This is a genomic window from Myxococcus sp. MISCRS1, from assembly GCF_026626605.1.
GTDB lineage: Bacteria > Myxococcota > Myxococcia > Myxococcales > Myxococcaceae > Myxococcus > Myxococcus fulvus.
In genome coordinates, this window is record NZ_JAPNKB010000001.1 from 1,899,541 (window position 1) to 2,360,913 (window position 461,373).

Sequence of the window (461,373 nt, forward strand, 5' to 3'; positions counted from 1 at the left end):
CGGCTCGGTGAGCTCGGCGTGCTCGAGCGACATGCCCGTGGCGCCCCGCGCATAGGGCAGGACGACGGTGCGGGCGGGCGCGGCGAAGAAGACGGCGAAGCCTCGCACGGGGCGCGACGTCCAGCCTTCGACGACGTCACCGAAGCCCAGCTCCCGCAGCGCGCTCACGGCGGTGGGGTGCAAGAGTTCCCCCGACAGTTGTCGGTGCCGGTCCACGCCCGCGTCCACCAGCAGGACGGACCGCCCCAGTTCGGCGAGCGCCGCCGCCGCCGCGCACCCCGCGGGGCCGCCGCCCACCACCACCACATCGAAGTCCCAAGGGCCTCCCATGACGCAACAACTGCGCATGGCCCCGGCCCGATGCAGAGGAGCAACCATGGTCGCCCATGAAGAGTCGTTCTGCCGAGCGGTGCTGCCCCGGGTCTCCCGGACGTTCGCGCTGAACATCCCCTTGCTACCTCCTCCCCTGGACCTCGTCGTCACGGTGGCCTACCTGCTCACCCGCATCGCGGACACGGTGGAGGATGAAATCCAACGGCCCCGGCAGGAGGAGCTGTTCGCCGCGCTGGCGGACCTGGTGCGACTGGAGCCGGGCTGGGAGGCTCGCGCCCAGGCCTTCGCCCGCCTGGCGGGAGACGAGTTCCTGCCCGACGCGCCCGCAGCGGAGGTGGAGCTCATCGAGGGGACCGTCTGCGTGCTGAAGACCCTGGCCTCGCTCCCTCCCTGGGCCCAGGCCCCCCTGCGCCGCTGCGTGCGCATCATGACCCACGGGATGAGCCAGGTTCAGCGCAGGCACGGCGGCGGCGAGTCGGGGCTGGGGTTGCCCGACCTCCAGACGACGCTCGCCTACTGCTACTACGTGGCGGGCGTGGTGGGCGAGATGCTGACGGAGCTCTTCATCGCGCACGCCCCCACCCTCGACGAGCGCACGCGGGCACAGCTGCGCTCCAGGGCCATCATGTTCGGCGAGGCGCTGCAGCTCACCAACATCCTGAAGGACGTGCGCGAGGACCTGGACCAGGGGCGCTGCTGGCTGCCGCTGGACCGGATGGCGCTGCACGGCCTGGAGCCCGCGACGCTGGCCCGCCCCGAGCTGCGCGCCCAGGCGATGGCGCTGCACTCGGAGCTGGTGGTGATAGCGCGCAGGGCGTTGGACGAGGCGCTCGAGTACACGCTGGCGCTCCCGCAGAGCGAGCCGGGCCTCCGGCTGTTCTGCCTCTATCCCCTGTTCTTCGCGGTGACGACGCTCAACCTCGTGGACGGCAACCCCGCGGTGTTCGACACCACGCCCTTGAAGCTCAGCCGGGAGGTGGTGCTGCGGCTCATGCTGCTCACGCAGGAGCGGGTGGCCTCGGACTCGGCGCTGCGGGCGCTCTTCGCGGAGTGCTCGCGCGTGCCCTCGGAGGTGGAGGCGGTGAGATGACGCGACAGGCGCGCGAGGTGCTGATGCGGACCCAGGAGGCGGATGGCTCCTGGAAGGGTGACTACAGCGGCCCGCTGTTCCTGAGCCCGTTGTACATCATCGGCCTTTACGCGATGGAGCGGGCGCCCGACGCGCCGCTGCGAGACGGGTTGCTCTGCTACTTCCGAGCCCACCAGAACGAGGACGGTGGCTGGGGGCTCTCGCCGGAGTCACCGAGCCTGGTCTTCACGACGGTGCTCACCTACGTGGCGCAGCGACTGCTCGGCGTCGAAGCCGACGACCCGGACCTCGTGCGCGCGCGGGCCTGGCTCCTGCCTCGCGGCGGGCCGCTGGGCAGCGGCTCCTGGGGCAAGGCCATCCTCGCGCTGCTGGGCCTCTACGAATACGAGGGACTCACCCCCACCCCACCGGAGCTGTGGCTGCTGCCCAAGGCGCTGCCGTTCCATCCCTCCAGGATGTGGTGCCACTGCCGCATGGTGTACCTGCCCATGGGCTGGCTCTATGGACGCAAGGCGCGCGTGCGGCAGACGCCCCTGCTGGCCGAGCTCAAGCGCGAGCTGTATCCCGAACCCTATGAGCACGTGGACTGGAAGGCGGCGCGCAAGCGGGTGGCCGACACCGACGCGTACACGCCACGCAGTGTCTGGCTGCGCGCCGCGAGCCGCGTGCTGGGGCTCTATGAGCGGCTGCACTCCAAGCGCCTGCGGGCCCGCGCGTTGGAGGAGTCGCTGGAGCAGATTCGCGGCGAGGACCTGGCCACGCACTTCATCTGCATCGGCCCCATCAACAAGGTGCTCGACGCCGTGGTCTGGCACCTGGCCCGACCTGGCGGCCCGGAGGTCCACGCCCACCTCGAGCGCCTGCCGGACTATCTCCAGCGCACACCGGAGGGCGTCACGTTCAACGGCTACAACTCCTCCCAGCTCTGGGACACCGCGTTCGCCATCCAGGCGCTGGTGGCCTCGGGCGCGGACCCCGCGCTGGACACGCTCGCGCGCGCGAGCCACTTCGTGGAGTCGCAGCAACTGCTGGAGGACTCACCCCGGCCCGAGCGCTTCTACCGCCACCCGAGCCGTGGCGCCTGGCCCTTCAGCACGCGCGAGCACGGCTGGCCCATCAGCGACTGCACCGCGGAGGCCGTCAAGGCGTGTCTCTTGCTGGAGCCACTGGGGCTCAACCGCGTGCCGCGCGAGCGACTGGCCCAGGCCGTGGAGTTCATCCGCTCCTTGCAGAACCGCGACGGTGGCTGGGCCACCTATGAGCCGACACGGGCGCCGCGATGGCTCGAGCGCATCAACGCCTCGGACGTGTTCGCCAACACGATGGTGGACCTCAGTCACGTCGAGTGCACCTCCGCCTGTGTCCAGGCCCTCGTCGCCTGGAGGAAGGTCCAGCCCGAGGCCCCCGTGGAGGAGGCCATCACCCGGGGGCTGGAGTTCCTGCGGCGCACGCAGCGCGAGGACGGGAGCTGGGAGGGCGCGTGGGGCGTGTGCTTCAGCTATGGCACGTGGTTCGGCGTGACGGGGCTCGTGGCCGCGGGGGCCTCCCGAGAGGATCCAGCGCTGCGCCGGGCGGTGCGCTTCCTGGAGGAGCACCAGCGCGAGGACGGCTCCTGGAGTGAGACCCTCCAGGGCTGCCGGGAGCGGCGCTGGGTGGACGGCCCCACCGGACACGCGGTGACGACGTCGTGGGCCCTGCTGGCGCTCTTCGCCTGCGGCGAGGCCGATTCGAGGGCCACGCGCCGGGGCGTGGCGTGGCTGCGCGCGCGCCAGGGCGCCGATGGCCGCTGGCCCCCAGAGCCGCTGGCGGGCGTCTTCAACCGCACCGGCGGCATCCACTACGACACCTATCTGCGCACCTTCCCGCTGTGGGCCCTGTCGCTCGCGGAGCGCGCGCAGCGCCGCGCCTTCCCGCCCATCCAGGTGCTCACGCTGCCGCCCCTGGAGTCGGGGAGCCTGTCGCCCTAGCTCACAGCGGCTGGGCCTCGATGCCGGCGTCGTTCATCGAGTGGACGACGAAGAGCGTCAGGCCCGGGTTGAGGAACAGGTTGCGGAACTCCTCGGACGACAGGGAGTGCACCGCCCAGCGCACGGCCGACTCGGCGTACCCGAGCGCCCGCGGCGAGGGGACGAACCGGAGCGCGTCGGTCGCCGACTCGCGGGTCTGGAACACGGGGATGCCGCCCTTGGGCCCGGTCATCCACAACCCGGCGCGCTCCCCGGCGTCGTTCTGCGCCTCGAGGACATGGTACGCCTGCCCTTCGGGAGGAAGGACGGACTCCACCCGCTTGAGCCGGTCCACGATGGTCTCGGTGGCTTGCTTCTTCGGCGCGTCTCCAGACATGGCGTCTCTTCCTCACTGAGGTCATCGAGGCAGGGCTGTCGACCTCTGCGCCCAGGACCCTACACCACCTGGATGACAGCCGAGCGACGCGGGCGGGTGAGGGAGTTCGCCCCCCTCGCGCGTCATCTCCACACCCCCACCCTCCGGGGGCATGGAGACCTCTCGATGAGACACCCCTTGTTCCTCTTCCCCGTGCTCCTGGCCGTCGGCGCGGCCAGCGCCAACGGCCCGGATGGGCATTTGAGTCAGACAGCCCCCACGGGCAACACCGGCGGAGCCCTGGCCGTGACGGCGACGGGCCAGGCCGTGACCTCCATTCCCCTCCAGGTCCCTCCTGGTATCGGGGACCTGTCCCCCTCCCTCAGCGTCAACTACAGCAGCCACACCGAGAACGGAGAGCTCGGCGTGGGGTTCTCGCTCGCCGCCACCTCGAGCATCAAGCGCTGTGGCCGCATCATGAGCGACGACGCCACGCTCCACCCCATCACCTTCCGGAACGAGTCGAACGAGAGCCCGCCCCAGTTCCCGGCGGACTGGCTGTGCCTGGATGGCATGCGGCTCATCGGCCTGAAGAACAGCCTGAAGGTGGGCCGCGTCTACCGCAAATACAACGACGACGGCAGCCGCGTCCTCGCGAAGGCCTCATCCGACGGCCTGCCCGGCTTCGAGGTGCAGCTGCCGGACGGCTCCAGCCACTTCTACGGCACGGACGACCCGAGCCGCGTCTACAGCTTCGACATGGACCTCTCGGGGGCGCCCATCAAGCTGCCGTACGAATGGAAGCTGACCCGGGTCCGGGACCCGCACGGCAACGTGATGACGTACCACTATGCCTTCACCGACAACTTCACCGACCCGCTGGGCACGCACTCGCGCCTGGACCACCGGTTGACTGAGATCCGGTACGTCAACAACACCCGCCGCGTCACCTTCCAGTACGAGCGCCTGCCGGAGCACGAGGTCTTCAACGGCTTCTTCTCGATGACCCGCTACCGTCACTCCTTCCGGCTCAAGGGCATCTCGACGTTCGCCCCCTCCGCCATCGCGACCGAGGGCCAGCGCCTGGTGAGACAGTATGTCTTCACCTACGCCAACAACCTGTCGACGACGAAGCGCTCGCTGCTCCAGAGCCTCCAGGAGTGCGTCCAGGAGAGCGGCGCCGCGGTGTGCAAGCGCGCCACCGAGTTCACCTGGCAGGCCGGCGGCTACTCCGGGAACATCCTCCTCGACGACAAGGCGGGCGACTTCGCCTTCGACCAGAAGCTCTTCCCCGTGCACGGCATCCCCGAGGAGGACCACGAGGCCGTCTTCCAGCTGCTCGAGCTCGACGGCAACCAGGACGGGACCACGGACATGCTGGTCGCCCCCTGGTGGGAGGGCGAGAACCAGGCCCAGAACTGGAGCTTCTGGGCCATCCGTCCGTCGCCCCAGGAGTCGAGCATCATCGACACCGGCATCCCCGTGAGGGCGCCCCAGCCGATTCCGCAGACCCCGGTCGAGGTCTGCGGCCGCGAGAAGAAGTGCCACACCTACCTGCTGCCCGGGGACGCGCTCTCCAGCGCGACCTTCGAGCTGGACGGCGACGACCGCACGGACGTCCTGGTGCCCATGGGTGAGTACGCGGACCTCCCCATGATGTGGGGCTTCGCCCAGGGACTCCAGGTCCTGAGGCAGACCCCGGGACTGCCCCAGGGCTTCGCCACCGCGGGCGCGTTCATCCCCTACCCCCGCACCGCCTTGCTGGTCGCCCCGGGCGACTTCAACGGCGACGGGCTCTCGGACCTGATGGTGTGCGTCGAGGACGACGACCGAGGCCGCTACTTCGACCCGCAGAACGGCTCCGGAACGCTGCCTCCGGGGCTGGAGGGCTCGACCCTGTATCAGGGCCACTGGGTCTATCTGGAGAACAGGAGCTACCTCAATCCCTACACCTTCACGCCGGTGACGCTGACGACCCACCCCTGCTCCGCCCTGGACAAGATCCACGTCATGGATTTCGACGGCGACGGCACGGACAACCTGCTGACCATCCGCGGCTATGACGGCAGCGGCGGCCACCTGGCCTCCCCCCCGGGCCACTGGCCTCCCCTGTGGGAGAACGGCTCCTGGTTCAGCCCGGCGCAGCTGCGAGGCAGGACCTACCAGGCCCTCATCTTCCACACGCACCTGGGCGGGCACACCACGGAGGCGGACTTCTACACCCGCAACACGGGCCTGCCGTTCGACTACTACCAGCGCCTGCACGCGGGCAACGGCGGCAACCGGGCCTGCCTGGACCAGTACGGCGCGCTGTGCCGGGGCAATGGCTTCGGCGCCGACAAGGTCGGTGACGTCAACGGCGACGGGTTCCCGGACGTGGTGCGCTTCGAGTCCGAGGCCACGCTGGAGTCCAACGGGCTGAGCCCCTTCGTGAAGCCGGAGGGCGGCGCGCTGCTCCCCGACGTGGGCGCGGCGTGGGCGGGGCGCATCGAGGTGTGGCTCAACATCGGTGGCTTCTTCGTGCGCAGCCATGACTGGCTGCAGACCCTGGGCGCCACGTCGTTCCATGGCCAGTTCCTGTCCGCGCACCTCGTCGACTGGGACCGCGACGGCAGCGACGAGCTCTTGATTCGCAACGGCGTCCCGACGGACAGCAACGCCCAGCCCATGATCATCGAGTACCCGCGCCAGGGCGGAGGCACGCTCGAGTGGAGCATGACGACGCTGCCGCCCTTGCCCTGGACGTTGGACGAGCGCGGCCTGTCGCTCGGTGACTACAACGCCGACGGCCTGCTCGACGTGCTGGTGCGCACCCGCACCCCCGACAACGACGGCGACCCGCTCAACGACCCCTGGCTGCTCGACTTCCACGTCCGCCAGGGCGACGTGCCCGACCTGATGCAGCGCCTCACCAACGGCAACGGCGCGAGCTGGACGGCGCTCTACAAGCCCATGTCCGACCCGCACATCTACCGCGAGGCCTTCGTCGCGTTCCCCGGACTGGAGGATGCCGTGGACAGCCGACGGGTCTTCGACACCCGTCCCCTGGTCGCAAGCCTGCTCTCACCCACGGGCATCTCTCCGACGGTCGGCTCGCGCAAGACCGACTACTTCTACAAGAACGCGCAGCAGTTGCTCCAGGGGCGCCAGTTCCTGGGCTTCGAGCACCGCAACGTCAAGGACGACGGCGCCACGGGCCCGGACGCGCCGCCCAAGGACTTCACGGACCTGCGCCTCGAGACGTACTCGACGCGCAGCGCGAACATCAACCACAACGGCCGCGTCGCCCCCCATGCCGGCAAGCTGCTCCAATCCCTCTCCCTGCGCAAACAGATCGACACCCAGGATGGCGCGCTCGCGGTCCTCACCGAGAACCGCTACACGTTCGTCCCCCGGGCGGACTTCCATGGGGACCCGGACTGGCAGGTCCCTCCCAATTGGTACGGCCCCTGTGGCTACCGGTACGACGCGAGCCTGTGCGCGTCCTACTTCTTCTCCTCCCTGACGCGCTCCACGGAGGTGCGGGCCTTCGAGCAGTTCGACTCCTGGCTCTGGACGTATGGGGGGCTGGAGTGGACGGCGCTGACGCCCGCGCAGTTCGCGGACATGGCCCACGCGGATGCCCAGCAAGGCATCCTCCCGCTGAAGCACACCCGGAGGGGGTACTCCGCGGTCCCCGACGTCCTGGACCCGAACACCCTCCACGACCATGACGAGCTGGGATTCCCGACGCGCTTCTACTCGGAGGACGTGAGCTCCGGGGCGCGCTACGAGACCGACTTGAAGTACGACCACCGGCTGGGCGTCTGGCAGCTGGGCCTCGTGCTCGAGGAGAAGGTCACCCATCGGCTCCCCGGCGCCACGCCGGAGGCCAGGACGCGCACGGTCCAGACCACCTACACCGCCACGGGCGAGCCCGACGTCGTCACGGTGGAGCCCACCCAGGCCGAGTACCGCTACACCACGCGCCATGGGTACGACACGTTCGGCAACGAGACGGCCCTCCAGGTGTCGGACGCCGAGGGCAATGACCGCAACCTCACCCTCCAATATGGCCCGGACGGCGTCTTCCCCATCTCCTTCACGAACGGACTGGGGCACACCTCCACGCGCCGCTGGGAGCCGGGCATGGGGCTGGTCCTCTCCTCCACCTCGCCCGATGGCGTGAAGTCCATCAGCGACTTCGACGGCTTCGGGCGTCCGACGTTCAGCCAGGTCTGGAGCCAGAACACGGCGATGACGCCGGGCACGTCCATCACCTATGAGCCCCTGCCCTTCATGCCCCCCAGGGTCATCGTCGAGGCCCCCGGCCTGGGCATCTCGGAGACCACCTTCGACACGCTGGGCCGTCCGGTCCAGTCCGTCAGCAAGGGCTTCAAGGGCGGATACGAGGTCTTCAACCATGCCCAGTACGACGACCGCGGCCGCCTGGTGCGTGTCTCCCAGCCGGTGAAGACGGGCGAGTCCGTCTTGTGGACCCACCTGCGCTACGACGTCCGCAACCGCCTCATCGAGCGCTCCACGCCCGGCGACATCGAGGGCGTCATCACGACGCGCTGGATTCACGAGGGCCTGAAGACGACGCAGATCGACCCCGACGGCAACCAGACGTGGCTCTTGTCCGACACGCGCGGCAACGTCGTGCGCTCGGCGGATGGCCACAAGGCGGACGCCCCGGGCACGGCGACGCAGATGTGCTACCGCTACGGCCACTTCGAGGGCCTGAACCGGCTGGAGCCCTGCACACCGACAGCCCTGCGCGCCCCGACGCAGTTCGTGCTGGACCTCTACAACCGGCGGCTGGCGATGAACGAGAAGCAGACGGGGTTGCAGACCTTCGACTACGACCCGCTCGGACAGCTGCGCGGCTCGGTCGACGCGCAGGGCCAGACGCTGCAGTACGAGTACGACGCGCTGGGTCGCCCCATCGCCATCGTGGACTCGGGGGGCGGGAGCACGACGTGGGCCTACGACGTGAGCCGCCCGGGCTTCCTGCACCAGTCCGTCTCCCGCGACGGACACGCGAAGACCCACGTGTACGACGCGTTCGGCAGGCCGAGCGCCACGGATTGGACCCTCAACGGCGAGGTCTTCCGGATGCAGACGTTCTACGACGCGTTCGGCAGGCCCCAGAGCCTGAGATACCCGACGGGCCTCACCGTGGGAATGCAGTACGACGACTTCGGCAACCTGCTGCGCCTCACGGGCTTCGACAACGCCAGCGTGGGCTTCCCCCTGTGGGAGCAGCTCCGGGCGGACCCCTACGGTGGCGTCCATGAGGCGCTCTTCGGCAACGGCATCGTCACCACGCGCACGTTCGATGCGAACACGGGGAGGCTCGAGTCGATCCGCTCCGTCCTCCAGCCCCAGGGCGCGGCCACCACGGTGCAGGACCTGCGGCTGGAGTGGACGAAGGCCATGGACCTGCGCAAGCGGCTGGACGCCCTCAACAACCAGAGCGAGTCCTTCCGCTACGACGCGAAGCACCAGCTGCTCGGCACCCAGGCCAAGAAGGGCGCCGTCACCCAGGACGCGACCTTCGTCTATGACGCCTTCGGCAACCTGCTGGACCGCCCGGACGTCGGCACCTACACCTATCAGGACGAGCGCCTGCAGACCGCCGGGACCACCGCGTTCTGGTACAACGACAACGGCGCGCTGATTGCCCGTTCGGTCAATGGCATCAACACGGCCCTGACGCATGACCCCCACGGCCGCGTCACGTCCATCCTCAGCCTGCCCACCTACGAGCTGAAGTTCGGCTACGACGCGGAGGGCGAGCGGGTGCGCCGCTTCGACGCCCAGAGCGGGCTGGAGACGCTGACCCTCGGCGGGTGGTACCGGCGCGAGCGGAACGTGAACACGCCGCTGACGCCGGCGCGGCACACGCACCTGGTCAAGGTCGGCGCCGAGACCATCGCGGAGCTGTCGCGCACCTACAACGGCCAGGGCGGCATCGTCACGTCGACCCAACACTTCCTGCTGCCGGACGAGCTGGGGTCGACGGCGGTCGTGACGGACCACACGGGCGCGGTGGTGGAGCGGCGCAGCTACACCGCCTGGGGCCAGCCCAGGGACCCGCTCGACTGGACGCAGTCCACGCTGTTCAGCACCGCCTCCCTGGTCACCCGGGGCTTCACGGGCCATGAGGGCCGCGACGACGGCGGCTTCACGTTCATGCGAGGGCGGATGTACGACGCGTCGGTGGGGCGCTTCATCAGCCCCGACCCCATCGTCCAGGCGCCCTTCATGCTCGCGGACCTCAACCGCTACAGCTACGCCTGGAACAACCCGGTGAGCGTGACCGACCCCACGGGCCTGTGCGAGAAGGGCGGCGGTGACTGGAGCGGACCGGGCGTCTCCGGAGGCGCTGGGATTGCCGTCCCTTTCTCCATCCCCTGGGGGTGTGGCGCGGGCACCGGGAACAGCGACCCCCTCATCCCCGAGCACGGCGGCGACGACGGGCCCGGCTCGGGCGGCGGGGGTGGAAGCAACGGCGCTTCCTCGCTCACGCCGGGCAATCCCGAGCACGAGTACGCCGGGTCGAGCCCGAGCGTCGATTCGGTTCCCGTGCCCTCCGGCGAGGCGGCGGCGGGGCCGGTGCAGGTCCAGCGCGACACGTCGTCGTCCAAGCGCCAGCGGAAGGCCTCCGCGGCGCTGGCACGGGCGGCGGAGCCGACCCGGAGCGTGTATGACCAATCCGTCGCGCTGGCACAGCTGGAACAATCCCTGCGGAGGCTCACGCTCGACGTCGAGCAGTTCGACGAGCGCGCGCTCCAGCTCGAGAGCGCGGTCCATCAGCTCAATGCCAGGGCGGAGAAGGCGAAGGAGGAGCGCGCCATCCGGCAGAAGGAGCAGGCCCGGGAGCGCCGACGGTTCAATCGCAAACTCGCGCACGGAGCGCGCTGGCTGAGCCTGGGCCTGGGCATCGCCAGCGGGGGCGCCGGAGGGGGGCTCCTGGCGCTCGGCTTCGGGCTCGCCGGCGTGGAGGTCAGCGTCTTGACGCAGATCATCACCGAGGACTCGAGTCCCCTCAGCACCGCGTCGAACGTCGCTGGCGCGGCAGGAACGGCGGCTGACGCGGTCGGCGATGCCATGGGTCCCCTCTCCCGATTCGGAGGGATGCTCAAGAACTTCGCCGCCCGCATGAGCATCTACGGCTACGTCCAGTTCGTGGCCGACGAGACCATGGAGCTGATCACCCCCGAGGAGTGAGCCGGACTGGCCACCCGCACCGTCGGCGACCGCTCAGATGTTGATGCGGGAGCTGACGGTGCGGATGTCCAGGCCCAGCGCGGCGAAGTCGGCGGCGTGCGCGCGCAGCAACTCCACGAAGCGCGGATGCACGTCCGCCTCCTCGTTCGACAGCAGGTAGCCGTAGCTCGTCTTGGACAGCATCCACGAAATCCACAGCATCTCCGTGGCCTCCTCGGGAGGCGGCGCCACGTCGTGGTCCGCCTCCGTCGACAGCGCGCCGTCCTTGCCCCAGCGCAGGCCCAGGCACGCGTAGAGCACCTCGCCCGCGTCGTCCCACTGGAGGTTGTTGGCCCACGCGTGGCGGAAGGTCGCGAAGAAGATGACGTAGCGGCACAGCTGCTGGAGCGCCTCCAGCTCCCCGGGCTGGGGCGTGTCCGTGAGCGTCACCGGGCTGACGGCCTTCGCCACGGGCTCCGTGACCTTCGCGTCCAGGTCCATGCGCTCGGAGCGCACGAACCACGGCGCGCTCTTGCCCGGCACCGTCGCGCGCAGGTAGCGGCACACGAAGGCGGGGGCCGAGTGCGCCACCAGGTCGTCGGAGAAGCGCCGCACCTCGAGCCACTCGGCCGCGAGCGCCTGGGCGTGCTCCGCGAAGAAGGCGCTCACATGCTCGCCCAGCAAGCGCCAGAACAGGTTCGCCGCGCGGGCGTAGCGGTGCGACTCGCAGATGGGCGGCGCGGGCGCGAAGCCCCTCCAGTCGTAGCTGCCCATCAGGTGCAGGAGCCGCGTCTCCACGCTCCGCTCGGTGAGCGCGCTGGCGCGGGTGATGTAGCCCCGGGGCCCCACGAGGAAGCCGTTGGCGGAGTGGTTGATGAGCACCACCTCCCGCAGGTGCGGCATCAGGAGCCAGCGCAGCGGGCTGCGCCGCAGGTTGCGATGCGCGGCGATGGCGTACTGCTCCACGTTGAAGTGGCACTGGCCCAGGTGGTTGCCCAGCTCCGTCTCCAGCGTCGCGCTCACCCGCGCCATCCGCTTGGCGGCCTCCCAGCCCGGACCATCCGCGGGCGTGTAGCTCCGCCGCGTCACGGGCGCGCCCGCCTGCTTCACGCCCGGCTCACGCATGCCCAGGATGATGCGCGTGGGCAGAAGCCGCCCCTCCTCCAATCGCAGACGCACGTCCACGTCCGGGAGGCAGTGCTCGCCATCCTGCTCGTAGGCGTTCCATGGGAAGTACAGCCGGAAGGCCGCCTTGTCCCCCGGCGCCTCCGGGTCTCCATCCATGAGCGTGGAGAACATGCCGTTGAGCAATCGCTCACCGAAGAACGCATCCGTGCGCGTGGAGCCCGGTGACTCGCGCTCCATCCGCACCGTCATCGCCTCCGGATAGTCCGCCTGGATTTTGTCCAGCCCCGGCGCCTGTCCCAGCTTCCCCTGGAGCAGGTGGCGTCGCTTGACGAGCTCGATGGGGGCCACGGCCTTGAGCATCGCCAGGGCGCGGCCCGGCGCGTACGCCGTGGGCGGCGTGCCCTCCTCCGTGACGAGCAGCCGCGCCAGCGGCGTGGAGGTGTCGTATTCCCAGTACGGCAGCTTCAGCGTGCCGAAGTCGTGGTGGAGCCCGCCGTGGTCATCCGGCCCCTTCTCAGAGCCGATGCGCCGCCACGTCTCCACCACCTGTCCATCCGGACGGAAGCTGTGCTGGGGCTCGAAGAAACGCACTTCCAGGTCCGGCAGGTCCCCTTCGCCCGCGTCGGCCGGGTCATAACGCACACGGAAATACCCATCCGGGTCCGTGAAGCCCTCGCCCAGGAAGTCATCCGGCGAGCCGAAGTCCCGATCCCACAGCTCCACCTTGATGTGGTGCAGGGCCTTGGGACCGCCGGGCCCCTCCTGCTCGAACACCAGACGCCCCACCGCCACCGCCGGGAGCGCGGCCTCATCCCGCGCGGGACGGCTCGCGCGCACGCGCGGCCCCAGCTCCCGGCTGATGGCCAGACGCTCCTCGAGCGCCAGCCCCGCGTACCACCGGGACAGCTCCTGGGCATCGAGCACTTCGTTGCGTGGGCTCTCGCGTCCCTTGAATCCGAGAGAACCCATCCATCGGCGCAGCACCGCGAACATCATCCCCATCCCCATGTCACGGGCCCACGAGGCCACGTGTCTGTCATCAGCCCGACCTCTCCGGCGTCGCTCGCACGCCCACTCGCCACACGCCCAGGCCCATCCGTGCGCTGCGCGACGCCGGTTTCGTTCTGCAGGGAGGGTACCACTGCTTGAGCTCCTGCTTTACGCGTCCTACGGTCCTACCCGTTCCATAGGGGAGTTCATGACTGTCGAGTACAAGCTCAGGATTCGGACGAGCACGAAGCTCGGCGCGGGAACCGATGCGAACATCTCCGTCGTCCTGGTGGGCACGCGAGGTGAGAGTGGCCCGCACGTGCTGGACAAGCCCTTCCACAACGACTTCGAGGCGGGCGCGGAGGATGTCTATTCCGTGCAGGCCCCGGACGACGTGGGGGAGCTCGTGCTGCTGCGCTTCGGCAACACCGGAGGCATCGCGGCGGACTGGCTCTTGGACCACGCGTGGGTGACGGCCGGGGAGCGGCAGTGGAGCTTCCCCTTCTTCCGTTGGGTGCGGGGTGGGGCCACGGTGGACGTGCTGGAGGGCACCGCGAAGCTCGCGCGGCATGCGGGCTGCGAGCGGGAGACCGCGGCGAGGCGCGAGCTGCTGGAGGCGCGCAGGCGCATGTACCCGTGGCGTCCGGCGGAGGCGACCGAGGGGCTTCCGGGCGCGCTGGACCTCAGCGAGTCACGGCCCCTGCCCAAGGACGAGCTGTACCGGGGGCTGACGGAGGGCAGCTACGAGGTGGTCATCGCCAGGACGCTGGCCGCCATCAAGCTGCACCTGCCCCTGCTGTCCAAGGCCTGGAACGGGCTGGTGGACATCTTCGACTTCTTCAAGGGCCTGGAGGTGCCCCGGCTCGCCCCGCGCTGGCAGGACGACCTGGAGTTCGCGCGTCAGGCCGTGCAGGGCATCAACCCGCTCCACATCACCCTCATCCCCCAGCTGCCCCCGGGCATGCCGCTGACGGACGAGGACGTGAAGGGCATCCTGTCCCCCGACACCACGCTGGCCCGGGCGCTGGATTCCAAGCGCATCTTCCTGCTCGACTTCGACATCCTCGAGGACATCCCGATGTACCGGAAGGTCGACGAGGACGGCGTGGAGGAGCGCCGGTGGGCGCCCGCGGCGCGGTGCCTCTTGTACCTGGATGACCTGCGGCAGCTCAGGCCCCTGGCCATCCAGCTGGGGCGCGACGGCGGGAAGGACCCCGTCTTCACGCCGAACGACGACACGTACGACTGGCTCGCGGCGAAGATCTACCTGCGCTGCAGCGAGGGCAACACGCACCAGATGGTGGCGCACGCCTTGCGCACGCACTTCGTGGCGGAGCCCTTCGTGATGGCGACGATGCGCAACCTCCCGGACCCGCATCCGGTCTACAAGCTCCTGCGCCGGCACTTCCGCTACACGCTCGCCATCAACGAGGGCGCACGAAAGGGGCTGCTCGCCGCGGGCGGGGTGTTCGACGACTTCATCGCCACGGGCGGCCCCGACAAGGGACACCTGCAGCTGGGCAAGAAGGGCTACCAGCGCTGGAAGCTCACGGACAACCGGCCCCGTCAGGACCTCGAGCGCCGGGGTGTGCTGGACCCGGCGGTGCTCCCGTACTACCCCTACCGCGACGACGCGCTGCCCTTGTGGGATGCTCTGGAGGAATACGTCGGTGGGGTCCTCCGGTACTTCTACCCGACCGACGCCGACCTCGAGGGCGACACCGAGATGCAGCACTGGTGGAAGGACCTCACCGAGCACGGGCTGCCGGTGGACAAGCTGCCGTGCCGGGAGCTGTCGCGCGTCGACGACCTGGTCGACATCCTCACCACCGTCGTCTTCACCGTCAGCGTGCAGCACGCGGCGGTGAACTACCTGCAATACGAACACTACGCCTTCGTACCCAACGCGCCCCTGTGCATGCGCAGGGAGCCTCCCCGACAGAAGGGGACGCTGCGCGCCGAGGACATCCCCGAGATGATTCCCTCCAAGTCCCAGACTCTCTGGCAGGTCGCCATCGGCCGGGCGCTGTCCAGCTTCGGCGACGACGAGGAGTACCTGCTCCACGAGGGAGGCTGGCGGGAGGAGTACTTCCAGGAGCCCGAGGTGAAGGCCCTGCGCGAGCGGTTCGAGCAGCGCCTGCGCACCCAGCGCGACGTGGTGGCGGCGCGCAACGCGGGCGCCCAGGTGCCCTACACCGTGCTGAGTCCCGACCGGATTCCCTGCGGCATCACCGTCTGAGCCCTGGAGACGCGCGTGCCCAACCTGCTCTCCCGAGGTCTCTTCAACCTGTTCTTCGGCGGCCGCCGCGCGCCCCTGGCGAGCCTGCCCGGGCCGACGCCGGGCCTCCTGGGCAACCTGGGTGACTTCCTGGGCACCCAGCCCTGGGAGGTCTGCGCCCGCTACGCGCGCGAGTACGGCCCCGTCACCGTGGCGTGGCTGGGGCCGTCCCCCGCGCTCATCCTCAACGACGCGGACGTCATCCACGAGGTGATGGAGACGCGGCGGCTGGAGTTCGAGAAGGGCAACATCGGCGAGCAGATCCGCCACTCCACCACGGACGACACGCCCTTCATCGCCGAGCAGGGTGACGACTGGTCGCGCAAGCACGCCATGGACCCGCTGGCGCAGCCCTGGACGCCCGCGTGGCAGGCGGCCCAGGTGGAGCCGCTGCGCCGGGCGCTGCTCGAATCGGTGGAGGCCTGCTTCGCGCACCCGTCCGTCGACCTGACGCCCACGCTGCGCAAGATGACATTCGACGCGTTCTGCGTGGCGACGGTGGGCGAGAAGCTGCCGGCGTCGTACTACGACGACTTCATGCTGCTGGCGGCGGGCGCGGACGCGCGCATCCAGGCGAAGCTGCCGCTGCGGTTCGTCTCGGCGCCCAAGGGCTTCGAGGCCGCCAAGGAGCGCTTCTACGGCGTGTTCGCCCGGAAGATCCACGAGGCCAGGCAGGCGCGCTCCTCCACCGCCGTGGATTTGATGTCGTGGACCCTGCGGGAGATGCCCCGACTCGACGACCAGGTGCACGCCCACCTGCTCGGCGGGTTCTTCTTCGGGGGTGTGTTCTCCTCGAGCACGACGCTCGTGGGTGCCTTCCATCAACTCAACAAGTACCCCGCCACCCTGGAACGGCTGGCGCTGGAGTCCGACGCGCTGGCCCAAGGCCCCTTGAGCCTGTCGCGGCTGGTGGCCGAGGCCCCGTGGGGCGAGGCCGTGGCGTACGAGGCCCTGCGCATCCTGCCCGCGGTGCGCGTCTTCATGCGCCGCTCGCCGCTGACGCCCTCGCGGCTGGCGGGCGTCACGCTGCCGCCGGGCACCACGCTCATGGTGTCCAACCAGCACCTGCACCGCGACCCGAGCCACTGGGCGAGCCCGGAGACGTTCGACCCGGAGCGCTGGCTCCACGGGGGCGCGGCGAGAGACCCGCTCGGCAGCGGGCACTTCTTCCCCTTCGGCCGGGGCCCCCGGGCCTGCGTGGCCGGGGACTTCGCCATGGTGTACCTGCGCACGGCGCTGGCCACCTTGAGCGCCCGCGCGCGCATCCACGTCGATTCGACGGAGCCCTTCGAGGAGGGTTTCTTCTTCGGCGTGGTGCGTCCCCAGGGCGTCACGGGCAGAATCATCCCGCGAGAGCGGTCCACCCTTCACCCCGCTTCCCTGGAAGCCCCCCTCCCCCCGGCAGTGGAATCCGCATGACCTTGTTCCGACATCCCCGAGACCGCATCCCCGTCCTGTTGTTCACCCTGGTGTTCGCCCTGGACCTGACGGTCTTCTTCACGGCGACGAGCTGGTGGTTGCCCATCCTCTGGCTCGGCCTCGGAGTCATCCCCAAGGGGTGGATCAGCGCCTGGAACCACCACCACCAGCACGTGACGATGTTCCGTCACGCGCTGCCCAACCGGCTGTTGGAGATCATGTTCGGTTTCCAGACGGGCGTGACGTCCCACGCGTGGTTCCTGCACCACGTGGTGGGCCACCACCGCAACTACCTGGACCAGACCAAGGACGAGGCCGGGTGGAAGCGCGCCGACGGCACCACCATGGGTGAGGTGGAGTTCTCCGTCCTCAACTGGCTCATGGCGTATCCGCGCGCGTACCGCGTGGGACTGTCCCATCCGAAGGCGCTGCGCGTGTTCCTGGGCATGGGCGCGCTGCAGGTGGCGCTGCTGGGCGTGCTGTTCTGGCACAACTGGTACAACGCCCTCTTCGTGTTCCTGCTGCCGATGGCGGTGTCGCTCTACGTCACCGTCTGGGCCACCTACTTCCACCACGTGGGGCTGGACGTCACGGAGCACTCGCAGGCCTCGTACAACATCCTCCACAAGGGCTACAACCTGATGACCGGCAACCTGGGCTACCACACCGCGCACCACACCAAGCACGGGTTGCACTGGTCCCAGCTGCCCGAGCTCCACGCGCAGCTGGCCAAGGACATCCCGGCCACGCTCTACCGTCAGCCGGGCATCCCGTTCGTGTGGAGCGGCGCCGAGGCGAAGATCGACCCGGCGGAGTCGGAGCTGGGCGCCATCGCGCAGTGACGACGTGCCGGGCCTCGGGTGTGGACCCGAGGCTCCCCCGCCGTGCCCGCTCCCTGCACAGGGGGGCGGGCATCCCGCGCAACCGCCAGCATCGCGACGGCTTGCGGCTGCCGAGCCTGGGGCTTCTGCCTTCTCCGCCGCGCGCCTTGACCGCCCCACCCCATATCCCTGATACCGGCTCCGGCGCTCGTTGAGATTGCGTCGCAGAACCAACTAGTCCGGGATTGCGGATGTTCTTGCCGGTCACCCCTCTCGCGCTGTTGCTCTCGGTGGCCTCGCCGCCTCCGGCCTCGTCTGCCTCATCGGAACAGGCGCCCGCCAGCGCCGAGGCGACTCAGGAAGCACCGCCCACGGACGAGGTCCAGGTCCCCCGCCGCATCGACAGCGTGGTGGTGCCCTATCCCCAGGCGGAGCAGGCGGCGCGGCGCGAGGGGGAGGTGGTGCTGCGGCTGACGCTGGATGAGACCGGCGTCGTCACCGACTCGGAGGTCGTCCGCTCGGCGGGCCCCGCCTTCGACGAGGCCGTGCGCACCGCGAGCCTCTCCTTCCGCTTCGAGCCCGCGCGCGTGCGCGGCGAGCCCGTGGCCTGTCAGATCGAGCTGGTCCACACCTTCCAGCTCGACACGCCGCCACCCGTCGCCACTCCGGAGACACCGACGGAGGCGCCCACCGCGGCCGCCGAGGCCACGGCTACCGCGCCCGAGGAGAAGAAGCGGGAGACCACCGTGTCCGGACGCTCGGACGCGGAGCGCCAGCGGCAATCCGCCGAGGCGGTGAAGGTCGTGAGCGTGCAGCGCGCGCGTGCCCGCTCGGTGGACATGGGCCAGGTGCTGGCCGCGCAGGAGGGCGTCGAGGTGCGCCGCACGGGCGGGCTGGGCAGCTCCGCCTCCTTCACGCTCAACGGCCTCACCGACGACCAGGTCCGCTTCTTCCTCGACGGCGTGCCGCTGGACCTGTCTGGCTATCCGTTCGGCATCGCCAACGTCCCCGTCAACCTGGTGGACTCCATCCAGCTCTACCGGGGCGTCGTCCCCATCCGCTACGGCGCGGACGCGCTGGGCGGCGCGGTGAACCTCACCTCCACGCCGCTGGAGCCCGGCGCGCACGGCGCGGTGTCACTCCAGGGCGGCGCCTTCGGGACGCTCCGGCTCACGCTGGGCGGCGGCTACAAGCCCGCGCCGACGGGCTTCTACGCCCGCGCGCACTTCTTCGCCGATACGACGAAGAACAACTACGCCATCGACGTCGAGGCCGCGGATGACCGGGGCAACCTCCGCCCCGTCACCGTCAAGCGCTTCCACGACGGCTACGAAGCGCTCGGCGGCGGCGTCGAGGTGGGCTTCACCGAGCTGTCCTGGGCGGACCGCGTCGTCCTGCGCGCCTTCGGCTCCCGCAACGACAAGCAGCTGCAACACAACCTGGTGATGGCCGCGCCGTACGGTGAAGCCACGTACGACGCCGACTCCCTGGGCGCGCAGCTGCTCTACGCGAAGACGCTCTCGCCCACGGTGCGCCTGGACGCGCTGGCCGGCTACGCGTGGCAGGCCACCCGCCTGGTCGACATCGCCGAGTGGAGCTACGACTGGTTCGGCAACCGCGTCTTCCCGCGCGAGCTGCCCGGCGAGATTGGCGGCGGCGCCATCGACCAGACCGTCTGGCAGCAGACCGCCTATGGCCGCGTCAACGTGGGCTGGGACGTGGCGGCGTCACACACGCTGCGGCTCGCGCTCGCGCCCACCGTCACGACGCGCACGGGCGAGGAGCGCCGCCGGGCCAGCCCCAGCGACCCGGACAGCCTGGCGCCCCGGCGCACCCAGCTCACCTTCGTCACCGGGCTCGAGTACCAGGTCGACCTGCTCGACGACGCGCTGGAGGTCATCGTCTTCGGCAAGGACTACCTCTACCAGGGGCGCGCCCGGCAGCCCCTGGCCGTGGGCGGCTGGCTGGACAAGGACAAGGGCCTCCACCACCTGGGCGGCGGCGCGTCGATGCGCCTGCGCCTGGGCACCCCGCTCTACCTCAAGGCGAGCTACGAGCGCGCCACCCGGCTGCCGCGCGCGGACGAGGTCTTCGGCAACGGCGTGCTCGTGCTGGAGAACCTGGACCTGGAGCCCGAGCACAGCCACAACCTCAACCTGAGCGTGTCCACCGTGCCGCTGCGCACGCGCGCGGGCAGCTTCCGGGGCGAGGTCAACGGCTTCGCGCGCTTCGCCGACAACCTCATCCTGCTCACGGGGAGGGACCGCGACTGGAGCTATCAGAACGTGTACGGCGCCCGCATCCTCGGCGTCGAGCTGTCCGCGGGGTGGACGTCACCGGGCGGCCTGTTCAGCGTGGACGCCAACGCCACCGCGCAGGACCCGCGCAACGCGTCCAGCGAGGGGACGTTCGGCGACTTCGACGGCCGGCGCCTGCCGAACAGGCCCTGGCTCTTCGCCAACGCCACGGCCCGCCTGTCGCTGCGCGGACTGGCGCTCGCGGAGGACGAGCTGTCGCCCTTCTGGAGCACGCGCTACGTGCACGGCTTCTTCCGCAACTGGGAGGGCCTGGGGCTGGAGTCCACGAAGGACGACCTGGACGCGCAGTTCGTCCAGGCGGCGGGCGTGGGCTACCGCGTGCGCCGGGGCAAGCTCACCGTGGGGCTCACGGCGGAGCTGGAGAACCTCACCGACGCGAAGGTGTTCGACTACTACGGCGTCGAGCGGCCCGGCCGCGCGGGCTGGCTCAAGGGCACGCTCGAGTACTGACGGAAGTCACCCTCGCGCCCGCATGCACCCGGGCGCGAGGAGGAAGCGACGCCTCAGCGCACCTGGAGGAACTGGTAGGCCCAGCCCTGCACCTCGAAGCGCTTCACCGGGGTGCCGCTGACGCCCAGCTCCCACACGGCCGTGCGGGCGTAGTCGGCGGTGGGCAGCAGCAGGAAGGTGCGGCCCTCGAGGGTGAAGGCGTAGTAGCCGCCCGCGATGAAGCCCAGCTCGTCGATGGGCGTCGCGGTGTTGCTCGCCAGGTTCACGCGCCAGAGCTTCCAGTGCAGGCCGCCGGTGATGACCCCGGGCGCCGTCGTCGGGGTGATGTCCACGTTCTCATGGTGGAAGACGGCGACCACGCCCACGTCGTTGCCCAGGTAGCGGAACGCCGCCGTCTGACGGCCGCCCACCAGCGAGGACAGCGAGCGCGTCCACGCGGCGTCGAGCTCCGTTTCGCCCGCCTTGATGCGCACCACGCACGTATCGGGCGCGCCGTCCTTGAGCAGGGGCGCCGCGCTGCTGAACACCCAGTTGCTGAAGTAGAGGTTGCCGGCCTCGTCCTGCGTCGCCACGTCGAGCCCCGGGCAGGGCGCGTCCAGCAGCTTCACCAGGCTGTCGTTCGCCTTCGAGTAGACGGCGATTTGAGACGTGGGCAGGAAGTCGAAGTAGTTGCCGTCGGTCCAGTAGAACGCCTGGAACACGTCGTTGCCGCGCGTGACGCGGGCGCGGTCGAAGCCGGTCTTCACCACCAGGCCCTCGCGCTCGCGCACCAGGCCCGGCGCGTCGGCGGTGCCGGAGATCTGCATCGTCGTGGGGTTCCACACCACGCGGCGCGACTCCTCCAGCGACATGTACGCGCGCGTCGAGTCCACGAACTGGTTCAGGTACAGCGGCGCCGAGGCGGTGAAGCCGTAGTTGGCGAAGCTGATGCGGCCCGCGGCCACCAGCGAGCCGTCATCGCCGACGGTGAAGCGGGAGATCTCCGGCTTCTCGCCGTCGCCCACGAAGAGCTGGCCCTCGACGGCGCCGATGGTGGCGTAGCCGGAGTGTTCGCTGGCCTTGGTGAGGTCCAGGCTGGTGATGTCCAGCGAGTCGAAGAGGCTCACGTACGTCACGGCGCCGTTCGTCTGGGAGACGGTCGTGGCCAGGCTGTAGGCGGGCTTCTCCGTGGGCGTCGGGTCCGGCGGCGTCTTGTCGTCGTCGTCACCGCAGCCCACCAGGGCGGAGGAGAGCAGCAGCGAGGTGGCGGCCGAGGCCGTGGCGAAACGGCGGAACGTACTCATGGGGACAACTCCGTCTTCGGGGGGGAGGGGTGAAGCTCAGGTCGGCACGGGGGCGGGGGCCTCCGGTTCGACCGGTGCGGTGGAAGGAAGGACCGGGGGCCGCTGGAGGCGGCGGATGACGCCCGCGGCGCCCACGAGCACCAGGACCAGGGCGAACAGGCCCAGCTCCGTCGCCAGCAGGTGCGCGGAGCCGGAGGCGAAGGGCAGCCGCCCGGTCCGCGCCGCGTCGAGGAGGGGGACGAGGAACAGCAGCACGCTCGCGCCCCAGAGCAGCCGGCGCGCGTGCCTCGCGGGCGAGGCGTCCAGCCAGGCACTGGCGATGGACAGGGCCCACGTGGCCAGGAAGACGGTGTGCTCCCAGAAGGGCCGCTCGGGCAGGTCCGCGGGCAGCAGCTGGTTGGCCACGAAGACGCCGCCCACCGCGAGCGCGAGCCCCGCGCAGAAGCCCGAGGTGAGCTTCGCGAGCGCGGTGTCGAAGCGGCCCTGCCCCTTCGCGCGCCGGCGCTCCAGCCACAAGAGGTTGCCCGCGAGGATGCCGAACGCGGAGACGAAGGCCAGCAGCGCGTAGAGCACCTTGGCGGGGAAGCGGGCCCAGGTGGCGAAGTGCAGGCCGTACAGGGGGTCCATCACCTGCGAGTACAGGGTCCCGCCCCCGGTCTCGCGCGCCCAGAGCAGCTCCCCCGTGCGGGCCACGCGCACGTGGGTGAAGGCGTGGAGCGTGCCCTCGCGCTCACCCGGCAGGTGGACGGTGCCGTTCTCGTCCCCCAGGTGGTCGAAGAAGAAATGGCTGTGCTCGGACTGGGGGAAGCGCTGCTTCGCCACGGCCAGCGCATGCGCCAGGTCCGGCGCGCCGGCATCGCGCCCCACGGCGGCGGGCGGCGTGGGCCAGTCCACGATGCGCTCACGCGCCTTCAGGTCGCCGTCCAGCGACGTCTTCACCACGGCGGGTTCGAACCAGTCGTCCAGCCAGAGGACGCCGCCGGTCACCGCGAAGACGAGCAGGAAGGGCGCGGTGATGACGCCAATCACCTTGTGCGCGTCCGACCAGATGACCCGCCGCGCGCCCTTGGGGCGGAACTGGACGAGCTCTCGCAGCATGCGGCCCAGCTGGAGCAGCAGCCCGGTGCCGATGAGCAGCACCAGCACCGCGGACGCGATGCCCGTCAGGTGCGCGCCGCCGGGGATGGGCTCCAGGAAGTGCATCGCGTTGAGGAACTCGCCCAGGTCGCTTCGCTCTCCGAGCTGACGCCCGGACACCGGGTCCACCCAGAGCGGCTTGATGGCCCCGTCCGGGGACATGCGCCACAGCCGCAGCCAGGGCTCCTCGGAGGTGGGCAGGGAGATGCCGAACCAGACGGGATGCGCCCGGGTCTCCGCCTCGGCCAGTTGCTGCGCCAGCTCCACGGCCCGCGCCTCCGTCACGGCCACGGGCGCGCGGAACGTGGGCTCCTGCCAGGGCGACAGCTCCTCCGCGAACAGGGCGAACGCGCCCAGGAAGAACGTCACGAACAGCACCAGCGACGACAGCACGCCCGCCCAGGCGTGCGCGTCCCAGAGAATCTCGTAGGCCCGGGGCGACAGCTTCACGTGAGCACCAACACGAGCGACGACAGGGCGCAGACCAGCGCGCAGCCGCCCCATGCGCGCGCGCCGCTCCGGGAGAGCAACGCCAGACACACGCCGGTGGCCACCGCGGGCAGGACGACGAGCAGCGCGAGCAACAACCGGACATCCTCCGCCACGGGCAGCACCGCCGGCAGCGCCAGGCTCGCCAGCACGGCGGCGGCGGGGGCCGCGGTGACGGCGGCGGAGATTCGCGCGGCTCCGTGCTGGTGCGCCATCCTCAGGCGCCTCCCAGCCACAGGCCCGCGAGCCCCAGCGCGCACACCGGCCAGACGAAGCGCGTCGCCCGGGGCCACAGCGGCACCGCCAGCGCCAGCACCGGCGCCACCAGCATGGCCAGCACCACCGCGCACGTCAGCCCCACGCCCCACCCCTGCGCCCTCACCGCGAACGCCACGGACGCCGCCACGCACAGCGCGCCCAGCGCCCTCGCTCGGTGGCGATGGAGTCCGTCCGGAAGCGCGACGCCACGGAGCACGGCGAGGCCCAGCACCATCAGCAGGGTCGATGTCGCCATGTCCTCCTCGGGGGCACGCGGAAACTTGAGAATGATTCGCAGTTGCGAATCGCGCGCAGTTCAACTGCACCCGGGAAGGGATGTCAAGGCGCGTCGGGGAGCCGTCCTGGAGGGTCTCCGTCTATGCCTGGAACACGGGTTTCCGGCGCTGGGATTGGACGCTGGACGCCTGGAATCCAGGGGTCATCCGGAGCAGAGGAGCAGGCTCGGCCGCGCGCCTCCGGCCACGCGTCTTGCGCCAACCCGGAGCGTTGCTGGAGCGTCCCCCTGCGAGAAGACGCGTCGCCCCCGGCACAGCCCGTGACGACGAGGACGACGCCGAGGAGCCAGAGGCCGGGACGCATTCCACACCTCCACGCCTTCCAGGGTGGAAGGCACGTGGCGGGAATGCTGTCACTGGCGTCTGACGCGCCTCAGGGCGCGTTGAAGAGGCTCGGGTCGCTCTGGCGGGAGCGGAACAGGTCGACGATGTAGTTCATGCGCTGGTCGAACTTCGACCAGTCATTGGCCGACGAGCCCCTCAGCGAGTTGGGCGTCTTGTCGTACTGGCCCAGCAGCCGGTTGAGGTCGCCGCTCTCAATCGTGCGCAGGTGCTCGGGGAAGGCGCCCTGGTTGCCCGGGGTGATGTCGTCACCCAGGCTGAGCGAGCCATTGGGCAGGCCAATCTTCATCATGTGCTCGGTCGCGAACTGGCGGAACTGGCCGGCCAGCGCGTCCACCACGCCGTCGATGGCCTTGTCCACCAGGCCCGTCGCCTCCGCGCCCTTGTAGGCGAGGTTGCCGGGGAACGGCAGCGCGTTGCCGAACCCATCCACGATGCCCTCGGCGATGGGACGGAAGGTCTCCTTGAGCGGCGCGTTGAGCGCGCGGTCCACCTCGCCCTGGATGAGCGACTGCTCGTGCACACCCACGCGGTTGTTGGCGGCCAGCATCAGCTCCGCCTTCTTGTTCGGGTCGCTCTCGAACATCGCCTTGGCGTAGTCGGCGAAGGCCGCCTTGAGGTTCTCCTTCCCGGGCGGGAAGGCCGCCAGGTACTTCTCCACCTTCGCCGCGTCGTACTTCGTGTCGCCCTTGAAGGTCTCCGTGAAGCGCTGGAACTCCGGGGCGATGTCCTGGAACAGCTTCTTGTTGCCGTCCGCGATGGCGTCACTGACGCGGTTGAGCGCGTCCCGGATGGGGACCTTCAGCCCCTCCACCAGCAGCGGCGCCACGGGGCTGAGCACCGACAGCGCGCCCGCCGTCAGGCCACTGGCCCAGGCGTTGCTGTTCTTGAGCTGGTCCATGAAGACCTTGGGCAGGTCCTCCTGCCGGATGCTCACCCCGGCCTGCTTGGACGCCCAGACACCGAAGGTGGCCCAGTTGGCGTTCTCCTTGCCGAGCAGCCCCGCCATGTCATTGGACAGCTGGAAGTAGCCCTCCGTGATGGCCTGGTTGCGCGCCACCGGGTCCGTCATGTTGGAGATGGCCTCGATGTCCAGCCGGCCGCCCTTGGGCGGCGTCGCGGGGCTCTCCGCCAACGTCCGCTGCGGATTGAGCTCCAGCCGAGGCTTCGCGCCCGGCGCCTCGAACAGGGACTCGTCCCGCAGCACGCGGTTCGGCGCGGCCGGCTTCGCCTGGGCGGGCGTCTTCTCCGCCGGCGGCGGCTCCGGCGGACGGACGACGGGCTGGCGACGGCGGTTCAGTTCGTTGATGGGGCTCATGTCTGGATTATCGGAGGCCGCGAACCCGGGTTGCCACCGAACCGTCCCTCACGACCCACCGGAAACAAACACTGGCGGAAACCCCTTACGCGGAATCATCCGACAGTGAGCTTCTCCACCGCGCCATGGAGGATTTCCAACTGCCGAGGCACCCGCTCCACCAGCTTCCCCGACACCGGGTCATTCGCGATGCGTCGCAAGGGGAGCTCGGGCATCGGCGGCGGCGTCTGTCCCTTGCGCAGGGACTCCGCCAGCACATCCAGCGTGCCGCTCGCCCTGTGCGCAACCACGTCCAGCACCTCCGAGGAGGCAATCACGCCCTTCTGCTCCCCCAACGCCGTCACCGAGGCGGCCAGCCTGCGCGAGTACGTCAACAGCGCCATCGCGGGCTCCAGCCGGTGCGCGGGGCCCCGGTACTCGGCCATCAGCCGCTCGAACGAGGCCTCCGCGTCGAGCAGCGCCAGGCCCAGATCCCTCCGCGCCGCGCTCACCCGGGGCTCGCGTCCATCGCGGCTCGCCGCCACCTGGCGGAAGTAGTTCCCATCCGCGAGCAGCACCGTCGCCGCCGCGTCCGGGAAGCGCCGCCGCTCCGGGTAGGGCCACAAGAGCCACACGCCCGCCAAGGCCAGCACACACGCCAGCAGCACCCCGAGCGCGCGGTTCTCCGCCACCGTCCAGTCCCCCGCGCTCAGCGTCGCGAGCAGGAGGAAGTCCGGGGTGAGCAGAATCTGGAAGGCGCCGAAGTTGAGGGGCAACAGCGACACGGAGGTGGCCGTCAGCACCCCAATCACCACGATGAGCACCAGCGGCGAGCCCACCTGCGTAGCAATCACCGCCGCGAGCGTCCCGCCCAATAGCGTGCCCGTGACGCGCTGGAGCGCGCGCTCCTCCGTGTTCGCCGAGTAGGGCTGCAGGATGCCGATGGTGGAGAGCACCACCCAGTACGCCTCGCCCAGCCCCAACGCGCGCGTGAGCATCAGCGCCACGGCGGCCACCGTCCCCGCGCGCAGCGCATGGCGCAGCACCACCGAGCGCGAGTGCAGGTTCGCGCGCAAGGGCTGCAGCAGCGGCCGTCGCTCGTCGGAGGGCAGCAGCGACCGGGCGTTCTCCAGCGACACCGGGTCTCCGCGCCGCATGGCCATGGCCGCCCGCTGCGCCGCCACACAGTGGCCCCGCAGGCGCGCGAGCAATTCCGTCACCGAGACGGGGACCACCCGCAGCCACGAATCGTGTCGACCCAGCTCCTCGCTGTTGGTGGGGAACAGGGGCCAGTAGACGGCCGCCGCCTCCGGGGAGAGCGACACCTTGGCCACCCGCTCCGAGATGTCCGCGGACCAGTCACACACCCGCGCCACCTCCTCGCGCACCGGCCCCAGCCCGCGCTCGGGGCTCGCCACCTCCATCGCCTGCTCCAGGGCGAACAGCACGCCGAGCAGCTGCTCGCTCAGCTCCAACAGCACGAGCAGGTGCTCTCCGCGCAGCGTCTCGTCCGCGCGCCCCACCCGCGTGGTCGCCAGCGTCTGGCGCGCCTTCTCTATCTTCGCGCGCAGGGGCAGGTGCCGCGCCGTGGCCACCGCCCACGTGTCCGCCGAGGCGCCCTCACGCGACAGCGTCGCCAGGTCCCTCGCTCCCGCCGCCAGCGACAGGTACACGTCCGCGATGGCCCGGCGCGAGGGCCGGTACGGATGCACCGGCCACAGCACCAGCGACTGGAGCATCGCCCAGCCGCCGCCCAACAGCAGCGCGCCTCCGCGCGTCAGCGCCGCGTCCAGCTCCACCGCGTGCGCCCCCAGCGACGCCACGAAGATGACCGCGAGCTTCTCCCCCACCGAGCCCGCCGTGTCGCCGTAGCACCGCGCGAAGGTCATCACGAAGACGCCCACGAGAATCAGCGTGGCGTCCAGCCACAACCGCCCGCCCGCCAGCGCCGCCACGGTGCCCACCAGCGCGCCGAGCATCGCCACGGCCCCCATCACCCTCGCCCGCCCCTGGTACGCGCCGCCCGGGTTCGCCAGCGTCACCAGCAATCCCGTGAGCCCCGTCCATCCGGCGTCCTTGAGGCCCAGCAACGTGGCGAGCGAGTACGGAATCGTCACGGCCAGCGCCGCGCGAATCCCCAACGCCCAAGCGGGCCGGCCCGGCTGGAGACGAAAGAATCTCCGGAGGTGACGCCACAGACGGTGCATCCCCACGACCTTCCCAAGTGGTGAATGTCCTCATGTGGCCATGACCCGCCGCGTCGGTAAGCGTCGCGGGCGCGCGGGGACGCTCGACAGGTGTCGGGCGCCCGGGATGCCCGCGGGCGACCTCATGCCTCCTCGCACGCCACCAGGGGCGCCTCAGTACCCCACGTGCAGGCGCCCTGGTGGCAGCGCGGCCTCCAGTCGACGCACCTCGGACTCGGGCGCCTTGTCCATGCCCAGCTTGAACTGCTTGAGACGGGCGAGCGGCGACAGGTCCTCCGGCAGCTGCCCCAGCTCGCCTTGCAGGAACCCCGCGTGGGTGAGCCTGGGCATGCGGCCCAGGCCGTCGACGAGGGCGCGCAGCTTCTCCGGCGGCGTGCCGAAGAAGCGCCACCACCAGAGCTTCTTGAGCTTCGGCAGCCGGGTGAGCACCTCGGGGAAGGTCTCCAGCCCCTTCGCGTCGAGGTACAGCTCCTCCAGGGACTCCAGGCCGGCGAACGACTCCGGCAGGCGCGTGAGGTGCTTGCAGTAGCGCAGGCTGAGCTTTCTGAGGGCGGTCAGCTGGCCCAGCTCCTCGGGCAGGGACGTCACCGGCAGGTCCTCGAGGCTGAGCGAGCGCAGCGCCTTGAGCTCACCGATGCGCGGTGGCACGACGTCGATGGGGTTGAAGTCCAGCGTGAGCCCCTCGAGCGCGGTGAGGGAGAAGACCTCGTCGGGAATCACCTTCAGCTTCTTCTGCGCGAGCGAGAGCCTGGGCGCCTTCTCCCCGCGCGCCACCTTCTCCCGCACGGCCGCGAGCGCCTTCTCCACCGGCCCGAGCTTCGTGTCGGCCAGCACGGGCTGCCCCGCGCGCAACATCGCCCGCAGGCCCCGGGTGTCCAGCGTGGAGTCCGTGACGTTGCCGTCGTCATCCTCGTCCTCGCCGGTCCATGCGCCCGGCAGCAGCGCCTCATGCGGCTCCAGTCGCTTGCGCGGCGCGCCCTTCGCGGTGAGCTTGCTTCCGACGAGGACGTCCACGTCGAGCGCGCCCTCCACGAAGAGGTGGTGGTGCTGCTCGACGAGCGCCCTCGCCTTCAGCCCTCCGCCGACACAGAAGACGTCGTCCCCGAGCGAGTCGCCGAAGAGCAGCCCGCGAATCCGCGCGTCCCCCGCGACGAACATCGCGGACACCGTGGCGACGTTCTCCACGTCCAGCTCCCCGAGCACGACCAGGAGCGTGTGGTCCGCCTGATGCCCATCCGACAATAGCCCCGCGAGCCGGACACTTCCGGAGACCACCAGCGGCCTGGGGCCGACCTCCAGCGCGTCCGTCTCCAGGTCGCCCTCGTGGAAGAGGACCGTGTCCTGGGACAGGTCTTCCCAGTAGGAGGACAGACGCTCACGCCACGCGGGCGTCGCCGCCGCCACCACCCTCGACCAGACCTCCTTCGCGGAGGTCTCCGTCCCCCACTGCGTCACCGTCGGCTGCTTCGTCATGGACCCGTGGTGCTCCTGATTCATCGGTTGTTCACGGCGGTGCATCGACGTCTCACCCACGAAACAGAGGTTGCAGCCTCATCGTGAATGGCTCACAGCGCGGTGATGACATGAAACCCGACGCACGCGGTGTCTTCAGTCCGGCGAGGCGGTGAGTCGTGGGAGACTTCCCAGCTTGAAGAGCTGGAAGGCGGCGAGCACCCCCGCGAGCAGGACGGCGGCCCCGACGAGCGCATTGCCTCCCCCGAACAGCTGAAGCAGCCCCATGCCGAGGTCGATGACACACAGCACCCAGCCCACCGTGGCACTGCGAGACCTCGCGAACAGCAAGGTGAGGGCGATGATGGGCGACATCAGACACAGGCTGCCCAACAGCATCACGCCACGGGGCGCACCCAGCGCGAGGGACGTGCTGAACAGGGCCTCGAGGATGAGGATGGCGATGACGCCCACCTGCACCCGGGTCAGGTCTCGAAGGAGCGCCGTCCGGACAGCCTCTGGCGCCTTGTCGCGGGCAAGGCAGTCCGCGCAGTGCGTCCGCTCCACCACGAGCAAGTCCGGCAGACAGGCTTCGCAGAAGAACCCACCGCAGCGAGGACAGGGCTGGGCATCCTCCACCTCGGGGTGCCGCGGGCAGCGAGGGCCATCCAGCGCCGGCAACGGCTCTTGGGGTGACTCCACGCGGTCTGTCGGAACAGTCTTCTCCATGCTCGACAGACAACAGCACCCGGGCGCGGAATGCCACGGACAAACAACCTCTGTCGAGAGGGAGTGTCCCGTTCGCCCATGCGGGCAAGGCTATTTGTGGCCCTTGCCCCTGCCCTTCTTCCCCTGCTGCTTCTTCGGCGCCTTGGCCTTGCCCTTCTTGGATTGGCTCTTCGAGGCAGGCTCGTCCTCGCCGGAATCCAGCTGCGCGCCCTCGTCCTCCACGGACCTGGAGCCCTCGACGAGCCTGGCCAGGAAGGCCCTCGCGGCCGCCGCGCCATCCACCGCGCCCTGGTCCTTTCCCGCGACTCCCGCGTCGGGCTCCTCGCCCATCGACGGCACCGAGACGGGCCTCGGCGCCTTGGGCGCCTCCGGATAATCGAATCGCTCCCAATCGCCTTCTTCGGACAGCGTGTCCTCGTAGGCCTGCGTCCACGCATGAGGGTAGGACTTCAGGAACTGGTCGATGTAGTCGATGCGCGCACGCGCGTCCCCGCGGCCCTCCGCCCGGGCCTGCGCCACATTCAGGTCCGAGCGCGCCTGCAGCTGCGTGAAGTGGTCCTGTGGCGACGGGATGTGCTCCGGCTCGGGCGCGGGCTCCTGGAATCCTGTCGCCTCCTCGACCAAGGCTTCATAGGCCTCCCGATAGTGGGGCGCATACAGGCGGCGGAACTCCTGGTCATACGCCTCGCGTGACGGAACGTCCTTCAACCTCGTCACGGCCTCCCGAGGGATTCCCGCCAGCACGATCTCCCGGTTGCGCAGGACGGTCTCGTTCGCGCGGTCGACCTCCCACCTCAAGGCACCCGGGACGTGGTCCTTCCCGAGCAGGCCCGCCAGCGCCCCCGCATCGAAGCCGCCTTCGGCGTAGTGGTGGAAGATCCACTCGGGGGGGACGCGGGCGAGGTCTATCGTCACTTCACCGAACCCGGAGAACCCCTTGCCCGCGTTGGACGTGATGGGCTTCTTCGTGGACCTGGCGGACAGCAACTTCCCCACCCCCTTGCGCGTCTGGAGGAAGGACAACAACTGCTCGTCGTCCTCGAAGGACTCCAGCTCGTCGTTGAAGTGGCTTTGGGCCCACTCCAGGTCCGTCTGCCGCTCCTTGTCGTCGTCCCCGGGTTGTGGCTTGCGAGAACGCTCCTTCGCCACTCCGGACTCCTTGAACGTGTAGCCCATCTGTCCCTGCACGCGCGCGTCAGGTCCGTCGTTGAGCGGCCGCAGCGCCTCACCCTCCTGATAGGCCTTGCGCTCCGGAGGCGTGATTCCACGGTAGGCCATGCGTCGCAGATAGGCGCCATGGACCCTCACGTAATCCTTCCCGCTCAGCCCCTCCAGGGTGTGCTTCTTGTAGACGGGTTGCGCGAGCCCCTCTTCTTCGACCTCCTCATAGGCGTCATCCCCCGTGAGCAGGCTCGCCACGGCGATGCCCCCATGAGAGATGAGCCCGTCCTCGCCGCGAGTGAAGCCCTCGCCGAGCGCGCCCATCAGCCCTTCGGAGGTCAGCTCCGCGGCCGCCAGCGCCTGGCTGTAGACGGTCTGCGCCCCGTGGTCGCCTTCGTGCCCGGTGAAGGCGGCCCGCGCCATCTGCTTCTGATTGCGGACCTGCTCCTTGTAGGCCGCATAGGCGGCGGTGAGCCTGACGAGCCCTTCCGAGCCGTCGGCGCCTTCCGCGGGACGAAGCCCGAACTTCGGCCCGCCCACCCGCTGGATGGGGGCGGACGCATCACGCCCCGACAGGCTCGCGGACAACTTTGCCTGCGCCACCACGCGCGGCGACTGGTTGAGCCGGGCCTCCATCCGTTGGAGCGCGGCCTCGCGGGAGGTCGGCGCCGCGGGGACAGGGGCGACTCGACCCTCTGTCTTTTCAGATGAGAGCACCGCGCGCCGCGACTCGAAGCTCTTCATGAGGCACTCCTCGCGTCAGGCCTTGGAGCGTAGCCACCGGCCCTGACGTGTCCCACGCCCCCAACCTGGCGCGAGGAGTGACTGCGTTCCGCGAGCCTACGGCTGGGATTGCGGCGCGAAGCACGCGTCGGTCAGCTGCGTGGACCAGAGCTGTCCCGCCTCGGTGTCGTCATACGCGCTGAAGTACACCCGCGAGCCCAGCCGGAAGTACTCACGAGGGTAGGACGAGGTCGAGAGGGCCGTGTTCGCGATGTCCCGCAGCTTGCGCGTGCCGGACGGCGTGCCGTTGCTCACCCACGGCTCGATGCCACCTCCGTCGGCCTCGTAGGCGCTGAAGAAGACCAGGTCGTCCGACACGGCATACACGGGCGAGGCGTACTCGTCCGAGAGGCTCAGCGGCCGGCGCAGCCGCACCGTTCCGCCCGCGGTGCCATCCGTCACCCAGAGCTGCGAGTCGCGCGGCGCGGGGCCATTGCTGCCGATGATGACGGAGAAGAACAGCTTCGAGCCTCCCGGGGGGATGCTGACGCTGTCGATGGAGGGGAACGCCTCGCCCAGCGAGGTGTAGTCATTGGGCAGGCTGACCACGGACGTCGGGGTGCCGCCCGCCAGAGGCACCTGGTAGAGGACCATGTACTGCGTCGTCAGGGACGTGGTGGTGACATAGACGGTCGACCCCAGCGCGCCCAGCAGGCGCACGTCCCGGGTGGCGCCGAAGGACGCCAGGCGCAGCGTGCCGCCCGACGTGCCGTCCGTCTTCCACAGCTCCTGGAGCCCCGAGTCCTGACGCAGGATGAAGAGCGTGAGCCCATCCTGGGTCCGCGCGTCCTTGATGAAGGCATTGGGCCCCGACGTGAGCCGCTTGACCTGGACGGTGCCCGCCGACGTGCCGTCCGTCTTCCAGAGGCTGGTGCCGCCGGACAAGTCCCGCACGAAGAAGCGCAGCGTGTTGTTCGCCGCGCCGGACAGGTAGCTCACCTCCGCGTCCGCGCCGAAGTCACGCACGCGTGACGTGCCGCCAGCCGAGCCATCCGACGCCCACAGCTCGTAGCGCACGCGCGTGGAGCCCGACTCGTAGCGCTCCAGGAAGAACACCACCGAGCCGCTGCCGGTGGCCGTCATGTGCGTCGGATACGAGCTGGCCGTCCCCGGCGTCAGGTCCTCCACCATGCGGGTGCCGCCCGAGGTGCCGTCGCTCACCCACAGCTCCGTGCCGTGCACGACGTCCGCCGCCCGGAAGAACAGCAGGGACGAGGTGGGCGTGAGCCCCCCGAGCGGCGGCGTGAAGTTCCCCTCCGTCGCGGGGAGGCTCTTGATTTCAGTGGTCCCCGCCGCGGCGCCGTTGCTGCGCCACAGCGCCCGCTTCCCATCCTCGTAGTTCACCGCGAAGTGCAGCTGGCCCTTGAAGCGCACGAAGTCACTGGGGCTCGCCGCGTAGCGCGGAATCCCGATGTCCGAGGGCGGGAGGATGGTCTTCACACGCTGGGTGGAATCCTCCGTCGGCAGGCAATAGGAACCATCCAACCGCTCCTCTGCCTCCTCGGCGGGGGCGGGCACCTCCTCCCCGGGAAGCGCACCGCCACAACCCGCCCCCAACACCAGCAACGACGACACCATCCACCCACCACGCCACGACATGCTGCCCCCTACTGAAGAGACTGGGAGGGAGGGTGTGTCGTGTCATTCCCCGTGCAAAGTGCCCCCAGGACCTACCCTGCTCGCCTGCCTGGACTGACAAGGCGTGTGGTGGGACATGTGCACCGGTTCGGTCTCGTGAGATGTGCCAGGGCGTTCAGCGCATCCCGCGGCCTCTCTAAGCTCGTGGCTCCGTCCAGGGAGCGTGATGCCCATGAAGGTCCACGAGCGGCCGCGCAACACCACGCACCACGCCGAAGCACACAAGCCTCGCGCCACCGCTGGCGACAGCCTGGAGTCTGCCTCGGGCGCACGCCAACGCACGCTGCAGCGGATGTTGGACCACCGGCCCGCGGTCCAGTCGCTGCTCCAGCGACAGCGCGACGCGGACCAGGGCTCGCGCGCGAGGACGTCGACCGCGCGGACCGGCGGCGTGGTCCAGCGCTTCACCGAGGAGGCGGGCTATCGCATCTCCGCGAACCGCGCGTTCGCGCTGCCCGCCGAGAACGAAACGCAGCGGTTCTTCGCCACGCCCGCCCTCATCGAGCGGTCCAACCGCATCCTCGAGGCGATGGGCTCGCGCGTGAGGCTCCTCGCTGGAGACGACGCCCCCGAAGCACTGGCGGGAATGCAGTCCGTGACGCCCAGGGCGGTCGTCGCCGAGCAGCCCCTCTTCGACGTCCACGAGTGCATCGATGTGGCGGACCGCGTGACGAACTCGGGGCAGACCCACGCCCTCTACCAGGGCCCCGATGACGCCGACCTGGCCTTGCGCAGACAGAACCCCTACCCGGGGGCCGTCGGGGAGCTCAACCTCATCGCCCGGGAACTGACGAACCAGGAGGCGCCCACCCCTCAGGGTGTCGTCGCCGCCCAGGAAGCGCGCTTCGGAGAGGACGACTTGGAATCATTCCGCTTCACCTACGGGGACGGCCTCGAGGTCGAGACCAGCTCGCTGCAAGAGGCCTCCACGCTGCTGGAGGACGCCATCCCCAGCCAACCGCTGCGCCGGGCCTTGCTCAAGAACATCATGAAGGACCGGTATGAGTACCAGCCAGGCTTCCAGCAGTTCGCCGTGGAGGTGCTCACCCCGCTCATCCAGGCGGGCCATGTCGGGGAGGAGCTCGAGACCCAGGCGGGCTGGGCCACCCGGCTCGCCCAGCACCTCGATGCCCGATTGGCGGACGACAGGAACGCCACGACGACGGCCTACCGGGAACTGCCCGAGCAGACGATGAGCGAGAGGAGCCGACGGATTGGCGTCAACGCCCACGCACGTCCCGAGGTCGGAGAGTCCTACGCCATCGTCGGCACCCGCGAGCGCACCGCCGAGGACCCGCAGCAACTCTGGAGCTTCCACTTCGCGGCGGTGATCGCACGCGACGGCGAGGACAGCCTCACGCTCGAGAACTTCAACCGGGAGGATGACGCCGAGGGAACCTCACGGTGGTACTTCGACATGCAGGGCCCCGAGGCCCAGTCCTTCCACGCGAAGCACCAGGCCACCGTCGCGGGCGCGCTCACGCTGCGGATGGGCGCCCCCGCGACCGAGGAGCTCCGGGCGCAGGCCCTGGACCGGCTGCCCGAAGGCACCTCCGAGGAGCTCACCGCGCGAATCCAGGAGGCCCGGACGCGCGCGGAGCTCGCCGCCCTCCTCGCGGACGCGACAGGCACAGCGGACTCGGACACCACCGGCGAAACGTGACGCACCACCTCGTCACCGCTGAAACGGGTTTCGAAGGAATCTTTCCGCCGTCGTTCGTACAACGGTGGCCATGAATGAAGCCGTGTAACACACCGCATCCAATGTCTTGGATTGGTCCGGTTCACCCGACCCGTGACACATCCAAGCACCATAAGTAGAAACCACTACGACGGAATGAATGACTTTCCGTCGTGTTTCTGGCAGAGTCCCGAGACGTCGCCGAGCAGTGAGCCAGGATTCCGAGACCAGGGGGGTCGCGCGGTTTTCACGCGATAGGAATTGCCACGACGGCATGGATTGCCGCAACCCCCTCCAGCTGAATGTGTCACCCGACGTGCGGGGTGCTCCCTGGGGACTGGGAGCACGCCGCGCGTAGCAGGGCTCTTGCCTCGTGAGTCGGGGCGGAGTCGACGAACCCGCAGAGGGAGGAGTCGTCCATGCCGGCAGCTCTCAGTTATCCGGGCGTCTATATCGAGGAGATTCCCAGTGGGGTCCGCACCATCACCGGGGTGCCCACGTCGATTACCGCCTTCGTCGGACGCGCGCTGCGCGGGCCGGTGAACGAGCCGGTGGTCTGCAACGGCTACGGTGACTTCGAGCGGAGCTTCGGAGGTCTGTGGGAGGACGGAGCGATGAGCTTCGCCGTCCGCGACTTCTTCCTCAATGGAGGCGGCCAGGCCGTCGTGGTCCGCCTGGACAACGGCTCGGAGACCGCGGACCTGAGCATCACCACCACCGAAGGCCCGCTGGTGCTGGAGGCGGCGAGCCCCGGCGCCTGGGGCGGCAAGCTCAGCGTGGTGGTGGACCACAACACCAAGAAGACGGGCGTTCCGGCCGTCGACGACCTGCTCTTCAACCTGACCGTCACCGACACGGGCACCCAGGTGACGGAGAAGTTCATCAACCTCTCCATCGACGCGGCCAGCGCGCGCTACTACCCGACGGTGCTCGCGCAGGGCTCCACGCTCCTACGGGTGAGGACCCTGCCCGCCACCGCGGCCCGGCCTCCGGCGGGCACCTACACGCCCGCCGCGGCCGACGCGGGCACCAACGGCAGCGCGCTCACCCGCACCCACTTCACCCAGGCCGCGGGCCTGCGCGCGGACAAGAAGGGGCTGTTCGCGCTGGAGAAGGTGGATGTCTTCAACCTGCTGTGCATCGCGCCCCACACGCTGGACGGCGACATCGAGCCGGAGCTGGCCACGGACGCGGCGGCCTACTGCGAGGAGCGCCGCGCCATCTTCATCGCCGACCCGCCGGCGGCCTGGGACAGCGTGGCGGACGCCGTCTCCGGCTTCAACGCCAGCAGCCTGCGCAGCAAGAACGCGGCGCTCTACTTCCCCCGGCTGGTGCAGGCCAACCCCCTGCGGGAGGGCCAGCTGGACACCTTCGCGCCCTGCGGCGCGGTGGCCGGCGTCATCGCCCGCACGGACACCCAGCGCGGCGTGTGGAAGGCCCCCGCGGGCCTGGACGCGCTGCTCACCGGCGTGCCCAAGCTGAGCGTGCCGCTCACGGACCCGGAGAACGGCCAGCTCAACCCGCTGGGCGTCAACTGCCTGCGCTCGCTGCCGGCCGCGGGCCGGGTGGTGTGGGGCGCGCGCACCACGCGCGGCAACGATTTGCTCGCCGACGAGTGGAAGTACCTGCCGGTGCGCCGGCTGGCGCTCAACATCGAGGAGAGCCTCTTCCGGGGCCTCCAGTGGGTGGTGTTCGAGCCCAACGACGAGCCGTTGTGGGCGCAGATCCGCCTCAACGTGGGCGCCTTCATGCAGAACCTCTTCCGGCAGGGCGCCTTCCAGGGCCAGACGCCGCGGGACGCGTACTTCGTCAAGTGCGACAAGGAGACGACGACGCAGAACGACATCAACCTCGGCGTGGTGAACATCGTCGTGGGCTTCGCGCCGCTCAAGCCGGCCGAGTTCGTGGTCCTCAAGCTCCAGCAGATGGCCGGCCAGGTCGCGGCGTAAAGGGAGACCCATTCCATGGCTCAGTTCAGCGTCAACGCGCAGCGTTTCGACCCGTACAAGAACTTCAAGTTCCGGGTGAAGTGGGATGGCCGCTACGTGGCGGGCATCAGCAAGGTGGGCGCGCTCAAGCGCACCACGGAGGTGGTGAAGCACCGCGAGGGCGGCGACCCCAGCAGCAGCCGCAAGTCCCCGGGCCGCAGCGAGTACGAGGCCATTACGCTGGAGCGCGGCGTCACCCACGACACCGAGTTCGAGCGCTGGGCGAACAAGGTCTGGAACTACGGCTCCGGGCTGGGCGCCGAGGTGTCCCTCAAGGACTTCAGGAAGGACATCATCCTGGAGGTCTACAACGAGGCCGGACAGCTGGCCATCTCCTACAAGCTCTACCGCTGCTGGGTGTCGGAGTACCAGGCGATGCCGGACCTGGACGCCAACGCCAACGCGGTGGCCATCCAGACGCTGAAGCTGGAGAACGAGGGCTGGGAGCGTGACTACGACGTCACCGAGCCCACGGAGCCCACCTTCAACGAGCCCAATCCCTGACGCACCGAGGCCCCATGCGCTCGCTGACGGCTTCGGAGCTGCTGGGCGCGTGGGAGGCGGGCTACCCGCACCCGTCCGCGGGGCGCGCGCTCGCGCTGCTGGGCGCGGCCTTCCCGGAGCGGAGCCTGGGCGAGCTGGCGCGGCTGCCGGTGGGGGCCCGGGACGCGCTGCTGCTGTCGTTGCGGGAGGGGACGTTCGGCGGGGCCATCTGGGGGCTGGTGGCGTGTCCGCGGTGCGCAGAGCAGGTGGAGCTGGCGTTCGAGGTGGGGGACATCCGCGTCCCCACGGCGGCGGCGCCGGAGGTGCTGGAGGTGGAGCGGGCGGGCCACGTGGTGCGGTTCCGGCTTCCGGACAGTCGGGACCTGGCGGCGCTGGCGGCGGGGCGGGAGCCGGCGGGGCCCGGGCAGATGCTGGCGCGGTGCGTGGTGGAGGCCCGTCGAGAGGGGGCGCGCGTGGAGGTGCGGGAGCTGCCGGAGGACGTGGTGGGTGCCATCAGCTCGGCGATGGAGGCCGCGGATCCGCAGGCCCGCGTGGAGCTGGCCACGACGTGTCCCGGCTGTGGCCATGGCTGGGCGGCGGGGTTCGACATCGCGGAGTTCCTGTGGCGCGAGGTGGAGGCGTGGGCGCAGCGGCTGCTGCGTGACGTGCACACGCTGGCGAGCCTGTATGGCTGGTCCGAGGAGCACATCCTCGCGATGAGCCCCTGGAAGCGGCAGCGCTACCTGGAGCTGGTGGGGCGATGAGCGACTACTTGAGCCATCTGGTGGCCCGGCAGGTCCGTCCCACGGAGGGAGTCCGGCCTCGGAGTGCGTCGTACTTCGCGCCCGAGGCGCGGGGCGTGGTGAGGGAGTTGGAGGAGACGTCAGGTGAAGCATCGCGTGCCCCGCTCGGCCAGGTCCGGCCTCACCGCGAACCTTGGAGCGCGGTGGGCCAGGTGCTCGCCGAGCCCCTGGGCACGCAGGCCCCCAGGTCCGGAGAGGCTCGGGACGGGGTGGGTCCGCTGCTCGGCGAGCCTCGGAGCCGTGGAGGCCCTGGCGTCGGTGAGGGGCAATTCGGACGCGGGCCCGAATCGACGGAGGCCGCGTCGAGGGGTGAGAGCTCCCGTGAGCGCGCGGAGGCCCTGGTGAGCGAGGGCCCCGCGCGACACCCCGGTCCGCGCGTGTCGACGGCTTCGGCCCTGGGCCCGCGCGCCGATGAGGGACGGGCCTCGGATTCGAGGGACCGCGACACCGCGACGGGACTCGGGCAGTCGTCATGGAGCGCGGCGGGCACGCCACACGAGGGGCGCAAAGACGAGGCTCGGCATCAGCCGGGGTCCGCGTGGAACAGCGCGGACGGTGCCTTCACGCGTGAGCCTCGTACGAGGACACCGGGTGCCGAGGGCGCCTTCACGCACGCACGCACGTCAGGGGAGGCGGGCGTCGCCCCGCGTGCAGGGACGTCTGGGGAGTCAGGCGTCGTCCCGCGTGCGAGGACGTCGGGGCACGGGGGCCTTGCCTCGCGTGCGAGGTCGGCGCCGGGCGCGGAGGAGACCGACGCCGGGTCACCGCTCGCCCACTCGACGGAGCATTCCGACGGTTCGGCGGCGTCCCCGTCTCGTCACGCGCGGCGAGCCGGGGAGCTCACGCCTCGCACGGAGCACGAGTCCTCGCGCGGCGAGGGGAGCATCATGCCTCGGGATGAGCCACTTCGCGCGGCACCTGGCGCGCACGAGGCGACTCGCGGGGGCATCACGGCCCTGGGGTTGTCCGTCGCGCTGGAGACGACGCGGGGCCTGGCGCGCGATTCGCTCGCGGAGGAGCAGGACCGCACGATGCGCCCCGCATCACCCGTTCGTCAGGCGCGCGCGCTCGCCGCGGCGCTCGAATCGGGCGAGGGCGACAGGGCGCGAGGCGGACAGGAGCCCCGCGCCACACCGCCCTCCTTGACGCAGGCACCGGAGGCCCCGGTCATCAACGTCACCATCGGTCGCATCGAGGTGCGCGCGGTGGCGCCCGCCGCGCCTCCTCGGGGCGTACCCGCGCGCCCCTCTGCGTCTCCGTCGCTGGAGGACTACCTCGCGCGCCGCAACGGAGGGGGCCGATGAACCGCCTCCCTCGCCGGACGATGGCCGCGCGCCACGCATTGTGCCTCGCACCGCGACGGGCGGCCTCACGCTGCGCGCACCCGACCTCATCCACGCGTCATGCATCACGGGGGTCGTCCGGGCAGGCGAAGAGTCATTTCCTACGACCCGGGATGGCCGCACGCCATGCATCACGCCTCGCGCCTCGCCTGGGAGGTGGACGATGAGCAACTCGCTCTCCATCGCGACGGTGACGGCGACGCTGCGCACCCTCCTGTTCAACCACCTCCAGGTGGACACGCCGGACGTCACCGTCACCACGCTGCCTCCGGACAAGGCCCGCGCCCGGGACGCCACGCACCACCAGCTCAACCTCTTCCTCTTCCAGGTCGGTCACGACGCCGCGCTCCGCAACACGACCTTCCCGCCCCACGTGAAGCCCGGCGAGTCGGGCCTCCCGCCCCTCGCGCTGCGGCTCACGTACCTGCTCACGCCCTACGCCCCGTCCGATGACGACGTGGAGAGCCACAAGCTGCTCGGCAAGGCGATGAGCGTCCTCCACGACCATCCGCTGCTCGGGTCCGAGGAGCTCCGCGTCGCCGTCCCCGGCAACGACCTCCACCGTCAGGCCGAGCGCGTGCGCATCACCTCGGAGCCGCTCTCCCTGGAGGAGCTCTCCAAGCTCTGGACCATGTTCCAGACGCAGTACCGGGTCTCCGTCGTCTACCAGGTCTCCGTCGTCCTCATCGAGAGCACCCGTCCGCGCGCCACGCCGCTCCCCGTGCTGCGTCCCGTCCTCTCCGTCCAGCCGGACACCCTGCCCCCCTTCCCCCTGCTCGAGGCCATCACGCCTCCACAGCAGCAGGCCAGCGCGCGCCTGGGGGACGTGCTCGTGCTCACCGGCCACCACCTCGCGGGCAACACCGTGGGCGTGCGCTTCCAGCATCCGCTCTGGACCACGCCGGTGACACGTCCCGCCGCCGACGTCACCGCCGCGCGGCTCACCACCTCCATCCCGAATGACGCGGTCAACTGGCCCGCGGGCACCTACGCCGTGTCCGTCATCGTCACCGACACGAACGGCGTCGAGCACGCCTCTCCCGCCCTGCCGCTCACGCTCGCCCCGCGCATCCTCTCGCTCGCGCCCTCGCCCGTGCCGCGCGGCCCCGATGGCGAAATCACGCTCACCGCCACCTTCGGCCCGCACGTCCGTCCGGACCAGCGCGTGTCCCTGCTCCTCGGTGGCCAGGAACTCCCCGCGCCCGAGCGCGTCGCCGCCGTGGACAACCTCACCTTCACCGGACGCGGGTTCAACGCAGGCGACCACCACGTCCGGCTGCGCGTGGACGGCGTGGACTCGCTCCTCATCGACCGGAGCCAGACCCCGCCCGTGTTCGACCCCACCCAGCGGGTGAGCGTCACATGAGCACCTCCGCGCCGACCACCTGGCAGGAGGCCAACCAGCGTCAGCTCACCGCCGCGCTCGCGGTGGTGCGCGCGCGGCTGCTCCAGCAGGTGCGCGCGACGGGCGATGAGTCCCTCCCCGCCGAGGGGAGCGACATCGACGCCGCCCTGGCCGCGCTCGCGCAGGCGGGCTCCGCGATGCCGGCCCCGTCCGCGCTGGAGAACCTGTGCGAGACCTTCCAGCTCTCCCCCTTCGAGCGCGACATCCTGCTGTGCTGCGCGAGCGTGGAGCTGGGCACCGGCTTCGGGGCGCTGTTCGCCGCCGTGAACCGGGACCCGCGGCGCCCCTGGCCCACGTTCGGCCTGGCCCTGTCGATGTTGCCGGACGCGCACTGGAGCGCCCTCACCCCCGTGGCCGCCCTGCGCCGCTGGGAGCTGCTCACCCTCGCGCCGGAAGACGGCCTCACCACCAGCCCCCTGCGCATCGACGAGCGCGTCCTCCACTACCTCACCGGCCTGTCGTACCTGGACCGCCGGCTCCAGGAGTTCGTCTCGCCCGTCCCCGCGCAGGCCCCGCCGCCGCCCTCGCACCAGGAGCTCGCCGAGCGGATGTACCGACTCTGGGAGCGCGAGGCGAGCGCCGCCGTCATCCAGCTGTGCGGCGTGGAGTCCGAAGGCGCGCGCGCCATCGCCAGCACGGCCTGCGCGGCCCTGGGGCTGCAGCTCCACGTCGCGCGCGCGAGCCAGCTCCCCCTCGGCGCCGAGGAGCGAGGGATGCTCGCCCGGCTCTGGGAGCGCGAGGCCCTGCTGATTGGCAGCGGCCTGCTCATCGAGTGTGACGACGGCACCAGCGCCGAGTCGCTCCGCGCCGCGAGCGCCTTCGCCGAGCAGGTGCAGGGCATGGTCATCCTCGCCGCGCGCGAGCCCATGCGCCTGAGAGGCCGCGCGTCGCTGCCGCTGGAGGTGAAGCGGCCCACGCGGGTCGAACAGCAGGCGCTGTGGACCGGAGCGCTCGGCCCCGAGGGTGTCCCGCTCAACGGCGCGCTGGAGCGAATCACCCAGCAGTTCGACCTGCCCCTGCACGCCATCCGCGCCGCCAGCCTGGAGGTGCGCGAGCAAGGCCCCTTCGACGACGAGGGCGCGCTGGGCGCGGCCCTCTGGAACGCCTGCCGCGTGCAGTCGCGTCCCCGGCTGGAGGACCTGGCGCGCAGGCTGGAGCCGACCGCGGGCTGGGAGGACCTGGTGCTCCCGCCGGACAAGAAGGCCATCCTCAAGGAGATCGCCGCCGCCGTGCGCCAGCGCACGCGCGTGTACGAGACGTGGGGCTTCGCCTCCAAGGGCGCGCGCGGCCTGGGCATCAGCGCCCTGTTCGCCGGCGCCAGCGGCACCGGCAAGACGATGGCCGCGGAGGTGCTCGCGCTGGAGCTGGGCCTGGACGTCTACCGCATCGACCTGAGCCAGGTGGTCAGCAAGTACATCGGCGAGACGGAGAAGAACCTGCGCCGCGTGTTCGACGCCGCGCAGGAGGGCGGCGCCATCCTCCTGTTCGACGAGGCCGACGCCCTGTTCGGCAAGCGCTCGGAGGTCCGCGACAGCCACGACCGCTACGCCAACATCGAGGTGAGCTACCTGCTCCAGCAGATGGAGTCGTACGGGGGCCTGGCCATCCTCACCACCAACATGAAGGACGCGCTGGACACGGCCTTCCTGCGCCGGCTGCGCTTCGTGTTGCAGTTCCCCTTCCCGGACGCCGCCCAGCGCGCGGACATCTGGCGGCGCATGTTCCCCGCCGCCACGCCGACGGAAGGCCTGGACGTCGCGCGCCTGGCCCGGCTCAGCGTCACCGGCGGCAACATCCGCACCATCGCCCTCAACGCCGCGTTCCTGGCCGCCGACGCCAACGAGCCGGTGCGGATGGCCCACCTCCAGCGCGCGGTGCGCTCGGAGTTCAGCAAGCTCGACAAGCCCTTGGCGGAGGCCGAGGTCTCGGGGTGGACATGACGACGCCACGACACATCTGCCTGCACATCGACGAGCTGGTGCTCCACGGCGTCCCCGCCTCCCACCGCGAGCAGGTGGGCGAGGCCGTGCGCGTGGAGCTGACGCGCCTGCTCACCGAGCGGGGCCTGCCCCAGGGCCTGTCCGGCGCCGTGCCGCGCGTGGACGCGGGCGCCATCCACACGAGGCCCCACGCCGCGCCCCAGTCGCTGGGCGTCCAGGTGGCGCAGGCGGTGTACGCGGGCCTGGGCCAGGGAGGACCGACGCGATGAGCTCGTTCCCTCGCACCCCGCGCACGCAGCGCGGCGCCATCGTCGGGTTGGACCCGTTCAACCCCGTCGCGAGCCTGGTGGTGTTCCAATACAACCCGGACACCATGACGCGCACGCTGACGCCCCAGATGTCGGGCGAAGGCGGGGACCGCACGGAGGCGCTCAGGCTCAAGGGCGCGCCCGTGGAGAACATCCGCGTGGAGGTGGAGATAGACGCCACGGACCAGCTCGCCCAGGGGGACGCGCTGGCCGGCAGCGTGGGCATCTACCCGCAGCTGTCCTCGCTGGAGATGCTCGTCTACCCCAAGTCCGCGCAGGTCATCCTCAACGCCGTGCTGATGCAGGTGGGCACGCTGGAGGTCGTCCCCGCCACCGCGCCCTTGACGCTCTTCGTCTGGGGCCCCAAGCGCGTGCTGCCGGTGAAGCTCACCGAGTTCACCATCACCGAGGAAGCCTTCGACCCGAACCTCAACCCCATCCGCGCCAAGGTGTCCCTGGGGCTGCGCGTGCTCTCGTACAACGATTTGCCCCTCACGCACCCCGGCTACGCCCTCTTCCTCACGCACCAGGTCGTCAAGGAAGCCCTGGCCGTCGTCGGCAGCGTCTCCGGCGTGGCCAACGCCTCGCTGCCTCGCTGAAGCCCCTTCGTCACCCGGGAGTCACCATGCTCGACCCCACCAGCCGCTACGCGAATCTCGAGACCGCCACCCTCACGCTGCCCGACGGGCGCGTGGCGGCCTACAAGCGCCGCCGCTTCATCCCCGCGGGCAACGCGCTCAAGGTCCTGGCCGAGGTCACCGTCACCGAGGGAGACCGGCTGGACCTGCTCACCCACCGGACGCTGGGAGACCCGGAGCACTTCTGGCGCGTGTGCGACGCCAACGACACGCTCAACCCCTTCGAGCTGATGCGGGAGACGGGCTCCGTGGTGCGTATCGCCATGCCGGAGTTCTGAGCGCGCGATGAGCCTGCTGGGAATCCATCTCACCTTGCTGGTGGGCCCCACGGTGGCGGTGCCCGCGCCCGCGTCGTTCATGGAGGCCCTCCAGAACGTGGAGGTCACCCACAACGACGAGGGCCGCTCGGGCTTCCAGCTCACCTTCGGCGTGGGCCGGGCGGGGGCCATGGACCTGCTCGACTACGGGCTGGTGGGCCACCCGCTGCTCAAGCCCATGAACCGGGTGGTGCTGCTGGTGACGTTCAACGTGGTGCCGCAGGTGCTCTTCGACGGCATCATCACCCACCGCACGCTCACGCCCTCCCATCAGCCGGGCGCCTCCACGCTCACCCTCACCGGCGAGGACATCAGCGTGGCCATGGACCTGGAGCAGAAGGTCCACGAGCACCCCGCGCAGGTGGAGTCCATCATCATCGCGCAGCTGGTGCTGGGCTACGCGAAGTACGGCCTGGTGCCGGTCATCATCCCGCCGCCCACGCTGGACGTGCCGCTGCCCATCTACCGCACGCCCGTCTTCCGAGGCACCGACTACGCCTACCTGCAGGAGATGGCCAGCCGCTACGGCTACGTCTTCCACGTCACCCCCGGCCCCGCGCCGCTGATGAACACCGCGTACTGGGGCCCGCCCAACCGGCTGGGCATCCCCCAGCGGGCGCTCTCGGTGAACCTGGGCGCGCAGACCAACGTGGACTCGCTCGACTTCCAGTACAACGCGCTGGCGCCCACCACGGTGAAGGGCCAGGCCATCGTCTTCGGCCGCGCGCTGCCGGTGCAGACCTTCGCCAGCCTCCGCGTCCCGCCGCTGGCGAGCCAGCCCGCGCTGCTCACCCAGTCCAGCGTGCGCACGTCGCTGCTGGAGGACGTACCGGACGGCGCGGGCTACCTGGCCGCGTTCGCCCGGGCGCAGGGGCAGACGGACGCCTCCACGGACCAGGTGCTCACGGGCTCCGGGGAGCTGGACGCCACGCGCTACGGCGACGTGCTGCGTCCCCGGGGGCTCGTCGGCGTGCGCGGCGCGGGCTTCCAGCACGACGGCTTCTTCTACGTGCGCAACGTCACCCACTCCATCCGCCCCGGTGAGTACAAGCAGCGCTTCACCCTCACGCGCGAGGGTGCCGGGGCGCTCACTCCGGTGGTGCCGCCATGAGCTCCTACTTCGGGAAGTACCGCGGCGAGGTCGTCAACAACATCGACCCCTTGATGATGGGCCGCGTGCAGGTGAAGGTGCCCACCGTCCTGGGCGACAGCCAGCTGGGCTGGGCCATGCCGTGCATGCCGTACGGCGGCAGCGGCAAGGGCTTCTTCGCGGTGCCCGCGGTGGGCGCCAAGGTCTGGGTGGAGTTCGAGCGCGGGGACTTGAACTACCCCATCGTCGCCGGCTGCTTCTGGGGCGAGGGCGAGGCGCCCGCCACGCCGGGCCTGCCCACCACCAAGGTGTGGAAGACGGACGCCGTCACCGTGAAGCTCGATGACCTGCCGGGCGCGGGGGGCTTGAGCATCGAGGTGAGCCCGCCCGCGGTGCCCATGCCGCTGAAGGCGACCTTCACGGCGGCCGGCATCGAAATCAACCACGGGGGCACGGCCAAGGTGGTGCTCAGCGCCACCGGCATCGAGCTGTCGTTCGGCGCCGCCAACATCAAGCTCGGCCCCACGGGCGTCAACGTCAACAACGGCGCGCTGGAGGTCATCTAGCCATGGGAGCCTTCGTCGTCCACGTCGGAGCCACGGTGATGTGTCCGCACGGGGGCCAGGTGCAGACGATGCCCGGCAACCCGCGCGTGAAGGTGGGCGGGCAGTTCGTCGCCACCATGGCGGACCAGTACCTGGTGACGGGCTGCACCTTCCCGCCACAGAGCGGAGGGCCGTGCGTGCAGGTGAAGTGGATGGTGCCCTCGGTGCGCGTGCGCGCGGGGGGCCAGTTCGTCATCCTGCAGAACAGCGTGGGGATGTCCCTGGGGGCCGCGCCCCTGGGGCCGCCGCAGGTGGTGATGACGCAGGTCCGCGTGAGGGGGACCTGAGCCATGCACATCGCCTTCCCCTATCGCCTGGATGGACGGGGCCGCACGGCGGACGCGGACCTGGACACGCACGTGCGGCACCTCATCGAGCAGGTGCTCTTCACCTCGCCCGGTGAGCGCGTCAACCGGCCCACCTTCGGCACGGGCCTGGGGCAGCTCGTCTTCGCGCCCAACAGCTCGGAGCTGGCCACCGCCACGCAGTTCCTGGTGCAGGGCGCGCTCCAGCAGTGGCTGGGGGACCTCATCCAGGTGGAGGCGGTGGAGACGCACAGCGAGGAGGCCGCCCTCCAGGTGACGGTGCGCTACGTGGTGCGCCGCACCCAGCAGCGCCAGACGGCGCAGTTCTCACGGGAGCTCTGACATGGGCGCACGCTACGTCTGCCAGAGCGAGCAGCGACGCCGGTTGGTGGAGGCCCACCCCACCTTCAACGGCATCGACTACCTGGAGGTCCTGGACGAGGAGGCCGCCACCCTTGAGCTGGAGCGCCAGCGCACGCTGTGGGTGCGCTGCTACAAGCCGCTGCCCGTCACCATCAGCGCGGACAACGTGGGAATCACCGGCGGCGTGCGCCTGAAGGACATCGGCGTCGCGCTCGCGTTCCGCATGGACCAGCCGCCGCCGGACCCGCTCACCACCCAGGCCGAGCGCGATGAGTACGCGCGGCGCGTGGCGCTGGACGTGGAGAACGGCACGACGGAGACGCAGCAGACGCTGGTGGTGCGCACCACGTCCTCCGGCGACTTCTCCACGTACACGCTCGCGCTCCTGCGGGGCTTCCTGGACACGGTGCCGCTGGAGGGCTTCGACGCCCTGTTGTCGCGCGTGGACTTCACCTTCAAGGTGGAGTGCCCGAGCGAGTTCGACTGCGCCCCGCCGAAGTCCGCCGTCACGCCGGACGGCGTGGACCCGACCCTCGACTACCTCACCCGCGACTACGCCAGCTTCCGGCGGCTGCTCCTCGACCGGCTGTCGGAGGTGGCGCCGCAGTGGAAGGAGCGCAACCCCGCGGACCTGGGCGTGACGCTGGTGGAGCTGATGGCCTACTCGGCCGACTACCTCAGCTACTACCAGGACGCGGTGGCCACCGAGGCGTACCTGGGCACCGCGCGCAAGCGCACCTCCGTGCGCCGCCACGCGCGGCTGCTCGACTACCCCATGCACGACGGCGGCAACGCCCGCGCGTGGGTGACGGTGAGCCTCACGCCCGATGCCGAGGGCACGACGCTGGCCGGCCCCACCGAGGTGACGCCCGGCACGGTGTTCCTCACCACCGTGGACGCGCCCCGCGTGGTGGACGCCCGGCAGCTCCAGGCCGCCATCGTCTCCGGCGCGGAGGTGTTCGAGTCGCTCCACCCCACCACGCTCTACTCGGGCCACGGCCGCATCACCTTCCACACCTGGGGTGAGGACCGCTGCTGCCTTCCCCGGGGCGCCACGGCGGCCACGCTGCTCAACCCGCCCTCGCCCGCGGACCCGACGAAGAAGACCTTCACGCCGGAGAACTTCTCCGAGGGCAAGGTGCTCATCCTGGAGGAGGCGCGCGGCTCTCAGACGGGGCGCGCCGTGGACGCGGACCCGTCCCGCCGCCACGCGGTGCGGCTGACGCAGGTGGCCTTCGGCGAGGACCCTCTGCTCGGCGTGGACGTGGTGGAGGTGTCCTGGCACACCGAGGACGCGCTGCCCTTCGAGCTGTGCCTGTGGACCGTCACCGTCCCCCACGACTCCACCGGGGAGAAGGAGGACGTGCCCGGCCAGCCCGCGCCGGTGAGCGTGGCGCGCGGCAACGTGGTGCTGGTGGACCATGGGCGCACGCTGACGGAGGAGCTGCCCGCCGTGCCCGGGACAGGGGGCTACCGTCCCCGATTGTCGCGTGGCCCGCTCACCCAGGTGTCGCGGGTGGAGGGCGGCCGCGCGGTGGACCCCACCGCGTCCGCCACCGCCGCGCTGCGCTCCGCGCCGGAGGAGTCCCTGCCCGCGCTCTGGCTGCGCGAGGCGGAGAGCGGCCGCGTCTGGGTGCCGCGCCGCACGCTGCTCAACAGCGGCCGCTTCAGCCGGGAGCTGGTGGCCGAGGTGGAGGACGACGGCCGGGCCCGCCTGCGCTTCGGCGACAACGTGCTCGGCGAGCGCCCCGGCGCCGGCGTGGGGATGACGGCCACGTACCGCATCGGCAACGGCGGCGCGGGCAACGTGGGCGCGGAGTCGATTTCGCATGTGTATTCGCCCGTGGGCGGCGCGTGGCGCGACGGCATCCTCCGCGTGCGCAACCCGCTGCCGGCGCAGGGCGGCGTGGAGCCGGAGGCCGTGGAGCGGGTGCGCATCGACGCGCCGGAGGCCTTCCGCATCCAGCAGCGCGCGGTGACGGAGGAGGACTACGCGGAGGTGGCCCAGCGCCACCCCGAGGTGCAGCGCGCGGTGGGCAGCCTGCGGTGGACGGGGAGCTGGCACACCATGTTCATCACCGTGGACCGACGCGGCGGCTTCCCGGTGGACGCGGACTTCTCCGAGCGGCTCACCACCTTCCTGGAGCGCTTCCGGCTGGCCGGGTACGACCTGCGCGTCGACGCGCCCCTCTTCGTCCCGCTGGACATCGCCATGACGGTCTGCGTGCTGCCGGGCTACCTGGCCGCCAACGTGAAGGCCGCGCTGCTGGAGGTCTTCGGCAACGGGGAGCTTCCCGATGGCCGTCGCGCGTTCTTCCACCCGGACAACTTCACCTTCGGCGAGCCGGTGTACCTGAGCCAGCTGGTGGCCACGGCGATGAAGGTCCCCGGCGTGGCGTGGGTGGAGACGGAGGACGCGCCGGGCAAGCCGCAGCGCTTCCGGCGCTTCGGGCAGGTGCCTCGCGACGAGTGGAAGAACGGGCTCATCGCCATGGACCGGCTGGAGATTGCCCGGCTCGACAATGACCCGAGCCAGCCGGAGAACGGCAAGCTCGACTTCTACATGCAGGGGGGCCTGTGAGCACGTCCATCAAGGGCTCTGGGGACTGCGACGCGTGCGAGGCGCAAGGCGCGGCGGAGGCGGCGCCGCTGTACAACCGCCCCGGCCAGCCCGCGCTCGCGTACCGCATCGGCACGCACTCCAGCTTCTTCCAGCGCATGCTCGCGCGCCTGCCGCGGGAGTTCCTGCCGGACGGGGAGTTCGCCGGCACCCGGCCGCTGGCGGCGCTGTCCACGCGTGGCACGGAGGATTTGTCCATCGCGATGCTGGACGCGTGGGCCACGGCCGCCGACGTGCTGACGTTCTACCAGGAGCGCATCGCCAACGAGGGCTTCCTGCGCACCGCCACGGAGCGGCGCTCGGTGCTGGAGCTGGCGCGGCAGCTCGGCTACGAGCTCAAGCCCGGCGTCGCCGCGAGCACGTACCTGGTCTTCACCGTGGAGACGGCGCCTGGCGCGCCCTCGCGCGTCCAGGTGCCGGTGGGCGTGCAGGTGCTCAGCATCCCCGGCCAGGACGCGCGGCCCCAGACGTTCGAGACCACCGAGGCGCTGGAGGCGCGCGCGGAGTGGAACCTGCTCCGGGTGCCCAGGACGCAAGCCCAGCCGCTCTTGCGCGGGGAGAGCACGCTGTACCTGCGCGGCCTGCAGCCCGGCATCCAGCCCGGCGACGCGCTGCTGCTCGTGGGCGAGGAGCGCGAGCGCCAGCCGGGCAGCGAGCAGTGGGACCTGCGCTGGGTGAAGACCGTCACCCAGGTGCCGAACCCGAAGGAGCCCGAGCTCAACCACACCGTGGTGATGTGGGAGCCGGGGCTGGGCAGCGAGACGCCGCGCATGGACCCGGCGGACCACCCGCGCGCCTTCGTGCTGCGGCTGCGCGGCAACCTGTTCGGCTACAACGCGCCGTCCTTCAAGGCGATGCCGGACGACATCAAGCAGCGCTACAACCCGGACTACCGCCCCGGCGACGGGCGCTTCACCCAGTGGCCCCAGTTCGAGAACACCACCGCGGTGCAGGGAATCGTGGACCTGGACCGCGAGTACCCCACGCTGGTGCACGGCAGCTGGGTGGCGCTCTGGAAGTCGCGCTACGTGGAGCTCTACCGCATCACCGACATCCAGCCCTGGGCGCGTGAAGACTTCACGATGACCGCCAAGGTGACGCGGCTGACGTTCGACACCAACGAGCACCTGTCCTACTTCCCGCTGCGCAGCACCGTCGTGCTCGCGCAGAGCGAGGAGCTGCCCATCGGCGAGATGCCGCGGACGGACGCGGTGCAGGGCGACTCCATCGAGCTGGACCGCGCGGTGGCGGGCCTGGAGCCCCAGCACGTGCTGCTCATCGAGGGCAGGACGCTCGTGGACGGGCAGTCGGGCGAGTGGCTGCGGCAGGTGGTGGCGTTGGACCGCGCGGAGGCGCTCCCGGACGGACGCACGCGGCTGGTGCTCCAGGAGCCCCTGGCCGCGCCGCTCGCGCGCGACACGGTGCTCATCCACGGCAACGTGGCGCCCTCCACGCACGGCGAGACGGTGCGCGAGGTGCTGGGCGGCGGTGACGGCTCGCGCACGCATCAGCGCTTCGTGCTGCGCAAGCCGCCGCTCACCTACGTGGCGGCGCCCACCGACACCGGCGGAGAGAGCACGCTGGAGATTCGGGTGAACGGCGTGCTGTGGAAGGAGGTGCCCACGCTCTTCGGCCAGGACGAGCGCGCCGAGGTCTACATGGTGCGCCTGCAGGACGACGGCACGGTGGTGGTGACGTTCGGCGACGGCGTGTCCGGCGCGCGCCTGCCCACGGGTCAGGAGAACATCACCGCGGTGTACCGCTCCGGCATCGGTCCGGAGGGCGAGGTGGACTCCGGGCAGCTCGCGCTCCTCAAGGTGCGCCCGCTGGGCATCCGCGAGGTGGGCAACCCGCTGCCCGCCACCGGGGCCGCCGCGCCGGAGTCGCGGGACGAGGCGCGCGACAACGCCCCCGCGTCGGTGCTGACGCTGCGCCGCGTGGTGTCGCTGCAGGACTACGAGGACTTCGCCTCCACCTTCGCGGGCATCGGCAAGGCCCAGGCCGCGGACCTCACCAACGGCGAGCGCATCCTCGTGCACGTCACCGTGGCCGCGAACAACGGCGAGCCGGTGGAGCCGGGGACCCAGCTGCACGAGAGCCTGGAGGAGGCCCTGCGCGCGCACCACGACCCGGTGCGCCAGTTCGCGCTCTCCTCCTACGAGCGGCTCTACTTCGCCGTGGAGGCCCGGCTGCGGCTGGACACACGCTACCTGCCCGAGGACGTGCTCGCCCGGGCGGAGGCCGCGCTGCGCGAGGCGTTCTCCTTCGAGCGGCGCCAGTTCGCCCAGGCGGTGAGCGGCGCGGAGGTCATCCGCGTCCTCCAGGACGTGCCGGGCGTGGTGATGGTGGACCTGGAGCGGCTGCACCCGACGACGCCCTTCATCCCGGAGCAGAAGCTGTTCTCGGTGATTCGCGCGCGCGGCGCCCGCTGGGAGCGCACGCTCCTGCGGCCCGCGCAGCTGCTCCTGCTGGACCCGTCGCTCCAGGGTGAGCGGCGGGGCGTGACGCTGGTGCACGACCTGGAGGTGAGCCCGTGACGCCCTCGCCCAGGGACAGGCTGTACAAGCTGCTGCCCGCCATCCACCGCGCCAAGGACACGCTGCAGGGCGAGCCGTTGCGCGCGCTCCTGGCCATCATGGAGCACGAGCTGCTGGCGCTCGAGGAGGACATCGGCCAGCTGCATGACAACTGGTTCATCGAGACGTGCCAGGAGTGGGTGGTGCCGTACATCGGCGACCTGCTCAAGGTGCGCGACCTGGTGCCCGTGGACCCGGGCCTCTTCAGCCAGCGAGCCTACGTGGCCAACACCCTGGCGTACCGGCGCCGCAAGGGCACCGCGGCCATGCTGGAGCAGCTCGCGCGCGACGTGACGGGCTGGCCCGCGCGCGCCGTGGAGTTCTTCCAGCGCGTGGGCACGACGCAGTACCTCAACCACCCGCGCCTGACGAGCCTGCGCACGCCGGACCTGCGCGACGCCAACGCGCTGGAGCGGGTGGGCACCCCGTTCGAGAACGCCACCCGCACCGTGGACGTGCGCCACATCGACAACCAGCGCGGCCAGCACAACCTGCCCAACGTGGGCCTCTTCCTGTGGCGGCTGGAGTCCTATCCCGTCGTGCTCGCGCCCGCGTACCCGGTGCTCCCGGCCTCCGAGCCCGGCGCCACCGAGGAGGGGCTCTTCCGCTTCGACGCGCTCGGCTGCGACACGCACCTGTTCAACCTGCCGCAGTCGGAGACGACGCTCAGCTCGCTGGCCGGGGAGCTCAACGTGCCGACGCCGCTGCGCCGCCGGCCGCTGTATGACGAGCTGGAGGCCCGCCGCGCCGCGCTCGCCCGGGGCCAGACGCCCGAGCAGCGCTACTTCGGCGCCACCCCGCCCTTCACGCTCCACCTGGACGCGGGGCCCGGCGCGTTCGAGGCCATCTCCCCGGACGAGGTCCTCATCTGTGACCTGTCCACCTGGCACCGCCCGCCCGCCACGCTGCCCTACCCGCCGCTGGACCCGAGCCTGCCGCCGGTGAACCGGAGCATCCGCGTCGCGGTGGACCCGGTGAACGGGCGGCTCGCCTTCGCCGAGGGGCTGCCGGTGCCCACGGCGCTGTCGGTCAGCTACGCGTATGGCTTCAGCAGCGAGGTGGGCGGCGGCTTCTATGACCGCCAGGAGACGCTGCTCCCGCTGGAGCAGCGCGGCGCCTGGCGCGTCGACACGCGCGTGGGCCCCTACACCACGCTCGCCTCGGCCTTGAGCGCGAGCAGCGCCAGCGGGGACGCGCTGGTGGAGGTGCTCGACAGCGAGCGCTATCCGCTGGCCACGCTGGACGTGGCGGTGGGCTCGCGGCTGGAGCTGCGGGCCGCCAACCTCCAGCGCCCCGTCATCGACCTGCAGGGCGGCCGGGGGCTGATACGACTGGGAGAGGGCGCCACGCTGGTGCTCAGCGGACTGCTCGTGCGCGGCGGCGTGCTGGAGGTGCAGGCCGCGGACAACGCCACGCTGGACTTGCGCCACTGCACGCTCGTGCCCGGACAGGACCTGCTGCCGGACGGCCAGCCGCGCACCACCGAGCCGAGCCTGGTGGTGAAGGGCGAGAAGGACGGCGACTGCACCGTGCTCCTGCATCGCTGCATCACCGGCCCCGTGCGCACGGGCCGTGCCACCGTGCTGCGGCTGGAGGACTGCATCGTGGACGGGCTGGGAGGCCCCGCGCTCCAGGGACTGCCCACACCTCCGGGGCCGCTGCTCCCCGAGGAGGAGGACCTGGAGGCGGAGGGCCTCACGGGCACGCTCCACGTGCTCGCCAGCACGGTGCTCGGCACCGTGGAGACCACGGTGCTGGAGCTGGCCAGCGACAGCCTCTTCACGGGCCGGGTGAACGTGGTGCAGCGGCAGAAGGGCTGCATGCGCTTCTGCTACGTGCCGCCCGGCTCGCACGTGCCCCAGCGCTTCCGCTGCCAGCCCGCGTACGCGGAAGGGACGCCCGAGGACGTGCGGCTGGAGCTCGAGCGCCGCGTGAAGCCCGTCTTCACGTCGGACCGCTACCTGGAGCCGGGCTACTGCCAGCTCCGCGACGACACCGATTCGGGCATCCGCCGGGGTGCCAGTGACGAGGGGGAGATGGGCGTGTTCCACCACCTCCAACAACCGCAGCGCGAGGCCAACCTGCGCGCCAGCCTGACCGACTACCTGCGCTTCGGACTCGAGGCCGGGTTCTTCTTCGTGACCTGAGGAGACGCCATGAAGGGCGATTTCAGCCGGAACACCTTCCGGCCCGCGAAGCACTACTCCACCGTGCGGATGCAGCAGGGACGCGTCCAGCTGGACGCCGACTGGAACGAGCACGTCGACCTCCAGCAGTACCTGGACCAGACGACGCGCCGGGACGTCATCGGCCACAGCGGGACACCTCAGGAGCCCGGCACGCCCGCCGAGCAGACGGGGTTCGCCCTCTTCACGCAGGGCACCCGCCCCTTCGTGCGCGCCGGGCGCTACTACGTGGAGGGCGTCCTCTGCGAGAACGAGCAGGCGGTGGCGCTGGACGCCCAGCCGGACCTGCCCGGCTTCACGCTGCCGGTGGCGCACGGGCGCTACCTGGCCTTCCTGGACGTGTGGCAGCGCCACGTCACCGCGCTGGAGGACCCGGAGCTGCGCGAGGTGGCGCTGGGCGGCCCGGACTCCGCCACGCGCACCCGCACGGTGTGGCAGGTGCGGCTGCTGCGGCTCACGGGGACGAACGCCTCCGGCCCCATCGAGGCAGTGCCGTGCCACACCTTCGGCACCCCGGAGTGGCTGCCCGAGGAGCTGACCAGCACCGGCACGCTCGCGGCGCGCGGCGAGCCCGAGCAGGCCAGCGACAACCCGTGCATCGTCGCGGCCGAGGCGGGCTACCGCCGGCTGGAGAACCAGCTCTACCGGGTGGAGGTGCACCGCGGCAACACGGGCGGCGGCACGGCCACCTTCAAGTGGTCGCGCGACAACGGCATCCTCTTCACCCAGGTGGAGTCGGTGGATGTCCTCAACCGGCGCATGGTGGTGACCGAGCCGGGCAAGGACGGCTACCGGCGCTTCCAGCCCAACCAGTGGCTGGAGCTGACCACCGAGGAGCGCGTGCTGCGCGGCGAGCCCGGTGAGCTCATCCGCGTGGAGGCGATGACGGGCAACCGCATCACCATCGACGCGGCGACGTGGCCGGCCACGCTGCCCTCCGGCGCGCTCACCGTGCGCGGCTGGGACAACGTGGGTCCCGCGGGCGCGCTGGACATCGTCCCCGCTCCGGCGGACCCGTCCTTGGGGTGGACCTCGCTGGAGAGCGGCGTGCAGGTGCGCTTCACCGCGGGCCGCTACCGTACGGGCGACTACTGGCTCATCCCCGCGCGCACGGTGACGCGCAACGTGCTGTGGCCCCAGGACGGAGGGCTGCCCGCCTCCGAGCCCGCCCACGGCATCCATCACCACTACTGCGCGCTGGCCGTGCTGGAGCGCAACTCCGACGGCTGGCACGTGCACGACTGCCGCAACCTGTTCCCCCCGCTCACCGAGCACAAGACGCTGGTGTACGCGGGCGGCGACGGCCAGGAGGTGCTGCCCGCCCGTCCGCCCGCGCCGCCCAGCCGGCTCGCCAGGCCCCTGCGCGCGGGCGTGTTCAACGGGCGGCTTCCCGTGGTGGGCGCGCGCGTCCAGTTCAGCGTGGTGCTGTCCGAGGGCCAGGGCACCGTCGCGGACGTCCACCTGCCGGACGACGCGCAGACGACGATTGTCGTCTACACCGATGCCAGCGGCATCGCGGAGGTCTTCTGGACGCCGGCCATCGACGGCTGGCAGACGGTGAACGACCCCCGGCACAGCCAGGTGGTCGAGGCCCGGCTGCTGGACCACGGGAACGAGGCCATCCACGCGCCGCTGCGCTACTTCGCGAGCCTCAGCGTCGCATCCAAGGTGGCGTACGACCCGGACGACGCGCAGGAGATCCTCAACGACACGCACACCGTCCAGGAGGCGCTGGATACGCTGAGCCGGCAACGGGTGCTCACGTACGAGGGCGGTGACGGCCAGGAGGTGCTCCCCGGCGAGCGGCTGCCGCACCCGCTGCGCGTGGGCGTGGCCCGTCACCAGCGCCGCGCGGCGAACCAGTCGGTCCGCTTCCGGGTGCTCAGCGGCGCCGGCGGCCAGTACACCGGCGTGCGACTGGCCGGCTCGAGCAACCCGTGGACGGAGAGCATCGTCGTCACCACCGGCGACGACGGCCTCGCCCTGGTGGAGTGGCTGCCCAACCCCAACGACGTCACCCAGCAGGTGGAGGCGCGGCTCCTGGTGTCCGAGGGCGGCCCGCTCGTCGAGGCCCACCTGCCCCTGGTGTTCACCGCGCGCCTGAGCCTGGCGAACCGGGTGGCCTACCAGTCCGGCGGGTGCCAGACGCTGCTGAACGCGGACACGGTGCAGGAGGCGCTGGACACGCTGTGCCGCCAGCGCACGTTCCTGTACCTGGGCGGAGACGGCCAGGAGGGCGCGCCGCTGCAGGAGCTGCCCACGCCGCTCATGGTGGCGGTGATGCAGGGCGAGAACCCGGTCGCCAACGCGCTCGTGCACTTCCGCATCCTCCAGGTCGCCGATGGCGCCAGCCTCCGCCCCGCCGAGGGAACAGGCACGCCCGGCGCGTCGCTGCTGGTGCGCACCAACACACAGGGCATCGCCGCCGCGCTCTGGACGCTGTCGAACGCGCCGACGCAGCGGGTGTCCGCCCAGCTGGTGGAGGACGCCCAGACGCCCACGCGGGTGCCGCCCATCCTGTTCAACGCGCGCTCCACCGTCTCCGTCGCGGCCGAGCCCTCGGTCAAGGTCACCCGCGTGGAGATGGCCACCAACGCCCAGCTCGCCATCGAGAACGACAGCGTCGTGGAGTTCGAGCCCTTCGTCACGCTGGCCCAGGGCATCCGCATCATCTGCTCCGAGGAGCTGGCGCCGCTCATGTCGCCCGCGGGTGCGCCGCTGCCGCTCCCCCGCCCCGTCGTGTCGGTGTCGGTGGAGATCAACTACCCGCTGACCACCCACGACTCGACGTGGTGGCGCGAGCAGATGGGCCGGCTGGTGGGCATCGTCGGTCATCAGACCTTCGAGCTGCGCGGCGAGGCGCGCATCTTCGGCTCGGACATCGTCTGGATTCCCTCGCTGGAGTCCTACCGGTGGCTGGGCCATCTGCGCAACTACGACACCGAGGACCGCGCCAATCCCCGCCTGCTCGTGAAGCTGCGCATCCGGGGCGGCTACGTCCACTCGCGCGACGGCAGCCGCGTCCTGGATGGCGAGGTGATTTCGCGCTCGCTGGCGCAGCGCTTCGCCGCCGGCCTCCCCAACCGGGGTGACGGCCGGCAGGGCGGAGACTTCGAGCTGTGGTTCTGGATTCGCAGCTTCACCTTCTCGCCGCCGGGCATCGCCCCGGGGAGCCTCGGCCCGCGCACGCTCATCGCGTCCAGCACCGTGACGTCCGCGCTGGAGCAGCCGTGGGGGCTGGCGCGGGACGCGAAGCGGCAGGAGCTGCTCGTGGCGGACACCGGCGCCAACGCCGTGGCGCGCCTGAGCCTGGAGAACCACGCCGCGGTGGGGAATCTCGAGGAGGGCCTGGAGCAGCCCACGGCCCTGGTGCTGGACGCGCGGCGCGACGAACTCTACGTCGCCAACGCGGGCGGCGACTCGGTGGCCGTCTTCCGCCATGACGACCAGGGCGGCTTCCAGCCCGCGCGCGTGCTCGCCGGGAAGAAGACGGGGCTGAGCGGACCGCTGGGTCTGGCGCTCGACGCGGAGCACCAGCGCCTCTTCGTGGCCGGCTCGGGCAAGGGCCAGGCGACGGGGCTGACGGCCGGGCCGAAGGGAGGACGTGGGGCGTACCTCGCCCTCTTCGACGCGCAGGCCCAGGGCGACACGGCGCCGCGCGCGCGGTGGACGGGCGAGCAGCTCAAGCTCAACCGGGCCGCGGGGCTCGCGTGGGACGCGGTCCACGAGGAGCTCTACGTCGCCGACTACGGCTCGGACGCGGTGGCCGTGTTCTCGCTGGCGTCGCTGCTCGACACCAAGGCGGCGGCCGTGAAGCCCTTGCGCGTGCTCCAGGGCAAGACGACGGGGCTGTCGCAGCCCACGGGCGTGTCGCTGGATGCCTCCGGCGAGGAGCTGTGGGTGGCCAACGCGCGCACGAACAGCATCACCGTGTACGCGCGGGACGCGGCGGGGAACGCGGCGCCGCTGCGCACGGTGGAGGCGCCCTCGGAGTCGGGCAAGCGCCTCCGGGCCGTGCTGCCCTGAACGCACGAAGGGCCCGGAGCCGAGTCCCCGGGCCCTTCGCGACGACGGACCGCCGCCTCAGCGCGCGCGGGGCATCGCGGCCTTCAGCTCGGCCACGCTCGCAGCTCCGCCAGCTCCGCCCTCGGCGCGTCCACCTCCGCGTCGCGCTCGCGCAGCTGCCGGGTGCGCCGCTCCAGCGCCTGGATGGCGACCATGTTGACGCCGTCGATGTCGAGCATGCCGATGCTGGTGTCATCCATGCCCAGCCCTTCGCGGGCGGCGCATCGTCTCCACAGCCCACGGCGCCCAGCGCCAGGGCTCCCAGCGTGGCACACCGCATTCGCGTCTTCAGGTCGCATCCTGGCTCACGGCGGCTGGCCGGCGGCTGACCGCGCTCGGCTCGAGCCCTTCGGCAGGGTGTGACTTTTTCACGGCGCGCTCACCGGGCAATCGGACGCACCGGAGGCACGCAGCGATTCACGCTGTACGGCCGGACCCACGCGCACCACTCGGGCTGCCCCAACGAAGACCAGGAGATATCGAGGTCCGATGAATCACCGTTTTCAACCTCACCGACCCAGGTCTCCAGCAGCTTCGAGCCTTCTTTCGGGCTCCAGCGATACAGCTCGATGGGCGCCTCACCGCGCGTCCCCGACACGATGAACGCCAGCGAGTCACCGGGGCCGCAGGACAGCCGGGGCACGGCCCTGAGCCCCCGGTGCAGCACCGCGCGCTGAGCGGCCCCGCCCGGGTCGAACCACACGGCCTCCAGCGTGGTGCCCAGCAAGCCCTGCGCGCTTCCGAAGTCCGCCAGGGGCGAGGACACCACCAGTCGCGAGTCACCGCACCACGCGCGCTTCGAGGTGTGCGGCGGGAAGCGGAGCACGATGTCCCCGGAGCGCAGGTCCACGAGCGAGCTGGAGCCAGCCAGCTGGCCGACGAGGGCTCGCGTGGCGCTGGGGTTCGCCTCGACGAAGGTCACCTGCTCGAAGCGGACCTCGCCCGCGCGCAGCACGGAGTCCGCGCGACAGGAGTTGTTCTCCAGTCGAGCCACTCGCACGAGCGCTGGTGCGTGAGCTCCGCGGGGCCCACCTTCTCGATGCGTGGGGCTTCCTGGCGCCGACAAGCGCCCATCGTCAGGAGCAGCAGCACGAACAGCGCGGAGCGCATATGGCCTCGAGGAGCCCGGAGAGCAAAGGAGTCTAGCAGGCCCTCGCCCGCCCTCGCCCCCGAGGCTCCCACCTCGAAGAGAGAGGATGACGCGCCGGGTCCTCCGCGTTGCCTACTTCATGCGCGTCCATGAAGACACCCCGCAGCCCGCCTCCAGCCAGCCGTCTCCAGCGAGCGGTGTCACCCCGGACGTCCAGGCCATCGCTCGAATCGACGCCGTCAAGACGGTCCTGCGAGTGCTCCTTCAGACCACCGGCCTGCGGCTGGCCGTCGTGGCCCGCGTCACCGCGCAGGAGTGGCGCTGCTGCGCGGTGCTGGACGAGATGAGCTTCGGCCTCAAGCCGGGCGACACGCTCGCCATCTCGACGACGTTCTGCAACACGGTGCGCACCTCGGCCACCCCGCTGCTCGTCAACCACGCCAGCCAGGAGCCCCGCTTCGCGGGCCACCCCGCGCCCAGGCTCTATGGCGTGGAGAGCTACATCGCCGTGCCGCTGTACCGCAGGGATGGGGCCTTCTTCGGCGTCATGTGCGCGCTGGACTCCAACCCGGCCGCGCTCCCCCAGGACAAGCTGGAGGTCTTCCGACACCTGGGAGACCTCATCGGCCATCAGCTCGAGAACCAGGACGCGCTGGACCGCAGCGCGGCCCAGCTCTTCGACGAGAAGGAGGCGGCCCTGCTGCGCGAGCAGCTCATCGGCATCGTCAGCCACGACCTGCGCAACCCCCTCAACGCCATCCTCATGTCCGCCGCGACGCTGGTGCGCCGCACGGACCTGGACGAGCGGGCGCGCCGGGCGGTGCGGCGCATCGTCGACTCGGCGGACCGCGCGCAGCGGCTCATCCGGGACCTGCTCGACTTCACCCAGGCGCGCATGGGCCAGGTGCTGCCCGTCGACCGTCAGCCCATGGACCTGCACGAGCTGACCTGTCAGGTCGTCGAGGAGGTCCAGGCCGTCGCGCCGGAGCGCGTGCTGGAGGTCCGGACGAAGGGCCACGGCCAGGGGACCTGGGACGCGGACCGCATCGCCCAGGTGCTGCACAACCTGCTCGCCAACGCCATGCAGTACAGCCCCTCGGGCGCGCGCATCCAGGTGTCGAGCGAGGCGCATGACGGGGAGCTGGTCCTGCGGGTGCACAACGACGGGCCCCCCATCCCGCAGGAGGTGCTCCCCACCCTCTTCGAGCCCATGAAGCGCGGCACCACGAACGGCGCGGAGCGGCGCAGCGTGGGCCTGGGCCTGTTCATCGTGGACCAGATTGCCCGGGCCCATGGAGGGAGCGTCGAGGTGGCGTCCACGCAAGCGGAGGGCACGACCTTCAGCGTCCATCTTCCGCGGCGCGGATGACGGGGCGCGCGCGTGGAGTATAAGTCGCCGGATGGACGGCCTCCCGTCTCCCACCGCGCGCGACTGCGTCGACCCCTGGCGTCTTCCCCTCTTCTGCCTGGCCGCCGCCGTGGTGCTGGCGCTGACGCTCCAGCTCAGCAACGGCACGCTGCTGGACACGTCCCTGCGAGGCCTCACGCTGGCGCTGGGCCTGGCGCTGCTGGCCGTCGTCGGCCCCGGCGGCTCGCGCCCGTGGACGTGGGGTGAGGCGGCGCTCGCGCTGGGCCTGGGCGTCGGGCTGCTCCTGCAGCTCCAGGTGCTCCTCACCGACTACCCGTCGTCCGCGCTCAGGCTCCAGGGGCCCTGGCCCTTCGCGCGCTTCCACGAGCGGCTGGCGGCCGCGGCGCTCATCAGTGGCGCGCTGCTCGCGGGGCCCAACTGGCTGCGCAAGGTCGGCGTGCCCGCGCTCCTCGGGGTGTACCTGCTCTTGGGGCTCTGGATTCTTCGCCACGCGCCCTCGCCCCACATCGACGTGCTCGTGTTCCAGGTGCAGGGCGCGGACGAGCTCCTGCGCGGCCAGAACCCGTACGCGATGACGTTCCCCAACATCTACGGCCATGGGCACTGGTACGGCGAGGGGCTCGTGCGGGACGGACGGCTGCTGTTCGGCTTCCCCTACCCGCCCCTGAGCCTGATGTTCGCCACCCTGGGCCGCGCGCTGGCGACGGACCCGCGCCACGCGCAGCTCGTGGCCACCGCGCTCGCCGCCGGCCTCATGGCCTGGACGCGGGGTGGTCGTCTGGGCGCGGGCGCCGCGGCGCTGTACCTGCTCACGCCGCGCGGCTTCTTCGTGCTGGAGCAGTCCTGGACGGAGCCCTTCCTCGTGCTGCTGCTGTCGGCCACGGTCTTCTGCGCCGTGCGCTTCCCTCGCGCGCTGCCGTACGTCTTCGGCCTGACGCTCGCCATCAAGCAGCACACGGTGTTCCTGCTGCCGCTGGCGCTGCTGCTCCTGCCCGAGCCTCGCCAGCAGCTCTGGGGCTTCTTGTGGCGTGCCGCCGCCACCGCGCTGGCCGTCAGCCTCCCCTTCGCCCTGCCGGACCCGAAGGCGTTCTTCCACAGCGTGGTGGCGCTGCACATCCACCAGCCGTTCCGCGTCGACTCGCTGAGCTACCTGGCCGCGTGGGTGGCCAAGGGTCATCCCACCCCACCCCTCTGGATTCCCTTCGCCGCCGTGGCCGCCGCGCTGGGCTTGAGCCTGTGGCGCGCGCCCCGCACCCCCGCGGGCTTCGCCGCCGCCACCGCGCTCACCTACGCCACCTTCTTCGCCTTCAACAAACAGGCGTTCTGCAACTACTACTACTTCGTCGTGGCCACCCTCTGTCTGGCGGTGGCCGCCACGCGCCTGCCCTCGGCCCCCACGCCCGCCCGGTGACAGTTTCCCACGCGGCCGGTGTTCCAGGCCCCGGACGCGGGCCCCAGGCCCGGGGGAGACATGGACATGTGGATGCGCGCGGCGGTGGTGCTGCTCATGGCGGGCTGGGTGACGGGGTGTGACGTCCACGAGCGCGGCAACGGCGACACCGTGACGGAGGCCCGGAGCGCCGAGGGCTTCGAGGCCGTGGCGTACGAGGGCCACCTGGACGTGCGCGTGCGCGAGGGCGCCACCTCCTCCGTGGAGGTGACGCTGGACTCCAACCTCCAGGACAACGTGCGCGCCTTCGTCCAGTCCGACGGGACGCTGCGCATCGAGACGGACGGCCACCTGGACCCCCAGGGCCCCGCGCATGTGGACGTCACCCTGCCGCGCCTGACCGGCGCCTCACTCTCCGGCTCCGGCCAGGTGCGGGTGGACGGCTTCGTGGGCCAGCAGTCCGAGCACGTGCGCCTGCGCGCCCAGGGCTCCGGAAGGCTCAGCTACTGCGGCGCGGCCCGCGTGCTGGAGGCCCACCTGGACGGCTCCGGGGAGCTGAAGGTGTGCATGCCGGAGTCGGGGGTCGCCCAGTCGGTGGCGCTGCACCTGTCCGGCTCCGGGGCCCTGTCCTGGTCGGGCGCCGCCGACACCGTGCGGGTGACGAGCGAGGGCTCCGGGAAGACGCGGCTTTCGGGCCATGCCGAGCGGCTGGACATCCGCCTGTCGGGCAGCGGCGACCTGGAGGCCCGGGCCCTCGGGGCCGTCCACCTGGATGTCCGGCTGGAGGGCTCCGGGGACGTGGAGGCCCGCGTCGAGGGGGGCAGCGTGAAGGTCTCCCTCGAGGGCTCCGGGGACGTGGAGCTCTGGGGGAGCGCCTCCCTGCGGGACATCGACGTGGACGGCGGCGGTCGGGTCATCTGGCACTGACGCCCGGCCGTCCCCCCTCCATCCAGGGAGGGCCCGCGAGCGGTCCTTTCTTCGAGGCCCCCTGCCGGGATATGCACCGACGGCCATGAAGGACGCTGAGACAACCTCGCCCGCGCTCGACGCCGCCCCGCCCCCCGAAGCCCCCGCCTCGCTCGACGAGGTCCGTCGGTGCACCCGCCTCCTGGAGGCCATGGCCGAGGACCGCATCCTCCTGGCCAGGCTGCCCGAGGAGGACAAGCGCGCCCTGCTCATCGCCGCCGGCCGCATCGTCATGCCGGACCGCACCGCGAAGTCCCGCCTGGAGAAGGCCCTGCGGCGCGAGAAGCGCCACGACAAGCAGACCAAGGACCGGGAGGTGCGCGCCAGCACCCGCATCCGCACGATGCGCCGCGCCCCCGTCTTCAACGCGCCCCTGCTTCCGGCCGGCGAGGTCCCCGTCGAGGAGGGCCCCGAGCGGCTCCTGGAGACGCCGCGCAAGTGCTACGTGTGCAAGGCGGAGTACCGCAAGCTGCACTTCTTCTACGACGCGATGTGCATCGAGTGCGCGGACTTCAACTACGCCAAGCGCACCCAACGCGCGCCCTTGTCCGGCAAGGTCGCGCTCATCACCGGCGCGCGGGTGAAGATTGGCTTCCAGGCGTCGCTGATGCTGCTGCGCTCGGGCGCCACCGTCATCGCCACCACGCGCTTCCCCCAGGACTCGGCGCGGCGCTACATGCTGGAGCCGGACTTCGCGGAGTGGTCCCACCGGCTGCACATCCACGGGCTGGATCTGCGCCACGCGCCCAGCGTGGAGATTTTCGCCCGGCACATCGAGCAGACGCACTCGCGGCTGGACATCCTCATCAACAACGCGGCGCAGACGGTGCGCCGGCCGCCGGGCTTCTACGCCCACCTGCTCGACGGGGAGCTGCGCCGGTTCGAGGAGCTGCCCGAGGCGGCCCGCCCGCTGCTCGCCAGCCACCGGGCCTGCCTCACCGAGCTGAACCCCGTCCTGGGCGCGGGCGGCACGGAGCCCTCCGCGATGACCACCTCGTGGCGCAGCAACGACCCGGCGCTGGGCATCCACTCCTCCGCCGCGCTGTCGCTCCTGCCGTACGCGCTGGAGAACGAGGGTGACACCAGCGCCCTGTTCCCCCAGGGCCGGTTGGACGCGGACGAGCAGCAGGTGGACCTGCGCGACATGAACTCGTGGCGGATGAAGCTCGCGGACGTGTCCACGGCGGAGATGCTGGAGGTGCACCTGGTGAACGCGGTGGCGCCCTTCATCCTCTGCGGCAAGCTCAAGCCGCTGATGACCCGCGACCGCACCACGCCGGGCCACATCGTCAACGTGTCCGCCATGGAGGGCAGCTTCTCGCGCGGGACGAAGACGGACCGCCACCCGCACACCAACATGGCCAAGGCCGCGCTGAACATGATGACGCTGACGTCCGCGGCGGACTACGCCAAGGACCGCATCTACATGAACGCGGTGGACACCGGCTGGGTCACCGACGAGGACCCGGCCGTGTTCTCCCAGCGCAAGGTGGAGGACCTGGACTTCCAGCCGCCCCTGGACATCGTCGACGGCGCGGCGCGCATCATCGACCCCATCACCACCGCCGAGAACACCGGCGACTACTCCTGGGGCAACTTCTTCAAGGACTACCGCCTCACCAACTGGTGAGGCGGGTCCTCAGGGCAGCGCGCGGCGGTACATCAGGTCCGTGCGCACCACGTACTTGAGGCCGCCCGTCACCGTCGCGCCCTCGTGGTACAGGTGGTGGTTGAAGACGAGCCCCATCCCCCGACGGGGCGTCACCGAGCGCCCCAGGTCCAGGAAGTTCGTCGCGCCGCCCTCGGCCCCGTCGTTCAGGTACACCAGGTACGTCAGCAGGCTGCGCTCGTTCCTGTCGCGCACGAAGGCGCCGTCGTAGTGCGGCGCGAAGTACTCCCCCGCCTCGTAGCGGTAGCAGCGCAGCCGCTCGTTGGCGCCGCACAGCTCCCAGGTGCGCTCCAGCCTGCGCGGCACGTGGGTGAGGACGCGCTGGTGCAGCAGGTCCGCCAGCGCCGGGTCATCGAACATCACCCGGGAGTTGTTGCGGAGGTCGGGGCGCATCACCATGCCCTGCGACGTGGTGACGGGCGCGGCCGAGGGCCCCAGCGCCTCGATTCGCTCCACCAGCTCCTGGCACTCGTGCTCGTTGAGGAGGTCCTCGAGGGTGAGGACCAGCGGATTGGCTTCCCCCAGCGCACGGTCCGGGTCCGGCAGCAGCGGCGACATGCCCGCCATCCAAGCGCCCTTCCCACGCGTTGACCAGGGAAACGAGGCGCCGGAACAACCCCGCCCGCGGAGGAGCCACACTCCCCAGGATGACTCCTCCGCGAGCGTCCCTACAGCCCTCCACTGACGTAGCTGGAGGGCGCGTCCACGTGGAAGACGAGCTCCAAGGTCCTCGTCTCCGCGGGCGCGAGCGCCACCTGCCAGGTGGCGATGCCGTCGTCCTTCGTCAGTGCCAGGCCCGCCGTCGACTCCGGCGCCACCTCCACCTTCACGTCGTCCAGCTCGGAGACGGGGATGTGCTCGGACAGCACCACCTTCTCCTCGTGCTGACGCAGGTTGGTGAGCTGGAAGCGGTAGGCGTAGCGGAAGCGCTGCTTGCCCCCGAAGAGCCCCTGCGGGCGCTTCACCTCCTCCACCGTCGTGCGTGTCACGCGAAGGGCCTCCTCGATGCCGAAGGTGAGCTCGAAGGGGAGCCCGCTCGCCACGCGCTCCAGCCGCTGACGTCCCAGGAAGCCCGTGCCCCGGAAGAGGCTGACCTCACCCGGCAACAGCGGGAAGGACGTGGTGTTGGCCAGCCGCGCCACGCGGAAGACCACCGGGTGCAGCTTGGGCACCGTGCGCCACGAGAACTCCGCGGGCAGGCGGTGACGCCCCAGCACCACGCGCACCGCCACGCCGTCCCCCGGCACCCGCGCCGCCTCCTCGGCCTCCCACTGCACGGACACGCCTTGGGACACCGCCCGCGGGCCCTCGCCGGAGGCCGCCTCCCCCTCGACGCCGCCCTCCACGGATTGCCGCGCCTCCTGACGCGCCGTCAGCACCTGGCGCTCCTTGGGCTGCTTCAGCGCCCGGACGAGCAGCGGCGCCACCTCCGGCGGCGTGGCGTTCTTGCGAGGCAGCGCCGTGGAGAGCACGAGCTTCGCGCCCGACCAGTCCTCGCCCGTCTGCTGGCGCACCGTGGCGAGCGCCGTCAGCTCCACCGTGCCCGAGGCCTCATCCGCGCGCGCCTCGTAGCTCGGCTCCCAGGAGCTGCCGCCCACCAGATACGTCAGCGACACCCGGGCCTTCTTCCCCTCGGGACACGACAGGCGCACCTCCACCCGGTACTCGGCGCGGGCGGCCTCGGTGCTCAGCCGCGAGAGCTGCGCGGAGACCTCGTCGCGGCGCTGCTTCAGCGCGCGGCGCTTCTCCGCCAGCTCCCACGCCTCCCTCACCGCGCGCATCCGCACCGACAACGCCGCGTCGAACGCCGAGGCCCACGCGCGCGTGTCCGGCTTGCGGCCCGTCAGCTCCCGCGTGACGTGGTCCACGGCCACGTCCGTGTAGCCCTCCGACAGCCGCTCCAGCCCCGTCACCCGCGCGAGCGCCGCGTCCAGCGTGAGCTCCTCCTGGGTCAGCGCGTCCCACCGCGCCCTCCACTCGCGGCGCTCCGCGGAGAGCTGCTGCTCGAGCGTCTGGCGCTCGGCGGTGAGGCCCTCCAGGTCCGCGCCAGGGGCCCGCGCCCGGAAGCTCTCGCGCGAGGCGGCCTCCGGCACCTGCTCGAAGACGGCGGTGGTGGGGCCACGGCACGTCACGTCCTGGGTGCGCGTGACGTGGGCCCGGTCCGGATAGACGACGACGGAGGACACCTGGGGCGCGGCGGCGAGCACCAGGAGGGACAAGGGGAACAAGGTCATGGTGGCTCCTCGCGGCTACTGGGTGAGCTTCCAGTTCTGGGGGCGCTTCAGGCGGTACTCGAAGGTGAGCGTCTTCTTGCTGGAGGCGGGAATCACCACGTCCCAGCGCAGCACCCCCGTCTTGGGGTCCTGGCTCGCCACGGGCTCGGTGCGCACGAGCGTCGCCTCCACGTCGCCACCCCAGCCCAGGGGCCACTGGTCCACCACGTGTGTCTGCATCGCGAAGGGATAGGGGTTGGAGACCTCCAGCGTGACTTCGTACGTGTTGAGGTCGTCCTTGGAGATGAAGCCCTCCTTCGATTGCACCAGCCGGACGTCGCGCGCGGTGCGCACGGCCGGGTCCATGCCCAGGGGCAGCGTGAAGGGCTCGCCCGGGACGATGAGCGGCAGCGACGCGGTGCCGGACGGGTCGTCTCCCACGAAGAGCGAGGCGGTGCCTCCGGGCAGCGCGCTTCGCGACGGACTCTTCAGCCGCGCCACCAGGTACGCCTCCGACGCCAGCGCGGGGAAGACGCGGCGCTCCACCTGCACGGGCCATGACTCCAGGAGCAGCGGGATGGTGCGCTCGCCCTGCCCGCTGGGCACCGTCTCCGAGCGCGGCGCGGTGAAGGCCAGGTCGTGGCCTCCCGCGAGCGACGCCGGCAGCTGCGAGTCCAGCGCCGGACGACGCCAGCCCGGAGGCGGCGCCAGCCCCACGTAGCGGTCCACGACGGGCTCCGGCCGCCAGTTGGACATGGGCGCGCCATGCAGCGAGAAGCCCACCCCGGTGTGGGTGCTGCCCACGTCGACGGTGGGCGGCGCGCCCACGATTTCGACGACCTCGCCCAGGCTCTCCGGGAGCAGCTCCACGTTCATCCGGACGGTGCGCTGCATCCACACCTGGATGTCCGCGCGCGCGTACGGCTTGAACTGCTCCTTCTCGAACCGGAGCGTGTAGACGCCGGGCGGCAGGGGCGGGAGCCGGTAGTTCCCCTGCGCGTCGGTCACGGTGGTCTCCTCCCCCGGCAGGCTCGGCGAGATGGCGGTGACGACGACGTCGCCCACGGGAGTTCGCGACTGGGCATCGATGACGTTGCCCAGGACGAAGGCATCACCGCCCGGTGCGACGCGCGCGGTCGGCGAAGGACGGGAAGCCTCCGGCTCCGGGCGCCGGGACTCGGTCGGCGTCGGCGCCGGCCTCGACGCCTGGGCCACCTTCTCCGGAAGGGGCGGCGCGCCCTTCCCCTGGGCTCGCGTCTCGAGCTCGCGGCGCAGTTGCGCCACCACGTCCAGCGGGGCCACGGGCCGGGGCAGCGGCGGCGGCTCGCTCGGGAGCTCGTCGGTCCTGCGCGCCGTGGGGATGAAGCGCTCGGCGGTGCCCAGCTTCCACGTGGTCAGCTTCGGCAGCGCGGTGAAGGTGGACGGCAGCGCGGTGCTGAGCGTGAGGCGGGCCTGGGTCCAGTCCTCGCCCGTCTCCTGGCTGACGAGTCCGGAGAAGGCCACCTGCACCCGCTGCTGCGCCGGGTTGAGCTGGAGCTCGTAGCGCGGGTACCAGCGCGCCTGCTGGAGCACCAGATAGGACAGGCGCACCTTCGCGGCGCCCGAGCCCGTGAGGGCCACCCGCACCTCGAAGCCCCGCGGCGAGGGCAGCGCCCCCAGGCGGCCCGCGTCCACCTGACGGGCGTCGAGCTCGTTTCGCAGGACCTGCATGCGCGCCTCCAGCTCCCGCATCCGCGCCTCGCGCTTCGTGCGCAGGTCGACGAGGAACGCGGCGGCCTGGCTCCAGCCTCCGGGCGCCAGCGCTCCGCTCGCGCCGTCGGCGTCCTCGCCCGGCCCCTTCGGCTGGATGCGGCCGAGCGCGGCGACCTGACGCTGGTTGGCCACGTGCTCCGCGCTGACGCGGGAGAGCTCGTCCCCCAGCCGGTCCAACGTCGAAAGCAACGCGGTGGCCTCCGCGACGGGGAACGGCGATGGCTGGGCCGCGCGCACCTCCACGGACGCGACGCGGGCCCCTTCCGCCTCCACCTGGATGGAGTCCGGGTCCACCGCCTCCGGCAAGAGGGGCAGCTCCAGCCACTCGGTGCCGGAGACCTGGAGGGAAACGGTCCGCACCACCCGCGCCCGGTCGCTGTAGACGGTGACGTCGGTGATGGGAGCCTCGGTGGAGGCGTGCAGCAGCTGACTGACGGCCCAACCCAGTCCAAGAAGGAGCATGCGGCCAAGGTACGTGTCCGGCTGTGCTCACATCTTCACGAAGTCATCACGGCGCCCGCACGATTGTCTCAGCCCCGGACGCCTCGGGTGGCACGCTGTCCTCCGGACCGACGCCTCATCGAAAGGAAGTCATGCAGCTCATCACCAGCGCGAGTCAGGGAGCCAAGGTGCGGTTGGAGAAGCTCTCCACCACGCCTCCGAAGCACGAACAGAAGACCGACGCGAAGGGGGAGTTCGAGGCCCTGGGCGAGGAGCTGTTCGACCTCCAGGACCTGATGTGGGGCTCGCGGCTCAACTCGGTGCTCATCGTCCTGCAGGGCCGCGACACCGCGGGCAAGGACGGCACCATCAAGCACGTGGTGGGCAGCCTCAACCCCCGGGGCGTCTCCGTCGCGTCGTTCGCGGCGCCCACGCTGGAGGAGCGCGAGCACGACTTCCTCTGGCGCATCCACCGCCACACCCCACGCCTGGGCGAGTTCTCCATCTTCAACCGCTCCCACTACGAGGACGTGCTCGCCGTGCGCGTGCACGAGCTGGCGCCCCCGTCCCTCTGGAAGGAGCGCTACGGCCACATCCAGGACTTCGAGGAGATGCTCGCCGAGCACGGCACCATCGTCCTGAAGTTCTTCCTCCACATCAGCCAACAGGAGCAGGAGCAGCGCCTGATGGACCGGGAGAAGGAGCCGCGCAAGGCGTGGAAGATCAGCGCCGGGGACTGGGAGGACCGCAAGCACTGGGCGGACTACACCCGGGCCTACCAGGACGTCTTCGCGCGCACCTCCACGAAGCAGGCGCCCTGGTGCATCGTCCCCTCCGACGCCAAGTGGTACCGCAACCTCGTCGTGGCCCGCGCCGTGGTGGCCGCGCTCAAGCCACACCGCGAGCGCTGGCAGGCGCGGCTGGACGCGCTGGGCGCGGAGAAGAAGGCCGAGCTCAAGGCGTGGCGCCGCAAGCGCTGAAGCCCCGCTGGGAGGCCCGCACGGCCACGCACGCCACGTCGCCTCGCCGGGCCGCTCCGATGTCCGCCGCCACGCGACCCCGCGACACTCAACGACACGCCTGTCACCTGGTTTACGAGTCGGGTGCGACAAGCCCCCTTGCTCCAGGCACCCAGCCGACATCGTGCCTTCCATGCGCTCCGACGGCTTCCGCCCAGGGGACATGCCCCGGGAAGCCCGTCGGTGAGCGATTGGAATGGAGCGAGACATGGAGTTCAGTCGAAGGGCCACGACGTGGCGCGCGCTGGGCGCGGTGTTGCTGTGCACCGTCCTCGGTGCTTGTGGTGCGAATCCCCAGGAAGAAGAGACGCTGGAAGGCGAGTCGGAGACGCCGCTCGAGGACGCCCAGTCCGAAGAGAGCGCGGAGCTGGCGGTGGTGGACCCGTACGCGGACGCGGCCACGCCCAGCGGCCTCAACGTCGTCCTCAACCCCAACAACGCCGTGGGCGCCCCCGACGGCCAGCGCGCCACCGTGCTCTCCATCCTCGGCGGCTCGCTGCTCCTGGACATGGGCCAGGGTGAGGAGGGCCGCGGGCCCCTGCGCATCCACTACGGCGGCCTGACGCTGACCGTGCTGTTCACGGTGGACTTCCTGAGCGCCGACCGCACCGTCATCGCCACCGGTCAGGCGAACCTCATCCAGCTGGGCGTGGGCCGCTTCTCCGTGGACGTCCCCTACTCCAACGCCACCCCGTACCGCTACGTGCGCCTCAACCGCGCCCTGGCGGGCCTCTACCTCATCGACGCCGTCGAGACGACCGGCCCCCTGTGCGGCGATGGCCGCGTGAGCACCGGCGAGTCATGTGACGACGGCAACCGCACGGCGAACGACGGCTGTAGCACCATCTGCCAGGTGGAGCCCGGCTACACCTGCCAGGGCAGCCCCAGCGTCTGCACCGACGTCAACGAGTGCACCAACGGCACCGCGCAGTGCTCCGTCAACGCCACCTGCACCAACACGCCCGGCAGCTACACCTGCACGTGCAAGGCGGGCTACTCCGGCAACGGCCGCACCTGCAACGACATCAACGAGTGCACCAACGGCACCTCGCAGTGCTCCACCAACGCCACCTGCACCAACACGCCCGGCAGCTACACCTGCGCGTGCAAGCCCGGCTACTCCGGCAACGGCCGCACCTGCTACGACATCAACGAGTGCACCAACGGCACCGCCCAGTGCTCCGTCAACGCCACCTGCTCCAACACCCAGGGCAGCTACAACTGCACCTGCAAGGCGGGCTACTCCGGCAACGGCCGCACCTGCAATGACATCAACGAGTGCACCAACGGCACCTCGCAGTGCTCCGTCAACGCCACCTGCTCCAACACCCAGGGCAGCTACAACTGCACCTGCAAGGCGGGCTACTCCGGCAACGGCCGCACCTGCAACGACATCAACGAGTGCACCAACGGCACCTCGCAGTGCTCCGTCAACGCCACCTGCTCCAACACCCAGGGCAGCTACAACTGCACCTGCAAGGCGGGCTACACGGGCAACGGCCGCACCTGCACGGACATCAACGAGTGCACCAACGGCACGCACACGTGCACGCCCGGGCAGCGGTGCGTGAACCAGCCGGGCGGCTTCGACTGCATCCCGGGCAGCTGCCCGCCGCCGCAGGTGAAGTGCGGCTCCTCGTGCGTGAACGCGAACACCGACCCGACGAACTGCGGCTGCTGCGGCAACACGTGCGGCGCGGGGAAGACGTGCACCAACGGCGTCTGCGGGGCTCGCGCGCCCCTGGGCACGCCCCTGGGCGTCACGGCGAGCTGGGAGCGGGCGCAGGACCAGGACCTCATCGTGCGCACGCCCAACGGCGAGCTGCTCGCGTACGGCCCCGCCAAGGCGGGCGCGCTGGCCCCGTCCGGCCCGGAGGGCACGCCCCCGAGCGGCACCTACTTCATCTGCCTGAAGAGCACGAGCTTCGAGGCGTCCCCCACGGACGACACGCCCGTGCCCTACTCGCTCACGGTGAAGCGCCAGGGCCAGGCGGACCACGTGCTGCGCGGCGTGTTCCTCGGCGCCGACGCGGATTCCCTGTGCGGCGCGGACCACCCGTCCCTCATCGAGGCCATCACCTACCCCTGAGGCCGTGCCGGGATGACCTCCGGGCGCGCGGGCCGACAGCTCGCCGCGCGCCCGGTGACTCGAGGCCCCGTCACCCGTCGTGACAGGGCCTCGCGAGCGCCCGGTGGCTCATCGCCGCCGGGCCTCGCGGAACACCTCGGTGAGGCGCAGCATCTCCGCCTCCACCGTCGGAGTGGTGGCATCCCCGAGCCGGGGCGTGGTGACGACGAACAGGCCCTTGCCGCCGTCCACCCACTCCACGCGCTCCGGTGGCAGCCGCGCGAGCACCGCGCGGTCGAACTGCTCGACGTGCCCCCGGCCCAGGAAATTCGCCCAGAAGACGCCCGCGAACAGGGGCCGCAGCGTCACCGCGGAGTCGTACTCGCCGGTCTCCAGCGCCTCGTAGCGCGCCAGGGGATGGATGGCGGCGAACTCCGTGGTGTCGGGCGAGTGGGCCGCGTGGAAGGCGGCGAGCAGGAGCGCGGAGCCCGCCTCGTCCTCGTACGCCGCGCCGTCGAACTGGAAGACGAAGGTGTTGAGCCCCGCCACCCGCCCCTCGTCGGCGACGAAGCGCGAGATGCCCACCGTGAGCGTCCACGGCGAAGGCGTGCTCCCCCAGGCCTTGAGGAACGGGTGCTTCTCCTTCTTCGGAATCTCCGCCATCACCCGCGCGCCCACGCCAGGCCCCTGGAGCTTCACCGCGCGGCGCGTGGCGTCCTCGTCCCAGCCGCACACCCCCTCCACCGTCCCCACCAGCCCCGCCTCGGCGAGCGCGTCGATGAAGGCCGCCGGCGCGCGCCGGTCATTCCAGTCATGGTGCTGCGAGCTGGCGGTCCACTTCACCTCGGCCATGGCGTGTCCTCGCTAGAGCTTCGTCAGCACGTTGGGCTGCTTCACATACCAGACGGTGATGCCGCGCGCCTTGAGCGCCGAGTTCAGCTTCGCGGCCTCCTCGGTCGGGAACAGGTAGTTCAGCGACTTCACCTCGGCGCCGGAGCTGTTGCCCTTCGTGCCGAGGAAGGAGAGGTAGTCGTCCACCTGGCCGGGCGGCACCTTGTCGGTGAGCTGGTGCTTGACCTCCCACAGCTCGCCCTTGTCCGCGAAGAAGCGGTCCGCGGTGCGGCGCTTGCCTCCGGGGACGGTGAAGGTCTCGCGCGTGAAGGCCTTGCCGGCGAACTCCTGCAGGTGGGTGCGCGCGAAGGCCTCGAACATGGGGCCCTTGAGGGCGGCGCCCTGGCGCGGGTCCGCCTTCACCACCGCCTCCACGATTTTGTTGAACGCGCCGATGTCTCCACCCGTCTTCGACGGCACCACCAGCGTGAGGTAGCGGGTGAACGTCTGATACGCCGTCTTCGGGTTGAGCTTGTCCGCGTCGGTCATGAAGTCGACCAGCTTCGCCAGGTCCAGGTCCGTCAGGTCCGCCTTGCGGATGAGCTCCATCAGCGCCGGGTACTCGTCGAGGTACTTCTTGATCTTCCCGATGTTCAAATCCTTGGGCAGCGCGACGAGCACGCTCTCCGGCGTGGTGAGCTTCTTCGCGCCGGTGGCGCCCTTGGCGGCCAGCTCCGCCAGGTACTTCTGGATGGCGCCCAGGTCCACCTTGCACGGCGAGGCGCAGCCCAGCACGCGCGCCTTGGCCACGTCGCTCAGCTCGCTGAAGCGCTCGATGGCCCACTGGGGCAACCGCTTGAGCCGTTCGAGCGCCTCCGCGGAGAGGTTCTGCAGGAGGTGGCCGGGCACCTTGAGCACCCGCACGGCCCAGTCGCGCGCCGTGGTGAGCGCCTTCATGCCCTTGCGCAGGGACTCGGCCTCCTTGAGCCCCTTGGCGGCCTCTCCGGCCTTCTCCAGGAACTTCGCCGCGCGCGGCATCTTGGCGAGGAACTGGGCGAACTTGCCCGCCTTGCCCGCGCCCTTGAGCGCCGTGAGCGCGCCGCCGCTGAAGAACAGCATCACGATCTCCGCCAGCGCGTAGCCGGTAATCCAGCCCCGGAAGTGCCAGCGCTTGAGGAGGCTCGGGTCGTTCCACTTCTTGTCCAGCGCGTCGAGCCCCGCGGACACCAGCTGCTTGAAGTCGAGCTTGGACAGGTCGCTGAAGAAGCCCCGGATGTCGGAGAGCAGGTTGCCGGTGACCAGGCTCCACACCAGCTTGCCCGCGAGCTTCGCCAGGTCCACCAGGCCCACCAGCGTGTCCCAGAGCGACTCGAGCACGCCGTGCAGCAGCCCCGCCACGAAGGCGATGGAGCCGGCCAGGAACTCACCGATGGCGGTGATGACGTTCTTGACCTTCTGGTAGGCCTCGTAGGTGATGGAGCCCGAGGAGACCTGGCCCTTGAGCGTCTTGGCGAACTCGACGCCCGGTATCCATATCTGCGAGCCCGCGTGCGTCTGGGTGGTGTCCCAGTCCCCCTCCGGGTCCGGCTTGAAGATGCCCTTGCGGCCGCGCTCCGCGTTGACGAACACCAGCACGTTGACGAAGAAGCGCTCGTCCTGCCCCCACTTCGTCGCGTCGGACTTGTAGAAGCGTTTGACGATGTCGAGCGCCGTCTCGCCGGACGCGATGCGGTACAGCCTCGCCTCCGGGTCGGGCATGTCCACGGTGACATGCGACTTGGCCACGTAGCCGAAGCGGCCATCCACCAGCATCACGAAGTACCAGCCGCCGGACTGCTCGCGGCTGACGAACATGCGGGTGTTCTGCGGGAGCCGCTCCAGCGGGGCCGAGCCGGTGTCGGGCGAGGCGCGCAGGTTGACGCCCTCCTCGGCGGCGACGAGCCCGTTCTTGTTGACGGGGGTGCCCGACTGGGTCGGCGGCACGTCCGACGTCGTCTGGGTGGGCGGAGGCGTGGGAGGCGCCGGCGGTGAGGGCACCGTGTACTTCGACGCGGGCGCGGGAGAGAAATCCCGGGCCACGCCCAGGCGGTGGCGCCCGGGCTCGCGCGTCGCGCCGTCCGCCATCACCGCGTCCGCCATGGACTCGGCCTCGCGCTCGGAGGCGTCCCCTGGGGAGGTCACCGACAGCCCCCCGGTGGCGAAGCGGGCCAGCCGGGCGCCGGAGGTGGCGCGGCCTCCGGTCTGCTGCAGCACGTGCGTCAGCTCATGCGCGAGCAGCCGACGTCCCGCTTGGGTGGAAGGTGAGTACGCGCCCTCCTGGAAGGCGATGTCGCTGCCCACCGTGTACGCGCGAGCCTGGAGCGCGCGCGCCGAGTCCGCCGCCCTCGCGTCGGTGTGGATGCGCACGCCCCCCAGGTCCTGGCCGAAGCGCGGCTCGAAGAAGGCGCGCGCGGAGGACTCCAGGGGCTGCCCGGAGCCAAGCCCACGGGCGACGTGCGCGGACACATTCTCGGAAGGCCCCGCGCGGGAGACACCGGGCTGCGCGGCCCGGGCCACCTCCTCCTTCTTCTTGTCGCAGGACGAGCAGGAGCAGGAGCCCCCCGCGCACGCGACGCGCTGCACGCTGGGGGTGAGCGGGAGCCGGCTGAAGTCGAACCGGACGCCCGGCGCCGTGGCTCCGGGCTCGGCCACGGCGTCGGCCGAGACCGCCTGCCTCGCGACCGACGCGAGCGGACGCGACGCGGGGGTGGCGCCCCGTGTCTCGGACGAATGACTCGCATGAACCCGAGCCGCACTGCGTCGCATGGCTCCCCCCTGGTCTGGAGACGCGAGTGTACGCGAGGGCGCGTCACATCGACGAGGGACACAGCGGGCTACATCTGGACCTCCGCGTCGCATCGGCGCGGGACGTCAAGAATGGCCTCGACGTCTACATTCACCCATGGTGCGTATTCCTTTGGAGACACGTGCGGGTTCATGGTCGGCTCCCGCGCGCAAACCTCATCCAAGGAGTGGTCGACCATGAAGCGCATCCTGACGTTCGTGCTCGCCGTCTTCGCCCTGGGCTGCTCGGGGTCCGTGGGCGAGCGGTTCTGCAAGCCCAATACCCAGGCGTGCAATTGAGGTCGGCCGCGTAGCACGCGGCAACCCCAGTCATCGCGGCCTCAGGGCCCCCGGCGGCGCGGCAGCCACACCTTGAAGCAGGTGCCGCGCTCGTTGGAGAACACCTCGATGCTGCCGCCATGTCCCAGGACGATCTGCCGGGAGATGTAGAGGCCCAGGCCGATGCTGCCCTGGCCGGCGCGCGCCTCCGGCCCGCGGCGATAGGGCTCGAACAGCGTGGGCAGCAGCCCCGCCGCGATGGGCCTGCCCACGTTGTGGACCTCCAGGAGCACACCGTCCCCGGCCTCGCGCAGGTGGACGCGGACACACGAGTCCGGAGCGCTGTGCTGGAGCGCGTTGCCCACCAGGTTGGAGACCACCTGGGCCAGCCGGTCCGCGTCCGCCTCCAGCCGCCCGTCCCCCCGCAGCTCCACCTGGATGTCGCGCCGCGGGTGCGCGAGCAGCACCTCGTCCACCACCTTGCGCGCCAGCACATGCAGGTCCATGGCGCACGGCCGGATGGGGATGCGCTCCCCCGCTCTCGCCTGGGTGAAGTCCAGCAGGTCTCGAATCAAGCGCGAGGCCCGCTGCGTCGCCTCCATGATGCGCTCCAGCCCCTTCACGCCCCCCTCCGGCAGGGTGTCCTTGCGCAACAACGACGTCGCCGTCAGCTGGATGGCATGCAAGGGGTTGCGCAAGTCATGGCTGACGATGGCCACCACGTCCTCGCGCACGCGCACCGCGTCCCGGGCCTCGCGGTACAGCCGCGCGTTCTCGATGGCCACCGCCGCGCGGTCCGCCACGCCCCGGGCCAGCTCCACCAGCGCCTCCATCTCCAGCGAGTCATGCGGCCGCGTCCACACCAGGTGGATGAGCCCGAGCGCGCGCCCGCGTGACACCACGGGCACGAGCGCCGCGGAGCGCGCCCCCAGCGCCTCCAGCAAGGCCCGGTGCGCCGCGTCGCTGGAGACCGAGTCGAGGAACCGGGAGGTCACCTCCGGCACGACGATGGGCTGCGCCAACGCCAGCGCTCGCGCCAGCGGGCCGTCCTCCTCCGTCCAGGGCGCGAACGCCAGGAGCTTCCGGATGAGGTCCTGTCGCTCGGGCTCCCTCGCGGCCGCCTCCTGTCGGACGAGCCGGCCGCTCGCCTCCAGCAGGTCCACCACGCAGTAGTCGGAGACGTGCTCCACGACCAGGCCCGCGAAGGCGCCCAGCGTGGTCTCCAGGTCCAACGAGCCCGCGAGCACCCGCCCCGCCTCCAGCAGGAAGTCCCTCGCCGTCTCGCTCTGCTTCTTCGCGGTGATGTCGCGCGCCACGTTGGCGAACCCGCGCAAGCGGCCCGCCTCGTCGCGCACGGCGGCGATGTCCAGGTCCGCCCAGAAGCACGAGCCGTCCCGCCGCTTTCGTCGCAGCTCTCCCCGGAAGTGACCGCCGTCCGCCACTTCGCGCAGCAGCCGCTGGGGCTCTCCCCGGGTCACCTGCTCCTCGGGCGCGAAGAGCGCGTAGTGCCGCCCGAGCACCTCCTGCTCCTGCCATCCGGTGAGCCGCTCGGCGCCCGCGTTCCAGCTCACCACGCGGCCCTCCGGGTCCAGCAGGAGGATGGCGTAGTCCTCCACCGCGTCCATCAACAGGCGGAAGCGCTCCTCGCTCTCGCGCAGCGCCTCGTGGGTGCGGCGCGCGTCGGTGATGTCCGTGGAGATGCCGCAGATGATGGGCCCCTCCGCGCCCACGGTGGGCAGCGGGAACTTCATCGCGAACCAGGTGCGCACGCCCTGGACGCCGGGGATGTGCTCATCCTCCGTCACGGGCCGAAGCGACTGTCGCACCCGCTCGTCGTGCTCCCGGTTGCGCCGCGCCACGGCGGCGGGGAACAGGTCGAAGTCCGTCTTGCCGAGCACGCTGGAGCGCGACCTCCCCAGCGCCTCCTCGAAGCTCCGGTTGACCAGCACGAAGCGCCCTTGCGCGTCCTTGGCGAAGATGACCGGAGGCGCGTGGTCGATGATGGCCTGCAGCCACCCCTCGCTCCTCGATGCCACCGTGCTCGACGCCAGGCGCCCCACCGCGTCCGTGCTCGCCGCATGGAAGACCGCGGCCAGCATGCGCTGCTGTCGCGGCGTGGCCGTCACCCCCGCCTCCTCCATCAGCTCGAGCAGGCAGTCGTGCAGCAGGCCGTACTCCTGGACGACCCCGCAGGCCTCCAGGCCGTGGCAGGCATGCCAGCGCTCCGCCTGTCCGGCTCGCAAGTCCCGGAGCACCTCGGCCGAGGGAGGGAGCGCGTCGTCCTGGAGCGCCCGGGCGAGCGCCGCCAGGAGCACCGGCAGCACCTCCTCGAGCCCGCTCTGGACGAGCCCGGCTCGCTCGCGTCGAAGCCCATGACGCGTCCGCAGGACGGGCCCCCACCGCGCCAGCAAGCCTCCCCATGAGAGGGAGACATCCTCCTCGAGCGCCAAGGCTCGGCTCCTTTCCGGCCGACGGACGCGGACGGTGACGCCCCGGGCAGCCCCTCGTTCCGCTCACGCGCCCCACGTCGCGTCTGCCTCCCGGTTTGACGGTGGGGCTCGTCACGACTCCGCGCATGGGCGGCAAGGTACTCCTCCCGGGTGGGCCGACTGGCCGGTCCCACTGCCGGGTCCTGCGTCCAACCCTTCACGGGAAGAGGTGCCAGGAGAGAGGCGCCTCGTTAAGAAGGCCGCCATGACGCCACTCGCCGACCTCTTCCCGACCGAAGCGCAGCTCCCCTCCAGCGTGCGGCTCCCGCCCTATCTCGAGCAGCGGGAGTACCTGGTGGGTGGCGAGCTGAAGACCTGGGAGGGAGACCTCAGCCCCGTGCGAAGCCCCGTCTTCCTCCGCACGCCCGAGGGGCTCCAGCAGCGCGTGCTCGGGGCCACGCCGCAGCTCACCTCGAAAGAGTCGCTCGCCGCGCTCGCCGCGGCGGTGAAGGCGTACGACTCGGGCCGGGGCGTGTGGCCGACGATGAAGGTGGCGGAGCGCATCGAGGCGGTGGAGCGCTTCCTCGTGGCCATGCGCGCCCAGCGCGCCACGGTGGTCAACCTGTTGATGTGGGAGATTGGCAAGACGCAGCCGGACTCGGAGAAGGAGTTCGACCGCACCGTCGACCTCATCGTGGAGACGGTGCGCGCGCTGAAGGAGCTGGACCGCACCTCGTCCCGCTTCGTGCAGGACCAGGGCATCATGGCGCAGATTCGCCGGGCCCCCATGGGGGTGGCGCTGTGCATGGGGCCATACAACTACCCGCTCAACGAGACCTTCAGCACGCTGTTCCCCGCGCTGCTGATGGGCAACACGGTGGTCTTCAAGCCGGCGAAGTTCGGCGTGCTGCTCATCCGGCCGCTGCTGGAGGCGTTCCGCGACTGCTTCCCTCCGGGCGTCATCAACATCATCTACGGCAAGGGCCGCGAGACGGTGGGCGCGCTGATGGAGAGCGGGCAGGTGGACCTGTTCGCCTTCATCGGCACCCACCGGGGCGCCAGCGAGCTGAAGCGGATGCATCCCCGGCCGCACCGGCTCAAGTCGGTGCTCGGGCTGGACGCGAAGAACCCGGCCATCATCCTGGAGGATGCGGACCTGGATAACGCGGTGAAGGAGTGCATCATCGGCGCGCTCTCCTTCAACGGCCAGCGCTGCACGGCGCTCAAGCTGCTCGTGGTGCACCGGAGCATCGCGGAGGTGTTCCTGAAGAAGCTCACCGCCGCGGTGGACGCGCTCAAGCCCGGCATGCCGTGGGAGCCGGGCGTGGCCATCACCCCCCTGCCGGAGCCCGGCAAGGCGGACTACCTGCAAGGCCTGGTGGACGACGCCGTGGCCAAGGGCGCGCGCGTGGTGAACGCCACCGGAGGTCAGTCGTCGCACTCGTTCTTCGCGCCCGCGGTGGTGTACCCGGTGACCAGGGACATGCGGCTGTCGAGCGAGGAGCAGTTCGGCCCCGTGGTGCCGGTGATGGTGTTCGACCGGGACGAGGAGGTCATCCAGCTCGTGGTGGAGTCCCAGTTCGGCCAGCAGCTCAGCCTGTTCGGCCAGGACCCGGCGCGCATCGGCCGGTTCATCGACGCGTTCTCGAACCAGGTGGGCCGCATCAACCTCAACTGCCAGTGCCAGCGAGGGCCGGACACGTTCCCCTTCAACGGCCGCAAGGACTCCGCCGAGGGCACGCTGTCCGTCGCGGACGCGCTGCGCGTGTTCTCCATCCGCACGCTCGTCGCCACCAAGACGACGCCGGCCAACACCCACCTGGTGCAATCCATCCTCACCCGGCGGGAGTCGGACTTCCTGACGACGGACTTCCTGTTCTGACCCTGGGGTTTCCCCTGGGTCTGGTTGAACTCGTTGCCCACCCGCGCGCGTCATCGTTCGACGCAAGCGCGTCTCGAAGCAACGCCCGAGGCCCAGGGGATGTGGCGGGGCCCACCTCTTCCGGGAGGTTGGCACCTCTCCCCTCCCGGGCCCCTTCCTTGCAGTAGCCCCGCGCGCCTTCGTCTCCTCACACCCCGAGGTGATTCATGCGCGTCGTGTCTGCCTTCGCTGGGAAGCTGCTGGTGGGCGGTGTGCTGGCCTCTGCGGCCATCATCGCCTGTGCGACCTCCTCTCCCAATCCGGGCCCCATCGGCTCCACGGAGGCTCCGCCGCTGCCCCAGGCGTGCAACCCGGACCCCACCTGTCCCGGCTCGACGTGCGCCACCGCCATCACGCCCGCGCTCGCCGTCGTCCCCGCCAACGCGTGTCCGCGCTTCGGTGAGTTCCAGTCCGACGTGGATGTGTATTCGTGGAACACCTTCATCGCGCTCAACTGGCCCGCGAATCCCTCCTCGTGCACGGCCAATACCCAGAGCAGCATCCTCAGCGGCCAGGGGCCCACCGTCTGGGAGACCTACCCGGATGACCTGGACATGTTCGTGCCACCGGGGAGCAAGCCCGGCGCGTGGTGCAGCTTCAACACACCCGCGGCCTTCGAGACGAAGCTGCGTCAGCGCACGAAGCTGCTGGAGACCGGTCGCCTCCAGGCTCTGAACACCGGCGTGCACAAGCTGCTGCTCAGCACCTCCAAGGCCTCGGCCGCCATCGGAGAGAAGCTCCCGGACATCGAGCAGGCCGTCGGGGGTCCGCTGACGGACCAGAACGGGCGCTTCGTGCGCTACGAGAAGCGCCTCAACCAGGACGAGTACAACTACCTCATCACCAACAACCTCTGGAACGCAGCCGGACAGAAGGGCGTCACCATCTCCTTCCCCACCGGCGCCAACCAGAGTCCGGGGCCGTGCAATGGCAAGCCGTGCGGCCCGGTGGGCGCCATGGAGGTGAAGGCATCGTGGAAGGTGCTCTCCGCGCAGGAGATTTCGGGCAAGCGCTTCTTCATGCGTCAGGCCTGGGTCTTCAACGATGACGCCGGAGACCCGAGCCCCGGCGCCAACCCCGTCACCGTGGGCCTGGTCGGCCTGCACATCATCCACAAGACGGACACGCAGCAGACCTGGTTCTGGTCCACCTTCGAGCACGTGGACAACACGACGTCCTCGTTCTTCAACCCGCACTGCACGGGGAACTGCACGCCCAATACCCAGACGGCGAAGGAGCCCTACACGGAGCTCGCGCCCGACGGCGGGCCGCTCAACGCCCCGGTCCAGGTGACGCGCACCACGCCCATCCAGGCAGACCCCGGCCTCAATGCGTACTACCGCGCGCTGCTCAAGGGCTCCGTCTGGGAGAACTACCAGCTCATCAGCACCCAGTGGGCCACCGGAGGCGCGCCGCAGGGTACCCCGCCCGTGCTCGCCAACACCACGATGGAGACCTACATCCAATCCACCGCGAGCTGCCTGGGCTGCCACGGCCAGGCCCCCAAGGCCAGCGGTGACGGCTCCGCGGACTTCAGCTTCCTGTTGATGGAGGCGCAGTAGCGCGCGAGCTCGTCAATCGAGCCCTGGGTCCAGCGCGAAGCCCCCGGACGTGCTTGGATGTCATTCACTTCCAGGAGCTGGAGCCACACATGGGTCTCTCATCGGGTGTCGCGCGTCGTGTCTTCTCAGGGATGAAGTGGGCCTTGCTGCTTGGGGGAGCGGGCTGCGGGGCTCCCCTGGAGCCAGGGGTTGAGGATTCGATGGAGACCCAGTCGCGGCCCCTGACCTATCCCAGTGGCGGGGCGAGGACGGTGGTGTCCCGGCGTGTCGTCTACAAGAATGGCTCGGGCGCCTACCTGGCAGCGGCGGGCTTCGAGCAGTTCCGCGCGGCGGGCGCCCCTGACCTCGTGCTTCACAACATCCGCATCGCGGAGGTGGATGCTCCCGGTCCGCGCGAGGCGCTGGTGGTCATGTCAGCGGGGCAGAAGATTTCGAGCAGCGGGCACTCGAGTGGTGTCACGGGGCAGTCGTCCAATTGGGACGCATCCTGTGACAGCGTCTCGTGCCCCAACGTCACGTTGGATGGCCGCTCGCTGGCGATGAAGCTGGACACCCTGGGGTGGTTTCCTCGGGGCAGGACGTACCTGTCCGTGGTCAACGACAACAACTTCGACCACTTGTTCGACAGCGACACGAAGCAGCGAATCGTCAATGGCTTCTCAGGCTGGCTCCAGGCACAGGTCCGTCCGGAGACGCGCTCCATCTATCTGGCGGGCAGTTCGCGAGGCGGCTGCCTGATGATGCGGCTGGCCCAGGCGCTTCGCGCGAACGGGGCACTGGATGGAATCGACCTCTACGTGTCGTCGTTCGACGGCGTGTGCCGCAACAGCCAGGGAGAGTTGGGCACCCACGACACCAAGATCGACAATCCCGTGCGGCCCTGGGGCACGTTCTATGGCGCGTGGGCCACGGACCTGAGTGCCCAGTTCCCCCGGCGGCAGCGGCTCCATCTCTTCCAGGTGGTGGGCGGCCAGGAGGTGGCTCCGGCCACGGGCATTCGCGCGTTCTCCGGCTACGCGGGTGCCTCGCCACCCTCGACGGGGACGAATCTCGACTGGGGTTGGTACAAGCAGACGTGGGTGAAGTGGAAGCACAAGGAGATTGGAAATCCATACACCGACCCCAGCGCCTCCGAGCAGGCGCAGGCCGTGGCGGACACCCTCGACGCACACCTGACGTGGCTCGACGCCCGACTCCCCTGAGGCCTCGAGTACGGGAGTCACGCCTCGGCCGGGGCGCGATGCGCGGAACGGGCGATGCACAGCTGCGCCGCCCAGTACGTCAGCATCACGACGTAGCTGCCTCCCGTCACCGGCGTCACGAACAGCTTCACCGCGAGCACCCCGTCGCTGAGGGCGAACAGCAGCGCCCCCGCGAACGCGAACCCCTGCTCCCGTCGCGTCAGTCCGGACGCGCCCAGCAGCGCCGCCGCGCGCCAGGTCATCGTGCAGATGACCACGACATACGCCGTCACCGGCCCGGCCATGGCGCCCAGGTGGGGGCCCAGCACGACGCTGGCCCCCACCGCCAGCACCAGGAACGGCAGCGCCCTCCCCCACCGGAGCTCGCGCGTCGCACAGAGGTACGCGGCCGTGTAGCTCACATGGGCCAGCAGGAACGCCCCCAGCCCCGGCAGGAACAGCGCCTTGCTGGCATCCAGCAGCACGTCCCCCAGCAGCGACAGCCCCAGCCCCGCGAAAATCAATCGCGCATAGCGTCCCCGCGGCGGCCACAGCCACAGCAGCAGGCAGAGCATCGGCAGCGACTTGGTCACCAGGCGGACCTCGACCGGGCCCGTGTCCAGGCACAGGAGGAACCCCGCCGCGCCCAGGACACCCACTCCCGCGAGAATCCTCGTCCCCACCGTCGAAGCACCACGCATGCGGCCACCTTACCCTGGCGGCTCGCGGGGACGACGCCTGTCCCGACCTCAATCCGTGGCGGGCGGCGCGAGTCGCTGCTCCATCCGGTACCACCGGTAACCGTACCCCTCCAGCGTCACGCGGTGGCGTCCCGTCTTGCCGGGCGACGAGTGGTCCTCCGAGAGCAGGTGGACGAGCCGCGCCGGAGGCCCTCCCGGTGAGAAGCTCACCTCGCAGGCCTTGCCGGACAGGTTGTGCAGCGTCACCAGTGTCTCGCCCTTCCAGTCGTACCGCAGCGCGAGCACGTTCTTGTTCCTCACGCTCAACAACCGCCACGCGCCCCACCCCAGCTCCGGACACTCCTTGCGCATGCGCACCATGCGCTCCATCCAGTTGAGCAGCGAGCCCGGGTCCCTGCGCTGGTGCTCGACGTTCACCTGCCGGTAGCCGTGGGGCGCCCGCTCCACCACGGGCCGGAAGGGCTCCTCGGCGCGCGTGAAGCCCCCGTGCGGCTCGTCGGCCCATTGCATGGGCGTGCGCACGCTCTGGCGCTCATGCAGCGACAGGTCCTCGCCCATGCCCAGCTCGTCGCCGTACCAGAGCACCGGCGTCCCCGGCAGCGACAGCATCAGGCTGAACGACACGTCCAGCCGCCGCCTGTCCCCCGCCAGCATGGGCGCGAGCCGCCGCCGCAGGCCGCGCTCGTACAGCTGCATCCTCGGCTCCGGGCCCAGCTCCGCGAAGACGCGCTTGCGAGCCTTCGCGGGCAGGCGCCCCAGGTCCAGCTCGTCATGGTTGCGCAGGAAGTTCGCCCACTGCGCCAGGTGCGGCAGCCTGGGCGCCGAGCGCAGCGACTCCACGAGCGGCGTCGCGTCCTCCGTCACCAGCGACAGGAAGTAGCTCTGGTTCGCGGCGAAGTTGAAGACCATCTGCATCCGGTCTCCCTCCTTGCCGAAGAAGTTCATCACCTCGTCCATGGTGACGTTGGCCTCGGCCAGGAGGATGGCGTCCCCGCTCCTCCACGAGAGGAACTCGCGCATCCGGTCCAGCAGCTCGTACGGGTCCTCGATGCCGTGGCTGCGCAGGCCCTTGAGCTCCACCAGGAAGGGCACCGCGTCCACCCGGAAGCCGGACACGCCCAGCTGCAGCCAGTACCCCATCACCTTGAGCAGCTCCTCGCGCACCTCGGGGTGGGCGATGTTCAGCTCGGGCTGGAAGGGGAAGAAGCGGTGGAAGTACCAGCGCTTCACGCCGGGCGCGTACGTCCACGTGGTGTGCTGCGAGCCCGGGAACACCATGCCCTTGTGCGCATCCTTGGGCTTCTTGTCGGACCACACGTAGAAGTCGTGGAAGCGGCTGTCCCGGTCCTTGCTCGCGGCCTGGAACCAGGGGTGCTGGTCGCTCGTGTGGTTGAGGACCAGGTCGATGATGACGCGCAGGCCGCGCTGCTTCGCCTGGTGGGTGAACTCCACGAAGTCCCCCAGGCTCCCCAGCCTCGGGTCCACGCCGTAGTGGTCCGTGATGTCATACCCGTTGTCGCGGTTGGGCGAGGGGTGGAACGGCGTCAACCACAGGCACGTCACGCCCAGGCCCGCCAGGTAGTCGAGCCGGCGTTGGAGCCCGCCGAAGTCGCCCACGCCATCGCCGTTGCCGTCCATGAACGTCTCGACGTCCAGGCAGTAGATGACCGCGTTCTTGTACCAGAGGTCCTGAATCATCCGTCTCCCCTGATGCGAAGGTGGAGATGCTGGACGAAGGACGCACCCGGGGGCGCGTCATGCGTGCGACAGCGCACAGTCATGGACACGAGGGACTCGCGACGACACGCGGGCGGCACCAACGTGCGCGCGCATGCTCACGCTCGGTTATCACGCCTCCCATGAGCAGTTTCCTCCCAGTGAGTTGTTGCGCCTGGTGCGCCGGGCCGACGCCGCGGGCTTCACGGCCGCGCTCAACTCGGACCACTTCCACCCCTGGAGCGAATCGCAGGGACACAGCGGCTTCGCGTGGAGCTGGATGGGCGCGGCGCTCGCCACCACGCGGCTGTCCAGTCTGGGCGTGGTGAACGCTCCCGGACAGCGTTATCACCCGGCCCTCATCGCGCAAGCCCTGGGCACGCTCGCGGAGATGTTCCCGGGTCGCGCCTGGGCCGCCCTGGGCAGCGGGCAGTTCGTCAACGAGGGCATCACCGGGGAGCCCTGGCCCCCGAAGGACCTGCGCAACGCGCGCCTGCGCGAGTGCGTGGACATCATGCGCGCGCTCTTCCGCGGGGAGACGGTGACGCACCGGGGCCTGGTCCGGGTGGAGGAGGCGAAGCTCTACTCGCGGCCCCAGCAGGCGCCCCTGCTGGTGGGCGCGGCGATAACGCCTCAGACGGCCGAATGGGTGGGCGGCTGGGCGGACGCGCTCATCACCGTGAGCAAGCCCCCGGACGAGCTGCGGAAGATGGTGGAGGCCTTCCACCGGGGTGGCGGCGAGGGCAAGCCGATGTTCCTCAAGGTGCAGCTCTCCTGGGCGGAGGACGAGCAGGCCGCGCTCCAGGGCGCGATGGAGCAGTGGGCGACGAACATCTTCGCCAGCTCCGTGCTCACGGACCTGCGCTCGCCCGCGCAGTTCCAGGAGCTGGCGCGCACCGTCCAGCCCAAGGACCTGGAGGGACACGTGCGGGTGTCCTCCAGTTTCCAGCGCCACGTCGACTGGCTCGCCGAGGACGTGAAGCTCGGCTTCAGCCATCTGTACCTGCACAACGTCAACCGCGGACAGGAGCGCTTCATCGACGCGTTCGCGGAGCACGTGCTCCCCGCCCTGCGCACGGCGCGCTGAAGCGGGGCCCGCACGTGGGGATGACACCCGTGTCATCCCGCCACGGCGCGAGGAGGTTGTTCGCGACAGGCCTGTCAGCCGCCCCTCGGAATTCGGGGGCGCTCACGCGAGACGCGGGCTCACCAGAGCAGCCGCCAGCTGATGCCCAGGCTGAGGTAGTCCGCCTTCCTGTCCGTCTCGTAGGTGTAGTTGTGGAGGTTCTTGTGGAGCCGGCCCTCCAGGGCGAGTGGCAGCCACGGCGTGGGACGGAACTCCAGCTCCGCGCCCACCGAGTAGCCCAGGTTGCTGACGGTGCCCTTGTTCCAGCCCGCGCCGAAGAGCACCGCGGGCCGGACGCCGCCCAGGTCCACGCCCAGCCGTGCCACGCCTCCGAGTTGGAGGAGCGCCCGGTTCCGCAGGTCATAGTGGTGCTGCGAGCCATCGAAGGTGACGTCCATCCGGGAGCCCGCCCTCGCGTACACGGCGAGCTCCGGACCGATGGAGAAGAAGCGCCCCAGGTGCTTGAGCAGATGCAGCCGGACGCCAGGCCCGCCATGCGTCTCCCCTTCCAGGTCCTTGCCTCGGGCGTAGCCCACGCCCACGCCCAGCTCCGCCCCCGTGAGACGGGCCTCGTCCTGTGCCCAGGCGCCCGTCGACAGCAACAACGCTCCCGCGACCACTGCCTTCATGTCCAAGCCTTCCGCGTGTCCCGGCCCCCCGACGACTGTGCGGTCTTCAAGATCCGGGCCCGACGCGTCCTTCACGAAGTGGGTGGGCGCGGTTCGCGATGACGCGGCTCGACGTCGGCCCACGGAGCAGCCGCGACGACCACGCCGGTGTCCATCCGCCCCGGATGACTCCCGCGCGCCGCGAGGTGAACCACCGACGTCAGTCCGACTTGGGCGTTCCCTGTGCGCCGCGAGACTCCGGGCCATCGCGACGGGGGACCGGGCGCGTCCCCGTGTGTGCGGACGGGCCATGCGTGCTCGCCTTGTCCGGGGCCATCGAGGGCGCCTTCCCTCGTCGTCGGCGACGCCGCCGCTTCGACGCGGTCCCCGGAGGCGCGCCCCCCAGCTCGCGCAGCACCAGGGCCCGCGCACCACCCTCCAGGCGCAGCTCGCGCGTCAACGCCTGCACCTCTGCGGCACCGCGAGGATGGCGCAGCGCCTCGCCCAGCCGCTCGACCAGGTCGATTCTCAGCGCCACCGGCCCCAGCAGCTCGTAGCCGAAGGCTCGCGCCTCACGCACATTCCATCCGGCCGCGTCGAGCACGGGCTCACGGGGCACCCCGCGCGGCGCGGGCTTCTGGAGGAACAGCGCCGTCAGCATGCACCGGCGCTCCAGCGCCTGCGGAGCGAGCGCGCCGGCCACGTAGACGAAGCGGCGGCCTTCGCGCACGCCCACGGCCTTGAGCCGCTCGCGCGACTCCTCGTCCAGCAGCGCCCACTGCTCGCGCGCCTCGCCCACGGTAATCAGCCCGACCCCCTCGGCCAGCCGATACGCCAGCCCGCGCGTCGGCGGCGAGCGGCCCGCGCCCGTGAGCGACTCCGCCGGGAACCCGCCCATCGCCCCGGTGACCAGGTCGCGGGCCAGCGCATGGAGCCGCCGCTCCAGTCGCCGCCTCGCGCCGCCCGTCCACACCTCCGGCTCCGCGAGCGCGACCTGCGGCGAGCGCCGGTCCGTGCCGCGCACCAGCCGCCCCAGGGGCTGGCTCTCGAAGGAGATGTTCCCGGACGCATCCACCTCGAAGACCTCGTGCGTCGCGTCCACCACGCGCTGCACGAACTGCTCCTCGGTCATCAGCCCCTCCGCGGAGCCGGTCTCGCCCAACAGCGCGCCGAGCTTCGCGAACGGGTTGTCCGAGCTCGCCGCGGGCGTGGCGGAGGCCCGCACGAAGCGCCGGGCGCTCCTGCGCGCGGCCCGCTGGACGAAGCGCTCCACCAGGCGCTCGTGCAGCGCATCCCCCAGCGCGTCCTCGATGTGCCGCGTGCGCTCCTGCCACTGCTCCGCGTCGCGCAGCCAGCTGGAGCGGTGGCTGATGTACGTCCAGATGCGGATGGCGGCCAGCCGGTCCATCAGCGTGTGGATGTCCCCGGAGACGTCGTCGAGCGGCGACACCTGCTTGGACAACCACGTCGCGTCCAGCACCCCGTCCCCCGCGGTGAGCTGGAGGAACGTCTCCCGCAGCAGGCTGACGTGCTGGCCGAACAGCCCCTTGCGGAAGTCGGGAATCTGGCAGACCTGCCACAGCAGCTCCACGCCCGCGCGGTCCGTGACGACGTCGCGGACGGCCGGGAGGTGCGAGAGGTCCTTCAGCGCGTCGAAGTCATCGGCGCGCTCCACCCGGACGAAGGCGTTGTGACGCGGGGCCCGCGACAGCGAGTCCAACAGCGCCTCGGGGCTCGCGAAGTCGAGCTCCGCGTTGCGCCAGATGAGGCTGCGCACCGCGGGGAAGCGGTGCGTCTCGATGGCGGTGACGACCCGGGGCGGCAGCTCCTCCAGCGTGTTCAGCGTGCCGAATGTCCCGTCATTCAGATGGCGCCCCGCGCGGCCGGCGATCTGCGCCAGCTCGTCCGGGAACAGCTCCCGCTGCTCGGCGCCGTCGAACTTGGAGAGCGAGGCGAAGGCCACGTGGCCCAGGTCCAGGTTCAGCCCCATGCCGATGGCATCCGTCGCCACCAGGTACTGCACCTCCCCGGACTGGTACATCGCCACCTGGGCGTTGCGCGTCCGGGGCGACAGCGCGCCCAGCACCACGGCCACCCCACCGCGCAGCCGGCGCAGCGCCTCGGCCAGCTCATAGACGCGGTCCGCGGAGAACGCGACCACCGCGGAGCGCGGCGGCAGGCTCTTCAACGAGCGCCGGCCCGCGTAGCGAAGCTGGGACAGGCGCGTGGCCCGCTTGAGCGAGACGTGCGGGATGAGCGACTGCACCATCGGCCGCATCGTCTCCGCGCCCAAAAACCACGTCTCCTTGCGGCCTCGCGCGTGGAGCAGCCGGTCCGTGAAGACATGCCCCCGCTCGCGATGCGCGGCGAGCTGGATTTCGTCCACCGCCAGGAAGTCGACGACGCGGTCCAACGGCATCGCCTCCACCGTGCATATCCAGTAGTCGGGGCGCGGCGGCAGGCGCTTCTCCTCGCCCGTCATCAGCGCCACGCGCCCCTCGCCCACGCGGGCGGTCACCCGGTCGTAGACCTCGCGGGCGAGCAGGCGCAGCGGCAGCCCCATCATGCCCGTGTCGTGCTCGAGCATCCGCTCGATGGCCCGGTGGGTCTTTCCAGTGTTCGTGGGCCCCAGCTCCGCCACGACGACGGACGAACGGCCGGATGCGCTGGAGTTCATTGCGGAGAGTCTAACCTCGCGCCCGGCCTCGCGCCCTGCGACGGCTTTCCAACCCATCCTCGGCTGCCTCCTGGGCTGGGCACGCACGCGCGGGCGCGCCGCGTCCTGACCTGGGCCTCCTGGAATGGACGGCCCCGGCAAAGCCCCCTAGGGTCGCGCCCCATGGCGAACCCCGTCCGAGACACGCTCCTGGGCCAGCTCGACATCGCGTGGGCCCTCACCCGCTACCACCTGGAGGGGCTCACCACGGAGGACTGCCTGCGGCGCCCCGCGTCGGTGGGCCTGCACGTGAGCCAGGACGCGCAAGGGCTCTGGCGCGCCCAATGGCCCGAGCACGAGGGCTATGACCTGGGCCCCGCGAGTGTGGCCTGGCTGACGTGGCACCTGGGCTTCTGGTGGTCCATGGTGCACAACCACTCGTTCGGCGACGGCACCCTGACGCGGGAGGCCGTCGTCTGGCCCGGCTCCGCCGACGCGGTGCGCGCGTGGATTGTCGGCCTGCACGACACGTGGCGCGAGGCCATCACCCGCCTCACCGACGAGGACCTGCGGTCGAGCGCGCGCACGCGCTGGCCGCTCACGGGCAAGCCCTTCGGCGACATCGTCGCCTGGGCCAACGTGGAGCTGATGAAGAACGCGGCGGAGCTGGGCTACGCGCGCTTCGTGCTGGCCGTGCCCCCTACTTGAGCGCCGGCGCGTTCGCGTCCCGCCGCAGCACGAAGAAGTACGGCGACGGCATGCCGCGCGCGTCCATCAGGCCCAGGAGCGTGTTCTCGTCGGCCTGACGGAACACGTCGAGCGTGGGCCAGTCGTCGTAGATCATCGTCGCGCTGAGCTGGCCCCGGTACTCCACCTTGCGCAGGCGCGCCTTGAACTTCGACGTCTCCACGTCGGCGCGATGCGGCCCCACGGGGCCACGAATCGTCGGGGACGGCCACTTCCGCGGGTCCACCGGGAACACCGCCGCGCGGTCCTCCGTGTAGAACAGCAGCGGGTGCACGCTCTCGGCGTCCAGGAACTGCTTGCCGTACCAGCCCGTGGCGCCCAGCATCCCGTCCATCGGGTGTCCGGTGCGCAGCTCACTGCCCTTCCACGTGCCCACCAGGGACTCAAGCTCCACCGGCCCCAGGCTGTCGAACAGCGCGAGCGCCTCCGCCTGGCTCAGCGTCCCCGCCTTCACCACCTCGTCGAAGCTCATCGTGCCGCTCCTGTGTGCATGCGCAGCACGGGCTTGATGGCCGTGCGCGACTCCATGTCGTGGACCGCGTCGTTGATGGCCTCGAAGTCGTACGAGCGGCTGAGCTTCTCGATGGGGAAGCGTCCTTCCGCGTGCAGCGACACCAGGCGGGGGATGAAGCGCTTCGGGTCGGCATCGCCCTCGAGCATCCCCACCAGCCGCTTGCCGAACAGCAGCGCCGTCATCGGGATGGAGACCTGTGCGTCCGCGCCCGGCAGGCCGAGCAACCCACACGTCCCCAAGGGGCGCGTCACGTCGAACGCCTGTCGCAGCACCTTCGGAGAGCCGACGCACTCCAGCGCGAAGTCCACCCCGCCCCGCGTCTTCTTGAGCACCGTGCGCGTCAGCTCCGGCTCGTCCGCGAGGAAGGTGTCGGTGGCGCCCAGCTCCCGCGCCAGCTCCAGCCGCCGGGCGTCCAGGTCCACCGCGAAGATGCTCGCCGCGCCCGCCACGCGCGCCGCCATCACCGCCGCCAGGCCCACCGCGCCCACGCCGAAGACGGCCAGCCGCTGTCCGGGCTGCAGCCGGAACGACTCCAGCACCGCACCCGCGCCCGTCTGGAAGCCGCAGCCCAGGGGCGCCAGCAGCTCCAGCGGCGCGCCTTTCGCCACCTTCACCGCGTTGTGCTGGTGCGCCAGCACGTGCGTGGCGAAGGACGACTGGTGGAAGAAGCCCGAGCGGATGGGCTCGCCGCGCCAGCGCATCGGGTACGTGCCGTCCGGCCGCGCCCCCGAGAAGTTCCCCGCGTAGCCCTGCTCACAGTACGCGGGCTGTCCGCGCGCGCAGGTGCCGCACGCGCGGCAGGAGTAGTAGCTGAGCACCACCGCGTCCCCCGGCTCGAAGCCCGCGACGCCCTCACCCACCGACTCCACCACCCCCGCGCCCTCGTGGCCCAGCACCGCGGGGAACGCGAAGCGCCCCTGCCCCGCCCGGTAGCTCAAGTCCGTGTGACAGATGCCACTGGCGTGCACCCGGACCCGGAGCTCCCCCTGGCGGGGCGCGTCCAGCTCCACCTCCTCCAGGGCGAAGGGCGCATTCACTTCCCGCAGCACCGCGGCACGGACCGGAAGCGTCATGTCCGGAATTATTGGCAGACCGCCAACAAAATCACCAGGGCTCCGAGGCCCGGTCAGAACGCGTCGCCGGGCCCCAGCTTGAGCAGGAAGGTGTCGGTGGCGTCGGGGACGAGGGAGCCCGTCCCGAAGTCCTCGGTGTGGGAGAAGTGGCCGAACAGCAGCGTGCTGCCGTTCCCCTCGCCGGAGGGCACGGCGCTCACCACCTGCTCGGAGAAGAGGTTGGACGGACCTCCGGAGCGAAGGAAGAAGCGGTTCCACAGCTCGCGGCCCTCCAGGTTGAAGCGGCGCGCGAACAGCTGCGGGTTCTGCGCGGGGTCGCTCGCGCCCGGCGCGGGGTGCGGGAAGTCGCGCGACAGGCCGCTCGCCACCACGCGTCCGGCGGGCTCCACGGCGATGACGACCTTCTCCGAGCGGCCCAGGCTCTTCACCCAGCGCGGTGTGCCCGCGGCCTCCGCCACCAGGAGGAAGGAGAGCCTGTCGCGCAGCGTCTGCGAGCCCCAGCGCAGCTCGCCGGCCTCCATGCTCCCCGATGCGACCAGCGTGCCCTTCGCGGTGGTGCCGAGGCTCGTCACCCAGCCGTTGGCGCGGGGAAAGGCGTTGAACCAGGTCAGCTGTCCCTCCCGGGAGAACGTGGCCAGGAAGGGAGACTGGCCCAGTGCGGTGAAGGTCCCCTTCGCCGTGCGGACCGTGCCGAAGTAGGAGCCGCCCAGCGCCACACCGCCGTCGGGCAGCACCGCGAGGCTCACCGCCTCCGCGCGGTAGTTGCCGCACTCCGGCTCGGAGACGCGCTGACGCCACACGACGGTGCCCGAGGCGCTGATGCGATAGAGCGCGTTCTCCGTCGGAGCGCACCGCAGCGCCTCCGAGTACGGATGGGAGGCGCGCACGCTCACGTAGGCGCCATCGTCCCGGCTGGCCACGAGCGCGAGTCCCACCTCGTTGAGCCCGTGCAGCGGCAGGGACCACTCCCCGCGCCCCTCCGGGTTGAAGCGGGACAGGGCCAGGCCGCTGAGCGGCTGGCTCGGCGTGTCCATCGACACGGTGCCATGGCGGACATCCGTCATCAGATAGAGCCGGCCCGTGGACGACACGCTCATGGCGACCGTCCCCGAGACGTCCATCGGAGATTCGCCATCAAAAGGATGCAGCGCGAAGGAGCGCGTCCACACGCGGGCGCCATCGGACGTGTAGCGCTTCAGCTCGAGATGGGACGAGGCGCCGTCAGCGCGCCCGAACGAGGTCGACGAGCCCTGGATGGAGGCCGTGTAGATGGACGCCCCATCCCAGGTGGTGCCGACGCTCGCGGCCATGTCGTGGAGGGGTTGGCGCTCATGGTTCAGCCAGAGTGTCTTGCCGGGTGTGCCGGGCTGCGGCGCGGTGCCACCGTCCTCGGGCGGGACGGTGCCGCCATCCGACTCACCGGGAGCGCCGCCACCGTCGGGAGCACCTCCGCCGTCCGGAGTCCCCGCGTCTGGTACGCCCGCATCCGGAGTGCCCGCGTCGGGAGGGACTCCCGGAGCCGGCTCGCAGGAGGCGGTGGCCTCACAAGAGGCCACGGGAGGCGATGAATCATCTCCATCACAGCCGGCCATCCCCAGACACAACACGAGCCACGCGCCAAAGCCACGCCAGTCAGCCACGGTGTCTCCCTCCCGAAACACACCCGGGCGACAGGTTGGGCACGGCGCACGGGGCCGCCAAGACACGAGGCTCCAGCCTGCCTCCCTCCTCTACATGCGTGCGGCGCGGATGCCCCGCCGAAGCACTCGTTCACTCCGAAACACGGCGCACGCGAGCGCGGCCGTCACCCGTTGGGGCGCGAGTGCTTCCGGATGTGCTCCCACGCCTCGATGATGCGGCGCGTCTCCTCCTGCGCCAGCGCCTGGAGCTTCGGTCCGAGCTGCGCCACCTTGTCGGGGTGGTACTGGGCGACGAGCGCGAGATAGGCGCGCTTCACGTCCGCCAGCGGCGCGCCTCGGACGACGCCCAGCACCTCCCACGGTGACGGAGGTGGAGCCTGGGGCCGCGGCGCGGGCTCCTCCTCGGAGGCCTCCTCCTCGTCGTCCTCGGGGGGCGCGTCCTCCTCCGCCTCGGAGGGCTCGGGGTCGGGCTCCTCGGGCGCGCGCGTGTCGGCCACGGGCTCGGCGCCCTCGCCACAGGTCGAGCACAACAGCCGCTCCCGCGACTCACCTCCGGACGCGGTGACGACGACGTCACAGCACTCACCGCACACCACGTGCTGACACTGCTCGCAGCGCGCGGCGGAGGCGGCTTCGTCCAGGCCCACGCCACACCGGGGACACGCGTCGGGGAGCGGAGCCTCCTCACCGCACCGCACGCAGAACGCCCAGCCCCGGTCCACCTGGACCTCGCAGGCCTCGCACTCCAGCGCCCCGGGATGCTCCCAGTGCTTCTCCTCGCCGCACCACGGACAGAACGGCATCAGCCACGCGAGCTTCCCCGCGCAGTCCTCCGCGTCGCAGTCGAAGTCGAGCCGGTATCCGCGGGCGACGGACTGGGGGACGTTCTGCTCATCGAACGACTCCCCGCAGTTCCAGCAGCAGTTGAAGAACCGATGTGACGGCGCGCCGCAGGCCTCGCACGCGGGGTTGCCGTGCTCGCTCTTCCAGACCACCTCGTCGCCACAGGTGGGGCAGAAACCCATGCAGGCCTTCACCTCGGCATGCGTACAGGTCTCCCGAGCGGCGCGGCGCGCGCGCTCACGTTGCCCGCGAGGGGCGGCGAAAGAAGGTGTGCGCCCCGCCTCCACCAGCGCCTCCCACAGGCACGAGCGGCACACCCGCCCCTTCACCTTCCTGGACCCCGCCTCGGAGGCGCCCGCGCGCTTCTGGAACACCGCCGCCGCGAGCGACTCGACGCTCAGGCACGACTGGCAGACGGCGTCGCCACACGCCTCGCAGTGGCCCGCGAGGCGCCGGCTCCCGAAGCCCAGCAGACCTGGCGTCAGCGTCTCCAGGCAGCACGGACAGGCTCGCATGCACTTCCTTCGCCGGGTGGGGCCGCCAGAGCGAATCCCCGAGGTGGAGCCCTCCGGCATGCCCGACTCCCACCCGGAGGTCCAGAAACCCACCGCACGTCACGATTCGGTGTCATCCACCGGGCCGGAGTCGCGCGCTGGTGACACTTTTCTTGTCATCACAAAATTTCATCTGTCTCACGGATTGCCTGCTACCCGAGGGCCTGGGTAAGGGAGCACCTCCCTCGCTGTCCCCACGGGTGTCCTCGATGCGTCGTCTCGGCTCAGCCCTTCTCTCCATGAGTCTGCTGGTTGGCTGTGGTCCCACCGAATCCGCTCCGCCGGCCGAGCCCTCCGCGCCGGCCGACACGGTCCAGAACGAGCAGGCGCCGCTCACCACGACGGACGTCGACGTGGCGCCGGAGTGTGAAGGCATCCTGCAGTTCGCGAACACGGCGAGCTTCTTCAAGCTGGACCGGTATCTGCCCAGCGACGCGGCCAACAACATCATCGCGGCTCGCACGGTGGCGCCCTTCACGACGCTGGCGCGGCTCTCCGGTGTCTCGGAGATGGGCCCGGTGCGGCTGAAGCAGTTGGAGCACGGCGCGCGTGCCGAGGAGTACATCGACCAGAGCTGCCTGGGCATCTACGACGAGCTGGCGCTGTCGCAGTCGGACGCCGCGGCCATCGTCACGCTGGTGAACACGGCGAGCACGAACACGCTCTACGCCGTGCTGCCGTACGCGTGGAACGGGGCGACGAGCCTCATCAACCTGCGTCCGTTCACGAGCGTGCTGGGCATCTCCGACGCGTTCGGCATCGGCGCGGTGAGCCTGCGCAACCTGCGCAACGCGGCCACCATCGGCTACTCGCTGGACATGCTGGTGTCCGCGGTGAACGCGCTGCCGGAAGACGAGTGGGAGGTGAAGATGAGCACGGGGTTCAACATCGAGACCATCCTGGACGGGGCCTACGGCACGGACCGGCTCGCCTCGGCGGACTGCTTCGGCATCGACCTGACGGGCCGCTCGGGACAGTTCGAGGACCGAGGCTACCTGGCGGACGCCACCGAGGTGCGCAACTACGTCCACAGCGCGGTGAGCACGGCGAACCGGTACAACGCGATTGACGCCGACATCGTCACGGACGGCAAGGCGGACCTGGCCGCGCGCACCGCGGGCCGCACGTTCAAGGGCTGCCACATGCACTACGAGAACGGCCCGTGGGCGGGCGTGCAGGTGCACTTCTTCGTCGACACCGCGTCGGACTTCCGCATCCTGACGGTCCAGCACTGGGTGGAGTGATTCACGGCTGAGCTGCACCGACGGCGGCGACTTCCCAGGTGGAGGTCGCCGCCGTTTCGTTTGGGAGGTTGCTAGACCTCCGTGAACTTCACCCCCGTGGCATTGACGTGCTCCAGCGCGAGCTTGAGTTCCTCCGAGACGATGAGGGCGCCCGTCCAGCCCTCGGGTCTGAACACCCTGGCGGTTCCCACCTTCGACTTGTCGATGCGCAGGTCTCTCACGGAAGCGTAGTGCCCCACCTTCTCGGGCACTCCGTCCTCGTGGGTCCAAAGCCGGATGCGGGAAGCATGCTCGTCGATGCAACGGATGAGACGGGTGGCGACCAGCAGCAGGTACTGGTCTGCGTGCCCCTGGATATCCACGGGGATGAGCTGAACGTCCGCGGGTGCCAGCTCCGCGAAGAGCTCGGCGACCCTGACGTGGACGACCGGGATGCGCAGCCCTGCCTCCGTGAAGTCCAAGGGCACGCCTGGTGCTTCGACGGGGATGCCCGGGCGCCCCTCTACCTGGACCGGAGTGCCCTGCCGGAACCGGTCCGGCGCATGCACCTCTCGGCCCTTGTCATCAACGGGCGTATCCAGGTGCCACCGTCCTGGGACCTGGACATCGTCGTGCAATTCGAAGAAGCGCTGCCCATGGTCGAGAACCTACGGCGCCGTTCCTCGCGTGACGAGCATCTTCAGCTCCGTGCCGCGCGTCGTGACTTCCCGGGCCAGTCGTCTGATTCACGCCTCGGGTTACTAACAGCCCTTAAAGCACACCCTTTACCTGTTCCGGCCACCAGCAGTCTGCCGTGTCTGCCTGCTCTCCCGAGGGGGCTCTACACCATGTGAGGGAGAGCCACGAGACTGGAGTAATTTCATTCTGTCCGCAAGCGCACTCGCGCGCCAACTGGGTCTCCGTTGCCGCCGCGAAGCAAAGCGAAAGTTGGAGTGCCGCCGTGTCACTCGGGAAAGTTGGCGAAAGTAGAACCTCCGAACGCTGGCGCGGGTGCGGCGTCATAGTCCTCCCAGTTCTCGAACCATACGCGCAGCTCCTCCTCGTCGAACCGTGCCACCTTCACGCGGCCGATGACGCGGCTTTTGTGACGCCCGTAAGCCATTCTCTGCACGTAGACCCACTGGTTGCTGCCGTCCAATGCACGCTGGCACTGGGTCAAGATCTTCGGGTTCGTCGTGATGAATAGGAGCTGCTCCATCGTCGAGTTCCAGCGGTTTTCGTACCGCTGATTGTCATCCGGATGTGCCACCAGTACACCAGTCGATTCGGCATGTCATTTCCTCCATCCGCTCCATTCAGGGCAGTGAGGCCCGGCGCGGCCGGGGGCCATGCCAGAATATAGCATGCACGATCTTGTGCGATTGCTGTGTGCTGGGTGTCGAGGGCAAGGCACCGGCCGCCCAGACAAGTGAGTCTGCGCCGGGTGGAGAGTGCCCTCCGGCTCCATCTGGACGCACTCTAACTGCCGGATGCTGACGGTCGGATGGATGCATTTTTGTTCGAGTAAGAAAGCCGAAGGTATAGATTCAGCACCGATGATCCACGGACGGGTTCCTCAGAACTGGCTATCGGTCTCTGGCGCCTCACGAGGACCACGCGCTTGATGGGGCTATTGTCGCCTGCACAGGAGTTTCGAATGCCGTGCCTAATCTGCAGAGATTCCAAAACTATCAAAGCCCACCTCATCCCCAAGGCCTTCGCGCGTGAGGTCCAGGTCGGGAAGGCGCATGCCATTGTTCGCGACTCCGGAGAGTATGCGGACACCCAGTCCGGCATCTGGGATAGGGACATCCTATGCCGTGACTGCGACAACACGATCGGAAAGTGGGAAGGAGGCGCAAAGCAATCTCTCGATGCTCTCCGGGCCGACGCCGCTGGAAAGCCGGAGGGTATACATCGGCTTGCTGGCACCCGGGGTGACGACATCATCCGCTTTCTTGCCGCTCTCCTGTGGAAGTACGCATCAACCAAGCCCGCCCTGGGGCGCATCCAGTTGGGGCCGTACAGAGCGATACTGGAGGACATCTCCTTCCGAGGCACGCCGATCCACTCAAGCGTGAACGCAGTCGGATTCCGGCTCCGGCGAGAGCAGGGCGATGATGGGGTCTTTGCGTACCGAGCACCTCAGTTCGATAGGAAAAGCGGGATCAACATGGTGCGATTGATGGTCGGCGGTGTTGTCTTCTTCGTGAAGCTGGATCAGAGAGTTCCAAGTGACGCCATATTCCGAGAAGGCGGAATGGCTGGACAGACCGACCTGCCGTACTGGCTGGCTCCCGCCCCCATGTTCGAGGAATTCACGCGGGGACGCGACCTCGCGAACCGAGGGGAACTCTCTCTTTTTCTAGACCGCCAAGCAGGGCTCGAGCCGTCGAAATAGAGCGCAGACTTCCGTTAGAGACTGTTCACGACTGGCAGCGACTTCGCGAGCAGTTCGAACAGCGGAGCGTCCCTCGCATCATGGGCTGGCGCTTCCGCGCCAACCCAGACGGTTACCTCCGAGCCACCTCGCGAAGGAAGTAGGTGGAGTATGCCCGAGCACGGGGCTGTCCACCCGCAGCAGCATGCATACTCGGCGGGTGGACAGCGCCGCGCTCGTCCCTCGGAAACGCGTCGCACAAGGCCCAGAAAGTGCGGCCTGTCGTAGAGCGGATGCGAGAGCTGGCGCCGGGGTATCCGAGGTACACCTACCATCGCATCCGCATTTTCCTGGGGCTAGATGGCCACCGCATGTGTCCAGACAGAGCACACCCGATCTGGCGCCAGGAGGGCCTCCAGACGCCGAACAACTCGCATTGCCGCAGGCGGCCTGAGGAATCCTCTCATCTGAATCAGACTACCCACGGATTCAACCCGGAGCGCCGCGGCCCATTCACTCCTGACAGGCTTCGACTCGCTGGGGGCGCTACCGGGTGGAACAGGCGCGGGTGACGTTCTCGTCACGCAGCTCGATGGCCGGAGCCGTGGTCTGGATCTGAATCTGCTCGGCGCCCAACGGATGGAGCTGACGCTTCGACTTGTGGAGTTCCTCGCGCATGACGACCTCGTCCCCCTCCACGACACGCCCGTCCTTGAGGTGGAGCTCTGGATGGGAGACGTCGAACTGCCACTCGCGGGCCCCTCCAGGAAGGGTGCGCTGGGCGCCATTATACAAATGCTCGCAATAGGCGCAGGAGAGCCTGAAGCAGGCCTGCATGCAAGCATCGTAGGTCATGCCAAGAGGGCGCACGATGGGCGGCAGCTCGGGGTTCTGGACCGAGTGGACCAGGACCTCTCCACTGCGAATGCCTCCCATGGAGGCCTGCAGCGTGCCGTCACGATAGATGAACACGGAGTAGGTCGACGACTCCCCGTTCCGGGAGAAGGCGGCCGAATAACCCACCTTCCCATTCACCTGCTCCAGGGTCGCCGTGCTCGTATTGCCCTCCTTCGACGTGGAGGAGAAGACTGTCTGGGACGTCTGCTCATCCCCCACGCCCTCGATGAACATTCCCGCCGTCCAGTTCGTGGCCGCTTCCGTGTGGATGACGACGCCGCCCTTCACGGAGGAATCTTGGCCCTCCACCCGGACGCCCTCCTCCGTCCTCTTCACCGAGGCGCCGTTCAGGCCGCAGTGCTTCAGCCCGCGGGACTCCACGCAGACCGGCTCCTCTGCCAAGGACTGCGTGGAGGGCAGGACAAGGGCAAACACTGCGGCCAGCAAACGAGAGCCGTGGGTCAGGTTCAGGCGCATGGGGCACTCCGATGTCCGCAGGGAAATCCCGACGGAGAGTGCAACCCGGCTACAAAAACCATACCCAACACTACGACTCCCTGTGCGTGAGTTGGTTTGTGACCCGAACCGTCACACCCCAGACTTGGAGCGTGACGGCCCTGGCTACACCCACGCATCGCGTCTCCCGACTCACCAGACCTGCACGGGAGCCGCCCGGACCAGGGACAGCCCGGAGCCAAGCTGTCCGTAACTACTGCCACCCCAGGACCAGAGGCTCCGGTCCGCGAGGATGGCATGGGAATGGTCCCCACCCGCGGCAACCGCCACGGCGGTCCCCAGCGAGCTCACCCTCGCGGGCTGGAGCGTCGCCGCGGACGGAGCTCCGTCTCCGAGCTGCCCCCGCTCGTCGCGTCCCCAAGCCCAGACCAGCCCCCCCACCGTGATGGCGAGGTTGTGATTCACCCCCGCGGCAATGGACGTCACCCCCGTCAACACGCGCGTCTGGACGGGCACGAGCTTGTTGACCGTCGTCCCATCTCCCACCTCGCCGTAGGCGTTGGCCCCCCACGCCCAGACCGTGCCGTCTGCCTTCAAGGCCAGCCCATGGCCGTTCCCCGCCGCCACGGCGGTGACGCCCGTGAGCCCCGGCACCTGGCCTGGCACCGAGCGCGACACCGTCGAGTTGTTCCCCAATCTGCCGCTCATGTTGCTCCCCCAGGACCACACGGTGCCGTTCGCCCTCAAGGCCAGCGAGAACGAGTTCCCCGCGGAGATGGCAATCACTTGCGTCAGCCCCTGCACCTGGACCGGCGACGAGCGAAGGGTCTGTGTTCCATCCCCGACCTCTCCATGCATGTTCCCGCCCCAGCCCCACACCGTCCCATCCTCCGCCAGCCCCAGGCTGTGAGCCGAGCCCGTGGAGATGGCCTGGAACCGGAGGGCGGACGCGACCTGCACGGGAGTGAAGCGCTGCATCCGCGTCCCGTCTCCCAATACGCCTCCGGAGTTGGACCCCCAGCCCCACACCGTCCCGTCTGACTTCAGCGCCAACGCATGGTCATACGCCATGGAGACCGCCATCATCCCCGTCAGCCCGGCCACCTCGCCGGGCTCCGGCCGGGTGATGCGGGTTCCGTCTCCCAACTGCCCCCACGTGTTCGCACCCCAGGTCTGGACCTTGCCCTCGGGAGTCACACCCATCGAGACATTCGAGGCCGCGGCCACCCCACGCGCGCGCGTCACCAGGGACGGAACGGGGAACGCCGTCAGGTCCTGCGCCCCATCCCCAATCTGACCGGAGTAGTTGTTCCCCCAGGACCACAGCGTCCCGTCGTCCTTGACCACCAGGGAGTGCGCCTGCCCCGCGCCCAGGAACCGGACCGTGGAGAGACTCGCGACCTGCGCGGGCAGCGCGCGCGACAGCGAGATTCCTCCGCCGAGCTGCCCCGAGGAGTTCGCGCCCCACGTCCACACCGTCCCGTCCGCCTTCAGCGCGCTGGAGTACAGGCCGTTCGCGGCCACGGCGACCACGCCCGACAGCCCCACCACCTGCGCCGGCGTCATCCGCGACGTGAAGGTGCCGTCTCCCAACTGCCCCGAATCGTTGTTGCCCCAGGCCCAGACCGTTCCGTCCGACTTGAGCGCCAGCGAGTGGCTGTTGCCGCCCGCCACGCCCACCACCTCCGCGAGCCCCGGCATCTGCAGCGGAGACACGAGCCCCGGCGGGGGTGGATCATCGGGGTCCAGTTCCATCCAGGACGGGCTGTGGTGTCCCCACGTCCAGACCGTGCCGTCGGCCTTCAAGGCCAACGAATGCGCCTCGCCCGCGGCAATCGAGACGACACCCGACAATCCCGGGACTTGCGTGGGCAAGAGCCGGGTGAGCACCGTCCCGTCTCCCAGTTGTCCGATGGAGTTCCAGCCCCAGGCCCACACCGTCCCATCCGCCTTCAAGGCCAGCGAATGACGGACTCCGGTGGCGACGGCCGTGGCCACCAACGCCCCCTGCACCTGGACCGGCGTTGGCCGCGAGGTCGTCGTCCCATCTCCGATGGAGCCGTAGCCATTGGCGCCCCAGGCCCACACCGTGCCGTCCTCCCGGAGGACCATCGAGTGCACACCTCCGGCGGCGACCGAGCCCGCCAGGGAGGCCCCCGGAAGCGTGACCCGGAGCGGACTCCAGGACGACACCGTCGACCCATTGCCCAACTGCCCGCTCTGGTTGTTGCCCCAGGCCCAGACGGCGCCATCCGCTTTCACGGCCAGGGAGTGCCCCACCCCTGCGGAGGCCTCGGCCCGCTCGAGCCACGCGCGCGTCGCCACGGGCATCGACTTCATCAGGTACGTCCCGTCCCCCACCTGACCGTCGCTGTTGGAACCCCAGGCCCAGACCTCGCCGCTCGCCTTCACCGCCACCGAGTGTTGTCCGCCGCCCGCCGACACACCCCGCACCTGTGTGAGCCCTGGCACCTGCACGGGAGACAGCCGCGGGAGCATCGTCCCGTCTCCCAGTTGGGAGCGCGCGTTGCTGCCCCACGCCCACACCGTCCCATCCCCCTTCAGCGCCACGGTGTGCTGCCCGCCGCCGACCACCGCCTCGACGCCGCCGTACGCGGGAATCTGCGTGGGGACCAGCGTCACCGCCGTGGAGCCCAGCCCGAGCTGTCCGTCATCGTTCTTGCCCCAGCTCCACACCGTGCCATCCACCCGCAGCGCCACCGTGTGCGAGCCACCGCCCGACACCGACGTCACGCCCGTCAGGCCCGGGAGCACCGCGGGCAGCGAGCGGCCCACGAGGTCTCCGGTCCCCAGTTGCCCATCCGCGTTGCCGCCCCAGGACCACACCCGACCATCCGCCGTCAGCGCCAGCGAGTGGACGTTGCCCGCGGAGATGGCCATGACGCCGGAGAGGCCCTGCACCTGCACCGGGGACACGCGCCGCGTCGTCGTCCCGTCCCCGAGCTGTCCCGCGGCGTTGTTGCCCCAGGCCCACACCGTCCCGTCCGACTTCAGGACCAGCGAGTGGGAGAAGCCCGCGGCGATGGCCACGCCGTTCGTCAACCCAGACACCGGCACGGGGACGGGGCGTGACGTCGTGCTCCCATCTCCGAGCTGTCCATTCAGGTTGTTGCCCCAGGCCCACACCGTCCCGTCCGACTTCAGCGCCAGCGAATGCAGCTCCCCCGCGCCGAGCGAGCGGATGTCGAACAAGCGCCACACCCGACCAGGGTGAGGGCGCGAACGCGTCGTGCCGTTGCCCAGCTGTCCGAAGGTGTTGCCACCCCAGGACCACACCGTCCCATCCGAGCGAAGGGCCAGTGAGTGATTGCGCCCCGCCAGCACCGTTCCCTGACGGGAGAACCCCTCCGCGGCGCGAGAGGTGCCGAGCTCGGGTGTCGCCTCCTCGGGCGCGCTCCCAGAGCAGCCCGCCATCCACAACACGCACAACAACGCGATGCCAGACATCCGTCTCGTGCCACGACTCATGAGTGTGTTCCCCCTCTTCAAACAGGTCGGGAACCAAGCACTCACCAGGGCAAAGAACAAGACCCCGCCGGGTTCGTCATGATGACGCAGCACTCCACGAGCGCGGGCGGCGAGACACCACGAGCTCTCGCCGCACCAGGACGAATCGTCCGTCGACTCGCGACCTCAGGGCGCGGGCGCCGCCGATTGATTCACCCCCACGTCGTGGAAGTACACATTCACATACGCCAGCGGGCTGGGGCTCCCCCTCGCGCACGTGGGCACGGAATGGCTCACCACCAGCTCCTTGCTGGCGATGCCCGGAGCCTGGGTGTCCGTGACGGTGTAGGCGCCGAACACCTCGGGCTGGCTGTCGCGCTGGAACACGAAGCGGTCATTCGCCGCGTCCCACTGGACGCGCAGCCGGGTCTGCTCTCCCTGGTGCACCTGCCCCAGGTCCGCCGTGAAGAGCGAGCCGCGCGCCGTGCACGAGGCGTCGTGGCACCGCTCGATGTGCGCCTCCACGCGCAGGTCCTGGGAGCCCAGCGGGTCCGTGGACCGGGAGACGACGCGGATGGACGCGGTGACGTCGTCCTTCGCGCTGGCCCGGCTCGGCGTCGCCGCGTTGAAGAAGTGGCCGGACAGCTCCGCCGCTCCCTGGGACGCGCCGCCCTGCAACAGCTCACACCCCGTGCTCCGGGCGTTGTTCACCCGGACCTTCGCCTCGATGGCCGTCACCGCAGACGGCTGGCTGAAGCGCAGGCCGTAGCGCCCCGCCCCCGTGTTGGACCGGCTGCTCAGCCGCAGCCGCGTGAAGGCCAGCTCCCGCACTGCCTGCTGCCGGCTCCCCGTCTGCACGTCCACCCAGCGCGCCGGGTCGATGCCTCGCACCTTCGTCGCGCGAGGCGGGTTGGACTCCGAGGGGTTGAAGTTGTCGTAGGGCACCATCGGCTCGACGGCATGGGCCGCCCCACCGAGGAGCCACGCGAGCACCGCGGACGTCCGAATCATTGCGCTCATGGGGTCTCCAGCTCCTTGAGTTGGATGAAGTGCCGCACCCGGGCGTTGTCACCCGAGTCATGGTCCGTCCCCTCCGTCTCCAGGGACATGCCGTTCTCGTAGCCGTTCAGGAAGCTCCCCATCAGTTCCAGTCCCGTGAGCCAGTCATTGGCGCTCGACTCCCCCTTCACCCGGCGCACCAGGCCCGACGACGCGAAGAAGCTGAAGTGGCCGTCCCGGTCATCCACCGCCAGGCTCGAGCCTCCCTCGGGGATGGAGTCGTAGTGGTCATTCGGGCCGACATCCTCCTCCCAGATGGCGGACGTCATGTTCACCACCCCCGTGAAGTTGGCGGGCAGGTCCGGGAACTGAGTGGGATTGCTCGGCCCGGTCTGCACGCGCCAGTTCGGGTAGATGGTCTGGTCCTCGACGATGTCGAGGTATGCGTTCTCCCGGAAGAAGCCATTCGCCGTCATGTGCACGCGGGGCGTGAACCAATCCGCGCAGCAGCCGCTCTCCGTCTCCAGGTCCGTCACCTGCTTCACCGCGTATTCAATCCGGTGCGGCTTGGCGGGGTTGTACTTCACGACGTCCTTCACCTTCGTGAGGGCCACCTCCACGTCCACCATCGCGTGGTCCGACAGGCATTGCTGGAAGAACTGCGGCGAGCCCCCCACCTCCATGGAGATGCCGGAGTCGGGGTCGAAGTGCGGCTCGACGCTCGCCGTGGGCTCCTTGAGCAGCGCGTAGGCGGGGAACTCCAGCGTGTTCGCGGGCGGGAACACCAGCACGTAGTCGAGCCGGTCAAAGCCAGCCAGCTGGTCCGACACCAGGTCCGTGCAGGTGCTGGTCAGCCACGTCCCGGTCGCCATCGGGTCCGAGCCGGACGAGGTGCGCGCCAGGTCGCGGGACTCGGAGAAGAAGCTGTTGGCCTCCTCGAACTCGGTGCGCTCGCTGATGTCCAGGTAGTTGGGCCCCACCATGTCCTGATAGGCGGAGAAGTTGGAGTCGGCCTCGGTGGCCTTGGGTCCAATCGTGTTCAGGTCTCCGAGCAGGAAGGCGGGCCGGTCCAGGCCGCCAGGCCAGGTGCCCTGGGGGAAGATGTCGTTATCGCCGAGCAGGTACGGATAGGTATTGGCATTCAGGGGCCCGCCTTTCCTCACCTGCTGGACGTACGCCATGATGTCGAAGAACTGGTCCTCGCGCGCATCCGTGTCCGGCCCCGGCGTGTTCTCGCCCGCGTTGACGTGGGTGCAGAACACGTCGACGAACTCCCCGTAGTCCGTGGCCGTGGAGAGCTTGGGCAGGCCCGTGTCCTCCATGACGGTGACGGGCACCGTGGCCGCCGGCGTGGCGATGCGCGCCCAGATGACGCCCTTGTCCTGCATGCAGTCGGCGCCGGTGCACATGTTGGACGGGAAGTGGTGGATGCCACCCTCAAGAATCTGCCGTGAGGACAGCAGCACCAGCCCCGTCGTCTCCGTGGGCGGCTGGAAGATGTCGTCGTTCAGCTCCGTGACGGCCTGCATGGGAGGCAGCGACTCGGCGGCGCGCAGCTCGTTGACCTTCTCGACGAGCTCTCCTCGCTCATGGGACATCCAGATCTCGGAGATGCAGACGACCTCCTTCTTGTAGATTTTCGCGGCGACGGTGTCGATCTCCCCCGAGCCGCCGTCGGGGACCCAGAACGTCGCGTCCGGCATCTGCCCCACGTTCCACATCGTGAAGCTCAAGGGGATGGGGATGTGCTCCCGCAGCTCGAGCGTCTCCCAGGTGGCGGGCAGCAGACCGTTGGGAGGCTGGTTCTTCGCGTTGAAGAAGATGCCGCCGCCCACGCGCTGCGTGGCGCCCGCCGTCACGCCAGGGCTGCTCTGGAGCGCGAGGCCCAGCTTGCGGACCGCCGAGGACAAGGGCTCGCTGCCGACGATGGGCGGCACGCTGCTGCGCAGCTTCACCGAGAACTCGATGTGCACGCGAGAGGGGTCCGCGCTCGGCGTCGTCACCAGGGAGGTGGTGGCCCAGGCCTGGTTGGGGGCCGACAGCCCCGTCCACCCGTTCGCGTTGTTGCCCATCTGCTGCGTCAGCGCGGTGTTCCCGTTGGGGCCGGTGGAGTAGCGGAACCGCAGGTGGCGGTCCTCGGAGCGCGGTCCGCTCGCGCCGGGGACCTGGTTGATGGTGGCGTCGCGCTGGGCATCGAGCCAGACATCGATGAAGCCAGACGCCTCCAGGAAGTTCCCGTTGGCGTCCTTGGGCCGAGGCAGGCGCAGGCCGATGAACAGCGTCTGAGAGAGGCAGGGGTTGGTCTGGATCGAGGGAATCCCGCCCGCCTCGGGCATCCCGAAGTTGCACTCCTCGGAGGTGTACTCGGCGTTGTCGCTGACGAGCAGGTACAGCTCGCCGTTGGGCCCGCCATTCACGTAGTCCTGCAGCGGGAACTTCTTGCCGTCCGCGTACTCCATCGGCGCGACCCAGCCGTCCGTCGTGGGCTGGGTGCACGGCTCGCCGGGACTGCAATGGACCGCCGCGTCCTGGGGCGGGAGCCGGGTGACATGGGGCGCCGCCACGGCCCAGGTCGGCAGGAGACTGGCCAGGGCCAGCAGGAATGCACCGCGTTGCATGAGACCTCCGGGTGTTGTGCCCCAGGGGTACGAAGGCGTCCGCGGATCTTCCCGCGGCATTTCGACGCGGCCCTCTCCTTCCCAGGGGTTGACGCCCGCCGCCCGGTGATTGAAGACGGGGGGATGATTGAACTTCCCCCCGGCGCCTCCATGAAGGACTACCAGCGCTACATCCACGAGCTGGAAGCGATGCATGGCTGGCTGAAGCTGGACCTGGTCCACAACTGCTTCCTCATGGGCGAGGAGGTCGGCGAGGTGTTCAAGGCCGTCCGCCGCCACGAGAAGCTCTACGACGAGGGAAAAGGCACGCCGACCGAGGCGGCGCGCGCCCAGGTCGGCGAGGAGCTGGTCGACGTCTTCAACTACCTGGTCGCCATCGCCAACCGCGTCGGCGTGGACCTGGAGGAGGCCTTCCGCCAGAAGAACGCGCGCAACCAGCAACGCACCTGGACCTGAGGACGCTCCCTGAGCGCCCCCAGGTCCGGTGGGACGCTCAGGGCTTGCCCAGGTTCGTCCAGGTGTTCGACACCGGGTCGTACCGCTCGATGGTGTCGTCCAGGTTCTGCGCGAGCAGGTAGCCGTTGGAGCTGTAGATCCTGCTCGCCGCGCCGTGGATGGAGTTCCACGCCGAGCCCGCGAACTTCATGATGAACGAGCCATCCGGACGCAGGCCGTACACGTCATTGCCCACGGCCACGAAGCTGCGGCCCGAGTAGCCGATGCTCGTCCACGTCGAGCCCCCGTCGTAGCGCTGGATGAACGCCTTGTCGTTGGTGAGCCGGTACATCTTCGTCCCACCGCCCACCAGTTCGCTGGCGCCGCCGCCCACCACGCTCCACGAGGAGCCCGCGCCGCTGTAGAGCGCCGTGTAGTCGTCCTGCCACGGCCCCAGGCCGAACACCTGCGTCGTCGTGGCCGCGAAGCGCGAGCCGGGCCCGCCGATGGTGGTCCACACCCCGGTGGCCGCGTTGTAGCGGGCCACGTTGCCCGTCAGCTTGTCCGTGGCGCACAGCGCCCCCGCGCAGGCGAAGATCTGCCCCGCGGGTCCGCCGATGCCCACCCAGCTCGAGCCCAGGAACTGCACCGGAGAGCCGCCGCCCGGCGTCTGGCCATACAGCGTGTTGCCCACCGCGACGAACGCCTGGCCAGGGCCACCCACCAACGTCCACACGAGCGCGTCGCGCCGGTAGAGGTCACCCGTCGAGCGCTTGCGCGCGTACACCGTGCCGCTGGACGTGCTCAGCACGTTGGTCGGCGCCTCATAGAGCGCCTGCGAGCCCTCCACGTCCCGCTGCGAGATGAAGTTCAGCGTGCGCGACGGATCCAACCACCCCGGCATCGACGGGTAGTGCATGGCGCCCCGGCCGTCGTAGCACGTCAGCGGCCGGTAGCTGCCCGTCATCACCATGCCGCAGCCCGACGCGGTGTCGTGCTCGTGCACGAAGCCCAGCGCGTGGCCGAACTCGTGCGTCAGCACGGCGATGAGCTCCGCATCCGTCCACGTCGACGTGGGCCCCAGCTCCAGGAAGCGCGTGGGCCGCGAGTACGTGGGGAACCCCATGCCCGCCGACAGGCCCGTGAAGGCGAAGTTGCGCTCGACGTTGTACTTCACCAGGTTGTTGTTGCGATTGCAGGTGGACGAGTCCAGCGCCTTCAAATGCACGAACTTCACGTTGGCCGCGCCCTCCCAGCCAGAGGCGGCGCGGTGCATGAACTCCACCACGCGGTCGTAGTCCGCGCCGAAGTCCGTGGGACGGATGCAGTAGGTGATGGCCTCGCGGTCCGCGCGGCTCCAGGCCGCGTCCGCCCCGCCCACCCGGAAGACAGACAGCGCGTTGGGATTGTTCGTGAAGCTCTCCCAGTACCGGCGGACCTCCGCCAGGTCCAGCATCCGCATGTCCCCCTCGACCAGGAAGTGCCCCTCCTCCGTCGCGACGACGTTCTTCGCGCTCCAGGCCTCGAAGGCCGCCGTGGTCGCCGCCCCCGTGTCCGTGAGCGGCTCCTCCTGGGGCACGGGCGCCTCGGGCCCGCAGGCTCCCACCAACAGGGCCATCGTCGTCACGGCGAGCGTGGTCGTCCGCCAACCACGTTGGCGGGTGTGAGTCATTGTCTGCATATGGATTCCCCTGCGCTCCGGGACCGGCCCCCGGGTGTGTGGTGATGTCGCGGTGTCATCCTTCGCACCGCGAGCACTCAACGAACGCCGCGCGCGTTCTTCCCGCGTTCCTTCAACGAACCACGTCCCCGCAGCCGCGCATTGCCCATGTCAGGGCAAACTCCTACTATTCAAGAATTACATACTTGGAGAGGACAAGCCGTGAAGCCATTCCCTGGCAGTCTCGTCGCGGTGTTCCTGGTGGTGGGCGCCGCGTTGCCGGCGTGGGCCGTGGAGCCTCCGCCCGAGTTCGGCACGGACTGGGACGACCCGCGCACCGCGGCGCCAGCCGTGGCGCGGCCGCCGACGCCGTCCTGCACCGTGCGCATCGTCGATGAGCGGTTCGACGACTTCACGCCCTTCACCGGCACCTTCACGCCGCCCGCGGAGTGCCCGGGCCCCTGGAGCAAGGTGGTGCTGCGCCTGGAGGGCAAGGTGCAGGGCGTCCAGTACGACCGGCTGGGCCACCTGGAGGTGGGCGGCGTGACGATATTCAAGACGTCCACGCCCGAGCCCTCGCGCGAGGGCATCGCCTGGTCGGTGGAGAAGGACGTCACCGCCTATGCATCGCTCCTCGCGCGGTCCCAGCCGGTGTGGATGCTCATCGGCAACGTGGTGAACGAGACGTACACGGGCGTGCTGGACGTGCAGGTGTACCTGACGTTCTACCCGGCCCAGGGGGGCCACGCGCCCGCCGCGAACCTGGCGAGCGACGTGCTCCCGCTCACCCAGCCGCGCCGCGAGGGCAGCGCGCTCGTCGGCGAGGTGACGGTGCCCCGCAACACCGCGCGCCTGGTCGCGGAGGTCTACGCCACGGGCTCCGGCGGCGGGTGCGAGGAGTTCTGGTACATCACCGCGCCCATCGTCGTGCCCTACTCGTGCCCCGCCGACGACGGCCCCTACCGCGAGGTCGTCATCGAGGTGGACGGCCGGGTGGCCGGCATCGCGATGCCCTTCCCCCACGTCTACACCGGTGGCTGGTCCAATCCCTTCCTCTGGTACGTGCTCCCCGCGCCCCGCGCCTTCAACATCCGCCCCATCCAGTACGACCTCACCCCGTTCGTGGGCCTGCTGACGGACGGTCAGCCGCACCAGCTCACCGTGCGCGTGCTCGGCGTGCCCGAGGGACGGCCGGGGTGGGACCTGCCCACCAACGTGCTCGTGTGGCGGGACACGGGCACCGCGCGCGTCACCGGCGGGCTCGTCCAGCACCAGTTGGGGACGCTGTCGAACGACTCCACGTACGCGCTGGTGGACGGCTGGCACCAGGTGGACACGCAGGGCGGCCACCACCTGAGGGTGTCCGGCTACCTGCGCACCTCGCGCGGCTGGGAGCTGACCACCGTGGAGCAGGACGTCTCCAACACCAGCATGCACCGCTGGGTGGGGGACCTGGAGAACCCGGACGAGCTCGTCGCCACGTGGCGGGACACGAGCACCGTCACCGTCGTCGGCCGGGACGTGTTCCCCACGGTGAGCCGCTCCGACAAGCAGTTCGTGCTGGACGGGCACATCGACGTGACGCCGGCCAACCGGCTCACCACCCGCATCACCGTGCGCGACGCGGAGAGGGCGCTCGGCGTCCGGGGGCTCCAGACGTGGGAGCACCGCGAGCTCGACGACGTCTTCACGGGCGAGGCCGCGTACAACCTGGGCGTGCCCCGCGCGCAGCGCAACGCGGTGGGGACCTCCACCCACCACTACCGGCTCGAGGGCCACCCCGGGGTGTGCCACGACCGGCGCATCTCCACCCGGAACGGATACATCACCCAGGACGTCCAGGGCTGCGACTGAAAGCCCGGGGGCCCCCTGGACACCATGCGTGAGCGGAGGGCAGCATCCGGCCTTGCCCTCCAACCCCCGAAGGGGACTTCATGCCGTCGAAGAACGCTGGTGCCTCTCTGAAGGAAATCAACGACAACATCCGGAAGGCCTTTGCGCGGCGCGAGCGCTGGGCGCAGCTGTCCTCCCAGGTCTCCGACGCCCTGAAGGCCGCCGTCCAGAAGGCGAACGGCGAGGCCGGCCCCGCGTCCGACGGCGCCCTGTCCCTGTCCCTGGAGCAGGTGCCGCACTGGGATGACTCGCGCGCGTTCGAGGTGCGCTTCTCCGGCAAGGACATCGGCCTGGTGAAGAGCAACGGCGCGCCCGCGGGCCCCGTGCACGCGCACGGCGCCTCGCTGCGCATCGCCCCCCTGGTCAACGGCCTGGTGGGCGCCAGCTACACCCCCGGCTGGCTGACGCTGGGCGAGGAGCAGTACGGCGAGAAGCCGGAGCTGGCGCTGCTCGGCGTCTTCGAGCCCGAGGAGATCGCCAAGGCGGACCTGCTCGAGGACCTGCTCGCGCAGACCCTCACGCGCGCCGCCACGGACCACTGGGCCAGCGGCGGCTCGGTGCGCGCGTCGGGCAAGTAGCCCCTCCCGGGCGCGCGGGCGCGCGTCGGCCCCTGGCGCCGGCGCCGCCCCGCTCGGTCGCGGGGAGGGGCTCCCACCGCTGGCCACCCTGTAGGCCCGGTGTCGGGTGGAGCCCGCATGCCTGCCCTCCGGGGCGGCAACTTCCCTTTGAAATTCGCCGGGCCTTCTCGTAGTTTGCCCCGGACTTCGAGGAGTGTTGCGAGGCCCCTGGCCCCAGGCTCGAAGGGAATGACCCAACGGCACTCACCTGTACGCGTGGCTTGCGAGGGTGGGTCCGTTTCCAGCGGCTCGGGCAGGACCTCGCCAGCACACGCGACGCAACCTGAACTCAGGAGACACGCCATGACCGCCGCCACGCAGACGCAGAAGCAGGACTACGCCATCGCCGACCTCGGCCTCGCCGGATGGGGCCGCCGGGAGATCAAGATCGCCGAGAGCGAGATGCCCGCGCTGATGGCCATCCGCGAGGAGTACGCCAAGCAGCAGCCGCTCAAGGGCGCTCGCGTCACCGGCTCGTTGCACATGACCATCCAGACGGCCGTGCTGGTGGAGACGCTCCAGGCGCTGGGCGCCGAGGTGCGTTGGGCGTCGTGCAACATCTTCTCCACGCAGGACCACGCCGCCGCCGCGCTGGTGGCCGCGGGCACGCCGGTGTTCGCGCACAAGGGCGAGTCCCTGAAGGAGTACTGGGACTTCACCCACCGCATCTTCGACTTCGGCCCCGCGGGCAGCGACCACGAGGGTCCGAACATGATCCTGGACGACGGTGGTGACGCGACGCTGCTGATGCACCTGGGCAAGCGCGCGGAGAAGGACCCCAGCGTCCTGGCCAACCCCCAGAGCGAGGAGGAGCGGGAGCTGTACGCGTCCATCAAGGCGAAGCTGGCCCAGGACGCGACGTGGTACTCGCGCAAGGCGGCGAAGATCCTCGGCGTCACCGAGGAGACGACCACGGGCGTGCACCGCCTGCAGGAGATGTCCGCCAAGGGCACGCTCCTGTTCCGCGCCATCAACGTCAACGACAGCGTCACCAAGAGCAAGTTCGACAACCTGTACGGCTGCCGCGAGTCGCTGGTGGACGGCATCAAGCGCGCGACGGACGTGATGGTGGCGGGCAAGATCGCCGTCGTCGCGGGCTATGGCGATGTCGGCAAGGGCTCCGCGCAGGCGCTGCGCGCGCTGTCGGCCCAGGTGTGGGTGACGGAGATCGACCCCATCTGCGCGCTGCAGGCGGCGATGGAGGGCTACCGCGTCGTCACCATGGACTACGCGGCGGACAAGGCGGACATCTTCGTCACGGCCACGGGCAACAAGAGCGTCATCACCCACGACCACATGGCGAAGATGAAGGACCAGGCCATCGTGTGCAACATCGGCCACTTCGACAATGAGATCGAGGTCGCCTCCCTGGAGAAGTACCAGTGGGAGGAGATCAAGCCGCAGGTGGACCACATCATCTTCCCGGACGGCAAGCGCATCATCATGCTGGCCAAGGGCCGGTTGGTGAACCTGGGCTGCGGCACGGGTCACCCCAGCTACGTGATGTCCAGCTCGTTCGCGAACCAGACCATCGCGCAGATCGAGCTGTACTCGCACAGCGACAAGTACCAGGTGGGCAAGGTGTACGTGCTGCCCAAGCACCTGGATGAGAAGGTCGCCCGGCTGCAGCTCAAGAAGCTCAACGCGCAGCTCACCGAGCTGACGCCGGACCAGGCCGCGTACATCGGCGTCACGGTGTCCGGGCCGTTCAAGCAGGACACCTACCGCTACTAGTTCCCGGTCAGGTCGATGCCCGCGGGTGGCTGTCGTGGCCCCCGCGGGCGTCTCGACCGGAGGTGCTCAGCGCACCGCTTGATCCACCATCGTCCCGACGGTGAACCCATCCACCAGCGTCCCGTTGGTGGCCTGGGTCCTCAGCCAACACAAGGGCGAGCCGGTGGGCGTCGTCCACGTGTACGACACGGAGCAGGACGTGGGCGCGGGGCTCGCCGCGCAGGTGTCCACGTCGCGCACCACCGTGCCGCACGTCGTCTCCAGCGTCGCCGTGCGCGTGCCGTGGCTCGTGCCATAGTCCACGAAGAACTCCACCTGGAAGGTCCGGTTCGGCCCCACGAAGGGGAAGCGCGTCACCGCGTCCTCACGCAGGAAGCGCTGCAGGGGCAGCCCCTGTCCCTGCACGTGAATCGCCGTGATGAGCGGGCGCGGAGTGTAGGTCCCCTCCACGTCCACATCCCCGGTCGTCGGCGTCAATGAATACACGTTCACCGAAAGGCTCTTCGACACCGTCTGTCCCCGCGCGGTGGCCCGCACCTCGAGCGTGCACCGACCCGGCACCGAATTGCCCCACTCCGTGTACGACGCGGTCGGCCGGGTGAACACGCTCGTCGGACAGTCGCTCGTCCACTGGTAGGTGATGGGGTCTCCGTCCAGGTCGACGACGGACACGGCCAGCTCGGTGAAAGTGTTGGTAGGCATGTTCACCGACCCGTGGAAGGCCGACCGGATGAACGGCGCGATGTCCGGCTGCGGCGTGGCCGGCGTCACATCCCGGATGTCCAGGAACACGCCCACCGTGGTGCCCGCGACCACGGTCACCGACACGGTGCCACTGGCGACCAGCACGGGGGTCCCCGTCCCGTCCTCCACGAACCCCTCGGCCGTCAGCGTCTGCGCCCCCGCGGGCAACACGAGCGTCCCCTCGAAGGTGTCCGACGTCGCCGAATAGGTCAGGGTTTGCGAGACATTGGCGGGCTGCGCGGTGACCACCAGGCTGTCGAGCTCCCCGCGGGCCAGGCCCTGCACCGACAAGCGCATCTCACCCGCAGGGCCCTCGGGCTGCCCCGCTCCTCCTCCGGCACATGCCAGCAATTGCACGACGAGGATGCTCGCGACGACACTCCACGGCTTCGACATGGGTTGCTCCTTCGACTGTGAAGACAAATCAAGACAAGCCTATTCGGCCCCAGGACACGCTCCCAGTGATGCGGCGGCGACCCAGGTATGTCTGGGTGAGCGGCATCGTCCGACGCCGGAGCCCGTGAAACGGACGCACGGACGAGGACTTGCGCGAGTCCGCCACCGGCGTGAAGACAGCCACCGGGGTGTCTCGTGTGAGGCCCCGCCATGGCCGACGGGCGCTTCCTCGCCGCCGTGGTCATCCTCGACCCCGCGCGCGGTGAAACGCCGGGCCAGGAGCCTCATCGGGATGGAGCACGACCTGTTCGACCGCCATCGTGCCTTCGCGGTGCCTCACGCGAAGCCCTGCTCCGCGCGGAGGGCCCATGGGCCCCGGACGCGGCGCGCGCCTGGGCTTCCACGCGCCGTGTCCAGGAAGCAACACGTCCCGACACGGAAGCTTGATGCACCCGGGGAGGCCCGGGTCTACGGTCGCCGGATGGGTTCAGCCGTTCCCGGCACGCCGGGCTGTGTTTCATCCAACGACGTCACCGCCGCCCCTCGCCCTTCCCGCTCCACGACGGCGCTCGTCCTCGCCGGGCTGTGCCTGCTCGGCGGCGCGACCGCGAAGGCCCAGCCGATTCCACTCGATGAGTCGGGGGTCCCCGCCACCGCCGTCTCGCTCACCGTCAGCGGCGGCGTGTCGCTGGGGGTCTACGAAGCGGGCTTCCTGTACTACGCGCTCGCCTCGGCCCAGGGCAGCCAGGAGGTGGACCTGCGGCTGTTGACGGGCGCCTCGGCCGGGAGCCTGAACTCGCTGCTCGCGGTGATGGCGTCCTGTGGCGCCGAGTTGCCGCCCCCGGACCAATCCCTGTTCTGGCGGACGTGGGTGCCCGTCGGCTTCAACCAGCTCTTCATCCCCGCGTCGACCTCCCCGCTCGGCGTCTTCTCGCGGGAGTGGCTGGAGCGCGGCGCCGCCGACATCGAGAAGGCCTGGAACCAGGGGCTGAGCACGTCCTGTGACGTGGTGTTCGGCGTCTCCACCACGCGCGTGGAGCCCCGCGTGCTCATGGCCGCGAACGGCCGCATGCCCCTGCCCCGCATCGAGGAGAAGTTCGCCATCCGCATCCGGGGGCGCGGCCCGGGCAAGCCCCCCTCCGCCACCAACTACACGACGCCCGGCAGCCGGCGCATGGAGCCGCTGCTCGTCACCGACGAGCAGGGCGAAATCGGCTTCCAGGCGCTGCGCGACCTCATCCTCGCGTCGATGTCCTTCCCCGTGGCCTTCCCGCCGCACGAGCTGTCCACCTGCGTGGCCAAGGAGTCCCAATCCCCCGCCGTGTGTCTGCCCAGGGAGGCCCGGACCGAGCGCTACATCGACGGTGGCATCTTCGACAACGCGCCCCTGCGCCTCGCGGTGGGGCTCGCCCGCGACGGCCTCCACTCCGTCGACGGCAGGCTGCAGTGGCGCGACGTCCCCACGCCCGGCGTGCGGCAGACGCCCAAGGGCATCGCCTTCGCGTTCGTGGACCCGGACGCCACCGAGTACCCCGTCCTCCCTCCCGCCCAGGCCCGCGCCACCTCCCGCTCCCTGCCCACCGAGCTCAGCGGCATCATCGCGGCGCTCGTGGACACGGCGCGCTCCAAGGAGCTGTCGCTGCTGCTGGAGGAGGAGCCCGACATCGCCCGGCGGCTCGTGCTGCCCCGGCGCCACTTCCCCGCCGCCAGCGCGCCGCTCTTCGCGTTCCTCGGCTTCTTCGAGACGGAGTTCCGCACGTTCGACTTCTACCTGGGCATGTACGACGCCCGGCGGATGCTGCTCGACGTGACGAAGGGCGAGGACCCGTTCGCCCGGCCCCGCGACGAGCCCGCCCAGGACCCTGGGAGCTGGGCCCCCTTCATCTGCATGCGCGCGGTGTACGACGGCGCCGCCGAAGCCCCGCGCGTCTGCGAGGGAGAGGCCCTGTCCGACTTCCGCGCGCTGCTCCAGGTGTCGCTCGACCAGCTCTACGACGCCTGCGCCAGCGCGGGCACCGGCAACATGGAGGCCACCTGGCGCAACCTGCACTGCGAGCGCGCCATGGCCGGAGAGCCGCCCCCGCGCGTGCCCGGTGTCTCACCCGAGCAGTGGCCCGACTGGAGGAAGAGCCCCAAGGAGCCGGAGCTCGACTACTCGATGCGCCTTTTGGGCGCGTATGGGTTCAGCTTCCGGGATCTGGGCGTGCCGCGCGGCCGGGGCGACCTGGCCATCGTCCGCATCCGCCAGTCCCTCGGAGCGGCGGTGAACCGGCTCACCGAGGTCCAGTCGGGCGACGACCGGCAGATGGTCAGCTTCGCGGGCAAGCTCGCCGCGGACACGGTGGCGTTCGCCGCGCCGGGCACGGTGCTGCACGTCACCATGGGGCCGGTGCAGAGCGAGGTGGGCGTGAGCATCTCCGCGTTCGAGGAGCAGCTGCCCACCGGGCTGCGCTTCACGGCGGCCCTCGGCTTTCGCGGGCTCGAGGACGTGCTCTCCTCCGGGACGGAGGAGTCCTTCGCGCTGGCGCCCGTCGGAGGGCTGGAGTTCCGGCCGAGCACCGACCAGTCCTTCCTCGCGCAGAGCCGCTTCAGCCTGCGCGCCGGCTGGATGTTCAGCGCGAATGACCGCTACGGCACCCAGGGCTGCGAGGGCCGAGGCGCCAGCCGCGTGACGGCGTGCTCCCGCGCCGTCGTGCAGGCCCTGGTGGGCGTGGCCATCCTGGAGCGCTTCCGCGTCCAGCTCATCGGTGAGTGGTACCCCGGCTCCCGCTCGCGAGAGACGCTGTGGTCCGTCGCGCCGGGCATCGGCGTGGAGCTGGGGCTCTGAGCGGGCGCGCCGTCACGACGTCGCGAGCCCGTGGCCCCGCAGCTTGTCCGGCGTGGTCCCCGTCATCCTGCGGAACATGGCGATGAAGGCGGACGCGCTGGAGTAGCCCAGCTCCAGCGCGACGACCTCCACGGCGCTCCCCTCCTCCAGCATCGCGAGCGCCTTCACCACCCGGAGGCGCTGACGCCACTCGCTGAAGGACAACCCCAGGTGCTGCTGGCACCGCCGCTCCAGCGTCCGCTCCGTGGTGTGCACCTGGCGCGCCCACTGGGCCAGTGAGCGCCCATCCGCCGGCGCCTTCACCAGCGCCCGCAGCACCTCGCCGAGCAACGCGTCGTCGGACATGGGCAGGTAGCTGCCCTGCGGCGGCGCGAGCGAGAGCTGGTCGATGAGCACCCGCATCAACCGCCGCTCCGCGCTCGTGCGCGGGTACGCCACCTGGTGCTCGCGCAGGTGCTCCAACAGCGACTTCACCAACGGGCTCACCGCCAGCGCGCACGTCGTCCTCGGCAATCCCCGACACAGCGCCTTCGTGAGGTAGAGCGAGCAGTGGCTCGCCTCCGAGCGGTTCATCCCCCGGTGCTCCACGTCCGGAGGCAGCCAGATTCCATACTGCGGGGGCGCCAGGTAGTGGCTGCCCGCCAGCTCCAGCTCCATCACCCCGCTGAAGGCGTAGACGAACTCACCCCACGGATGGTGATGCCGGGGATACGTGGCCGCCGCGGGCAGCCGCGCCGTGCGGAAATACACGGGGTGCGGAAGCTTGGTGGAGAAAGGAACCTGGAGCTGCTGGGCCATGGCGGCTTCTCGGCATGGGTTGTCGGGTTCAAGCTATATGAATCAAGCCCGCCACACGCCATATCAAGGGCATGAGCACGCTTCGCAGACCCGTCGATGGCTTCGCGCTCGCCACGATGCTCCTCCTGTGCGCCCTCTGGGGCATCCAACAGGTGGCCATCAAGCTGGCCGCGTCCGACATCCCACCCCTGGCGCAGATGGCGCTGCGCTCGGGGCTCGCCGCCCTGCTGGTAGGCCTGCTGTGCCTGCTGCGCGGCGAGCGACTGGACCTGCGTGACGGCACCTGGCGCCCCGGCCTGCTGTCGGGCGTGCTCTTCGGCGCCGAGTTCCTCTTCATCGGAGAGGGCCTGCGCCACACGCACGCCTCCCACATCGCCGTCTTCCTCTACACCGCGCCCGTCTTCACCGCGCTGGGCCTGCACTGGCGCATCCCCTCGGAGCGGCTGCGCCGGGTGCAGTGGGTGGGCATCCTGGTCGCCTTCGCGGGCATCATGCTCGCCTTCGGCGGTGGCTGGCTCCAGGGAGGCATCACCCCGCGGATGCTCTGGGGCGACACGCTGGGGCTGCTCGCGGGCCTGTCCTGGAGCGCGACCACCGTGGTGGTGCGCGGCTCGTCGCTCTCCGAGGCGCGCCCCACGCACACCCTGCTCTACCAGCTGCTCGGCGGCTTCGCGCTCCTGCTGCCCATCGCGCTGTTCACCGGACAGACGGGCCACCTCTCCATGACGGGCACCGCCTGGGCGAGCCTGCTCTTCCAGGGCGTCATCGTGTCCTTCGCCAGCTACCTCGTCTGGTTCTGGCTGCTGCGCCGCTACCTCGCCTCGGGCCTGTCCGTGTTCTCGTTCATGACGCCCGTGTTCGGCGTCACCGCGGGCTGGCTGGTGCTGCGAGAGCCCGTGGGGCTGTTCTTCATCCTGGGCGCGGCCCTGGTGCTCGCGGGCATCCTCATCGTCAGCGCGCCGGGACTCCCGCGCACGGCCGCCCCCGCCGCGGGCCTCCGGCCGGGCCGGCTCGTTCCGTAATCCAGGTTCAACAGCACCCTGGATACACCGCCAGCGGATTCACCCGCCGCGTGGCCCGGAGCACCTCCGGAGGCCACGCACGCGGGCTTGCGACATTTCACGCGATTTCCCGTTCATCGGATGTGCGAGCCGGGCCGGCTCCGTTCCGAGCGCAGCGCATGACCCACGAACCGTGAATCGGGGCGGTGTCGTCGCGGCCTTCGGCTCCACACAACCGTGATGGGAGAATACAAGATGAAGTTCGTGAATCGTGGTGGCTGGGGTGCGCTGCTGTTGTCGGGGCTCATCGGCTGTGGCCAGGAGGCCCAGGACCCGGCGCCCGTGACACCGCAGGACGCGGTCCTCACCGCCGAGCAGGAGGCGCGCTTCCTCACGCCGCCCGCGGGCTGTACGGAGGTGACGCTCGGGGAGACGTTCAATGGCATCCAGCTGACGCCGGTGCAGTACGAGCGTCAGCCCACGTTCCGCGGCGACCTGACCAACCTGGGCGGCACCACGCGCGACGAGCTGCGCATCCGCCTGGACATGAACACGGCGCCGGGCCTCTACAACCTGGCCGCGGGCGGCGCGAACACCTTCACCTGCGAGCAGTGTGTCTTCGGCTACCAGGACATCGGCACCACGACGCAGAAGCTGTTCGTCGCGGACTCGGGCGCGCTGCTGCTCGCGCTCCAGCTGTCGCCACAGCAGACGCTGGGCGCGCTGTCCAACGTGGTGCTGCGCGAGTCGGTGCTCGCCGCGCCCCGCTCCGGCCCCTACACGGGCTCCGCCGTGGTGGAGGGGGGCGAGTGCCGGTGGATCCGCTTCGCGACCTGGAACACCCTGCGCCCTGGCGGGTGTGACCCGCGTCAGGGCTCGCCGACGAGCGCCCTGCCGGACACGGCCTGCGTCGCGGACGACTACGCGGGCACGGACGGGACGCTGGAGCGCGCGCTCGGCACCAAGACGCAGGGCGAGTCGTGCACGCGCACCGCCGCGGCGAGCGAGTACGAGCTGGCCACCACCGACTGCGAGCAGGGCTTCGCGTGCACGGACCTGGTCTCCGACGACGCGCAGTGCCTCAAGACGTGTGACTTCATGGCCGCGAACCCCGGCTGCCCCTCGGGCACCGTCTGCGGCGTCTATGGCCTGTGCACCGAGCAGTCCGTGCTGGAGGGCCACGGCTTCGCGTTCGACCCGGCGCTCATCGGCCAGCCGTGCTCCGGAGGCTTCACCGAGTTCTGCGGCGTCGAGGGCGCCCGGGGCAGCTGCTCCGACGTGGATGGCGCCGGTCCCGCGGTCGTGACGTGCCACCCCTACACCCGCGCCCGCTCCGACTGCGGCCCGGGCGAGGAGCTGGGCTACGTCTACTACCCGCTCTCGGGTGGCGGCATCGACCGCACCTACAGCTACTGCTACCCCCTCAGCCCCTGAGTCGCCCCGGCGGCGCCTCACCCGCCCCCCGCGGGTGAGGTGTCGCCCTGGCATCCGCGGCGGCCCACGCGGACGACCGGGCCCGCTCCCTCGATGAGCGGGCGCGTGCCACTGGAACGCGGGCCGCGTCGGCCCCGGACGCAGCCCCCTCGTGCGCCGCGGCTCCCGAGCCGCCCGCACGGCCTCCGCGTCGCACGTGGCTCGCACGGGATGTCGGGCCGACGCGCGCAAGGCCGGGCGACTTCCTGCTTCTTCCTGGAAGAGGGAGGCGGTGGGTCCAGGCACACCGGCTGCACAGGGGACTGCGCACCGCCGCCCCCCGCGCCCGGCCCGAACGCGAGCCCCCATGTTGATCCAGTGCCGAAGGTGTCACCGCAAGGTCTTCGTCTTCCAGTTCGAGAGCAAGACGCTCTGCAAGAGCTGTCTGACGCACGTCGCGAAGCCCGGCCCCATCCGGAAGAAGCCCTCGTACGTGGACCTGAAGAAGTCCCCCCACGACGCGCGCATCCAGAAGACCTTCAAGTCGATGAAGCAGGCGCGCCGGGAACAGGTCCGGCTTCGGCGGTCGGCGTCGGGCAGCCTGCTGAGCGCCCTGCTGGACCCGGTCCGGGAGTCCTCCCCGCCCCCGTCGCAGATGATGACCCTGGATGACACGGCGAGCATCCCCGAGCCCAGCGTGATGACGCTGCAGTGCATGACGCTGTTCATCCCCTTCGACGCGGGCAAGAAGTTCTACAAGGACAACGCGAAGCAGGGCACGTTCCAGGGGAACCTCGTCCCGACGGGCGGCTTCAACTTCGCGCCCCTGCAGAACGTGGGCGGCTTCCAGCCGCTCGCCGCGTTCAACACCAGGCCGTACCCGCACCACACGCCCTTCGAGAAGAAGTCGGGGTTCCTGGAGGAGGACGACGTGCTCGCCAACTACGACGCCATCGTCCTCAAGCACATCCAGGAGGCCACCAACGTGCTGGAGTGGAAGCGGCTCCACGCCAGGCGCCCCTACGACCTGCACAAGCAGCTCACGCAACGGGTGCCCGAGGTCATCTTCCTGTCGGAGGAGCTCAAGGGCGCGCCCTTCCCGGACGAGCTGCGCCCGTGCCCGGAGCTGACCTATCGGCGCATCGGCAGCATCCGCACGCTGCTCGACCCCGACGTGGACCCCAAGAACGAAATCTCCGCCTACGTCCTGCGCGACGAGATGTTCTCCTCACAGGTCCTGTACGAGGCCCGAGGCCTCATCCGCCAGGGCGTCAACCACCCCGAGAAGTGGCTCTGCGTGCAGAAGATCGTCCCCGAGTACCGCGTGTACTTCGAGGTCGCGGGCGTGCACCTGGACGCGGGATACACCGGCCACACGAAGGACGACAAGAAGCACAAGGCGCTCGAGGAGGTGGCCCGCTTCGCCCACGACAACAACGTGGACGTGCTGCTGGGGGATTTGAACATGGACTCGTTCGAGCTGGGCGGAGGCTTCTTCCCGAACCGGTTCTCCTTCCAGGAGGGCTCCGACGGGAACATCCACCCCACGTACACCGTCTCCCACTCCAACACGAACGCGAAGAACAACTACATGGGAGGCATCATCGTGAACCAGGAGCAGGTGGACACCGAGTCCATCAACCTCCTGGGTGAGGACACGCGCTCCCTGTCGCGCACGCTGAACGACCACTTCTACTCGGACCACCCCGCCATCATGGCGAACTACGTGAAGTCCTTCCGCTGACGTGTCCGGAGCCTCCCCATGCCTCGCCTCACCGCCGCCGTGCTGCTCTTCGCCGGACTGTCCGCGTGCGCCACCACGCCCGTCGACCCGGCGGCCTCCGCGAACGTCGCGTGCCCCACCGAGAAGCTCGCCTTCACCCGTGAGGCGGGCTGTCGCAACGACGGCGCGGTGGAGCTGTGCCTTCCGGCCGGCGACGCGGCGCTGCTCGCCCGCGTCCAGGCGCTCGCCCCCGGCGCGCGCGCCCTGGCCTCGCGAGGCCGCGCCGCGTGCGACACGGCCTCGGAGGTCCTGGTGCTGCTGCCCTTGGAGGCGCGGGACTGCGAGGCCCGACACGGCGCGCTCACGCCCGCCGCGTGGGAGCGGCTCTGCCGCGTCGCCGCGCTGCCCCAGGTGCGCACGCTCGTGCCCACCTGGTACGAGTGACACGCGGGCTACGGCGCCACGTAGACGCAGACGGCCAGCGCGCCGCAGCCAATCTCCACCGCGAGCTTGTTGCAGTCCGGCTTGAAGTCCGAGCGGTACAGGGTGTGGTTCTGCGTCCGCCGGTAGGGGCCGTCCACGCCGACGCCGCTGTAGTTGATGGACACGGTGAGCAGGCCGTTGTCCCCCGTCCCCGCGGGGATGAGCGTGGTGACGCTGCACGTGTCGCGGTTGTGGATGGGCAAGGGCTCGCCGCCCACCGTGACGCTGTTGATCTTGAAGTCCCCGTCGTTGTCGAAGCGGACGTACGCGGAGGAGGAGCGGTCCACCAGCTCCCCGTTCTCCATCGACAAATCACACGCGCCCGGCGTCCAGGTGCCCTTCTGGTACTGGCCCAGGAACGTGTTCGACCCGTTCTGCGGCCGGAAGCGCATCGTCTGCCCCTCGAAGACGACCTCGTAGTCGGGCAGGTTGTGCGTCGCATCCCAGCGAATCATCCGGGGGCTGATGAGCCGCCCCTTGTAGAGCCCCGCCGACGGCGAGCCGGGCAGCTCGCACATGTACACCCGGTCCGACGACTGGCCGGCGATGCCGCCATAGGCCACGTCCGTCTTGTAGCCGTACTCACTGCCGAAGCGATTCCAGACACCCGTCACGGCGGAGTCGCCGCCCCCGGGGTTGTCGTCCTCCGCGCTGGAGTCACACGCGGACAAGGGGGCCAACAGCAGACATCCAAGGGAGAAACGCGCGAGGAGGAGGTTCACGTGCATCCTGATGAGCCGGCGATACACCGCTCGTTGAGCTGGATTTTTCCAGCGGAACCTAGAATTCCCCCGAGTCCCTCGTAAAGCAGCCCCCCGCTGGAAAAATCCCGCGGGGGGCGTGCGGTGCTCGAAGCCACACCCGCGGGGTCGACACAGGGCGTCAGCTGGACTTGGATGCATGAAGACAGCAGTTTTCGTCCGGCGGTGCATCCCCCGGGGGTCCGTGATACCCCATGTATTCACGGGCTTTTGAGACCCCACGGTGGATGACTGATTCATAGACACCGCTGTCCGAAAACCGGGCGCTCCCCTGTGAATACAAAAAGCGCTGGTGAGACGGTGCTTTAACCCAGCCTGCGTCAGGCCTCTTTACACCTCGGACCCCGCAACCTGGAGCGCGGATACTCCAGGTTAATCTAGATTTGAGAGCTTCCCCACTCTTGCCGGCCGAGTGGCCCGCCAGTTGCTGAGGGGACGAGCGCGCCGTCCGCGGCTGATGGGAAGGTCAGGCGGCGGCGCGTCCCCCCGAATCATCAGAGGAAAAGCACCATGTTCAAGAGAGCGGCAGTCCTCGTGGTGAGCTGTGGCGTGCTCGCGGCTTGTGGTTCCGAGACCGGCGACACGCAGCTGGAGAATGAGGAGATCAAGGCCAACCTGGTCGAGGCCGGCTTCCCGGCGGACGACATCATGGAGGTCGACGGTCTGGTGTACGTGGGCCGCGACGCCCACGTGACGCTCGAGGCCTCGCGTGAGATGCTGCAGCCCGTGACGCACGTGGAGCAGTACCGGACGACGAACCTGGTCTCCAGCAGCATCACGAAGATCTGCGTCAACCCCACCTCTTCGTTCAACAGCTACTCCCGCCTCAAGGCCGGTCTGACGGCCGCGGTCGCGAACTACAACGCGCTCGGCCTGAGCTTCACGATGGCCGTGGGCCCGACGACGGGCTGCAGCGCGAACATCACCGCGACGACGATGTCCGGCGCGGGTGGCTCGGCGGGCTTCCCCTCCGGCGGCCGTCCGTACGGCACCATCAACATCGGCACGGGCCTGCAGAGCTACAGCGCGGGCGTCAACGAGCACGTCATCACGCACGAGCTCGGCCACGCGGTCGGCTTCCGTCACTCCGACTACTACAACCGCGCCATCAGCTGCGGCTCCGGTGGTAACGAGGGCACGGCGGGCGTCGGCGCCATCCACATCACCGGCACGCCGACGACGGCGACGGTGGGCGGCTCCATCATGAACTCCTGCTTCCGCTCGTCGGAGACGGGCAACTTCACCAGCAGCGACCGCACCGCGCTGACCACGCTGTACTGAGCCCATGACGCGACCCCTCGGTTCCATCCTGAAACCCTGGGGTTCGCGCCTCGCGGGCACCGTGCTCCTGGGCCTCTGGGCCTGCGGGGGCTCGGTGCCCGCACCCTATGAACTGAAGGTCTGCGAGGAGCCGCAGCCGGCTGGTGTCACCGCGTTCACGCAGTGTGGCCCGTCGCTCGACTTCACGCCCATCAATCGCTACCAGGGCGCGCTCGCCAACATCCAGGAGCGAGAGGACGCCGTCGTCTTCATCAACGGCAGCTGCACCGGCACCTTGATTGCCGCGAGCGCGGGGCCGGTGGTGCTCACCGCGGGCCACTGTGTCGGGCTCGGGGACCGCTCCTTCGTGGTGTTCAACTTCGAGGACGAGGCGGACGGAGACCCGTTGATGACGGAGGGCACGGTCATCGAGCAATCGGCCGCGCCGGACTATGCCCTCATCCTGCTCGACACGCTCCCCACCGCCGCGCCCGTCCCGCTGACGACGCTGGCCACCGAGCGGCTGGCCGTCATCCAGCATCCGCGCGGCTCGCCCAAGGTCATCGCCGAGGGGCGCTACGCCGACGCGTGCAACGCTCGTCTACTACACGGACCTGGACACCCTGGTGGGCAGCTCCGGGGCCGCGGTGCTCAACGAGCAGGGCTACGTGCTGGGCATCCACACCGACGGCGACTGCGAGGTGTCGGGGCGCGGCGCGAACCGGGGCTGGACCGCGAGCGCCATCGTCGAGGCCTCCGAGTATCTCCAGGCAGCCGACCTCGTCGAGCGCTGAAGCCGTCCCGAGGTTACGCTCGGGCTCGCGCTCGGAACGTGATTGCCCGCATCCCGGGTTTACCGGGTCACATCCCGAGCGGGCTGGCGTGCGGCGGGCGTGCGAACTTTGCTAAGGGGGTGGGATGTCTACCGCCCTCCAAAACCGTCCCGCCAGCCACCTGGCCCTCGGCCGCTTCGGCCAGTCGTCCTACATGATTCGCCGGCAGTTCTTCAAACTGTTCGGCGGCGCGTTCCACATCTACGACGCCGCGGGCAACCTCGCGTTCTACTCGAAGATGAAGGCCTTCAAGCTGAAGGAGGACCTGCGCATCTACGGCGACGAGCAGATGCGCGAGGAGCTGCTGAGCATCAAGGCGCGCGGCATCCTCGACTTCGGGATGACGTACGACGTGACGGACGCGTCCACGGGCGAGCGCGTGGGCGCGCTGCGCCGCAAGGGCCTGCGCTCCATCCTCCGCGACGAGTGGCTGGTGCTGGACACCAACGACCAGGAGATCGGCAAGATTGAGGAGGACAGCATGATGCTGGCGCTGGTGCGCCGCTTCCTCACCAACCTGCTCCCCCAGTCCTTCACCGGCACCGTGGGCGGCGCGCAGGTCCTCGCCTTCAAGCAGCGCTTCAACCCCTTCATCCAGAAGATCGACCTCGACTTCGGCATGGACCTCCAGAACCGCCTGGACCGCCGGCTCGGCATCGCGGCGGCGGTGCTCATGTGCGCCATCGAGGGCCGTCAGCAGTAGCGCTCCGCATGGGGTCCGGCCCCACGCACCGGACCCCTCGCCGGCGCGGCGAGGCCACGAGCAGCCGGGCGCCCCGAGGCAACGGCGCCTTATCGCCACCATGATTCAACTGTAACCCTGGAACGGGGATTCCCGGGACACGAGGCCGCCCGTGGAAGCCTCCCGCCGCTTTGGGGGAGTGAGGCGCCTTGCCGGCTGTTATCGACGGGCCCCGAGCGCCCTCCTCCACCACGACAGGGAAGCAGCCAGCCGCCGTATCGCTCGGAGGCGCGGCCTTCCCGTTCGAGTGAACGCGATGACAGCCCCCGCCACGATGTCCACCGCCCTGCCCTCCGTGGAGCCCCCGGCGGCGAGCCTGGCGACGACGAAGGGCCGGAGGATCCTCGGCATCGACGCCCTGCGGGGACTGGTCATGGCGCTGATGCTGGTGGACCACGTGCGCGAGTACTTCTATCTCCACGCGCAGGTCAGCGACCCGGTGGTGCTGGCGACCACGCCGCCCGGGCTCTTCTTCACCCGGCTGGCCGCGCACCTGTGCGCGCCCGTCTTCGTCATCCTCACGGGCGTGGCGGCCTGGCTCTACGGCCAGCGGCATGGAGGGCGCCGCGCGGCGTCCGGCTTCCTGTTCAAGCGGGGCCTGTTCCTGCTGGTGCTGGAGCTGACCGTGGTCAACTTCGCGTGGACGTTCCAGCTGCTCCCGCCGACGTACTACTTCCAGGTCATCGGAGCCATCGGGCTGTCGATGATGGTGCTGGCCGCCCTGCTCCACCTGCCCCGCCCCGCGCTGCTGGGCTTCGCGCTGCTCGTGCTTCTGGGCCACAACCTGCTGGACCCCGTCCACTTCGCGGCGGGCGAGCCGGGGCACACCTGGTGGGCGCTCCTGCATGACCGGGGCTTCATCGACCTGCCGTGGGGCGCGCGGCTCAAGACGTCCTATCCCGTGCTGCCGTGGATGGGCGTCATCGCGCTGGGCTACGCGGTGGGGCCGTGGTTCTCGTCCCAGGTCCAGGCGACGACGCGGCGCCGGTGGCTGTTGCTCGCGTCCGCCGGCGCGCTCGCCCTCTTCGGGGTGCTCAGGCTCGTGAACGTCTACGGCGAGCCCCTGCCGTGGTCCGTCGGCGCGACGCCGCTGGAGACGGTCATGTCGTTCCTCAACCTGACCAAGTACCCACCGTCGCTCGACTTCCTGCTGCTGACCCTGGGCGTGGGCGCGGCGCTGCTGGCGCTTTTGGACCTGGCGCCGGAGGCCCTGAGCACGACGCTGGCGGTGTTCGGCGCGGCGCCGCTGTTCTTCTATGTCGTCCACCTCTACCTGCTCCACGCGCTGAACCGGCTCGCGCTCGCGGCCCTCGGCCCCAACCAGGGGACGCTGTTCAGCCTCCCCGGTGTCGGCTCGCTCTGGCTGCTGGCGGCGGTGACCACCGTGCCCATGTGGTTCGCCTGCCGGGCCTTCGCCCGCCTCAAGGCCCGCTCGCGCAGCCCCTGGATGAGCTACCTCTGAGGCCGGATGAAGGCGGCGAAGCGCTTGTCGAGCACGGGCGCCGCCTTGTCGACGGCGTCCCACGTGTCGTCGGCCAGCTTCGGCGCGTCGTGGCCGCTCTCGGTCGAGCGCTTGCCGAAGACCTGGATGAGGTCCTTCTTGATCCACAGGTCGTTCATGTTGTGGAACCAGCGCCACAGCAGCGTCTGGAGCGCGGGCTCGTCCCGGAGGTGGCCCGTCCACAGGCCCCGAGGCATCGCCTGCTTCACCAGCTCCGAGCCCTGGGCCTCCCGCCGGGCAATCTTCGCCAGCAGCGCCTGGTGCGCGGGGAAGCGTGACGTGTCCAGCAGCCCCCGCGTCACCGCGTAGCCGACGAAGAGTCCGGTGGTGACATCCGGATACCGCGCGAGGTCCCCCGAGCCCTTCACCGACAGGGTGACGGTGATTCCGTCATCGAACTCGAGCTCGAGCTCCAGGAGCCCCTCGGTGTCGAGCGGGTAGAGCCAGAAGGCGACGTTGAGCTCGTCCTCGTCCGCGAAGCTCGCCTTGCGGCCCGTGGGCGGCCCCAGCACCTTCGTGACCTCCGCCTCCGACTTCGCCTTCCACGACACGCCCAGCACGTCCTCGCCCACCGCGGACCGCACCCAGGCGGTGGAGATGTAGGGGATGAACGACCTGGCCGTCTTCGGAACCGGCGGGAAGGCGTCGTGGAGGATGTCGTGAGACAGGACCAGCTCGATGCCCTGCTTGGGCGCGGAGACGTTGACCGAGTCCTTGTTCTCGCTCGTGGAGGCCGGCAGCTTCTTGCCCAGGACCTCCGTCACGTAGGTGATGACCTCCGGCGCATCCGCGCGACGCCCGAGCACCGACGCCACCTGCCGCGTCTTGGGGCCGAGCTTCGCCATGACGTCGGTGGGGGTGAACGCGGGCGCGGAGGTGGAAGGCCGCGGGGCCGAGGGCTTCTCGTCACCGTCGAGCCAGGCGGCGAAGTCGAACTCCGCCGTCTTGGGCGCCTTCACCTTGTGCTTCTTCAACCAGGCGGCCAGGGCCTCGCGTCCGGCCCCGGCCTCCTCGTCGTCGAGGTCGTGGATGTCCGTCTCGCCCTGGGACCACAGGGCGAGGAACTCCTCCAGGCTGTTGGCGACGGTCTGCGTCTCACCCTCGGAGCCGAGCAGCGCCACGGCGGGCGGCGCCTTCCCACCGGGCTTCACCAACAGCAGCAGCGAGCCGTCCGCGAGGCTCAGGAAGGAGAAGGCGGCGGCGCGAAGACGGTCCACCTTCTCCGGGCTCCACTCCTTCGGAACCGCCTCGACCACCAGCCCATCGAACCACCCCAGGGTTCCATGCTCTTGCTTGCCGACCCACTCGCCCACCTTCTGGAGCAGTGGGGGGAGCTCATGACCTTCGGGCACTTCGGACAGGTTCACGGTGTACTTCGGCATGGGCGGTCGGCTCAGCCTCCTGCGGAGGAGGATAGGCCGAACGCCCTGGCCATGGAGCGCCAGGACCTCACGGAAGGTTGCCCTCAGCCGGCGAGGCTCGCGGCACGCTCCTGGCGTGGAGCGGACAGCCGGGCGGCCAGCTCCCGGAGGGACGGCCCGCTGACGACCTCCAGGGTGGAGAGTCTCATCCCCAGCTCGCGCTCGACGGCGGTCACCAACTCCAGGGCCATGATGGAGTCCAGCCCCAGCTCCCTCAGGGGTTGGGTGACGTTGAGCGCGGATTCCTGCGTGCGCATGACCCTCGCCACGATTCGCGTCAGGCCCTGGAGGAGGTGCCCACGTCGGGTGTCCTCGTCCATGCCCTCGAAGGCCCCGGACGCGGGTGCGCCGTGCTGTCCGAGGCCAGGAGCGCCAGCGGGCGCATCCATCAGCCCGACCAGTCGCCTCGCGCCGCTCCAGGGAACGAGCGCCTCGCCCCATCGTCGCCAGTCGACGTCCGCGATGGCGAGCTGGACGGGCCTCGCCTCCAGGACGAGCCCGAGCCCCTGGAGCGCGGCGCGCGTGGACAGGCCTCGCAGGCCCAGGTGCTCCAGGTGGCGCGCCACGCTCGCGTTACGGGCGACGAGCCCGGCCTCCCCCAGCGCCCCCCATTGAATCGCCGTCGCCGGCAAGCCCTGCTGGCGTCGGTGCACCGCGAGCTGGTCCAGGAACGCGTTCGCCGCGACATACGCCCCCTGCCCCGCGTTGCCGACGAGCGACGAGAGGGACGAGAAGACCACCCAGTGCTCCAGGGGCAGCCGCCGCGTCAGCTGATGCAGGTTCCACGCGCCCTGGGCCTTGGCGGCCAGGACCCGCTCCAGCGAGCTTCGGTCCAGTTGCTCCAGCGGCTTGTCCTCCAGGAGGGTGGCGCAATGGAAGACGCCTCGGAGCGGCGGCAGCCCCGCGTGGATTCGGGTGAACACCTGCTCCAGCGCCTCACGGCTCGACACGTCCACGGCGAGGGCCTGGACGCTGACGCCTCGCGCGCGCCACTGCGCGAGGGTGGCGCGCGCCTCCTCGGACCGGGCCCCCCTGCGGCTCACGAGCACCAGGTGCCGAGCGCCCTCCTCGACGAGCCACCGCGCCACCTCCAGCCCGAACCCACCGAGGCCACCGGTCACGAGATAGGTGCTCTCGGACGAGAATCGCGGGCCGCGCGCGGGGGGACGGACTCGGAGCCCCGGGTCCTTGATGGAGATGCACACCTTGCCGATGTGCTGACCTCGCGCCAGGGTCCGGAACGCGTCCTCCGTCTGACTCGCGGGCCAGGAGCGGGAGGGCAAGGGGCGGAAGCTGCCGTCCTCGAAGCGGGCCAGCACCTCCTGATACAGCTGGCGCACCTCATCGGGGCGACTCCGCAGGAGCCGGTCGAAGTCCACCGCCGCGTACGTCAGGTTCTCGTTGAACGGGCGCAGCCGCAGCAGCTCGTCCTGCTCGAAGCTGGCCTTGCCCAGCTCGATGAACCGGCCGAAGGGCGCCAGGCACTCCACGCTGCGAGACACGACCTCTCCCGGCGAGAAGCTCAGCACCACGTCCACCCCGCGCCCGTCCGTCCAGGCGCGGACGTCCTCGGCGAAGCGCGTGTCACGGGAGTGGCTCACGTGGGTGAGCCCCTGGTCGCGCAGGTACTGGCGCTTCTCCTCGCTCCCCGCCGTCGCGAGGATGTCCGCGCCGCACCAGCGGGCCACCTCGATGGCCGCGAGCCCGACGCCGCCCGTCGCGCCGTGGATGAGGATGCGCTCGCCCCGCCGCAGCCGGGCCACCCGCATGAGCGCGTGGTACACGGTCAGGAAGACGATGAGGTTGGCGCCCTGCTCGAAGGACAGGTGCTCGGGGAGCTTCACCACGTTCCCCGCGGGCAGCACCACGTGTGACGCGATGAAGCCCGGGGCCACGCCGTAGACACGGTCCCCTACCGCGAAGCGCGTCACCCCCTCGCCCACCGCGCTGATGCGCCCGGCGCCCTCCATGCCGATGGCTTCGCCGATATAGGTATCCCGCGTCACGCGTGAGGAGAGCAGGCCCAGGGCCTTCATCACGTCCTTGAAGCCGAGCGCCGTGGACTCCACCTCGAGCTCGACCTCGCCGGAGCCGGGGCCGCGTCGCGCCTTCGCCACGAAGCCGAGGGTGTCGAGCTGTCCCTCCTTGCCGAGGACCAGCTCGTACCCCATTCCCTCCGGGACCGGCTCCAGTTGCGGTGCCTCCGTGGGGGCTGTGAGCGTGTCGCGCACGAGCCTCACCGCGTGGAACAGGCCCTCGCGTTCGGCGACCTCCTGCTCAATGCCAAGCCCGCTCAGGCGCAGCAGCAACGCCTCGATGCTCGACGGCTCTGCGTCCAGGTCCACCACGGTGAGTCGGAGGTCCGGCCGCTCCGTCATCGCGGTCCGGGCGAGCCCCAGCAGCGGCGCGAGGCAGAGCGACGGCAGCTCCCGATGTGTCGCGAGCCCGCTCGTGAGGAGCCCGGACGAACCCGTGTCATCGCGTCCGAACACAGGCGCCGCTTCAGCATGGAGCACCGCGCGCTGAGCCTCGACCACCGCGTCCTCGATGCGCTTTTCGTCTGAAGGGTTCTTGAGCGGACCGGTTCGGCGCAGGCCAGACGCACCGGCGGCGTCAGGGAGAAGCTCGACTGACTCGGCGCGGGTGGCGAGGACATCTCCACCCGAGCTGTCCATGGGTCGATCCACGAGACTCCGCCCGGATGTCTGGGCAACGCCCGATGACTGCAACACAGACGCGACACGCGTGGTGCGAACATCCTCAACAGAGAGCTCCCCGAGCTGACCCGAGTCGAGCCGCTCAGTCGGGTGGGCAGTGTCGGACAGGGGCTCGACAAACTCGGCGCGGGTGGTGACCAGGTAGTAGCGGTCGATGCGCCCTGGACGCAGGGCTTGAATGCACCGAAGCAGCGCATCGGCCGCGTCCACACCTCGTGCGACCGGCGCTTCGCTCTCGGGCGTGGCGGCAAGCCAGCGCAGGTCCACGAGCCGCACCTTGGCACTCTCGGGCAGAGCCGTGAGCGTCGCATCCAGCGCGGTGGCATCGGAGACAGCGTGCCACTGCGACGTACTCGTCCCAGGCACCGCACCGCCCATCACCACCCACGTCACCTCTTCGCGCGCCACTGGCTCCGAGGGCTCGAACCGCTCCCATCGTCGCGAGTACACCGAGCGCTCCAGGAGCGCCGCTTCGTCCGTGCGAACCCTCGGCAACAGTCGGCAGGTGAAGCCCGTGACCTCGGCCACGACGACACCGTCCTCGCTCAGCAAGGTGATGTCCCCACGCAACGTCCCCTCCCCTACCGAGCGGAGCCTTCCATGGGACCAGAGCGTCCGTCCCGGCGACATCAGCACCTCGATGCAGTCGATCCCCGTGGGCACGATGTCGTGGTCCGCGTCATCCATCGCGGCCGCGATGAGGCTGTGGAACGCCCCGTCGAGCAGCACGGGATGCAGGTGGTATCCCCGCGCGTCCACTCCGGCCGGCAGGTCGAGTCGCGCGAGCACCTCCCCCGGAGCGCGATGCAGTGCACTCACCGCGCGGAACGCGGGTCCATACCGCAGCCCTCCGCGCTCGAGTGACGCATAGAGCGCCTCCGGCCTCGTCGACTCCGGCAAACGCGCACGGAGCGCCGCCACCTCGACGACGCGCGAGCCCCGCCCCGACGACATCAGCCTCCCGCTTGCACAGACCACGGGCTGCTGCCCTTCCTCCTGTCGTTGAACGACGAAACGGGACGTCTCCGCGGAGAACCCCAGCCGAAGACGCGGGCTCGTCTCAGGGCTGAGCACCACCGCGGAGCTCAACTCCAGCTCCCCGATACGGCAACGCGCATCCCCCGTAAGCGCATGTCGCGCCGCCAGCGCCAGCTCCACATGCCCCGCGCCCGGGAAGAGCAGACTCCCCGCCGCGTGATGGTCCGCGAGATAGGGCACCGCCGCGAGGCTCAGCTCCGCCGTCCAGGCGCCCGGCTCGGAGTCCACCAGCAGCGGGTGTCCTCCGAAGGCACGGCGTCGACTCGCGGAGCGCACGCTCTCCCCCCAGTAGACCTTGCGCTGCCAGGGCATCCTCGGAGCACCGACGTACGCCCCAGGGCCGAAGTAGCCACGCCAGGCGACGTCCACCCCCAGGACATGGAGCCGCCCGAGCGCGGAGGTCATCGTCTCCTGCTCGGAAGCCTCCCGCACGAGCGACGCGAGCACCTCGCCCTTCATGCCCGCCGTGCTCGACACGTCCCGGATGGACGAGGCCAGCACCGGGTGCGGTCCCACTTCGATGAACGTCCCATGTCCATCCTCCACGGCGGCACGCAGTGCGTCCGCGAAGCGCACCGAGCCCCGGACATTGTTCCACCAGTACGTCGCGTCATGGCGCTCGGGCTCCGTCATGAGCCGCCCGGACACCGTCGAGTAGATGGGCAGGCGCGGCGCGTTGGGGCGCAGCACGGCCAGCGCCTCCAGCAGCTCTCCCTGGAGCGGGTCCATCAAGGGGCTGTGATACGGCACCTCCACCTGGAGGAAGCGATTGAAGCGCTGAGCGGCGGCCAGCTCCGCGGCCACGCGCTCCAACGGAGCCCGCGCCCCCGCGAGCGTCACCGAGCGCGCGCTGTTGATGGCGGCGACGGCGATACCCGGGCCATGACGCTGGACCCACTCGAGCGCCTCCTCCGGCCCCAGACCGACGGCCAGCATGGCCCCCTGCCCCGCCACCCGTTGTTGCAGCCGGCTGCGATGGAAGGCGGTCAGCAGCGCCTCCCGCGTGTCCAATGCCCCCGAGGCCCATGCGGCGCCGACCTCACCGATGCTGTGTCCCACCACCCCATCAGGCACGACGCCCCACGATGCCCACAGGCGCGTGAGCGCCACCTGCAACACGGCATTGGCCGGCTGCGCCACCTCCGTGCGGGTGATGCGTGACGACGCCGCGTCGCGCTTCAGCTCCTCCGCGATGGACCACCCGGCCAGCTCGCGGAAGAGGCCATCGCACGCCTCAACGGCCTCACGGAAGACGCGCTCGGTGGCCAGGAGCTGTCGCCCCATCGCCCACCACTGCGGCCCCATGCCCGTGTAGACGAAGAGCACCTTGCGCCGCGCCTCGACCGGGTCCGCGACGAAGTCCAGCCCCGGCACATCCCGCTCGCCTCGCGCGATGGCGCGCAGCGACTGGACCAGGGTCTCCCGATTCGCGCCTCGGAGGGCCAGGCGATGGCGTGGATGCGAGCGGTGCACGGCCGCGTCACGGCACAGCTGCTCCGGCGTCGCGCGCCCCTCCTCCAGCCAGGCCGCGTACCGCTCCGCCAGCGCGGACAGCGCCTCGTTCGACTTCGCCCCCAGGACGAGCAGGTGCGGACGCCCCTCGGGACGCTTGGGTGTCAACCCGGCCGCGCGAGGCGGCGGCTCCGCCAGGACGACGTGCGCGTTGGTTCCGCCATACCCGAACGAGTTCACACCGGCGAAGCGCGGCTCGGCGCTTCGTGGCAATGCCTCGGGACGCGTGGGGATGTGCAGCCCCAGGGTCTCGAGCGGAATCTGGGGGTTCACCCGTCCCAGGTGCGGATGAGGCGGGACCAGGCCATGTTCGAGCACCAGGGCCGCCTTGATGACGCCGGCCACGCCCGCCGCGGCCTCCAGGTGTCCCAGGTTCGTCTTCACCGAGCCCATGCGGCAGCGCTCCGGGCCCGTCCGACCCGCGCCCGTCACGGTGCCGATGGCGCGCGCCTCGATGGGGTCACCCACCGGCGTGCCCGTGCCATGGGCCTCCACGTACGCGACGCGCGACGGGTCCACGTCCGCCTTCGCGTAGGCCTCTCGCATCACCGCCACCTGCGCGTCCGCGTTGGGCACGGTGATGCCCGGCGTCCGTCCATCCTGGTTCACCGCCGTGCCCAGGATGAGCGAGTGGATGGGATTGCCGTCCCGCAGCGCCGCGGACAACGGCTTGACGACGAGAATCGCCGCGCCCTCCGCGCGCACGTAGCCGTCGGCCTGGTCGCTGAACGCGTGGCAGCGACCTCGGGGAGACAGGAACCGCCCCTTCGACATCGTGATTTGCGTCTCGGGGAGGAGCAGGACGTTGACGCCTCCGACGAGCGCCGCCTCGCTCTCGCCCGCCCACAGGCTCTGGCAGGCCAGGTGCAACGCGACCAGCGATGAGGAGCACGCCGTGTCCAGCGACACGCTGGGTCCTCGCAAATCGTAGAAGTACGACAGCCGGTTGGAGAGCATCGTCAGCGTGCTCGCCGTCGCCGAGTGGCTGTCGAGCCGCTCCCGGTTGTCCGGGCTCGCGTGCAGGATGAGGTTGTCCATCATGAAGCCGCCGACGAAGACCCCCGTGCGGCTGCCCGCGAGGGTGCTCGGCGGCAGGCCCGCGTCCTCGAGCGCCTCCCACGACACCTCCAGCATCAAGCGCTGCTGCGGGTCCAGCGTGCTGGCCTCTCGCGGGGTGATGCCGAAGAAGCCCGGCTCGAACTCACGCAGGTCCTGCTGGAGCAACCCCGCGCGCTGCACATAGGTGCGCCCCGGTGCGCGGCCCGAGGCATCGTGGAACTTCTTCGCGTCCCAGCGCCCCTCGGGGATGTCGACGATGCACTCGCGCCCCTCCATCAACACCTTCCAGAACCCGTCCGTGTCCTCGATGCCGCCCGGCAGGCGACAGCCGATGCCGACGATGGCCAGCGGCTCGCGCGCGGGCTCCACGTCCACGCGGCCCGGTGAGGCGCGGGTGGGCCCCCGCCGCTCCTTCGACACGACGGGCACGGGGACCTCGTGGCCCGTCACGCTCCGCAGGACCTGGGCGGGCGGGACGGTGCCGCTCGCGTCCCGGAAGACCGCGCGCACGTGGCCGGTGACCACCGGACGCCCGGGCTCCGAGGGACGTCGGAACTCCTGCTGGAAGTAGAGCCACTGCTCGTCCCAGGAGACCAGCCGCGTGCCCAGCTCATAGGACTCGAACAGGCGCAGCGAGTCGCGGAACTGGAGCGAGGTCTCTCCGACGGGGACCACCCACCGGTGTCGCAGCACCTGGGGCAACAGGCCCGCGCGCACGAGCAGGTCCACGCGCCCCAGGTCCATCATCGCCAGGTAGCGGCTGTTGTTCATGTGGCCGAAGAGGTCCAGGTCCGAGGGCAGGACGCGCCATCGGGTGACGCTCTCCTCGAGCGGGCCCACGCGGCCTCGCAGGGCACCGTGCAACAGGGTCTGGAACAATCGGAGCGAGGGCTTCATGGGGAATCCTTTCGGAGGAGGTCTCCGAGGACGTTGCGGCGCAGGACGATGGAAGCGGCGAGGACCCCGGACATCAGCGACGCGCCGACGCCCACCGAGACGGCGTCCTGTCCCACCAGGAGCAACCCCTGGATGGGCAGCCGCGAGCGGAGCCACGGCTGTCGGAAGCGCTCCGGGCTGTGCTCCAATCCGTAGATGGAGCCGCGCGGTCGGTGGGCGAAGTGCGCCGTGCTGAGCGGCGTGGACAGCTCCTGGTACTCCACCCGCCCCTTCAGCTGAGGGAACTGCTCCAGGACGACGCAGAGCAGGCGCTCGGAGAGCCGGGCCTTGAGGTCGTCGTACTCGGCCCCTCGACGGCGCCAGCGCGTGCCCTCCCACTTCTCGAACCAGTCATAGGGCGCGGGGCACAGGGCGGTGAGCGTGGAGCGCCCCGGGTGGCGCTGGGCCCACGAAGGGTCTCTCGCCGAGGACGAGCTCAGGTAGACGACGGGCAGCGGCGCCGAGGCGTCCCGCGTGAAGGCACGCAGGTTCGCGTCGTGGTCATACCCGGCATGGACCCAGACATTGGTCGCCGGCAGGGCCACCTCGTCGGGCGCGCCCTTCAGGCCCAGGTACAGGCCGAGGTGACCGATGGACTGCGGAATCCGCTGGAGCCCCCGCGTCACCTCGGGCGGCCTCCAGGGCTCCGGGAGCAGCGAGCCCAGGGTCTGCGCCGCGCCCGCGCCGCTGATGATGTACCGGGCACGCAGCGCCTCGCCGTCGGTCAGGCGCACGCCCAGGGCGCGGCCATCCTTCACGAGGATCTCCTTCACCTCCGCGCGGACGCGAACCTGCCCGCCCGCGCGGGTGATGACCGGCGCAATGTGGTCCAGGATGCCGCCCGCGCCACCGACCGGGTAGCACGCACCCTCCAGGTAATTCTCCGCCACCAGCGCGTGCATGGCGAAGCTGCTCTCCGCCGGAGGCAGCGCGTAGTTCCCCCACTGCCCCGTGAGCACACCCAGCAGGCGCGGGTCCGACGTGAGCGAGGACAACACATCCCGCGTCGTGCGGTTGGAGTGACGGCGAAAGGGCCAACCGAGCACGGGATGCGTGAGCGGCGTCATCCACCGGGGGAGCACGTGCTGGATGAAGTAGCGCAGCGAGGCCCGCTTCACGCCATGCAGCAGGCGCACGTACGCGGCGATGGCCTTGCGCTCGGAGGGGAAGGCGCCGCACAGCTCCGCCTCGAACGCCTCCGCGCCGGTGACGTAGTCATGGCGCCGGTCCGCGAAGACGAGCCTGTCGTAGACGCGGTCCATCCGCGCCCAGCCGAGCGCGCCCTCGGTGACGAAGTCGAAGACGCGCCGCAGGGGCTCGTCCGGCTCGTGCAGCCTGCCCAGACAGTGCACGCCGACGTCCCACTCGTAGCCCTTGCGCTGGAAGGTGTGCGTCATGCCTCCGGCGACGGAGTGACGCTCGAGCACCAGCACCTTCAGGCCATGGCGGGACAGAATCGCCGCCGCGCCCAGCGAGCCCATCCCCGAGCCGATGAAGATGACATCGAAGGACGCACCCGTGGCGGACGCGTCGACGCGTCGAGAAAGCAATCCCATGGCGGTGGACTCCTCAGTCCCGAGCGGGCTCGCGGGGCGCGGTGGCCAGCCGCCAGAGCAACACGGGCAGGCCGATGACGGGGCGCAGGAAGAAGTGGCGGCGCTGCTCCGGGGTCAACACGCGACGCAGGAAGAAGTGCAGCCGGAGCTGCTGATACCAGGGCAGCGCGGGCGCCAGGTGGTGTGACAGGTGACAGGGCTGGCCCCACGGCCCGCCTCCGAGCAGCAGCCCCCAGAGCCCCAGCCCCAGCTCCCGCGTCCCGTTCGCCCGGTCCAGGGGCATGAACAGGTGCTCGGTGCTCTCGCGGACCCGGTCCAGCACGAAGCTCAGCCAGCTGCCGACCAGGAACAGCGCCACGCCGGTGAAGAGCCAGCCATGCAGCCATGTCGCCAGCGCCGCGCAGAGCCCCAGGTACCCGTTGGTCAGCAGCACGGAGAGTCGTCGGCTCCGCGTGTGCTCCTGGGGCCGCCAGGGAAAATAGTCCGAGTGGCTGAGCATCGGCGCCAGCGGCAGCAGGCTGACCAGCAGCCGCCGCAGCCGGACGTGGTGCGTGAAGGAGCCGTCGTCCGCCGTCCCCAGGCTCCGATGGTGGCTCGCGTGCGCCTCCGCGTAGTGCACCGGGTCCGCGAGGAAGAGTCGACAGGCGTTGTTCGCGAGCACCCTCAACCCGCGCCCCACCCGTCCCCTGCCCACGATGAGGAGGTCATGCGCGGCGCCCTCGTGGACGCTGAGCGTGACGATGCCGCAGACCAGGAAGCCATGCACCACGCCGGCGACCACCCCCGCGAGCACGATGCCCCCCGCGGTCGACAGGGCCCCCGGCAACACGAAGGGCAGCGCCGTCAACGACAGCAGGTCCGCCGCGAACAGGGCCAGCAGGAGGAGCACGTTGACGGTGTCATGCAGCACGGGGTGCGCGCGGAACCACACCAGCGAGTCACGCGCCCTGCCGCGAATGGCTTCGAGCTGCGCATCGGTGAGGGCGGGGAAGTCCCCGGACGCAAGTCTCGCGTGAGCGGCCGCGAGCCGCAGGTCTTCTGGATGGAGATTCATGGAGTCGGGAGCGGCTGGGAGCAGGCGCTGGAGGTGCCATCAAGATGTCTTTGATTGCGCCGCCGCTCAACTCGCTTGGGTGCTCACATTCGTGCGCCCGAGGGAGAAACGGCCTCGGGGGCGTGCTTTTCAGGCCTACTGCTCATATTTGCGGCGAGGCGCCGCGGCCTTCCTCGGCGGATGGCCGAGCGGCGCGGGCGACAGGCTCAGATAGCCGAGCACGAGCACGCACAGCTCATTGGGGAACGCGTCGTTCGTGAGGTAGTCGGGCCGGTCCACGCCAGCGGCATGGCAGAGCGCCTCCAGCGTGTGGACGATGATGAAGACCGCCATGTCCAGCTCTCGCGGGCGGATTTCCTCCAGCCTCGCCGCCAGGAACGCGCGCACCAGCCGGAACAGCTGCTGCTCGAAGGTGTCCACGTGGCCCAGCGGGCGCAGCACCGGCAGGAGCGCATACCGCAGCGAGTCCAGCTGGGGATGCAGCCGCTTGAGCGTGAGGATGTGGTGGATGATGGAGGGCACCGCGACGCCCAGCGGGGCCGGCGCGAGCTCCTTGAGTCCCGCGTCGAACTCCGTCAGCCAGCGCGAGCCGTGCTGCTCCAGCACCGCGAGCACCAGCCCCTCCTTGTTCGGATAGTACTGGTAGAGCGAGCCGATGCTGACGCCGGCCGCCTCGGCGATGCGGTTGGTGCTCGTCGCCTCGTAGCCGTCACGGACGAGCAGCCGGGCCGCGGCGGTGAGGATGGCATCGCACGTCGCCTGGGCGCGCTGCTGACGAGGCTGCTTCCGACGCGAAGGGGAGGAACTGCGCGGCATCACGACTCCTCGAGCTGGAGCCGAACCATTCCAAGGAGTGCCCCCCCAGGTCCACCACCCGGAAGCGCGGGTGGGCGCTCGTCCCCGCCGTCATCAGCATGGTGCTGCACGAGCGCGCCGATGAGCTGTTCAGCGACCCGGACACACTGCTCAATGACCAATTCAGACCCACGGCGGAGGAGTAGCATCACCCTCCCCCAGGTCTGAGTTCACCAATGACTCACTTGCGGCACGCCAAGCCTGACCTCTATACGCAAGATTAGCGGACTTTTCCGCAAAATCCAGACACGAGGCTTTGGCGTGCGCATGCGAAGAATCCCCGGACCCCCGTCCGCAGCGGGCATGAAGTGGTGGACCAGGCTGTCCCTCGCCGGAGTGATGGCGCTCACCGGCTGCACACAGACGGCGCCGCAGTCCGAGAGCGCCTCCCTGGCAGAGGCCGCCTCCGCGGCGAATGGCGAGTGCCAGGTCCAGCCGCCCTTCGACCCCAACTTCGAGCCGGAGCTGGAGTGGGCGTGGAGTTCCAGCACCGTCCTGCCGACGCACGTGCAGGTGATGATGTCGCCCATCGTCGTGGAGGTGAACGGCGATGGAATCCCCGACGTCGTCTTCAGCAGCTTCGTGGGCAGCAACTACAACACCAACGGCGTGCTGCGCGCGCTCAACGGGGCCACGGGCGCCGAGCTGTGGACGGTGACGGACCCGACCCTGCGGGTGCGCGGCGCGGGCAGCATCGCGGGCGGCGACATCGACGGTGACGGGCTGGTGGAGATCTGCGCCGTCCCGGAGAGCGGCACGGGCCTGCTGTGCTTCGAGAACACGGGCGCGCTGAAGTTCCGGACGAACGTCTCCCAGAACAGCTGGGGTGGTCCGTCGTTCGCGGACCTGGACGGCGACGGCACGGTGGAGATCCTCAACGGCCACTCCGTGCTCAGCAACACCGGCGCGCTGAAGTGGGCGGGCACGGACACGCTGGGCGGTCCCCAGGGCCCCATCTCCTTCGCGGCGGACATCGACGGGGACGGCCTGCAGGAGGTCGTCAACGGCCGCTCTATCTACCGCCATGACGGCACGCTCAAGTGCCGCAACACCTCCATCGGCAACGGGCTGGCCGGCGTCGCCAACTTCGACGCGGACCCGCATGGCGAGGTCGTCGTGGTCAGCGGCGGCATCGTGTCGCTCATGGACGACAACTGCGCCCTGCTGTGGAGCACGGCGATTCCCGGCGGCGGCAGCGGCGGCGCGCCCAACATCGCGGACTTCGACGCGGACGGCAGCCCGGAGATTGGCGTGGCGGGCGCCAGCCGCTATGCCGTCTTCGAGACCAACGGCACCGTCAAGTGGTCCAGCCCCACCCAGGACAACAGCTCCAACGTGACGGGCTCGTCCACCTTCGACTTCGAGGGTGACGGCCGCGCCGAGGTCGTCTACGGCGACGAGCGCCGCCTGCGCATCTACGACGGTGAGACGGGCACCATCCGCTTCGACGTGGAGCACGCCTCCGGCACCACGTACGAGAACCCGCTCATCGTCGACGTGGACGCGGACGACAACGCCGAAATCGTCGTCGCGTCGAACAACTATGCCTTCTCCGGCCCCACCGGCATCCGCGTGTTCCGCGACGGCAAGGACGGCTGGGTGAACACGCGCCGCATCTGGAACCAGCACGCGTACTCCGTCACCAACGTCAACGACGACGGCACCATCCCCGCGCACCCCGTGGAGAACTGGCGCGTGCCCGGCCTCAACACGTTCCGCGCCAACAGCCAGGGCACCGGCACCACCAGCCCCTACGCCGCGGCGGACCTCGTCGCCGGCGAGGTGACGTCCTCGTGCGACCGGACCACCGGCACCCTGAGCCTGCACGCGCGCGTCACCAACCAGGGAGACGCGGCCGCCTCCGCGGGCATGCGCGTCGCCTTCTACGACGGCAACCCCACCTCCGGCGGCGCCCTGCTGGGCGTGGCCACCCTCCCCACCGTGCTCGCCGCGGGCAGCAGCGCGGTGGTGAGCGTGGCGCTCGCCTCGGCTCCCGGTGGCACCACCACGGTCTGGGTCCGCGCGGATGACGACGGCACCGGCGTGGGCCGCGAGACGGAGTGCATCGAGACCAACAACGCGGGCAGCGGGCCGGTGAGCCTCGCGTGCTCCACCAACGTGCCCCCCGTGGCGCTGTGCCGCGACGTGTCCGTCGACGCCAGCCCCACCACCTGCCAGGCCCCGGCCAGCGTGGACAACGGCAGCCATGACCCGGACCAGCAGCCCGGTCCCTTCTCCGTGTCCCAGTCGCCCACGGGGCCGTTCGGCCCGGGCTCGCACGCCGTCACGCTGACGGTCTCCGACGGCCAGTCCACCGACACGTGCACCGCCACCGTCACCGTGGTGGACGTCACGCCGCCGGTCATCACCTGCCCGGGCGAGCGTGTCTACCTGGCGACGAGCCCCGCCGGGGCCCACGTCACGCCCGCCCCGGCCACCGCCGCCGACGCGTGCGGCGCCCAGGTCAGCGGCCCCGCCGCGGGCATCTATCCGCGCGGCACGACGCCCGTGACGTACACGGCCACGGACGCGGCCGGCAACAGCGCCTCCTGCACCACCGCCATCCACGTGGTGGACTCCGAGGCCACCCCGCCCGACCTCGTCATGTGCGACGTGCCGCGCTACACCTCGGCCGCGCAGGTGAAGGCGTGCGGCTGGGCCACCACGAGCGCGGGCGGCGCGCCCATCAGCGTGGTGCTGCTCTCCATCAACGGGGGCGCCCCCATCCGCCTCACCCCCGACGCGGGCGGCGGCCACGTCGTCGAGTGGCTCAGCCTGGCCGAGGGCCACTACACCCTCACGCTCACCGTCATCGCCACCGACGGCGCCTTCGCCACCGAGAGCCGCGAGGTGACGGTGGACCGCACCGCCCCGCTGCTGCGCGTCGTCGCCCCTGACGTCACCCAGCCGCAGCCGCTCACCGTGGACGTCGTCACCGAGGTGACGGACCTCTCCCCGGTCCGCGTCACGGCCAACTGGGTCAGCTCCACCGACGTCGGCGCGGGCACGAACCTGGCCACCACGCCGGTGACGTTCTCCGGCCCCGGCGCGCACGTCGTCCTGCTGCGCGCCACTGACGCCGCGGGCAACACGTCCGAGCAGGTCCTCACGGTGCTCGCCCAGTAGCGCCTCCGAGGCACCTCCCGCGGGCCAGCACGCGCCGCGGGAGGTGTCCCGTCATCACTGCTGCGTCGGCCGGACCAGCGCCTCCCGTCCCCCTGGGGCGGGGTGGGCCTCGAGCGCCGTGTAGACCTCGAACCAGGCCTGGTACGCGCGCCAGGTCGGGTCCTTCTGCTCCAGCAGCGTGCGCCGTGCTCCCGCCATCCGCTGGGACACGTCGAAGGGCAGCTTCGTGCGCCCATCCGCCTGCAGCTGGGCCGCGAACCAGAGCACGTCCAGTTGCCCGGCATCGACCGGCGCATGCGTGCGGGCCACCAGCGTGTCCGCGTGCTCCAGCGCCATGCCCAACCAGCGCGCCGCGTGGGCCGGGGCCTGGCGGTCCACCGCGTTCTCGGCCAGCCGCAGCTCCGCGAGCGTCACCGAGCGGAGGTCCTCGTCGCGGTCCAGCTCGTCGAACTGCTCCAGGAACAGCGCGCGGCGCGTCTCCAGCGCCTGGGCCGCGGCCTCCAACTGTCCCAGACGCGTGTGGGCATTCGCGCGCAGCCCCGCGGCGATGAGGCGATAGGAGCGGTGGACGTGCTCGGGCGAGGAGTGCGCCCACTTCAGCGCGGAGCGCACGGCCGGGTGGGCCAGGTCCTTCTCCACGCGCGCCAGGTCCTCGAGCGTCCGCTCGGGCTTGCCCGCGCCCAGCGCGGCGGCGCAGCGGGCCAGCCGCATCACCAGGCGGTTGCGCAGCCCCTCCTCGTCGGAGGGCAGGGCCTCGACCAGCGGGAGGCCCTGGTCGTAGAGCTCCAGCGCGCGCTCGAAGTGGCCCGCGGCCAGGTGGTAGAGCGCGGCGCGGTCCACCGCGAGCGGCAGGAACCGGGCCTGCTTCTCGGTGGCCCGCACCATCGCCAGCGCCGCGTCCGCCGCCTTCGCCGCGTCCTCCTCGCGCCCCACGTGCAAGAGCGCCCGCGCGCGCGCCAGCGACACGGCCAGCCCCGCCCAGTTGTCCACGTAGGGCAGCTTGTCGCGCTGCTCCAGGTAGCCCAGCGCGATGTGGTGGTTGCCCACCTGGGTGTGCAGCAGGCCCAGCGCGCCGAGAATCATCGCCTTGTAGCGCACGTTGTTGCGCACCAGGTCCAGCGCCACCAGGTAGTGCCGGTTGGCGCGCTCGGCGGCGGCGGGGTTCTTGCCGCGCAGGAAGTCCTCGTGCTGGATGGCGCCGTACAGGGCCTGCACCGCGCGCTGGTTCTTGAGCTCCGGCCACGCCGCGCGCAGCTGGGCCACCGCGTCCTTCACCGCCTGCGCGTGCGCCTTGTCGTCCAGCTTGGGCAGCTTGCGCGCCAGCAGGTACGCCTTCACGAAGCGCCGGAGCGGCTCCACCCTCTTCTCCGACGTGGTGGTCATCTCCTTCTCCACCACGTCGTGGCTCACGCCGGCGCGCAGGCGCAGGTTCATGGACTCGACGGCGCTCTCCAGCGAGCCCGTGCGCTTCGTCACCAGGTCGAAGTCCGCGCGGGCCTCGTCCTGGCGCTGCCGCGCCAGCCGGCGATACGCGCGGCCCATCAGCGCGCGACGGAACAGCCGCTCCGCCCGACGCCGGTCCTCGGTGCCCACGAGCGCATCGTCCACGTAGACGGTGGCCAGGGCCTCCAGCACGCCGTCCGCGCCGAGGCTCGCCGCGCGCTCCACGGCCTCCTGGACCAGGACCCGGCGACGCAGCGGGTCCGTCTGCCGGCGGTAGAACGCGAGCAGGGCCTCGCGGACGGCGCGCGGCGTGCGCTCCTGCCTCAAGGCGATGATGTGCTGCCCCAGCTCCAGGGCGAAGGCGTGCGCGGAGCCCTCGGGCGCCCGGGCGAGCGCCTCGGCGAGGAGGGTCTCCGCCTCCGCGTAGGGCCGGCCCCGGTACAGGGCGCGGACCGCGGCGATCGCGAAGTCGAGCTGGTCGTCCGCCTTGAAGATCTTGTGCACGGAGAGCCGCCGGCCGACGTCCACCAGCGCCATCCGGTCATCGAGCTTGCGGTACAGCGCGTCCGCCCGCTCGTAGTACGCCTCCAGCACCGCGCGCGGCGTGGTGTCCGTCACCTGCGCCGACTCCAGCTCCTGGCGCGCCAGCGTGAAGTCCCCCGCCGCGTCCGCCAGCTCGCTGCGCACCACGAGCTGGAAGACGGCCGTGGCGGGGCTGGGCGCGTTGGCGGGCTCCAGCGCGGCCATGCGCTGCTGCTCCGCCACGCTCAGCTCCTCCACCATGCGGCCCCGCTCGCGCTCCTTCATCGCGCGCCGGTGGTCGATGAGGACACGCAGCGGCCCCTCCAGCCCCAGCGTGGCCGGGTCGCTCACCGCGCCCATGTGCTCGGCGTAGAACTCCGCCGCGCCGAAGTCCTCGAACGCCAGGTGCAGCATGGACAGCCGCATCATCAACAAGCGGCGGGGCCGGGGGCGCTCCTCGAGCAGCAGCCGGTGGCGGTAGAGCAGCAGCTGGTCCGCGCGCCGCCCCACCATCTTCAGCTCCTCGTTGAGCCGGGGGACATCCCAGGCAGAGGGCACCTGTCCATCCAGGGGCAGCTGGTACACGTCCAGCGACTGCGAGCGAGAGCACGTCGCCAGCAGCGACTCCGCCGCCGGCGCCGGGTACTGGCAGTTCCACGACGCGCCGGTGAGCTGGTCCGGGCTGGAGGCGGCGGCCAGCGCGGGCGCGTCGTCGCGCTCCGGGGAGAACGGCGCGCGGAACAGCACGCCGCTGTCGCTCGCGTCGATGGTGCCGTCCGCGTTGGAGTCGGTGAAGAACTGCACCACGTACAAGAAGCGCCCGTCGCGTGAGAACACGGGCTGGCCGCTCTGCCCCGGCAGGTCCAGCGCCAGCTTCACGGGCCTCGCGCCGGGGACATCCAGTCGGAGCGCCTCCAGGTGCGGCGCGGCGCGCGCGGCGAAGCCCGGGCCCACCTGCTTCACGGAGCGCTCGACGGGCACGTACACCAGCCAGCGCCCGTCCGGGGAGAGCGTGGGGCTGGTGAGGTTGCGCTCCAGGAGCGGGCTCGCGCTCCACGCGGCGCCGGGCCGGACGCGCGACAGCTTGAGGTCGCCCTGGATGGTGGCCCGGCTCACCAGCGCGATGCTCGCGGAGTCGATCCACTCCGCCTGCAGCGCGTTGGCCTCCTCGGTGAGGCAGCGGCGCTCCTCACCCGAGGGCAGGTCCCGGATGCAGAGCTGACCGCCGGCCTGGTCCCGGAAGGAGATGTAGAGCAGGCGCTTGCCGTCGGGGCTGATGCGCGGCCACGTCACGTCCGCGCCCTCGTCGAAGAGGCGGCGCTCGCGGCCCTTCTCCAGGTCCTGCACGTAGATTTCGGTCGCGATGTTGCGGTTGGACGCGAAGATGAGCGTGTTCCCGTCCGGCGACAGCTGCCCCAGGAACTGGTCCCCCACGCCCACGGTGAGCCGCGAGGGCGTGCGCAGCCCTCCGTCGTTCTCGTCGTCCTGGGCCCAGGCGCCTCGCGCGAGCAGCGCGGCCAGGAGCAGGACCTTGGTGTCCCGGGACGTCAGCACTTCTTCTCTCCCCAGGTGCCGTCCGCGGCCTCCACCTGACCGCCGCAGACCACGCCCTCCGCGTGCACCTTGTGCCAGCTCTGGCGCAGCACCTCCTCCGAGGCGTCGGGGCGCTGGGTGCGCATCCACTTCCACAGCTGCAGCCGCGAGCGGTTCACCCGCTCCACCAGCGCCACGTCATCGGCCGTCAGGCGCCCGGCCCGGCAGCGACGGCGGCTCTCCACCAGCAGCCCGTCCTTCCCCTCGCCCACGCAGTGGCGTCGGAGCAGCTCGTCCACGCGGTCCGCCTGCGTCTTGCCCAGGTTCTCCACCAGGGGCGCGGGCTGGACGCCCAGCTCCTCCAGCTGGTTGGGCGTGAGCGGCACCGGCGTCGGGTTCATGCCCGCGCGCGCCAGCCGCTGCTCCACGTCCTTGAACGAGCCCGAGGCCTGCTCCTCGAGCGCCGTGGCGCGATCGACCATGACGATCTCCGGCGCGCTGATGCACCCGGGAGCGACGAGGGCGGCCCACAGCAACAACGCGCGGGTCTTCATGGCGAGGCCTCCGTCAGCGTCATCGACTTGATGAGCTGGTCGACGATGGGGCCCATGGGGATGCCCCGGATTTCGTTGATGCTGATGAGCTTCGCCAGCCCGCCCATGGTGATGCGCAGGCTGCCGAAGCCGTGGTTGAAGCTCACCCGCACGTGGTCCGGATACCCCAGCGTCAGCGCATAGCGGACCCGGTTGGTCGCCGGGTCGATGTGGCGAGGGTCCTCCAGGTCGAGCAGGTCCAACAGGTGCCGGTTGCCGATGCGGAGAATCTCCGCGCGACCGTTGATGCTGCGGTCCTTCGCGGAGATGACCACGGCGGCGTTGCCGTCGAAGGGCTCGCCCCGGGACGACTGCACGCCGGTGGCGCGCACGCGGGCCTCCAGCCTGGAGTCCTTGCCCTGCCAGTCGAGCAGCCACTGGCCGGTGATGCGCCCGCCGCGAACGCCCATCTCCAGCTGCGTCATCGAGACCACGTGCTGGTCGATGGACAGGTTGCCCGCCAGGGGCGCGATGGTGGCGAACGGCGTGGTGATGCTGTTCGCGGACACGTAGCCGCTGCGCGACAGCAGCGGGTGCTGGTCGGCGAAGCGGAGCATCGGGTACGGATTGACGTCGATGTCGCTCGACAGCCGCACCTGCCCGTCGGTGTAGAGCACGTCCTCGGAGAGCGGCACGTTGCCATCGAGCGCCTCGACGGCGAAGTCCGCCTCGGGCATCCGCGCGTTCACGTTCTGCAGGAGCAGGTTCGCGCGCGTCCTGAAGAGCGTGAGGTCGGGCGAGGCCACGCGGAAGTCGACCTTGACGTGGCCGCTGCTCTCGAGGACGCCGGGCCGCGCGAGCTTGGACAGGTCCTGGGACAGCTCCCCGCGAAGCCCCAGCCTCCGCCGCTCCTCCCCCAGGTCGAGCCGTCCCTTGATGCTCAGCTCGGTGCTCGTCCCGCCGTTGATCACCTTCAGCTCCGGGACATGGATGACGCCCGTGGGCTTGCGGCGCGCGGTGAAGGCCCACGCCAGGTCCTGCACCGGATAGGGCAGCGCCGGTTTCTGTTCGACGGAGCGGACCGTCAGCTGCTGCGTCACCTCGATGTCCTCCGCCTCCAGCTTGTCGGTGAAGGTGGCGGTGGTGTCACTGGAGAGGTCCGCGAGGGACAGCCGGCTGTCGGCCATCGCGACGGTGAGCTTCTCCACCGTCATGTCGCTGTGAATCGTCCGATTGGGGCCGTCCACGTGCGAGTCGACCGCCCAGTGCAACCCGGGGAGGTTCACCGTCAAGGCATCCTGGCGCCAGCGGAAGCCCTGCACGTCCACCACCGCCTTGCCCGCGAAGCTGCCCGTCCGCAGCGGCTCCGGTGAGAACCGGGGCAGTCCGTCCGGGGTGAGCCCGGTGACGACGCCGAGCAACGTGCCATTCACGTCCAGCTTCACGCCCAGCCGCGACGCGTTCAGCTCCTTGGGCACCTGGGCCAGGGCCAGCAGCGGTGCCAGCGTGCCGAGCGGCGGGAGGTCCGCCTTCACTTCTCCCTGGAGCGCGCGCGTCTTGCGCTCGTACGCCAGCGCGATATCGACGGTGGCCTTCACGCCCTCCTGGCTGGTGACGCCCACCTTGACCGTCGGCTTGCGCCGGTCAAGGTCCACCGTGAAGGTGTGACGCTGCGGCCCACCGTCGGTCTCCCCCACGCGCAGCCCGTCCACGCGCAGCTCCACCTCGCCCTTGTGTCGCCACGCATCCCCCTGCGAGCGCGCGACGACGGTGACGTTGCCCGCCGAGACGTCATCCCAGCCCGGCTTCCGCACGCGCACCTCGGTGCGATGGTCCACGCGGGGCGCGGCGGAGAAGAGCGCCGTCGCCTTGCCCTGGGACGACACGCCCACCCCCAGCTGCTTCCAGGGGATGCGCGCGGCGACGTCGTTGGGGATGAAGGGCCGGGCCGCGACCAGGTCCGGGGTCTCGAAGGCGAGCGTGTACGCCACGTCATCCGCGCCCTTGGTGGCGTCCAGCGTCGCGTGCATCGCGCCGACGTCCAGCACCAGCCGGCCGCGGGCCCGGGTCAGGCGCGGCTCGTCCACGTTGGGGACCACCTGCGACGCATCGAGCTTCACGTGCACGGGGCCCTTGAGCACCTCCAGCCCCTCCGCCGTGACGACCTCGAGCGCGCCCACGGGGAGGTCCGCGCGCAGCGAGAAGGGCGGCCTGCCCGCGAGCGGCGCCTGGAGCTGGAAGCCCAACCGCTGGGCCTTCGCGCGCAAGCCCGGGACGTTCACGTCCACGGCCTCCACCAGACCGGACAGCGCCACGTCCCCGGCCACCTGGAGCGGCGAGGACGGCTCGGGCCTCAGCTGCTGTCCCTTCAGCTCCCCCTGCGCCTTCGGCACGCGCACCGTGGCGGGCCCGTCGACCTCCAGCTTCTGGAGCGCGAACGTCAGCAGCGCGGACACCCCCTGCCGCGCATCCGGCGTGGCCGCCAGCGACACACGTCCATCACCCAGCGCCACCGTGAGCCCGTCCTGGGCCAGCCGCAGCGACGTGAGCTCGACGTCCAGCCCGAGCTTGCCCTCGGCCCCCAGCAGCGGAATCGCGCCCAGGGTGACGTCTCGCGCGTCGAGGCGCACCTCGCCGCGCTCGAGCGTGAACGGGCGCCAGTCCCCCGGCAGCACCCGCAGCAGCTTCGCGAGGTCCACGTCCGCCAGGGCGCGCGTCACGACGGGCGCCACGCTCGAGTCATCCGGCAACACCAGCTCGGCCTGGAGTTCGGCGCTGTCCGTCAGTCCCGTGCGCTCCAGCTCCAGGAGCGTGCGGCGCGCCCCCGCGTCGAACCGCGCGGACACCGCGCCATGCAGCAACGAGCGCACCGAGAACCGAGGGTCGAAGGTCTGTCGCGCGACGTCCAGGTCCACCCGCGCGCGAGCGGCCGTGGCCCCCGCCTCCACCGCGAGCGCGAGCGCCAGCTCCGCGCGCGCCGGAGGAGCCAGGGTGCCTTCGCGACTCAGCTCCAGCGGCAACGGGGCGCCCGTCTGGCCCAGGTTCGCGAAGAGCTTCCAGGCGCCGTCCCGCTCTTTCACCTCGGCGCCCAGTCCGAGCCCGCGCACGGACCAACGGTCGACCACCACGCCATCCTGGACTCGGAGCCAGGCCAGCGACACGCCCGACACGTCCACGCGCGCGACGGGGGGCGCGGACGCGAGCAGCGAGGCGAGCTGTCGGGAGAGCCCGAGCGAGGGCTCCTCGGGGACGGGCCCGGGCGCGGGAGGTCCCGTCAGCTCCGAGAGGGACGTGGGCCCCGCGTCGTCGGCCACCAGGGCCACCGTCACCTCGCGCGCCGCCACGTGTTCGATGAGCGTGCCGCCGCTCATGAGCGAGCCGGGCGACCACTTCGCCTCCAACGTCCCCACGCGCAGCAGCTCGGGCGCGACGCGCTGGAAGGCAGCGGGCGTGCGCACCACCAGGCCCTCCAACCGCAGGCCCGACAGCAGCGACACCTGGGTGGTCTGGTAGTCCACCTGGATGCCCGTGGCCGACTCCACCTGCGAGACGACGTGCGACTTCAGCCAGGGACGGTCGAGGTTGTGCACGACGACCAGCGCCACGATGAGCACCAGCGCGACGGGCGCGACGAGACTCAGCAGGACGCCCGCGAGGAGTCGAGCCCACCGCCGGCGCGGTCGTTCAGCTCTTGGGGTTTCCATGTGGCTCGGTTGACGCGCGCGGCCATCATCGTCGGGAGGGTGGGTGAAGTCGAGGACCGGATGCGGGCAGGCGGGCGGGCGCCGGGAGGGCCGCGAACGGGCTTCGCCAGACGCGCTCGCACGGGGGCTTCACTCCATGGACAGCGTTCACCGTAAAGCGGGAGAACGCCGACGACGCCAGCCCTCGGCCAGCGCCAGCCCCACGAGCGTCACGCCCCACAGCAGCAACCCCGGCACGACTCCAGGGACCCGATAGCGCAGCACCACCTGGTGACGCCCCGAGGGCACCGCGACGGCCCGCACGGCCACGTTCGCGGGGAGCACCCGAGTGGGCACACCGTCCACGCTCGCCGTCCATCCGGCCTGGAACGCATCGTTGACGATGAGCACCGCGTCCTCGGATGACTCGACCGACACCACGAGGTGCTCGGGGGTGTCGCGCTCGATGAGGACCCGCCCTGTCAGCGGCGCCTCGCTCGAGGCGGGGAGCGGCTCCACGCCACACTCCACCGCGGCCCAGGTACCTTGACGGAAGGCCTCCGTGCCCAGGAGCCCGAGCGCGGCCTTCTCGTCCGACACACATCGAGGCCTCGCGACGAAGAGTCGCGGGAGGGCGTCGGAATGCTCGACGAGGACCAGCTCGAACACCTCGTCGCGTGCGAACACCCTTCCCGGCTTGGGCTCCAGCCCCGCGTAGGACGCGGACGTATACACACTGAACCGCACGCCATAGAGCGGCTCCAGCTGGGTGAAGCGCGCGGGCGCGTCGAGCTGCAGCCCCTTCACGCGAGCGCTCACCGCGGGCAGATACGCCCCCGCCGCGCCGATGTTCCACAGCGCGGGGGTGTCCGGCATCAACGAAGCGCGCGACATCAACGCCACGCTGTCCTGGAACTCGAAGCCCTCGAATTGGGGCAACTGGAAGCGCTGGAGGCGAGAGGAGACGCGGGGCGCGGAGTCTCCCGTCCGCGCGGCGTGCTCGCGCACGGCCTCGACGAGCGTGGGGGGACTGTCCAGCAGCTCCTCCGAGCCGAGGATGTAGAGCGGCTCGTTCAGCGTGAAGGCCGCGCCCAGCTGCAGCGCCATCAACACCCCGGCCCGAGGCCACGAGCCCGCGAGCCCGGGCAACACGAGCGCGCAACCCAGCGCGAGGCCCGCCGCGATGAAGCCGGCGTCGCTGAACGCATGCGACAACGTCTCCAATGTCTCCGCGGGCACCTGGGGCCAACGGGCGACGACGAAAGCGGAAGACCACACCGCGCCCCAGCGCTCGGCGAGGGCCACGGCGAGCAACCCCACGGACAGGCCACCCGCCACCCAGGCCGCGCGGCGCGCCCGTGGCTCGGAGGACACCAACGCCTTCCACCCGAAGCCCGCGAGCAGCGAGAGCCCCAACGTCAGGTGCGCGACGAGCTTCTCCGGATAGCGGAACGGCCGCCACAGCGGCAGCACGTCATGCAGCCACCCATAGACGGGCAACGCGGCCCCGAGCGCGAGCAGCAGCACCAGCCCCCACACCGCGGCGAACGGCGCCCAGCGCCTCCAGGGGATGAACATCAACCCCGCCACCGCGAGCACCAGCACCGGCACCCCGACGAGCGCCGAGTCCGTCCACAGCGTGGAGAAGCCACCCGTGCTCAAGAGCGGCTTCACGACCTCCTCGGGGACGGCGCGCTCCACTGCGGGGTTGGCGAGGTAGGGCCCCAGGACGAGCTCCGGCAGTCGCCACGGGTCCAGCGACCAGCGCTGTGCGTCCTCGAGCGAGCTGGCGCCAGGGGCCCCGTGCGCGAACACCGCCATGCCCGCGAACAGCTGCGGCGCGGCCAGCCCCGCGCCCATCGCCACGAGCCCCAGCGCGCGGAGCACGCGAGTCCGCAAGGCGCCCCGGCCCGTCACCGCGAGCAGCAACACGAAGGCGTTCGCGAAGGCATAGCTCCACGTGTCACCGGCCAGCAGCACGCTGGCGACACCAAAGGCGGCCACGGCGGCGCGAGCGGGGGTGGCGACGCGCAGGAAACGCTCGGCGGCCCAGAGCGCCGCGGGCAGGGAGGCCGCCGCCAGGAGGTACGCCAGGTTGTTGGTGAGCGACACCAGGTGTCCGCTGAAGGCGAAGGCGAGCCCCCCGAAGAACGCTCCGCCCCGTGGCACGTCGTACAGCCGCAGCAGCGCGTAGGTGCCCAGCAGGGCCAGCGGCGGACACGCCAGCACCGTGAGCTTCATCGCCACGCCGGTGGAGAACAGCAGCCCCAGCAACTGCGACGGATGGAAGGGCGCGGACAGCATGATGCCCGCGAACGACTGCCCCAGCCCGTCGAAGGCATACCAGCCGGGGAAGTCCCCTCCGAGGACCCGCTGCGCCCAGTAGCGCCGCAAGGGCGCGTAGACCAGGAGCATGTCCCGCGCGATGAAGACCTGCGCGCTGAAGACGGCCCGGTAGAAGAAGAGACAGGTGAGGGCCAGGGCACCGCCGACGACGGCCCACGCCGGGCGCGGAATCGGGACTCGGACTCCGGCGGCGGGCTCGGGCGAAGCAGGGGGAGGCATCCAGCGCGGGATTGTTCACCCTCCCCCCGCCCGCGTCCAGGGGCGACAACGCCTCACGGACGCGGTGCTACCCCTTCGCGCTCAGTTCTCGCGCTCGGCGTCCACGCCGATGATGCAGGTGCACGTGCGGGTGACGGCGTTGCAGCGTCCGGACAGCGTGCCACCACACTGGGCGTTGGACGTGCAGGAGCGGCCCGGCGTGCAGGTGCCGCAGTCCGGGTCCAGCGCGCACAGCTCCGAGCAGCAGTTGTCCCGCGCGCAGCCGCACGGCGCCGGCACGAAGCGACAGCCATAGGGACTGCCATTGCACCACACCTGCTCGAGCCCGTCCGGGTCGAGCCAACACTGGCGATTGTTTCCGGAGCACGAGGCCGTCACGCCATTGGCGCACTGCAGGCTCACCGTACAGTCACCGGCGCCGAGCGCCGACTCCTGCTGTCCGACGGTCTCCGACGCGGGGGCCTCGTGGAGCTGAGCATCATTCTGCGCGGGCTCACATCCGGTCAGCAGCATCGCGGCGACGACAAGGAATCCAGCCAGACTCTTCATGGGAGGCCTCTCTCGGTTGATGGATGGGATGACGCGCTCGGGGGAGCGCGGCGCGCGAAATATGTCAGACGCCACCGCAAGTGAAGACAGTTCTCACCGTCACGAATCCGCGGCGTGCCTCAATCCCAACCACACTCAGGTGCGGGCCGCCCCATTGAGTCAGGGACGACCGCGCGCCTGGTGTTGCATGGCTGGATTATTCGACGAACGTCGCGAGGTTCTCGAGCGTGGATGACATCCCGACGACGTGGTCCTCCTGCCGGATGCCCTCGGGCACGTCCACACAGCGGATGGAGACCTCGGTGCCGGCGCCGACGGGCGTCAGCGTCCAGGTCATCGTCATCGTCCCCGCGAAGGCGGGGTCCTCCGACTCGAACTCGAACCGCTGGACGACGCGCTGGTCCGGGACGAGCTCCACGAACTGCCCCTCGACGGCGTCCTCGTGCGCCGAGCTCTTGCCTGGAACGGAGTGATGCGCCTCGTCATACGTGAGCGTCAGTCGATAGGCGCCACCGGCACGTGGCTCGAAGGCCCGCAGGCGCGCCGTCATCCCCTTGGGGGGAAGCCACTTCGTGACGGCCTCCGGGTCCAGCAGCGCTTGATACAGCCTGGCCGGCGGCGCCGCGATGACCCTCGAGGCCGAGTCGACCCTCTTTCCCTGTGTGTTCGTCATCAGTGCCGCAGCTTGGAGCCCTCGCCTGGCCCGGGCAACCCGGCGCGCGCCCGGGCTCGGGGCAGGCGACGTCAGCCGTGCACCTTCCGACTGTCGCCCGGAGCCTCCTCGCGCCGCGACAGGCCGTAGTCGCGCAGGACGCTGGCGACCCGCAGCCGATAGTCCAGGAAGACCCCGTCGCGCCCCTGCGCCTGAGCCGCGCGATGGGCCTCGAGTCGACGCCAGGCCTCGACCGCCGCCTCGTCCCTCCAGAACGAGAGCGACAACAGGCGGCTGGAATCCGAGAGGCTCTGGAAGCGCTCGATGGAGATGAAGCCATCGATTTGGGAGAGCAGCGGCCGCAGCCCCGCGGCCAGGTCCAGGTAGGTCTGCCTCCCCTCTTTGCGAAGCTGGACCTCGAAGATGACGGCGATCATCCAACCTCCTCGGGCGCGAGCCGGAGCGCGGGCAGCAGGGGTACTCGGGCATTGGGCAACGGCAGGAAGGGGACGTCCTCGAAGGCGTCGCGATGCCGGGCGAGGTCCGTGGCGAGCAGGACTTCCAGGGCCCCCGCCGCCAGGGACGTCGCGAGACGCGCACCAGGACAGACATGCGCGCCCCAGCCGAAGGAGAGCCGCGCGGAAGGCTCGCGATGGATGTCGAAGCGGTGGGGCTCGCGGTGCACCCGCGCGTCGCGATTCGCGGCGGCGAGCACGACCAGGACACCCTCCCCCGCCGCGAGCGCGTGGCCTTCGAGGACGGTGTCCTCCGCGAGGTAGCGGCGCGTGTTCTGCACCGGCGGGTCGTATCGCAGCACCTCATCGAGCACCTGGGGCAGCAGCGCCGGTCGGCCGGCCACCTCGGCGAGCAGCGAGGGCTCCCGCATCAGGGCTCGCAGGGTGTTGCCAATCAAGCCGGCCGTCGCGTCATGGGTCTGCACCAGCAGCCCGATGGCGTTGGCAACCACCACGTCGACCAGGCGCTCCGGGTCCACGCTCGCGGCGGCGTCCGCCGAAGCGCCGACCTCCCTCCGCAAGAACGCCAGCGGCCCTCCTTCGCCCCCTCGCGCCGTCTGGGCCTCCAGGGCCGAGCGGACCTCCGCGCGCAGCTGCTCCGCCGCGAGCCCGCCTCGCAGGACCACGGCGTCCCCTGCGCCAGGGACGAGCCCCTTCACCAGCTCCCCCGTCCATTCCGCCACCCCGGACAACGTCCCAGGCGCCAGCCCCAACAGCGCCCCGACGGAATGGACCGGCCACCCGAACACCCACTCCTGGAGCGAGCCCTCGCGCAGCAGTCGTCGCGCGCTGGCACGCACGTCCACGCCGGGCGCGGCCCTCCACCGCTCGATGAGCGCCCCGAGCCCCCGGCGCACCACCCCGTGGAAAGGCCCGTCGTTCATCCGGGCCCATTGCCCGAACAGCGCCCCGGAGGCCAGCGCTCCGAACATCCGTGGCACCGGCTCCGCGCGGGGCCGGACAAGGCAGGCAGGGGACGTCAGCACCGCCCGAACGCTTCGGGCGCTGGAGGCCACCCAGAGTCCGAGGGCCGCGTCCCGATAGAAGGGACGCGTCGCGACGAGCTCGGCGTAGAACGGATACGGGTCGAGGTGTGTGGCGGCGGCGACAGGATGCAGCGGCATCATGGACGTGCTTCTACGCGCCGCCGCGGGGGCCATGTTTCGACGCACACCGAAACGTCGTCGGGCTGAGGCCCTCGCTCCCCTCCAACGAGGTCCGGTTCCCCACCGAAGGGAACCCACCGGGCCTCCATGTCACGGCGCGGGGACCTCGCGCCGGACCCGATGAGAAGACCTCTTCCCTTCTGCTGGGCAAAAGCCCACGGCCCTCGGGGAACAGGCTTGCCCAACAAGCGGCCCGGCGGCGCGAGGTTGCTCCCACCGTGGGGAGGGGACCTCGGTCACCCCACACCAGCACAAGAGCAGGAAGTCCTGGCACATCCGGTGAAAACAGCCCCCGCTCGCGAGGGCCTTGCTGGCCCCCATTCAAAGCAAGACGAGGCGGGCGATGAAGGCATGGAGCAAGGCGTGGCCGCCCCTCAGGTGGCGCGCCAGCCCCACCTCGGCCGGCCGCCACCGTCGTCCCGCTCACGCCGCCAGCGGCACCAGCTTGTGCACCTGCTCCAGCAGGTGGCTGAGCGAGAAGGGCTTCTTGAGGAAGCCCGCCCAGTCGTACTCGGCCGGACGCACCGACGGGTCGATGGCGCTCATGATGAGCACCGGCAGCCCCGCGAACTCCTCGCGCTGCCGGATGGCCCGCAGCGCCTCGAACCCATTCATCACCGGCATCATCACGTCGATGATGATGAGGTCCGGCCGCACCTCCTCCAGACAGTCCAGCGCCTCACGCCCATTGGCGCACGTCACCACGCGGTAGCCCTCGTCCTCGAGGATGGACTTCACCGCGTCCGCGATGTCCATCTCGTCGTCGACGACCAGCACCGTCTTCATGAGCGCCTCCGAGGCGCGGGCTTGCGCCGGACCTTCGGCTGGGGCCGCTTGCGCGGTTTCGCCTTCTCGCCCATCGGCGCCTTGCGCCGCACGTCCCGCACGCCTTCCGTCATGATGGCGTGCCCCGTCAGCACCGCCTCCGCGCTCTCGAAGGTGTCCGCCACGGTGATGCCCTTGTCCGTGATGGAGAACTCCCGGATGCCGCTGTCGTACTGGCTCTCCCGCATCTTCATGATGGAGATCAACCGGTACAGCTGCGAGCGCAGCTCCACGTAGCGCAGCAGGATGACGTTCTCCACGTACGCGGTGGCGTCCGGCTGCGGCACCTCGACGCCTGGGGTGAACAGGGCCGTCTCGTCCGAGTAGAGCGTGGTGACGTCCAGCATCCGAAGCTGATGGGACAGCGCGGAGAAGAAGCGGCTCATCCGCTCCGGATAGACGGCCGCCGAGCGGAAGCCCGCGACGCTGTCCACGAACAGCCGCAGGCGCTTCACCTTCCGTTCATGGATGCGCTCCAGCAGCCGCTCCGCGAGCGCGTCCATGTTGTGCTCCAGGGGCGGCTGCCACTGGATTTCGATGAGGCCCGCGTCCACGTGCTTGCGCAAGTCCCCCATGCCCACGCCCTCGGCCTTCTCGATGAGCCGCTGGGACGTCTCATAGAAGCCGAAGTACACCCCGGGCTGCCCCTGGCGCGCGCCCTCGAGCAGGAAGCGCAACCCCAGCAGCGTCTTGCCCGTGCCCGGCGCCCCCAACAGCATCGTGGTGGAGCCCGACAGGAGCCCCCCATGGAGCGACTCGTCCAGCCGCGGCACGCCGAAGCCCATCCGGACGCGCTCCCCCTCCACCTGCTCCACCGGGTCGGCGAACTGCACCTCCGTGCGCGGGTGGACGATGACGCCCCGGTCGGAGATCTCCAGCTCGTGCTTGCCGAGCAGCGCGTCGCTGCCCCGGAACTTCAGCGTCACCAGCTCCCGCACGGCCCGGGGCCCCGACAGCCAGAGCGACAGCGCGAAGATGCCGTCCACCGCCGTGGTCTCCGGCAGCAGCTCCGCGGGGTCATGCGGCGACAGCAGCAGCGTGGTGCAGCCCAGGATGCCGATGAAGGTCTGCAGCTCCTGCAGGAAGCGCTTGTACGTCAAATCGCCGCGCGCCAGGTCCTTCGCCACGTCCATGCCGTCCAGGATGAGCAGCGTCGCCTGGTGCTGACGCGCCGCGCGCCGCACCAGCTCCAACAGCCCCTTGAGCCCCTCGGACTCCAGCTGCCGGTAGCCGCTGATGTAGTGCAGCTTCTCCGGGATGACGCTCGCGTCGAAGAAGGACATCCCCTCCAGGTTCGCGAGCATGCGGGCATGGGACTCCGTGAGCAGCGTCACGTAGAGCGCCTTGCCGCCGTGCTTGACGTGCCAGAAGGCAATCTGGTGCGCCAGCACCGTCTTGCCCGAGCCCGGGGGGCCCAGCACCGCGTACGAGGCGCCCTTGATGAGCCCACCCTTGGTGATGAAGTCGAGCCGGGGCACCCCCGTCTCCAGCCGAGGATGAAGCGTCTTCTTCGCGCCGGCACCACCTTCAGAGGACACGACACGCCTTCCTTTCAATCCATCAGTAGGCCGCCGTCCGATGACGGGGCAGTGTCACATGGAACGTCGCCCCCTGGCCCGGCTCGCTCTCGACGGTGAGCGTGCCCCCATGGGCGACGACGATCTCCCTCGCGATGAACAGGCCCAGGCCCAGGCCGTCCGCGCGGCCCGTGCTCGACGCGCGCTCGAAGCGGTTGAAGATGCGCGACTGGTCCTGCTTCGCGATGCCGATGCCCTGGTCCGTCACGCTCAGCCACAGCGCGTCCGGGTGCTCCTCCACCGTGAGCCAGATGGGCTTGCCATCCCCATAACGGAAGGCATTCGCGAGCAGGTTGCTGATGACCTGCTCCAGCCGGAGCCGGTCTCCCATGAGCAGCGCGGGCCCCAGGGGGAGCGCCAGGGACAGCTCGGTGCCCGCCGCGCGGGCCGACATCGCCAGCCGCCCGGCCACCTCGCGCGCGGCCTCGGCCAGGTCGAACACCTCGATGTCCAGCCGCAGCTTGCGGCTGCCCACCCGCGACACGTCCAGCAGCGTGTCCAACAGCTGCTGCAGTCGCACCAGCTGCCGCAGCGCGGGCGTGGTGCTCGCCTCCACGGTGCGCCGCGCCACCGCGTCACCGGGAACCCGGGTGAGGTGGTGGACCAGCCGCTCCAGGTTGAGCCGGAGCGCCGTCAGCGGCGTGCGCAGCTCGTGCGCCGCGATGGACAGGAACTCGTCGCGCGCGTGCACCGCCGCCTGGGCGCGGGACTGCAGGCGCAGGAGCGCCTCCACGTTCGCGAGCAGCTCGTCATCCCCCAGGGGGGTGGTCCAGTAGGCATCCGCTCCCTGAGCCAGCCCGCGCAGCCGGTCCTCGCGGCTGACGGAGACGGCGGACAGGTGTGCAATCAGCAGGTCGCGCGTCTCCTCGCGCGCCCGCAGGCGCCGGCAGACCTCGTACCCGTCGACGTCCGGCAGGTGGACATCCAGCAACACCATGTCCGGACGGCCGCCCGCCAGCCGCAGCGCCTCCGTTCCGCTGGTCGCCTCCACCACGTGGTAGCCGGCCACCGTGAGGATGCGGCTGGTGAGGTAGAGGACCGCGGGCGTGTCATTGACGTTGAGGATGGTGGCGCGCGCGCGGTCCTCCTCCTTCGCTCGTCCTGGGGATTCGGCCCGGGGCTCCATTCCTGGAAGATGGTGTCCGCACCACCCGAACGAAAAGCCCCGACGCACGCCGTGAGTCCAGGAAGACTGTGCGCTGGCTGACATTGGAGCCGCGCCCCAGAAGCCTGATTGATGGGGGCGGCGAGGCGGCCACAGCCGGGCCTCCACCTTGACGATGGGCGCCGTCGCCACGTCCAGGGTGTTGTCCCCCCGCGCCTGGAGTCCCCAGGACACGCGCGCTGGAGTGGAGCGTCAGTCCCGACATGGGTGTGACGGTTCCAGTCGATGAGGTTGAAGGACACGCTCGGGACACGCCCGCTTCGACGACCGTCCCGAGGCCTCTCGCCATTTCAGCGCAGCGCGGACGGTGTCCGCGAAGGACTGGGGGCTCAGGCCGTGCGGGCCCTGGTACTTCTGCGGCGTGGCGTCCGGAGCGAACTCACCGGGGACCGTCGGAGACCTCGAGCGAGACCAGTCGCTTCGCGTCGCCCACGGGGCCCGCCGCGCCGACAGCGGGGATGAGCACGGCCAGCCGCATCAAGGTGAGCCCGCGCGACATGGGTTCCTCCGGCAATGCCTCCCACCGCGGGAGGGGTCGGGAACACTCTACTCCTCGCGGGGTATGTGAATGAGAACAAGGCTTCGGTAGAGCCTGGCAGATGCACTCCTTCCTTCTCGCCTCCCTGCTGTTCCTGGCCGTCTTCCTCTCGGGCTGTGGGTTGTTGGACGCGGACTGTGGCGATACGAAATGCAACGCCGGGTCAGACCCGGAGTGCCGCGCGGGCATCGTTGACGCGCTGTGCGCGGAGGGCGGCGGGGCTCATTGCGCGTCGGACGCCACGTGCTCATGCTCCGGCAAAACCAAGGAGGCCTGTGAAGAGGCATCCACCTGCTGCATGTGGTCCGTGGCGCAGGGGTGTTTCTGCCGACCGACCCTTTGACGGCAGCTTCGTCGCGAGGTACTCGCGCCCGGACTATGCTCGGGGGGCATGAGCGCTCCTGCCGCGAATGAGGCCAAGGCGTCGTCGGGTGGAAGCTATTCGCGGCGGGTGGGGCTGTTCTCGGGGGTGATGCTCGTCATCGGCGGCATCATCGGCTCGGGCATCTTCCTCAACCCCGCCATCGTCGCCCAGCGCGTACATACCCCAGGGCTCACCTTGGGGGCGTGGCTGCTCGGCGGCGGCGTGGCGCTCATCGGGGCGTTCATCTACGGCGAGCTGGGGCAGCGCATCCCCAAGGCCGGGGGCAGCTACGTCTACCTGCGCGACGCCTTCGGCGAGCTGCCCGCGTTCCTCAACGCGTGGGGCCTGCTGTTGATGATTGCCACAGGCGCCATCGCCGCGGTGGCGGTGACGTTCGCCAACTACACGCTGGCGTGGACGGGGTGGCCGGCGGACTACCGGCTCCCGCTGGCCATCGGCGCCATCGTCCTGTTGTCGGGCATCAACTCCTTCGGGGTGCGGCCGGGGGCGCTCACGCAGAACGTCTTCACGGTGCTCAAGCTGGTGGCGCTCGCGGTGCTCGTGGGCGCGGGGCTCCTGCTGTCGGGGGCGGCGCCAGTGCAGACGGTGGCGCCCGAGCCGCCGGACTCCATCGTGCTGGCGCTGGGCGCGGCGCTGGTGCCGGTGCTCTTCAGCTATGGCGGCTGGCAGCAGACCAACTTCGTGGCGGAGGAGCTGGTGGACCCGGAGCGCAACCTGCCTCGCGCGCTGCTGCTGGGGGTCATCGGCGTGGTGGGGGTGTACCTGCTCGCGAACCTCACCTACCTGCGCACGCTCGGTGCCGGGGGACTGGCGGCGAGCACGGCGCCTGCGGCGGACGCGCTGGGGCACCTCCTGGGCCCGGCGGGCCGCACGTTCATCACGGCGGGCGTGGCGCTCTCCACCTTCGGCTTCCTCAACCTGGTCATCCTGGTGTCGCCGCGCGTGTACCAGGCGATGGCGGCGGACGGGTTGTTCTTCCCGTGGATGGCCAGGTTGCATCCGCGCCACCACACGCCGGCGGCGGCCATCATCTTCCAGGCCGCGTGGGCCATCCTGCTGACGGGCACGGGGACCTACGGCGAGCTGCTCGACTACGTGGTGTTCGCGGACTGGCTCGTCTTCGGCGCCACGGCGGCCACGCTCTTCGTCTACCGCGCCCGGGAGAAGCGGGGACAGGCGCCCCGCGTGTCCTACCGGGTGCCCGGCTATCCCCTCACGCCGCTGCTCTTCATCGCGGCGGCGCTCTACGTCGTGGTGGGCTCCACCGCGTCCAATCCCCTCAACGCGCTCAAGGGCACCCTCCTGCTCGGCGCGGGTGTCCCTGTCTTCCTGTACTGGCGCCGACGCAGGGAAGGACAAGCGAAGGCGCCAGCCTCCCAGGCCAGCGTGGTGGGCGGGCCCTGAGCCCACGGGCCGCCGTGCTACTGCGGCGGCATCTGCCCCGGCTCCATGAAGGCCAGCTCCCAGTGGTGGCCGTCCGGGTCGTAGAAGCTACCGCCGTACATGAAGCCCAAATCCATGGCGTCCGCGGCCTTCGAGCCTCCGGACGACAAGGCAATCTTCACCATCTCGTCGACCTCGGCGCGGCTGTTGGCGGACAGCGCATACGTCCCCGCCGTGCTCTGCGTCGCGTCGTGCAGCGGCTTCTTGATGAACTCCTTGAAGCGCGCATCCGTCAGCAACATCACGTACGCGTCCTCGCCCACCACCATGCAGGTGGCGCTGTCGTCGGTGAAGTCCTTGTTGAACTCGAAGCCCAGCTTCGTGAAGAAATCGACCGAGCGCTTCAGGTCCGCGACGGGCAGGTTGAGGAACAGCTTGCGGGGACGGCTGGGCTTCATGGGTGTCTCCAGGGGTGGGATGAGGTTTCTACCCCTCTGACTGCCGACCCGGCCGGAAATCATCGGTCTATTTTCCCGGAGGATTTCGCCCCGTCAGCCACCCGAAGAGCCGTGTGCGCTGCCGGCCCCTCAGGCTCGTCATCACCGCGCGCTGCTCGAAGTGCCACTCCGTCCTCAACCGCTCCGCGGCCCGGGCCATCCACTCGGGGATGCGCGTGGGCTCGCAGGCCCCCAGCCCCAGCGTGTCGTTCTGGAGCCCCGTGCCATCCAGGTCGTAGACCGGGACATTCCCCCCCGGCTCCCCGTCCGAGTCCCAGGAGGACATGGAGAAGCTGAGCCAGTCCGGAGCCCGGCTGTCGACCGACAGGTGACAGTGGTGACGATAGGTCATCGAGCGCTCGTCCCCCTCCTCCCCGCCCGTCGCATACAGCTTGAACCAGAAGACGCCCGGCTCGCCGAAGCCCAGCGCCCGCGCCAGCTCCAGCGCCGGCGAGCGCGCGCGGCGCGCCTGGAGCACCGCCTCCATCCGCTCGAACAGGGCCTCCAACGCCGGCGTGGAGCGCGCGTGCGTCCGCAGGTCCTCCAGCCGGTCCAGCTCCCACCCCTGGCGCTGCACCGCCCGCTCGACATGGGGGATGAGCGCGTCGAGCGAGGCCTCGGACGCGTCGATGGTCAACACCGCCAGCATGTCCCGGGACACCTCCTCGCTGGCCACGACCACCGTCTGGAGGGACTGGAGCAACACCGGGTTCGCCGCCAGCCCCTGGAGCTTCGCCTTGCGCTGCCTCGAACCCCAGCCATACGTCACGTCCAAATCCAACAACCCCTGGAGCGCCATCCGCCACGACTCGCGCAGGGCTTCATCCGAGCCCTCCAGGTCCACGCTCTCGCGCAGGAAGAACACCCCCGGACGCAGGTCGTCCGCGAGCCGCTCCAGCACCGCGCGGATGACCGGCGCGGGCAATTGCTGACAGTGACGCCCGAAGGCCCAGAGGGACGAGCGGTCCTCTGGGAGCAGGTGCAGCGCCGCCCCCGCGGCGAGCGCCGGGTCCACGTCCTCCGGAAGCTTCTTGAGCGCCTGGGTGAGGCGCTCCCAGTCCGGTTTCGGCTCTCCCAACAACGCGGAGAGGTCCTCCGGGGCACGTCGTCGACTCATGCCCCCCGTCTACCAGACCGCCCCCCGGAAGCACATGCACACCCCGGACGGGTTCCGACGCGCGAAGCACACACGAGGTTCCAGCCGCCACCGCATTTCCTGTTCCGCCATTGCATCTGTATCCGGATAGACCCTTCCGCAATGACAGCCGTTGAAGGAGCCCGACACGACGACCGTGTCGGACTGGCGGGATGCCCTCGCCAGCCCATTCAGCCAGGAGCGACGCATTGAAGCAGCGCAACAACATCATGAAGAGGCTGCTCGTGGCGGGAGCGGTGAGCCTGTTCACCGCCTGCGCCGGTGAGCCGGGCGACGCGCCCACGCAGGTCATCCCCTCACGCACGGACAACACGCTGGCGCTGCTCATCGAGCGGGAAGGCGGACAGGGAGGCTTCGTCGAGGGCGCGGCCGAGCGCTTCAAGGTCTCCGCCTCCGGAGAGGTCTTCAGGTCGGTGAGCTGGAGCGCCACCTCCGGCGTCCTCGAGCCGGACTCGGAGCGGGTGACCTGGAAGCTGCCGCCCAAGGGCGTCGCCACCCTGTCCGTCTCGGTGGAGACGCAGTCGGGGAAGAAGGCCCAGGGCGAGTTCCACTTCAACGTGGAGTCCACCACGGACACGCTCCTCAACACCGTCATCGACCCGAGCCCGGACGTGACGGGCGGCTTCTGCGAGCTGACGTTCGACACCGCCGGCCGGGGCCACATCGTCTACTTCAACGACACCCACCGCTCGCTCTGGTATGGCCTCTGGGACGGCACGTCGTGGACGACGGAGCAGATCGACGGCGCGGGCTTCAACAACGAGGGGAAGTTCACCTTCAAGCCCGTCATCGCCGTCGAGCCCGCCACCGGCACGCCGCACGTCGCCTACCTCAAGGGCAACGGAGAGCAGGGACGAGGAGAGCTCATGCGTGTCGCGTATGCCACCCGCGTCGGCGGCACCTGGGTGCGCGAGGTGGTGGACGTGGCGGAGCGCACCAACGCCGTCAACCTGTCCGTCACGCTCAACCCCACCCAGGGCCACCAGCCCGTCATCGCCTACGGCGACAGCACGTCGGGCGCGCGCATCACCGCCCGCACCGGCACCAACACGTGGAGCACGCCCCTGTTCCTCCAGGGCGCCATGACGAGCGAGGCCCTCTTCGACGCGGCGGGCACGCTCTACTTCACCAACCGGAACCTGCTGACCGCCGTCAAGGGCACCGTCGTGGAGACCTTCTCCCTGAACGGGCTCTCCTCCATCACCAGCTGGTCCTCCCTGGCGCTGACGCCGGACCAGCACCTGCTGGTGCTCGCCAACGGGACACCCACCGGCGCCTGGGGCAGCCTCTTCGACGTCACGCTCGGCACGCCCCTGTCCACCAGCACCGCGCGCACGTCCCAGGGGGACTACAACGCCGGCTCCAATGACCTGGCGTACAGCGCGGGCAAGCCCGTCATCGCCCAGCGCCATGGGACGACGCTGGAGCTCATCACCCCGGACGCGCGCGGCTTCTGGACATACACCCAGCTGGGCACCATCCAGGACGGCACCCGGCCCAGCATCGCCATCCGCCCCACGGATGGAACGCCGCATGTCTGTCTTCAGCGCAATGGCAAGGTGACCTTCCAGTAGCACCGGGTCTCGCGGACTCCAGTCCTCTCATCGGATTGGAGTCCGCGAATGCATCATCAAACTTGCAAGGGCATGGGCCGTCCGGGCGAGACTGCCGCGCGACACCAACGGAGACATCCATGGGACTCGCGGAGCGCAAGGCGGCGAAGTCGTTCGAGGAGACGCAGTTTCCCCAGCTCGAGAAGCAGCTGGCCGAGGTCGCCGGCTTCAAGGTGCCGGTGAATGTCGACTGGGCCAGCCTCTGCGCCGACGGCTACGCGGACATCTACGAGGAGGCGTGGACGAAGGTGTACTTCACGCCGCTCTTCCAGGCGCTCGAATCGCTGACGGAGGACGAGCTGGGCCGCGAGTTCGTCCAGGGCTCGCTCAAGCGCCTGGTCATCCAGAACGTCGCGGGCAACGTCTCCGGCTCCAGCTTCGCCTCGTTCGTCGACGGCGTGCTCACCCTGGACCACGAGCCCTGCACCAACCTGGACGACATCCATGACCGCCGAGAGGGCATCCAGCGCGCCCTGCAGTCCGAGCCGGAGCTGTCGCGCCCGGACGACCCGCTGGCGGCCTTCCTGGACATGAAGCCCCGGGGACTGGAGACGACGCTCCAGGCGCTCCTGCGCATCGCCAGCCGTCGACAGGCGGGCATCCCCCTGCTCCCCCCGCGCGTGACGGTGTCGCTGCACAGCGGCACGTACTTCACGGGCACCGTCCGGGACATCCTCGAGGACTCGCGCGAGGGCCGCTCCCTGCTCTTGCAGGAGGAGCGGGACCGCGAAGCCAACGCGGTCATCGTCAACGTGAACCACATCGAGTGCGTCAGCGTGCTGGACGCGGGCTACCTGGGCTTCATCCGCGTCGACGACGCCCCCATCCCCTCCCCGCTCCAGCTGCGCCGCCAGCTGCACAAGGACAGCGAGAAGCTGGGCGCCCTCCTGGAGCGCCCCGTCCCCCTCGCGCTCACCCCGGGCTCGAGCGCCACCAGCGCCGAGGCCCTGCGCGCGCTCGCGTTCCTGGCCACCCGGGTCCTCGAGGCGCTGGGCACGCTCGCCCGCGACGGAGAGGCCCGCCGCGCGCTGCACGAGAAGGTCCAGCGCATCCACCTGCGCGCGGACACCACCGCCGGCGTGTCGCTCTCCAACGGCACCCTGGAGTTCGTCACCCCCCTGAAGCCCGCGGGCTGGCGCACCAGCGCCGAGCTCCAGCAGGAGCTGCCGCCCATCCTCTGAGCGAAGCAGCCCCCCCGAGCGCGCGCCTCCTCCCAGCGAGGGCGCGTGCCGGGGCCTCAGTCCGGACGCGAGGTCCGCCTCCCCCACGGCTCGTCCCCGCCGATGGGCACCTCCGTGTCATCCACGCTCAGCACCGTGGTGCGCGGCGCGCCGCACAAGCGCAGCTGCTGCTTCAGGAAGCCGAGCGCCTCCGGGACGCGCTCCTTCGGCACCGACACGTCGACGATGGCCACGCCGCCCCCGGCGCTCGCGCCCGTCACCGTCCCCAACCCCACCGCCGCCAGCGCCTCCCGCAAGCGCGCCGCGATGCCCTCATGGCCTCCCAGCGGCACCTTCGCCAGGTCCTGGGAGTTGAGCATCACCTCGATGACCTGCAGTTCCATGGCGGCAACGGACGTGGAAGGTCCTACGGAAGCAGGGAAGCTCCCGCGCCCATGGTAGCCACGATAGGGCGCCCGGACCGCCGATATTCACCGACAGTCCCACACAATTCCCCTCCTGGGATTTCCTTCCGACTCAAACCAACGCCATGGCGCACCCCGCCAGCGGCCGCCCGTGAGAGCGGGTTCTCCTCTCGGGAGGCCCCCGAAGCCCGGCCGACCCACCATCCCCCCGGCCCCACCCCACTCCCCCCGGGGACGGCCCCACCCCCTTATCCGCTCAGAGGAGGCTCCCAGCGCGTACGGAAATCCCGTATAGGCCCTGCACACCAACTGTGCGGCAACGAGCGACCCAGCGGGGGCGAGACGTCAATCCCCGGGACTGCTCTGGAGAGAATGGATGGAGTTGTCGAGTCTCGAGTCGAGTTTCTGGGCAGTCGCACCAAGCGTCGTCGGCGCCGTGGGCTTGCTCTTCGCTGCGTTCTTCTACTTCCGCGTCAAGTCCCTGCCGGACGGCGACGCGACGATGAACCGCATCGCGGGCTACATCCGTGAAGGCGCGATGGCGTTCCTCGTGCGCGAGTACAAGGTGCTCGCCATCTACTGCGCGGTGCTCGCGGTCCTCATCGGCCTGGCGCTGGGCAAGCTGGCGGCCGTGAGCTTCGTGGTGGGCGCGTTCCTCTCGCTGCTCGCCGGCTACATCGGCATGAAGGCCGCCACGTTCGCCAACGTGCGCACCGCGCAGGCCGCGCGCACGGGCTCCAAGCCGAACGCGCTGCTGGTCGCGCTGGATGGCGGCGCGGTGATGGGCCTGGCGGTGGCGGGCCTGGGCCTGGTGGGCATGGGCGGCATCTACTACGCCTTCCAGGGTCACCCGGAGCTGTCCCCCATCCTCCACTCGTTCGCCGTGGGCGCCAGCTCCATCGCGCTGTTCGCGCGCGTGGGCGGCGGCATCTACACCAAGGCGGCCGACGTCGGCTCCGACATCGCCGGCAAGGTCATCGAGAACATCCCCGAGGACGACCCGCGCAACCCCGGCGTCATCGCCGACAACGTGGGTGACAACGTGGGCGACGTGGCCGGCATGGGCGCGGACATCTACGAGTCCATGGTCGCCGCCATCGTCGCCGCCATGGCCATCGCCCTGACGGCCAACGCCACGGAGCTGTCGCGGCTGGCCGTCGAGGGGACGTCCGCGAGCACGGCGAAGGTTGCCGGCGTGGTGCTGCCGCTGGTGCTCTCCGCGGTGGGCCTCGTCGTCAGCGTGCTGAGCATCTTCATCGCGCGCGCGCTCAAGGCCATGAACCCCGCGCAGGTGCTGCGCAGCGCGCTCATCATGCCGCCGGTCATCCTGGTGGGCCTGTCGTTCGTCATGATGAACGTGTTCGGCCTGTCCCAGAACATCACCGTGGCCCTGGCCGCGGGCGCGTTCGGCGGCGCCATCATCGGCCTGGTCACCGACTACTACACCTCCGCCCGGCCGGTGCAGCGCATCGCCGAGGCCTCCATCACCGGCGCCGGCACCAACCTCATCCGCGGCCTCGCGGTGGGCATGGAGAGCGTGGGCATCTCCATGGCGACCATCGCCCTGGTGGCCTACATCGCCGACCAGGCGCTGGGCCTGTACGGCATCGCCCTGTCCGCGGTGGGCATGCTCGGCGGCACCGCCGTCGTGATGACGGTGGACGCGTACGGCCCCATCTCCGACAACGCCGGCGGCATCTCCGAGATGTCCGGCCTGGGCCCCGAGGTCCGCGCCATCACCGACGAGCTGGACGCGGTGGGCAACACCACGGCGGCCATCGGCAAGGGCTTCGCCATCGGCTCGGCGACGCTGACGGTCATCGCGCTGTTCTCCGCCTTCAACCTGGAGGTCAACCACACGCGCGTCGCCGCCGGCCTGCCGGAGATGAGCCTGCTGCTCACCAACCCCAACGTCATCGTGGGCATGCTGCTGGGCTCCATCCTCCCGTTCCTCGTCGGCGCGTCGACGATGCTCGCGGTGGGCCGCGCCGCGGGCGCCATCGTCGAGGAGATTGGCCGTCAGTTCCGTGAGATTCCGGGCCTGATGGAGCTCAAGGCGGACCCCGACCCGAAGAAGATCGTCGACATCGCGACCAAGAGCGCCCTGCGCGAGATGATCTTCCCGGGCCTCATCGCCGTCGTCGCCCCGCCCGTGGTGGGCTACCTGCTCGGGCCCCAGGCGCTCGCGGGCCTCTTGGCCGGCGCGCTCGTGGTCGGCGCCACCATGGCGCTCTACATGGCCAACGCCGGTGGCGCGTGGGACAACGCCAAGAAGTACATCGAGAAGGGCAAGCTGCCGGGCCACGCGAAGGGCTCGCACGTCCACAAGGCCGCCGTCGTCGGCGACATGGTGGGCGACCCGTTCAAGGACACCTCCGGCCCGGGCGTCGCCATCCTCATCAAGGTGATGAGCGTCGTCTCGCTGCTGGTCGCCTCGCTCATCGCGCTGCGTTAGTCCCCGAAGCAAGCGGCACGGGCGCCCCGACTCACCGGGGCGCCACGCCGACAGGCAGTGCCCCATCCCCTCGGGAAGCCCGTAGGGGGTGGGGTCCGCCCCCGAGTCCATTGGAAGCGCTCGCGCCCGTCGATGACGCGCGACGCCGGCCGGGACTCGGGATTCAGGCTGTGGGCCAGCCGACACTCCGACAGGCATTGGCGCCGGGCGCGGTTTGGGGGCGCCGAGCACACGCATGCTAGGCTTTGCCGTGTTCCGCCTGTGCTGACACAGAGGTGTCCCATGGTCCTGGAGCTCTCCCAGCAGCAGATGAACCTCCTCAATGCCAATCTGGCGGAGAGCATCGAGGAGCTGCACGACGAGGTCCTCCACACCGACGAGCGGGAGATGCGCCAGGAGCTGAAGGCGAAGCTCCAACAGCTGCAGGCCCTCAAGCGACAGGTGGCGGCCCAGCTCCAGGGACACCAGCCCACGCTCTGAGCGGGAAGCCCCCGGGCGGCACGTGACAGCCCAGGCCCGCGACGCGGTGGACGCCCCCCGCAACGACAGGCTAGGAACTGTCATCCTATGAACTCAAGAACAAGCCGCCTTGTCGGGTGGATGGGGCTGTACGCCGTGCTCGTGCTCCTCGGATGCACGAAGACGCCAGACGCGCCTTCCACCACGGAGAGCCGCGCTCAGGCGGTGACGACGCCGGTGACGGCCTCCGAGGCCGTGGCCATCACCAGCCAGGGCATCACCCAGAACGGCGCGGCGCACCGCAACGAGGCGCTGCTGGGGGTGTTCCAGACGGAGGACTACGAAGTCCAGACGCTGCTGCGCTTCCCCCAGCTGGGGATTCCGAGCGGCGCGGTGGTGCAGGGCGCGACGCTGCGCGTGGCCGTGGAGACCTACAACGGCGACTTCGAGCTGCGGGGCACCTATGTCCAGGCGCCCTGGAGCGCGACGGCGGCGGGGCTGGGCTGGCAGTTCCGCGACGACGGGCTGGAGTGGGAGCGGCTGGGCGCCGTCGGTGCGGGGACGGACCAGGTGGCGGGGAAGGCCTTTGTGCTGGATGCGTTCCCCGTCGTGGTGAACGTCATCGACGTGCCGCTCGACGTGGCGGTGGTGCAGTCCTGGGTGGATGACCCGTCGACCAACCAGGGGGTGATGCTGGCGAACACCCGCGTGGGCCGGGTGGCCAAGGTGTTCACGGGCCTCGCGACGCAGCCGGAGCGCAGGCCGGTGCTCACGCTCGAGTACACCCCGCCCGTGCCCCGCACGGACACCACGCCGCCCACCGTCGCCATCACCTCGCCCGCCCCGGGCGCGACGGTGGCCGGAGTCATCAACGTCGTCACGAGCGCGAGCGACAACGTGGGCGTGGCCCACGTGCAGCTGCGCATCGACGGGCGCAACCTGTCGTCGGCGGCGCTGGACACGCGCCTGCTGCGCAACGGCGCCCATGTCCTGACGGCGCACGCGCGCGACGCGGCCGGCAACCTCACCACCTCCGCCTCGGTGCGCATCACCATCGACAACGTGCTGGTCGACACGGCGCCGCCCCAGGTACAGGTCACCCTGCCCGCTCCCAACGAGACGGTGAGCGGCCCGTTCACCGTGCGGGCGAGCGCGACGGACGACGTGGGCGTCACCCGGGTGCACGTGCAGCTCGACGGCGTCCAGGTGGGCGAGGCGGACCTGGCCGCGCCGTGGGCCGTGACGCTCGACACGGAGACGCTCCAGCCCTACGGCCCGCGCCAGCTCACCGCCGTGGCGCGTGACGCCGCGGGCAACGTCACCGTCTCCGCGCCCATCTCCATCACCGTGAGCGCGCCGCCGCCGGACACCACGCCGCCCCAGGTGCAGATTGTCTCGCCCGCCACGGGCACCACGGTGGGCGGCACCGTGCAGATTCGCGTCGACGCCCACGACAACATCCGCGTCGCCGGCGTGCGGCTGCGCGTGAATGGCCAGGACCAGGGCGCCGAGGACACCAGCTACCCGTACTGGTTCAACCTCTCCACCACGCTGGTGGGTGACGGCACCTTCCCGGTGACGGCGGTGGCGAGGGACCGCGCCGGCAACCTCACCACCTCCGCGCCCATCCAGCTCACCATCGCCAACGGGCCTCCGGTGGTGCTCTCCATCCCGGTGGCGCATCCGCGCGTCTGGTTCAATGCGTCCCGGCTGGCGCGGGCCCAGGCGTACTTCGCCCAGAACCCGTACACGCCCGTGGCGAACGTGCAGGGCCCCGAGCAGGCCATCGACGCCGCCATGCACTCGCTCATCACCGGCGCCGCCGCGTCCTGCCGCTCGGCCATCACCTGGGCGGTGAACACCCAGGTCCCCATCAGCGAGAACACCATCTCCAGCGACCCGGCCCGCTGGTACGGCGAGGCCGTCATCCTCACCTACGACTGGTGCTTCGCCCACCTGCTCCCGGCGGAGCAGACGCTGCTGCTGACGCGGTGGAACTCCGTCATCGCCGCGCTCAATGACAATCCCTGGGGCGGCATCGGCATGGAGGGCAACAACTACTACACGGGCTACTTCCGCAACTCGCTCCTGTGGGCCATCGCCAGCTGGCACGAGAACCAGCCCTACGCCCACCAGCTCCTCCAGTACGCGATGAGCTCGCGCTGGAAGTTCTCGCTCAAGCCCTATCTCGACGGAGCGGCCGCGGGCGGCGCGCCCCACGAGGGCTCCACGTATGGCCGGCGGACGTTCGGCTACATGACGGTGCCGTTCACCACGCTCGGCCTGTATGGCCAGGATTTGTGGGACCAGACCGACTTCTTCAAGGAGTCCGTCTTCTGGTCCATCTACTCCACCACGCCGGGCCCGAGCCGGATGGGACAGTTCCAGCTGTATGAGACCTTCCCGTTCAACGACGACGAGCGATGGCTGAGCCGGTGGGACCCGAGCAACACCGCGCAGACGTCCTTGGGCAGCTACCTGGCGCCGCTCATCGAGGAGTGGGCGGACCAGCCCATCGCGGGCTACGCCAAGCGCTTCCTGGAGCTCACCGGCCACCCGATTGACGACCGGTGGGTGCGCTACGTCTACAGCGACACGCTGGCGTCGGTGCAGGCGCGGGACTTGTCCACGTTGCCGCTCGACTATCGCGCCGAGGGCCTGGGCCAGGTGTACGCGAAGACGGCGTGGGCGCCCGACGCGACGATGGTGAACCTGCAGTTCGGCATCACCTCCAACGCGGGCCACGCCCACCGCGACTCCGGCAGCTTCCAGCTGTGGCGGGCCGGTGAGTTCCTGGCGCGCGAGACGGTGGGCTATGCCAACCAGATTGTCGGCTACGCGGGCACGGGGGCCGTGGACACCGAGTCACCCGTGGCGCACAACACCCTGCTCTTCGACGGGCTGGGCACGGTGGGCTACTACCACCACGCGCCGCAGATGCTGCGCCTGGAGTCGTCCACGCACGCCCACTACGCCGTGGTGGACCTCACGGGCGCGTACGACGTGAGCGACGACTGGGCGCACCGCGAGGCGGAGGTCGGCAATCCGTCGGCGGGCCGGGTGGTGCGCGAGGCGCTGTTCGTGCGGCCGCTCGACACGCTCGTCGTGTTCGACCGGATGGAGAGCTCGCAGGGTGACACCTCGGTGGACAAGACGTTCCTGATCCACTTCCCGTCGAGCCCGGTGCTCTCCGGCAACACCTGGTCCGCGACCAGCGGCACGCAGGAGCTGCGCGTGAGCACGCTCGTCCCGGAGAGCCCCATCCGACGCGTCATCGACGAGCGCGGACCGCTGCGCCCCAATGGCACGTACACCTACCCCGTCGGCCAGTTCCGCGGCGAGGTGGAGACGCAGGGCCAGGTGGTGAGCCACTTCCTGCACGTGGTCCAGGCCAAGGACACGGCGGCCGCGAACCTGACGCTGGCGCTGAACGAGACGTCGACCGCGTACACGGTGACGATGACACACCCGACAAAAGGCAGCGCGGTGGTGCGCTTCGACAAGGGCATCCAGAGCACGGGCGGCGCGTTCGGCTACGCCGCCAGTGGCGCGGTCACCCTGACGCCGCTGCGCTCGGACGTGCAGGGCATGAGCGTCACCTCGAGCGGACCGGTGTGGGGGCCCTGAGGGGCACCCTGCCCCGAGCCGAAGGCACGGCTCCACCGTCGAGGCGTGCCCGGCGCCGCCAGCCTCCGCTCAGAGCGTGGGGTAGTCGGTGTAGCCCTTGGCGCCGCCGCCGTAGAGCGTCTTCTTGTCCAGCGGGGCCAGGGGCGCGTTCTCGCGCAGCCGGCGCACCAGGTCCGGGTTGGAGATGTACGGCCGGCCGAAGGAGACCAGGTCCGCGCCCGCCTCCACTGCCTTGCGCGCCAGCTCCCCGTCGTAGCCGTTGTTGACCATCCAGGCGCCCCTGCCGCCCGCGTCGCGGTACGCCTTCTTCAACGCGACGTAGTCGAACGGGCGGTCCTCCAGCTCACGCGGGCCTCCGGTGGCACCCTCGATGACGTGGATGTACGCGAGGCCCAGCTTCGCCAGCTCGCGCACCACGTGCTCGAACAGCGGCTGGGGGTTCGCGTCGAACGCGTCGTTGGCGTTGGTGACGGGCGACAGGCGGATGCCGGTGCGCCCCGCGCCCACCGCGTCCACCACCGCGCGGGTGACCTCCAACAGCAGCCGGGCGCGGTTCTCGATGCTCCCGCCGTACGCGTCCGTGCGCTCGTTGGAGCCCGTCTTCAGGAACTGGTCCAGCAGGTAGCCATTGGCGCCGTGAATCTCCACGCCATCGAAGCCCGCCACCTCCACCGCGGCGCGCGCGGCCCGGACATAGTCCTGCACGATGCCGGGCAGCTCCGCCAGCTCCAGCGCGCGCGGGACCGAGGTGGGCTCGAACGTGGGGACGCCGTCCCGGAAGAGCACCGTCCGCGTCTTCGCCACGACAGCCGAGGGCGCCACGGGCGCCGCGTTGCCCGGCTGCAGCTCCGTGTGCGACACACGCCCCACGTGCCACAGCTGCGTGACGATGCGGCCGCCCGCCTCGTGCACGGCCTGGGTGACCTTCTTCCACGCGGCGAGCTGCTCGGGGGCGTACAGCCCCGGGACGTCCGCATAGCCCTGGGCCTGATGGCTGATGGCGGTGGCCTCACTGATGAGCAGGCCGGCGGTGGCGCGCTGGGCGTAATAGGTGACGGCGAGGTCCGGCGGGATGGCGCCAGGCGAGCGGTTGCGCGTCAGCGGCGCCATCACGATGCGGTTGGAGAGTCGCAGGTCACCCGCGTTCGTCGGGTCGAAGAGGGTCGGCATGGGGCGTCTCGGGGGGACGGGGGAAAGTTCCGGCCAGCGTAACGACCCGCCCTCCACGTCACCACAAAGTGTTCGATTCGCCCTCCACGTGAAGATTTCCGCCGGGACGCGCATCGCGGAGGCGCGACTTCTCATCCCAGACTTCTCCTGGATGGATTTTCAAAACGCGATTTCCCGACCGAGCGCGAAACAGGAGACGAGATGCGCACCTTCGCGAACGACAGCGTGGCCGCGCCCAATGGCCCCGGGACCCGGCGGGTCCCCATGGTCCCGGACCTGGCCCCGCCGGCGCCCTGACGCAGTGTTTTAGAACCGCTCGGTTCGAAAGTATTGCCGACGCGGCTCCCGGCTCGTAATCATTTCTGAACGACCGGTTCAAAAGTCGGGAGAACACACATGGGTGACTTCACGGGCAAGGCGGCATTGGTGACGGGCGGCGCGCGAGGAATCGGCGCCTCCATCGTCCGGCATCTGGCGAAGGGGGGTGCGCGCGTCGCCTTCACGTACGTGCGCTCGGAGGACAAGGCGGCCCGGCTCGTGGCCGAGTTGGAGGCACAGGGACAGCGCGCCGTGGCCATCCAGGCGGACAGCGGCGACGTGGACGCCGTGCGAAGGAGCGTGGAGCGCGCGGCGGCGGAGCTCGGCGGGCTGGACATCCTGGTCAACAACGCCGGGGTCTTCCCCTTCGGCCCCTTCGAGGCGGTCACCGTGGAGGAACTGGACCGGACGCTCTCCATCCACGTCCGGGGGGTGTTCGTCGCCTCGCAGGCCGCGCTCGCCCACATGAAGGACGGCGGCCGCATCATCTCCATCGGCACGTGCTTCGCGCAGCGGGTGCCCCATGGCGGCGTCACGCTCTATGCGATGACCAAGTCGGCGCTGATTGGCCTGACGAAGGGGCTGGCCCGCGACGTGGGCGGGCGCGGAATCACGGTGAACGTGGTCGACCCCGGGCCGACGGACACGGACATGAACCCGGCCGACGGGCCCCAGGCCGCAGCGGAGCTGGCGCTGATGGCCATCAAGCAGTTCGCCGGCCCCGACGACATCGCCGCCACCGTGGGTCACCTCGCGGGCCCCGGCGGACGCTTCATCACCGGCGCGTCCATCGCGGTGGACAGCGGCACCAACGCCTGAGCCCAGGGTAAGGAGGAGGCCCCCATGGCGTGGCTGCTCCTGGTGGTCGCGGGTGCCCTGGAGATTGCCTGGGCGCTCGCGCTCAAGCAGTCCGAGGGACTGACGCGCTTGTGGCCGAGCGTCGTCGGCATCGGCATCGCCCTGACCAGCCTCGTGCTGCTGGGCCTCGCGTTGAAGCACCTGCCCATCGGGACGGCCTATGCGGTCTGGGTGGGCCTCGGTGCGTCCGGCGTTTCGCTCGTGGGGATGATGTTCCTCGGCGAGCCCGTCTCCCTGGCGCGAATCCTCTGCCTGGTGTTGATTGGGGTCGGTGTCGCGGGATTGAGGGCCCTGGAAGGATGACGACTCGCAAGGCGCGCAAGAAGTCCGCCGGTCCGTTGGGCCGGCCTCGCAGCTTCGACCGGGACGAGGCGCTCGAGGCCGCCATGCGCGTGTTCTGGGCCCGGGGCTACGAGGGGACCTCCATCCAGGACCTCGTCGAGGCCATGGGCGTCAACAAGCCCAGCCTCTATGCCATCTTCGGCTGCAAGGAGGCGCTCTTTCGCGAGGCCGTCGAGCTCTTCGACAAGACCGAGGGGCAGCCCGTCTCCCGCGGGCTGGAGGAGGCCCCCACCGCTCGGGCCGCCGTGGAGCAGATGCTGCGCGCCAACGCCCGCGCCTACACGGCCAGCGACAAGCCCCGGGGCTGCATGATCGTCCTCGCGTCGTTGCTCGGCGCGCCGGAGAACGAGCCCGTCCGGACGTTCCTCGCGAAGAACCGGCGGAGCGGTGAGCGCGCGCTCGAGGGCAGGCTCCGGCGCGGCGTGGAGCAGGGGGAGCTGCCCGCCGGCACGCCCGTGGAGAAGCTCGCGGCGTTCTACACCGCGGTGCTGGAGGGCCTGTCCATCCAGGCCCGTGATGGCGCGTCCGCCCAGAAGCTGAACGCCATCATCGACACCGCCATGCTCGCGTGGCCTTCCGGGCGGTGAGCGCACGAGGAGGCCCCCTGCCTCCTCCGCGCTCCTCCGGCGGCCGCGTCCGGAGGAGGCGTCGGGAACAGGCCGCTACTCCTGGGCGAGCTCCACGTTGTCGATTCCCCAGGAAGGAGCCGCCAGCAGCGGGTGGGCGACCCCGTTGTTCCAGCGGGAGAAGGTCAACACGATGGGGGTTGTCCCGCTCGTGTCGAACCGCCACTTGAACCGGTAGGTGGAGTCCCCGTCCTGGTAGCCCAGCGTGTTGTTGGCGATGGAGCCGGTGCGGGCCGCGCTGCCGACCCGCGGGTAGGACTGGGTGCTCGTCGTGTTGGAGAAGGTTCCGCCCACCAGGGCGGACCCCTGTTGCAGGTACCAGGTGTTCGTCCCCGGAGCGCTGTCACCCGTCCAGGCATCGAGGATGTACAGGTCGAAGCTGAGTGAGACGACGCCGGGCCTGCCCGTGGCCGGCAGCGTCAGACGGACCGCCTCCGTGGTGAACGGGCCGAGGAAGGCCTGCGCACCATTGGGGGACCTGGAGATGAGGTTCGTGTTCCACTCCTGGCCCACCGCGGCGCCGAAGTTGGCGAAGTACAGCCGGGTCCCCGCGGGCACGGGGGCCGGCGCCTGGGGGCCGCGCTGGGCCTGGACCTGGGCCTGCACCCGGGCCGTGGACGCGATGAAGCCCGTGTCCTGCGTCACCGCGACGTCCACGGTGCAGCTGTCGAGGAAGACGCCCGTCTGGACGCCCCCCGCGAGGCACCGGTTGCGCGCCGCGTCCCGCTCCGTCGCGGGCAGGTCCGCGACCGTGGCGGGCGCCGCCGGGAAGTCCGGGATGGTGAAGGTCGCCGTGCTCTGCCCGGAGGCGTAGTCGAAGAGGGACTCCGCCTGGGAGATGCGCCAGCTCGCCGCGAAGCTGGTCGGCCCCACGTAGAGCTCGGTGAAAGACAGCGTCGGCGTCAGCTGGGTGCCGTTGCGCAGCGCGTACTCGTTCGTCGTGACGCCGTCGTAGTTGCCCAGCAGGCCGCGAATCCGGCCGCGCCGCGTCGGCTTCAGGGCGAAGTTGAAGTCCATGTACGTGCCGTTGAGCCTGACGAGCGCCTTGTCCCCGCCCGGGTAGGACAGCACGTAGGACGCGGCGTCCGGACGCAGGACGCGTCCGCCGCCCGCCACGGGAATGGTGTCCCCCACGGGGACGGAGGTCAGCACGCCGTCGACGCGCAGCTCGTGCCCGCTGGTCGTCAGGTAGAGGCCCACCCGGCTCGCGCCCAGCCGCGTCGCCACCGCCGTCATCACCGTCACCCGGTTGTTGTTCACCCACGGCTGCATGCGCGCCTGCGCGACCAGGGGCGCGTTGGTGTCCGTGCTCTCCACGAAGATGAACTCACCGGCGCCCTGGAAGTCGTAGTTGCGGTTGTCGAAGGTGACCAGGTGCGGGTCCCCCCAGCCGTAGCCGATACCGCACTGGCCCGGGGTGTTGATCTGACAGCCATCCTCGTAGCGGAACACCACGTAGTCATCGCCGCCGGCGTTCGGCAGCGGGGAGCTGGCGAACTCGCCCTGGGTGGCGCCCGTGACGTAGACGCTGTCATTGATGTCCGCGGCCACGCCGTTGCCGATGTCATCCTGCATCGCGGGGTCGTTCATGTTGGTGGAGCCGAACTGACGCGTGAGCAGCAGTCCACCTCCCGAGTCGTACTTCTGCATGAAGAAGTCGTGCGAGGAGTTGGGCAGGTTGGTGACGAAGTCGTAGTTGCTGCGCCCCGTGATGTAGACGTTCGCGCCGCCGTCGGAGGCGATGCCGAGGGCCAGCTCACTGCCGGGCGTTCCGAACTGACGGGACCACACGCGGTTCCCGGCGCCATCGAACTTCACGACGATGGCATCCTGGCCCCCCTGGTGGGTCTGCAGGTCGAAGGCCGCGTCCGTGTAGCCCACCACGTAGACGTTGATGGCGCCGCTCGCGAGCCGCGACGTGGCGACACCGTAGATGGACTCCGACCCCGTCGTTCCCATCTGCTTTCGCCACTGCTGGACGCCCGCGCTGTTGTATTTCACGATGAACAGGTCCGTGGAGCCGGCATGGGTCGCGCCGAACGAGCCCGTCGTGGAGCCGACGACATAGACATCGTTGTTCGCGTCCGCGGCCACGCCCCGAACCACCTCGGACTGTGGCGAGCCGAACTGGCGGACCCAGAGCAGGTTGCCAGCGGAGTCGTACTTGGCCAGGAACCCATCCTGGCCGCCAGCACTGGTATTGAGCGGCAGCGTGCCCGCCGTGTGCCCCGCCATGTAGATGGAGCCCGCGGGGTCCGTGGCCACCCCCTGGGCCTGGTCCAGCGCCGGGGTGCCGAGCTGACGCACCCACTGGAGGGCTCCGTTGGCTGGATTCACCCGGGCCAGGAAGGCGTCCTGCACGCCCTGGAATCCCCCACCCCAGCCTCCCGTGGTGTAACCGGTGACGTAGACCTGCGGCGTGGCTGGCACGGTGTACGTGGCGATGCCCGTCCCCACTTCCAGGGAGGTCGTGCCGAGCATCACGGACCAGACCTTGGTGCCGTTGGCCAGGTGCTTGGTGACGACGACGTCGGAGCCTCCCACGGGAAGACTCGAATCGAATGACCCCGTCGATTCGCCCGTGGAGTAGACGCCCTCGGCGGTCGCCGCCACCGCGCGCCCCCGGTCCGCGTTCGCGGTGCCTCGGTGCCAAATCCAAGCCGGGACCTGCGCCATCGCGGGCAATGCCACGAAGGCACACGCTCCTAGAATCCATGCACGCATCTGAACCCCCCACAATGAAAGACAGCAAGGTCGTCAGACCTCACGTCCCGCAATAGCAACTCGCGACGCCCGCAGCATTTCGCGATGCGCAATCCGAAACATCGATACAGGTTCGACACCCCCTCGAACCACGTCTTCGGGCGTCACACCTCGCGATGTCTTTTTTGTCCCTGCGGGGAAGCCCTGACCTCCAGCCTCCGCGAGCACGGCGCGGGTGAAGAGTTCTCGTGGGGAGCGCTCTTCACGTCACACGTCAGTCACCCTGTCCCGACACCGTGACGAGCTTCGTCAGGAGGACCTGGAGGTTCTGGTGGATGAGGCGCACGGCGGCCTGGAGCTCACCGAGCATGTTCGCCCGCGTCTGGAGGGCGTCCAGCGTGTAGCGCCCGCCCCGGCCGAAGTACGGCGCGTCGCCGCCCGTCTCCTCCACGTACCCGGACGCAATCCACCGCGCGCGGACGTTGTGGCGGATGGCGTGGCGCTGCGCGTTGCTGAAGTCCTTGTGGCTCAGGACGAACCAGAGGGACGCGGGGAAGTCCGCGGAGCGCGCGGGTTGTCGCCAGATGTCCGCGAGCAGGTTCCTGGGGTGCTCGAAGTCCAGCGAGGGGGACGAGAAGAGCGCCGCGAGCCCCAGCCCCGCGCCCACCGCGCCGCCGGTGATGTCGATGATGTCGTTGGCGCGGTCATCGTTCGAGATGGCGGTGACGGTGGTGGTCAGCGCGCCCACGACGATGGAGGACACGGTGAGCAGCGTCTGCCGCCGCGTCTCCTTCGCATCCAGGAGCCTCGCCATCTGCGCCGTGCGCCGCGCCTCGCACTCCAGCTCCGCCGACACGCTGGAGAGCGTCGTCGAGAACAGGAGCAGCCGCAGCTCGATGTCCCTCAACAGCGCGTCGCGCTGGGCCCGGGTGTCGGTCCCCGGCGCCAGCCGCGCCAGCGTCTCCAGGGGCACGAGCACTCCGGCCGCGTGCGCCAGCAGCAGGTCCTGGCGGGTGAAGCGAGCCTGGAGCTCGGGGGACTCCGGGAGGGGCGCCTCCACGTCGAGTCGCCCGGCGGAGTCGTCACGCGGGGACTGCGCGGGGACGCAGTAGTCCGGCTCCGCGCGCTGACGCGCCAGCCCACGCGACGAGGTGGCACAGCCGGACGACACGAGCGCGAGCCCGAGGGCCAGCGCGAACCGGAGGACGAGGAGGCGTGGGAGCACCCGTCCTCGCTACGTCGTCCGAGGAGGCAAGGGCCAGCGGATGGCTCTGGCCTATCTCACACGCGACAGCGCCTGGTCCCGGTGCGGGCCAGGCGCGTCATCCGGTGGACGGCGGCAGCGGCTGGCCTCACGCCTCCGAGCGGAGCACCGTCATCGGGTCCACGCGGGAGGCGCGTCGGGCCGGCAGCCAGCTCGCGAGCAGGGCCACGCCCAGCAGGAGGACCACCACGCCCACGATGACCCACGGCTCGGTGGGGCTCACGCCGTACACCATGCCCTGGAGCACCTGCCCCAGCCCCAACGCCGCCACCACCCCGAGCGCCACGCCGAGCCCCGCGAGCACCACCGCCTGCCGGAGCACCAGTCGCAGCACGTCCCCGGCCGTCGCCCCCAGCGCGAAGCGGATGCCGAACTCCCGCGTGCGCTGCGCCACCGCGTAGGACACCACGGCCCCGAGCCCCGCCACCGAGAGCAGCAGCGCCACCGCGCCGAAGGCCCCCAGCAGCAGCAGGCTGAAGCGCCGCGAAGCCAGCGAGCCCGTGAGCAGGCTCTCCACCGTGCTCAGGCGCGAGGGCAGCTCCGGAGCGAGCTCGCGCAACACCGGCCCCGCCGCGCTCACCAAGGCCTTGGAGCCGATGGAGCCATGCACCGCGACATGGAAGCGGGAGAAGGCCCGCACCCGCTGCCGCGAGCAGCCGTAGAACGTGGGCTTCGGCGCCTCGTCCAGCCCCCGCTCCCGCACGTCGGCCACGACGCCGACGATGGTGAAGGCCCGCAGGTCCCCATCCATGTTGCCGAACTGGATGAGCTTGCCCAGCGGATCCTCGTCGGGCCACCGCGCCTTCGCGAGCGACTCGCTGATGAGCGCCACGTGCGGCGACTCCATCGTGTCGTTCGCGTCGAACAGGCGCCCGCGCACCAGCGGGATGTCCATCGCGTGGAAGTAGCCCTCGCTCGCCACGCGGTACTCGGCCGCGCCCGTGCGCTCGGGCTCGTGCGCCAGCCGCCCGAAGTCGTCGAAGTTCTTCACCTCGTCGGGACGATTGAGCACCAGGAAGGTGCCGTCACCGCCCGAGCCGCCCTCGAGCGGGAAGACATTCACCGCCCCCACCGCGCGCACGCCGGGCAGCGCGCCCAGCCTCGACAGCAGCGCATCCTGAAGCTGGATGTTGTCCCTCGCCTGCGGCGCGTCCTTGTCCTTGACCGGAGGCAGCACCAGGCTCAGCACCGCCACATCCTCGGTGCGGTAGCCCGGGTCCAGCGACAGCAGGCCCAGCATGCTGCGCCCCAAGAGCGCCGCGCCCACCAGCAGGACCAGCGCGAGCGCGAGCTGCCCCACCACCAGGGCACGCCGCGCCTGGTCCGCGCTCCCTCCGCCCGTCTGTGTGCGCCCCGCCTGCGTCAACGTGGCCCACGGGCTCTGGCGCCCCGAGCGCAGCGCCGTCACCAGCCCCAGCCCCACCGCGAGCACCAGCGACAACCCCAGCGCGAACAGGAGCGCCGTGGCGTTCACGTCCACCTCCGCCACGCGCGGCAGGTGGCCCGGCTCGAGCGCGAGCAACACATGCACGCTCCAGGTGGCGAACAAGGCGCCGAGCGCCCCACCCGCCAGCGACAACACGAGCGACTCCGCGATGAAGCGCCGCACCAGGGCCCCCGGCCCCGCGCCCAGCGCCACATGCACCGCCAGCTCGCGCCCCCGCGACGCCGCCCGCGCGAGCAGCAGGTTGGTGACGTTGGCCCCCGCCACCAGCAGCAGGAAGGCCGCGGCGCCCAGCAACAGGTAGAGCGTGGGGCGGACGGGGCCCACCAGGCTCTCGCGCAGGGACATCACGGCGACGTCGCGCATGTTGGTCTCCTGACCATGAAGCCCGACGAGCTCGCGCGCGATGCCGGTCAGCTCCGCCCGCGCGGCCTCCAGGTTCACGCCATCCGCCAGCCGCCCCACCACGCGCCAGTTGTGTGCGGTCCGGCTCGTCAGCCGCCGCTCCAGCTCACGGGGAATCCACAACTGGGTGCCCGCCGGGTAGTCGAAGGACTCGGGCATCACGCCGACCACGGTGTAGGCGCGGCCCTCGAAGGTGAGCGTCCGGTCCATGGGCAGTGGCCGCGCGCCCAGGTAGCGCTTCCAGAAGCCGTGGCTCACCACCACCGCCGGAGCGCCTCCCTCCTGCTGCTCGTCCGCGGCGAACAGGCGCCCCTGGGCGGACGGCACGCCAAAGGCGGGGAAGAACCCGCGCGAGACCCACGACAGCGCGGCGAAGGTGGGCTCGTCCGTGCCCGTGACGGCGACGCTGGCCGGCCCCGAGACCTGCGCCAGCGACTCGACGGTGCGGCTCCGGGCCTGCACGTCCTCGAAGTTGGGGTCCGAGAACCGCATCGTCTGGCCCTTCACCCCGAGCTGGGAGAGCTCCACGAGCCGCTCGGAGTCCGGATAGGGCAAGGGGCGCAGCAGGACGCCCTCCACCACGCTGAAGAGCGCGGTGCTCGCGCCGATGCCCACCGCGAGCAACAGGATGCACCCCAGCGTGAAGCCTGGGCTGCGTCGCAGCGCGCGCAGCGTCTGCCGCAGGCCACTGAGAAGGATGTCCACGCAAGAAACCTCCGGGCACCTCGGTAGGCGCCTCGATGGGCGCCTACGAAGGCGGTGGCCGACGATTGCGTCGCGGAGGCCCGTTATCGACAGCGGCACACCGTCCGTGCGCGGCGGCTGTCGCCCGCCCTCACTCCGCGCGCGCCGAGGACGGCAAAGCCCGCGGACGCGGTGGTGATTCTTCGCGGAAGACGAGCAATCCGTCGATGACCGTGGCCCAGGGAGCCATCATCCAGCGGTAGTTCACGGCGCGGGCCACCCTCGTCCCATTTTCGCGAAGCTGGTGGGCGTCCACGTACCGGCTGTCCGCGGAGGGGCTCGACAGGGCCCAGGCCTCCAGGGAGTCGGCGCGGGCGGGCTCGAGGTCGTACGTGCGGGGCGTGCTGGCGAGCGAGTACTTCCCCTGGAGCGCGGAGAAGCCCAGCACGAAGGCCTGCTCGCCGAACCTCGCCCGCACGTGGGAGCCGAAGGGCACCGGAGGCCCACCGCCATCGTCCATGTGCTTGAGGTCCTTGGCCGCGTGCACCGTGGCGAGCCAGACGATGGCCTTGCGCGGACCGGGTGAGCGAGACAGGTGCCATTGCAGGTTCGCGAACATGGACTGGTCGCGGTCGTTGAAGGTGCTCCAGTCCGTGGGGCTGCCCTCGGGAGGAGGAGGACGGGACATCACGGCCACCTGACGCGCGAAGAAGCGCTCCAGGTTTCGCGCCATCCATCCGTGGCTCCGGGAGGTCGAGGCCCCCGCCGCCAGCTCCGCCCAACAGCCCTGGATGCGCGCCGCGCTCGCCGCCGTGAAGCGATGCGCGTCGTCGTATCGCCAGGACAGGTAGCGCTCGATCTCCTCGCCGCACTCGGCCCGCCGCGAGTCCGCCAGCGCGGGGAGGAGCTCGGGAGCCATCTCCCGCTGTGCGTAGGTGCCCCGGTTGACCTGGTCGTCGATGCCCCCCGCGACGACGGCTCCCTCGCGGAGCCACCGCGTCAGCAGCGGAATCAAGGGCGCCACCTCCTCGTTGGCCCACATGCCCCCCACCGCGTCCGAGACCATGTCCTCGGTGATGGGCTGGCCCGCGTCCAGCCGCTCCTGGATGCGCAGGAAGTCATAGACGCCCGCCTCGATGAAGAAGGCGTCGTACTGACACTCCTCCACCAGCCTGCGGGTCAGCTCCACCTTGACGTCGAGCGTCCTGGCGCTCCCGTGGTGGGAGTCCTCTCCGAGCAGCGCCACGCGCTTGTCGCAGAGGTCCCGGACGACGCGGTCGACCTCCGTGGCGCCAGGTCCCTCCGCGCGCCTGGAGGGCGTGGCACAGCCTGCGAGCAGCAACAGGAACAGGACGCTTCTCATGGTCGTGGGCCCTCCGGGGCATCGCGTCACGGACGCGCCCTGCCTCAACGAACGTCCCACCCCGAATCCCTCACCCCCACGCGCGGGGGGACGAGCGCGCCCAGGCCGCGCGCCCCTCCCCCAGGACTCCGACGTCAGCGCCCCGGCTTCAGGGCCCGCACTTCGCGGGGCCGAGCGTGGCCGCGAAGTAGCGCGTGTACAGGTCCGGCGCGAGCGTGAAGTTGCAGGTGTTCACCCGGTCCGGGGACAGCCCCTGGTTCGCCTGCATGTAGCGGGCGACGTAGTCACGCACGCCGTCGGCGGAGGTCCACAGCACCTTGCCCTCCTTGAACATGGAGTACCCGCCGCCGCCGCCCGCGCGGTAGTTGTTGATGGCGACGACGAAGACCTGGTCGTCCCGGACCTCCGCGCCCTCGAAGCGCAGGTGCGTGAGCCGGGAGCCCGCGGGCTTCGTCAGGTCGTAGCCGTACTCGATGCGCGAGTAGAGGTCCCAGTTGTAGTCGGCCACCACCGGGGAGCTGGCCTTGGCGCCCTCGGGCCGCTCGGGCAGGTTGGCCGCGTCGAGCCTCGCGAAGTAGAGCGTGTTCATCTCCAGCGCGCGCCGGAGGATGGAGCCGTTGATTTCCATCACATACAGCGTGTTGTCGTAGATGTAGATGCTGTACGCGTCGCGCAGGGTGACGTCGCCGGCCGGCAGCGCGCCGTCGTTGGTGAAGATGGCCGCCAGGGAGAAGTCCACGTCGAAGCCCGCCTCGCGCGCGGCCTCCTCCTGGACGATGTTGATGAGGTCCCCCAGCGGGCTGTCCACGTAGCGCGCGGCGAAGCCTCCCGGGAACGCCGCCGTCGTCGAGCCGATCTTCTGGTTCACATACGTCACCGTGGTGTCGTGGTAGCTCTGCGCCAGCTGCGTCACGGCGGCGTCCGCCGCGACCTTCTCGTCCACGACATGGAGCCGGGAGTCGTGGGTGTCCACGCCCCACCGCTCGCCGCGCCAGGTGACCTGGAGCTCCACGTCCGCCAGGTGGCTGCCCCAGCGGTTGGGCTGGGTGAGGAGCACCTCGCGGCCCTCCGGGTTCTTCAGCAGCATCTTCGGGATGGGCTGGTGCGTGTGGCCGGTGAGGAGCACGTCGATGCCGGACACCCCCTGGGCAATCTGCACGGCCGGGTTCTCTCCGGGCAGGTTGCCCCGGTCCGCCCACTTCGACTCGTCCGCGTAGTCCGCGAGCCACGAGTCGGGGTTGCTCGCGCTGCCGGTGGGCTGCTTGTCGGGGCCACCGTGGATGGCCACCACGATGACGTCCGCGCCCGCCTCCCGCATCCTCGGCACATAGGCGCGCGCCGTCTCCACCGGGTCGTCGAAGCGCAGGCCGGGGATGTTCTCCGCGCGCTCCCACGTCGCCACGCCCGGCGTCACGAGGCCGAGGATGCCGACCTTCACGTCGCAGACCTCCGTGAGCACATAGGGCTGGAAGGCCTCGGTGCCGTCCGCGCTCTTGCGCACGTTGGCGCCGAGCACAGGGAAGTCGACCTCGCTCTTGAACTTGTCGAGGACGCCCAGGCCATAGTTGAACTCGTGGTTGCCCACGGCCATGGCCACGTACCCCAGCTCGTTCATCGCGACGGCCATGGGGTGGCGGGGCGAGTTGTCCACCAGCCCGTAGTAGGTGCCCAGCGGCGTGCCCTGGATGGTGTCGCCGGTGTCGACCAGCAGCGTGCAGTCCGGGTTCGCTTCTCTCGCCTGCTTGATGAGCGTGGCCACCTTGGCGAGGCCGCGCTTCGCATCGGGCTTCCCGCTGAAATAGTCCCACGGGAAGATGTTGGTGTGCAGGTCGCTCGTCTGCAGCAGCGTCAGCTTGCGCGGCGAGGTGTCGGGGGGCGTGGGCCGGGGCGGCTTGTCATCGGAATCACACGCGGTGAGGAACGAGCAGACACCCACGAGACACAGAGAAGCGGCGCGCAACGCGCGCAGCGGAACGAGAAGACGCATCAGGAGACCTCGTTCAACGAGTCGTGCCAGGCGGATTGCCTGACGCGGGGCACCCTAGCGTCCTACTCTGACGTCTCCGGAAGGTCTTGTCGTGAGGGCTTCAACACCGCCTTGCCCTGGTAGTTCACGCGCCACGGGGTCCCCAGCCCGGGACGCCCTGCTCTCGGAGCTCAAGTAGCGCCACCCGGCCATCACGGGCCACGAAGACGCTCCCCTGTGCGAGCGCCTCCATCCGATGACATGGCGTGTCACCCATTCACGGTGAATCGGGCGCCGTTTCATACGGGTTACCCGCCCCTGGGTCCTGACAACTCCAGTCTCAATCCAGTCTCACAAAAACATGGCAGCACGTGGATACACCTATTCACATGCAGAAAGACATATCAAGACATAGCACGAGCCACCCCTGCAACTGCTTGCAGATTTTCTTGACGCCTCCCGGGCAACGAGAGTACCCAGACAGGCATTGATTCATCGCGCCTCGAGCGGGCCGCCTGGAGTCTCACGGGCGGCGACGTGACGGGTGCGAGCAGGGCAGGCCCACCTCCGGAGGCGACCATGAAGTTCACCCGGTATTGCCGCTCCATCCTGTTCACTCCCGCGCTCGTCGTGGACCGCTTCGCCCGGGGACAGCAATCCGGCGCGGACATCAGCCTGGTGGACCTGGAGGACTCGGTCGCCGCCAGCCACAAGGACACGGCCCGTCAGCAGGCGGAGGAGTTCTTCTCCGCGCCCAAGGGTCCCAGCCGCCGCGCCATCCGCATCAACACCGTCACCCGGCCGGAGGGGCTGAAGGACCTGCTCGCGCTGCGCCACTACGCCGTCAAACCGGACGCCGTGCTGGTGCCCAAGGTGGAGTCACCGCGGGACCTCGAAATCGTCGAGCAGGTGCTCGGCGCCAGCTGCTCGCAGGTGGACCTGCTCGCCCTGGTGGAGACGCCGCGCGGCGTGGAGAACGTGCACGCCATCGCCTGCGCGACGCCCCGCCTCAAGGCCCTGGTGTTCGGCTCCGCGGACTACTCCTTCAGCATCGGCGCGTCGCTGGCCTGGGAGCCTCTGTACTACGCGCGCTCCCGGCTCGTCGCCGCCGCGCGCGCCGCCAACGTGCAGGTGGTCGACTCGCCGCTGTTCGACATGTCCGACGTGGAGGGGCTGCGCCGCGAGTGCCAGCTCGCCCGGAGCCTGGGCTTCAGCGGCAAGGCCGCCGTCCACCCGCGCCAGGTGGAGGTCATCAACCAGGCCTTCTCCCCGGACGAGCACACGCTGCGCAAGGCGCGGACCATCGTCCAGGAGAGCCAGGCCCGCGACTTCAACATCTGCGTGGTGGAGGGGACCATGATGGGTGCCCCGTTCGTCGAGGCGGCGAAGCGCACGCTCGAGGAGTTCGGCCCCCGCGAGGCCGACACCCCGTCGCGCTCCCTCTGACACCCCACCCCATCCCCAAGGAGGAATCCACATGGAAACCAGCAGCGAGCAGAGCGTCCTGGGTCCCCGCCGCTATCGCAACAACGAGAAGCTCATCGCCGTGGGGGACCGGGGCTGGCAGCACGCCAAGGACAACGGGCTCATCGGCATCAAGGTGGACTTCGAGTCGAACAACCGCCTCGTCGACACCACGTCGGGCCACGAGTTCATGACGCTCTGCTCATGCTCGTACCTGGGCCTCAACCACCACCCGAAGATCCTCCAGGGCGCCATCGACGCGCTCCAGGAGGCGGGCACCAACAGCCTGGCCATGTCCACGCTGCGCATCCGCCTGAAGCTGATGGCGCGGCTGGAGGAGGAGCTGCGCGAGCTGTACGGCTGCCCCACCCTGCCCGGCGTCACCTGCAGCGCCCTGACGGCGGGCATCCTCCCGCTGCTCGCCTCCGGCCACCTCACCGACGACGGCCAGCCGCGCGTCATGGTGTTCGACCGCTACTGTCACTTCTCCATGGCCTACATCAAGCCCATCTGCGGCGATGAGAGCCTGGTGCTGACCAGTCCGCACAACGACCTCAACTACCTGGAGGACGTCTGCAAGAAGTACCCGCGCGTGGCCTACGTCGCCGACGGCGCCTACTCCATGGGCGGCCTCATCGCGCTGGAGGGGCTGCTCCAGCTCCAGGAGCGCTACGGCCTGTTCCTCTACATCGATGACTCGCACTCGCTGGCGCTGACGGGCGAGCGCGGCGAGGGCTACGTGCGCTCGCGGCTGAAGATGAATCCCCTGACGATGGTGGTCGCCTCGCTGGCCAAGGCCTTCGGCAGCTCCGGCGGCATCGCCATGCTGGGCAGCGAGAAGAGCTTCGACTTCCTCTACCGGAACGCGGGGCCGCTGGCCTGGTCGCAGAACCTCCAGATGCCGTCGGTGGGCGCGTCGCTCGCCAGCATCGCGCTGCACCGCACGCCGGAGCTGCGTGAGCTGCAGGGGCGGCTCGCGCGCAACATCCAGCTCTTCGACAGCCGCTTCCCCTCTCCCAACGCGGGCAACGGGATGCCCATCCGCCTCATCCAGGTGGGCGAGGAGGAGCGCGCCATCCGGCTGTCCTCGGAGCTGTACCGGCGCGGCTACTACTGCTCGGCGGTGTTCTTCCCCGTCGTCGCCCGGGGCGAGGCGGGGGTGCGCGTGATGATGCGCGCGGACATGAGCGAGGAGCAGGTCCGCGTCTTCTGCGACGACGTGCAGGACATCCTCTCCCGTTTCTAAGACGCGCCCCCGCCGACGAGGAGCCACGCCATGCACGCCAGCGCAATCACCGGTTACAAGCAGCTCGGCCCCCAGCGCTACCGCGAGGTGCTGGGCTTCCACTACGAGGACTTCACCGTGGGGGACGTCTTCGAGCACCGCCCCGGCAGGACGGTGACGGAGGCCGACAACGTGCTGATGAACACGTTGTGCATGAACCCGTCACCGCTGCACCTGGACGCCGCGTACTGCGAGCAGACGGTGTGGGGCCGGCCGCTCATCTCCAGCCTCGTCACCTTCAGCATCGTCTGCGGGATGAGCGTGCGCAGCACCAGCGGCCGCGCGACCGCCAACCTGGGCTGGGACAAGATTCGCCTCACCCGCCCCGTCTTCGCGGGCGACACGCTCTACGCGGAGAGCCGCATCCTCGCCGCGCGGCTGTCCACCCGCCGCGCCGGCGAGGGAATCATCACCTGCGAGACGGTGGGCCTCACCTCCCAGGGCGAGGTGTTCCTCTCCTTCGAGCGCAGCTTCCTGGTCCCCACCCGCGCGCACGCCGTCGAGGAAAGGGCCAGGTACTGACGCCATGCGCGCCGTCGTCTTCGAGGGCCTCGGTGGGCCGGAGGTGGTGAAGCTGCGGGAGGTGCCCCGGCCCGTGCCCACGCGCGAGGCGCTGCTGGTGAAGGTGCACGCCACGGCGCTCAACCGCGCGGACCTGCTCCAGCGCCAGGGCGAGTACCACGTGCCGGAAGGACAGTCCGCCATCCCCGGCGTGGAGGTGGCGGGCACCGTGGAGGCGTGGGGCGAGGACGTGAAGGGCTTCACCCGGGGACAGCGCGTCTTCGGCGTGGTGGAGGGAGGCGGGTTCGCCGACTACTGCCTCTTGGACCAGGGCATGGCGCTGCCCATCCCCGCCGGCTTCGACTTCGCCGAGGCCGCCGCCACCTCCGAGTCCTGCCTCACCGCGAACGAGACGCTCTTCACCCTGGGACAGCTCCGGCGGGGCCAGGCGGTGCTCATCCACGCGGCCGCCAGCAGCATCGGGACCACCATGGTCCAGATGGCCCGGCACGTGGGCGCGACCACGTACTGCACGGTGGGCACGCCCAGGAAGGTGGAGGCCGTGCGCGCGCTGGGCGCCGACGCGGTGTTCGATTACCGGGAGCAGGACTTCGTCCAGGAGGTGCTCCGGCTGACGGGAGGCGAGGGCGTCCCGCTGGTGATGGACTTCATCGGCGGCGCGTACCTGGAGCGCAACCTGGGCGTGCTGGCGCACGAGGGGTGTCTGGTCCTGGTGGGGCTGCTCGACGGCATGTCCGCGCAGGTGGACCTCCTGCGCATCGTCCAGCGCCGGCTGCGGCTCAAGGGCTCGTCGCTGCGGCTGCGGCCCCTGAAGGAGAAGCGCGAGGTGAACGCGCGCTTCCGGCAGCGGTGGATGGAGGTGCTCGCCATGGGCGGTCTCCGCCCCGTCATCCACGCGCGGCATCCCCTGGAGGACGTGAACGTGGCGCTGGGAGAGATGGAAGCCAACCGCAACATCGGGAAGCTCGTTCTCACATTGGAAAGGAATGACAGCCATGCATGAAGAGCTGACGGCAAGCATCAAGCAGATCCTCATCGACAAGCTGTTCGTGGAGCTGCCCCCGGAGCAGATTGGCGAGGACGACGGCCTGCAGTCCGTCATCGGGCTCGACTCGGTGGGGTTCCTGGAGCTGCGCGTGCTCTGCGAGGACGTGTTCAAGGTCCGCATCACCGACGAGGACTTCAACACCGACAACTTCCGCACGGTGAACCAGCTCGTGTCCCTCATCGTGGGCCTGAAGACCGCGGCCCAGGGAGGTGCGTGGTGAGGGCGCCCGCGCCCGGAGGCAGCCTCGCGCCCGCGGACCTGGAGCGCCTGCGCGCGGGCCAGGCCCTGCAGATGGACCACTATGGCGGCGGGCGCCTGCCCTTCGTCTCCCTCCAGGCCCGAGGGCTCGTCCAGCACATGGTGCCCCTGGAGGGCGAGAGCGCCGGTCAGGTGCTGGAGGTGCTGGACGCGAGCGGCGGCTATGCCAGCGCGTGCCTGGGCGCGGCGCACCCGTGTCTCCAGCCCGCGTTCCGAGAGGGGCTCGAGCGCGGCTATGTCACCGATGAGCTGGGCTCGCTGGAGCGCACGTTGCTCCTGGAGGAGCTGTTCGGCCCCGGCGGGCGCTGGGCGGACCGCTTCCCCGGCCGGGACTACCACGCCAGCGGCCGCAACTCCGGCTCGGAGGGCCTGGAGCTCGCGCTGCGGCTGGTGCTGGAGTCGGGCTTCGACCGGCGGCGGCTGACGGCGAAGGCGGGCCGCGAGGCGCGCAGGACGGTGCTCGCCTTCGAGGGCGCGTGGCATGGCTGGACGGGAGGGCTGGTCCCCCTGCTCAATCGCAGACACTACCGCCTGGGCCTGCCGCTGCCGGGCGCCGAGCCTCCCTTCGGCCTGGACGTGGCCTTCCTCCCCTTTGGCGAGGCGGCGCTCCTGGAGCGGTTCTTCGCCGAGCAGGGCGCCAAGCTGTCCGCGGTCATCGTCGAGCCCATCCAGGGCGACGCGGGCATCCTCGTCCCACCGACGGGATACCTGCGCAGGCTGGCGGCGCTGTGCCGGGAGCACGACGTGCTCCTCGTCGCGGACGAGGTGCTCACCTTCGCGAAGACGGGCCGCTTCTTCGCGATGACCGACGAGCAGGGGCCCATCCCCACCGACGTCACCGTCATCGGCAAGAGCCTGGGCATGGGCGCGGTCTCCACGTCCATGGTCATCGCGCGCCGGGAGCTGACCGTGCGTCCGAGCGGCGCGGTGTCCACCTCCGATTTGCGTCCGCTCACGTGCGCGCTGATGCGCTCAGGCCTGCGCTACCTCGCCGAGGAGCGCCTCATCGAGCGGGCGGGCACGCTGGGCGAAGAGCTCCGCGAGCGGCTGCGGCGCGACGTGGTGGAGGCCTTCCCGGCGCTGTTCCTGGAGGTGCGGGGACAGGGCTACATGAACGGCGTCGAGCTGACCGAGCGGGCCTCGCACGGCCTGTCCCGGCTGCGCCAGTGCCTGCTCGAGGCCGGTGTCTTCGTCGAGTTCATGGCGGGCGCGGGCAGGCGCTCCCACGGGCTGCGCTACCTGTTCCCCGCCATGCGCGTGGCCCCGCCGCTCATCGCGAACGACGAGGACCTGCGCCGCATCGTCGAGCGCATCCGCGAAGGGGCGCGGCGCTTCGTGGAGGCGGGGCCATGAGGCTGGAGTCCCCCGCGTCAACGCCCCGGCGCCACCGGGTGGAGCACGTGGACACCGATGCGTCGGGCGTCGTGCACTTCTCGCGGTACGCGTCGCTGCTGGAGACGGCGGCGCTGGAGGAGCTGGAGCGGCGCGGCTCGGACCTCGTGAAGCTGGAGGGCCAGGGCCTGGATTTGCGCGTGCGCGAGCTGCGCATCCGCTACCGCGAGGCCGCGCGCTTCCAGGACTGGCTGCGGTTGGAGGCCCGCCTGGAGCACGTGGGCCCCGCGAGTCTGAAGCTGGGCGTGGCGGTCTACCGCGAGGGCCCCGCGCCCGAGCCGGTGCTGCTCGCCTCCGGAAGTCTGGACCTGGCTGTCGTCAATCGTGAGAGCGGAGACCCCACATGCCTTCCCCCGAACTTCAGCAGCGCCCTCGAGCGGTCCCCGTCCCCCTGAACAAGGCGGAGCGTCAGCCCAGGCCCCTGGGCTTCACCGCGCTGCGCGAGTGGCTGCGGCACCGCCACCCGATGATCCTGTTGGACCGCATCGTCGACCACGAGCCGGGCAGCTTCCTGGAGGCGCTCGTCTCCATCTCCGGGAACCTGGACTGCATCGCGGGCCACTTCCCCGAGCGCGCCATCTACCCCGGCAGCAACCTCATCCAGGCCTTCGCCCAGGCGGGCATCATCCTCTACCAGATGAGCACCTCGCCCCTGGCCGAGGACGAGCTGACCTTGATCGGCTCGGTGGAGAGCCGCTTCCTGCAGGTCGTCGTGCCCGGGGACCAGGTGGTGCTGCGCGTCCAGGTGAACCGGCTCGCCGGAGGGCTGTTCGTCTACTCGGGCAAGGCGATGGTGGGCACGCGCCGGGTGGCGGCGTTCCGCGCGAGCCTCATCCGCGCCAAGGTCTCCGAGCTGGGCTCGCCGCTATGGTAGCGCCCGTCGCGGTGACAGGGGCCGCGTGGAGCACGGCCCTGGGCCATGGGCTCGACGACGTGTGGCGGCGATTGCTCGCGGGTGAGCACGGCTTCGTCGAGGTGGCCTCTCCGCATCGGCTTCGCAACACGCTGGCCGCGGTCATTCCCTCCCATGGGGAGGGCCCCGCGCCCCGGCTGCGGCGGCTCGCGGTGGAGACGCTCGGTCGCGCGGTGGGCGAGGCCGGGCTGGAGGCGAGCGGAGAGGCGACGCGGTTGGTCCTGGGCACGAGCCTGGGCGCGTGGCTCGACGACGAGGGGGAGTGGACGGCGCCGCTCCACGCCTGGGCGGACGAGGTGGCTCGGGCGGTGGGCGCGCGGGAGCGGCCCGTGAGTCTCTCCACGGCGTGCTCCTCGGGGGCGGACGCCCTCCTCGTCGGGGCGGAGCTCATCCGCTCCGGGGCCGCAGAGGTGTGCGTCTGCGGCGGGGTGGATGTCATGACGCCGAGCAAGCGGCTGGCGCACTCGGCGCTCTCCACCATGTCCCCCACCCGCTCGCGCGCCTTCGACACGCGGCATGACGGCATGCTGCTGGGCGAGGGCGCGGGGTTCCTCGTGCTGGAGTCGCTGGAGCACGCGCGGGCACGCTCGGCTTCGCTGCTCGCGCTCTTCCGGGGAGCGGGCTCGGCCAACGACGCGGCGAGCATGACGTCGCCGGACCCGGCGGCGATGGGGGCGCGGCTGGCGATGGAGCGGGCGCTGCAGGACGCGCGGGTGTCGCCTCGGGACATCGGGGTCATCAACGCGCATGGCTCGGCGACGCCGGCGAACGACCGCGCGGAGGCGGAGGCGTTCCGGGCGCTCTTCGGGACGGGGCCGCGTCCGTGTGTCTTCGCGACGAAGGGGGCCTTCGGACACACGTTGGGGGCCACGGGGGCCATGGAGGCGATTGCCCTCATCCTCGCGCTGCGCGAGGGCGTGGTGCCGCCCATCGTCGGACTGGAGCAGCCGGACGAGGATTTCCCCTGCCCGCTCCCCGTGGGGCGGCCGGTGCGGCACGAGGAGCGGCTCGGCCTGAGCCTCACGCTCGGCTTCGGTGGGTTCGATACCGCGCTCGTCTTCGAGGCGTCGCGATGAACCCGACGACCTCACTGGTGCTCCGTGGCGGCGCGCGGGCCCGCGGTGGCGGGGCGAACCCCTACGTGGCGCGGGTGAAGGGTTCCGTGCGCTACGCGGACCCGATGGCGTGGACGCTGGTGCTCGCGGTGGGAGAGGTCCTCGAGTCGCTGGGGGAGGACTTCCGCGCCTCGGCGGACCGGTGCTCGCTCATCCAGGTGGGCCCCGAGGCGCCGCCGGAGGCCATGTCGAGCGCCGCCAGAGAAGCCTTGCGTGGCTTCGCATCGCCCATCCGTTTCCCCGCCGCGCCGCCGAGCGCGCCGACGGGGCTGGCGTGCATCGTCCACGGGATTCGCGGCCCGACGCTGGCATTGACGTTGCCCGTGGCGGAGGGAGCCGGACTCGCGCTGTCTCTCTCCACGGCCTGGCTCACGCGCGGTGTCGTCGATTACGCGCTCATCGCGACGGCGGCCTCGGTGCCCGGCGAGGAGCCCCGCGCAGCATGCGTCGTGCTCTCACGTGGCGAAGGACAGCCCGTGGACCCGGCGCGGCTGGTCCAGTCCCTTCTGGTCTCCAGGTGATGCCCCATGACCGAGCTCGCTGACATCCCGCTCTCCTCCATCCAAGCGTTCCTGGACCGTGTCCGGGACCTGACCTGTGAGACAGGCACGTCCACGCGGCACCGGGTGGAGCCACTCGCGGAGGCGTGGCGAGCCCATGGACTGAGGCCCGGCGATGTCGTCCTCCTGGCCCTGCCGAACGGAGCGGAGTTGCTCGCGCAGCTCTTCGCCATCCTCGCCGCCCGGGGCGTGCCCGCGCTGGTATCACCCTCCGCGCCCGCCTTGCGACAACAAGCCCTCGTGGAGGCGCTCCCGGCACGCGCGCTCGTGACGATGCGCCGCCCCGCCCCGCTGGCTCACGATGTGGACCGCTTCCACCTGGGAGGCGCGGAGGTCGCCCTGTTCTCGGAGGCACAACCTCCCGGCGCCCAGCCTGGAGAGATGGTGCTGCTCACCTCGGGCACGTCGGGCTTCGCCAGCGGCTGCGTGTTCGACCTGGAGGCGCTCTTCCGCAACGCCCGTCGTCACTCGGACGCCGTGGGCCTGCGTGCGGGCGACACCGTGCTGGTGAACCTTCCGCTCTACTACTCGTACTCGATGGTGGCCCAGGCCTTCGCCTCGCTGCTCCGCGGCGCGGACCTGGTCATCAGCGGCCCCCCCTTCCAGCCCGCGGCTTATCTGCGACTGCTCGCCGAGCAGGCCATCACCGTGTCCGCCCTCACGCCCCTCCTGGTGCGCGCGCTGCTCCAGCAAGGCGGCGCCTTCCCCGAGAGCCTGCGCTCGCTCGGCGTCGGCGGCGACGTCCTCTCCCCCGAGCACGTGGAGCAGCTGCTCCGCCTGCGTCCACGCGGAGAGCTGTACCTCACCTATGGGCTGTCCGAGGCCGGGCCCCGGGTCGCGACCCTCTCGGCCCACGCGGAGCCCCCGCACCGTTACTCCTCCGTGGGACGGCCCCTGCCCGGCACGCAGGTGTCGCTCGCCCCCCGAGGCCCCGGCGGACAGAAGGAGCTGCTGGTCTCCTCGGACACGCTGATGAAGCGGCGCATCGGCCTGGTGGAGGGCGACAAGCTGCACGCGTGGCGCGGTCCCCGGCTGCTGGCCACCGGCGACATCTTCGACATCGACGCGGATGGCTACCTGTACTTCCAGGGGAGGCTCTCCGACTTCCTGGTCCGCGGCAGCGAGAAGATCTGCATGGCCTCCGTGCGGCGCCTGGCCACCACGCTCCCGGGTGTGCTCACGGCGCGCACCCAGGTCGTCTCCGGCACCGAGGGAGATGACTACGAGATGATCCTCACCGTGGCCGACGAGGGCCGACCCCTGGAGCACGTGTCCGAGGCGCTCTCGCGGCTCCTGCGGCTCGCCGAGCGCCCCCGACGCATCCAGGTCGTCTCCGCCGACGGCAGCACCGCCGCCCTGCACAAGTGAGCGGCTGACGCCACGCGCGTCGCCCCCAACCCGTCCCACCCGAGAAGGACCCTTCCGATGACGCTCGCCTCCGCGAACACCGGCAGCAATCAGTCACCTCGCACCCAGACGGAGCAGGTCCTGTGCGAACTCTGGAGCGTGCTGCTGGAGGTCGAGCAGGTCGGCGTCCACGACGACTTCTTCCAGCTCGGCGGCCACTCGCTCATCGCCACCCAGCTCGTCTCGCGCATCAACGAGATATTCCAGCTGCGCCTGCCCCTGCCGAGCATCTTCGATGCGCCCACCATCGCGCAGCTCGCCTCGGCCATCGACGCCTCACGAGGAGCCACCGCCTCCGGCATGGACCTCAAGCTGCGCCCGGGTGCCCGGACGAGTGAAGCGCCGCTCTCCTATTCGCAGGAGCGGCTCTGGTTCATGGAGCAGCTCCACCCCGGGCAGGCCACCCACAACATCCCCCTCTCCTATCGCATCACCTCCGCGCTCGACGTCGGCGTGCTCCAGCGGGCCCTCGACGAGGTCTTGCGTCGCCACGAACCGCTCCGAGTCACCTTCGCCTCCACGGAGTCGGGCCCCATCGCGCGCATCTCGCCTCCAGGCGCCTTCCCGCTCTCCGTCATCGACCTGGGCCACCTCTGCGCGGACACACGCGAGGAGGAGGCATCGCGCCTCGCCACGGAGCAGGCGCACACCCCCATCGACGTCCGCACCGGCCCCATCATCCGAGGCACCCTGCTGAAGCTCGGCGCACGGGAGCATCGACTCCTGCTCACGATGCATCACATCGTGTCCGACGGCTGGTCCGTGGGCGTCCTCCTGCGCGAGCTGCGGACCCACTACGAGGACTTCGCCGCCGGCCGGTCGTCCTCGCTCCCCGAGCTGCCCGTGAGGTACGCGGACTTCGCCGCATGGCAGCGACAGTGGCTGCCCGCACAGGCCGAGGAGCGGCTCCTCCCCTACTGGCGCAAGCGACTCGCCCAAGCCCCCGCCCTCCTGTCGCTCCCCGCGGACCGCCCCCGTCCGCCGCTCCAGCGCTTCCAGGGCGCTCGGCGGACGTTCCACATCCGCGAGGAGACGGCGCTGGCCGTCGATGCGCTCTGCCGCCAGGAGCGCGCCACGCTCTTCATGACGCTGCTGGCGGGCTTCTGCGCCCTGCTCCACCGCTACTCCGGACAAGAGGACCTCCTCGTCGGCTCGCCCATCTCCGGACGCATCCGGCCGGAGGTCGAGGGACTCATCGGCTTCTTCGTCAACACGCTCACGCTGCGCAATGACCTGTCGGGCAACCCCCGCTTCACCGAGCTGCTCGCGCGGGTGCGCGAGACGACGCTCGGAGCCTTCGCCCACCAGGAGCTCCCCTTCGAGAAGCTGGTCGAGTCCCTCCAACCCGAGCGCACGCTCAGCCACGCGCAGCTCGTCCAGGTGATGTTCGTGTTGCAGAAGGCGCCCGCGCTGGAGGAGGACCCGTCCGCCTCACTCCAGCTCTCCGCCCTGGCGGAGCCGTGGGAGACGGACACGGGGACCTCGAAGTGCGACCTCGTCCTCTACATGGCGAGGAGCGCCGAGGGCCTGCGCGCCACCTTCGAGTACGACACGGACCTCTTCGACGAGGCACGCATCGAGCGCATGGCCGGGCACCTCCAGGTGATGCTCGAAGCGGTGGCCGCCGACCCGCACCAGAGGCTCTCGGCGCTGCCCCTGCTCACGCCCGTCGAGCGCAACCAGGTGCTGCGCGACTGGAACAGCGCCTCCGCGGACTTCCCCCGGGACGTCTGCGTCCACGAGCTGTTCTCGCGCCAGGCCGCGAGGACTCCGGACGCCATCGCCGTCTCCTACGGTGGGCAGGACCTCACCTATCGGGAGCTGGACGCGCGCTCCAATCAGCTCGCCCACCACCTGCGCTCACTCGGTGTGGGGCCCGAGGTGCTCGTCGGTCTGTGCGTCGAGCGCTCCGTGGACCTGGTCGTCAGCATGCTCGGCATCCTCAAGGCGGGAGGCGCGTACCTTCCGCTCGAGGCCTCCTACCCCACCGAGCGGCTGGCCTTCATGCTCCAGGACTCCCGCGTCTCGCTGCTCCTGGTCCACGCGTCCAGGCTCCAGCAGCTGCCCCCCTTCGCGGGGCCGGTGGTCCGCATCGACGAGGAACGGGAGGCCATCGCCCGGTGCTCCGAGCTGCCGGGGGTCTCCGCCGTCTGCCCCGACAACCTCGCCTACGTCATCTACACCTCCGGCTCCACCGGACGGCCCAAGGGCAGCGCCATCCTCCATCGAGGAATCGCGGCCCTGCTCTTCCAGACGAACTTCGTGCGCTTCTCGCCGAAGGACCGCGTCGCCCAGGCCTCCAACGCCTCCTTCGACCCGAGCACCTTCGAAATCTGGGGGGCGCTGCTGAACGGGGCTCGGCTGGTCGGCATCACCGCGGACCCGGCGCGTGAGCCTCACGAGCTGGCCGCCCAGATTCGGGACGAGGCCATCACGGTGATGTTCGTCACCACCGCGGTGCTCCACCTGCTGGCGCGGCAGATTCCGGAGGCGTTCCGCGACGTGCACACGCTCGTGTTCGGAGGCGAGGCCGCGGACCCGCTGGCGCTGCGAGAGGTGCTCCGACACGGCCCTCCTCGCCGGCTGCTCAACGGCTACGGCCCCACCGAGTGCACCGTCTTCTCGACCTTCCACGCCATCGACTCACCGCCGCCGCTCGGACAACCCGTCCCCATCGGGCGGCCCATCACCAACGGCCCGGTCTACCTGCTGGACGAGCACCTGAGGCCGGTGCCCGTCGGTGTCCCTGGGGAGCTGTACGTCGCGGGTGAGCGGCTGGGCCGTGGTTACTTCCATCGTCCGGACCTCACCGCGCGCACGTATGTGCCCGACCCCTTCGCCACCCAACCGGGCGGGCGTCTTTACAAGACGGGCGACCTGGGCCGCTATCTCGCCAACGGCCGCATCGAGTACCTGGGCCGCGCCGACCTGCAGGTGAAGATTCGCGGCTTCCGCGTGGAGCTGGGCGAGGTCGAGGAGTCGCTGCGGCAGCACCCCTCCGTGGAGGACTGCACGGTGGTGGCGCTGGAGGTGGGAGGGGACCGCAAGCTGGCCGCGTACCTCGTGCCGCGGGGACAGGCGCCCGCGCAGTCGTCCCTTCGTGCGTGGCTGCGGGAACGATTGCCCGAGCACATGGTGCCGACATCCTTCACGGTGCTGCCCGCGTTGCCGCTCACGCCGAACGGCAAGGTGGACCGGCGGGCCCTGCCCTCGCCCGAGGCGCCCCAGGGAGATGCCTCCACGCAGCAGGCCCCACGCACCTTCACGGAGGAGACGCTGTGCCGGATGTGGGCGTCCCTGCTGGGGATGGCCCGCGTGGGCATCCACGACAACTTCTTCCAGCTGGGTGGGCACTCGCTCCTGGCCACACAGGTGGTCTCTCGGGTGCGCGCCGAGCTGGGAGTGGAGGTCTCGCTGCGCACGTTGTTCGCGGCGCCCACGGTGGCGGACCTGGCCAGGCACGTCTCCCGCGCGGAGCCTCCCGTGACGCTCGCGCGGCCGGTGCCTCCGCTGCGCAAGGTGTCCCGGGAAGGAGCCCTGCGGGTGTCGTTCGCGCAGGAGCGCCTGTGGCGGTTCTTCCAGCGGGCTCCCGAGTCCAGCGCCTACAACATCCCGCGCGCGTTCCGGTTGAAGGGACGATTGGAGGCGCGGCACTTCGAGGCGGCGTTCCAGGGGCTCATCGCCCGACATGAGACCTTGCGAGTCACCTACTCCGAGGAGGACGGAGTGCCGCTCCAGCACCTCCATGCATCGATGGACTTCCCCTTCCGGGAGGTGGACCTCCGAGGGAGGGAGGACCGCGAGGAGGAGGCGCGACGCCTGATGTTGGAGTCCGCGCTGCGTCCGTTCGACCTGACGCGCGGGCCGCTGCTCCACGGGATGCTGCTCCGATTGGAGGAGGAGGAGCACCTGCTGTTCTGCTGCATGCACCACATCACGGCGGATGGCTGGTCCATGGGCGTCATGGCGCGAGAGCTCGGCCGGCTCTACACGGCCAGCGTCACGGGGGGAGAGCATGGGCTGCCGCCGCTGGTCATCCAGTATCCCGACTACGCGGCCTGGCAGCGCGACTGGCTGTCCGGGGCGGAGCTGAAGGAGCGGCTGGGGTTCTGGCAGAAGGCGCTCGCCGGAGCGCCCACGCGGCTCGACCTCCCCACGGACAAGCCGCGGCCCTCGGTGCGGACGTTCAACGGGCGCAATCTGACCGTGGCGCTGGGCGTGGAGCGCAGCCAGGCCCTGAATGCGCTCTGTCGTCAGGAGCAGGTGACGCCGTTCATGGCGTTGCTCGCCGTCTTCGGCGCGGTGCTGGCGCGGAATGCAGGGCAGGAGGAGGTGGTCATCGGCTCGCCCATCGCGAATCGCCTCCGTCCCGAGCTGGAGCCGCTCATCGGGATGTTCGTCAACGGGCTGTGCTTGCGGGTCAACCTCCAGGGCCGCCCCGCCTTCCGGGAGCTGCTCCAGCGCGTGCGCGAGGAGACCCTGGCGGGCTATGCCCACCAGGAGGTCCCGCTGGACCAGGTGATGGCCTCACTCGGGGTGGAGCTGCCCGCCAACCGCCCGCCCGTGTTCCAGGTGATGTTCGTGCTGCAGAACGCACCCACCGCGCCGCTGGAGCTGCCGGGGCTCACGGTCCTCAACGAGCCCGTCAATCGCGGCTCCGTCACCTACGAGATGACGTTGGCGCTGACGGAGACGCCCGAGGGGTTCTCGGGCATCCTGGAGTTCAACACCGACTTGTTCGAGCCCACCACCGCGGCGCGCATCCATGCGGAGCTGTTGGAATCGCTGGACGCCGCGCTGGCGGACCCGGATGCGAGCCTGGGACCGGAAACGCGCGCGGGCTAGAAGCAATCCCCGCAGGCGTAGGTGCTCGTCGGGCCCGCGTCGTAGGACGCCGAGCCCGATTCACAATACAGATGCAGGACGTTGTAGTTCCCGGGCCCGGCGTAGTTGCAGGGCGCGGTGTGTGCCGCCAGTCGCCTGCACTGCCAGAGATAGAGCGAGGTGTATCCCGAGGGACAACTCGGCTCGAGGGATTGCTCCTGTGTGGCATCGGCGGGCGCGGGCGCCTCTGACTCCACCCCACCACATCCCATCAACACACCCGCCACCAGCAACGAGACACCCATCCAAGGCACTCTTCGCATGTGACCTCCGGGAAGCAGTCATGTCCAGACAGCGCGACCATGATAGCGGCCCCCCTGCTCGAAAAGGAAAGACCCGGCCGGCCACGGGTGCCGACCGGGTCTGGATGAACCCGAACAGGGGTTGTCCGCTCAGTGCGAGGCCTGCAACGCCTTGCGCTCCTTGGCGCAGAGCTGGATGAGCTCAATCATGCTCATGCTGCCGTTGCCGGTGTCGAACTTCTGGTCCTTGAAGTCGGGGTACCCGTTCTCCAGGATGCGCCCCTCCGCGATGCAGTCGTTGAGCTGCGCGAGCGCCTCGGGCTTCTTGCCCTTGGAGAGCAGCGCCTTCGCGGTGTCATACGCCTTGCGCTGGCCCTCCTGGAAGCGCAGCTCCACGTCCGCCTTCTTCTGCGGCGCCTGGATCGCCTCCGCCGTCTGCGCGCACTGGGCCATCACGTCTTGCGGCCGGGTGGGAATCCCCTCCACCAGCACGTCCACCCCGGCGAGGCTCGCGTTCTCCTTCACCATCCTCGCGCCCTCGTCCTGGCAGGCCCGGAGCTTCTCCGCCGCGCTCGCGTACAGCTCCTTGCGCTTGCGCAAATCCTTGGTGGACGCCGCCGACGCGAACGCCTTGCCGGCGGCGGTCAGCGCCTCCCCCGTCAGCTGCCGCAAGGCCCTCGCCTGCTTCGCGAACTCCAGCGCCTCCACCAGCTTCAGCCACTCGGCGCGCCCCCGCTCCGCGTTCGCCGCGTAGCCCGCGTCCTGCCGCTCCAGCGCCGCGTTCGCCTCGAAGAACTGCATCACCTCGTCCACGCCCTTCGACGCCGTCTCCACGTCGCCGTCCGTCGCGGAGATGCTCTTGGCCGCCTCCAGCTTCTCCTTCGTCAGCGCCAGTCGCGTGGCCAGCTGCGCCCGGGCGTCCGCCGCGGACAGGACGATCTTCCGGCGGTTGATCCGCTCCGCCAGCTCCGCCATGCGCTCCTTCGTCTCCTTGGCGTAGATGGCGTAGTCGCGGTCCTTCTTCACGAACGCGGCCCCCGCCTCCAGCACCACGCCAATCTGCTTCACGGCGTTGTCCGCCTCCTGCAGCTGCGCCGGGGTGGGAGACTCCTTCTGGATCTGCGTCACGAGCGCCGCAGCGTTCTTGCGCGCCTCGTCCACCTTCATCCGCTGCTGCGTCAGGTCGACCTCGTACCGGCGCCGCTCCATCGTCGCCCGGCCGTCCTTGAGCAGCTGCCGCGCCTCCGCCGCCGAGGGGCTGATGGCCGGGTTCTTCACGTGCACCGTCTCGAGCGTCTTCTCCAGGACGACCATCGCCGTCTTGGCCTCCTCGAACTGCTCGGGCGTCACGGCCCGCTTCTCCACGTTGCGCAGGGCCTGGACCACCTCGGCGCGGGCCGCGTCGAGCGTGCGGACCTGGAGCGCCACCTCCACCTCGACGAGCGTGTTCTTCACCTCGCCCAGGTACTGGCCGATGGCCTGGCTCCTCGCCGCCTGGGGCTCGTACTTGTCCACCAGCTTGCGCGCGACGAAGGCCGCCGTCTTCGCCTCGGCGAGCTGCTCGGGCGTCGGACGGCGGGCCCGGAGCGCCTTGGCGGACGCGCGCAGCTCCTCGTGCGCGGGCTCCAGCTCCACCTTGACCCGGGAGACACCCGCCTGAACGACGAGCTCATCCATCCGGCGCCGCGCCTGGGTGATCTCCGCGCGGGCCTTGTCCGCCTCCGCGCGGTACGCCTTGTCACGCGCCTCCAGCGGCGTGCCCTCGTCGAGCGTCTTCTGCAGGGCCACCGTGGCCTTGTCCGTCGCGGAGAACTTCTCGTCCGACCAGGCCTTGTTCACCTCGGCGAGCGCATTCGCCAGCGACTTGCGGCTCTCGTCCAACAGCCCGCGCTGCTTCTGCGCCGACTGCTGCAGCCACCGCTCGTCGAGCGTCTTCTCGTGGCGGGCGATGGTCGCGTCGACCTCGGTGAGGTACTGGGCGAACTTCGGGTCCTGGCTCTTCAAGGGCCGCCCCTCCTCCGCCAGCTTCTTGAGCCCATCCACCGCGGCGCGCGCCTCGTCCATGCCCTTGGAGCCGGAGTCCTCCTTCACGAGCTTCGCCATCCGCTCGTTCAGGGGCGCGAGCGCGCCGTCGATGCGGCGGCGGAACTCGTGGATGTGGACCTTGGCGCGGCGCTCATCCACGTACTCACGCTGCGTGCGCAGCTGCTTGCGCGCGGCGAGGACGAGCTTGGCGTACTCCAGGTCCTCCGTCTCGAAGCTCGCCCCCGCGTTGAGCGCGTCCTTCAGCGCCTCCACCGCCACGACGGCGGCGTCGAGGTCCGCGTTGCGCGGCGGCTCCACCTCGATTTTCTGGACGGCCGTCGCGAGCGCCGCGCGAGCCGACTCCACCTTCTTCGTGGCCTCCGCGATGGACTTCGCGGCGCCGGGCTCCGGAGGCGCGGCGAAGGCCTCGGCGGAGGCGAGGATGCACAACCCCATCAACACCAGCACAGAAGTACGTACCATTCACACCAACCTACTACAGCGAGGCCGGGGGAGCCCCGGCATAGTGGAAGCGTCCTGAAGGCTGGCGGGAACTGAACGCGAGGTGGGAGACCCACGGACTCCCACCTGGGCCAGCAGACGACCAGGCCCCTGGCCACACGCGCATCCCCGGGCGGGAGTTGGTCTAGCGTGGGCCGCACCCTCGTGCGCCCTCACCTCGTGAAATCCACCGTCTTCCTCCTGCTCGTCGCGGGCCTTCCAGGCTGCGCCACCTCCCCTTCGCGCGTCCGTTCCACCTCGGCGGAGCCCGTGCTCCTCGTCCAGGACGGCGTCACCGCGGAGGCAGCCCGGGGGGTCTGGCGCTCGCGCGGCCATGGGCACGTCCTGACCGTCTCCGCGAAGGACCTGAAGCTGCACCATGCGACAGCCGCCGGCTGCTACCCGCAGCCCGGCGAAGAACCCGGAGCGCTGTCGGGCTTCGTCCACGTGATGCCCGATTCGGCTCCCGACAGCCTGTCCCTCAGCGCCGTCCCCGGCGACACGCGGTACCTCTTCGAGCGGCTCCCCGCCCTGCCCCCGGAGTGCTCGGCGAACACCGAGTGGACGCCACCGCGGCTGTTCGAGCTCTTCGCCGCGACCTTCACGGAGCACTACGCCTTCTTCGCGGAGCGCCACGTGGACTTCAGCGCCCGTGTCGCCGCGCTCCGCCCCAGGGTCACCGACGCGACAAAGCCCCGTGCGTTGTTCGGAGTCTTCCAGGCGCTGACGACGGGACTCGGGGACGCGCATACCCGCATCGCCGCCGAGGTGGATGGGGAGACACTCGGCCACGCAGAGGGAGAGGCCCGGACGCTGGAGCGCGTGGACGCCGAGGGGAGCAAGGCGGGACAGTCATCCCGGGACGCCCAGCGCGCCTGGCTCGCCGCCTACCGCGACGGCATCCTCCAGACGGTGCTGAAGGGCGCGGGCCACCACGTGGCGAACAAGCGCGTCATCCATGGGCTCGTGGGCGACGTCGGCTACCTCAACGTGGTGACGATGGGGGGCTATGTCGACGAGGACGATGTCCCGCCGCGCGAGGAACTCCGGGTCCTCGACGAGGCGCTCGACACGGCGCTGCAATCCTTCCAGGGCGCACGGGCCGTCATCGTCGACGTGAGCAACAACCGGGGCGGACATGACGTCATCTCCCGAGCCATCGCCGCGCGCTTCACCGACACCCGGCGGCTCGCCTACACCAAGGTCCCCTTCAACTCCGACGTGCCTCCCCAGGCCTTCCACGTCGAGCCCGCCTCCGGACCGCGCTACACCGGTCCTGTCTACCTGGTGACGAGCGACATCACCGTGAGCGCCGGGGAAGTCTTCACCCTCGCCATGCGCGCGCTGCCGAATGTCACCCACGTGGGCACCACCACCCGAGGCGCCCTCTCCGACGTGCTCGTCAAGCCGCTCCCGAATGGATGGAGCGTGGAGCTCTCCAACGAGCGCTATCTCGACCCGAAGGGGCAGCTGTTCGAGGCACGCGGCATCCCTCCCCAGCAGGAACTGGAGGTCTTCCCCGAAGACGACCTGCACGAGGGCCACGCCAGGGCCGTGCTGTCGGTGGTGGACGTGGCCTCGGGTCGACGGAACGCAGTCCCTGGAGGCGCTCGCGAATGACGGCGGCCTACGAGTTGTTCCTACGGGAGGTCGATGCCCAGGGACGGGAGCGTGCCGATGGGTTCTCGCTGGGCAACCTTCGACACCTCACGCCGGAAGAGCACCTCCAGGTGCTCGCCACGTTGACGCGGCTGCTCTCCGAGCGGGAGGAACGGGCCCCCGTGGCGCTGGCCCTCCTGGCCCCGACACCAGCCACCGTCACACTGTTGCGTGAAGCACTCCCGCTGCCGTGGAAGCCCGGAGCGAGGCGCGAGTACTTCGACCTGGAGGTCGCATCAGCGCTCGGCGTGCTCACGGGCGAACCGCTGGCCCTGGACCTGCTCGAGGACACCGTGGCCCGAATCCAGGACCCGTGGGCCAAGGGCATCGCGACGGAAGGGCTGCGCCGGGCCTCGCCATCGAGCGATGCCAGCGCGCGTCTGGCGCGGCTCATCCGCACGCGGCCTCGGGAGTCGATGCTGCTCGACGCCGCCGAGATGCTGATGACGCGACATGGCCTGTGGGCCTACGACCTGGCGCACCAGGATGAGCGACTGACGCTCCTGCGCGCACTGACGGAAGACGATGACGCCGCCCGGGACGAAGCCCTCGGGCGGATTCTCGCCGCGCCCGTCAAACCCTGGCCCTGAGTCACCGAGGAGAGCCCGTGGAGCCCCCCCCTCCATCGGCAAGCGTGACGACGAAGGCCGGCCTCGCACGAGGGTCTCCCGAGCCGGAGCGTCGGCTCCTCAGGTCCGAAGGACGGCGACCGCCTCCACTTCGAAGAGCATCCCGTCCAGCGCCAGCCGGGGCACGGGAATCAGCGTACAGGTCGGCTTCATTCCATCCCCCCAGGCCGCGTCCAGCTCGGGGCCGATGATGCGGAGCTTCTCCTCCGTGTGGTCCACCACGAGCATCGTGAGCTTGGCGACGTCGCCGACGCCCGCTCCCACCGACGCCAGCGCCGTGCGGACATTCTGGAGCGCCTGCCTCACCTGGAGGCGGAAGTCGGGCTCCAGCGCGCCGCTCTCACGCTCGCCGCCCTGCCCCGCCAGATAGATGAGCCGGGTTCCGGCCGCCACCTGCGCCACGTGCGAGAAGCCGTAGGGCGCCGGGTCGAACAACCCCTTCGGATTCGTCAGGACCAACGGAGGAGTCTTCGAGGATTCAGTGCTCTGTCCCATGATTCACCTGTGTGGAGTCCGCCCCCAATATGCGGGCCGGCACTCCCGCCTTCAATCGAATCGGACCGGAGACGTCCTCAGTGCGGCTCGGCCGATACCTGGGCCGCGTGACGCAATCCCCACTCCACCAGGGGGTGGGCGGCCTGGGCGAGCGTGAGGCCCGTGGGCGTGAGCGAATACTCCTCCTTGGGCGGCACCTCGTCGAACACCGCGCGGCCGACGACGCCAGCGGCCTCCAGCTCCCAGAGCTGCTCGAACAGGATCTTCTCGCTGACGCCGCGCACCCGACGTCGCAGCTCGCCGAAGCGCACTGGCCCCGCGTACAGCTCGCACAGGATGGCCGACTTCCACCTGCCTCCGATGAAGGCCCGCGCCACACCGAGGTCGCAGTCCGCGGCCGATTGCCTTCGCACCATGTTCCCGTCTCCTCCTCGTCCGGCACTTACAATTTTGTAAGGACTTGTGCCGCGCCGCGATTCATCCAAATAACAGACGCACGCATCCAAAGCAGCGCCCCCGGGGACAGCCGACATGAGCAATCCACGCGGCGACGTGACGGTCATCGGACTGGGCAAGATGGGCTCGGCTCTCGCGGGAGCCTTTCTCCGGGCCGGGCATCGGGTGACGGTCTGGAGCCGCACCGCGAGCCGCGCCGAGCTTCTGCGACAAGCCGGGGCGGTGGTGGCCCCAGCGCGGCGGCGGCGGTAGAGGCCAGCCCGCTGGTGGTGGTCGCGCCATCCTCGAGGTGCCGGAGGTGACCTCGGCCTTGTCGGGGCGCACGTTCGTGCAGCTCAGCTCCAGCACACGGAAGGAGGCTCGCGACCTGGAGACCTGGGCGCGCGGACGGGACATCGACCTGCTCCGCGGGGCAGTCCTCGCCTGCCTCGACAGGCTGGCACCGAGGACGGCGCCATCGTGCTCTCGGGCCCCCGCGAGGTGCTGCGCCGACATGAGGGCGTCCTGCGTGCCCTGGGCGGCACGCTCACATGGGCGAGGCGATAGGCGCCGCCTGCGCGATGTTCTCGGCGGTGCTGACGTATCTGGCCACGCACTGGATGGGCGTTGCCCATGGCGCGCGCGTCTGCCGCGCCGAGGAGCTGGACGCGACGGCCTTCGGCGGGACGATGCACGCGCTCGCTCCCACTCTGGGTCAGGACGCCCGCCACATGGCGAAGGAGCTCCAGACCGCGGGCTACGCCAACCCCGAGAGCACGCTGGAGACGGCGGGCAACGACATCACCCGGCTGGTGCAGCTGTCTCAGGAAGATGGCATCAGCGGTGCGGTGCCCCGCTTCGTCGCCCGCATCTTCCGCCAGGCCATCGACGCGGGGCATGGCGCCGCGGGCCAGATTGAGGGCAGCCGGTGAGGCCACCCCTCGCTGACAGCCGCGCGCCAGGCAAGAGGCTGAGTCATCGCGGACCGGCAGGATGAGGAGGGCACCCCGGCACGTTTCACGAGGCCGGGGAGCGCGTCTCCTCCCTCGCGACGCTCGCGCCTGCCCCTCGAAATCAAATATCGGGTGACACCTGGCACGACCGCCGGAGTTTCATGAGACACTCACGCTTTCCCACGCGTCCGGCAGCCTGCTCAGGATTTCATGTCATTTCTGGATCGCATCCTCGACCCTCCGAGTTACGGCTACGAAAAGAACGGCGCGCTCCATGTGCCCACCCACCGGGAAATCCTCTCGGAATTCTTCTCCCGACTGAACATTCTACGAACCCGTAAGAACTGGCTGGCCCTGACGGGGTGGGCCACGACGTTGGGGTTCGGCATCCCGCTGGCGCTCTTCTTCACCCATCACTTCAGCGTGTGGCTGCTGCTGGCGGGCTTCGTCTACAGCATGGTGGTGTTGGGCACCCACGGCACCATCTGGTTCCACCGCTATGCCACGCACCGTGCGTTCAAGTTCAAGAACGCCTTCTTCCGGGAGCTGTGCCGCAACCTGGTGGTGAAGACCATCTCGGAGGAGGCCTATGTCATCTCCCACCACGTGCACCACGCCAGGTCGGAGCAGCCGGGCGACCCCTACAACGCGAAGGCCGGCTGGCTCTACTGCTTCCTGGCGGACGCGAATCATCAGGGTATCCGCAAGGACTTGAACGCCAGGGATTACGCGCAGCTGTGCAAGCTGATGGAGCACACGGGGGTGCACCTCAACAGCCATGCGCAGTACCAGAAGTGGGGTTCACTCTGTCACCCGGCCTGGACGGTGGCGCACTTCCTGGCGAACTGGGCAGTCTGGTACGGCGTGTTCTTCCTGCTCGGCGGGCACGCGCTGGCGTTGGCGCTCTTCGGCTGGTCCGGGGTGTGGGTCGTGGGCGTGCGGACGTTCAACTATGACGGGCACGGGGGTGGGAAGGACCGTCGGCGTGACGGGGTGGACTTCAACCGGCGCGACCAGTCCATCAACCAGCGCTGGCCGGGCCTCATCACCGGGGAGTGGCACAACAACCACCACCTCTATCCGCAAGGCGCGCGCGCGGGCTTCCTGCCGTACCAGTTCGACCCCGCCTGGCAGTGCATCCGCGGCGCGCACTGGCTCGGCGCCATCAGCAGCTACCGCGACTTCAAGCCGGAGTTCATGGCGCGCCACTACCTCCCCTGGCTGGAGGAACAGAAGGCCAAGGCCGTCGCGGTGGCCGGATGAACCCGAGTTCGTGATTCTCGGACGGCCTCGGACGGCGCGCCTGAGGTCCACCCTGCGTGGAGATGGGCTGACAGAGCGCTGGGCGTCGCCCTTCGCCCCTGGTGCCTCGAACAGGCGAGGAGGAGGTGAGCGAGGGGGGGGTGGAGCAGCTGCTCCATGCAGGGAAGATGGGACCATCGTACAGGGCCATCGTCAGGCGACGAACGCTGCCGCGGACCGCTTCGGAGACGCTGAGTCGGGCGCGCCGCTAGCCTCGTGGAGCAACCACTCTGGAGGTCTCGATGGTCAAGCCTGGCTGGCTCGTTGCGGTGGTTTCGACCGGGATGCTGTACGTGGGCTGCGGTGAGCATCAGGGCGGCTCCGCGGAGGGCGAGGTGCCCGCCTCCGTCGAGCAGGGCCTGTCGACGCTCGTCACCTGTCCGGTGGGCTCCGTGACGGTGACGTTCGACCCGCCGCTGCGACGGACACCCCAGGACGTCGTCACCACCTCGACGGGCGTCCTGAGCAACTGCGTCACGCTCCTGGGCTCGCCGGTGACCTCGGCGACCGCTTGGAGACAGCTCAACGAGCCGGGCCTCTCCTGCGCGAACCTCCTCAAGACGCCTTCCACCACGCTGTCGCTGACCTGGAATACAGGCGAGACCTCGACCCTGCGCAGCACGCAGGTGCGGGTGGCTTCCGAGCCGGCCGTGGCCATCGCGGAGGAGACCGGCACCGTCCTGTCGGGGAAGTTCGAGGGCGCCACCTCGGTACGAACCGCGACTTTCGTCTCCACGGACCTCGCGGCCTGTGATTCGCCCGAAGGGCTGTCCTCGCTCAACGGGCTCCTGTCCCTGAGCCTCGTTCAAGTGCTCTGACTCCAGGTGGTTGCCCGTGGTCACCTGTCCCGTGGGCACGGTGAGCGAGACAGCCGCTGCGTCGCTACGCCCCCTCCCGCGGGACGTCCCCACCCTCGCGAGCCAGCTCCACGGCAACCGCCCCCCTTGACCGGGCCACATCCCGCTCATGCGAATGCTCGTCATCGTGGAGACCTGGGCCGCGCAGCGTGGGGATGCTGGCGCCGCTGCTTTCGAAGCAGGCCCCCGCCGATTGACCGACGGGGGCCTCTCGCCTTCTCGACCTCAGGCGATGTTCCGCACCGCTGCGGAGCCCACCTTCGTCCCCGCGCCGGGTGAAGCGCTCAGGAGGCTCACCTTCGGCCTGGCCACGGTGGCGGGCACCCCGAAGAAGGCGTCATAGGCGTCGATGTGCTGCTGCCCCACCGTCGTCATGAAGTCCGCGAAGTCCGCCGGCTGGGCGGGCAGCGGCGACGGCATGAAGAACTGCGAAGGCAGCCTGACGTAGGGATTCGGGTTCGGGACCCGCTCGTACAGCGGGTGGATGGTCCCATAGGCGAGGTTGGCGTCGAGCCCGAAGACACCGGTGAGGGGGCCGTAGAGCGTCTGGATGGACTGGTTCTTGACGTAATCCCACACGACGTCATTCTGCACGCTGTGCGGCTGGACGTTCATCAGGTTGGTCCAGCCATGCGGCACCACGTCGTACACGTTCGTGATGACCTGGTTCCAGTAGCCATAATTCGCGATGCCGGTGATGTACGTCGGAACGAAGAGCCCGCTGAAGTAGTTGACGAAGCCCTGGTCTCCCGTCGTCGGCGCGGCCGTCGGCAGCACGAAGACGTCGTTCCAACGCTTCACATCGAAGATGCTCGGATAGAGCCAGCGAGCCAACGTCGGACTGAGCGAGCCTCCCAGGCTGTGCCCCGTGAAGACCAGCGTCGACTTGGACGACTCCTTCGTCCCCAGGAAGGTCTGCAGCGACTGATTCGTCCGCGGGTCCAGCATGTTCAGCAGATTCGTGGTCCCCCAGGCCGCCCCTTGGGAGACGTTCCCGATGTTGGAGCGGCTGGGGTTGGTGCTGTTCGTCGGAGTGATGCCCATCGGATAGGGCACGGTGACCGAGACGTTGTTGTCCAGACAGTCCGTGTCGTACCAGTTGTACGTCGTGTCCCGATTCCCGTTGGTGCCAGCAACCGCCACGACATAGCAGTCCGCTTGCGCGTTGTAGGCCACGTACATGACGTTGTCGGCCACCTTCGACACGCGCCCCTTCCCCGAGCAGTCCTTGTCCGTTTGATAGACACAAGGACCCCACACCCGCGTCCACACGCCCAACTGCTGCGCATTCTGGGTCAACGCGCTGTCGATGATGGGCCCGAGCGCGAGCGCGATGTTGGAGGCCGTGTCCTCGATCTGGTCCCCCAGGCCGGAGAACCGCGAGAGCCGGTAGACCGTCTGGATGATGTTGTAGCTGCCGCCTGGATTGATGGGCTGCACGACCTTCATCTGGAATTCCTCCATTGGGGGTGGTGAGCCCCTCGGAGCAGAAGACATGCCAGCACGCCAGAGCCGGGCCCCAATGCAAACACAGGCATTTGCGAACCCCCTCCAGACACTTGACGCGTCAGGGCGGGCACTTGACGTGTCAGGCCTGTCCGGCATTCGTCGACAGGAGAACTTTCCCGTACCCTGGCACATCACTCGAGCAGGTGGAGGTCCACGGCCTCCGCCACGAGCGCGTGGCCCGCATCGTTGGGGTGCAGTCCGTCCACCGTCAGCGTCGCTCGCATCGCGTCGGGGTCCGCCGGGTCCCTCAGCACGGCCTCGAAGTCAATCACCGCGTCGAACCGACCCGCCGTGCGAATCCACTGGTTCACCGCCTCGCGCGTGGCCTCGTTCGCCGCCGTGAAGTAGGGATGACCCTTCATCGGCGTCAACGTCCCGCCATACACCTTCATGCCCCGGGCCCTCGCCCGCTGGATGAGCTGCTCGTAGGCCTGGGTGATGCGCTCGGCCCCGGATGCCGCCCCCGGGCGGCCGATGTCGTTGATTCCCTCCAGCAGGATGACGGCCTTCACGCCGCGCTGGGTCAGCACGTCGCGCTCGAAGCGGCGCAAGCCGCTGGGGCCATAGCCGTCCTCCAACAGCCGGTTGCCCGACAGCCCCGCGTTGAGCACGCCCACGGCGCGTCCGCCTCGCGCCCTCAGGCGTTGCGACAGGCGCGCGGGCCAGGTGCGCTCCTGGTCCGCCGTGGTCCCCACACCATCGGTGATGGAGTCGCCGAACGCCACGACCAGGGACGCATCCGCCACGGCGTCGACGTGCAGCGCGGTGAGGAAGTAGAGGCTGCGCGTGGTGAGCGCGGGCACGAAGCTCGCGGCCCCAGCGTGGTCGCCACGGCCAGAGACATAGGTGCTCCGCGTGCCCTCCAGGTGCCAGGACACGGCCCCCGAGCGCTCCAGGAAGTAGAGCGACACCGCCACATCCCGCAGGCCATCGACCGCGAGCTCCACGGGCTCGCTGGTGGCCGTCCTCCCCGGAGGGATGCTGACGGACGCCGTGCCGGCGAAGCGGACCTGCCGGTCCGTCGAGGGGTCGATGGAGACGCCCTGAGTCCTCAACCCGACGCGAACCGACGCGACCTGCAAGGGTTGCGTACCGTACTGGTTGCTCAACACCAGCCGCAGCCGGGGGCCCGCCAGCGTGGGCCGCACGAACATGCGCACCGTCTGGTCGCGGAAGCTCGGTCCGGCGAGCTCACCTCCCACCGTGGCCGAGGCCGACGGGTGCATCGGCGCGGTGAAGGCGGGCAGCCAGTGCGGCGAGGCGAGCGACGCCTTCTCGCCACACGCGCACACGACCCACACCATGACGGCCCACCCGAGGTGACACAGGCTCCTGAACAGGCGCGACATGGTGCCTCCCGAGGCTCAGGGCTCTCGTCCAGGCGGAGCCCACCGCACGGCGCGCCGGGTGGCCATCACCCTCTGGCGCCACCAGCAGGCCTGGAGGCGCACGCCGGACCTCTCCCAGACGTGCGACGCGACGTCGAGCGACCTGGCAAGCGCCCCCGAGTGCTCACGAGGCCACGGCGCGACCACCCGCGCCGCGCTGGAACAACCAGGCAGCCCCCAGGAACAGCGAGACGAAGCCCGCGGTGAGCCCCAGCACCTCGGCCGGAGGACTCCACGGCAAGCCCCAGCCCGCGAGCACCGCGACGAGGCCGATGACGGCCTGGGTGACGGCCATCGCGACCAGCGTCCGCGCCATGCCGGCCGCGCGCAGCCGGGTGATGAAGCAACCGGCCACGCCGATGAGCACCACCCCACCATGGAGCAGGTTCACGCGCGCACCGTCAGAGCCGATGATGCCGACACCGAGGCTCAGCCAGACGAGGCAGGACACGGCGAAGAGCGAGAGGCCGACGGCGGCGCGGTACGAGGTTCGGGGAATCGAGATGGACATGGAGGGGCTCCGGTTCGACGGGCGATGAGCACGGCGTGAAGCCCTGACAAGGTGGCACCTCTGCACGAGCACGGCGGCGACGCTCCCGACCAGCGGTCGGAATCCGCCGCCAGACGTCGCCGGGCGCGGGCGGCCGGCCTCCCCCTGCCTCGTTGATTCCGGAGGACTCCAGTAGACTCGCGCCATGCTTGCTCGCGTGGGCTCCTCCGTCGTGCTGCTCGTGTTCGCGTTGCCGTGGTGGGCCATCACCGGGTTCGCCGACTACATGGCGGGCTCCAGCGTGAGGCGTCAGGCCCAGTCCGCGAGCTGGCCCACCGCGCAGGGCACCATCACCGCGAGCGAGGTGCGCTCGGTCCGCGGCAACAAGAGCACCACGCACGGCCTCGAGCTGACCTACACGTACTCCGTCGACGGACGACGGCACGAGGGCCACAAGTACCGCATCATGACCTCGCGCTCGGGGGACCTCGAGGAGGCCCAGGCGCTGGTCGCCCGGTACCCCGTCGGGGCTCGCGTCACCGTGCACCACGCGCCGGGCGACCCCTCGGAGGCGGTCCTCCAGGCGGGTCTCGGGGGCACGGAGCTGGTCGTGCTCCTGATACTGCTTCCCTTCAACCTGGTGGCGCTCTGGCTGCTGAAGCTGGTGGTGGGGTCCTTCAAGCGGGAGCCGCCGCTGCTGTCCCCCTTCACACGGGAGGACGGCAGCGAGTGCGTGGTGCTCGACGCACCCGACACGGCCACCTCGGCGGCCATCACCATGGCGACCTCCGCCCTGCTCTGCGTCGTGCTCACGAGCACCCTCGCGGGCGTCAACCCACCCCTGGCCGCGGGCGTGGCGGCCTGGGTCGTCGTCTTCGCGTGCGGACTGCTCGTCGGGCGCTACCTCCACGCCCGGAAGAAGGCCGGCCACTACGAGGTCCGCCTCCACCGCCGGGAGCGGAGGCTCTCGCTGCCGCCCATCCTGGGACGCAAGGCGCGGCTCGACGTCCGGTGGAACGACGTGCTGTCGCTGCGTGTCGAGTCCCAGGTGTCCGCGAAGAACAAGACGCGCTACCGCGTCACGCTCGAAGTCGCCACCGCCGACGGCACGGCGCGACAGGAAGCCGTGTGCGGCCATACCCGACAGGAGCAGGCGGAGGCGATGGCGCGGTGGTTGAGAAAGGACCTCCAGGTGGGGGAGGTCGCGCTCCAGGCGCTGCGCTCGGCCTGACCCGAGGCGCATCGGGCCACCGGGACGCGGCGGGCGCGTGCACGGAGGCTCGCCCGCCCCATCCATCGCGCCGGGCAGGAGCGGCGAGCGCACGCTGTGGGCCGCGCCCTCCGCGCCTACCCTTCCCCAGGGACGAGCAGGGCGAGTCTGTCTTTCGGGGGTCACATGGAGCGCCTCATCGGAAGCCCCGCGCGAGCAGCATCCGCGCGTGGGGGGTGGCACCGGAGTCGGGCCATGGCCTGGTGGCGCCACTTCACGCTGCCTGGTGCGTGGGTCGCGCTGGTGTTCGCGTGTCTGTCATTCACCCCCTCGCTCCTGCCTCGCGGCGGCCCCTTCCAGGGGCTCGTCAGCGGCATCAGCGCGGTCATCGGCTACGGGCTCGGGGTGGCGGGTGCCTGGCTCTGGCGGGAGTTCGCCAACCGACCTCCGCGCACACCCAGCGCCCGGGCCTGGCGAGGGTTCCTCGGGGTGGCGGCCGTGGCCCTGGTCGCATCCCTGGTGCTGGGCTGGCATTGGCAGGCGAGCATCCGGGAGCGGATGGGGATGCCCCACCCAGGCCGTGCGGGCTACCTGTTCGCGCCCTTCATCGCCGCGCTCCTCTTCCTCCTGCTCATCGGTGCGGGCCGAGGGCTGCGCGCGCTCTCCCATCGACTGAACACGCGCCTGTCGCGCCACATCGGCCCCCGCGCGGCCCGGGCGACGAGCGGGTTCGCGGTGGCGACGCTCACCTTCCTGGTCCTCAGCGGCGTGCTGTGGGACGGGCTCATCTCCCTGGCGGACCGCACCCTGGCCCTCCAGGACACGACGACCGCCGAGGGTGTGTCTGCGCCACGAAGCCCGCTGCGCTCCGGGAGCCCCGACTCCCTCGTGCCCTGGGAGACGCTGGGCCGCCAGGGCCGCAGCTTCGTGGCCCAGGGCCCCTCGGTGGAGGAGCTGTCCGCGTTCCATGGTGCCCCCGCGAAGGAGCCCATCCGGGTGTATGCCGGTCATGCGTCCGCCCCGGATGCGGAGCGCCGCGCCGAGCTCGCCGTCCGTGACCTGGAGCGCGCGGGCGGCTTCGAGCGCGACTTCCTGCTGGTCGTGACGACGACGGGCAGCGGCTGGGTGGTGCCCGAGTCCGTCGAGGCCTTCGAGTTCCTGACAGGTGGCGACTCGGCCATCGTCTCCATGCAGTACTCGCATCTGTGGTCATGGCTCTCCGTCCTGGTGGACCAGGAGCGGGCGCGCGAGGCGGGACGGGCCCTCTTCGACGCCGTCTACGAGCGCTGGTCCCGGCTCCCCGAGGACCGGCGCCCCAAGCTGTTCGTGTTCGGGGAGAGCCTGGGCTCGTACGGCGGGGAGACGGCCTTCAGCGGCGAGCGGGACCTGGCCAATCGCACCCACGGCGCGCTCTTCGTCGGCCCACCCCAGTTCAACACGCTGTACCGCGAGTTCACCGACCAGCGCGACGCCGGCAGCCCCGAGGTGGAGCCCATCTACCGCGAGGGTCGCATCGTCCGCTTCAGCCGGCGCCCCGGGGAAGAGATTCCCCCCGCCATGGCGCCCTGGGGAGACGCTCGGGTGCTCTATCTGCTGCACCCCTCGGACCCCATCACCTGGTGGAGCCCCCGATTGCTCTTGCGACGGCCGGACTGGCTGCGCGAGCCCCGCGGTGACGACGTCGTGGACGCGATGGTGTGGCTGCCCTTCGTCACGTTCTGGCAGGTGACGGCCGACCTGCCGCTGGGGATGGCCGTGCCGCCCGGCTACGGACACGTCTATACGGGCGAGCACGTCGACGGATGGCTGGCATTGCTTCGCCCCCAGGGATGGACCGGACAGAAGACCGCGCGACTGCGGGCGAGACTGCGGCCGACGCCCTGACCGTGCGGGCTCCTGGCCCGCACAATGACATCCATGCGGGCCACCCCGAAGACAGCCCACCCCGGGGATACCACCAATCCCCTGAGGCATCACACCACCATCGCCGCCAGACATTGACCCTTCCGGACCCCAATGAGATACAAACACAACAAGGCGGCCACGCGCCCCGGCTGCCATTGGGAGCCCGCAATGCACAGCACCGCGCCGCACCACTGCAAGACCGTGTCGGAGCAGAAGTGGTCCCTGAGCACGTTCATGGAGTTCTACGAGCGTGTCCTGGGCCCCCGGCTCTTCAAACCCTATGGAGAGCTGCTCGTCCGGGAGATTCGCAAGGACATCCGTCCGGACGCTCCCCCGACGAGCATCCTGGAGGTCGCGTGTGGGACGGGCCGCATCACCACCCACCTCTACGAGGACCTGGCCCGGCCGCTGGGCTTGCGGCTGGTCGCCACGGACCTGTCGAAGATCGCCATCGACATGGCGAGGAAGGTGGTCAGTGAGGAGCTCCGACGGGACGTCGTCTTCCACGCCGACGTGGACATGGCGGACATGCCCTTCGCGGACAACAGCTTCGACATCATCGTCTGCGGCTTCGGACTGATGTTCCCGCCGGACAAGGCCCGCGTCGCCCGGGAGTTCAAGCGGGTGCTGCGTCCGGGCGGGAAGCTCTACGGCACCGTCTTCCACTACAACGAGCTGTTCGACCTGGCCCGGCGGCAATCCCAGAAGCACTTCGGGACGCCCTCGGCCATCATGGACGCGGCCCTCAGCCTGACCGACCCCTCCGCCATCACCCACGCCTTCTCCCTCGAGGGGCTCTGTCGGGGCGTCAGCGAGGTCGCGACCTCATGTCCCCTGTCCTTCCATCTGGACGACCCGGACACCCGCGAGTTCCTCTTCAACGCCTGCATCCTCCTGGAGGAGTTCAACCAGTGCGACACCCTCACCCGGGAGGGGTACCTGGACACGATGCTCCGGGAGTTCCACGAGCAGGTCCCCACCCGGAACTACCAGGTCAAGGCCTGGCTCCTGCGCGGCCAGGTGGACCAGGCCTGCAAGGAGTCCGTGGCCCCCAGTCCCCGGCCCGACTTCTCGGCCTTGAGCGCGTTCCGACAGCTGCCGCCCCAGTTCGTCGAGAGCCCCGCGGACAGGCCGCTCCCGCTCGCGGAGGCTCAGCTGCTGCGCCCCTACCACGCGATGAAGGCCGCCTTCCTGGCCGAGCACCCGACCTACCCCGAGGCCGAGGTCGAGGCGCTGCGCGACACCGAGTTCTCGCGCCTGGATGCCCTCCAGGAGGCGTACCTGGACCACGTGGGCGGCACGCTCGCCCCGGAGAGCCTCCTGACGCAGGACTATCAGGTGCTCAAGAGCACCATCCTCGGCAACCCGCACACCGGCTCGAAGTCCTCCGACGCGGCCTTCGAGAAGGCCCGCGCGGAGATCTATCGGTTCTTCCGCTGTGCGCCGGAGGAATACGAAATCATCTTCACCCCCAACGCCAGCGGCGCCATCCGCCTGGTGGCGGAGTCGTTCCCCTTCGAGAGCGGCTCGGAGGTCCTGCTCACCAAGGACAACCACACCTCGGTCCACGGCCTGCGCGAGTACGCGAAGTCCAAGGGCGCCTCGGTGAAGTACATCCCGCTGGACAAGGAGCTCTTGATTCTGGACAGCTCGATGCGGCGCTCGCTCGAGAAGCTCGCCCCGGGGCACCCGCATCTGCTCGCGTACCCGGCGCAGTCCAACGCCACGGGCGCCAGGCATGACTTGAAGTGGATTCCGCTCGCGCAGGAGAAGGGCGCGATGGTGCTGTGCGACGCGGCGGCGCTCGTCCCCCAGTCCCGGCTGGACTGCTCGGTGCATCACCCGGACTTCGTCGCGGTCTCGTTCTACAAGATGTTCGGCCATCCGACGGGGACCGGGTGCCTCATCGCCAGGCGCTCCTCGCTTCGCAAGCTGACCCCGCCGTCCTTCGCGGGCGGCGCGGTGTGCTACTACTCGGGCCCGTGGTCTCCCACGGACCGGCTGCTGCACCGTGACGACGGGAAGCGGTTCGAGGTCGGCACGCCCAACTACGCGTCCTTCCACGCCATCGCCCAGGGGTTCGAGTTCCTCTCCCGGCTCGGGCTGGATGAGCTCCGCGCGCGGTCGACGGCGCTGGCCAGGTGGCTGGAGACGCGGCTGTTGGAGCTGCGGCACGACATCAAGGCCCAGGCCCCGCTCTGCCGCATCTACGGCCCGCCGCCCGAGCACAAGGGGGCGACGGTCATGCTGAACTTCTTCGACTGCTACAACGCCGTCTTCCCGCACGCCCTGGTCAAGCGGGCCGCCGAGTCCTTCGGCATCACCGTGCGCAACGGGTGCTTCTGCAACCTGGGCGCGGTGCAGCAGGCCACGTACACCACCGCCGGCGCGGAGCACTGCGAGCTCGACAAGACGGAGAAGATCCTCGACTGCAAGACCTTCGACGACAAGATCCTCAACAAGGGCAACTGCGGCGCCATCCGCGTCTCGTTCGGGCTGGGCTCGAACTTCCGGGACGCCTACCGCTTCTACCTGTTCGCGAAGTGCCTGCTGAACACCGAGGGCGCGCGGCTGGCGGACACCCTGGCCGACGCTCCGGTGAACTGAGGCCGGCAGCCGGCAAGCCCCTGGCGGTCGTCCGGGTGTGACTTCAGCGGCGTAGAGCCCCAGGAGGACCTCGACGCGCGAGAATCCCTGGAGGCGCGTGGGCAGGAGCGTCAGGAGGAGCTCCTCCTTCCACGGCGAGAAGCCCTCCGGACAGGCGATGGATGTCCCGTCACCCTGCGTCGCGTGCACCCCGTCGTGGAACGACACCAGGTCCGAGATGGCCCGCCGGCGGAGGTCGAGGAGCGCCTGCTTCAGCCGCGACGCCTCGGACTCGGTGGCGAAATCCCCTCCGCGATCTCGCCGGCGTCACGTCAGTACATCAGGAACGTGTCAGCGTAGGTGCCGACGCGAGGGTGGATGGCGATGAAATCCATCTTGCCGTCACCATTGAAGTTGCCCAGCAGGAAGCGCGTGGACGACTCCGCCCAATAGTCCGCCGTGAACCCGCCGGATGACACGCGCGTGAAGGTGCCATCACCGTTGGAGAGGAAGGTATTGGCGTGGGAGCTACCGGCCGGATGGATGGCGATGAAGTCCACCTTGCCGTCACCATCGAAGTCACCTGGAAGGAACGGCGTGGCACCATCCGCCGAGTAGTCGGAGGAAAACCCGCCGGAGACCACCCGTCTGAAGGTGCCATCTCCGTTCGAGAGGAACGTGTTGGCGTGGGTGACGCCGCCCGGATGGATGGCGATGAAGTCCACCTTTCCATCACCATTGAAGTCGCCCGGAAGGAACGGCGTGGCGCCATCCGCCCAGTAGTCGGAGGAGAAGCCACCGGAAACGACGAGCCGGAAGGTGCCGTCACCGTTCGCGAGGAAGGTGTTGGCGTAGGTACCGCCGCGTGCATGGATGGCGATGAAGTCCACCTTGCCGTCGCCGTTGAAGTCGCCCGGCAGGAAGCGCGTGGCCCCATCCGACGAGTAGTTCGAGGTGAACCCGCCGGACACCACGCGTCGGAAGGTGCCATCTGCGTTCGAGAGGAAGGTGTTGCCATACGTCACGCCGTTGGCGTGGATGGCGACGAAGTCCCCCTTGCCGTCGCCATTGAAGTCGCCCGGAAGGAAGCGCGTGGCCCCATCCGACCAGTAGTTCGAGGAGAACCCACCGGAGGCCACGCGCCGGAAGGTACCATCACCATTCGAGAGGAAGGTGTTTCCATACGTCACGCCATTGGCGTGGATGGCGAGGAAGTCCCCCTTGCCGTCACCATTGAAGTCGCCCGGAAGGAAGCGCGTGGCCCCATCCGACCAGTAGTCCGAGGAGAACCCACCGGAGGCCACGCGCCGGAAGGTACCATCACCATTCGAGAGGAAGGTGTTTCCATACGTCACGCCATTGGCGTGGATGGCGATGAAGTCTCCCTTGCCGTCGCCATTGAAGTCGCCCGGCAGGAAGTGCGTGGACGCATCCGCCCAGTAGTCCGAAGAGAATCCGCCAGCCGGCACCATCCTCGCGGCCCCAGGGCCCACCCGACGGTACCCATAGAGGTGATTCAGCGCGGCGATGTCGGAGGCCGTCCACTCGTTGCCCGCAGTCGGGCCACCACAGGAATTCATGACGGACCCGCCCACGATCGCCGTGGTTGGCGTCCCAGGGAGGTGGATGGCGCCATCGCTCCCAGCCTCCTCGTTGCCACCGGAGCCACAGCTGATGCTGCGGTTGTAATAGTCCGAGTGGCGGAAGCCAACCGTATGCCCCAGCTCGTGCATGATGACGTGCTTGTTCAGGCCCGCGCTGGCACTGTTCAGACCGACGCCGATGTTGATGACTCCGTAGGGTTGGCCACCCGAGGGAAAGCCGGCGGAGCCGCCAGCGCCCGAAGTGGTCTGCGCCGTGATGTTCGCGGTGCAGCCAGTGCTCGGCCCACGCGCGAAGGTGATGCGCAGACCCCGCGCATTGAAGCTGATGAGGGCCTGGTCCAACCCCTGGCTCAGTCTGGGATAACTGTTGAAGGTGGCGGTTGGGTTGACGCAGATCTTCGTCACGCCCATACCAACGAGGTTGCTCGTGCGGTACTGCTCCTCGCTCCCTTCGGAAGGCCGGAGCATCTCGCGCGACGCCTCCAGCGTGACGTGGGCATCACCTCCCACATACACGGCACCGTCAACGATTCGGATGTCGTTGGTCGGAAAGCCAGCTTCGATGAGGTTGGAGAAGATCTCCTGGTGCTCCGCCCTCGGTTCCGTGCCGCAACCGACCAACAATGCACCACAGGTCACAGCGAGAGCTGCTGTCTTCTTGAACATGATCGTCCCTTGATTGCTCGACGACGGAGATGCGCTGCCTACCCGGGACACGCCAGGCTCGACCGCATCCCTAGCAATGAGCTCTCTTTGCCATAAACCAGAAAACGCATCCAAGACAGCAAAACCTTCATCAGACATCAATAATACGCCCAGGCGGGAATATGCCGTTCATCTTCCCTGCCGTCAGGAAGGGATGGGTAGCAAGCACCCCACGGGTATTTGCTCGACGTCAGGCCTGCCCAATACATTCCAGAGGCCGGTCATCTCGCCGGCACACACACCAAGGACAATCACCCGTGAAGATGAAATCACTCATCATCGGTCTGGCGTTTGGAGGGATGTTGGCGGCGTGCGGCGGCGCGCCGGAGGAGCTGACGGACGCCGAGGGCACGCTCGGTGAGACGGAGCAGGGCATCTGTGAGGGGTACGCCAATGGGGCGCGGCACTGCACGTTCAAGTGCACGGCCAACGACTGGCGTCACTGGTACGGCTACAACGACGTCGCGTGGGGTCAGTGTGAGGACGTGGCACGGCGCGACTGCGGCCGCGAGCCGTACAGCGTCTGCTGGAGCATCCCCTGAGCCTGCTTCCCTCACCCCCGGAATCCCTCCCATGAAGAAGCCGACGAATCCCCTGTTGCTGGCGCTGACCTCCGCGATGTTCCTCGCCGCGTGCGGCGCCCCTCCGGAGGAGGCGACCGAAGCCTCCTCGCTGCCGGACCCGGCCTCCGTCGTGATGACGAAGGACCGCGTCCCGGGCGAGGTGAGCGCGTCCTGGACCGCCAACTGTGCCGGCTGGGCGCAGGGCGGCCGCACCTGTTCGTGGCGCTGCCGCAGCACCAGCGAGTGGATGTGGGCCACGCAGACCGTCGCGTACGGCGACTGCAACGCCTACGCGAACAACTTCTGCGGACGTGATGCCTACGCCGTCTGCTGGAGCAGCAACCCGCACCCGTAGTCCCCCGAGGCCGGAGGACCGAAGGCCCCGGGCTCGCTCGCGCGTCCGGGGCCGCTCCACACTTCCTCCACATCCTCCCCGCATCCTGCCCCCACTCGGATTGGCGCTTGGGGCGCCATGCAGGGGGAGATGGTCATGAAGGATGTCAATCAGGGGTGGAACACCGCGGTCAACGTCGATGCCTCGCTGCTGACGACGATGGCGGCCAATTTCGCCGCGGGCGCGCAGGACCCGACGGTCACCTTGCAGCAGGGCTCGGTGACGGTGGGGCTCCAGCAGCTGTCCGTCGCGCTCGACAGCCAGACGGACTCGGTCGTCTTCAGCGTCCCCTGCACGGGCACCGTGGCCCGGCAGGCCGTCGACGGGACGCTGAGCGTCGGCGTCCGGATGGCGAGCCTCGCCATGGGGTGCGTCTATCCGACAGCCTACCTCGCCACGAACGGCCTGGCGGGTTGTGACGCCAGGGCCAAGGCCCCCTGGACGCTCGACAGCAACGCGCTGACCGTGGAGGTGTGGGTGCGAACCCAGGCGACGCAGGCGCAGACGCTGGTGTCCGTGCCCGACGCGGGCCTCTCGGTGGGAATCAATGGCGGCAGGCCCGTGGTGACCTGGGGAGGCCAGACCTGCGTCGCCCCCGGCTCCGCCGCGACGCTGGATGATGGCCACTGGCACTTCGTGGCCGTGTCCCTCGCCGCCCAGGTCATCACCTTCTACGTGGACGGACAGTCCAAGGGCACCGCGACGCTGTCCTCGCAGCCGCGGACGAACGGGCAGAGCCTGTGCATCGGCCAGGGCCTGGACGGCGAGGTGTCCTCCGTGCGGCTCTGGACGCTCGCGCGCACCGCCGCGCAGCTCCAGCAAGCGATGAACGCCACCCTCCCCCTCCCCCAGCCAGGCCTCGTGGGCGTGTGGACCTTCGACGACGGCCAGGCCGTCAACCAGGTCGACCAGGGCGTGGCCACCCTGCAGGGCGGCGCCACGTGCGTGACGACGGCGGACTCGGGGGACGAGGACGACGCCAAGGCCTGGAACACCCTCTGGTTCCTCGACCCGGAGCACACCTTCACCGTCACCATGAGCCCGAAGTCCGGCGTCTCCGCCCTCATCGAGACGGCGGTGCTCGGTCAGCTCCAGACGGCCATCACCCAGGGCAAGGCGACCGGCGCGGTGAAGCCCCCGCCGCGCGCGCCCACGACGATGACCTTCTCCCTGACGGCGGGCGACGCCCCGGACCTCATCGCCCTGATGATGAGCGACCACGCGCTCCCGCCGGGCTGGCCCGCGCCGACGCCCTTCCCCTCCACGCCCACCTTCACCACGTCCCCGACGCAGAACCTCGCCATCCTGGTCGATGACACGTTCCTGCTCCAGGAGATGATTCCCGCGCTGGCCAAGGCCATGAAGGTGCCGGAGTCGGACTTCCAGGTGAAGGGGAGCCCTCCGGTGCTCTCGCTCACCCAGCCCGTCACCCTCCACGCGAAGGGGCAGAGCATCCACCTGAAGGCCTTCACCCTCGGCTTCACGGACAAGGGCCTGGCCCTGGTGATGAAGGCCACCGCCTTCCACATGGCCGTCCAGCTCACGGGCACCGTCACCCTGACGGTGCGGCAGAAGGATGGCGTGGGGAAGCTCTACTACGACATCCTGGACCCCGAGGTGAGCTACGCCCCGGACTCGAGCGACCCCACGGTCCAGAAGTTCGAGATGCTCCTGGCCCTGCCGCTCGTCGGCGTCGTCGCGGCCCTCATCGTCGCCGTGTACATGGGCATCGTCATGTATGTGATGTCCAAGCTCCAGGACGCGCTCGACGACGCGGATGGCTTCGTCGACACGGGCTCGAAGGGGCAATCGCTGTCACTCCAGCGGGTCGCGTTCGACAACGGCGTGTATCTCTATGGACAGCTCACGCCCGCGAACAAGGGCGCCTCGCGCGGCGCCACGCCGAAGGCCGCGTCCGCCCCCGTCCTCACCGGGTTCAGCCCCGACGAGGGCGCCTCGGGCACCCAGGTGACGCTCACCGGCACGGGGCTCTCCAACACGCTCGAGGTGAGCTTCAACGGGACGCCCGCCGATTACTTCCGCTGCTGGAGCGACCGCCAGGTGGTGGCCCGCGTCGCGGACGGAACCACCACGGGCCCCATCCAGCTCACGACGGCCCAGGGCACCGCCGTGAGCGCCGCGCCCTTCACGGTGGCCGCGCCCCCGACGCTCAGCTCCGTGGGCCCCCCGAGCGGCCAGCAGGGCGACGCCGTGAAGCTCTACGGCACGGGCCTGCTGTCCACCAAGAGCGTGTACTTCCACGAGGACATCCTCGCGTCCTTCACGCTCGTGTCGGATGACCAGCTCATCATCACCGTGCCCCCGGGCGCCGTCAGCGGCCCCATCACCGTGTCGACGCCTGGCGGCACGGCGACGCAGGACGGCTTCGTCGTCAAGGGAAGCCAGGTGCCCGCCCTCACCGCCTTCACGCCCACCGCCGGCACCCCGGGCACCGAGGTCACCGTGACGGGCGCGGGCTTCACCGGCACCACGGACGTGACGTTCAACGGCGCGCCCGCGGCGTCCTTCACCGTCCTGGATGACCACCACCTCGTCGCGGTCCTGGGGAGCCGGACCACCTCCGGCCCCCTGCGCGTCACCAACAGCCGGGGCACGGGGGTCTCCTCCAGCGCGTTCAACGTCCTGTCCGCGCCGAGCGTCGACAGCTTCTCGCCCACCAAGGGCACGCCCGGCACCCCCATCACCCTGCATGGCTCCGGCTTCGCGGGGGCCACGGCGGTGCACATCGGCACGCCCGGGGTGCAGGTGCCCATCGTCTCGCTCGGCGACACGAGCGTCACCGTCACCTCGCCCTCCGGAACGGGCAGCGGCCCCGTGTCCGTGGAGACGCCGGCGGGCATCGGCGCCTCGAAGGACGACTTCCAGGTGCTCAGCGTCGCGCCCCCCGTCCTCACCACGTTCTCTCCGCTCACCGGCGGCCGGGGCACGGCCGTCACCATCACCGGCTCCGGCTTCACCGGCACGACGGGCGTGGCCTTCGGAGGCGTCGCCGCCCCCCTCTTCGAGGTGGTGAGCGACACCGAGCTCACCGCGTACGTGCCCAACAAGGCGGTGAGCGGCCCCCTGCACGTCACCAACACGAAGGCGGATGGCTACTCGCCGATGGCCTTCACCTTCGTGGCGCCGCCCACCCTCAGCCAGTTCGCCCCACCGTCGGGCCCGGTGGGCACGCAGGTGGTCCTGACGGGGACGAACCTGGGGAGCGCCACCGAGGTGCGCTTCGGCAGCGCCTCCTCGGCGCAGGCGGCCTTCACGGTGCAGGGCAACACGAAGCTCACCGCCACCGTGCCGTCCGGCGCGCTCACGGGCAACGTGTTCGTGACGACGCCCGGTGGCAAGGCGGCCACGAAGAGCACGTTCAGCGTGAGCACGAACGTGAAGCCCGTCGTCACCGGCTTCACACCGGACACGGGCGGCCCGGGGACGAAGGTGACCGTCACCGGCAGGGGCTTCACGGCGACGAGCGGCGTCTGCATCGGCGACACCCCGGCGCGCACCTTCGAGGTGAACAGCGACACGGAGCTGGTGGCCGTCATCGACGCGGACACCACGACGGGCCCCATCAGCGTCACCAACGCCGCGGGCACGGGGAGGTCCTCCCTGTCCTTCACCGTCCCCAAGGTCGTGTGGGTGGACGGCTTCACGCCGCCGAATGGCGAGGTCGGAGCGCAGGTGCGCATCCAGGGAGGCGGCTTCACGGACGTGCAGCGGGTCAGCTTCGGGGACTCGGCCATGCCCGCGTCCTTCACCGTGCAGGGTGACACCGCGCTGACGGCCACGGTGCCCTCCGGCGCGGTGCAGGGGCCCATCCAGGTCGTCACCTCGCGGGGCGCGGCGCACTCGGTGCAGAGCTTCCAGGTGGACGCCTCCGCGGTCGCCACCCTCACCCGCGCAACGCCGGGCTCCGGTCCCATGGGCACGCAGGTGACGGTGGAGGGCGCCCACTTCACCGGGACGACGGGGGTGCGGCTGGATGGCGCGGCCGTCGAGCGCTACCAGGTGGTGAGCGACACCCAGCTCACCTTCCTGGTGCCCTCCGGCGGCACGTCGGGGGCCATCGTCGTGGAGAACAGCCGGGGCGCGTCCCAGGGCAGCGTCACCTTCCAGGTGACGAAGGCGGAGGGCTCCATGCCCAAGGCCCTGGCCGGCTAGGCTCGTGCTTCGGGCACGGAGGTCGTCCCCATGGATTCGCAAGGCCCCATCCTGGTCGTGGAGGACGACCCTCCCATCGCCGCGGGCATCGTCCGCGGGCTCAAGCTCGCGGGCTTCCAGGTGACGCTCGCCACCGACGGCTACCTGGCGCTGGAGGCCGCGCTGAAGGAGCCTCCCGCGCTGGTGGTGCTGGACCTGAACCTGCCGGGCCCCGACGGCTTCGCGCTGCTCGAGGCCTGGCACCACCGGCTCCATGTCCCCATCATCGTCCTGTCCGCGAGGCAGGAGCTGGAGGCACGGCTGCGCTCGTTCGGACTGGGCGCGGCGGACTATCTGGCCAAGCCCTTCTGGATGGAGGAGCTGCTCGCGCGCATCCGCGCCCGGCTGCGGCTGCCGGAGACGAACGCGCGCCGGGTGCTGACGTGGGCGGACGTGCGCGTCGACCTGGATGCGCGCTCCGTCACTCGGGAGGACCAGGGGCTGGTGCCGTTGACGCGCCACGAGCTGGACGTGCTCTTGTACCTGGTCGAGCGCCCCGGCCGCGCGCTCACCCGTGAGCAGATTGCCGACCAGGCCCTGCCCCTCAACGAGGAGCGGGACGCGCGAACGGTGGACTCCCACGTGGCGCGCATCCGCAAGAAGCTGGGCCCCGCCGGCGCGCGGCTGCGCACCGCCTGGGGCATCGGCTACCGCTTCGACCTGGAGGACGCGCCTTGAAGATGTGGCAGGGGCTGGCCTGGAGGACCGCCATCGCGTCGCTGCTGTTGGGCCTGCTCGCCACGCTGTCGGCGGCGTACGTCACGTTCAACAAGACGGCGGAGCTGGCGGCCCAGGGCAGCGCTCGCCTCTTCTCCGAGGCCATGATGCAGGCCCATGGCGAGGCCTGTCGCGCCGCGCCCCAGGGATGGAGCCACACCTTTCCCCAGGGGCTCCAGGTGCGCGCGTTCGACGCGGACAGGCTCCTCGAGCGTGGGGGACCGGACCCGGCGCTCGTGGAGCGGCTCGCCGCGGGCGAGTCCCAGCCGATGTCGCTCCACTACCCGCGCCTCGAGGGAGGTGTGTGGGCCGGGAGCATCCTGATTCGCGCCGCGGCGTCGGGGCCCTGCAGCGTGCTGGAGTACCGGTGGCCCGTGGTGGCCAGCCGGATGAGCGGCGCGCTCTGGTTCATGCTCGCCGCCATCACCTTCACCGCGCTGCTGGCCGCGGCCTCCACGTTCGCCGTCATCTCCCCGCTGCTCAAGCGCGTCCGGCGGCTCCACGCGGCGGCCAGCGGCCTGGGCGGAAAGGCCTACGCCTCCACGAACGACGCCGCGCGCGACGAGCTGGGAGACTTGTCACGCGTCCTGGACGTGGCCCAGGCGCGGGTCCAATCGGATGCGGCGCGCATCCTGGGACAGCAGCAGGCCTTGGAGCGCTTCCTGTCGAACGTGGCGCATGACCTGAAGACGCCCATCGCGTCGCTGCAGCTCGCCCTGGAGCTGGCGTCGAGCGCACCCGCGGAGGAGCTGCCCGAGCTGCTGGTGCGCGGCCTCGAGGACACCGTCTATCTCACCGCCCTGGTCGACAACCTGCGGCTGGCCTGCCAGCTGGGCGAGGGCGTGGATCCACTGGACGGCGAGCCTCGCGCGGCGCTGGGGATGCTGGTGGAGCGCGTGGCGCGCCGACTGTCGCTGCTGGCCCGCCGCAAGCAGCTCACGCTGGAGGTCGCCCGCCCGGACCACGAGCTGTGGGCGCGCTGCCATCCGACGATGCTGGAGCAGGCGGTGAGCAACCTGGTCCACAACGCCATCGCCCACGGCACGCCGGGCGGCCACGTGGTGGCCGTGCTCGAGGAGCCGGCCCCGGAGCGCTTCCGCCTCACCGTGTTGGATGACGGCCCGGGCGTGCCCCCCGAGGACCTGGGGCGGCTCGGCGAGCGGTTGTTCCGGGCGAGCGGTGCCCGGGAGCGGGACCCACGCGGCAGCGGGCTGGGGGTCGCCATTGCCCGCGAGCTGTGTCAGCGCGCCCACCTCACCCTGGACTTCAGCCGGAACGAGCCGTGTGGACTGAAGGTCGTGCTCGAAGGTGCCCGCGTCCCGGCGCCCTCGTGACGCCACGCGCGACGGCTCAGCCGCCCGCGACGAGCCCCGTGAGGTCCCGCACGATTCGTCCGTCGACGATGGGCAGACACTCCGGGGGACACTCCTGGGTGAACCGCACGCCTCGCTCCCGGGCCCGGTGGAGGAACCCGTCGAGCCCGTCCAGACAGGCCTCCGGGATGTCGTGCAACACCATCAGCGTGTGAGGTCTCGCGGCGCAGTCCTCGAGCGCCTTCTCGGGCCAGCCCTTCGCATCCAACCAGTCCCCGGGCACGCTGTTCCAGAGCGCGCACGTGTACTGGTGACGGACCAGGTGCTCGACGGCGCGAGGGCTCAGCAGGTGCGGCCCCAGCTTGCCGCCGCCGCCGAACGGACGGAACCACTTCGCCGTGGAGACCAGGGGCGCGAGCAGCGCGTCCGTGGCGACAATCTCCGCCTCCACCGCGTCAGGACGGGTGTCCTCGCCGAGCGGAGTGGCGTGCGAGAAGGAGTGGTTGCCCACCCGGTGGCCCTCGTCCCGCGCGCGGACCACGAGCCGGCGTCCCTCGTCCGTCCCCAGGTGCTTGCCCAGCACGAAGAACCACGCGGGGATGGCGTGCGACGCCAGCAGGTCGAGCACCCGGGGCGTCACCACGGGGTCGGGCCCGTTGTCGAACGACAGCGTGAGCAGGCTCACCGGAACACGTTGTTGGACGTGCGGTCCCCGGACAGCCAGCGCTTCAGCTCCTGGTGGGCCTTCGCGCGGCGCGCCTGGAGCAGGTCCTGGGTGATGGCCTGGGGGCTGTCGTGGGTGAACTCGACGATCATCCCGTTGGGGTCCTTCACGTACAGCGAGCGGCAATAGCCATGCTCGAGCACATACGTGTCCGGCTCCTTGTAGCCCGCCGCGCGCAGGCGCTGCTCGATGCCCTGCTGCGTCTCCACGTCGACGTTCAGCGCGATGTGGTGGAACGGCGAGGACGGAATCTCCGGCCCGAAGAGCTGCTGGTCCTCGGGCTTCTCGAACTGGAAGAACGCGAGCGCGCTGCCGTCCGCGAGCTCGAAGAAGGTGTGACAGTAGGTGCGCATGGCGCCGAACAGCTCGTCCGACTCGCACCAGGTCGCCACGAGTGGAAGTCCAATCAGGTCCTCGTAGAACCTCCGCGTCGCCTCCAGGTCCTTGGTCACATAGGCCGTGTGGTGAAGACGGCTCGGCAGCTTCGCTTGCGTGGACATGGGTCCTCCCAGGGGTTGGTCCTCAACGACTCGAGCTCACGGCGCACGGACGACGGGGTTCTTGAGCACGCCCACGCCTTCGACGATGACCTCACACACGTCACCCTCGCGCAGGAAGCGAGAAGGGTTGCGCGCGGCGCCCACCCCGCTCGGCGTGCCCATGGCGATGACGTCGCCAGGCTGGAGCGTCATGGCCACGGAGAGGTCCGCGAGGACGGTGGCGACGTCGAAGATCATGTCCGACGTGCTCGCGTCCTGGAGGACCTCGCCGTTGACGCGCATCTGGATGCGTAGGCCCCGCGCGCCCGCGGGCAACTCGTCGGGGGTGACGAGCTCGGGCCCCAGCGGGCCGGTGGCGTCGAAGTTCTTGCCCACGGTCCACTGGTGGGTGCGCTTCTGGTAGTCGCGAATCGAGCCGTCGTTGAAGAGCGTGTAGCCCGCGACCCACTCGAGCGCGCGCTCCTTGGGGATGTGCCGCCCCGGGCGCCCCACCACCACCGCCAGCTCCGCCTCGTAGTCGAGCTGGCTCGAACAGGTGGGCACCACCATCGGCTCGCCGTGGCCCAGCAGGCCCGACGCCACGCGGGAGAAGACCACCGGGTGCTTCGGGGCCTCGTACGTGGCCTCCGCCGCGTGGGCGACGTAGTTGAGCCCCAGGCACAGGAACTTGCTCGGCTCCGGGACGAGCGGCCGATAGGTGAACTCCTCGTCGGGGAGCACCGGCGCTCTCGCGACGTGCCGGGCCAGGTCCGCCAGCACGTCCGGCCCCCGCTCGAGCAGCCCTCGCAGCGAGGTGCCGACCCCCGCGTCGAGCGCCGTCGCGTTGAGCATTCCCCGGGGCGTGCGCACACCCAGCGCGGGCTCCCCCTTCACCAGAATCGATGCAATCCGCATGGTCGCCGGTCTCCCTCGTGCGAGCGCAAGGCTAGCCAGATGGAAGGCCTCGCTCAACCGATTGTCGACAAAATGCGCTTTGCATCCAGTGTGACACCTTGTGTCAAATCCGCGGCGTGACGTATAGGTCGCCTGTCCGTGAGGAAATCGATGGCCGCCCCGTCCCGCATCCGGGTTCCCGTGTCGGAACCCACGCTCGCATCGACCGTGGTGGACCGGTTGCGAGCGGACATCCTGCAAGGTGGCCTCGCGCCGGGAGAGAAGCTGCGGCTGGAGCACCTGGCGCCGCGCTATGGTGTGGGGCGCACGCCGCTGCGCGAGGCGTGTTGCCGACTGGCCTCGGAGGGGCTGGTCACCATCGAGGACCAGCGTGGCTTCCGGGTGGCGCCCATCTCGCGGTCGGACCTGTTGGACCTGACGCGGACGCGGCAGCAGATCGAGACGCTCGCGCTGCGGGGCGCCATCGCCCAGGGGGACATCACCTGGGAGGGAGAGGTGACAGCGGCGCTCCATCGGCTGCAGCGCCGCGCTCCGGCGTCTGGCAGCGGCGTGCTGGATGACACCTGGGAGCTCGAGCATGCGCGCTTCCACGCGACGCTGCTGAGCGCCTGCCAGTCGCCCTGGCTGCTGAAGTTCCACGCGATGCTGTTCGACCAGACGGAGCGCTACCGGCGCCTCTCCCTGGCCCATGGCAAGGCGGGACGGAACGTGGAGGACGAGCACGCCGCCCTGGTGAAGGCCACGCTGGACCGGGACGCGGAGCGGGCGTGCGCGCTCTTGACGGAGCACATCGCCAGGACGACCGAGCGGGTGCTCGCGAGCCACCCCGGGCTGCGCGCGGTGTCCGTCCCGGCCCAGAATACTTTGCCGACAAAAACCCGGCGGCCTCGCGCGAGGGATTGACGCCAGGCGCGGCCGCGCGTACTGGCCGGAGGCACATGGTACGCACGCGCTTCGTCGAGGGTTCAGGAGGGGTTCGGCTCGCGGTGGATGAGTCGGGCCCGGCATCGGGTGCGCCGAGCATCCTCTTCGTGCACGGGCTCGCCCAGGGCCGTGGGAGCTGGGACGAGGTGCTGCGGGGGCGGCTGGCGGAGCGTCATCGCCTGGTCGCCATCGACCTGCGAGGGCACGGGGACTCCGACAAGCCCGAGGGCGATGGCCCCTATGTGGACGGGGTCCACTTCGCTGGGGATCTCGAAGCGGTCATCCAGCAGCTCGGGTTGGTACGGCCCGTGGTCGTGGCCTGGTCCTACGGCGGTGTCGTCGTCGGCGACTACCTGCGGCGCCATGGTGACGACGCGCTGGGCGGCCTGTTCTTCGTGGCGGCGTCGCTCAAGACGGGCAAGCCGGCGCGCGCGCTGTTCGGCCCGGGGATGATGTCCAACGCGCGGGGGCTGATGTCGGAGGACGGCGCCACCTATGAGGCCTCGGCGAGGGCGTTCGTCGAGGCGTGCGCGGCGGGCACGCTCGACGCATCGCGAGTCGACGCGAGCGTGCGAGCCATGCAGCGCGTGCCGGTGAATGTCCGACGCGCGCTGCTGTCCCGGGCGGAGGACTACTCCGTGGAGCTCGAGCGCTGCCGTCGACCGGTGGCCACGCTCCACGGAGAGCTGGACCAGGTGGTGCTCCCCGCCATGAGCCGCGAGGTGGTGCTGGCGTGCTCCCGCTCGGAACAGGGGACCTGGCTGCCAGGGGTGGGCCATGTGCCCTTCCTGGAGGCGACACCCCGGTTCGAGGACGCGCTGGCGTCCTTCGTGGCTCAGGCGTCGAGCTGAGCCAGGACGGTCGGCTCCAGGAACGTCAGCGTCTGGAGCGTCGGCGCCGTCCTCCTGGCGAGGGACGAGACGACCTTGCTGTCCCCCACCTCCAGCACGCGTGTCACGCCCTGCTCGACGAGCGCCTGCATGCACTGCGTCCACAGCACCGGCCCCGTGATTTGGGTCAGCAGCGAGCGCCGGATGCAGACCAGCGTCTTCACCGGCTTCGCGGTCGTGTTGAGCAGCACGGGACATCGAGGCATCCGGAGTTGCAGGCCCGCCACCACGGACTTCCACGCCTCCTCCACCTGCCCCATCAGCGGCGAGTGGAACGCATGGCTCACGTCCAACAACACGCACTCCGTCGCCCCCGCCGACAGGGCCACGTCCTTGAACCGCTCCAGGACACTCCGGTCCCCGGACAACACGAACTGCCTCGGGCTGTTGTGGATGGCCATCACCACCACGCCCCCTCTCGCCGCGTCGTGACACAGCTCCGCCAGCCTCACCCCGTCCAGCCCCATCACGGCCAGCATCCCGCCCGGCGTCGTCACGCTCGCCATCAACTGCCCACGCTTGCGCACCGCGCGAACGGCCGCGGTCAACGGCAGGCACCCCGCCGCCACCAGCGCGGAGAACTCCCCCACGCTGTGCCCCACCACCACCGAGGGCCTCAGCCCCCGCTCCTCCAGCTCCGCCAGGCACGCCACGCTCACCGTCACGATGGCGGGCTGCGCGTTCTCGGTCGCTGTCAGCCGCTCGAACGGCCCCTCCAGGCACAGCCGCTTCAGGTCCTCGCCGATGGCGTCCGAGGCCTCCTCGAACACCCGCCGGGCCGCGACGGAGCGCTCCAGCATCTTCCGCCCCATCCCCACCTTCTGGGAGCCCTGCCCCGGGAACAGCCACGCCCACGCCGTGTCGCTCATGTCAGCCCACCGCCGCCGTGACACCAGGGCCCACCGCCATCCGCTCCACCTCCGCCACCCAGCGCTCGGCGAACTCACGCGCCGTCTCGTCGCGGACCGTCGGTGAGAGGTACTCGAGCACGCCGTGCACCTCGCCTCCCGAGTGGATGATGACGACACCGAAGCAGGGTCGCCCCGTCAGCGAGCCGCGCACCAGCACCCGCTCCGTCTCCACGCCTTCGGGCAGCGCCAGCTCCTCGGGCTGACGGATGGTGCTCACGAGCAGCGAGTAGTTGAACGCGGAGGGGTCCGCGTCGTTGCTCCGAAGCCCCGCCCGGAACATCCCCGGGGGCATCAGCGTCAGCAGCCCCATGTTCACCATGAAGCTCACGGCCTCGTCCGGCTCCCTCAGCTTCCGGATGGACTCCGAGAGCGTCTTCTCCAGCGCGGGTGAGCGCAGGTCCTCGGGGCTCGCCACCACCTGCAACATCCCCAGGTAATTCCCCAAACCAGACGGCACCCCCAACGCGCTCCGCAGGTTCGTGGGAACGAAGGTCCTGAAGCGCAGCTCCGCCTGGCCCCGCTCGCGGCGCAGCGCGCTGGCGGCCCGGAAGACCGCGCCCACCAGCAGGTCATTGCGGCTCACGCCCTCCGCCGTGGAGACCGCCTTGAGTCGCCGCCACGTGTCCGCCGGAATCCGCAGCAGGTGGTGCCGAGTGTGCGTGGGCCGCGCGGCCGCGTCATCGGCGAGCACCGCGGAGGCCCCCTTGTCCGTGTCCCCCATGGAGAAGTGACGGCGCACCAGCCTCCACATCCCCGCGAAGCCCCGAGGCCGCAACAGCTCCCGCAGCCGCTGTCCCCCATGCACGGGAAGCCGCGGCGACAGGGGCCGCCCCGCGCGCAGCTCGTTGTATCGACGCACGAGCAGGTCCAGCATCAGCAACCCACCCTCGCCGTCGACCGCGCAGTGGTGCACCGTGAGGCACAGCCGGTAACCTCCTTCGGGCCGTGGCGCATGAATCACCCGCCACGGCGGCAGCCGCCTCAAGTCCATGGGCGCATCCAGCAGGCGTGAATCCTCCGCCTCCACCGGCGCGTCGGACCAGCACAGCAGCCGCGAAGGCTCCACCCAGGGACGACGGGCGACGAACCTCGCCACGCCCAGCGTCGCCTCACGCACGAACGAGCGCGCCAACGGGAGCTCGCTCAACACCGCCGCGACCGCGCGCTCCAGCGACTCGCGCTCCAGCGGCGTGGCCGTGTCCACGAAGTGGTGCGAGTTCATCCGCGAGCCAGGGCCATCCTGCAGGTAGAAGTACCGGTCCAGGCCGTTGAGCCTCAGCGCCCCCGACTCGGGCGCGAGCGGAATCACCAGCAGCATCAACGCGGCGGCCACCAGCGGAGGCCACGCGGGCATCACCAGCCACAACAACGCCGAGGCGACCGCCAGCTCCACGAGCAGCCCCCGCCGAGGCACGCGCAACAAGCTCAGCGCGCCCACCGCGAAGCCGAGCCAGGCCCACCCACCGAGCCACGCGGAGAGCCCACACAACAACAGCCCCGCCGCGCGGGTACCCACGACGAACGGCGTCTGAAAGAACGAAGAGGAGGACATGGGGCGAGTCATGACGGAGCCGAGGGGCTACACCCGTCCCGACATTCCTTTCTGGCGACCATCGAGGAAGGGCTTGAGCACCGGGCCCAGATGTCCCAGCACACTGAAGCGCAGCCCCTCGACCTCGACGTAGACCTGACGCGTCCGGGGGTGGAAGGCCACGACGCGAAGCCTGGCGATTCCATCCTGCATCCCCAGGTACGTGCTGAGGACGGCGACCTCCTCCCCCTGTGGGAGCGGAGCATGGAGCCGCAGGCTGTCGGCCCCCTCCGGGAGCACGAGCGACTCCAGCGAGTAGTACGCCGTCATCCCCGCCGCGTGGTTGATGGCATCGAGCGCGAGCGGTGACACCCGCAGGCGCGGTGTGCTCGTGAACGAGAAGAGGTCGCGCGTCCCCATCTCCTTCACCCACGCCGCTTGCTGCGTGGCCGACACGAACCGGAGCTGACGGCAGCCCTGCATGCGAGGCCCCAGGTAGGCCTCCTCGCCCTGGTTGTAGAATGGACCGAAGTCCTGACGTCCCTCCGCCGTGAAGAGCGCCGCCGTGCTGGCCTCCACCGTCACGTCGCCCCCGTCCCGCCGCGCGCCGAGCAGCACCGTCCCCGTGTAGAGCTTGCGTCGCAGGGGCGGCAGGTCCGCGCGCGGCCGCAGCTCCATGTCCACCTGCACCGTCACCGCCACGCGTCCGAACGCATCCGCGCCCCCTGCCCGCGCATCGACGAGCAGCCGCGTGCTCCGGCCCTCCCACACCTTCGCGGCCTGGTGGTAGCGGACCGACTCCAGTCCCCTCACCTGGAGCCCTGGCCTCAGCAACAAGGCCGCCTCGGCCATCAGCTCCATTCCGAAGGTGCCCGGCAGCACGGCGACGCCATTCACCTTGTGCTCGCGAAGGTACGGGTCCGTCTCCAGACGCAGCTCACGCAGCGCGGTCAGCGACGTCTGGGTGCGCTCCAGCACGGCGCCCACCATCGGGAAGGTCTCGGGGCTCAGCGCCTCGTCGTCCTGGCGCCCCCGGTACTCCTCCACCACGAGGTGGTAGTTCGTGCCGCCCATGCCGAAGGCGCTGACGCCCGCCCGACGCGGCCCTCCATCCGCGGGAGGAGCCCAGGCGCGAGGCTCGGTGATGACCTCGAACGGCACCGTGTCCCAGGCGATGTCCGGGTTGGGGCGCTCACAGTGGAGCTGCGGCGGCATCACCTTGTGCTCCAGGCTCTTCAAGACCTTGACCAGGTTGATGACCCCCGCGGCCGAGTGCAGATGGCCAATCATCGACTTCACCGAGCCGATGCCCACCGAGCCCGGCGCGCGCCCCTGCATCACCTGCGAGTAGGTGGAGATCTCCGTGAAGTCCCCCACCGGCGTCGCCGTGCCGTGGCACTCGATGTACTGGATGGACGCAGGGGAGACGTTGGCGCGCTCCAGCGCACGGCGGACCGCCAGCTCCTGGCCCACGGGGTTGGGCGCGAGCAGCGACTTGCCCTTGCCGTCGCTGGAGGAGCCGATGCCCTTGATGAGCCCGAGGATGGTGTCCCCATCCCGCTCCGCGTCCTTCAGTCGCTTGAGCACGACGACGCCCGCGCCCTCACCCGGGATGAAGCCGGACGCGTCCGCGTCGAAGGGACGGCTCCCGGTTCCACTCATGCCCCGGAAGGTGCAGTTGATGGCATACAGCTCCGGCGCCAGGTCCGCGAAGGAGCCGCCCGCGAGCACGACGTCGGCCAGCTCCAACTGGAGGTTCGCCACCCCCGCCTCGATGGCCGCCAGCGAGGACGCGCAGGTGCTCTCGTAGATGCCGGTGGCGCCCTTGAACCCATACACATGGGCGATGAGCGTGGCCTCCGAGCTGCCCGCGTATCCCGCGTGCGTATACGGCGTCATGGGCGCCATGTGCGCCTTGAAGTTCCCCTCCGCGCGACGGGCGAGCCCATCGACGGCGCCAGCGGCCAGCCCGCTCTCCTCGAGCACGCGGCGGAACAACCCATCCATCTCCGTGTAGGCGATGCGCAGCTCCACCTCGCGCTCGCGCAGGCGGCCCGGCATGTCCGCCATGAAGACGGCCGTCCTCTTCGGGGCCTTCTGGGGCGCCGTCGTCTTGCGGAGCGCCTCCGCCGCGGCCGTCAGCGCGAAGACGTGTGAGCGGTCCAGCTGGACGGCCAGCGTCGGCGGGATGAGGAACGCCTTCTCGTCGAAGGTGAAGTCCTCGACGAAGCCGCCGAGCGGACAATAGATCTTCCCTGTCACGCCCTCCGGTCCGAAGTACCGGTCGATGTCGAAGCGCTCCTTCGGAATCCGGATGATGGAGTCCTGCTTCGCCATCACGTTCTCGAAGAACGTGTCGCTGTCGCGCGCACCGGGCGCGAGGGCGCCGTACGCGACGACGGCGACGGGCTCCCGCTTCGGCGGAGGACCGAGGCTCGCGACGAGTTGGGCGTGGTACTCGGGCAGGTACTCCTCCAGTGTGAGGTGGTAGGCCTGTCCTCCCATCGCCAGGGAGTTGATTCCGGCGCGACGCGGGACTCCGCCGGCGGGCGCCTCCCACGGCGCGGGCCGCGAGCGCACCTGGAACGGCGCGCCCTCCACGCGCAGCTCGTCCCGGAGCTCGCGCACATGCGCCTGGGCCGGCAGCGTCTGGTGCTTGAGCGCCATCAGCGTGCGGACGATGCCGGGCAACGTGGAGGCCGACAGCAGGTAGCCCACCATGTTCTTCGTCGACCCCAGCGTGAGTCCACCCGGCGCATGGCCGTTGAACACCTTGCCCATGGCTGTCAGCTCGGAGGCCTCCAGGAACTCCACGCCGTTGGCGTGGCACTCCAGGTACTGCACGGACTCGGGCGCGTACCCCGCGAGTTCATAGGCGCGCTGGGCCGCGGTGACCTGCGCCTCCACGGGCGGGCTGATCAACGCGCCCCGGCGGCCGTCGTTCGCGCCGCTGATTCCGCGGATGACGCCGAGGATGGAGTCGCCCTGCTTGAGCGCATCATCCAGACGCCGCAGCACGAAGAAGCCCGTGCCCTCGCCCAGCAGCGTCCCGGAGGCGTTGGCGTCGAAGGGCCGGGGCTGCGCCTCGCGGGTGAGCAGGCGCATGCGCTCGAAGGTGACGAAGGGCGCGGGCGTCAGGTACGGGCTGGTGCCGCCCACCAGCGCGACGTCGTAGTCCCCCAGCGAGAGCCCGTTGACCGCGCTCTCCAACCCCAGGAGCACGGACGAGCACGCCGAGTTCACCACGAAGTGCGGGCCCTTCAAGTCGAACAGCGAGCAGGCGCGCCCCAGGGCCAGGCTCATGCCCGACACGGTGCCTCGGGTGAACTCGCGGTGGCTGACCTCGCGGAACGTCTTCTCCGAGGACTCCAGGATGCGACGGCGCGCCTCCTCGGGGAGCCCGGAGTCCTCGACGGCCTTCTGGATGGCCTCCATCAACTGCGGCAGGTGCCAGAGGAACGGATGGGTGATGCGCGAGTCGTAGCCCATCTCCGAACCACCCATGATGACGGCGGTCCGCTCCCGGGCGAACTCACGCTCCAGCAGGCGCGCATCCGCCAGCGCGCGACGGATGGCCTCCACGGTGTACAGCTCGCACCGGTGCAGCTCGTCGAGCATCTTCGGCCCGACCTTGTACTCACGCCAGGGCAGCTCCAGCTCGCCGAAGAAGGACGCCCTCCAGACCTCGCCCTTCTCCGTGTCGGACGCGTCCTGGCTGTAGAAGCTCTCCCACCGGAAGCGCGACTCGGGCACCTGCGCGAACCGGGGCGTCCCGGCGACGATGTATTGCCAGAGCTGCTCGGGCGTTTCGGTCCCCGCCACCATGCACGAGGCCCCGATGATGGCGATGGGCGTGGACTTCCGGTTGGCGGACTGCGGATGCGAAGTCATCTCACGGACTCGTTGAGCAAGCGGTGGACATCACTGAACGCCAGGAGGCGATGGAAGCGCGCGACTTCACCCGTCGAGGCCGGGTGCCCCAGTCGGACCACGTCCGGAAGCGCCTGGAGACATGCCCCGAGCGTCTCGCCAGTGCCGGCCTCGAGGAAGACCCGGACGCCGTCGTCGTGGAGGCGGCGCACGTGCGGGCCCAAGCGGGACGGCTGCGTGTCCAGCAGGGCGAGGTGCCGCGCGAGGAACGCCTCGGGCAGCGGTGCCTCGTAGTACCGACCATGGATGGCGGAGAGCACCGCGACCTCGGGAGCCCTCCACGTGAAGCGGGTCAGCTCCGAGCGGAGCTGCGGGAGGCCCTCGATGGCGTGGGCGGACGCGCCGAGGCTGGAGCGCAGACGCAGCGCGCTCAGCGCGTCCTTCGCGGAGAGCATCCCGCTCGCGACCAGCGCGCTGTACTCGCCCGTCCCCTCCCCCAGCAGGACATCGACACGCAGTCCGTACGAGCGCAGGAGGCGGTAGTACGCCACGCCCGCGAGCACCTCGGCCACGTCGGCGACGAAGGCGTCTTCGGCCCGCGAGGCCGCGTGGAGAGGCTGCCCCGTCAGCGACTCGAAGGCGGAGCCGACCTCCGTGAGCGTCTGCTTCACGGAAGCAAACCGCGCGGACAGCTCGCGCAGCATCGCCGCACTGCGTGCGCCTCGATGAGGAAACACCCACGCGACCCGACGCGCGAGCAGCCCGTCGCGCGGACGCGGCATCGACTCACGCGGGGAGAACTCCTCCACCACGGCGTGGTAGCTGGTGCCTCCCAGGCCCAGCGAGGTGACCCCGGCGCGACGCGGCCCCTCGCCCGAGGCCGCCCAGGGCTCGATGTCCGTCGGCACCCGGAAGGGCAGCTCCCGCCAGGGGATGGCCGGGTTGGGCGTCGCGAAGCCCACGTTGGGTGGGACCTGTCCATGGTGCAGCGCGAGCGCGACCTTGAGCAGCGACACCGCGCCGGCCCCCGAGTTCAGGTGGCCCAGGTTCGACTTGATGGAGCCCAGCAGCACCGGCCCCCCGACGCGTCCCTGTCCGTAGACGGCGCGGTACGTCTCCACCTCGACGGGGTCTCCCACGGGTGTCCCCGTGCCGTGGCCCTCCAGGTACTGGAGCTCGTCCGGCGAGACGCCCGCCTTCTCCACGGCCCGGCGCACGGCCTGGACCTGTCCCTCCGAGGACGGCGCCCAGATGGAGGCGCTCTTCGGGTCCGTCGCTCCCGCCACCGCGCGAATCACGGCATAGACGCGGTCCCCCGCGGCCTCCGCGTCGGAGAGCCGCTTCAGCGCGAGCATCGCGGCGCCCTCGCTCGTCACGTAGCCATCCGCGCGCGCATCGAAGGGGAACGAGCCGCTCTGGGACAGTCCTCCGAATGAGCACCACTGGACCAGCCCATCCACCCCGAGCGACGCATACATGCCGCCCGCGAGCACCAGGTCACACTCCCCCGTGCTCAGCCACTGAGCGCCCAGCTCCACCGCCGCGAGGCTGGAGGCACACGCGGACTCCACCATCATCGCCGGGCCCTGGAAGTCCAGGTGGTGCGCGACGCGTCCCACCGCGAGGCTGCCCAGGTAACCGGGCAGCGTCTGGTCGGTGATGGGGGGCAGGTCCTTCTTGTAGTCCCGCTCCACCTCGCCCCGGATGAGCGCAGCCGTCGCGTCGTCGACGCCACGCTGGCGCAGGTGCTCGGCCAGGCGTCCGTCGAACTCGGCGTGGTACACGCGCGCCTGCGTCTGGAACTCGCGCTCCAGGGGAGGCATGTAGCCCATCGCGAGCCCCACGCGCTTCGCGTCGACCGTCCCCGAGTCCTGGAGCGCCTGCAGTGCGGCCCGCATCGTCCAGCTCTGCCCCCGGTCGATTTGCGCCGCGACCTCGTCGGGGATGCGGACCTGTTCCTGGGGCCAGCTCCCGTCGACGATGGTGCCCACGAGGTTCGTGTAGGGCCGGGCCTTGCTTTTGCGCGTGGGGTCCAGGTAGCGCGCGGTCTCCGCCCGCTCCGGCGGCATGGCGCCAATCGCGCAGTGCTTCGCCAGCAGGTTGCTCCACAGCTGCTCCACGTTCGCGGCGCCAGGGAACACACCGCCCAGGCCCACGATGGCCACCGGCTCGGAGGGCCGAGGAGGCGGCAGCGTGCGCGCCAGTCTCGAGTGGGTCTCGGAGGAGAACTCCTCGAGCGTCAGGTGGAAGCTCAGCCCGCCGAAGCCGAACGCGCTGACGGAGGCCCGCCGCAGTCCACCCGCCACCGCCGGCCAGGGCGTGCCTTGCTTCGCGAAGTAGAAGGGCGTGCCTTCCAGCGAGATTCCTTCCGCGCCCGCCTCGAAGGAGCGCTGCGCAGGCAGCACCTGACGGCTCAGCGCCAGCGTGGCCTTGAGCAGCCCCGCCGCACCCGAAGCGGCTTGGAGGTGGCCCGTCAGCTCCTTGACCCCTCCCAGCATGACGGGAGCGGCACCCGCTTCCTCTCTCCAGAGCGTGCGCAGGCTCTGGAACTCCGTCGCGTCCTCGCTGGGAATCCCCGCCGCATGGCACTCGACGTACTGCACGTCACGGGGCCCGTAACCCGCCTGGGCGTAGGCCCGGCGCATCGCGAGCACCTGCCCCTTCGACTCCGGCACCACCAACGATGGGCCCTGTCCCTCCGAGGCCGCGCCGATGCCGCGGATGACCGCGTGGACCTTCGCCTCCGCGGACACCGCGTCGTCCAGGCGACGCAGGACGAACACCCCGACGCCCTCGCCCAGCAGCGTGCCGCTCGAACGACGGTCGAACGGCGCCAACACGGTCGTGCCCAGGCCGCCCAGCTTGCTGAACGCGACCAGGTCATGCGGCGTCAGCAGCTGGCTGCATCCCGCCACCACCACCGCGTCACAGTCACCGGCGTTGAGCTGCAGACTGGCGCTCTGGAGCGCCGCGAGCGAGGAGGCATACCCAGCGTCCACGGCGAAGTGCGGGCCACGCAGGTCGAAGAGCTTGGCGGCCCTCCCTGCCCAGATGCTGCTGAAGGACGCGGTCGCCTCCGTCTCACTGGTGCCGCCCAGCTCCGCGTCGAGCTGCCGGGTGAGCACCTCCGCGAGCTCGGAGGCGAGCCCTGGGTGACGCGCGCTCAACGTCGTCGACGCAGCCAGCGAGCGCAGCATGTCCACCAGCCGGGCCTGCACCCGCGAGCCCGGGCGAAGGCCACCGCCCAGAGAACCCAACACCAGGCCGATGCGCTCCGGAGCCACCGCGCCGAGCCCATCGCGCGCATCGTCGAGCGCCTGCGCCGTGGCCTCGATGAACGCCAGCTGCATCCGGTGCATGTCCCGGAGCACCTTGGGCGGAATCCGGTACTTCTTCGCGTCCAGCCGGGGCTCCTCCACGAGCGCGCCGTGGAGGCTGTGCGTGCGGTCCGGGGCCGAGCGCTCGGCCGCGAAGTACCACTCCGACGGGAACTCCCGAGCGTCCAGCGGGCCCAGCGCCGAGGCCCCCGTCATCACCTGCGTCCAGAAGGACTCGACGTCGTTCGCGCGCGGGAGGACACAGCCGACTCCCACGATGGCGACAGGTCTGAAGCGAGGGGTGCTCATGGCACCTCCCGCACGGAGAACCCGCGGAAGAGCGCGACCCGTCGTCCCTGCTCGTCCCACGCGACGACGTGGAAGGTCTGCAGGTCATCGTGGGCCGAGGTCCTCCGCGCGAACACCTGGACCTCTCCGCGCGGAATCGCGTGCAGCTCGCCGGACGCGAGTTCCAACGGGAGCACCGTCCGCTCGCGGCACAGCACTCCCAGCGAGAACGCGACGTGCAGGATGGCGTTGAGCAGGGCCGCGGGCCAACCCGGCGCCCTCGGGCCCTCCTGCCAGCCGGACTTGGAGTGGCCCGGCGGCGCGACCACGGCGAGGAGCTGGTCTTGCGCGGGACGCCGATACCGCAGGCCCGCCAGGAACGTGGGCCCGTGCTGAATCTCACGAGGCAGCCGGTACAGCGCCTCGTAGCTCTCCGCACCCGTGAAGTCCAAAGGCCGGAAGCGCGCGGGCGATTCGACGCGCTCCCCCATCCGCACCTCACCCGAGGCATGCGTCCTGTGGATGCGCGGGAAGCCCTCGCGAGGCGGCGCCATGCTGGAGGAGATGCCCACCGTGACGCGGTTCGCCTCCGCGGCCTCCGCCGTGACGGAGAACTGCAGCGCCCTTGTGTCCTTGAAGCGCGCGGCCTGCACGAAGCGCACGTCGCGCACGCCGAGCACCTGCCGCTCCGGTTGCATCCGGTGCGCCGCCTGCGTCATCAGCCCCACCAGATACGCGGCGGGGAACACCGGTGCGCCCTCGACGACATGGTCCAGGAGATAGGGGTCCGTGCGGATGTCGACCCCGCGCTCGAAGCGCCAGCTCCCGTCGGTGGCGCTCACCTCCCCCAGCGTCGGCCCCTGCGCGCTCATGTCGAGGCCGCTCCCGGGGCCAGCCGCCACCCCTGCCCCACCCGACGCCAGTCCTCGCGCGTGTCGTGGAGGACCGCCAGCGCATAGCCCTGCCCCGCCACGAGCACTCCGGAGACGGCCTGCTCCCGCCGCCCTGGGACGTCCAGATGGATGGAGCGGACGAGCGCATCCGCCCCGCCCGTCAGCGGCGCGAGCCGGAGCTCCTCCACCTCGGCCTCCCTCCAGCCGGAGAACGTCACCTGCTGCAGCGCCGCCCTCAGCCCTTGTCCCGTGCACTTCACCAGCGCCTCCTTGAGGCACCAGCCCAGGTTCCACAGCTCATCCGGCGACCGTTGCCAGAGCCGGGCCCGCGCCTCGAGCCACACGCGCTCATCCCGGATGAACACCTCGTCCTGGAACGCCGCGCCCCGAGGCACGACGCGCTCCAGGTCCAACCCCACGCGGCCATGGCTCGTCACCACCGCCATCGCGAGCTCGCGCGAGTGGGTGATGGACACGTCACACGCGGGCACGCCAGGGGGCAGCTGCGCCACGGGGCGCCCCTGCTCCGGCCCGGCCAGCATCTGCGTGAGGCCCACGTCCTGGGGTGACACGCCGTGTCCCTGCGCGTCCAGATGCGCGCACAGCGCCAGCTTCGCGGCGATGCGGCCCGCCAGGTGCGCCACGCGCCGCGCGAGCACCACATGCATCCCGCTCACCGCCAGCTCCGCCGGAGTGAGGACGCGGGAGATGAGCCCATCGGGCCGCGCGGGCCAGGCACGGCGCACGTGCGCCAGCGGCACCACCATCAACGTGACGCGCTGCCCACCCGGCAGCACCACGGCGACAGGGCCACTCGCGGGCTCCCAGTCGAGGTCAGGGAGTGTCACGGTACTCCTCGAGGATGAGGTGGTAGTTCGTGCCACCGAACCCGTACGCATTGACGGCCGCGCGTCGGGGCGCGTCGCCCACCTGCCAGGGGCTGGCGTCGCGAGCGAAGGACAAGGGCCCCTCGCACGAGGCCAGCCGCGCGTTCAGCTCGGCCCCCGTGAGGAGCGGAGGGAACACGCCTCGCTGGAGCGCGAGCACCGCGCGGAGGACACCTGCTCCAGCAGACGCGATGTAGGAATGTCCGATGTGCGGCTTGATGGCGCCAATCCGCACCGGCCGGGCCTCGCGGCCGTAGACCTCCACCAGCGCGCCCGCCTCGGGCAGGTCTCCCTCCAGCATCCCCGTCGCATGCGCCTCGACGTACTGGATGCTCTCCGCGCCGACGCCGCTGTCCCGCAGGGCCCGACGCATCGCCAGCGCCTGGCCGCGAGCCTGGCTCGCGAAGATGGACTTGCCGCGACCGTCGGTCGAACCACCGACGCCGCGAATCAAGGCGTGGATGCGGCCGCCGTCCCGCTTCGCATCCGAGAGCCGCTTCAGCACGAAGATGCCGCAGCCCTCGCCGTGCACGAACCCGTCCGCCTCTTGCGAGAACGGCCGCATCCGCCCCTTCGGGGAGATGGCGCCGACGAAGCACATGTTCACGCAGTAGGGCGCGGTGATCTGCGACCACACGCCGCCCACCACGGCCACGTCCCACCGGCCATCGCGCAGCCCCTGGATGGCCAGGCTCAGCGCGGTGAGCGTCGACGCACAGGCGGACTCCACCGTGAACGCGGGGCCTCGGACATCCAGGGCCCGGGCCACGCGGGTGGCCGGCGCGCTGTTGAGGATGCCCGGCAGCGAATCGGAGGAGATGGGCGGCTGCTGTCCCTGGAAGGCCTCGCGCGCCTGCGTGATGAAGCGCTCCACGCGGTCCGTGGGCAATCCCGAGCGCGACAGCACCTGTCGGTAGACGCCCGCGAGCTCCGGGAACGCCAGCCGCGTCTCCACGGCGATCTCCTGCAGGTTGCCCGGCGTGGTGGCCACGATGACGGCCGTGCGCTCCGAGGGCAACGCACGACCCGCGTCGGCGACAGCGGCCTTCGCGACCTCCAGCGTCCAGCGCTGCGCCGGGTCCATGCGCGCCACCGCGTTCGGAGGAATGCCGAACTCCGTGAAGCGGAACGACGCCTCCGCCACCAGCGCGGCCTTGGGCGAGTACACGCGGAAGAACGTCTCCCGACTCGTCCCACCCCAGGCCCGCGAGGCGTCGTGGTAGAGCGACACCGGCCAGCGCGACTCGGGGATGTCGCCCACCGCGCAGTGCCCCTTCAGCGCGTTCTCCCAGAGGACCTCGGGGCTCGGCGCGTCGGGGTATTTGCACGCGAATCCCACCATCGCGATGGGCTCCGCCGGAGGACGCGGCGCGCGGCCACGGACCTGGGGCGCCTGTGCGTCATATGCCTCCACCACCGCGTGCCACGCGACACCTCCGAAGCCCGCCGCATGGACGGCCGCCCGGCGTGGACCTCGCGTCAGCGCGGCCTGCTCCGTGAGGACCCGCGGCGACGTGCCACCTGGCGCGACGTCCGGATGGAGCGTCCGGAAGGAGCGCTGCGGAACGAGGGTCCGCTCACGCAAGCTCAACAGGACCTTGAGCATCGCGGCGAGGCTCGACGCCGTCTGCAGGTCCCCCACCGACTCGGAGATGGCGCCGATCGATACACCGTTGGAGCCCCTGTATGCGTCCGACAGGCCCTCGACGAGGTGGGCATCCCACGAGGGGACACCCGTGGCGCCCGTCTCCACGAAGCAGACCGAGTCGGCCGCCACCGCCGCGCGTCGGAGCGCCTCTTCGGCCGCCCTGCGATGCGCCTGCGCGTCCGTGGCCGTCATCGAAGGGCCCGCGCCCCGGTTCACTCCGCCCACGCCTCGGAGCACGCCCTGGATGGGGTCACCATCCCTGCGCGCGGCCTCCAGCGGCTTGAGCAGGAACATCACCGCGCCTTCGCCCAGCGCGGTGCCATCCGCCCGAGCGTCCAGCGGGAACACGCCGCGCTTCGACAGCCGGCGCAGCTTGTCGTGCAGCACATACTCCATGGGCGACAGTGCGGGGCTGGCCGCGCCCACCAGCGCCATGTCCCACTCCCCGCTCATCAGCCCCTGCACCGCCGTCTCCAGCGCGGCGAGCCCCGAAGCGGCGTGTGCGTCCACACAGAAGTGCGGCCCGTGCAAGTCGAAGAGGCTGCACACGCGCCCCAGCACCGGGCTCATGAAGCCCCAGAAGGCCCAGTCGTCCGAGCCGTCGATGTGCTGCCGGACGAGCTCCTCCTGGACCTGCCGAGCGACGAGTCCGGCCTGCTCCGGGGAGAGCTCCTTCCAGGCCTCCGTCTGGCTCGCGGCGCGCAGCAACTCGGGCAGCCGCCACTTGGTGTTGAAGCCCAGGTTGCTCTTGCGCCCCATGCCGCTGGAGCCGGCAATCACCGCGACCCGGTCCCGCGCGAACTCGCGCTCCGGGGTGTAGCCCGCGCTCGTCATCGCCTGGACGGCGGACTCCAGCACCATCATCTCGATGGTGTGCAGCAGGCGCGTCTCGATGGGCGGGACCTTGAACTTCTTCCAGTCGAACTTCAGCCCCTCGACGGGCGCGCCGAGGAAGGACGTCGTCCGGTCGACCGCGTTCGGGTCGTCGCTGCCATACGCGCTCCAGTCCCAGCGCGCGCCGGTGAGCGGCCGCACCGCCACGTGTCCCGCCAGGAGGTTCTGCCAGAACGTGGGCACGTCATGGGCGTCCGGGAGGACACACCCCATGCCGATGATGGCGATGGGCTCCTGCGCTTCAGCTGGCATGCGCGCGCACCTTCGGCTCGGAGGAATGCAGCCCACCGGAAGGGTCCAGGGACGTGCGCAGGTACACCTTCTGCTCGGGGGTGTACGCGTCCACGCTGATGGAGCAGTAGTCGTGCGCCTCCAGGCAGATGCGTCCCGCCTCGTCCCAGACGGTAAAGTCGTAGAACAGCAGCTCGCCCACCTCGCGGTTCAGCCGCGCGCGAACGCCGAGCCGCTCACCCGCCCCAGGCGTGCGCCCCAGCACCAGCCGGTGCACGCCCTTGGGGACCGGAGCCCGGAGGTTGTGGAGGATGCCCAGCGTCCCCGCGAGCTGGAAGCAACCGTCCAGGACGAAGGGGTCCAGCCAGAAGCGGGCCCTCGGCACGGAGGCGAAGTAGCCCGTCGGCTCGGGGACCCGCAGGCTCGCGACGGCGTCGCGCGGCCCGGGGTAGCTGATCCAATCCACGATGCGGAACGGCGCCCCGACGTGGAAGTAGGCGTCCTTCACGTAGGAGCGGCTGAAGGGCAGCTCCCCTTCCGCGCCGCGCGCCTTGGCGAAGCCGGGAGGAATCACCCGCGGGTGGCGAGCCCCCAGTCGCACCTGGGCGCGGTAGTGCAGCACGTCCGAGCGCAACACCGCGCCTCGGGGATTGAGCAGGTCCGCGTACGCACAGACCTCCCACACCTCGTCGCGGCGCACGGCCCGGACACAGGCCTCGGTCGGACGCTCGGGCCGGACGCGGATGAACTTCTCCAGCGACACGTCGCGCACTTCGCACACGTCGCCCTCACCCGCGACCGCGGCCACCTCCGCGAGCCACTCGATGGCCGCGGCGCCGGGCAACACGGGGATTCCGTTGACCCGATGCTCCTCCAGGTACACGTCCTCCTGGAGCGCGAACGTCCGAGCCCAGCAGCCCTGCTCCCGCGCGCTCCCGAGCATCGGGAAGCCGCCCTGCTCCCGAGCCTCGGGCGCGGCGCCCTGGAACAAGGGCCCCAGTTGCAAGCGTCGCCGCGTGGCCAGCGCGGCCGGGATGGCCCCCGCCGCGAAGTCCAGCGTCAGCGACTCCGGCTCGTACGCCATGCTCAGCGCGTTGTCCGCCCGGCAGATGGACTTCATCGACGGGGTGGCGCCCTCGCTGTCGCGCAGGAAGTCGACGGCGGTGTCGAGCGTGAGGTCTCCGCGCCGCTCACGGACCAGGTGCTCCAGGCGCCGATAGCGATGGAGCGAGTCCTCCTGCATGTCCTGGAGCATCTCCAGCGCCACGGCCTCGTGGCCCCGAGCCGCCTTGTGCGCGACGCGCAGGTGGTTGGTGGAGACGACGAAGTCCTGCTCCGGCGGCGCCGTGTACTGGCCGGAGTGCGCCCCCACCTGTTCCCAGACCATCGCCTGTCCCGAGCGATGGGTGAGCATCAGGTTCCAGCTCCCACCGCGCGCAGTCGCCTCCAGCACGGCGCGGGCCTCGTCGAGCGTTCGCGCGCGCGACAGCACCTCCCGGTTCTGGAACGTGAGCGGATAGAACACGCGCGGGTCCAGCGGCGCGACGGGGACGTTGACGCCCAGGCTCAAGCCCGCCGCGTTCATCCCCGAGCACACGCCCAGCGCCGCGGGCCAGAACGTGACGGACACGTACGGGATGCGCCCCTCCAGCCGGTACACGACACACGTGGGGCGCAGGAACTTCGCCAGCGACGGGTACGGCACATCCAGGTTGTGCCCGTGGAGGACCTTCCCGCCCGTCGTCGCGCGCCCGAAGGCCGCGAACTGCGAGCAGCCGATGGGCGCGCCCGAGAGGATGTCGAGCACGAGCGTGTGGTAGAGGATGGTCTCCCTCGGGAAGCCGCTCGCGTCCGAGACGCCTCGGACCTCCTCGTGGATGTCCTCGGGCAACAGCGCCGCGAGCGCCGCCATGCGCTCCCGCATGGCCTGCTCCGTCACGCCAAGCTTCTCCAGCATGGGACGGATGGACTCGCCCTCGATGGAGACGGCGTGGGCGATCTCCTCCCGCATGAGGGCGCCGTACTGCCGGCCGACCTCATGGGGCCGGCCCGACAGCACCACCAACGGGAGGGATGCGGACGAATCAGATGGCATAGCGGGTTCCGCCAGCCTCCTTGCCGACGACGCGGAGCGCCTCCTTGTCGTGGCGGGGCAGGTTCAGCGTCTCGAAGGTGCGCTCGTCCGCGATGACGACCTCGCCCGCCGAGCCGCCGTACAGCAGCTCCCCGACGAACCAGTACGCGCCCTCGTCGACGTGGATGACGCAGATGCCCATGGCGCGCAGGCGCTCCAGGTAGTCCGCGTTGTTCTCCACGATTCCGGCGCCCACCCACACCGGCCAGTCGACCGTCACGCTCCGCACGCCGGGCCGCAGCGTGGAGTAGACGAGCCCCGCCTTGGCGACGAGGTAGTTGGCCAGCGAGTAGTCCGTCTGCCCCTTGTTGCCGTAGCGACCGCTGCCCGAGCCGAAGTTGATGAAGAACTGGAGGTCGTCGTTCCAGGTCTCCTGCGCGAGCACCTGCCACAGGTGCGCCTTCGACGCGAGCGTCCGGACGAACGCGTCCGAGGACTTCATCGGCAGGCTCTTGGACTCCTCGATGGTGGCGCCGTGGACGATACCGTCGATGCGGCCATGCTCGCGGCGCACGTCGGCCAGCAGGGCCCGCACCGCGCCCACGTCGGTCATGTCGCAGACCTTGTACTCGAGCGAGATGCCCTGGCTCCGGCAGTCCTCGAGGTTGCGGTGCAGCTCACGCCGGTTGGCGATGTCGGAGTCGAAGACGCGCCGCGCCTGCACCGGCGTCTTCCCCGGGTGCTCCGCGAGGTAGCGCTTGATGAAGGACATCCGATAGGCGGGCAGCTCCGCCTCGGGCACCTTCAGCCACTCCTCGTTGCCGCTCGGCGGCACGGTGCGGCCCGTGATGATGACGCGGGCGCCAGTGGACTTCGCGAGCAGCTTCGCGCACGGGTAGACGACGCCGCGGCCTCCACCCGAGACGACCACCACCGAGCCGGGCCGGAGCGACACCGGCGCGGACGCCTTCGGGAAGGACGTCTCGATGTCACGGAAGACGTAGCGACGGCCGCCGGTGTAGCCGACCTCGACATCGAGGTCCGCGCTGACCAGCTCGTTCCAGACCTGCCGCGCCCACTGCGACGCGTCCTGGCCATCCAGGTCCACGACCTTGCAGCGCGAGCCGGGCAGCTCCCGCCGCAGGCACTTGACGAAGCCGCCCGCCGCGCCGGCCAGCGGGATGCGGCCCTGCGCATTGGCGTGACCGAAGAGGCCTCCGCCCGCCGTGGCCACCAGGTACCAGCCGCCCCCGGGCAGCGCGCCGATGCGGTCGTAGACGGCGAGCGCGCTCTGGTACAGCCCCAGGGAGAAGGTGTTGACGGTGGACGCCCAGGCCGAGGCCTCCTGCTCGTCCAGCTTCGCGGTGGGCGCCGTGGTGTGCAGGAGGATGAGGCCATCCAGCGGCTGCTTCTCCTGGAGCTCCTTCAGCGCGCGGCCGGCGCTCTCGGGGTGACGCCAGTCCAGGGACACGCCCTGCTCCGGCGCGGGGCCGGAGGACAGGATGACGACCCGCGCGCCCGCGGCTTCCAGCATCTGCGCCAGGGCCTTGTAGGCGCCATGCGCGTCCGTGGAGATGCCGAGCGTCTTGCCCTTCAGGTGCGCGACGCTCGGGGCATCGACCTGCGGGGCCAGCTCCACGGGGTGGACCTCGTAGCGCTTGCCCGCGAGCTGGGCCGGCGGCGACACCGACTGCGACGCGGACTTCAAGCGCCCCTCGAGGTGCTCGGCCAGTCGCCGCAGCGACGCGGTGTCTCCGCTCGCCTCGCAGCGGGCGATGAAGCGACGGACGTCATCCAGACCGAGCGTGCCCTGCTTCGCGGCGGGAGCCGCCTCCGCTAACGCGGGCGCCACCACGGCGTTGGCGACCAGGTACTCCGACATCTTCCGCACGGTGTTGTAGTTGCGGACCCGGAACTTCTCGTTGCGCGCCACGCCGAACTTCTCGCGGGCCATGGCGAACGCTTCAATCTGCGTGACGGTGTCCACGCCCAGGTCGACCTCCAGGTCGAGGTCGGGCTGGATGAGCTCGATGTTGTAGCCCGTCTTTCCCTGGAGCACGGAGACCAGGAAGGACTGCACCTCCTGCACCGTGGGGCCCGGGGTGGGAGCGGCGGTCGCCACGGGAGCCTGGGGCGCGGGGGCCGCCGCGGCGGGCGCCCTGCTCGTCAGGTACTCCACCATCTTCCGCAGCGTGTTGTGGTCCCGCAGCCGGAAGTTCTCGTCCTTCTCCACGTTCAGGTACACCCTCGCCATCGCGAAGGCCTCCACCTGCTTCACCGTGTCGATGCCCAGGTCCGCCTCGAGGTCCAGCTCCGCCTCCAGCATCTCCGCCGGGTATCCCGTCCGCTCCACCAACGCACCCACCAGCAGCTTCATCACCGCGTCGCCATCCACGGTGCTCGCCTTCGGCGCCGGAGACGCCACCGGCTGGGACACGGCGGAAGCGGACGCAGCGACCACGGGCGCTCGCGCAGCCTCGGTCACGAAGGCGGAGGGCTTCACGTCCTCGGTCGACGACCTCGCAGCCCGCACCGGCGGCGATGAGCCGACGGCTTCCCCCCACGCGGCGCGCGGCGCCCCGGAGACGGACGCAGCGGGCGACCGCGAGGCGTCGGGCGAAGCCTTCGCGGCTTCTCCCACCGGCGCGGAGGCCGCCCCCGTGGAGGCAGCGGACACCCGCGAGGTGTCGGACGAAGCCTTGAGGGCCCCGCCCTCCAGCGCGGATGCCGTCACGGTGGAGGCAACGGAGGACCGCGAGGAATCAGGCGAAGCCTTCGCGGCTTCTCCCACCGGCGCGGGTGGCACCACGACGGAAGCACTCGTCGCGACAGGCGTGGTCTTCGCAGGCACAGGCCCCGCGACCGCGGCGGCCCTGCCCGCCAGGTACTCCGCCATCTTCTGCAGCGTGTTGTAGTGACGCACGCGGAACTTGTCGTCCCGCTCCACCCCGTAGGTCATGCGCGCGTGGGCGAAGACCTCGACCTGGGTGATGGTGTCGATGCCCAGGTCCACCTCCAGGTCCAGCTGCGGCTGGAGGATGTCCAGGCTGTAGCCCGTCTTCGCCGCCATCGCGTCCCGCAGCAGCAGAAGGATGGCGTCGGCGCTCGGCGCGCTCGACACCGGAGCCACGGTCGCCACGGGAGCCTGGGGCGCGGGGGCCGCCGCGGCGGGCGCCCTGCTCGTCAGGTACTCCACCATCTTCCGCAGCGTGTTGTGGTCCCGCAGCCGGAAGTTCTCGTCCTTCTCCACGTTCAGGTACACCCTCGCCATCGCGAAGGCCTCCACCTGCTTCACCGTGTCGATGCCCAGGTCCGCCTCGAGGTCCAGCTCCGCCTCGAGCATCTCCGCCGGGTACCCCGTCCTCTCCACCAACGCACCCACCAGCAGCTTCATCACCGCCTCGCCATCCACTCCGCCCGCCTGCTTCACGGGCTCGGCGGCGGCGATGGCGAGCGCGGGACGCGCGGACGCGGCATCGAGCCGGGCGAGCGCCCCTCGCGTCTCCACGAGGACCGTCTCCAGGACGGGCCGGTCGCTTCGAGCCGCGCAGTCATCGACGAAGGCCAGCACCTGCTCCAACGAGACTTCCACGTCCCTCTCCACGGTCGTTCCTTTGTCCAGGTGCTTCGAGAGTCCCTTGGCGAGCAGCGCCACCGTCGCGCCGTCCACGCGCGCGCCGACCGGGACCTGCAACTTGCGCTCGACGGAGGACACCGCGTCCTGGACCTCCGAGGGCGTCAGCCCGAGGTCCTCCACGAGTCCGACATGGGGCGCGAAGAGCTCCGGCACATACCCGGTCCTCTCCACCAACGCGGCCACGAGCTGCTGTTGAACTGCTTCCTGATGGGAGACGTTCATCTCGAGAGACCTATTCGCGGAGCAGATGGTGGGCGTAGCTGAAGGCGAGGAGGCGGTGGAACTGCTCGACCTCGCCCAGCTTGGGGTGATTGCTGGCTTGCGCCAGGTACGGCAGACCCTTCAACGTGGACTGGATGAACGCCGTCAGCGACCACTTGGGCCCGGCTTCGATGAACAGCCGCGTGCCCTCGTCGTGCAACCGCCGCACGTGCTGACCGAAGTGGACCGGCAGCACGTATTGCAGCGCGAGGTGCCGGGCCATGAAGCGCGCGTCCGTCTCGGGCGCGTAGTAGCGCCCATGGACGCTGGAGAGGACCGGGAGCTGGGGAGCATTCCAGGTGAGCCGCTCCAGCTCCGCGCGCAGCAGCGGCACCGCGCCGGCGATGATGCGTGAGTGGTACGCGTGCGACACCGGGAGCACGCGGACCTCGAACCCGTTCGCGCGGCACCAGCGCGCGACGAACTCGACGGCCTCGACCTCGCCCGCGACGATTCCCTGCCCCGGAGCATTCTCCGCGGCCACCGTCACGTAGCCGCCCGCCTCGGGCAACACCCGGCGCAGCCGGTCGAAGTCCCCGCTGACGCTGAGCATCCTCCCGGGGGACTCCACGCGCAGCCCGGTCACCGCGCGGGTACGCCGGTACACCGCGCGCAGCGCCTCTTCGAAGGAGAGCACCCCGCTCGCGGCCAGCGCCGCGTACTCCCCCGCGCTCTGTCCCAACAGCACATCCACCCGGATGCCCTGCGCGCGGATGAGCCGGTAGAGCGCCACGTTCGCCACGAAGACGGCGGCGTGCACGGTGTCGTCGTCCTGGCGATAGCCCTCCTCCGTGCCAGGAGGCACCCAGAAGGTGCTCGAGAGCGACTGCCCCGTCATCGCCGAGAAGGCGGCATCCGCCTCCGCGAGCGTGCTCGCGACCAGCGGGTACTCCACCGCGAGCTCGCGCAGCATGTTCGCGTACTGCGGCCCCTGTCCCGGGAACACCGCCGCCACCTTCCCCGTGTGGAGCTGGCGCGCGTCGCGCACGTCGTAGAAGAAGAGGCCCTGCTCCGGAAGGCTCGGCGAGCCCGTGCCCGCCAGCAACGTCCGGGCGCGCTCCAGCGCCTTGCGAGCCCCCTGCCCCCGAGGCAGCGTCATCGCCAGTCGGCACGGCAGGGCCGCATCCGCCCTGGGCCCACTCCGAGGGTCCATCCCTGGCTCGCGCTCCACCGCCTGGAGCAGACGCGCCACCTGCTGACACAGGTGCTCGCGGCTCGTACCGGAGAGCGCGAGGAAGGGAGGCCGCGTCGGCTCCGCGCTCGTCACCTTCACCGCGTCCTGCGCGGGCTTGCGCGGGTACTCCTCCAGCACGGCGTGGAAGCTCGTCCCGCCCAGGCCGAAGGACGTCACGCCCGCGCGACGAAGCCCCGGCCCATCCATCACCCAGGGCTGGACCTCCGTGGGCACCTCGAAGGACACCTGCGACCAGGGGATGCGCGGGTTGGGCGTCTCGAAGCCGATGTTCGGCGGAACCTGCTGGTGGTGCAGCGCCAGGGCGACCTTCGTCAGCGCCACGGCGCCGGCGCCCGAGTTCAGGTGGCCGACGTTCGACTTCACCGAGCCCAGCAACAGCTTCCCCTCGGAGGCGGCCCGGCCGTAGACGGCCTGATACGTCTGGACCTCGATGGGGTCACCGACGGGCGTCCCCGTGCCGTGGCCCTCCACGTACTGGACATCGGTGGCGCGGATGCCCGCCTTCTCCACCGCCCTGCGGACCGCCTGGACCTGTCCTTCCGAGGAAGGCGCCCAGATGGAGGCGTTCTTCGGGTCCGTGGCCCCGGCCACCGAGCGCACCACGGCGTAGATGCGGTCCCCCGCTCCTTCCGCGTCCGACAGGCGCTTCACGGCGATGAGCGCCGCGCCCTCGCTCGTGATGTAGCCGTCCGCCCTGGCGTCGAACGGGAACGAGCCCTTCTGCGACAGACCGCCGAAGGAGCAGCACTGGCTCAGCGCATCCACGCCGAGCGACGCGTACATCCCCCCCACCAGCACCAGGTCGCACTGCCGGGTGCGCAGCTGGTTCATCGCGATGTCGAGCGCCGCGAGGCTGGAGGCACATGCGGACTCCACCATGAGCATCGGCCCCTGGAAGTCCAGGTGGTGCGCGACGCGTCCCACGGCCAGGCTGCCCAGGTACCCAAGCAGCGTGTCCTCGGTGATGGGCGGCAGCTCGCTCTTGTAGCGCGCCTCGGCGGACGCGCGGAGCTTCGTGGCCGTGGCCGCGTCGACCCCGTGGCGCTCCAGCTGCTCGGCCAGGCGCGCGTCGAACTCGGCGTAGTACACGCGGGCCTGGGTCTGGAACTCCCGCTCGAGCGGCGGCAGGTAGCCCATCACCACGCCCACGCGCGACGGGTCGACCTGCTGCCGCGTCGCCCCGGCGTCCTCAAGCGCCTGGAGCGCGGCCTTCATCGTCCAGCTGTGTCCCCGGTCGATCTGCGAGGACATCTTGGGCGGCACGCGGATGCGCGCCTGGGGCCAGGCGCCGTCGACGATGTAGCCGGCGAGGTTGGTGTAGGGCCGCACCTTGCTCTGCCGCGTGGGGTCCAGGTAGCGGTCGATGGGCGCGCGCTCGTCCGGAATCTCACCGATGGCGCAGCGCTTCTGGAGCAGGTTCTCCCAGAACGCTGCGGGGTTCTCCGCCTGAGGGAAGACGCCGCCCAGGCCGACGATGGCGATGGGCTCGGCCAGCTGCGGCGCCCGGAGCGTGCGCGCCAGCGCCTGGTGGTACGCGGGCGAGAACTCCTCCAGGGTCAGGTGGTAGTTGATGCCGCCGAAGCTGAACGCGCTGACCGAGGCACGTCGCGGCCCCTCCTGGACCTCCGGCCACGGCCGCCCCTGGTTGGAGATGTGGAAGGCGGAGCGCGAAAGGTCGATGCCCTCCGCGGCCTCCCGGAACGAGTGCTGCGGCGGCAGGAACTTGTGGTGCAGCGCCAGGGCCGTCTTCATGAGCCCCGCCGCGCCCGAGGCCGCCTGCAGGTGGCCCGTCAGCTCCTTCACGCCGCCCAGTCGGATGGCGCCCCGCGGGGCGCTTGCGCCGAACACCTCCTGGAGGCTCTGGAACTCCGTGAGGTCGCCCAGGTTGGTGCCCGTGGCGTGGCACTCCACGTATTGGACGTCCTGGGGCGCATAGCCGGCCTGCGCGTAGGCCCGGCGCATCGCGAGCACCTGGCCCCGCGAGTTGGGCGCCATGAGCGACTTGCCCTTGCCATCCGAGGCCGCGCCGAGGCCGCGCAGCACCGCGTAGACCTTCTCGCCGCGCGCGAGCGCGTCATCCAGGCGCCGGAGCGCGAAGACCCCCACGCCCTCCCCCAGGAGCGTCCCGTTGGCGCGGCGGTCGAACGGAGCCAGCGTGGAGTCGGACAGCCCTCCCAGCTTGCTGAACGCGATGAGGTCATGCGGGGTGAGCAGCTGGCTGCAGCCCGCCGCGAGCGCGACGTCGCAGTCGCCCGCGTTGAGCTGGTCGCACGCCGTCTGGATGGCGGCCAGCGCGGAGGCGTAGCCCGCGTCGACCGTCGCGTGAGGCCCCCGGAGGTTGAAGAGCTTGGCGGCCCGCCCCACCCAGACGCTGCTGAAGGAGGCGATGGCCTCGTCCTCGGTGATGCCCGCCAGCTCGCGCTCGACCTGCTGGGACGTGGCCTCGAGCAGCTCGGAGGCCAGGGACGCCGGGAGCGCCGCTTCGGCGAGGGCCCGGGAGAGACACTCCCGCATGTCCAGCAAGCGGGTGCGCACGCGCGTGTCCGGACGAAGCCCTCCGCCCAGGGAGCCCAGGGTGAAGCCGACGCGCTCGGGCGCCACCGTGTCCATCACGCCCCGCGCATCCTCGAGCGCCTGCGCCGTCGCCTCCAGGAACGCGAGCTGCGTGCGGTGCATGTCCTGCGCGACCTTCGGAGGGATGCGGTACTTCCGATAGTCGAGCGTCAGCTCGTCCAACGGCGCGGCGTGCCTGCAGTAGGTGCGGTCCGCGGCCGTGCGGTCCGCCGCGTAGTACCCGTCCAACCGCAGCTCACGCCCGGTCAGCTCCCGAATGGCCGTGGGCCCCGTCAGCACCCGCTCCCAGAACGCCTGGGGATTGGATGCCTTTGGGAATACGGCACCGATGCCGACAATGGCAATCGGCCGAAAAAGGCGCTCCTCCATGAATACCCTCTGACGTCCCCAATGGATGCGCTCGGCGAGCGCCGGGCCAATGCCTTGTCGCAAGCGCACGGGCCCTCCCCTCGATTACAAGGTAGACGAGATTGTTCAGGCAGATCAATCCCTCCGTTCATTTCCTCTCCTCGGACAAATGGCCTTTCACGAGGGTGGAATTTGTAGCGCGGAGAGACACACGCGTTTCAACTTCCCTGAGAATGTCACGGCTCGGCGAGCACTCGAGGTGACATCAATGACACATCAGACACCACCCAGGTCGACCCAACCCGCGCGTGCGGCCCCACCCCTGGCATCGGCCCCTCCTCGGAGAAGCCAGACACCGCGAGGTCACCGCGCGGGGACGTCATGGATTGTGTCCGCCCCACCTTGGAGCCCCACGCGGCTCAGGGCTGGGTTTCGGCGGAGCCCGGCGCGGCGGGCGCCTGGGGCAGCTTCTTGAGCAGGTCGATGTTCGGCCCGCCGATGGCCAGCAGGGTTCCGGCGATGTACTTGCTGGCATGCCGCCGGGGCAGGCCGCGCATCCACGTCGGCTGCTCGGGCATGGCGCCGCCGGTGGACTGGCGGTCGTCGATGGTGACGCCGCGCTCCCAGAGCATCGTCAGCATGGAGGTGGGACAGGGCGTGGCCAGCTCCTGCTGGAGCTCCGCGTAGGCCGCGCGATACGACGGCTCGGCGATGGGCTGGAGGTATCTCGCCGAGTTGCTGGCCTCGACCAGTCCCGTGCAGCGGGTGATGGCCGAGCCGCAGCTTCGGGCCCTGCGGGCCACGTCCACGGGCGCGACGATGCTGGAGAACGACGTGCTCGCCCAGAACACGGCGCGCATGCGGTCGCCCTGCGCCTGGCTCATCGGGGTCCACTCGGCGGGAGGCTGCTTCATCAGCGCGTGCGCCTGGCGCTCCTGCCCCAGCAGGGCGTTGCCAATCATCGCGCCGATGAGGGTGTCCGTCCGATACGACAGCCACGCCAGGTGGCGCACGTCCCGGGCGGCCTCCAGGGGCTGCCCTGTCTTCACGCCGTGGAGGAGCCGGAGCTTGGACCACTCCAACAGCGCGATGAAGTGGGGCACCGGGGCCGTCATCATGTTGTACGGCTCCTCATGCCGGAACGGGAGGTTGCGCGCGAGGTCCCACCGGTCGAAGCGCTGGAGCTCGCGCATCCACTCGAAGCGCAGCGAGGACAGGTCCGGGTCCGCGGCGAACCACTCCTCCAGCGTCTTCTTCTCCTTGAGGTGCGCGGGAAGCTGGAGCGGTGAGTCCGCGGGCATCGCGGGGCCCGGGCTCTCCCAGTGCACCCAGGCGTTGAGCACGGGGCCCGCGTCCCCGTCAGGGCGTGGCTCGCGGAACCACGGGTCGGCGGCGAGCTTCTCCTGCTCCCGGCAGAACAGGTCCAGGTGCGCGACGACGTCCTGCCGCTGCGCGGCCAGCGTGGGCTCGTATCGCGAGCGCATGAACAGGTCGAACGCGACCAGGGCCACGACGATGAGCACGACGAGGAGGCTGACGAACCAGACCAGCACTCGCGACACGCTTCCCCGGGACCACCGCACGCTCGGACGCATGTCTCGACTCTAGCAATCCCTCGCACCTCCCCGAGAATCCAATATTCAACTTAATCAATTTTTACAGCTATTTACTGTTTAGGCCGGAGAGATGCTCCCGGAGCGTCGCCCGGTGGCATGGGACTCCAGGCCGGCGGCGCGCTCCCCGCGGTCAGAGATGAGAGGGCCCCATGTTCAAGAAGGCAGCAGTCCTCGCTGTCAGCTGTGGTGCGTTGTGGGTCGGCTGCGGTGTCGACCCGGAGATGGAGAACGAGGAGATCGTCTCCAACCTGGTGGAGGCCGGCTTCCGCGTCGACGACCTCCTCATCGCCGACGGCAAGGTGTACGTCGGTCGTGACGCGCACGTCACGCTGGAGGCCTCCCGGGAGATGCTCCAGTCCCTGGACGAGAGCTCGGAGCAGTACCGCACGACGAACCAGGTGGGCACGGGCGTGACGAAGATCTGCGTCAACCCCACGCCCGATTTCAACACCTACAGCATGCTGAGCCAGGGCCTGGACCTGGCCATCGCCAACTACAACGAGCGGGGGCTGCGCCTCACCTTCGCGCGCGGACCGAGCACCGGCTGCACGGCGAACATCACCGCGCAGACGACGACGGGCACGGGCGGCTCGGCGGGCTTCCCCTCGGGGGGCCTGCCCTATGGAATCATCAACATCGGCACCGGCCTGCAGGCCTACAGCGCGGACGTGAACGAGCACGTCATCACGCACGAGCTGGGGCATGCCATCGGCTTCCGCCACTCGGACTACTACAACCGCAGCATCAGCTGCGGCGCAGGCGGTGACGAGGGCGACGCGGGCGTGGGCGCCATCCACATCCCGGGCACGCCGACCACGGCCACCGTGGGCGGCTCCGTCATGAACTCCTGCTTCCGCTCGACGGAGACGGGCGAGTGGACCAGCTCCGACATCACCGCGCTGGACGCCCTCTACGGCACCGGCGGCGTCGCGGCCTGCTCCACCTACAGCTTCACGTCCTACCGCGGGCAGAACGGGACGCAGATCCGCTGCAGCTGCCCCGCCACCAGCAGCGGGACGGTGTGGGGCACGGACATCTACACGGACGACTCGAATGCCTGCGCGGCCGCGGTGCACGCGGGGGCGATTGCCTCCAGCGGCGGCACGGTGACGGTCGTCATCCAGCCGGGCCAGGGCAGCTACGCGGCCAGCACCCGCAATGGCATCACCACGCTCTCCTACGGCGCCTGGCCGGGGAGCTTCACGTTCACGAACACGACGCCGGTGCAGGCCTGCTCCACCTACGACTTCACGTCCTACCGCGGGCAGAACGGGACGCAGATCCGCTGCAGCTGCCCCGCCACCAGCAGCGGGACGGTGTGGGGCACGGACATCTACACGGATGACTCGAACGCCTGCGCGGCCGGCGTGCACGCGGGGGCGATTGCCTCCAGCGGCGGCACGATGACGGTCACCATCCGACCCGGGCAGAGCAGCTACACGGCCAGCACCCGCAACGGCATCACCACGTTGTCCTACGGGGCCTGGGCGGGGAGCTTCTCCACCAGTCCGTAGTCGTCACAGCGGCCCGATGCGCCGTGGCCCGGGGGTGGCTCGCTGATGAGCGCCTCCGGGCCCTGTCCGGTTGGGAGTTCTCCGCCCGCCCGCCGGAGTCGAGCGCGCCCGGTGAGGAGCGAGCCGGAGGTGGCTCGCTGAAGCGCCCCTCGGTCCATCGGGAGTCGAGACTCCTGGATGACCGCGTGCACGGCGCCAGCGAGTCACTCCACCGGCGTGACCGTCCTTCCCGCACACGAAGCGTTCAACGTGGCGCCCTTGGGCCAGGGAGACCTCGCCTGTTGCGCGCTCATGGCGCGGCCTTCGTCGGGGGCGGCTTCGAGAAGACGGAGCCCGCGGAACGCGGCGAGATGCGCTGATACCGCGCATACGCCTCCACGAGCGCCGTGCGCAGGGCGGTGGGCTCCGTGGGCCCATGCCGCGCCACGGTGGTGGCCAGCGCCTCCAGCAGATAGGCCTCGGGCGCCATCAACGTCCGCGTGAGCGCGATGGGAGTCGAGCCCAGCGCCTTCAACACCGGGCCGAAGTACTGCTCGCTCATGCAGGCCAGGACGACCACGGGCCGGGGCGTGGCGCCCGGTGGCACCTTCACCTGGGGAGGCTCGCGGTCCATGAGCCGGTCATGCCCGGCCCACACCAGCAGGTCGGCGCGACTGGCGCCCGCCGCCGCGCGCAGGAAGTCCTCCAGCGCCGTGTCGATGGCGTCGCCTGCGTAGGCCAGCAGCTTCAGCCGCACGGGTCGCTCCCCCTTCGCGGGGGTCCGCTCGAGGATGAGCTCACGCAGCACCACGCTCCCCTCGGGCCCCGGCTCGCGGCTCATCACCTTGAAGCCAGGAGCCCGGGACAGGTACCGCTCCGCGCCGTACATCGCGCCCCAGTAGAGGTTCGTCTCCAGCGCGCGCGGAGCCCCGGCGGCAGCCCGGCCACACTCGATCAACGCGTTGTCACACAGCGGGACGAAGACCTCGACCTCCACGGGAGGCGCGGCCAGCAGGGTCAGCATCACGAAGGTCAGCACACGAGGCCTCCAGGGGCGTCGCCTTCAGACACCCCGGGTCCTGCCTTGCGTTCCACCGAGTGGGCCGCTCCCTCATGCGGGCGCGCGGCTCAGCCTCCGCCCCGCGGCGCTGTCACGCGCCTGGCCGACAGCACACCCGCCAGCGCCATCACGAGCCCCCCGGCGAGCGGCACCACGAGCAACCCCAGGCGCAGCCCCACCGCGTCGGCGATGAGCCCCACCACGGGGGGCGACAGCAGGAACCCCAATCGCATCAACCAGCTCACCACCGTCAAGCCCGTGCCGGGCCGCAACCCGGGCAGCTCGTCCGCGCCGTGCATCGCCGCGGGCACCAGCGTGGCCACACCGAAGCCCGCGAACGCGAAGCCCACGATGGTAGCGGGCACCGAGGGGAACAACAGCGCGCCCCCCATCCCCAGCGCCGCGAGCGCGCCGCCCGTCCGCGCCACGGCCCGCTGTCCGAACCGGTCGACGAGCCGGTCCCCGAACAGCCGCCCGATGAACTGCGCCCCCACGAGCGCCACGTAGCCGAACGAAGCCACCGCCACGCTCGCCCCGAGCGTGCCCGAGAGATAGACCGCCGCCCACGTCATCCCCGCGTCCTCCACGAGCACGCCACTGCTGGCAATCAGGACCAGCGCCGCCATCGAGAACACGAGCCGCAGTCGCCCCGCTCCCCGCTTCACGGAAGCCCCCTCCGCGTGCGCGGCGGCCCCGGAGGCCTCGGTGGGCTCGGGCCCGGGCAACAGGAAGCGCAAGGCCGTCAGCGAGACGCCGGAGAAGAGCAGCGCGGAGAGCCCCAGGTGGAGGCCCCGTGGAACAGCGAGCCCCGCCGCCAGCCCGCCCATGAGCCCGCCCATCACCGCGCCCACGCTCCACAGCGCGTGGAACGAATTGAGGATGGAGCGGCCATAGAGGCGCTGCACCCGGAGGCCATGCGCGTTCTGCGCCACGTCGGTGATGGCGTCCATGCTGCCCGCCAGGAACAACGTCACGGCGAGCGCGGCCCACGAGGGCGCGAGGCCCGCGAGCAGCAGGCCCAGCCCCGTGAGCACCGTGCCGGCGACAGCGACCCGGGACGAGCGGAAGCGACGGATGATGGCTCCCGCGGCGAGCCCCGCCATCAACGCCCCGAAGGGGAAGGACGCGATGGCGAGCCCGTACTGCGCATTGGTGAGCCCCAGGTCCGCTTTGATTTGCGGATAGCGCGGCAGCAGGTTGGCCAGGATGGCGCCGTTGGTGAGGAACAGCACCGCCACGGCGGCGCGGGCCGCGCGGTGCGCCCGAGGCACCGACGGAGGGAGGGAGGAGTTCATGAGGCGGCTCTAGGGGGAGAGGAATCGGAGCACGGCGTCGCGAGTGACGTCGCGGCCATGCGGTGTGGCGTCGAGGCTGACGTGGATGAACAGCCCTTCGATCAGCGCATCGAGCTTGTGGGCCGTCCGCGAGTCGACGTGGCGCTCGAGCACCGCGCGGCTGCGGCGCATCCAGTCGTGGGTGATCTGCCTGAAGGCGGGCTTCCGGGCCGCGAGGGTGTACAGCTCGAGCGTGAGCACCAGGTCATCCGGCCCCGCCACCAGGTCCTCGTGCACCAGCTCGACGATGGCCGCCGCCAGCTGCTCGCGGTCTTCCACCGCCGACAGCCGCGCCGCGAAGCGCTCGCTGACCCGCTCGGCGAAGCGGGTGAAGGCCTCGCGAAGCAGCTCATCCATGCTGGTGAAGTGGTAGGTCATCGACCCCAGCGGCACGTCCGCCCGCTCGGCGACACGCCGGTGTGACGTCCCCGCCACCCCTCCCTCGGCGATGACCTCCAGCGCCGCGTCGATGATGCGGTCGCGTCGGGCCGGGTCACTGCGGCGCTTCACCACGGAGACTCCTGCCACGGCAGGGCCTCGACGTGAGCGCCCCGGAGCGTGAATCGAAGGTTCGAACGAGCCCCCCACACGGGACAGCTCCCGCATGTGTACGTTCGTACATATCGACACGGACCGGAACGACTTTGTTCCCGAGAACGGCCAGGACGGAGGGACGAACCAGACGCCCCCGTCCCGGCCGCGCCCCCTCGGCTACCTGCGGATGCGCAGCGTGACGGAGTTGAACACCTTGATGTTCTTGCCGTCCTCGCGGATGACGACGTAGTCATCATTGGGAGGCACCGGCCGGATGAACAGGCCTTGCACCTCGTGCTCGTTGACGGACTCGGCGCCGAACCGCGCCATCACCATGGTCCCCATGGCCATGCCCGTGCAGCCCACGCACTTGGGTGCGCGATAGACGAACACCGTGCCGCCCTCGATTTGATTCGAACCATTGAGGCGCGGCTTCGGCACGGCGATGAACAAACGCTGGTCCGTGCCGGGGATGTCCCAGACGGCCCCCAGCGGGTGGGGGTTGCTGCTCTCGGCGTTGCGCCCCACCGGCCGGAGCGTGATGTCGATGGTACCCCCGTTGTCGACGACGGAGTTCACCTGGACCAGGTCCTCCTTCTTCGTCCACCCCAGCCAGTGCAGCTGCGGGAGGTTGTAGTTGTCCGAGCCGTTGCTGCCCATGTACGTGCTCGAGTCACCGTAGTGGTCGACCTCACCCGTCGTCGGGTTGCGGGTGTTGCCGTGCGCCAGCCCCAGCACGTGGCCGACCTCGTGGGCATAGTCACGGAACAGGCCCCCCTTGAGGAAGACGCGGTTGGAGCCCGCGTTCGAGACGGAGCACATGCCGCTGGGCATCGAGTACACGGTCAGGAACGCGTTCGAGCGGGCCTTCTGGACCGCCTGGTTCTTCGCCTTCGAGCAGTTCGCGCTCGTCACCTCCACCGTCTGCGACGCGGTGATTTCCAGCCCCACCTGCCCGCCCGAGGCGACGCCGAAGAACGAGTAGAGGTCGCGGACGTTGTTGCGGATGTCGGACAGCGAGGGGGTGCTCCGCCCCGCGTAGGTCACACGGACGACCTTGACGGTGTGCTTCTTGTTGATGGCGCCCAGCCGCTTGTTGTGGTTCTCGACGCACGCCGGCTCCGACGCGGAGCAGGTGTACCGGTAGGGCGAGGCGGGGGCCTCCACGTCCTGGACCCGGTACGAGCGCACGCCGTCGTTCGCGCTCGCGCCGCTCGCGAACGAGGTCTCACAGAGGTTGGCGCTGGTCTCGACGGTGACCGAGTCCCCGGAGCAGTCCGCCCCGGCATGCAGCGTCACCGCCTTGCCGATGGCCACGTCGACGTACGAGGCCCCCGCCCCGGCGGGGAGCGCGTAACAACCGTTGGCCGAGGACTCCTGGAGGATGGTCGAGTCGCCGTGACAGTCGTCGCGCAGGACCACGGGCGCCAGACGCGGGGCGAGCAGTTTCGCGCGCAGCGCGGCCCAGTTGTCCGCCGTGCAGGCGTCCGACTGGACCTCCTCCAGGAACAGGCCGTCCTCGAGCTCCGCGTGCTCGTACGTCCTGCACGTCTCCCACATCTCGCTCCAGTGCGCCCAATCACACGTCCCCGCCGCGACGTACCCCTCGACACAGGCGAGCGCCGCCTCGAGCGCGGGGGAGACCACCGCCTGGCGGTTGGAAGAGACGGAGGCCGCGGTGCCACCAGCGCCCCCCAAAGGAGGCTGGGACATGGGCTCCTGGAGCCCGCCATCGCAGCCTGAGACCCATGCTCCGCACAACATGACGCCCACCATGGACAGCTTGCGCATACCGCTCCCTGCCGCGGCCCGGGCCGGGGGGCGCCAGGACACGTGCTCAATGAGGGTGATTGTGGAGTTCCGGCTTTTACACGGAGTCAGGATAAAAAACCATCCGTTCAATATGGTTTTCGGACCAACCCCGACGCAACTCCCGCGGGCTGATCGCGATAATCCCGGCAAGTTCCTTCTTTTTTGAATTCGTGAGGCCCCACCATGGGTTTCGACATCCGGAAGACCATCAACACCGTCCGCACGAACGTCCAGAAGACGGTGCAGGACGTCAAGAAGACGGTTGAGGACAACAAGGGGCTCATCAAGGGCGCCACGGCGGTCGCCACCCAGAGCGCGAAGGCCTTCGGGTACGGCAAGGACGCCTTCCAGCAGATCAAGAACATCAAGAACGGCGCCGAGGGCCTGCTGACGGGCAAGAACCTCGATTTCGTCAGCAACCCCACCTACAAGGCGGGTGAGTTCAAGGGCCTGACGAAGCTGGGCGCCGGCATGAAGGCCGCCGCGCGCTACGCGGGCATCCCCGGCGCGGTGATGTCGGGCGCCACGGCCATCAAGGACATCCGCCAGGCCATCCGCACCGGCAGCAAGGACGACATCCTCGCCGCCACGCGCTCCTCGCTGGACGCGACCAAGGCGGGCATCACGGCCGCGACGGGCGGAATCCTGGGCGGCAAGGTGATGGGCGGCGTGCTCGGCGGCACCGTCTTCAAGGAGAAGCTGGAGGCGGGCAAGAAGGCCGTCGACGCGTTCAAGAAGACGCTCCCCAACGCCAGCGACGACGTGCTCAAGGCCGTCAAGAACGCGGCCACCACCAGCCTGTTCGAGGGTGGCACGGCCAAGGGCGTCAGCCGGGCCGTCAAGGCCGCCGCCTCCGAGACGGCGAAGGCGACCAGCACCCTGGCCCAGGGCCTGGGCACCGGTCCGCGCACGGCCGCCAAGGCGCTGCTGAAGACGGCGGGCTCCGAGGTCGGTGAGGCCGCGCTCAAGCAGGGCGCGAAGGCCGCCGCCGGCACCGCCGCCAAGACGCTGGGCCGCTTCGCCCCGGGCGTCAACGTGGCCATCGCCGCGGTCGACGTGGCCAACGCGGGCGCGACGCTGATGGACAAGAACGCGAGCACCGGCAAGAAGGTGACGTCGGTCATCACCGCGGTGGGCTCCATCGCCGCCGCCACCAACATCCCCATCGTCAGCCAGGTGGGCGCCGCGGTCTCCACGGTGTCCAGCATCGTGGGCGCCTTCTTCTAGAGCAGCGACCCCATCGCGGGGTTTGTCAGAGCGGCTCGGCTGGACTATGCCCTGGTCCATGCCGAGCCGTCGCTTTTCCCCCCATTGGCGCGGACGCTGGCAGGCCTATCTCCCGGGAGCATTCGTGAGCAGCAAGCAAGGGTCTCAAGGAGCAGGTCAGGGCGTCGAGCGGCTCCTCAAGATGAGCCCGGTGGTCAGCCTCGTGTCCGCCAAGGCGCTGGAGCTGCCCACCGTGAGCGCGCCCTCCCTGGAGGGCATCTCCGTGCTGGTCCCCACGCCGCCGGACCTGACGGAGGAGGACCTGCTGCGCGCCTTCCACGAGAAGCACCGCGCCGTCTCCCCCTCGCGTGAGCGGCAGGCGGGTGAGCCGCTGGCCCTGGGCGACGAGGTGAAGCTCAACATCGTGGGCTACTGCGATGGCCGGCTCATCCCCTTCTCCTCGCGCTTCGGCCTGACGACGGAGCTGGCGCCCATCGAGATGCTGCCCGGGCTCAGCGAGTCGCTGGCCGAGGGCGGCAAGGTGGGCGAGTCCCTGCAGGTCGCGCTGGAGCTTCCGGACACCTACCCGGTGGAGTCGCTGCGGGGAAAGCCCGCGCGATTCCTGGTGGACGTGCTGGGAGCGCACGAGGTGACGCCGCTGCCGGACAGCGACCCGGAGTTCCTCGCGAAGCTGGGGATGGGCGCCACGCTGGACGAGGTGATGAACCACCTGCGCGAGGAGCTGGAGGACCAGGGAGCCGCCGAGCTCTGGGTGCAGGCGCGGGACCTGGTGCTGGACGAGCTCATCCAGCGCGCCCCGGTGGAGCTGCCGCGCGCGCTGGTGGACGAGGAGCTGCGCCGCCGCTGGGTCCAGGCCGAGGGCCAGGGCCTGGTCGACCACCAGTTCGACGTGGACGAGCAGCGTGAGGCGCTGGAGGGCTGGCTCACGGACGACACCACGCGCGCGGACGTCGAGCGGCGGCTGCACATCGGCATCGTGCTGAAGGCCGTCACCGAGGAGCACAAGCTCCAGCTGACGCCGGAGAAGCTCGAGCAGCTGGTGGCCCTCCAGATGGAGCCCTTCGGGCTCACCGCCGCGGATGCCCACGCCGCCCTGCGCGAGTCTCCGGAGACGACGAAGCGGCTGGCGGAGATGGGCTGGTACCTGCTCGCGGTGGAGTACGTGATGAACCGCGCGAAGGTCACCTTCGAGGGCGCGGACCAGGCGGGCTGAGCGCCCCCTCGGGGCTCAGCTCTCGCTGAACCACAGGCCCGCGGCCCCCGCCAGGCCCAGCCCCACGAACAGCGCGGCCAGGCCCCAGGTCTTGCCGCGCGACATGCGCAGCGACTCGCCATACCGGTAGCCGCACACCAGCACGAGCAGGGCCAATCCCAGACAGATGGACGCGGGCCCCAGCGCGACGAGCACCTTGCGCGGCGTCCCGCTCACGTCCAGGACCCCCAGCAGCGCCAGCGGCCAGAAGCCGATGACGAGCAGGCCGAGCACCAGGCCCCACCCCCACTTCCCCTCGGGGGAGGTCAGCTCCATGAAGTCCAGGAAGCGCGCCCACGGGCCCTGGGGTGGCTCTCGACGGGGCGGGGCGGACGTCGGCACGGGCGGGGCTCCTGGGACAGGGTGCGGTGCACCGGGGATGCACCGCGCGAGGATAGGACAGCGCCCCCCAGCCAACCAGGGCACGGAGGCCCCGTGTCTCAGCGGCGGCCGAGGAACTGGGGGTCGGTCCAATCCCAGAGCCGCTCCGGGTGCTCGTCCACGTCGAGCGGCAGGCTGTTCCAGCGATACACGGCGCGCGAGCTGGCGCCATGGATGTGGATGAGCAGGCTCAGCGTGGCCAGCACCGCGAAGGTGGCCGTCAGTCCGCGCCGGGCCTCGGGGCCCTTCCACTGGAGCGAGCGCACCACGGGGACGAGGAAGAAGACGAGGTAGGGCACCATGTCCGTGAAGAAGCGCGGGCCATACGAGTGCCCTCCCCACCAGTGCGGGAAGGTGGAGATGGAGAACCAGTGCAGCGCCACCACCGCGAGCAGCACGGCGTGCAGGCGGGTGAAGGTCCGGGCGCGCACGTCCAGCCACAGGCCCCAGGCGCTCAAGAGCAGCACGGGGGTGAAGACGAACAACCCGCGGCCGGGGGACACGAGGTTGCCGGCCAGGGCCTCGGCCACGCGCGAGGAGGACCACTCCAGGCGCTGCGGCTCGTAGTAGGGCGCGAGCACGGAGCCGTAGTGGACCTGGTTCACCGCCACCCAGGGGATGGCCACCAGGAGCGCGCTCGCGAAGAACCTCCAGGCCTGACGCGGGTAGGTCCACACGACGTAGAGCGACAAGAGCAGCACGGACAGCCCGTTGGTCGGCCTCATCACGTAGGCGAGCGCCAGCGGGAGGCCCGCCCAGCCGACGACGGCGGGATTGTCCCGTGCGCGCACGAGGCAGACGAGCGTCAGGGTGAGGAACAGGAGCGAGGGGCCGTGTTGCCACAGGGCGCGGCTGGCGGTGGAGAGCAGCGGCGTGCAGAAGACGAAGACGGCGGCGAGCAGGAGCGCGCGACGGCGGGACAGCTTCAGCGACATGCCGAGCACGAACATGGCGACACCCGCCAGGGCCGTGACCGCGGAGGCGAAGTAGCGCTGCGGCTCGTTCCACGCGTTCAGGTCCACCAGGCCGGTGGTGTCGTGGAGGTGGCGCCAGTGGGCCAGGGACCTGCCCAGTGACGGGTGGAGGCCGCCCACGGGGGTGACGAGCCGCACGAAGCCATCCACCAGCGCCACCATGGGCACGGCGACGAGCGAGGGGCCCAGGGGGAAGTAGTTGTAGTAGTGGCCGTCGCGCTCGAAGAGGCCGTTCTGGTGCACCTGGAAGGTGGGCGCGTATTCGTCCAGGGCGATGTTCCCCTCGCGCAGGAGCGACAGCGTGGTGGGGAGCGTCAGCTTGGAATCGAAGGGGGTGTAGACGGGGAACGCCGCCAGCACCGCGAAGAAGCCCAGGAAGAGCAGCGCGTATGTCGCCCAGGGACGGGACATGGAGGCCCCTCTTAGTGCCTCGCGCCACGGGGGTCACCCGAAACCAGCGGCGGGTCAGGCCCCTGCCCACTCCAGCCTCGTCCTCCAATCCCTATCAATGACAAGTCATCCCACCGCGTCCCGGACACGGGAGCGCACGCGCATGGCATCGCCCGTGCGCCTCCGCGCCACGCGGAGCCAGGCCCGGCCCCCCGGGCGTCCGGGCGGGCGTCCGGCGCCGGCCCACCGAGGAGGCGTCCGAGCAGTGGACGCCCGGAAGATGCCTGTTCGTTGACTCCTGGCGACTCCAGAATCTTTGTGACACGGCCGACCCGGCCGGGCTGATAACCCAGGGCCACGCGAGCGGGGTACCGAGGAGGCACATTTGGGTGGGGCTGGAACAGCCAGGGGCACACGGGACGCGGAGCTCTTCGACGCAGTGGATGTCTCCCTCTGGGTGGAGGACTTCACCGCCGTGACGAATGCGCTCGACGCCCTGCGCGCATCGGGCGTCACGGACCTGCGCGCCTGGCTCGCGGAGCATCCCGGCTTCGTGATGGAGGCCGCGGGCTGGGTGGAGGTCCTGGACGTGAACGAGGCCACCGCCCGCCTGCTCGAGGCGCGCGGCCGTGACGAGGTGATGGGCAGCCTGTCCCTCTCCCGCATCTTCCTCCCGGAGACGGCCGCGGCATTCACCGACGAGCTCGTCATGTTCTGGGAAGGCGGCACGCGCCTGGAGCTGGAGACCGTGCTCAAGACGCTGCGAGGCCGCCACGTCGACGTCATGCTCACCCTGACCCGGCCCTCGCCGGAGCACAGCGACCGGGTCTTCGTCACCATGCGGGACGTCACCGCCCAGAAGGCGTCCCAACGCGCCCTCCAGGAGAGCGAGGCCCGCTTCCGGAACATGGCGGACCACGCCCCCGTCATGCTCTGGGTGACGGACGTCACCGGCCGCTCTCTGTATCTCAGCCGCAGCTGGTACGAGTTCACCGGGCAGACGGAGGCCGAGAGCCTGGGCTTCGGCTGGCTCGGCGCCGTGCATCCGGACGACGCCGAGCGCGCGGGCACCGTCTTCCTCGCCGCCAACGCCGACCACCTCCCCTTCCAGCTCGACTACCGGCTGCGACACAAGGACGGCCGGTACCGCTGGGCCATCGACTCGGCCAGCCCCCGCTTCGGATCGGCGGGCGAGTTCCTGGGCTACATCGGCTCGGTCATCGACATCTCCGACCGCAAACAGGTCGAACAGGAAAGAGAGCGACTGCTGGTCGCCATGGACGAGGCCATCCGGATTCGCGACGAGTTCCTCGCCGTGGCCAGCCACGAGCTCAAGACGCCCCTGACGCCGCTCCACCTGAAGCTCCAGACGCTGGCCCGGGTGGCCCAGGAAGGCCGCGGCCCGCAGCTGCTGGAGCGGCTGCCCGCGGACCTGGAGGTCATGCAGCGACAGGTGAAGCGCCTGTCGACGCTGGTGGGCGAGCTGCTCGACGTCACGCTCATCAGCGGAGGCCAGCTGCGCCTGGAGCCGGAGCCGGTGGACCTGGGCGCGCTGCTCCACGAGGTGGCCCTGCGCTTCGACGCCGAATCCCAGCGCACCAGCACCCCCATCCACACGGAGCTGGGCGAAGTGGTGGGCCAGTGGGACCGCGCGCGGCTGGAGCAGGCCGTGTCGAACCTGCTCGCCAACGCCCTCAAGTACGGCGAGGGCCACCCCGTCCACCTGCGGACCGGACGCACCGCGGAGCACGCCTGGTTCAGCATCCGGGACGAAGGCATCGGCATCCCTGCGGAGGCCATGGACCGCATCTTCGAGAAGTTCGAGCGCGCCGTCTCCGAACGCCACTACGGCGGCCTGGGCCTGGGCCTGTACGTCACCCGGCAGAACGTCCGGGCCATGGGGGGCACCATCGACGTGCGCAGCGCGCCGGGCCAGGGCGCCACCTTCACGGTGCACCTGCCCTGCCGGGTGTCGGGTGAGAGCGCCGCGGGAGGACTGGCGCGATGAGGGGCCCCCGAGCCGTGGAGGAGGTGCTGCGCGGCGGCGGCGAGTGCGGCGCGTTGCTCCGACGCATCGACTGGGAGAAGACGCCCCTGGGCCCGGTGGAGCGCTGGCCGCAGTCCCTGCGCACCACGGTGGGAATCGTCCTGGCGTCCAACTACCCGCTCTACCTGGCGTGGGGCCCGCGCTACGTGCAGATGTACAACGACGCCTACCGTCCCATCTGCGGCGCGACGAAGCACCCCGCCGCGCTGGGACAGGAGGCCTCCATCACCTGGCCGGAGGTGTGGGACACCATGCTCGCCCCCGGCTGGGAGCGCATCCAGGCCACCGGCGAGCCCATCCGCGTGGAAGATTTGATGATGCCGTTGGACCGCAACGGCTACGTGGAGGAGTGCTACTTCTCCTACAGCCACAGCCCCATCCGCGACGAGTCCGGCGGCGTGGGCGGCATCTTCGCCGCGCTCACCGAGACCACCGAGCGCGTGCTCAACGAGCGCAGGCTGCGCACGCTCTCCGAGCTGAGCGCCACGGCCCTGGGACAAGCGACGCCGGAGCTCACGTGCCGGGAGATGGCGCGCGTGCTCGCGGGCAACCTGAACGACGTGCCGCTCGCGCTGCTCTACCTCACCGATGACGCGGAGCGCACGGCGAGCCTCGTGGCGCTCAGCGGCCTGCCGTCGGACAGCCGCGCGGCCCCCGCCCGAATCCTCCTGGATGAGGAGCCCCGCCCGGACACCTGGCCCCTGGCCCGCGTGGCACACACCGGAGAGTCGCTGCGGCTCGAGCAGCTCCCCGAGTCCCTGGGGCCGCTGCCCGGTGGCCCCTGGCCCGAGGCGACCACGTCCGTGGTGGTGCTGCCCATGCCCCGTCCCGGACAAGCCCTGCCCCTGGGCTTCCTGGTGTTGGGCATCAGCCCCCGTCGGGCGCTGGACGAGGCCTATCGCCGCTTCCTGGAGCTGGTGGCCAGCGGCGTGACGACGGCGGTGACCACCGCGCGGGCCCGTGAAGAGGAGCGCCGCCGCGCGGAGGCCCTGGCCGAGCTGGACCGGGCCAAGACGACCTTCTTCAGCAATGTCTCGCACGAGTTCCGCACGCCGCTCACGCTGATGCTGGGCCCGGTGGAGGACGGCCTGCGCGACGCCGAGGAGCCGCTGGGGCCGCGCCAGCGGCATCGCCAGGAGACGGTGCACCGCAACGGGCTGCGGCTCTTGAAGCTGGTCAACACGCTGCTCGACTTCTCGCGCATCGAGGCGGGCCGGACGCGGGCCTCCTTCGCGCCCACGAACCTGGGCGCGCTCACGGCGGACCTGGCCAGCGCCTTCCGCTCCACCGTGGAGCGCGCCGGCCTGAGGCTCGTCGTGTCGTGTGAGCCCCTCCCCGAGCCCGTCTGGGTGGACCGCGAGCTGTGGGAGAAGGTCATCCTCAACCTGCTCTCCAATGCCTTCAAGTTCACCCTGGCCGGGGAGATTCGCGTCGCGTGCGCGGCGAAGGACGACGGGGTGGAGGTGTCGGTGACGGACACGGGCACCGGCATCCCCGAAGCGGAGCTGCCGCGCATCTTCGAGCGCTTCCACCGTGTGCAGGGCGCGCACGGGCGCAGCTACGAGGGCAGCGGAATCGGGCTCGCGCTGGTGCAGGAGCTGGTGAAGCTGCACGGGGGCAGGCTCGCCGTGCGCAGCGTGGAGGGACATGGCAGCACCTTCACCGTGTGGCTGCCCCTGGGCCATGCGCACCTGCCCGCCGGGCACCTGAAGCCCCAGGAGCCAGGTCACACCACCCACCTCCGGGCCTTCGTGAGCGAAGCGCGGACGTGGCTGGAGGCTCCGGCCTCCATCGAGGTCACCGACGACGAGGCGCCCCCGCTTGCGCGCCGTGAAGACCGGACGTCCCACGCCAGCGAGACGGTGCTCGTGGTGGATGACAACGTGGACATGCGCGACTACGTCCAGCGCCTGCTGGGCGGACGCTACGCGGTGGAGACGGCCGCCAACGGACTCGCGGCGATGGAGCGGGTGAAGGCCCGACGGCCGGACCTGGTGCTCAGTGACGTGATGATGCCGGGGATGGATGGCTTCGGGTTGCTGCGCGCGCTGCGGGCCTCGCCCGTCACGGCGGACATCCCCGTCATCCTGCTGTCGGCCCGCGCGGGCGAGGAGGCCACCGTCGAGGGGCTGGAGGCGGGCGCCAATGACTATCTGGTGAAGCCCTTCTCCGCGCGGGAGCTGCTCGCGCGCGTGGAGGGCAACCTCGCCGTGGCCAGGGCACGCGAGGAGAAGCGCCAGGTCGAGCAGGCGCGGAAGGCCCTGGCCGTCGTGGTGGAGCAGAGCTCGGATGCGATTGGCATCGCGGACACCGAGGGCCGCATCACGTATCTCAACGAGGCCGGCCAGCGGATGCTCGGCGTCCCGGGACAGGAGGCGGCGCGCCACACGTCCCTGCTGGACTACTTCCCCGAGGAGGACCGTCCCTTCGTCCAGGACACGCTCCTGCCCGGCGTGGCGACGAAGGGGCGCTGGGAGGGGGAGCTGCAGGCGCGAAACCTCCGGACGGGGGCGCGGCTGCCCGTGCGCTACGCCATCTCCACCCTCACCCACGCCCGGACGGGCCAGCCGGTGGGCGTGGCCGTCATCGCGCACGAGCTGTCCGAGCAGAAGCGCCAGGAGGCCGAGACGCGCCGGCGCGCGGAGTTCGAGCAGCAGCTCATCGGCATCGTCAGCCATGACCTGCGAAACCCGCTCAGCGCGATTCAGCTGGGAGCGTCGGTGCTGGCCCGGCGGGAGGAGCTGAGCGAGCGCAACCTGCGCTCGGTGCTGCGCATCCAGGCTTCGGCGGAGCGCGCGGTGCGGATGACGCATGACCTGCTGGACTTCACCCAGGTGCGCCTGGGCGGAGGTCTGCCCATCCACCGGCGGCCCGTGGACCTGCATGAGCTGTCACAGCAGGTGATTGAGGAGCTGCAGATGGGCCACCCGGAGCGGGAGCTGCGCGTGGAGTCGGACGGGGATGCCTTCGGTGAGTGGGATTCGGACCGCATCGCCCAGGTGCTGGGCAACCTGGTGAGCAACGCGCTTCAATACAGCCCCGCCAGCTCGCGCGTGACGGTGCGTGTCCAAGGCGAAGCACCGCGCGTCGTCCTGTCCGTCCACAACGAGGGACCGCCCATTCCCGACGACGCCCGCGAGCGGCTCTTCCGTCCGCTCCAGCGCGCCCGCACGGCGGACAGCAACACGGGGCGCAGCATCGGCCTGGGGCTCTTCATCGTGAAGCACATCGTCGAGTCCCACGGGGGCACCGTCGACGTGACGTCCCAGGACGGCCAGGGTACGACGTTCATCGCCGTGCTGCCCCGGCTGGCGTCAGACCAGGGTACGAGCTGAGCTGGCCCGATCGGGTCCGTCGAAGCAGCGGCCGTCACCCCACGCACGGCGGCCCGCCAGAACGCGTCGCGGCTCACCGTGGACACCCTCGACTTCCGGCGGCGCGTCCAGCAGGCGCGGAGGCCCCGCTCCGTACGAGCAGCGGGGCCTCGGGTCATCCCCTACGGACGCTGCTGCGCGAGCAGTCACTCGTAGAGGTTCGGGGAGTGGTACGTGTGGTCCGTGTAATAGGCCCGGGAGTAGGCCTCGTGCCCCACGTTCTCGTAGCGCGTCACCACCGGCGCCGACGGGGGCGAGCAGGCGTTGAGGCCGTTCACCGCCGCAGCCGTGTCGCTCACGTGCACCGTGCCGTCGTCCGCCGCGTGGAAGGTCCACACGGGCACGTCCTCGGTGGCCAGCCGGCAGATGCCCGACACGCCGTTCACGCTGTGGACGCGCCCTCCCGAGAAGGGAACGATGGCGGCGACCTGTCGGGCGTTCGCGTCCGAGCGCTGCGGGAAGCCAGGTGCCTTTGATGGCCAGCCCAGAGAGAGGCGGACCTGCGCCTGCGTGTCCGTCGTCCCCTCGTTGGTGCCGATGAAGAACGTGTCCCGCGTGGCCGACGCGGGATAGCCGGTGCTCGCGGTGGTGCCGCCGCCGCTGCAGGCGCCCGTCCAGCCCTGCCAGAACCCGTCCGTCAGCTGGAGCGACAGCCCCGAGCCCACACCCGCGCCGTCCACCAGGTTGCTCAACGACGAACCGGTGGAGCCGGAGTGGAGGTTGTTCCACCCCGGCGTGGCGGCGGGCCCGTCACCGAAGTCGACCAGGAAGCGCCACGCGGCGCCTTGGCCCCGCCCTGGACGCGAGATCCACGCTCGCCTCGCGGGTTCAGGGCGGTTAGAAACACCCCCTCCATGGCGCCTCCCGGCCTCGCTCCCCCCGCTCCCCTGCCCCCCGTCTCCGGAAGCGGGGGCGTCCGCGTGAAGGTCGAGGGCCTGCGCCGCACCTTCCCGGGTGACGTCGCCGTGCTGTCGGGGCTGGACCTGGAGGTCGCGCCCGGCGCGTTCGTGGCGCTGCTCGGGCCCTCCGGCTGCGGCAAGTCCACGCTGCTGAGGCTGGTGGCCGGGCTGGACCGCGCGGAGGCCGGGCACATCACCTTCACGCCGTCGCTGGAGCGCACGCCCGGTGAGCGCGCCCCCATCGCCTATGTGTTCCAGGACGCGCACCTGCTGCCCTGGCGCACGGTGCTGGACAACGCGGCGCTGCCGCTGGAGCTGACCGGCGTGCCGGAGTCGGAGCGACGGGCCGCCGCGCGCGCCGTGCTCGAGCAGGTGGGCTTGGGGGATGCCACGGACCGTCACCCCGCCGAGCTGTCCGGCGGCATGCGCATGCGCGTGTCCCTGGCGCGCGCGCTCGTCACCCGCCCCCGGCTGCTGCTCCTGGACGAGCCCTTCGCCGCGCTGGACGAGCTGACGCGCGGCCGGCTGGATGACCAGCTCCGCGCGCTGTGGCGCCAGCTGGGGATGACGGTGCTCTTCGTCACCCACTCCATCTCCGAGGCCGCCTACCTGGCCGAGCGGGCCGTGGTCCTGTCGCGGCGGCCGGCGCGCGTGGTGCTGGACCGGACGCTGGAGCTGCCCGCCGAGCGCGGCGCGGCCCTGCGCACCGAGGCGTCCTTCGCCCGCGAGGCCCGGCTGCTCCACGAGGCGCTGGAGCAAGGAGAGCGCTGGTGAACCGCCCGGCCCTTCGCGCGGCGCTGCCTCCGCTGGTGGCGCTCGTCGTGCTGCTGTCGCTCTGGGAAGCCGCGGTGCGCCTCTTCGAGGTCCCGGTCTGGCTGGTGCCGCCGCCCTCGGCCGTGGGGGCGGTGGGAGCGCGGGAGGCGGGCTCGCTCTTGGGCGCGGCGCTCACCACGGGGCGCGCGGCCCTGGTGGGCTTCGGGCTGAGCGCGGTGCTGGGCGTGCTGGTGGCGGTGGCGCTTGCGTCCTCGCGCATGATGGAGCGCGCGCTCTACCCGTACACGCTCTTCCTGCAGACGGTGCCCATCGTGGCCATCGCGCCGCTCCTGGTGCTGTGGTTCGGCCCGGGCCCTCGCGCCGTGGCGGTGTCGTCCTTCATCGTCTCGTTGTTCCCGGTCATCGCCAACACGCTCACCGGGCTGCGCTCGGTGGAGCCGCCGCTGCGGGACATGTTCCGGCTGTATGGCGCCGGGCGCTTCGCGACGCTGTGGAAGCTGGAGCTGCCCGCGGCGATGCCGCACCTGTTCACCGGGTTGAAGATTGCCTCGGGGCTGTCGGTCATCGGCGCCATCGTCGGCGAGTTCGTCGCCGGCTTCTCCGAGGGCACGGCGGGGCTGGGAATCCTGGTGCTGGCCGCGTACCGTCAGCTGCGCACGGACCTGTTGTTCGCGGCGGTGCTGGCGGCGTCGGGGTTGGGGCTGGTGTTGTTCGGGGCGGTGAGCCTGACGGGAGCCCGGCTGCTGCGGCGCTGGCACCCGTCGGCGCAGGGGAATTGAGTCACGTGGAAGGGAGGCAGAACGTGAGCGGACGTCTGGTGAAGCTGTTGGGGTGCGTGGGGCTGCTGGTGGCCGCGAGCGCCTGTTCGCGCCAGAAGGAGGAGCCCCCCCAGGGCGCCCAGGCAGGCACCCCGGCGCCACGGAAGGCCGCTCCGGCCAAGGTGAAGCTGGCGCTCAACTGGGTGGCGGAGCCCGAGTTCGGCGGCTTCTACGCGGCGCGCGAGTCGGGGGCCTTCACCCGGCATGGGTTGGAGGTGGACATCCTGGGCGGCGGCGCGGGCGCGCCGGTGCAGCAGATGGTGGCCACGGGCAAGGCCGAGTTCGGCATCAGCGGCGCGGATGAAATCATCACCGCGCGCGCTCGCGGCCTGGATGTGATTCCGCTGTTCGCGGTGTACCAGACGTCGCCGCACGCCATCATGGCCCACGCGTCCCGCGGGGCGAAGGGCATCCAGGACGTGTTGTCCTCGGGCACGGTGGCGCTGGAGCCGGGCCTCTCGTATGTGGCCTTTCTCAAGAAGAAGTACAGCTTCGACAAGGTGAAGGTGGTGCCCTACGACGGCGGCGTGGCGCGCTTCCTCGCGGACAAGGACTTCGCCCAGCAGTGCTTCGTCACCGCCGAGCCCATCGCCGCCAGGCGGCAGGGCGCCACGCCGGCGGTGTTCCTGGTGGCCGACGAGGGCTTCAATCCGTACATCGCCGTGGTCATCACCCGGCGGCAGTACTGGAAGGAGCACCCCGAGCAGGTGAAGGCGTTCGTGGCGGCCGTGCGCGAGGGCTGGCGCGCGTATCTGGACAACCCGGGGCCGACCAACGCGGTGATGGGCAAGCTGAACACGACGATGGACGCGGAGACCTTCGCCGCGGGGGCCGAGGCCCAGAAGCCGCTCATCGAGACCGAGGAGACGAAGGCCCGGGGCCTGGGCGCGATGAAGCGCGAGCGGTGGGAGCAGCTCTCCCAGCAGCTCGTGGAGCTGGGCCTCATCGACAAGGCCCCCTCCGCGGACGAGTACCTGCTGCCGGAGTTCACCGGCGCGCGGGAGTGAGGGCCGCGTCACCGGGCCACGCGCGGCACCCGTCAGAGGATGATGTGCGTGATGGGGGACCAGACGGGCTGGAGGTCCCGGGTGACGCTCTGGGCCTCGGGCACCACCAGTACTTCGGTGTGCACCAGGTAGGGGCCTCCCTGGGGGCGCTTTCCGACGAGCAGGTACGTGTAACGGCCCGCGGGCAGCGCGTCGTAGACGACCTCGGGAGAGGACGGCTTCGGCGGAGCGGGTACGCCCTGCTCACGCATGAGCCGCTCGAAGCCTGAATAGGTGCGCACCTGCGGGACGGTCCCCGGGATGAGCACCGCCGAGTGAGGAGCGACATCCTCTGGAGCGACGCCCGTGAAGCGGGGCATGCGCAGACGCAGCGAGGAGCGCCCATCCTGCTCCTGGATTTGGAGCACCCGCTGCTCCTCGGGCGCCAGCGTGACCCTGCGTGGGACATAGCGGCCGGAGCGCTTCTCCGACCAGGCATTCCCCAGGGAGTCGTGCACGGAGAGGACCTTGAAGACGTACTCCCCGGGCTCCAGCCCCGCCACGTCGAAGCTCCCATCCCGGACCTGCAGGATGCTGGGCGAGTGGCCCTGGTGGTCCCCCAGGGGAAAGACTCGCAGCACCACGTCCGCGGGCCGCCCCTCGCGGTCCTTGACGGTGCCCGACACTCGCGCGCCCGAGGAGAGGCGCAGCTCCAGCGGCTCCTCGCTCACACGCAGCGAGCCTCGCAGGGGCAGGTAGCCGGAGCGGGAGACATCCAGGCGCAGTGAGCCGGGCTCCACCGGGGCGAGCTCGAAGCCCCCTGTCGCGTCCGTCCTCGCGCTCGCCAGCTCCGGGGCCTCCGTGCCCCCGGAACCCGCCTGCGTGTGCTGGACGACGACCTTCGCGCCCTCGATGGGAGCGGAGGTCCTCGTGTCCAGCACCCGTCCGCGGATCCGCTTCCCACCTTCGAGGATGAGGTCGCCCAGGTCCACGTCCTGACCGGGCTCGACTCGCACCTCGCGGAGGGTGCGCAGCAGGTCCGGGGCATCGAACGTCAGCCAGGTCACGCCCGGCTGCTGGATGGGAAACCGGAAGGCCCCGTCCTCGTGCTCGAAGGGCTCGTCGTTGAGGGTGAAGCGGGTGATGGGCGTGCCGTCCGAGCGCCGGAGTCGCCCCAGGATGCTGCCCTGATAGCGCATCACCAGCGTCACGTCCTTCGCGCCCGCCAGGACGGTGCGCCAGGAGTCCTCGCCATCGTGCTCACGCTGCACGTAGCCAGGCTTCTCGACGGAGAGGAGGCAGTTGCCAGGTAGCAGGTGGTGGACCGTGAACCGCCCCGAAGCATCCGTGCGCGCGGACGAATCCGACACGCGGTGACCATGCTCTCGCTCGTACAGCTCGGCGTGGGCTTCCGGGTCCGACCGGGCCGACACCTCGGCGTGAGCCACGGGGCGCCCGGCTTCATCCACCACGGTGCCGGACACGGAGCGCCCTGTGTCCATCCGCAAGGTCACCGTCGTTGGCTCCGAGGGACGGACATCGATGACGCGCGACACCCGATGCGGGGCGCCCGTGTCGAAGATCGCTTTGAGTGTGTATCGGCCGGGCTGCACGGTGCGCAGTTGGAAGCGCCCCTGCTCATCGCTCGTGGCCTCCGCGACATGGGTCTGTCTGCCCTCGGCGAACAGGAAGAGATTCACCTCCGGGAGCACGATTCCCGAGGCGCTGACCACGCTGCCCACCACCTGCCCACCGGCGCGCAAGACGAGCCGGAGGTCCTTGGCGGGCGCCGAGACGTCCACGCGTGTGACGACGTAGCCCTCCGCTGAGGCGACAAGGAAGTGGGGCCCCGCCTGGGCCACCTCGAGAACGAAGCGGCCCGCGTCGTCGACCTCCGTCTCGAACCGGTCGGAGACGTAGTCTCCGAACCGCTGCGTCAACCCGCCAGCCTGCTCCACGAGGTCCGGCTCACCCGCAGGTCGAGCGACATCCTTCATCAGTCGGGGCGGCGTCATCGCGGCCACCGTCGCCCGCGTCACCGGCTGGTCGTCCTCGTCGAGGACGACCCCCTCCAGGAGGACAGCGGAGGCGGGGCGCACAGCCGTGTCCTCGGACTCAGCGGGTGGAATAAGAGACGGGGGTAACGTCGCGGGAGCTTGGTCGAGCGACGAGCCGGTGACGGACTCGCGCACGGTGGTCATCGCAGCCTCCGCAGCCGAGCGCTCGCGCGAGACGAGAGCCCCGACCACGACGAGGGCAAGCACCCCAAGGATGATCGCCACCACGGATGCCCTGTGCATGCGTCCCTCACGTAGAGATGACACTATCAGCCTGTTTCACTCAATGGGATACGTGCCGCCTGCCTTCAGGCTTTGGTGCCCTACCCTCCTCGCCTGAAGTTGCGCGCCCCTTACCACTCGCCTTGCCCAGCGCTCTCTTCGCCAGCATCAAGAAGCCGAGTCCCAGGCCTGCCTGAACGCAGAGCGAGCCGCTGCCACCCCCGAAAACAAGCCGCTCGAGCGCCCGCAGCACCGAGAGCACACCCAACGCGCCAAACAACGTGACGAGCAGATACCAGAAAATTGCCATCCACCTACGATAGAGCAGTCACTACGGTCAGCACCAGCTTGCTCCTATGCATGAAACGGGGACTTGTTCGGGCCCCTGGGCTTGCGCTCGATACCCAGTTCCAGCAGCGCCTGCTCGAACCGAGGCTCCCAGTTCGACTGATGACTCAACCAGCGCTTCGCCTCACGTCTGACCTTGAGATCATTCGCGCTCTCAACCCCTCCACCCAGCACCCTCTCACCGAAGACGCCATGCCCATAGACATACGTCGCATTGCCTGTATCGGAAAACTCGACAACCGAATACTCACTGAAACGCAGACAGAAGGCGTTCACGTCCCCTTTCGCCAAGCGCCTCGCCCTCCTGAACGCGGCTTGCTGCTCCGGGGGGAGCGTTCTCTCGTTCCTCCGCAATGCGTCGTAGGCATCCGGAGCCAGCCAGCAGGTCGTCGATTGGATGACGCCGAGGTAGCCCAACCAGAAGACATGCCTGTCCCGTTTGTTCATCGCTTTCTCGAAGAAGAACTCGAGGTCCTGCTGGATGAGTGCCGAAAGGAATGCCTCGAAAGCCGGCTTCGAGCATTTGCGAACAGCACTCCAGGCCTCCGTTAGGGTGGACAGTCGTGGGTCCCCGAAGACACTGTCCCGCGCGATGAGCCGCTCCTCGACGAGAGCCTGCACGTCCTTGCCGACACGGCCCCGCGCACGGCACTCCAACAGCGCCGCGACGACGGCGACGCGTGCCTCCACCGGAGCACCCAGGACACTCCCTCCACCGGTCGCGCTCGGCAGCCACGCCCGCCCCTCCTGCGATTCGACCAGATACAGCAGAGACTCCGACACATCCTCGCGAGCGACACATTGTCGCAACAGGTGCTCCGCGACAACGTGTCCCGCGTAGCCAATCGAGGGCCGCAGCCCAGCCTGCCCGAGCATGGCGACCACCTCACTCAGCGGGCAGGCTCCCCAACCAGCCGCAACGCTCCTGGGCCCCTCTGGCTCGAGTGCCAGCTCAATGGACACAGGAAGACGCCACCGCAACAAGGGCAAGTCCTTCGGACACCGACGGGTCAGCCCCGTCCATTCGCGCAGATGCTCAGAGTCCGCATCCGCCAGACACCAATCGCGAAGCCGTTGCCTCACGAGCCGGGGCCACCCGTCCGGGAACTGATCCAGGAACTCCGCCATGCGCAGAGGCTGGACCTTGCGCCAGAACGAAGGCACGACGCGTCGCTCACGAGAACTCAACTCCGAGTGGAGCCCACTATTCACCTTCCCAAGCAGCGCATCCACGTCGAGCAACGCCACCATCCGCTGGACGCGTCCTGGCTCCCTTTCGTCCATGCGCCGCTGTGCTTCATCCAGGCTGGACTGAAGCTGTTGCAGCCCGCGCTCCACCTGCTGTTGGAACGTGCCGAGCCCTGCGAGCGCGATGTGCTGCCGCTCCTGCACCTTTGTCAGCCATGCATCCAGGTCCATCCAGCCTCCTACAGGCGTAGGTCGCCACGCACGCGGATGACGAGGCGTCGGTTCTCGGCGTCACCCCCATCGGCACCAGGCCGTGGCGCCATCTGCCCTCGTCCCGAGACGACGAAGTTCGAATCGAAGCATGTCCGCGCCTTGCTCCCTTCGGGAAGTCGATTGCGCACCGTGAAGAATACCTCCTGCGCACGCGCTGCACTGGCTCGCACGTTGTTCTCGAAGCTGTACTCCACCACCCCGTCACGGACTCCGCACTCCGAACTCGTCCCAAGGAAGGGGCGGTCGTCCGTATGCCCTTCCAGGATGATGGACGGCTCGGCGCCTGCATCACGCATATCATCCACCGCGAGGCAGACCTGTTCGATGAGGTCGACCGCACCATCGTCGAACTGGCCGACATAGGTCCGAGGCGTTTGACATTTCCCCAGGGCAAACTGGAGGTTCTTGAACTCGATCTCCAGCGCATTCACACCACCATCCAATCCACTGAGCGCGATGAACCCACCGTCAAGCTTGGCGTCCAACTGAAGCAAGTCCGAACGCAGCCTGCTGAGCGATTTCTCGACCCCCTCCTTCTGCGAATCCACCTTCTCGATGGCGGCCTCCTTGTCGCGGATGGCAGCCTCACGCTGCTGATGCGCCTCCAGAATGAAGATGACCGCCAGCAGCAGGAACACCACCGCGACGCCCGCCATCAGGTCCGCCAGCGACTTCTCGCTCCCATCCCCCGAGGCACTCATGGTCGGCGCACCTGGGTCGTCAGCGCCTTATTGAGCGCTTGGACCGTCTCGTTGAGTGCATCGACCCCCTGGGCAAGCTCTCCCGAGGACCTCGCCACCACGCTCTCCATGTCCTGCATCACCTTGCCCCACTTGCCACTCAGGGTCTGCGCCTGGCGCTGGACGGACTCCTCGTAGTTACGCGCCAATCCGTCGAGTACTGGCTGGACACGCTCGAACGCCTGCCGTTGTGCACTGAGCAGCCCCTCCTCCACCTTGGCCACCTCGCGGCGGCTCTGGGCAACCTGCATGAACTCCTTGGCGGTCTCGCTGAGTTGGCGGGTCACCTGCTCCATCTGCGCCGCGGCCCCTCGCGCCTTGTCTTGCGTCTCTCCTGCTCCCCGGGTCGCAGAAACCAGCTGGGCGGCCGTGTTGCGCAGTTGCTCCGTGAGCTGTCGGAGCCCGTCTTGGGTCGTCCCCATGACCCTCGCGAACTCCTCGGAGCGACTCTGGAAGTTGCTCATATCCACATTCGCAGCCGCACGGAGCGCCTCCACCTGTCGCGACAGGAAGTCCGCCTGCTCTCCGGCCTGCTGTTGGATGTGCTGCGCCGACTGCGAGGTCGATTGCACGAGCCGCTGCGTGCTCGCATCCATCCCCGCGAGCACCTGCTCGAACCGTCCCACGACGGACTCCACGCTGCGCTCCAAATGGCCGAGCATCTGCTGGTTCTCGACCCCCAGTTGTTGTGAAGATTCCTTGGATGCGGCGAGGACGCCCGCGGTGGCACTCACCAACCCATCGCGGACCCGGTCGAAGCTCTCGACAACCGTGGCGACACGCTCATTGAGCACATGGATGGCGCGCTGGTTCTCCTCGCCCCACTGCTGAGCCTGCGTCCCCATCATCCGGGCCATGGTCTCGAACTGCTGTTCGAGCCGGGGCAGCACGCCCATCAGTTGTTGCATTTGTCGAGCCATGTCCTGCGACTGGGAATGAAATCCTCCCGACACGGAGTCCCGAAGCTGCTCGAGGATGCGCCCCAGGTCGTGCTCCTGCCGCGAGGAGAGCGACTGCTGGATGGAACCCAGGCTGTCGCGGACCATGGACATCTCCTGCTGCAGTGTCAGCGCGAAACCCGAGGAGATGGAGCGCTGGAGGTCCGCGGCAATCTCTCGCACGGCCCTCTCTACCGCCGAGAGTTGCCGGGTGATGACATCACCGACCTGTTCCTTCATCATCGAGCCGAAGGTCGACAGAACATGGGTGCCGATGTCCTGGAGAGTCACCTCGACGTTTTCCAGTCGGAGAAGTCTCTCGGAAAGCTCGCGGCGGGTCTGCACCAGTTCATCCTTCAATGTGCCCAGTGCGTCCCCCCTCTCGGTCGCGAGCACGATGTCGTGCGCCTCCAACGTCCTGGTGGCGGACTCGAAGCGTGGCCGCATGGCATCCAGTCGGGCAAGCAACAAACTCTCAATGATGGACGCAACGGACTGAAACAAGAACGACCCCACCAACCCCATCGCCGAGACGAAGAACTTCGCCCCCATCTGCCCGATAGCCACTGAAAGGAGTTGCGCCTGCGAGGCCCCTGCCCCGCCACCTCCCATCAAGGCCTCCCTGACGGGCCCCACCAACACCATTCCCAAGAGGCCGAACGTCATGACCAGAGAGACGCCGGTCAGGCTCTTTCCCAGCGCATGTCCCCACGAGTGCCGGAACAGCGCCCGACAGGCCTCACGCAACCCCTGAGACGGCTCCGCGCGAATGAGCGCGGGCAGAGGAACGGGCTGCATCCCAGGAGGAAAGACGAGCAACTCACGAATGGCCCGCCACAGCGCTCGCGCTTCCTCTTGCGGACCAGGCTCCTGCTTGCGTCCTTCGAGAACATCCTCCAAATGCGCATCCAGCAGTTCGATGGCGCGCAGGAGCTTCCGCCTCCGAAACAACACCAGGGCCAGGGCCAACAGCGAGAAGCCCGTGATGGTACCTACGGCATACCGCAGTGCCTCGTCTCGCCAGAGTGACGTCAGTATCTCCATGCTTCAGCCCTCCCCCTCTTCACGAGCTTCCTGGAAGACGCCCATGTACTGCCGGGCGTCTTCGTCCATGGGCGACAGGAAATCCCGCGCGATGGCGCGCTTGCGCTCGACCAACTCGTGGAGCCTCAGGTCGAAACCTGCGTCGGGACGGCCCCGGCGGTGGAGCAACGGGTAGTAGACATGGACGGGTCGCACCTGCCCGATGCGGTGGGCACGGTCCGTCGCCTGATCTTCCTTCGCTGAGTTCCACCAACGTCCATAGTGGATGACGTGGTTCGCCGCGGTGATGTTGAGCCCGGCGCCCGCGGCCAATGGACTCAGAATCAAGACCTGGAACCCCTTCGCCCGGGAGAACACCTCGATGTTCTCAAGTGCTGCCTTCCGGCTCGCCGGTTCACCATTGAGGATATCAACACGCCCCAGACAGAACCGCTCCGAGATGAGCTGCGCCAATAAATCCTGCATGGCCCGGGAGAGGACGAAGACCAGGGCCTTCTGAGCGCCAGCCCCGCCGCCCTGGCTCTCGATTTCCGACAACAAATCCAGGCACAGCTGCGTCTTCGGGCTCTCCCTTAGCGCCGTGGCGGAGGACAGTCCCCGAGCGTCCGTCAGCAGCGCGGGATGCTGATAGAGCTTCTGGAGCGCGGCAAGCGCCCAGAGCGAGCCTTCCGAAGTCATCTTCCGCGCGATGAGTCGCTCGTGGGACTCCTGAGCCTCCGTCATCTCGACCAGCCTGCGATGAGGGCTCTTGGGTGGGAGGTCTTTCAGGGCCTCCGACTTCTCCCGCCGCAGCAAGGTGCAACCCGCGGAGGGATAGCGCAGGCGTTGACGCAGCGTCTGGACGGCGTGCTCTCCCTGGTGCTCCTCGCGGAACGCCGCCCGCGTACCGAAGACGCGAGGCTGGCGGCACTGGAGCGCATCGTAGAGGGCCCAGACATCCGACAGCTCGTTCTCCACCGGCGTACCTGTCAGGCCGACCGCGAAGGAGCGCTTCAACGCACGGGCCGCCCGCGAACGCAGCGTGTCCGGGTTCTTGAGGTTGTGCGCCTCGTCGAACACGACCACATCGAAGTCCACCTTCAGTAACGAGCGTTGATAGGCTCCCAGCGTCTCGTAGTTGGTGAGAACCAGGTCCTGTCGGGAAAGGAAGGCGCCGTTGAGCTCCCCCTCACGTTTGACGGCCTCCAGACCGGGGCCATGAAGGATGAAGGGCGCCCACGTGGACTCGATGAAGAAGCGCGCTAGCTCTTGCCGCCAGTTCTCCAACAGGATGGTGGGACACACGACAAGCTGGGGCTTCAGCCGTGCGCCAGGAGGCAGATGGTCCTGGTTCATCATCCGTCGAAGCGTGAGGAAACAGGCAACCTGGAGCGTCTTTCCCAGCCCCATGTCATCCGCCAACAGGACACCGGGCGTCACCTCCCGCGCGCGACGCCACAGCCACTCGATTCCCTGCCTCTGATGAAGCTTGAGCTCGACGCCTGTCACCATGACTGCGCGCAGCAATTCCCAGGGCACGGGGTCCGCCTCGCCAGACAGGGCCCCCTCCGTGGCGGACGCATCGAGTTCTCGCACCTTCACGGCCTCAAGGGGCTTCTTCACCCGTGACGAAGGCGCCGGTTCGGCGCTGGCGGAGGGAGTCGACTGGGGATCAGGTGCCGACAACTGAAGCGCCAACATCAATTGACGCCGCAGGTCTTCGCTCGGAGCAATGCGGGCCCCCGCCACGACGATGGGCTTCGAGTCGCCTCGCGCCAGTGCGGCCTCGTTCGCGACGTGGAGTTCCATCGCAAGCTCCCGAGAAGCTACTCGCAACGGCACTCCCTCACGCCCGTCCGGCGAAGCGACCTGGAGCGTGAGCGAGAAGTCGGCCCCCTTGTCATCGGGGTCGAACCATTCGAGCCCTGAACCCTCGACTCCGACCGTGGGGTCACGTCCTCGAAGGACCTCGAAGCCCAGCACCCGCGCAGAATAGTGCGAGAGGTCGATGATGGCGTCCGCGTTCATCCCCTCGGGGATGATGACAGTGGGGTCCTCCAGCTCCCGTTGGACGTCCACGGCGAGGCGACGCTGGAGAGGACGGACGTTCTCCAGGATTCGCTCGACACCTTCAGGAAGGACCAGTGGCCGCCGGGCGTCTTCCCCAGCGATACCTCCTGGCTGGAGGCTCGAGAGAGACAATGTCGATTCTGCCCCATCAGGATGGACCGCGTAGGGTTGCAGCGAGATGATCTCCGTCGCCTCCGGATCTTGCTCCCAGCGCAATCCCACGCGGACAACGGGCTGGTTGGAACCGGCCCAAATAGCCTTGAGAGGTATACCGGACACGTCCTGGCAATCGTCGCCCCACGTCTTCCAGGACACCACGAATACGCATCACCCGCGCGAACTGCTCCTTGCGGGGTGCATGGGTTGCCAGGCGGGCTTCCACACAGGCCCAGGCAGCAGCCGGCCCGAGCAGAACGGGCACACCCTCCTCGGACAGAACGAACCAGGGAACGGGCTGGGGCGCATCAGGGAGGAGCAGGCCCGAAACTCGAACCCGGTATCGAGCCCCCGCTCCACCTGGGACCCCTACGACCTCACAATCGATAGCCTGCTGCTCGAGACCTACCAAGTCCAACAGGAGGTGCTGAAGCACCGCCCATTCCTCGTGCAGCGCTTCGCGCTCCTCATCGTCTCCTCCTCCCTCCACGGGTCGTCCCAACGCAGCCCACTCCCCCTGGGAGAAGACGAGTTGGTGACCATCAATCCACCCTCGAGCTTGCCACTCTGCCTTCCGCAGGTTTACGCGGAACGCGAGCTCCGGAGGCAGCGCGAGCAGGCTGATGCACAACTGCCCCGTGTCGATCGACCAGCGCTGGAATGTGTCACGACGTGTGGACGTCCGTGGCTCAGAAGGCGACATCGGGAGGGCCCTCGCAAGCGGGCTTGCTTGCACCTGTGCATCAGAGACAGGCCGTCTACCCGGCTGCACTACCACCTCAGGGTGATAGCCAGAAGGATGGCAATCAGCCTTCCATGAGGCGTGACCCAGGCGGTGTCACCATTCACCCAGCGTGACACAGACTGTTGACGCCCCCCCGAGACATCCCAACCGTGGAGCGTCAGGGATTGCGGGCCGAGCCCGGCTCCGTGACATGTCGCATCAATCACTCGAACCCATATCACCGAGCCTGTGCATCGGTTCAGTCGCTTGACGGCTGATTACAGGTGCAATTGAATCCCGCCCTCCAGCCGCGAGCGACTCACCCGGTCACCGCGAGACTGGAGTTCACGCAGCACCCATCAGGAGCAGACCATGCAGATCAAGACCAAGGTTCGCGGTGGTCCCCGTACGTGTGGTGGTGGCGTCATCATCGTCGGGCCCTACAACCCCAACAACCCCTACGAGCAGATTCCGTAGCACCGCTCGCCCCTCATCCGGGCGATGACGACTCGGGTCGCCAGCGGGAGGTCCTCTCCTGCTGGCGATTCGTCGTTTCCGCCGTCGGACGCGCTCGAACTCCGGCCTGAACCTCCACCGGCAGGCACGCTATCTTCCCGCCCTGCTTCCCTGGAGCGTGCGCTCGAGGGAGCGCCACCGAGGCGAGCATGACTCCCGAGATTCGACGCAAGGCCCGTCAGAAGCTGGTGCTGGACCACTTCCGCGACGAGGTGCGGCAGCAGTGGGACGACGTCCTGTCGACGTTCCCTCATCCCCACTACGAGCTGGTCCCCACGATGACGGTGCACGACGGCGGCTCCGCGGTGCGCGAGTACTACCGGAACACCCGCGTCGCGTTCCCCGACCAGCACCACGAGCTCATCTCCCTGCGGCACAGCGACGACGCGGTCATCGTCGAGTTCTGGCTGATGGGGACCCACCTGGGCCCCCTGGGAAACATCCCGCCCACGGGCAGCCGCTTCCGCGTGCGCATGACGGGGTTCTTCATCTTCGATGCGTCGGAGACCCTCGTTTGCGAGCGCGTCTATTTCGACACGCTCAGCATGCTCAAGCAGCTCCTGGGCGGCCTGGACATGCGCTCCCCCAAGAACTGGCTGCTCGCCGTGCGCTGCTTCAAGGGCCTGTTGTCCATGACCCGCGGCGAGCCCCCGGCGGTGCTCACCCAGACGACACCTCCGGTGCTCGAGGACTGAGGGCGCGACCCGCTCACGAGGTAGGTGGCTTCGGAGCAGCCGGAGCCACGCCCGCGGCAGCGGCGGCGGAGGCTCTCACGGGCGCGGTGCCTGCCGCCGCCGTCGCTGTCGACGCACCTGTCGCCCCCGCGGGAGGCGCGGAGGGCTGACCCTCCGAAAAATCCGAATCATCGTATTGGTAGATCAACGCAAACACTTCGCGTGGCATGGCCTGGCGCTCGAGGCTTTCTCCTATCCCTGCCTTGATAGCCCCTTGCCTCCCGAACTTTTTCCGCCGAGCATTGAATGGGCCGAGGTGAACTCCACAACTCCCAAGCATATCGAGAGTCTTCGCATAGGCTTCGTCGAAACGGCCGGCGGCCTCCAGCGCGCTGATGCCCCCGAACTTCTCCCCGAAGACAGGGAACTCCTGGGCCAGTGCGTGGCGGTTCATCCGTACCCAGTATCGTTTGACGAATCCCCGGAGGCGAGGCGCGATGTCGTATGTCTCCGCAAGCCCCGCCGCGAACTCGGAGTACTGCGTCAGGAATTGCTTGCTGTTACAGTCCTCGATGATCTTCGCCAGCTCGCCAGGGTTCAATTCATTCTCGGGGTAGTTCGCGCACCGGATGATGAACTCGGCGATGTTCCCTGCCTGCTTGACGAAGCTGTCGTACAGCGCTTGCTTGTGCGCAGTCCCCTTCGAGCGCCAAAGCTGATAGGCCATGGGAATGCCGGCCGAGATGGCCTCACTGAAGGACTGATCTCCTTCCGCGATGGTGAAAGACCTGTCCGCGGCGCGCCATAGCTGCTGCATGTCAGAGTAGGCAATCACCTGCTTGGGCTTCATGGCCACGACCTTGAACACCCTGTTGCCCAGACTCAGGGTCTCGACGGTCAGCGTGTCGAACTCAACGGCCTTGCCCCTCTTGAGCTGGGCCAAGGGGCCCTTCCGTTGCGCGAGGTATCGCTCAAGATACGTGATTCCAAGCCGACTCTTCTTGCTGTCCTCCCCCACGGTGTGATGGTTGACGGGGAGCACGATGGCCTGGGTGATGCTCGGGTCGAAGATGACTCTATCCAGGAGGAGGTCGTAGCGAGCCCTCTCCTTCTGGCCGGCACCATAACCAAAGAAGAACCGCCACTCCTGGCCATGCTTCGGGAGCACCTCTCGCAGGTGTGGCTGGGACAGGTCCAGCTTGCTCAGCGCGAGCGGCTGCCTCAGCGCCAGGTTGCTCATGATACCGATTTCGTGTTCACGCAGCCCCGAGCTGCGCGTGTACTCGTTCAGCTCCCTCGCCGTGCGGTAGCCATACTCCGTGACAACCAGCCGGTCCTTCGTGCCGACCATGCCGGGAGTCTCCAAGGCGACCTCGTGGTACTCGTCTTCAAGAGCGCCCTTCTCGACCCCAGCGAAGCTCGACAGCATCGTGGCGAGGTCCGGGTGGTTGGAGTCGATGGCGACCGTCCACTTCGTGCCCACCATGAGCATCCTGCAGGTCTGCAGGCCGTTGATCAGGTCACCGAGGCCATTTTGATTCGCGGAGCGGACCAAGAGGTCCAGGTGCGGGATGTCCAGGTTTCTATACGGCTCATCCATCTTCTTCTGCTGGAGCGCCGTCAACTTGCTTGGCGCGCAGGGCTCCGCTGCTGCTGCCGCCTCCTTGGGACTCTTCCCGACAGCCTTCTTGCGCGCCTTGGATGTCGGGGCGGAGCCCGAGCCGGCGGCCGACTGGGCAGCTGACTTCTTGTGCAACCCGGTGAGCATCGCCACGCTGACCGTCAAGCCTCTGTACTTCGAGCATTCACTCGCGGCCCATTCGATGGGGACGCCTGCTTTGTTCAGACCTGCGGTGCAGGCGGGGCAGAACGCGGCCTTCGCGCTCGGGGCTCCAGCCAGAGGCTTCCCACAACTTGCACAAGACATGTATCGGCTCCATCCCGAGGACTTCGCGCATGAGGTTGATGCGGGAGCTTCGTGTCGACCCTGGCGCAGGGCAGGCACGAGGGGGGCCTGCGCCAATCCCGAGCGGCACGACGCGATGTCTCGCGGTGCCACAGCGGGCGACTTTCCGAAAATGCATTGCAGGTGCCATGCCGCAACACCTGACGTCGCCAGATGCGAGGGAGCGAACACTCCGTGGCGCCCCGGGTCCCCGAGGTCCGCGTTCACCCCGGACGCGCGCGCGTCCTCGTCGGACGTCCTGCGCGAACAACCGAGGCCACTACACGCGCGGCCCCAGGTCGGCTACGAAGCGGGGCTCCTCGCGGACACGAAGGGACATGACATGGACCTCATCGGACAGCTCTCCCAGCAGCTCGGAGTCGACGGCACGCAGGCGCAGGGACTGGCGGGCGGCCTGCTGAAGCTGGTGCAGGGCACGGTGAAGGAGAAGCTCGGCGCGGACACCGCGGACCAGCTGGGCCAGGCCATCCCGGAGATGGACACGTGGCAGAAGGCCGCGCCCGCCGCCGAGCCGGAAGGTGGCGGGCTCATGGGTGCGCTCGGCGGACTCATGGGCGGACAGGGCGGCGGCGCGGGAGGGCTGCTGGGCGCGCTGGGCGGCGCCGCGGCGCAGGGCGCGGAGGTGGCCGCCGTCGTCTCGCTGCTCGGCCGCTTCAACCTGGACGCGAGCAAGGCCACCCTCGTGGCGCCGCTGCTGCTTGACTTCCTCAAGTCGCGCCTGGACCCCGCGCTCGTCGGCAAGGTCCTCTCCGTCCTCCCCCTGCTCACCGGCGGCGGCGCCTCCGGCGGCGGGCTGGCAGGTCTCGGAGGGTTGTTCGGCGGACGCTGAGGTCGCCCGCCAGGGAATCCCCGGTGTCCCGCTGGGCACGCACCGGGACTCCAGCGGCGCTGAGACCCGGAGTCCTGGGCGAGCCCGCGCGTGCAATCGCCCGCGCGCGGCGCCGTAGGACGGCACTCGCCCCCGAGGTTCCCCCGTGCCCGCGCTGCTCGAGGATGTCCGCTTCGCCGTCCGGCTCTTGCTCAAGAGCCGGGGCTTCACGCTCGTCTCGCTCCTGACACTGGCCCTCGCCATCGGGGCGAACACCGCGCTCTTCAGCGTGGTCAACGGCGTGCTGTTGAGACCGCTGCCCTACCCCGAGCCCGACCAGCTGATGCAGGTGGTGCGCATCAACAAGGACCATGGGCGCTCGGCGTCACAGTCCATCGCGGCCTACTCGTGGATGACCGCGGAGGGCTCACCCTTCTCGCGCGTCTCGGCCCACGAGCAGCTGCTCTCGGGCTTCAGCGTCGTGGGTGACGGTCTGCCGGAGCGGCTGCCGGGCGCCCGGGTGACCGGGAGCTTCTTCGAGACCTTCGGCACGAGGCCCACGCTGGGACGCGGCTTCCTTCCGGAGGAGGACGTGGTGGGCGGCCCCCGCGTGGTCGTCCTCAGCGAGGGGCTGTGGCAGCGGCGCTTCGGTGGCGCACCGGATGTGGTGGGCCGCTCCATCGTCCTCAACGACGAGCCCTACACGGTGGTGGGCGTGGCCCCCGCCACGTTCGCCCATCCCCGGGGCGCACTCCTGTGGACGCCACTCCAGCTCGACCTCACCGACCACGCCGACGTCAACTTCCTCTTCGTGACCGGACGGCTGCGCCCGGGCATCACCCTCGACGGCGCGACGGCCATGCTGCGGACGCTGGGTGGACGCGTGCGCACGCAGAGCCCAGGCCTGCTCGACGAGGGCCAGGACTATGTCCCGGTGGAGCTCAGGACGTTCCTCGCGGGCGACCTGCGACTGGCGCTCTGGGTGCTGCTGGGCGCCGTGGGGCTGGTGTTGCTCATCGCATGCGTGAACCTGGCCAACCTCCAGCTCGCGCGAGCGGCCTCGCGCAACCGCGAGTGGGTCGTGCGCGCGGCGCTGGGCGCGGCCCCGGGGCGGCTCGCGCGGCAGATGCTCACCGAGAGCCTGCTGCTCTCCGTGCTGGGCGGCGGGCTCGGGGTGCTGCTGGCCTCGGCGGCGCTGCCCGGGCTCCTGTCACTGGCGCCCGACACGTCCCCCCTGCTGACCGGTGACGGAGCGCAGGTGGGCATCGACGGCACGGTGCTGGGCTTCACGCTGGGCGCGTCGCTGCTCACGGGCCTGTTGTTCGGGCTGCTGCCCGCGTGGCAGGCGTCGCGCACGGACCTGGAGACCGCGCTGCGCGAAGGGGCCCAGCGCACGAGCCTGGGCCCCACGGGCGGGCGCACGCGCGCGCTGCTCGTGGTGGGCCAGGTGGCGCTGGCGGTGATGTTGCTCGTGGGCGCGGCGCTGCTCATCCGGGGGTTCTTCGCGCTGCGCAACGTCCAGCCGGGCTTCGACCCGCGCGGAGTCCACGTGCTGCGGATGTCGCTGCCGGAGGCGCGCTACGGCACGTTGGAGGCCCTGGAGCGCTTCGAGACGCAGGTGGAGGAGCGCGTGCGGGCGCTGCCCGGCGTGGAGGGGGTCGGCTCCACCTCCGCGCTGCCCATGGGCGCGGGCCCCAGCATGTCGTTCTCCATCGAGGGCAGATACACGGGTGATGACAACGGCCCGGGCGCGGGCTGGGGACAGTACCGCCCGGTGACACCGGGCTACTTCCAGGCGCTGCGCATCGGGCTGGTGCGCGGGCGGCTCCTGACGGAGTCGGACGTGGCGGGCTCCGAGCCGGTGGTGGTCATCAACGAGACGGCGGCGCGCCGGTTCTGGCCGGGCGAGGACCCTTTGGGCCAGCGCATCCGCGTGGCGCACTCGGTGCCCAGCCTCCGGGACGAGGTGCCTCGCGCGGTGGTGGGCGTGGTGCGGGACGTGCGCGAGGATGGCCTGAACGACGAGCCGCCTCCGGTGATGTACGTGGCGCCCGGACAGATGTCCCAGGGCATCGCCTCCCTGCTCGTGCGGATGATTCCGCGCAACCTGCTGGTGCGCGCTCCAGGGGGCCACGCGGAGGTGGTCGCGGCCGTCCAGCGCGAGGTGTGGGCGGTGGACGCGCAGCAGCCGGTGATGGAGACGCTGAAGCTGGAGGACCACGTCGCGCGCTCCCTCGGCTCCGAGCGCTTCAACATGGTGCTGCTGGCGATGATGGCGGCGCTGGCGCTCCTGCTGGCCGCGGTGGGCATCTACGGCGTGCTGTCCTATCTGGTGGGTCAGCGCACGCGGGAGCTGGGCGTGCGCCTGGCGCTGGGCGCCACGCGGGGCCAGGTGGTGCGACTGGTGCTCCGGCAGGGCCTGGGCTCGGTGGCGGGCGGCGTGGTGCTGGGGTGCGCGGGCGCGCTGGCGCTGACGCGGCTGGTGTCTGGGTTCATCCACGGGGTCAGCGCCCTGGACCCGCTGTCGTTCATCGCCGCGCCGCTGGTGCTGCTGGCGGTGGGGCTGGTGGCGACGTGGCTGCCAGCACTCCGGGCGTCGCGCGTGGACCCCATCATCGCGCTCAAGCACGACTGACATCCTCAGCCGATTCGAATCCGTCACTTTCGTCCAGACGCCCGATCCGGCCTGGACGAAGTCGCTTCACTTGAAGTCGGATTCATCCACACCGGAGTTACCCTGGTATCGGCGTCACATGTCGAACGAGGCGGCTTCGAGGTCTCGTCGCACCCTCCCCTTCATGAGATGCGGTGCCCATCGACGCGGGCTCACCTTGGATTAGGCTGGCTTCGTCCCACTCACCCGACGAGGCACCTCATGAAGCAGGCTCTTGTTGTGACAGCGGTGTTGTTCAGCCTCTCCCTGCTGGGCTGTGGCGGTCCGGTCAGCGAGCCCGAGGCCGTGCCCGAGAGCAGCCAGGACTCGGCGCTCTCCCAGTTGGCGTGCTCGGGCCATCCCGCGTGCAGCTCGCTCGTGAACAAGCGTTGCTTCAACGAGGGCGAGGCCCAGACCTGCTGCGCCGGCGATACCACCGGCGAGCTGTACTGCGTCTACTCCGAAGGCCGGCTCATCTTCGTGTACTGACGCGCCCGCCCTTCCTCGCCAGGGCGCTCGTGGCCCGTGGCGAGGAGGGCCCTCCGTGGCGGAGAGGGATTACGCGTAGCGCGCCTGGAGGCGGAAGCGGTTGACCTGGTCGCGGAGCTGGTCGCGCACGTCCGCCACCGAGCCCGAGTACTCGAAGGCGGGGTCCTTGCGGTCGGTGGTCGTCGCGGAGAAGCCGCCGCTGAGGGAGCCCAGCCCCCGGCCGAAGCCCTGGGAGAACTCGGTGACGTCGGTCTCGTACGGCGTGAGGCTCGCCTCGAGCTGGGTCACCCCGGCGAACTGGTTGAAGGCCTTGCCGAAGCGGCCCTGGAGGAGCGACTCGATGCCGCCCGAGCCGAAGACCTCGTCCACACCACCGGAGAACGCGAGCCGGGCCTCGGCCTGGCCGCCGAGCGTGCCCGCGATGGGCACATTCCCCTGCGCCTTCACGTCCGCGGTGAGCGAGACGGAGACCTCCCCCGTGCTCACCGCCGTCGACGCGAGGTCCTTCACGAGGCTGCCCGGGTTGCTCATCACGTCGCTGACGCTGAGGTCGTCGGGGAGCTCGAAGCTCTCCTGAACCTCCAGCTTGACGTCCCCGCCGAGCTCCCCCTTGAGGCCGGGGATGCCACCGGCCACCTCGGCGGAGATGTTGGTGTACTGGCTGAGCACCACCCGGGGCGCGCCGTCGCCGAACTCGAGGCGCACCTTCGCGCCATACTCCTGGTTCACGCCGCCTCCGAGCGAGGCCTGCTTGCCGCCGCTCAGGCTGGCGGCGAGCTCGGTGGACGAGTTCGGGTTGAGCTCGAGCGCGGAGACGTTGTCGAGCAGCGCGCCGTAGTCCGGCGTCGCCCCGTCGAGGGCCCCGTCGATGCCCCCATCGAGCAACCCCGAGACGCCGCCGGCGACGGGGCCCAGGAAGGTCCGGGCCGCGTCCGCCGCCTCCTCGGCGCTGTCGAAGGTGAACTCGACGGTGCCACCGGTGTTCGAGAAGGCGCCACCGGTGACCTCACTCCCCTTCTGCTGGAGGCTCCCCATCAGCCCCGCCCCCGCCTCACCCGCGACGGCGAGCGTGAACGAGCCGTCCTCGTTCTTGGTGAGGGTCTGCGTGCCCTCGAGCCGCCCGCCGATGCCATACACCGAGCCATCGAGGCTCGCGCGGAGCTGGTAGCTGTCCCCCGGGCCCAGGTCGTCGAGCTGCTTCTCGATGGCGAGGAAGTCGACCTGGTCCTCCACCGCGTCAATCACCCTGCGCCCGACGTCCTGGGCGAAGTCGATGCCCTGCTCGGCGGTCTCGACAATCCGGTCGCGCGCCGTGGCGAAGGGGTCGAGCAGGACGGAAGGGGATGGCGCGGACTCGACGAAGCTGCTGACGCCCTCGTAGACCTCGGTGGCCTGGGACGTCGCCGTGTCGAGCGCCTCCTCGCCAACGTCGACGACGTTGTCGACCGTCTCCGTCACGGCATCCTTCGTGGCGTTGTAGGCGTTGCTGATCGGATTGCTGATGGACGACAGCGAAAGTCCCATGGTCCTCTCCCGGGGTGGGTGGGTTCATGGGTGATACGCAGCGGAAATATCCCGGTTACACGGGTCAGGTGGGTGCGGCTCCAGCCCTCACGGAGGCGGAGGCCGCCGCGCGCATCCACGAGGGGTTCCCCTCGCTCGCGACGGCGCGGGTCATCCACCTGGGCGAGGGCCTGGACCATCAGGCCTTCGAGGTGGATGGACGCTTCGTCTTCCGTTTCCCCAAGAGCGACGAAGCCGCCTCACACCTGGCCTGGGAGGCGCGCCTGACGGCGTGGCTGGCGCCCCGGCTGCCCCTGCCGGTCCCCCTCTATCGATTCCTCGATGGCCCGGCCGAGGGCCTCACACCGGGCCTCGGGGGCTACGAGAAGCTGCCCGGAAGACCCGCGTTGCTCGTCGACGCGGGTCGGCTCGGACTGTCCAGGTTCGGACGTGAGCTGGGGGCCTTCCTGGGGGCGCTCCATGCGCTCGGGCCGGCCGAGGCCATGCGGCTCGAGGTCCCGGAGGACGACGACCCGGAGCTCGAAGCCTGGTCGGCGGCCGCCGTGGAGGAGCTGCATGTCGCCGTCGAACACGGCCATGTCGGAGCCCAGGAGGCCACGGCGTGGGAGCGGCGATTCCTGGAGCGCCCCACGGAGGGACGCGGCGCGCCCCGGCTGCTCCATGGAGACTTCGCGGCCGAGCATGTCCTGGTGGATGCCCGGGGTGCCCTCACTGGCGTCATCGACTGGAGCGATGCGTGCATGGGAGACCCCGCGAGGGACCTCGCCGGGCTGCTCCACTGGGGCGGCGCGCCCATGCTCGCCTCCGCGATGGAGACGTATGGCGCGGTGAGCCCCACCGTCCTCGCGCGAGCACGATGGTTCGCCGCTTGCCGCGCGGTGGCGGACCTCGCCTTCGGGCAGACGCAGCGGCGACCAGAGTACCTCTCCGCCGGTCAACGGGCGCTCACCCTGCTCACGGAGCCCTCGTCCTCCCTCGACTGATTCACGGGACTCGGGTGCTGTCGCGCAAGGCCTGCTGAGCCTCGTTCGTCCGGGAGCGCTGGTGGTGCTCGACGAGGTCCAGCGCGACGTCCAGCGTCCCGTCGACGGCGCGGTTGACCCAGCGGACCATCCCATACGTACCGGCCAGGGTCGTGTCCTGGAGGGACTGCAGGACACCCAGGGGGGCGTCGAGCGCGGGGATGAACCGCAACACCTGGAAGGGCTTCGCGGCGGTGGAGCGGTGGATGCGCTCCACCGCCGTGGCGCCCTGCTCCACCGCGTCCCGGACCAGGTCCTTCACTCCACGCAGGCGATTCATGAGGCCTCCATCGTGAGCGACGCGCGCAGCCGTTCGTAGACCGACGCGTGGTGGGCGAGCGTGACGTGGTCGATACCCGCGACCACCTGGACGTTCTGCGCAGGAAACAGCGGGCTCGAATCCCGAGGCCCGGTACGACCCGAGGCGCTCGCCAGCGAGACGACGCCGTCACCGAACAGGGCGGAGACCCACCGCCCCTCCTGCCCGAGCGCGCCGACGATGAGGTGGTGGGCGATGCCCTGCGGAGGCCGCAGGGGCGTGCATGGCGTCGAGGTGTCTTCCCAGTCCTGTCGGCGGAGTCGAGCGACGCCCAGGTCCTTCACGCCGCTGCTGCGCAGGTCGACGACGTCGGCGACGAGGCGCGTGTAGGGGTTGGGCACGGCGCGGAGCACCTGGGCGACGACGGTGCCCATGCGCTCCAGGGGGCTGCCGAAGTGGGGCACGCCGATGGAGCAGGAGCGTCTCACGAGGCAGAGCCAGGGCAGACCCGCCTCGTCGGCGAGGTGGCAGGCGCTGCGCAACACGAGGCCGCCCATGCTGTAGCCGACGAGGACGAGCTCGGTGATGGGGACGGGGAACTCGGCGACCAGTCGCTGCAACAGGTGCGCGAGGGTCTCTCCGTTGTCGGAGATGTGCAGGCCCGTGTTGTAGCGGAGGTAGAGCGGAGTGAAGCCCGCGTCACGCTCCAGGAGGGTGCCGTAGTCCGTGGTGGGCTCGGAGGGAAAGGCCCAGACGGCCTCGGTCACGGCGAGCCCGTGGACCCACAAGGCCACGCGCCCCGTGGAGGTCGGATGCGCGGCGCGCAAGGCCTCGCGCTCGACGGGGAGCGGAAGGCCCTGGTGATAGAGCCCCATGGGCGTCGCGAGCGCGTTGTTCTGACGGTGGAGATAATCCCCCAGCACGCCATTGAGCACACCGAGCGCCACGTCGACCTTGCCGACACTTGCCATTCATCACCTCCGCGAGGACAGTGACACGTCGCGTCATGGATGTCGAATCACGGCCCGGTGCGGGGGGAGCGGTGACGGAGGGATTCGAGGCCAGCGTGCTGTTCCAACCGGCGGACAGGGCCCTCACTCCCGCCCCCCGATGGTGCGCAACGGCCGGGTGCGCTCGCCGGGCGCCGATGAAGGTTTGAATAGAAGAGACGGAAGGCGGCCATGTCCCCCTGGGTCACCACGCGGTCTCCGGCGTTGCGACACACCCCGTCGAAGACGACCTTGTTGGCCTGTCCCAGGGTGGCCACGGAGAGGCACGGGCCAATCACCGAGCCGTCCCGGTCGACCCAGACATCGAAGAACCAGCGGCCCGACGTGTCATTGAACGTGGCCGCGTCGATACGGATGTTCCGGTTGCAGCCCTGGGGCAGGCAGGCGGTGCGGGTGGAGGTGCGTCAGGTCGCGCGTCTCATGGATGGGGAGCTGCCACCCGTTGCCGGTGCCGGACAGGAAGAACAGCTCGTCGTGCTCCTTGTGGATGTCGGGGTCCGCCATCCCCGCAACGAGCAGCGTGCGCCGTCCAGAGTCCTCGCCGCGCGTGGCCCGGGCGCCCCTGGTGAAGCATGGACAGCGGGATGACGGCACGAGCGGTGCTCATGGTCTTCCTCCTGACGACAGCGTCTTCGATTCACTCCTGCGCGTCCGTGTCGGGAACGGCGATTTCCTGGCGGTCGAGCAACCTCCGGAGCTGGGTGCGGTGCATCCCGAGCGCGCCCGCCGTGGCGGTCACGTTGCCTCCGTGCTGGCGCAAGGCGTGTTCGATGCGGGTGCGCTCGTCGGCGGGCAGAGGCTTCGCCTTCGAGGGGCCTTTCCGAGGCGGTGCGCGTGGCGCTTCGGCGGGCTGTGACAAGGCCTGCCCGAAGGCCACTCCGGCGTCGGGCTTGAGATGACCGCCCTCGACCCGCGATGCGCCTTTCCGCTGCGCCGCATGTTCGGCGACGCCCAGCTCGGACATCAGCTCCCGGATGTTGCCGGGCCAGGGCCTGCGCAGACACTCCTCGACCAGCGAGACGTGCAGGCGCCTCCCGGGTGACAGTCCTCGTTCGAGCAACAGGGGAATCTCCTCGGGGCGCTGGCGCAGCGGCGGCAGGGTGACGTCCGGTCGGCCGATGCGGAAGTACAGGTCCTCCCGCAACCGTCCGTTCGCCACCTGCGCGCGCAGCGCCTTGTTGCTCGCGCAGCAGACGTGCAGGTCGACCCGCTGCGCCTTGGACGCGCCCAGCGCAGTCACCTCCCGGTTCTCCAGCACTCGCAGGAGCTTCGCCTGCACCGCCAGGTCCAGCTCGACGACCTCGTCGAGGAACAGGGTGCCGCCATCCGCGGACTGGAGATAGCCCTGTGCATCCACGTCGGCCCCCGAGTACGCCCCCTTCCGAGCACCGAACAGCAACCGCTCCGCGAGACTCTCGGGGATGGCCGCGCAATTGACGGCGATGAAGGGGCCACTCCTCCGGGAGGAGAGGGAATGGAAGGCGCGCGCCACCCCCTCCTTGCCGGTGCCACTCTCTCCATGGATGTACAGGGAATGGCCGAGGCTGGCCTGGGCGACCTCCCTGAGCAGGCCTTGCATCGCGGGCCCTCGCACGAACTGCTCCACGACCTCGACCCCGTGCGCCTCGAGCGGCCGCAAGTCCAGGCTGGGAACGAACAGCGAGTCTCCCATGCGCACCACGCGCCGGGCCTCATGGGCAGTCCCCTTGGGAATGGCCGCTCCATCCACGAATGTGCCGTTCTGGCTCCCCAGGTCCGTCACCCAGAAGCGCTGCCCATCGAAGCGGACCTGGGCATGGCGCCGCGACATCTTCGCGTCCTGGACCTCTCCCAGCGCGGCGACGCCTCGCCCCAGCTCCAGCGCGCCCTCTTTCAGGCGCAGCGCCACGGCCATGGCCCTGCCCCCACCAAAGAGGCGCATCAGGCCCGGGACACGCGCCTCTGCGTCCGTGCCCCCACCAGCGCCCCCGCGGCTCGCGCGCAGCGTCGACCGCTCCTGTTCCGTTTCCATGACGGCCATCCTATGCCTGTGTCACGGCACACTTCAGGTGGCACCACCGTTGACCTTCCGGGGCGGCCAGGGAGGCCTCAAGAATTCGGGGTCCTCGCCGTCTCATGGCGTGGGATTCGCCAAACAAGCCATACGCCTGGATGGAATGGACATGCCCCTGAAGCAAGCCCCCCGCCCCTCCGTGTCCGACTCGCGCGCGCGGTCGCGGCTGCTGTGTCTCTTGATGTTGTTCCTGGTCCCAGGGGTCAGCGGCTGCTGTGCATGGTTTCCCGGGAGCAAGTCCTGCGTGAAACCCACGCCGCCTCCCGGAGAGCCCGACCCCAACGAAAGCCTGCCCGTGCGGGACTGTGGCGTGGAGACCTGTGAGCTCGGAGGGAGGGCCCAGCCCCTGACTCCCTGGGAATGTCCGACGGGACAACCCAACTGCCAACCTCCCGAGACGAACGGACTGGGCATCTACGTCATCGAGGGCGGAAACTACTGCTTCGTGGTGGATGGCAGTCCACGCTTCTGTCCCGAAGCCTTCGAGAACGTTCCGGCCTCGGCCAGCTTCCCCCAGCCCTCTGTCCGATTGATGGGCCGAGACCCCACCCGGCGAGGGGACAGGCTCGGCGCCCACACCGTGAGCGGGCTCATTCAGAACCCTCAGGCTCCCGGCGGCGGCGAGGGCGTCCGGATTCACAGCATCCAGGCCACGGGCACCCAGCTCACGGTGAACTACTGCTCCCAGTCAAGCCCCTGCCTGGACAGCGCCACCGGGGTCCGCTCCCTGAGGGGCGAGGAGCTCCACCAGCTGAAGCTCGTGATGCTGCTCCCAGCCGACGACGGCGGCGGGCCCAGGAGAGCCGTCATCCTCGAGCTGGCCGTGACACCCCGCGCGGATGCGTCGGCCCGGGTCCACGCGTACGACGTCCTCTATCGGGAATACGGGACCGGACTGCCCTGGCTGAATCACTGCGCGCCGAGGGGCATCACCGCCCCCGACAGGGACCCCACTTCGTTCCTGCAGGGGCTGCGCATCAACAGCGTGAACGCGGCCGTCGAGCCCGTCCCCGCGTGGACCACCATCGGCTGTGAGTCGGGCGCCATCGTCACCTGCCTCGACTGGGGCTACGCCCCCTGGAGCCCCGACACGGGCGGCTACGACGTGCTGCGCGGCCATGTCTTCGGCTCGTGCCTGCAGGCCAAGCGCGCCGCGTACTTCGTCGGCCGCGGAGACCTCGCGAGCTACACCCGGAACGGCACGCGCATCGCCAGGCGCGACGAGTTCGGCCTGGGGAGGAGCGCGAACAACCACGTCGAGGAGCTGCGCACGCTGGAGGCCCTCTGGAGTCCCCGGGGCGCGGTCTGCCTCAACGCGGAGAATCGCCGGGTCCCCGACATGCCCCTGCCCGAAGGCCTGCACGGGATACCGCCATGCCCCAGGCCCCCCACGTGGACCCCGGCGGGAAAGCTCGCCACGGGCAGGCTCACCCCGGCGCCGGACTGAGCCCCGCCTCGCGGAGCGCGGCCGCGTGCTCCCGTCGGAGCAGTGGATTGAGGGTGAGGGCCTTCACCAGTGACTCACGGGCCCGACGCAGCGGCTCGGCGCGCTCCGCCTCCGAGCGTGCCAGCCGTGCCTGGAGCAACAGCAGCCCTCCGCGGACGGCGTGGGCCGAGGCCAGCTTCGAGTCCAGCGTGAGCGACAGGTCCACCTGCGCGAGCCCCTCGGAGATGAAGCCAGGGGCCTCGCGGGGTGACACGGCCTCCGCCAGACGCAGGCAGGCTCTCGCCAGCTCCTGGTGGGAGTCGTTGTAGGGCTGGATGTCCACCGCCTTGCGCGCTTCGGCGCGGGCGCGCTGGAGGTGCTGGAGTCCGGAGCCCCCGTTGCGTCGCGCCCAGGTGGCCTCCACGAGCGCCAGCCGCGCGCGCAGCACCTGGCAGTCGGCGCAGCTCGCATCCCCGCGCGACGCGGCCGCCAGGGCTCGCTGGCCCGCCTGGAGCGCGGCACCGGGGTCCCTGTCTTCTCCCACGGCCTGGGTCGCCGAGAACAGGTGCCCCATGGCCAGGGAGAAGTGGGTCCGCCCGAGGGTCGGATTGATGGCGAGCGAGCGCTCGAACCAGCGGGAAGCACGCTCCAGCGGCGCCCGCGCATCCGCTCCCGAGGCGACGAGGTACTCCGCGCGAAGCAGCTCCGAGAGCCCCAGCTTGTTCAGCGCGGAGTGGAAGTTGCCGTTGATGGCGAGCGCGGCCTCTCCCGCCGCGAGGGCCTTGCGCACCTCGGGCTCCGGGTCCAGCCCCCGCGAGAGGCCCTGCGCCGCCATCGCGTTGTGCAGCTCCGCCAGGTTCGAGTACCCGAACACGTATCTCGGGTCGTACCTCACGGCCAGACGCAGGAGGCGCTCCGCCTCGGCATAGGCGGCGGACGGGTCCTCTCCGCGCTCACGCTGGCGATTGCCTCGCCAACGATGCACCAGCGACAAGTCATTGAGCCCCCAGGGGTATTGGGGCTGGAGCTCCAGGGCCCGGCCCAGGCGGGAGATGGCCTCGTCCCAGGCGGGCTCGGGGTCTCGTCCCTCCCAGGAGGCCTGGAGCCCTTGGAAGAAATGGCCGACCCCCAGGATGTCATGTGCCTGGATGTCCCGAGGAGACAGCGCCACCGCGCGCGCCGCGGTCTCAAGGCAGTCGGTGAGGATTCGTTTCGGGTCCGGCCCCTCGCCTCCGGGATTCGCGGCGCGGTAGCGATTGAGGAGGATGAAGGCCTTGCGGGTGTATGCGGCACCGCGAGACGGCGCGGCCAGGAGTCCCTGCTCCGCCGCGGCCAGCGCCTTCTCCAGCGATGCGCGGGGAGACTGGCCCTGGCGCCGGTCCAGCTCCGCCTCCTGCAACCCCACCTCCGCCAGCGCCTCGTAGCTCCGCGCGTCGCTGCGTCCCAGCTCCACGGCGCGCTCATGGAGGCGACGGGCCTCGTCGAGCCCCGAGCGCGCCTTGTCGTATTCGCCCCGCTCCAGCTGCTCCATCGCCCGCGCATGCGCCACGTCTCCCGCGAGCTTCCGGGCCTCGTACAACCACGGAGCCTCGGCCTCGGCGAGCAGCGCGGCCCGCGACGCCGCGTCGTAGTCACGGCGATAGAAGGCAATCAGGCCCTCCAGATACCGGGGGGACTCCAGCTCCAGCACCCGGCTGTGCTCGAGCGATTGGAGCGCGGGCTGGAGGTACTGCTCTTCGACGGCACGCTGCCGCGCCGCGACCCACGTCGGGTCTCCACCGCGCCGCGCTTCCTCCATCGCCTGGTGGTAGCGCTCACCGAGGACCCGGCCCAGCGCATGATGAAGCTCCGGCGAGTCCAACCCCTTCTGTCTCGCCTGCGTCAGCGCCTCGTGGGCCTGCTCCAGCTCGTGCAGCGCGAGGTGGCCCCGCCCCAGCGCGTACTGGACGAGCGCGTCCCCAGGCTCCCCCAGCGTGTGCCGCCAGGCCGCGATGCGCGCCATGCGCTCGCGCACGAGCTGCTGCTCCCGACCGGTGTCGTGCAAGGGAACCGTGTAGGCCATGCGCAGGAACCACTCGATGTCCTTCACCTGCTGGCCCAGCTGCTCGGCCATCCGCGCACGCCCCTCCGATTGCAGTCGGGCATGACGCGCCTCCAGGCGGGAGGTGACGCCCAGGACCGCCAGGAGGAGGATGCTCGCGAGCGACACGGCGGAGACCGCCACCAGGGCCCGGTGCTTGCGCGCGCGGCGCCAGAGTCGGGAGAGCAGGCCCGGACGTTGCCCGAGGATGGGCTCTCCGTCGATGTAGCGCCCCAGGTCCTCGGCGAGGGCGCGGGCCGAGGGGTAGCGCTGCTCGGGGTCCTTGCTCAGGCACTTGAGGACGATGACCTCCAGGTCACCGGGCAGGTGCGGCACGAGCGTGCGCAGGGGCGGCGCCTCCTCGTGGAGCACCTTGTTGAGGGTGCCGACGAGCGTCGTGTCCGAGAACGGAGGCGCGCCGGACAGCAGCTCATGGAGGGTGGCGCCCAGGCCATAGACATCCGAGCGCCGGTCGACCGCCCGCGTCTCTCCACGGGCCTGCTCCGGTGACATGTACCCGGGGGTCCCCATCACCGCGCCGGACCGGGTGAGGCCCTGCTCGAGGCCGGACTCGTGCGCCAGGCCGAAGTCCATCACCACCGGGACACAGCTCCCGTCCTCCCGCCGTCGCACCAGGATGTTGGCCGGCTTGAGGTCGCGGTGGATGACACCGAGCCGGTGCGCCTCATGCATCGCGGCGGCGACCTCTCGCATCACCTGGACCTTCTCCGGGAGCGACAGCCCTCCGGCGACCTGGTCGAGCCGTGGGCCCTCGATGAGCTGCATGGCGATGTAGTCGCGGCCCTCCGCGTGGCCGACTTCGTACACCGCGCACACGTTCGGATGGTCGATTCGCGCCTGCGCCCGGGCCTCCTGGAGGAAGCGCATCACCCGGTCCGGGTCGGCGCCTCGCACGAACTTCAGCGCGACGGTGCGGCCCAGCCGCCGGTCCCAGGCCTTGTGGACCTCGCCCATGCCACCGCGGCCGAGCAGCGCCAGCAACGTGTAGTGGCCCACGGAGGAGTCCCCCTGGAGCCCGGTCTCCCCTGCCCCCGGCGCGATGCTGCGCTCCGCGGTGGGCTGCGCCGCCTCCGGAACATCCTCCCGGTCATCGTCCACGTGTTCCCCCTGGCAACAGGATAGCCCATGGCAGTCGCCCCAGGCGCACGGCCCCGGCCATCCGGGCACGGTGTGCCCGGCACCGCGCGGAACTGTGCCTGGACCGTGCCTGACAGGCCGACGGTCGCGTGGGTCCAGAGGGAGAGGCCCCTGGAGACCGCGGCATCCGGCCAGGCACGCGGGCTGCAATCCCTCGCACCCGACGCGGATGCATGGAGAAGGCGTCACGACGGACGCCTCAACTCCACACACCCACGCTCATGCCGCCGAGCCGAGAGGCCGGCTCCGGCAAACACACTCACGTGCCTCGAAGCATCTCCACTCCCAGAAAGCGGAACCCATGACCCATCACATGAAGACCCTCGTTGCATCCGCGCTGGCGCTCGCCAGCGTCGCCGGCACCGCCAACGCCCGCTCCGTGGCCGGGTGGCACGGCAAGCCGCAGCTCCAGGTGGACGGCGCCTGCATGGGCGAGTCCTGGACCACGCAGACCAACAACTGCACTCGGGCCGTCACCCTGTTCTTCCCGACCACGGTCGACAGCTCCGGTAACTACCGGCTCGTCGTGAACGCCTATGGCGCGACCACCGCCAACAACGTCGGCTGCCGGTTCTTCGGCCTCACCAGCGATGCGACGGGCATGTACTCGGTGCCCGTCACCTACCTCCCGAGCTTCGGCACCAACCAGAACATCTCGCTCGGCCCGGTGTACGCGCCTTCCGGCGGCACCCTGAACGTCGCGTGCACGCTCAGCCCCGGCGGACGCGTGAACAGCGTGAGCTGGTTCCAGTAGTCGCCTCGAGCCGCCGCCATCCGCCGTCCAGGTGGCGGCGGCTCAATCCTCCGAGGTCATGACCATGAAGCCCCGGCAACTCTTGACGGGCGGCGCGCTCGCCTGCGCGTGCGCCACCGTGCTGTTCGTCTACCAGCGACACGAGAGGGACGAGCTCCTTCAGCGCGCCTCCACGTCGGAGCCGCTCGCGGCCCAACGACAGGAGCCGGCCCCTGCTCCCGAACCCACGCCGCCCATCCGCCTGCGCGAGGCGCGCGTCGAGGCCGCCGTCCCTCCGCCCCTGGCCCCCGGGCCCACGGCCCCCGAGCCTGCTTCTCCGCCACGCGATTCCGCGGTGACGCCACCCCCTTCGCCCGTGTCCACGGCGCAGCTGAGACAGCGCCTCGAGGCCTACTTCGGAGATGAGCCTTTCGACCCCGCCTGGGCTCGGAGCGCCGAGCAGCACGCGAAGGACGGCGTGAGGGCCGCGCTGCCAGACCCCTCGCAGCTCAGGTCCGTCGAATGCAGGGGCAGCCTGTGCCGCATCGAGACGGAACATGGAGACAGCGAGCAATCCCTCACCTTCGTGCAGGCGGCGTTCATGGATCCGAAGCGACAGGTGTGGAACGCGGCCTTCGTGACGGTGCGCGGTGAGGACTCGACCGACGACAGAATCGTCACCGTCACCTACCTGGCGCGCGAAGGCGTGGAGCTTCCCATGGAGCGACTTCTTTCTCCGGGGACCGATGACACCCAGGCCTTCCAGTAGCCGCCACGACGGGGGACGCCTGCAGCAGCCTCAAGGCAGACAGGCGTCCTCGCGGCCCCAGCGGTTTCGCTGGAAAGTCAGGGTCAAGGAGTGATTCCAGGGCCTGTCCGAATCAGGTCCAAGTTCGCCCTATATCCCCTCCATCGTGTGCGTTCAGGGGCCCGAGCCGGGCCCTCGACCTCCTGAACGGAGCCGATGGCATGAGTGAGCAGGGACAGAACGACGGGGCGCGGGACTTTGACTTCCTCATGGGACGCTGGCGGGTCCAGAACCGTCGGCTCAAGGAGCGGCTGACGGGTTGCACGGAGTGGCTGCCCTTCGAGGCCACCGCGGAAGAGCATCCGCTGCCCGGCGGGCTCGGCAATCAGGAGACGTATCGCAGTGAGTTCTGGCCCGGCTTCGTGGGCCTGGCGACCCGGGTCTACAACCCGGCGACGAAACAGTGGTCCATCTCCTGGGTGGACAATCGCAACCACACCGTCGACCCGCCGGTACTGGGCGGCTTCGTGGGCGACGTGGGCCAGTTCGAAACGAACGACACCTTCGAGGGCCGCGCCATCCGCGTCCGCTTCACGTGGACCCGGCTGGGCCAGGACACCGCGCGCTGGGAGCAGGCATTCTCGCCAGACGGAGGCCGCAGCTGGGAGACCAACTGGGTGATGGAGTTCACCCGCCTGGAGGAGTGAGGACGTCCGCCGCGCCGATGCGCGCCGCGTCCGCGCTCAGGGATGGGACGTCGAGGCGGGCGCGGCCATCCGCACGCGGACGCCGAAGCCGAGCCACAGATGAACGGTGCGCTCGCGGAGGCTCTCGTCGCCCGTGCGGCCGTTCATCTTCACCTCGAGCGAGTCATAGCGCCCGCCCGAGCAGCTGACGAAGAGCCCCGCCCAGAAGCTCCCACCGAAGTTCCTGTCGAACCCGGCCTGGAGCGTCACGTCCGGTCCCGAGTAGGCGATGTCGATTCCTCGCACGTTGAACGAGGCCCGCTCGTAGCCGAGCGCCACGCCCGTCCAGGGGTTGTAGGGCCCCGAGGGAATCCAGTGGTAGTTCCCCTGGAGCCCGAAGCGCAGGTGGCGGCCCGGACACGTGTCGTCGCTGGAGCAGCGCAGCCGCATCTGCGCATGGGAGAGCTGGAGCCAGGGGCCGAGCTCGACGTTCGAGCCGATTCGCACGGTGGGCTCCACGATGGCGGCGAAGAGCCCCTTGTAGACCTCATACAGATAGAACGGGTCCGGCGAGCCATCCATCTGCCCTCCCGGCATGAGATAGCCCGCACGCACGGAGAGCCCCAGCCAGCGCGGAAAGTCTGGGTCACCCTCCGTGGGCACCTGCGCGATGGCCATCGAGGACACCAGCAGTGACACCAGGGCCAGCATCCGCGCGGTGGGACGAGAGAGCTTTTGCATGTGTGGGCGTCGGGTTATTACGGTCGCTCGACAGTCGTCAACCCAAGGCTCCCGGTGTCTCCCTTTCGCTCCTCCTCCGTGCCGCGGCTGTTCATGTTGGTGGCTGTCGTCCTGCTCAGCGCTTGTGGTGGCCCTTCCGCCGAGGAGGACCTGCGCGTCTGCGCCGAAGTGGAGTGCACCGCCGGCCGCTGTGTCGCCGAGGACGGAGCCCCCATGTGCCGCTGTAGCGCCTTCGAGGAAGCCGCCGGGCTCACCTGCACCATCGCCGCCTTCCGCCCCTCGGACGACCACGGCGACACGGTGGAAGCCGCCACCCTCCTGGCCCCCACGACGGATTTCCAGGAGGCAGACATCCATCCCGTCTTCCGGAACAAGGTGGACCGGGATGTCTTCGCCGTGCCCCCGCTGGCGGGTCATGGCTTCCGCTTCACCCTGCGTCCCGGAACGCTCACCGCGGTGTCCCATGAGGTGCTGGATGCGCAGGAGCGGCGGGTCCACGTGAGCTCCTACCGCGCACCGGAGGGTGAGGTCCTGGAGTTCGTCTCCACGCCGGAGGCGCCCCGGTTCATCGCGGTATCCTCCGGGACGGGCCGCGAGGGCGCGGGGACGTACGCCTACCGGTTGGAGGACCTGGGCAAGGATGCGCACGGCGACACGCCCGCCACGGCGACGCCCATCACGGTGCCGAGCGCGCCGTTCCTCGTCGCACTCGAGTTCGCGGAGGACAGCGACTTCTTCTCCTTCCGCACCGAGCCGGGGCGCGGCTTCCGGTTCTCCTGCGAGGCCGAGGTCTCGGTGACCTTGTGGGACAGCGCGGGCGCCCAGGTGCAGGGCAACGGAGGGCGCACCTCGGTGGGCCAGCTGAGCCAGGAGGCGAGCACCTGGTACGTGCGCGTCTACAAGGGCAGCAAGGTGTTCAACACGCAATGCCAGCTCGACGACCTGGGGCCCGACGAGCACGCGAACGGGATGCTCGGCGCCACCCCGCTCCCCATGGGAGTCCCCGTCACGGCGCGGCTGCAGGGCACCAACGACGTGGATGTCTTCTCCTTCGAGGCAACCCAGGGCCACGTCTACACCCTCGGCGACTCCCCCGCGCGCGAGCGCCTCATCCAGCTCACGGACGCGGCGGGCACGGTCCTGACCGAGACCGCCTGGGGGCGCATCGTCCTCGAAGCGACCTCGACGGGGCGCTACTTCGTCTTCGCGCGTGCCCTGAAGGAGACTCCCTGGTGGAGCGACTTCCAGGTGGAGCTGCAGGACCTCGGACCGGATGACCACGGCGACACGGCCGGGACCGCCACCCGCGTCGAGGTGGGACAGGTCGTCGAGGGGCTCATCCACAGCTCCACCGACCTGGACGCCATCGCGCTGCAACTGGATGCGGACGGCGTCTATCAGGTCACCTGCACGCCCGACTGCTCGCTGAGCGCGAGTACGCCTGGCAGCACCTTCCCCTTCCGCATGCATATGACCTCGAGCAAGGGCGTCTGGAAGGCGCACCTGCTGGCATCGACGCTCGTCACCTTCATCATCGACTCGCGCTCCGCGCCCTACGCCTTCACGTTCCGGGTGGAGCGGGTGGGGACGGATGACCATGGCGACGACGCGGCCCACGCCACGGTGGTGACGCTCCCGGTGAGCCTGGAGGGCGTGTTCGAGCTGGGCTCGGACCTCGACGAGCTCGCCGTCACGCTGGAAGGAGGGACGACCTACGTCGTGTCCTCCAACGGAGCGACCGTGCAACTGTTCGACGTCGGGGGCGCGAACGTTCCTGTCGTCTACGACGCGGTGACGAGGACCCGGCGCGTGACGACCACCGCGCCAGGGCTCCACCGCGTGGTGCTCTCATCGCAGGACCCACTGGTGGGCATCGCCAAGAACTGGAGCTTCACCCTGAACGCGCCGTGAGCCATGACAGGCGGCCGGGCCCGTAACGAGCTCTCCAGGCCCCCGCCTGCCCTGGGATTTCCATCCAGCCAACCTTCGCGCCTACACTGACGTGACTGTGCGGAAGTTGGGGGGACGGATGATCCAGCAAGAGCGTCAGGCTGAAGCGAGTGTCTTGGATTCAGGGCCAGGAAGCAGTCGCGGAGACGGATTCTGGCAGACCTTCCGGGTCGCGCTGGGCGTCTTGCTGTTCACCGCCGCGGCAGGGCTCCTGGGGGTGTACTACCTGGGCGCGCTCTGGCCTGGGACGTGGACCGACACGGTTCAATCGTATCTGCGTGAAGGCAAGGTACCGACCACCCCATCCGGCTCAAAGGGTCAGGACGTACCGGGCGCTGAAGCGGCCGCACAGCTCAAGACGGCCTCGGGAGGCGAAGCACCCCCTCCCGGTGAAGCGCCCCCGCAGGAGAACCGCGGCAAGCCGAAGGGGACGGGCGTGCTCCTGACCTTCGTGGTCCTGGTCCTGCTAGGGATGCTCTGCCTGCAACGCCAGCTTCAGGGCGAGCGGACCTTGTGGGGGCTGGTGCTGGTGGCCATGATCTTCGTGGCCATGGCGAGCAACCTGCTGCCTCGGTACGCATTCTGGACCTGGGCGCTGTCGGCACTACCCGCCCTGCTGGTCATCCACCACGGCTTCTACCTGGGGCTCATCAAGCCCCGCCTCATCTCACGAGAGATGCTGAATAGCTTCGGCCAGCAGGAGCGGGCCGACCTCAAGGAGATGGTCGAGGCGAATGACCGTTACTTCAATACGAGCAACATCGCCCTGCGCTACGGGTTGCCCGCGCTGGCCATCGTCGCCACGGGGGCCGTCGCCGCCTTTGTCCTCAATCCCGTCTCGGAAGGCGCGCTCAACGTCGTGCTCGTCAAGAACGGGGCGCCATTGATTTCCGACACCACACTGGAAGCAGCCCGCCTGGGCGTGGCTGGCGCGTACGTCTACGTGCTCCTCTACCTGGGCCAGCGGGGCTTCCGACATGACATCACCAGCGGCGCGGCGCTCTGGTGCGCGGTCACCCTGGCCCTGGGGCCCATCATGGCCGCGGCCTTGTCGAAGGTCTGGGTCGCGGGCGTGGGGGCCTCCGGCGAGTCCACCGGCTGGGGCACCCAGGCTCTGTACCTCGGGGTGGGCATGGCGCCCCGGTATGTGGCGCAAGCCATCGCCCAGCAGGCGCAGCGACTCGGGAAGGGGGCGGCGCCGTATGTTCCACCCGCCCGCTCCATGCCGCTCGCGATGATTCGCGGCGTCACCCCGCAGATAGATGAGCGCCTCCAGGAGGAGGGCATCCACGACGTGGTGGGGATGGCGATGGCGGACCCGCTGCGGCTCCAACGCAACACCAACTTCGACAAGCACCAGATTCTCGGATGGATTGACTCCGCCCTGCTGGCCCAGGCGCTTCCCGAGACCTGGGAGGACCTGGAGAACAAGGGCCTGCGTGGCGCCAGGGACCTGGTCTGGTACGTCACCGGCGCAGTCGAAGAGAAGGCCGCGGGTCTTACCGAGCTGGCGAAGACGGATGGCCTGAGTGAGCTCCTCCTCCGGAACGTAGCGCAGCGCCTGCTGCACGATGCCCAGGCCCAGCGCATCCAGTTGCTGTATCAGCTCGTGGAGGATCCCTCGGCGCGCGAGGCTGAAACCCGTGACCTGCGCGACGCCATCGTGGCGATGTCCGCCAGCATGGGGGCGCTGCCCGAGGCACAAGGGGATCAACCCATGTCACCAGACTCCACGACAGCGACTGCGGTGGTCCCGCTGTCGACGGCGCCTGTCGCACCCAAGCAGTAGCGGAGCCTCTCCCCGACCGAGGGTGGGCGCGCGCTCCCCGTATCGCGCGCCCATCACGCGGGTGAGGACGCAGTGCGAGAAGGACTGGACGCGGCCCGCCACCTCGGTTTCGAGCGTCGCGGGCAGCGCTCTCTCCAGTCTCAGTCAGTCAGTCAGACAGACCCACTTGTTGTGGGGAATGGCCTGACAGAAACAATAACCCGGAGCGCCGTTGGCCCAGGTGCAGCCAATCTCCCGGTCCGGGCTGCAGACCCTGCCCTGGAGGGACTCGCAGGTAGCAGCCTGCGCGGACACCTCCTGCTCGGGAAGGGCGCCGGTCTCGGTGCCCTCCGCAACCTCTGCTCCGCCACATCCCATGATGGAAACGAAAGCCGCGAACGCCAGTACACGACGAACCATGATGGAAACCCCGTTGCAGTTGTAGCCCTCGAATCCAACTGCGGGCCCGCACCTTGGGTCAAGTCCCACCCTCCTGACGCATTGCGCCCAATGTCCACCTGGCGTCAGAAGTCTGGTGAGACATCTGGCCAGAGGAGACCTCGTCCTGTTCCCGCCGAGGGGACGTGAGTGATTGGCTTCGCACCTGCGTCCCGTCGCTGCGGGGCATGTGGGCCTGTACCTTTGAACCACGACAGCATCCAGGGGGTAACGGAGGCAGATGCTGTCGCGTGTTTCAGCGGACGCTGACTCGGGGCCCATGGGCAAGACGCCGCGCCTGCTCCGTAGGCCTTTCGTGACGGGAGTGAAGGGGGACGCAAGTTGCCTCGCTTGTTCCCGTCACGGGCCTCACCTTCGTGAGGCTTCGTCACCTCGAGAGGGAGTCGTCGTCATGAAGTCCACCGTCCTCTTCAAGTCCGTGTCTGGGTTGTTCCTGGTATGGGCTCTGTTCGTCACGATGGAGGCGCGAGCGGAGACGGTCGTCCTCACGTGTGTCGGAGCGGAAGTCACCGAATTCGAGCCGGGACTCACCAACGACGCCAGGCCAACCCACATCTCCGCCCTCGGCACCCACGGGTGTGCGGGGCTGCCGCTGAATCTCCCCTCGGCCATCGTCACCACGGAGGCGGATGGCATCCTCAGCTGTGGGCTCGGCCAGGCGGTCTCCACCATCCACATCCAGTGGAGTGATGACACGGTGAGCGTCGTGTCTGGCACCACCCTGGTGAACGCGAAGCCAGCGGGAGAGACCGTCGTCGTGCTCACGGGGACGGTGGTGAGCGGCCGGTTCCAGGGGGCGACGGTGATTCGCACGCTGACGCTGCTCAACACGGATGTGCTCGGGTGTTTCACCGCCCAGGGCGTCACCGACGTCGCGGGCCCCGTCACGCTGGTGGTGACGAAGCTGCTCTGAGGGCCGGGTGCGAGTCGGTGCGCCGCGCTCGAAGCACGCGGCGCACCGGTTCTCCGCCCCAGACCGTGCTGAACTCAGGGCGGACAGCGCCTCACAGTCCGTTGGGGACCACCGTCACCGTACCGGAGCCCCTGTTGGTCAGGATGAGGTCCGCGTACCCATCCGCGTCCATGTCCGCGGTGGCGATGGCGTTGAGGCCAGGCGAGGCGCCGGTCGTGACGACGGCGCCGGAGGTGAAGCCTCCAGCGCCGTTGCCGGTCATCGGGCGGACGCCGCCCGAGGCCGCCGTCACGAGGACGTAGGCGTCGAGCTTGCCGTCGCCATTGAAGTCAGCGGCGACGACGCCCAGCGCCGAGTTGGCGGCCGTCGTGGGCGCGGCGACGGACCCAACGCCGCTCGCGAAGGTGCCATTGCCGTTCCCCTTGAAGAAGAAGAGGAACCGGCCCGCCGCGCCGTTCGAGAGGATGTCGAGCCTGCCATCGCCGTCGGCGTCACCGAAGGCGATGCCCGCGGTCTGGCCGCTCGCGCTGTTGCCGTAGGCGACGGGCGGGGCAAACGCGCCATGGCCCTGGTTGATGAGGACCGACAGGCGCGCGGTGGCGGGGCTCGTCACGACGAGGTCGGAGAATCCATCACCGTTCAGGTCACGGCAGGCGATGGTCGATTGCACGCCGCCCGTGCCCGAGATGCCAATGAACGTGGGCGCGCCGAAGTTGCCCGCGCCAGTGCCGAAGAGCACGCTCACCTGGCTCAGCGTCACGCTGGTCGTGGCGATGTCAGCCACTCCGTCCTGGTTGAAGTCACCAGAGCAGAGGTGCACGGAGCCCGGGGTGCCGGTGGTGAAACTGGTCGGCGCACCGAAGGTCCCGGGCGCGCCCGGGCCCAGGTTCTTGTAGACGCTGATGGTTCCGTTGGAGAGGGGCAGGTTCGTCTGCCCGTCGACGGTGACGGCGTCGAGCCACCCGTCGCCATCCACGTCCACGGCGACGACGGCGTTGCTGGAGAGCGAGGCGCTCGCGTAGTTGACCTCCGGCTGGACGCTCGCGTCACCGTTCCCCAGGAAGACGGAGAGCGAGCCGGCGGGGAACAGGATGGACCCGGATTCGGCATTCGCCACCAGGATGTCGAGCTTGCCGTCTCGATTCACATCGGCGACCGCCGGGGCCAGCGGGCTGTGGTTCGCCGGGGAGCTGACGGGCGTACCGGGGACCTGGCCGGAGGGCGCGGTCTGGCAGGCGCCGTTCGAGCAGATCTGCCCCGTCGAGCACACGACGCCGCAGGCGCCGCAGCTGTTGGCGTCACTCTGGAGATTCACCTCGCAGCCGTCCGCCGAGGTGCCGTTGCAGTCCCCGAGGGTGCCGGAGCAGGACTGGCACTGGGGCCCCTCGTAGGTCGGCGCGCACGTGCACGTGTAGCTGTTGACGCCGTCGGTGCAGGTGCCGCCGTTCTGGCACGGGTTCGGGGCGCACTCGTCGATGTTGATCTCACAGTTGGCGCCCGCGTAGCCAGGAGGGCACGCACAGGTGTAGCTGTTGACGCCGTCGGTGCAGGTGCCGCCGTTCTGACACGGGTTCGCGGCGCACTCGTCGATGTTGGTGCACGTCACGCCGTCGCCTTCGTATCCCGGGTTGCAGGCGCAGGTGAAGGAGCCCACGGTGTTGGTGCAGGTGGCGTTCTCGTCGCAGTTGTCGGTCCCGGCGGCGCACTCGTTGACATCGACGCAGGTGCCGCTCTGGCACGAGAGGCCGTCGCAACAGGGCACCGTGGCGTCGCAGGGCGCGTTCACGGGCAGACAGCCTTGACCGCTGCACGTCGGGTCGTAGAGCGGCGAGGTCGGGTCGAGGCTGGTGACGTAATCGCCGTCGTGAGCGCTGTGCGCGTTGATACACGCCTGCTCACTCACCCGGACAATCGTATAGGGATGCGTCGCCGAGCCGGTCCTGTGACAGATGTGGACCTTGCCTTGGACATCAAAGTAATCACACTGCTCCGCGGAGAGGGCGGAGTCGGCCGAACCGACGTCCGCGTCATGGTCCCCGTCGGAGACAGGGCTGCAACCGCCGATGAGGCCGAGCAGACCCGCCCCCGCGAGCATGACCAGAAAAGAAGAAAATGGACGTCTCATTGGGTCCCCCTGAACGGACGCACCACGGCCTCGCGACGAACTGCACGGAGGTCGCGGGCATCCAGCAGACTGTTGTTGTTCGTGGGCGCGTCTTGATTCACCCACAGAAAACAAGACTACAACATCACGCGCATTTTCAACAGACAATACTTCATGCCGCGGCCAGAGCCTCGTCCCCGCACAGTGACGGCAGTCTTCCCACTGCGACCTTCGTACATGTCCTGCTCAACCCCATCACGGTCGATGCGGGGCAGGAAATACCCTGTGGCGACAGATGATTCGCCAATGAAACAAGTGAGAGCTCTGCGGGTGAGTGTCATTATCAGCCCCGCAAATCCGCGGGGCCGGTTCCCCCTACTGCAGTCCCATTTACTTGACTGGGTTTGAACTCCACCGAGCGCCGTGCCGGCTCGGGCGCCCGTGGAGAACCGGGCCACCAGCACCGCTGGCCAGGTTCCAGGTCCACGGTCGCCACGCCGCTCAGGTCCACGGCGTCTTCAGGAAGGCGACGTCCTCGTGGCCCAGCGTGGGCACGACGAGCGCGCGGTCGAGATACTGGTTGAAGCGCTCGCAGGAGCACTCGGGGAGGAAGAGGCACCCGTGGCACGCGGCGCCCTCCAGGTCGCGGTCGTCACGGCCCGTGGGTTCGTGATGCGCGCAGACGGGGTCGTTGGAGCACAGGCGCGCGTCCTCCAGCGCCCGGGCGAGGTGCTGCCCCAGTCGCCTCCCCTCCTCCACCAGGCCGCCCAGCGTGCCTTCCGCGCCCGTGGTGCCCGTCATCAACAGGATGCCCGCCATGGGGACGGCGTCGCTGTGCGGCGCGCAGTACAGCCGCTCGCGGATGGAGCTCGCGGGATAGCCACACTCCAGCGCCACCTGGGTCATCAACAGGTGCGCCAGTGAATGGAGCAGGTAGAGCCGCACGCCCGGGAAAGGGAGCTTCGAGCCGGAGCCCTGCTTCCAGCGCTCATAGCCCGCCCGGAGCACCTCCTCGCGCCGCAGCACGGGCTCGGACAGCTCCCAGGCGTGCACCTGCGGCTCGTCGAGCACCAGCAGCATTCCCTCGCCCTGCATCTCCGTGACGGGGACCCAGTCGCGGTGGAGCGACATCGGCGCGAGCGCCACGTCCAGGTCGTAGCGGCCCTGCAGGTCTTTCGTCAGGGGCTCCAGCCGAGTGAAGCCGACCTGGGCCTGGACCTCCCGCAGCCGTCGAGCCAGCACCACGCGTTCGACCAGCGGGGGCAGTCCCTGGGGCCGAGCGATGCGCCGGGCCCAGAAGACCTCGGTGCGGTCCCTGGGCATCTCGCCAGGCTTCTCCTGGGGCTGTGCGAGGAACTGGAGCCACTCCGCGGTGCGGATCTCCGGGACGGCCTCGGGCGAGTGCTCGCGCTCCGCGGTGATGGCCGCCAGCACCTCCGCGTTGGAGGCGGAGCCGAGCGCCGCCTGGACCTGGGGGATGGTCCGGAAGGCCGGCAGCGTCTCCGCGGTGGCGGACTGGAGGATGTTCCACGCGGACTGCACCTTGCGCCGGAGTGACTCCGGTTCAGGGATGGTGATGGCGCTGGTGGTCTGCGCGAAGTAGCCGTTGCTGGCGGTGCGGACCAGCAGCCGCTGCTTCTCGTCGCAGCGCTCTTTCGCCTCCAATCCCAGCCAGGGCCGCTCCCCGTCGCAGCGGTCCTGCTGCTCCTTGTGGGTCATGTCGATGAGGCGCCTGCGCTTGCCGCACGTCGAGCACGCGACCTCGATGTCACTGAAGTCACCGCTCACCCCCTCTTCGAGCTTGAGCTGTGGGGCGTCGCAAGGCTTGCGCTCGTGTGACCACCAGGTCCAGTCGATGTCCGACAGGTGTCCCCGAGGACAGGCCGAGACGAAGCGCACCGGCACGCAGCGCTCGGGCTTCGCGTCCCCACCCGCGCAGCGGTGGCGGTACTCCTGGTTCACGCGCTCCAGGCTGTTGGCCCGGACCAGCGTGCGGCAGTGGGGGTTCTGACAGACGAACCAGCGCGGGAACTCATACACCTGGATGCCGCAGGACTCCGTCGGCTCCCGCTCGTCTCCAGCGGGAGGCTTGCGGAAGGGAGCCTCCTTGCTGAGCGGCCACTTGTTGCGGTGGTAGAGCGGCTCGACGATTTCCAAGAGCCGTGGCTCGTTGACCACCTCGCCCTGCCCCTTGAGGCGCCAGAAGTCCAGGCCGCCCACGAGGACCGCGTCATTCAGCAGGTCCAGCATGCTGCCGGGGCCGAAGGTGGAGACCACCTGGCTCTGGCGCACGCGCCCATCCGGCGGCCGCGTCGAGCGGGCCCGGGTCCACTTCCTACGGCTCGTCATGCGCCACCTCCTCCGTCGCGGCCTTCGGGGCGCGGTAGCCACCCAGGGGCTGACGTGAAATCCACAGGTGCACCGAGGACTCCACGTCACGCATGGACGTGGGTGCCTCGAACTTGAGTTCGTCCTGGGTGAGGTCGTCGGTCCGGTCCAGGAAGCCGTGCAGCAGGGGCTTGAGCCCCTTCCCCTCCGGGTCGTAGCGAGAGTACGCGCGCTGGGCGGCGTCCTTCTTCGCCTGTTCGATGATGTTGCGCCACGAGTCGAGCAGGCCTCGCGCGCGCTGCATCACGATGGTGCTTGCGCGCTCTGCCTCCTCCATGGGCAGTCCTCGGCCCGCGCGCTTCGCCAGTGTTTCGAGCGCCTGCTCCAGCCGGTCCCGGTGCGCCTGCAGGGACTTCCACTCCAGGGGCGCGGTCATGGCGGTGTCCAGCAGCCGGCCCAGCGCCACCACCACGCCCGCCAGCCCCCGGTCGAGCGCTGGCGCCGAGAAGGGCGTCACCGAGGTGGCCTCGACGAAGCGATAGAACGACTCGTGGTACGTCCCGAAGCGCTCGTAGTGGCTGCGGTCTCTGGGCTTGGCGGCGTTGAGGCACGTCACCACCAGGCCGGGCTTGTTCATCTTGCGGCCCACGCGGCTGGACGCCTGGATGTACTCGCTGGTCGTCTTGGGTTGTCCCGCCACGACCATGAGCCCCAACCGGTCGATGTCCACGCCGACGGAGATCATGTTGCTGGCGAGCACGACGTCGATGCTCTGGGGCTGACCGTGCGTGAGCTCCAGGCGGTTCTTCGAGGCCTTGATGTCGGCCGTCTTCTCCCGGCTGGTCAGCTCGATGGGCTCGCCGCGGATGGTCCTGCCCCGGTACCAGGGATGCTCGGCGTCCTTGCTGAAGTCCTCTGGACGACGGCGGACGCGGTCCATCACCAGTCGGCGCACCTCGTCCTCGACCAGCCGGCGCATGCCGCCCAGCTCACGCAGGCTGTTGAAGTAGCCGACGAGCGTCAGGTACGGGTCCGCGCTCACGGCGCCGTGGAGCTGCTCACCGCGCGCGGCGGCGGCGAGCAGGCTGACATAGACGCGCAGCAGGAGGGCCTTCATGGGCCGCCCGGGTGCCGCCACGCCCAGGTATTGGCGCGCGCCCTTCTTGCCCACGGAGGCGAAGAACGTCTCGGAGGCATCCACGCCAGGCGGAGGGAAGAGCGCGACGTCCCGTCCATAGAGGCGACTGACCTGTTGCCGGGAGCGGCGGACAGTGGCGGTGGAGGCCACCAGCTTCGCCCGGGGCGCGAGCGTCAGGACGGCTCCTTCGTAGAGACCCACCATAGAGCCCAGCGGGCCGGAGATGAGGTGCAGTTCGTCCTGCACGATGAGCTCCGGGGGAGGCAGTCCCTTCGGGAGCATCACGAGCGCCGCCTTCACATCCGCGGCATCGTTGCATGGACCGACGAAGCGCTTGCCGGTACGACCGAGGACACGACCGAAGATCGAGCCCGTCTCTCCACGCCACGGCAGCATGGCGAACTTGTCCACGGTGGCGACGAGGAAGCACGGCAGCTCCCGGTAGATCTGCTCGTCGACGAAGAGGACGGGGAGCCCTTCCGGGTTGCGTCCGAGGTTGAACGAGCACGCGATGTTGGCGCAGCCGACGAGGACTTCCTCCGGTCTGGATTTGGAGGGACGGAGGATGAAGCACTCCCGTTCGAACGGCGTGGCGCACCAGGGGCAGGTGGCGAGCGGGAACGGAGATTGTGCGCGAGCGCTGTTGTCGTTCTTGTACTCGGTGATTTGCGTGGAGGCCTGCTCCAGCGTGTTGGCGGTCGCGGAGCGGCCGACCCACAGTCCGATGGAGAAGCGCACGGCGCCCAGGCGTTTCGGCTCCTGCTGGCGGAGGACTTCGAGCGCGCAGATGAGTGTCGCGGCGCGACCGAGCTGGTCGAGGGTGAGCAACCGCAGCGTGTAGCGAAGCAGCACCGCCACGCCCAGGCCGCCGTGGAGGTGGGCTTGCCCCCGGAGGCGGCGCAGGAGCAAGGTGAAGGCGATGAGGCCCAGGTAGGCCTGCGTCTTTCCGCCGCCGGTGGGGAAGAAGATGAGCTCCACGAGCTCACGGTCCGCGTGGTCTTCGTCCTCGACAGAGGGGAGGTTGAGCAGGATGAAGGCGAGCTGGAAGAGGCGCCATTTGGGAGCCTCGTCCTGCCGGACCTTGCGCTCTGACTGAGCCATGACGCTGTTCATCCAGCGGAAGGCGTCGAAGGCGAGAGGTTCCCGGGCCAGGAGCTGGATGCCGTCCTCGATGCGATCAGCCGCGCGTCGAGCCCTGCGGATGAGTTCATCCCGGGTCTTCTCGCGGCGTTCGCTGCCGACGACGAGAGTGGCCTGGCTGGCCACCCATTCACGGTAGGTCCGGACCAGGGGGAGCAGTGCCGCGATGGCCTCCGAGGGAGTCGTGAACGCAGCGAGCTGCTCCATGCCCACCGTGACCTCGTCGAGCTGCCTCGCTTCGACAGGGAGCACCTCGACGCGTGGCAGCCAGTCCGTTTCCACGCGAGTCACAGGGACGGAGGTGGATGGGACGCGCACGGAGATGCCATGGCCCACGGCCCACCGCTGTCGGTCACGGAACTGGAGGTCGTTGACGAGGTCGTCTTCGTCCTCGCTCCTGGCGTCGCTGGAGTCCTGTCGGCTGACGAAGCCCTGCGCACATTCCAGGGCGAGGTGGGTTTGGAAGACGTAGGCCTCGTCCCGGTCGGCGGAGGTGCTGGTGGGAGGGCGTGCGTTGACGAGGAAGATGGCGACCGCGAGCTCGCCTTCGCGCGTCTTCTCCACATGGCCCTCCAGGCGCAGGCCACCGCTGTCCTGTACGTACAGTCCTTCCCGCAGAGTCGCGTCGTTCAGGTGCAGGGTGACAGTGCGTTGATGGAAGGTGCGGCGCCACTGCTTGCGCCCCTCTGCATCGATGCGCTGATAGTCCGCCCAGCAGACATGGGCGGTGAACTGGGACGTGCCCGCGGGGACGAAGACGGACAGGCCCATGGACGCGGGCAGGCGGCGCACCTTCTTGGCGGTCGGGTCGGGGCGAGAGGACTCCTCATCGTCCTCGTCATTGCCCGCGGCCAGGTCGTCTTCCTCGTCGTCGGGATCGTCCTCGATGACACCCTGGTCGAGCGGGACGAGGAAGCCCGTCAGGTACCAGCGGGACGGTGGTGTGCGGAGCACTTCCGAGGCGTCCGAGACGGGAGCCCCTGGAGGCTTGTGGAACGGACCGACGAGGTCCGCTTCGAGCGCATCGATGAGGTGGGAGCGGACCGCTCCCGTGTCAGAAGCATGCATGGGAGGCCTCAAGCGGTCTGGGCGCGGGACTTCGAGGGACGGCGGACGGTGGGATGCGCTTCCTCATAAGCGCGGCGTTCATTCAGGTCGAAGAGGCGGTCGAGAACTTCGTCCTCGAAGGCTTCGAGCTGTTTGGGAGTAGCTCCGCAGTACGGAGGAACCTGGATGTCCTTCCAGCCGTAGGCATCCAGGACGGCCTGGTCCACGGCCACATGCAGGTCCCGCAGACGCTGAGTCGCGGTGTCGGTGACCGACTTATCCTTGAGCCGGTTGTACGTCGTCGTCAGGCCGATGCTGTGGGCCTGCATGTACTGGCTGCGCTCGGCGTGGAGCCGTTCGCCTACCGCATCGAGCGCAGAGGCGCTTGCAGAGTCCGGGAAGGGGAAGGTTTCGAAGCAGTCGCTCGGTGCGTAACGCAGGTCGTTGCGCATGGAGGATGACAGCAAACGTGCCCAGACCTCATGCACACGTGACTGCAGCGTCGTCAGCCAGTTGGCTTGCTCGACGGGAACGACAATGACGGCCTCACTGAATACGACAGACGACGATTGCCATGAAAATATCAAATGCTTCGAGTGACGAGAGGTCGAAAGGCAACGACTTAGCGGACGAAGCGCTTGATAGAGTTCAGGACGCGGCCGGATAAACTGCCACCAGAACTGCTTCGCGCCTCTGTCCTTGACCTTGTCTCGCTCAGGTTTCACCAACTCCCGTACGGTACGGATGAGGTCGGGCCAGCGTTCCGCTTCCTGTAGTTCCATCTGCCCGAAGTTGATGACGTGCCTTTCGAGTTCAGGACTCGGGTCGGAATTGAGCTCCTCGCCACCCACGTAGCGAAAGATGCGCGCCGCGTTCTTTGATGATTTCGAGACAAGAGTCGAGCGCTGCTCAGGGCTCAGTACAAACCCCATTCCAAGGACGATGCTTCCCTGGAAGCTCTTCCCCGTGTTGGCAGTGAGCGCCACGGGCTCTAATCGCTCGGGTTTGCCACGGAGCCGAGAGTTGATGCACTTCACGGGCAGGCGATCCAAGCGAGGCTCTAGAATCAGGCCGGAGACGTGCCCCTTCGCCACGTGCACGACTGACACGGAGACGTTGGCGCCAGCCACCGGCCACTTCATGGATCGCACGGCGTCGTAGAGGTGGCCTCCGTGGTCCACCAGGTGCTTCAGTCCCGTGGCCCTCGTGTCTCCCTGCGCGATGGTGTTGGTGGCGATGAGTCCGAAACTGCCGTGTTCACCCAGCAGGTGGAATGCACGGCGGAAGAAGTGCGCGGAGAGATCCGCGTTGCCGTGCGCCCCCTCATGAACCGCCTGGAGCCAAGGGAGGTAGTTCTCGCCACCCGTCTCGATGATGGCGTTCTTTCCCGCGAACGGCGGGTTCCCCACGAACCCATCGATCCACGCAGCCTTGTTCGGCTGCTCGTTGTCGAGCGGATCCGGCCGGCTCCCATGGAAAACCTCTGGGAACTCCAGTGGCCAGTGGAACGTCCATGACGGCGCAGAGAACGCCCCGATGTCCGCTGGAATGGGAGGCAGAACCCCATTCGTCGCCTTGGACAGCCACGTCCCAATCAGGTCCAAGCGGCGGACGCGCTCCCTCTCCCGCTCCTTGTCTGAACCCTGGGCGAAGAACGCCCCGACACACGCATTCGCTATGTGCTTGATGTCCTCCAACACCTTGTCCGCGTCCCGAAGAAGCCCCTCCTTCACCCTGCCGGGCTCCAGGTCCAACTGCAGCGGCTTGCGGTCCGGCCCTTCCAGGTCGAGCGCGAGCTGGAGGATCTTCTCGCGCTTCTCCAGCGAGCTGTTCAGTGCCTTCGAGATGAACGCCCATGGCAGCTCCGACTGTTTCTTGCTGCTCGGGTCCCAGTGGAACGCTCGAAGCTGCTCCAGGTCGAGCCCGACCAGCGAGTCCCCGCACTTGAGCGCATGGTCCAGGAAGGTGAAGGGCTCCGTCTTCGCCAGCGTCACGAGCCACAGCGACAGCTTCGCGAGTTGCACGGCCCATGGATTCTTGTCCACGCCGTACAGGCATCGCTGGGCCACCAGCCGGCGCGCCCGCATCACCTCGTCCTCGTGCTTGTCACGCTTCAGGACGCCCTCACGTGTCCAGGCGGCGACAACCTGGTCCGCGAGAAAGCGGCAGGACTCCACCAGGAACGCACCCGACCCCATGGCCGGGTCGCAGATCTTCAGGTTGAGGAGTCTTTCCGAAGACGGCTGCGACCCCATCGTCTTGAGCAAGGGCTCCAGCGCCCGACGGACGATGGGGGACGAGAGACTTCGAGGCGTGTAGTGACTGCTGGTCCGTCGCCGCTCGTCGCCAGGCTGCAGCACCAACTGGGACGCGCGCCGTATCTCGGTTCCCTTCACGCGGTACGACTCCAGCGCGGTCAGGACCACCTGCTGAGTCGAAGCCTGTTCCAACACCTTCGACAAGGCTTTCACCGCCTTCGTGTCGAGGCCCGCCTCCTCTTCCAGCCATACCGCACGCCGCTTCGCGGGCTGGGCCAGCACCTCGTCTGCGGAGACCCATACCTTCGAGGGCTTGAGGCAGATTCCAGCACCGCTCAGGCGCTTCACGTGGAAGCCCATCAGGCCCTCGTACACGGAGCCGATCTGCTCCACGTCAAGCGACTTGAAGCTCAGCCGCTGCCCCTTGAGGAAGACGATCCGCTCCAGGACCTGGAGGACCGTCTCGTCATCGATGGGAGGCACCCGCGCATCCGTGCCCTCCTCGGCGGAGCCCACTCCCCCCAGGAAAGGGAACGCGTCAGGGTCGAAGAGTTCCCCACGCCGCGCCGGCATTCGCAGCTTGTCGTGCGAGGCCCCCAGGTAGATGCACCGGAAGAGCGCCAACAACCGTGGCCACGCACCGAAGCGCCGATTCATCGAATCGGGGTATTGACTGGAGTCCTCGACGAGCTGCGCGTGAAGAGCCTTCACCGACAGGTCATCGCGATAGGGCTCCTGGTCCACGGGGAGCAGGCCCCGGTCCTCCGCGTAGAGGATGAAGACGAGCCGCAAGAGCGTGGAGAGGAGCCCGCCGTAGACATGCTCCTCACCTCGTGAGAGCGCCTCGTCCAGGGCCCGAGAGCCATCCCGTTCTGCGGCTGTCTCGAAACCCGTGAGCAGGATGCCGAGCGCTTCCAGGACCTGGTCGGCCAGCTCGTCGGTGACATCCGCCTGCCGGCGGCGTGACTGCTCCAGGAGCGCGGGGAGCTGATGCTCGGGCAGCACGCCGAAGAAGCGGCGCGCATGCAGGAGCATCACCATCGCGTCGAACAGCGGACGACCGCTGGCGGTGACGAGGTCCTTGAACCGGAAGGTGATGTGCCCGGAGGTCTCGCCGTGGGGCGCATAGACGAGGCGCACGGAGTCCCCGTTGAACAGCAGACCGATGGGGACACGGGCCGCGCGCAGCAGTCGGTCGAACTTGGCGGTGGGCTCGTAGAACCACGCGCCCGTGGTGTCTTCCTTCTTGTCCAGGTCCAATCCGGCCGGCAGCTCCCAGGTCAGGAGCGCGAAGCCCTCCGCGGCGCGGCTGATGGGCGTGGAGTCATCCGGCAACCCTTCCGGCCTCGCGGGAGGGGGCCCTCGTCGCAACAGCCCCCGCGAGGGCTTGAGGGTCTGTTGCCCCTCCTCGATATCGAGCTGGAGGTCCTCCGGAAACCTCGTGGTGAAATCCTCCTCGGTGTAGCCCAGCACCTCCCGGAGGAAGCGCGGGACATCCGTCACGCGAGGTGACTCCCGGCCCGCCAACAGGACGAAGCGCGACTGAGCGGACACGGGCAGGCGCTGCATGCACTGCGCGTCCTCGAGGACCGGGATGGAGACCACCAGCCCCTCGATGGGCTGCGCCATCCCCATCCACGTCTGGTGATAGCGACGCTCGACATCCCCGCCAAGGCTCTGACCGTTCATTAGCGAGCCCCCGGCCACAGGTAGACCATGCCCACGGGAACCAGGCGGGCGACCCGCACGGCGTAGGTGGCCTTCAAGGATTCAGGTTGTTCGACGAGTTCCCTGCCGAGTGCCGCCAATCGCTGTTCGAGGTGCACCTTGTCCCTCCTCCATTGGTCCTTCTCGGCCTGGGCGTCGAGCGAGAGCTCGAGCTGCGCGCGCAGTGCCTCCTGGATGGCCTCCTTCTGCTCGCGGAGAATCTGAGTCAGCGCCTTGGCTTCGGATGCGCCGCGCGCCGCCAGCTTCTTGCGAGCCCCCTGCTCTCGCGCCGAGGCCTGTTCCTCGATGGCGGGCCAGAGCTTCGAGAAGTCGGACTCGGCACTGGCCAGCAGGCGTTTCTGGACGGCCTTCGGTATCGAGGAGAGCGCGGGCGCTTCCGCCAGCGTGGTCTCCAGTTGGTCGATGACCTTGCGGTCCGCCTCATCGGCGAAGGGCTTCAGGTGCCCTCGGCCGCCGCCGTCCAGCCACCTGGCTGAGACAGAGACCACCTCGTCATGGAGCCGCGCGGCGCCCTCGCCGAAAAGAGACAACCGGCCGAAGACGATGACGCGAGCCACGGCGTCGCGTTGGGTCTGGACCACGGTGACACGGCTGAGGTCGTTCGCGGAGAACCCCTGGGCCAGGAACCGCTGGAGCACCCGCTGGACGAGCGGATGGGACAGGTGCAGGTGGACGAGCTTGCTGGCGACGCCCGGAGGTGCCTCGAAGACGACGGGAGACAGGGGGCGCTTGCGCCACTCCCAGGGTGCCTCGTCGTGCGCCCGGCGCGGACGAATGGAATCCAGGGTCGTGCTCCAAGAAGCGGGAAGCGCGGGGACCCTCCAGGCCTCCAGCGTCCGGCCCTCTTCCGTGAGGGTCTCCCGCTCCAACCGGCCCGCACCGGCCAGCTCGAACCCCACGTCCAGCGCATCGCGCAGCAGGACGGGATTGAAGTCCATCACCTTGCCGCTGCGCTCGCGGAGCTCTCCAATCGCATCCAATTCCTTGCGCAGGGACTGGAGCGTGCGCTGGGACTCCAGTTCCCGCTTCGTCACCTCCGTGCGAGTCGAGGTCGCGGCGCGGGAGACGCGCTCCAGCGTGCCCTTCGAGATGCCCGAGGCGAGGGCATCGTGCATCTGGTCCATCAGCACACAGCCCAGGCTGCCCAGCTCGCGAGTAATGGTCTCCACCTTGCGAGCGAGGGTGTCGAGCACCGCATCCTCGGCACGCTGGGCGTAGACGAAGTAGCCGCAGCGCACGATGGGAGCGGGTTGCAAGGCACGGTCGATGCGGCCGTTGCGCTGCTCCATGCGTGAGGGATTCCACGGGACGTCGATGTGGAAGAGGTCCGCGCAGTGGCCTTGCAGGTTGATGCCTTCGCGCGCGGCGTCGGTCGCTAGGAGGACCCGCACGGGGAACTCCTCCATCGAGCCGTTGAAGGCGGCCTGCACCTCCGCGCGCTTCACGTCATCGATGCCACCAGTCAGCGTGAGGATGCGCTCATCCCCCCGGTGGGTCCCCTCGAAGGCGGCGGTGAGCTGCTCCTTGAGATAACGGAGCGTGTCGCCATACTCGGTAAAGAGGATGACCCGACGGGGCTTCCACGGAGCGCCCTTGGTGAGCGGACATTGGTGCTCGCGAATCCAGTGGAGCAGGGCCCGCAGCTTCGCGTCCCGGGCCGAGCGGTGCCGGGCGCTCAGCTGGAGCATGTCCTCCAGGAGCTTGCGAGCCTGGGCGTTGGTCGACAGAGGCTGACTGTGCTCGCGGATGGTCTCCGCGAACGACAGCTCGAGTGCATCGTCCGTCTCGCCGTGCTCCTCGGACTCGGGAGCCGTGTCGCCAGTGAGCGCTCCGCCGTCGGGAACCCGCGTCCCCGAGCCGAAGGCCGCCGCGTGGACGGAGAGGGTACGGTGGAATGCCTCGATGCTGGAGAGGAGGCGCTTCTGGAGGTTGATGAAGACCAGGCGCCCCTGCTTCGTGCCGGGCGCCATGAGTTCCGTGTAGCGCGCCAGCTTCTGGGACAGCTCCAGTTCCGGGGCGGAGGCTTCGCCCAGGTCGACACGCTCCTCGACGGTCTTTCCGTCCGGGGCGAGCCACTCGGCGTGCCAGCGCCCCGAGTCATGCGTCAGGCGCACGCCCACCACGTGTCGCTCGGGGTAGCGCTGTGAGCTGCCCAGGGCGCGAAGGTCACCCTTGAGCCGGCGCACCATGACGGGAGCCAGCTGTGATTCGCGGACGCGGGTGCCACGGGTGAAGCGCTGTGGGTCCAACATCTCCAGCAGCGCGGAGAAGCTGTTGGAGTGGCCGTTGTGGGGCGTGGCGGAGAGGAAGAGCCGGTGCTCGAAGCGCTCCGCCAGGGAGCGGATGCTACGAGTGGTCTCCGTGTCGATGGCGTACCGGCTGGCCGAGGCGGGCGCGACGACGTGTGCCTCGTCGAGCACCAGCAAGGACTTGTGGTGTCCCTTCTCCTCCAGGAGGGTCTTCAGCGGCTCGAAGTACTCGCTGCGCCGCAGGGTCTGGTACGACACGATGAAGCGAGAGTGCGTGGCCCAGACGGGGACCTGGAAGCCGCGCTCCTGACGGCGGCGGGAGACGAACTCGCTGTTGAAGATTTCGAAGCGCAGGCCGAAGCGTTTCTCCATTTCATCGCGCCACTGGAGCGTCACCGACGCCGGGCAGACGATGAGGACACGGTCCACGCGCTGGCGGAGGATGAGTTCCTGCAACACCAGCCCCGCCTCGATGGTCTTCCCGAGCCCCACGTCATCGGCGATGAAGAGATTCACCCGAGGCAGCTCGAGCGCCTTCTTGAGAGGCGTGAGCTGGTGATTCATCAAGTGGATGCCCGCACGGAACGGCGCCTGGAAGAGCCGGGCGTCGGTGGCGGTGACGGAGCTCCACTTGAGCGCATGGAGATACGCGGCGAAGTGACGCGGCTCGTCGAAACGAACAGGAGGTCCCAGTCCACCCTGGTGGGGTCGAATGACCCGAGCAGCGAGCTCACGCTCCCACAAGACAGACAGGGGGCGCCCCTGTGCGTCATCATCGAGACACGTGAGACGAACGAGAGTGTGTTGCTCCCGGACATCTGCAGGAGCAATGACCTCATTGACCAAGTACTGACGGTGTCGGACCTGCGCGATATCACCCGCGCACGGCAACAGCATGGGAGCGATTGGCACGGGAGCTACATGCCGCTACAAACCAACAACAATCAAGTGTCGAGCCCTCACCCCCCAGAGGTAGATACCCGGCTTCATCTAGCCAGGCAGACTCAGGGCGCCGATACGTGTATCCGCGCAGCACAGCATCCCTCTTAGTCAGCCGCACCATGATTTCTCTGGCCCGCACGGATGGAGCCCGGAAGGACTCCCTCGAACTCCGCATCTACACCCGCGCAAGCGCCCTGCCTGTGTCGAAGAACACACCTCGCCCGGTCCGCAGGAGCGGATTGGGCCGTACCGGTGATGAATCGTAAGAGTTCGCCGTGCCACGTCGTGCCAATGTCCGTCCGCACATGAGACCTCTTCCGTCCAGCCCCGGCGGGGCACGTAGCGAAGGATTTGAACCGGCTCCGTGAGGAGGTGCAGTTAGGAGCCGCAGTCGTTCCCGGAGTCGCTACGAACATTCGTGGAGCAGCACCGCGATGCGGGCGACGCCAGGAGAGAGGCAGCGGCGAAGCTGGGCGTGTCGGAGCCGACGACGCATACATGGAAGTAGGGCGACCTGCAAGCCGCCCGCAGCGGCGTCCGCCGGCCAGTGGCAAGCCGCTGGGGCCGGTAATCACTGCACCGCAGGGCAGCCGTCCAGCAGGCGGTGGCCGGAGTGTCACCCAAGGGAGGGTGGACAGCAGGCGTCGGGGTGGAGCTACGCAAGCGCATGGCGGAGAGCCCGCGAAAAAATCGTGGGGTCGCGAGGGGTGCTGGCGCGGTTGGCGTCTTGAGAAATGAACCCAAATCTGGCGGTGAACATGAAGAGACGAGGTGGCGCGGTCCTTCAACATGACGGCAAGGACCTACCCAGAGGTATTCAGACGCGTCGAGCACTACCGGATGATGAGCTTGGCACGCTGTGGGACTCCATCATCCTCGATGAACGGCTAAAGACTCAGCTGCTGTCGCAGGCAGTCCTCAACTTCACGGTTCGCGGCAAGGTGGATCGACAGGTACTGCCATTGCATGGAGTCATCTTGCTCGTGGGCCCCCCTGGTACGGGAAAGACGTCGCTCGCACGGGGCCTGGCGCATCGGGTGGCCAAGTCATTCAAGGGGGGCCAGTTCCGGATGCTGGAGGTAGACCCCCACTCGGTGACGAGCTCGGCGATGGGAAAGACTCAGCGCGCGGTCTCGGACCTCTTCGCGACCGCCATTGCTGAGACGGTGGAGGGTGGGCCAACCATCGTCCTGCTCGATGAGGTCGAGACGCTGGCTGTGGACCGCTCGAAACTGAGCCTCGAGGCGAACCCGATTGACATCCATCGCGCAACGGACGCCGTGCTGGTCCAACTGGATGCCATGGCGGAGAAGTATCCTCAGTTGCTGTTCGTCGCGACGAGTAACTTCCCCGAGGCCGTGGACGAGGCCTTCTTGTCGCGCTGCGACCTCGTGATGCAGGTTCCGCTGCCCGACCAGAAGGCCTGCGGCCAGATTCTCACTGACTGTCTGACGGGGCTCGGGAAGCTCTATCCGGCCATCAGCAAGCTTCCAAAGGCTCTACACTTCGAGCGGTGTGTCGGAGAATGCGTGGGACTGGATGGGCGAGCCATTCGGAAGGTTGTGGCGAATGCCCTCGCCAGCACTCCCGAGACCGCGATGGACCCGAACCGGGTGACGCTTGAGCAGTTGGTGCTTGCCGTGAAGGCCGCCAAGACGAGCCGCACGATGCAGGGGGGCAAGGCGACATGACAACGGTGAACAGGCGGACCTTTCGGAGCGTTCCTCACCGCGACGCGGTGCGAACCTGGACGGACATCGTCGAGCTCTTGACCCAGGGCAAGGCGGGTGCGGACCGGGACGAGCTCCTCGCGGTGACTGGAGTCGTATCCTGCCTCATCACGGACCAATCACCCAAGGAGGCTCCCATTGTCGTGACCTGTGACGGGCCGCGTACTCGCATCTACTGCATCTATGACGAGGATGCCGTCGACGGGACGGACGCAAGTGAAGATGTGTTGGGCTATGATCCGCTGGAAGGACAGTGGTCCGTCTCCCTGCCATGCGGGACAGATGACCTCGCATGGGTCCAAAGCACTCTCTCGACGCATGGCAGCCGCGTTACCGCCCGTGACGTTTCGAGTGGAATTTCCATTGACGATGATGAGACCCGCCTGTCGAAGGCCGGCCCTCTGATTCTCGACCCGAAGGGGTTTCTCGAATCATGACCCGTGTCGTCGTCTATACCCACACACACTCCGTCACCTTCGTGGCGGATAACATCTTGAAGAGCTTGAAAGAGATCATTCGAGAAATCGGGCTCGATCCCTCCAACTTCGTGAACAACTGGCAGACGCATCTGCTGGCCATCCGGACCTGGCTTGGGTCCGGGCATCTCGAGCGCGTCGTGCTCGAGATCTACAATCCGACGACTAATAGGCTCATTGATCGATGGGATATCGATGTCGTCCAAAATCAATCCCAAGGAGACGGCAACTTCTGGGTGGATACCGACCAACTCAGGTACCACCTCCGCAAGGTTGGGGTGGCGCCTACCAGCGCCATGTATGAATTAGTTCTACAGACAAAGCCAGGCCGTCCTGATGTCCCAGGCTGGTCGGCGGGTTCCTTCCGCTCGACGGACGGGATGGTTCGTCAAAGCCTCGGAGCAACCATCGAACACAATGGACTTGGTGCGCATGCCAGCTACTGGAGGAAGCGCTGATGTTGACCGTGGAAGAGGCTTTTCGAAAGTTCAAGAGTCGCCTGGAACTCAACGAGCGAGAGCAGCAAAATGCTTCCTCGCGTCAGCAAGAGGTCCGGGAGTACCTGGATGGTCTTTTCGACATCAAAAACAGCTTTCTGACAGGTTCGTATGCGCGGCATACGAAGACCAAGCCGCTCAAGGACATCGACATCTTCTTCGTCCTCGATGAGTCGGAGCGCCACTATCTCAAGAAGGCATCGACCGTCGTGCTCGATGCCTTCCACGCGGCGCTCGTTACGAAGTATGGCAAGGACGCAATTCGGAAACAGAGCCGCTCCATCAACGTTGATTTCGGTGTCGTTGCCGATGCGGAGGACAATACGGACTATCGGGTCATCAGCGTCGATGTCGTTCCGGCCTTCCCCTCGGGTGACGACTTCGAGATTCCGGACCGCGAGTCAGGGAAGTGGATCAAGACCAATCCCAAGGTCCATGCCGCCAAGGCAGTGGCCGCGCATCAGGCGTACTCGAGCGAGTGGAAGGGGCTCGTTCGCATGGTCAAGTATTGGAACAACCATCCACGCCATGGCGAGAAACCCATGAAGCCGTCGTTTCTCATCGAGGTGATGGCGTTGGAGTGCCTGCATGGCGGCTGGCGAGGGCGCTTCGACTACGAGATCCAGGGATTCTTCTCCACGCTCGCGGACAGGATTTTCGACGAATGGGGAGATCCTGCGCAATTAGGGCCGGCGATCAGCGGTATGATGGACGACGACCGGAAGACGCGAGCAAGAGAGTTGTTGCTCGCAGCGGGCCGAGAGGCGTCCATCGCCATCAACCACGTACGGCAAGGACGCAACGGGGAAGCACTGAAGGCATGGCGCGCCCTCTTCGGGCCAAAGTTCCCACTGTCGTGATCAACTTTGGATTCAGATTACGACGGTGCCCTATCTACTCGAAGTGGGCGACTTCCAGAATGAAGCTCTTGGCCTTCATTTCTGTGAGCACGTCACGCAGATTCGGTGAGATGAGCAGCCGAGACTCGGGCCGCAGCTCGCCTCGCTTGTCGCCGAACAGTTTGTCGGTGAGACAGATGTCGCTGCCATCGTGACTGGCGCGCTCAACGTACAGCTCGGAGAGTTGGTTGAGCCCGGCGATATGACCCTTCGGGCAGCGGTGCTCGTTGTGCTGGTCGAGGTCGAATGGGTTGTTGCCTGCGACCGTCCTGCTGGTCAATTTCAGCGGCCTTGAGGTGACGACGAGCTGGGAGAGTTCGGAAGGCTGCGGCCCTTTGCGTCCTTGATGGAGGACGGGGCGAAATTCCGCTCCGCGCAGGCCATGCGCTTGGAAGGCTGCCACGAACCTCGGAGACACGACGATTTCTCCCGCGATGGTCTGGGCGATATCCATGTTCTTGGGGACGCGGCGGGTGTTGAGGATGAGTGGGGTCTTCATCGGTGCCCCGGCGCCGCAGTGCTGGCATGCGGCTGCGTCATCGTACTCGGTGCCACACATGGATCCTGGCGGCTCGAAATACGCCCGGACAACGAGGTTCAGCAACTCCGCGGACTGAAGCTCTTTCTCCGTGTAGCTGCGATGAATGCTCCACCCCAGAAAGAAAGACGTTCCCTTCTGGGCGAAGTCGCGTTCAATCCGACCAATCTCCTGGACCCGCTTGTCTGCAATCGGGAGAACCACCTTGCGCGTACTCTCATCCAGCCGAACGCCGAGCCCAGGCTCCAGGAGCCTCGCCGCATGACGCTCTGGGATTCGGAACTCGATGGTCTCACGCATGGCTACGGTTCGATGCCAATGAGCTGGGGAATCGGGTACTGAGAATAGACTTCGATCATGATGTCTTGCAGCCTCTGCGGCTCGGGCCTCCTGCCCTGGCCATATTCCCATTTCCTGCGGAACGCCTGGGTGATTGCCTTGTGGTATGCAGTGGGTAACCGATACGTCTGGCCGTTTGCCGGGCCTCCCAAATACATCGGAATCAAGTGGTGGTTTTCATACCCCAGGCTGTTGGGGTACGTCGCCTGCGCTTCCTTGAGCCGCTGCTGGTAGAGCTGCCGCGCCTGGAGAACTACCGCGAGGTTCGCGTTCCGTTGAGCCCGAGCCTGGGCCTGCGCGGGTGATGGCCTCGGGTTCAGCAGTGGAGGACGGCGCAAGGGCCCGGTACCAGCGCTCCTCCGCACCGGCCGCATGGCGACCGCACCTTCGAGCGGGCTCGCCGCCCCGGCCCAGACGAGCGACTCCCATTCCGGAGACAAGAAGGCACCGGGCAGGACCCCATCGCCGCCCCCACTGGGAGCGTCGACAAAAGTACCAACACCCTCCAGTTCCCCGGCGGGCACTGGCCGCACCGACTCGCTCCCACCAGCGCACGCGAGCAGGAGCAGCAACCCACAGCCCAGCAAGAGCCTCGGCACACGCATAGGGACAGCGCCCTCGTGGAAATGGCGTGAAGCAGCCCCGATACTCGCGTTTTGACACTCCGTGCAGAAGGTGGCCCCAGGTGCAGCACCACGAGCGTGACCAGCAACATCCAGCGCACAGGCGCCCGCGCCCCAAAACAAAACCCCGTGGCACCTTGCTGGCGCCACGGGGTTCGTTCTTCTCAGTGGAGGCGGCGGGAATCGAACCCGCGTCCGAAAGCCTTCCGCTCTTCGACCCTACGTGCGTAGTCCGCGATTTGCTACGTCCCCAAGACTCCCACGGACGGGATTCCTGGAGCCGGTCCTGGATAGGTCTCGCCACCTCGGGTCCAGGCACCCTCGGCAGCCAGCCCGCATTATGACGGTCGATCCCAACCCCACGGGCCGAGAGCTGGGGGACCGCGCACTAAGAGCTGTTTTTAGGCAGCCAGCGCGAGCTCAACGTTGTCGTTGGCTTTTGTGTCTTTGCCGGGTTGGATTTACGAGCTACCTGACAAGCTCGGCACGCGTCTCGAACTTCCTTGCCCCCGTCGAAACCAGGTCGCCCCCGGTAGTTGACTGCTTGCTCCACTGGCGGTCACCACGTCGACCGCGTCTTCTCCACATTAACCGCTGAAGCGCCCTCGTCAATCCTCCTGAGCGTCCACCAGCCCACGTTCCCGCACGCGGACGGACACTCACCCTCGAAGTCGCTTCCCCTCCCGCCGCACCCGCGTAGGGTCGCCCCCTCGCTCGGCCTGCGCCCTACCCGCGCCGCCCGAGCCCTCGAGGACACCGCATGAGACGACTCCTACCCCTCCTCCTCCTGCTCCTGGGCACCGCGCTCCCCGCGCTCGCGCAGCCCCAGGCCGCCTCCCAGGCGTTCCCCTACACCCTCAAGACGGAGAAGCTCGCCAACGGCCTCACCGTCGTGCGCGTGCCCTACCCGTCCCAGGGAATCGTCTCGTACGTCACCGTCGTCCGCGTCGGCTCGCGCAACGAGGTGGAGGCCGGCAAGACGGGCTTCGCCCACTTCTTCGAGCACATGATGTTCAAGGGGACGAAGCGTCACCCCGAAGGCGAGCGCGAGCGCATCCTCGGCACCTTCGGCTTCGACGACAACGCCTTCACCACCGACGACATCACCCTCTACTACTCGTACGGCCCCAGCGCCGGCCTGCCCTTCCTCATCGACATCGAGGCGGACCGCTTCCGAAACCTCGAGTACTCCGAGCCGTCCTTCCGCACCGAGGCCCTCGCCGTGCTCGGCGAGTACCACAAGAACGCCGCCGCCCCGTACCTCAAGATGGAGGAGGCCCTCAACGCCGCCGCCTTCACCAAGCACACGTACCGCCACACCACGCTCGGCTTCTACGACGACATCAAGGCCATGCCGGAGGCCTACCAGTACAGCCGCGACTTCTTCGAGCGCTGGTACACCCCCGACAACACGATGCTCTTCATCGTCGGTGACTTCGACGATGACCAGGTCATGAAGCTCGTGCGCGAGCACTACGGCCCGTGGGACCGCAAGACGGCCTCCATCCAGGTCCCCAAGGAGCCGCCGCAGACGCAGCCGCGCACCGCCCACGTCGACTGGCCCCAGCCCACCCAGCCGCGCCTGGTCCTCGCGTGGCACACCCCCGCGGCCTCCGCGAACACCTCCGACTCCGCGCTCCAGACCGTCCTCGTCGCCTACCTCGTCGGCCCCACCAGCCCCGCCTACAAGCAGCTCGTCCTCGACAAGCAGCTCGTCGAGGCCATCGGCAGCGATTACGTCGAGCACCGCGACCCGCACCTGTTCTCGCTCACCGCCACGCTCAAGAATGAGAAGGACTACGACCGCGTGCGCCTCGCCCTGCTCCAGGAGGTCAGCCGGCTCGCCGCAGGCAAGGTCGACGCCGCGCGCGTCAAGGCCATCCAGGACAACGCCCGCTACGGCGCGCTCATGGCCCTCCAGACGCCGCGCGACGTGGGCATCCAGCTGGGCTGGTACGCCGGCATCCTCGGCACGCCCGATGGCCTCCAGCGCCAGCTCGCCAACCTGGCCAAGGTGACGCCCGCACAGCTCTCCGAGTTCGCCAAGCGCCACCTCAAGGCCACCAACCTCACCCTGCTCAGCCTCACCCCCAAGGTCTCCGACGCCGGAGGGACGAAGTAATGAAGACTCCTCGCCTGTTGTCCCTCGTCGCCCTCGCGTCCCTCGTCGGCTGCGCCTCCACGCCCAAGCCCTCGCCCACGCCGGAGGCCCCCGCGCCCGAGGCCCCCGCGCCCGAGGCCCCCGTCCAGGCGGCGAGCACGCCTCCCACCGAGGTCCCCGCGGTTCCGCTCCAGCAGCCCAAGCCGCTGGAGCTGGTCGTCCTCGCGCGCCCGGGCACGCCCATCGTCACGTTCCGGCTCGTGTTCCACTCGGGCTCCATCGACGACCCGAAGGGCAAGGAGGGCCTCACCGCGCTCACCGCCACGCTGATGGCCGAGGGCGGCACGCAGAAGCTCACCTCCGCGCAGCTGCTCGAGACGCTCTTCCCCATGGCCGCCGAGCTGGACGTCGCCACGGACAAGGAGTTCACCACCTTCTCCGGCCGCGTCCACAAGGACTTCCTGCCGCGCTACCTGGAGCTCTTCACCGACGTGCTGCTCGCGCCGCGCTTCGACTCCGCGGAGCTCGAGCGCCTGCGCGCCAACGCCATCAGCGACGTGGAGAACGGCCTGCGCAGCGCCAATGACGAGGGGCTCGGCAAGGTCGCCCTCGACGCGCTCCTCTACGAGGGCCACCCCTACGCCCACTACACCGGCGGCACCGTCCAGGGCCTCAAGGCAATCACCCTCGACGACGTGAAGGCCCACGCCCAGCGCGTCTTCACCCAGGACCGGCTCGTCGTCGGCCTGGCCGGCGCGGTGGACGATGCGCTCAAGGACTCGCTCCTGTCGCGTCTTGGGGGCCTGCCCGCCTCGGGTGCGCCGCGCGTGACGCTGCCCACCGTGCCCTCCACCGCCGGGCGCGCGGTCATCATCCAGAAGCAGACACTCTCCACCGCGGTCAGCATGGGCTACGTCAATCCCGTGCGCCGCGGTGACGCGGACTTCTTCCCGCTCGCCTTCGCGCTGTCGCACCTGGGGGAGCACCGTCAGTCCATCGGCCTGCTCTTCACCGAGCTGCGTGAGAAGCGCGGCCTCAACTACGGCGACTACGCCTACGCCGAGCACTTCATCGAGGACCCGGGCACGACCTACAACCGCACCAACATCGCGCGCACGCAGCAGGACCTCACCGTGTGGCTGCGCCCGGTGGAGCCCGCCAACGGCATGTTCGCCACGCGCGGCGCCGTCTATTACCTGGAGCAGCTGGTCAACGAGCCCATTCCCCAGGAGCGCTTCGACCTGATGCGCGGCTTCCTCCAGGGCTACTCGCGCCTGTGGGAGCAGACGGACCCGCGCAGGCTCGGCTACGCCATCGACTCGCTCTTCTACGGGACGCCGAACTACCTGGAGCAGTACCGACAGGCCCTCACGAAGATGACGCCCCAGTCCGTGCAGGAGGTGCTGCGCCGCAGGCTTCACCCCAGCGCGCTGTCCTTCGCGTTCGTCACCCAGGACGCGAAGGGGCTCGCCAACGCGCTGCGCGCAAGCCCGCCGTCCCCCATCACCTACGCGTCCGACAAGTCGCCCGAGCTTCTGGAAGTGGACAAGTCCATCGTCCCCTTCAAGCTCCCCGTCCGAGCGGACGCCGTCACCATCATTCCCGCGCAGTCATTCATGGAGAAGTAGCGCGAGGCTGTATTTCGGCCCGAGGGGTGGGTCATTTGTTTCCGCCCCTCGGGAGCCGATGGTATGAGCTGCCATCATGCGAGGCACCAGCTCCGGCCCTTTCTCCTGGTGGCGGCCCCTGCGCAGCTCCGTCGCCCGACTCGCCCTGCTCGGCCTCGTTCTGGCCTCGGTAGCGGCCCACGCTCAAACAAACCCCTTCACGCGCGGCTTCGACGCCGTGCCCAACAAGCCGACCACCGCACAGAACAGCGGCATCGCGCTCGAGGGCACCTACGGCGGTGAGCCCGTGGGCAGCTTCCGCGGCGCGCTGCTGTTCGATTTCAACTGGCGAATCCTCGCCCTGAAGCTCGGCGACGAGAAGCTCGGCGACCTGCTGCCGTACCGGCTCGACGCGCACCTGCTGTTCGCCTATCAGCTCCACGAGCGGCTGGAGATTGGCGTCGACCTGCCCGTCACCCTCCTGCAGGGCGACAACTTCCAGCTGCTGCGGGACGCGCTCGACGCGCCGAACTTCCCGGGCGCGGCGGGCGTCAGTCGCACCACGCTCGGGGACATCCGCGTGGTGCCTCGCGTGCACCTGTTGGACCGCGAGAAGTTCCCGGTGGGCCTGTCGCTCATCGCGGAGGTTCGCGCGCCCACGGGCTCCGCGGACAGCTTCACGGGTGAGCGGGGCTTCCTCTTCGCGCCGCGACTGGCGGTGGAGCAGCGCTTCGAGGTGCTGCCCATCCCCATCCGCGTCGTCGGCAACGCGGGCGTGCGGATTCGCAAGGAGGCCCAGTACCTGAACCTGCTCGTGGATGACGAGCTGACGCTCGGCGGTGGTGTCATCGCGGAGCTGCCGAACATGGGCCGCTTCACGGACGTGCAGGCCACGGCCGAGATGCACATCGCCACGCCGCTGGTGCGCCCGTTCAACTTCGACCAGTCCGACACGCTCAAGACGCCGTGGGAGGTGCTCGTGGGCGCCCGCACGAAGGTCTGGGGCAACTGGGGGCTGGAGCTGAACGTGGGGCGCGGCATCAACCTCACCACGGGCTACGGGCGCGAGGCGCTGCGCGTGATGTTCGGGCTGCGCTACGACCAGAGCTTCGTGGACTCGGATGGAGACAACGTGCCCGACAACCGGGACCGCTGCCCCAACGAGCCCGAGGACAAGGACGGGTTCATGGACAGCGATGGCTGCCCGGACCCGGACAACGACGACGACGGCATCGTGGACGGCGAGGACAGCTGCCCCAACGTGAAGGGGACGAAGGAGCTCAAGGGCTGCCCCGAGGTGGACACCGACGGCGACGGAATCACCGACCAGTTCGACAAGTGTCCGGACAAGCCCGGCCCGAAGGACTACGACGGCTGCCCGGACACGGACGGCGACGAGGTGCCCGACAACGAGGACGACTGCCCCGACATGTTCGGCCCGCCGGAGAACAACGGCTGCCCGTTCGACTCGCCGCCGTACGTGTTCGTCGAGTCGGACCGCATCCGCATCAAGGGCAACGTGCTGTTCGAGACGGGCTCGGCCGTCATCCAGAAGCGCTCGTATCCGCTGCTGGACGAGGTGGCCACGGTGCTGCGGAAGAATCCCACGCTCGGACCGGTGCTCATCGAAGGGCACACGGACAACCGCGGCTCGCGGCAGCTCAACATGGGCTTGTCGGACAAGCGGGCTCGCTCGGTGCTCGAGTACCTGGTGGGCAAGGGCATCGACCGCAAGCGCTTGAGCTCGGAGGGCTTCGGCTTCGACCGGCCCATCTCGACGAACGACACCGCGCTGGGTCGCGCGAAGAACCGCCGCGTCGACTTCCGCCTCATCCGCTCCGAGGTGGAGACCGAGGGTCGGGAGACCGTCGTCCCCGCGGGACAGCAGCCTCCGGCGGGCAAGGAGGCTCCGGCGACGAAGCCTCCCGAGGGTGGCGCGAAGAGCGCGCCCGCGACTCCGCCGGCGACGAAGACTCCTGACAGTGCGGCGAAGAGTGCGCCTGCTCCGGCGACGAAGCCTCCTGAGAGTTCTTCGAAGCCTGCGCCCGCGACGGCTCCTGCGGCGAAGACAGCGCCGGCTGCGGCTCCGCCTGCGACGAAGCCCCCCGAGGATGCTTCGAAGACGGCTCCGGCGACCAAGGCACCGGAGAGCACCCCGAAGCCGGCGACTCCAGGGAAGTAACCCGCCTCACTCGCGGCGCCGCGAGACCTCAGCGTCTCGCGGTGCGCCGCGTGTTCAGGGGCGTTGCTCGATGCATCCGAGCCGGCGCATTCATCTCGTGCGCCGCAGCGCAGTCCTGCCTGCGCGTCCGCTCGCTGCTTCCGCGTGGGCGCGTTCGTCCCGAGCGCAGCAATCTTGCTTGCGCATCCGCTCGTTGCACCCACGTGGGCTCGTCATCCCGAGCGCAGCAATCTTGCTTGCGCATCCGCTCGCTGCTTCCGCGTGGGCGCGTTCGTCCCGAGCGCAGCAATCTTGCTTGCGCATCCGCTCGTTGCACCCACGTGGGCTCGTCGTCCCGAGCGCCGCAGTCCTGCCTACACATCCGCTCGTGGCCCCCTCATCGGCGCGTTCGTCCCGAGCATTGCGGTCCTGCTCGCGCATCCGCGTGTTGCGCGCGTGAGGCATCACGCTGAGCGCCGCGCCCCAGCCAGCGCCCGTCGAGGCATCCACGAGGGACGCCAGGCCCTCCCCCGCTACTGCTGCTTGAGCGCCCGCTCGATGCGCCGGCGCAGGGCGTCCTCGGACAGGGCGCCGCGCTGCGCGTCGGTCACCTTGCCCTCACGGTCCAGGAAGTAGAGCGTCGGCAGCGCGTTCACCTCGAACGCCCGCGCCATGTCGTCGTCCGCGTAGACGACGTAGGGCTTCAGGTCCGGCAGGTGACGGCGGATGAAGTTGTCCACCAGCTTCGGCGCCATGTCGCCGTCGTCACGACTCGCCGCCAGGAAGACCAGCCCCTGCGACTCGTACTCCTTCGCCAGCTTCACCAACGCCGGCATCTCCTCGCGACACGGCGGACACCACGTCGCCCAGAAGTCCAGCATCACCACCTGGCCCCGCAGCTCCTCCAGCTTCAACACGCCGCCCTCGTGGCGCTTCATCTCGAACGAGGGCGCCGCCGCGCCATCCGGCACGAGCTGCGAGCGACGCGCCTCCAGCACGCCCAGGTACACCACCCCCGCCAGCCCCAGTCCGGCGAGCAGGGCCATGAACACCTTCGTCCCCACGCCCGTCGGCTTCATGGGCGGCGGCGCGCCGATTCCTTGCTGCGTCACGAAAATCCACTCCTGGTCAGGCGGTCATGCACCTGCCTCAACATCCAGCGCACTCCGCTCCGCGCCACCGGCCTGCGTGACACCCACCGCGCCACGTCCGGGCCGAAGCGATAGTAGCCACGGATGAACCCGCGCCCGAGCACACTCTTCCGGAGCACGTCGTCCCGGTACGCCCGGAACGCCACCAGCTCCGGCGCCCCCTCACCGAACGCCACCGTCGCCACGAAACACGAGGACGCCGGACTCACCCACATGAGCCGCTGGTTGGTGAGGTTCACCACCACCTTCAGCTCCCGCGCCTCCGTGTACAAGAAGCCGAGCAAATCCCTGCGCGCCGCGGGGAACTCCTGTCCGCTCGCCTCCTCGAACTCGATGCGCGACGAGTTGGTGGAGCCCACCTCGTCCACCGTGAAGAAGTAGCGCTTCGAGCTGCGCCGGACCTCCACCTCCAACCCGCGCAGCTCCCCGAAGTACGCGAGGAACGGCGTGCCACACACCGGGCACACGAAGCGGTTGTACGCGTGGTTCGTCAGGAAGGCGTAGTCCCCCACCCGCTTGCACCCCGTGTTGGGGCACACCAGCTTCACGCTCGCCTGCGGCGCGGGCCGGGGGTCGTACCGCGAGCCTCCCGACGTCTTGTCGAACACCGGCGGAGGCCGTGGCGGTGACGTCACCAGGTGCCGCGTCGGATGCGCGGCGCGCTCCAGCTCCTGCGCGCGTCGCCACGCGGTCTCCGCCGCCTCCAGCCGCCCGCCCGCCGTGTGACACAGGGCCTCGCCGTGCGCGAGCAGCGCCGCCACCAGCTTCTCCAGCGCGGGCGCCATCGAGGGCTCACGCCCCGCGGCGAGCGCCTCCGCCAACACCTTCTCCATCTCCGGCAACAACGCCTGGGCGGCCTTGCGCGAAGGGTCCTCGGCCCGCCGGTACACGGGGGGCTCGGGGATGCGGGTGAACAACGCCGACGCGGACGCCCGGATACGCTCCACCACCGCGTCTCCACGTCCCACGTCCATCTGCGCCGCCCGCGTCCGGGCGGCCTGGAAGAGTTCTTCGGGCTGCAAGCCCGCGGACATTAAGTGCCGTCCGCCCCCCTGTCAGCGCGGATGACACACCCCCGGTCGGAAACTGGCCACGCACCGCCGCCTCATGTAAGACGACGTGGGAGGCTGTGAGCATGGGAGCTTTGAAGTTCATCGTCTGGACGGCTTGCGCGGTGGGGCTCGGCATCTTCCTGTCCTCGGGGCAGGTGGACGGCAGGACGCCGCTGCAGCACATGGAGCGGACCTGGAAGCGCGCCGTGAAGCCCGACACCGTTGATCGGATGAAGGAGGGGCTGGAGGACGCGTACGAGGACGCCAAGGGCGCTGTCTCGCGGTCGACGGATGCGGCCCCGCGCGAGCGGATCACCGCGGAGGACCGCGCGGCGGTCAACCGAATCATCGCCCAGAAGAAGTAGCCTGGCGGACAGGCCCGCTTCCGCGACACGACTCCCCTCCCTAGGTTGCACCCGGTGGATGGGCGGCGTCGGGGCGGAGGTGGGGCATGAACGGGGCTCCTTTCAACAGATTCGTCATTCTTGGCGCGCTCGTGTGCGCGCTGGCCACACCGGCGGAGGCCGCCGGTCGCGGCCGGCTGTGGCTCGAGGCGCAGAATCGTTCGCTGAACAACCAGCGAGCCACCCTGAGCGAGGTGGCCCGACGGGCCATGCCCTCGGTGGTCTCCATCACCACGCGGCAGCTCAGTGACGAGACGCCCGCGGGCGAGGAGCCCCAGAAGGGCATCGGCTCGGGCTTCATCATCCACGCGGACGGCTACATCCTCACCAGCGCGCACGTGGTGGAGGGCGCCTCCGAGGTCATGGTCTCCGTCATGCACCCGCGCGGCTACGCGGAGGAGTACCTGGCCCGGGTGGTGGGCGAGGACAACCGCACCGACTGCGCGCTGTTGAAGATCGAGGCGCCGCGCCGGCTGCCGGTGCTCAAGCTCGCCTCCGCGTCGCACGTGCGCTCGGCGGACTGGATTGTCGTCATCGGCAATCCGTTCGGCCTGTCCCACTCGGTGACGGTGGGCGTGGTCAGCTACATGGGCCGCACGGACGTGACGCCCAACGGGCGCGACGGCGACTTCGACTACATGCAGATGGACGCCTCCATCAACCCGGGCAACTCGGGTGGCCCCGTGCTGGACCTGCACGGCGACGTGGTGGCGGTGGCCAACGCGGTGAACGTCGCGGGCCAGGGCATCGGCTTCGCCATCCCCATCGACATCGCGAAGACGGTGATTCCGCAGCTCAAGGCCCACGGGCGCGTGCGCCGGGGCTGGCTGGGCATCAGCGTGCAGGACTTCTCGCCGGAGGTGGCCGAGGAGTTCAACCTCCGCCAGGGCCCGGGCGTGGTGGTGACGGAGGTGGTGGAGGGCGGCCCGGGCGAGCGCGCCGGCCTGCACAGCGGGGATGTCATCGTCGGGCTCGACACCCGGCGCGTGAAGCGCGCGCACACGCTGCGCTGGCAGGTGGCGGCCCGGGGCGTGGGCCATGACGTGCGGCTGCGCGTCAACCGGCTGGGCAAGCCCCTGTACCTCAAGGTGAAGCTGGAGGAGATGCCGACCGAGCAGCCCGCCACCGCGCTGGCCGCCCACCGTCAGGGACGCCGGCCCGCCGGGGCCCAGTCCGTGCTGGACGACCTGCTGTCGCCCGTTCCCCGGAAGAAGGTGCAGCCGCCAGCGGCGCCGGAAGTCGAGCCGGACGACTGGGGTTCCGAAGACGGCGCTCCGGCGCCCTGAGGCCGCCCCGAGCCCACACGGGTCTTCCCGCGTGTCCTTGCGTTCGGGTGGCATGGGCGCTAGACAGTGCGCCTTTTTCGTACCCGGCGGCGGGTCCACCCCGTGTGGCGCCGCGGTTCTCGCATCGTTTCGCAGGAGAGTTCCACAATGGCCGAGGCCACCCCGACGACCCAGAAGAAGCTCACCCACTGGCCGCGCACCGCGAAGGGCGGCGGCAAGAAGGCGTGCACCATCGAGGGCTGCAAGCGCCCCTACCGCGCCAAGAACTACTGCTTCTTCCACTTCAAGCAGTGGCGCCAGGGCGAGCTGCCCCACTCGCGCTACCGCACCTGCTCCAAGCCGGAGTGCCGCATCAAGACGTTCAAGGCCGGCCTGTGCGAGAAGCACCACGGCGAGGCGTTCAAGAAGGACGCGGCGTAAGTCGTCCGCATCCGGCGCCGGGGGCGCGTGTCTCCCTCTCATGCAGGGAGCAGTCCCCCGCGCCACCGCGGCCTCGTCGTGCTGGAAGGACGTGAGCTCCGCTCCGCCTCGCACCGGGCTCGCCGCACCGAATCCCACACAGCATCCCGAAGAGGCTTCCGCCGGACACCTCGGACCTCAGGGCTCGCGTCCGCGCGCGCCGAAAGCCCGGTGTCGTGAGGTCCACGTGCGCCGCGTCACCGGGGTGCGCCCGGTGGTGTCCGTCCTCGTACACCCGCCTCTCTAGGTGCGCGCAGCGACGACGCCTGACGACGGGCGTCGAGCGCCCACATCGCGTCATGGCGAACGGTGGAGTGGCTCCGCGGTGCGGGCGGGGCGGTAGTGACCCGTCCTCGGGAAACGAGGCGGGAAGATTCCCTGGCGGGCACGTTGGGAGCACGACACCGGAGAGATGCTCCCTTGGACGCATGCCGCCGAGTTTCGCTGGTTGATCCTGAAGCAGATCGGTATATTCCCGCCCGTATGCGTCGCTGGCTCCCTGGGTTGCTCCTCTCGCTCGTCTCGGTCCTCACCGCTTGTGGCGGTGCGGGGACACCCGCGCGCGCGACGATGAGCGTCCGTCAGGCCCTGACGCATCCGCCCGAGTTCATGGAGTTCGAGTCCCCCGCCACGCGCCTGGAGATGTTCCGCGAGGTGGCGAGGCAGTCGGACCTGGAGGCCGGGCAGGCGGCGCAGGCGCTGGTGCTCTTCCCCATCAGCCAGGACGGCGAGCTGCTCGCGGCTCCGGGCTTCGACGCGCGCATGGACCTGTTCCAGGCGCCGGACGCGGGCAAGGGGCTGCAGCTGGTGCTGGAGGCCCGGGCGGGCGAGCGTTGGCCGGAAGACCGCCGCGAGAGCCTGCAGGGGCTGTCCGAGCGGGAGGCGGCGGAGCTGGTGGCCCGCACGCTGCTCGCGCACTGGGGCATCCAGCCCGAGAGTGCGGTGCAGGTGGACCGCGCGTCCGGAGCGCCCTACGCGGTCGCCTACGTGGACGGCATCCTGCGCATCAACCCGGCCTTCCTCTACCTGGCGGCGGCCTACGGTCCTGCTTCCATGCCGGCCGCGCTCCAGTAGAGTCCCGCGCCCGAAGCAGCCCCCTCTCCCTGCTGGACTTCACCTTCCCGAGGGGCGGGCCGCGAGGCGCCTTTGAATACCTCCGCACTTCACGCTCAGCTTCCCCTCACGCTCCGGCAGGTGGACCTGCCGGCGCTCGGCCAGCACTACCGCGGCAAGGTCCGTGACACGTACCGGCAGGGCGACAGCCTGGTCCTGGTGACGACGGACCGGCTCTCCGCGTTCGACCACGTGCTCACCACCATCCCCTTCAAGGGCGAGGTGCTCAACCGGCTCGCGGCCTTCTGGTTCGAGCGCACGAAGCACATCTGCCCCAACCACGTGCTGGACGTGCCGGACGCCAACGTCACCGTGGCGCGCGCCTGCACGCCCTTCACGGTGGAGGTGGTGATTCGCGGCTACCTCACCGGCAGCCTGTGGCGCGACTACGAGAAGGGCACGCACACCGCCTACGGCCTGCCCTTCCCCGCGGGCCTGCGCAAGGACGAGGCCTTCCCCACGCCCATCATCACCCCGTCCACCAAGGCCGAGTACGGCCAGCACGACGAGCCCATCTCCGAGCAGGAGATTCTCGCGCGCGGGCTCGCCAGCCCTCGTGACTGGGCGCGAATCACCGAGGCGGCGCGGGGCCTGTTCCAGGAGGGCCAGAAGTGGGCGCGCACGCGGGGCCTCATCCTGGTCGATACCAAGTACGAGTTCGGCAAGGTGGGCGACGACATCTTCGTCATCGACGAGATGCACACCCCGGACTCCAGCCGCTACTGGGTGGCGGACGAGTACGAGGCCCGCTTCGCCAGGGGCGAGGACCAGCGCATGCTGGACAAGGAGAACATCCGCCAGTGGCTCATCCGCGAGCGCGGCTTCTCCGGCCAGGGCACGCCGCCGCCCATCCCCGATGACGTCCGCGTGGAGCTGGCCACCAAGTACGTGGCCGCCTTCGAGCAGATCACCGGCACGTCGCTGACGCTCGAGCCGGGCAACGTACACGAGCGCATCGAGCGGAACCTGCGCCAGAAGGGCTACCTCAAGTAGCCCCTCCAGCGCGCGGCCGGGAGCGACCTACTCGCTCCGGCCGAAGACGCGGCGGAAGATGTCGTCCATGTGCCGCGTGTGGTAGCCCGGGGAGAAGCAGTCGTTGATCTCCTCGGGCGTCATCATCTTGAGCAGGTCCGCGTCCGCGAGCAGCGCCTGCCGGAAGTCCACGCCCTGCTCGTAGAGCTTCATCGCGTTGCGCTGGACGATGACGTAGGCGGCCTGCCGGTCCATGCCCTTGCGCGCCAGCTCCAATAGCAGCCGCTGCGAGTTCACCACGCCGCCGAGCAGCTCCAGGTTCTTCTTCATCTGCTCGGGGTAGACGCGCAGGTCCTCCATCAGCCGCGCGAAGCGCACCAGCATGAAGTCCGCGAGGATGGTGGCGTCCGGGCCGATGACGCGCTCCACGGACGAGTGCGAGATGTCTCGCTCGTGCCACAGCGCCACGTCCTCCATGGCGCTCACCGCGTAGCCGCGGAGCAGGCGCGCCAGTCCCGTGAGGTTCTCCGAGAGGATGGGGTTTCGCTTGTGGGGCATCGCGCTGGAGCCCTTCTGCCCGGCGGTGAAGGGCTCCTCCGCCTCGCGCACCTCGGTGCGCTGCAGGTGGCGGATCTCCACCGCGAACTTCTCGATGCTCGCGCCGAGCAGCGCCAGCGCCGTGAAGAACTCCGCGTGCCGGTCACGCTGCACCACCTGGCTGGAGGCGGGGGCGTGCTTCAGGCCCAGCTTCGCGCAGACGCGCTCCTCCACGGCCGGAGGCAGGTGCGCGAAGGTGCCCACCGCGCCGGAGATCTTCCCCACGGCGATGCTCTCACGCGCGTGGAGCAGGCGCGTGCGCGCGCGGCCCAGCTCGTCGTACCAGATGGCCAGCTTGTGGCCGAACGTCACCGGCTCCGCGTGGATGCCGTGGCTGCGGCCCATCTGCAGCGTGTGCTTGTGCTCGAAGGCGCGCTTCTCCACCGCCGCCCTCACCCGCTCCAGGTCCTGGAGGATGAGGTCCACCGCGTCGCGCAGCGTCAGCGCCAGCGCCGTGTCCAGCACGTCCGAGGACGTCATGCCCAGGTGCAGCCAGCGCGCACTGGGCCCCACCCGCTCCTCCATGAAGGTGAGGAAGGCGATGACGTCGTGCTTGGTCGTGCGCTCGATGTCCTCGATGCGCGCGGCGTCCTCGGGGGTGAAGTCCCCGGCGCGCGCGACGCAGTCCTCCAGCGCCTCGCGAGGGGCCAGCCCCGCCTCCACCATCCCCTCCAGCGCGGCGAGCTCCACGTCCCGCCAGCGGCGGTAGCGGGCCACGTCGGACCAGAGGTTGGACATCTCCTGTCGGCTGTATCGCGGAATCACTCGTAGACCTTCACGGCAAAGTCCTTCCGCGCCGCGAACCGGAGCAGCTCCAGTACGGACTCGGAGGACGGACCCAACTTCCTGGCGGTGCTGAGGTTGACGGACAGGTCCAACCCCTCGGGCTGCGCCACCGCCAGCGCTCCCGGGTCGACCTTCTCGTGGATGATGCGGTTGGCCAGCCGGCCCGCCTGCAGGCCGATGGTGAGCGGGCTGGGGGACAGGGCCAGCGTGGCGCCCTCCTTCACCTGGCTGGGGGTGAGCGCGACGAGCGGCAGCCGCTTCGCGTGCGTGAAGGCGATGAGCTCCTGCACCACGGCCGCGTTGCCCACCGTCTTGTCGGCCACCATCAGCATCGCGTCGACCCGGCCCGCGGCGCCCTCGAGCGCCTTGGCCACCTTGCCCGGCGAGTCCACCTCCAGCGCGAGGATGGACAGGCCCCGCGCGGCGGCCGCGGCCTGCGCCAGCGCCACCGTGCTCGCGGAGAAGCGCGGGTCGTGCACCATGCCCACGCGCTTGGCCTTGGGCGCCACCGCGAGCAGCCCCTCCAGCTCCGGCCCCAGGTCACTGGTGAGCGAGATGCCGGTGACGTTGGGGCCCTCCAGGCCGTACTTCTCGTAGTACGGCACCATGGCGAAGAGGACGGGCACGTCCTCGCCCAGCGAGCGGCGGGCGGCGTTGGCGGCCAGCGGGCCCAGCGCCAGGATGAGCGCCGGCTTCTGCGCCGCCAGCTTCTTGAAGATGCGCGCGGCCGCGCCCGGACTCTCGTCGAGCGTCATCTCCTGGACCTCGGCGCGCGCCTCCGCGGAGAAGCCCGCGAGCAGCGAGGTGTAGGGCGCCAGGTTGGCGGACTTCACCGCCACCACCTGCGGACGGCCGCCCTTCTGGGCCCAGGCCAGCGCGGGCGCCAGACAGAGCAGGAGCGCGAGGGCCAGGCGGCTCATGGCTGCGTGCTCGTGCAGCAGCGGAAGCCCACCGTGGCGGAGGCCTTCTCGGGAGGGCCGAAGGCGCGCGCGCTGCAGCGCGACTCCTCGTAGTGCTGGTTGAAGGCGCCGCCCCGCTGGACGACCCCCTTCTGCCCGATTCGGGCCGAGGTCCACTCGGCCGCGTTGCCGGAGAGGTCCACCACCCCATAGCCCGACACGCAGCCGGGGTGTGCCCCAGAGGGAGCGAGCGCCGTCTCCGACTCGACCCGATTGACCTTGGCGTTGCACGTGCCCTGAACGTAATCGTTGCCGTGCGGGAAGCGCGCGTGGCCCGGTCCCTTGCATGCCTTCTCCCACTCGTCCTCGCTGCACAGGCGCTTGCCCCCGGCCTCGCACAGCGACTTGGCCTTCTCCCAGGTGACGCTCACCGTGGGGAGCGCGCCCGACTGGTTCGGGTGCTCGAACTCGTCGATGCAGAAGGAGGGCAGCTGGACGCTCTCCTGGTCGGGCTCGTCCACCTTCGCCAGGTTGTCCAGCTTGGACTTGCCTCGCCGGAAGGCGCCACCACTCACCAGCCGCATCTCCGGCGGACACTTGTCCGCGAGCGCGACGACGGGTGGCGCGTCCACGTCAGTGCCCGGGTTCCCCGTCGCGAGCGCCGACGGGACCGGCGCCTGGGCCTTCGCGGCCTGACGCGCCTCCCAGTAGCGCAGGAACAGGAAGCCACCGCCACCGCCCAGCGCGAGCCCGCCGACAATCAGCACCGCCATCCACACGAACATGGAGCGACGCCGCGCGGACGAGGACTTCTGGGGCCGGGTGGCGCGCTGGGTGGGCGCGATACGCGGCCCCGTGCGAGCGCCCGACATCGACGGGGAGCCATCGAGGGGGCGCGGCGCGGTGCGGGCGCCGGACATCGCGGGCGTGGTCTCCAACGTGCGGGCCGTCCGGATGCTCGGCACCGGCACCGCCGGCGCCGCGTCCAGCGTGCGCGCCAGCGGTCTGCCCGCGGGCGCGGCGCGGGGCCCCGAGTCGGAAGGCCCGGGCTCATTCCCCTCCCCCGACGACTGCGCCTTCTGCGACGAGCGGGGCTGGGCCGAGGCGACCTGCCCCGAGCCCCGTGGCGCCGGACGCGCGGAGGGCTCCGAGCGCCCCGGCTGCGAGGGCTCCGCGGCCGGGGAGCGCGCGAAGATGATGGACTCCGGCGAGCCTCGTGCACCCGCCGGAGCGGAGGGCTCCGCGGCGGACGAGCGCGCGAAGATGACCGGCTCCGGCGAGCCTCGTGCACCCGCCGGAGCGGAGGGCTCCGCGGCCGGGGAGCGCGCGAAGATGATGGACTCCGGCGAGCCCCGGGCGCCCGCGGGAGGCTCGGCGCGCGCGGACTCCGTGGCGGCCTTCGCCGCGGACGCGGTGATGAACGGCAGCGCCTGCTCGGTGAGGTGCTGATGGGACGCGGTGGGGTTGGCGCCGATGATGGCGGCCAGCGTCGCGGCGTCGAGCGGCTGGGTGGCGTCCGGCGGAGGCGGCTCCTCCTCGTGCGACGTGGCCCGGGGCGGGATGCTCACGCTGCCCGTGGCCGCCGGCATCATGCCCGTGGGCACCGGCGGCGGAGGCCGGGCCGACATGCGGATGGCCGCGGCCTGCGCCGAGCCCGAGGGCGGAGGCACGCCACGCACGCGCGTGACGACGGCGGGCGGGGAGCGCGAGAGGATGCTGGCGAACTCGGCGTGCAGCTCGCCGGCCGACTTCGGCCGCGCCAGCGGATTGATGTTGAGCGCGCGGCGGTAGAGCGCCTCGAAGGAGGTGGGCAGGTCCGGGTGCAGCGACGTCAGCCCCGGCACCACGCCCTCGGTGGGGACGAGGCCGGTGAGCATCTCGCCCATGATGACGCCCAGCGAGTACACGTCCATGCGCGTGTCCAGCTCACCGCCCGCGACGTACTCCGGAGCGATGTAGACCTCCGCGCGGTGGCTCTTCTGCGCCTGGACGAAGGGCAGCTGCGGCACGGCGAGCCCCAGGCCGTAGTCCGTCACCTTCAGCAGATCCGGCAGGACGATGACGTTCTCGGGCTTGAGGTCGGAGTGCGGGCCGAAGCGGTGGGCCGCGTCGAGCGCCGCCGCCATCTGCGCGAGCAGCGGCTCCACGTCCTTGAGCGAGAAGAGCTGCCCGCGCGAGGCGCGCTGCTCCATCATCCGCCGCAGCGTCATGCCCTCCAGGAGCTGCATGGTGAAGAAGGGCCGCTCGCCGTCGAGCCCCTCCTCGTAGACGCGCAGCAGGTTCGGGTGGTTGAGCTTCTTGCCCACCCGCATGGAGAACGAGAACTGGGTGCGCTCCTCGGGCTGTTGGACCAGGCGCGGGTGCACCGTCTTCAGGGCGACCTCGACGTCGATCTCCTGGTCCTGCGCGCGGAAGACGAAGCCCATGGGGCCGGAGCCCACCACCTCCTGGATGGCGTAGCGGCCGGCGAGGACGTCCCCCGGCTTGTAGGGGGCGCCTTCCAATCCACGCTTGCGAGCGACGCCGGCCGCCTGGCGAGCGGTCGCGTCGTACTTCATCCCGCAGGTGGGACAGGTGTCGGTCGTCTCGGGGACGTGGCTGCCGCAGCGGTAGCAGAGCAAAGCAGTCGGACTCCAGGGGCCGGTCGAGGGGGACCGCAGGCGGGGACGCGGTCCAGGCCTCTTATTCTGCACGCTCCCCTGTCATCAAGGAACGATGCCGGGGCCTTCCGACGAACGGCCTAGCGGCCGGTGGAGCCGAAACCATTCCCCCCCCGCGCCGTCGCGTCGAGGACCTCGACTTCCGACAGGCCGACGGAGGTCACCGGCGCCACCACCAGCTGGGCCACCCGGTCGCCCCGACGCAGGGTGAAGGGCTCGCTGGAGAGGTTGACCAGCAGGACCTGCACCTCCCCCCGATAGTCCGCGTCCACCGTCCCGGGCGCGTTGAGCAGCGTCACCCCGTGGCGCAGCGCCAGCCCGGAGCGGGGCCGCACCTGCCCCTCGTAGCCCGGGGGCAACCCCAGCGCGAGCCCCGTGGGCACCGCCATCCGCTCCAGGGGCCGGAGCACCCGCTCCCCGTCGATGTCGGCGCGCAGGTCCAGCCCGGCGGCGAGCTCCGTCTCGTAGCGGGGAAGCGGCAAGGGCTCCGGATGCGCCCGCACACGGCGCACCTGCACAATCAAGGGCGAGGCCATGGCGTGGATGTACCACACGCCTGCCCCGTCTCCAGTTCCCGCGCCGACGTCACGGGTTGTCTCCGGAAGGGACGACAGGCTCGGGCAGGCTTCCAGGTCCGGAAGCCCGGCCCGGACGCGCTCAGGGCGCGGTGTCCTGGGACATGGCGCGCACCGTGGCGCGGAACTTGAGCGGGTCCATGGGCCGGGAGGCCAGCTCGAGCTGATAGTGCAGATGAGGTCCGGTGGAGCGCCCGGTGTTGCCGGAGCGGGCGATGAGTTGCCCCCGCGTCACCTTCTCGCCCACCCGCACCAGCAGCTCCGAGTTGTGGCAGTACGCCGTCGTCACCCCGCGCCCGTGATCCAGGACGAGCACGCGGCCGTTCACCGCGTCCTCGCTCGCGCGCCGCACCACGGCTTCGGCCACCGCGGAGACCTCCGTGCCGACGGGCACGCCCAGGTCCACGCCCGTGTGCAGCTTCCGGGTGCCCAGCACCGGGTGGTGGCGCTCGCCGAAGGGGCTCGTCACGCGGGCGCTCTCGTACACGGGCCAGCCCAGGCCGAACGTCGTGGACAAGGCGAGCGCCTGCGCCGCGCCCACGGACGCCCCCTCGAAGCCCGGCGGCAGCTGACGGTTCAGCGCCTCCAGCGTCGGAGCGCGCCCCTCCGCCGCCACCCGCTCCACGGCGTAGCGTGCGGGGACCCGGCCGACGAAGAGGGCAGCCAGCCGCGCCTCCTCCTGGGGGAAGTCCCCCGCCAGCGCCGCGTGCAGCCTGCGCGCGGCGCGAGGGCCCTCCACCGGGTCCAGCAGCGTCGCCATCGGGATGCCCAGCTCCTGGGCCAGCGCCAAGGAGGGCTCGCGCGCCCGCGCATCCAGGCCCTTGAGCGCCAGGTGCGTGCCCCACGCCAGGGCCTCGGCGTCCGTCAGCGGACGCACGATGGAGACTTCGGGCGCGAGCACGGGCGCCGCCAGCGAGGTGCCCGTCACGCCGTCGTAGTACGCGAGCAGCGGGCGCGCGGTGCTCTTCGTGGAGAAGGCCCACGCGGAGGCCTTGCGCACCAGCGCGCCCGCGGGCGTGTGGTGGTACGCCGTCCACACGCACAGCACCGCCATCAAGAAGTCCAGCAGTCCTCGGGCCTGGCGCGGAAACATGTCGGGCCCCTAGCGAAGGAAGGACAGCAGTGGAGAGGCGTCCAGCACCGCGGCCACCGCCAGCGGCGCCACCACCGCGCACCCGAGCAGGCCGCGGGTGAAGGCCTTGCGTCCGGACACGCTCGCGCAGGCCTCGTCCGCGTGCTGGAGGTTTCGCAGCACTGCGCGCCAGCCCAGCGTGGCCAGCACGCCCACGAGCACCACGAGCGCCAGTCCGCGCGCGCCCCCGTCCGCCACGCGGTCTCCCATCAGCTCGCGCCAGGAGAGGTACACCGTGCCCTGGAGGAGCCGCGCCACCGTGCACGCGCCCGCCACCACCACCGCCGCCGTGGACAGGGGCCGGAGCCACCGCATGGGCGTGGGCTGACGCAGACACCGCCGCCACAACGCGCGCCACGAGGGCTGGGCCTGCTTCCCCTCCAGCGCCACGCGCCACGCCTCCGCGGGCCTGGCGGCCGCCGCCTCGCGGTAGCCCAGCGCGGGCAGCGCCAGCACCAGGTCCGCGGCCAGCTCCCACAGGAGGGCCAGGGCCCGCGCGATCTCCGTGCGCAGCTCCAGCGACACCCACTCCACCATGGGCGCCGTCCAATCGTAGCGGCCCACCACCCCGTCGAAGGCCGCGTCCGCGCGGTCCACCAGCGACAAGAGCCGGTCATCCAGCGTGTCCGCCGCCGCGTGCACGCCCACCGCGACGAGCGCGAGCAGCCCCAGCGGCATGAAGGCCCACCGGAAGGCCCCCAACAGGCGCGAGACGTCGGTGACGAATCCAGTGGAGCTGGGCGGTGGAGCAGGCGGCAACAGGGCCTCCGGGAAGCGGGGCTCGCACCTCCAACGCACGCGCCCCCCGTCCAGGTCTAAGCCAGTCTCCCCGGAAACGAAAACACCCCCTCCCGCGCGAGTGGCGGAAGGGGGTGCGAGGCTGCCCGGAGGCCCTACGAGCGGGCCCGGGTGCCCAGGGGCATCACGCCTTGGCGTTGGGCTGCGTGGCCTCGGGAGACGGCTGGGCGGCGACCGCGTCGGCCGCGCCCTGCTGGGCCGCCGCGCGCTCCGCCATCGCCTCCTTGCGCGACAGGCGGATCTTGCCCGTCTTGTCGATGCTGACGACCTTCACCAGCACCTCGTCGCCCTCCTTCAGCACGTCGGAGACGCTCTTGACGCGCTTGTCGGACAGCTCGGAGATGTGGATGAGGCCGTCGGTGCCCGGGAACAGCTCCACGAAGGCGCCGAACTCGGCGATCTTCCGCACCGTGCCCGTGTAGATCTTCCCGATCTCCGCCTCGCGGGTCAGCGCCTGGATCATCGCGATGGCGGCCTTCACGGCCTCGCCGTTCGCGCTGGCGATGTCCACCCGGCCGGAGTCCTCGATGTTAATCGCCGCGCCGGTGCGCGCGATGATGTCCTTGATGACCTTGCCGCCCGGCCCGATGACGTTCTTGATGAACTCGGGACGAATCTGGATGGTCGTGATGCGAGGAGCGTACTGGCTGATCTCCTTGCGCGGCTGCGCCAGCGTCTTGAGCATCTCATCCAGGATGTGGAGGCGGCCCTGACGCGCCTGCTCCAGCGCGCGGCTCATGATCTCCGTGGTGAGACCGGTGATCTTGATGTCCATCTGGATGGAGGTGATGCCCTTGGTGGTGCCGCACACCTTGAAGTCCATGTCGCCCAGGTGGTCCTCGTCACCGAGGATGTCGGACAGGATGGCGATCTTCTCGCCCTCCTTCACCAGGCCCATGGCGATGCCGGCCACCGGCGACTTGATGGGGACGCCCGCGTCCATCAGCGCCAGCGTGCCACCGCACACGGAGGCCATGGAGGAGGAGCCGTTGGACTCGAGGATGTCGGAGACGAGGCGCACCGTGTACGGGAACGACTCGCTCTTGGGCACCATGTTGCGCAGCGCGCGCTCCGCCAGCGCGCCGTGGCCGATTTCACGACGGCCCGGGCCGCGCAGCGGCTTGGTCTCGTTCACGCTGAACGGGGGGAAGTTGTAGTGCAGCATGAAGCGCTTGAAGGACATGCCTCCGAGCATCTCCAGGCGCTGCTCGTCCTCGCTGGTGCCCAGCGTCGCCACCACGAGCGCCTGCGTCTCGCCACGGGTGAACACCGCGCTGCCGTGGGTGCGCGGGAGCACGCCCACCTCGCACGTGATGGAGCGGACCACGTCGTGGCCACGGTCGCCGATGCGGCCACCGTTGACCGTCATCTCGCGCATGTGCTCGTACTTGAGGTCTTCCACCACCTGCTTGGCGTGCTTCTCCACCAGCGGCGTGTAGGCCTCCGCGAGCTGCTCCTTGAGCTTGGCGAGCGTCTCCTTCTTCGTCTTGGAGAGCGCCTCGTAGCGCGCGCCCTTCTCCTTGATGGCGTAGCCGGCCTTGATGCCGTCCATCGACAGCTCGCGCACCTTGCCGCGCAGGGCCTCGTCCACGGAGGCCGGCTTGTCGAACGAGCGCACCTGCTTGTTCAGCGCGCGGCGCAGCTCGTCCTGCAGGTCCAACGCGGGCTGGGCGGACTGGAAGCCGAACTCCAGCGCGGCGACCATGTCGGGCTCGGACACCTCCTCCGCGCCACCCTCCACCATGACGATGGCCTTGCGGCTGACCGCCATGACCAGGTCCAGGTCGCTCTGCTCACGCTGCTTCGCGGTGGGGTTGGCCACCAGCTGACCGCCCACGCGGCCCACGCGGATGCCCGCGAGGGGACCGTCGAACGGGATGTCCGACACCCACAGCGCCGCGGAGGCGCCGGTGATGCCGTGCACGTCACCCTCGTTCTCCGGGTCCGCGGAGATGACGCTGGCGATGATCTGCGTCTCGTACGCGTAGCCTTCCGGGAACAGCGGACGCATGGAGCGGTCCACCAGGCGGCTGGCCAGCGTCTCCTTCTCCGTCAGCCGGCCCTCGCGCTTGAAGTAGCTGCCGGGGATGCGACCCGCCGAGTACAGCTTCTCCTGGTACTCCACCGTCAGCGGCAGGAAGTCGATGTCCTTCTTCTCCCGCGCGCTCACCGCCGTCACGAGCAGCATGGTGTCGCCATAGCGGACCACCACGGAGCCATCGGCCTGCTTGGCCAGACGGCCCGTCTCGATGCTCAGCTCGCTCTCGCCAATCTTGACGCTCTTCTTCAACATGTCCTTGCCTCGGTATTGCTTCGGGCGAGGACCCCACCGCACGCACCCGGTCCAGGACAAATGGACCCGGCACCCCGGGAGGGCCCTCGGGGTGTATGAGCGGTCGCCAAGGCCCGAAAAGGCACATGACAGGCAACCGCCAGCCTGTACTGCGGAAGGGCGCTTGCGGAGCGCCGGAGGGATGTCCCGGAACTTTTGATCCCTGATCGCACCGGCCGACCTCACACCCCAGGTCAGCCGGACCGAACGGAAACCAAAACCTCCGACGGCACCACTCCCTCGCCCGCCACCACCCACCGCGACTCGAACTGCTTCGTCCTTCTCAAACGCGCGGGGCGCTGGTTGAACCAGCGCCCCGTTTGCTGCCGAGATGCCTACTTGCGGATGCCGAGGCCCTCGATGAGCTTCTTGTACCGGGTGACGTCCTTCGACTTCAGGTAGTCCAGAAGCCGACGACGCTGACCGACCAGCTTCAGCAGACCGCGGCGGGAGTGGTGGTCCTTCTTGTGCGTCTTGAAGTGCTCGGTGAGCATGTTGATGCGCTCGGACAGCAGCGCCACCTGCACCTCGGGGGACCCGGTGTCAGACTCGTGGGTCCTGAACTTCGTCACCAGCTCCGACTTGCGCTCCTGATGCAGCGACATGTGATTCTCGTCCTTCTGTCCCGCTCCGGCGTGGATACCACTTGAGTCACCCAGGTCCGCGGAGGGGTACAGACCGGGTCTCATGCTCATGCTTCTAACGAGCGGGGGGCTTATAAGCTTCGCCCTACCCAGGGTCAACCTTGGACGCCTGCCCGTGCGCCCCCCAGGCCTGGGAGCGTGAGAAGACGCACAACCCGGGGCAAAGGGGCGCCTAGACGAGCACCCGCAGGTAGCGCAGCCGCCCGCCCACGCCCTCGGCCACGGCGAGCAGCGCGCCGTCCGGTCCCATCACCCGCACGCGGCCGGGCTTGAGCGAGGCGGGGACCTCCACCGGGACACCGTGGGAGACGCGGCGCGCCTCGTCCGCGTTCACCCGCACCTCGGGCATGTCCACCAGCGCGTCGGAGAGCGACACCAGCCGCGGGGCCAGGAGGCCCTCCTTCGCCAGGGACGCCACGTCCGTCAGGGGCAGCGCCCGCGCCAGCGTGAAAGGCCCGCTGGAGGTGCGACGCAGCGCTTCCAGGTGCGCCCCGCAGCCCAGCGCGCGGCCCAGGTCGAACGCCAGGGTGCGCACGAAGAAGCCCTTGGAGCAGCGCACGGACAGGTGGAGCCGGTCCGCGGAGAAGTCGCGCAGCACCAGCTCGTACACCGTCACCTGGCGGGCGGCGCGCTCCACCTCTTCACCCGCGCGGGCCAGCTCGTACAGGCGCTTGCCGGCCACCTTCACCGCCGAATACATGGGCGGCACCTGCTCGAAGGGCCCCCGGAAGCGCGCGAGCGCGGCCTCCAGCAGCGCGGGCGTCAGCGCGGGCACCGGCGCCCGGGCCGTCACCTGCCCTTCAGCGTCCTGGGTGTCCGTCTCCGCGCCCAGGCGCACCGTGGCGTCGTAGGCCTTGTCGCCCTCGGTGATGAAGCCCGCCACCTTGGTGGCCTCCCCCAGACACAGGGGAAGCACCCCGGTGGCCATGGGGTCCAGGGTCCCCGTGTGGCCCACCTTCTTCAGCTTGAGCAGCGAGCGCACCTGTCGCACCACGTCGAAGGACGTGGGGCCAGTGGGCTTGTCAATGACGAGGACGCCGTCCATGTCCGCTCAATATTGTGGGGCTGGCGCCAGAACTACCAGCCTTCCTTGCTCCGGACCTCGCGCAGCAGACGGTCGATCTTGTCGCCCTCGCCGACAGACTCGTCGAAGGAGAAGAAGACCTCGGGCGACACCCGCAGGTTGACGGCCTCGGTGACGGCGCGGCGCACGAAGCCCTTGGCCGCCTCCAGCCCCTTCTGCGTCTCGGAGCGCTCCTCGGCCGTGCCCATCATCGAATAGAAGACACGGGCCACGCGCAGGTCGGGGGAGACCTTCACGCCGGTAATCGTGATGAAGCCGATGCGGGGGTCCCGCAGCTCGCCACGGGCCAGCAAGGCCCCCAGCGCCGCCTGGATCTCCTGCCCCACTCGCTCGGGTCGGGAATGCGTCGTCATTTCTTCTCCCAGTCTCGCGGGTTGCGCAGGGCGCGGGCGCGAGCCCGTGCCTCGTCCAGCGTCATCCGTCCACCGCCCGACGGAGACGGGCGGCCCGTACCGGGGCCACCGTCGTTGTCGCCGTCATGACGGCGCTCCCAATCTCCCAACCCCTCGGCTTCCGCCAACGAAGCCCGCTCACCCCTGAGGAAGCGGGCAATCGCCGCCTCCGACTCGGCCGCCGCCTCCTCCGGAGACAGCGCCTCGTCCTCCTCGTCCAACACCTGCCGCGCGGACTTCGCCCCGAGCAAGGATGCCTGCGAAGGGCCTCCCGCGAAGAGCTGGTCTCCGAAGGCGAGTATCTCCGTCTCCCGCGACATCAGCGGGGCGACGTACATCTCCTCGATGAAGTGGATGACCTTCTCGAGCTGCTCGTCCACGTGGCGGCGCTCGTTGCCCACCACCGAGAGAGCGAGCGTGGCCTTCTGCCAGAGGTCCTGGTCCTCCACCTCCGCCATGGCCACGTTGAAGCGGGCCTTCACCCGGTCCATCACCCGGCGGAGCACCTGCCGCTTCGACTTCAGCGAGCCGCTCTCCGGAATCTGGAGGGTCAGACGTGCGACACCCACGAACATGCCAATCCCCCGGCCTCGGAAGACCCCGCGAAGTCGCGAGGTCTCCCGGGCGAAACCATTCCGGGAAGGTGGGGCCTTCCCGGAGGCGAAGAGGACTCGGTCGAGCGACGACTAGGTGAGGCTCTGCCGGGTCTCCTCGATCTCGTAGGCCTCGATGATGTCGCCGGCCTTGAGGTCGTTGAAGCTCTCGATGCCGATACCGCACTCGAAGCCCTGCGCGACCTCCTTGACGTCGTCCTTGAAGCGCCGCAGCGACGCCATCTTGCCGGAGAACAGCTGCTTGTTCTCGCGCATGAGGCGCACGAAGGCGCCGCGCTTCATCACACCATCCAGCACCGCCGCGCCGGCGATGGTGCCCAGGCGGGGGACGTTGAAGGTGTTGCGGACCTCCGCGCGGCCCAGCTTCTTCTCCGTGCGGATGGGCTCCAGCAGGCCCTCCATCTGTGTGCGCACCCCGTCGATGAGCTCGTAGATGATGGAGTAGCTCTGCAGGGTGACTTCCTGCGCCTTGGCCGCGGCCTCCGCGCCGGACTCCGGGTGCACGTTGAAGCCGAGCACCACGCCCTTGGAGGCGGCCGCGCGCATCACGTCGCCCTCGGTGATGGCGCCCACGCCCGTGTGGACGATCTCCACCTTGACCTTGTGCGTGGACAGCTTCTGGACGGCCTGCTTGACGGCCTCCGCCGAGCCCTGCACGTCCGCCTTGATGACGACGCGCAGCTCCTTGGGGCCACCGCCCGCCTTCGTCTTGGCGAACAGCTGCTCCAGGGACTCGCGGCTGACCTTGGACAGCTCGGTCTGCCGCTCCTTCATGTTGCGGTGCTCGGCGATCTGCTTGGCCGCCTTCTCGTCCGCCACCACGTTGATGGCGTCGCCCGCGCTGGGGACACCGGACAGGCCGATGACCTCCGCGCAGTAGCCCGGCTTGACTTCCTTCACCTGCTCGCCGCGGCTGTTGTTCATCGCGCGGACACGGCCGTAGTGCGAGCCGGTGACGACGGCGTCACCCAGCTTGAGCGTGCCCTCCTGCACCAGCACCGTGGCCACCGGGCCACGGCCGCGGTCCAGCTTGGCCTCGATGATGGCGCCGACCGACGGACGGTTCGGGTTGGACGTGAGCTCGAGGACCTCGGCCTGCAGCGCCAGGTTCTCCAGCAGCAGGTCCAGGTTCTGCTTCGTCTTGGCCGACACGGGCACCATGATGGTGTCGCCGCCCCACTCTTCCGGGGTGAGCTCGTGGTTGGCCAGGTCCTTCTTCACGCGGTCCGGGTTGGCGCCCGGCACGTCCATCTTGTTGATGGCGACGACGATGGGCACCTCGGCCGCCTTCGCGTGCTTGATGGCCTCCACCGTCTGCGGCATCACGCCGTCGTCGGCGGCCACCACCAGCACCACGATGTCCGTCACGTTGGCGCCGCGGGCGCGCATGGACGTGAAGGCCTCGTGACCCGGGGTATCCAGGAAGGTGACGTCACCGCGCGCGGTGGTGATGCTGTACGCGCCGATGTGCTGGGTGATGCCGCCCGCCTCGCCCGACGCCACGTTGGCGCTGCGGATGGCGTCCAGGAGGCTCGTCTTGCCGTGGTCGACGTGGCCCATGATGGTGACGACCGGCGGACGCGGACGCTCGTCCTCGGGACGGGCCTCCACCTCGGGCAGGTAGTCCTCCACCTCGAAGCCCACGCGCTCGACCTTCCACCCGTAGTCGGTGGCGAGGATTTCGGCGGTGTCAGCGTCCACCATCTGGTTCGCCGTGGCCATCTTCCCCTGGCCCATCAGCTTCTTGATGATCTCCGCGGTGCGCACACCCATGCGCTGGCCCAGGTCGGACACCGAGATGCCCTCCTGCAGCTTGATGACCTTCTTCTCCTCGGCCATCTGGGTGATCTGCGTCTTGGCGCCCTTCTTCGTGGGCTTGCGCTTCTTGCCACGGATGGGGATGGTGACGCGGCCCCAGACCATGTCCGTCAGTTCCTGCTTGGACACGCTGGTCGTATCGCCACTGGTGCGCTTGCGCTGGCCCCGCTCCTTGTTCTTGGAGACGTCCACCAGTTCGCGGCCACGGCCCAGGTGGTCCGGGACCACCTTGTACTCACGCCGCTCGGGGATGCCCGCGCGGCCCGGCGCCATGGGGTACTGCTTGGCCTGACCCGCGGTGGGCGTCACGCGCCGCACCTGGATGAGCGGGCGCGAGATGACGACGGCCTGCGTGGCCGTGGGCCGCGCCTGGCCACCCGTGGGGGTCACCTGCGCGTGGGGAACACCGCCCACCATGATGGTGGGACCCTGCGGCGCGGCGGTGCCGCCGGCCGAGGCCTGCGCCGTCGGAGACGTGCTGGGACGCACCGGACCCTGGCCGGGACGCGCGCCCTGGCCCTGATACGACGGATAGCTCGGACGACCACCGGGGCCACCGGGACGCCCCCCCGGACCGCCGGGACCACCCGGACGCCCACCACCGGGACCGCCCGGGCCGCCGGGACGTCCACCCGGACCGCCCGGCCCCCCGGGACGTCCACTCGGACCACCGGGCCCACCCGGGCGATTGCCCGGAGGACCGCTCCGCTGCCCGTAGCCCGGCGCGGGGCCTCGGGACACGACGGTCGCGGACGAAGACGGGGAGGAAGGCGTCCGGACAGTCGGCGGAACCGGCGAGCGCGGAGGGGGTTGGGGCAAGTGGGTACTCTCCTGAGAAGGGGGACGAGGCTGCGCGGCGGCAGCCGGAGGGGCGACAGGCGCACGAGGCGCCTCGACCGGGGCATTGGGAGCCTCGGCTGTGACAGGGGATGCGACGGGCGCGGGCGGCTCGGCCACCGTGGAGGCGGGCGGAGTCACGGGCGCGGCGGCGACGGGAGCCGCCTCCGCCACGGGGGCGGGGGCCGACTCGACGGCGGGCGCGGGCGGCTCGACGTGGCGAGGGGGCTCCTCGACGGTCGGCGGGGCCGCTTCGATGGTGTGGCTTGGGGCCTGGGGCGGAGCCTCGGGCGGCAGGGACTCGGGCACACCTTCGTACCCGGCGTCAGCCGACTGGGACTCCATGCCCGCGTCTCCCGACGCGCCGGCGGGGGGGCCCACCTTGCGGCGCACCACGAACCCCTTCGCCGTCACGGGGGGCGCGGCCTGCTTCGGCTTGCGCTTGTCCAGGATCTTCTGGACGGCGGCGGTCGCCTGGTCGTCATCGAGGGAGGACGAATGGCTCTTGACGTCGTACCCGAGCGCGGACAGCTCGTTTACGACCTCCTTGTTGTCGAGCTCAATGCCGTGGCCCTTGAGCTCCTTGGCGATTTCGTGGACGCGCTTCTTCGACATATTGCCCTTGTTGGCCTGCCACACCCGGCGACTCCGGGGCGCAGCACCCTAGCTCAAACCCGAAAATGTGTGCGAGTGGTCCTTAACACCCACTCCCCCCCAACACCCCTCCGCCCTCATGGCGCAGGCTGCTCTGCCTACCCGAGCTGCGACGGGTCTAACAACCCCGCCTTCCCGCGAAAGGCTCTTGCAAACGCCTTCCGCTTCAGCGCTGCCGTCATGCAACCGACACCGCACAGGTAGGCGCCCCGTCCGGGCAGCCGCCGCTCCCTGTCCACCACGATGGCGCCCCCGGGGCCTACCACGAACCGGGTGAGCTCTGCTTGCGGTCGCTTGGACCCGCATCCGACGCACATCCGGACCGGGCCTGACTCCGCGCTTGCTGCTGGCTCCGAGCGGCCAGTCGGGCGCCCCACGTCCCCTCTCCTCTTCTAGCTTACGGCGACTTGGTGGCTTCCGCGCCACCGTCCAGGGTCGCCGCCGAAATACCGCGCTCGGCGTTCAGCTCCGCGCGCAGCTTGGCCTCCTCCACAAGGTAGTTCTCCGCCGCGCTCTTGAGCTGGCGGGCCTTCTTGATGCCCACACCCGGGACGTCGCCCAGCTTCGCGAGGTCCTTCTCGTTGGCGATGTCCTCCACCGTGCGATAGCCGGACGACTGCAGCTGCTCGATGGTCTTCTCGCCAACGCCGCGCACGCGCGCCATCCGCTCGGACTGGTTCAGCTCGTCGGGGTGGCGGCGCGCCTCGGCGATGCGGGCCTGCTCCCTTTCATAATCCATGCGGGACAGCTCCGCCTGGTCTTCGACCATCCGCTTCCGGGCGGCCTCCTGCATGGAGGGGATGCGGGCGGGGTCCACGCCGGGGATCTGCGCCAGCACCTCGGCGTTGGCCTCGGCCACGTCGCGGGCCTGGCGGAAGCCGTGCGCGTAGAGCGTCTCCACCAGCATCTCGTTGACGCCCGGCAGCGCGCCCAGCGAGCGGTTGGCGAACTCGCGCATCTCCCGCACGCGGCTCTCGCTGTTGATGTCCAGCTTCCAGCCCGTCAGCTGGGCCGCCAGGCGCACGTTCTGGCCGCGCCGGCCGATGGCCAGGCTGAGCTGGTCGTCCGGGACGATGAGCTCCATGGCGTGGTTGGCCTCGTCGATGATGACGCGGCTGACCTCCGCGGGGGCCAGGGCCGAGCACACGAAGCGCGCCGGGTCCTCGTCGTACGGAACGATGTCGATCTTCTCCCCGCGCAGCTCCTGCACCACCGCCTGCACGCGGCTGCCCTTCATGCCCACGCATGCGCCCACCGGGTCCACGTCCGAGTCCCGGCTGGAGACGGCGATCTTCGCGCGGCCACCCGGCTCGCGCGCGGCGGCCTCGATGACGACGATGCCCTCGGCGATTTCGGGCACCTCCATCTCGAACAGCTTGGTGAGCAGGTTCACGGACGCGCGCGACAGGACGATCTGCGGGCCCTTGGACTCACGCAGCACGTCCAGCACGTAGGCCTGGACGCGGTCGCCCGGGCGGTACGTCTCACGCGGGACCTGCTCGCGCACCGGCAGGACGGCCTCGGCGCGGCCCAGGTCCACGATGATGTTGCCGCGCTCGAACCGGCGGGCGATGCCGGTGACGATCTCGTTCTTGCGGTCCTTGTACTCGTTGAAGACGTTCTCGCGCTCGGCGTCGCGGGTGCGCTGCAGGATGACCTGCTTGGCCGTCTGCGCCGCGATGCGGCCGAAGCCGCGGCGGAAGGTCTTCAGGCGCAGGATGTCGCCGTACTGGTCGTCCTGGGCCTTGGCCTCGTTGGCGTCCTCGTCCCGGTAGAAGATCTGGAAGACGAGCTCGTCGCCGGGCTCCACCTCCATGCCCTTCTTGTGGGACTCACCGAGGGTGATCTGGTTCACCGCCTGCACGGGGTCGGTGATCTCCTCCACCACGGTGATGGCCTGGAACAGCTCCACCACGCCCTTCTCGGGGTCGTACTTGGCCTCGAGGTTGCGGTCCTGGCCAAAGTGCTTCTTGGCCGCGGTCTTCATCGCATCCTCGAGGGTGGCAATCAGCACAGCCCGGTCGATGCCCTTGTCCTTGGCGACCTGGTCCAGGACGAGGTTGAGGTTGACGCTCGGGTTGGCTTGCTGCGTGGGCATGGTCTTCTCCTGAATGGGCCACGGGCCCCCCGCGCGGCAGGGTGCCCTGTATGTCGACGTCTAGAACTCGAACTCCAGGTTCGCCTTCGCGATGTCCTTGAAGAGGATGTGGAAGGTTCCGGCGCCTTCCACCTCCACCGAGATGCCGTCGCCCGCCACCCCGGCCAGCTTGCCGGCGAAGTTCTTGCGCGGCGGCTCGCCCAACGGTCCGAAGGTCTTCACCTTCACCCGCTGACCGACCACCCGCTCGAAGTGCGCCGGCTTCTTCAGCGGCCGGTCCACACCAGGGCTGGAGACCTCCAGGCTGTACTCGTGGGGAATGAAGTCCTCCACGTCCAGCATGGGGTCCACCGCGCGGGAAACCTGACTGCACTCGTCCAGTCCCACCCGTCCCCCTGGCTTGTCGATGAAGAGCCGCAGCACCCACCCTTCGCGTTCCCGGACGAACTCCAGGTCCACGAGCTCCAGGCCCTCGCCCGCAACGATGGGGTCGAGCACCGCGCTCGCCCGCTCCTCCACCGTCTGCTTGAGGTTCTTCTCCGACATAACCGGGAAACCAGACTCCAAAAACGCGAAAAGCGGGCACGGCGGCCCACTTTTCGAGGTGCACATCGAAAAATGTCGGGCGCGTCCGTAACACACCCCCCAGAGGGGTGTAAAGGAAGGACGCTCCCTCTAGGGCCCCTTGAAACCTGCCCAACAGGGCCAGGAATTCCCAGGGGTTCCGCGCCCGGCACGGGCGTTATAACGGGCCCATGCACCTCATCGCCGCCGCCCAGATGGTGTCCACCGCCGACAAGGCCCACAACCTGGAAGTCGCCACCCGGCTGGTCCGACGGGCCAGTGAGCTGGGCGCCCGGCTGGTGGGCCTGCCAGAGAACTTCGCCTGGATGGGTCCCGAGGCCGAGCGCCCCGGCGCCGCCGAGACGCTCGAGGGCCCCACCCTGTCCCGCATGGCCCAGCTGGCCCGGGAGCTGCGCGTGACGCTCCTGTCCGGCAGCGTCCTGGAGGCCGGAGCCCCTGGCGGTCGGCTCTACAACACCAGCGTCCTGTTCGGCCCGGAGGGTGAGCGGCTGGGCGTCTACCGCAAGATGCACCTGTTCGACGTGGAGGTGGGTGACGGTGCGACCTACCAGGAGTCCGCGGCGGTGGCGCCGGGGACGGAGGTGGTCGCGGCGGATACCCCGGTGGGCCGGCTGGGGATGTCCATCTGCTACGACCTACGGTTCCCGGAACTCTACCGGCGGCTGTCCAAGGACGGGGCGACGCTGCTGGCCGTCCCGGCGGCCTTCACGATGATGACCGGGAAGGACCACTGGGAGGTGCTGCTGCGAGCCCGGGCCATCGAGAACCAGGCGTACGTGCTGGCGCCCGCCCAGGGAGGCCGACACTCGGCGCAGCGGCTCACGTATGGCCACGCCATGGTGGTGGACCCGTGGGGGTTGGTGACGGCGCGCGCCTCGGAGGGCGAGGGACTGGCCGTGGCGCCGGTCGACCCGGAGCTCCTGGCGCGAATCCGACGCGACCTGCCCTGCCTGCGACACCGCCGATTGGATTAGCCTGGGATTCTCGTGAATGGTCGACCCTGGCTCCCCATGCTGCTCGTGCTCGCGCTCCCGGCTTCACCGCTCGGCTGCACCGCCGAGGACGCGCCCGCCATGCCCGCGGCGACGCTCGCGCCGGCGCCCGTGCCGCGCGCTCACCTGCGGGGACTGAAGGGCAACGTCCAGCTCAAGCGCGCCACGGCCGACGAGTGGAGCACCGCCAGCGACGGCGTGCCCCTGTTCGAGAACGACAAGGTCCGCACCGAGGCGGGCGCGGGCGCGGACCTGGTCTTCACGGCCAACGGCAGCACGGTGCACCTGGGCGGCGACTCGCTCATCGGCATCGCGGAGACGCGGCCCAGGCCGGGGCGCTCGCGCACGGACCTCACGGTGCTGCGCGGCCGAATCGACACGGAGCTGCCGAAGCCCGCCGAGCACTCGATATCCGTCACCACGCCCGGGGCCACCATCCAGGCGGGAAGGGAGATTGTCTTCCAATGAGGACGACCCTGCTCCTGTTCGCGTGGCTGTGCGCCGCGCCTCCCGACACCACCGTGGTGGGGCCCCAGGAGTCGCTGCGCGACGTGGCCGAGCGCGCCCTGGGAGACGCGAGCGCCACCGCGGAGCTGCGCGCGCTCAACGCGCTGTCCTCGGATGCGGTCTCCCCCGGCACGCGGCTGAAGCTGCCCGGTCAGGAGCGGGCGCTGGCGCTCAAGGCGCTGGAGACGGCGCGCACGCTGGTGGCCCGGGCCCGGAGCGCGGGTGGACCGGCGGAGGCGGAGACCCGTCTGAAGGAGGCGGAGGTGCACTTCCGCACCGCGCGTTACGCGCAGGCCTCCGAGGCGGCCAACGCCGCGGGCACGCTGGTGGCGCAGCGGCATGCGCCCCAGCCCTCCACCTTCAGCGTCCAGGTGGAGCCCGACGCGGGCACCACCACCGTCAGCGTCACCCGGGGCCCACCGGTGCGCGTGGAGGCCGAGGGCGTCACCCTCCCCGTCGCCCCCGGCGAGACGGTGCTCGTGGAGAAGGGGCGTCCGCCTTCCCTCCCTCCGCCGAGCGTGCCCCAGCCCGAGAAGCCCGCGGAGGGCGCGCGGCTCGAATACCCGGCGGACACGAAGGGCGTGGGCCTGGGGCCCGTGAAGCTCTCCTGGGCGGCGCAGCCGGGCGTCGAGCGTTATGAGGTCGAGGTGTCGCGGGAGGCGCCGGGCGCCAACGTGCTCACCCTGTCCTCCACCGTGGCCGAGCTGAAGCTGCCGCGGCTGCCGGCGGGACGGTATCGGTGGACGGTGAGAGCCGTGAGCGCCTCGGGCCGGTCGGAGCCCTCCGGGGCGCGGCGGTTCGAACTGGTCGAGAACATCTCCGTCAGGGTCCGTTCGGGGCCGTGGGAGTAGTTGCTGGAGGAGTCGCGCCGTGCGCCTGTTCAAAGCCATGCTCCTCTTGATGCTGGTGGTCAGCATCGTCCCGACCCTCATGGTGGGCTGGCTCTCCGTCTCCCATACGCGCGAGCTGCTGGTGCGCGACGCCCAGGAGCTGGCGCAGGAGCGCGTCAAGCAGCTGCGGCTCAAGGCCGAGAACTTCCTGGGCGAGCCCACCGACGCGGTGCTGGGCCTGGCCCGCGTGCCGAACTTCTTCTCGCTGCCCACCGAGGCGCAGCAGATGCACCTGGGAGCGGTGCTCTCACAGCGCCGCGAGGTGCTGGCCATCACCGTCTTCGGTCCGGACGGCAAGCGGCTGCCCGGGCTGCAGGCCTTCTCTCGGCATGACGTGTCCCCCACCGCGCTCGCCTCGCACGAGGAGCGGGGCCGGGGGCTGCTCGAGAGCGGCATGGAGACTTTGCGCTACTCGGACGTCGTCGTGGCCCCGAATGGAGCCGGGCCCTTCGTGACGGTGGCCTTCTCCGTGGGGGAGCCGGTCAAGGGCTTCATCTCCGCGGACCTGTCGCTGTCGGGGCTGCGGCAGATGCTCGAGCAGGAGCGCGTGGGCAGCACCGGCTTCGCGTACCTGACGGACCGCCGCGGGCGCCTCATCGTGGGCGGAGGCGGCGTGGGCGCGCTGGGCGGAGACGTCTCGCAGCGAAGCCCCGTGGCCCACCTGCTGCAACAGCTGGCCACCACGCCCGACGCCGAGCTGTTCCACGTGGGCAACTTCGGCGAGGGGCGCGACGCGGTGGTGGCCGCGTACACGGTGCTCCCGGAGACGGGCTGGGCCATCATCTCCGAGCAACCCGTGGAGCACGCCTATCACCAGGTGGAGACGATGGAGCGGCGCATCCTCGTGGGGCTGGGCGCGGCCATCCTGGTGGCGCTGGTGCTGGCGGCGCTCTTCTCGCGCACGCTCACCCGGCCGCTCAAGGTCTTCACCGAGGGCGCGCTGGAGCTGGCACGCGGCAAGTTCGGCGTCGAGGTGAAGATCACCCAGAAGAACGAAGTCGGGGAGCTGGCCCAGACGTTCAACTACATGAGCAAGCAGCTGCTCGCGTACGACCTGGAGAACCGCGGCCTCTACGAGAGCCTGGAGAAGGGCTACCTGGAGACCATCGTCGCGCTGGCCAACTCCATCGACTCGAAGGACGCGTACACGCGCGGTCACAGCCAGCGGGTGGGCGACGTGGCGGTGGAGATTGGCCGGGAGCTCAACCTCACCGAGCGCGAGCTGCGCCAGCTCCAGTACGGCGGCATCCTCCACGACATCGGCAAGATTGGCATCGTCGAGTCCATCCTCTGCAAGCAGACGAAGCTGACGGACCAGGAGATGGCCATCATGCGCGAGCACCCGGCCATCGGCGACGCCATCATCGGCCCGGTGAGCTTCCTGGGCGCGGTGCGCGCGTGCGTGCGCCACCACCACGAGCGCTGGGACGGCACGGGCTACCCGGACCGGCTCAAGGGCGACGACATCCCCCTGCTCGCCCGCATCGTCGGGTGCGCGGACACCTTCGACGCCTGCACGTCGACGCGTCCCTACCAGAAGGCCATGCCGCTGGAGAAGGCGATGGAGATTCTGGACACCCTCACCGGCGCGCAGCTGGACCCGCAGGTGGTGGCCGCGCTGCGACGGGTGCTGGCCAAGAAGGGCGTGCGGCTGGAGGGCCACCGGCAGCCCGTCAAGCTGGCCTCGTGAGTCCCGCGCCTCCCCAGGCCCGAAGGATGGTAGGGAGGGCGCACCGCTGTTGAGCTTCTGAAAGGTGCAACGTTGAGCTTCTGGGACCGCATCAAGCCCTCGACTCCCGCCGCCACCGCGACGGACACCCGCCTGTCTCCGGACGGCTCCCGCCTGGAGCTGACGTGGGATGACGGTGCCCGGAGCGCCGCCACCGCGCAGCTGCTGCGCCAGCAGTGCCCGTGCGCGGCCTGCGTGGACGAGTGGACGAACCAACGCACGCTGGACCAGACGAAGGTGCCCGCGGACCTGCGCGTGAAGCAGCTGCAGCCGGTGGGCAACTACGCGCTGGCGTTCAACTTCAGCGACGGGCACACCACCGGCATCTACCCCTGGAAGCTCCTGCGAGAAGTCACGCAGCCCATCTCCTGAAGGGCCCACGAGCCCGGAGCGACTCCTCGTGAACGAACGCTATCGGCTCGTCAGTCCCCTGGCCACCGGCGGCATGGCGGAGCTCTTCCTCGGCGTGGCGAAGGGCGCCGAGGGCTTCGAGCGCACCGTCGCCATCAAGCGCATCCTCCCCCACCTGGCCCAGGAGCCCGACATCGCGCGGATGTTCCTGGCCGAGGCCCGACTCGCCACGCTGTTGCAACACCAGAACATCGCCACCGTGTTCGACGTGGCCCAGAGCGCCTCGGGGCTCTTCCTGGTGATGGAGCTGGTGGACGGGTGGGACCTGGGCGTGCTGCTGCGCCAGACCTCGAAGCTGGGGCGCCGCTTCCCGCCGCACCTGGCCGCGCACATCGCGCTCCACGTGCTCGCGGGGCTGCACCACGCCTACCGCAAGCTCCACGAGGGGCGGCCGTTGCTCATGGCCCACCGGGATGTGTCTCCGTCCAACATCCTCGTGTCCCGCGAGGGTGAGGTGAAGGTGACGGACTTCGGCATCGCCCGGCTGAGCGGCGCGTCCCACACCGCGCCCGGCCACTTCAAGGGCAAGGAGGCCTACAGCGCTCCCGAGGTCCTCCAGGGCCAGCCCGCCACCATGTTGAGTGACCAGTTCTCCCTGGGGCTCGTGCTCCATGAGCTGCTCACGGGCGCACATCCGTTCTCGTCCACCACGGAGTCGGGGGGCTCCGTCGCGCTGGCCATCGTGTCGCGCGACGTGCCGCCGCTGCCTCCCGAGGTTCCCGCGTCCCTCGCGGACATCGTGCGGCGCATGCTCGCCCGCGCGCCCGAGGCCCGCTTCCCCACGCCCGAGACCCTCGGTGAGGTGCTCGCGAGGTGGCTGGCGCAGACGGGGGAACCCGCGAGCGCGCAGGGACTCACCGCGTTCCTCGAGGCCCTGCCACCTCCTCCCACGCTGAGGGAGAAGGCTGGAGGAGCGGGGTCGAGGAGTGGTGCATCACCGTCGCGTCCGAGCGCGAGCCTGCGCCCCGCCACGAACGACCCTTCCGCGCACTCGGCGCCGACGCGCATGGGGCCCCTCGCGGAGGCGCTCGCTCAGGGTGCATCGGCGGGAACCGGGGCACCGCCTGGACATGAGGATTCGCGGGCGCTGGATGCGATGGACGCTGGGGAGGACGAGGCGTCGGGGCCCGCAGGCATCGAGATGAGTTCGAGCGGGCGGCTCCTGCACCGCTGCGTGCGGTGTGGCTCGCTCCTGTCCGCGGCGCGCGCGCCCTGCTCCGTCTGTGCCGAGCGGCTCGCGCCGCCGACTCCGGGGGCCTTCGACACCTCCGTGGAATCTCCCTTCGCACCTCAGGGGGCCTTACTCGCCGCGGACGATGAAGCCCCGGCCGTGGATGGCGCCGGGCCTCTGACACCCGGCGCCTCGGCCACCTCACGTCAGGTGGCTCCCGGAGACACTCCTTCGGGCTCGCTCCGGGGGGGCAATGCGACGGCCGCGCCTGCCAGGAATGCTCGCGGTGCCGGGCCTGCTTCGAGCGGCGCGGGCACCACCTCGTCACTCGCGGACAGCATCGAGGCCACGCCTCGTCGCCCCTCCGCGCCCAGCGTGACGCAGGCGCGAGGTGATTCACTGGAGCTCGAGGAGCGGGCTCCTCGTCCCGAGAGCACCTGGGATGAGGTCCCCGCCTCCGCGGCGCCTCGGCGCTGGGGACGTCGCCTGGTCCTGCTCATGGGTGTGGCCTTTGCCGTGGGCGGCAGCGTGTGGCTGTGGCCGCACCGCACCACCGTCGCGAATCGCCTCATGGCGAGCGTCAACCGCCCCATGCCGCCGCCCGTGCTCATGCTCACGAGCGAGCCCTCGGGCGCGACGGTGTTGATTGGCGACAAGCCGGTGGGCACGACGCCGCTGGCGCTCGACAACCTCTACCCCGAGGGCCCCGTCGCCGTGCAGGTGCGGCTCAAGGGCTATCGTCCGTGGAAGGGCACCTTCCCCGGAGGCGAGCCTGCGCGGCTCGAGGCGACGCTCCAGAAGTGAGCCACATGGGTGGCCGCCCGCCGCAAGGCACGGTCCTCGGACGCAGGAGCGGGCGGCTCGAAGTGACGCTCAGCGGTCAGCCGCACACCGCACGGGTGGCCGCTCGCGGCACGGCACTCGAAGGTGAGTTCTCGCGGCTTGAGGCAACGCCGCAGCGGTGAGCCGCACGTGTGGCCCCGCTGCTGTCGAGTCGCGCGCGGAGGAGTCCGTACTTCGAGGGAAGCAGCCGGGTCCGAAGCGGGCCACCTGGAACGTGGCCCCCTCCGGTCGTCACTTCACCAGACGCAGGTGCCCCCGACGCGGCGGCGGAGAGTCATCCTTCGGCCCCTCGGGAGTCACCTCCGGAGGCGGCGGCGCGGCGACCGGGGCCTCCTCGGCCACCGGCTCCGCGGGCACCTCACGCAGGAAGGTGCGCGGACGCTCCGAGGCCACCGGCACCGGCTGCGGCTGGGGACGCGCCGCCGCCGGCTGCTGGAGCAGCTCCGGGGGCATGTCCTCCATGTACATCCACGACTCCTTCGTCACGTGGCTGGCGATGGCGAACAGCGCCGACCACGGCACCGCCACCTTGAACCGCGACCCCGAGAAGCTCAGCGTGCAGCGCACGCCCCACTCGCCCACCGTGAGGTCCGGCGGGTCGAAGCGATACGAGAGGTTGAGGCGCAGGTGCGCCTCTCCTCGCAATGAAGCGGGAACGAGCACACCGGGCCTGCGCGCGTCCAGGTGGATCATCACCATCCCCTGGTCCAGCGAGGCGAGCAGCCGCTCCTTCTTGTCCAAATCCTTCTTGTCGTCCATCGGTGTACGGCGAAGAGAAATTCGGGCGCGCCACGTCAGCGTCGGCGCACGGCCCGGTCCATCTCCCGCTTCGTCTCCCGCTCCTTGATGTCCTGGCGCCGGTCCTCGTGTGTCTTGCCCCGACACAACCCGAGCTCCACCTTCGCGCGCCCCTTCTTGAAATACAGCATCAGCGGGATGATGGAATACCCACGCTCCCGCACCTTCGTGGTCCACCGGTCGATTTCCGCCCGGTGCATCAGCAGCTTCCGGCCGCGTGTGGGCAGATGGTCGAACACGCTGGCGGACTTGTAGGAACCGATGTGGGCATTGAGCAGGAACAGCTCGCTCCCCTTGGGCAGGGCATACGCGTCCGAGAGATTGGCCACCCCGTCACGCAGCGACTTCACCTCGCTTCCCGTCAGCTCCAGGCCGGCTTCCACCTTCTCGTCCACGGTGTAGTCGAAGCGCGCACGCCGATTCTCGGCGATGAGCCTGACCTGTTCGCCGCCCGCCGGCCCCTTCGACTTTCCACCCGATGCCATACGTGTCGTGGGTCTCCTAACCGCCCAATGCCATGTTGTCGATGAGGCGTGTGTTGCCGCTGAAGGCCGCCACGAGCAGGCGAGCAGCCCGCCCCGGCGTTACCACGTCCAGCGGCGTCAGGCGCTCGGCATCCACCAGCGCGACGTAATCCTCGCGCAGGCCCGCCGCGGCCAATTCGTGCCGCACAGCACCTGTCAGGGCCACGGCATCCCGCGTGCCTCCGTGAAGAAGGGTGAGCGCCGCCCGCAGTCCTCGCGACAGGGACAGCGCCCGCTGCCGCTCCTCGGTGGACAAGTAGGCATTGCGGCTGCTCATCGCCAGCCCGTCGGGCTCGCGGACCGTCGGCATTCCGACGATGTCCACGCCCAGGTGCAAATCCCGGTTGAAGGCCTTGATGACCTGCAGCTGCTGGTAGTCCTTCTCCCCGAAGAGCGCGACGGCCGGCCGGAAGAGCGCGAGCAGCTGCGTGACGATGGTGGCCACGCCCCGGAAGTGTCCCGGGCGCCGCTCGCCACACAGCCCCTGGCTCACCTCCGTCACCTCGACGTACGTCTGATAGCCCGGGGGGTACATGACCTCGGGCGTGGGCGCGAAGACGACGTCCGCTCCCGCCTCGCCACACTTCCTCAGGTCTCCCTCGAAGTCGCGCGGGTAGCGCGAGAGGTCCTCCTTGGGCCCGAACTGGGCGGGGTTGACGAAGATGGAAACGGCCACCACGTCGGCACGACGGCGCCCCTCACGGATGAGCGAGAGGTGCCCTTCGTGCAGGTAGCCCATGGTGGGCACCAGCGCGAGCCGGCGCCCCTCACGGGCAAGGCCCGCCGCCCACGCCTTCACTTCCTCCACGGTTCGCAGGACGGCGGGCGCCATGCGCTAGACCGGGATTCCGTAGACGGGGCCGATCTTCTCCTCACCCTCGGCCGCCACCGGCACCTCGGCACGCGGGCCGGGCACGGGGACTGCGGGCGCCACGGCGCGCAGCGTCTTGGTCGCCTTGAACGAGTGGTCGTCGTCCGGGAACGCGCCCTGGCGGACCTCGTCGAAGTAGACCTGGGCGGCGCCGGTGATGGAGCCGTGCAGGTCCGCGTAGCGCTTGACGAACTTGGGCTTGAAGTCCGGGTTCATCCCCAAGAGGTCGTAGCAGACCAGCACCTGCCCGTCGCAGTGACGACCCGCGCCGATGCCGATGACGGGGATGCTCAGCTTCTGGGTAATCGTGCGCGCCAGCTCCATCGGCACGCCCTCCAGCACCAGCGCGTAGGCCCCCGCGGCCTCCAGCGCGAGCGCGTCCTCCACGAGCTGCCGGGCCTGGTCCTCGTCGCGCCCCTGGACGACATAGCCGCCCATCTTGTGCACCGACTGGGGCGTCAGGCCCAGGTGCCCCATGACGGGGATGCTCGCGCGGACGATGGCGCGCACAGTGTCCGCGAACTCCGCGCCGCCCTCCAGCTTCACGCTGCCCGCACCGCCCTCGGAGATGAGCCTGCCCGCGTTGCGGACCGCCTCCTGGACGGACACCTGGTAGCTCATGAAGGGCAGGTCGGCCACGACGTGGGCGCGCTTCGTTCCGCGAGCCACCGCCGCCGAGTGGTAGACCATCTGGTCCATCGTCACGGGCAGCGTGGAGTCATGGCCCTGGATGACCATGCCCAACGAGTCACCGATGAGCAGCACGTCCGCGCCCGACTGGTCGAGGATGTGGGCGAACGTGGCGTCGTACGCGGTGACCATGCAGATCTTCTGGCCGATCTGCTTCAGGCGCTTCAGCGAATGGATGGTGACCTTGTCCTTCACGGTTCACCTCCTGTTGGGTGAGGGTGGATACGGCAAAGTGCCGACCCCGGGCCCCTCGCCGTCCCGTCAGGGATCGCCGGAAGCTTCGAAGCCGACCCCCGCACTCTAACGCCCTCGCCCCGGCCGTGGGGCCTCAACAAGCGGGCGACCCGTCGGGAGGCCGATTTCAGGGACGCCGCGACGCCTTGGGCAGGTAGTGCTGCGTCCCCGGCTTCGCCTTGCGGATGGCCGCCAACAGGTCTTCCCGGTCCGCCTCGTTATTCACGAAATCAATGTCCGAGGTGTCCACCACGAGGAGCGGCGTCTCCGTGTAGTGGAAGAAGAAGTTGTTGTACGCGTGGACCAGCCCCTCCAGGTAGCCGGAGTCGAACTTGCGCTCGAACTCGCGGCCGCGCTTCTTGATGCGTTGCAGCAGCACGTCGAGGCGGGCCTGGAGGTAGACGACGACGTCGGGCTTGGTGACGCGGGGCCCGAGCGCCTCGAAGACGCGCTCGTAGAGGGCGAGCTCGTGGGCGTCCAGGTTGAGGTGGGCGAAGATGCGGTCCTTGGCGAACAGGTAGTCGCTGACCGTGACCGAGCGGAACAGGTCCTGCTGGAAGAGCTCCTGCTGCTGCCGGAAGCGCGACAAGAGGAAGAAGATCTGCGTCTGGAAGCCGAACTTCTGCCGGTCCGTGTAGAAGCTGGACAGGAAGGGGTTCTCCTCCACGACCTCGAGCACGCGGCGCGCGCTCAGCCGCTCGGAGAGGATGTTGGAGAGGCTCGTCTTGCCGACGCCAATGGGCCCCTCGACCACGATGTACCGGTAGTCCATCCGCCGAGGCCTCCCGACCCGGAAAACGCGCGATGAGGCCCCGGTGATTCTCCACCTGGGAAAACAGGTCGCGGGGCCACGCGTGGGGGCGCGGATAACACAACCTGGGCACCGGGGTCCGGCGATTTTTCCATGCCCGGGGTGGCGGCGGGAATCCCAGGGCTCGCTTGACGCTGTGGGTGGGCTCCCCCTAGGTTGCCGCGCGATTCCATGGCGTGTGCGCGGGGTGCCCTTCGGTCATGAGTGGGAGGCAGCGGGCGAAGACAGTGGTGCGGCTCGAGGAGGCTCGCCCGAGCGCCACGCCCAAGGCCGAGACTCCACCTCCCATGGAGGCGGATCCGCTCTATGGCGTCGTGCTGCTGAAGACGGCGCTGGAGCTCAAGCGCCGCAAGGATGGCTCCGTGGAGGACATCCTCCGCGACGTGCTGACGCGCATGCGCATCCCCGAGGACGAGTTCCGGGCGTTCCTGGAGCAGCAGGGCGGCCTGGGTCAGCTCCTCGGGCTGCGGGGCCGGTAGGGCCCGCGCCGGGCCCCCTGCCCTACTCGTCCGCGCCGTCGTCCGAGAGGTCCACCGGCGGCGGCGAGCGACCGGGAGCCACCGGCCCGAGCGCGCGCTCCAGGGCGGCGAACTCCTCCGGCGAGAGCGTCTCCGCGCGGCGCTGCGGGTCGATTCCCGCCGTCTGGAGCGCGGCGAGGAGCGCGTCGGGAGTGGCCAGCGTCTTGTCCGACTTGAGCGAGTTGAGCAGCGTCTTGCGGCGCTGGGCGAAGGCGGCCTTCACCACGCGGGTGAAGCGGGCCTCGTCGATGATGGGCGCGCGCGGTGACGCGCGGCGCGTGAGCGACAGCACCGCGGAGTCCACCTTCGGCGGTGGATGGAAGCGCCACGCCTCCAGCGTGAGCACGTTCTCCGCGTCGAAGTGCAGGCCGAGCAGCACCGTGAGCAGGCCGTATTCGCGAGTGCCAGGCTCCGCGGCCAGGCGCTCCACCACCTCCTTCTGGAGCGTGAAGACGGCGCGCGACACATGGGCGCGCTGCTCCAGCACCTGGAAGAGGATGGAGCTGGTGAGGTGGTACGGAAGATTGCCCGCGACGGCCACGTCGGGCGCGCCGGCCACCTCGGCGAAGTTCACGGTGGCGGCGTTGCCCGCCACCACGCGCACGCCGGGAATCGCCTCCTTCTCCAGCACCGTCACCATGTCCCGGTCGCGCTCCACGGCCGTCACCTTCGCGCCCGTGGCGGCGAGGAAGCGCGTGAGGTGGCCCAGGCCCGGGCCCAACTCGACGACGGGCTCGCCCTCGCGCAGGTGCAGCGCGTCGGCGATGGTGCTGAGCGCGTCCTCGTCTCCGAGGAAGTTCTGGCCCCAGCTGTACTTGGCGCGCAGGCCGTGGCGCTTGAGGATGTCTCGCGGCGATTCCACCCGGGTGTCCCTCTTCTACATGCGCCAGGCGGGGTCGGCCGCCAGGCGGAAATCACCGCGCAAGCCGCGGCGCCACGCCTCATACCCCGCGACGGCGATCATCGCGCCATTGTCCGTGCACAAACGCACCGGCGGCAGGAACATGCGCAGCCCCCGCTCCTCGGCGCGCTGCTGACACAGGGCCCTGAGGCGCGAGTTGGCGGCCACGCCCCCGCACAGCACCAGCTGCTTGTGGCCCAGCCGGCGCGCGGCGGCCACCAGCTTCTTGGACAGCACGTCCGCCACCGCCTCCTGGAAGGACGCGCACAGGTCCGCGAGCGCCTGTCCCTCCGGAACGCCGTGCTTCTTCGTGTGCTGCAGCACCGCCGTCTTCAGGCCGGAGAAGGAGACATCGAAGTTGTCGCCGGGCAGCGCGCGCGGGAAGCGGATGGCCTCCGGGTTCCCCTTCTGCGCGAGCTGGTCGATGGGCAGCCCGCCCGGGTACGGCAACCCGAGGATGCGAGCCGTCTTGTCGTAGGCCTCGCCCGCGGCGTCGTCGCGCGTGCTGCCCACCAGCCGGTAGTGCCCGAACTCCTTCACCTCGTAGAGGCTGGTGTGCCCACCGGAGACGACGAGCCCCAGGAACGGCGGCTCCGGCGCGTCCTCCAGGAGCCGGATGGCGAGCAGGTGGCCCTCGAGGTGGTTGGCGCCCACGAAGGGCTTGCCGGTGGCGAGGCTCAGCCCCTTGGCCACCTGCAGCCCCACCAGCAGCGCGCCGATGAGCCCCGGGCCGGACGTGACGGCGATGAGGTCCACGTCGTCGAGCGTCTTCTGGGCGCGCGTGAGCGCCTCGTGCACCACCGGCATCACCTGGACGATGTGGTTGCGCGAGGCGAGCTCCGGCACCACCCCGCCCCAGCGACGGTGGATGTCCACCTGGGTGGAGACGACGTCCGACAGCACGCGCCGGCCGTCCTCCACGAGGGCGGCGGCGGTCTCATCACAGGAGGTTTCCAGGCCGAGGACGAGCAAGGCGACTCACTTCACTTCCAGCAGGGCGGGAGCGACCAGGACGTCCGCCGCCCGCTCAGTTGCCGAGCGACTTGAGCATGGCGCGGACCTCGTTGGCGGAGGCCCCCGACGGTTCCAGCTTCAAATACTGGTTGTAGGCCCGTCCCGCCTCGGAATTCTTGCCGATGGACTGGTACGCCATGCCGAGCGACAGCCAGGCCCGGGCGTTCCTCTCGTCGTCCTTGACCACGTCCACCAGCAGCTTGGTGGCCTCGCGGAAGGCGGACTCCGACTCGAAGCCGTTCACCAGGGCGATGCCCAGCCCGGCCTTGGCCTCGGTGGAGTCCGGCTTGAGGCCCATCGCCTTGCGGTAGTTCGCGGCCGCCGTCTTGTGCCGTCCGCCCACCGTGGCGCTCTTGGCCTGCTTGATGAGGCTCGCGTACTCGACCTCCGGGTCCACCGCCGGGGCGACGGGGGTGCCCGAGTCCGCGCCGGAGGCAGGCGCCTCCACCACGGCGGTACCGGCGTCCACGGCGGCGGGCGGCGTCTGGACGACAGAGCTCCCCGCGTCGGGCGTTCCCTGCCCGCCCGCGTCGACCGGGGCCTGGACCACGGCGGTGGTGCCCGAGTCGGGCTCGGCCACCGGCGCGATGACCGCGGCGGGCTTCTGGGGCTCGGGCGTCTGGACCGTCTCCACCTTCGGGGGCGTCTCGGCGGGAGGCTTGTCCCCGCCGCCCAACGCCACCACCGCGACCACGGCGCCGATGAGCAGCAGCGCGCCGCCCACATAGAGGCCCGTGCGACGCGGGCGCACCGCCGCCACGTCCTCCGCATGGGACACGGGCGGTGCCGGCGTCGGCGTCGCGGGCTTCGGCGTCTGCGCGAGCACCGGAGGCGCCACGGGCGTGGGGGCCACGATGGGCTGCGGCGTCGCGGGGGTGATGAGCGTGGGCGGCGGCGCGGCTGGCGTCAGCGGCTCCTCCGGGATGGAGGGGGCCGCCGGGCGCTCGGGCGCGCCGTGTCCCGGATAGGGAGGCAGGGCGAGCTGCTGCGGCGCGGCGGGGACCTCCTCCACCTCGGGGAGGGTGTCGACGTCGACGGCCGGGACGTCTCGGCCGCTCACCAGCGTCACCTCGGACGACGGAGGCGCGGGCGCGGGCGGCGGCACGGGCGGGAACGGGTTGGGCCCCACCGCCGCGCCTCCGAAGATGGGCGCTCGCGCGGGCGCGGGCGGCTCGGAGACGGGCGCGGGCTGCGGCGCGGAGCCCCCCTGCCCTCCGAAGCCTCGCGGGCCCGAGGCCCACACGGAGGACGGGCCCCACGTGGTGGGCGCGCTGATGCCCTCGGTGTCCACGCGGTTCCAGTCGAGCAGCAGGCTGCGGCGCGCGTGCTCCGTCGCGCGATGCGCCGGCGGCGGCTCCACGAGGAAGGACGACCCCTCCGCGACGGCCGGAGGCAGCGTGGGCGCTTCGCCATCCGCGTCCGCCGTCTCGTCCACCATGCCCAGGGGGCGCTTGGGGCGCGCGGGGAACACGACGACGTTGGCGGGCACCGCGTGCGCGGGGGCGGCGGGCGTGGGCTCGGGCTCCTCGGGCGGAGCCGTGACGGGCTCCTCCTCGACGCCCGCGGGCGGCGCGAGCACGCTGGGCGGCATCACCCGCGCGGCCGGCTCCGGCGGAGGGGCGACGGGCTCGGGGGCGACGGGCTCCGGCGGCGCGGGCTCGATGGGCGTGGGCGGCGGGGCCGCGTTGAGCCACTGCTCGATGCCGGGCTTGCTGCTCTGCACCGGCTCCAGCGGCGCGTTGCCCAGCTCCCGGATGAGGCCCTCGAAGTACAGCTTGCTGATGATGCCCAGCGCGGCCAGGTCCTCGAAGTCCGAGTCCTCCACCACGCGGCTCAGCGCGCGCTTGCCGTCGAACAAGCGCAACAGGCCGTTCACCTCGTCGGGAATCTCCGAGAGCCGGTCGGCGAGCTGGTGGTAGTCGATCTCGAACACCGTCTCCAACGGAGGCAGCTGCTCGAGCATGCGGCCCCACTCATCGAGGCGACGCATGCCCTCCATCAGCAGGCCCTGCGTGGAGATCTCGATGCGCTCGGGGCGGTCCAGCGAGGTGAACTGGACGTCGAACTGTCCCTCGAAGGTGTTGAGCAGCCGGTAGAAGGCGTTCTCGCCCTTGAGCCGGCCCAGCTCCGCGTCGATGACGCGGCCTTCCTTGAAGTAGACGGTGCCGGTGCGCTCGCCCTGGATGGAGATGACGCCCGTCTTGCGGCCGATCTCGAACGTCTGGACCAGGTCCACCACGCCCATGTCCGCGAGGCTGCCGCCGAAGCCACCCTTCGTCGTCTCCCGCTTCTCGATCCTCTCCTTCTCCGCCTTCTGGAGGATCATCTTCACGCGGGTGACGATCTCTTTGATGTAGATCGGCTTGGTCAGGTAGTCGTCGCCGCCCAGCTCCAGGCCGCGCACCTTGAACTCGACCGACTTCTGACTCGTCAGGAAGACGAACGGGATGAACTTGAAGCGCTCGTCGGACTTGAGCGCCTTGCACAGCTCGAAGCCGTCCATCTCCGGCATCTTGGTGTCCGCGAGCACCAGGTCCGGTGGGCTGATCTGCACCTTCTCGATGGCGTCCTTGCCGTGGATGGCCGTCGTCACGGAGAAGCCCGCCTTCTTCAGGCTGACCTCCATCACGCGGAGACTCTTCGCGTCCCCATCCACCAGGAGCAGGTGCTGCTTGGCCACGTTACTTGCCTTTCATCTACGGAGGACGATTCGCGGAAGAGCCCGGCGCGGGGAGCATCCTGCCCGCTTTCCAGGCATGTCAATGGGTTGGAACGACGGAGGGACTGGCTGCCCCCCGGCCGCCCGGGCGCGGGGTGAAGCGCTACGAGCGCGGCCTCAGCGGAAGAACCCGCCCTTCTTGGGTGGGTTCTTCTTGCGCATGTCGATCAGCCGCAGCTCCTGGTTGGCCTCCAGGTGCTTGGAGTTGGCGCGCACCGCCTCGCGGAAGTGGCGCTCGGCCCGGTCCATGTCGCCCTCGACCCGGGCGATGACGCCCAGCTGGTAGTGCGCGCGGTCGCAGTTCGGGTCGGCCTTGACCGCGTCCAGCATCATCTGCTTGGCCTTGGGCATGTCCGCCTTCCGGGCGGGGTCCATGTAGATGGCCCAGGCGCGCGCGGCCAGGTAGGTGGCCTTGGGGTCCAGGGCGTGGGCGCGCTCGTAGTGCTCCGACGCGGTGGTGAAGTCGCGCTTGCGGAAGTAGACCTCGCCCATCTTGTAGAGGTCATCGGGGCTGCTCTCCGGACGTCCCGGTGCGGGGCGCGCGGACCCGGTGGACCCGCCCGGCGCTGGCGGCGCCTTGGGCAGCGACTGCTGGGCCTGGAGCGTCTGGATGTAGGCCTTGCGGCGGGCGTCGTCGTAGAGGACCTCGTAGGCCTCGCGGATGGCCTCGAAGACGGACGTTATCTTCTGCGCCAGGTGCGGCAGCGTCGGCGGCAGCCTGTCGGGGTGGAAGACCTTGGCCAGGCTCAGGAAGGCGGCCTTCACCTGATCCCTGGGGGCATCCTGGGGGACGCCGAGGACGTAGAAGTGATCCTTGCGGGCCTGCACGTCGGCGTAGCGCTGCTCGATGAGCTGGGCCTGACGGGCCTCGTCCGGCTTGGGGGGCTCGGTGGGGGCGGCGGGCACGGCGGGGCCGGACTCGGTGACAGGGGCGGCGCCCACGGGGGCGGCGGGGGTCCCGCGTCCTCCGAGCACGCCCATGTTCTCCATCGCACGGCGCAGCAAGCGCTGGCGCCGGAGCTTCGCGGCCTCGTCGGGATTGGAGGGGTCTGCCGCCACGTCGTCCTCGTCGAAGTCCCAGTCGTCCAAGTCTCCAGACGGCTCGGACCACGCAGTCTCGCCAGTTGGGCCGGTGTTGTCACCGGGGAAGGTCTCGAAGTCCGCTTCAATGGTTGCTTCGACGATGGCTTCGACCGGGGGCTCCTCCGCGCCGACGTTCGCCTGATTGACATCCGAGCGGACGAGCGTCTCCAGGTGGGCATCCACCTGCTGGAGGGCGGCTTCGAAGGAGGCCGTGAGGGTTTCGGCAGCTTCGTCCTTGTCGAAGGAGACGATGCGCCACAGGTCGTCCTCGCTGGCTCGCTTGTTCTTGGCGGGCGTGGGCCCCAGGCGCAGAGGGGGCGGCGCGGCGACTGGGGCCGGGCGGGAGGCCCACAGGCTGTCGTCGGCGGCGTCCTCGGGGGAGCCCTCGATGAGGGTGTCCATGTCCGCCGTGAGAACGGGGGGGTCGACCGGCGTGAGGACGGGGGGGCCTGAGGCGGCGCGGGGTGGCGGGGTGGGGAGCGGCTCGGCGGCGGGGACGGCCTCCGCCCAGAGCTCGGGCTCGGGTTCGGCCTCGAGCAGGGGGAGGTCCTCGGGCTCCGGCTCTGGGGTGAGGGAGGTCTGCGTCGCGCGCCAGGACTCGTCCTGGACGGGGACCTGGTCCTTGGTGCGGGTGGGCGGGACGACGGAGCGCGCCGGCTCCTCCGCGAGCCAGGGCTCGAGGGGCTGGGACTTCGAGCGGCGAAGGGCCTCCTCCATGTCGTGGAGGAGCTCGGCCTGGGCGCGGTCCCTGGCGGAGCGGAGGGCCTCGCGGCTCTCGCCATGGAGGGGGAGGCCGGATTGAGAGGAGGCCGCGAGCGGCGGGACGTTGGAGGCGCGGGATGAGGAGGGAGGTGGGACTTCCTCGACGTCGTCGGCAGGGATGATGTCGCCGACGTCGAGCATCAGTTCGCCGATGTCCTCCTGGGTGGAGGCCGTGGGGGCAGGGAGTTGGAGGGCCTGGGTCTCCGCGAGACGGGCCTGCTCGGCCTGGTGCTGATCTTCCGCGAGGCGGGCCTGTTCGGCCTGGTGCTGTTCTTCCGCGAGGCGGGCCTGTTCGGCCTGACGTGCCTCTTTCGCGCGGCGGACCGCGTCGGCCCTGCGACGCTCGACCTCGAGTCGGAGCTCTTCGGCGCGACGGGCTTCTTCGGCGAGGCGGGCTTCCTCCGCGAGGCGCTCGTCCTCTTCACGAAGCCGAGCTTCTTCAGCAAGGCGAGCCTCTTCGGCTACGCGGGCCTCCTCTGTGAGACGCTCCTCTTCGGCCACGCGGGCTTCCTCTGCCTGCCGGGCCGCTTCCGCAGCGCGAGCCTCTTCTGCCACTCGCGCTTCCTCAACGAGACGAGCCTCTTCAGCCCGACGTCCTTCCTCTTCACGAAGGCGAGACTCTTCGGCCCGACGCTCTTCCTCCGCACGAAGCCGCGCCTCTTCAGCGAGACGGGCCTCTTCAGCCAACCGGGCCTCTTCGGCCAGGCGAGCCTCTTCAGCCAGTCGCGTTTCTTCCGCGAGGCGGGCCTCTTCGACAAGGCGGGCCTCTTCGGCCCGACGCTCCTCCTCCGCACGAAGCCGCGCCTCTTCAGCGAGACGGGCCTCTTCAGCAAGCCGAGCTTCTTCAGCGAGACGGGCCTCTTCAGCCCGGCGCTCCTCCTCCGCACGAAGCCGGGCCTCTTCAGCAAGGCGGGCCTCTTCAGCAAGGCGGGCCTCTTCAGCGAGACGAGCCTCTTCAGCGAGACGAGCCTCTTCAGCCAGCCGCGCCTCTTCAGCGAGGCGGGCCTCTTCGGCCAGTCGCGCCTCTTCGGCTCGACGCTCTTCCTCCGCACGGATGCGGGCCTCTTCAGCGAGACGAGCCTCTTCAGCAAGACGAGCCTCTTCAGCGAGGCGGGCCTCTTCGGCCAGTCGCGCCTCTTCGGCTCGACGCTCTTCCTCCGCACGGATGCGGGCCTCTTCAGCGAGACGAGCCTCTTCAGCCAGTCGCGCCTCTTCAGCAAGGCGGGCCTCTTCAGCCCGACGCGCTTCCTCAGCACGGAGCCGGGCCTCTTCAGCGAGGCGGGCCTCTTCAGCGAGACGAGCCTCTTCAGCAAGACGAGCCTCTTCAGCGAGGCGGGCCTCTTCGGCCAGTCGCGCCTCTTCGGCTCGACGCTCTTCCTCCGCACGGATGCGGGCCTCTTCAGCGAGACGAGCCTCTTCAGCAAGACGAGCCTCTTCAGCGAGGCGGGCCTCTTCGGCCAGTCGCGCCTCTTCGGCTCGACGCTCTTCCTCCGCACGAAGCCGGGCCTCTTCAGCGAGGCGGGCCTCTTCAGCGAGACGAGCCTCTTCAGCGAGGCGGGCCTCTTCGGCCAGTCGCGCCTCTTCGGCTCGACGCTCTTCCTCCGCACGGATGCGGGCCTCTTCAGCGAGGCGGGCCTCTTCAGCCAGTCGCGCCTCTTCAGCAAGGCGGGCCTCTTCAGCCCGACGCGCTTCCTCAGCACGGAGCCGGGCCTCTTCAGCGAGGCGGGCCTCTTCAGCGAGGCGGGCCTCTTCAGCCAACCGCGCCTCTTCAGCGAGACGAGCCTCTTCAGCCAGTCGCGCCTCTTCGGCCCGACGCTCTTCCTCCGCACGAAGCCGGGCCTCTTCGGCGAGACGAGCCTCTTCAGCGAGGCGGGCCTCTTCAGCCAGCCGCGCCTCTTCAGCGAGGCGGGCCTCTTCAGCCAGCCGCGCCTCTTCAGCGAGGCGGGCCTCCTCTGCGAGACGAGCCTCTTCAGCCAGTCGCGCCTCTTCGGCCCGACGCTCCTCCTCCGCACGAAGCCGGGCCTCTTCAGCGAGACGAGCCTCTTCAGCAAGACGAGCCTCTTCAGCCAGTCGCGCCTCTTCAGCCAGTCGCGCCTCTTCGGCCCGACGCTCTTCCTCCGCACGAAGCCGGGCCTCTTCAGCGAGGCGGGCCTCCTCTGCGAGGCGGGCCTCCTCTGCGAGACGAGCCTCTTCAGCCAGTCGCGCCTCTTCAGCGAGGCGGGCCTCTTCGGCCAGTCGCGCCTCTTCGGCTCGACGCTCCTCCTCCGCACGGATGCGGGCCTCTTCAGCGAGGCGGGCCTCTTCAGCCAGTCGCGCCTCTTCAGCAAGGCGGGCCTCTTCAGCCCGACGCGCTTCCTCAGCACGGAGCCGGGCCTCTTCAGCGAGGCGGGCCTCTTCAGCGAGACGAGCCTCTTCAGCCAGTCGCGCCTCTTCGGCCCGACGCTCTTCCTCCGCACGAAGCCGGGCCTCTTCGGCGAGACGAGCCTCTTCAGCGAGGCGGGCCTCTTCAGCCAGCCGCGCCTCTTCAGCGAGGCGGGCCTCTTCAGCCAGCCGCGCCTCTTCAGCGAGGCGGGCCTCTTCAGCCAACCGCGCCTCTTCAGCGAGGCGGGCCTCTTCGGCCAACCGCGCCTCTTCAGCGAGGCGGGCCTCTTCGGCCAGCCGCGCCTCTTCAGCGAGGCGGGCCTCCTCAGCGAGACGAGCCTCTTCAGCGAGGCGGGCCTCCTCTGCGAGACGAGCCTCTTCAGCCAGTCGCGCCTCTTCGGCCCGACGCTCCTCCTCCGCACGAAGCCGGGCCTCTTCAGCGAGACGAGCCTCTTCAGCGAGACGAGCCTCTTCCGCCAGTCGCGCCTCTTCAGCGAGACGGGCCTCTTCAGCCCGACGCTCCTCCTCCGCACGAAGACGAGCCTCTTCAGCGAGACGGGCCTCTTCAGCCCGACGCTCCTCCTCCGCACGAAGACGAGCCTCTTCAGCGAGACGAGCCTCTTCAGCAAGACGCGCCTCTTCAGCGAGACGGGCCTCTTCAGCCCGACGCTCCTCCTCCGCACGAAGTCGGGCCTCCTCCGCCAGTCGAGCCTCTTCCACTCGACGGGCCTCAGCGAGCCGAGCCTCTTCAACCCGACGCTCTTCCTCCGCACGGAGCCGCGCCTCTTCGGCCCGCCGCGCCTCTTCCGCGAGCCGCGCCTCCTCCTCCGCCCGTCGCCTCGCCTCCTCCCGCGCCTCCCACTCCTCCACCGACAGCGCCTCGACCGCCCCCTCCCGCTCCAGCACGAGCAGCAACGCCTCGTGCGCGGGCGTCAACCCCTCCGGCCGCCGGAACTCCCCGAGCGTCGCCAGCAGCTCCCGCTCCGCCGCATCCGTCACCCACGGTGCGCACGCGGACACCTCCGCGCACCGATACACCCGCTGCCCCGCCACCTCCGCCCCACCCCGCTCCAGCGCCGCCCGCACCACCCTCACACCGGAGATGGGCTCGAACTCCGCCTCCACACTCCCCGCCTCGAAGGCCGCCCGCTCCGCCAGCTCACTCAGCCGGCGCACCTGCGCGAGCACCTGCTGCTCCGCCACCACCTCCGCGGCCAGCCCCCGCGCCTCCAGCAGATCCTCGTCCGGCGCCCCCGCCCCACCCCGCGCCCACAACCCGTCCAACGCCTCCGCGTCCAACAGGCCACCCTGCAACAACGCCTGCGCCGGACTCTGATAGCCAAACCCCAGCCGCGCCCCCACGAGGTCTCCCTCGCGCAAGCTCAGCCGCGACTCACGCCCTCCAGCGGACAGCGTCAACCAGCCCGTGGCTCGGGACTTGTGGGCGGAATACAGCGCTTCGGCGGCCTGCGACGGGGTCATCCTGCGCCCCAGTGTAGTCCCTCCACACCGCCCCTCAACTTGCCGAGGGTGCCCGCCTGCCCACCCCGCTGAAACAGACCTGTCGCAGGGCCTCGTACGTCCCCACCCCCACCGCCGTGGACAGGTTCATGCTCCGAACCCCCTCCAACATCGGAATCGTCACCGCCGTCCCCGTCCCCCCCTCCATCACCTCCGGCAACAACCCCGTCACCTCCGAACCGAACACCAGGTGGTCCCCCGCCTCGAACCCCGCCTCGAACAACGACGTCTGGGCCCGCGCCGAGAACAACCACCGCCGCGCCTCCGGATACGCCTCCACGTAGGCCGAATACGTCGGGTACAGGCGGAGAAATACCTTGTCCCAGTAGTCCAGCCCCGCCCGCTTGAGCTGGCGGTCATCGATGGAGAACCCCAGGGGCTCCACGAGGATGAGCCGGCAGCCCGTCACCGCGCAGAGGCGGGCCACGTTGCCCGTGTTGGGGGGAATCTGGGGAGAGACCAGGACCAGATGCAGAGGACGCGCCAGGGGCTCGAGCATGGGGTAGAACGCGCTACATGCGCTGGAAGGTGACCAACGAGACGCGGCAGAGGCCGCTGGCGGACCGGGCGGAGAAGGCCACGTCCTTCGCCCACCGCTTCAAGGGGTTGATGGGCCGCACCGAGCTCGCCGTGGGCGAGGGCCTCCACATCCAGCCCTGTAACTCCATCCACACGTTCTTCATGCGCATTCCCATCGACGTGGCCTTCCTGGACGCCCAGGGGCGCATCGTCAAGCAGATGATGGCCCTGCCCCCCTGGCGGGCCACCTCCGTGTACCTGCAGGCACGCTCCGTCCTGGAGCTGCCCGCGGGCGTGCTCGCCGCCAGCGGCACCCAGGAAGGGGACCGCTTGAGCTTCGAGCCTGCCTCCTCTGCTCCGATGTCCCCTGGCTGACCCACGATGCGCACGAGTTTTGACCGATTTCCGAGCGCTTTGTTAACGTGCCCCGCCAGTTTCTCGTCCCCTTAGAAGAGTTCCCGCGCATGCGCATCGAGGTAGCCGGCAGCACCCACGTCGGGATGAAGCGGAATCACAACGAGGACAACTTCCTCATGCTGCCCGAGGAGCACCTCTTCATCGTCGCGGATGGGATGGGTGGCCACTCCTCTGGAGAGATTGCCAGCCGCATCGCCGTGGACGAGTTGGGTGAGTTCTACAAGATGACGTCCAAGGACCAGGACAGCACCTGGCCCTTCAAGATGGACAAGCAGCGCAACTATGACGAGAACCGGCTGGCCACCGGCATCAAGCTCGCCAACGCGCGCATCTACGAGAAGGCCAGCAGCGAGTCGAAGTACAAGGGCATGGGGACGACCATCGTCAGCGTGCACTTCGCCAGCGACGTGGCCTACGTCGGGCACGTGGGCGACAGCCGCGTGTACTTCTTCCGCTCCGGCGCCCTCAAGCAGATCACCGAGGACCACTCGCTGCTCAACGACTACCTCAAGGCGAAGAAGCTCTCGCCCGAGGAGGTCGAGAACTTCCCGCACAAGAACGTCATCGTGCGTGCGCTGGGCATGAAGGAGAACGTCCAGGTGGATGTCTCCCGCGTGGAGCCCCAGCCGGGCGATGTCTTCCTGCTGTGCTCGGACGGCCTGAGCGGCATGGTCACCGACGCGCAGATGCAGGAGATCCTCGGGCGCACGCCGGAGCTGGACAAGGCGTGCTCCCAGCTCATCGACATGGCCAACGCCGCGGGCGGCAACGACAACGTCACCTGCGTGCTCGCCCGCTACCACCCGGCCTGAGTCCCCGCGCGGCCCCGCCTGAGTCCCTGGCTCGGGCGATCCGCGGCCCCCGCCTGAGCCTGCTCAGGCGGTGCGCAGGAAGACGCGCAGCGCCTCCGCCACGCCCCACGCCTGGGCGATGCAGCCCCTGGGACGGAAGGGGGGCGTGGCGTCGAAGATCTCGCTCACCTGCCCCACGCCCGCCTGTCGCAGGTGGGCCTCCAGGCCGTCCATGACGTCGCGCAGGTGGGCGCGGTCCGGCTGCGCCCTCAGCGCCGCGTCCACGTAGTGGCCGATGAGCCAGCTCCACACCGTGCCCTGGTGGTACGCCGCGTCGCGCGCGCGCAAGTCGCCGTCATAGGTGGCCTTGTAGTCGGAGTGGTCCGACGCCAATGAGCGCAGCCCCACGGGGGTGAGCAGCTCCACCTCCACCTTGCGCAGCACCTGGGGCCACTTGTCGCGCGCGAGCACCGGGTACTTGAGCGAGAGGGCGAAGATTTGATTCGGCCGCACCGCCGCGTCGTTGCCGCCGCCCTCCGCGTCCACCACGTCGAACAGGCACTGGGTGCGAGGGTTCCAGAAGCGCTGGTTGAAGGACGCCTGCGCGCGCTCGGCGGCCTGGTTGTAGGGCGCGGGGTCCACGCCCAGCAGCACGGCCCACTCCGCCATCAGCTTCATGGCGTTGAACCACAGCGCGTTGAGCTCCACCGCCTTGCCGCGCCGGGGCGTCACCACCCAGCCGTCCACCTTCGCGTCCATCCACGTGAGCTGGTAGCCCTGCTCGCCCTGCGTCAAGAGCCCGTCGTCCGGGTCGATGCGGATGTTGTGGCGGGTGCCCTTCAGGTGCTTCTGGACGATGTCCTCCAGCGTGGGGAAGAACTCGCGCAACAGCTCCTCGTCCTTGGACGCCGTGACGTAGCGGTCCACCGCGTGGAAGAACCAGAGCGTCGCGTCGGCCGTGTGGTAGAGGCCCTCGGCCTCGCCCTCCGGGAAGAGGTTGGGCAGCAGGCCGTCGCGGACGTGGTGGCGGAACGTGCGCAAAATCGCCGCCGCCTCGCGCAGGCGGCCCGTGGACACCGTCAGTCCCTCGAGCGAAATCATCGTGTCGCGGCCCCAGTCCGTGAACCACGGGTAGCCGGCGATGACGCTGCGCGCATCCTCGCCGATGGCCCGCGCCCACGCGTCGTCGCGCGGACGCATGGGGTCCACGATGAACTGGTCCGCCGCGAGCACCAGCCTCGCCGCCGTGTCCTTGCGGGCCTGCGCCGGCGCCCGCTCCAACAGGCGCCACTCGCGCTCGCGCTCCATGTCGAAGCTGATGGCCGGGTCGCGGTCCAACACCGCCCAGTCCTGCACCGTGGCACCCAGCGCCAGCCGGCCTCCGGGCTTCACCGTGCACTCGAAGTAGCCGGGGCTCGCCTGCGTCTCCACGTGCGGCATCCCGCGCGCGCGCTCGGTGCGGTACAGGATGGGCGGGGAGATCTCCGGCAGCGCCACGAAGGGCACCGAGGCATCCGAGTACAGCCGCAGGCGCAGGGGCTCGGCCTCCTTGCCCGCGCACATCTCGATGCGCTCCCCCTGGAGCACCACCTTGGGCTGACAGTAGCCGTGGGGGAAGTCGTGCTCGTGGACGCGGAACGTGGGGAAGGGCCTCAGGCGCAGCTTCACGGCGGGCCCGGACAGGTGCACCCACTCGATGAAGAGCGTGTTCTCGCCATGCACCATCACCAGCCTGCGCCGAAGCCGCGTGGGGCCCAGCACGTAGTCCCACTCGGGGATGAGGCCGTCGAGCCGGAAGCCGCGCAAGAGCGACGTGTCGCCCGCCAGCGTCCCGTCCGCGCGCACCTCGCCCTCCAGCCGGTACACCTGCCCCTCCACCCGGGCCGTCTCGATGAGCCGCGACAGCATGACGGTGCGGCCCTTCTCCGGCAGGCTGGGGATGAACAGGCCGTGGTAGCGGCGCGCGTTGACGCCGGCCAGGGTGCTGGACGCGTAGCCCCCCAGGCCATTCGTCACCAGCCACTCCCGTCCGAGGACCTCCGTGGCCGGGGCGCCCCCGGGCCATCCGAACTTCACCTCTGGCAGTCCGCGCATGCGGCTCATCCTGCCATCCGAGGCCCGGGGCCGGTCCTGCTCTCCCGAGGACTCGTCATCCACAGGGCGGTCATCCCCGGCACGCGCCACGACGTCTCGACCCTCAGTGAATCCAGTGAGCAAGAGCCTGTCCCTCCGAATCGAACCTCTTCACTGGACAGTCCGAGGCGCCACCCTTCATCCCGCGGTGGGGCCAACAACGGCTCGGGGCAGGGAGACAGCTCCAGCTCGCTCCCCAGGTTGACGAGCAACAGCCGGTCCCCCTCCTGCTCGCCTCCCAGGTAGCGCAGCAGGAAGGCGCTCTCGGAGAGGACGGCCCCCATCAGCTGGCCGCCATCCTGTCGGGCGAGCACCGAATCCTCGCGGCGCAGGCGCAGGAGCTCCCGGTGCAGCGTGAGCGGCCCCGTGCGGCGCTCCCGCTCCGTCCAGTCGAGCTGGGAGCGGCGGAAGGCGCGCTCATCCACGTGCTCTTCGAACCCCTCGTGCTCGAGGGCGTGGCGCGCGCTCTCGAACTGGCCGATGAACGCGTCGCGGCCCTGGCGCACCACCGCCTGCAGCTCCGGCTCGTGGTCCACGAAGTAGTGGAACGGGGAGCTGGCGAACCACTCCTGGCCCATGAAGAACATGGGCGTCTGGGGCGACAAGAGCCACAGCATCGTGAGCACCCGCGCCCGGCGCTCGCCGCCGACGTGGTGCAGCCGGTGGCCTCCGAGCATGTTGGCCAGCTGGTCGTGGTTCTGGAGGTAGAAGACACACGCGCTCGCGGGCACGCGCCAGAGGGGACAGCCGCGGGCCTTCTTCTGCCAGCGGTAGTACTGGCCCTGATAGAGCGAGTTGCGCAGCACGCACGACAGGAGCTCCTGCGCGTTGCCGCGGTAGTCCTGCAGATACGCCTCCGCGCGCCCGGTGGCCGCGACGCGCGCCGAGTGGTGGAAGTCATCCACCCAGAGCCCATCCGCGCCCCATCCGCCGCGCGCGGGCGCGCGGACGCACAGCTCGTCCTGCGGCTCGTTCTCCGCGATGATGAGCACCCCGCGTCCGCCCGCCGCCTCGCGCGCCGCCTGGGTGATGACCTGGACGATGTGCCGGGGCCCGTCGTCGTAGAGGCTCTGCGTCGCGTCCAGGCGCAGGCCATCGAAGTGGTACTCGGCCATCCACGCGCAGGCGTTCTCGACGAAGAACTCGCGGCTGGGGCCCGCGTCCTCGCCGTCATCGAAGTTCGTCGGCTCGCCCCACTCGTTCTCGTACTTCTTCGTGAAGTAGCCGGGGGCGTACTGGGCCAGGTAGTTCCCGTCCGGTCCAAGGTGGTTGTAGACGACGTCCAGCACCACGCCGAGGCCCAGCCCGTGCGCGGCCTCCACGAAGGCCCGCAACGACTCGGGGCGGCCGTAGGCGGGATGGGGCGCGAAGAGCTGCGCGCCGTCGTAGCCCCAGTTGAAGCGGCCGGGGCAGGTGTGCAGCGGCATCAACTCCAGACAGGTGATGCCCAGCTCCGCGAGCAGGGGCAGCTTCTCGATGGCCGCCTCGTATGTGCCCTCGGGCGTGAAGGTGCCCAGGTGCAGCTCGTACAGCACCTGGCCTTGGATGGAGGCGAGCCCCTTCCAGTCTCCGTCGCGCCACGCGTGCGACCATGGGTCCACCACCTCGCTGTGTCCGTGCGGCCCGTCGGGCTGGAAGCGGGAGGCGGGGTCGGGGAACTCCTCGCGGTCATCGAGCCGGTACTTGTACCGCGCGCCCACCGGCGCGGGATGGACGCCCTCGAAGTAGCCTCGTGCGTCCCGGACGAGGGGCAGCGGACGCGACGCGCCCTGGACGGAGACCTCGACCATCCGGCGACGTGGCGCCCAGACGCGAAAATGCGTGCGGTCCTTCCCCTCGGGCCTGGCCCCCAACGTCCCTCGCCACGTCATGCCCTCGACCTCCCGTCATGCCCCGAACACGCGCTCGCGCGAACACGCCGCCAGCAGTGACGGTAAGACGTGGCACCCGCAGCGGCGACGGACGGAGGACGCGCTGCGCCTGCTCGCCGGCCCCACCCGGACGAAGGTGCCCGCCACGCCAGGGAGTGCCTCGCCGTCGCTTCACGACGTCCCGCGCGGGCCATACCCTCACGAGGACGCATGGGGCCGGGCGGTCGAACGGGTGGACGCAGCCCTCGCGTGCCAGCACACGAGCCACCCGCCCCCAAGGGATGGGCGGTCGGCCAGGCGGGAACACCGCGCACGCCTGGGACCGCCGCATCCCGGGGCGCGGTGGGGTGGCTTCCTCGGGATTCAGCGCCCGGTGAGCGGCGCGGGAATCCGGTGCTGCTTCCAGGCGAGGACCTCCTCGAGCGTCTCGCCCGGGGCAATCTCCGTCCGCTCGAACACGGCGGCGCGGCTGAGCCGGGCCCCCTCGCCCACCTTCACCTCGCCGCCGAGCGACACACTCGCGCCCACGACGACGCCCGCCGCGAGCGACACGCCTCGCTCGAAGAACGCGGGTCCCTCCACTCGCGCGCCGCGCACGTCCGCCTCCGGATGCGCCCACGACGCGCCCGGCCCACGCACCGTCCCCGCCAGCGGCGAGGCCGCGCCCAGCCACTCCAGCCGCACCTGCCCCGCGAGCACGTCACGCACCGTGGCCAGGTAGCGCGACGGCGTGCCCAGGTCGGACCAGTACCCATCCACGCGGACGCCGCGCACCACCTGCCCCGCCGACATCGCGCGCACGTAGACCTCGCGGTTGATGTCCTCGGGCCCCTCGGCCGTCATGAAGTCGAAGATGCGCGCAGACATCACGTGCACGCCGGTGAAGTGCCACGGCGTCAGGCCCTCGCCCCCGGGACCATGGCCCGCGATGCGCTGGACCTGCCCCGCGCCGTCCAGCTCCACCGCCGCGTACTTCTCCCCCTCCGGCATGGGCTGCAGCACCATGGTCGCCAGCGCACCGGACGCCTGGTGCATGGAGACCACGGGCCGCAGGTCCACCGGGTAGAGGATGTCGCCGTTGAAGACGAGGAAGTCCCCGTCGGAGAGGAAGTCCCTCAGGCCCCGGATGCCTCCGCCCGTGCCCTGGATGACGGGCTCGCGCACGACGTGCAGCGGCAGCCCCGCGCGAGCGCACTCCTCGCGCGCCACCGCCTCCATCGCGTCCGGCAGGTGGTGCGTGTTGATGCCCACCGCCGTCACGCCCGCGGCCTTCAGCACCGCCAGGTGGTAGCGCAAGAGCGGCTGCCCCAACAGCGGCAGCGCCGGCTTGGGCCAGGCTTCCGTCAGCGGACGCAGCCGCGTGCCCAGCCCCGCGCAGAGGACCATCGCCTTCATCGTCGCCTCCCCTCCCCCGGTGCCCGACTCAGGCGGCCAGCTCCGGAACGTACTTCGCCACCAGCGCCTGCAACCGCGCGAGCTCCGGACGGTGCCGGAACGCCTCGCGCACGTAGCGCAGCGACGCCGGGATGGACACCAGGAAGCCGGGGTTGCCCTTGAAGCGATTGATGTACTCGAAGCGCCCCGCGTCCTTCAGCTTGCGCTGCACGGTGAGCAAATCGAAGAACGCCTTGAACGCCACCGGGTCGATGCGCTCGCCCGTCTCCTGCTGGAACGTGGCGATGTAGCGGTCCAGCATCGCGTCCACGAACGCGCGGTCCAGCTCCACGTAGCTGTCGCGCAGGAGCGCCACCAGGTCGTACTGGCGCGGGCCCTGGAGCGCGTCCTGGAAGTCGATGACCACCAGCTCGCCCTCCTTCACCATGATGTTGCGGCTCTGGTAGTCGCGGTGCGTGAAGCCTCGGGGCGCGGCGGCCAGCTGCTTGGCGATGTCGCGGAAGATGGCGTCCAGCTCGGCGCGCTCCTCGGCCGTGGGCTTCTTGCCGCTCCACGCCTCCAGGCCCCACTCGCGGAAGTGGTGCAGCTCCCAGTCGTACAGGTCCTCGTCGAACGCGCGCGTGAAGGCCAGGCAGTCCGGGTCCTGGTGCTTCTCCGCCTGGGCGCGCAGCTTCGCCAGCAGGTCCACCGCGCGGGTGTAGAGCGCCTCGCGGTGCTTGCCGCCCTCCAGCGCGGACTCGAAGGTGATGTCGCTCAGGTCCTCGAGCACCATCATCCCCGCCGGCTCGTCGTAGCGCAGGATTCGCGGCACGCGCACGCCCAGCTTCTCCAGGTAGCGGTGCACGTTGACGAAGGGCAATTCCTTGGGCGGCTCACCCTTGGTGGCCTCCTCGCTCTTCTTCGTCGCGTCCAGCGGCATCTCCATCACCACCCAGCTCTCCGGGGGTGCGCCGACGCGGTAGTACGAGCGGTTGCTCGCGTCTCCCTTCAGCTTCTTGATGGGAGCCTGGGGAACGGGACGGCCAATGGCCTGTCCCACCTGGTCGCGCAGGGCGGCCTCGAGTTCCATATCGACGGGGTTCTCCAAATGGGGGTCTTCGAGAGGAAGATGGCCCGCGAGTATGGGAGGGGCGACTTTCCGCGTCAAAGGCCGGACGCGGCGGATGCCCCCTGGCCGCCCGGCCTGTCACGTACGCGACGGCGCCCACCCGCGTCCGTCGCGGCGCGTCGGAAGGCCGGCCGCCCCCAGACGGAGCAGGCCCGGACAGCGGCCTACCCCCGGGGACGGTGGGAGGAGCACAGCGGGGAAGGCCCCCGGGGAGCACACTGTTGCTCCCCGACGGGGGAGATGGTCTCCCGCTGTCGACCGGGCCGCGCGGGCGGCATATAAGACGCGCCGCGAACCCCCCTTTTTCTGGAAGCCGCGATGGACATCCACGACAACATCCTCACCGCGATTGGCAACACGCCGCTCGTCAAGCTCAACAAGCTCGTCGGTCCCAACGACGCGACGGTGCTCGTGAAGTGCGAGTTCATGAACCCCGGCGCGTCCATCAAGGACCGCATGGCGCTGTACATCATCGAGAAGGCCGAGCGGGAGGGGAAGCTCAAGCCCGGCGGCACCATCGTGGAGAACACGTCCGGCAACACCGGCATGGGCGTGGCGCTGGCGGCGGCGGTGAAGGGCTACAAGTGCATCTTCACCATGCCGGACAAGATGTCCCTGGAGAAGATCAACCGCCTGAAGGCGCTGGGCGCGCAGGTGGTGGTGACGCCGACGAACGTGCCGGCCGAGGACCCGCGCAGCTATTACGAGACGGCCAAGCGCCTGCACCGCGAGACGCCGGGCGCGTTCATGCTGAACCAGTACCACAACCCCGACAACATCGAGGCGCACTACTCCCTCACCGGCCCGGAGATCTTCGAGCAGACGGGCGGCAAGGTGGACTACTTCGTCTCCGGCCTGGGCACGGGCGGGACGATGAGCGGCGCCGGCAAGTTCCTCAAGGAGAAGATCCCCGGCCTGAAGAACGTGGGCGTGGACCCCGAGGGCTCCGTCTACGAGGGCTACTTCAAGACGGGCAAGCTGACCGAGCCGCACGTCTACAAGGTGGAGGGCATCGGCGAGGACATGCTGTGCGGCGCCATGGACTTCAAGGTCGTGGACGACGTGCGCCAGGTCGATGACCGCCAGTGCTTCATCGCCGCCCGCCGCCTGGCGCGCGAGGAGGGCATCTTCGCGGGTGGCTCCTCCGGCGCCGCGGTGCACGTGGCCGTGCAGCTGGCGAAGGAAGTGGGCAAGGGGAAGACCATCGTCGTGGTGCTGCCCGACTCCGGCAGCAGCTACATCAGCAAGTTCCACTCGGACGAGTGGATGCGCGACAACGGCTTCGCCGAGGACAAGGGCACGGGCACCGTGCGCGACATCCTGGGCAGCAAGCAGCGCGACGTGAAGACGGCGCGCAAGGGCGACCGGGTGGACCAGGTCGTGGAGACGATGCGCGGCCATGGCATCAGCCAGATGCCGGTCGTCACCGAGGACGGCCGCGCGGTGGGCATGGTGCACGAGTACGATTTGCTCAACGCGCTGGTCGCCGGGAAGGTGAAGTTCGCCGACACCATCGACGCCATCGTCGCGCCGCTGCAGGGGGCGCTGTCGCTGGACACGAGCATCGCGCGGCTGCGCGAGGTGTTCGCGCAGGACAACGTGGCCGTCGTGAAGGAGGGCGAGAAGGTGGTCGCCATCGTCACGAAGATCGACCTCATCGACTTCCTGCACCGCACCGCGGCCTGACGCCGCGCCCTCGGGCGCCGACGTCGTTCACACAGAGGGCCTCTCACCGTTCGCCGGTGGGAGGCCCTTCGTGCTTCCAGGCAGGCCTCGTCAGCCGTTGCCGAGGCCGTTGTCGGGAGGCGGCTCGGGCTTGCGCTTCTTGAACTGTCGCTCGGGCGCCTCCCCATCGTCGTCCTCGCCATCGGGCGGATTCCACCGCAGGGCCAGGGGCGCGTAGCGACACGTCAGGTGTCTGCCCGCGAGCTGGTCCAGCGCCGTCAGCGGACGGCGGCAGTCCGAGCAGCGCTCCTCCTTCCGCTTCCGCTCGCGATGGGCGTAGACGGACTTCTGGCGGAGCACCTCGACGATGACGCCGTTGTGGTCGCTGTAGGCGTAGGCCTTGCCCTCGAGCTCGGTGAACTTGTCCGTCAGCCCGTGGAAGACAAATGCCGGGTTCGCCTTGGAGTCGTCCTCGTCGAACCCGAACACCTTGCCGTCGCGGACCACCGCCGTCATGTGCGGCGTGCACGCGATGTCGAAGTGCGTCTTGAAGGTGCTGTTCGTGCCGGAGATGCTGAACACGTTGTGCCCGCCGAAGCCGACGAGTTCCTGCTTGTCGTCGAGCACGCTCGACACCCAGTCCTCACCGCCGAGCTGATTCTTCAGGGTGCTCTTGACGAAGTCGCTCGTGGGTTGATTCGTGTCGCCCATCACCAGGTCGAGCTTCTCCTTCGTGGTGACGTTCTTGGCGTTGTTCGCCAGATACTTGATGACCCGCGTGCTGTCCTTGCAGATGGCGTTGGGCGTGTGCACGAACGCCATCAGCCAGCCCATGACCCGCAGGATGACGCAGCGGGCCTGCTCGTCCTTGTTGTCGTTGGACGTGAGCGTGTACGGGAACATCTCGATGTCGCTGTCGCGGAGGTTCAGGTCCTCGCGCAAGAGGACGGTGAAGCGGTGGCGTGAGTCCCCTGTGGGGTTCATCCCCGTGACGACCCGATAGCCCCCCACGGAGCTGACGCCCAGGTCCTTGAGCAGGTCCGTCGTGAAGGCCTCGCCCAACACGATGATGCCCGGCAGGCGCACGCTGGGGAGCTCGCCCTTGGAGCGCGTCCGGTTCATCACGCTCTTCGTGATGGTGTCGATGACGCCCTTCATGAAGCTCAACAGCAGCGCCTTGCCCTCGCCGGGCTCCTTGCGCTCCTTGTCGTAGCGGGACGAGAGGGCCTTCGACTCGACCTGGGTCGCGAACTGGATGGTCGACGAGGGGAAGGTCATCTTCTTCGCGACCAGGTCGTAGACGGGCGTCTGGAAGGTCAGCGTCTGGTTGTTGTCCAGGGAGTAGATCTCCCCCACGTTGGACTGCGCCCCGTGCTTGAACGAGTTGCCCATGAGCGCCGTCCCCAGGGAGTCCTCCTTCTTTCCGGTGGATTCCAGCGACTGGTAGACGATGATCATGTCGTGCTCCCCCCAAGGCCCGTGGCAGGCCAGACCGCGTGAGCCTAGCCGGGCGGTGTCCGCGCGGAAAGGCTGGGGCCGGTAGGGCCATTCATGTCCGAAAACCGCGAGCGTGCGGGCCACGCGGGTGACACTGTCCGGGGCATGGACCTGCTCGACACCGACGCCTGCTACCGCGCGCTCCAGTCGCGGGATGCCCGCTTCGACGGCCGACTCTTCGTCGGGGTGACGTCCACGGGCATCTACTGCCGCCCTGTCTGCCCGGCCCGCACGCCGAAGAAGGAGAACTGCCGGTTCCACGCGTCGGCCGCCGCCGCGCAGGAGGAGGGCTTCCGGCCGTGCCTGCGCTGCCGCCCGGAGACGGCGCCGGACCTGGCCTCGTGGCGGGGCACGTCCAACACCGTGTCGCGCGCGCTCGCGCTCATCGCGGAGGGCGCGCTGGACGGCGGCGAGGCGGGCGTGGACGCGCTGGCGGAGCGGCTGGGCGTGGGAGACCGGCAGCTGCGCCGCCTGTTCAAGCAGCACCTGGGCGCGACGCCGGTGGCCGTGGCGCAGACGCGGCGCGTGCTCTTCGCCAAGCAGCTCATCCAGGAGACGCGCATGCCGCTGTCCCAGGTGGCGCTGGCCTCGGGCTTCGGCAGCATCCGCCGCTTCAACGAGACCTTCCAGGCGCTCTACCAGCGGGCGCCAGGCGCGCTGCGCCGCAAGAGCATGACCGAGGAGCCCGCGGACGCGGGCGTGACGCTGCGGCTGCGCTACCGGCCCCCGTATGACTGGGCCGCGATGCTCGCCTATCTCTCCGCGCGCGCCATCGAGGGCGTGGAGCGCGTGCACGGCGCAAGCTACCAGCGCACCGTGTCCCAGGACGGCGCCGTGGGGACGGTGGAGGTATCCCACGAGCCGGGGCGCAACAACCTGGTGGTGTGCATCCGCTTCGCGCGCGTGCAATCGCTGCCGGCCATCGTCGCGCGCGTGCGGCGCGTGTTCGACGTGGGCGCGGACATCGAGGCGATTGGCGAGCACCTGTCGAAGGACCCGTTCCTCGCGGGCCTCGTGGCGCAGCGGCCCGGCCTGCGGGCTCCGGGCGCCTGGGACGGGTTCGAGCTGGCGGTGCGCGCCATCCTCGGACAACAGGTCTCGGTGGAGGCGGCGCGCGGGCTCGCGGGCCGACTGGTGGCGCTGTGCTCCGAGGGGCCCGTGGAGGGATTGCCCTCGGGGCTGACGCGGGTGTTCCCGTCACCGGAGCGCGTGGCCCACGCGGACCTGGGCGCGCTGGGCATGCCGTCCGCGCGCAAGGCGGCCCTCAAGGCCATGGCCGAGGCGGCGCTGGCGGACCCGCTGTTGTTCCAGCCGTTCGGCACCGTCGAGGAGGGCATCACCCGGCTGCGCTCCATCCGCGGCGTGGGCGAGTGGACCGCGCAGTACATCGCCCTGCGCGCGCTGCGCGAGACGGACGCGTTCCCCGCGAGCGACGTGGCGCTCCTGAGGAGCGCGGCCACGGACGAAGGCGCGCGACCCACGCCCGAGGCGCTGCTGCGACGCGCGGAGCCCTGGCGGCCCTGGCGGGCCTACGCCGCGCAACACCTGTGGGCCGCGGATCCGGGTCCGCGCCCTCGCCTTCCGGAGGTGCGCCATGGCTGAGACGACGGCACGATTCCTCATCGACAGGACGGACACGCCCATCGGCGAGCTGGTCATCATCGCGGACCGCGAGGGCCACCTGCGCGCCGTGGACTGGACGGAGCACGAGGCGCGCATGCTCCAGTTGCTGCGCCTGCACTACGGCGAGAAGGGGTATACGCTGGAGGAGGCGCGCGACCCGGGCGGGCTCACCGGCACGATGCGCGCGTATTTCTCCGGCAGGCTCGACGTCATCGACACGCTGCCCGTGAGGACCGCGGGCACCGACTTCCAGCGCGAGGTGTGGGCCGCGCTGCGCTCGATTCCGTGTGGGAGCACCGTCTCCTACTCGGAGCTCGCGCGCAGAATCGGTCGGCCCGCGGCGGTGCGCGCGGTGGGACTGGCCAATGGCGCGAACCCCGTGGGCATCGTCGTGCCGTGTCATCGCGTGGTGGGCGCCAATGGCTCGCTCACGGGTTATGGAGGTGGCATCCAGCGCAAGCGCTGGTTACTCAGCCACGAGTCCAGGGCCCTGCCCCTCTTGAAGTCCTGACGTCGACGCGGGCCCACTCCCCCACACCCCTCGAGGACCACCCCATGCCTGTCGCGCCTTCCGATTCGATTCGAGCCTTCCGCCAGCTGCACGAGGCGGGGCTGTTGTTGCTGGTCAACGCATGGGACGCGGGCAGCGCGCGCGTCATGGAGAGCCTGGGTGCCAGGGCGCTCGCCACCACGAGCGCGGGGGTGGCGTGGGCCCAGGGGTATCCGGACGGAGACGCGCTGCCGGTGAGCCGGTTGCTCGACACCGTGGCCTCCATCGCGCGCGTGGTGAAGGTGCCGCTGACGGTGGACATGGAGGGCGGTTACTCGGACGACCCGAAGGCGGTGGGTGAGGTGGCGCTCGGCGTGCTCGACGCGGGGGGCGTGGGCATCAACCTGGAGGACGGCTCCGGGAGCGCGGACCTCTTGTGCGCGAAGATTGAGGCGGTGAAGCGCGCGGTGGCCGGGCGCGGGCTGGACCTGTTCATCAACGCGCGCACGGATGTGTTCCTGAAGGGCATCGGTCCGGCGGACAAGCGCGTGGAGGAGACGCTGTCGCGGGCGCGGCGCTACAAGGCGGCGGGCGCGGACGGGCTCTTCGTGCCGGGCTTGAAGACGCCCGCGGAAATCAAGGTCGTGACATCCGAGGCCGGGCTGCCGGTGAACCTCATGGCGATGGCGGGGCTGCCCGCCGCGTCGGAGCTCGCCACGCTCGGCGTGCGTCGCGTCAGCGCCGGCGCGGGCATGGCCCAGTCCATCCTCGGCCGCGTGGCCGCGCTCTCCACGGAGTTCCTGCGAGACGGCGCCGCCGCCCCCGCTCCGGAGGCGGGCATCTCCTATCCGGTGCTCAACAAGCTGATGGCGGAGCGCTGACCGGCCCCCGCGAAGGGCATCGCCCGTCTCCCTCCATCGCGCGCGGCGGCCGGTGCGCGACGCACTGAAGTGCGAGACCTCGGCACGACCCGACGCGCGAGGGGCTGCCCCCGGGCTCGCGTCTCATTGCCCCGGGGACCTGCCCGGGGCACGACAAGCGGGTGGCCGGGTGGGAGCCCCGGCTCGCGATGCGCCAAGGCGCGAAGCCTCGGAGCGACCTGATGCGCGAGAGGACGGCCGCACGGGCTCGCGAACCCTCGCCCCGAGGAGCCCTACTTCGTCGCGCTCCCCTCGGGCCGCCGGGCGAACAGCGCGTTGGCGACCTCCGTCATCACCACCTCGCCGTGCTGGTTGCGCACCTCGAAGCGGAACTTGATGGCGCCCCGGTCCGCCTTGCTGCGCGACGGCGTGGTGGAGAGCACCTCGAAGCGCGCGGTGAGCGCGTCACCGGGACGCACGGGCTTGAGCCAGCGCAGCTCGTCCAGGCCCGGTGAACCCAGGCTCGCGGTCTTGCTCAACAGGTGCTCCACCGCCAGCTTGTGGCAGATGGACGCGGTGTGCCACCCGCTCGCGATGAGGCCTCCGAAGATGCCCTCGCGCCCACCCTCGTCGCTCAGGTGGAAGGGTTGCGGGTCGAACTGCTTCGCGAAGGCGATGATCTCCTCGCGGGAGACCACGTAGGGGCCGGCCTCACTCGCCTCGCCGGGTTGGAAGTCGTCGAAGTAGCGCATGACCTCTTCCATAGGCCGCTCGACGTGCCGCGGCAACGCCTTGCGTCCCCTCCCCGCCCCGCCTCATCGATTGCTCGATTTCCTTGCTAAGTACGTTTCATGACAGACTGGCGGGGCCTCATCCCGACACCACCAAGGAGACACGGATGTTCGCGAAGCTCGAGCGCCAGCGGTCCCTGTTCATGTTGCTGTGCACCCTGCTCGTGGTGGGGCTCGCCGCCCTGTCCACGGGGGAGACGCCCGCCGCGCTCGCCCAGGACGCGGGCGAGACGACCTGTGAGGAGACGGTGAGCCTGCCGCCCTCGGACATGACGCTCGCCACCAGCGAGCACTCCAACGCGGCCTGTCGCCCCACGTGCGTGGGCCCGTGCTGGTTCTGTCTGCTGGGTGTCTGTGAAAACCGCTGCATGTAGCCCGGGCTTGATTCGTCCGATGTTTCGGCGCGACGCGCTCTGCAGGCTCACGCGCGAGCGCCCGTGGGCAACCGCGGTGCGGCTCATATGAGGAGCCTCTCGCCCCTCCAGTACAACAGGAGGAGCACCGCCGAGGAGTGAGGGGGCGCGGGCCATTCGAAGCCCGCGCCCCTTTAAGGATGGGGAAGGAAGGCCCCGCCCGTCACCTCGAACGCCGCTTCCTGGCCGAGCCCCCCGACACCGCCGTCATCAACCGGTGTCCGAAATGCGGCGCCCTCGCCAGGACCCCCAGCGCCCGACAATGCCGCGCCTGTCCCCACACCGGGCGCGAGACGCGTCACTGCCCCTGGGGCGTATCGTTCACCGGCACCCGGGTAGGACACGGAGAGAACCCATCTCTCCGAGATTACCTGGCGCGTAGGGCGCTAGACTTCGGGCCCTATCTCGCCAGGAGGAATCGAATGGGTGTCAGGACATGGCTGGCCGCGCTGGGCGTCACCTTCGCGGGGCTGGGCTGTGGCTCGGATGGAGCGCGCGGCGCCGAGGGACTCCAGGGGCCGCAGGGCCCTCAAGGTCCCCAGGGGCCGAGTGGCACCGGCTGGGAGGTGGGCGAGGGGCTGGCGTTGGAAGGCAACGTCCTGCGGGTGCGCTACGACGGCGCCAACGCGCCGGTGCCGACCAGCGACCCGAGACTCACGGATGCGCGAGCGCCCCTGGCGGGCAGCGCGCACTACGTGCAGAACACCACCGCCGCGCAGACGGGCTCCTTCGCGCTCACGGGCTCGGGCACCACCCACGGGCAGCTGTCGACGCGCTCGGACCTACTCGTCGACGCGGCCTCCACCGTCGAGTCGCCGGGTCCGCTGCTCAGGGTGCTGAACACCACGTCGGCGGGCGCGAGCTGGAAGCAGTTCCCGGTCTTCACCGTGGACTCGGCGGGAGGCCTGGTGGCGAGCGGCGAGGTGGACAAGGGGCTATTGCCGGTGTCGGGCGCGGGCACCCGGCTGATGTGGGCGCCGGGCCTCGCGGCGTTCCGCGCGGGCTACACGGAGACGCAGTGGGATGACGGCAGCGTCGGCAACTTCTCCTGGGCGGGTGGCTATCGCTCGCTGGCCAAGGGGGCCGCGTCGTTCGCCATGGGGAAGGACAACGTGGCGCGCGGTGACAGCTCCATCGCGCTGGGCGCAGGGAACACCACCAGCGAGGTGGGCGGCATCGCGATGGGGAGCGGCAACAACGTCACCGGCCTCTCCGCCATCGGGCTCGGCACCGGGAACACGGTCTCGGGCCGCGGCGCGCTGGCGATCGGCGCAAGCGTCCAGGCCACCGGCAACTACAGCTTCGCGCTCGGACAGGATGTGTCGACGAACGGGAAGACGGGCGCGTTCATCTGGGGAGACCGCTCCGGCGTGAGCACGGCCAGCATCGTCAACGACAACCAGTTCATGGTCCGCGCCGCGGGCGGTGTCATGTTCTACACGAGCGCCAACCTGGGCTCGCGCTGCGAGCTGCGCACGAACTCCGCGGGGTGGGAGTGCTCGTCGGACCGGAACCTGAAGGAGGACTTCCGCCAGGTCGACGGCGAGGCGCTGCTGACGAAGGTCGCCAGGCTGCCCATCTCCACCTGGCGCTTCAAGGGCGAGGCAAGCGAGGTGCGCCACCTGGGTCCGGTGGCGCAGGACTTCCACGCGGCCTTCGGCCTGGGCGCGGGGGACAAGACCATCGGCCAGCTGGACATGGACGGCGTCAACCTGGCCGCCATCCAGGCGCTGGAGGTCCGCACGCGCGAGCTGCGAGAGAAGACCGCGGAGGTCGATGCGCTCAAGCGCGAGCTCGCCGAGCTCAAGCGCGGCCTGTCCCGACTGGAAGCCGCCATCCAGGCGAAGGACTCGCGGCACTGATGAGGTGAAGGCTCGCCACGGCGCACGCTCCGCCGTGGCGAGGGCTCAGGCGCTACGGGACTTCCTCCGCGCTGAGCACGGGCGGCTCGGGCGCATCGGCCACGTCCTCCAGCCGGTCCGCGGGAGGCAGCAGAGGCCGGGCCCGCAGGCTCTCCGGCATGCGGGCCGGGTCGTCGACGGGACCGGGCACTGTCTCCATCGCTTCGAGCTTCGTCGTCATCCACGTCGTCGGCAGCGTCTTCGTGAGCGTGAGGGTGTCGCGCACGGTGCCCGTGGAGGTGATGAGCCGCGCCGTCAGCGTGCCCCCGTCCACGATGACATCCATGAAGCCGTACACCTGGTTGTCGCGCAGCGCCGTCCACGAGGGCTGGCTGCTCGGGAAGGAGCGCAGCGTCGCGCCGCCGCTGCCGACCACGACGTAGGGGATTCCGCGCGTGCCCGACGGCGCCACCGCGTCGCCCTTCATCGGCTTGCTGCGCTCGTAGTTGTGGTCATGCCCCGTGAGCACCAGGTCCACGCCGTGCTTCTCGAACATGGGCGCGTAGGCGCGGCGCACGGTGAGCTGGGAGCCGTGCTCGCCGCTGGACCAGGCCGGGTGGTGGAAGAAGACGACCTTCCACGGAAGCTTGCTCGCCGCCAGGTCCTGCTCGGCCCACGCCTGCTGCGCGGATGCCGAGCACCGGTCCGAGGACGCCATGCCGATGGCGCAGTTGGAGTCGAGCGCCACGAAGTGCACGTTGCCCCAGTCGAACGAGTAGTAGCGCTCGCTCTTGGCGGGGTTGTTCGCCGGCAGGTAGAAGTTGTCGAGGTAGGGCTGGCCCTGGTTCGTCACGTACTCGTGATTGCCCAGCACGGGGAACACCGGCACCTCGCGCAGCAGCGCGGCCATGGGCTTGAACATCCGGTCCTGGAACTCCTGGTCCGTGCCGGAGGCGTAGGCGTTGTCCCCCAGCGCGACGAGGAACTCCCCGCGCCACTCGGGCTTGTTCATCACCGCCATCACCTTCGACTGCGCGGAGCCGCCCGTGCCGAAGTCCCCCATCGTCGTGAAGTGCACGCGCGGCGTCCCCGGAGCCGACGCCGTGCGGAACGTCCGCAGCCCCGTGACGGAGCCGCACGCCTCCACGCTGTACCCATAGGACTGTCCCGGCCGCAGTCCCTCCAGCTTCACCGCGTGACGCCAGCCCGCGACGGTGGCCGTCGCCGTGCGCGCCAGCAGCGAGCCGTCGCCGAAGCGCACGAAGGGCGTACACGACACACCCGAGCGGAACGCGATGATGGCGCTCGTGGGCCCCACGCTCTGGAGGTACGGCAGGCGCGGCAGCACGGGCCCCGAGTCCGCCGTGGGCGCGGGCGGCACCGTGAGCTCACCACACGCTCGCGCCTCGGTGATGGAGGCCCAGTCGTTCACCGTGTTCCCGTTCACGGTGACGCGCACGTAGCGCGCCTGACGCGCGCTGAACGCATACGTCTGCGCCTGCGTGTTCAGCGCACTGTCTCCCGCGAGGGCCTGGGTGAAGCTCACGCCGTCCACGGACGTGGAGAGGACGAAGTGGTTCTGTCGTTCGTTGCCACGGTGCCACGCCACGGTGACGCCCGCCACGGACTGCGACGAGCCCAGGTCCATCGTGAGGAACGCGCCCACGCCCGGCCCGCTCCAGCGCGTCGACACATCATCGTCCTGCGAGTTCGCGGCGACGCTGCCCTCACCGTCATCGCCACTCGCCGTCGCCAGCTGCGTGGTGAGGATGCGGCAGTCGGGCGCCGTCAGCGGAGTCCCGGCGACGTCGGAGGCCTCGGGAGCGGGCGTCTCGACGGGCGCGGACTTGTCGGGAGAAGAGAGGGGCTCGTCACAGCCGGAGGCGGCCGAACACAGCACGCCCAGCAGGCAAGCGGAGAGAATCGGTCGGTTGCTCATGGTCGGCCCCCAATCGACCCGCACCGCTGAACATTCCGATACCCGACAGTCGCGCATCCTCCCAGGCGGCTGGGCAGCCGAGCGCGAGCCACGGCCGTCAGGGCGCGCACGGACGAAGGGCCTCCATGCGCCCCACGAAGAGGGAGCAAGGAGGCCCTGGGTCAGCGGCCTGCTGGTCGGGGATGCGGGCTACTTCGCCGCGTCGAGCGCCTGGGCCAGGTCATCGATGAGGTCCCGCGCGTCCTCGATGCCCACGGACAGGCGGATGAAGCCGTCGGCGATGCCGAGCTTCTCGCGCGTCTCCTTGGGCACGGAGGCGTGGGTCATGATGGCCGGGTGCTCGATGAGGGACTCGACGCCGCCGAGCGACTCCGCGCAGGCGAAGACCTTCACCGTCTTGAGGAAGGTGCGCGCCGCCTCCAGGCCGCCGTGGATGTCGAACGTCAGCATGCCGCCGAAGCCCGTCATCTGCTGCTTGGCGAGCGCGTGCTGCGGGTGCGTCTCCAGGCCCGGGTAGGTGACCTTCTTCACCTTCGGGTGCGTGGCCAGGTACTGGGCCACCTTCATCGCGTTGTGCGCGTGGCGGTCCATGCGGACGTGGAGCGTCTTCACGCCACGCAGCACGAGGAAGCTGTCGAACGCGCCGGACACGCCGCCCACCGCGTTCTGGAGGAAGTACATCCGCTCGGCGACGTCATCGCGGCTGGTGCAGACGAAGCCGCCCACCACGTCGCTGTGGCCGTTGAGGTACTTGGTGGTGGAGTGCGCCACCACGTCGAAGCCGAGGTCCAGCGGGCGCTGGAAGTACGGCGTCATGAACGTGTTGTCGGCGACGGCGAGGATGCTGTGCTTCTTGGCGACCTGGGCGATGGCGGCCAGGTCGATGAGCTTGAGCATCGGGTTGGTGGGCGTCTCCACCCACACCATCTTCGTCTTCGGGGTAATCGCCTTCTCGAAGGCGCCCGGCTGGGACAGGTCGACGAAGGAGAAGTTCAAGCCGCAGCGCTTGTAGACCTTGTCGAACAGGCGGAAGGTGCCGCCGTACACGTCGTCGGAGACGATGACGTGGTCACCGTGATCCAACATGTGCATCAGCATGTCGGTGCCCGCGAGGCCGGAGGCGAAGGCGGCGCCGTACTTCGCGCCCTCGAGCGCGGCCAGGCAGTCCTGGAGCGCCTTGCGGGTGGGGTTCTGCGTACGGCTGTACTCGTAGCCCTTGTGTTCCCCCGGCCCGTCCTGGACGTAGGTGGAGGTCAGGTAGACGGGGGTCATGATGGCGCCCGTCGTGGGGTCCGGCTCCTGGCCGGCATGAATGGCGAGGGTGTCGAAGCGCATGGCGGGGGGACTAACACAGGCCCCCGGGCCGTGCATCAGCACCTCCGCATTACTCGAACTTCCCGTGCCGCCCGGCCCCCTTCGCGAAGCGGGTGGCCCCCGGGACGGACTCGGACTCCAGCACCTTGACGCCCCGGATGAACTCCTGACGCAGTGCTTCTTCCTGGGAGAGGCCCCCCTGGGCGTAGGCCGAGGCGCGGTCCGCGTTCATGCAGGCCTGGGGGAAGGCGGCCACCTCCCGGGCGAGCGCCTCGGCGGCCTCCCGGGCCTGGCCCTTGGGGACGACGCGGTTGACCAGCCCCATGCCCAGCGCCTCCTGGGCGGACACGGGGCGGCCGGTGAGGATGAGGTCCAGGGCCCGGGACAACCCGATGAGCCGGGGCAGCCGCACGGTGCCTCCGTCGATGAGCGGCACGCCCCAGCGCCGGCAGAAGACGCCGAGCACCGCGTCCTCCTCGACGACGCGCAAATCACACCACAGCGCCAGCTCCAGGCCCCCCGCGACGGCGTGGCCGCCGATGGCCGCGATGACGGGCTTGCCCAGCACCATGCGCGAGGGGCCCATGGGACCGTCGCCGTCCATCTGGAGACGCGGCATACGGCCTTCGGAGACGGCCTTGAGGTCCGCGCCCGCGCAGAAGGTGCCTCCGTCGCCGTGGAGGACGCCGACTCGCGACTCCGCGTCCGCGTCGAAGGCGCGGAAGGCGTCCGCGAGCAGCTGCGCGGTGGCACCGTCCACGGCGTTGCGCACCTCGGGACGGTGGAGGACGACGGTGGTGACGGGGCCGTTCTTCTCGGTGCGCACGCTCATGGCGCGGAGTCTTCTCCGCGCGCAGCCGCACCGCAATCACCTCGGCGCGTTGACGCCCCCTGCGCTCTGCGAGGACGCATTGCGGCGAGGGTGATGGCGCAACCACATGCTCACGACCACAAGGCTTCTGCCTTCGCGGCCCCACCGCCATCACCTCGGCGCGTGCGCGTCCTCCCCTGCCCTGTCCGAGGACGCCTCGCGGATGAGCCGCGCCACCGCGCGCAGGTCCTCCACGAACGCCTCGCGCTGCCGCTCCCGGGCCTCCGGGTCCGGCGCTCGCAGGATGGACGAGGGGTGCACCGTGGCCACGACGATGGGCGCCCACGCGGAGGGAATCGGCTGCCCTCGCTGCTGCGTCACGCGGAAGTCCTTGCCGAGCAGCGCCTGCGCCGCGGTGGCCCCCAGGCACACGAGGATGTCGGGGCGGAACACCTGTATCTCCGCCTCGAGCCACGGCAGGCACGCGCGCACCTCGGTGGTGTTCGGCTTCGCGTGGATGCGGCGCTTGCCGTCCCCCGTCCACTTGAAGTGCTTCACCGTGTTGGTGACATACGCCTGCGAGCGGTCGATGCCGGCCTCCTCCAGCGCCTCGTCCAGCAGCCTGCCGGACGGCCCCACGAAGGGCCTGCCCTCACGGTCCTCCTGGTCTCCAGGCTGCTCGCCCACCAGCATCACCCTGGGGCCTGGACCGGGCCTCCCCACCGGCTCGCCGAACACGGTCTGCGTCCCCGTCTTCCACAAGGGACACGCCTGACAGCCCGAAGCGGCTTCTCGGAGCTTGTCGTACGTCGGAGACTCAGGGATGAGTGGGGCCGCGGTGGTCTGGACGGAGGGACGCTTGGGCATGGCTGACCCACAAGGTATTCACGGCAACGGCGGCGACGACGCGGCACCCCAGGCGGAGGCCGGCATGTTCGCCAACCGGCTGCGCAAGGGCTCGAAGCACTTCCGCAGGTGGGCTCGCGCCCAGGGGCTGACGGCCTTCCGCGTCTATGACCGGGACATTCCCGAGTACCCCTACGCGGTCGACATCTACGGCGACTGCGTGCACGTCACCGAGTACCCACGCCGCAAGGCCCTCAAGTCCGGCACCGCCGAGACGCAGCGCGAGGAGGTCCTCGCCGCGGTGACCCAGGTGCTCGAGACGCCCGCCGAGCGCGTCTTCGTCAAGACGCACACGCCCCAGCCCTGGGGCCGCGCGCAGTATGGCCGCGTGGGCGAGGGCAGCGGTCGGCTCGTCGTCGAGGAGCGCGGCCTGAAGTTCTGGGTCAACCTGGGCGACTACCTGGACACCGGCCTCTTCATGGACCACCGCGACACACGCCAGCGCGTGCGCGAGGAGGTCCGGGGCAAGCGCTTCCTCAACCTCTTCGCGTACACGGGCGCGTTCACCGTCTACGCCGCCGCCGGCGGCGCCGCGAGCACCGTGACGGTGGACCTGTCCAACACGTACCTCGACTGGGCCGAGGACAACCTGGACCTCAATGGCCTCGCGGACGCGCGCCACGAGCTGGTCCGCGGCGACGCCAAGGCCTGGGTGGAGGCCCAGGCCCGAGGCCCCGAGCGCTTCGACCTCATCGTCTGCGACCCGCCCTCCTTCTCCACGTCGAAGAAGATGACGGGCTCGTTCAACGTGCAGCGCGACCACGTGCGCATGCTGGACGCGCTCCGGACGCTGCTGTCCCCCGGAGGCGTCCTCTACTTCTCCAACAACTTCCTCGGCTTCCAGCTGGACGCCAAGGCGACGCGCGGCTGGAAGTCCGTGGAGGAGCTCACGCCCGGCTCCATCCCCGAGGACTTCCAGCGCAAGGACATCCACCGCTGCTGGCGGATGGTGGCGCCCTGACGAAGCGAGGGCGCCACCCGGGACGTCACCTGGCTACAGCCAGCACGCGTTCTCGACGCAGCGCTCGCCCGCAGGGCACTCGCAGTTGGCCACGCAGGCCTGGCCACTGCCGCGGTTGACGGGCTTGCACACGCCGTCGGTGCACGCGTGGTTCTCCGGGCACTCGCAGTTGGCGCGGCAGACGTTGCTGGAGCCCGCGTCGGGAGGCGGAGGCGTGGGCGCGCGGCAGGAGCCGTTGGTGCAGACCTGACCGGAGGGGCAGTCGCAGTTGGCGGAGCAGTACGTGCCTGGCCCCGCGTCGGGAGGCGGAGGCGGCGGCTGCGGAGGACGGCAGTAGCCGCTGGTGCAGACCTGACCGGAGGGGCAGTCGCAGTTGGCCATGCACGTCTGGCCCGGCTCCGGCTGCGGCGAGCGGCACTGGCCGTTGGTGCAGACCTGGCCGGAGGGGCAGTCGCAGTTGGCGCGGCACTCACCGCCGTGGGGAATCGGCAGGCAGTAGCCGATCTGGCAGGAGTAGTCCTCGGGGCACTGCGTGGTGGACTCGCACTGCGCCCGGCACTGGCCGTCCACGCAGTCCTTGCCGTCCGAGCAGTCATACGCCCAGCGGCACGCGTTCGGGTCCGGCGGCCGCGGGCGGCACACGCCGGAGATGCACGCCTCGTCGCCGGAGCAGTTGGAGTCCGTCGAGCAGCCGCGCACGCACTGGTTGTTGATGCAGTAGTTGCCCGCGCCGCAGTCCGCGTTCATCCAGCACGCGGGGCCGGGGCCCCCGTCCGTCGCGGGGCCGCCATCGATGCCGCCATCGGGGCGAGGACCGCCATCCGGGCGCGTGCCGCCATCCGGACGAGGAATCCCGCCATCGCTCCCCGCGTCGGGGCGCGGCGTGGAGGAAGGCGTGCAGAAGCCGCCCTCGCAGCGACCACTGGGGCACTCGCCGTTGCGGACGCAGGGCTGGGCACAGAAGTTGTCGAGGCAGATCTGCGTGCCGGGGCACTCAAGCGAGGAGGAACACCGCTGGGTGCCGGAGCCGCTGTCACGACAGATGCCGCCGATGCAGGACTGGTCACCGTCACAGTCGGCGTGGGTGGAGCAGTAGCAGAGGTCCTCGTCGTCCATCCAACTGTCGTCGGGCTCGTGGATGATGCAGCCTTGGAGGAAGGCGAACAGCACGAGCAGCGGCGCCAGCAGGCGTCGCAGGGGGTTGTGCCTCATGAGCGGGGACTCCGAGCTACGGGGAACCGGTCCGGCCACCGGGTGGGTTGTCCGGTTTCACCCGCGTTGGACTCCGGGGCGCTGACGGCTGATCAAAAATCTTTTTTGATCGTCCCACGCCGCCGCGGCGACCCAGGGGCACGGAGGTAGTGTGCTGACCTGGACCTTTCACATGGACGGTGGGGCGCTCCTGCAAGGGGGAACCTCGCGGCGGGTCCCGGAGGGAGAGCGTCCAGTGATTCTCCGTGATGCCCAGGCACTGGCGACCGCCGCCTCGCCCGAAGAGCGCCCTGGGCCAGGTCCAGCCATACCTCCCACGTCGGATGAGCCGCAGCTGCGGCTGCTCGTAAGCCGGCTGCAGGACGGGGACCTCACCGCCTTCGAGCGTCTCTATGAACTGACGAAGGTGGACGCGGCGCGCACCTTGCGGCACCTGGTGGGCAATCGCGTGGACGTGGAGGACCTGCTCCAGGAGACGTACCTGCGGCTGCTCACGGCGGTGAAGGGCTATCGGGGCGAGTCGCGCTTCCGGACGTTCTTCTATCGGGTGTGCTCGAACGTGGCGCTGTCGCATCTGCGGTGGAAGCGCAGGAGGCCGGAGGATTCGGTCGCGGAGCCACCGGAGTGCGAGTCTTCGGGCGAGGACCCGGAGGCCGCGGCGCAGCGCAGGCAGGCGGCCCGGCTGGTGGAGCTGGCGCTGGAGCGGCTCAAGCCCAAGAAGCGAATCGTCTTCGTGTACTACGAGCTGTGCGGAATGAGCCCGGACGAAATCGCCGAGGCCGTGGGAAGCTCTCCCAACACCGTCCGCAGCCGGCTGCACCACGCGAGATTGGAGTTCAACGAGGCCATGCAGCGACTGCTCGCCACCCGCCGCCCTGGAGGCCCGTATGGCTCACCCTGAGGCAGGCGCGCTGTGGTCGCTGGCGGCCGACGAGCTGAGCGCCGAGGACTCCGCGCGCATCCGGGCGCATCTGTCCGAGTGCCCCGCGTGTGCCGCTCAGTGGGAGCAGATCCGCACGAGTCGCGCGATGCTGCACGAGGCCCGACAGGTGGAGCCCGTGGTGCGCTGGGACGCGGTCGGCACGGCCCTCAGAGCCAAGGTCGCCGCGAGCACGGAGGCGAAGCGCACGCGGTGGCCGTGGGCGCGGACCGACGCGACCGCGAGCTCGGGGGCACAACGCACGCGGTGGCCGTGGGCGCGAACCGACGCGACCGCGAGCTCGGGGGCACAACGATCGCGGTGGCCGTGGGCACGAACCGACGCGACCGCGAGCTCGGGGGCACAACGCTCGCGGTGGCCGTGGGCACGAACCGACGCGGCCGCGAGCACCGGGGCACAGCACGCGCGATGGCCGTGGGCCCTGGCACTCGCGGGGGCCTGTGCGGTGGCGCTCGCGCTCTTCCTCATCAGCATCTCGACGACACGCGGGACGCCCACGAGCGAGGTGCTCGCGGGCAAGGCGACGACGTCGGACGAGGCGCTCGCGGGACGGACGACCGGGCCCGCGGGCACGGGCAAGGAACTCGTAGAGCAGACGAGGTCGACAGACGAGGCGCTCACGGAACAGCCCGGGTCCACGGGCAGCACGACGTCCTCGGAGAGCGCGGTGGAGTCGCTCGCGATGGACGGCAACCCCGCGCGGACCGACAGCGTTCCGGGAGCGGTGCTCAAGGAACAGGGCGGGCAGGAGCGCGAGCTGCGCGCCGGGATGCGATTGCGCTCGGGTGTCGCGGTGAAGACGCCCGCGAAGGCCTCCGCGATGTTGCGGCTCCCGGATGCAAGCCAGGTCCGCGTGTCCGCGGGCTCCGAGGTGGAGCTGTCGAAGGCCGAGCCGAGCGACGTGCACCTCACGGTGCATCAGGGCCGCTTGTCGGTGAAGGCCTCGCACGCCGAGCGGCGCGGCTTCCGCGTGGACGTCGCGGGCCTGCGCGTGTCCGTGGTCGGCACGGTCTTCACCGTGGAGCGCACGGCGCTGGGCGCATCCGTGGCGGTGTCCGAGGGCCGCGTGCGCGTGGAGCTGGAGGGACAGCCCGCGCGCATGGTGGGCGCTGGCGAGCGCGTCGAGCTGCGCTCCCACGACCAGGCCCTGAAGCAGGAGAAGTTGTCCCAACCGGACCGCGAAGCGCTGGAGGTGTTCGAGCGTCCGACCGAGTCCTCGACCCAGGATGTCGGCACCACGGTGCCCACCGCCGCGAACCCTCCCGCGCGAGCGCAGGACGTGTTGCCCGCGGTGGCCCACGCGCCGCAGGCTCCGAGCACGGTGAAGTCCGCCGTCGCGACGGCGCAGGTGATGAAGGCGCAGTCGAAGAAGCTCGTGGTCGCATCCCTCTCGCCTCAACGCGAGAGCCTCCCTGCGCCCGAGCTGCCCGACCCCGTGGCCGTGCCGCCCGACACCGAGGACGCGCCCCAGGCAGAGCCTCCCGCCACCGTCGCCATGACCCAGCCGCCGTCCTCTCCCCTCGATCCGTCGCAGGACTTCGCGCCCTACCCGGCCCCATCGGTGACGGAGCGCATGACGCCGCCACGCGCGCCCGCCACTGCACCCTCGCAGCCCACGAAGGTGGCGGAGGCCACGCCACCGAAGAAGGATGACCACAATCCCCAGGCGCTCCTGTCAAAGGACGCGGACGAGCGGTTCCTCGGGTATGCGCGGCTCCAGCTCAGTCAGCGCAGCTGTGAGAACTACCTCGCCGGCCTGGAGGAGATCGCCGACAAGAGCCCGCGCAAGAAACACCGCGAACAGGCGCGCTACCTGCGCGCGCGCTGCTTCGAACAGCGACTCCAGGGACAGGACGCGAAGCTCGAGTACCGTCAGTACCTGAAGGAGTTCCCGCGAGGCCGCTACGTGCGCGAGGCGGGCGCGGCCATCCTGCCGTAGCCCCCGCGCACCCGGGGCGCTCCATCACCAAAACCAGACACCCGAGGCGCTGTCGTCGCGCCCCCGTCTGATTGAAATCAACCGCCGTCCCGCGTCAGCCCTCGGTGCCGGTGCGCTGCTTCACGCGCTTCATCGGCTCGCTCGCCTGGCCTCGCTCCACCAGCACGCGCAGCACGGACTCCAGCGCGCGGATGCGCGTGCCCGCGCGTCCCGGAGCCCAGCGCGGCACGTCCGGCCCCGAGAGCAGCTCCATCGCGTGCTCCACCCCGCCCGCCTTGCCCTCCAGCGCGCGCGCCGTGGCCAGCCGCACGTTCCTCGCGGGCCTGCGCGCCACCCCACCCTCCCACAAGAGGTCGAGCGCGAACGTCGTCCACACCGCCAGCTCATCGTCCGGACGCAGGAACTGCTCGAACCGCGCCAGCGCCGCGGCCCGAGTCTCGCCCGCGCGCAGCACCTCTTCCGACAGCTCCACGTGCAGCGTCGTGCTGCGAGCCAGCGGCCGCTCCGGCGCGATGATGGCCTCGAAGCGCTCTCCCGAAGCGGGGCGACACGCCACCACGTGCACCAGCTCGGCCGGGATGTCCGCGCCCGTCGGGTGCGCGTTGGCCTCGCCGTAGAACACCACCAGGTTCTCGAAGGCCTGCGCCAGCGAGCGCAGCTCGAACGGCGGACGCCACGGGCCGTAGTGGATGCGGCGGCGATTGGGCGAGGTCCGCGTCGCCTGACGCCCCAGCTGCGTGTCGACCATGTACTCGAACGCGCGCAGCATCGTGTCGAACTTCTCCGGCTGACCCTCGAGCAGCCCGAGAATCTCCACCACCGCCTCGATGGTGGACACACAGTGGTCCGCCGGCTCCGCGCGGATGCGGTAGTTGCTCGGACGCCGAGGCACGAAGCCGATGCGCGGCAGCCCCGCGAGCACGGGGTTGCGCGACACGACCTTCTTCGCCTGCGGCCACGTCCCGTCCACGACGATGAGCGTCTTCGGCGGCCGCGCGCGCGCATCCTCCACGGAGATGGCGTCCTCGCCCGGGAAGAGCACCGCGACGGAGTCCGGGTCCTTCGCCAGCTCCTCCAAGCGGGAGTGGCCCGTGAAGTCGACGCCCTGATGAATCTCGGAGTTGGCCAGCGCCAGGTGCGCCATGCGCGCGGTGCCGATGGCCACGCGGCGCTCACGGGGGTGCTGGAGGAAGACGACGCGGGTGCGCGTGTCCAGCCGGGGCGGCAGTTGCGAGCAGTAGCAAGCGCTCTCGGGGCGGTGGCAGCGAAGACAAAGGGAACGCACAGCCCGGCTTTACGGCACGGCCCGGAACCGGGCAAGCACTGCCGGTGCAGGGGCCCGCCGCCAGCCAGGGCGCCAGGCGCTCCCGGAGGGAAGAACCCACCCACGCCCCCGCCAGCCGGGGTACACAGGCCCCCCGTGAACCTGCTGCTGCTCTTCGACGAGGACTTCCTGCCGGACGGCACCGCCCGGCTCACCGGCCGCCGCGCCCAGCACGCCCGGGAGGTGCTGCGCGCCGAGCCCGGTGAGTCCCTGCGCGTGGGGCGCCTGGGCGGCCTGACGGGCTCGGGCGAGGTGCTGGAGAACAGCCCCGGCGTCCTCCACCTGCGCGTGTCCCTCACCGAGCCCCCTCCGCCCCGTGCGGGCATCGACCTGCTGCTCGCCATCCCCCGCCCCAAGGCCCTCAAGAAGGTCCTCCCGGCCGTGGCCTCGCTGGGCGTGGACCGCATCGTCCTGGTCAACGCCGCCCGCGTGGAGAAGAGCTACTTCGACTCCAAGGTGCTCGACGGCGCGTTCGTGAGGGACTTGCTCCTTCAAGGCCTGGAGCAGGCACGCGACACCCGCCTGCCCGAGGTCCTGGTCCGCGAGCGCTTCCGCCCCTTCGTCGAGGACGAGCTCGACAGCGTCTTCCCCACCGACGCCGTCCGCCTGCTCCCCCACCCTCCGGCTACGCAGCCCCTGCGCCAGGTGGCCGCGGCCCCCGGCCAGCGCTCCGTGCTCGCCATCGGCCCCGACGGAGGTTGGGTGTCGTTCGAGGCCCAATTGTTGGAATCCCACGGCTTCCGGCCGTTCTCGCTCGGGCCGCGCATCCTCCGGGTGGAGACGGCGGTTCCCGTGCTCGTCGGGCAAGTAGCCCTTCTCGGGGAAGACACTGCTCCGCGTCACGATGCAGGTGGCACTTGAAGGGGGTGGGCCGCTGGCCGAGAGTTATCGGCCATGGCCACGTCCATCCCTTCGTCCTCGGTCGCTTCCGACAGCACGCAGCCCGCGGTCGGTGAGCAGCAGTCCCTCGTCACGTCGGAGCCGCAGGCTCCAGCGGCGAAGCCCGCGAGCCACGACTCGCTGCCGCCCCAGGCGCTGCTCGACTTCATGCTCGAGAAGTGGAAGCCCGCGTCGGGGAAGCTGCCGCCGAAGATCAAGTACGCGGAGTCCTTCAAGGCCCGTCGCAAGGCGCTGTCGCAGGCGTTCCCCGGCGAGACGATTGTCATCCCCACCGGCCACGAGAAGGTGCGCGCGAACGACACGTACTACCGCTTCCGCCCGGGCACGGACTTCTACTACCTCACCGGCAACATGGAGGCGGACTGCGTGCTGGTGCTGGAGCCGAAGGAGGGCGGCGGCCACACGGACATCCTCTTCGTGGAGCCCAACCCGGGCCGCTCGGACGCGACGTTCTTCACGGACCGGGTGAAGGGCGAGCTGTGGGTGGGCCCGCGCCTGGGCGTGCCGGAGAGCCGCGCGCGCCATGACGTCGACGAGGCGCGCGGGCTCGACACGCTGAACACGTACCTCAAGGGCCTGAAGGGCTCGGCGAAGTCCACGCGCGTGTTGCGCGGACACTCGGCCAAGGTGGACGCGGAGGTGGCGGAGGGCGGCGAGCGCGACAAGGCGCTGGCCACGTTCCTGTCGGAGATGCGGCTCATCAAGGACGCGCAGGAGCTGCGCGAGCTGCAGATCTCCATCGACGCCACGCAGCGCGGCTTCGAGGACGTCATCCGCAGCCTGAAGGTGGCGAAGACGGAGCGCTACGTGGAGGGCATCTTCAACCTGCGCGCGCGGGTGGAGGGCAACGACACGGGCTACAACAGCATCGTCGCCAGCGGCTCTCACGCGTGCGTGCTGCACTGGAACCGCAATGACGGTCCGCTCGTCCCCGGGGACCTGCTCCTGCTGGACGCGGGCGTCGAGGGCCACACGCTCTACACGGCGGACATCACGCGCACGCTGCCGATCAACGGCCGCTTCTCGCCGGAGCAGAAGGCCATCTACGAGCTGGTGTACGCGTCGCAGGAGGCCGCGTTCGCGGCGGTGAAGCCGGGCAACGACTTCATGGAGCCCAACCGCGCCGCCATGCGCGTCCTGGCCGAGGGCCTGGAGAAGCTGGGCATCCTCGAGGACGCCGCGGAGGCGCTCAAGGACGAGCACCAGTTCTACAAGCGCTACTCGTTGCACAACGTCAGCCACATGCTGGGGCTGGACGTGCATGACTGCGCGCAGGCGCGGCAGGAGGCCTACAAGTACGGGAAGCTGCAGGCGGGCATGGTGCTCACGGTGGAGCCGGGCCTGTACTTCCAGAAGGACGACCTCACGGTGCCCGCGCGCTACCGCGGCATCGGCGTGCGCATCGAGGACGACATCGTCGTCACCGCGCGCGGCTGCAAGGTGCTGTCCGGCAACATCCCGCGCACGGTGAAGGACATCGAGGCGTGGATGAGCGGCGTGTGGAGCGCCGACAAGGCGTCCGCCACCCCCAAGGGCAAGAAGGCCGCCGCGAAGAAGGCGAAGGCCCCCGCCGCGAAGAAGGCGAAGGCCGGCAAGCGCAAGTAGTCCCGGGTCACGTCCCGGCCCCGCCACGAACCAGGTGAGGGCCGGGAGCTCGGCGCCGTGACCTCGCGGTCGAGCCGCACCGGGCACGAAGTCCTCCGAGGTCCGTATCCACGCGTGCCCGCGTTCCGCTGCGCGGCGTGCTCTCAGGCCACCGGGGCGAAGCGCACCTCGTGCTCCGAGGCCTCCGCCGCCGCGAAGGAGAGCAGGCGCAGCCCCTCCTCCGTGAGCGCCTCGCGGTCCTCGCGAGTCAGTCGGGCGAAGGGCGAGACGTGCAGCGTGACGCGCGTCTTCTCCCACTTCAGCTTCCACATGCCGCGCACGAAGCCGTCCACGAGCACCGTCGGACGGATGATGCCGTTGACGGTGAAGACGCGCTTGCGATGCGGCTCGGAGATGACGCGCGCGCGGTCCGAGTGGGACAGCAGCAGGTTGTCGAACTCAGGCACGAAGCGCACGGGCACCTGCGTGTCACCGCCGGGTCGGGGCGCGTCGGGAAGGTCGAACAGCTCGACGCCCTGCTCGTCACGGAACACGCGCAGCTCGGAGCGCAGGCGCTCGAAGACCTCGCCCAGTCGCACGAAGCCGGACCAGTGCTGCATGTCCTTCACGCTGGCGGGACCGAAGGCGCCCAGGTAGCGCCGCACCAATGACTCCAGTGCGAGCGCGGGCTCCAGGGGCGCACCGAGCCACGACGCCGACGGAGTGAACGTCACCTCTCCGCCCACGCCCCAGGTGCCGAACGGAGGCACCGTGACGAGCGACTCGGCGACACGCACCACGAACGCCAGCGACTGCGCATCCCGCTCCGGCCAGCGAGCCTGGAGACGCCGCCCCAGTTCCACCGAGCTCAGGGGCTCACGCGAGAGGAGCCGACGTCCCTCGGCGAGCAGCGCATCCATGTCCAGCCCCGCGAGCTCTCGCGGATACGCGCTGTGGTTGAACATCCGGTCCAACACGGGCTGGAGCGCGGGGCGCAGCGACTGGTAGTCCCGCGCGGTGACCAGGTGCTGCGTGGAGCGCAGCAGCGTCGCCCGAACCACTTCCCGTTGCTCGTAGCGTCGGGTGAGGTCCTCGAGCTGGAAGTCCTCCATCCGCGTCCACAGGCCCAGATACGGCGCGTTGCCAGCCTGGGCCTGGAGCCCCACCAGGTGCTCGAGAACATGGGGCACGGACTCACGGGTCCGTCGCAGCAGGAACTGGCGCGCGAGCAGCGCCCGGTTCAGCTCACGCTTCGTCAATACGGGCGTCGGTGCCGCCTTCGCACCGCTCCGCGTCGCGGAGGAGGAACGCTTGCGAGGTGTCGTCACGGCGGCCTCCTGGGCACCCCGAAGCACCGAGCCCCGCCGGGGACGCGCCCCGTCTCCCTTCGAGCGTTGCGCGTCCACGGGCACGAAGGGAAACGGCAGGAACATCAGGGGAATGGGAATCATGGGGCGTGGGTCCTCGCGAGTCCGGGACAGCTCGACGGCTTCGTGAGACGCACCATGACGACCGGGCGTGACAGCTATATGTCAGGTATGTAGGCCCCCGGACACACGCCTCAAGGCGTCGGAGCGGGAGCCACCTGAGGAGGCACCTCGTCGGCCGGAGCCGGAGCCGCCCCGGGCACCGTCCCACCCGAGGGCGCGGCCGGCGTCTTCCGCGTCTTCTCCCACTCCTCGGTGGACAGCGGGAGGACCTCCTTCAGCGTGGAGTACTTCACCTCCAGCTCACGCGGGTCCGTACGCGTGTCCGCCCCCGCGGAGAAGGACAGGCGATTGATTTCGTGCCCGTCCTCCGTCTCCAGCACCACCCGCCAGTTGCCGGGCTTCAGGTTGGAGGTCGTCGCATAGTAGCGATAGCCGCCGTCCGTCCCGTTGCTGCTCACGTTGGCGACGAAGCCGCTGCCGTTCGTCGTCCACCCCTTCTCCGGGTGGTCGTAGTACCAGCGCACCCGCACCTTGTAGGGCGCGAAGTTCTTCGGCGCGAAGATGCGGAAGAAGTAATACGGCTTGTCGCCGGGGCGGATGACGAAGTCCGGACCGAACCACGTCCACGGCTTGTACCAGACCGAGTCATCCACCGAGGTCAGCTGGTACACGCCCGGGCTGACGCGCTTCACGTCGTGGAAGATGCCCGAGTACTGCACCGCCAGCGGGATGGGCGGGATGATGCCCACCAGGTAGCAGGCCAGGAGCGCCGCCTGCACCCCGAAGCCCGGCACCGCCACGTTGCGCACCAGGTACTGCATGTCCGGACGCCAGCGCGCCATCAGCCGCATCAGCCCGTACATGCTCGCGCAGCCCAGCGTCACCGCCAGCAGGAACACCCAGAAGCCGATGCGCCCGATGAGCACGGGCAGCAGGCACGCGAAGTACATCGTCACGCACAGGCTCAGCAGCGAGACGCGCACCACCGGGCCCATCTTGCGGAACAGCGGCAGCTCGTTGGCCACCAGCAGCGCGAACATGCCGACGACGAAGAGGTAGGGCGTGAAGCCCGACGTGCTCTTGAACAAGAGCAGCATGAAGACGCTGAGCAGGCTGCCGAAGAAGAAGTGGATGGCGTCCTCGCGCCAGCGCCACACCTTCTCCAACAGCTTCGGCGGCTCCGTGCCCTCCGGGTAGCGCTGCTCGAGCAGGAGCAGCGTCGCCAGGATGACCAGGTACCCGAAGCTCTGCACCAGCGTCAGCTTGTCGTCGATGCGGCTGAGCGAGACGATGTCGTAGAGGAAGCCGCCGAAGAAGAACGCGGCCATCTCCCACTTCTCGTGCCGCGTGCGGAACGCCTGCACCTTCTCCATCAGCGTGGGCGTCTTCGCCGTGGCCACCAGGTCATCGGGGTCCACCGCGACGGGCACGACGACACCCGGGGCGGCCTCCGTCACGACGACGTTCGCGGGGACGACGGCCTCCGGCTTCGGGGCACCCGACGGCTCGGAGGTCTCTTCGTTCTTCTGGGAGGTGTTGGGCGGAGTAGCGGTGACCACGGTGTTTCCTCGCGGTAGCGGCCGCCCATTCTAGCCGCTTCGAGGGGAGCGGGTCTCCCCTCCCCCCGAGGCCCCCGGCTCAGGCCGGGGACTTGCCCGCGACCAGGTCCGCCAGCTCGCCGCTCTCGGCCAGGCCCGACAGGATGTCGACGCCGCCGACGAACTGCCCCTTGATGAAGATCTGCGGAATGGTGGGCCAGTTCGTGTAGTCCTTGATGCCCTGGCGCACCTCGGGGTCCGCCAGCACGTCCACCGTGAAGACCTCACCGTGGGGCTGCAGCAGCTGCAGCGCCCGCGCGGAGAAGCCGCACTGGGGGAACAGGGCGTTGCCCTTCATGAAGAGGACGATGGGGTGCGACTGGGTGATCTGGTCGAACCGGGCCTTGAGGTCGGGGTTCATGGGGTGTCTCCTTAGCGGTTCCCGAGCTTCTTCCACTGCTCGGGTGAATAGGTCTTGAGCGCGAGCGCGTGCAGCTCGCCCGACTTGAGCCACTGCTGGAGCGGCGCATACACGAGCTGGTGCTGCTGCACCATCATCTTGCCAGCGAAGTCCGGGCTGACGACGCGGGCCTCGAAGTGGTCCCCCGTCCCGGTGGTGTCATGCACCTCCACCTCGGAGCCCGGCAGGGCCTCCAGGATGCGGCTGCGGACGAATTCTGCGTCGAGCATCAGTTCATTCCCCTTCCCATCACCAGCATGGCCGGGTCCACGCCCATGCCACGCAACGTGGTCTCCCACAACTTGCCGGGCTCCAGGCCCAGCACCGCCTCGCTCGAGGCCTCCGTGAAGAGCCACGAGCCGGCGGCGATCTCACTCTCCAGCTGCTTGGGTCCCCAGCCCGCATACCCCAGGCAGAAGCGCAGCCGGGGCGCGCTTCGCTCCAGGAGCGGCCCCAGCGCGTCCAGCGTCACGCTGAGGAACAGGCCCGGCAGCACGGAGTGCTTCTCCAGCACCCCGCCATCGTCGTGCAGCACGAAGCCACGCTGGGGCTCCACCGGCCCCCCCAGGTACACGGGGTGGGTGGAGCGGTCCTCGTGGATGTCGAGCTTCTGACCGCGTGCCAGCTCGCCCAGCGTCAAGGGCGCGCCCCGGTTGACGACGAGCCCCATGGAGCCGGACTCACCGTGTTCGATCATCAAGACGACCGAGCGGTAGAAGTTCGGGTCCCCGAGCTGAGGCATGGCCAGCAGGAAGCCGGGAGCGAGGTTCTTCACGAGACGAGCATCAACCGTTCGAGCGAGCGGCGCAACCGGCAACCGCCCTGGGAAGACGGGTGCCGGGCGCCCCTCGCTCAGTGCCAGCTGGTGTGCTTCGACTGGAGCGCCTCGGACAGGCGCTCGGGGTTGAGCGGCTTGCCGATGAACAGGTCCGCGCCCAGGCCCTTGCACTTGCGCGCCATGGCGGAGTCGCTCATCGCGCTCACGCCGATGAGCACGGCCTGGGGGAAGCGCTCACGGAGCCGTGACATCAGCGTGGCGCCGCTGCGGCCGGGGAGGAACACGTCGACGATGGCGGCGTCCATGCGCTTGTTGCGCACGGCGAACTCCGCCTCCTCGGCGCTGCCCACGGGCAGGGGCTCGTAGCCCCAGCCGGCCAGCATCTCCACGAGGATTTCGCGGTGGGACGGGTCGTCCTCCACGACGAGCACCGCGCTGCGCACGGGCTCCACCTTCAGCTCGTCACTGCGCTCGGTGCGCTCCTTCGCGTCGGGGCCGAGCACGGGGATCAACTCTTCAGTGGTGGGCAGGGACATGAGGGCACCGGTTGGGCAAAAGGTTTCCGTGTGATGGGAACCCACATGTCCTCGGTGGGAATTCCAAGCGGACACGCCCACGGCGCCTGCTCTTCAGGAGACCTTGCGAGGGCCCGCCGCGAGCGCCTGGGAGGCGAGCGACGCGCCGAGCACCAGCATCACCAACAGCGCCCAGGCGGGGAGCACCACGCGCGCGCCGCCCTCGTAGATGAGGGCGGCGTAGCTGGTGCCCAGGTAGCGGCCCAGGGACATCGGCTCCATGCGAGCGATGCCGAAGAAGCTGACGGTGGATTCGGTGAGGATGGCGGTGGGCAGGCGGCTCAGGAACACGGCGAGCGCGAAGGGCCGGAGCGCGGGCCACAGGTGGACACGCAGGACATGAGCGCCGCCACCACCGAGCGCGCGCGCCGCGGCGACGTACTCCTGTCCCTCCAGCGTGGCCAGCCGGTTGCGGAACATCCGCGCGGGCCCGGCCCACCCCACCAGCGCGAGCGACATGACCATCAATCCGAAGGGCCCCAGTCCACCGCCGAGCCCCGCGTCCGCGAGCGACTGGCCGGCGAGCTGGAGCACCATCACCACAAGCACATCGGGCAGCGCGAAGACCGCGTCCACGCCACGCAGGAGGACCTGTTCCCACGCGCCGCCGAGAAGCCGCGCCACCGCGGCGACGACGAGGCCGATGAGCGTGGAGAGCCCTCCGGCGCACAAGCCCACGGCCAGGGAGACCCAGAGGCCGCCGAAGGCCAGCTCGCACACGGTGCGGTCCGGACGCGTCGGGTCCACGCCCAGAGGACATGTGTTCGCGAGCACGTCCGGGAACAGCCGTCCGGCGACGAGGCTGAGGACGCCGAGCCCGACGAGGAGCACGAGTCCGACGCGGGCGCGCGCGGGGATGCGGTTCATGCGCGGGCCCTCCGAGGGAGCATGTCGCCATGAGCCCGAAGCCTGTCCGACGCGTCGCGAGGGCCTGGACCGAGTGCAGTGCGCTGAGCCCCGGACCGGAGGCTCATGCGCGACCCGAGCGAAGACGCCCCGCCACCGACGCACGACGTACACCCGACACGCTCCACATCTCGAGGTGAGGCGAGGCCGAAGGGCGAGCCACGAGACGCATCCCGCCCCGCACGATCATGGCGCGAACCCGCGGAAGACACCTGAGACCCGGCGCGAAGCACTCCCGACAGCGTCGAGGGCTCGTGGCCACATAGGTCTGGCGGGTGGGCAGCGGGATGAATCCTCGACAGGAGGCTCATGCGCGGGCCTCACGCGAGCGCGGGTCCACGACGTAGCGGGCCACCTCCACCACGAGGCTCACGACGACGAGCAGCGAGGCGAAGGTGGTGGTCGCCACGACGACGACGGCGACCTGCTTGTTGAGCACGGCGAGCACGTAGAGCTGTCCGAAGTAAGGCAGGCCCAACACGCGCTCCGCCGCGAACGAGCCGGCGAGCAGCGCCGTGGCCACGGGCCCCACGGCATCGAGCAGCGAGGGCAGCACATTGGGGAGCACATGACGGCGCAGCACCGTGCCCGGCGACAGGCCCTTGCCCAGCGCGGTGCGCACATAGTCGCGCGACAGCTCCGTCTCCAGCGAGTCCCCCACCAGCGTGCCCAGGAAGATGCCCGGCCAGATGGACGTGACGAGCGCCGCGCACAGCTCCGGCAGCATGTGCCCGCGCTCGACCACCGCGGGCGCGAGCAACAGCGCGGGGATGAACACGGGGGTACCGAAGGCCAGCGCCGGCACGACGTCACCCAGGGCGGACCACCGACCTCGTCGCCAACGGGTGCGAATGAGCGCGAAGCTCAGCGCCCATGTCAGGGCCAGGGGAAGCGCGAGCATCCCCACGCCGACGCTGCCCGACAGCTTGCGCGCCAGTTCGTCGCCCGTGATTCCCTGCGCGCTCGTGCCCAGTCGCTCACCGCGCCACAGCTTCTCCCAGGGACGCAGGAAGCCAAGCGGCTCACCGAGGCCGAGGTCCCGGCGATACGACGCCATCAGCTCCGGAGACGCCTGCCGCTTCGCATCGCTCTCCGTGGTGAGCGGCAACATGGCCATGAGGAAGTACGAGGCCACCGCGACCACGGGCACCAGCACGAGCTGCCGCGCGAGCTTCTGGAGCACGGCCATCATCGCGCCACCTCGCCGAGCACCGACGAGGACTCCCGCGCAAGAGGCACCAGCATCCCATCAAGCGAAAGAGCCGGCCCCTCACCTCGACGCACCGGCCCGGAGGCGAACCTCCGCGGCAACAGGGCGGGCTTCTGGAGCACGGCCATCATCGCGCCACCTCGGTCTGCTCCAGCGCCGGCGCGGTCCTGCGCAGCGTGCGCAGGGCCAGGAAGTTGAACGGGTCCACATCCAGGCCCCGCAGCGTGTCACGCGCCCGAAAGTAGCGGTCCGGGTGGTACAGCGGCGCAATCACCGCCTGCTCCCCCACCAGCACCTCCTGCGCCTGCACATACATCGTCCGCGCGCGCGCCTCGTCCGCCTCGCCGTCCCCGGCCTCCAGCAGCCGCTCGAAGCGCGCCATGGGCTCGCCACCGACCTGCGTCTCCCAGCCCGTCTGGTGATTGCCCGAGCGCTCGAAGAGCGTGAAGAACGTGTTCGGGTGCGCGTAGTCCCCGCCCAACCGCCGCAGGTACAAGTCATACGCGCGAGGCCCCTTGGCCGTGCGCCGCGAAATCTCCGCCGTGAAGTCGGACCTCGCCTCCAGCTCCACCTTCACGCCCACCCGAGCCAGCTGCGCCGCCACGCGCTCGGCGATGGCCACCTCCGGCACGAAGTTGTCCCCCGAGCGGTACACCAGCCTCAACGGCCGCTCCAACCCGGCCACCGGCGCCAGCTCCGCCTTCGCGCGCTCGGGCTCGTAGTGCGGCAGCCGCAACGCCTCCTCGGCCGACGCAGCCCCCGGCAGCTCCGGAGGCAGCAACACATGCGAGGGCCGCGCGGCCGGCAGCAACCCGACCATCAACGCCTCCCGGTCCAACGCCCGAGACAGCGCGCGACGGACCTCCGGCCTGTCCAGCGGCGCGCGCTCCGTGTTGAACGCCAGGTAGTACGTCGACAACAGCGGCTCGCGCTGCAGGTCCTCGGGCCGCTTCACACGCAGCGCCGCCGCGCTGTCCACGAAGACGAAGTCCACCCGGCCCCGCTCATACAGCGCCGGTCCAATCTCCGACTTCATCAACGTGATGACGGGCACGGGCACCTCGCCCGGAGCCATGGGCGGAGGAAACGCCGAGCGCGGGTTGTAGACCAACCGCACCCGCTCCCCTGCCCTGTCCCAGCTCTCCACCCGATAAGGCCCCAAAGCCAGCGGCCGACCGTCACGAGGCCGGTCGAAGTAATCACGGACCTCCTCATCCGAGCGCCCGTCCAGGTCCGCGGAGGGCGCCGGGTAGAAGATGTAGACGTTCGCGATGCGCGCCAGGAAGTAGCTGCGCGGATGCGCCAGCGTCACCCGGAGCGTCCGAGCGTCCACCGCCTCCACGCCCACGCGCTCCAGCGCCGCGCGGATGTCCGCCTCGGGCGCCATGCGGTCCTGCAGCGCCAGCACCTCCGACGCGCCCTCCAGGTCCGCCATCTCCCCCCGCTCACGTCCGCGCAGCGCGCGCCGCCACCCCACGACGAAGTCCCGCGCCACGAGCGGCGAGCCATCCGACCACCGCACATCTCCACGCAGGTGGAAGACGTAGACCTCACGACCCTGCTCGTCGCGAGAGCGCTCCCACCGCTCCGCCAACCCCGGCCGCACCGAGTGGTCCGTGCCCAGCAGCGTCAGCCCCTTCTGCGTCGCGAGCATCACCGGGTAGTTCGCCCAGCTCTCGGGGTCCGAATGGCTCCAATCCAGCGTGGTGGGCATCGCGGGCACCACCACCTTGACGCCCGACTCCGGCTGGAAGCCGCACGGCCCGCAGGCCCCGGTCACCCAGGCCAGCAACAGACACCACCAGGCGAGTCGAGCGCGAGGAGCCACCGGGCCACGTTGTACCCCGAAGCCAGGGACGCCCGGCAACAGAAGCCAGACGCCCCGTCTGCCCGCTGGAAAAGAGAGAAGCCAGGAGCCCGGCGACCTCGTGGGTCGACGGACGTCCTGGCTTCGAGCACTTCAAGGAGGGCCGAAGCCCTCCCCTGTGAATCCCGCTACGCCGGAGCCGAGGCCGGAGCCGACGGGGCCTCGGCCGCCGTGGGGCTCTTGAGCCCATCCGTGCTCGGCTTGCCGCGGCCGAACTCCTCGGGCTTCTCCAGCACCAGCGCCTCGCGCAGCACGTCGTCCACGAACTCCACCGGGACGATGCGCAGCTGCTTGCGAATCTTCAGCGGGATGTCCTTCAGGTCCTTCTTGTTCGCCTTCGGGATGAGGACCGTCTTGATGCCCGCGCGGTGCGCGGCCAGCGTCTTCTCCTTCAGGCCGCCGATGGGCAGCACCCGCCCACGCAGCGTGATTTCACCCGTCATCGCCACATCCCGACGGATGAGGACGCGCGTGAGCGCGCTCACCAGCGCCGTGCAGATGGTGACGCCCGCGGACGGACCGTCCTTGGGAATCGCGCCCTCGGGCAGGTGCACGTGGATGTCGTAGTTCTCGAACACCTTGCGGTCGATGCCGAAGCGGTCCGCCCGGCTGCGCACGTACGACATGGCCGCCTGCGCGGACTCCTGCATCACCTCGCCCAGCTTGCCGGTGATGATGAGCTTGCCCTTGCCCGGCATCACGGTGGCCTCGGTGGTGAGGATCTCTCCTCCCAGCTCCGTCCACGCCAGACCCGTGACGATGCCCACCTGGTCCTCGCGCTCCGCCACGCCGTAGCGGTAGCGCGGCGTGCCCAGGAACTTCATCGCCGTCTTGCGGTCCACCTCGATGTCCCGCTTGCCGTTCTTCAGCACGTCGCGGGCAATCTTGCGGAACACGCCGCCAATCTCACGCTCGAGCGAACGAACGCCGGACTCGCGCGTGTAGCGGTGGATGATGGTCCGCAGCGCCTCGTGGCTGAAGTCCACCTTCACGTCCGTCAGCCCGTTGGCCTCCTGCTCCTTCGGGATGAGGTAGCGCCGGGCGATGGAGAGCTTCTCCGGCTCGGTGTACCCCGCGATGCGAATCACCTCCATGCGGTCCTGCAGCGGACCGGGGATGTTGTGCATCGTGTTCGCGGTGCAGATGAACATCACCTTGGACAAATCGTAGTCGAGGTCCAGGTAGTGGTCGTTGAAGTTGTGGTTCTGCTCGGGGTCCAGCACCTCCAGCAGCGCCGCGCTCGGGTCGCCTCGGAAGTCCGTGGACATCTTGTCGATTTCGTCGAGCAGGAAGACCGGGTTGTTGCTGCCCGCCTTCTTCAGCGACTGGATGAGCTTGCCCGGCATCGCGCCGATGTACGTGCGCCGGTGGCCGCGAATCTCCGCCTCGTCACGCACGCCGCCCAGGGACAGGCGCACGAACTTGCGGCCCGTGGCCCGCGCAATCGAACGCGCCAGCGACGTCTTGCCCACGCCCGGAGGTCCCACGAAGCACAGCACGGGGCCCTTGAGCTTCTTCACCAACTGCTGCACGGCCAGGTACTCGAGGATGCGCTCCTTCGGCTTCTTCAAGCCGTAGTGGTCCTCGTTGAGCACCGTCTCCGCTTCCGTCACGTCCAGCCGGTCCTGGGTCTCGTCGTACCAGGGCAGGCTGATGATCCAGTCGATGTAGTTGCGGACGACCGTGGCCTCGGCGCTCATCGGGCTCATCATCCGGAGCTTCTTGAGCTCCTTCTTGACCTTGAGCGTGGCCTCCTTGCTCATCCGCTTGTTCTTCAGCTTCTCTTCAATCTCCTGGATCTCGTTCTTGAACTCGTCGCGCTCACCCAGCTCCTTCTGAATGGCCTGCATCTGCTCATTCAGGTAGTACTCCTTCTGGGTCTTCTCCATCTGCTTCTTGACGCGGGTGCGGATCTTCTTCTCCACCTGGAGAATCTCGATCTCCCCCTGCATCAGCTCGTAGAGCTTCTCCAGCCGCTTCGCGGGAGACTCGGTCTCGAGCAGCGCCTGCTTGTCGTTCAGCTTCAGCGACAGGTGCGCGACGATGGTGTCGGCGAGCCGCGCCGGGTCATCGATGCTGGCCACCTGCATCAGCATCTCGGGTGGAATCCGCTTGTTGAGCTTGACGAAGGCCTCGAACACGGAGTGCACGGAGCGCACGAGCGCCTCCAGCTCCACGCTCTTCTCCGTCTGCTCCTCCACCTCCTCCACCTCCACCATGAAGAAGGCGTCGTTCGGGTGGAACTTCTTCACCTTCGCGCGCTTCACCCCTTCCACCAGCACCTTCACGGTGCCGTCCGGCAGGGGCAGCAGCTGGATGACGTGCCCCATGGTGCCGAAGTGGAAGATGTCGTCGGGAGAGGGGTCGTTCGTCTTGGCCTTCTTCTGGGCGGCCAGCAGGATGACGGCCTTGTCGTCCGGCCCCTTGTGAGCCATCGCGTCCTTCAACGCGGCGATGGACTTCTCCCGGCCGACGAACAGCGGAACCACCATGTGCGGGAACACGATGATGTCCCGAAGGGGCAAGAGCGGGACGGTGAGTCCCCGCTTCTGGGCTTCCTTCTTGTCGTCACGTCCGAAGAACATGTATCCGCCACCTGCTGGCCTACCGGGAGGGTAGGCCCCTGAAGAGTTGCCCGGTTGCTCGTCCGGCGAGCGCACACCCGGGGTGAAGCACGTCTATAACACGTCGGTTTCAGGCGCCGTTCCCCGCCTCAAGATTGGGGAACCACCTGCTGCCATCAAGGGAACACCCGAAGCTTCCTCGGACGTCCCCTCCCTGTGTCAGCGACCCTGCGCTGCCTCCCCACCCTGTAGCCCACCAACCTCCAACGCCTCGAAAAGGAACGCATACAGGTCCGCGCTGGATTCAATGCTCTTGGCCACCTGGTCCGCGCCACTGTGTCCTGCGTTCATTTCGATGCGCAGCAGCGCCTTGGCCTGGTTGCCCGCCGCCTGCTGCACCGCGGCCACGAACTTGCGAGCGTGCATCGGGTCCACCCGGTCATCGTGGTCCGCGGACATCATGAGCAGCGCCGGGTAGGCCACGCCCGGCTTGACGTGGTGGTAGGGCGAGTAGGCGTGCAGCACCTGGAAGTCCTCGGGCTTCTCCGCCGTCCCGTACTCGGGAATCCACGTCCGGCCGCTCCCGAAGAGGTGGTAGCGCACCATGTCCAGGAGGGGCACCTGGCACACCACCGCCCCGTACAGCTCCGGGCGCTGAGTCATGGCCGCCCCCACCAGGAGCCCGCCGTTGCTGCCGCCCTGGATGGCCAGCTTCTTGGGCTGGGTGTACTTCTCCCGGACCAGGTACTCGGCGGCGGCGTGGAAGTCGTCGAAGACGTTCTGCTTCTTCGCCATGCGGCCCGCCTCGTGCCACTCGGCGCCGTACTCGCCCCCACCCCGCAGGTTGGCCACCGCGTAGACGCCGCCGGCGTCCAGCCAGGGCAGGATGCTGCCGCGGAAGGTGGCCTCCATGTTCACGTTGAAGCCGCCGTACCCGTAGAGCAGCGTGGGCGCGGTGCCGTCGCGCTTCAGGCCCTTCTTGTGCACCAGGAACATGGGCACGCGGGTGCCGTCCTTGGAGGGGTAGAAGACCTGGTCCACCGTGTAGGCCGCCGGGTCCATGGGCACTTCCACCTGCGCCCACAGCGAGGACTCCCCCGTCTTCACGGACGTCTTGTAGACGCGCCGGGGCGTGGTGAAGGACGTGAAGACGAAGTACGCCTCGTCCTGGTCCTCCAGGCCCGTCAGGTTGGAGGCCGCGCCCACGCCGGGCAGCGCCACCTCGCGCACGGGCTTGCCCTGCAGGGTGGCCACGCGCACCAGGGTCGTCGCGTCCTTCATGTACTCCAGCGCCAGGTGCTCGCCGACGATGTTCACCGTCTGGAGCGCGGCCACCGGGTCCTCGGGGACGATCTCCTTCCACTGGGCGCGCGCGGGCTTCGCCGGGTCCACCTCGAAGACGCGCTGGCGCGGGGCGCCCTCGTCCGTGGTGACGTAGAAGCGGCCCTTCCACGCCTGCACGTTGTACTTGGCGCCCTTGCCCTTCACGAGCAGGCGGAAGTCCTTCTCCCCCGGCCGCTTCCAGTAGATGTCGTTTTCGATCCAGCCCCGCAGGATGGAGACGAACAGGAACTGGCCGTCCCGGCTCAGGTCGCCCTGCAGGAAGGTGGACGGGTCTCCGGTGCGCGGGTGGATCTCCGCGTCCCTGGAGGGCGCGTCGCCCAGCTTGTGGAAGCGCAAGCTGGTGTAGCCCGGGCGCGCGTCCACGGGGATGGAGGGGTCGGTGGGCAGCCACTCGTAATAGAAGCCCTTGCCGTCCGGCGTCCACTTGGGCTGCGCGTACTTGGCGCCCTCGATGACGTCCACCTTGGACCACTCACCCGAGTCCACGTCCACCACGTGCAGCACGGCCTCGTCGGCCGCGTTGGGCTTCTGCGCGAAGACCAGCTTCTTGCCGTCCCACGACGGCGACCACGTGCCCAGGGACACCGAGCCGTCCTGGCTCCAGCCGTTCGGGTCCAGGAGCACCTTCTCCTGTCCCTTCTCGCCGTCGCGCCAGTAGAGGACCGCCTTCTCCTTGTCCTTGTGCGTGCGCACGTAGAAGTAGCGGCCCGCGCGGCGCGCCGGCATGGAGATGGAGTCCACGTAGAACAGCTCGCGGAAGCGCTTCGCCAGCGCGTCACGCACGGGCGACTTCGCCAGCGCCTCGCGCGTCAGCACGTCCTGCGCCTTCATCCACGCCTGGACCTCGGGCGCCTTCTCATCCTCCAGCCAGCGGTAGGCGTCCGGCACCTGCACCCCGTGCAGCGTGTCCACCACCGCGTCCACCCGAGTCGCCGGGTAAGCCATGCGCGCGTGTTCCTCCTGGGCCGGCGCCTCCACGGGCACCTCCCGTTTCGCCGGCGTCGAGCCAGCACAGGCAACGAGCATCAACAAGGCAGGCACGGGGAGCTGTCTCATGGAGCCAGCACATACAGAAACGCCCCCGCCCGTCCCACAAAAACCGTGGGCGACAGGCCGGCGCCACCCCGCCCGCCCTGAACGCGAGGAGCGCGTCGGAGCCGTTGCAGGGCCCTTGACGCGCTCCGTCACATCCCAGGGGCCGCCCACACCGGAGGGCGGCCCGTCAGAGTCCGCGACTTACGCGGATTCCTTCTTCGGCTCGGCGGGCTCCTTCTCCGCCGCGGCGTGGAGCACGACGGGCTCGCTCTTCTTGAGGATGACCTCCTCGGAGATGAGCACCTCGCGGACCGTCTTGCGGGACGGGATTTCGTACATCACGTCCAGCATGGCCGACTCGAGGATGGAGCGCAGGCCGCGGGCGCCCGCCTTGCGGCGGATGGCCTCGCTGGCGATGGCCTTGAGCGCGCCGTCGGTGAACTTCAGCGCCACGCCGTCCAGCTCGAAGAGCTTCTTGTACTGCTTGGTGAGCGCGTTCTTCGGCTGGTTGAGGATGTTGATGAGCGCGGGCTCATCCAGCTCCTCCAGCGCGGTGATGATGGGCAGGCGGCCGATGAACTCCGGAATCATGCCGAACTTGAGCAGGTCCTCCGGCTCCACGTGCTTGAGCAGCTCCGACAGGTTGCGCTGCTTCTTCGACTGGATGTCCGCGCCGAAGCCCAGGCTGCGGCCGCCCAGGCGCCGCTCGATGACCTGATCCAGGCCGCCGAACGCGCCGCCGCAGATGAACAGGATGTTGGTGGTGTCCACCTGCAGGAACTCCTGCTGCGGGTGCTTGCGGCCCCCCTTGGGCGGAACGTTGGCCACCGTACCTTCGATGATCTTCAGGAGCGCCTGCTGCACGCCCTCGCCGCTGACGTCGCGGGTGATGGAGGGGTTCTCCGACTTGCGGGCGATCTTGTCGATTTCGTCGATGTAGACGATGCCGCGCTGGGCCCGCTCGATGTCGTGGTCGGCGGCCTGCAGCAGGTTGACGATGATGTTCTCCACGTCCTCGCCCACGTAGCCGGCCTCGGTGAGGCACGTGGCGTCCGCGATGGTGAAGGGGACGTTGAGGATGCGCGCCAGCGTCTGCGCGAGCAGCGTCTTGCCGCTGCCCGTCGGGCCGAGCAGGAGGATGTTGCTCTTCTGCAGTTCCACGTCCTCGAGCGCGACCTTGGACTCGATGCGCTTGTAGTGGTTGTGCACGGCCACCGACAGCGTCTTCTTCGCGCGCTCCTGGCCGATGACGTACTCGTCGAGCACGGCCTTGATTTCGGAGGGCCGCGGGATGCGAAGCTTGGTGTCCTTGGTCTCCTCGCGGTCGATCTCCTCCGCGATGATGTCGTTGCACAGCCCGATGCACTCGTCGCAGATGTAGACCGTCGGCCCCGCGATGAGCTTCTTCACCTCCTTCTGCGACTTGCCGCAGAAGGAGCAGCAGAGGGTCTGGTTGTCTCGCTTCTCCACGTTCTTGCCCGCCATGAAATCCCTCGCTGCGCCTGTAAAGCCGCCCGCCCCGAGCGCCACCCGCCTCGGCTCCAGGCCAATCTAGTCAGCCCCCATCAGGGACGTCCACGCGCCTTCCCTGTACTTAACAGGGGGAGTGGGTCGGCGCAGAAAGCAGAAAGCCGGAGGCGCGGGGGCGAATTCCCGCGGCTCCGGCCACCGGCCGAGGCGTCGAGCCCCGGCAAACGTCTACTTCTTCTCGTCCTTGCCCAGGCCCACCACCTTGCGGGGGTTCTGGATTTCATCCACGATTCCGTAGGCCTTCGCCTCCGTGGCGCCCATGAAGTAGTCGCGGTCGGTGTCCTTCTCCACGCGCTCGATGGACTGCCCGGTGTGCTTGACGATGAGCTCGTTGAGCTTGGCCTTCATCCGGAGGATTTCCCGGGCCTGGATCTCGATGTCCGTCGCCTGGCCCCGCACCCCACCCAGCGGCTGGTGGATCATGATGCGGCTGGACGGCAGGGCGTAGCGCTTGCCCTTCGTCCCGGCGAGCAGCAGCACGGCCCCCATCGACGCCGCCTGCCCCACGCAGATGGTGGAGACCGGCGGCTTGACGTACTGCATCGTGTCGTAGATGGCCATGCCCGCCGTGACGGAGCCGCCCGGCGAGTTGATGTAGATGTTGATGTCCTTGTCCGGGTCCTCGGACTCGAGGAACAGCAGCTGGGCGACGATGACGTTGGCCACGTCATCGTCGATTTCCGTGCCCAGCATGATGATGCGGTCCTTCAGGAGCCGGCTGTAGATGTCGTACGAGCGCTCACCGCGGTGCGTCTGCTCGATGACGTAGGGAACGGGCATGAAGGGCATGGCGACCTCGGGAGGAGACTCGAAGGGACGGCTCGACGAAGACGAACCTCAGGTCAGGAATACTTCGCCCGGCCCTTCAGGAATTCAATCGTCTTTTCCTCGCGCAGTCGCAGAGACAACCCGAGCCGCTCGTCCGCGCCCTTGAAGTAGCGCTTCACGGCCTCCACGGGCTGGCCCGCCTCCACCGCGAGCTGCTCGATGCGCGCGTCCACGTCCGCGTCGCTCGCCTGGATGCCCTCCTTGAGGGCGATGGACTCCAGCAGCAGCGTCCCCTTCACCTCCTGGGTCGCCTTCTCGCGCATCTCCTCGCGCAGGCGGTTGAAGTCCAGGTTCAGACGGCTGGGGTCCACGCCCGAGCGCTGCAGCTGCTGCAGGGCGCCGCGGAGCATGGAGTCCATGGCGCGCTCCACCATGGCGCGGGGGACCTCGAAGGGATTGCGCTCCACGAGGCCCTTCATCACCGCCTCGCGGTCGTCGTTGTCCGCTTGCGAACGGCGCGCGCGCTCCATGTCGGCGCGCAGCTTGCCGCGCAGCTCCTCGAGCGTCTGCGCGATGCCCGTCTCCTTCGCCAGGTCGTCGTTGAGCTCGGGGGAGATCTCCTTCTTGAGCTCCTTGAGGGTGACGTGGAAGCGGCCCGTCTTCCCCCGCACCTCCTCCACCCGGTAGTCGGCGGGGAAGGCGTAGTCGATGTCCTTGGACTCGCCCACCTTCACGCCCTCGAGCGCGGCGATCTTCGACTCGACCAGCTCACCGGGCTGCACCTGGACGGTGATGCCCTCGGCCTTGCTGCCGGCGAACGGCTGGCCGTCCACGGTGGCGTCGTAGTCCACCGTCGCGTAGTCACCGGAGGCCGCCGAGTCGCGGTCCGTCACGGGCTCCAGCCGGCTCAGCGACTGGCGCATGCGGCCGAGCTGCTCGTCGATCTGCTCGTCGGTGACGGCGGTGTCCGCCTTGGTCAGCGGCAGCTCCGCGTACTCCTTCGCCTCGACCTTGGGCTTGACCTCCACCCGGGCCTCGAAGCTGAAGGGAGCGTTGGCCTTGAGACCCTGGTTGGTCACCTGCGGGCTCGCCACCACCTCCACGTTGTGCTCGCGCACCGCGTCCAGGTAGGCCGTCTGCACCACGCGCTGGATGACCTCGTCCTCGACCTGGTCCTTGAAGCGCTGCTCGAGGATGCGGCGGGGGACCTTGCCCTGTCGGAAGCCGGGCAACCGCACCTGCTGGCCAAGCCTGGAGTAAGCGCGGTTCAGCTCTTCCGCCACGCGGGCGGACTCGACCTCGATGGAGAGCTTCTTCTCGATGGGAGAGAGCTCTTCGACCTGGACCTTCATACGGGCCTCGCTCGCCGCCTTCTCGGACAGTCGTCCCGAGCGGCGCCGGTTAAGTGGGACGTGCGCCTTTAGGGGATAGGCACGAACGGGTCAACGCGAAATGGGCGAGGAGGGACTCGAACCCTCACACCTTGCGGTACCAGATCCTAAGTCTGGTGCGTCTACCAGTTTCGCCACCCGCCCGGATGCGCCGCGTGCCTTGTGCCGTACATACCGCGAAACGTCCGCCGCGCGTCACCCGACGGATGCGTGCTGCGGAAAAACAAACGGGGTCTCTCCATCGCTGGAGAGACCCCGTATGAGAGCGGAGGGAATCGAACCCACAACCTATGGATTAAGAGTCCATTGCTCTGCCAATTGAGCTACGCTCCCGGCACTGCGCTTGGCCCGTCGGCTGCGTGACGTCCAAGTGGCGGCGGTAATTACAGAAGGCCGCCCGCGCTGTCAAAAGTATTTTCGTCTCCCCTGCATTCCCCACGCACGGCATCTCCCACGAGGACGCGCAGTCCGGGATGGGACGCCACGCCGCCCGCTGGACGGGCTGGCGCCGGGGACGGCCGGATTCCGAATGAAACAGAGCCACGGGCCCACTGTTGAACGTGGCCACGGCGACCCGTGTGTCCGGAGTGCTCGGAGACACGGGGCTCGCACGCGCCCCCATTCCGGGACTCTGAGCACGTGAACCGCCGAGGCACAGGCGGGCGGACGGAGGTCGTCCGCCCTTTTCGCGCAGGACGTATGCAGGAGACGACAGTGACGGAAGCCAACATCCCCCCCAAGGTGGAAGACACCGGCTCGGCGCTCGGCGGCTGGAGCCGGGAGCGCATGGAGTTGATTCGGCGCACCATCTGCCCCCGGGGCATCAGCGAGGACGAGTTCGCCCTCTTCATCGAGCAGTGCAAGCGCAGCGGGTTGGATCCGCTGCTCAAGGAAGCCTTCTGCGTCGCGCGGAGGCAGAACATCGGCAACCGGGAGCGCCCCAACTGGGTGACGAAGTACGAGTTCCAGCCCTCCGAGGCCGGGATGCTCGCCCGCGCGGAGCGCTTCCCGGACTTCAAGGGCATCCAGGCGAGCGCCGTGTTCGCCGAGGACGACATCGTGGTGGACCAGGGTCGAGGCGAGGTGGTGCACCGCTTCAACCCGGCCAAGCGCAAGGGCGCGCTGGTGGGCGCCTGGTCGCGGGTGGTGCGCGACGGGAAGCTGCCCGTGGTGGTGTGGCTGGACTTCAGCGGCTACGTCCAGCAGACGCCGCTGTGGGCCAAGATTCCCACGACGATGATCGAGAAGTGCGCCCGGGTGGCGGCCCTGCGCAAGGCGTACCCGGAGGCCTTCGGCGGACTGTACGTCCGGGAGGAGATGCCGGCGGAGGACTTCGATTCGGCCTCGGCCCACCCCGAGCCCGTCCCCGCGGGCGGCGCCTACGAGGTGCTGGGCGCCAGGACGGGCCCGGTGAAGGCGTCCTTCCCCACCCCGCTGGCCACCGCGCCCGCGAAGGAGGAGAAGGCGGTCCCCGCGAAGCTGGACGTGGATCTCCCGCTAGCGCCGCTCCCCGCGAAGGAAGTGGAGGCGGCGAAGGAGGACGTGGAGCCCACCGTGGCGCCCACGCGTCCGAAGGCGAGCGCCGTGCTGGTGGCGTTCGGTCCGTACAAGGGCAAGACGGCCTCGGAGCTCTCGGACGAGGAGCTCAGCGAGACCATCGAGCTGGCGAACGAGAAGCTGATGGAGCAACCCCGCGCGCGCTGGGCCAAGGCGATGCGGGAGAACCTGCTCGCGCTGGAGGCGGAGACGGAGCTGCGCTGCCGCGTCCCGTCCACGGCGGACAAGAGCAACGGCGCGTCCCACGCCTGATGCGCTGAAGTGAGGACTGCCTCCGTCGGACGTCTTCCGGCGGGGGCCCTCTTCGCGGCGCCGCTCGGGATTCCCATGAAGGAGTCCGGGGGGCCTGCGGAAGAGGAGAAGAGCGCGCTCGGAGGGACTTGAACCCCCAACCCCTGGGTTCGAAGCCCAGTGCTCTATCCAGTTGAGCTACGAGCGCAACCTACGAACAGGGGAAGAAGGTGGGCGGCCAACCGGGGTCGAACCGGCAACCTCTGGAGTCACAGTCCAGCGCTCTAACCAGTTGAGCTATGGCCGCCGTTACCGCTACGGCGTTTGAAGCGGGGGCTTCCCTACCGTGGAAAGCCGGGCCAGTTCAAGGCCCAAATGACACGACACACCGGCCAGATTGGCGCCCCAGGCAGGACTCGAACCTGCGACCCCCGACTTAGAAGGTCGGTGCTCTATCCAGCTGAGCTACTGGAGCTCGCTGGCCGGAGGACTGCTTCCTTCGCTACTCAAAAAATCGGGGCGAGAGGATTCGAACCTCCGACCCCCTGCGCCCAAGGCAGGTGCGCTACCAGGCTGCGCTACGCCCCGAAAAGTAGAGTCCGGCATTGTTGAACCATCGCGGACGGACGCGCAAGGCCCACGTGCCTGACCTCGCCATTCACGCACGCGCGGCGAGCGAGAGCAGCTTCGGCTTCATCTTCCGGAAGGCCGCGCCCCGGTGGGAGATGCCGGACTTCTCCTCGGCGGTGAGCTCCGCGAGCGACCGGCCACTGTCCAGAAGGATGAAGACCGGGTCGTACCCGAAGCCGTGCTCACCTTTCGGCGCGTGGCCGATCCGCCCCTCGCACCGCCCCTCCTCCACGTGCGTGCGCCCATCCGGCCACGCCAGCGCCAGCGCGCAGCGGAACGACGCCGTGCGCTTCTCGTCGGGCACGCCGCGCAGCTCCGAGAGGAGCTTCTCGTAGCGGGCCTTGTCGTCGCCGGGCGCGTAGCGGGCGGACAGCACCCCGGGCTGGCCGTCGAGCGCGTCGACGCACAACCCCGAGTCATCCGCGAGCGCCGGCAGGCCCGTGACCCGCGCGTACTCCACCGCCTTCTTCACCGCGTTGGCCTCGAAGGTGTCGCCGTCCTCCTCCGGCTCCGGCACCGGCGGCAGGTCCGCGAGCGACACCACCTCCACCGAGTCCCCCACCAGCTGGCGCAGCTCGCGCAGCTTCCCCTTGTTGGTGGTGGCGAAGAGCAGCTTCGGCGAGGGCGTGCTCATTCGAGCACCTTCGCCTGCGCGGCCACGAGCTGATGGATGGCGGCAAGTCCCCCGTCGAGCATCGCGTCCAGCGTCTTGCGGTCGAACAGCTGGTGCTCGGCGGTGCCCTGCACCTCCACCATGCGCCCGTCTCCCGTGGCCACGATGTTGAGGTCCACGTCCGCCTTGGAGTCCTCCTCGTAGTCCAGGTCCACGCGCACCTCCCCGTTGACCACGCCCACGGACACCGCGGCCATGGGGGTCAGCTTGGGCTGCTTGGTGAGCGTGCCCTGCTTCTGCAGCGAGCGCAGCGCGAGCACCACCGCCACGTACGCGCCCGTAATCGACGCCGTGCGCGTGCCGCCGTCCGCCTGGAGCACGTCACAATCCAGCGTAAGGGTGCGCGGGCCCAGCGTGGACAGGTCCACCGCCGCGCGCAGGGAGCGGCCGATGAGGCGCTGGATCTCCATGGTGCGGCCGGTCTGCTTGCCCTTGGCCGCCTCGCGCTGGTTTCGCGTGTGCGTGGCGCGCGGGAGCATGCCGTACTCGGCCGTCACCCAGCCGGTCCCCTTCCCCATCAGGTGCGGGGGCACGCGCTCCTCGGTGGAGCAGGTGATGAGCACCTTGGTGTTGCCGAACTCCACCTGCACGGAGCCTTCCGCGTAGCGGGACACTCCGGGGGTGAGGATGACGGGGCGAAGGTCCAGTGCACCACGTTGGAAGGAACGCACGGCGAGCTCCTGGGTAGGGAATGAGCGCGTCCCTTCTCTACCAGAGCCGCGTGGCCCGCGTGTCGTCCGAGTCGGCCCGGTGTCCACTCAGGGCGTCTGCGAGCCCGCCACCTGGGCCGGCCGGGCCGCGTCCCTGCGCCGCGTGTCCTTCAGGAAGGCGAGCACGCCCTCGCTGATGGCCTCGGCCAGCTTCTCCTGGTAGTCCGCCCGCCCCAGCTTCAGGCCCTCCTCGGGATGGGAGATGTAGCCCACCTCCACGAGCACCGCCGGGCACTCCACGCCGGAGAGCACGAAGAAGGGCGCCTGCTGCACGCCCCGGTCCGCCGCCCGCGTGCGCGCCACGAGCCGGGGGTGGATGGCGTAGGCCAGCCGGGACGAGTCCGAGTGCGCCTCCGTGCGCACCAGGTCATCGAGGATGAGCGCCAGCGTCGAGTCGCCGCGCGCCGCCCGCGACATGGGCGCCTCCGAGTTCTCCCGGTCCGCCACCGCGAGCGCCGCCTCACCCGAGGCGCTGGCGGACAGGAAGTACGTCTCCACGCCCTCGGTGCGTGCCCTCATGCGGGGCGTGGGCATGGAGTTGGCGTGGATGGAGATGAAGAGGTCGGCGCCGTGGTCGTTCGTCATCTCCACGCGCTCGGTGAGGCTCACCAGCGCGTCGCGCTCGCGCGTCAGGTACACCTCGCCGCCGGCCGCCTCCAGCCTGGAGCGCAGGCGGTGGGCAATCTGCAGCGCCACCTCCTTCTCGCGCAGCGCGCCGGGCCCCTTGGCGCCTTCCTTCACGCCGCCGTGGCCCGGGTCGATGACGATGCGCGCGGGGCGCTCGCCGGCTCCCGCCGTGACGGGAACCCAGCAGATGCATGCGAGGAGGAGCAGCAGTAGGCGGGAGGACGACGTCATGCCGGAGCGGGATGCTAGCGGAGCCCCACCCCGGGCGCGAAATCCCCGCCCGGCGGCCGGTTCAGCCGATGACGTCGATGCCCGGACGGCCCGCGCGGACCTCGCCCAGCAGCGCCGCGTCCACCCCAGCCCTGTCCAGGGCCCTGAGCGCCTTGACCGCGTCCTTCGCCGGCACGCAGGCCAACAATCCGCCATTGGTCTGCGCGTCCGCGAGCACCCACTGGATGGCCTCGGGGAGCCCCTTGGGGAAGCGGACCTTCTTCTGCACGTGCTCCAGGTTCGACTTCGTCCCGCCCGGCACCACGCCCGCCTCGGCCAGCGAGGGCACCTCGGCGATGAGCGGCACGCGCTCCAAATCCAGCGCCGCGCGCGTCTTCGCGGCCGTCATCATCTCCAGCAGGTGGCCCAACAGGCCGTAGCCCGTCACGTCCGTCAGGGCGTTCACCTTGAACCGGCCCGAGGCGAAGACCTCGCCCGGGGCGCGGTTGAGCGTGGTCATCACGCCGATGACGTTCTTCTGCAGCTGCTTGGAGGCCACGCCCCGCTTGATGGCGGTGGTGGCGATGCCCGTCCCCAGGGGCTTGGTGAGCAGCAGCAGGTCCCCCGGCTTCGCGCCCGCGTTGGTGAGCACCTTCTTGGGGTGCACCACGCCGGTGACGGCCAGGCCGTACTTCGGCTCGGGGTCTCGAATGCTGTGGCCGCCGAGGATGGGGATGCCCGCCTCCTCCACCTTGGACTGGCCGCCCTCGAGGATGCGCGCCAGCACGGACTTGGGCAGCTCGTCCGGGAAGCCGACGAGGTTGAGCGCGAACAGCGGCTTCGCCCCCATGGCCCAGATGTCCGACATCGCGTTCGCCGCGGCGATGGCGCCGAACTGGAACGGGTCGTCCACCACGGGCGGGAAGAAGTCCACCGTCTCCACCACGGCGAGGCCGGGCGAGAGGCGGTAGACGGCCGCGTCGTCATTCGTGTTGAAGCCCACCAGCGCTTGCGGGGGGCGGGAGGACTTGAGCCCTCCCAGCAGTTGGGCCAGGTCCCCGGCCCGCAGCTTCGCCGCGCAACCCGCGCAGTGACTCAGCTCGGTGAGGCGCAGGCGCTTCACCGACTTCGCGTCCGCCACGGCGACATCCCTTCAGATGGAGCCCGCCCTCCCACGAGGAGAGCGGGCTTCGTGTGCGACCTAGATGATGCGGACGTACTCGCGCTTGAGCAGGTGCACCAGGCCCTCGGCGGTGACGACGTCATCCGCGTCCGCCCGGTCCAGCACCCCCGCCAGCGTGCCCTGGTTGAGCACCAGCTGGAGCACGTCCAGCAGCTCCGGCGTCAGCTCCTTGAGCGGCGGCACCAGCGGCACCGACAGCTGGAGCATGGCCTCCGGGGGCGGCAGGCTCGGCTGCAGCCGCTTGAGCTCGTCGAGCTGACGGAGCGCGTCCATCAGCAGCGCCTCGGTGGACGAGTCCAGCTCCACCATGAACTCCTGGCTGTCCGCCGGCCGCAGCTCGAAGTCACCCGACTCCCAGGTGATGATGCGGTTGAAGCTCTTCTGCGGCCCCAGGTTGTGGTTCTCGTTGATGACCGCGTAGTACACGCGGCCCTGGCGCAGGTAGATCTTCCCCTCTTGCGTGCTGTTGACCACCAGCACGCCGTTCTTCTTGGAGGTGTGGAAGAGCTGGAGCAGGTCCGGCAGGGGGATTTCTTCAATCTTCCCCGTCATGGAGCTGCCCTTGGTGGTGGTCCGCGCGGCCTGGGCGGCGGCGGCCTCCTCCAGCTTCAGCTTGGCCGTGCTCTCGTCCACGTTGGCGCCGTCGGCGCCCTGGTGCACGAGCTTGAGGATGGAGGTGCCGATGAGGATGCGGTCCCCCTCCTTGAGCCCCGCCTGCTTCACCTTCTCGCCGTTGACGAAGGTGCCATTGGTGGAGCCCAGGTCCTCGATGGTGATCTTCCCGTTGGAGAAGCTGATCTTCGCGTGCTTGCGCGAGACCATGTCCTCCACGAGCACCATGTCCAGCTCGCTGGAGCGGCCGATGACGATCTGCTTCTCCGCCTTCAGGGGGAACTCTCCGCCCTGGTACTTCCCGGAGATGAACTTCAGGGCATAGGTCTTCGAGATATCCATGGTCATCAACCCGCCTGCTCCACCTTGCCGGGGTCCTTCACCAGGTTGAGGTACATCTGCGCGCTCTTGTTGTCGGGGCTGCGCGCCAGCACGTCCTCCCACACCTGCACCGCCTCCGCCCTGCGCCCGGCGGAATACAGCGCCACCCCGTACTGGATACGGCCGGGGATGTAGGACGGGTTCTGCGCGATGACCTGTTCGTACTCGGCGATGGCCGCCGCGTTGTCCCCCGCGTCACGCAGGGCATTGCCCAGCTTCAGGCGGATGTCCACGAACTGCGGGCACAGGCCCAGCGCGCGCCGGTACTCCTCGATGGCGCGCTGCCATGCGCCGCTCGAGGCGAACACGTCGCCAATCTCGCCGTACATGTTGGCGATCTTCTTCTCGACGTAGGGGTCCAGCTCCCCGGGGCCCGTCTTCTGCCGGGACAAGGCGGCCTGGTAGACCTCCTTCGCCTCGGCGTACTTGCCCATGTCGTTGTAGATGACCGCGAGATTGAGCGCCGCTTCGGTGTACGCCGGATTCAGGTTCAGCGCGGACTCGAACGCCCGCTGGGCCCGGGCGAACTGGCCCTGGTCGTGGTAGATGATGCCGAGCATGTTGAACACGTCCGCGAACGTCGGATTCTGCTCGACGATCTTCGCGAGGTACTGCTCGGCCTGGGCGTACTGCTTCTTCTCGAAGTAGCCGCGCCCGAGGGTCAGTAGCTGCTTGAGGGGCTCTTCCATGACTCCGGCCCGTCCTCGGGCCCTGCCTCCGACGCGGCTAGCCTACATGAGCCCGGGCGAAAACAAGAATTCATCACCGTGAAGCGTGAGCGACAGCGACCGTTGGCCCCGGGTGTCCACCGGCCTCGACGGGAGGGAGCCCTGCAACCGCCAGTGCTCCGTCACCACTGCTTGCTCCCGCTCCAACCGGATGTACCACGCCTCCGCCCGATACACGCGTCCTCGCAACATCTTCAGTTCGTCCCACTCGGCGCCCCCCACTCCGGGATTCCCCGGAACAGAGAGCCGAGCCAGGCCTTCCGCGTCCGCGGCCTCCAGCGCGCGGCGCCGCGCCTCCAGTGCGGTGACGACGGCCACCAGTCGGGGGGAGGTGTTCTTCTCCGGCACCCAGTCGCCCCCGCGTCGCACGAAGGGCACCTTCTCCACGCCCGCGGTGCCCACGCGGGTGGGGCCCAGGGTGCCGTTGAAGTCGAGCGTGGCGTGGGCCTCGGCGCGCTGGCCTCCGGGCTCCACCGTCACGGTGATGCGGGCGAAGTGGAGCTCCTGGGAGACCAGGGGCGCGTCCGCGAGGGGGATGGGCAAGGAAAACCCATAGGCCTCGGTGTGCTTCAGGGCGGTGATGATCTCCGCCTCGGGGCCCGCGGCGAAGCCCAGGAGCCGGGGGATGAGCACCGCGCAGGCGGCGAGCACCGCCAGTCCGGCGATGACCAGGCCCCCCAGCCGGCTCCACTCCTCGGTGGACCTCACGCGGCCTGCCGGGGACCTCACGTGCCCAGCATCTGCTGGGCCTTCTGGGCGGCGGGCGTCCCCGGCAGGCGGCGCAGCACCTGGCGCAGGGTCTCCTCGGCGCGCTTGGGGTCGTTGAGCTTCACGTAGGCCTCGTGCAGGTCGAAGAGGGCCTCCTCCTCGTACGGCGTGCCGGGGTACTTCGTGAGCAGCGACTCCAGGCGCTGGGCCACCGCCTTCCAGCGCTCGCGCTTCGTGTAGAAGCGGGCCACGTACAGCTCGTGCTCGGCCAGGCGCTTGCGTGCGTCATTCGCGTGCTGCTTCGCCTCGGGGGCGTACTGCGAATCCGGATACTGGCGGAGGAACTCCTCCATGGTGGAGAGCGCGGCGCGAATCTCGCCCTGGTCCTTCTCCTTGGAGGGCGGCAGCGCGAAGAAGTCGGACGGGTAGTCCTCCACGTGGGTGAGCGCCGAGCGGAACGCGGCGTAGTCGACCTTGGCGTGCGTGGGGTGGAGCTTGATGAAGGCCTGGTACTGGTCCCGGGCCTCGGCGAAGGCCTCGCGGGCGAAGTCCAGGTCGGCCAGGCGCAGCTCCGCCTCGCGGGCGGCCTCCTGGTACGGGTACTTGACCCGGACGTACTCGAAGTACTTCTGGGACTTGAAGAAGTCCTTGTTCTCGAGCGCCTCGCTGCCGAGCCGGAGGTTCTCCTCCGCGTCGGCGGCGTAGTCGGGGTCTCCCCCCTGGGAGCCGGAGAGGGTGGAGCAACCCGAGGCGAACAAGAGGACGACGGTCAGGAAGGCGACGACGGAACGCATCGGCGGCACGCTATTCGTCCGGCCCCGAGGGGTCCAGTGAAGGTTCGCCGAGCAGTTGCTGGATGACGTCCTCGGAGAATCCCCGCCCGGACAACAGCCGCGCGGCGCGGGCCCAGGCCTTCTCGTCGAGCGGCCGGGCCGCCAGCCCCCGCTTCTCCAGGACGGCGCGCGCGGCGGCGACGGCGTCGAAGTCCACCGCGTCCGTGGCGGACGCCAGCGCGCCCTGGGCCGCGTCCTCGGACAGGCCGTGGCCTTGCAGCTTCTGGAGGACGGAGGCGGGGCCCTTTCCGGCGCGCAGGAGGGAGGCAGCGCGCGCTTCTCCGAAGCGGGTGTCGTCCAGGTAGCCCCAGCCCTGGAGGCGGGCGAGCGCGGCGTCGCGGACGGAGGGGGCGAAGCCCTTCTTCTCCAGGGCCTGGAGCAGTTCCTGGCGCGTGCGGGCGCGGATGCCCAGCAGCTTGAGTCCCGCATCCGTGGCGCGCTGGACGGCCTCGGGGCCTTCATCCTCCGGGAGCATGGCGGGATACGTAGCATGTGGTAACAGGCGCGGCATGCATCCAGTCCTTGCCCGCTACCTCACCGCCGATGTCGCGAAGGAGACGCTCCGCAAGCAGCAGGCGGGGGGCGCCCTCGACCCGGAGGAGCAGTTCTTCGCCGAGGCCGCCAAGGCGCACCCGCGCCAGGCCGCCATCCTGATGGACGTGGGTGGCCGCGTCCTGTCCTCGGACGCCCAGGCGGCGCTCGTGCTGCTGGCGGCGCACGCGTCGGCGCGCGCGATTCAGGAAGACGCGGAGCTGACCGAGGCCACGAAGAAGGCGCGTGAGGCGCTGGCCGAGGAGGGCGCGAGCGAGGAGGAGACGGACGCGTTCATCGCCTCCATCCTCCTAGAGGAGGCGTTCGGCTACGAGCAGGACGTGGACAGCTTCGACCGCGAGTACGTGAAGGAGTCCCTGGGCGAGGTGCCCGCGCTGGCCGCGCTGACGAAGGAGGCGGTGGACGCGCTGTTCGTCGGCTTCGTGAAGGCCTCGAAGGACGACGCCGAGCGCAAGGTGCGCGAGGTCATGGCGAGGGCGCTGTTCGACATCGCCTGGGCGGAGGGCCCCGCGCCCATCAACCCCGAGCACATCGAGGCCCTGCTGGACGCGCAGGTCGCCGACAAGCCCGAGGAGGAGCAGGAGGAGAAGGTGCACGCCACCGCCCACCTGCTCCAGGCGCTGGCGAAGGAGGGCCTCATGGGCCCGCTGCGCCTGTCGCGCCTGAGGGCCATGCTGGGCGAGGAAGACGCGTAGTCCCCCCTGTGACGCGGCGGTGGGCCCTCGCGGCCCGCCGCTCGAAGTGGCTGATGCCAGGTCGTGCGAATCGGATGGACGGGAGGATGACTCCCCTTCCCCGTCACGAGCCTGAGCGATGTCCCTGGACGCAGCCCGCTGAGCGAGACGCGCCCCCTCTCGCAGGTCGCGTCACACAGGTGGGCGACGGCACGGAGCCGTCTCGCCTCACGGGGATCTCCCGACAGACGAGGCAGAGCACCGGGGCTGGGCCGTTCGCGGCGACCCGCTCTCATGGCCCCTCAACGCTTCGGGGAAGCACCGAGGCCGGGCGTTCGCGGCCTCGCCGCCACTCAGTGGCATCAAACGAAGCACCGAGGCCGGGCGTTCGCGGCCTCGCGCCACTCAGTGGCATCAAACGAAGCACCGAGGCCAAGCGTTCGCGGCCTCGCCGCCACTCAGTGGCATCAAACGAAGCACCGAGGCCAAGCGTTCGCGGCCTCGCGCCACTCACTGGCATCAAACGGAGCACCGAGGCCAGACCGCGCGCGGCGGTCTCGACCCACGGTGCCCCTTCGACTCAGAAGCGTTCGATCTGGAAGTCGTCATCCCCACCCGCCGCCGGAGCGGGCGCGGGGGCTGGAGCGGGAGGACGGGCCGCCGGCGGAGGCGCGGCCGGGCGCATGGCCTGCGCGGGTGCGGGCGGACGCGCGACGTTCGGCGCCGCGGGCGTGGCGGGACGCGCGACCTGGACTGGCGCCGGCGTGGGAGGCGCGGCGGGAGGCTGTGCCGCGCCCACGGGCGCGCCCTTCTGCGCGAAGGCGGCCGAGCCCGGAATCGGACGGGCCTCGCCCGGCTTCGCGTCGAAGCTGTCCCACTTGGAATCGGACGTGCCGCTGATGCCGGAGAAGCGCAGCGCGAAGTCGTCCGGGTTGGACGCCTGACGGTGGGCCTCGTCGTAGGTGACCAGCCCCTGGCGCACCAGGCTCATCAGCGACTGGTCGAAGGTCTGCATCCCGTAGGAGTCCGTGCCCTGCGCGATCGCGTCGTGGATCTCCTTCGTGCGGTCCTTGTCCTCGATGAGCTCGCGCACGCGCGCGGTGACGCGCAGCACCTCCACCGCGGCCACGCGGCCCTTGCCGTCCGCGCGCGGCACCAGTCGCTGGCTGACCACGCCCTTGAGCACCGAGGCCAGCTGGATGCGCACCTGCTTCTGCTGGTGCGGGGGGAAGGCGGAGACGATGCGGTTGACCGTCTCCGTCGCGTCCAGCGTGTGCAGCGTGGACATGACCAGGTGGCCCGTCTCCGCCGCGTGCAGCGCCGTCTCGATGGTCTCGTGGTCTCGCATCTCGCCCACGAGGATGACGTCCGGGTCCTGCCGCAGCGCGCTCTTGAGCGCCTGCGCGAAGCTCATCGTGTCCACGCCCACCTCGCGCTGGTTCACGATGGAGCGCTTGTCGCGAATGAGGAACTCGATGGGGTCCTCAATCGTCATGATGTGGCTGGTCTCGTTGGAGTTGATGTGGTCGATCATCGCCGCCAACGTGGTCGACTTGCCGGAGCCCGTCGTGCCCGTCACCAGGATGAGACCGCGCTCCTCGCCACAAATCTTCGCCAGCACCTGCGGCAACAGCAGGTCCTGCATCGTCATCACCTTGAACGGGATGACTCGCAGCACCGCGCCCACGGTGCCGCGCTGCTGGAAGACATTCACGCGGAAGCGGCCCAGGCCCGGGACTCCGTACGCCAGGTCCACCTCGTTGCTCGCCTTGAACTTCTCCTTCTGGAACTCGTTCATGATGCCGAACGCCATCCGCGCCACCTCCTCGGGCGGAAGACGACGGCCGTCCTTCAACGGCACCAACGAGCCATCCACCCGGAACATGGGCGGCAGACCGGCCTTGAGATGAATGTCGGAGGCACCGCCGCGCAGGGCGATCTGGAGGATCTCATTGAGTTCCATGGGCGTCGCGGATGGTAGCAGACGCTCCCGCGCCCGCGCGACACACCGTGGAGTGAGTCCCCGAAAACACCACGGCGGAGACCCTCGTGAGAGAGCCTCCGCCGCGGAGGACAGCGAGCGACCAACCTGAACGGTTAGCGCTTGGAGAACTGGAACCGGCGACGCGCGCCCGGCTGACCGTACTTCTTGCGCTCGACCGCGCGGGCATCACGCGTGAGGAAGCCGGCCTTCTTCAGCGCCGGACGGAACTCCGGGTTGAAGGCGCACAGGGCGCGGGCGATGCCGTGACGGATGGCGCCGGCCTGGCCGGAGAGACCGCCGCCGCGAACGTTCACGGTGACGTCGAGCTTCCCCTTCTGCTCGAGGATCTCGAGGGGCTGGTTGAGCACCATCTTCGAGGTCTCGCGACCGAAGTAGTCGTTGATCTCACGACCGTTGATGGTGACCTGACCCGTGCCGGGACGCAGCCAGACGCGAGCGGTGGCCTCCTTGCGGCGGCCGGTGGCGTAGAAACCGAGCTCTTGGTGGATGGGCATGGACGTTGTCTCCCTTACGCCTCAACCGAGTACGCAGCCGGCTTCTGGGCGGCGTGGGGGTGGGTATCACCCGCGTAGACCTTCAGCTTCGTCATCATCTGCCGACCCAGCGCGTTGCGGGGCAGCATGCGGCGGACCGCGTTGATGATGATGTCCTCGGGGTGGCGCTGGCGGAGCTTCTCCAGGTTGGTGATCTTCAGGGCGCCCGGGAAACCCGCGTGCGGGTGCCGGTAGTACATCTTGTCCTTCTCCTTCGTCCCCGTCACCTTCACCTTGTCGGCGTTGATGACGATGACGTGGTCGCCCGTGTCGATGGACGGCGTGTAGATGGCCTTGTGCTTGCCCTTGAGCAAGGTGGCAATCTGGCTCGCCGCGCGGCCCAGCACCTTGTCGGACACGTCGATGACGTGCCACTGGCGCTTGATGTCCCCAGCCTTCGCGCTGTAGGTCTTCTGCGACATTTCGTGCACTCCAGACTTCTCGCGGTCGCCAGGTGCATGCCGGGGACCGCATCTCGTGCGGAACCAACCACAGGTCCTCCACGAAACATCCGCAGAGGCCCGGAAAGGCCGACCCTCCTAGCGGTCATGGAGGATCAAGTCAAGGTTGGCGGGGGCCCCTGAGCCACGGAAGGCTCTTTTCCTACCCCGCCCTACCCCCAGGAGGCACGCCCCCACCCCCTGGAGTCCCTGGCTGGGGCTTCTTGAAGCGCTCCTTGAGGTTGGCGAAGAAGTTCTTCTCTTCCGTCGTCGGCGGACCCTGACGCGGCGCATCAGGCGTGACGTGCTCGATGACGTCCTCGGGCAGGTCCTCCAGGAAGCGGGAGGGGGTCCGGGGGACCTCCTTGCCGCGCTTCACGCGGGTGACGGCGCGGGTGAGGTAGAGCAGCTCCTTGGCGCGGGTGATGCCCACGTAGCAGAGCCGGCGCTCCTCCTCGAGGTTCTGGGCCTCGCCCTGCATGCCGCCGTGGGGCATCAGGTCCTCCTCCATCCCGATGAAGAAGACGAGCCGGTACTCCAGGCCCTTGGAGGAGTGGATGGTCATCAGGGTGACGCGGCGGTTGCTGCCCGGGACTTCCTCGTCGTCCTCCTGCTTGTTGTCCAGGCTCAGCCGGTTCAGGTAGGTGAGCAGGCTGGCCTTGGGGCCCTCGCGCTTCTCGAAGCGCTCCAGGGAGTCGATGACGCCGTCCACGCCCTTGAGCTTCTTGTCCGCGCTGGTGGCGCTGGTGGCGTGCGCGCGCGTGGCGTCCCGGAAGCCGATCTCCTCCAGGAGCTTGCGCGTGGCCACGGCCAGCTGCCCGTGCTCGTACGCCGCGCGGTAGCGCTCGATGAGGTCCACGAACTCGTGCACCTTGGCGCCCGCGCCCGGGGGCAGATCGTCGTACTCGGACGCCTTGCGCATCACCGTCCACAGCGTGACGCCCTCCGCGCGCGAGTGCGCGTGCAGCCGCTCCACCGTCACGTCGCCGATGCCGCGCGACGGGACGTTGATGATTCGCATGAGCGAGATTTCATCCAGCCGGTTCACGATGACCTTGAAGTACGCGATGACGTCCTTCACCTCGCGCCGGTCGAAGAACTCGCTGCCGCCCACCACCTCGTAGGCGATGTTCTTCTCGCGCAGCATCTCCTCGATGGGGTGCGACTGGCCGTTGGTCCGGTAGAGCACCGCGATGTCGTCCGCGGGCACGCCCAGCGAGATGTGCTTCTGGATTTCGTGCGCGACGAAGCGGGCCTCCTCCTCGTCATTGGGACACGCCACCACCTTCACCTTGGGGCCCCCCTTGCGGTCGGTCCACATCTGCTTGGCCTTGCGCTCGGGGTTCTTGGCGATGACGGCGTTGGCCGCGTCCAGCACCATCTGCACGGAGCGGTAGTTCTGCTCCAGGCGCACCTCCTTCCCTCCCGGGAAGAAGTGGTCGAAGTGGAGGATGTTGCGCACCTCCGCGCCGCGCCACGAGTAGATGCACTGGTCGTCGTCCCCCACCGCGCACACGTTCTTGGACTGCCCCGCCATCAGCTTGAGCAGCTCCAGCTGGGCCAGGTTGGTGTCCTGGAACTCGTCCACCAGCAGGTAGCGGAAGCGGTGCGTGTACTTGAGGTACAGGTCCGAGTGCTCGCGCAAGAGGCGCGTGGGGAGGATGAGCAGGTCGTCGAAGTCCACCGAGCCCTGCGCCTTCAGCGCCAGCTGGTAGTCCGGGTAGACCATGTGGGTGATGAGGTCGTAGTCGTCGCCGATGCCCTCGGGCTTGGGCTCGGGCGCCTGGCCGGAGTTCTTCGCCTTGGAGATGAGCCCCAGCACCTTGCGCGCGTCGAAGGCGCGGTCGTCGATGCGGTGCTCGCGCATGGCGCGGCGGATGATGGCCAGTTGGTCGCCCATGTCCGCGATGGCGAACTTCCTGGGCCAACCCAGCCGGTGGATGTCCTCGCGGAGCATCTCCGCGCCGAAGGCGTGGAAGGTGCACACGAGCACGCCCTGGGCGCGGGGCCCGGCCATGTGGACCAGGCGCTCCTTCATCTCCGAGGCCGCCTTGTTGGTGAAGGTGACGGCCAGGATGTTGCGAGCCAGGATGTGGTCTGGCCGCTCGTTGAGCAGGTGGACGATGCGGTGGGTGATGACGCGGGTCTTCCCGCTCCCAGCACCCGCGAGGACCAGCAAGGGCCCCTGGAGGGTGACCACGGCCTCGCGCTGAGGAGGATTGAGCTTCGAGAGGTCCATTGCGCGCGGGGCGGGGATACCTTTTGATTCGGCCGTGCGCGACAACTTTCTCCCAGGCCTCACCCTCCTCCTGCTCGCGCTCGCCCCGGGTGTCGGGTGCACGAAAGCGGAGGGCACCTCCGACGAGGTGACGGCCTCCATCCCCGCCGCCAGTGCGCCCTGCGTGTACTTCAAGACGCTGGCACCGTTCCTGCCGGAGGAGCTGGAGGGCTTCACCGTCGCGCGCACCCAGGGCTCCACCGGCAAGTACGGCGAGGTGTCCGTGTCGGAGGCCGAGCGGCTGTTCACCCGAGGTGAGGGCCGCGAGGTGAAGGTGCGCATCGTGGACACCACGATGGGGCAGAAGATTGGGCAGGCCATCCGGGACGCGGCCGAGCGGGCCAAGGACCGGCCGGCGAGCGACCCGGCGGCGCCCATCCACTGGAAGGACGCGGTGGGCTTCGTGAGGTACGACGCGGAGGAGGCGCTGGCGGAGGCGAACCTGTTGGTGGGAGATCGCTTCGTGGTGGCCGTCACCAGCCGGGGCTTTCCGGGCACGGTGGAGGTGCGGCGGGTGGCGCGAGGAATCGACCTGGCCGGGCTGGCCCGGCTTCAGTGAAGTCCGACAATGGGCAAGGAGTGTCCCGGGTGGTGAAGGAGAAAGGTACGCGGTCCGAAGCAGGAGACCTGCTCGCCGCGGAGAAGGCGGCGCGGGAGGTCGTGGCCTCGCTCGGCAAGAGGGAGTTCCTGGACCAGCTCCAGAAGCTCACCAAGAGCTACGCGTCGGACCCGGGCAACCCGGGCTCCTACGCGTGCGAGGGCTGTCAGCGCTGCGCCAACTGCATGTTCTGCAAGGACTGCGACAGCTGCTTCCAGTGCACGCACTGCACCCGGTGCGAGCTGTGCAACAACTGCTCGCACTGCGTGGAGTGCAAGAGCTGTCATGCGTGCGCCTACTGCCTGCAGAGCGAGAACTGCACCACCAGCGCCTACCTGGTGATGTGCCGCAACCTGCAGGACTGCAACTACTGCTTCGGGTGCGTGGGCCTGGCGAAGAAGGACTTCCACATCCTCAACGTCCCCTTCCCCCGGACCGAGTACTTCAAGGTCGTGGGCAAGCTGCGCAAGGAGCTGGGGCTGCCGTAGGGCCCCTCCTCGCGGGTCCGGCCCGGCCCGCGTCAGAGCGCCCGGACGTAGAGCGCCTTGAGGTACTCCGTCTCCGGCAGGCCCGCGAGCACGGGGTGGTCCAGGCCCGCGCCCCGGCGCTCGAGAATCTGCACCGGGCGCTTCGCGTCCGCGGCGGCGCCCAGCAGCATCTCCTCGAAGCCCGCGCGGTCCAGCTTGCCCGAGCACGAGCAGGTGACGAGCACACCGTCCGGCTTCAGGCACCGCAGCGCGCGCAGGTTCAGCTCGTGGTACGCGCGCAGCGCGGTCTCCAGGCCCTCGCGGCGCTTGGCGAGCCCCGGCGGGTCCAGCACGATGAAGTCGAAGCGGCGGCTCTGCGAGTCGAAGCGCTTGAGCACGTCGAAGGCGTTCGCGTGCTCCACGGTGACGTTGGTCCGGTTGTTGGCGCGGGCGTTGTCGCCGATGCGCGCGGCGGCCTTCTCGTCCTGCTCCACCGCGATGACGGACGTGCAGCTGCGGGCCAGGGAGAGCGCGAAGCCGCCGTGGTAGCTGAACAGGTCCAGCGCCTCGCCGCGCGCCAGCTCTCCGGCGCGCAGGTGGTTGTCCACCTGGTCCAGGAACGCGCCCGTCTTCATGTCGCCCATCAGGTCCACGTCGAAGCGGTTGTCGCCCTCGTGGTACGTGAAGCGCGACTCGCCCTGGCCGTGCAGCAAGCGCGTCTCGCGCGGCAGGCCCTCGAAGTCGCGGCCGGAGGCGTCGTCGCGGCACACCACGTGGGTGGCGCCGGTGAGCTCCACCAGCATCTTCGCCAGCGACTCCTTGCGCGCGTCCATGCCCTCGGAGAGCGTCTGGAGGGTGAGGCCCTTGCCGTAGCGGTCCACGAAGAGGCCCGGCAGCAGGTCCGCCTCGCCGTGCACCAGGCGCAGGCCGTCACGCTTGGACAGCGAGGACCTGCGCGCGAGCGCGGCCTCCAGGCGCTTGCGGAAGAAGGCGTCGTTCACCTGCAGCTCGCGCGGGGGCGTGCGCGTCAGCAGGCGCAGCGCCAGCGGGGAGCGCCGCGCGTAGAGGGCCTGGCCGATGGGGTTGCCCTGGGAGTCCACCACCATCACCACCGCGCCGGGGCCCGTCACGTCGGGCGGGGCGGCCAGCTCGGTGCGGTACAGCCAGGGGTTTCCCGCGCGCAGGGACTTCGCGCCCTTGGGAGTAGTACGTGCAACGGGAAGCGTCGGGGGGATGGCCATTCGCGTCACTCCAGGCCGCGCGCGGCCAGTTCCTCATCGTCCTCCCCGCGCAGATGCCCGATTTCGTGGAGCAATGTCACGCGAATCTGTTCGCGCAGCTCCGCCGGGGTGCGCACCGCCCGGGCCAGGTTGCGCCGGTAGAGCACCACCGAGCGGCACGGTGACTCCACTCCGTCGCAGGGCGCGCCCAGGGGCGGCCCCCGGAACAGGCCGAGAATCGTGGGCGACAGGGGCGGCTGGTTGGCGAGCAGGTCCACCTCGGCGGGCAGCTCCTCCGCGGTGACGGGGATGCCCTCCAGGTCACTGCGCATGTCCGCGGGCAGCTCGGAGACGGCGCGGGCCACGTCCACGCGGAAGGTGTCCTCGGTGGGCAGAGGCGGCGCCGGGAAGTCGTCGGGAGCCAGCGCTCGCGCCTTGTCGAAGTGCGTCTGCGCCTGCTTCCACTTCCCTTCCCGCTCCAGCAACAGGCCCAGGTGCTGGTGCGCGTGCGCGGCGCGCTCCGCGTCGTCGACCAGGCCCTGGAAGGCGCGCTTCGCCTCGGAGAAGCGGCACAGCTCGAAGAGGGCCAGGGCCCGCTCGTAGAGGGCCTCTCGGCTGCCCGGCTCTCGCGCCAGGACGATGGCGGCTCGGGCGAGGGCCTCCTCCGCCTGGCCCAGGTCGTTGAAGGCCATGGCCGACACCAGCGCCAGGTGCGGGATGAGCTCCGGGGGCGTGCCGGGCTGGGACAGGCCGCGCTCGGCGTAGAGCGTGCCCAACTCGTCGCGCTCGCGCGTGGAGGTCATCTGCACCGCGTACAGGTGGGCCGCGCCGAGCAGCGCGTCCGCGTCCCCGGGGTCGATGGCGAGCGCCCGGGCGAAGGCGAGTTGCGCGTCCGACTCGCGCCCCAGGGCGGCCAGCGCGACGCCGCGCTCGGCGTGGGCCGAGGCCAGGTCCGGCTCCAGGGCCGCCGCCTGCGCCGCGCAGGACAGCGCCTCCTCGAAGCGTCCCGAGTCGTAGTAGCCGCGCGCCGCGTCCAGCGGAGAGCCGCCCCGGGCCTGGCAGACCGCGAGCGGCTGCACCGGGCGCGGCGTGTCGCGGGGCTCGTCCGAGGGCGCGGCACTGGCTGGGGAGGCCTTCACCGCCGACACCTCGGGCGTTCCGGCGTCTCCCGTCTCCGGGGCCGAGGCGTTCCGCTTGCAGGCGGTGAGGAGGAGGCAGAGGGCGAGCAGACCGCGCCGCGACATGGGCCGCCACGCTACGGCATCACCCCAGGGGCCGGGAAGCAGGGACGTGCATGCTCGCTCGGCGGGCGGCGGCGCTCCCTCCCGCAGGCACCAGGGTGACGCCCCATGAGCCGCTGCGTCTGGCCCTCACCTCAAGTGCCCGTCGCGGGATGTCGGCGGCGCTTCCTGCCTCGGGTTCATGCGGCGTCGCTGCACGCCTCGGGACACCAGGGTGATGCCCCATGCGCCGCTGCGTCTGGCCCTCACCTTGAGTGCCCGTCGCGGGATGTCGGCGGCGCTCCCCTCCTCGGGTTCATCACGTTGGCGACTCATCAGCCTCTGGATTCGGGCCTCCACATCCCGCGCCCGCCACTCGCTGATGAATGGGCTCGGCGTGCCCTGTTCTCTCGGCGGACGGCGGCGCGGTCCATCTCGGTGCACTAGGGTGGCGCCCCCATGAGACCCTTGATTCTGGCCTCCACCTCCAGTGCCCGCCGCGCGCTGATGGATGGGCTCGGCCTGCCCTACCGCGCCGTGAGCCCGGGCGTCGACGAGACGGTGGCCGCCCACCTTTCGGCCCGCGACGCCGTCCGGGAGCTGGCGGTTCGCAAGGCTCGCGCCGTGCACGCGCTACACCCGGACGCGTGGGTGCTCGGCGCGGACCAACTGGTCGAGGTGGCCGGACAGACACTCACCAAGCCCGTGGACCGCGACGCGGCGAGAGGCCAGCTCCAGAAGCTCCTCGGTCACACCCACGACATCCACACCGGCGTGTGCCTGGTGGGCCCGGGCGGCTCCATCGACGAGGCCGTGGAGACCGCGCGCCTGACGTTCCACGACGTCACTCCGGATGAACTGGAGCGCTACCTCGACCTGAACGAGTGGGAAGGCTGCTGCGGCAGCTATCGCGTGGAGGGAGCGGGACAGGCGCTGCTGGCGCGGCTCGACGGCGACCGCGCCAACGTGCAGGGCCTGCCCATGGTGACAGTGGTGCGACTGCTGCGACAGGCCGGCTTCACCTTCTTCGAGCCCGGCCAGCCGTAGCCTCACCCCGCGGTGGACAGCTCCGCGAGAATCTCCTGGTACGCCGCGCGGGCCTTGTCCGCCTGGTCCGCCTTGAAGCTGGCCGCGGCCACCACGGGATGCCCACCGCCCCCATACCGGCCGGCAATGGCGGACAGGTCATGCTGGCGCAGCTCCGGCTTCCACGGGTTGGAGCCGAGCGACACCTTCGCGCGCGACGTCCCCCGCCCCACCCACAGCGTGTAGCGCGCGTCCGGATAGAGCGCGTACGCGATGAACTTGTTGAGGCTGTCCACGCCCTCGTCCACCAGGTCGAAGAAGACGACGCCGCGCTCGTAGCGGGCCCGCGAGCGCACCAGCTCGATGTTCGACTGGTGGCGCGCGAGCAGCGGCGCCAGCGGCCCCGCGATGAGCTGCGAGGCGGCGATGTCCGCGAGCGACTCCGACTGCATGCGGCGGATGACCTCGGGGATGAGCGCCGGGTCCTTGTTCGCCTCCAGCACCGTCATGATGCGCAGCGCGGGCTCCTCCAGCGCCACCGCCATCTGCGGCGAGGGGAACTGCGCCCCGTCGATGAGCTCCGCCCAGTGGATGAGGTCCGAGAGCGCGGACGCGTCCCAGCCGAAGCGCTCGCGCGCCACGTCCGCCAGGTACTTCGTGCAACTCTTGCGGTGCGCGTCGTGGAATTTGCGCCCGCTCGAGTCCGCGCGGAAGTGCGCCTCGTCCCCGGGCTGCTGGAACGCGGAGGCATGGTGGTCGAACCACCACGTCAGCCGCGCGTCCTGGCTGTAGCGGAAGTCGACGATGACGTTCTCCTCGCCTGTGAAGACGGCCGGGTCGATGCCCTCCGCGCCCGGCTTGTGGTTCAGCCCCTGGTAGCGGAACGCCGCGTCCGCGCGGACGCGCTCCCGGTAGAAGCGGGTGAACACCGCGGCGCTCGCGGCGCCGTCGAAGCAGTTGTCGTGGAACAGGACCTGGACGTTCATGGCGGCGCCCGTTTACTGCAACGCGAGCCCCTCGCCCACCGCGGCGAAGGACTCCTGCCCGCCCGTGTCGCCCGGCTGTGCGTCACCCGACCCGGCGGCCACCACCGCGAGCCCCACCAGTCGACCATCCGGCAGCAGCCCGCAGCCCAGCGTGCCCCGCGCGCCCGCCGACGTGCTCAGCGTGTACAGCTTCGAGCGCGCCCCCAGCGCCGAGGGCGACGCCGTGCGCGCCTCCTCGCCCGTGCCCACCGCGCTCAACAGCCCCTGGCAGCCCGCCTCCAGCTTCACGCCCGTGGAGCGCTCCACCCAGAGAAAGCCGTAGCGCCCGCGCGCCAGGTCGCCAAAGCCCACGCCGCTGCCGTGCAGCGTCGCCGCGGGCAGCGGCAGGTGCGCGGAGAGCTGCTCACGCGTCAGCCGCTCCCACCCCACCGGCAGCTCCAGCCGATACCCCAGCTCGCTGCCCACCAGCAGCTGCCGCACGCCCCCGCCTCCCAGGGACACCCCCGTGCCCGGCAGCGCCAGGAGCACGGCCGAGGCCAGCGCCGTGGCGAGCCCCAGCCCCAGGCCCGCATGACGCCGCGCGGGACCGGGCTCCCCCACCACAAGGAACAACGCCACCAGGCCCAGCGCGAAGTAGGCCACGTGCACGGGGGCCGTCGGCGCCCCGCGCGCGAGCCACGCCGTGGCGACCAGCTGCACCGCCAGCCCCGTCTGCGCGATGCCCTTCACCGGCCCCCGGTTGAGCACCAGCACCAGCGCCAGCACCAGGTCCAACGCCACCAACCCGTACGTCCACGCCGGGTCCTGCAGCGAGCCCAGCACCCCACCGGCCCGCAGGAACCACGCGGCCGCGCCCGCCCCCAGCACCGCCGCCACCGGGCCCGGATGCGCGGAGACGGCGCTCGTCACCAGGTCGCCACCGAAGACGGTCGCCTCGTCGTCCACCGCGTCCCCCAGCCGATCCAGCCGCGTGCGGCCGACCTTCTTGTAGGACTGCAGGTGGTCGAAGGGCTCACCACACGCGGGACAGGCCGAGGCGCCCCGGGGAATGGGGCTGTGACCGCAGCTCGGGCAGAGGGTCTGAGGCATGGCCCGCGTATACCGCACCGAACACTCCGCCCACGAGGGCGCGACGCCCATGTCAGCCCGCACCCCCAACTGCCAATTTTTGGACCAAATCGACGGGGCGCCAGCGACACCCGGGTCATTCAAGACCGAGCACACTCGCAGTGTTCGCGGCTTGTAGTGAACTCTCGACTCTTGAACGAAACGTCGAGATTGCGGGGCTGGATGAACGAATCAACTCGACAGAACGAGGAACCCTTCCGGGGTTGCGGTGCTCTGCGTGAGGTGGTGAACCAGGAACCCCGCTCCGTGACAGGGAAAACCCTTAGTACGCGTTACCCATCAGGTGAGCGTCCGGCTGGCACCTCGTCTGCATATGTCAGACCCCAGGTGTACTCACCCGCGCAGCAACGCGAGGTGGGAGGAGCACATGGCCAAGACGACGACACGCAAGAGCGTCACGGTGCGCCGACAAGGGCGACGGGTGATGCCAGCACTGCGGCGGACGGCTCAGCGGGCCCGGGTGGCCGCCGAGAAGGCCCACCTCACCGTGGGGGAGGTCATCGCCGCCGCCTTCGACACGGCGGGCGGTGAGCTCGGTGAGGCGCTGGCGGTGATGACGTCACCGCAGATGACGCGGGCCCTGGGGCGCCGCATCGTCGTGGTGGGCTGAAACCCTCCGCTTTTTTCAGCGTAGGAACTACCGGTGGCCCGCACCGTGGCTCTGGAGCCTCGGCCACCCGGGCCCCGGGTTCACTCCCCGGCCAGGAGCACGCCGGTGGTGTAGTGCCGCTGGGTGGGCTCACCCGCCAGCGCGCGAGCGAAGTCCTCGGCATTGTTGGGGTGCACCAGGAAGGTGCCCGCGCGCGTCTGGAGGCGCACAGGCGCCATGTCCGGGTGCGGGTCCGCGGACACGGTTCCGCCGCCGCCCACGTCCACCGGCGGGCTCGGGAGCGTCGCGCACCCGGCGAACAGCAGGACTCCCAACATCACGTGAAGCATCTTCATCCGCGTCCTCCGGGACAGAGGCCACCAGGCCCGTCAGCCGGGCCCCTCTATTCCGGGGGCCCCCGGACAGGCAAGGCCCGATGCGTCGAGCGCGGAGGACGGCAGGCCGGGAGCGTGGACATGTCCAGCGCAACGCCCGGGCGGCCCCACCGGTCGTCGCGTTCACCCAGGCGAGGAGCGCTCAGCCACTCCCCGCCCGGGAGTCACGACCCCTGGAGGTTCAGCGAGGCTGCCAGCGGGGACGGTGGTCGTCGCTGTCGCCCGTCTGCAGCGTGAAGCCCGCCTTCGGGTGGATGATGGCCGCGCCCTCCTGCGCGCCCGTCACCGGGTCGATGCGCTGCACGTGCAGCTGCCCCGCCTTGATGAACGCGACGAAGCGGCCATCCGGCGAGAACGACGGCAGCGTGCCGTCATCCACGAGCCGCACCTCGGTGCCCGTGGCGGAGCCGTCCTGCGGGTTGATGGCGCGCAGGAAGATGACGTTGCCCGAGCGGTCCTGGCACGGCGACACCGCGCCGCCGCACAGCACCGCGCCGCCCGACGTGGGCCGGTAGTAGTACGCGCGCACATACGCGGCCCAGGTGCCATCCGGCGCCCAGATGGGGCTTGCGATGAAGGAGTCCACGGTGCCGTCGGTGGACGCCTCCGTGGACACGTCCGCGACCAGCTGGGGCGCGCCGCCGCCCGTCACGTCGATGTTGTAGAGCCGGACCAGCGGCGTGGGCGTGGTGTCCCCTTCGAAGGTCACCAGCTCGTTGTTCGGGTTGGCCAGGAACAGCAGCTGGTTGTTCACGCGGTTGTAGTGCGCCTGCTCCGCCGTCACCCCGGCGTTGGCCAGCGGCGTCGGCGCGGTGCCCCCACCGCTCGAGGTGAACAGGCCCTCGCCGTTCACGTTGAAGACGAACGTCGTCCCGTCACGCGACCAGTCCGGGAACGCGCCCGTCGTCGTCGCCTGCACCACGCCCCCGGCGCCGCCCGGCGTCACCGCCGAGATGCCGGAGCGCTGGCTGCCGTTCTGCCGCACCCACGCGATGGCCGTGCCCGGCTCCCACTCCATCGAGCGGAAAGCCTCCGTGTTGCCCGTGCCGCCGTCGGCGACCACCACGCCCTGGCCCTCGACGAGGGGGACCTCGCGCACGGTGAGCTCACCGGCGCTCTTCTCCGTCGCGGTGTCCACCGCGCCCTGCGCGAACGAGACGTGCGTACCGCCCGGGCCCCACCGCGGATAGCGGCTGTCCGTGCCCGCCGCGCTCAGCGACGTCATGCCCGGCGTGTCGTAGCGCATCACCAGCGCCGCGGAGACTCCGGCATCGTCCCGCCCCGTCACCGCGACATGCATCGCCTGGCACGTGAGCGGCGCGCCCTCGCAGCGAAGGCCCGGACCGCAGTCCCCGGACGCCGTGCAGGCATCCCCCTTCGCGCCGGTGCCCTGGCCACCACCGTCGGGCGTGCCCGCGTCGTCATCCGTGCCCGCGTCGGGCATCCCCGCGTCCGGCGCTCCCGCGTCGGGGACACCCGCGTCGTCGTCCCCACCACCGGCGTCCGGCTCGGGGGTGGGCGTCTGGATGGGGCGCTGCTCGCACTCGTTGTCGCCGGTGCAGACCCACTCCTGGCCCTCGGCGGGCTGCCCCTTGTCACTGCGACAGTCGAACTGGTCCACACATTCGTCACCACACCCCGTCGACAGAACCCACAGCGCGCAGCACAGCGCGCCGACGATTCGCTTGTCCATTCAGCCCCTCCAAGTGAGTGAAGGGCGTATAGCCTCGCTCCAAAGGGACGGAATGGTTCGCGAGGGCGGGTTGCAGTGAGCATGTTCCTGAATGAACGGCGATTCACTCCGGCGTGATGAATGATCGACACCCACTGCCATCTCGATGCGACGCGATTCGATGAGGACAGGACGCTCGTGCTGGAGCGCGCCTGGGCCGCGGGGCTGCAAGGCATCCTCGTCCCCGGTGTCGGTACCCACGACTGGGAGCCCCTGCTGGAGCTGTCGCGCGCGGAGCCGCGCCTCCAGGTGGGCCTGGGCATCCATCCCCAACTGCTGCCGGACATGACACCCGAGGAGGACGACGCGGCGCTGGAGCTGCTCGACGCGCTCTTGTCCAAGGGCGGCGCCATCGCCGTGGGCGAGTGTGGACTCGACGGTCCATCCCTGCCCGGCGCGCCGCTCGAGCGGCAGCTGTCCGTGCTGCGGCGGCACCTGGCGCTCGCGCGCAAGCACCAGCTGCCGGTGTTGATGCACTGCCACCGGCTCCACCCGGCCCTCATCGAGCTGTTCAAGCAGGAGGCGCTGCCCGAGGCGGGCGTGCTCATGCACAGCTACAGCGGCGGCGTGGAGCTGGCGCGCTTCTATCTCCAGAAGGGCTGCCACTTCTCCTTCGCCGGCCCGGTGACGTGGGCCGAGGCGCGCAAGCCCCTGGACGCGCTGCGCGCCATCCCGCTGGACCGGCTGATGGCGGAGACGGACGCGCCGGACCAGGCCCCCACCCCTCACCGGGGCGGCCGCTCCGAGCCGGCCTACCTGCCCCACATCCTGGAGGGGATGGCCCGCGTGCGGGGAGAGCCCCTGGACGAGGTCGCCCAGCGGACGACCGAGAATGCCCGGCGCCTGTTCCGGGAAGGTTTTCCCCCCGCTTCGCGGTAGGCGAGCGGTCGCGTTATAGAGGACCCCCATGAACCCGCAGCCCCCACCGCCCGCCCCTCCCCAGCCCGAGACTCCGCCCGCCACGACGGCCACGCCGAACGCGGCGACAGGCTCGCTCGCCCGGCCGTTCAAGCTGTCGCGCCGCTTCGACCGCACCGGGCGCCTGCTGGGGGACAACGCCATGGAGCGGCTCGCCAACGCGCGCGTGGTGGTGTTCGGCCTGGGCGGCGTGGGCAGCTACGCGGCCGAGGGCCTGGTGCGCAGCGGCATCGGCCACCTGACGCTGGTGGACCACGACGACGTCTGCGTCACCAACACCAACCGCCAGCTCCACG

Annotated in this window: 333 protein-coding genes, 6 tRNA genes, 1 other RNA gene, 2 pseudogenes and 1 riboswitch (2 of these 343 cut by a window edge); of the genes and pseudogenes, 150 read left to right on the top strand and 192 right to left on the bottom strand. The window is 69.9% G+C overall.

Translation table 11 applies throughout. The features are described 5' to 3' along the window. Positions 1-330, bottom strand: the 5' end (the start) of a protein-coding gene (locus OWM54_RS07245) for an FAD-dependent oxidoreductase (protein ID WP_223785047.1). The gene continues 1,032 nt to the left of window position 1, outside the view; the window shows 330 of its 1,362 coding nt (coding positions 1-330); it begins with the start codon at positions 328-330; its stop codon lies off the left edge, out of view. Positions 331-376: 46 nt separating this feature from the next. Here OWM54_RS07245 and OWM54_RS07250 point away from each other — a divergent pair, with 46 nt between their 5' ends. Both OWM54_RS07250 and OWM54_RS07255 read left to right on the top strand, forming a co-directional pair. Beyond that, a complete protein-coding gene (locus tag OWM54_RS07250; protein WP_267696998.1) occupies positions 377-1,423 on the top strand; it encodes a phytoene/squalene synthase family protein in 1,047 nt (348 codons plus the stop codon). Then, on the top strand, positions 1,420-3,390 hold the full coding sequence (locus tag OWM54_RS07255; RefSeq protein WP_267696999.1) for a 2,3-oxidosqualene cyclase: 1,971 nt from the start codon (positions 1,420-1,422) through the stop codon (positions 3,388-3,390). The genes OWM54_RS07250 and OWM54_RS07255 overlap by 4 nt, the downstream gene beginning before the upstream one ends. Before the next feature lies 1 nt (position 3,391). Here the strand turns inward: OWM54_RS07255 and OWM54_RS07260 are convergent, their stop codons facing one another. Continuing rightward, complete coding sequence (locus OWM54_RS07260) at positions 3,392-3,766, bottom strand: hypothetical protein (protein WP_267697000.1); 375 nt, start codon at positions 3,764-3,766, stop codon at positions 3,392-3,394. Positions 3,767-3,931: 165 nt separating this feature from the next. On the opposite strand from OWM54_RS07260, the gene OWM54_RS07265 reads away from it, so the two are divergent. Continuing rightward, positions 3,932-10,960 (top strand): RHS repeat-associated core domain-containing protein, encoded by a 7,029-nt coding sequence (locus tag OWM54_RS07265; RefSeq protein ID WP_267697001.1) that lies wholly within the window; start codon positions 3,932-3,934, stop codon positions 10,958-10,960. Between the two features lie 33 nt (positions 10,961-10,993). Here OWM54_RS07265 and OWM54_RS07270 read toward each other — a convergent pair whose 3' ends face one another. Continuing rightward, the gene (locus OWM54_RS07270) at positions 10,994-13,036 is read right to left on the bottom strand and encodes a lipoxygenase family protein (RefSeq protein ID WP_267697002.1); all 2,043 of its coding nucleotides are present in this window, start codon (positions 13,034-13,036) and stop codon (positions 10,994-10,996) included. 229 nt (positions 13,037-13,265) lie between these two features. Here OWM54_RS07270 and OWM54_RS07275 point away from each other — a divergent pair, with 229 nt between their 5' ends. From OWM54_RS07275 to mxcH, 4 genes are all read left to right on the top strand, one after another. Further along, positions 13,266-15,296 (top strand): lipoxygenase family protein, encoded by a 2,031-nt coding sequence (locus OWM54_RS07275; protein ID WP_267697003.1) that lies wholly within the window; start codon positions 13,266-13,268, stop codon positions 15,294-15,296. 15 nt (positions 15,297-15,311) lie between these two features. Continuing rightward, the gene (locus tag OWM54_RS07280; protein WP_223751519.1) at positions 15,312-16,754 is read left to right on the top strand and encodes a cytochrome P450; all 1,443 of its coding nucleotides are present in this window, start codon (positions 15,312-15,314) and stop codon (positions 16,752-16,754) included. Further along, positions 16,751-17,596 (top strand): fatty acid desaturase family protein, encoded by an 846-nt coding sequence (locus OWM54_RS07285; RefSeq protein ID WP_267697004.1) that lies wholly within the window; start codon positions 16,751-16,753, stop codon positions 17,594-17,596. Before OWM54_RS07280 ends, OWM54_RS07285 begins: the two co-directional genes overlap by 4 nt. Before the next feature lie 230 nt (positions 17,597-17,826). Further along, a complete protein-coding gene (gene mxcH / locus OWM54_RS07290) occupies positions 17,827-20,343 on the top strand; it encodes a TonB-dependent siderophore myxochelin receptor MxcH (protein WP_267697005.1) in 2,517 nt (838 codons plus the stop codon). 53 nt (positions 20,344-20,396) lie between these two features. Here mxcH and OWM54_RS07295 read toward each other — a convergent pair whose 3' ends face one another. The 10 genes from OWM54_RS07295 to OWM54_RS07340 all read right to left on the bottom strand — a co-directional run bounded on the left by OWM54_RS07295 (position 20,397) and on the right by OWM54_RS07340 (position 33,376). Further along, positions 20,397-21,626, bottom strand: a complete 1,230-nt coding sequence (locus OWM54_RS07295; RefSeq protein WP_223751516.1) for an MxcI — start codon at positions 21,624-21,626, stop codon at positions 20,397-20,399. A 36-nt stretch (positions 21,627-21,662) separates the two neighbouring features. Then, positions 21,663-23,213 (bottom strand): PepSY-associated TM helix domain-containing protein, encoded by a 1,551-nt coding sequence (locus tag OWM54_RS07300; RefSeq protein ID WP_223751515.1) that lies wholly within the window; start codon positions 23,211-23,213, stop codon positions 21,663-21,665. Further along, a complete protein-coding gene (locus OWM54_RS07305) occupies positions 23,210-23,467 on the bottom strand; it encodes a hypothetical protein (RefSeq protein WP_223751514.1) in 258 nt (85 codons plus the stop codon). Before OWM54_RS07305 ends, OWM54_RS07300 begins: the two co-directional genes overlap by 4 nt. A gap of 2 nt (positions 23,468-23,469) precedes the next feature. After that, positions 23,470-23,766 (bottom strand): DUF3325 family protein, encoded by a 297-nt coding sequence (locus tag OWM54_RS07310; RefSeq protein WP_141326279.1) that lies wholly within the window; start codon positions 23,764-23,766, stop codon positions 23,470-23,472. A gap of 413 nt (positions 23,767-24,179) precedes the next feature. Continuing rightward, positions 24,180-25,466 carry a DUF2515 family protein gene (locus OWM54_RS07315; RefSeq protein ID WP_267697006.1) on the bottom strand — a complete coding sequence of 429 codons (1,287 nt, stop codon included), beginning with the start codon at positions 25,464-25,466 and terminating at the stop codon, positions 24,180-24,182. Between the two features lie 95 nt (positions 25,467-25,561). Further along, positions 25,562-27,652 (bottom strand): FUSC family protein, encoded by a 2,091-nt coding sequence (locus tag OWM54_RS07320; protein WP_223785038.1) that lies wholly within the window; start codon positions 27,650-27,652, stop codon positions 25,562-25,564. 153 nt (positions 27,653-27,805) lie between these two features. Continuing rightward, positions 27,806-29,125: a leucine-rich repeat domain-containing protein gene (locus OWM54_RS07325; RefSeq protein WP_267697007.1), complete on the bottom strand. Its 1,320-nt coding sequence runs from the start codon at positions 29,123-29,125 to the stop codon at positions 27,806-27,808. Positions 29,126-29,260: 135 nt separating this feature from the next. Further along, positions 29,261-29,833 carry a hypothetical protein gene (locus OWM54_RS07330; protein ID WP_141332636.1) on the bottom strand — a complete coding sequence of 191 codons (573 nt, stop codon included), beginning with the start codon at positions 29,831-29,833 and terminating at the stop codon, positions 29,261-29,263. A gap of 90 nt (positions 29,834-29,923) precedes the next feature. Then, positions 29,924-31,738, bottom strand: a complete 1,815-nt coding sequence (locus OWM54_RS07335) for a hypothetical protein (protein WP_267697008.1) — start codon at positions 31,736-31,738, stop codon at positions 29,924-29,926. Positions 31,739-31,834: 96 nt separating this feature from the next. Continuing rightward, positions 31,835-33,376: an ELWxxDGT repeat protein gene (locus OWM54_RS07340; protein ID WP_267697009.1), complete on the bottom strand. Its 1,542-nt coding sequence runs from the start codon at positions 33,374-33,376 to the stop codon at positions 31,835-31,837. A 211-nt stretch (positions 33,377-33,587) separates the two neighbouring features. On the opposite strand from OWM54_RS07340, the gene OWM54_RS07345 reads away from it, so the two are divergent. The 18 genes from OWM54_RS07345 to OWM54_RS07430 all read left to right on the top strand — a co-directional run bounded on the left by OWM54_RS07345 (position 33,588) and on the right by OWM54_RS07430 (position 58,092). Then, entirely contained in the window at positions 33,588-35,078 is a 1,491-nt protein-coding gene (locus OWM54_RS07345; protein ID WP_267697010.1) for a hypothetical protein, read from the top strand. Positions 35,079-35,515: 437 nt separating this feature from the next. Further along, complete coding sequence (locus OWM54_RS07350; RefSeq protein WP_267697011.1) at positions 35,516-37,045, top strand: phage tail sheath family protein; 1,530 nt, start codon at positions 35,516-35,518, stop codon at positions 37,043-37,045. 15 nt (positions 37,046-37,060) lie between these two features. Further along, positions 37,061-37,588, top strand: coding sequence for a phage tail protein (locus OWM54_RS07355; RefSeq protein ID WP_046712457.1), 528 nt, complete (start codon positions 37,061-37,063; stop codon positions 37,586-37,588). Positions 37,589-37,602: 14 nt separating this feature from the next. After that, positions 37,603-38,331 carry a hypothetical protein gene (locus OWM54_RS07360; RefSeq protein ID WP_267697012.1) on the top strand — a complete coding sequence of 243 codons (729 nt, stop codon included), beginning with the start codon at positions 37,603-37,605 and terminating at the stop codon, positions 38,329-38,331. Between the two features lie 926 nt (positions 38,332-39,257). Continuing rightward, positions 39,258-39,674 carry a hypothetical protein gene (locus OWM54_RS07365; RefSeq protein WP_267697013.1) on the top strand — a complete coding sequence of 139 codons (417 nt, stop codon included), beginning with the start codon at positions 39,258-39,260 and terminating at the stop codon, positions 39,672-39,674. Between the two features lie 202 nt (positions 39,675-39,876). Beyond that, on the top strand, positions 39,877-41,079 hold the full coding sequence (locus tag OWM54_RS07370; protein ID WP_223751504.1) for a DUF4255 domain-containing protein: 1,203 nt from the start codon (positions 39,877-39,879) through the stop codon (positions 41,077-41,079). Continuing rightward, complete coding sequence (locus OWM54_RS07375) at positions 41,076-43,058, top strand: ATP-binding protein (protein WP_267697014.1); 1,983 nt, start codon at positions 41,076-41,078, stop codon at positions 43,056-43,058. The genes OWM54_RS07370 and OWM54_RS07375 overlap by 4 nt, the downstream gene beginning before the upstream one ends. Beyond that, positions 43,055-43,327, top strand: coding sequence for a hypothetical protein (locus tag OWM54_RS07380; RefSeq protein ID WP_141328751.1), 273 nt, complete (start codon positions 43,055-43,057; stop codon positions 43,325-43,327). Before OWM54_RS07375 ends, OWM54_RS07380 begins: the two co-directional genes overlap by 4 nt. Further along, a complete protein-coding gene (locus OWM54_RS07385) occupies positions 43,324-43,965 on the top strand; it encodes a hypothetical protein (RefSeq protein ID WP_223751502.1) in 642 nt (213 codons plus the stop codon). Before OWM54_RS07380 ends, OWM54_RS07385 begins: the two co-directional genes overlap by 4 nt. Positions 43,966-43,991: 26 nt before the next feature. Continuing rightward, positions 43,992-44,282 (top strand): hypothetical protein, encoded by a 291-nt coding sequence (locus OWM54_RS07390; protein ID WP_046712450.1) that lies wholly within the window; start codon positions 43,992-43,994, stop codon positions 44,280-44,282. Between the two features lie 7 nt (positions 44,283-44,289). Next, positions 44,290-45,432 (top strand): hypothetical protein, encoded by a 1,143-nt coding sequence (locus OWM54_RS07395; protein ID WP_267697015.1) that lies wholly within the window; start codon positions 44,290-44,292, stop codon positions 45,430-45,432. After that, complete coding sequence (locus OWM54_RS07400; RefSeq protein ID WP_141328757.1) at positions 45,429-45,977, top strand: phage baseplate assembly protein V; 549 nt, start codon at positions 45,429-45,431, stop codon at positions 45,975-45,977. The genes OWM54_RS07395 and OWM54_RS07400 overlap by 4 nt, the downstream gene beginning before the upstream one ends. 2 nt (positions 45,978-45,979) lie before the next feature. Beyond that, positions 45,980-46,303, top strand: coding sequence for a hypothetical protein (locus OWM54_RS07405; RefSeq protein WP_267697016.1), 324 nt, complete (start codon positions 45,980-45,982; stop codon positions 46,301-46,303). A 3-nt stretch (positions 46,304-46,306) separates the two neighbouring features. Beyond that, positions 46,307-46,663 carry a GPW/gp25 family protein gene (locus tag OWM54_RS07410; protein ID WP_223751500.1) on the top strand — a complete coding sequence of 119 codons (357 nt, stop codon included), beginning with the start codon at positions 46,307-46,309 and terminating at the stop codon, positions 46,661-46,663. 1 nt (position 46,664) lies between these two features. Continuing rightward, on the top strand, positions 46,665-49,265 hold the full coding sequence (locus tag OWM54_RS07415) for a putative baseplate assembly protein (RefSeq protein WP_267697017.1): 2,601 nt from the start codon (positions 46,665-46,667) through the stop codon (positions 49,263-49,265). Next, complete coding sequence (locus tag OWM54_RS07420; protein WP_267697018.1) at positions 49,262-51,841, top strand: putative baseplate assembly protein; 2,580 nt, start codon at positions 49,262-49,264, stop codon at positions 51,839-51,841. Before OWM54_RS07415 ends, OWM54_RS07420 begins: the two co-directional genes overlap by 4 nt. Beyond that, entirely contained in the window at positions 51,838-54,027 is a 2,190-nt protein-coding gene (locus tag OWM54_RS07425; protein WP_267697020.1) for a hypothetical protein, read from the top strand. The genes OWM54_RS07420 and OWM54_RS07425 overlap by 4 nt, the downstream gene beginning before the upstream one ends. A gap of 9 nt (positions 54,028-54,036) precedes the next feature. Then, the gene (locus OWM54_RS07430; protein ID WP_267697021.1) at positions 54,037-58,092 is read left to right on the top strand and encodes a DUF6519 domain-containing protein; all 4,056 of its coding nucleotides are present in this window, start codon (positions 54,037-54,039) and stop codon (positions 58,090-58,092) included. Between the two features lie 83 nt (positions 58,093-58,175). Here the strand turns inward: OWM54_RS07430 and OWM54_RS07435 are convergent, their stop codons facing one another. Beyond that, positions 58,176-58,331: a hypothetical protein gene (locus tag OWM54_RS07435; RefSeq protein WP_267697022.1), complete on the bottom strand. Its 156-nt coding sequence runs from the start codon at positions 58,329-58,331 to the stop codon at positions 58,176-58,178. Positions 58,332-58,510: 179 nt separating this feature from the next. Further along, the gene (locus OWM54_RS07440) at positions 58,511-59,131 is read right to left on the bottom strand and encodes a hypothetical protein (protein WP_267697023.1); all 621 of its coding nucleotides are present in this window, start codon (positions 59,129-59,131) and stop codon (positions 58,511-58,513) included. Between the two features lie 196 nt (positions 59,132-59,327). Between OWM54_RS07440 and OWM54_RS07445 the strand changes: the two genes are divergently transcribed. The 4 genes from OWM54_RS07445 (at position 59,328) to OWM54_RS07460 (ending at position 64,576) form a co-directional block, all read left to right on the top strand. Further along, the gene (locus tag OWM54_RS07445) at positions 59,328-60,590 is read left to right on the top strand and encodes a GAF domain-containing sensor histidine kinase (RefSeq protein WP_267697024.1); all 1,263 of its coding nucleotides are present in this window, start codon (positions 59,328-59,330) and stop codon (positions 60,588-60,590) included. 31 nt (positions 60,591-60,621) lie between these two features. Next, the gene (locus tag OWM54_RS07450; protein WP_267697025.1) at positions 60,622-62,001 is read left to right on the top strand and encodes a hypothetical protein; all 1,380 of its coding nucleotides are present in this window, start codon (positions 60,622-60,624) and stop codon (positions 61,999-62,001) included. A gap of 60 nt (positions 62,002-62,061) precedes the next feature. Beyond that, positions 62,062-62,907, top strand: coding sequence for a head GIN domain-containing protein (locus OWM54_RS07455; protein ID WP_267697026.1), 846 nt, complete (start codon positions 62,062-62,064; stop codon positions 62,905-62,907). Positions 62,908-62,992: 85 nt separating this feature from the next. After that, a complete protein-coding gene (locus tag OWM54_RS07460) occupies positions 62,993-64,576 on the top strand; it encodes an SDR family NAD(P)-dependent oxidoreductase (protein ID WP_223751490.1) in 1,584 nt (527 codons plus the stop codon). Positions 64,577-64,585: 9 nt separating this feature from the next. Here OWM54_RS07460 and OWM54_RS07465 read toward each other — a convergent pair whose 3' ends face one another. The 3 genes from OWM54_RS07465 to OWM54_RS07475 all read right to left on the bottom strand — a co-directional run bounded on the left by OWM54_RS07465 (position 64,586) and on the right by OWM54_RS07475 (position 69,042). Then, positions 64,586-65,173: a 2OG-Fe(II) oxygenase gene (locus tag OWM54_RS07465; RefSeq protein WP_223751489.1), complete on the bottom strand. Its 588-nt coding sequence runs from the start codon at positions 65,171-65,173 to the stop codon at positions 64,586-64,588. 110 nt (positions 65,174-65,283) lie between these two features. After that, the gene (locus OWM54_RS07470; RefSeq protein WP_267697027.1) at positions 65,284-66,849 is read right to left on the bottom strand and encodes a mucoidy inhibitor MuiA family protein; all 1,566 of its coding nucleotides are present in this window, start codon (positions 66,847-66,849) and stop codon (positions 65,284-65,286) included. Between the two features lie 15 nt (positions 66,850-66,864). Further along, positions 66,865-69,042, bottom strand: a complete 2,178-nt coding sequence (locus OWM54_RS07475; RefSeq protein ID WP_267697029.1) for a mucoidy inhibitor MuiA family protein — start codon at positions 69,040-69,042, stop codon at positions 66,865-66,867. Positions 69,043-69,173: 131 nt separating this feature from the next. Here OWM54_RS07475 and OWM54_RS07480 point away from each other — a divergent pair, with 131 nt between their 5' ends. Then, positions 69,174-70,001 (top strand): polyphosphate kinase 2 family protein, encoded by an 828-nt coding sequence (locus OWM54_RS07480; protein ID WP_267697031.1) that lies wholly within the window; start codon positions 69,174-69,176, stop codon positions 69,999-70,001. A 247-nt stretch (positions 70,002-70,248) separates the two neighbouring features. Then, positions 70,249-72,129, top strand: coding sequence for an EGF domain-containing protein (locus OWM54_RS07485; RefSeq protein WP_267697032.1), 1,881 nt, complete (start codon positions 70,249-70,251; stop codon positions 72,127-72,129). A 108-nt stretch (positions 72,130-72,237) separates the two neighbouring features. On the opposite strand, the gene OWM54_RS07490 is transcribed toward OWM54_RS07485, so the two are convergent. The 3 genes from OWM54_RS07490 to OWM54_RS07500 all read right to left on the bottom strand — a co-directional run bounded on the left by OWM54_RS07490 (position 72,238) and on the right by OWM54_RS07500 (position 78,491). Further along, entirely contained in the window at positions 72,238-72,960 is a 723-nt protein-coding gene (locus OWM54_RS07490; protein ID WP_267697034.1) for a hypothetical protein, read from the bottom strand. 12 nt (positions 72,961-72,972) lie between these two features. After that, positions 72,973-75,630, bottom strand: coding sequence for an eCIS core domain-containing protein (locus tag OWM54_RS07495; protein ID WP_267697036.1), 2,658 nt, complete (start codon positions 75,628-75,630; stop codon positions 72,973-72,975). A gap of 473 nt (positions 75,631-76,103) precedes the next feature. Next, positions 76,104-78,491, bottom strand: coding sequence for a PAS domain S-box protein (locus OWM54_RS07500; RefSeq protein ID WP_223748971.1), 2,388 nt, complete (start codon positions 78,489-78,491; stop codon positions 76,104-76,106). Positions 78,492-78,735: 244 nt separating this feature from the next. Between OWM54_RS07500 and OWM54_RS07505 the strand changes: the two genes are divergently transcribed. The 3 genes from OWM54_RS07505 (at position 78,736) to OWM54_RS07515 (ending at position 83,155) form a co-directional block, all read left to right on the top strand. Continuing rightward, positions 78,736-80,352 carry an NADP-dependent glyceraldehyde-3-phosphate dehydrogenase gene (locus OWM54_RS07505; RefSeq protein ID WP_223748970.1) on the top strand — a complete coding sequence of 539 codons (1,617 nt, stop codon included), beginning with the start codon at positions 78,736-78,738 and terminating at the stop codon, positions 80,350-80,352. 206 nt (positions 80,353-80,558) lie between these two features. Next, positions 80,559-81,953 carry a hypothetical protein gene (locus OWM54_RS07510; RefSeq protein ID WP_223748969.1) on the top strand — a complete coding sequence of 465 codons (1,395 nt, stop codon included), beginning with the start codon at positions 80,559-80,561 and terminating at the stop codon, positions 81,951-81,953. Between the two features lie 200 nt (positions 81,954-82,153). Further along, positions 82,154-83,155, top strand: a complete 1,002-nt coding sequence (locus OWM54_RS07515; protein ID WP_223785016.1) for a hypothetical protein — start codon at positions 82,154-82,156, stop codon at positions 83,153-83,155. Between the two features lie 17 nt (positions 83,156-83,172). Here the strand turns inward: OWM54_RS07515 and OWM54_RS07520 are convergent, their stop codons facing one another. Further along, the gene (locus tag OWM54_RS07520) at positions 83,173-83,835 is read right to left on the bottom strand and encodes a lysoplasmalogenase (RefSeq protein WP_223785015.1); all 663 of its coding nucleotides are present in this window, start codon (positions 83,833-83,835) and stop codon (positions 83,173-83,175) included. Positions 83,836-83,883: 48 nt separating this feature from the next. Further along, entirely contained in the window at positions 83,884-85,533 is a 1,650-nt protein-coding gene (locus OWM54_RS07525; protein ID WP_223748966.1) for an alpha-amylase family protein, read from the bottom strand. Between the two features lie 133 nt (positions 85,534-85,666). On the opposite strand from OWM54_RS07525, the gene OWM54_RS07530 reads away from it, so the two are divergent. After that, positions 85,667-86,638 carry a TIGR03885 family FMN-dependent LLM class oxidoreductase gene (locus OWM54_RS07530; RefSeq protein WP_267697037.1) on the top strand — a complete coding sequence of 324 codons (972 nt, stop codon included), beginning with the start codon at positions 85,667-85,669 and terminating at the stop codon, positions 86,636-86,638. Between the two features lie 119 nt (positions 86,639-86,757). Here the strand turns inward: OWM54_RS07530 and OWM54_RS07535 are convergent, their stop codons facing one another. Both OWM54_RS07535 and OWM54_RS07540 read right to left on the bottom strand, forming a co-directional pair. Further along, positions 86,758-87,306, bottom strand: coding sequence for an outer membrane beta-barrel protein (locus OWM54_RS07535; RefSeq protein ID WP_267697038.1), 549 nt, complete (start codon positions 87,304-87,306; stop codon positions 86,758-86,760). 199 nt (positions 87,307-87,505) lie between these two features. Next, entirely contained in the window at positions 87,506-89,962 is a 2,457-nt protein-coding gene (locus tag OWM54_RS07540; RefSeq protein ID WP_267697039.1) for a helicase-related protein, read from the bottom strand. Between the two features lie 162 nt (positions 89,963-90,124). Between OWM54_RS07540 and OWM54_RS07545 the strand changes: the two genes are divergently transcribed. Then, complete coding sequence (locus tag OWM54_RS07545; protein ID WP_267697040.1) at positions 90,125-90,649, top strand: DinB family protein; 525 nt, start codon at positions 90,125-90,127, stop codon at positions 90,647-90,649. Here the strand turns inward: OWM54_RS07545 and OWM54_RS07550 are convergent. The 4 genes from OWM54_RS07550 to OWM54_RS07565 all read right to left on the bottom strand — a co-directional run bounded on the left by OWM54_RS07550 (position 90,642) and on the right by OWM54_RS07565 (position 95,273). Continuing rightward, positions 90,642-91,160: a DUF4334 domain-containing protein gene (locus tag OWM54_RS07550; protein ID WP_223748961.1), complete on the bottom strand. Its 519-nt coding sequence runs from the start codon at positions 91,158-91,160 to the stop codon at positions 90,642-90,644. The genes OWM54_RS07545 and OWM54_RS07550 overlap by 8 nt on opposite strands. Beyond that, the gene (locus tag OWM54_RS07555; protein ID WP_267697041.1) at positions 91,157-92,275 is read right to left on the bottom strand and encodes an NAD(P)-dependent alcohol dehydrogenase; all 1,119 of its coding nucleotides are present in this window, start codon (positions 92,273-92,275) and stop codon (positions 91,157-91,159) included. Before OWM54_RS07555 ends, OWM54_RS07550 begins: the two co-directional genes overlap by 4 nt. Before the next feature lie 53 nt (positions 92,276-92,328). Then, positions 92,329-93,915: a hypothetical protein gene (locus tag OWM54_RS07560; RefSeq protein WP_267697042.1), complete on the bottom strand. Its 1,587-nt coding sequence runs from the start codon at positions 93,913-93,915 to the stop codon at positions 92,329-92,331. Between the two features lie 164 nt (positions 93,916-94,079). Continuing rightward, positions 94,080-95,273, bottom strand: a complete 1,194-nt coding sequence (locus OWM54_RS07565) for a J domain-containing protein (protein ID WP_267697043.1) — start codon at positions 95,271-95,273, stop codon at positions 94,080-94,082. 278 nt (positions 95,274-95,551) lie between these two features. Between OWM54_RS07565 and OWM54_RS07570 the strand changes: the two genes are divergently transcribed. Further along, positions 95,552-96,556, top strand: a complete 1,005-nt coding sequence (locus OWM54_RS07570; protein ID WP_223748957.1) for a hypothetical protein — start codon at positions 95,552-95,554, stop codon at positions 96,554-96,556. A 71-nt stretch (positions 96,557-96,627) separates the two neighbouring features. Here the strand turns inward: OWM54_RS07570 and OWM54_RS07575 are convergent, their stop codons facing one another. Together OWM54_RS07575 and OWM54_RS07580 are read right to left on the bottom strand one after the other, a co-directional pair. Next, on the bottom strand, positions 96,628-97,173 hold the full coding sequence (locus OWM54_RS07575; protein WP_267697045.1) for an imm11 family protein: 546 nt from the start codon (positions 97,171-97,173) through the stop codon (positions 96,628-96,630). 326 nt (positions 97,174-97,499) lie between these two features. After that, complete coding sequence (locus OWM54_RS07580; RefSeq protein ID WP_267697046.1) at positions 97,500-97,754, bottom strand: hypothetical protein; 255 nt, start codon at positions 97,752-97,754, stop codon at positions 97,500-97,502. Between the two features lie 438 nt (positions 97,755-98,192). Here OWM54_RS07580 and OWM54_RS07585 point away from each other — a divergent pair, with 438 nt between their 5' ends. Further along, complete coding sequence (locus OWM54_RS07585; RefSeq protein WP_267697048.1) at positions 98,193-98,936, top strand: hypothetical protein; 744 nt, start codon at positions 98,193-98,195, stop codon at positions 98,934-98,936. A gap of 525 nt (positions 98,937-99,461) precedes the next feature. Here the strand turns inward: OWM54_RS07585 and OWM54_RS07590 are convergent. From OWM54_RS07590 to OWM54_RS07605, 4 genes are all read right to left on the bottom strand, one after another. Then, complete coding sequence (locus tag OWM54_RS07590; protein WP_267697049.1) at positions 99,462-100,193, bottom strand: hypothetical protein; 732 nt, start codon at positions 100,191-100,193, stop codon at positions 99,462-99,464. Positions 100,194-100,460: 267 nt separating this feature from the next. Beyond that, positions 100,461-103,736 (bottom strand): RCC1 repeat-containing protein, encoded by a 3,276-nt coding sequence (locus tag OWM54_RS07595; RefSeq protein ID WP_267697051.1) that lies wholly within the window; start codon positions 103,734-103,736, stop codon positions 100,461-100,463. A 186-nt stretch (positions 103,737-103,922) separates the two neighbouring features. Continuing rightward, positions 103,923-104,756 (bottom strand): hypothetical protein, encoded by an 834-nt coding sequence (locus OWM54_RS07600; protein WP_267697053.1) that lies wholly within the window; start codon positions 104,754-104,756, stop codon positions 103,923-103,925. Beyond that, positions 104,753-107,353 (bottom strand): hypothetical protein, encoded by a 2,601-nt coding sequence (locus tag OWM54_RS07605; RefSeq protein ID WP_267697055.1) that lies wholly within the window; start codon positions 107,351-107,353, stop codon positions 104,753-104,755. The genes OWM54_RS07600 and OWM54_RS07605 overlap by 4 nt, the downstream gene beginning before the upstream one ends. A 123-nt stretch (positions 107,354-107,476) precedes the next feature. Here OWM54_RS07605 and OWM54_RS07610 point away from each other — a divergent pair, with 123 nt between their 5' ends. Next, complete coding sequence (locus OWM54_RS07610; RefSeq protein WP_267697056.1) at positions 107,477-107,809, top strand: MazG nucleotide pyrophosphohydrolase domain-containing protein; 333 nt, start codon at positions 107,477-107,479, stop codon at positions 107,807-107,809. A gap of 37 nt (positions 107,810-107,846) precedes the next feature. Here OWM54_RS07610 and OWM54_RS07615 read toward each other — a convergent pair whose 3' ends face one another. Next, positions 107,847-109,469 carry a M57 family metalloprotease gene (locus tag OWM54_RS07615; protein WP_267697057.1) on the bottom strand — a complete coding sequence of 541 codons (1,623 nt, stop codon included), beginning with the start codon at positions 109,467-109,469 and terminating at the stop codon, positions 107,847-107,849. 201 nt (positions 109,470-109,670) lie between these two features. Here OWM54_RS07615 and OWM54_RS07620 point away from each other — a divergent pair, with 201 nt between their 5' ends. The 3 genes from OWM54_RS07620 to ahcY all read left to right on the top strand — a co-directional run bounded on the left by OWM54_RS07620 (position 109,671) and on the right by ahcY (position 113,692). Further along, on the top strand, positions 109,671-111,302 hold the full coding sequence (locus tag OWM54_RS07620; protein ID WP_223785304.1) for a peptide-N4-asparagine amidase: 1,632 nt from the start codon (positions 109,671-109,673) through the stop codon (positions 111,300-111,302). A gap of 80 nt (positions 111,303-111,382) precedes the next feature. Continuing rightward, entirely contained in the window at positions 111,383-111,919 is a 537-nt protein-coding gene (locus OWM54_RS07625; protein WP_141332477.1) for a hypothetical protein, read from the top strand. Between the two features lie 184 nt (positions 111,920-112,103). Next, positions 112,104-112,171: riboswitch (S-adenosyl-L-homocysteine riboswitch) on the top strand. Between the two features lie 90 nt (positions 112,172-112,261). Continuing rightward, entirely contained in the window at positions 112,262-113,692 is a 1,431-nt protein-coding gene (ahcY, locus tag OWM54_RS07630; protein ID WP_267697058.1) for an adenosylhomocysteinase, read from the top strand. 66 nt (positions 113,693-113,758) lie between these two features. Here the strand turns inward: ahcY and OWM54_RS07635 are convergent, their stop codons facing one another. Then, entirely contained in the window at positions 113,759-114,832 is a 1,074-nt protein-coding gene (locus OWM54_RS07635; protein ID WP_267697059.1) for a hypothetical protein, read from the bottom strand. A 481-nt stretch (positions 114,833-115,313) separates the two neighbouring features. Here OWM54_RS07635 and OWM54_RS07640 point away from each other — a divergent pair, with 481 nt between their 5' ends. Then, positions 115,314-117,659, top strand: a complete 2,346-nt coding sequence (locus tag OWM54_RS07640) for a patatin-like phospholipase family protein (protein ID WP_267697060.1) — start codon at positions 115,314-115,316, stop codon at positions 117,657-117,659. 12 nt (positions 117,660-117,671) lie between these two features. Here OWM54_RS07640 and OWM54_RS07645 read toward each other — a convergent pair whose 3' ends face one another. Next, on the bottom strand, positions 117,672-118,457 hold the full coding sequence (locus OWM54_RS07645; protein WP_267697061.1) for an AraC family transcriptional regulator: 786 nt from the start codon (positions 118,455-118,457) through the stop codon (positions 117,672-117,674). A gap of 71 nt (positions 118,458-118,528) precedes the next feature. Here OWM54_RS07645 and OWM54_RS07650 point away from each other — a divergent pair, with 71 nt between their 5' ends. From OWM54_RS07650 to OWM54_RS07665, 4 genes are all read left to right on the top strand, one after another. After that, complete coding sequence (locus OWM54_RS07650; RefSeq protein ID WP_223748947.1) at positions 118,529-119,479, top strand: DMT family transporter; 951 nt, start codon at positions 118,529-118,531, stop codon at positions 119,477-119,479. Positions 119,480-119,713: 234 nt separating this feature from the next. Further along, a complete protein-coding gene (locus OWM54_RS07655; protein WP_267697063.1) occupies positions 119,714-120,892 on the top strand; it encodes a hypothetical protein in 1,179 nt (392 codons plus the stop codon). Between the two features lie 346 nt (positions 120,893-121,238). Next, positions 121,239-122,615 (top strand): hypothetical protein, encoded by a 1,377-nt coding sequence (locus OWM54_RS07660; protein ID WP_267697064.1) that lies wholly within the window; start codon positions 121,239-121,241, stop codon positions 122,613-122,615. Positions 122,616-122,633: 18 nt separating this feature from the next. Further along, entirely contained in the window at positions 122,634-123,038 is a 405-nt protein-coding gene (locus OWM54_RS07665; protein ID WP_267697065.1) for a hypothetical protein, read from the top strand. 8 nt (positions 123,039-123,046) lie between these two features. Here OWM54_RS07665 and OWM54_RS07670 read toward each other — a convergent pair whose 3' ends face one another. Further along, positions 123,047-123,757 (bottom strand): hypothetical protein, encoded by a 711-nt coding sequence (locus OWM54_RS07670; protein ID WP_223785299.1) that lies wholly within the window; start codon positions 123,755-123,757, stop codon positions 123,047-123,049. A gap of 591 nt (positions 123,758-124,348) precedes the next feature. Here OWM54_RS07670 and OWM54_RS07675 point away from each other — a divergent pair. The 5 genes and pseudogenes from OWM54_RS07675 to OWM54_RS07695 all read left to right on the top strand — a co-directional run bounded on the left by OWM54_RS07675 (position 124,349) and on the right by OWM54_RS07695 (position 128,135). Further along, positions 124,349-125,119 carry a zinc-dependent metalloprotease gene (locus OWM54_RS07675; protein ID WP_223748942.1) on the top strand — a complete coding sequence of 257 codons (771 nt, stop codon included), beginning with the start codon at positions 124,349-124,351 and terminating at the stop codon, positions 125,117-125,119. Positions 125,120-125,123: 4 nt separating this feature from the next. Next, positions 125,124-125,633, top strand: a pseudogene (locus OWM54_RS07680) (serine protease); the annotation flags it as partial. Between the two features lie 91 nt (positions 125,634-125,724). After that, positions 125,725-125,892: a hypothetical protein gene (locus tag OWM54_RS07685; protein WP_267701224.1), complete on the top strand. Its 168-nt coding sequence runs from the start codon at positions 125,725-125,727 to the stop codon at positions 125,890-125,892. Positions 125,893-126,016: 124 nt separating this feature from the next. Then, entirely contained in the window at positions 126,017-126,634 is a 618-nt protein-coding gene (locus OWM54_RS07690; RefSeq protein ID WP_223748940.1) for a hypothetical protein, read from the top strand. A 295-nt stretch (positions 126,635-126,929) separates the two neighbouring features. Continuing rightward, entirely contained in the window at positions 126,930-128,135 is a 1,206-nt protein-coding gene (locus OWM54_RS07695) for a DUF1624 domain-containing protein (RefSeq protein WP_267697066.1), read from the top strand. Here the strand turns inward: OWM54_RS07695 and OWM54_RS07700 are convergent. The 5 genes from OWM54_RS07700 to OWM54_RS07720 form a co-directional block, all read right to left on the bottom strand. After that, positions 128,126-129,556, bottom strand: a complete 1,431-nt coding sequence (locus OWM54_RS07700) for a hypothetical protein (protein ID WP_267697067.1) — start codon at positions 129,554-129,556, stop codon at positions 128,126-128,128. The two genes, OWM54_RS07695 and OWM54_RS07700, sit on opposite strands and share 10 nt — an antisense overlap. A gap of 83 nt (positions 129,557-129,639) precedes the next feature. Beyond that, complete coding sequence (locus OWM54_RS07705) at positions 129,640-136,818, bottom strand: type I polyketide synthase (protein ID WP_267697068.1); 7,179 nt, start codon at positions 136,816-136,818, stop codon at positions 129,640-129,642. After that, positions 136,815-138,413 (bottom strand): phytoene desaturase family protein, encoded by a 1,599-nt coding sequence (locus OWM54_RS07710; RefSeq protein ID WP_267697069.1) that lies wholly within the window; start codon positions 138,411-138,413, stop codon positions 136,815-136,817. Before OWM54_RS07710 ends, OWM54_RS07705 begins: the two co-directional genes overlap by 4 nt. Before the next feature lie 13 nt (positions 138,414-138,426). Then, complete coding sequence (locus OWM54_RS07715; RefSeq protein WP_267697070.1) at positions 138,427-139,467, bottom strand: fatty acid desaturase; 1,041 nt, start codon at positions 139,465-139,467, stop codon at positions 138,427-138,429. A gap of 135 nt (positions 139,468-139,602) precedes the next feature. Next, positions 139,603-140,283, bottom strand: coding sequence for a TetR/AcrR family transcriptional regulator (locus OWM54_RS07720; RefSeq protein ID WP_267697071.1), 681 nt, complete (start codon positions 140,281-140,283; stop codon positions 139,603-139,605). Positions 140,284-140,625: 342 nt separating this feature from the next. On the opposite strand from OWM54_RS07720, the gene OWM54_RS07725 reads away from it, so the two are divergent. Next, positions 140,626-143,448 carry an FG-GAP-like repeat-containing protein gene (locus OWM54_RS07725; protein ID WP_267697072.1) on the top strand — a complete coding sequence of 941 codons (2,823 nt, stop codon included), beginning with the start codon at positions 140,626-140,628 and terminating at the stop codon, positions 143,446-143,448. A 54-nt stretch (positions 143,449-143,502) separates the two neighbouring features. Here OWM54_RS07725 and OWM54_RS07730 read toward each other — a convergent pair whose 3' ends face one another. The 11 genes from OWM54_RS07730 to OWM54_RS07780 form a co-directional block, all read right to left on the bottom strand. Then, positions 143,503-146,967 carry a hypothetical protein gene (locus OWM54_RS07730; RefSeq protein ID WP_267697073.1) on the bottom strand — a complete coding sequence of 1,155 codons (3,465 nt, stop codon included), beginning with the start codon at positions 146,965-146,967 and terminating at the stop codon, positions 143,503-143,505. Further along, positions 146,961-147,500 carry a DUF1318 domain-containing protein gene (locus OWM54_RS07735; protein ID WP_267697074.1) on the bottom strand — a complete coding sequence of 180 codons (540 nt, stop codon included), beginning with the start codon at positions 147,498-147,500 and terminating at the stop codon, positions 146,961-146,963. The genes OWM54_RS07730 and OWM54_RS07735 overlap by 7 nt, the downstream gene beginning before the upstream one ends. Then, complete coding sequence (locus OWM54_RS07740; protein ID WP_267697075.1) at positions 147,497-151,183, bottom strand: hypothetical protein; 3,687 nt, start codon at positions 151,181-151,183, stop codon at positions 147,497-147,499. Before OWM54_RS07740 ends, OWM54_RS07735 begins: the two co-directional genes overlap by 4 nt. A 147-nt stretch (positions 151,184-151,330) precedes the next feature. Continuing rightward, a complete protein-coding gene (locus OWM54_RS07745) occupies positions 151,331-153,727 on the bottom strand; it encodes a YfhO family protein (RefSeq protein WP_267697076.1) in 2,397 nt (798 codons plus the stop codon). A gap of 81 nt (positions 153,728-153,808) precedes the next feature. Next, entirely contained in the window at positions 153,809-154,276 is a 468-nt protein-coding gene (locus OWM54_RS07750) for a hypothetical protein (RefSeq protein ID WP_223748927.1), read from the bottom strand. A 196-nt stretch (positions 154,277-154,472) separates the two neighbouring features. Then, positions 154,473-154,949, bottom strand: a complete 477-nt coding sequence (locus tag OWM54_RS07755) for an SRPBCC family protein (RefSeq protein ID WP_223785287.1) — start codon at positions 154,947-154,949, stop codon at positions 154,473-154,475. A 71-nt stretch (positions 154,950-155,020) separates the two neighbouring features. Next, positions 155,021-155,365 carry an antibiotic biosynthesis monooxygenase family protein gene (locus OWM54_RS07760; protein ID WP_267697077.1) on the bottom strand — a complete coding sequence of 115 codons (345 nt, stop codon included), beginning with the start codon at positions 155,363-155,365 and terminating at the stop codon, positions 155,021-155,023. Then, on the bottom strand, positions 155,362-156,570 hold the full coding sequence (locus OWM54_RS07765; protein WP_267697078.1) for a cytochrome P450: 1,209 nt from the start codon (positions 156,568-156,570) through the stop codon (positions 155,362-155,364). Before OWM54_RS07765 ends, OWM54_RS07760 begins: the two co-directional genes overlap by 4 nt. Before the next feature lie 462 nt (positions 156,571-157,032). Continuing rightward, positions 157,033-157,395, bottom strand: coding sequence for a response regulator (locus OWM54_RS07770; protein WP_141332369.1), 363 nt, complete (start codon positions 157,393-157,395; stop codon positions 157,033-157,035). Then, complete coding sequence (locus tag OWM54_RS07775; RefSeq protein WP_267697079.1) at positions 157,392-158,972, bottom strand: ATPase domain-containing protein; 1,581 nt, start codon at positions 158,970-158,972, stop codon at positions 157,392-157,394. The genes OWM54_RS07770 and OWM54_RS07775 overlap by 4 nt, the downstream gene beginning before the upstream one ends. A gap of 22 nt (positions 158,973-158,994) precedes the next feature. Further along, positions 158,995-160,137: a hybrid sensor histidine kinase/response regulator gene (locus OWM54_RS07780; protein WP_223748922.1), complete on the bottom strand. Its 1,143-nt coding sequence runs from the start codon at positions 160,135-160,137 to the stop codon at positions 158,995-158,997. 968 nt (positions 160,138-161,105) lie between these two features. Here OWM54_RS07780 and OWM54_RS07785 point away from each other — a divergent pair. Continuing rightward, entirely contained in the window at positions 161,106-162,503 is a 1,398-nt protein-coding gene (locus OWM54_RS07785) for an APC family permease (protein ID WP_267697080.1), read from the top strand. Positions 162,504-162,520: 17 nt separating this feature from the next. Here OWM54_RS07785 and OWM54_RS07790 read toward each other — a convergent pair whose 3' ends face one another. Both OWM54_RS07790 and OWM54_RS07795 read right to left on the bottom strand, forming a co-directional pair. Then, positions 162,521-162,940, bottom strand: a complete 420-nt coding sequence (locus OWM54_RS07790) for a VOC family protein (RefSeq protein ID WP_046712380.1) — start codon at positions 162,938-162,940, stop codon at positions 162,521-162,523. 67 nt (positions 162,941-163,007) lie between these two features. After that, positions 163,008-164,096, bottom strand: coding sequence for a hypothetical protein (locus OWM54_RS07795; protein ID WP_267697081.1), 1,089 nt, complete (start codon positions 164,094-164,096; stop codon positions 163,008-163,010). A 227-nt stretch (positions 164,097-164,323) separates the two neighbouring features. Between OWM54_RS07795 and OWM54_RS07800 the strand changes: the two genes are divergently transcribed. Together OWM54_RS07800 and OWM54_RS07805 are read left to right on the top strand one after the other, a co-directional pair. Further along, positions 164,324-165,709: a hypothetical protein gene (locus OWM54_RS07800; protein ID WP_267697082.1), complete on the top strand. Its 1,386-nt coding sequence runs from the start codon at positions 164,324-164,326 to the stop codon at positions 165,707-165,709. A gap of 119 nt (positions 165,710-165,828) precedes the next feature. Then, a complete protein-coding gene (locus OWM54_RS07805) occupies positions 165,829-166,929 on the top strand; it encodes a hypothetical protein (RefSeq protein ID WP_267697083.1) in 1,101 nt (366 codons plus the stop codon). Positions 166,930-166,985: 56 nt separating this feature from the next. Here the strand turns inward: OWM54_RS07805 and OWM54_RS07810 are convergent, their stop codons facing one another. Next, positions 166,986-167,312 carry a hypothetical protein gene (locus OWM54_RS07810; RefSeq protein WP_141333038.1) on the bottom strand — a complete coding sequence of 109 codons (327 nt, stop codon included), beginning with the start codon at positions 167,310-167,312 and terminating at the stop codon, positions 166,986-166,988. 397 nt (positions 167,313-167,709) lie between these two features. Here OWM54_RS07810 and OWM54_RS07815 point away from each other — a divergent pair, with 397 nt between their 5' ends. From OWM54_RS07815 to OWM54_RS07825, 3 genes are all read left to right on the top strand, one after another. Further along, entirely contained in the window at positions 167,710-169,788 is a 2,079-nt protein-coding gene (locus OWM54_RS07815) for a sodium-translocating pyrophosphatase (protein ID WP_223785282.1), read from the top strand. Positions 169,789-170,070: 282 nt separating this feature from the next. Then, positions 170,071-170,268, top strand: a complete 198-nt coding sequence (locus tag OWM54_RS07820) for a hypothetical protein (protein WP_223748913.1) — start codon at positions 170,071-170,073, stop codon at positions 170,266-170,268. 87 nt (positions 170,269-170,355) lie between these two features. After that, the gene (locus OWM54_RS07825) at positions 170,356-173,874 is read left to right on the top strand and encodes an Ig-like domain-containing protein (RefSeq protein WP_267697084.1); all 3,519 of its coding nucleotides are present in this window, start codon (positions 170,356-170,358) and stop codon (positions 173,872-173,874) included. A gap of 69 nt (positions 173,875-173,943) precedes the next feature. On the opposite strand, the gene OWM54_RS07830 is transcribed toward OWM54_RS07825, so the two are convergent. Further along, positions 173,944-175,044, bottom strand: a complete 1,101-nt coding sequence (locus OWM54_RS07830; protein WP_223785280.1) for an alkene reductase — start codon at positions 175,042-175,044, stop codon at positions 173,944-173,946. A 396-nt stretch (positions 175,045-175,440) separates the two neighbouring features. Between OWM54_RS07830 and OWM54_RS07835 the strand changes: the two genes are divergently transcribed. Genes OWM54_RS07835 through OWM54_RS07845 form a run of 3 tightly spaced genes read left to right on the top strand, consistent with a single transcriptional unit; the run spans position 175,441 to position 177,149 of the window. Further along, positions 175,441-176,181 (top strand): SDR family oxidoreductase, encoded by a 741-nt coding sequence (locus OWM54_RS07835; protein WP_223748910.1) that lies wholly within the window; start codon positions 175,441-175,443, stop codon positions 176,179-176,181. 24 nt (positions 176,182-176,205) lie between these two features. After that, entirely contained in the window at positions 176,206-176,523 is a 318-nt protein-coding gene (locus tag OWM54_RS07840) for a DMT family transporter (RefSeq protein ID WP_223748909.1), read from the top strand. Further along, a complete protein-coding gene (locus OWM54_RS07845; RefSeq protein WP_223748908.1) occupies positions 176,520-177,149 on the top strand; it encodes a TetR/AcrR family transcriptional regulator in 630 nt (209 codons plus the stop codon). The genes OWM54_RS07840 and OWM54_RS07845 overlap by 4 nt, the downstream gene beginning before the upstream one ends. Positions 177,150-177,224: 75 nt before the next feature. On the opposite strand, the gene OWM54_RS07850 is transcribed toward OWM54_RS07845, so the two are convergent. From OWM54_RS07850 to OWM54_RS07870, 5 genes are all read right to left on the bottom strand, one after another. Next, a complete protein-coding gene (locus OWM54_RS07850; protein ID WP_267697085.1) occupies positions 177,225-179,879 on the bottom strand; it encodes an SBBP repeat-containing protein in 2,655 nt (884 codons plus the stop codon). A 286-nt stretch (positions 179,880-180,165) separates the two neighbouring features. Beyond that, on the bottom strand, positions 180,166-181,116 hold the full coding sequence (locus tag OWM54_RS07855; protein ID WP_267697086.1) for a hypothetical protein: 951 nt from the start codon (positions 181,114-181,116) through the stop codon (positions 180,166-180,168). A 127-nt stretch (positions 181,117-181,243) separates the two neighbouring features. Continuing rightward, positions 181,244-183,709, bottom strand: coding sequence for an ABC transporter permease (locus OWM54_RS07860; RefSeq protein ID WP_267697087.1), 2,466 nt, complete (start codon positions 183,707-183,709; stop codon positions 181,244-181,246). Positions 183,710-183,839: 130 nt separating this feature from the next. Further along, on the bottom strand, positions 183,840-185,051 hold the full coding sequence (locus OWM54_RS07865; RefSeq protein WP_267697088.1) for an erythromycin esterase family protein: 1,212 nt from the start codon (positions 185,049-185,051) through the stop codon (positions 183,840-183,842). A 148-nt stretch (positions 185,052-185,199) separates the two neighbouring features. Then, positions 185,200-187,038 carry a bifunctional metallophosphatase/5'-nucleotidase gene (locus tag OWM54_RS07870; protein ID WP_267697089.1) on the bottom strand — a complete coding sequence of 613 codons (1,839 nt, stop codon included), beginning with the start codon at positions 187,036-187,038 and terminating at the stop codon, positions 185,200-185,202. A gap of 558 nt (positions 187,039-187,596) precedes the next feature. On the opposite strand from OWM54_RS07870, the gene OWM54_RS07875 reads away from it, so the two are divergent. Genes OWM54_RS07875 through OWM54_RS07930 form a run of 12 tightly spaced genes read left to right on the top strand, consistent with a single transcriptional unit; the run spans position 187,597 to position 201,826 of the window. After that, entirely contained in the window at positions 187,597-188,463 is an 867-nt protein-coding gene (locus OWM54_RS07875) for an HpcH/HpaI aldolase/citrate lyase family protein (protein WP_223748902.1), read from the top strand. Between the two features lie 31 nt (positions 188,464-188,494). Continuing rightward, complete coding sequence (locus OWM54_RS07880; protein ID WP_223785277.1) at positions 188,495-189,727, top strand: aminotransferase class I/II-fold pyridoxal phosphate-dependent enzyme; 1,233 nt, start codon at positions 188,495-188,497, stop codon at positions 189,725-189,727. Positions 189,728-189,757: 30 nt separating this feature from the next. Next, positions 189,758-190,288, top strand: a complete 531-nt coding sequence (locus tag OWM54_RS07885) for a MaoC family dehydratase (RefSeq protein ID WP_267697090.1) — start codon at positions 189,758-189,760, stop codon at positions 190,286-190,288. Between the two features lie 4 nt (positions 190,289-190,292). Then, entirely contained in the window at positions 190,293-191,291 is a 999-nt protein-coding gene (locus OWM54_RS07890) for an NAD(P)H-quinone oxidoreductase (protein WP_267697091.1), read from the top strand. Beyond that, entirely contained in the window at positions 191,284-191,556 is a 273-nt protein-coding gene (locus OWM54_RS07895; RefSeq protein ID WP_046712357.1) for an acyl carrier protein, read from the top strand. The genes OWM54_RS07890 and OWM54_RS07895 overlap by 8 nt, the downstream gene beginning before the upstream one ends. Beyond that, positions 191,553-192,947, top strand: a complete 1,395-nt coding sequence (locus tag OWM54_RS07900; protein ID WP_267697092.1) for an aminotransferase class III-fold pyridoxal phosphate-dependent enzyme — start codon at positions 191,553-191,555, stop codon at positions 192,945-192,947. Before OWM54_RS07895 ends, OWM54_RS07900 begins: the two co-directional genes overlap by 4 nt. After that, positions 192,944-193,381: an acyl-CoA thioesterase gene (locus tag OWM54_RS07905; protein WP_223748896.1), complete on the top strand. Its 438-nt coding sequence runs from the start codon at positions 192,944-192,946 to the stop codon at positions 193,379-193,381. The genes OWM54_RS07900 and OWM54_RS07905 overlap by 4 nt, the downstream gene beginning before the upstream one ends. Beyond that, positions 193,330-193,860, top strand: a complete 531-nt coding sequence (locus tag OWM54_RS07910) for a 3-hydroxyacyl-ACP dehydratase FabZ family protein (protein WP_223748895.1) — start codon at positions 193,330-193,332, stop codon at positions 193,858-193,860. Before OWM54_RS07905 ends, OWM54_RS07910 begins: the two co-directional genes overlap by 52 nt. Then, positions 193,854-194,975 (top strand): beta-ketoacyl-[acyl-carrier-protein] synthase family protein, encoded by a 1,122-nt coding sequence (locus OWM54_RS07915; protein ID WP_267697093.1) that lies wholly within the window; start codon positions 193,854-193,856, stop codon positions 194,973-194,975. The genes OWM54_RS07910 and OWM54_RS07915 overlap by 7 nt, the downstream gene beginning before the upstream one ends. After that, positions 194,972-195,535, top strand: coding sequence for a coronafacic acid synthetase (locus OWM54_RS07920; RefSeq protein WP_267697094.1), 564 nt, complete (start codon positions 194,972-194,974; stop codon positions 195,533-195,535). Before OWM54_RS07915 ends, OWM54_RS07920 begins: the two co-directional genes overlap by 4 nt. Before the next feature lie 6 nt (positions 195,536-195,541). Further along, a complete protein-coding gene (locus tag OWM54_RS07925; protein ID WP_267697095.1) occupies positions 195,542-196,942 on the top strand; it encodes a class I adenylate-forming enzyme family protein in 1,401 nt (466 codons plus the stop codon). A gap of 57 nt (positions 196,943-196,999) precedes the next feature. Next, entirely contained in the window at positions 197,000-201,826 is a 4,827-nt protein-coding gene (locus tag OWM54_RS07930; RefSeq protein WP_267697096.1) for a non-ribosomal peptide synthetase, read from the top strand. Here the strand turns inward: OWM54_RS07930 and OWM54_RS07935 are convergent. Both OWM54_RS07935 and OWM54_RS07940 read right to left on the bottom strand, forming a co-directional pair. Beyond that, a complete protein-coding gene (locus OWM54_RS07935) occupies positions 201,823-202,128 on the bottom strand; it encodes a hypothetical protein (protein ID WP_267697097.1) in 306 nt (101 codons plus the stop codon). The two genes, OWM54_RS07930 and OWM54_RS07935, sit on opposite strands and share 4 nt — an antisense overlap. Positions 202,129-202,257: 129 nt before the next feature. Then, the gene (locus OWM54_RS07940; RefSeq protein WP_267697098.1) at positions 202,258-204,615 is read right to left on the bottom strand and encodes a hypothetical protein; all 2,358 of its coding nucleotides are present in this window, start codon (positions 204,613-204,615) and stop codon (positions 202,258-202,260) included. Positions 204,616-204,783: 168 nt separating this feature from the next. Between OWM54_RS07940 and OWM54_RS07945 the strand changes: the two genes are divergently transcribed. Both OWM54_RS07945 and OWM54_RS07950 read left to right on the top strand, forming a co-directional pair. Further along, positions 204,784-206,253, top strand: a complete 1,470-nt coding sequence (locus OWM54_RS07945) for a S41 family peptidase (protein ID WP_267697099.1) — start codon at positions 204,784-204,786, stop codon at positions 206,251-206,253. Next, positions 206,250-206,882 (top strand): hypothetical protein, encoded by a 633-nt coding sequence (locus OWM54_RS07950; protein ID WP_267697100.1) that lies wholly within the window; start codon positions 206,250-206,252, stop codon positions 206,880-206,882. Before OWM54_RS07945 ends, OWM54_RS07950 begins: the two co-directional genes overlap by 4 nt. A gap of 99 nt (positions 206,883-206,981) precedes the next feature. On the opposite strand, the gene OWM54_RS07955 is transcribed toward OWM54_RS07950, so the two are convergent. Together OWM54_RS07955 and OWM54_RS07960 are read right to left on the bottom strand one after the other, a co-directional pair. Beyond that, on the bottom strand, positions 206,982-207,416 hold the full coding sequence (locus OWM54_RS07955) for a RidA family protein (RefSeq protein WP_223785272.1): 435 nt from the start codon (positions 207,414-207,416) through the stop codon (positions 206,982-206,984). A gap of 77 nt (positions 207,417-207,493) precedes the next feature. Further along, complete coding sequence (locus tag OWM54_RS07960) at positions 207,494-207,832, bottom strand: winged helix-turn-helix transcriptional regulator (protein ID WP_267697101.1); 339 nt, start codon at positions 207,830-207,832, stop codon at positions 207,494-207,496. A gap of 106 nt (positions 207,833-207,938) precedes the next feature. On the opposite strand from OWM54_RS07960, the pseudogene OWM54_RS43360 reads away from it, so the two are divergent. From OWM54_RS43360 to OWM54_RS07975, 4 genes and pseudogenes are all read left to right on the top strand, one after another. Further along, positions 207,939-208,124, top strand: a pseudogene (locus tag OWM54_RS43360) (NAD(P)-binding domain-containing protein); the annotation flags it as partial. A gap of 278 nt (positions 208,125-208,402) precedes the next feature. Further along, positions 208,403-208,783: a hypothetical protein gene (locus tag OWM54_RS07965; protein WP_267697102.1), complete on the top strand. Its 381-nt coding sequence runs from the start codon at positions 208,403-208,405 to the stop codon at positions 208,781-208,783. A 231-nt stretch (positions 208,784-209,014) separates the two neighbouring features. Beyond that, positions 209,015-210,067, top strand: a complete 1,053-nt coding sequence (locus tag OWM54_RS07970; protein WP_223748881.1) for a fatty acid desaturase — start codon at positions 209,015-209,017, stop codon at positions 210,065-210,067. 281 nt (positions 210,068-210,348) lie between these two features. Beyond that, on the top strand, positions 210,349-210,924 hold the full coding sequence (locus tag OWM54_RS07975) for a hypothetical protein (RefSeq protein WP_223748880.1): 576 nt from the start codon (positions 210,349-210,351) through the stop codon (positions 210,922-210,924). Between the two features lie 264 nt (positions 210,925-211,188). Here the strand turns inward: OWM54_RS07975 and OWM54_RS07980 are convergent, their stop codons facing one another. From OWM54_RS07980 to OWM54_RS07990, 3 genes are all read right to left on the bottom strand, one after another. Next, complete coding sequence (locus tag OWM54_RS07980) at positions 211,189-212,412, bottom strand: lipase family protein (protein WP_267697103.1); 1,224 nt, start codon at positions 212,410-212,412, stop codon at positions 211,189-211,191. A gap of 191 nt (positions 212,413-212,603) precedes the next feature. Next, the gene (locus OWM54_RS07985; RefSeq protein ID WP_267697104.1) at positions 212,604-213,821 is read right to left on the bottom strand and encodes an SGNH/GDSL hydrolase family protein; all 1,218 of its coding nucleotides are present in this window, start codon (positions 213,819-213,821) and stop codon (positions 212,604-212,606) included. Positions 213,822-213,984: 163 nt separating this feature from the next. After that, positions 213,985-214,371, bottom strand: a complete 387-nt coding sequence (locus tag OWM54_RS07990; RefSeq protein ID WP_223748877.1) for a hypothetical protein — start codon at positions 214,369-214,371, stop codon at positions 213,985-213,987. A 184-nt stretch (positions 214,372-214,555) separates the two neighbouring features. On the opposite strand from OWM54_RS07990, the gene OWM54_RS07995 reads away from it, so the two are divergent. The 3 genes from OWM54_RS07995 (at position 214,556) to OWM54_RS08005 (ending at position 220,072) form a co-directional block, all read left to right on the top strand. Next, positions 214,556-215,581 (top strand): DUF3592 domain-containing protein, encoded by a 1,026-nt coding sequence (locus tag OWM54_RS07995; RefSeq protein WP_267697105.1) that lies wholly within the window; start codon positions 214,556-214,558, stop codon positions 215,579-215,581. Positions 215,582-215,815: 234 nt separating this feature from the next. Then, on the top strand, positions 215,816-217,444 hold the full coding sequence (locus OWM54_RS08000) for an alpha/beta hydrolase (RefSeq protein ID WP_267697106.1): 1,629 nt from the start codon (positions 215,816-215,818) through the stop codon (positions 217,442-217,444). A 189-nt stretch (positions 217,445-217,633) separates the two neighbouring features. Continuing rightward, positions 217,634-220,072, top strand: coding sequence for an aminotransferase class V-fold PLP-dependent enzyme (locus OWM54_RS08005; protein WP_223748874.1), 2,439 nt, complete (start codon positions 217,634-217,636; stop codon positions 220,070-220,072). 311 nt (positions 220,073-220,383) lie between these two features. On the opposite strand, the gene OWM54_RS43215 is transcribed toward OWM54_RS08005, so the two are convergent. Further along, on the bottom strand, positions 220,384-222,459 hold the full coding sequence (locus OWM54_RS43215; RefSeq protein ID WP_324289053.1) for a M57 family metalloprotease: 2,076 nt from the start codon (positions 222,457-222,459) through the stop codon (positions 220,384-220,386). 158 nt (positions 222,460-222,617) lie between these two features. Between OWM54_RS43215 and OWM54_RS08020 the strand changes: the two genes are divergently transcribed. The 5 genes from OWM54_RS08020 to OWM54_RS08040 all read left to right on the top strand — a co-directional run bounded on the left by OWM54_RS08020 (position 222,618) and on the right by OWM54_RS08040 (position 229,580). Continuing rightward, positions 222,618-222,902 (top strand): hypothetical protein, encoded by a 285-nt coding sequence (locus OWM54_RS08020; protein ID WP_370640378.1) that lies wholly within the window; start codon positions 222,618-222,620, stop codon positions 222,900-222,902. A gap of 31 nt (positions 222,903-222,933) precedes the next feature. Then, positions 222,934-223,278 (top strand): hypothetical protein, encoded by a 345-nt coding sequence (locus OWM54_RS08025; protein WP_223748872.1) that lies wholly within the window; start codon positions 222,934-222,936, stop codon positions 223,276-223,278. Positions 223,279-223,413: 135 nt separating this feature from the next. Further along, on the top strand, positions 223,414-227,490 hold the full coding sequence (locus OWM54_RS08030; RefSeq protein WP_267697107.1) for an IPT/TIG domain-containing protein: 4,077 nt from the start codon (positions 223,414-223,416) through the stop codon (positions 227,488-227,490). Positions 227,491-227,520: 30 nt separating this feature from the next. Beyond that, a complete protein-coding gene (locus tag OWM54_RS08035) occupies positions 227,521-228,207 on the top strand; it encodes a response regulator transcription factor (RefSeq protein ID WP_267697108.1) in 687 nt (228 codons plus the stop codon). 2 nt (positions 228,208-228,209) lie between these two features. Then, positions 228,210-229,580 carry a sensor histidine kinase gene (locus tag OWM54_RS08040; RefSeq protein WP_267701102.1) on the top strand — a complete coding sequence of 457 codons (1,371 nt, stop codon included), beginning with the start codon at positions 228,210-228,212 and terminating at the stop codon, positions 229,578-229,580. Positions 229,581-229,596: 16 nt separating this feature from the next. On the opposite strand, the gene OWM54_RS08045 is transcribed toward OWM54_RS08040, so the two are convergent. From OWM54_RS08045 to OWM54_RS08055, 3 genes are read right to left on the bottom strand one after another with little or no spacing between them, the layout of a single operon-like run. Beyond that, entirely contained in the window at positions 229,597-230,244 is a 648-nt protein-coding gene (locus OWM54_RS08045; RefSeq protein ID WP_267697109.1) for a polysaccharide deacetylase family protein, read from the bottom strand. Continuing rightward, entirely contained in the window at positions 230,241-230,783 is a 543-nt protein-coding gene (locus tag OWM54_RS08050) for a VOC family protein (protein ID WP_223748868.1), read from the bottom strand. Before OWM54_RS08050 ends, OWM54_RS08045 begins: the two co-directional genes overlap by 4 nt. Before the next feature lie 36 nt (positions 230,784-230,819). Then, on the bottom strand, positions 230,820-231,677 hold the full coding sequence (locus OWM54_RS08055; protein WP_267697110.1) for a fumarylacetoacetate hydrolase family protein: 858 nt from the start codon (positions 231,675-231,677) through the stop codon (positions 230,820-230,822). 150 nt (positions 231,678-231,827) lie between these two features. Here OWM54_RS08055 and OWM54_RS08060 point away from each other — a divergent pair, with 150 nt between their 5' ends. Then, positions 231,828-232,580, top strand: coding sequence for a GntR family transcriptional regulator (locus OWM54_RS08060; RefSeq protein ID WP_267697111.1), 753 nt, complete (start codon positions 231,828-231,830; stop codon positions 232,578-232,580). A gap of 35 nt (positions 232,581-232,615) precedes the next feature. Then, on the top strand, positions 232,616-233,452 hold the full coding sequence (locus tag OWM54_RS08065; RefSeq protein WP_267697112.1) for an alpha/beta fold hydrolase: 837 nt from the start codon (positions 232,616-232,618) through the stop codon (positions 233,450-233,452). On the opposite strand, the gene fabD is transcribed toward OWM54_RS08065, so the two are convergent. The 11 genes from fabD to OWM54_RS08120 all read right to left on the bottom strand — a co-directional run bounded on the left by fabD (position 233,437) and on the right by OWM54_RS08120 (position 259,645). Further along, positions 233,437-234,360: an ACP S-malonyltransferase gene (fabD, locus tag OWM54_RS08070; protein ID WP_267697113.1), complete on the bottom strand. Its 924-nt coding sequence runs from the start codon at positions 234,358-234,360 to the stop codon at positions 233,437-233,439. The genes OWM54_RS08065 and fabD overlap by 16 nt on opposite strands. Position 234,361: 1 nt before the next feature. Next, positions 234,362-235,954: a hypothetical protein gene (locus OWM54_RS08075; RefSeq protein ID WP_223785256.1), complete on the bottom strand. Its 1,593-nt coding sequence runs from the start codon at positions 235,952-235,954 to the stop codon at positions 234,362-234,364. A gap of 27 nt (positions 235,955-235,981) precedes the next feature. After that, positions 235,982-239,824: a beta-ketoacyl synthase N-terminal-like domain-containing protein gene (locus tag OWM54_RS08080; protein ID WP_267697114.1), complete on the bottom strand. Its 3,843-nt coding sequence runs from the start codon at positions 239,822-239,824 to the stop codon at positions 235,982-235,984. Then, a complete protein-coding gene (locus OWM54_RS08085; RefSeq protein ID WP_267697115.1) occupies positions 239,821-243,429 on the bottom strand; it encodes a beta-ketoacyl synthase N-terminal-like domain-containing protein in 3,609 nt (1,202 codons plus the stop codon). The genes OWM54_RS08080 and OWM54_RS08085 overlap by 4 nt, the downstream gene beginning before the upstream one ends. Beyond that, the gene (locus OWM54_RS08090) at positions 243,426-244,280 is read right to left on the bottom strand and encodes a polyketide synthase dehydratase domain-containing protein (protein WP_267697116.1); all 855 of its coding nucleotides are present in this window, start codon (positions 244,278-244,280) and stop codon (positions 243,426-243,428) included. Before OWM54_RS08090 ends, OWM54_RS08085 begins: the two co-directional genes overlap by 4 nt. Beyond that, complete coding sequence (locus OWM54_RS08095) at positions 244,277-245,149, bottom strand: 4'-phosphopantetheinyl transferase family protein (protein ID WP_223748859.1); 873 nt, start codon at positions 245,147-245,149, stop codon at positions 244,277-244,279. Before OWM54_RS08095 ends, OWM54_RS08090 begins: the two co-directional genes overlap by 4 nt. Further along, the gene (locus tag OWM54_RS08100) at positions 245,136-247,982 is read right to left on the bottom strand and encodes a polyketide synthase (RefSeq protein ID WP_267697117.1); all 2,847 of its coding nucleotides are present in this window, start codon (positions 247,980-247,982) and stop codon (positions 245,136-245,138) included. Before OWM54_RS08100 ends, OWM54_RS08095 begins: the two co-directional genes overlap by 14 nt. Beyond that, the gene (locus OWM54_RS08105; protein ID WP_267697118.1) at positions 247,972-250,056 is read right to left on the bottom strand and encodes a C45 family autoproteolytic acyltransferase/hydolase; all 2,085 of its coding nucleotides are present in this window, start codon (positions 250,054-250,056) and stop codon (positions 247,972-247,974) included. Before OWM54_RS08105 ends, OWM54_RS08100 begins: the two co-directional genes overlap by 11 nt. Next, positions 250,046-253,894, bottom strand: a complete 3,849-nt coding sequence (locus OWM54_RS08110; RefSeq protein WP_267697119.1) for a KR domain-containing protein — start codon at positions 253,892-253,894, stop codon at positions 250,046-250,048. The genes OWM54_RS08105 and OWM54_RS08110 overlap by 11 nt, the downstream gene beginning before the upstream one ends. A gap of 10 nt (positions 253,895-253,904) precedes the next feature. Further along, positions 253,905-258,071 (bottom strand): beta-ketoacyl synthase N-terminal-like domain-containing protein, encoded by a 4,167-nt coding sequence (locus tag OWM54_RS08115; RefSeq protein WP_267697120.1) that lies wholly within the window; start codon positions 258,069-258,071, stop codon positions 253,905-253,907. Between the two features lie 398 nt (positions 258,072-258,469). Continuing rightward, the gene (locus OWM54_RS08120) at positions 258,470-259,645 is read right to left on the bottom strand and encodes a hypothetical protein (RefSeq protein WP_267697121.1); all 1,176 of its coding nucleotides are present in this window, start codon (positions 259,643-259,645) and stop codon (positions 258,470-258,472) included. Positions 259,646-259,815: 170 nt separating this feature from the next. Between OWM54_RS08120 and OWM54_RS43220 the strand changes: the two genes are divergently transcribed. Beyond that, positions 259,816-261,180 carry a M57 family metalloprotease gene (locus tag OWM54_RS43220; RefSeq protein ID WP_324289054.1) on the top strand — a complete coding sequence of 455 codons (1,365 nt, stop codon included), beginning with the start codon at positions 259,816-259,818 and terminating at the stop codon, positions 261,178-261,180. A 289-nt stretch (positions 261,181-261,469) separates the two neighbouring features. On the opposite strand, the gene OWM54_RS08135 is transcribed toward OWM54_RS43220, so the two are convergent. The 4 genes from OWM54_RS08135 to OWM54_RS08150 all read right to left on the bottom strand — a co-directional run bounded on the left by OWM54_RS08135 (position 261,470) and on the right by OWM54_RS08150 (position 265,800). Then, complete coding sequence (locus OWM54_RS08135) at positions 261,470-262,198, bottom strand: hypothetical protein (RefSeq protein ID WP_267697122.1); 729 nt, start codon at positions 262,196-262,198, stop codon at positions 261,470-261,472. Positions 262,199-262,287: 89 nt separating this feature from the next. Continuing rightward, positions 262,288-263,514, bottom strand: coding sequence for an MFS transporter (locus OWM54_RS08140; RefSeq protein WP_267697123.1), 1,227 nt, complete (start codon positions 263,512-263,514; stop codon positions 262,288-262,290). Between the two features lie 9 nt (positions 263,515-263,523). Next, positions 263,524-264,063 (bottom strand): TetR/AcrR family transcriptional regulator, encoded by a 540-nt coding sequence (locus tag OWM54_RS08145; RefSeq protein ID WP_223748851.1) that lies wholly within the window; start codon positions 264,061-264,063, stop codon positions 263,524-263,526. Positions 264,064-264,264: 201 nt separating this feature from the next. Next, positions 264,265-265,800: a hypothetical protein gene (locus OWM54_RS08150; RefSeq protein WP_267697124.1), complete on the bottom strand. Its 1,536-nt coding sequence runs from the start codon at positions 265,798-265,800 to the stop codon at positions 264,265-264,267. Positions 265,801-266,082: 282 nt separating this feature from the next. On the opposite strand from OWM54_RS08150, the gene OWM54_RS08155 reads away from it, so the two are divergent. Together OWM54_RS08155 and OWM54_RS08160 are read left to right on the top strand one after the other, a co-directional pair. After that, on the top strand, positions 266,083-267,126 hold the full coding sequence (locus OWM54_RS08155; protein ID WP_267697125.1) for a hypothetical protein: 1,044 nt from the start codon (positions 266,083-266,085) through the stop codon (positions 267,124-267,126). A 124-nt stretch (positions 267,127-267,250) separates the two neighbouring features. Beyond that, complete coding sequence (locus OWM54_RS08160) at positions 267,251-268,339, top strand: peptidylprolyl isomerase (protein WP_223748848.1); 1,089 nt, start codon at positions 267,251-267,253, stop codon at positions 268,337-268,339. Between the two features lie 15 nt (positions 268,340-268,354). Here the strand turns inward: OWM54_RS08160 and OWM54_RS08165 are convergent, their stop codons facing one another. Both OWM54_RS08165 and OWM54_RS08170 read right to left on the bottom strand, forming a co-directional pair. Next, positions 268,355-268,720, bottom strand: coding sequence for a hypothetical protein (locus OWM54_RS08165; protein ID WP_223748847.1), 366 nt, complete (start codon positions 268,718-268,720; stop codon positions 268,355-268,357). Between the two features lie 98 nt (positions 268,721-268,818). After that, entirely contained in the window at positions 268,819-270,144 is a 1,326-nt protein-coding gene (locus OWM54_RS08170; RefSeq protein WP_267697126.1) for a hypothetical protein, read from the bottom strand. Between the two features lie 418 nt (positions 270,145-270,562). On the opposite strand from OWM54_RS08170, the gene OWM54_RS08175 reads away from it, so the two are divergent. Together OWM54_RS08175 and OWM54_RS08180 are read left to right on the top strand one after the other, a co-directional pair. Then, positions 270,563-272,131: a sensor histidine kinase gene (locus OWM54_RS08175; protein WP_267697127.1), complete on the top strand. Its 1,569-nt coding sequence runs from the start codon at positions 270,563-270,565 to the stop codon at positions 272,129-272,131. Next, positions 272,128-275,505 (top strand): ATP-binding protein, encoded by a 3,378-nt coding sequence (locus OWM54_RS08180; protein ID WP_267697128.1) that lies wholly within the window; start codon positions 272,128-272,130, stop codon positions 275,503-275,505. Before OWM54_RS08175 ends, OWM54_RS08180 begins: the two co-directional genes overlap by 4 nt. A gap of 185 nt (positions 275,506-275,690) precedes the next feature. On the opposite strand, the gene OWM54_RS08185 is transcribed toward OWM54_RS08180, so the two are convergent. Next, a complete protein-coding gene (locus OWM54_RS08185; RefSeq protein ID WP_267697129.1) occupies positions 275,691-276,236 on the bottom strand; it encodes a hypothetical protein in 546 nt (181 codons plus the stop codon). A 228-nt stretch (positions 276,237-276,464) separates the two neighbouring features. Between OWM54_RS08185 and OWM54_RS08190 the strand changes: the two genes are divergently transcribed. Genes OWM54_RS08190 through OWM54_RS08200 form a run of 3 tightly spaced genes read left to right on the top strand, consistent with a single transcriptional unit; the run spans position 276,465 to position 279,042 of the window. Continuing rightward, positions 276,465-277,217 carry an ABC transporter ATP-binding protein gene (locus OWM54_RS08190; protein WP_141324717.1) on the top strand — a complete coding sequence of 251 codons (753 nt, stop codon included), beginning with the start codon at positions 276,465-276,467 and terminating at the stop codon, positions 277,215-277,217. Then, complete coding sequence (locus OWM54_RS08195; protein ID WP_267697130.1) at positions 277,214-277,996, top strand: ABC transporter permease; 783 nt, start codon at positions 277,214-277,216, stop codon at positions 277,994-277,996. The genes OWM54_RS08190 and OWM54_RS08195 overlap by 4 nt, the downstream gene beginning before the upstream one ends. 23 nt (positions 277,997-278,019) lie before the next feature. Beyond that, positions 278,020-279,042 carry an ABC transporter substrate-binding protein gene (locus OWM54_RS08200; RefSeq protein WP_267697131.1) on the top strand — a complete coding sequence of 341 codons (1,023 nt, stop codon included), beginning with the start codon at positions 278,020-278,022 and terminating at the stop codon, positions 279,040-279,042. A 32-nt stretch (positions 279,043-279,074) separates the two neighbouring features. On the opposite strand, the gene OWM54_RS08205 is transcribed toward OWM54_RS08200, so the two are convergent. The 5 genes from OWM54_RS08205 to OWM54_RS08225 form a co-directional block, all read right to left on the bottom strand. Then, complete coding sequence (locus OWM54_RS08205) at positions 279,075-281,120, bottom strand: MSCRAMM family protein (protein ID WP_267697132.1); 2,046 nt, start codon at positions 281,118-281,120, stop codon at positions 279,075-279,077. Between the two features lie 534 nt (positions 281,121-281,654). Then, positions 281,655-283,067, bottom strand: a complete 1,413-nt coding sequence (locus tag OWM54_RS08210) for an EH signature domain-containing protein (RefSeq protein WP_267697133.1) — start codon at positions 283,065-283,067, stop codon at positions 281,655-281,657. 8 nt (positions 283,068-283,075) lie between these two features. Then, positions 283,076-283,810, bottom strand: coding sequence for a hypothetical protein (locus OWM54_RS08215; protein WP_223785240.1), 735 nt, complete (start codon positions 283,808-283,810; stop codon positions 283,076-283,078). Next, a complete protein-coding gene (locus tag OWM54_RS08220) occupies positions 283,807-285,831 on the bottom strand; it encodes a hypothetical protein (protein ID WP_223785239.1) in 2,025 nt (674 codons plus the stop codon). The genes OWM54_RS08215 and OWM54_RS08220 overlap by 4 nt, the downstream gene beginning before the upstream one ends. 3 nt (positions 285,832-285,834) lie before the next feature. Then, on the bottom strand, positions 285,835-288,198 hold the full coding sequence (locus OWM54_RS08225; RefSeq protein ID WP_267697134.1) for a DEAD/DEAH box helicase: 2,364 nt from the start codon (positions 288,196-288,198) through the stop codon (positions 285,835-285,837). Positions 288,199-289,425: 1,227 nt separating this feature from the next. On the opposite strand from OWM54_RS08225, the gene OWM54_RS08230 reads away from it, so the two are divergent. Continuing rightward, a complete protein-coding gene (locus tag OWM54_RS08230) occupies positions 289,426-289,971 on the top strand; it encodes an ester cyclase (RefSeq protein WP_223785237.1) in 546 nt (181 codons plus the stop codon). Between the two features lie 13 nt (positions 289,972-289,984). On the opposite strand, the gene OWM54_RS08235 is transcribed toward OWM54_RS08230, so the two are convergent. Beyond that, positions 289,985-291,736 carry a hypothetical protein gene (locus tag OWM54_RS08235; protein ID WP_267697135.1) on the bottom strand — a complete coding sequence of 584 codons (1,752 nt, stop codon included), beginning with the start codon at positions 291,734-291,736 and terminating at the stop codon, positions 289,985-289,987. A gap of 502 nt (positions 291,737-292,238) precedes the next feature. Here OWM54_RS08235 and OWM54_RS08240 point away from each other — a divergent pair. The 3 genes from OWM54_RS08240 (at position 292,239) to OWM54_RS08250 (ending at position 295,866) form a co-directional block, all read left to right on the top strand. Further along, entirely contained in the window at positions 292,239-292,745 is a 507-nt protein-coding gene (locus OWM54_RS08240; RefSeq protein WP_267697136.1) for a DUF2780 domain-containing protein, read from the top strand. 145 nt (positions 292,746-292,890) lie between these two features. Beyond that, positions 292,891-295,359 carry an ABC transporter permease gene (locus tag OWM54_RS08245; RefSeq protein ID WP_267697137.1) on the top strand — a complete coding sequence of 823 codons (2,469 nt, stop codon included), beginning with the start codon at positions 292,891-292,893 and terminating at the stop codon, positions 295,357-295,359. A 240-nt stretch (positions 295,360-295,599) separates the two neighbouring features. Continuing rightward, positions 295,600-295,866: a hypothetical protein gene (locus tag OWM54_RS08250; RefSeq protein ID WP_267697138.1), complete on the top strand. Its 267-nt coding sequence runs from the start codon at positions 295,600-295,602 to the stop codon at positions 295,864-295,866. Positions 295,867-295,935: 69 nt separating this feature from the next. Here the strand turns inward: OWM54_RS08250 and OWM54_RS08255 are convergent, their stop codons facing one another. Beyond that, a complete protein-coding gene (locus OWM54_RS08255; RefSeq protein WP_267697139.1) occupies positions 295,936-297,390 on the bottom strand; it encodes a hypothetical protein in 1,455 nt (484 codons plus the stop codon). A gap of 26 nt (positions 297,391-297,416) precedes the next feature. Between OWM54_RS08255 and OWM54_RS08260 the strand changes: the two genes are divergently transcribed. Next, positions 297,417-298,373: a phosphotransferase family protein gene (locus tag OWM54_RS08260; RefSeq protein WP_223785232.1), complete on the top strand. Its 957-nt coding sequence runs from the start codon at positions 297,417-297,419 to the stop codon at positions 298,371-298,373. A gap of 1 nt (position 298,374) precedes the next feature. On the opposite strand, the gene OWM54_RS08265 is transcribed toward OWM54_RS08260, so the two are convergent. The 4 genes from OWM54_RS08265 to OWM54_RS08280 form a co-directional block, all read right to left on the bottom strand. After that, positions 298,375-298,692 carry a hypothetical protein gene (locus tag OWM54_RS08265; RefSeq protein WP_223748828.1) on the bottom strand — a complete coding sequence of 106 codons (318 nt, stop codon included), beginning with the start codon at positions 298,690-298,692 and terminating at the stop codon, positions 298,375-298,377. Beyond that, positions 298,689-299,642, bottom strand: a complete 954-nt coding sequence (locus OWM54_RS08270; RefSeq protein ID WP_223785230.1) for an esterase/lipase family protein — start codon at positions 299,640-299,642, stop codon at positions 298,689-298,691. Before OWM54_RS08270 ends, OWM54_RS08265 begins: the two co-directional genes overlap by 4 nt. 366 nt (positions 299,643-300,008) lie before the next feature. Further along, on the bottom strand, positions 300,009-300,185 hold the full coding sequence (locus OWM54_RS08275) for a hypothetical protein (protein ID WP_267697140.1): 177 nt from the start codon (positions 300,183-300,185) through the stop codon (positions 300,009-300,011). A 133-nt stretch (positions 300,186-300,318) separates the two neighbouring features. Then, positions 300,319-301,692, bottom strand: coding sequence for a sigma 54-interacting transcriptional regulator (locus OWM54_RS08280; protein WP_267697141.1), 1,374 nt, complete (start codon positions 301,690-301,692; stop codon positions 300,319-300,321). A gap of 151 nt (positions 301,693-301,843) precedes the next feature. Between OWM54_RS08280 and OWM54_RS08285 the strand changes: the two genes are divergently transcribed. Further along, complete coding sequence (locus tag OWM54_RS08285) at positions 301,844-303,181, top strand: ADYC domain-containing protein (protein WP_267697142.1); 1,338 nt, start codon at positions 301,844-301,846, stop codon at positions 303,179-303,181. On the opposite strand, the gene OWM54_RS08290 is transcribed toward OWM54_RS08285, so the two are convergent. Continuing rightward, positions 303,162-306,359, bottom strand: coding sequence for a serine/threonine-protein kinase (locus OWM54_RS08290; protein ID WP_267697143.1), 3,198 nt, complete (start codon positions 306,357-306,359; stop codon positions 303,162-303,164). The two genes, OWM54_RS08285 and OWM54_RS08290, sit on opposite strands and share 20 nt — an antisense overlap. 352 nt (positions 306,360-306,711) lie before the next feature. On the opposite strand from OWM54_RS08290, the gene OWM54_RS08295 reads away from it, so the two are divergent. From OWM54_RS08295 to OWM54_RS08305, 3 genes are all read left to right on the top strand, one after another. Beyond that, on the top strand, positions 306,712-307,152 hold the full coding sequence (locus OWM54_RS08295; RefSeq protein ID WP_223748822.1) for a hypothetical protein: 441 nt from the start codon (positions 306,712-306,714) through the stop codon (positions 307,150-307,152). A 64-nt stretch (positions 307,153-307,216) separates the two neighbouring features. After that, positions 307,217-307,900 (top strand): hypothetical protein, encoded by a 684-nt coding sequence (locus OWM54_RS08300; RefSeq protein WP_223785226.1) that lies wholly within the window; start codon positions 307,217-307,219, stop codon positions 307,898-307,900. A gap of 200 nt (positions 307,901-308,100) precedes the next feature. Next, on the top strand, positions 308,101-308,586 hold the full coding sequence (locus tag OWM54_RS08305) for a hypothetical protein (RefSeq protein ID WP_267697144.1): 486 nt from the start codon (positions 308,101-308,103) through the stop codon (positions 308,584-308,586). A 36-nt stretch (positions 308,587-308,622) separates the two neighbouring features. Here OWM54_RS08305 and OWM54_RS08310 read toward each other — a convergent pair whose 3' ends face one another. Next, a complete protein-coding gene (locus tag OWM54_RS08310) occupies positions 308,623-309,306 on the bottom strand; it encodes a hypothetical protein (protein WP_267697145.1) in 684 nt (227 codons plus the stop codon). A gap of 54 nt (positions 309,307-309,360) precedes the next feature. Here OWM54_RS08310 and OWM54_RS08315 point away from each other — a divergent pair, with 54 nt between their 5' ends. The 3 genes from OWM54_RS08315 to OWM54_RS08325 all read left to right on the top strand — a co-directional run bounded on the left by OWM54_RS08315 (position 309,361) and on the right by OWM54_RS08325 (position 314,396). After that, positions 309,361-311,217, top strand: a complete 1,857-nt coding sequence (locus tag OWM54_RS08315) for a hypothetical protein (RefSeq protein WP_267697146.1) — start codon at positions 309,361-309,363, stop codon at positions 311,215-311,217. Positions 311,218-311,692: 475 nt separating this feature from the next. Next, a complete protein-coding gene (locus OWM54_RS08320) occupies positions 311,693-313,045 on the top strand; it encodes a hypothetical protein (RefSeq protein ID WP_267697147.1) in 1,353 nt (450 codons plus the stop codon). 829 nt (positions 313,046-313,874) lie between these two features. Next, positions 313,875-314,396, top strand: coding sequence for a hypothetical protein (locus OWM54_RS08325; RefSeq protein ID WP_267697148.1), 522 nt, complete (start codon positions 313,875-313,877; stop codon positions 314,394-314,396). 91 nt (positions 314,397-314,487) lie between these two features. On the opposite strand, the gene OWM54_RS08330 is transcribed toward OWM54_RS08325, so the two are convergent. The 5 genes from OWM54_RS08330 to drmD all read right to left on the bottom strand — a co-directional run bounded on the left by OWM54_RS08330 (position 314,488) and on the right by drmD (position 329,285). Next, a complete protein-coding gene (locus tag OWM54_RS08330) occupies positions 314,488-316,521 on the bottom strand; it encodes an FG-GAP-like repeat-containing protein (protein ID WP_267697149.1) in 2,034 nt (677 codons plus the stop codon). Positions 316,522-317,001: 480 nt separating this feature from the next. Then, on the bottom strand, positions 317,002-318,849 hold the full coding sequence (gene drmB / locus OWM54_RS08335) for a DUF1998 domain-containing protein (RefSeq protein WP_267697150.1): 1,848 nt from the start codon (positions 318,847-318,849) through the stop codon (positions 317,002-317,004). Then, positions 318,836-322,174: a DISARM system helicase DrmA gene (gene drmA, locus OWM54_RS08340; RefSeq protein WP_267697151.1), complete on the bottom strand. Its 3,339-nt coding sequence runs from the start codon at positions 322,172-322,174 to the stop codon at positions 318,836-318,838. Before drmA ends, drmB begins: the two co-directional genes overlap by 14 nt. A gap of 8 nt (positions 322,175-322,182) precedes the next feature. After that, positions 322,183-325,884, bottom strand: coding sequence for a DNA methyltransferase (locus OWM54_RS08345; protein WP_267697152.1), 3,702 nt, complete (start codon positions 325,882-325,884; stop codon positions 322,183-322,185). A 215-nt stretch (positions 325,885-326,099) separates the two neighbouring features. Then, complete coding sequence (gene drmD / locus OWM54_RS08350) at positions 326,100-329,285, bottom strand: DISARM system SNF2-like helicase DrmD (RefSeq protein ID WP_267701103.1); 3,186 nt, start codon at positions 329,283-329,285, stop codon at positions 326,100-326,102. A gap of 779 nt (positions 329,286-330,064) precedes the next feature. Between drmD and OWM54_RS08355 the strand changes: the two genes are divergently transcribed. Genes OWM54_RS08355 through OWM54_RS08370 form a run of 4 tightly spaced genes read left to right on the top strand, consistent with a single transcriptional unit; the run spans position 330,065 to position 332,893 of the window. Beyond that, a complete protein-coding gene (locus OWM54_RS08355) occupies positions 330,065-331,021 on the top strand; it encodes an AAA family ATPase (protein WP_267697153.1) in 957 nt (318 codons plus the stop codon). Then, positions 331,018-331,497, top strand: coding sequence for a hypothetical protein (locus OWM54_RS08360; protein ID WP_324289055.1), 480 nt, complete (start codon positions 331,018-331,020; stop codon positions 331,495-331,497). Before OWM54_RS08355 ends, OWM54_RS08360 begins: the two co-directional genes overlap by 4 nt. After that, positions 331,494-331,994, top strand: coding sequence for an HORMA domain containing protein (locus OWM54_RS08365; RefSeq protein ID WP_267697154.1), 501 nt, complete (start codon positions 331,494-331,496; stop codon positions 331,992-331,994). Before OWM54_RS08360 ends, OWM54_RS08365 begins: the two co-directional genes overlap by 4 nt. After that, positions 331,994-332,893, top strand: a complete 900-nt coding sequence (locus OWM54_RS08370) for a CBASS oligonucleotide cyclase (protein ID WP_267697155.1) — start codon at positions 331,994-331,996, stop codon at positions 332,891-332,893. Before OWM54_RS08365 ends, OWM54_RS08370 begins: the two co-directional genes overlap by 1 nt. A gap of 34 nt (positions 332,894-332,927) precedes the next feature. Here OWM54_RS08370 and OWM54_RS08375 read toward each other — a convergent pair whose 3' ends face one another. From OWM54_RS08375 to ssrA, 3 genes are all read right to left on the bottom strand, one after another. Continuing rightward, entirely contained in the window at positions 332,928-333,770 is an 843-nt protein-coding gene (locus tag OWM54_RS08375; protein ID WP_267697156.1) for a hypothetical protein, read from the bottom strand. Positions 333,771-333,772: 2 nt separating this feature from the next. After that, complete coding sequence (locus OWM54_RS08380; protein WP_267697157.1) at positions 333,773-334,342, bottom strand: hypothetical protein; 570 nt, start codon at positions 334,340-334,342, stop codon at positions 333,773-333,775. A 255-nt stretch (positions 334,343-334,597) separates the two neighbouring features. Further along, positions 334,598-334,963, bottom strand: a transfer-messenger RNA (tmRNA) gene (gene ssrA, locus OWM54_RS08385). Positions 334,964-335,192: 229 nt separating this feature from the next. On the opposite strand from ssrA, the gene OWM54_RS08390 reads away from it, so the two are divergent. The 3 genes from OWM54_RS08390 (at position 335,193) to OWM54_RS08400 (ending at position 340,322) form a co-directional block, all read left to right on the top strand. Next, positions 335,193-336,554, top strand: a complete 1,362-nt coding sequence (locus OWM54_RS08390; protein WP_223748807.1) for a M16 family metallopeptidase — start codon at positions 335,193-335,195, stop codon at positions 336,552-336,554. Then, a complete protein-coding gene (locus OWM54_RS08395; protein ID WP_267697158.1) occupies positions 336,554-338,161 on the top strand; it encodes a M16 family metallopeptidase in 1,608 nt (535 codons plus the stop codon). The genes OWM54_RS08390 and OWM54_RS08395 overlap by 1 nt, the downstream gene beginning before the upstream one ends. 76 nt (positions 338,162-338,237) lie before the next feature. Beyond that, positions 338,238-340,322, top strand: coding sequence for an OmpA family protein (locus OWM54_RS08400; protein ID WP_267697159.1), 2,085 nt, complete (start codon positions 338,238-338,240; stop codon positions 340,320-340,322). 512 nt (positions 340,323-340,834) lie between these two features. Here OWM54_RS08400 and OWM54_RS08405 read toward each other — a convergent pair. Both OWM54_RS08405 and OWM54_RS08410 read right to left on the bottom strand, forming a co-directional pair. Continuing rightward, the gene (locus OWM54_RS08405; protein WP_223748975.1) at positions 340,835-341,380 is read right to left on the bottom strand and encodes a TlpA family protein disulfide reductase; all 546 of its coding nucleotides are present in this window, start codon (positions 341,378-341,380) and stop codon (positions 340,835-340,837) included. Positions 341,381-341,409: 29 nt separating this feature from the next. After that, positions 341,410-342,486, bottom strand: coding sequence for a BRcat domain-containing protein (locus OWM54_RS08410; RefSeq protein ID WP_141332872.1), 1,077 nt, complete (start codon positions 342,484-342,486; stop codon positions 341,410-341,412). A gap of 101 nt (positions 342,487-342,587) precedes the next feature. Between OWM54_RS08410 and OWM54_RS08415 the strand changes: the two genes are divergently transcribed. From OWM54_RS08415 to OWM54_RS08435, 5 genes are all read left to right on the top strand, one after another. Next, positions 342,588-342,869, top strand: a complete 282-nt coding sequence (locus tag OWM54_RS08415) for a hypothetical protein (RefSeq protein ID WP_046712255.1) — start codon at positions 342,588-342,590, stop codon at positions 342,867-342,869. Between the two features lie 86 nt (positions 342,870-342,955). Next, positions 342,956-344,194: a S1C family serine protease gene (locus tag OWM54_RS08420; protein ID WP_267697160.1), complete on the top strand. Its 1,239-nt coding sequence runs from the start codon at positions 342,956-342,958 to the stop codon at positions 344,192-344,194. A 147-nt stretch (positions 344,195-344,341) separates the two neighbouring features. Continuing rightward, complete coding sequence (locus tag OWM54_RS08425; protein ID WP_248544933.1) at positions 344,342-344,614, top strand: vegetative protein; 273 nt, start codon at positions 344,342-344,344, stop codon at positions 344,612-344,614. Positions 344,615-345,136: 522 nt separating this feature from the next. Further along, positions 345,137-345,727: a hypothetical protein gene (locus OWM54_RS08430; RefSeq protein ID WP_141329868.1), complete on the top strand. Its 591-nt coding sequence runs from the start codon at positions 345,137-345,139 to the stop codon at positions 345,725-345,727. A 72-nt stretch (positions 345,728-345,799) separates the two neighbouring features. Then, the gene (locus OWM54_RS08435; protein ID WP_267697161.1) at positions 345,800-346,759 is read left to right on the top strand and encodes a phosphoribosylaminoimidazolesuccinocarboxamide synthase; all 960 of its coding nucleotides are present in this window, start codon (positions 345,800-345,802) and stop codon (positions 346,757-346,759) included. A 27-nt stretch (positions 346,760-346,786) separates the two neighbouring features. Here the strand turns inward: OWM54_RS08435 and purB are convergent, their stop codons facing one another. From purB to rimP, 15 genes are all read right to left on the bottom strand, one after another. Then, complete coding sequence (gene purB / locus OWM54_RS08440; RefSeq protein ID WP_223748802.1) at positions 346,787-348,100, bottom strand: adenylosuccinate lyase; 1,314 nt, start codon at positions 348,098-348,100, stop codon at positions 346,787-346,789. Next, entirely contained in the window at positions 348,097-349,041 is a 945-nt protein-coding gene (locus OWM54_RS08445; RefSeq protein ID WP_223748801.1) for an ABC transporter substrate-binding protein, read from the bottom strand. The genes purB and OWM54_RS08445 overlap by 4 nt, the downstream gene beginning before the upstream one ends. Next, positions 349,038-351,641, bottom strand: a complete 2,604-nt coding sequence (locus OWM54_RS08450; protein WP_267697162.1) for a protein kinase domain-containing protein — start codon at positions 351,639-351,641, stop codon at positions 349,038-349,040. The genes OWM54_RS08445 and OWM54_RS08450 overlap by 4 nt, the downstream gene beginning before the upstream one ends. A gap of 119 nt (positions 351,642-351,760) precedes the next feature. After that, complete coding sequence (gene dut / locus OWM54_RS08455; RefSeq protein WP_141329878.1) at positions 351,761-352,216, bottom strand: dUTP diphosphatase; 456 nt, start codon at positions 352,214-352,216, stop codon at positions 351,761-351,763. A 121-nt stretch (positions 352,217-352,337) separates the two neighbouring features. Further along, positions 352,338-353,348, bottom strand: a complete 1,011-nt coding sequence (locus OWM54_RS08460; RefSeq protein WP_267697163.1) for a M23 family metallopeptidase — start codon at positions 353,346-353,348, stop codon at positions 352,338-352,340. A 9-nt stretch (positions 353,349-353,357) separates the two neighbouring features. Then, on the bottom strand, positions 353,358-354,146 hold the full coding sequence (locus tag OWM54_RS08465) for a hypothetical protein (protein ID WP_267701104.1): 789 nt from the start codon (positions 354,144-354,146) through the stop codon (positions 353,358-353,360). A gap of 163 nt (positions 354,147-354,309) precedes the next feature. Next, positions 354,310-356,478, bottom strand: a complete 2,169-nt coding sequence (gene pnp, locus OWM54_RS08470; RefSeq protein WP_248544938.1) for a polyribonucleotide nucleotidyltransferase — start codon at positions 356,476-356,478, stop codon at positions 354,310-354,312. A 374-nt stretch (positions 356,479-356,852) separates the two neighbouring features. After that, positions 356,853-357,122 carry a 30S ribosomal protein S15 gene (gene rpsO, locus OWM54_RS08475; RefSeq protein WP_044279503.1) on the bottom strand — a complete coding sequence of 90 codons (270 nt, stop codon included), beginning with the start codon at positions 357,120-357,122 and terminating at the stop codon, positions 356,853-356,855. 211 nt (positions 357,123-357,333) lie between these two features. Further along, on the bottom strand, positions 357,334-358,206 hold the full coding sequence (truB, locus tag OWM54_RS08480; RefSeq protein WP_223748797.1) for a tRNA pseudouridine(55) synthase TruB: 873 nt from the start codon (positions 358,204-358,206) through the stop codon (positions 357,334-357,336). Between the two features lie 32 nt (positions 358,207-358,238). Beyond that, complete coding sequence (gene rbfA, locus OWM54_RS08485) at positions 358,239-358,598, bottom strand: 30S ribosome-binding factor RbfA (protein WP_046712244.1); 360 nt, start codon at positions 358,596-358,598, stop codon at positions 358,239-358,241. Further along, on the bottom strand, positions 358,595-359,212 hold the full coding sequence (locus OWM54_RS08490) for a DUF503 domain-containing protein (protein ID WP_267697164.1): 618 nt from the start codon (positions 359,210-359,212) through the stop codon (positions 358,595-358,597). Before OWM54_RS08490 ends, rbfA begins: the two co-directional genes overlap by 4 nt. Positions 359,213-359,323: 111 nt before the next feature. After that, positions 359,324-362,521 (bottom strand): translation initiation factor IF-2, encoded by a 3,198-nt coding sequence (gene infB / locus OWM54_RS08495; RefSeq protein ID WP_267697165.1) that lies wholly within the window; start codon positions 362,519-362,521, stop codon positions 359,324-359,326. A gap of 137 nt (positions 362,522-362,658) precedes the next feature. Next, positions 362,659-362,877 (bottom strand): YlxR family protein, encoded by a 219-nt coding sequence (locus OWM54_RS08500; protein ID WP_141330374.1) that lies wholly within the window; start codon positions 362,875-362,877, stop codon positions 362,659-362,661. A gap of 80 nt (positions 362,878-362,957) precedes the next feature. Beyond that, positions 362,958-364,658: a transcription termination factor NusA gene (gene nusA, locus OWM54_RS08505; RefSeq protein WP_141330376.1), complete on the bottom strand. Its 1,701-nt coding sequence runs from the start codon at positions 364,656-364,658 to the stop codon at positions 362,958-362,960. A gap of 60 nt (positions 364,659-364,718) precedes the next feature. Further along, a complete protein-coding gene (gene rimP / locus OWM54_RS08510; RefSeq protein ID WP_046712241.1) occupies positions 364,719-365,204 on the bottom strand; it encodes a ribosome maturation factor RimP in 486 nt (161 codons plus the stop codon). 209 nt (positions 365,205-365,413) lie between these two features. Between rimP and OWM54_RS08515 the strand changes: the two genes are divergently transcribed. The 6 genes from OWM54_RS08515 (at position 365,414) to OWM54_RS08540 (ending at position 371,747) form a co-directional block, all read left to right on the top strand. Further along, complete coding sequence (locus OWM54_RS08515) at positions 365,414-366,217, top strand: carbon-nitrogen hydrolase family protein (RefSeq protein ID WP_267697166.1); 804 nt, start codon at positions 365,414-365,416, stop codon at positions 366,215-366,217. A gap of 36 nt (positions 366,218-366,253) precedes the next feature. After that, positions 366,254-366,703 (top strand): FecR family protein, encoded by a 450-nt coding sequence (locus tag OWM54_RS08520; protein WP_194869416.1) that lies wholly within the window; start codon positions 366,254-366,256, stop codon positions 366,701-366,703. Further along, on the top strand, positions 366,700-367,593 hold the full coding sequence (locus OWM54_RS08525) for a peptidoglycan-binding protein LysM (protein WP_141330382.1): 894 nt from the start codon (positions 366,700-366,702) through the stop codon (positions 367,591-367,593). The genes OWM54_RS08520 and OWM54_RS08525 overlap by 4 nt, the downstream gene beginning before the upstream one ends. A 19-nt stretch (positions 367,594-367,612) precedes the next feature. After that, positions 367,613-369,322 (top strand): HD domain-containing phosphohydrolase, encoded by a 1,710-nt coding sequence (locus tag OWM54_RS08530; RefSeq protein ID WP_267697167.1) that lies wholly within the window; start codon positions 367,613-367,615, stop codon positions 369,320-369,322. A gap of 72 nt (positions 369,323-369,394) precedes the next feature. Beyond that, complete coding sequence (locus tag OWM54_RS08535) at positions 369,395-369,733, top strand: DUF971 domain-containing protein (protein ID WP_141330386.1); 339 nt, start codon at positions 369,395-369,397, stop codon at positions 369,731-369,733. Between the two features lie 28 nt (positions 369,734-369,761). Beyond that, positions 369,762-371,747 (top strand): serine/threonine-protein kinase, encoded by a 1,986-nt coding sequence (locus OWM54_RS08540; protein WP_223748793.1) that lies wholly within the window; start codon positions 369,762-369,764, stop codon positions 371,745-371,747. Between the two features lie 270 nt (positions 371,748-372,017). Here OWM54_RS08540 and OWM54_RS08545 read toward each other — a convergent pair whose 3' ends face one another. From OWM54_RS08545 to OWM54_RS08565, 5 genes are all read right to left on the bottom strand, one after another. Further along, the gene (locus tag OWM54_RS08545) at positions 372,018-372,545 is read right to left on the bottom strand and encodes a ClpXP protease specificity-enhancing factor SspB (RefSeq protein WP_141330390.1); all 528 of its coding nucleotides are present in this window, start codon (positions 372,543-372,545) and stop codon (positions 372,018-372,020) included. A 35-nt stretch (positions 372,546-372,580) separates the two neighbouring features. Further along, complete coding sequence (gene smpB / locus OWM54_RS08550) at positions 372,581-373,069, bottom strand: SsrA-binding protein SmpB (protein WP_141330392.1); 489 nt, start codon at positions 373,067-373,069, stop codon at positions 372,581-372,583. 16 nt (positions 373,070-373,085) lie between these two features. After that, positions 373,086-373,940 (bottom strand): pantoate--beta-alanine ligase, encoded by an 855-nt coding sequence (gene panC / locus OWM54_RS08555; protein WP_267697168.1) that lies wholly within the window; start codon positions 373,938-373,940, stop codon positions 373,086-373,088. A 3-nt stretch (positions 373,941-373,943) separates the two neighbouring features. Continuing rightward, positions 373,944-374,864, bottom strand: a complete 921-nt coding sequence (panB, locus tag OWM54_RS08560) for a 3-methyl-2-oxobutanoate hydroxymethyltransferase (protein WP_223784925.1) — start codon at positions 374,862-374,864, stop codon at positions 373,944-373,946. A 166-nt stretch (positions 374,865-375,030) separates the two neighbouring features. Further along, positions 375,031-375,675 (bottom strand): deoxynucleoside kinase, encoded by a 645-nt coding sequence (locus tag OWM54_RS08565; RefSeq protein ID WP_046712230.1) that lies wholly within the window; start codon positions 375,673-375,675, stop codon positions 375,031-375,033. Between the two features lie 239 nt (positions 375,676-375,914). Between OWM54_RS08565 and OWM54_RS08570 the strand changes: the two genes are divergently transcribed. Continuing rightward, positions 375,915-376,193, top strand: coding sequence for a hypothetical protein (locus tag OWM54_RS08570; RefSeq protein WP_074957972.1), 279 nt, complete (start codon positions 375,915-375,917; stop codon positions 376,191-376,193). 22 nt (positions 376,194-376,215) lie between these two features. Here OWM54_RS08570 and rsmA read toward each other — a convergent pair whose 3' ends face one another. The 5 genes from rsmA to OWM54_RS08595 all read right to left on the bottom strand — a co-directional run bounded on the left by rsmA (position 376,216) and on the right by OWM54_RS08595 (position 387,092). Continuing rightward, positions 376,216-377,094 carry a 16S rRNA (adenine(1518)-N(6)/adenine(1519)-N(6))-dimethyltransferase RsmA gene (rsmA, locus tag OWM54_RS08575; RefSeq protein WP_267697169.1) on the bottom strand — a complete coding sequence of 293 codons (879 nt, stop codon included), beginning with the start codon at positions 377,092-377,094 and terminating at the stop codon, positions 376,216-376,218. Positions 377,095-377,109: 15 nt separating this feature from the next. Continuing rightward, positions 377,110-378,105 carry a tRNA (adenosine(37)-N6)-threonylcarbamoyltransferase complex transferase subunit TsaD gene (tsaD, locus tag OWM54_RS08580; RefSeq protein WP_141330397.1) on the bottom strand — a complete coding sequence of 332 codons (996 nt, stop codon included), beginning with the start codon at positions 378,103-378,105 and terminating at the stop codon, positions 377,110-377,112. A 55-nt stretch (positions 378,106-378,160) separates the two neighbouring features. Next, entirely contained in the window at positions 378,161-380,827 is a 2,667-nt protein-coding gene (locus tag OWM54_RS08585; protein WP_267697170.1) for a response regulator, read from the bottom strand. Positions 380,828-380,983: 156 nt separating this feature from the next. Then, entirely contained in the window at positions 380,984-386,554 is a 5,571-nt protein-coding gene (locus OWM54_RS08590) for a DnaJ domain-containing protein (RefSeq protein WP_267697171.1), read from the bottom strand. A 34-nt stretch (positions 386,555-386,588) separates the two neighbouring features. Then, positions 386,589-387,092, bottom strand: a complete 504-nt coding sequence (locus OWM54_RS08595) for a tRNA (cytidine(34)-2'-O)-methyltransferase (protein WP_223750635.1) — start codon at positions 387,090-387,092, stop codon at positions 386,589-386,591. 17 nt (positions 387,093-387,109) lie between these two features. Here OWM54_RS08595 and OWM54_RS08600 point away from each other — a divergent pair, with 17 nt between their 5' ends. Further along, positions 387,110-387,487, top strand: coding sequence for a DUF192 domain-containing protein (locus OWM54_RS08600; protein ID WP_141327563.1), 378 nt, complete (start codon positions 387,110-387,112; stop codon positions 387,485-387,487). 89 nt (positions 387,488-387,576) lie between these two features. Beyond that, a complete protein-coding gene (locus tag OWM54_RS08605; protein ID WP_074957967.1) occupies positions 387,577-388,341 on the top strand; it encodes a Stp1/IreP family PP2C-type Ser/Thr phosphatase in 765 nt (254 codons plus the stop codon). Between the two features lie 63 nt (positions 388,342-388,404). Here the strand turns inward: OWM54_RS08605 and OWM54_RS08610 are convergent, their stop codons facing one another. The 4 genes from OWM54_RS08610 to OWM54_RS08625 all read right to left on the bottom strand — a co-directional run bounded on the left by OWM54_RS08610 (position 388,405) and on the right by OWM54_RS08625 (position 394,788). Continuing rightward, a complete protein-coding gene (locus OWM54_RS08610; RefSeq protein ID WP_267697172.1) occupies positions 388,405-390,414 on the bottom strand; it encodes an amylo-alpha-1,6-glucosidase in 2,010 nt (669 codons plus the stop codon). A gap of 5 nt (positions 390,415-390,419) precedes the next feature. After that, positions 390,420-392,324 (bottom strand): malto-oligosyltrehalose trehalohydrolase, encoded by a 1,905-nt coding sequence (treZ, locus tag OWM54_RS08615; RefSeq protein ID WP_267697173.1) that lies wholly within the window; start codon positions 392,322-392,324, stop codon positions 390,420-390,422. A gap of 363 nt (positions 392,325-392,687) precedes the next feature. Next, positions 392,688-393,719: a nucleotidyltransferase family protein gene (locus tag OWM54_RS08620; RefSeq protein ID WP_267697174.1), complete on the bottom strand. Its 1,032-nt coding sequence runs from the start codon at positions 393,717-393,719 to the stop codon at positions 392,688-392,690. A gap of 28 nt (positions 393,720-393,747) precedes the next feature. Beyond that, a complete protein-coding gene (locus OWM54_RS08625) occupies positions 393,748-394,788 on the bottom strand; it encodes an aminoglycoside phosphotransferase family protein (protein WP_046712220.1) in 1,041 nt (346 codons plus the stop codon). Positions 394,789-395,145: 357 nt separating this feature from the next. Here OWM54_RS08625 and OWM54_RS08630 point away from each other — a divergent pair, with 357 nt between their 5' ends. Beyond that, positions 395,146-396,513, top strand: a complete 1,368-nt coding sequence (locus OWM54_RS08630) for a pyridoxal-phosphate dependent enzyme (RefSeq protein ID WP_267697175.1) — start codon at positions 395,146-395,148, stop codon at positions 396,511-396,513. Between the two features lie 90 nt (positions 396,514-396,603). Here OWM54_RS08630 and OWM54_RS08635 read toward each other — a convergent pair whose 3' ends face one another. Continuing rightward, a complete protein-coding gene (locus OWM54_RS08635) occupies positions 396,604-397,950 on the bottom strand; it encodes a hypothetical protein (protein ID WP_267697176.1) in 1,347 nt (448 codons plus the stop codon). Between the two features lie 144 nt (positions 397,951-398,094). Here OWM54_RS08635 and OWM54_RS08640 point away from each other — a divergent pair, with 144 nt between their 5' ends. Genes OWM54_RS08640 through OWM54_RS08650 form a run of 3 tightly spaced genes read left to right on the top strand, consistent with a single transcriptional unit; the run spans position 398,095 to position 400,983 of the window. Beyond that, positions 398,095-399,591, top strand: a complete 1,497-nt coding sequence (locus OWM54_RS08640) for an AlkA N-terminal domain-containing protein (RefSeq protein ID WP_267701105.1) — start codon at positions 398,095-398,097, stop codon at positions 399,589-399,591. Beyond that, positions 399,584-400,123: a methylated-DNA--[protein]-cysteine S-methyltransferase gene (gene ogt / locus OWM54_RS08645; protein WP_223784935.1), complete on the top strand. Its 540-nt coding sequence runs from the start codon at positions 399,584-399,586 to the stop codon at positions 400,121-400,123. Before OWM54_RS08640 ends, ogt begins: the two co-directional genes overlap by 8 nt. A gap of 44 nt (positions 400,124-400,167) precedes the next feature. Further along, the gene (locus OWM54_RS08650; RefSeq protein ID WP_267697177.1) at positions 400,168-400,983 is read left to right on the top strand and encodes an isocitrate lyase/PEP mutase family protein; all 816 of its coding nucleotides are present in this window, start codon (positions 400,168-400,170) and stop codon (positions 400,981-400,983) included. Between the two features lie 272 nt (positions 400,984-401,255). Here the strand turns inward: OWM54_RS08650 and OWM54_RS08655 are convergent, their stop codons facing one another. Beyond that, on the bottom strand, positions 401,256-401,714 hold the full coding sequence (locus tag OWM54_RS08655; RefSeq protein ID WP_267701106.1) for a MaoC family dehydratase: 459 nt from the start codon (positions 401,712-401,714) through the stop codon (positions 401,256-401,258). 146 nt (positions 401,715-401,860) lie between these two features. On the opposite strand from OWM54_RS08655, the gene OWM54_RS08660 reads away from it, so the two are divergent. Both OWM54_RS08660 and OWM54_RS08665 read left to right on the top strand, forming a co-directional pair. Next, positions 401,861-402,127, top strand: coding sequence for a hypothetical protein (locus OWM54_RS08660; RefSeq protein WP_141327555.1), 267 nt, complete (start codon positions 401,861-401,863; stop codon positions 402,125-402,127). 461 nt (positions 402,128-402,588) lie between these two features. Then, on the top strand, positions 402,589-404,028 hold the full coding sequence (locus OWM54_RS08665) for a tail fiber domain-containing protein (protein ID WP_267697178.1): 1,440 nt from the start codon (positions 402,589-402,591) through the stop codon (positions 404,026-404,028). Positions 404,029-404,080: 52 nt separating this feature from the next. On the opposite strand, the gene OWM54_RS08670 is transcribed toward OWM54_RS08665, so the two are convergent. From OWM54_RS08670 to OWM54_RS08685, 4 genes are all read right to left on the bottom strand, one after another. After that, a complete protein-coding gene (locus tag OWM54_RS08670; protein WP_267697179.1) occupies positions 404,081-405,946 on the bottom strand; it encodes a metallophosphoesterase in 1,866 nt (621 codons plus the stop codon). 189 nt (positions 405,947-406,135) lie between these two features. After that, a complete protein-coding gene (locus OWM54_RS08675; protein ID WP_267697180.1) occupies positions 406,136-407,281 on the bottom strand; it encodes a cystathionine gamma-synthase in 1,146 nt (381 codons plus the stop codon). 49 nt (positions 407,282-407,330) lie between these two features. Beyond that, complete coding sequence (locus OWM54_RS08680; protein WP_267697181.1) at positions 407,331-408,092, bottom strand: crotonase/enoyl-CoA hydratase family protein; 762 nt, start codon at positions 408,090-408,092, stop codon at positions 407,331-407,333. Between the two features lie 150 nt (positions 408,093-408,242). Continuing rightward, positions 408,243-408,938, bottom strand: coding sequence for a UdgX family uracil-DNA binding protein (locus OWM54_RS08685; protein ID WP_267697182.1), 696 nt, complete (start codon positions 408,936-408,938; stop codon positions 408,243-408,245). Here OWM54_RS08685 and OWM54_RS08690 point away from each other — a divergent pair. Then, complete coding sequence (locus tag OWM54_RS08690; RefSeq protein ID WP_370640424.1) at positions 408,937-409,938, top strand: class I SAM-dependent methyltransferase; 1,002 nt, start codon at positions 408,937-408,939, stop codon at positions 409,936-409,938. The two genes, OWM54_RS08685 and OWM54_RS08690, sit on opposite strands and share 2 nt — an antisense overlap. A 33-nt stretch (positions 409,939-409,971) precedes the next feature. On the opposite strand, the gene OWM54_RS08695 is transcribed toward OWM54_RS08690, so the two are convergent. Then, a complete protein-coding gene (locus OWM54_RS08695) occupies positions 409,972-411,150 on the bottom strand; it encodes a DUF7107 domain-containing protein (protein WP_267697183.1) in 1,179 nt (392 codons plus the stop codon). 235 nt (positions 411,151-411,385) lie between these two features. Between OWM54_RS08695 and OWM54_RS08700 the strand changes: the two genes are divergently transcribed. Beyond that, positions 411,386-412,051, top strand: a complete 666-nt coding sequence (locus OWM54_RS08700) for an RNA polymerase sigma factor (protein ID WP_267697184.1) — start codon at positions 411,386-411,388, stop codon at positions 412,049-412,051. Further along, positions 412,038-414,029: a FecR domain-containing protein gene (locus OWM54_RS08705; protein WP_267697185.1), complete on the top strand. Its 1,992-nt coding sequence runs from the start codon at positions 412,038-412,040 to the stop codon at positions 414,027-414,029. Before OWM54_RS08700 ends, OWM54_RS08705 begins: the two co-directional genes overlap by 14 nt. Before the next feature lie 94 nt (positions 414,030-414,123). On the opposite strand, the gene OWM54_RS08710 is transcribed toward OWM54_RS08705, so the two are convergent. After that, a complete protein-coding gene (locus OWM54_RS08710) occupies positions 414,124-415,314 on the bottom strand; it encodes a tRNA-uridine aminocarboxypropyltransferase (protein ID WP_223750616.1) in 1,191 nt (396 codons plus the stop codon). A 135-nt stretch (positions 415,315-415,449) separates the two neighbouring features. Between OWM54_RS08710 and OWM54_RS08715 the strand changes: the two genes are divergently transcribed. Beyond that, a complete protein-coding gene (locus OWM54_RS08715; protein ID WP_267697186.1) occupies positions 415,450-416,214 on the top strand; it encodes a 16S rRNA (uracil(1498)-N(3))-methyltransferase in 765 nt (254 codons plus the stop codon). Between the two features lie 33 nt (positions 416,215-416,247). Continuing rightward, positions 416,248-417,858, top strand: coding sequence for an aminopeptidase P family protein (locus tag OWM54_RS08720; RefSeq protein WP_267697187.1), 1,611 nt, complete (start codon positions 416,248-416,250; stop codon positions 417,856-417,858). 143 nt (positions 417,859-418,001) lie between these two features. On the opposite strand, the gene OWM54_RS08725 is transcribed toward OWM54_RS08720, so the two are convergent. The 16 genes from OWM54_RS08725 to OWM54_RS08800 all read right to left on the bottom strand — a co-directional run bounded on the left by OWM54_RS08725 (position 418,002) and on the right by OWM54_RS08800 (position 435,566). Then, positions 418,002-419,288, bottom strand: a complete 1,287-nt coding sequence (locus tag OWM54_RS08725; RefSeq protein ID WP_267697188.1) for a winged helix DNA-binding domain-containing protein — start codon at positions 419,286-419,288, stop codon at positions 418,002-418,004. 110 nt (positions 419,289-419,398) lie between these two features. Beyond that, positions 419,399-420,826: a DUF2914 domain-containing protein gene (locus OWM54_RS08730; RefSeq protein ID WP_267697189.1), complete on the bottom strand. Its 1,428-nt coding sequence runs from the start codon at positions 420,824-420,826 to the stop codon at positions 419,399-419,401. A gap of 79 nt (positions 420,827-420,905) precedes the next feature. After that, positions 420,906-421,226 carry a Grx4 family monothiol glutaredoxin gene (grxD, locus tag OWM54_RS08735; RefSeq protein WP_223750611.1) on the bottom strand — a complete coding sequence of 107 codons (321 nt, stop codon included), beginning with the start codon at positions 421,224-421,226 and terminating at the stop codon, positions 420,906-420,908. Between the two features lie 11 nt (positions 421,227-421,237). Further along, positions 421,238-421,495, bottom strand: coding sequence for a BolA family protein (locus OWM54_RS08740; protein ID WP_141326072.1), 258 nt, complete (start codon positions 421,493-421,495; stop codon positions 421,238-421,240). Then, positions 421,495-422,040: a YqgE/AlgH family protein gene (locus OWM54_RS08745; RefSeq protein ID WP_223750610.1), complete on the bottom strand. Its 546-nt coding sequence runs from the start codon at positions 422,038-422,040 to the stop codon at positions 421,495-421,497. Before OWM54_RS08745 ends, OWM54_RS08740 begins: the two co-directional genes overlap by 1 nt. A 77-nt stretch (positions 422,041-422,117) precedes the next feature. Next, complete coding sequence (locus OWM54_RS08750; RefSeq protein ID WP_046712197.1) at positions 422,118-422,579, bottom strand: response regulator; 462 nt, start codon at positions 422,577-422,579, stop codon at positions 422,118-422,120. A 93-nt stretch (positions 422,580-422,672) separates the two neighbouring features. After that, entirely contained in the window at positions 422,673-423,485 is an 813-nt protein-coding gene (locus OWM54_RS08755) for an ABC transporter permease subunit (RefSeq protein ID WP_267697190.1), read from the bottom strand. A gap of 346 nt (positions 423,486-423,831) precedes the next feature. Beyond that, positions 423,832-424,716, bottom strand: coding sequence for an ABC transporter permease subunit (locus OWM54_RS08760; RefSeq protein ID WP_223784946.1), 885 nt, complete (start codon positions 424,714-424,716; stop codon positions 423,832-423,834). Between the two features lie 145 nt (positions 424,717-424,861). Then, complete coding sequence (locus OWM54_RS08765) at positions 424,862-426,448, bottom strand: peptide ABC transporter substrate-binding protein (protein ID WP_267701107.1); 1,587 nt, start codon at positions 426,446-426,448, stop codon at positions 424,862-424,864. A gap of 281 nt (positions 426,449-426,729) precedes the next feature. Further along, entirely contained in the window at positions 426,730-429,186 is a 2,457-nt protein-coding gene (gene lon, locus OWM54_RS08770; protein WP_223750607.1) for an endopeptidase La, read from the bottom strand. A gap of 198 nt (positions 429,187-429,384) precedes the next feature. Further along, a complete protein-coding gene (locus OWM54_RS08775) occupies positions 429,385-431,454 on the bottom strand; it encodes a prolyl oligopeptidase family serine peptidase (RefSeq protein ID WP_267697191.1) in 2,070 nt (689 codons plus the stop codon). A 291-nt stretch (positions 431,455-431,745) separates the two neighbouring features. Further along, positions 431,746-433,029 carry an ATP-dependent Clp protease ATP-binding subunit ClpX gene (gene clpX, locus OWM54_RS08780; RefSeq protein WP_046712193.1) on the bottom strand — a complete coding sequence of 428 codons (1,284 nt, stop codon included), beginning with the start codon at positions 433,027-433,029 and terminating at the stop codon, positions 431,746-431,748. Between the two features lie 213 nt (positions 433,030-433,242). Beyond that, complete coding sequence (gene clpP / locus OWM54_RS08785) at positions 433,243-433,863, bottom strand: ATP-dependent Clp endopeptidase proteolytic subunit ClpP (RefSeq protein WP_046712192.1); 621 nt, start codon at positions 433,861-433,863, stop codon at positions 433,243-433,245. Between the two features lie 53 nt (positions 433,864-433,916). Beyond that, positions 433,917-435,194, bottom strand: coding sequence for a trigger factor (tig, locus tag OWM54_RS08790; protein WP_223750605.1), 1,278 nt, complete (start codon positions 435,192-435,194; stop codon positions 433,917-433,919). A 101-nt stretch (positions 435,195-435,295) separates the two neighbouring features. Then, positions 435,296-435,377 (bottom strand) — tRNA-Leu (locus tag OWM54_RS08795). Between the two features lie 116 nt (positions 435,378-435,493). Further along, positions 435,494-435,566: transfer RNA gene (locus OWM54_RS08800), tRNA-Lys, on the bottom strand. 381 nt (positions 435,567-435,947) lie between these two features. On the opposite strand from OWM54_RS08800, the gene bet reads away from it, so the two are divergent. Further along, entirely contained in the window at positions 435,948-437,042 is a 1,095-nt protein-coding gene (gene bet / locus OWM54_RS08805) for a phage recombination protein Bet (protein ID WP_267697192.1), read from the top strand. Positions 437,043-437,155: 113 nt separating this feature from the next. Here the strand turns inward: bet and OWM54_RS08810 are convergent. From OWM54_RS08810 to OWM54_RS08870, 13 genes are all read right to left on the bottom strand, one after another. Continuing rightward, positions 437,156-437,229, bottom strand: a tRNA-Arg gene (locus OWM54_RS08810). A 25-nt stretch (positions 437,230-437,254) separates the two neighbouring features. Then, positions 437,255-437,328: transfer RNA gene (locus OWM54_RS08815), tRNA-His, on the bottom strand. 91 nt (positions 437,329-437,419) lie between these two features. Beyond that, positions 437,420-437,496: transfer RNA gene (locus tag OWM54_RS08820), tRNA-Arg, on the bottom strand. Between the two features lie 39 nt (positions 437,497-437,535). Next, a tRNA-Pro gene (locus tag OWM54_RS08825) sits at positions 437,536-437,609 on the bottom strand. A 70-nt stretch (positions 437,610-437,679) separates the two neighbouring features. Further along, positions 437,680-438,285: an XTP/dITP diphosphatase gene (locus OWM54_RS08830; protein ID WP_267697193.1), complete on the bottom strand. Its 606-nt coding sequence runs from the start codon at positions 438,283-438,285 to the stop codon at positions 437,680-437,682. Beyond that, entirely contained in the window at positions 438,282-438,995 is a 714-nt protein-coding gene (gene rph / locus OWM54_RS08835) for a ribonuclease PH (protein WP_267697194.1), read from the bottom strand. Before rph ends, OWM54_RS08830 begins: the two co-directional genes overlap by 4 nt. 87 nt (positions 438,996-439,082) lie before the next feature. Continuing rightward, positions 439,083-439,892: an N-acetylmuramoyl-L-alanine amidase family protein gene (locus tag OWM54_RS08840; protein WP_141326083.1), complete on the bottom strand. Its 810-nt coding sequence runs from the start codon at positions 439,890-439,892 to the stop codon at positions 439,083-439,085. A 61-nt stretch (positions 439,893-439,953) separates the two neighbouring features. Next, positions 439,954-440,994, bottom strand: a complete 1,041-nt coding sequence (selD, locus tag OWM54_RS08845) for a selenide, water dikinase SelD (RefSeq protein ID WP_267701108.1) — start codon at positions 440,992-440,994, stop codon at positions 439,954-439,956. 78 nt (positions 440,995-441,072) lie between these two features. Continuing rightward, positions 441,073-442,008, bottom strand: coding sequence for a DUF4388 domain-containing protein (locus tag OWM54_RS08850; RefSeq protein ID WP_141326091.1), 936 nt, complete (start codon positions 442,006-442,008; stop codon positions 441,073-441,075). A 5-nt stretch (positions 442,009-442,013) separates the two neighbouring features. Beyond that, the gene (locus tag OWM54_RS08855; RefSeq protein ID WP_046712186.1) at positions 442,014-442,736 is read right to left on the bottom strand and encodes a tetratricopeptide repeat protein; all 723 of its coding nucleotides are present in this window, start codon (positions 442,734-442,736) and stop codon (positions 442,014-442,016) included. 42 nt (positions 442,737-442,778) lie between these two features. After that, positions 442,779-443,483 (bottom strand): hypothetical protein, encoded by a 705-nt coding sequence (locus OWM54_RS08860; protein ID WP_223784949.1) that lies wholly within the window; start codon positions 443,481-443,483, stop codon positions 442,779-442,781. Positions 443,484-443,500: 17 nt separating this feature from the next. Beyond that, positions 443,501-444,277 (bottom strand): outer membrane protein assembly factor BamD, encoded by a 777-nt coding sequence (locus OWM54_RS08865; protein WP_267697195.1) that lies wholly within the window; start codon positions 444,275-444,277, stop codon positions 443,501-443,503. A gap of 10 nt (positions 444,278-444,287) precedes the next feature. Then, positions 444,288-444,791 carry a regulatory protein RecX gene (locus tag OWM54_RS08870; RefSeq protein WP_267697196.1) on the bottom strand — a complete coding sequence of 168 codons (504 nt, stop codon included), beginning with the start codon at positions 444,789-444,791 and terminating at the stop codon, positions 444,288-444,290. 34 nt (positions 444,792-444,825) lie between these two features. Here OWM54_RS08870 and OWM54_RS08875 point away from each other — a divergent pair, with 34 nt between their 5' ends. Then, a complete protein-coding gene (locus OWM54_RS08875) occupies positions 444,826-445,563 on the top strand; it encodes a hypothetical protein (protein WP_223750599.1) in 738 nt (245 codons plus the stop codon). 559 nt (positions 445,564-446,122) lie between these two features. On the opposite strand, the gene OWM54_RS08880 is transcribed toward OWM54_RS08875, so the two are convergent. The 4 genes from OWM54_RS08880 to OWM54_RS08895 all read right to left on the bottom strand — a co-directional run bounded on the left by OWM54_RS08880 (position 446,123) and on the right by OWM54_RS08895 (position 450,759). Continuing rightward, positions 446,123-447,505, bottom strand: coding sequence for a type IV pilus twitching motility protein PilT (locus OWM54_RS08880; protein WP_223750598.1), 1,383 nt, complete (start codon positions 447,503-447,505; stop codon positions 446,123-446,125). Positions 447,506-447,639: 134 nt separating this feature from the next. Beyond that, on the bottom strand, positions 447,640-448,041 hold the full coding sequence (gene rpsI / locus OWM54_RS08885) for a 30S ribosomal protein S9 (RefSeq protein WP_046712181.1): 402 nt from the start codon (positions 448,039-448,041) through the stop codon (positions 447,640-447,642). 14 nt (positions 448,042-448,055) lie between these two features. Continuing rightward, positions 448,056-448,502 carry a 50S ribosomal protein L13 gene (gene rplM / locus OWM54_RS08890; protein ID WP_141326090.1) on the bottom strand — a complete coding sequence of 149 codons (447 nt, stop codon included), beginning with the start codon at positions 448,500-448,502 and terminating at the stop codon, positions 448,056-448,058. Between the two features lie 181 nt (positions 448,503-448,683). Then, complete coding sequence (locus OWM54_RS08895; protein ID WP_267697197.1) at positions 448,684-450,759, bottom strand: ATP-dependent helicase; 2,076 nt, start codon at positions 450,757-450,759, stop codon at positions 448,684-448,686. Between the two features lie 34 nt (positions 450,760-450,793). On the opposite strand from OWM54_RS08895, the gene OWM54_RS08900 reads away from it, so the two are divergent. Beyond that, on the top strand, positions 450,794-451,357 hold the full coding sequence (locus OWM54_RS08900) for a hypothetical protein (RefSeq protein ID WP_370640422.1): 564 nt from the start codon (positions 450,794-450,796) through the stop codon (positions 451,355-451,357). Between the two features lie 29 nt (positions 451,358-451,386). Continuing rightward, the gene (locus tag OWM54_RS08905; protein ID WP_194869545.1) at positions 451,387-451,884 is read left to right on the top strand and encodes a caib/baif family protein; all 498 of its coding nucleotides are present in this window, start codon (positions 451,387-451,389) and stop codon (positions 451,882-451,884) included. A 32-nt stretch (positions 451,885-451,916) separates the two neighbouring features. On the opposite strand, the gene OWM54_RS08910 is transcribed toward OWM54_RS08905, so the two are convergent. Next, positions 451,917-453,104, bottom strand: coding sequence for a class I SAM-dependent rRNA methyltransferase (locus OWM54_RS08910; RefSeq protein WP_223750596.1), 1,188 nt, complete (start codon positions 453,102-453,104; stop codon positions 451,917-451,919). Positions 453,105-453,109: 5 nt separating this feature from the next. After that, positions 453,110-454,327 carry a metallopeptidase family protein gene (locus OWM54_RS08915; RefSeq protein ID WP_267697198.1) on the bottom strand — a complete coding sequence of 406 codons (1,218 nt, stop codon included), beginning with the start codon at positions 454,325-454,327 and terminating at the stop codon, positions 453,110-453,112. Between the two features lie 435 nt (positions 454,328-454,762). Here OWM54_RS08915 and OWM54_RS08920 point away from each other — a divergent pair, with 435 nt between their 5' ends. Next, the gene (locus OWM54_RS08920) at positions 454,763-455,350 is read left to right on the top strand and encodes a Maf family protein (protein ID WP_267697199.1); all 588 of its coding nucleotides are present in this window, start codon (positions 454,763-454,765) and stop codon (positions 455,348-455,350) included. A gap of 2 nt (positions 455,351-455,352) precedes the next feature. On the opposite strand, the gene OWM54_RS08925 is transcribed toward OWM54_RS08920, so the two are convergent. Beyond that, entirely contained in the window at positions 455,353-456,315 is a 963-nt protein-coding gene (locus OWM54_RS08925; RefSeq protein ID WP_267697200.1) for a hypothetical protein, read from the bottom strand. Positions 456,316-456,327: 12 nt separating this feature from the next. Next, positions 456,328-457,404, bottom strand: a complete 1,077-nt coding sequence (locus tag OWM54_RS08930; RefSeq protein WP_267697201.1) for a zinc ribbon domain-containing protein — start codon at positions 457,402-457,404, stop codon at positions 456,328-456,330. Between the two features lie 406 nt (positions 457,405-457,810). On the opposite strand from OWM54_RS08930, the gene OWM54_RS08935 reads away from it, so the two are divergent. Next, on the top strand, positions 457,811-458,053 hold the full coding sequence (locus tag OWM54_RS08935) for a hypothetical protein (protein ID WP_141333144.1): 243 nt from the start codon (positions 457,811-457,813) through the stop codon (positions 458,051-458,053). 80 nt (positions 458,054-458,133) lie between these two features. Here the strand turns inward: OWM54_RS08935 and OWM54_RS08940 are convergent, their stop codons facing one another. Next, a complete protein-coding gene (locus tag OWM54_RS08940) occupies positions 458,134-458,388 on the bottom strand; it encodes a hypothetical protein (protein WP_223750591.1) in 255 nt (84 codons plus the stop codon). Positions 458,389-458,608: 220 nt separating this feature from the next. Next, positions 458,609-460,120 (bottom strand): TolB family protein, encoded by a 1,512-nt coding sequence (locus tag OWM54_RS08945; RefSeq protein WP_267697202.1) that lies wholly within the window; start codon positions 460,118-460,120, stop codon positions 458,609-458,611. A 120-nt stretch (positions 460,121-460,240) separates the two neighbouring features. Between OWM54_RS08945 and OWM54_RS08950 the strand changes: the two genes are divergently transcribed. After that, positions 460,241-461,038: a TatD family hydrolase gene (locus tag OWM54_RS08950; protein WP_248544984.1), complete on the top strand. Its 798-nt coding sequence runs from the start codon at positions 460,241-460,243 to the stop codon at positions 461,036-461,038. Between the two features lie 28 nt (positions 461,039-461,066). Further along, a protein-coding gene (locus OWM54_RS08955; RefSeq protein WP_248544985.1) for a tRNA threonylcarbamoyladenosine dehydratase crosses the window boundary here: on the top strand, positions 461,067-461,373 show its beginning. The gene runs 587 nt beyond the window's last position; 307 of the gene's 894 nt are visible here — the first part of the coding sequence; the start codon lies at positions 461,067-461,069; its stop codon lies off the right edge, out of view.

Bases quoted from the DNA above. Each gene is read 5' to 3' on its own strand.
- OWM54_RS08640 (WP_267701105.1), top strand. From the start codon at position 398,095: ATGGACCTGCTCGACACCGACGCCTGCTACCGCGCGCTCCAGTCGCGG.
- OWM54_RS08490 (WP_267697164.1), bottom strand. From the start codon at position 359,212: ATGTTCGTGGGTGTCGCACGTCTGACCCTCCAGATTCCGGAGAGCGGC.
- dut (WP_141329878.1), bottom strand. From the start codon at position 352,216: ATGGCCTCGCCCTTGATTGTGCAGGTGCGCCGTGTGCGGGCGCATCCG.
- OWM54_RS08005 (WP_223748874.1), top strand. From the start codon at position 217,634: ATGCACAGCACCGCGCCGCACCACTGCAAGACCGTGTCGGAGCAGAAG.
- OWM54_RS07260 (WP_267697000.1), bottom strand. From the start codon at position 3,766: ATGTCTGGAGACGCGCCGAAGAAGCAAGCCACCGAGACCATCGTGGAC.
- truB (WP_223748797.1), bottom strand. From the start codon at position 358,206: ATGGACGGCGTCCTCGTCATTGACAAGCCCACTGGCCCCACGTCCTTC.
- OWM54_RS07595 (WP_267697051.1), bottom strand. From the start codon at position 103,736: ATGTCTGGCATCGCGTTGTTGTGCGTGTTGTGGATGGCGGGCTGCTCT.
- OWM54_RS08150 (WP_267697124.1), bottom strand. From the start codon at position 265,800: ATGTCCCAGCCTCCTTTGGGGGGCGCTGGTGGCACCGCGGCCTCCGTC.
- OWM54_RS08695 (WP_267697183.1), bottom strand. From the start codon at position 411,150: ATGAGGCACAACCCCCTGCGACGCCTGCTGGCGCCGCTGCTCGTGCTG.
- OWM54_RS08920 (WP_267697199.1), top strand. From the start codon at position 454,763: ATGAGACCCTTGATTCTGGCCTCCACCTCCAGTGCCCGCCGCGCGCTG.
- OWM54_RS07705 (WP_267697068.1), bottom strand. From the start codon at position 136,818: ATGAAGCCCTCGCTCCGATTGTTCCAGACCCTGTTGCACGGTGCCCTG.
- OWM54_RS08685 (WP_267697182.1), bottom strand. From the start codon at position 408,938: ATGCCCAAGCGTCCCTCCGTCCAGACCACCGCGGCCCCACTCATCCCT.
- OWM54_RS07720 (WP_267697071.1), bottom strand. From the start codon at position 140,283: ATGCCGCGCAGTTCCTCCCCTTCGCGTCGGAAGCAGCCTCGTCAGCAG.
- OWM54_RS08675 (WP_267697180.1), bottom strand. From the start codon at position 407,281: ATGCGCTTCGACACCCTCGCCATTCATGCCGGCCAGGAGCCGGACCCC.
- OWM54_RS07325 (WP_267697007.1), bottom strand. From the start codon at position 29,125: ATGACGAAGCAGCCGACGGTGACGCAGTGGGGGACGGAGACCTCCGCG.
- OWM54_RS08105 (WP_267697118.1), bottom strand. From the start codon at position 250,056: ATGCCATCTGATTCGTCCGCATCCCTCCCGTTGGTGGTGCTGTCGGGC.
- OWM54_RS08655 (WP_267701106.1), bottom strand. From the start codon at position 401,714: ATGCGCTACTTCGACGACTTCCAACCCGGCGAGGCGAGTGAGGCCGGC.
- pnp (WP_248544938.1), bottom strand. From the start codon at position 356,478: ATGTTGAAGAAGAGCGTCAAGATTGGCGAGAGCGAGCTGAGCATCGAG.
- drmA (WP_267697151.1), bottom strand. From the start codon at position 322,174: ATGCATGCTTCTGACACGGGAGCGGTCCGCTCCCACCTCATCGATGCG.
- fabD (WP_267697113.1), bottom strand. From the start codon at position 234,360: ATGAGCGACACGGCGTGGGCGTGGCTGTTCCCGGGGCAGGGCTCCCAG.
- OWM54_RS07585 (WP_267697048.1), top strand. From the start codon at position 98,193: ATGCCGTGCCTAATCTGCAGAGATTCCAAAACTATCAAAGCCCACCTC.
- rbfA (WP_046712244.1), bottom strand. From the start codon at position 358,598: ATGACGACGCATTCCCGACCCGAGCGAGTGGGGCAGGAGATCCAGGCG.
- OWM54_RS07715 (WP_267697070.1), bottom strand. From the start codon at position 139,467: ATGAATCTCCATCCAGAAGACCTGCGGCTCGCGGCCGCTCACGCGAGA.
- lon (WP_223750607.1), bottom strand. From the start codon at position 429,186: ATGTTCTTCGGACGTGACGACAAGAAGGAAGCCCAGAAGCGGGGACTC.
- OWM54_RS08260 (WP_223785232.1), top strand. From the start codon at position 297,417: ATGGGTGATACGCAGCGGAAATATCCCGGTTACACGGGTCAGGTGGGT.
- OWM54_RS08390 (WP_223748807.1), top strand. From the start codon at position 335,193: ATGAGACGACTCCTACCCCTCCTCCTCCTGCTCCTGGGCACCGCGCTC.
- OWM54_RS07995 (WP_267697105.1), top strand. From the start codon at position 214,556: ATGCTTGCTCGCGTGGGCTCCTCCGTCGTGCTGCTCGTGTTCGCGTTG.
- OWM54_RS08210 (WP_267697133.1), bottom strand. From the start codon at position 283,067: ATGGACCTGGATGCATGGCTGACAAAGGTGCAGGAGCGGCAGCACATC.
- OWM54_RS07725 (WP_267697072.1), top strand. From the start codon at position 140,626: ATGAAGTGGTGGACCAGGCTGTCCCTCGCCGGAGTGATGGCGCTCACC.
- OWM54_RS07780 (WP_223748922.1), bottom strand. From the start codon at position 160,137: ATGGAGCCCCGGGCCGAATCCCCAGGACGAGCGAAGGAGGAGGACCGC.
- OWM54_RS07885 (WP_267697090.1), top strand. From the start codon at position 189,758: ATGCACGCCAGCGCAATCACCGGTTACAAGCAGCTCGGCCCCCAGCGC.
- OWM54_RS07315 (WP_267697006.1), bottom strand. From the start codon at position 25,466: ATGAGCCCCATCAACGAACTGAACCGCCGTCGCCAGCCCGTCGTCCGT.
- OWM54_RS07465 (WP_223751489.1), bottom strand. From the start codon at position 65,173: ATGTCGCCGCTGCTGCCGGACCCGGACCGTGCGCTGGGGGAAGCCAAT.
- OWM54_RS07355 (WP_046712457.1), top strand. From the start codon at position 37,061: ATGGCTCAGTTCAGCGTCAACGCGCAGCGTTTCGACCCGTACAAGAAC.
- OWM54_RS08085 (WP_267697115.1), bottom strand. From the start codon at position 243,429: ATGAGCACCCCTCGCTTCAGACCTGTCGCCATCGTGGGAGTCGGCTGT.
- OWM54_RS08115 (WP_267697120.1), bottom strand. From the start codon at position 258,071: ATGGAGGAGCGCCTTTTTCGGCCGATTGCCATTGTCGGCATCGGTGCC.
- OWM54_RS07750 (WP_223748927.1), bottom strand. From the start codon at position 154,276: ATGAAGAGTCTGGCTGGATTCCTTGTCGTCGCCGCGATGCTGCTGACC.
- OWM54_RS07845 (WP_223748908.1), top strand. From the start codon at position 176,520: ATGACGACTCGCAAGGCGCGCAAGAAGTCCGCCGGTCCGTTGGGCCGG.
- OWM54_RS07535 (WP_267697038.1), bottom strand. From the start codon at position 87,306: ATGAAGGCAGTGGTCGCGGGAGCGTTGTTGCTGTCGACGGGCGCCTGG.
- OWM54_RS08075 (WP_223785256.1), bottom strand. From the start codon at position 235,954: ATGTCCTCCTCTTCGTTCTTTCAGACGCCGTTCGTCGTGGGTACCCGC.
- OWM54_RS07250 (WP_267696998.1), top strand. From the start codon at position 377: ATGGTCGCCCATGAAGAGTCGTTCTGCCGAGCGGTGCTGCCCCGGGTC.
- OWM54_RS08365 (WP_267697154.1), top strand. From the start codon at position 331,494: ATGACCCGTGTCGTCGTCTATACCCACACACACTCCGTCACCTTCGTG.
- OWM54_RS08775 (WP_267697191.1), bottom strand. From the start codon at position 431,454: ATGGCTTACCCGGCGACTCGGGTGGACGCGGTGGTGGACACGCTGCAC.
- OWM54_RS07455 (WP_267697026.1), top strand. From the start codon at position 62,062: ATGGACATGTGGATGCGCGCGGCGGTGGTGCTGCTCATGGCGGGCTGG.
- OWM54_RS08180 (WP_267697128.1), top strand. From the start codon at position 272,128: ATGAGGGGCCCCCGAGCCGTGGAGGAGGTGCTGCGCGGCGGCGGCGAG.
- OWM54_RS08055 (WP_267697110.1), bottom strand. From the start codon at position 231,677: ATGCGGATTGCATCGATTCTGGTGAAGGGGGAGCCCGCGCTGGGTGTG.
- OWM54_RS07695 (WP_267697066.1), top strand. From the start codon at position 126,930: ATGACAGCCCCCGCCACGATGTCCACCGCCCTGCCCTCCGTGGAGCCC.
- OWM54_RS08040 (WP_267701102.1), top strand. From the start codon at position 228,210: ATGTGGCAGGGGCTGGCCTGGAGGACCGCCATCGCGTCGCTGCTGTTG.
- rimP (WP_046712241.1), bottom strand. From the start codon at position 365,204: ATGTCGGAGAAGAACCTCAAGCAGACGGTGGAGGAGCGGGCGAGCGCG.
- OWM54_RS08910 (WP_223750596.1), bottom strand. From the start codon at position 453,104: ATGGCCATCCCCCCGACGCTTCCCGTTGCACGTACTACTCCCAAGGGC.
- OWM54_RS07890 (WP_267697091.1), top strand. From the start codon at position 190,293: ATGCGCGCCGTCGTCTTCGAGGGCCTCGGTGGGCCGGAGGTGGTGAAG.
- OWM54_RS08420 (WP_267697160.1), top strand. From the start codon at position 342,956: ATGAACGGGGCTCCTTTCAACAGATTCGTCATTCTTGGCGCGCTCGTG.
- OWM54_RS08400 (WP_267697159.1), top strand. From the start codon at position 338,238: ATGCGAGGCACCAGCTCCGGCCCTTTCTCCTGGTGGCGGCCCCTGCGC.
- OWM54_RS08750 (WP_046712197.1), bottom strand. From the start codon at position 422,579: ATGTCCCTGCCCACCACTGAAGAGTTGATCCCCGTGCTCGGCCCCGAC.
- OWM54_RS08250 (WP_267697138.1), top strand. From the start codon at position 295,600: ATGAAGCAGGCTCTTGTTGTGACAGCGGTGTTGTTCAGCCTCTCCCTG.
- OWM54_RS08595 (WP_223750635.1), bottom strand. From the start codon at position 387,092: ATGCTCGAGCCCCTGGCGCGTCCTCTGCATCTGGTCCTGGTCTCTCCC.
- OWM54_RS07980 (WP_267697103.1), bottom strand. From the start codon at position 212,412: ATGAAGGTCGTGCAGCCCATCAATCCAGGCGGCAGCTACAACATCATC.
- OWM54_RS43215 (WP_324289053.1), bottom strand. From the start codon at position 222,459: ATGTCTGATGAAGGTTTTGCTGTCTTGGATGCGTTTTCTGGTTTATGG.
- OWM54_RS07755 (WP_223785287.1), bottom strand. From the start codon at position 154,949: ATGACGAACACACAGGGAAAGAGGGTCGACTCGGCCTCGAGGGTCATC.
- OWM54_RS07600 (WP_267697053.1), bottom strand. From the start codon at position 104,756: ATGAGCGCAATGATTCGGACGTCCGCGGTGCTCGCGTGGCTCCTCGGT.
- OWM54_RS07880 (WP_223785277.1), top strand. From the start codon at position 188,495: ATGGAAACCAGCAGCGAGCAGAGCGTCCTGGGTCCCCGCCGCTATCGC.
- OWM54_RS08855 (WP_046712186.1), bottom strand. From the start codon at position 442,736: ATGGAAGAGCCCCTCAAGCAGCTACTGACCCTCGGGCGCGGCTACTTC.
- OWM54_RS07555 (WP_267697041.1), bottom strand. From the start codon at position 92,275: ATGACGCTTCCGGTCCGTGCCGCGGTGCTGCGGGAAGTGAATGCGCCC.
- OWM54_RS08880 (WP_223750598.1), bottom strand. From the start codon at position 447,505: ATGGAACTCAATGAGATCCTCCAGATCGCCCTGCGCGGCGGTGCCTCC.
- OWM54_RS08140 (WP_267697123.1), bottom strand. From the start codon at position 263,514: ATGAACTCCTCCCTCCCTCCGTCGGTGCCTCGGGCGCACCGCGCGGCC.
- OWM54_RS07830 (WP_223785280.1), bottom strand. From the start codon at position 175,044: ATGCCGACCCTCTTCGACCCGACGAACGCGGGTGACCTGCGACTCTCC.
- OWM54_RS07380 (WP_141328751.1), top strand. From the start codon at position 43,055: ATGACGACGCCACGACACATCTGCCTGCACATCGACGAGCTGGTGCTC.
- clpP (WP_046712192.1), bottom strand. From the start codon at position 433,863: ATGCCCTTCATGCCCGTTCCCTACGTCATCGAGCAGACGCACCGCGGT.
- rpsI (WP_046712181.1), bottom strand. From the start codon at position 448,041: ATGCCCATCCACCAAGAGCTCGGTTTCTACGCCACCGGCCGCCGCAAG.
- OWM54_RS08670 (WP_267697179.1), bottom strand. From the start codon at position 405,946: ATGAGCAACCGACCGATTCTCTCCGCTTGCCTGCTGGGCGTGCTGTGT.
- OWM54_RS07970 (WP_223748881.1), top strand. From the start codon at position 209,015: ATGTCATTTCTGGATCGCATCCTCGACCCTCCGAGTTACGGCTACGAA.
- OWM54_RS08355 (WP_267697153.1), top strand. From the start codon at position 330,065: ATGAACCCAAATCTGGCGGTGAACATGAAGAGACGAGGTGGCGCGGTC.
- OWM54_RS07415 (WP_267697017.1), top strand. From the start codon at position 46,665: ATGGGCGCACGCTACGTCTGCCAGAGCGAGCAGCGACGCCGGTTGGTG.
- OWM54_RS08415 (WP_046712255.1), top strand. From the start codon at position 342,588: ATGGGAGCTTTGAAGTTCATCGTCTGGACGGCTTGCGCGGTGGGGCTC.
- OWM54_RS08650 (WP_267697177.1), top strand. From the start codon at position 400,168: ATGCCTGTCGCGCCTTCCGATTCGATTCGAGCCTTCCGCCAGCTGCAC.
- OWM54_RS08305 (WP_267697144.1), top strand. From the start codon at position 308,101: ATGAGTGAGCAGGGACAGAACGACGGGGCGCGGGACTTTGACTTCCTC.
- OWM54_RS07955 (WP_223785272.1), bottom strand. From the start codon at position 207,416: ATGGGACAGAGCACTGAATCCTCGAAGACTCCTCCGTTGGTCCTGACG.
- OWM54_RS07395 (WP_267697015.1), top strand. From the start codon at position 44,290: ATGAGCCTGCTGGGAATCCATCTCACCTTGCTGGTGGGCCCCACGGTG.
- OWM54_RS08265 (WP_223748828.1), bottom strand. From the start codon at position 298,692: ATGAATCGCCTGCGTGGAGTGAAGGACCTGGTCCGGGACGCGGTGGAG.
- OWM54_RS08605 (WP_074957967.1), top strand. From the start codon at position 387,577: ATGCGCATCGAGGTAGCCGGCAGCACCCACGTCGGGATGAAGCGGAAT.
- OWM54_RS07790 (WP_046712380.1), bottom strand. From the start codon at position 162,940: ATGAAGCCCAGCCGTCCCCGCAAGCTGTTCCTCAACCTGCCCGTCGCG.
- OWM54_RS07910 (WP_223748895.1), top strand. From the start codon at position 193,330: ATGCCTTCCCCCGAACTTCAGCAGCGCCCTCGAGCGGTCCCCGTCCCC.
- OWM54_RS07605 (WP_267697055.1), bottom strand. From the start codon at position 107,353: ATGCAACGCGGTGCATTCCTGCTGGCCCTGGCCAGTCTCCTGCCGACC.
- OWM54_RS07370 (WP_223751504.1), top strand. From the start codon at position 39,877: ATGAGCAACTCGCTCTCCATCGCGACGGTGACGGCGACGCTGCGCACC.
- OWM54_RS07360 (WP_267697012.1), top strand. From the start codon at position 37,603: ATGCGCTCGCTGACGGCTTCGGAGCTGCTGGGCGCGTGGGAGGCGGGC.
- OWM54_RS07405 (WP_267697016.1), top strand. From the start codon at position 45,980: ATGGGAGCCTTCGTCGTCCACGTCGGAGCCACGGTGATGTGTCCGCAC.
- OWM54_RS07985 (WP_267697104.1), bottom strand. From the start codon at position 213,821: ATGTCGCGCCTGTTCAGGAGCCTGTGTCACCTCGGGTGGGCCGTCATG.
- OWM54_RS07390 (WP_046712450.1), top strand. From the start codon at position 43,992: ATGCTCGACCCCACCAGCCGCTACGCGAATCTCGAGACCGCCACCCTC.
- OWM54_RS07505 (WP_223748970.1), top strand. From the start codon at position 78,736: ATGACGCCACTCGCCGACCTCTTCCCGACCGAAGCGCAGCTCCCCTCC.
- OWM54_RS08950 (WP_248544984.1), top strand. From the start codon at position 460,241: ATGATCGACACCCACTGCCATCTCGATGCGACGCGATTCGATGAGGAC.
- OWM54_RS08120 (WP_267697121.1), bottom strand. From the start codon at position 259,645: ATGCGTCCGAGCGTGCGGTGGTCCCGGGGAAGCGTGTCGCGAGTGCTG.
- OWM54_RS07925 (WP_267697095.1), top strand. From the start codon at position 195,542: ATGACCGAGCTCGCTGACATCCCGCTCTCCTCCATCCAAGCGTTCCTG.
- OWM54_RS08925 (WP_267697200.1), bottom strand. From the start codon at position 456,315: ATGAACGTCCAGGTCCTGTTCCACGACAACTGCTTCGACGGCGCCGCG.
- nusA (WP_141330376.1), bottom strand. From the start codon at position 364,658: ATGCCCACGCAGCAAGCCAACCCGAGCGTCAACCTCAACCTCGTCCTG.
- OWM54_RS07700 (WP_267697067.1), bottom strand. From the start codon at position 129,556: ATGCCGAAGTACACCGTGAACCTGTCCGAAGTGCCCGAAGGTCATGAG.
- OWM54_RS07735 (WP_267697074.1), bottom strand. From the start codon at position 147,500: ATGAAGACCCGCGCGTTGTTGCTGTGGGCCGCCCTCGTCGCTCCCGGG.
- OWM54_RS07480 (WP_267697031.1), top strand. From the start codon at position 69,174: ATGCAGCTCATCACCAGCGCGAGTCAGGGAGCCAAGGTGCGGTTGGAG.
- OWM54_RS08080 (WP_267697114.1), bottom strand. From the start codon at position 239,824: ATGACTTCGCATCCGCAGTCCGCCAACCGGAAGTCCACGCCCATCGCC.
- OWM54_RS08295 (WP_223748822.1), top strand. From the start codon at position 306,712: ATGAAGACCCTCGTTGCATCCGCGCTGGCGCTCGCCAGCGTCGCCGGC.
- OWM54_RS08155 (WP_267697125.1), top strand. From the start codon at position 266,083: ATGGGTTTCGACATCCGGAAGACCATCAACACCGTCCGCACGAACGTC.
- OWM54_RS07960 (WP_267697101.1), bottom strand. From the start codon at position 207,832: ATGGTGCGAAGGCAATCGGCCGCGGACTGCGACCTCGGTGTGGCGCGG.
- OWM54_RS08725 (WP_267697188.1), bottom strand. From the start codon at position 419,288: ATGATTCCCATTCCCCTGATGTTCCTGCCGTTTCCCTTCGTGCCCGTG.
- OWM54_RS08935 (WP_141333144.1), top strand. From the start codon at position 457,811: ATGGCCAAGACGACGACACGCAAGAGCGTCACGGTGCGCCGACAAGGG.
- OWM54_RS08100 (WP_267697117.1), bottom strand. From the start codon at position 247,982: ATGCCAGCTGAAGCGCAGGAGCCCATCGCCATCATCGGCATGGGGTGT.
- OWM54_RS08425 (WP_248544933.1), top strand. From the start codon at position 344,342: ATGGCCGAGGCCACCCCGACGACCCAGAAGAAGCTCACCCACTGGCCG.
- OWM54_RS07385 (WP_223751502.1), top strand. From the start codon at position 43,324: ATGAGCTCGTTCCCTCGCACCCCGCGCACGCAGCGCGGCGCCATCGTC.
- OWM54_RS08520 (WP_194869416.1), top strand. From the start codon at position 366,254: ATGCTGCTCGTGCTCGCGCTCCCGGCTTCACCGCTCGGCTGCACCGCC.
- OWM54_RS07475 (WP_267697029.1), bottom strand. From the start codon at position 69,042: ATGCTCCTTCTTGGACTGGGTTGGGCCGTCAGTCAGCTGCTGCACGCC.
- OWM54_RS07865 (WP_267697088.1), bottom strand. From the start codon at position 185,051: ATGAGAAGCGTCCTGTTCCTGTTGCTGCTCGCAGGCTGTGCCACGCCC.
- OWM54_RS08915 (WP_267697198.1), bottom strand. From the start codon at position 454,327: ATGTCGCGGCGCGGTCTGCTCGCCCTCTGCCTCCTCCTCACCGCCTGC.
- OWM54_RS08590 (WP_267697171.1), bottom strand. From the start codon at position 386,554: ATGACCCCGTCGCAGGCCGCCGAAGCGCTGTATTCCGCCCACAAGTCC.
- rplM (WP_141326090.1), bottom strand. From the start codon at position 448,502: ATGTCGCAGAAGACCTACAGCGCGAAGGCTGGGGACATCAAGCGCCAG.
- OWM54_RS07570 (WP_223748957.1), top strand. From the start codon at position 95,552: ATGAGTCTGCTGGTTGGCTGTGGTCCCACCGAATCCGCTCCGCCGGCC.
- OWM54_RS07520 (WP_223785015.1), bottom strand. From the start codon at position 83,835: ATGCGTGGTGCTTCGACGGTGGGGACGAGGATTCTCGCGGGAGTGGGT.
- OWM54_RS08430 (WP_141329868.1), top strand. From the start codon at position 345,137: ATGCGTCGCTGGCTCCCTGGGTTGCTCCTCTCGCTCGTCTCGGTCCTC.
- OWM54_RS07550 (WP_223748961.1), bottom strand. From the start codon at position 91,160: ATGAGCTTCGACGAGGTGGTGAAGGCGGGGACGCTGAGCCAGGCGGAG.
- OWM54_RS07310 (WP_141326279.1), bottom strand. From the start codon at position 23,766: ATGGCGACATCGACCCTGCTGATGGTGCTGGGCCTCGCCGTGCTCCGT.
- OWM54_RS08875 (WP_223750599.1), top strand. From the start codon at position 444,826: ATGCATCCAGTCCTTGCCCGCTACCTCACCGCCGATGTCGCGAAGGAG.
- OWM54_RS07665 (WP_267697065.1), top strand. From the start codon at position 122,634: ATGCCTCGCCTCACCGCCGCCGTGCTGCTCTTCGCCGGACTGTCCGCG.
- OWM54_RS08940 (WP_223750591.1), bottom strand. From the start codon at position 458,388: ATGAAGATGCTTCACGTGATGTTGGGAGTCCTGCTGTTCGCCGGGTGC.
- OWM54_RS08610 (WP_267697172.1), bottom strand. From the start codon at position 390,414: ATGCGCGGACTGCCAGAGGTGAAGTTCGGATGGCCCGGGGGCGCCCCG.
- OWM54_RS07255 (WP_267696999.1), top strand. From the start codon at position 1,420: ATGACGCGACAGGCGCGCGAGGTGCTGATGCGGACCCAGGAGGCGGAT.
- OWM54_RS07810 (WP_141333038.1), bottom strand. From the start codon at position 167,312: ATGGAACTGCAGGTCATCGAGGTGATGCTCAACTCCCAGGACCTGGCG.
- OWM54_RS08765 (WP_267701107.1), bottom strand. From the start codon at position 426,448: ATGCCCACCACGCTGGATTGGAGCCATTCGGACCCCGAGAGCTGGGCG.
- OWM54_RS07330 (WP_141332636.1), bottom strand. From the start codon at position 29,833: ATGGAGAAGACTGTTCCGACAGACCGCGTGGAGTCACCCCAAGAGCCG.
- OWM54_RS07950 (WP_267697100.1), top strand. From the start codon at position 206,250: ATGACGGCGGCCTACGAGTTGTTCCTACGGGAGGTCGATGCCCAGGGA.
- OWM54_RS07275 (WP_267697003.1), top strand. From the start codon at position 13,266: ATGACTGTCGAGTACAAGCTCAGGATTCGGACGAGCACGAAGCTCGGC.
- OWM54_RS08755 (WP_267697190.1), bottom strand. From the start codon at position 423,485: ATGAACCGCATCCCCGCGCGCGCCCGCGTCGGACTCGTGCTCCTCGTC.
- OWM54_RS08620 (WP_267697174.1), bottom strand. From the start codon at position 393,719: ATGAAGGCGATGGTCCTCTGCGCGGGGCTGGGCACGCGGCTGCGTCCG.
- OWM54_RS07375 (WP_267697014.1), top strand. From the start codon at position 41,076: ATGAGCACCTCCGCGCCGACCACCTGGCAGGAGGCCAACCAGCGTCAG.
- OWM54_RS08410 (WP_141332872.1), bottom strand. From the start codon at position 342,486: ATGTCCGCGGGCTTGCAGCCCGAAGAACTCTTCCAGGCCGCCCGGACG.
- OWM54_RS07365 (WP_267697013.1), top strand. From the start codon at position 39,258: ATGCCTCGGGATGAGCCACTTCGCGCGGCACCTGGCGCGCACGAGGCG.
- OWM54_RS08690 (WP_370640424.1), top strand. From the start codon at position 408,937: ATGGCTGACCCACAAGGTATTCACGGCAACGGCGGCGACGACGCGGCA.
- OWM54_RS07580 (WP_267697046.1), bottom strand. From the start codon at position 97,754: ATGGAGCAGCTCCTATTCATCACGACGAACCCGAAGATCTTGACCCAG.
- drmB (WP_267697150.1), bottom strand. From the start codon at position 318,849: ATGACGAGCCGTAGGAAGTGGACCCGGGCCCGCTCGACGCGGCCGCCG.
- OWM54_RS08865 (WP_267697195.1), bottom strand. From the start codon at position 444,277: ATGCGTTCCGTCGTCGCCTTCCTGACCGTCGTCCTCTTGTTCGCCTCG.
- clpX (WP_046712193.1), bottom strand. From the start codon at position 433,029: ATGGCGGGCAAGAACGTGGAGAAGCGAGACAACCAGACCCTCTGCTGC.
- OWM54_RS07990 (WP_223748877.1), bottom strand. From the start codon at position 214,371: ATGTCCATCTCGATTCCCCGAACCTCGTACCGCGCCGCCGTCGGCCTC.
- OWM54_RS07285 (WP_267697004.1), top strand. From the start codon at position 16,751: ATGACCTTGTTCCGACATCCCCGAGACCGCATCCCCGTCCTGTTGTTC.
- OWM54_RS07745 (WP_267697076.1), bottom strand. From the start codon at position 153,727: ATGCCTCCCCCTGCTTCGCCCGAGCCCGCCGCCGGAGTCCGAGTCCCG.
- mxcH (WP_267697005.1), top strand. From the start codon at position 17,827: ATGTTCTTGCCGGTCACCCCTCTCGCGCTGTTGCTCTCGGTGGCCTCG.
- OWM54_RS08565 (WP_046712230.1), bottom strand. From the start codon at position 375,675: ATGGACTACCGGTACATCGTGGTCGAGGGGCCCATTGGCGTCGGCAAG.
- OWM54_RS07345 (WP_267697010.1), top strand. From the start codon at position 33,588: ATGAAGGTCCACGAGCGGCCGCGCAACACCACGCACCACGCCGAAGCA.
- OWM54_RS08545 (WP_141330390.1), bottom strand. From the start codon at position 372,545: ATGGACGACAAGAAGGATTTGGACAAGAAGGAGCGGCTGCTCGCCTCG.
- ogt (WP_223784935.1), top strand. From the start codon at position 399,584: ATGGCTGAGACGACGGCACGATTCCTCATCGACAGGACGGACACGCCC.
- OWM54_RS08680 (WP_267697181.1), bottom strand. From the start codon at position 408,092: ATGAGCGTGCGCACCGAGAAGAACGGCCCCGTCACCACCGTCGTCCTC.
- OWM54_RS07320 (WP_223785038.1), bottom strand. From the start codon at position 27,652: ATGCACCGTCTGTGGCGTCACCTCCGGAGATTCTTTCGTCTCCAGCCG.
- OWM54_RS08445 (WP_223748801.1), bottom strand. From the start codon at position 349,041: ATGAGCCGCCTGGCCCTCGCGCTCCTGCTCTGTCTGGCGCCCGCGCTG.
- OWM54_RS08830 (WP_267697193.1), bottom strand. From the start codon at position 438,285: ATGAGCACGCCCTCGCCGAAGCTGCTCTTCGCCACCACCAACAAGGGG.
- OWM54_RS07940 (WP_267697098.1), bottom strand. From the start codon at position 204,615: ATGGTACGTACTTCTGTGCTGGTGTTGATGGGGTTGTGCATCCTCGCC.
- OWM54_RS07625 (WP_141332477.1), top strand. From the start codon at position 111,383: ATGCCGTCGAAGAACGCTGGTGCCTCTCTGAAGGAAATCAACGACAAC.
- infB (WP_267697165.1), bottom strand. From the start codon at position 362,521: ATGTCGAAGAAGCGCGTCCACGAAATCGCCAAGGAGCTCAAGGGCCAC.
- OWM54_RS07335 (WP_267697008.1), bottom strand. From the start codon at position 31,738: ATGAAGAGCTTCGAGTCGCGGCGCGCGGTGCTCTCATCTGAAAAGACA.
- OWM54_RS08705 (WP_267697185.1), top strand. From the start codon at position 412,038: ATGGCTCACCCTGAGGCAGGCGCGCTGTGGTCGCTGGCGGCCGACGAG.
- OWM54_RS07340 (WP_267697009.1), bottom strand. From the start codon at position 33,376: ATGTCGTGGCGTGGTGGGTGGATGGTGTCGTCGTTGCTGGTGTTGGGG.
- OWM54_RS07450 (WP_267697025.1), top strand. From the start codon at position 60,622: ATGGACGGCCTCCCGTCTCCCACCGCGCGCGACTGCGTCGACCCCTGG.
- OWM54_RS08280 (WP_267697141.1), bottom strand. From the start codon at position 301,692: ATGGAAACGGAACAGGAGCGGTCGACGCTGCGCGCGAGCCGCGGGGGC.
- smpB (WP_141330392.1), bottom strand. From the start codon at position 373,069: ATGGCATCGGGTGGAAAGTCGAAGGGGCCGGCGGGCGGCGAACAGGTC.
- OWM54_RS07795 (WP_267697081.1), bottom strand. From the start codon at position 164,096: ATGAGTCGACGACGTGCCCCGGAGGACCTCTCCGCGTTGTTGGGAGAG.
- OWM54_RS08760 (WP_223784946.1), bottom strand. From the start codon at position 424,716: ATGATGGCCGTGCTCCAGAAGCTCGCGCGGCAGCTCGTGCTGGTGCCC.
- OWM54_RS08405 (WP_223748975.1), bottom strand. From the start codon at position 341,380: ATGAAGCCGACGGGCGTGGGGACGAAGGTGTTCATGGCCCTGCTCGCC.
- OWM54_RS07270 (WP_267697002.1), bottom strand. From the start codon at position 13,036: ATGGGTTCTCTCGGATTCAAGGGACGCGAGAGCCCACGCAACGAAGTG.
- OWM54_RS08300 (WP_223785226.1), top strand. From the start codon at position 307,217: ATGAAGCCCCGGCAACTCTTGACGGGCGGCGCGCTCGCCTGCGCGTGC.
- OWM54_RS08895 (WP_267697197.1), bottom strand. From the start codon at position 450,759: ATGGACCTCTCGAAGCTCAATCCTCCTCAGCGCGAGGCCGTGGTCACC.
- OWM54_RS07305 (WP_223751514.1), bottom strand. From the start codon at position 23,467: ATGGCGCACCAGCACGGAGCCGCGCGAATCTCCGCCGCCGTCACCGCG.
- OWM54_RS07895 (WP_046712357.1), top strand. From the start codon at position 191,284: ATGCATGAAGAGCTGACGGCAAGCATCAAGCAGATCCTCATCGACAAG.
- panC (WP_267697168.1), bottom strand. From the start codon at position 373,940: ATGGCGCCCGCCGTCCTGCGAACCGTGGAGGAAGTGAAGGCGTGGGCG.
- OWM54_RS08050 (WP_223748868.1), bottom strand. From the start codon at position 230,783: ATGTCCACGCAAGCGAAGCTGCCGAGCCGTCTTCACCACACGGCCTAT.
- OWM54_RS07610 (WP_267697056.1), top strand. From the start codon at position 107,477: ATGATTGAACTTCCCCCCGGCGCCTCCATGAAGGACTACCAGCGCTAC.
- OWM54_RS08230 (WP_223785237.1), top strand. From the start codon at position 289,426: ATGACTCCCGAGATTCGACGCAAGGCCCGTCAGAAGCTGGTGCTGGAC.
- OWM54_RS07875 (WP_223748902.1), top strand. From the start codon at position 187,597: ATGAAGTTCACCCGGTATTGCCGCTCCATCCTGTTCACTCCCGCGCTC.
- OWM54_RS08030 (WP_267697107.1), top strand. From the start codon at position 223,414: ATGAAGGATGTCAATCAGGGGTGGAACACCGCGGTCAACGTCGATGCC.
- OWM54_RS08930 (WP_267697201.1), bottom strand. From the start codon at position 457,404: ATGCCTCAGACCCTCTGCCCGAGCTGCGGTCACAGCCCCATTCCCCGG.
- OWM54_RS08330 (WP_267697149.1), bottom strand. From the start codon at position 316,521: ATGAGACGTCCATTTTCTTCTTTTCTGGTCATGCTCGCGGGGGCGGGT.
- OWM54_RS08500 (WP_141330374.1), bottom strand. From the start codon at position 362,877: ATGTGCGTCGGATGCGGGTCCAAGCGACCGCAAGCAGAGCTCACCCGG.
- OWM54_RS08840 (WP_141326083.1), bottom strand. From the start codon at position 439,892: ATGACGTCGTCCTCCCGCCTACTGCTGCTCCTCCTCGCATGCATCTGC.
- OWM54_RS07640 (WP_267697060.1), top strand. From the start codon at position 115,314: ATGGGTTCAGCCGTTCCCGGCACGCCGGGCTGTGTTTCATCCAACGAC.
- OWM54_RS08625 (WP_046712220.1), bottom strand. From the start codon at position 394,788: ATGGAACTCGAGGCCGCCCTGCGCGACCAGGTGGGACAGGCCATTGGC.
- OWM54_RS08665 (WP_267697178.1), top strand. From the start codon at position 402,589: ATGGGTGTCAGGACATGGCTGGCCGCGCTGGGCGTCACCTTCGCGGGG.
- OWM54_RS07825 (WP_267697084.1), top strand. From the start codon at position 170,356: ATGAACTCAAGAACAAGCCGCCTTGTCGGGTGGATGGGGCTGTACGCC.
- OWM54_RS07525 (WP_223748966.1), bottom strand. From the start codon at position 85,533: ATGATTCAGGACCTCTGGTACAAGAACGCGGTCATCTACTGCCTGGAC.
- OWM54_RS07265 (WP_267697001.1), top strand. From the start codon at position 3,932: ATGAGACACCCCTTGTTCCTCTTCCCCGTGCTCCTGGCCGTCGGCGCG.
- OWM54_RS07930 (WP_267697096.1), top strand. From the start codon at position 197,000: ATGACGCTCGCCTCCGCGAACACCGGCAGCAATCAGTCACCTCGCACC.
- OWM54_RS08570 (WP_074957972.1), top strand. From the start codon at position 375,915: ATGAGTGGGAGGCAGCGGGCGAAGACAGTGGTGCGGCTCGAGGAGGCT.
- OWM54_RS07905 (WP_223748896.1), top strand. From the start codon at position 192,944: ATGAGGCTGGAGTCCCCCGCGTCAACGCCCCGGCGCCACCGGGTGGAG.
- OWM54_RS08660 (WP_141327555.1), top strand. From the start codon at position 401,861: ATGTTCGCGAAGCTCGAGCGCCAGCGGTCCCTGTTCATGTTGCTGTGC.
- OWM54_RS07915 (WP_267697093.1), top strand. From the start codon at position 193,854: ATGGTAGCGCCCGTCGCGGTGACAGGGGCCGCGTGGAGCACGGCCCTG.
- OWM54_RS08110 (WP_267697119.1), bottom strand. From the start codon at position 253,894: ATGAACGTCTCCCATCAGGAAGCAGTTCAACAGCAGCTCGTGGCCGCG.
- OWM54_RS07820 (WP_223748913.1), top strand. From the start codon at position 170,071: ATGGTCCTGGAGCTCTCCCAGCAGCAGATGAACCTCCTCAATGCCAAT.
- OWM54_RS07645 (WP_267697061.1), bottom strand. From the start codon at position 118,457: ATGGCCCAGCAGCTCCAGGTTCCTTTCTCCACCAAGCTTCCGCACCCC.
- OWM54_RS07920 (WP_267697094.1), top strand. From the start codon at position 194,972: ATGAACCCGACGACCTCACTGGTGCTCCGTGGCGGCGCGCGGGCCCGC.
- treZ (WP_267697173.1), bottom strand. From the start codon at position 392,324: ATGACGTGGCGAGGGACGTTGGGGGCCAGGCCCGAGGGGAAGGACCGC.
- OWM54_RS07650 (WP_223748947.1), top strand. From the start codon at position 118,529: ATGAGCACGCTTCGCAGACCCGTCGATGGCTTCGCGCTCGCCACGATG.
- OWM54_RS08025 (WP_223748872.1), top strand. From the start codon at position 222,934: ATGAAGAAGCCGACGAATCCCCTGTTGCTGGCGCTGACCTCCGCGATG.
- OWM54_RS07840 (WP_223748909.1), top strand. From the start codon at position 176,206: ATGGCGTGGCTGCTCCTGGTGGTCGCGGGTGCCCTGGAGATTGCCTGG.
- OWM54_RS07635 (WP_267697059.1), bottom strand. From the start codon at position 114,832: ATGTCGAAGCCGTGGAGTGTCGTCGCGAGCATCCTCGTCGTGCAATTG.
- OWM54_RS07805 (WP_267697083.1), top strand. From the start codon at position 165,829: ATGGGACTCGCGGAGCGCAAGGCGGCGAAGTCGTTCGAGGAGACGCAG.
- OWM54_RS07545 (WP_267697040.1), top strand. From the start codon at position 90,125: ATGGCGAACCCCGTCCGAGACACGCTCCTGGGCCAGCTCGACATCGCG.
- OWM54_RS08325 (WP_267697148.1), top strand. From the start codon at position 313,875: ATGAAGTCCACCGTCCTCTTCAAGTCCGTGTCTGGGTTGTTCCTGGTA.
- OWM54_RS08215 (WP_223785240.1), bottom strand. From the start codon at position 283,810: ATGAGTGCCTCGGGGGATGGGAGCGAGAAGTCGCTGGCGGACCTGATG.
- OWM54_RS07470 (WP_267697027.1), bottom strand. From the start codon at position 66,849: ATGACCTTGTTCCCCTTGTCCCTCCTGGTGCTCGCCGCCGCGCCCCAG.
- OWM54_RS08170 (WP_267697126.1), bottom strand. From the start codon at position 270,144: ATGTCCCGTCCCTGGGCGACATACGCGCTGCTCTTCCTGGGCTTCTTC.
- OWM54_RS08000 (WP_267697106.1), top strand. From the start codon at position 215,816: ATGGCCTGGTGGCGCCACTTCACGCTGCCTGGTGCGTGGGTCGCGCTG.
- OWM54_RS07295 (WP_223751516.1), bottom strand. From the start codon at position 21,626: ATGAGTACGTTCCGCCGTTTCGCCACGGCCTCGGCCGCCACCTCGCTG.
- OWM54_RS07485 (WP_267697032.1), top strand. From the start codon at position 70,249: ATGGAGTTCAGTCGAAGGGCCACGACGTGGCGCGCGCTGGGCGCGGTG.
- rpsO (WP_044279503.1), bottom strand. From the start codon at position 357,122: ATGTCGCTGCATCAGGAGCGCAAGTCGGAGCTGGTGACGAAGTTCAGG.
- OWM54_RS07435 (WP_267697022.1), bottom strand. From the start codon at position 58,331: ATGGATGACACCAGCATCGGCATGCTCGACATCGACGGCGTCAACATG.
- OWM54_RS08285 (WP_267697142.1), top strand. From the start codon at position 301,844: ATGCCCCTGAAGCAAGCCCCCCGCCCCTCCGTGTCCGACTCGCGCGCG.
- OWM54_RS07965 (WP_267697102.1), top strand. From the start codon at position 208,403: ATGGGCGAGGCGATAGGCGCCGCCTGCGCGATGTTCTCGGCGGTGCTG.
- OWM54_RS08740 (WP_141326072.1), bottom strand. From the start codon at position 421,495: ATGCTCGACGCAGAATTCGTCCGCAGCCGCATCCTGGAGGCCCTGCCG.
- OWM54_RS08275 (WP_267697140.1), bottom strand. From the start codon at position 300,185: ATGGCGGACCCCGACATCCACAAGGAGCACGACGAGCTGTTCTTCCTG.
- OWM54_RS07710 (WP_267697069.1), bottom strand. From the start codon at position 138,413: ATGGGATTGCTTTCTCGACGCGTCGACGCGTCCGCCACGGGTGCGTCC.
- ahcY (WP_267697058.1), top strand. From the start codon at position 112,262: ATGACCGCCGCCACGCAGACGCAGAAGCAGGACTACGCCATCGCCGAC.
- OWM54_RS43220 (WP_324289054.1), top strand. From the start codon at position 259,816: ATGTTCAAGAAGGCAGCAGTCCTCGCTGTCAGCTGTGGTGCGTTGTGG.
- OWM54_RS08850 (WP_141326091.1), bottom strand. From the start codon at position 442,008: ATGGATATCTCGAAGACCTATGCCCTGAAGTTCATCTCCGGGAAGTAC.
- OWM54_RS08035 (WP_267697108.1), top strand. From the start codon at position 227,521: ATGGATTCGCAAGGCCCCATCCTGGTCGTGGAGGACGACCCTCCCATC.
- OWM54_RS08060 (WP_267697111.1), top strand. From the start codon at position 231,828: ATGGCCGCCCCGTCCCGCATCCGGGTTCCCGTGTCGGAACCCACGCTC.
- drmD (WP_267701103.1), bottom strand. From the start codon at position 329,285: ATGCTGTTGCCGTGCGCGGGTGATATCGCGCAGGTCCGACACCGTCAG.
- OWM54_RS08525 (WP_141330382.1), top strand. From the start codon at position 366,700: ATGAGGACGACCCTGCTCCTGTTCGCGTGGCTGTGCGCCGCGCCTCCC.
- OWM54_RS08600 (WP_141327563.1), top strand. From the start codon at position 387,110: ATGCGCTGGAAGGTGACCAACGAGACGCGGCAGAGGCCGCTGGCGGAC.
- OWM54_RS08515 (WP_267697166.1), top strand. From the start codon at position 365,414: ATGCACCTCATCGCCGCCGCCCAGATGGTGTCCACCGCCGACAAGGCC.
- OWM54_RS07540 (WP_267697039.1), bottom strand. From the start codon at position 89,962: ATGAACTCCAGCGCATCCGGCCGTTCGTCCGTCGTCGTGGCGGAGCTG.
- OWM54_RS07445 (WP_267697024.1), top strand. From the start codon at position 59,328: ATGACGCGCCGGGTCCTCCGCGTTGCCTACTTCATGCGCGTCCATGAA.
- OWM54_RS07785 (WP_267697080.1), top strand. From the start codon at position 161,106: ATGAGCGCTCCTGCCGCGAATGAGGCCAAGGCGTCGTCGGGTGGAAGC.
- OWM54_RS07870 (WP_267697089.1), bottom strand. From the start codon at position 187,038: ATGCGTCTTCTCGTTCCGCTGCGCGCGTTGCGCGCCGCTTCTCTGTGT.
- OWM54_RS07740 (WP_267697075.1), bottom strand. From the start codon at position 151,183: ATGGAAACCCCAAGAGCTGAACGACCGCGCCGGCGGTGGGCTCGACTC.
- OWM54_RS07410 (WP_223751500.1), top strand. From the start codon at position 46,307: ATGCACATCGCCTTCCCCTATCGCCTGGATGGACGGGGCCGCACGGCG.
- OWM54_RS08460 (WP_267697163.1), bottom strand. From the start codon at position 353,348: ATGTTTCCGCGCCAGGCCCGAGGACTGCTGGACTTCTTGATGGCGGTG.
- OWM54_RS08310 (WP_267697145.1), bottom strand. From the start codon at position 309,306: ATGCAAAAGCTCTCTCGTCCCACCGCGCGGATGCTGGCCCTGGTGTCA.
- OWM54_RS08720 (WP_267697187.1), top strand. From the start codon at position 416,248: ATGGCCACGTCCATCCCTTCGTCCTCGGTCGCTTCCGACAGCACGCAG.
- OWM54_RS07565 (WP_267697043.1), bottom strand. From the start codon at position 95,273: ATGCGAGCCTGTCCGTGCTGCCTGGAGACGCTGACGCCAGGTCTGCTG.
- OWM54_RS08375 (WP_267697156.1), bottom strand. From the start codon at position 333,770: ATGCGTGAGACCATCGAGTTCCGAATCCCAGAGCGTCATGCGGCGAGG.
- OWM54_RS07490 (WP_267697034.1), bottom strand. From the start codon at position 72,960: ATGGCCGAGGTGAAGTGGACCGCCAGCTCGCAGCACCATGACTGGAAT.
- OWM54_RS08090 (WP_267697116.1), bottom strand. From the start codon at position 244,280: ATGAGCGCGCAGGGGCCGACGCTGGGGGAGGTGAGCGCCACCGACGGG.
- OWM54_RS07400 (WP_141328757.1), top strand. From the start codon at position 45,429: ATGAGCTCCTACTTCGGGAAGTACCGCGGCGAGGTCGTCAACAACATC.
- OWM54_RS08630 (WP_267697175.1), top strand. From the start codon at position 395,146: ATGGACATCCACGACAACATCCTCACCGCGATTGGCAACACGCCGCTC.
- OWM54_RS07655 (WP_267697063.1), top strand. From the start codon at position 119,714: ATGAAGTTCGTGAATCGTGGTGGCTGGGGTGCGCTGCTGTTGTCGGGG.
- OWM54_RS08370 (WP_267697155.1), top strand. From the start codon at position 331,994: ATGTTGACCGTGGAAGAGGCTTTTCGAAAGTTCAAGAGTCGCCTGGAA.
- OWM54_RS08065 (WP_267697112.1), top strand. From the start codon at position 232,616: ATGGTACGCACGCGCTTCGTCGAGGGTTCAGGAGGGGTTCGGCTCGCG.
- OWM54_RS07760 (WP_267697077.1), bottom strand. From the start codon at position 155,365: ATGATCGCCGTCATCTTCGAGGTCCAGCTTCGCAAAGAGGGGAGGCAG.
- OWM54_RS07770 (WP_141332369.1), bottom strand. From the start codon at position 157,395: ATGAAGACGGTGCTGGTCGTCGACGACGAGATGGACATCGCGGACGCG.
- OWM54_RS08870 (WP_267697196.1), bottom strand. From the start codon at position 444,791: ATGCTCCCGGAGGATGAAGGCCCCGAGGCCGTCCAGCGCGCCACGGAT.
- OWM54_RS08220 (WP_223785239.1), bottom strand. From the start codon at position 285,831: ATGGAGATACTGACGTCACTCTGGCGAGACGAGGCACTGCGGTATGCC.
- OWM54_RS07350 (WP_267697011.1), top strand. From the start codon at position 35,516: ATGCCGGCAGCTCTCAGTTATCCGGGCGTCTATATCGAGGAGATTCCC.
- OWM54_RS07935 (WP_267697097.1), bottom strand. From the start codon at position 202,128: ATGCGAAGAGTGCCTTGGATGGGTGTCTCGTTGCTGGTGGCGGGTGTG.
- OWM54_RS07615 (WP_267697057.1), bottom strand. From the start codon at position 109,469: ATGCAGACAATGACTCACACCCGCCAACGTGGTTGGCGGACGACCACG.
- OWM54_RS08635 (WP_267697176.1), bottom strand. From the start codon at position 397,950: ATGATCATCGTCTACCAGTCGCTGGAATCCACCGGAAAGAAGGAGGAC.
- OWM54_RS07815 (WP_223785282.1), top strand. From the start codon at position 167,710: ATGGAGTTGTCGAGTCTCGAGTCGAGTTTCTGGGCAGTCGCACCAAGC.
- OWM54_RS07515 (WP_223785016.1), top strand. From the start codon at position 82,154: ATGGAGACCCAGTCGCGGCCCCTGACCTATCCCAGTGGCGGGGCGAGG.
- OWM54_RS08360 (WP_324289055.1), top strand. From the start codon at position 331,018: ATGACAACGGTGAACAGGCGGACCTTTCGGAGCGTTCCTCACCGCGAC.
- OWM54_RS07510 (WP_223748969.1), top strand. From the start codon at position 80,559: ATGCGCGTCGTGTCTGCCTTCGCTGGGAAGCTGCTGGTGGGCGGTGTG.
- OWM54_RS08395 (WP_267697158.1), top strand. From the start codon at position 336,554: ATGAAGACTCCTCGCCTGTTGTCCCTCGTCGCCCTCGCGTCCCTCGTC.
- OWM54_RS08255 (WP_267697139.1), bottom strand. From the start codon at position 297,390: ATGGGACTTTCGCTGTCGTCCATCAGCAATCCGATCAGCAACGCCTAC.
- OWM54_RS08270 (WP_223785230.1), bottom strand. From the start codon at position 299,642: ATGGCAAGTGTCGGCAAGGTCGACGTGGCGCTCGGTGTGCTCAATGGC.
- grxD (WP_223750611.1), bottom strand. From the start codon at position 421,226: ATGAACCCCGACCTCAAGGCCCGGTTCGACCAGATCACCCAGTCGCAC.
- OWM54_RS07530 (WP_267697037.1), top strand. From the start codon at position 85,667: ATGCTCACGCTCGGTTATCACGCCTCCCATGAGCAGTTTCCTCCCAGT.
- OWM54_RS07690 (WP_223748940.1), top strand. From the start codon at position 126,017: ATGTCTACCGCCCTCCAAAACCGTCCCGCCAGCCACCTGGCCCTCGGC.
- OWM54_RS07660 (WP_267697064.1), top strand. From the start codon at position 121,239: ATGTTGATCCAGTGCCGAAGGTGTCACCGCAAGGTCTTCGTCTTCCAG.
- OWM54_RS07975 (WP_223748880.1), top strand. From the start codon at position 210,349: ATGGTCAAGCCTGGCTGGCTCGTTGCGGTGGTTTCGACCGGGATGCTG.
- OWM54_RS07460 (WP_223751490.1), top strand. From the start codon at position 62,993: ATGAAGGACGCTGAGACAACCTCGCCCGCGCTCGACGCCGCCCCGCCC.
- OWM54_RS07430 (WP_267697021.1), top strand. From the start codon at position 54,037: ATGAAGGGCGATTTCAGCCGGAACACCTTCCGGCCCGCGAAGCACTAC.
- OWM54_RS08945 (WP_267697202.1), bottom strand. From the start codon at position 460,120: ATGGACAAGCGAATCGTCGGCGCGCTGTGCTGCGCGCTGTGGGTTCTG.
- OWM54_RS07765 (WP_267697078.1), bottom strand. From the start codon at position 156,570: ATGATGCCGCTGCATCCTGTCGCCGCCGCCACACACCTCGACCCGTAT.
- OWM54_RS07835 (WP_223748910.1), top strand. From the start codon at position 175,441: ATGGGTGACTTCACGGGCAAGGCGGCATTGGTGACGGGCGGCGCGCGA.
- OWM54_RS07675 (WP_223748942.1), top strand. From the start codon at position 124,349: ATGTTCAAGAGAGCGGCAGTCCTCGTGGTGAGCTGTGGCGTGCTCGCG.
- tig (WP_223750605.1), bottom strand. From the start codon at position 435,194: ATGAAGGTCCAGGTCGAAGAGCTCTCTCCCATCGAGAAGAAGCTCTCC.
- OWM54_RS08240 (WP_267697136.1), top strand. From the start codon at position 292,239: ATGGACCTCATCGGACAGCTCTCCCAGCAGCTCGGAGTCGACGGCACG.